The organism is Nocardia sp. IBHARD005, from assembly GCF_052814245.1.
Genome location: NZ_CP199935.1, coordinates 2,168,090 through 2,629,462, shown reverse-complemented (window position 1 = coordinate 2,629,462; position 461,373 = coordinate 2,168,090). Strand labels below are relative to the sequence as shown.

390 protein-coding genes, 7 tRNA genes and 5 pseudogenes (1 of these 402 running past the window's edge) are annotated in these 461,373 nt (G+C 67.3%); 169 read left to right on the top strand and 233 right to left on the bottom strand.

Annotation, left to right across the window (positions count from 1 at the left end):
- A protein-coding gene (locus ACTWPB_RS12275) for an AAA family ATPase (RefSeq protein ID WP_446225768.1) crosses the window boundary here: on the top strand, positions 1 to 311 show its 3' portion. Its footprint begins 1,132 nt before the window's first position; 311 of the gene's 1,443 nt are visible here — the last part of the coding sequence; the start codon falls outside the window, past its left edge; its stop codon occupies positions 309 to 311.
- 94 nt (positions 312 to 405) lie between these two features.
- On the opposite strand, the gene ACTWPB_RS12270 is transcribed toward ACTWPB_RS12275, so the two are convergent.
- Both ACTWPB_RS12270 and ACTWPB_RS12265 read right to left on the bottom strand, forming a co-directional pair.
- Entirely contained in the window at positions 406 to 1,704 is a 1,299-nt protein-coding gene (locus ACTWPB_RS12270) for a hypothetical protein (RefSeq protein WP_446225767.1), read from the bottom strand.
- A gap of 4 nt (positions 1,705 to 1,708) precedes the next feature.
- Positions 1,709 to 1,921, bottom strand: coding sequence for a hypothetical protein (locus ACTWPB_RS12265; RefSeq protein WP_446225766.1), 213 nt, complete (start codon positions 1,919 to 1,921; stop codon positions 1,709 to 1,711).
- Positions 1,922 to 2,097: 176 nt separating this feature from the next.
- Between ACTWPB_RS12265 and ACTWPB_RS12260 the strand changes: the two genes are divergently transcribed.
- A complete protein-coding gene (locus tag ACTWPB_RS12260; protein WP_446225765.1) occupies positions 2,098 to 2,418 on the top strand; it encodes a helix-turn-helix transcriptional regulator in 321 nt (106 codons plus the stop codon).
- A 172-nt stretch (positions 2,419 to 2,590) separates the two neighbouring features.
- Here the strand turns inward: ACTWPB_RS12260 and glyA are convergent, their stop codons facing one another.
- Positions 2,591 to 3,886, bottom strand: a complete 1,296-nt coding sequence (gene glyA / locus ACTWPB_RS12255; protein ID WP_446225764.1) for a serine hydroxymethyltransferase — start codon at positions 3,884 to 3,886, stop codon at positions 2,591 to 2,593.
- 140 nt (positions 3,887 to 4,026) lie between these two features.
- Entirely contained in the window at positions 4,027 to 5,238 is a 1,212-nt protein-coding gene (locus tag ACTWPB_RS12250; protein WP_446225763.1) for a DUF885 domain-containing protein, read from the bottom strand.
- Positions 5,239 to 5,437: 199 nt separating this feature from the next.
- On the opposite strand from ACTWPB_RS12250, the gene coaA reads away from it, so the two are divergent.
- Positions 5,438 to 6,370 (top strand): type I pantothenate kinase, encoded by a 933-nt coding sequence (gene coaA, locus ACTWPB_RS12245; RefSeq protein ID WP_446225762.1) that lies wholly within the window; start codon positions 5,438 to 5,440, stop codon positions 6,368 to 6,370.
- Between the two features lie 34 nt (positions 6,371 to 6,404).
- Here the strand turns inward: coaA and ACTWPB_RS12240 are convergent, their stop codons facing one another.
- From ACTWPB_RS12240 to ACTWPB_RS12230, 3 genes are all read right to left on the bottom strand, one after another.
- On the bottom strand, positions 6,405 to 7,508 hold the full coding sequence (locus tag ACTWPB_RS12240; protein ID WP_446225761.1) for a hypothetical protein: 1,104 nt from the start codon (positions 7,506 to 7,508) through the stop codon (positions 6,405 to 6,407).
- A 153-nt stretch (positions 7,509 to 7,661) separates the two neighbouring features.
- Positions 7,662 to 8,228, bottom strand: coding sequence for a hypothetical protein (locus tag ACTWPB_RS12235; protein ID WP_446225760.1), 567 nt, complete (start codon positions 8,226 to 8,228; stop codon positions 7,662 to 7,664).
- A gap of 29 nt (positions 8,229 to 8,257) precedes the next feature.
- Positions 8,258 to 9,040, bottom strand: a complete 783-nt coding sequence (locus ACTWPB_RS12230) for an isoprenyl transferase (protein WP_378940631.1) — start codon at positions 9,038 to 9,040, stop codon at positions 8,258 to 8,260.
- Between the two features lie 264 nt (positions 9,041 to 9,304).
- On the opposite strand from ACTWPB_RS12230, the gene trhA reads away from it, so the two are divergent.
- Both trhA and ACTWPB_RS12220 read left to right on the top strand, forming a co-directional pair.
- A complete protein-coding gene (gene trhA, locus ACTWPB_RS12225) occupies positions 9,305 to 9,979 on the top strand; it encodes a PAQR family membrane homeostasis protein TrhA (protein WP_446225759.1) in 675 nt (224 codons plus the stop codon).
- A 115-nt stretch (positions 9,980 to 10,094) separates the two neighbouring features.
- Positions 10,095 to 11,576 carry an adenylate/guanylate cyclase domain-containing protein gene (locus ACTWPB_RS12220; protein ID WP_446225758.1) on the top strand — a complete coding sequence of 494 codons (1,482 nt, stop codon included), beginning with the start codon at positions 10,095 to 10,097 and terminating at the stop codon, positions 11,574 to 11,576.
- 53 nt (positions 11,577 to 11,629) lie between these two features.
- On the opposite strand, the gene ACTWPB_RS12215 is transcribed toward ACTWPB_RS12220, so the two are convergent.
- The 3 genes from ACTWPB_RS12215 to ACTWPB_RS12205 form a co-directional block, all read right to left on the bottom strand.
- Positions 11,630 to 13,681 (bottom strand): thioredoxin domain-containing protein, encoded by a 2,052-nt coding sequence (locus ACTWPB_RS12215; protein WP_446225757.1) that lies wholly within the window; start codon positions 13,679 to 13,681, stop codon positions 11,630 to 11,632.
- A 550-nt stretch (positions 13,682 to 14,231) separates the two neighbouring features.
- A complete protein-coding gene (locus ACTWPB_RS12210; RefSeq protein WP_446225756.1) occupies positions 14,232 to 14,873 on the bottom strand; it encodes a Fic/DOC family protein in 642 nt (213 codons plus the stop codon).
- Complete coding sequence (locus tag ACTWPB_RS12205; protein WP_446226316.1) at positions 14,804 to 14,998, bottom strand: antitoxin VbhA family protein; 195 nt, start codon at positions 14,996 to 14,998, stop codon at positions 14,804 to 14,806. The genes ACTWPB_RS12210 and ACTWPB_RS12205 overlap by 70 nt, the downstream gene beginning before the upstream one ends.
- Before the next feature lie 436 nt (positions 14,999 to 15,434).
- Between ACTWPB_RS12205 and ACTWPB_RS12200 the strand changes: the two genes are divergently transcribed.
- From ACTWPB_RS12200 to ACTWPB_RS12170, 7 genes are all read left to right on the top strand, one after another.
- The gene (locus ACTWPB_RS12200) at positions 15,435 to 16,436 is read left to right on the top strand and encodes a hypothetical protein (RefSeq protein ID WP_446225755.1); all 1,002 of its coding nucleotides are present in this window, start codon (positions 15,435 to 15,437) and stop codon (positions 16,434 to 16,436) included.
- Positions 16,433 to 17,950: an aldehyde dehydrogenase gene (gene adh, locus ACTWPB_RS12195; RefSeq protein WP_446225754.1), complete on the top strand. Its 1,518-nt coding sequence runs from the start codon at positions 16,433 to 16,435 to the stop codon at positions 17,948 to 17,950. Before ACTWPB_RS12200 ends, adh begins: the two co-directional genes overlap by 4 nt.
- Positions 17,950 to 18,327 (top strand): DUF779 domain-containing protein, encoded by a 378-nt coding sequence (locus tag ACTWPB_RS12190; protein ID WP_446225753.1) that lies wholly within the window; start codon positions 17,950 to 17,952, stop codon positions 18,325 to 18,327. Before adh ends, ACTWPB_RS12190 begins: the two co-directional genes overlap by 1 nt.
- 277 nt (positions 18,328 to 18,604) lie before the next feature.
- On the top strand, positions 18,605 to 19,753 hold the full coding sequence (locus tag ACTWPB_RS12185; protein ID WP_446225752.1) for an RNA-guided endonuclease InsQ/TnpB family protein: 1,149 nt from the start codon (positions 18,605 to 18,607) through the stop codon (positions 19,751 to 19,753).
- Positions 19,754 to 20,019: 266 nt separating this feature from the next.
- Positions 20,020 to 21,432: an ethanolamine ammonia-lyase subunit EutB gene (locus tag ACTWPB_RS12180; protein ID WP_446225751.1), complete on the top strand. Its 1,413-nt coding sequence runs from the start codon at positions 20,020 to 20,022 to the stop codon at positions 21,430 to 21,432.
- A gap of 116 nt (positions 21,433 to 21,548) precedes the next feature.
- A complete protein-coding gene (gene eutC / locus ACTWPB_RS12175) occupies positions 21,549 to 22,406 on the top strand; it encodes an ethanolamine ammonia-lyase subunit EutC (RefSeq protein ID WP_446226315.1) in 858 nt (285 codons plus the stop codon).
- A gap of 75 nt (positions 22,407 to 22,481) precedes the next feature.
- Positions 22,482 to 22,880: an NUDIX hydrolase gene (locus ACTWPB_RS12170; RefSeq protein ID WP_446225750.1), complete on the top strand. Its 399-nt coding sequence runs from the start codon at positions 22,482 to 22,484 to the stop codon at positions 22,878 to 22,880.
- Positions 22,881 to 22,887: 7 nt separating this feature from the next.
- Here ACTWPB_RS12170 and ACTWPB_RS12165 read toward each other — a convergent pair whose 3' ends face one another.
- Together ACTWPB_RS12165 and ACTWPB_RS12160 are read right to left on the bottom strand one after the other, a co-directional pair.
- Positions 22,888 to 23,361, bottom strand: a complete 474-nt coding sequence (locus ACTWPB_RS12165; RefSeq protein WP_446226314.1) for an RloB family protein — start codon at positions 23,359 to 23,361, stop codon at positions 22,888 to 22,890.
- Positions 23,354 to 24,754 (bottom strand): AAA family ATPase, encoded by a 1,401-nt coding sequence (locus ACTWPB_RS12160; protein ID WP_446225749.1) that lies wholly within the window; start codon positions 24,752 to 24,754, stop codon positions 23,354 to 23,356. The genes ACTWPB_RS12165 and ACTWPB_RS12160 overlap by 8 nt, the downstream gene beginning before the upstream one ends.
- Before the next feature lie 333 nt (positions 24,755 to 25,087).
- On the opposite strand from ACTWPB_RS12160, the gene ACTWPB_RS12155 reads away from it, so the two are divergent.
- Entirely contained in the window at positions 25,088 to 25,261 is a 174-nt protein-coding gene (locus tag ACTWPB_RS12155; RefSeq protein ID WP_446225748.1) for a hypothetical protein, read from the top strand.
- On the opposite strand, the gene ACTWPB_RS12150 is transcribed toward ACTWPB_RS12155, so the two are convergent.
- Together ACTWPB_RS12150 and mca are read right to left on the bottom strand one after the other, a co-directional pair.
- Positions 25,258 to 25,503 (bottom strand): hypothetical protein, encoded by a 246-nt coding sequence (locus tag ACTWPB_RS12150; protein WP_446226313.1) that lies wholly within the window; start codon positions 25,501 to 25,503, stop codon positions 25,258 to 25,260. The genes ACTWPB_RS12155 and ACTWPB_RS12150 overlap by 4 nt on opposite strands.
- Positions 25,503 to 26,369, bottom strand: coding sequence for a mycothiol conjugate amidase Mca (mca, locus tag ACTWPB_RS12145; RefSeq protein WP_446225747.1), 867 nt, complete (start codon positions 26,367 to 26,369; stop codon positions 25,503 to 25,505). The genes ACTWPB_RS12150 and mca overlap by 1 nt, the downstream gene beginning before the upstream one ends.
- Positions 26,370 to 26,591: 222 nt before the next feature.
- Between mca and ACTWPB_RS12140 the strand changes: the two genes are divergently transcribed.
- Positions 26,592 to 26,954, top strand: a complete 363-nt coding sequence (locus ACTWPB_RS12140; protein ID WP_446225746.1) for a DUF4307 domain-containing protein — start codon at positions 26,592 to 26,594, stop codon at positions 26,952 to 26,954.
- Positions 26,955 to 27,253: 299 nt separating this feature from the next.
- Positions 27,254 to 27,745, top strand: coding sequence for a transcription elongation factor GreA (greA, locus tag ACTWPB_RS12135; RefSeq protein WP_056813695.1), 492 nt, complete (start codon positions 27,254 to 27,256; stop codon positions 27,743 to 27,745).
- Positions 27,746 to 27,836: 91 nt separating this feature from the next.
- On the opposite strand, the gene ACTWPB_RS12130 is transcribed toward greA, so the two are convergent.
- Entirely contained in the window at positions 27,837 to 28,979 is a 1,143-nt protein-coding gene (locus ACTWPB_RS12130; RefSeq protein WP_446225745.1) for a cystathionine gamma-synthase, read from the bottom strand.
- Between the two features lie 99 nt (positions 28,980 to 29,078).
- Between ACTWPB_RS12130 and ACTWPB_RS12125 the strand changes: the two genes are divergently transcribed.
- Positions 29,079 to 30,260, top strand: a complete 1,182-nt coding sequence (locus ACTWPB_RS12125; protein ID WP_446225744.1) for an acyl-CoA dehydrogenase family protein — start codon at positions 29,079 to 29,081, stop codon at positions 30,258 to 30,260.
- A 5-nt stretch (positions 30,261 to 30,265) separates the two neighbouring features.
- On the opposite strand, the gene ACTWPB_RS12120 is transcribed toward ACTWPB_RS12125, so the two are convergent.
- Both ACTWPB_RS12120 and ACTWPB_RS12115 read right to left on the bottom strand, forming a co-directional pair.
- Positions 30,266 to 30,406, bottom strand: a complete 141-nt coding sequence (locus tag ACTWPB_RS12120) for a hypothetical protein (protein ID WP_446225743.1) — start codon at positions 30,404 to 30,406, stop codon at positions 30,266 to 30,268.
- 71 nt (positions 30,407 to 30,477) lie between these two features.
- Positions 30,478 to 30,651, bottom strand: coding sequence for a hypothetical protein (locus tag ACTWPB_RS12115; RefSeq protein WP_446225742.1), 174 nt, complete (start codon positions 30,649 to 30,651; stop codon positions 30,478 to 30,480).
- Positions 30,652 to 30,896: 245 nt separating this feature from the next.
- On the opposite strand from ACTWPB_RS12115, the gene ACTWPB_RS12110 reads away from it, so the two are divergent.
- Positions 30,897 to 31,241: a DUF6401 family natural product biosynthesis protein gene (locus tag ACTWPB_RS12110; RefSeq protein WP_446225741.1), complete on the top strand. Its 345-nt coding sequence runs from the start codon at positions 30,897 to 30,899 to the stop codon at positions 31,239 to 31,241.
- A 67-nt stretch (positions 31,242 to 31,308) separates the two neighbouring features.
- Here ACTWPB_RS12110 and ACTWPB_RS12105 read toward each other — a convergent pair whose 3' ends face one another.
- Positions 31,309 to 32,151, bottom strand: coding sequence for a membrane protein (locus tag ACTWPB_RS12105; protein ID WP_446225740.1), 843 nt, complete (start codon positions 32,149 to 32,151; stop codon positions 31,309 to 31,311).
- 214 nt (positions 32,152 to 32,365) lie between these two features.
- Between ACTWPB_RS12105 and ACTWPB_RS12100 the strand changes: the two genes are divergently transcribed.
- From ACTWPB_RS12100 to erm, 3 genes are all read left to right on the top strand, one after another.
- Positions 32,366 to 32,692 carry a TetR/AcrR family transcriptional regulator gene (locus ACTWPB_RS12100; protein ID WP_446225739.1) on the top strand — a complete coding sequence of 109 codons (327 nt, stop codon included), beginning with the start codon at positions 32,366 to 32,368 and terminating at the stop codon, positions 32,690 to 32,692.
- Between the two features lie 301 nt (positions 32,693 to 32,993).
- The gene (locus tag ACTWPB_RS12095) at positions 32,994 to 34,178 is read left to right on the top strand and encodes an NAD(P)-binding protein (protein ID WP_446225738.1); all 1,185 of its coding nucleotides are present in this window, start codon (positions 32,994 to 32,996) and stop codon (positions 34,176 to 34,178) included.
- Between the two features lie 254 nt (positions 34,179 to 34,432).
- Positions 34,433 to 35,257: a 23S ribosomal RNA methyltransferase Erm gene (gene erm / locus ACTWPB_RS12090; protein WP_446225737.1), complete on the top strand. Its 825-nt coding sequence runs from the start codon at positions 34,433 to 34,435 to the stop codon at positions 35,255 to 35,257.
- A 99-nt stretch (positions 35,258 to 35,356) separates the two neighbouring features.
- Here the strand turns inward: erm and ACTWPB_RS12085 are convergent, their stop codons facing one another.
- The gene (locus tag ACTWPB_RS12085; protein WP_446225736.1) at positions 35,357 to 36,607 is read right to left on the bottom strand and encodes a Glu/Leu/Phe/Val dehydrogenase dimerization domain-containing protein; all 1,251 of its coding nucleotides are present in this window, start codon (positions 36,605 to 36,607) and stop codon (positions 35,357 to 35,359) included.
- Positions 36,608 to 36,756: 149 nt separating this feature from the next.
- Between ACTWPB_RS12085 and ACTWPB_RS12080 the strand changes: the two genes are divergently transcribed.
- From ACTWPB_RS12080 to ACTWPB_RS12070, 3 genes are all read left to right on the top strand, one after another.
- Complete coding sequence (locus tag ACTWPB_RS12080; protein WP_446225735.1) at positions 36,757 to 37,728, top strand: LysR substrate-binding domain-containing protein; 972 nt, start codon at positions 36,757 to 36,759, stop codon at positions 37,726 to 37,728.
- A gap of 220 nt (positions 37,729 to 37,948) precedes the next feature.
- Positions 37,949 to 38,131: a hypothetical protein gene (locus ACTWPB_RS12075; protein ID WP_446225734.1), complete on the top strand. Its 183-nt coding sequence runs from the start codon at positions 37,949 to 37,951 to the stop codon at positions 38,129 to 38,131.
- A 126-nt stretch (positions 38,132 to 38,257) separates the two neighbouring features.
- Complete coding sequence (locus ACTWPB_RS12070; RefSeq protein WP_446225733.1) at positions 38,258 to 39,235, top strand: Rpn family recombination-promoting nuclease/putative transposase; 978 nt, start codon at positions 38,258 to 38,260, stop codon at positions 39,233 to 39,235.
- 80 nt (positions 39,236 to 39,315) lie between these two features.
- On the opposite strand, the gene ACTWPB_RS12065 is transcribed toward ACTWPB_RS12070, so the two are convergent.
- Positions 39,316 to 40,698 (bottom strand): cystathionine beta-synthase, encoded by a 1,383-nt coding sequence (locus ACTWPB_RS12065; protein ID WP_446225732.1) that lies wholly within the window; start codon positions 40,696 to 40,698, stop codon positions 39,316 to 39,318.
- Positions 40,699 to 40,940: 242 nt separating this feature from the next.
- Here ACTWPB_RS12065 and ACTWPB_RS12060 point away from each other — a divergent pair, with 242 nt between their 5' ends.
- Both ACTWPB_RS12060 and ACTWPB_RS12055 read left to right on the top strand, forming a co-directional pair.
- Entirely contained in the window at positions 40,941 to 41,810 is an 870-nt protein-coding gene (locus ACTWPB_RS12060; protein WP_446225731.1) for an SGNH/GDSL hydrolase family protein, read from the top strand.
- A gap of 61 nt (positions 41,811 to 41,871) precedes the next feature.
- Positions 41,872 to 43,089, top strand: coding sequence for an acetyl-CoA C-acetyltransferase (locus ACTWPB_RS12055; RefSeq protein WP_446225730.1), 1,218 nt, complete (start codon positions 41,872 to 41,874; stop codon positions 43,087 to 43,089).
- 177 nt (positions 43,090 to 43,266) lie between these two features.
- On the opposite strand, the gene ACTWPB_RS12050 is transcribed toward ACTWPB_RS12055, so the two are convergent.
- Together ACTWPB_RS12050 and ACTWPB_RS12045 are read right to left on the bottom strand one after the other, a co-directional pair.
- Positions 43,267 to 44,124, bottom strand: coding sequence for a Bax inhibitor-1/YccA family protein (locus tag ACTWPB_RS12050; protein ID WP_396894220.1), 858 nt, complete (start codon positions 44,122 to 44,124; stop codon positions 43,267 to 43,269).
- 150 nt (positions 44,125 to 44,274) lie between these two features.
- The gene (locus ACTWPB_RS12045) at positions 44,275 to 45,423 is read right to left on the bottom strand and encodes a class I SAM-dependent methyltransferase (RefSeq protein ID WP_446225729.1); all 1,149 of its coding nucleotides are present in this window, start codon (positions 45,421 to 45,423) and stop codon (positions 44,275 to 44,277) included.
- Positions 45,424 to 45,825: 402 nt separating this feature from the next.
- On the opposite strand from ACTWPB_RS12045, the gene ACTWPB_RS12040 reads away from it, so the two are divergent.
- The 9 genes from ACTWPB_RS12040 to ACTWPB_RS12000 all read left to right on the top strand — a co-directional run bounded on the left by ACTWPB_RS12040 (position 45,826) and on the right by ACTWPB_RS12000 (position 50,679).
- The gene (locus ACTWPB_RS12040) at positions 45,826 to 46,407 is read left to right on the top strand and encodes an AMIN-like domain-containing (lipo)protein (protein ID WP_446225728.1); all 582 of its coding nucleotides are present in this window, start codon (positions 45,826 to 45,828) and stop codon (positions 46,405 to 46,407) included.
- Positions 46,408 to 46,425: 18 nt separating this feature from the next.
- Positions 46,426 to 46,989, top strand: coding sequence for a hypothetical protein (locus ACTWPB_RS12035; RefSeq protein WP_446225727.1), 564 nt, complete (start codon positions 46,426 to 46,428; stop codon positions 46,987 to 46,989).
- 65 nt (positions 46,990 to 47,054) lie between these two features.
- Positions 47,055 to 47,657 carry a DUF305 domain-containing protein gene (locus ACTWPB_RS12030; RefSeq protein ID WP_446225726.1) on the top strand — a complete coding sequence of 201 codons (603 nt, stop codon included), beginning with the start codon at positions 47,055 to 47,057 and terminating at the stop codon, positions 47,655 to 47,657.
- Positions 47,658 to 47,813: 156 nt separating this feature from the next.
- Complete coding sequence (locus tag ACTWPB_RS12025; RefSeq protein WP_446225725.1) at positions 47,814 to 48,353, top strand: hypothetical protein; 540 nt, start codon at positions 47,814 to 47,816, stop codon at positions 48,351 to 48,353.
- A gap of 146 nt (positions 48,354 to 48,499) precedes the next feature.
- A complete protein-coding gene (locus tag ACTWPB_RS12020) occupies positions 48,500 to 48,973 on the top strand; it encodes a hypothetical protein (protein ID WP_446225724.1) in 474 nt (157 codons plus the stop codon).
- 47 nt (positions 48,974 to 49,020) lie between these two features.
- Positions 49,021 to 49,752: a GntR family transcriptional regulator gene (locus ACTWPB_RS12015; RefSeq protein WP_446225723.1), complete on the top strand. Its 732-nt coding sequence runs from the start codon at positions 49,021 to 49,023 to the stop codon at positions 49,750 to 49,752.
- Between the two features lie 86 nt (positions 49,753 to 49,838).
- Positions 49,839 to 50,114, top strand: coding sequence for a hypothetical protein (locus ACTWPB_RS12010; RefSeq protein WP_446225722.1), 276 nt, complete (start codon positions 49,839 to 49,841; stop codon positions 50,112 to 50,114).
- Between the two features lie 161 nt (positions 50,115 to 50,275).
- Positions 50,276 to 50,431 (top strand): DUF6131 family protein, encoded by a 156-nt coding sequence (locus ACTWPB_RS12005; protein WP_446225721.1) that lies wholly within the window; start codon positions 50,276 to 50,278, stop codon positions 50,429 to 50,431.
- A gap of 35 nt (positions 50,432 to 50,466) precedes the next feature.
- Positions 50,467 to 50,679 (top strand): hypothetical protein, encoded by a 213-nt coding sequence (locus ACTWPB_RS12000; RefSeq protein WP_446225720.1) that lies wholly within the window; start codon positions 50,467 to 50,469, stop codon positions 50,677 to 50,679.
- Between the two features lie 121 nt (positions 50,680 to 50,800).
- Here ACTWPB_RS12000 and ACTWPB_RS11995 read toward each other — a convergent pair whose 3' ends face one another.
- Entirely contained in the window at positions 50,801 to 51,247 is a 447-nt protein-coding gene (locus tag ACTWPB_RS11995) for an SRPBCC family protein (RefSeq protein WP_446225719.1), read from the bottom strand.
- Positions 51,248 to 51,406: 159 nt separating this feature from the next.
- On the opposite strand from ACTWPB_RS11995, the gene ACTWPB_RS11990 reads away from it, so the two are divergent.
- The 3 genes from ACTWPB_RS11990 (at position 51,407) to ACTWPB_RS11980 (ending at position 54,648) form a co-directional block, all read left to right on the top strand.
- Positions 51,407 to 52,894, top strand: coding sequence for a peptide MFS transporter (locus ACTWPB_RS11990; RefSeq protein WP_446225718.1), 1,488 nt, complete (start codon positions 51,407 to 51,409; stop codon positions 52,892 to 52,894).
- Between the two features lie 52 nt (positions 52,895 to 52,946).
- Positions 52,947 to 54,479: an APC family permease gene (locus ACTWPB_RS11985; RefSeq protein WP_446225717.1), complete on the top strand. Its 1,533-nt coding sequence runs from the start codon at positions 52,947 to 52,949 to the stop codon at positions 54,477 to 54,479.
- A 95-nt stretch (positions 54,480 to 54,574) separates the two neighbouring features.
- A tRNA-Leu gene (locus ACTWPB_RS11980) sits at positions 54,575 to 54,648 on the top strand.
- A 35-nt stretch (positions 54,649 to 54,683) separates the two neighbouring features.
- Here ACTWPB_RS11980 and ACTWPB_RS11975 read toward each other — a convergent pair.
- On the bottom strand, positions 54,684 to 54,869 hold the full coding sequence (locus tag ACTWPB_RS11975; protein WP_446225716.1) for a hypothetical protein: 186 nt from the start codon (positions 54,867 to 54,869) through the stop codon (positions 54,684 to 54,686).
- A 246-nt stretch (positions 54,870 to 55,115) separates the two neighbouring features.
- Between ACTWPB_RS11975 and ACTWPB_RS11970 the strand changes: the two are divergent.
- The 3 genes and pseudogenes from ACTWPB_RS11970 to ACTWPB_RS11960 form a co-directional block, all read left to right on the top strand.
- Positions 55,116 to 55,367 (top strand): annotated as a pseudogene (locus ACTWPB_RS11970) (hypothetical protein); the annotation flags it as partial.
- 497 nt (positions 55,368 to 55,864) lie between these two features.
- A complete protein-coding gene (locus tag ACTWPB_RS11965; protein ID WP_446226573.1) occupies positions 55,865 to 56,233 on the top strand; it encodes a hypothetical protein in 369 nt (122 codons plus the stop codon).
- Positions 56,234 to 56,458: 225 nt separating this feature from the next.
- Positions 56,459 to 57,673, top strand: a complete 1,215-nt coding sequence (locus ACTWPB_RS11960; RefSeq protein ID WP_446226312.1) for a hypothetical protein — start codon at positions 56,459 to 56,461, stop codon at positions 57,671 to 57,673.
- 6 nt (positions 57,674 to 57,679) lie between these two features.
- Here ACTWPB_RS11960 and ACTWPB_RS11955 read toward each other — a convergent pair whose 3' ends face one another.
- From ACTWPB_RS11955 to ACTWPB_RS11945, 3 genes are all read right to left on the bottom strand, one after another.
- The gene (locus tag ACTWPB_RS11955) at positions 57,680 to 58,129 is read right to left on the bottom strand and encodes a cupin domain-containing protein (protein ID WP_446225715.1); all 450 of its coding nucleotides are present in this window, start codon (positions 58,127 to 58,129) and stop codon (positions 57,680 to 57,682) included.
- Positions 58,130 to 58,432: 303 nt separating this feature from the next.
- Positions 58,433 to 59,002, bottom strand: coding sequence for a TetR/AcrR family transcriptional regulator (locus tag ACTWPB_RS11950; protein ID WP_446225714.1), 570 nt, complete (start codon positions 59,000 to 59,002; stop codon positions 58,433 to 58,435).
- The gene (locus tag ACTWPB_RS11945) at positions 58,999 to 60,240 is read right to left on the bottom strand and encodes a cytochrome P450 (protein WP_446225713.1); all 1,242 of its coding nucleotides are present in this window, start codon (positions 60,238 to 60,240) and stop codon (positions 58,999 to 59,001) included. Before ACTWPB_RS11945 ends, ACTWPB_RS11950 begins: the two co-directional genes overlap by 4 nt.
- A 140-nt stretch (positions 60,241 to 60,380) precedes the next feature.
- On the opposite strand from ACTWPB_RS11945, the gene ACTWPB_RS11940 reads away from it, so the two are divergent.
- From ACTWPB_RS11940 to ACTWPB_RS11925, 4 genes are all read left to right on the top strand, one after another.
- Complete coding sequence (locus tag ACTWPB_RS11940) at positions 60,381 to 60,929, top strand: carboxymuconolactone decarboxylase family protein (protein ID WP_446225712.1); 549 nt, start codon at positions 60,381 to 60,383, stop codon at positions 60,927 to 60,929.
- A 47-nt stretch (positions 60,930 to 60,976) separates the two neighbouring features.
- Positions 60,977 to 61,243, top strand: coding sequence for a YdeI/OmpD-associated family protein (locus tag ACTWPB_RS11935; RefSeq protein WP_446225711.1), 267 nt, complete (start codon positions 60,977 to 60,979; stop codon positions 61,241 to 61,243).
- Positions 61,244 to 61,608: 365 nt separating this feature from the next.
- Complete coding sequence (locus ACTWPB_RS11930; protein WP_446225710.1) at positions 61,609 to 62,385, top strand: hypothetical protein; 777 nt, start codon at positions 61,609 to 61,611, stop codon at positions 62,383 to 62,385.
- A complete protein-coding gene (locus ACTWPB_RS11925) occupies positions 62,295 to 62,585 on the top strand; it encodes a TfoX/Sxy family DNA transformation protein (protein ID WP_446225709.1) in 291 nt (96 codons plus the stop codon). Before ACTWPB_RS11930 ends, ACTWPB_RS11925 begins: the two co-directional genes overlap by 91 nt.
- Before the next feature lie 81 nt (positions 62,586 to 62,666).
- Here ACTWPB_RS11925 and ACTWPB_RS11920 read toward each other — a convergent pair whose 3' ends face one another.
- The 9 genes from ACTWPB_RS11920 to ACTWPB_RS11880 all read right to left on the bottom strand — a co-directional run bounded on the left by ACTWPB_RS11920 (position 62,667) and on the right by ACTWPB_RS11880 (position 73,714).
- Positions 62,667 to 63,626 (bottom strand): Ppx/GppA phosphatase family protein, encoded by a 960-nt coding sequence (locus tag ACTWPB_RS11920; protein WP_446225708.1) that lies wholly within the window; start codon positions 63,624 to 63,626, stop codon positions 62,667 to 62,669.
- 46 nt (positions 63,627 to 63,672) lie between these two features.
- The gene (locus tag ACTWPB_RS11915) at positions 63,673 to 64,188 is read right to left on the bottom strand and encodes a DUF501 domain-containing protein (RefSeq protein ID WP_446225707.1); all 516 of its coding nucleotides are present in this window, start codon (positions 64,186 to 64,188) and stop codon (positions 63,673 to 63,675) included.
- Positions 64,185 to 64,760 (bottom strand): FtsB family cell division protein, encoded by a 576-nt coding sequence (locus tag ACTWPB_RS11910; protein WP_446225706.1) that lies wholly within the window; start codon positions 64,758 to 64,760, stop codon positions 64,185 to 64,187. The genes ACTWPB_RS11915 and ACTWPB_RS11910 overlap by 4 nt, the downstream gene beginning before the upstream one ends.
- Positions 64,761 to 64,783: 23 nt before the next feature.
- A complete protein-coding gene (gene eno, locus ACTWPB_RS11905; RefSeq protein WP_446225705.1) occupies positions 64,784 to 66,070 on the bottom strand; it encodes a phosphopyruvate hydratase in 1,287 nt (428 codons plus the stop codon).
- 113 nt (positions 66,071 to 66,183) lie between these two features.
- Positions 66,184 to 66,900, bottom strand: coding sequence for a lytic transglycosylase domain-containing protein (locus tag ACTWPB_RS11900; protein ID WP_446225704.1), 717 nt, complete (start codon positions 66,898 to 66,900; stop codon positions 66,184 to 66,186).
- A gap of 52 nt (positions 66,901 to 66,952) precedes the next feature.
- Positions 66,953 to 68,065: a hypothetical protein gene (locus ACTWPB_RS11895; protein ID WP_446225703.1), complete on the bottom strand. Its 1,113-nt coding sequence runs from the start codon at positions 68,063 to 68,065 to the stop codon at positions 66,953 to 66,955.
- A gap of 135 nt (positions 68,066 to 68,200) precedes the next feature.
- On the bottom strand, positions 68,201 to 71,146 hold the full coding sequence (locus ACTWPB_RS11890) for an ABC transporter ATP-binding protein/permease (protein ID WP_446225702.1): 2,946 nt from the start codon (positions 71,144 to 71,146) through the stop codon (positions 68,201 to 68,203).
- Positions 71,147 to 71,258: 112 nt separating this feature from the next.
- Entirely contained in the window at positions 71,259 to 72,212 is a 954-nt protein-coding gene (locus ACTWPB_RS11885) for an ABC transporter permease (RefSeq protein ID WP_446225701.1), read from the bottom strand.
- Complete coding sequence (locus ACTWPB_RS11880; protein WP_446225700.1) at positions 72,209 to 73,714, bottom strand: ABC transporter substrate-binding protein; 1,506 nt, start codon at positions 73,712 to 73,714, stop codon at positions 72,209 to 72,211. The genes ACTWPB_RS11885 and ACTWPB_RS11880 overlap by 4 nt, the downstream gene beginning before the upstream one ends.
- A 321-nt stretch (positions 73,715 to 74,035) precedes the next feature.
- On the opposite strand from ACTWPB_RS11880, the gene ACTWPB_RS11875 reads away from it, so the two are divergent.
- From ACTWPB_RS11875 to ACTWPB_RS11855, 5 genes are read left to right on the top strand one after another with little or no spacing between them, the layout of a single operon-like run.
- Positions 74,036 to 75,136: a TauD/TfdA family dioxygenase gene (locus tag ACTWPB_RS11875; protein ID WP_446225699.1), complete on the top strand. Its 1,101-nt coding sequence runs from the start codon at positions 74,036 to 74,038 to the stop codon at positions 75,134 to 75,136.
- A complete protein-coding gene (locus tag ACTWPB_RS11870; protein ID WP_446225698.1) occupies positions 75,108 to 76,118 on the top strand; it encodes an ornithine cyclodeaminase family protein in 1,011 nt (336 codons plus the stop codon). The genes ACTWPB_RS11875 and ACTWPB_RS11870 overlap by 29 nt, the downstream gene beginning before the upstream one ends.
- Positions 76,109 to 77,620: a Y4yA family PLP-dependent enzyme gene (locus tag ACTWPB_RS11865; RefSeq protein WP_446225697.1), complete on the top strand. Its 1,512-nt coding sequence runs from the start codon at positions 76,109 to 76,111 to the stop codon at positions 77,618 to 77,620. The genes ACTWPB_RS11870 and ACTWPB_RS11865 overlap by 10 nt, the downstream gene beginning before the upstream one ends.
- A 37-nt stretch (positions 77,621 to 77,657) precedes the next feature.
- Positions 77,658 to 78,692, top strand: a complete 1,035-nt coding sequence (locus tag ACTWPB_RS11860) for a PLP-dependent cysteine synthase family protein (RefSeq protein ID WP_446225696.1) — start codon at positions 77,658 to 77,660, stop codon at positions 78,690 to 78,692.
- Between the two features lie 37 nt (positions 78,693 to 78,729).
- Entirely contained in the window at positions 78,730 to 80,121 is a 1,392-nt protein-coding gene (locus ACTWPB_RS11855; protein WP_446225695.1) for an MATE family efflux transporter, read from the top strand.
- A gap of 49 nt (positions 80,122 to 80,170) precedes the next feature.
- Here ACTWPB_RS11855 and ACTWPB_RS11850 read toward each other — a convergent pair whose 3' ends face one another.
- From ACTWPB_RS11850 to mfd, 4 genes are all read right to left on the bottom strand, one after another.
- Positions 80,171 to 80,746, bottom strand: a complete 576-nt coding sequence (locus ACTWPB_RS11850) for a TerD family protein (RefSeq protein ID WP_301903359.1) — start codon at positions 80,744 to 80,746, stop codon at positions 80,171 to 80,173.
- A gap of 38 nt (positions 80,747 to 80,784) precedes the next feature.
- Positions 80,785 to 81,270, bottom strand: coding sequence for a hypothetical protein (locus tag ACTWPB_RS11845; RefSeq protein ID WP_446225694.1), 486 nt, complete (start codon positions 81,268 to 81,270; stop codon positions 80,785 to 80,787).
- A 211-nt stretch (positions 81,271 to 81,481) separates the two neighbouring features.
- The gene (locus ACTWPB_RS11840) at positions 81,482 to 82,189 is read right to left on the bottom strand and encodes a MazG family protein (RefSeq protein WP_446225693.1); all 708 of its coding nucleotides are present in this window, start codon (positions 82,187 to 82,189) and stop codon (positions 81,482 to 81,484) included.
- Complete coding sequence (gene mfd / locus ACTWPB_RS11835) at positions 82,186 to 85,800, bottom strand: transcription-repair coupling factor (protein WP_446225692.1); 3,615 nt, start codon at positions 85,798 to 85,800, stop codon at positions 82,186 to 82,188. The genes ACTWPB_RS11840 and mfd overlap by 4 nt, the downstream gene beginning before the upstream one ends.
- 117 nt (positions 85,801 to 85,917) lie before the next feature.
- Between mfd and ACTWPB_RS11830 the strand changes: the two genes are divergently transcribed.
- The gene (locus ACTWPB_RS11830) at positions 85,918 to 86,541 is read left to right on the top strand and encodes a TIGR03085 family metal-binding protein (protein WP_446225691.1); all 624 of its coding nucleotides are present in this window, start codon (positions 85,918 to 85,920) and stop codon (positions 86,539 to 86,541) included.
- A gap of 1 nt (position 86,542) precedes the next feature.
- On the opposite strand, the gene ACTWPB_RS11825 is transcribed toward ACTWPB_RS11830, so the two are convergent.
- A complete protein-coding gene (locus tag ACTWPB_RS11825) occupies positions 86,543 to 87,190 on the bottom strand; it encodes a TetR family transcriptional regulator (RefSeq protein WP_446225690.1) in 648 nt (215 codons plus the stop codon).
- A gap of 160 nt (positions 87,191 to 87,350) precedes the next feature.
- Positions 87,351 to 87,989 (bottom strand): TetR/AcrR family transcriptional regulator, encoded by a 639-nt coding sequence (locus tag ACTWPB_RS11820; protein WP_446225689.1) that lies wholly within the window; start codon positions 87,987 to 87,989, stop codon positions 87,351 to 87,353.
- Positions 87,990 to 88,333: 344 nt separating this feature from the next.
- On the opposite strand from ACTWPB_RS11820, the gene ACTWPB_RS11815 reads away from it, so the two are divergent.
- The 6 genes from ACTWPB_RS11815 to ACTWPB_RS11790 all read left to right on the top strand — a co-directional run bounded on the left by ACTWPB_RS11815 (position 88,334) and on the right by ACTWPB_RS11790 (position 92,999).
- Positions 88,334 to 88,404 (top strand) — tRNA-Gln (locus tag ACTWPB_RS11815).
- 91 nt (positions 88,405 to 88,495) lie between these two features.
- Positions 88,496 to 89,986 (top strand): bifunctional UDP-N-acetylglucosamine diphosphorylase/glucosamine-1-phosphate N-acetyltransferase GlmU, encoded by a 1,491-nt coding sequence (gene glmU, locus ACTWPB_RS11810; RefSeq protein WP_446225688.1) that lies wholly within the window; start codon positions 88,496 to 88,498, stop codon positions 89,984 to 89,986.
- Complete coding sequence (locus ACTWPB_RS11805; RefSeq protein WP_056813833.1) at positions 89,983 to 90,963, top strand: ribose-phosphate diphosphokinase; 981 nt, start codon at positions 89,983 to 89,985, stop codon at positions 90,961 to 90,963. Before glmU ends, ACTWPB_RS11805 begins: the two co-directional genes overlap by 4 nt.
- A gap of 564 nt (positions 90,964 to 91,527) precedes the next feature.
- Positions 91,528 to 91,839, top strand: a complete 312-nt coding sequence (locus ACTWPB_RS11800; protein ID WP_446225687.1) for a hypothetical protein — start codon at positions 91,528 to 91,530, stop codon at positions 91,837 to 91,839.
- 65 nt (positions 91,840 to 91,904) lie between these two features.
- Positions 91,905 to 92,570 carry a DUF2461 domain-containing protein gene (locus ACTWPB_RS11795; RefSeq protein ID WP_446225686.1) on the top strand — a complete coding sequence of 222 codons (666 nt, stop codon included), beginning with the start codon at positions 91,905 to 91,907 and terminating at the stop codon, positions 92,568 to 92,570.
- Between the two features lie 54 nt (positions 92,571 to 92,624).
- The gene (locus ACTWPB_RS11790; protein ID WP_446225685.1) at positions 92,625 to 92,999 is read left to right on the top strand and encodes a hypothetical protein; all 375 of its coding nucleotides are present in this window, start codon (positions 92,625 to 92,627) and stop codon (positions 92,997 to 92,999) included.
- Positions 93,000 to 93,070: 71 nt separating this feature from the next.
- Here ACTWPB_RS11790 and egtD read toward each other — a convergent pair whose 3' ends face one another.
- From egtD to egtA, 4 genes and pseudogenes are all read right to left on the bottom strand, one after another.
- Positions 93,071 to 94,042, bottom strand: a complete 972-nt coding sequence (gene egtD, locus ACTWPB_RS11785; protein ID WP_446225684.1) for an L-histidine N(alpha)-methyltransferase — start codon at positions 94,040 to 94,042, stop codon at positions 93,071 to 93,073.
- Between the two features lie 767 nt (positions 94,043 to 94,809).
- Positions 94,810 to 95,232, bottom strand: a pseudogene (locus tag ACTWPB_RS11780) (class II glutamine amidotransferase); the annotation flags it as partial.
- Positions 95,232 to 96,566, bottom strand: a complete 1,335-nt coding sequence (egtB, locus tag ACTWPB_RS11775) for an ergothioneine biosynthesis protein EgtB (protein ID WP_446225683.1) — start codon at positions 96,564 to 96,566, stop codon at positions 95,232 to 95,234. The pseudogene ACTWPB_RS11780 and the gene egtB, both read right to left, overlap by 1 nt.
- Positions 96,567 to 96,711: 145 nt before the next feature.
- The gene (egtA, locus tag ACTWPB_RS11770; RefSeq protein ID WP_446225682.1) at positions 96,712 to 98,001 is read right to left on the bottom strand and encodes an ergothioneine biosynthesis glutamate--cysteine ligase EgtA; all 1,290 of its coding nucleotides are present in this window, start codon (positions 97,999 to 98,001) and stop codon (positions 96,712 to 96,714) included.
- A 122-nt stretch (positions 98,002 to 98,123) separates the two neighbouring features.
- On the opposite strand from egtA, the gene ACTWPB_RS11765 reads away from it, so the two are divergent.
- On the top strand, positions 98,124 to 99,302 hold the full coding sequence (locus ACTWPB_RS11765) for an aminotransferase class V-fold PLP-dependent enzyme (protein ID WP_446225681.1): 1,179 nt from the start codon (positions 98,124 to 98,126) through the stop codon (positions 99,300 to 99,302).
- On the opposite strand, the gene ACTWPB_RS11760 is transcribed toward ACTWPB_RS11765, so the two are convergent.
- Positions 99,292 to 99,843 carry a TetR/AcrR family transcriptional regulator gene (locus ACTWPB_RS11760; RefSeq protein ID WP_446225680.1) on the bottom strand — a complete coding sequence of 184 codons (552 nt, stop codon included), beginning with the start codon at positions 99,841 to 99,843 and terminating at the stop codon, positions 99,292 to 99,294. The genes ACTWPB_RS11765 and ACTWPB_RS11760 overlap by 11 nt on opposite strands.
- A 98-nt stretch (positions 99,844 to 99,941) precedes the next feature.
- Here ACTWPB_RS11760 and ACTWPB_RS11755 point away from each other — a divergent pair, with 98 nt between their 5' ends.
- The gene (locus tag ACTWPB_RS11755; RefSeq protein ID WP_446225679.1) at positions 99,942 to 100,637 is read left to right on the top strand and encodes a lysophospholipid acyltransferase family protein; all 696 of its coding nucleotides are present in this window, start codon (positions 99,942 to 99,944) and stop codon (positions 100,635 to 100,637) included.
- A gap of 83 nt (positions 100,638 to 100,720) precedes the next feature.
- Positions 100,721 to 102,364, top strand: coding sequence for a fatty acyl-AMP ligase (locus ACTWPB_RS11750; protein ID WP_446225678.1), 1,644 nt, complete (start codon positions 100,721 to 100,723; stop codon positions 102,362 to 102,364).
- A 42-nt stretch (positions 102,365 to 102,406) separates the two neighbouring features.
- Here ACTWPB_RS11750 and pth read toward each other — a convergent pair whose 3' ends face one another.
- Together pth and ACTWPB_RS11740 are read right to left on the bottom strand one after the other, a co-directional pair.
- Positions 102,407 to 102,985: an aminoacyl-tRNA hydrolase gene (gene pth, locus ACTWPB_RS11745; RefSeq protein WP_378926201.1), complete on the bottom strand. Its 579-nt coding sequence runs from the start codon at positions 102,983 to 102,985 to the stop codon at positions 102,407 to 102,409.
- 23 nt (positions 102,986 to 103,008) lie between these two features.
- Positions 103,009 to 103,611 (bottom strand): 50S ribosomal protein L25/general stress protein Ctc, encoded by a 603-nt coding sequence (locus ACTWPB_RS11740; RefSeq protein WP_446225677.1) that lies wholly within the window; start codon positions 103,609 to 103,611, stop codon positions 103,009 to 103,011.
- A 470-nt stretch (positions 103,612 to 104,081) separates the two neighbouring features.
- Here ACTWPB_RS11740 and ACTWPB_RS11735 point away from each other — a divergent pair, with 470 nt between their 5' ends.
- Positions 104,082 to 105,722 (top strand): peptide chain release factor 3, encoded by a 1,641-nt coding sequence (locus ACTWPB_RS11735; protein WP_446225676.1) that lies wholly within the window; start codon positions 104,082 to 104,084, stop codon positions 105,720 to 105,722.
- Between the two features lie 20 nt (positions 105,723 to 105,742).
- Here ACTWPB_RS11735 and ACTWPB_RS11730 read toward each other — a convergent pair whose 3' ends face one another.
- Both ACTWPB_RS11730 and ACTWPB_RS11725 read right to left on the bottom strand, forming a co-directional pair.
- Positions 105,743 to 106,267, bottom strand: a complete 525-nt coding sequence (locus tag ACTWPB_RS11730) for a nuclear transport factor 2 family protein (protein WP_378943082.1) — start codon at positions 106,265 to 106,267, stop codon at positions 105,743 to 105,745.
- Between the two features lie 282 nt (positions 106,268 to 106,549).
- Positions 106,550 to 107,422, bottom strand: coding sequence for an Abi-alpha family protein (locus ACTWPB_RS11725; RefSeq protein ID WP_446225675.1), 873 nt, complete (start codon positions 107,420 to 107,422; stop codon positions 106,550 to 106,552).
- Positions 107,423 to 107,826: 404 nt separating this feature from the next.
- Here ACTWPB_RS11725 and ACTWPB_RS11720 point away from each other — a divergent pair, with 404 nt between their 5' ends.
- Both ACTWPB_RS11720 and ACTWPB_RS11715 read left to right on the top strand, forming a co-directional pair.
- A complete protein-coding gene (locus ACTWPB_RS11720; protein ID WP_446225674.1) occupies positions 107,827 to 109,041 on the top strand; it encodes a hypothetical protein in 1,215 nt (404 codons plus the stop codon).
- Complete coding sequence (locus ACTWPB_RS11715) at positions 109,032 to 109,910, top strand: Abi-alpha family protein (protein WP_446225673.1); 879 nt, start codon at positions 109,032 to 109,034, stop codon at positions 109,908 to 109,910. The genes ACTWPB_RS11720 and ACTWPB_RS11715 overlap by 10 nt, the downstream gene beginning before the upstream one ends.
- Before the next feature lie 52 nt (positions 109,911 to 109,962).
- On the opposite strand, the gene ACTWPB_RS11710 is transcribed toward ACTWPB_RS11715, so the two are convergent.
- On the bottom strand, positions 109,963 to 111,753 hold the full coding sequence (locus tag ACTWPB_RS11710) for an ABC-F family ATP-binding cassette domain-containing protein (protein ID WP_446225672.1): 1,791 nt from the start codon (positions 111,751 to 111,753) through the stop codon (positions 109,963 to 109,965).
- A gap of 211 nt (positions 111,754 to 111,964) precedes the next feature.
- Positions 111,965 to 112,900 (bottom strand): 4-(cytidine 5'-diphospho)-2-C-methyl-D-erythritol kinase, encoded by a 936-nt coding sequence (locus tag ACTWPB_RS11705; protein WP_446225671.1) that lies wholly within the window; start codon positions 112,898 to 112,900, stop codon positions 111,965 to 111,967.
- A 153-nt stretch (positions 112,901 to 113,053) separates the two neighbouring features.
- On the opposite strand from ACTWPB_RS11705, the gene ACTWPB_RS11700 reads away from it, so the two are divergent.
- Positions 113,054 to 113,260: a heavy-metal-associated domain-containing protein gene (locus tag ACTWPB_RS11700; protein ID WP_446225670.1), complete on the top strand. Its 207-nt coding sequence runs from the start codon at positions 113,054 to 113,056 to the stop codon at positions 113,258 to 113,260.
- Between the two features lie 431 nt (positions 113,261 to 113,691).
- Here the strand turns inward: ACTWPB_RS11700 and rsmA are convergent, their stop codons facing one another.
- The 5 genes from rsmA to ACTWPB_RS11675 form a co-directional block, all read right to left on the bottom strand.
- Entirely contained in the window at positions 113,692 to 114,576 is an 885-nt protein-coding gene (gene rsmA / locus ACTWPB_RS11695) for a 16S rRNA (adenine(1518)-N(6)/adenine(1519)-N(6))-dimethyltransferase RsmA (RefSeq protein ID WP_446225669.1), read from the bottom strand.
- Between the two features lie 58 nt (positions 114,577 to 114,634).
- Positions 114,635 to 115,792 (bottom strand): lipase family protein, encoded by a 1,158-nt coding sequence (locus ACTWPB_RS11690; protein WP_446225668.1) that lies wholly within the window; start codon positions 115,790 to 115,792, stop codon positions 114,635 to 114,637.
- 80 nt (positions 115,793 to 115,872) lie between these two features.
- Positions 115,873 to 117,027: a lipase family protein gene (locus ACTWPB_RS11685; protein WP_446225667.1), complete on the bottom strand. Its 1,155-nt coding sequence runs from the start codon at positions 117,025 to 117,027 to the stop codon at positions 115,873 to 115,875.
- Between the two features lie 235 nt (positions 117,028 to 117,262).
- Positions 117,263 to 118,390, bottom strand: a complete 1,128-nt coding sequence (locus ACTWPB_RS11680; RefSeq protein WP_446225666.1) for a transglycosylase family protein — start codon at positions 118,388 to 118,390, stop codon at positions 117,263 to 117,265.
- A gap of 172 nt (positions 118,391 to 118,562) precedes the next feature.
- Positions 118,563 to 119,417 carry a TatD family hydrolase gene (locus ACTWPB_RS11675; RefSeq protein WP_446226311.1) on the bottom strand — a complete coding sequence of 285 codons (855 nt, stop codon included), beginning with the start codon at positions 119,415 to 119,417 and terminating at the stop codon, positions 118,563 to 118,565.
- A gap of 1 nt (position 119,418) precedes the next feature.
- Between ACTWPB_RS11675 and metG the strand changes: the two genes are divergently transcribed.
- Positions 119,419 to 120,987 carry a methionine--tRNA ligase gene (gene metG, locus ACTWPB_RS11670; RefSeq protein ID WP_446225665.1) on the top strand — a complete coding sequence of 523 codons (1,569 nt, stop codon included), beginning with the start codon at positions 119,419 to 119,421 and terminating at the stop codon, positions 120,985 to 120,987.
- 47 nt (positions 120,988 to 121,034) lie between these two features.
- On the opposite strand, the gene ACTWPB_RS11665 is transcribed toward metG, so the two are convergent.
- Positions 121,035 to 121,787: an isocitrate lyase/PEP mutase family protein gene (locus ACTWPB_RS11665; RefSeq protein ID WP_446225664.1), complete on the bottom strand. Its 753-nt coding sequence runs from the start codon at positions 121,785 to 121,787 to the stop codon at positions 121,035 to 121,037.
- A 33-nt stretch (positions 121,788 to 121,820) separates the two neighbouring features.
- Complete coding sequence (gene soxR / locus ACTWPB_RS11660; protein WP_378913453.1) at positions 121,821 to 122,306, bottom strand: redox-sensitive transcriptional activator SoxR; 486 nt, start codon at positions 122,304 to 122,306, stop codon at positions 121,821 to 121,823.
- A gap of 163 nt (positions 122,307 to 122,469) precedes the next feature.
- Between soxR and arcA the strand changes: the two genes are divergently transcribed.
- Together arcA and ACTWPB_RS11650 are read left to right on the top strand one after the other, a co-directional pair.
- Positions 122,470 to 123,711 (top strand): arginine deiminase, encoded by a 1,242-nt coding sequence (arcA, locus tag ACTWPB_RS11655; protein ID WP_446225663.1) that lies wholly within the window; start codon positions 122,470 to 122,472, stop codon positions 123,709 to 123,711.
- Positions 123,708 to 124,076 (top strand): GntR family transcriptional regulator, encoded by a 369-nt coding sequence (locus tag ACTWPB_RS11650; RefSeq protein ID WP_446225662.1) that lies wholly within the window; start codon positions 123,708 to 123,710, stop codon positions 124,074 to 124,076. The genes arcA and ACTWPB_RS11650 overlap by 4 nt, the downstream gene beginning before the upstream one ends.
- A 128-nt stretch (positions 124,077 to 124,204) precedes the next feature.
- Here ACTWPB_RS11650 and ACTWPB_RS11645 read toward each other — a convergent pair whose 3' ends face one another.
- A complete protein-coding gene (locus ACTWPB_RS11645; protein WP_446225661.1) occupies positions 124,205 to 125,809 on the bottom strand; it encodes a dolichyl-phosphate-mannose--protein mannosyltransferase in 1,605 nt (534 codons plus the stop codon).
- Between the two features lie 177 nt (positions 125,810 to 125,986).
- Here ACTWPB_RS11645 and rsmI point away from each other — a divergent pair, with 177 nt between their 5' ends.
- Together rsmI and ACTWPB_RS11635 are read left to right on the top strand one after the other, a co-directional pair.
- Positions 125,987 to 126,814: a 16S rRNA (cytidine(1402)-2'-O)-methyltransferase gene (rsmI, locus tag ACTWPB_RS11640; RefSeq protein ID WP_446225660.1), complete on the top strand. Its 828-nt coding sequence runs from the start codon at positions 125,987 to 125,989 to the stop codon at positions 126,812 to 126,814.
- A gap of 219 nt (positions 126,815 to 127,033) precedes the next feature.
- Entirely contained in the window at positions 127,034 to 128,500 is a 1,467-nt protein-coding gene (locus ACTWPB_RS11635; RefSeq protein ID WP_446225659.1) for an AAA family ATPase, read from the top strand.
- 32 nt (positions 128,501 to 128,532) lie between these two features.
- On the opposite strand, the gene ACTWPB_RS11630 is transcribed toward ACTWPB_RS11635, so the two are convergent.
- The 8 genes from ACTWPB_RS11630 to ACTWPB_RS11595 form a co-directional block, all read right to left on the bottom strand.
- Positions 128,533 to 129,000, bottom strand: a complete 468-nt coding sequence (locus ACTWPB_RS11630) for a hypothetical protein (RefSeq protein ID WP_446225658.1) — start codon at positions 128,998 to 129,000, stop codon at positions 128,533 to 128,535.
- 306 nt (positions 129,001 to 129,306) lie between these two features.
- Positions 129,307 to 129,849 carry a hypothetical protein gene (locus ACTWPB_RS11625; protein ID WP_446225657.1) on the bottom strand — a complete coding sequence of 181 codons (543 nt, stop codon included), beginning with the start codon at positions 129,847 to 129,849 and terminating at the stop codon, positions 129,307 to 129,309.
- Positions 129,846 to 131,639, bottom strand: coding sequence for an alpha/beta hydrolase (locus ACTWPB_RS11620; protein ID WP_446225656.1), 1,794 nt, complete (start codon positions 131,637 to 131,639; stop codon positions 129,846 to 129,848). The genes ACTWPB_RS11625 and ACTWPB_RS11620 overlap by 4 nt, the downstream gene beginning before the upstream one ends.
- On the bottom strand, positions 131,636 to 131,977 hold the full coding sequence (locus ACTWPB_RS11615) for a hypothetical protein (protein WP_446225655.1): 342 nt from the start codon (positions 131,975 to 131,977) through the stop codon (positions 131,636 to 131,638). The genes ACTWPB_RS11620 and ACTWPB_RS11615 overlap by 4 nt, the downstream gene beginning before the upstream one ends.
- Before the next feature lie 3 nt (positions 131,978 to 131,980).
- Positions 131,981 to 132,376 carry a YbaB/EbfC family nucleoid-associated protein gene (locus ACTWPB_RS11610; protein WP_446225654.1) on the bottom strand — a complete coding sequence of 132 codons (396 nt, stop codon included), beginning with the start codon at positions 132,374 to 132,376 and terminating at the stop codon, positions 131,981 to 131,983.
- 17 nt (positions 132,377 to 132,393) lie between these two features.
- Complete coding sequence (locus ACTWPB_RS11605) at positions 132,394 to 133,005, bottom strand: DUF3558 family protein (RefSeq protein ID WP_446225653.1); 612 nt, start codon at positions 133,003 to 133,005, stop codon at positions 132,394 to 132,396.
- A complete protein-coding gene (locus ACTWPB_RS11600) occupies positions 133,002 to 133,385 on the bottom strand; it encodes a hypothetical protein (protein WP_446225652.1) in 384 nt (127 codons plus the stop codon). The genes ACTWPB_RS11605 and ACTWPB_RS11600 overlap by 4 nt, the downstream gene beginning before the upstream one ends.
- 29 nt (positions 133,386 to 133,414) lie before the next feature.
- Positions 133,415 to 134,155 carry a hypothetical protein gene (locus ACTWPB_RS11595; RefSeq protein ID WP_446225651.1) on the bottom strand — a complete coding sequence of 247 codons (741 nt, stop codon included), beginning with the start codon at positions 134,153 to 134,155 and terminating at the stop codon, positions 133,415 to 133,417.
- 2,077 nt (positions 134,156 to 136,232) lie between these two features.
- On the opposite strand from ACTWPB_RS11595, the gene ACTWPB_RS11590 reads away from it, so the two are divergent.
- A complete protein-coding gene (locus ACTWPB_RS11590; protein ID WP_446225650.1) occupies positions 136,233 to 136,751 on the top strand; it encodes a helix-turn-helix domain-containing protein in 519 nt (172 codons plus the stop codon).
- A 69-nt stretch (positions 136,752 to 136,820) separates the two neighbouring features.
- Here ACTWPB_RS11590 and ACTWPB_RS11585 read toward each other — a convergent pair whose 3' ends face one another.
- From ACTWPB_RS11585 to ACTWPB_RS11560, 6 genes are all read right to left on the bottom strand, one after another.
- Positions 136,821 to 137,948, bottom strand: a complete 1,128-nt coding sequence (locus tag ACTWPB_RS11585; RefSeq protein ID WP_446225649.1) for a glycosyltransferase — start codon at positions 137,946 to 137,948, stop codon at positions 136,821 to 136,823.
- Between the two features lie 170 nt (positions 137,949 to 138,118).
- Positions 138,119 to 139,117, bottom strand: a complete 999-nt coding sequence (locus ACTWPB_RS11580) for a GAF domain-containing protein (RefSeq protein WP_446225648.1) — start codon at positions 139,115 to 139,117, stop codon at positions 138,119 to 138,121.
- Between the two features lie 8 nt (positions 139,118 to 139,125).
- A complete protein-coding gene (locus ACTWPB_RS11575) occupies positions 139,126 to 140,943 on the bottom strand; it encodes a putative bifunctional diguanylate cyclase/phosphodiesterase (RefSeq protein ID WP_446226310.1) in 1,818 nt (605 codons plus the stop codon).
- Positions 140,944 to 141,011: 68 nt separating this feature from the next.
- A complete protein-coding gene (locus ACTWPB_RS11570) occupies positions 141,012 to 143,156 on the bottom strand; it encodes an Rv1355c family protein (protein WP_446225647.1) in 2,145 nt (714 codons plus the stop codon).
- 329 nt (positions 143,157 to 143,485) lie between these two features.
- Positions 143,486 to 143,926 (bottom strand): AraC family transcriptional regulator, encoded by a 441-nt coding sequence (locus ACTWPB_RS11565; RefSeq protein WP_446225646.1) that lies wholly within the window; start codon positions 143,924 to 143,926, stop codon positions 143,486 to 143,488.
- A complete protein-coding gene (locus ACTWPB_RS11560) occupies positions 143,923 to 144,366 on the bottom strand; it encodes a GyrI-like domain-containing protein (RefSeq protein ID WP_446225645.1) in 444 nt (147 codons plus the stop codon). Before ACTWPB_RS11560 ends, ACTWPB_RS11565 begins: the two co-directional genes overlap by 4 nt.
- Before the next feature lie 215 nt (positions 144,367 to 144,581).
- Between ACTWPB_RS11560 and ACTWPB_RS11555 the strand changes: the two genes are divergently transcribed.
- Together ACTWPB_RS11555 and ACTWPB_RS11550 are read left to right on the top strand one after the other, a co-directional pair.
- The gene (locus ACTWPB_RS11555; RefSeq protein WP_446225644.1) at positions 144,582 to 144,797 is read left to right on the top strand and encodes a helix-turn-helix domain-containing protein; all 216 of its coding nucleotides are present in this window, start codon (positions 144,582 to 144,584) and stop codon (positions 144,795 to 144,797) included.
- Between the two features lie 74 nt (positions 144,798 to 144,871).
- The gene (locus ACTWPB_RS11550; protein WP_446225643.1) at positions 144,872 to 147,154 is read left to right on the top strand and encodes a hypothetical protein; all 2,283 of its coding nucleotides are present in this window, start codon (positions 144,872 to 144,874) and stop codon (positions 147,152 to 147,154) included.
- Between the two features lie 16 nt (positions 147,155 to 147,170).
- On the opposite strand, the gene ACTWPB_RS11545 is transcribed toward ACTWPB_RS11550, so the two are convergent.
- Positions 147,171 to 148,142 carry an IS4 family transposase gene (locus ACTWPB_RS11545; protein WP_446226309.1) on the bottom strand — a complete coding sequence of 324 codons (972 nt, stop codon included), beginning with the start codon at positions 148,140 to 148,142 and terminating at the stop codon, positions 147,171 to 147,173.
- Between the two features lie 12 nt (positions 148,143 to 148,154).
- Complete coding sequence (locus ACTWPB_RS11540) at positions 148,155 to 148,505, bottom strand: transposase domain-containing protein (RefSeq protein WP_446224073.1); 351 nt, start codon at positions 148,503 to 148,505, stop codon at positions 148,155 to 148,157.
- Between the two features lie 212 nt (positions 148,506 to 148,717).
- Here ACTWPB_RS11540 and ACTWPB_RS11535 point away from each other — a divergent pair, with 212 nt between their 5' ends.
- A complete protein-coding gene (locus tag ACTWPB_RS11535; protein WP_446221582.1) occupies positions 148,718 to 150,373 on the top strand; it encodes an ISAzo13 family transposase in 1,656 nt (551 codons plus the stop codon).
- A gap of 200 nt (positions 150,374 to 150,573) precedes the next feature.
- Here ACTWPB_RS11535 and ACTWPB_RS11530 read toward each other — a convergent pair whose 3' ends face one another.
- Complete coding sequence (locus ACTWPB_RS11530; RefSeq protein WP_446225642.1) at positions 150,574 to 151,350, bottom strand: alpha/beta hydrolase; 777 nt, start codon at positions 151,348 to 151,350, stop codon at positions 150,574 to 150,576.
- Positions 151,351 to 151,825: 475 nt separating this feature from the next.
- On the opposite strand from ACTWPB_RS11530, the gene ACTWPB_RS11525 reads away from it, so the two are divergent.
- Complete coding sequence (locus ACTWPB_RS11525; RefSeq protein ID WP_446225641.1) at positions 151,826 to 153,310, top strand: MDR family MFS transporter; 1,485 nt, start codon at positions 151,826 to 151,828, stop codon at positions 153,308 to 153,310.
- Positions 153,311 to 153,371: 61 nt separating this feature from the next.
- On the opposite strand, the gene ACTWPB_RS11520 is transcribed toward ACTWPB_RS11525, so the two are convergent.
- The 12 genes and pseudogenes from ACTWPB_RS11520 to ACTWPB_RS11465 form a co-directional block, all read right to left on the bottom strand.
- Positions 153,372 to 153,611 carry a hypothetical protein gene (locus ACTWPB_RS11520; protein WP_446225640.1) on the bottom strand — a complete coding sequence of 80 codons (240 nt, stop codon included), beginning with the start codon at positions 153,609 to 153,611 and terminating at the stop codon, positions 153,372 to 153,374.
- Between the two features lie 181 nt (positions 153,612 to 153,792).
- A complete protein-coding gene (locus tag ACTWPB_RS11515) occupies positions 153,793 to 153,996 on the bottom strand; it encodes a hypothetical protein (RefSeq protein ID WP_446225639.1) in 204 nt (67 codons plus the stop codon).
- Positions 153,997 to 154,407: 411 nt separating this feature from the next.
- A complete protein-coding gene (locus tag ACTWPB_RS11510; RefSeq protein ID WP_446225638.1) occupies positions 154,408 to 155,517 on the bottom strand; it encodes a saccharopine dehydrogenase NADP-binding domain-containing protein in 1,110 nt (369 codons plus the stop codon).
- A gap of 1 nt (position 155,518) precedes the next feature.
- Positions 155,519 to 156,091: a hypothetical protein gene (locus ACTWPB_RS11505; protein WP_446225637.1), complete on the bottom strand. Its 573-nt coding sequence runs from the start codon at positions 156,089 to 156,091 to the stop codon at positions 155,519 to 155,521.
- Between the two features lie 70 nt (positions 156,092 to 156,161).
- Positions 156,162 to 156,953, bottom strand: a pseudogene (locus ACTWPB_RS11500) (flavin-containing monooxygenase); the annotation flags it as partial.
- Positions 156,953 to 158,404, bottom strand: coding sequence for a cytochrome P450 (locus tag ACTWPB_RS11495; RefSeq protein ID WP_446225636.1), 1,452 nt, complete (start codon positions 158,402 to 158,404; stop codon positions 156,953 to 156,955). The gene ACTWPB_RS11495 and the pseudogene ACTWPB_RS11500, both read right to left, overlap by 1 nt.
- Positions 158,405 to 158,513: 109 nt before the next feature.
- Positions 158,514 to 172,181, bottom strand: coding sequence for an amino acid adenylation domain-containing protein (locus tag ACTWPB_RS11490; RefSeq protein ID WP_446226308.1), 13,668 nt, complete (start codon positions 172,179 to 172,181; stop codon positions 158,514 to 158,516).
- A gap of 312 nt (positions 172,182 to 172,493) precedes the next feature.
- Positions 172,494 to 172,566: transfer RNA gene (locus tag ACTWPB_RS11485), tRNA-Ala, on the bottom strand.
- Between the two features lie 97 nt (positions 172,567 to 172,663).
- Positions 172,664 to 173,665, bottom strand: a complete 1,002-nt coding sequence (gene sepX, locus ACTWPB_RS11480; RefSeq protein ID WP_446225635.1) for a divisome protein SepX/GlpR — start codon at positions 173,663 to 173,665, stop codon at positions 172,664 to 172,666.
- Positions 173,666 to 173,801: 136 nt separating this feature from the next.
- Positions 173,802 to 174,452 carry a GNAT family N-acetyltransferase gene (locus tag ACTWPB_RS11475; protein WP_446225634.1) on the bottom strand — a complete coding sequence of 217 codons (651 nt, stop codon included), beginning with the start codon at positions 174,450 to 174,452 and terminating at the stop codon, positions 173,802 to 173,804.
- 12 nt (positions 174,453 to 174,464) lie between these two features.
- Positions 174,465 to 175,724 (bottom strand): molybdotransferase-like divisome protein Glp, encoded by a 1,260-nt coding sequence (glp, locus tag ACTWPB_RS11470; protein WP_378913407.1) that lies wholly within the window; start codon positions 175,722 to 175,724, stop codon positions 174,465 to 174,467.
- A gap of 40 nt (positions 175,725 to 175,764) precedes the next feature.
- Positions 175,765 to 176,691 carry a UTP--glucose-1-phosphate uridylyltransferase gene (locus ACTWPB_RS11465; RefSeq protein WP_446225633.1) on the bottom strand — a complete coding sequence of 309 codons (927 nt, stop codon included), beginning with the start codon at positions 176,689 to 176,691 and terminating at the stop codon, positions 175,765 to 175,767.
- Between the two features lie 154 nt (positions 176,692 to 176,845).
- On the opposite strand from ACTWPB_RS11465, the gene ACTWPB_RS11460 reads away from it, so the two are divergent.
- The 4 genes from ACTWPB_RS11460 (at position 176,846) to mscL (ending at position 179,175) form a co-directional block, all read left to right on the top strand.
- Positions 176,846 to 177,445: a 5-formyltetrahydrofolate cyclo-ligase gene (locus ACTWPB_RS11460; RefSeq protein WP_446226307.1), complete on the top strand. Its 600-nt coding sequence runs from the start codon at positions 176,846 to 176,848 to the stop codon at positions 177,443 to 177,445.
- Positions 177,446 to 177,516: 71 nt separating this feature from the next.
- Entirely contained in the window at positions 177,517 to 177,822 is a 306-nt protein-coding gene (locus ACTWPB_RS11455; protein ID WP_446225632.1) for an FmdB family zinc ribbon protein, read from the top strand.
- Between the two features lie 90 nt (positions 177,823 to 177,912).
- Positions 177,913 to 178,581 (top strand): SAF domain-containing protein, encoded by a 669-nt coding sequence (locus ACTWPB_RS11450; protein ID WP_446225631.1) that lies wholly within the window; start codon positions 177,913 to 177,915, stop codon positions 178,579 to 178,581.
- Positions 178,582 to 178,728: 147 nt separating this feature from the next.
- Positions 178,729 to 179,175, top strand: coding sequence for a large conductance mechanosensitive channel protein MscL (gene mscL / locus ACTWPB_RS11445; RefSeq protein WP_446225630.1), 447 nt, complete (start codon positions 178,729 to 178,731; stop codon positions 179,173 to 179,175).
- A gap of 79 nt (positions 179,176 to 179,254) precedes the next feature.
- On the opposite strand, the gene ACTWPB_RS11440 is transcribed toward mscL, so the two are convergent.
- The 9 genes from ACTWPB_RS11440 to ACTWPB_RS11400 form a co-directional block, all read right to left on the bottom strand.
- Entirely contained in the window at positions 179,255 to 179,917 is a 663-nt protein-coding gene (locus ACTWPB_RS11440) for an MspA family porin (protein ID WP_446226306.1), read from the bottom strand.
- Positions 179,918 to 179,979: 62 nt separating this feature from the next.
- Positions 179,980 to 180,648 carry an MspA family porin gene (locus ACTWPB_RS11435; protein ID WP_446225629.1) on the bottom strand — a complete coding sequence of 223 codons (669 nt, stop codon included), beginning with the start codon at positions 180,646 to 180,648 and terminating at the stop codon, positions 179,980 to 179,982.
- Between the two features lie 343 nt (positions 180,649 to 180,991).
- On the bottom strand, positions 180,992 to 181,648 hold the full coding sequence (locus ACTWPB_RS11430) for an MspA family porin (RefSeq protein ID WP_446225628.1): 657 nt from the start codon (positions 181,646 to 181,648) through the stop codon (positions 180,992 to 180,994).
- Between the two features lie 66 nt (positions 181,649 to 181,714).
- Complete coding sequence (locus tag ACTWPB_RS11425; RefSeq protein ID WP_446225627.1) at positions 181,715 to 182,395, bottom strand: MspA family porin; 681 nt, start codon at positions 182,393 to 182,395, stop codon at positions 181,715 to 181,717.
- A gap of 524 nt (positions 182,396 to 182,919) precedes the next feature.
- The gene (locus ACTWPB_RS11420) at positions 182,920 to 183,141 is read right to left on the bottom strand and encodes a hypothetical protein (protein ID WP_446225626.1); all 222 of its coding nucleotides are present in this window, start codon (positions 183,139 to 183,141) and stop codon (positions 182,920 to 182,922) included.
- Positions 183,138 to 183,680 carry a MogA/MoaB family molybdenum cofactor biosynthesis protein gene (locus ACTWPB_RS11415; RefSeq protein ID WP_378913396.1) on the bottom strand — a complete coding sequence of 181 codons (543 nt, stop codon included), beginning with the start codon at positions 183,678 to 183,680 and terminating at the stop codon, positions 183,138 to 183,140. Before ACTWPB_RS11415 ends, ACTWPB_RS11420 begins: the two co-directional genes overlap by 4 nt.
- Complete coding sequence (locus tag ACTWPB_RS11410) at positions 183,680 to 185,023, bottom strand: S1C family serine protease (RefSeq protein ID WP_446225625.1); 1,344 nt, start codon at positions 185,021 to 185,023, stop codon at positions 183,680 to 183,682. Before ACTWPB_RS11410 ends, ACTWPB_RS11415 begins: the two co-directional genes overlap by 1 nt.
- Positions 185,024 to 185,116: 93 nt before the next feature.
- Positions 185,117 to 186,571, bottom strand: coding sequence for a sensor histidine kinase (locus ACTWPB_RS11405; protein WP_446225624.1), 1,455 nt, complete (start codon positions 186,569 to 186,571; stop codon positions 185,117 to 185,119).
- A gap of 9 nt (positions 186,572 to 186,580) precedes the next feature.
- The gene (locus ACTWPB_RS11400) at positions 186,581 to 187,267 is read right to left on the bottom strand and encodes a response regulator transcription factor (protein ID WP_446225623.1); all 687 of its coding nucleotides are present in this window, start codon (positions 187,265 to 187,267) and stop codon (positions 186,581 to 186,583) included.
- A gap of 291 nt (positions 187,268 to 187,558) precedes the next feature.
- Here ACTWPB_RS11400 and ACTWPB_RS11395 point away from each other — a divergent pair, with 291 nt between their 5' ends.
- The 6 genes from ACTWPB_RS11395 to ACTWPB_RS11370 all read left to right on the top strand — a co-directional run bounded on the left by ACTWPB_RS11395 (position 187,559) and on the right by ACTWPB_RS11370 (position 193,231).
- Positions 187,559 to 190,351: an ATP-binding protein gene (locus ACTWPB_RS11395; protein ID WP_446225622.1), complete on the top strand. Its 2,793-nt coding sequence runs from the start codon at positions 187,559 to 187,561 to the stop codon at positions 190,349 to 190,351.
- Positions 190,348 to 190,752: a roadblock/LC7 domain-containing protein gene (locus ACTWPB_RS11390; protein ID WP_019049250.1), complete on the top strand. Its 405-nt coding sequence runs from the start codon at positions 190,348 to 190,350 to the stop codon at positions 190,750 to 190,752. The genes ACTWPB_RS11395 and ACTWPB_RS11390 overlap by 4 nt, the downstream gene beginning before the upstream one ends.
- Before the next feature lie 6 nt (positions 190,753 to 190,758).
- Entirely contained in the window at positions 190,759 to 191,130 is a 372-nt protein-coding gene (locus ACTWPB_RS11385) for a DUF742 domain-containing protein (RefSeq protein WP_446225621.1), read from the top strand.
- A 4-nt stretch (positions 191,131 to 191,134) separates the two neighbouring features.
- On the top strand, positions 191,135 to 191,734 hold the full coding sequence (locus ACTWPB_RS11380) for a GTP-binding protein (RefSeq protein WP_446226305.1): 600 nt from the start codon (positions 191,135 to 191,137) through the stop codon (positions 191,732 to 191,734).
- Entirely contained in the window at positions 191,727 to 192,503 is a 777-nt protein-coding gene (locus tag ACTWPB_RS11375) for an MHYT domain-containing protein (RefSeq protein WP_446225620.1), read from the top strand. The genes ACTWPB_RS11380 and ACTWPB_RS11375 overlap by 8 nt, the downstream gene beginning before the upstream one ends.
- A gap of 503 nt (positions 192,504 to 193,006) precedes the next feature.
- Entirely contained in the window at positions 193,007 to 193,231 is a 225-nt protein-coding gene (locus ACTWPB_RS11370) for a hypothetical protein (RefSeq protein ID WP_446225619.1), read from the top strand.
- 186 nt (positions 193,232 to 193,417) lie between these two features.
- Here the strand turns inward: ACTWPB_RS11370 and rpmF are convergent, their stop codons facing one another.
- From rpmF to mrf, 3 genes are read right to left on the bottom strand one after another with little or no spacing between them, the layout of a single operon-like run.
- Positions 193,418 to 193,591: a 50S ribosomal protein L32 gene (gene rpmF / locus ACTWPB_RS11365; RefSeq protein WP_446225618.1), complete on the bottom strand. Its 174-nt coding sequence runs from the start codon at positions 193,589 to 193,591 to the stop codon at positions 193,418 to 193,420.
- 3 nt (positions 193,592 to 193,594) lie between these two features.
- Positions 193,595 to 193,861: a type B 50S ribosomal protein L31 gene (locus ACTWPB_RS11360; protein WP_446225617.1), complete on the bottom strand. Its 267-nt coding sequence runs from the start codon at positions 193,859 to 193,861 to the stop codon at positions 193,595 to 193,597.
- Positions 193,858 to 195,162 carry a ribosome hibernation factor-recruiting GTPase MRF gene (gene mrf, locus ACTWPB_RS11355; RefSeq protein ID WP_446225616.1) on the bottom strand — a complete coding sequence of 435 codons (1,305 nt, stop codon included), beginning with the start codon at positions 195,160 to 195,162 and terminating at the stop codon, positions 193,858 to 193,860. The genes ACTWPB_RS11360 and mrf overlap by 4 nt, the downstream gene beginning before the upstream one ends.
- Positions 195,163 to 195,265: 103 nt before the next feature.
- Here mrf and rpmB point away from each other — a divergent pair, with 103 nt between their 5' ends.
- Genes rpmB through rpsR form a run of 4 tightly spaced genes read left to right on the top strand, consistent with a single transcriptional unit; the run spans position 195,266 to position 196,317 of the window.
- Positions 195,266 to 195,538 carry a 50S ribosomal protein L28 gene (rpmB, locus tag ACTWPB_RS11350; protein ID WP_446225615.1) on the top strand — a complete coding sequence of 91 codons (273 nt, stop codon included), beginning with the start codon at positions 195,266 to 195,268 and terminating at the stop codon, positions 195,536 to 195,538.
- A 9-nt stretch (positions 195,539 to 195,547) separates the two neighbouring features.
- Positions 195,548 to 195,718: a 50S ribosomal protein L33 gene (rpmG, locus tag ACTWPB_RS11345; RefSeq protein WP_056813994.1), complete on the top strand. Its 171-nt coding sequence runs from the start codon at positions 195,548 to 195,550 to the stop codon at positions 195,716 to 195,718.
- Entirely contained in the window at positions 195,718 to 196,023 is a 306-nt protein-coding gene (rpsN, locus tag ACTWPB_RS11340; RefSeq protein ID WP_446225614.1) for a 30S ribosomal protein S14, read from the top strand. Before rpmG (ACTWPB_RS11345) ends, rpsN begins: the two co-directional genes overlap by 1 nt.
- Positions 196,024 to 196,059: 36 nt before the next feature.
- Entirely contained in the window at positions 196,060 to 196,317 is a 258-nt protein-coding gene (gene rpsR, locus ACTWPB_RS11335; RefSeq protein ID WP_378913384.1) for a 30S ribosomal protein S18, read from the top strand.
- Between the two features lie 207 nt (positions 196,318 to 196,524).
- On the opposite strand, the gene ACTWPB_RS11330 is transcribed toward rpsR, so the two are convergent.
- Positions 196,525 to 197,082 carry a LysM peptidoglycan-binding domain-containing protein gene (locus tag ACTWPB_RS11330; RefSeq protein ID WP_446225613.1) on the bottom strand — a complete coding sequence of 186 codons (558 nt, stop codon included), beginning with the start codon at positions 197,080 to 197,082 and terminating at the stop codon, positions 196,525 to 196,527.
- 170 nt (positions 197,083 to 197,252) lie between these two features.
- On the opposite strand from ACTWPB_RS11330, the gene ACTWPB_RS11325 reads away from it, so the two are divergent.
- Complete coding sequence (locus ACTWPB_RS11325) at positions 197,253 to 197,696, top strand: hypothetical protein (RefSeq protein ID WP_446225612.1); 444 nt, start codon at positions 197,253 to 197,255, stop codon at positions 197,694 to 197,696.
- Between the two features lie 54 nt (positions 197,697 to 197,750).
- Here the strand turns inward: ACTWPB_RS11325 and purH are convergent, their stop codons facing one another.
- From purH to sucC, 6 genes are all read right to left on the bottom strand, one after another.
- Entirely contained in the window at positions 197,751 to 199,316 is a 1,566-nt protein-coding gene (gene purH / locus ACTWPB_RS11320; protein WP_446225611.1) for a bifunctional phosphoribosylaminoimidazolecarboxamide formyltransferase/IMP cyclohydrolase, read from the bottom strand.
- Positions 199,309 to 199,989, bottom strand: a complete 681-nt coding sequence (purN, locus tag ACTWPB_RS11315) for a phosphoribosylglycinamide formyltransferase (RefSeq protein WP_446226304.1) — start codon at positions 199,987 to 199,989, stop codon at positions 199,309 to 199,311. The genes purH and purN overlap by 8 nt, the downstream gene beginning before the upstream one ends.
- A 36-nt stretch (positions 199,990 to 200,025) precedes the next feature.
- Positions 200,026 to 201,537, bottom strand: a complete 1,512-nt coding sequence (locus ACTWPB_RS11310) for a cell division protein PerM (RefSeq protein WP_446225610.1) — start codon at positions 201,535 to 201,537, stop codon at positions 200,026 to 200,028.
- Between the two features lie 153 nt (positions 201,538 to 201,690).
- Positions 201,691 to 202,716, bottom strand: a complete 1,026-nt coding sequence (locus tag ACTWPB_RS11305; protein ID WP_446225609.1) for a DUF5336 domain-containing protein — start codon at positions 202,714 to 202,716, stop codon at positions 201,691 to 201,693.
- A 204-nt stretch (positions 202,717 to 202,920) separates the two neighbouring features.
- Complete coding sequence (sucD, locus tag ACTWPB_RS11300) at positions 202,921 to 203,838, bottom strand: succinate--CoA ligase subunit alpha (RefSeq protein ID WP_056814017.1); 918 nt, start codon at positions 203,836 to 203,838, stop codon at positions 202,921 to 202,923.
- Between the two features lie 12 nt (positions 203,839 to 203,850).
- Positions 203,851 to 205,020, bottom strand: coding sequence for an ADP-forming succinate--CoA ligase subunit beta (gene sucC / locus ACTWPB_RS11295; RefSeq protein WP_378993279.1), 1,170 nt, complete (start codon positions 205,018 to 205,020; stop codon positions 203,851 to 203,853).
- Positions 205,021 to 205,571: 551 nt separating this feature from the next.
- On the opposite strand from sucC, the gene ACTWPB_RS11290 reads away from it, so the two are divergent.
- Both ACTWPB_RS11290 and ACTWPB_RS11285 read left to right on the top strand, forming a co-directional pair.
- Positions 205,572 to 206,600 carry a M23 family metallopeptidase gene (locus ACTWPB_RS11290; RefSeq protein ID WP_446225608.1) on the top strand — a complete coding sequence of 343 codons (1,029 nt, stop codon included), beginning with the start codon at positions 205,572 to 205,574 and terminating at the stop codon, positions 206,598 to 206,600.
- Between the two features lie 206 nt (positions 206,601 to 206,806).
- Positions 206,807 to 208,186, top strand: a complete 1,380-nt coding sequence (locus ACTWPB_RS11285) for a DUF1731 domain-containing protein (protein WP_446225607.1) — start codon at positions 206,807 to 206,809, stop codon at positions 208,184 to 208,186.
- 421 nt (positions 208,187 to 208,607) lie between these two features.
- On the opposite strand, the gene ACTWPB_RS11280 is transcribed toward ACTWPB_RS11285, so the two are convergent.
- Entirely contained in the window at positions 208,608 to 209,021 is a 414-nt protein-coding gene (locus ACTWPB_RS11280; protein WP_446226303.1) for a hypothetical protein, read from the bottom strand.
- Positions 209,022 to 209,218: 197 nt separating this feature from the next.
- On the opposite strand from ACTWPB_RS11280, the gene ACTWPB_RS11275 reads away from it, so the two are divergent.
- Both ACTWPB_RS11275 and istB read left to right on the top strand, forming a co-directional pair.
- Positions 209,219 to 210,583, top strand: a complete 1,365-nt coding sequence (locus ACTWPB_RS11275) for a Mu transposase domain-containing protein (protein WP_446222570.1) — start codon at positions 209,219 to 209,221, stop codon at positions 210,581 to 210,583.
- On the top strand, positions 210,580 to 211,431 hold the full coding sequence (gene istB, locus ACTWPB_RS11270; protein ID WP_446222571.1) for an IS21-like element helper ATPase IstB: 852 nt from the start codon (positions 210,580 to 210,582) through the stop codon (positions 211,429 to 211,431). The genes ACTWPB_RS11275 and istB overlap by 4 nt, the downstream gene beginning before the upstream one ends.
- Here the strand turns inward: istB and ACTWPB_RS11265 are convergent.
- Complete coding sequence (locus ACTWPB_RS11265; RefSeq protein ID WP_446225606.1) at positions 211,426 to 212,058, bottom strand: alpha/beta hydrolase; 633 nt, start codon at positions 212,056 to 212,058, stop codon at positions 211,426 to 211,428. The two genes, istB and ACTWPB_RS11265, sit on opposite strands and share 6 nt — an antisense overlap.
- Before the next feature lie 136 nt (positions 212,059 to 212,194).
- A complete protein-coding gene (locus ACTWPB_RS11260) occupies positions 212,195 to 214,537 on the bottom strand; it encodes a UvrD-helicase domain-containing protein (RefSeq protein ID WP_446226302.1) in 2,343 nt (780 codons plus the stop codon).
- 607 nt (positions 214,538 to 215,144) lie between these two features.
- Here ACTWPB_RS11260 and ACTWPB_RS11255 point away from each other — a divergent pair.
- Positions 215,145 to 215,438: a chorismate mutase gene (locus ACTWPB_RS11255; protein WP_056816138.1), complete on the top strand. Its 294-nt coding sequence runs from the start codon at positions 215,145 to 215,147 to the stop codon at positions 215,436 to 215,438.
- Positions 215,439 to 215,539: 101 nt separating this feature from the next.
- Here the strand turns inward: ACTWPB_RS11255 and ACTWPB_RS11250 are convergent, their stop codons facing one another.
- Entirely contained in the window at positions 215,540 to 216,994 is a 1,455-nt protein-coding gene (locus tag ACTWPB_RS11250) for an NAD-dependent succinate-semialdehyde dehydrogenase (RefSeq protein ID WP_446225605.1), read from the bottom strand.
- Between the two features lie 280 nt (positions 216,995 to 217,274).
- On the opposite strand from ACTWPB_RS11250, the gene pgi reads away from it, so the two are divergent.
- Entirely contained in the window at positions 217,275 to 218,918 is a 1,644-nt protein-coding gene (gene pgi, locus ACTWPB_RS11245) for a glucose-6-phosphate isomerase (RefSeq protein ID WP_446225604.1), read from the top strand.
- Here pgi and ACTWPB_RS11240 read toward each other — a convergent pair.
- The 3 genes from ACTWPB_RS11240 to ACTWPB_RS11230 all read right to left on the bottom strand — a co-directional run bounded on the left by ACTWPB_RS11240 (position 218,887) and on the right by ACTWPB_RS11230 (position 221,844).
- Complete coding sequence (locus ACTWPB_RS11240; RefSeq protein WP_446225603.1) at positions 218,887 to 219,453, bottom strand: potassium channel family protein; 567 nt, start codon at positions 219,451 to 219,453, stop codon at positions 218,887 to 218,889. The two genes, pgi and ACTWPB_RS11240, sit on opposite strands and share 32 nt — an antisense overlap.
- A gap of 137 nt (positions 219,454 to 219,590) precedes the next feature.
- Entirely contained in the window at positions 219,591 to 221,219 is a 1,629-nt protein-coding gene (locus ACTWPB_RS11235; protein ID WP_446225602.1) for an acyl-CoA dehydrogenase family protein, read from the bottom strand.
- A gap of 19 nt (positions 221,220 to 221,238) precedes the next feature.
- Positions 221,239 to 221,844 (bottom strand): TetR/AcrR family transcriptional regulator, encoded by a 606-nt coding sequence (locus tag ACTWPB_RS11230; RefSeq protein ID WP_446225601.1) that lies wholly within the window; start codon positions 221,842 to 221,844, stop codon positions 221,239 to 221,241.
- Between the two features lie 64 nt (positions 221,845 to 221,908).
- Between ACTWPB_RS11230 and ACTWPB_RS11225 the strand changes: the two genes are divergently transcribed.
- Both ACTWPB_RS11225 and ACTWPB_RS11220 read left to right on the top strand, forming a co-directional pair.
- Positions 221,909 to 222,730: a crotonase/enoyl-CoA hydratase family protein gene (locus ACTWPB_RS11225; RefSeq protein ID WP_446225600.1), complete on the top strand. Its 822-nt coding sequence runs from the start codon at positions 221,909 to 221,911 to the stop codon at positions 222,728 to 222,730.
- Complete coding sequence (locus ACTWPB_RS11220; RefSeq protein WP_446225599.1) at positions 222,730 to 224,022, top strand: hypothetical protein; 1,293 nt, start codon at positions 222,730 to 222,732, stop codon at positions 224,020 to 224,022. Before ACTWPB_RS11225 ends, ACTWPB_RS11220 begins: the two co-directional genes overlap by 1 nt.
- Here ACTWPB_RS11220 and ACTWPB_RS11215 read toward each other — a convergent pair whose 3' ends face one another.
- Positions 224,023 to 224,385, bottom strand: coding sequence for a hypothetical protein (locus ACTWPB_RS11215; RefSeq protein ID WP_446225598.1), 363 nt, complete (start codon positions 224,383 to 224,385; stop codon positions 224,023 to 224,025).
- Positions 224,352 to 225,650, bottom strand: a complete 1,299-nt coding sequence (locus ACTWPB_RS11210) for an alpha/beta hydrolase (protein ID WP_446225597.1) — start codon at positions 225,648 to 225,650, stop codon at positions 224,352 to 224,354. The genes ACTWPB_RS11215 and ACTWPB_RS11210 overlap by 34 nt, the downstream gene beginning before the upstream one ends.
- A gap of 132 nt (positions 225,651 to 225,782) precedes the next feature.
- Between ACTWPB_RS11210 and ACTWPB_RS11205 the strand changes: the two genes are divergently transcribed.
- Positions 225,783 to 227,885: a bifunctional lysylphosphatidylglycerol flippase/synthetase MprF gene (locus ACTWPB_RS11205; protein ID WP_446225596.1), complete on the top strand. Its 2,103-nt coding sequence runs from the start codon at positions 225,783 to 225,785 to the stop codon at positions 227,883 to 227,885.
- Here the strand turns inward: ACTWPB_RS11205 and ACTWPB_RS11200 are convergent.
- Positions 227,882 to 228,574 carry a pyridoxamine 5'-phosphate oxidase family protein gene (locus ACTWPB_RS11200; protein ID WP_446225595.1) on the bottom strand — a complete coding sequence of 231 codons (693 nt, stop codon included), beginning with the start codon at positions 228,572 to 228,574 and terminating at the stop codon, positions 227,882 to 227,884. The two genes, ACTWPB_RS11205 and ACTWPB_RS11200, sit on opposite strands and share 4 nt — an antisense overlap.
- Positions 228,575 to 228,653: 79 nt before the next feature.
- Here ACTWPB_RS11200 and pdxR point away from each other — a divergent pair, with 79 nt between their 5' ends.
- Genes pdxR through ACTWPB_RS11185 form a run of 3 tightly spaced genes read left to right on the top strand, consistent with a single transcriptional unit; the run spans position 228,654 to position 231,789 of the window.
- Complete coding sequence (gene pdxR, locus ACTWPB_RS11195) at positions 228,654 to 230,105, top strand: MocR-like pyridoxine biosynthesis transcription factor PdxR (RefSeq protein ID WP_446225594.1); 1,452 nt, start codon at positions 228,654 to 228,656, stop codon at positions 230,103 to 230,105.
- Positions 230,102 to 230,347: a DUF2630 family protein gene (locus tag ACTWPB_RS11190; protein WP_446225593.1), complete on the top strand. Its 246-nt coding sequence runs from the start codon at positions 230,102 to 230,104 to the stop codon at positions 230,345 to 230,347. Before pdxR ends, ACTWPB_RS11190 begins: the two co-directional genes overlap by 4 nt.
- On the top strand, positions 230,344 to 231,789 hold the full coding sequence (locus ACTWPB_RS11185) for a dihydrolipoyl dehydrogenase family protein (protein ID WP_446225592.1): 1,446 nt from the start codon (positions 230,344 to 230,346) through the stop codon (positions 231,787 to 231,789). Before ACTWPB_RS11190 ends, ACTWPB_RS11185 begins: the two co-directional genes overlap by 4 nt.
- On the opposite strand, the gene ACTWPB_RS11180 is transcribed toward ACTWPB_RS11185, so the two are convergent.
- Positions 231,782 to 232,651: an Fpg/Nei family DNA glycosylase gene (locus tag ACTWPB_RS11180; protein WP_446225591.1), complete on the bottom strand. Its 870-nt coding sequence runs from the start codon at positions 232,649 to 232,651 to the stop codon at positions 231,782 to 231,784. The two genes, ACTWPB_RS11185 and ACTWPB_RS11180, sit on opposite strands and share 8 nt — an antisense overlap.
- A gap of 18 nt (positions 232,652 to 232,669) precedes the next feature.
- Positions 232,670 to 233,428, bottom strand: a complete 759-nt coding sequence (gene cobF / locus ACTWPB_RS11175; protein ID WP_446225590.1) for a precorrin-6A synthase (deacetylating) — start codon at positions 233,426 to 233,428, stop codon at positions 232,670 to 232,672.
- 58 nt (positions 233,429 to 233,486) lie between these two features.
- Between cobF and ACTWPB_RS11170 the strand changes: the two genes are divergently transcribed.
- The 6 genes from ACTWPB_RS11170 to ACTWPB_RS11145 all read left to right on the top strand — a co-directional run bounded on the left by ACTWPB_RS11170 (position 233,487) and on the right by ACTWPB_RS11145 (position 237,732).
- Positions 233,487 to 234,290 (top strand): thymidylate synthase, encoded by an 804-nt coding sequence (locus ACTWPB_RS11170; RefSeq protein ID WP_446225589.1) that lies wholly within the window; start codon positions 233,487 to 233,489, stop codon positions 234,288 to 234,290.
- The gene (locus ACTWPB_RS11165; RefSeq protein WP_446225588.1) at positions 234,287 to 234,772 is read left to right on the top strand and encodes a dihydrofolate reductase; all 486 of its coding nucleotides are present in this window, start codon (positions 234,287 to 234,289) and stop codon (positions 234,770 to 234,772) included. Before ACTWPB_RS11170 ends, ACTWPB_RS11165 begins: the two co-directional genes overlap by 4 nt.
- A 126-nt stretch (positions 234,773 to 234,898) precedes the next feature.
- On the top strand, positions 234,899 to 235,225 hold the full coding sequence (locus ACTWPB_RS11160; RefSeq protein ID WP_446226301.1) for a cupin domain-containing protein: 327 nt from the start codon (positions 234,899 to 234,901) through the stop codon (positions 235,223 to 235,225).
- Between the two features lie 77 nt (positions 235,226 to 235,302).
- Positions 235,303 to 236,358 carry a Dyp-type peroxidase gene (locus tag ACTWPB_RS11155; protein ID WP_446225587.1) on the top strand — a complete coding sequence of 352 codons (1,056 nt, stop codon included), beginning with the start codon at positions 235,303 to 235,305 and terminating at the stop codon, positions 236,356 to 236,358.
- Complete coding sequence (locus tag ACTWPB_RS11150; RefSeq protein ID WP_446225586.1) at positions 236,359 to 237,156, top strand: family 1 encapsulin nanocompartment shell protein; 798 nt, start codon at positions 236,359 to 236,361, stop codon at positions 237,154 to 237,156.
- Between the two features lie 48 nt (positions 237,157 to 237,204).
- Positions 237,205 to 237,732 (top strand): hypothetical protein, encoded by a 528-nt coding sequence (locus ACTWPB_RS11145; protein ID WP_446225585.1) that lies wholly within the window; start codon positions 237,205 to 237,207, stop codon positions 237,730 to 237,732.
- Here ACTWPB_RS11145 and ACTWPB_RS11140 read toward each other — a convergent pair whose 3' ends face one another.
- Positions 237,733 to 238,413: a TetR/AcrR family transcriptional regulator gene (locus ACTWPB_RS11140; RefSeq protein ID WP_446225584.1), complete on the bottom strand. Its 681-nt coding sequence runs from the start codon at positions 238,411 to 238,413 to the stop codon at positions 237,733 to 237,735.
- Positions 238,414 to 238,630: 217 nt separating this feature from the next.
- On the opposite strand from ACTWPB_RS11140, the gene ACTWPB_RS11135 reads away from it, so the two are divergent.
- The 5 genes from ACTWPB_RS11135 (at position 238,631) to ACTWPB_RS11115 (ending at position 244,510) form a co-directional block, all read left to right on the top strand.
- Positions 238,631 to 240,169, top strand: a complete 1,539-nt coding sequence (locus ACTWPB_RS11135) for an amino acid permease (protein WP_446225583.1) — start codon at positions 238,631 to 238,633, stop codon at positions 240,167 to 240,169.
- Positions 240,170 to 240,281: 112 nt separating this feature from the next.
- On the top strand, positions 240,282 to 241,028 hold the full coding sequence (locus ACTWPB_RS11130; protein WP_446225582.1) for a DUF1989 domain-containing protein: 747 nt from the start codon (positions 240,282 to 240,284) through the stop codon (positions 241,026 to 241,028).
- A complete protein-coding gene (locus ACTWPB_RS11125) occupies positions 241,025 to 241,639 on the top strand; it encodes an urea amidolyase associated protein UAAP2 (protein WP_446225581.1) in 615 nt (204 codons plus the stop codon). Before ACTWPB_RS11130 ends, ACTWPB_RS11125 begins: the two co-directional genes overlap by 4 nt.
- Positions 241,640 to 241,923: 284 nt before the next feature.
- Positions 241,924 to 243,891, top strand: a complete 1,968-nt coding sequence (locus tag ACTWPB_RS11120; RefSeq protein WP_446226300.1) for a 5-oxoprolinase/urea amidolyase family protein — start codon at positions 241,924 to 241,926, stop codon at positions 243,889 to 243,891.
- Between the two features lie 166 nt (positions 243,892 to 244,057).
- The gene (locus ACTWPB_RS11115; protein ID WP_446225580.1) at positions 244,058 to 244,510 is read left to right on the top strand and encodes an SRPBCC family protein; all 453 of its coding nucleotides are present in this window, start codon (positions 244,058 to 244,060) and stop codon (positions 244,508 to 244,510) included.
- 36 nt (positions 244,511 to 244,546) lie between these two features.
- Here ACTWPB_RS11115 and ACTWPB_RS11110 read toward each other — a convergent pair whose 3' ends face one another.
- The 4 genes from ACTWPB_RS11110 to cobM all read right to left on the bottom strand — a co-directional run bounded on the left by ACTWPB_RS11110 (position 244,547) and on the right by cobM (position 293,226).
- Positions 244,547 to 245,698, bottom strand: coding sequence for an ATP-grasp domain-containing protein (locus ACTWPB_RS11110; RefSeq protein ID WP_446225579.1), 1,152 nt, complete (start codon positions 245,696 to 245,698; stop codon positions 244,547 to 244,549).
- A gap of 85 nt (positions 245,699 to 245,783) precedes the next feature.
- Positions 245,784 to 246,362 carry a Uma2 family endonuclease gene (locus tag ACTWPB_RS11105; protein WP_446225578.1) on the bottom strand — a complete coding sequence of 193 codons (579 nt, stop codon included), beginning with the start codon at positions 246,360 to 246,362 and terminating at the stop codon, positions 245,784 to 245,786.
- Between the two features lie 139 nt (positions 246,363 to 246,501).
- Positions 246,502 to 292,062, bottom strand: coding sequence for a non-ribosomal peptide synthase/polyketide synthase (locus tag ACTWPB_RS11100; protein ID WP_446225577.1), 45,561 nt, complete (start codon positions 292,060 to 292,062; stop codon positions 246,502 to 246,504).
- 420 nt (positions 292,063 to 292,482) lie between these two features.
- Positions 292,483 to 293,226, bottom strand: a complete 744-nt coding sequence (cobM, locus tag ACTWPB_RS11095; protein ID WP_446225576.1) for a precorrin-4 C(11)-methyltransferase — start codon at positions 293,224 to 293,226, stop codon at positions 292,483 to 292,485.
- Positions 293,227 to 293,345: 119 nt separating this feature from the next.
- Here cobM and ACTWPB_RS11090 point away from each other — a divergent pair, with 119 nt between their 5' ends.
- Entirely contained in the window at positions 293,346 to 294,008 is a 663-nt protein-coding gene (locus tag ACTWPB_RS11090; RefSeq protein ID WP_446225575.1) for a DUF3105 domain-containing protein, read from the top strand.
- 58 nt (positions 294,009 to 294,066) lie between these two features.
- Here ACTWPB_RS11090 and ACTWPB_RS11085 read toward each other — a convergent pair whose 3' ends face one another.
- The 6 genes from ACTWPB_RS11085 to ACTWPB_RS11060 form a co-directional block, all read right to left on the bottom strand.
- Positions 294,067 to 294,492 carry a PPOX class F420-dependent oxidoreductase gene (locus ACTWPB_RS11085; protein ID WP_446225574.1) on the bottom strand — a complete coding sequence of 142 codons (426 nt, stop codon included), beginning with the start codon at positions 294,490 to 294,492 and terminating at the stop codon, positions 294,067 to 294,069.
- 112 nt (positions 294,493 to 294,604) lie between these two features.
- The gene (locus ACTWPB_RS11080; protein ID WP_446225573.1) at positions 294,605 to 295,084 is read right to left on the bottom strand and encodes a hypothetical protein; all 480 of its coding nucleotides are present in this window, start codon (positions 295,082 to 295,084) and stop codon (positions 294,605 to 294,607) included.
- Complete coding sequence (locus ACTWPB_RS11075; protein ID WP_446225572.1) at positions 295,047 to 295,508, bottom strand: hypothetical protein; 462 nt, start codon at positions 295,506 to 295,508, stop codon at positions 295,047 to 295,049. The genes ACTWPB_RS11080 and ACTWPB_RS11075 overlap by 38 nt, the downstream gene beginning before the upstream one ends.
- The gene (locus tag ACTWPB_RS11070; protein ID WP_446225571.1) at positions 295,496 to 296,698 is read right to left on the bottom strand and encodes a hypothetical protein; all 1,203 of its coding nucleotides are present in this window, start codon (positions 296,696 to 296,698) and stop codon (positions 295,496 to 295,498) included. The genes ACTWPB_RS11075 and ACTWPB_RS11070 overlap by 13 nt, the downstream gene beginning before the upstream one ends.
- A 45-nt stretch (positions 296,699 to 296,743) precedes the next feature.
- A complete protein-coding gene (locus ACTWPB_RS11065; protein ID WP_446225570.1) occupies positions 296,744 to 297,319 on the bottom strand; it encodes a DUF3558 family protein in 576 nt (191 codons plus the stop codon).
- A gap of 207 nt (positions 297,320 to 297,526) precedes the next feature.
- Entirely contained in the window at positions 297,527 to 297,925 is a 399-nt protein-coding gene (locus ACTWPB_RS11060) for a hypothetical protein (protein ID WP_446225569.1), read from the bottom strand.
- A gap of 139 nt (positions 297,926 to 298,064) precedes the next feature.
- Here ACTWPB_RS11060 and ACTWPB_RS11055 point away from each other — a divergent pair, with 139 nt between their 5' ends.
- The 5 genes from ACTWPB_RS11055 to ACTWPB_RS11035 all read left to right on the top strand — a co-directional run bounded on the left by ACTWPB_RS11055 (position 298,065) and on the right by ACTWPB_RS11035 (position 301,704).
- Entirely contained in the window at positions 298,065 to 298,658 is a 594-nt protein-coding gene (locus ACTWPB_RS11055; RefSeq protein ID WP_446225568.1) for a DUF3558 domain-containing protein, read from the top strand.
- Positions 298,659 to 298,691: 33 nt separating this feature from the next.
- Complete coding sequence (locus ACTWPB_RS11050) at positions 298,692 to 299,117, top strand: hypothetical protein (RefSeq protein WP_446225567.1); 426 nt, start codon at positions 298,692 to 298,694, stop codon at positions 299,115 to 299,117.
- Complete coding sequence (locus tag ACTWPB_RS11045) at positions 299,117 to 300,328, top strand: hypothetical protein (RefSeq protein WP_446225566.1); 1,212 nt, start codon at positions 299,117 to 299,119, stop codon at positions 300,326 to 300,328. Before ACTWPB_RS11050 ends, ACTWPB_RS11045 begins: the two co-directional genes overlap by 1 nt.
- Positions 300,325 to 301,104, top strand: a complete 780-nt coding sequence (locus ACTWPB_RS11040) for an ESX secretion-associated protein EspG (protein WP_446225565.1) — start codon at positions 300,325 to 300,327, stop codon at positions 301,102 to 301,104. The genes ACTWPB_RS11045 and ACTWPB_RS11040 overlap by 4 nt, the downstream gene beginning before the upstream one ends.
- Positions 301,105 to 301,224: 120 nt before the next feature.
- On the top strand, positions 301,225 to 301,704 hold the full coding sequence (locus tag ACTWPB_RS11035) for a hypothetical protein (protein WP_446225564.1): 480 nt from the start codon (positions 301,225 to 301,227) through the stop codon (positions 301,702 to 301,704).
- Positions 301,705 to 301,750: 46 nt separating this feature from the next.
- Here the strand turns inward: ACTWPB_RS11035 and ACTWPB_RS11030 are convergent, their stop codons facing one another.
- A complete protein-coding gene (locus ACTWPB_RS11030; RefSeq protein ID WP_446225563.1) occupies positions 301,751 to 302,221 on the bottom strand; it encodes a hypothetical protein in 471 nt (156 codons plus the stop codon).
- Positions 302,206 to 303,432, bottom strand: a complete 1,227-nt coding sequence (locus ACTWPB_RS11025; RefSeq protein ID WP_446225562.1) for a hypothetical protein — start codon at positions 303,430 to 303,432, stop codon at positions 302,206 to 302,208. Before ACTWPB_RS11025 ends, ACTWPB_RS11030 begins: the two co-directional genes overlap by 16 nt.
- Before the next feature lie 748 nt (positions 303,433 to 304,180).
- Between ACTWPB_RS11025 and ACTWPB_RS11020 the strand changes: the two genes are divergently transcribed.
- On the top strand, positions 304,181 to 304,870 hold the full coding sequence (locus ACTWPB_RS11020; protein ID WP_446225561.1) for a DUF3558 domain-containing protein: 690 nt from the start codon (positions 304,181 to 304,183) through the stop codon (positions 304,868 to 304,870).
- 40 nt (positions 304,871 to 304,910) lie between these two features.
- Here ACTWPB_RS11020 and ACTWPB_RS11015 read toward each other — a convergent pair whose 3' ends face one another.
- The 6 genes from ACTWPB_RS11015 to ACTWPB_RS10990 form a co-directional block, all read right to left on the bottom strand.
- Positions 304,911 to 305,324, bottom strand: a complete 414-nt coding sequence (locus ACTWPB_RS11015; RefSeq protein ID WP_446225560.1) for a PIN domain-containing protein — start codon at positions 305,322 to 305,324, stop codon at positions 304,911 to 304,913.
- The gene (locus ACTWPB_RS11010) at positions 305,321 to 305,614 is read right to left on the bottom strand and encodes a hypothetical protein (protein ID WP_446225559.1); all 294 of its coding nucleotides are present in this window, start codon (positions 305,612 to 305,614) and stop codon (positions 305,321 to 305,323) included. Before ACTWPB_RS11010 ends, ACTWPB_RS11015 begins: the two co-directional genes overlap by 4 nt.
- 55 nt (positions 305,615 to 305,669) lie before the next feature.
- Positions 305,670 to 305,879: a type II toxin-antitoxin system VapB family antitoxin gene (locus ACTWPB_RS11005; RefSeq protein ID WP_446225558.1), complete on the bottom strand. Its 210-nt coding sequence runs from the start codon at positions 305,877 to 305,879 to the stop codon at positions 305,670 to 305,672.
- A gap of 298 nt (positions 305,880 to 306,177) precedes the next feature.
- Positions 306,178 to 306,456, bottom strand: coding sequence for a helix-turn-helix domain-containing protein (locus tag ACTWPB_RS11000; protein ID WP_301903639.1), 279 nt, complete (start codon positions 306,454 to 306,456; stop codon positions 306,178 to 306,180).
- Positions 306,456 to 306,875: a type II toxin-antitoxin system RelE/ParE family toxin gene (locus ACTWPB_RS10995; protein ID WP_446225557.1), complete on the bottom strand. Its 420-nt coding sequence runs from the start codon at positions 306,873 to 306,875 to the stop codon at positions 306,456 to 306,458. The genes ACTWPB_RS11000 and ACTWPB_RS10995 overlap by 1 nt, the downstream gene beginning before the upstream one ends.
- An 8-nt stretch (positions 306,876 to 306,883) precedes the next feature.
- Entirely contained in the window at positions 306,884 to 307,483 is a 600-nt protein-coding gene (locus ACTWPB_RS10990) for an SACE_7040 family transcriptional regulator (RefSeq protein ID WP_446225556.1), read from the bottom strand.
- 85 nt (positions 307,484 to 307,568) lie between these two features.
- Between ACTWPB_RS10990 and ACTWPB_RS10985 the strand changes: the two genes are divergently transcribed.
- The 9 genes from ACTWPB_RS10985 to ACTWPB_RS10945 all read left to right on the top strand — a co-directional run bounded on the left by ACTWPB_RS10985 (position 307,569) and on the right by ACTWPB_RS10945 (position 320,250).
- Positions 307,569 to 309,167 (top strand): carboxyl transferase domain-containing protein, encoded by a 1,599-nt coding sequence (locus ACTWPB_RS10985; protein ID WP_446225555.1) that lies wholly within the window; start codon positions 307,569 to 307,571, stop codon positions 309,165 to 309,167.
- An 85-nt stretch (positions 309,168 to 309,252) separates the two neighbouring features.
- Positions 309,253 to 311,421 (top strand): acetyl/propionyl/methylcrotonyl-CoA carboxylase subunit alpha, encoded by a 2,169-nt coding sequence (locus ACTWPB_RS10980; protein ID WP_446225554.1) that lies wholly within the window; start codon positions 309,253 to 309,255, stop codon positions 311,419 to 311,421.
- Positions 311,418 to 312,578 carry an acyl-CoA dehydrogenase family protein gene (locus ACTWPB_RS10975; RefSeq protein ID WP_446225553.1) on the top strand — a complete coding sequence of 387 codons (1,161 nt, stop codon included), beginning with the start codon at positions 311,418 to 311,420 and terminating at the stop codon, positions 312,576 to 312,578. Before ACTWPB_RS10980 ends, ACTWPB_RS10975 begins: the two co-directional genes overlap by 4 nt.
- 92 nt (positions 312,579 to 312,670) lie before the next feature.
- On the top strand, positions 312,671 to 313,135 hold the full coding sequence (locus ACTWPB_RS10970; protein WP_446226299.1) for a MaoC family dehydratase: 465 nt from the start codon (positions 312,671 to 312,673) through the stop codon (positions 313,133 to 313,135).
- A 31-nt stretch (positions 313,136 to 313,166) separates the two neighbouring features.
- On the top strand, positions 313,167 to 313,982 hold the full coding sequence (locus ACTWPB_RS10965; protein ID WP_446225552.1) for an HpcH/HpaI aldolase/citrate lyase family protein: 816 nt from the start codon (positions 313,167 to 313,169) through the stop codon (positions 313,980 to 313,982).
- Between the two features lie 56 nt (positions 313,983 to 314,038).
- Positions 314,039 to 315,982: an acetoacetate--CoA ligase gene (locus ACTWPB_RS10960; protein WP_446225551.1), complete on the top strand. Its 1,944-nt coding sequence runs from the start codon at positions 314,039 to 314,041 to the stop codon at positions 315,980 to 315,982.
- Positions 315,983 to 316,035: 53 nt separating this feature from the next.
- The gene (locus ACTWPB_RS10955) at positions 316,036 to 317,466 is read left to right on the top strand and encodes an RNA-guided endonuclease InsQ/TnpB family protein (RefSeq protein ID WP_446225550.1); all 1,431 of its coding nucleotides are present in this window, start codon (positions 316,036 to 316,038) and stop codon (positions 317,464 to 317,466) included.
- Positions 317,467 to 317,539: 73 nt separating this feature from the next.
- Positions 317,540 to 318,754 (top strand): TetR/AcrR family transcriptional regulator, encoded by a 1,215-nt coding sequence (locus tag ACTWPB_RS10950; protein ID WP_446225549.1) that lies wholly within the window; start codon positions 317,540 to 317,542, stop codon positions 318,752 to 318,754.
- 80 nt (positions 318,755 to 318,834) lie between these two features.
- Positions 318,835 to 320,250, top strand: coding sequence for a DUF1254 domain-containing protein (locus ACTWPB_RS10945; protein ID WP_446225548.1), 1,416 nt, complete (start codon positions 318,835 to 318,837; stop codon positions 320,248 to 320,250).
- A gap of 98 nt (positions 320,251 to 320,348) precedes the next feature.
- Here ACTWPB_RS10945 and ACTWPB_RS10940 read toward each other — a convergent pair whose 3' ends face one another.
- The 11 genes from ACTWPB_RS10940 to mftA form a co-directional block, all read right to left on the bottom strand.
- Positions 320,349 to 320,804 carry a PIN domain-containing protein gene (locus tag ACTWPB_RS10940; protein ID WP_446225547.1) on the bottom strand — a complete coding sequence of 152 codons (456 nt, stop codon included), beginning with the start codon at positions 320,802 to 320,804 and terminating at the stop codon, positions 320,349 to 320,351.
- Complete coding sequence (locus ACTWPB_RS10935; protein ID WP_446225546.1) at positions 320,794 to 321,063, bottom strand: type II toxin-antitoxin system Phd/YefM family antitoxin; 270 nt, start codon at positions 321,061 to 321,063, stop codon at positions 320,794 to 320,796. Before ACTWPB_RS10935 ends, ACTWPB_RS10940 begins: the two co-directional genes overlap by 11 nt.
- A gap of 88 nt (positions 321,064 to 321,151) precedes the next feature.
- The gene (locus ACTWPB_RS10930) at positions 321,152 to 321,769 is read right to left on the bottom strand and encodes a Uma2 family endonuclease (protein ID WP_446225545.1); all 618 of its coding nucleotides are present in this window, start codon (positions 321,767 to 321,769) and stop codon (positions 321,152 to 321,154) included.
- A gap of 32 nt (positions 321,770 to 321,801) precedes the next feature.
- Positions 321,802 to 322,017: an MbtH family protein gene (locus ACTWPB_RS10925; RefSeq protein WP_266293539.1), complete on the bottom strand. Its 216-nt coding sequence runs from the start codon at positions 322,015 to 322,017 to the stop codon at positions 321,802 to 321,804.
- Positions 322,014 to 324,140 carry an AMP-binding protein gene (locus ACTWPB_RS10920; RefSeq protein ID WP_446225544.1) on the bottom strand — a complete coding sequence of 709 codons (2,127 nt, stop codon included), beginning with the start codon at positions 324,138 to 324,140 and terminating at the stop codon, positions 322,014 to 322,016. The genes ACTWPB_RS10925 and ACTWPB_RS10920 overlap by 4 nt, the downstream gene beginning before the upstream one ends.
- Positions 324,140 to 342,481 (bottom strand): non-ribosomal peptide synthase/polyketide synthase, encoded by an 18,342-nt coding sequence (locus tag ACTWPB_RS10915; protein ID WP_446225543.1) that lies wholly within the window; start codon positions 342,479 to 342,481, stop codon positions 324,140 to 324,142. The genes ACTWPB_RS10920 and ACTWPB_RS10915 overlap by 1 nt, the downstream gene beginning before the upstream one ends.
- A gap of 425 nt (positions 342,482 to 342,906) precedes the next feature.
- Positions 342,907 to 344,271, bottom strand: a complete 1,365-nt coding sequence (locus ACTWPB_RS10910) for a GAF domain-containing protein (protein ID WP_446225542.1) — start codon at positions 344,269 to 344,271, stop codon at positions 342,907 to 342,909.
- Between the two features lie 105 nt (positions 344,272 to 344,376).
- Entirely contained in the window at positions 344,377 to 345,906 is a 1,530-nt protein-coding gene (locus ACTWPB_RS10905) for a GMC family oxidoreductase N-terminal domain-containing protein (RefSeq protein ID WP_446225541.1), read from the bottom strand.
- Between the two features lie 10 nt (positions 345,907 to 345,916).
- Complete coding sequence (gene mftF, locus ACTWPB_RS10900; RefSeq protein ID WP_446225540.1) at positions 345,917 to 347,314, bottom strand: mycofactocin biosynthesis glycosyltransferase MftF; 1,398 nt, start codon at positions 347,312 to 347,314, stop codon at positions 345,917 to 345,919.
- 141 nt (positions 347,315 to 347,455) lie between these two features.
- Positions 347,456 to 348,946, bottom strand: a complete 1,491-nt coding sequence (gene mftC, locus ACTWPB_RS10895; RefSeq protein ID WP_446226298.1) for a mycofactocin radical SAM maturase — start codon at positions 348,944 to 348,946, stop codon at positions 347,456 to 347,458.
- A 2-nt stretch (positions 348,947 to 348,948) separates the two neighbouring features.
- Positions 348,949 to 349,053 (bottom strand): mycofactocin precursor MftA, encoded by a 105-nt coding sequence (gene mftA, locus ACTWPB_RS10890; RefSeq protein ID WP_446225539.1) that lies wholly within the window; start codon positions 349,051 to 349,053, stop codon positions 348,949 to 348,951.
- 254 nt (positions 349,054 to 349,307) lie between these two features.
- Between mftA and mftR2 the strand changes: the two genes are divergently transcribed.
- Positions 349,308 to 349,946, top strand: coding sequence for a mycofactocin system transcriptional regulator MftR2 (gene mftR2 / locus ACTWPB_RS10885; protein WP_446225538.1), 639 nt, complete (start codon positions 349,308 to 349,310; stop codon positions 349,944 to 349,946).
- A gap of 37 nt (positions 349,947 to 349,983) precedes the next feature.
- A complete protein-coding gene (locus ACTWPB_RS10880; protein WP_446225537.1) occupies positions 349,984 to 351,039 on the top strand; it encodes a 2Fe-2S iron-sulfur cluster-binding protein in 1,056 nt (351 codons plus the stop codon).
- Here the strand turns inward: ACTWPB_RS10880 and ACTWPB_RS10875 are convergent.
- The 3 genes from ACTWPB_RS10875 to ACTWPB_RS10865 all read right to left on the bottom strand — a co-directional run bounded on the left by ACTWPB_RS10875 (position 351,036) and on the right by ACTWPB_RS10865 (position 354,048).
- Positions 351,036 to 351,809 (bottom strand): DNA alkylation repair protein, encoded by a 774-nt coding sequence (locus ACTWPB_RS10875; protein ID WP_446225536.1) that lies wholly within the window; start codon positions 351,807 to 351,809, stop codon positions 351,036 to 351,038. The two genes, ACTWPB_RS10880 and ACTWPB_RS10875, sit on opposite strands and share 4 nt — an antisense overlap.
- 78 nt (positions 351,810 to 351,887) lie before the next feature.
- Positions 351,888 to 352,652, bottom strand: a complete 765-nt coding sequence (locus tag ACTWPB_RS10870; RefSeq protein WP_446225535.1) for a glutamate racemase — start codon at positions 352,650 to 352,652, stop codon at positions 351,888 to 351,890.
- Between the two features lie 196 nt (positions 352,653 to 352,848).
- Positions 352,849 to 354,048, bottom strand: coding sequence for an NAD(P)/FAD-dependent oxidoreductase (locus tag ACTWPB_RS10865; RefSeq protein ID WP_446225534.1), 1,200 nt, complete (start codon positions 354,046 to 354,048; stop codon positions 352,849 to 352,851).
- A gap of 217 nt (positions 354,049 to 354,265) precedes the next feature.
- Between ACTWPB_RS10865 and ACTWPB_RS10860 the strand changes: the two genes are divergently transcribed.
- The gene (locus tag ACTWPB_RS10860; RefSeq protein WP_446225533.1) at positions 354,266 to 354,622 is read left to right on the top strand and encodes an SPW repeat domain-containing protein; all 357 of its coding nucleotides are present in this window, start codon (positions 354,266 to 354,268) and stop codon (positions 354,620 to 354,622) included.
- Complete coding sequence (locus ACTWPB_RS10855) at positions 354,622 to 355,239, top strand: TetR/AcrR family transcriptional regulator (protein ID WP_446225532.1); 618 nt, start codon at positions 354,622 to 354,624, stop codon at positions 355,237 to 355,239. Before ACTWPB_RS10860 ends, ACTWPB_RS10855 begins: the two co-directional genes overlap by 1 nt.
- Positions 355,240 to 355,511: 272 nt before the next feature.
- On the opposite strand, the gene fusA (ACTWPB_RS10850) is transcribed toward ACTWPB_RS10855, so the two are convergent.
- Complete coding sequence (fusA, locus tag ACTWPB_RS10850) at positions 355,512 to 357,590, bottom strand: elongation factor G (RefSeq protein WP_446225531.1); 2,079 nt, start codon at positions 357,588 to 357,590, stop codon at positions 355,512 to 355,514.
- A 270-nt stretch (positions 357,591 to 357,860) separates the two neighbouring features.
- Here fusA (ACTWPB_RS10850) and ACTWPB_RS10845 point away from each other — a divergent pair, with 270 nt between their 5' ends.
- A complete protein-coding gene (locus tag ACTWPB_RS10845; RefSeq protein ID WP_446225530.1) occupies positions 357,861 to 358,292 on the top strand; it encodes a PPOX class F420-dependent oxidoreductase in 432 nt (143 codons plus the stop codon).
- Between the two features lie 134 nt (positions 358,293 to 358,426).
- Complete coding sequence (locus ACTWPB_RS10840) at positions 358,427 to 358,744, top strand: nitroreductase/quinone reductase family protein (RefSeq protein ID WP_446225529.1); 318 nt, start codon at positions 358,427 to 358,429, stop codon at positions 358,742 to 358,744.
- Between the two features lie 66 nt (positions 358,745 to 358,810).
- Here ACTWPB_RS10840 and ACTWPB_RS10835 read toward each other — a convergent pair whose 3' ends face one another.
- From ACTWPB_RS10835 to hppD, 9 genes are all read right to left on the bottom strand, one after another.
- A complete protein-coding gene (locus ACTWPB_RS10835) occupies positions 358,811 to 359,146 on the bottom strand; it encodes a DUF5615 family PIN-like protein (RefSeq protein WP_446225528.1) in 336 nt (111 codons plus the stop codon).
- The gene (locus tag ACTWPB_RS10830; protein ID WP_446225527.1) at positions 359,143 to 359,370 is read right to left on the bottom strand and encodes a DUF433 domain-containing protein; all 228 of its coding nucleotides are present in this window, start codon (positions 359,368 to 359,370) and stop codon (positions 359,143 to 359,145) included. Before ACTWPB_RS10830 ends, ACTWPB_RS10835 begins: the two co-directional genes overlap by 4 nt.
- A gap of 119 nt (positions 359,371 to 359,489) precedes the next feature.
- On the bottom strand, positions 359,490 to 360,680 hold the full coding sequence (gene tuf, locus ACTWPB_RS10825) for an elongation factor Tu (RefSeq protein WP_446225526.1): 1,191 nt from the start codon (positions 360,678 to 360,680) through the stop codon (positions 359,490 to 359,492).
- Positions 360,681 to 360,815: 135 nt separating this feature from the next.
- Positions 360,816 to 362,918 carry an elongation factor G gene (gene fusA / locus ACTWPB_RS10820; protein WP_446225525.1) on the bottom strand — a complete coding sequence of 701 codons (2,103 nt, stop codon included), beginning with the start codon at positions 362,916 to 362,918 and terminating at the stop codon, positions 360,816 to 360,818.
- Positions 362,919 to 362,951: 33 nt separating this feature from the next.
- Positions 362,952 to 363,422 (bottom strand): 30S ribosomal protein S7, encoded by a 471-nt coding sequence (rpsG, locus tag ACTWPB_RS10815; protein WP_056814216.1) that lies wholly within the window; start codon positions 363,420 to 363,422, stop codon positions 362,952 to 362,954.
- 1 nt (position 363,423) lies between these two features.
- A complete protein-coding gene (gene rpsL / locus ACTWPB_RS10810; RefSeq protein ID WP_056814220.1) occupies positions 363,424 to 363,798 on the bottom strand; it encodes a 30S ribosomal protein S12 in 375 nt (124 codons plus the stop codon).
- 272 nt (positions 363,799 to 364,070) lie between these two features.
- Entirely contained in the window at positions 364,071 to 364,616 is a 546-nt protein-coding gene (locus tag ACTWPB_RS10805; protein WP_446225524.1) for a DUF3558 domain-containing protein, read from the bottom strand.
- Entirely contained in the window at positions 364,613 to 365,140 is a 528-nt protein-coding gene (locus tag ACTWPB_RS10800) for a DUF3558 domain-containing protein (RefSeq protein WP_446225523.1), read from the bottom strand. Before ACTWPB_RS10800 ends, ACTWPB_RS10805 begins: the two co-directional genes overlap by 4 nt.
- 31 nt (positions 365,141 to 365,171) lie before the next feature.
- The gene (gene hppD / locus ACTWPB_RS10795; RefSeq protein WP_446225522.1) at positions 365,172 to 366,314 is read right to left on the bottom strand and encodes a 4-hydroxyphenylpyruvate dioxygenase; all 1,143 of its coding nucleotides are present in this window, start codon (positions 366,312 to 366,314) and stop codon (positions 365,172 to 365,174) included.
- 132 nt (positions 366,315 to 366,446) lie between these two features.
- On the opposite strand from hppD, the gene ACTWPB_RS10790 reads away from it, so the two are divergent.
- Positions 366,447 to 366,962, top strand: a complete 516-nt coding sequence (locus tag ACTWPB_RS10790) for an Lrp/AsnC family transcriptional regulator (RefSeq protein ID WP_446225521.1) — start codon at positions 366,447 to 366,449, stop codon at positions 366,960 to 366,962.
- On the opposite strand, the gene ACTWPB_RS10785 is transcribed toward ACTWPB_RS10790, so the two are convergent.
- The 4 genes from ACTWPB_RS10785 to ACTWPB_RS10770 form a co-directional block, all read right to left on the bottom strand.
- Positions 366,953 to 367,264, bottom strand: a complete 312-nt coding sequence (locus tag ACTWPB_RS10785) for a DNA glycosylase AlkZ-like family protein (RefSeq protein ID WP_446225520.1) — start codon at positions 367,262 to 367,264, stop codon at positions 366,953 to 366,955. The two genes, ACTWPB_RS10790 and ACTWPB_RS10785, sit on opposite strands and share 10 nt — an antisense overlap.
- Positions 367,219 to 367,407, bottom strand: coding sequence for a hypothetical protein (locus tag ACTWPB_RS10780; RefSeq protein ID WP_446225519.1), 189 nt, complete (start codon positions 367,405 to 367,407; stop codon positions 367,219 to 367,221). The genes ACTWPB_RS10785 and ACTWPB_RS10780 overlap by 46 nt, the downstream gene beginning before the upstream one ends.
- 62 nt (positions 367,408 to 367,469) lie before the next feature.
- The gene (locus tag ACTWPB_RS10775) at positions 367,470 to 368,444 is read right to left on the bottom strand and encodes an NADPH:quinone oxidoreductase family protein (RefSeq protein WP_446225518.1); all 975 of its coding nucleotides are present in this window, start codon (positions 368,442 to 368,444) and stop codon (positions 367,470 to 367,472) included.
- 54 nt (positions 368,445 to 368,498) lie between these two features.
- Positions 368,499 to 370,541, bottom strand: coding sequence for a protein kinase domain-containing protein (locus ACTWPB_RS10770; protein WP_446225517.1), 2,043 nt, complete (start codon positions 370,539 to 370,541; stop codon positions 368,499 to 368,501).
- 188 nt (positions 370,542 to 370,729) lie between these two features.
- Between ACTWPB_RS10770 and ACTWPB_RS10765 the strand changes: the two genes are divergently transcribed.
- On the top strand, positions 370,730 to 371,503 hold the full coding sequence (locus tag ACTWPB_RS10765) for an acyl-[acyl-carrier-protein] thioesterase (protein WP_446225516.1): 774 nt from the start codon (positions 370,730 to 370,732) through the stop codon (positions 371,501 to 371,503).
- Positions 371,504 to 371,553: 50 nt separating this feature from the next.
- Here the strand turns inward: ACTWPB_RS10765 and ACTWPB_RS10760 are convergent, their stop codons facing one another.
- On the bottom strand, positions 371,554 to 373,221 hold the full coding sequence (locus ACTWPB_RS10760) for an FAD-dependent oxidoreductase (protein WP_446225515.1): 1,668 nt from the start codon (positions 373,219 to 373,221) through the stop codon (positions 371,554 to 371,556).
- A gap of 155 nt (positions 373,222 to 373,376) precedes the next feature.
- Here ACTWPB_RS10760 and ACTWPB_RS10755 point away from each other — a divergent pair, with 155 nt between their 5' ends.
- Positions 373,377 to 373,868: a SixA phosphatase family protein gene (locus tag ACTWPB_RS10755; RefSeq protein ID WP_446225514.1), complete on the top strand. Its 492-nt coding sequence runs from the start codon at positions 373,377 to 373,379 to the stop codon at positions 373,866 to 373,868.
- A gap of 2 nt (positions 373,869 to 373,870) precedes the next feature.
- On the opposite strand, the gene ACTWPB_RS10750 is transcribed toward ACTWPB_RS10755, so the two are convergent.
- The gene (locus tag ACTWPB_RS10750) at positions 373,871 to 374,074 is read right to left on the bottom strand and encodes a hypothetical protein (protein ID WP_446225513.1); all 204 of its coding nucleotides are present in this window, start codon (positions 374,072 to 374,074) and stop codon (positions 373,871 to 373,873) included.
- A 105-nt stretch (positions 374,075 to 374,179) separates the two neighbouring features.
- Between ACTWPB_RS10750 and ACTWPB_RS10745 the strand changes: the two genes are divergently transcribed.
- The 4 genes and pseudogenes from ACTWPB_RS10745 to ACTWPB_RS10730 all read left to right on the top strand — a co-directional run.
- Positions 374,180 to 374,548: a VOC family protein gene (locus ACTWPB_RS10745; protein ID WP_446225512.1), complete on the top strand. Its 369-nt coding sequence runs from the start codon at positions 374,180 to 374,182 to the stop codon at positions 374,546 to 374,548.
- Positions 374,549 to 374,634: 86 nt separating this feature from the next.
- Positions 374,635 to 375,099, top strand: coding sequence for a MerR family transcriptional regulator (locus tag ACTWPB_RS10740; protein ID WP_446225511.1), 465 nt, complete (start codon positions 374,635 to 374,637; stop codon positions 375,097 to 375,099).
- A 261-nt stretch (positions 375,100 to 375,360) separates the two neighbouring features.
- Complete coding sequence (locus ACTWPB_RS10735) at positions 375,361 to 375,684, top strand: GNAT family N-acetyltransferase (RefSeq protein WP_446225510.1); 324 nt, start codon at positions 375,361 to 375,363, stop codon at positions 375,682 to 375,684.
- Positions 375,654 to 375,863 (top strand): annotated as a pseudogene (locus ACTWPB_RS10730) (pirin family protein); the annotation flags it as partial. The gene ACTWPB_RS10735 and the pseudogene ACTWPB_RS10730, both read left to right, overlap by 31 nt.
- A gap of 149 nt (positions 375,864 to 376,012) precedes the next feature.
- Here ACTWPB_RS10730 and ACTWPB_RS10725 read toward each other — a convergent pair.
- Both ACTWPB_RS10725 and ACTWPB_RS10720 read right to left on the bottom strand, forming a co-directional pair.
- A complete protein-coding gene (locus ACTWPB_RS10725) occupies positions 376,013 to 376,492 on the bottom strand; it encodes an SRPBCC family protein (protein WP_446225509.1) in 480 nt (159 codons plus the stop codon).
- Positions 376,489 to 376,821, bottom strand: coding sequence for an ArsR/SmtB family transcription factor (locus ACTWPB_RS10720; protein WP_446225508.1), 333 nt, complete (start codon positions 376,819 to 376,821; stop codon positions 376,489 to 376,491). The genes ACTWPB_RS10725 and ACTWPB_RS10720 overlap by 4 nt, the downstream gene beginning before the upstream one ends.
- 106 nt (positions 376,822 to 376,927) lie before the next feature.
- Here ACTWPB_RS10720 and ACTWPB_RS10715 point away from each other — a divergent pair, with 106 nt between their 5' ends.
- Positions 376,928 to 378,202, top strand: a complete 1,275-nt coding sequence (locus ACTWPB_RS10715; RefSeq protein WP_446226297.1) for an FAD-dependent oxidoreductase — start codon at positions 376,928 to 376,930, stop codon at positions 378,200 to 378,202.
- Between the two features lie 106 nt (positions 378,203 to 378,308).
- On the top strand, positions 378,309 to 378,950 hold the full coding sequence (locus ACTWPB_RS10710; RefSeq protein ID WP_446225507.1) for a hypothetical protein: 642 nt from the start codon (positions 378,309 to 378,311) through the stop codon (positions 378,948 to 378,950).
- On the opposite strand, the gene ACTWPB_RS10705 is transcribed toward ACTWPB_RS10710, so the two are convergent.
- Positions 378,934 to 379,803: a helix-turn-helix transcriptional regulator gene (locus tag ACTWPB_RS10705; protein WP_446225506.1), complete on the bottom strand. Its 870-nt coding sequence runs from the start codon at positions 379,801 to 379,803 to the stop codon at positions 378,934 to 378,936. The two genes, ACTWPB_RS10710 and ACTWPB_RS10705, sit on opposite strands and share 17 nt — an antisense overlap.
- Before the next feature lie 100 nt (positions 379,804 to 379,903).
- On the opposite strand from ACTWPB_RS10705, the gene ACTWPB_RS10700 reads away from it, so the two are divergent.
- Both ACTWPB_RS10700 and ACTWPB_RS10695 read left to right on the top strand, forming a co-directional pair.
- Positions 379,904 to 380,914, top strand: a complete 1,011-nt coding sequence (locus ACTWPB_RS10700) for an aldo/keto reductase (RefSeq protein ID WP_446225505.1) — start codon at positions 379,904 to 379,906, stop codon at positions 380,912 to 380,914.
- 62 nt (positions 380,915 to 380,976) lie between these two features.
- Positions 380,977 to 381,651: a hypothetical protein gene (locus ACTWPB_RS10695; protein ID WP_446225504.1), complete on the top strand. Its 675-nt coding sequence runs from the start codon at positions 380,977 to 380,979 to the stop codon at positions 381,649 to 381,651.
- Positions 381,652 to 381,746: 95 nt separating this feature from the next.
- On the opposite strand, the gene ACTWPB_RS10690 is transcribed toward ACTWPB_RS10695, so the two are convergent.
- Positions 381,747 to 382,277: a CGNR zinc finger domain-containing protein gene (locus ACTWPB_RS10690; RefSeq protein ID WP_446225503.1), complete on the bottom strand. Its 531-nt coding sequence runs from the start codon at positions 382,275 to 382,277 to the stop codon at positions 381,747 to 381,749.
- 38 nt (positions 382,278 to 382,315) lie between these two features.
- Between ACTWPB_RS10690 and ACTWPB_RS10685 the strand changes: the two genes are divergently transcribed.
- Positions 382,316 to 383,380 carry an EamA family transporter gene (locus ACTWPB_RS10685; protein ID WP_446225502.1) on the top strand — a complete coding sequence of 355 codons (1,065 nt, stop codon included), beginning with the start codon at positions 382,316 to 382,318 and terminating at the stop codon, positions 383,378 to 383,380.
- Between the two features lie 41 nt (positions 383,381 to 383,421).
- Here the strand turns inward: ACTWPB_RS10685 and ACTWPB_RS10680 are convergent, their stop codons facing one another.
- The 7 genes from ACTWPB_RS10680 to rplJ all read right to left on the bottom strand — a co-directional run bounded on the left by ACTWPB_RS10680 (position 383,422) and on the right by rplJ (position 394,682).
- Complete coding sequence (locus ACTWPB_RS10680; RefSeq protein ID WP_446225501.1) at positions 383,422 to 383,829, bottom strand: type II toxin-antitoxin system VapC family toxin; 408 nt, start codon at positions 383,827 to 383,829, stop codon at positions 383,422 to 383,424.
- On the bottom strand, positions 383,826 to 384,026 hold the full coding sequence (locus ACTWPB_RS10675; protein ID WP_446225500.1) for a hypothetical protein: 201 nt from the start codon (positions 384,024 to 384,026) through the stop codon (positions 383,826 to 383,828). The genes ACTWPB_RS10680 and ACTWPB_RS10675 overlap by 4 nt, the downstream gene beginning before the upstream one ends.
- An 84-nt stretch (positions 384,027 to 384,110) precedes the next feature.
- A complete protein-coding gene (locus ACTWPB_RS10670; RefSeq protein WP_446225499.1) occupies positions 384,111 to 388,064 on the bottom strand; it encodes a DNA-directed RNA polymerase subunit beta' in 3,954 nt (1,317 codons plus the stop codon).
- Positions 388,065 to 388,169: 105 nt separating this feature from the next.
- Positions 388,170 to 391,670, bottom strand: a complete 3,501-nt coding sequence (gene rpoB / locus ACTWPB_RS10665; protein ID WP_446225498.1) for a DNA-directed RNA polymerase subunit beta — start codon at positions 391,668 to 391,670, stop codon at positions 388,170 to 388,172.
- A gap of 644 nt (positions 391,671 to 392,314) precedes the next feature.
- Entirely contained in the window at positions 392,315 to 393,394 is a 1,080-nt protein-coding gene (locus tag ACTWPB_RS10660) for an ABC transporter ATP-binding protein (RefSeq protein WP_446225497.1), read from the bottom strand.
- Between the two features lie 232 nt (positions 393,395 to 393,626).
- Entirely contained in the window at positions 393,627 to 394,010 is a 384-nt protein-coding gene (gene rplL / locus ACTWPB_RS10655) for a 50S ribosomal protein L7/L12 (RefSeq protein WP_378901895.1), read from the bottom strand.
- A gap of 135 nt (positions 394,011 to 394,145) precedes the next feature.
- Entirely contained in the window at positions 394,146 to 394,682 is a 537-nt protein-coding gene (rplJ, locus tag ACTWPB_RS10650) for a 50S ribosomal protein L10 (RefSeq protein ID WP_446225496.1), read from the bottom strand.
- A 417-nt stretch (positions 394,683 to 395,099) separates the two neighbouring features.
- On the opposite strand from rplJ, the gene ACTWPB_RS10645 reads away from it, so the two are divergent.
- Complete coding sequence (locus tag ACTWPB_RS10645; RefSeq protein WP_446225495.1) at positions 395,100 to 396,716, top strand: MFS transporter; 1,617 nt, start codon at positions 395,100 to 395,102, stop codon at positions 396,714 to 396,716.
- Between the two features lie 91 nt (positions 396,717 to 396,807).
- Here the strand turns inward: ACTWPB_RS10645 and rplA are convergent, their stop codons facing one another.
- From rplA to ACTWPB_RS10595, 10 genes are all read right to left on the bottom strand, one after another.
- Positions 396,808 to 397,521 carry a 50S ribosomal protein L1 gene (rplA, locus tag ACTWPB_RS10640; protein ID WP_266293661.1) on the bottom strand — a complete coding sequence of 238 codons (714 nt, stop codon included), beginning with the start codon at positions 397,519 to 397,521 and terminating at the stop codon, positions 396,808 to 396,810.
- Between the two features lie 154 nt (positions 397,522 to 397,675).
- Positions 397,676 to 398,110: a 50S ribosomal protein L11 gene (gene rplK / locus ACTWPB_RS10635; RefSeq protein WP_446225494.1), complete on the bottom strand. Its 435-nt coding sequence runs from the start codon at positions 398,108 to 398,110 to the stop codon at positions 397,676 to 397,678.
- Positions 398,111 to 398,325: 215 nt separating this feature from the next.
- On the bottom strand, positions 398,326 to 399,147 hold the full coding sequence (nusG, locus tag ACTWPB_RS10630; protein WP_446225493.1) for a transcription termination/antitermination protein NusG: 822 nt from the start codon (positions 399,145 to 399,147) through the stop codon (positions 398,326 to 398,328).
- A gap of 112 nt (positions 399,148 to 399,259) precedes the next feature.
- Positions 399,260 to 399,640: a preprotein translocase subunit SecE gene (secE, locus tag ACTWPB_RS10625; RefSeq protein WP_446225492.1), complete on the bottom strand. Its 381-nt coding sequence runs from the start codon at positions 399,638 to 399,640 to the stop codon at positions 399,260 to 399,262.
- Positions 399,641 to 399,748: 108 nt separating this feature from the next.
- A tRNA-Trp gene (locus tag ACTWPB_RS10620) sits at positions 399,749 to 399,821 on the bottom strand.
- 194 nt (positions 399,822 to 400,015) lie between these two features.
- Complete coding sequence (locus ACTWPB_RS10615; RefSeq protein WP_446226296.1) at positions 400,016 to 401,086, bottom strand: fused (3R)-hydroxyacyl-ACP dehydratase subunits HadA/HadB; 1,071 nt, start codon at positions 401,084 to 401,086, stop codon at positions 400,016 to 400,018.
- Positions 401,087 to 401,250: 164 nt separating this feature from the next.
- Positions 401,251 to 401,421, bottom strand: coding sequence for a 50S ribosomal protein L33 (rpmG, locus tag ACTWPB_RS10610; RefSeq protein WP_056814348.1), 171 nt, complete (start codon positions 401,419 to 401,421; stop codon positions 401,251 to 401,253).
- Between the two features lie 36 nt (positions 401,422 to 401,457).
- Positions 401,458 to 401,533: transfer RNA gene (locus ACTWPB_RS10605), tRNA-Met, on the bottom strand.
- A 59-nt stretch (positions 401,534 to 401,592) separates the two neighbouring features.
- A tRNA-Thr gene (locus ACTWPB_RS10600) sits at positions 401,593 to 401,665 on the bottom strand.
- A 231-nt stretch (positions 401,666 to 401,896) separates the two neighbouring features.
- Positions 401,897 to 401,979: transfer RNA gene (locus ACTWPB_RS10595), tRNA-Tyr, on the bottom strand.
- Positions 401,980 to 402,157: 178 nt separating this feature from the next.
- Between ACTWPB_RS10595 and ACTWPB_RS10590 the strand changes: the two genes are divergently transcribed.
- The gene (locus ACTWPB_RS10590; RefSeq protein WP_056814350.1) at positions 402,158 to 402,649 is read left to right on the top strand and encodes a YajQ family cyclic di-GMP-binding protein; all 492 of its coding nucleotides are present in this window, start codon (positions 402,158 to 402,160) and stop codon (positions 402,647 to 402,649) included.
- Positions 402,650 to 402,763: 114 nt separating this feature from the next.
- Here the strand turns inward: ACTWPB_RS10590 and htpX are convergent, their stop codons facing one another.
- Both htpX and ACTWPB_RS10580 read right to left on the bottom strand, forming a co-directional pair.
- Entirely contained in the window at positions 402,764 to 403,627 is an 864-nt protein-coding gene (htpX, locus tag ACTWPB_RS10585; protein ID WP_446225491.1) for a zinc metalloprotease HtpX, read from the bottom strand.
- Between the two features lie 62 nt (positions 403,628 to 403,689).
- Entirely contained in the window at positions 403,690 to 404,712 is a 1,023-nt protein-coding gene (locus ACTWPB_RS10580) for a polyprenyl synthetase family protein (protein ID WP_446225490.1), read from the bottom strand.
- 145 nt (positions 404,713 to 404,857) lie between these two features.
- Here ACTWPB_RS10580 and ACTWPB_RS10575 point away from each other — a divergent pair, with 145 nt between their 5' ends.
- From ACTWPB_RS10575 to ACTWPB_RS10565, 3 genes are all read left to right on the top strand, one after another.
- Positions 404,858 to 406,144, top strand: coding sequence for a geranylgeranyl reductase family protein (locus ACTWPB_RS10575; protein ID WP_446225489.1), 1,287 nt, complete (start codon positions 404,858 to 404,860; stop codon positions 406,142 to 406,144).
- 140 nt (positions 406,145 to 406,284) lie between these two features.
- A complete protein-coding gene (locus tag ACTWPB_RS10570; RefSeq protein ID WP_446225488.1) occupies positions 406,285 to 406,746 on the top strand; it encodes a helix-turn-helix domain-containing protein in 462 nt (153 codons plus the stop codon).
- Positions 406,747 to 406,755: 9 nt separating this feature from the next.
- Positions 406,756 to 407,172: a VOC family protein gene (locus ACTWPB_RS10565; protein WP_446225487.1), complete on the top strand. Its 417-nt coding sequence runs from the start codon at positions 406,756 to 406,758 to the stop codon at positions 407,170 to 407,172.
- A gap of 42 nt (positions 407,173 to 407,214) precedes the next feature.
- Here the strand turns inward: ACTWPB_RS10565 and ACTWPB_RS10560 are convergent, their stop codons facing one another.
- Positions 407,215 to 407,712 carry a DUF2505 domain-containing protein gene (locus ACTWPB_RS10560; RefSeq protein WP_446225486.1) on the bottom strand — a complete coding sequence of 166 codons (498 nt, stop codon included), beginning with the start codon at positions 407,710 to 407,712 and terminating at the stop codon, positions 407,215 to 407,217.
- A 147-nt stretch (positions 407,713 to 407,859) separates the two neighbouring features.
- Between ACTWPB_RS10560 and ACTWPB_RS10555 the strand changes: the two genes are divergently transcribed.
- From ACTWPB_RS10555 to ACTWPB_RS10540, 4 genes are all read left to right on the top strand, one after another.
- Positions 407,860 to 408,306 carry a DUF3592 domain-containing protein gene (locus tag ACTWPB_RS10555; protein ID WP_446225485.1) on the top strand — a complete coding sequence of 149 codons (447 nt, stop codon included), beginning with the start codon at positions 407,860 to 407,862 and terminating at the stop codon, positions 408,304 to 408,306.
- Between the two features lie 154 nt (positions 408,307 to 408,460).
- Positions 408,461 to 409,603 (top strand): glycosyltransferase family 4 protein, encoded by a 1,143-nt coding sequence (locus tag ACTWPB_RS10550; RefSeq protein ID WP_446225484.1) that lies wholly within the window; start codon positions 408,461 to 408,463, stop codon positions 409,601 to 409,603.
- Positions 409,604 to 409,654: 51 nt separating this feature from the next.
- On the top strand, positions 409,655 to 410,368 hold the full coding sequence (locus ACTWPB_RS10545; protein WP_378913225.1) for a demethylmenaquinone methyltransferase: 714 nt from the start codon (positions 409,655 to 409,657) through the stop codon (positions 410,366 to 410,368).
- A gap of 198 nt (positions 410,369 to 410,566) precedes the next feature.
- On the top strand, positions 410,567 to 414,859 hold the full coding sequence (locus ACTWPB_RS10540) for a molybdopterin-dependent oxidoreductase (RefSeq protein ID WP_446225483.1): 4,293 nt from the start codon (positions 410,567 to 410,569) through the stop codon (positions 414,857 to 414,859).
- A 9-nt stretch (positions 414,860 to 414,868) separates the two neighbouring features.
- Here the strand turns inward: ACTWPB_RS10540 and ACTWPB_RS10535 are convergent, their stop codons facing one another.
- Positions 414,869 to 415,912, bottom strand: a complete 1,044-nt coding sequence (locus tag ACTWPB_RS10535; RefSeq protein ID WP_446225482.1) for an aldo/keto reductase — start codon at positions 415,910 to 415,912, stop codon at positions 414,869 to 414,871.
- 82 nt (positions 415,913 to 415,994) lie between these two features.
- Here ACTWPB_RS10535 and ACTWPB_RS10530 point away from each other — a divergent pair, with 82 nt between their 5' ends.
- Positions 415,995 to 416,627: a TetR/AcrR family transcriptional regulator C-terminal ligand-binding domain-containing protein gene (locus ACTWPB_RS10530; RefSeq protein WP_446225481.1), complete on the top strand. Its 633-nt coding sequence runs from the start codon at positions 415,995 to 415,997 to the stop codon at positions 416,625 to 416,627.
- Positions 416,628 to 416,779: 152 nt separating this feature from the next.
- Here the strand turns inward: ACTWPB_RS10530 and ACTWPB_RS10525 are convergent, their stop codons facing one another.
- Positions 416,780 to 417,370: a TIGR03086 family metal-binding protein gene (locus ACTWPB_RS10525; RefSeq protein WP_446225480.1), complete on the bottom strand. Its 591-nt coding sequence runs from the start codon at positions 417,368 to 417,370 to the stop codon at positions 416,780 to 416,782.
- A 182-nt stretch (positions 417,371 to 417,552) separates the two neighbouring features.
- On the opposite strand from ACTWPB_RS10525, the gene ACTWPB_RS10520 reads away from it, so the two are divergent.
- A complete protein-coding gene (locus ACTWPB_RS10520) occupies positions 417,553 to 417,807 on the top strand; it encodes a hypothetical protein (protein WP_446225479.1) in 255 nt (84 codons plus the stop codon).
- A 154-nt stretch (positions 417,808 to 417,961) separates the two neighbouring features.
- On the opposite strand, the gene menD is transcribed toward ACTWPB_RS10520, so the two are convergent.
- From menD to ACTWPB_RS10505, 3 genes are all read right to left on the bottom strand, one after another.
- Positions 417,962 to 419,593, bottom strand: a complete 1,632-nt coding sequence (gene menD, locus ACTWPB_RS10515) for a 2-succinyl-5-enolpyruvyl-6-hydroxy-3-cyclohexene-1-carboxylic-acid synthase (RefSeq protein ID WP_446225478.1) — start codon at positions 419,591 to 419,593, stop codon at positions 417,962 to 417,964.
- A 268-nt stretch (positions 419,594 to 419,861) separates the two neighbouring features.
- A complete protein-coding gene (locus ACTWPB_RS10510) occupies positions 419,862 to 420,122 on the bottom strand; it encodes a hypothetical protein (protein ID WP_446225477.1) in 261 nt (86 codons plus the stop codon).
- 366 nt (positions 420,123 to 420,488) lie between these two features.
- Complete coding sequence (locus ACTWPB_RS10505; RefSeq protein WP_446225476.1) at positions 420,489 to 420,935, bottom strand: DUF6918 family protein; 447 nt, start codon at positions 420,933 to 420,935, stop codon at positions 420,489 to 420,491.
- Between the two features lie 141 nt (positions 420,936 to 421,076).
- Here ACTWPB_RS10505 and ACTWPB_RS10500 point away from each other — a divergent pair, with 141 nt between their 5' ends.
- The 5 genes from ACTWPB_RS10500 to ACTWPB_RS10480 all read left to right on the top strand — a co-directional run bounded on the left by ACTWPB_RS10500 (position 421,077) and on the right by ACTWPB_RS10480 (position 425,564).
- Positions 421,077 to 421,970 (top strand): 1,4-dihydroxy-2-naphthoyl-CoA synthase, encoded by an 894-nt coding sequence (locus ACTWPB_RS10500; RefSeq protein ID WP_446225475.1) that lies wholly within the window; start codon positions 421,077 to 421,079, stop codon positions 421,968 to 421,970.
- A 13-nt stretch (positions 421,971 to 421,983) separates the two neighbouring features.
- Positions 421,984 to 422,376 carry a VOC family protein gene (locus ACTWPB_RS10495; RefSeq protein WP_446225474.1) on the top strand — a complete coding sequence of 131 codons (393 nt, stop codon included), beginning with the start codon at positions 421,984 to 421,986 and terminating at the stop codon, positions 422,374 to 422,376.
- A gap of 352 nt (positions 422,377 to 422,728) precedes the next feature.
- The gene (gene menE, locus ACTWPB_RS10490) at positions 422,729 to 423,853 is read left to right on the top strand and encodes an o-succinylbenzoate--CoA ligase (RefSeq protein ID WP_446226295.1); all 1,125 of its coding nucleotides are present in this window, start codon (positions 422,729 to 422,731) and stop codon (positions 423,851 to 423,853) included.
- A gap of 285 nt (positions 423,854 to 424,138) precedes the next feature.
- Positions 424,139 to 424,603, top strand: coding sequence for an SRPBCC family protein (locus ACTWPB_RS10485; RefSeq protein WP_446225473.1), 465 nt, complete (start codon positions 424,139 to 424,141; stop codon positions 424,601 to 424,603).
- A gap of 88 nt (positions 424,604 to 424,691) precedes the next feature.
- Positions 424,692 to 425,564 (top strand): 1,4-dihydroxy-2-naphthoate polyprenyltransferase, encoded by an 873-nt coding sequence (locus tag ACTWPB_RS10480; RefSeq protein WP_446225472.1) that lies wholly within the window; start codon positions 424,692 to 424,694, stop codon positions 425,562 to 425,564.
- Here the strand turns inward: ACTWPB_RS10480 and ACTWPB_RS10475 are convergent.
- The 5 genes from ACTWPB_RS10475 to ACTWPB_RS10455 all read right to left on the bottom strand — a co-directional run bounded on the left by ACTWPB_RS10475 (position 425,561) and on the right by ACTWPB_RS10455 (position 428,314).
- Entirely contained in the window at positions 425,561 to 425,956 is a 396-nt protein-coding gene (locus tag ACTWPB_RS10475; protein ID WP_378913209.1) for a phage holin family protein, read from the bottom strand. The two genes, ACTWPB_RS10480 and ACTWPB_RS10475, sit on opposite strands and share 4 nt — an antisense overlap.
- 63 nt (positions 425,957 to 426,019) lie before the next feature.
- Positions 426,020 to 426,595, bottom strand: a complete 576-nt coding sequence (locus tag ACTWPB_RS10470) for a Clp protease N-terminal domain-containing protein (RefSeq protein ID WP_446225471.1) — start codon at positions 426,593 to 426,595, stop codon at positions 426,020 to 426,022.
- Positions 426,595 to 426,816, bottom strand: a complete 222-nt coding sequence (locus ACTWPB_RS10465) for a hypothetical protein (RefSeq protein ID WP_019049431.1) — start codon at positions 426,814 to 426,816, stop codon at positions 426,595 to 426,597. Before ACTWPB_RS10465 ends, ACTWPB_RS10470 begins: the two co-directional genes overlap by 1 nt.
- Before the next feature lie 89 nt (positions 426,817 to 426,905).
- The gene (locus ACTWPB_RS10460) at positions 426,906 to 427,991 is read right to left on the bottom strand and encodes a PLP-dependent cysteine synthase family protein (protein ID WP_446225470.1); all 1,086 of its coding nucleotides are present in this window, start codon (positions 427,989 to 427,991) and stop codon (positions 426,906 to 426,908) included.
- Positions 427,988 to 428,314 (bottom strand): DUF4229 domain-containing protein, encoded by a 327-nt coding sequence (locus tag ACTWPB_RS10455; protein ID WP_446225469.1) that lies wholly within the window; start codon positions 428,312 to 428,314, stop codon positions 427,988 to 427,990. The genes ACTWPB_RS10460 and ACTWPB_RS10455 overlap by 4 nt, the downstream gene beginning before the upstream one ends.
- Positions 428,315 to 428,475: 161 nt before the next feature.
- Between ACTWPB_RS10455 and ACTWPB_RS10450 the strand changes: the two genes are divergently transcribed.
- From ACTWPB_RS10450 to ACTWPB_RS10440, 3 genes are all read left to right on the top strand, one after another.
- Entirely contained in the window at positions 428,476 to 428,685 is a 210-nt protein-coding gene (locus ACTWPB_RS10450) for a BldC family transcriptional regulator (protein WP_056814442.1), read from the top strand.
- A gap of 114 nt (positions 428,686 to 428,799) precedes the next feature.
- The gene (locus ACTWPB_RS10445) at positions 428,800 to 428,991 is read left to right on the top strand and encodes a hypothetical protein (RefSeq protein WP_446225468.1); all 192 of its coding nucleotides are present in this window, start codon (positions 428,800 to 428,802) and stop codon (positions 428,989 to 428,991) included.
- A 79-nt stretch (positions 428,992 to 429,070) separates the two neighbouring features.
- Complete coding sequence (locus tag ACTWPB_RS10440; RefSeq protein ID WP_446225467.1) at positions 429,071 to 429,718, top strand: hypothetical protein; 648 nt, start codon at positions 429,071 to 429,073, stop codon at positions 429,716 to 429,718.
- Between the two features lie 53 nt (positions 429,719 to 429,771).
- Here ACTWPB_RS10440 and ACTWPB_RS10435 read toward each other — a convergent pair whose 3' ends face one another.
- From ACTWPB_RS10435 to hemL, 8 genes are all read right to left on the bottom strand, one after another.
- Entirely contained in the window at positions 429,772 to 430,440 is a 669-nt protein-coding gene (locus tag ACTWPB_RS10435; RefSeq protein WP_446225466.1) for a tetratricopeptide repeat protein, read from the bottom strand.
- 415 nt (positions 430,441 to 430,855) lie between these two features.
- Positions 430,856 to 431,812, bottom strand: coding sequence for a c-type cytochrome biogenesis protein CcsB (ccsB, locus tag ACTWPB_RS10430; RefSeq protein ID WP_446225465.1), 957 nt, complete (start codon positions 431,810 to 431,812; stop codon positions 430,856 to 430,858).
- Between the two features lie 37 nt (positions 431,813 to 431,849).
- Complete coding sequence (gene resB / locus ACTWPB_RS10425; protein WP_446225464.1) at positions 431,850 to 433,478, bottom strand: cytochrome c biogenesis protein ResB; 1,629 nt, start codon at positions 433,476 to 433,478, stop codon at positions 431,850 to 431,852.
- Complete coding sequence (locus ACTWPB_RS10420; protein WP_446225463.1) at positions 433,478 to 434,290, bottom strand: cytochrome c biogenesis CcdA family protein; 813 nt, start codon at positions 434,288 to 434,290, stop codon at positions 433,478 to 433,480. The genes resB and ACTWPB_RS10420 overlap by 1 nt, the downstream gene beginning before the upstream one ends.
- Positions 434,290 to 434,517, bottom strand: coding sequence for a hypothetical protein (locus tag ACTWPB_RS10415; protein WP_446225462.1), 228 nt, complete (start codon positions 434,515 to 434,517; stop codon positions 434,290 to 434,292). The genes ACTWPB_RS10420 and ACTWPB_RS10415 overlap by 1 nt, the downstream gene beginning before the upstream one ends.
- On the bottom strand, positions 434,514 to 435,083 hold the full coding sequence (locus ACTWPB_RS10410) for a TlpA disulfide reductase family protein (protein ID WP_446225461.1): 570 nt from the start codon (positions 435,081 to 435,083) through the stop codon (positions 434,514 to 434,516). The genes ACTWPB_RS10415 and ACTWPB_RS10410 overlap by 4 nt, the downstream gene beginning before the upstream one ends.
- Before the next feature lie 146 nt (positions 435,084 to 435,229).
- A complete protein-coding gene (locus ACTWPB_RS10405; RefSeq protein WP_446226294.1) occupies positions 435,230 to 435,847 on the bottom strand; it encodes a histidine phosphatase family protein in 618 nt (205 codons plus the stop codon).
- Between the two features lie 119 nt (positions 435,848 to 435,966).
- Entirely contained in the window at positions 435,967 to 437,286 is a 1,320-nt protein-coding gene (gene hemL / locus ACTWPB_RS10400; protein ID WP_446225460.1) for a glutamate-1-semialdehyde 2,1-aminomutase, read from the bottom strand.
- 207 nt (positions 437,287 to 437,493) lie between these two features.
- Here hemL and ACTWPB_RS10395 point away from each other — a divergent pair, with 207 nt between their 5' ends.
- A complete protein-coding gene (locus tag ACTWPB_RS10395) occupies positions 437,494 to 437,880 on the top strand; it encodes a hypothetical protein (protein WP_446225459.1) in 387 nt (128 codons plus the stop codon).
- On the opposite strand, the gene ACTWPB_RS10390 is transcribed toward ACTWPB_RS10395, so the two are convergent.
- From ACTWPB_RS10390 to ACTWPB_RS10370, 5 genes are all read right to left on the bottom strand, one after another.
- Positions 437,881 to 438,105 (bottom strand): hypothetical protein, encoded by a 225-nt coding sequence (locus tag ACTWPB_RS10390; RefSeq protein WP_378941231.1) that lies wholly within the window; start codon positions 438,103 to 438,105, stop codon positions 437,881 to 437,883.
- 76 nt (positions 438,106 to 438,181) lie between these two features.
- Positions 438,182 to 438,445, bottom strand: a complete 264-nt coding sequence (locus ACTWPB_RS10385) for a hypothetical protein (protein WP_378941234.1) — start codon at positions 438,443 to 438,445, stop codon at positions 438,182 to 438,184.
- 213 nt (positions 438,446 to 438,658) lie between these two features.
- The gene (locus ACTWPB_RS10380) at positions 438,659 to 439,171 is read right to left on the bottom strand and encodes a hypothetical protein (RefSeq protein WP_446225458.1); all 513 of its coding nucleotides are present in this window, start codon (positions 439,169 to 439,171) and stop codon (positions 438,659 to 438,661) included.
- Positions 439,168 to 440,145: a porphobilinogen synthase gene (gene hemB, locus ACTWPB_RS10375; RefSeq protein WP_446225457.1), complete on the bottom strand. Its 978-nt coding sequence runs from the start codon at positions 440,143 to 440,145 to the stop codon at positions 439,168 to 439,170. The genes ACTWPB_RS10380 and hemB overlap by 4 nt, the downstream gene beginning before the upstream one ends.
- A 42-nt stretch (positions 440,146 to 440,187) precedes the next feature.
- Positions 440,188 to 441,366, bottom strand: coding sequence for a serine hydrolase domain-containing protein (locus tag ACTWPB_RS10370; RefSeq protein ID WP_446225456.1), 1,179 nt, complete (start codon positions 441,364 to 441,366; stop codon positions 440,188 to 440,190).
- Positions 441,367 to 441,618: 252 nt separating this feature from the next.
- Here ACTWPB_RS10370 and ACTWPB_RS10365 point away from each other — a divergent pair, with 252 nt between their 5' ends.
- Entirely contained in the window at positions 441,619 to 441,897 is a 279-nt protein-coding gene (locus ACTWPB_RS10365) for a hypothetical protein (protein WP_062988789.1), read from the top strand.
- Positions 441,898 to 441,953: 56 nt separating this feature from the next.
- Here the strand turns inward: ACTWPB_RS10365 and ACTWPB_RS10360 are convergent, their stop codons facing one another.
- The 5 genes from ACTWPB_RS10360 to ACTWPB_RS10340 form a co-directional block, all read right to left on the bottom strand.
- Complete coding sequence (locus ACTWPB_RS10360) at positions 441,954 to 443,528, bottom strand: uroporphyrinogen-III synthase (protein WP_446225455.1); 1,575 nt, start codon at positions 443,526 to 443,528, stop codon at positions 441,954 to 441,956.
- Positions 443,525 to 444,556 (bottom strand): hydroxymethylbilane synthase, encoded by a 1,032-nt coding sequence (gene hemC / locus ACTWPB_RS10355; RefSeq protein ID WP_446225454.1) that lies wholly within the window; start codon positions 444,554 to 444,556, stop codon positions 443,525 to 443,527. The genes ACTWPB_RS10360 and hemC overlap by 4 nt, the downstream gene beginning before the upstream one ends.
- On the bottom strand, positions 444,553 to 446,025 hold the full coding sequence (locus tag ACTWPB_RS10350; protein ID WP_446225453.1) for a glutamyl-tRNA reductase: 1,473 nt from the start codon (positions 446,023 to 446,025) through the stop codon (positions 444,553 to 444,555). The genes hemC and ACTWPB_RS10350 overlap by 4 nt, the downstream gene beginning before the upstream one ends.
- 76 nt (positions 446,026 to 446,101) lie before the next feature.
- Complete coding sequence (locus tag ACTWPB_RS10345) at positions 446,102 to 446,959, bottom strand: redox-sensing transcriptional repressor Rex (RefSeq protein ID WP_446225452.1); 858 nt, start codon at positions 446,957 to 446,959, stop codon at positions 446,102 to 446,104.
- A gap of 206 nt (positions 446,960 to 447,165) precedes the next feature.
- Positions 447,166 to 447,447, bottom strand: a complete 282-nt coding sequence (locus ACTWPB_RS10340) for a glutaredoxin family protein (protein WP_446225451.1) — start codon at positions 447,445 to 447,447, stop codon at positions 447,166 to 447,168.
- Between the two features lie 88 nt (positions 447,448 to 447,535).
- On the opposite strand from ACTWPB_RS10340, the gene ACTWPB_RS10335 reads away from it, so the two are divergent.
- Positions 447,536 to 448,561, top strand: coding sequence for an HAD family hydrolase (locus ACTWPB_RS10335; RefSeq protein ID WP_446225450.1), 1,026 nt, complete (start codon positions 447,536 to 447,538; stop codon positions 448,559 to 448,561).
- 130 nt (positions 448,562 to 448,691) lie between these two features.
- On the opposite strand, the gene ACTWPB_RS10330 is transcribed toward ACTWPB_RS10335, so the two are convergent.
- The 9 genes and pseudogenes from ACTWPB_RS10330 to ACTWPB_RS10290 form a co-directional block, all read right to left on the bottom strand.
- Positions 448,692 to 449,708, bottom strand: a complete 1,017-nt coding sequence (locus ACTWPB_RS10330; RefSeq protein ID WP_446225449.1) for a lysophospholipid acyltransferase family protein — start codon at positions 449,706 to 449,708, stop codon at positions 448,692 to 448,694.
- The gene (locus ACTWPB_RS10325) at positions 449,705 to 450,739 is read right to left on the bottom strand and encodes an NAD-dependent epimerase/dehydratase family protein (RefSeq protein ID WP_446225448.1); all 1,035 of its coding nucleotides are present in this window, start codon (positions 450,737 to 450,739) and stop codon (positions 449,705 to 449,707) included. Before ACTWPB_RS10325 ends, ACTWPB_RS10330 begins: the two co-directional genes overlap by 4 nt.
- 236 nt (positions 450,740 to 450,975) lie before the next feature.
- Positions 450,976 to 451,077 (bottom strand): 30S ribosomal protein bS22, encoded by a 102-nt coding sequence (locus ACTWPB_RS10320; RefSeq protein ID WP_003402602.1) that lies wholly within the window; start codon positions 451,075 to 451,077, stop codon positions 450,976 to 450,978.
- A 291-nt stretch (positions 451,078 to 451,368) separates the two neighbouring features.
- Positions 451,369 to 451,650: a helix-turn-helix domain-containing protein gene (locus tag ACTWPB_RS10315; RefSeq protein ID WP_228537168.1), complete on the bottom strand. Its 282-nt coding sequence runs from the start codon at positions 451,648 to 451,650 to the stop codon at positions 451,369 to 451,371.
- Positions 451,651 to 451,794: 144 nt separating this feature from the next.
- Positions 451,795 to 452,613, bottom strand: coding sequence for a pyrroline-5-carboxylate reductase (gene proC / locus ACTWPB_RS10310; RefSeq protein ID WP_446225447.1), 819 nt, complete (start codon positions 452,611 to 452,613; stop codon positions 451,795 to 451,797).
- 28 nt (positions 452,614 to 452,641) lie between these two features.
- Complete coding sequence (locus ACTWPB_RS10305) at positions 452,642 to 453,508, bottom strand: thioesterase family protein (protein ID WP_446225446.1); 867 nt, start codon at positions 453,506 to 453,508, stop codon at positions 452,642 to 452,644.
- Positions 453,509 to 453,838: 330 nt separating this feature from the next.
- Positions 453,839 to 454,723 carry a sugar phosphate isomerase/epimerase family protein gene (locus ACTWPB_RS10300; RefSeq protein ID WP_446225445.1) on the bottom strand — a complete coding sequence of 295 codons (885 nt, stop codon included), beginning with the start codon at positions 454,721 to 454,723 and terminating at the stop codon, positions 453,839 to 453,841.
- A 16-nt stretch (positions 454,724 to 454,739) separates the two neighbouring features.
- Positions 454,740 to 454,949, bottom strand: a pseudogene (locus tag ACTWPB_RS10295) (hypothetical protein); the annotation flags it as partial.
- 1,888 nt (positions 454,950 to 456,837) lie between these two features.
- Complete coding sequence (locus ACTWPB_RS10290; RefSeq protein WP_446225444.1) at positions 456,838 to 457,824, bottom strand: Ppx/GppA phosphatase family protein; 987 nt, start codon at positions 457,822 to 457,824, stop codon at positions 456,838 to 456,840.
- Between the two features lie 119 nt (positions 457,825 to 457,943).
- Between ACTWPB_RS10290 and ACTWPB_RS10285 the strand changes: the two genes are divergently transcribed.
- Both ACTWPB_RS10285 and ACTWPB_RS10280 read left to right on the top strand, forming a co-directional pair.
- Positions 457,944 to 458,768: a hypothetical protein gene (locus ACTWPB_RS10285; protein ID WP_446226293.1), complete on the top strand. Its 825-nt coding sequence runs from the start codon at positions 457,944 to 457,946 to the stop codon at positions 458,766 to 458,768.
- Positions 458,769 to 458,838: 70 nt separating this feature from the next.
- Positions 458,839 to 459,168 (top strand): hypothetical protein, encoded by a 330-nt coding sequence (locus ACTWPB_RS10280; RefSeq protein ID WP_446225443.1) that lies wholly within the window; start codon positions 458,839 to 458,841, stop codon positions 459,166 to 459,168.
- A gap of 193 nt (positions 459,169 to 459,361) precedes the next feature.
- Here ACTWPB_RS10280 and ACTWPB_RS10275 read toward each other — a convergent pair whose 3' ends face one another.
- Both ACTWPB_RS10275 and ACTWPB_RS10270 read right to left on the bottom strand, forming a co-directional pair.
- A complete protein-coding gene (locus tag ACTWPB_RS10275; RefSeq protein WP_446225442.1) occupies positions 459,362 to 460,051 on the bottom strand; it encodes a response regulator in 690 nt (229 codons plus the stop codon).
- The gene (locus ACTWPB_RS10270) at positions 460,048 to 461,286 is read right to left on the bottom strand and encodes a sensor histidine kinase (RefSeq protein WP_446225441.1); all 1,239 of its coding nucleotides are present in this window, start codon (positions 461,284 to 461,286) and stop codon (positions 460,048 to 460,050) included. The genes ACTWPB_RS10275 and ACTWPB_RS10270 overlap by 4 nt, the downstream gene beginning before the upstream one ends.
- Positions 461,287 to 461,373: the final 87 nt, after the last annotated feature.

The window sequence follows — 461,373 nt, the reverse complement described above, 5'->3', positions numbered from 1 at the left end:
CCTGGCTGGACGTGGAAGCCGTTGGTGGATGGTGGAATCGGCGATTCGACCCCGAACTCGATCTGATCGGCGCCGACCACGGACCGATCGCCAAGAAGGTGTTCTTCACCGGCTCCATCAAATGGCTCGCCACCCCATTCGACAATCACGATGCCGTCGCGCTGGCCCGTGCGAGCGCGCAGGTCCCCGGATTCGAACCCGGCGTGACCGGATCGATGGTGGTCAGCAGATCGGGGATCACGCCCAGCTGGGATTCCAGCTCGATCCAAGCTATATGGGACGCGACCGACGTCATCGATTCGTGGCGCTGACGGGGCGCCGCCCAACTGCCTATCCGAATCAACCTGGATCGGTCTCAGCTGACCGACCTCGTGCCGTAGGCCGTCACCAGTTGACGACCAGCTTTCACCATGACGCGAAGCTGCCTTCTCCTCGTTGACGGATCTGCTGGCGGCGGCGGAAGAAGACTTCTTCGGGGGTGACGGTGGTGAGGGCGTTGGTGATGCGGCTCAGGCGGGTGTCGTAGCGGTTTTCGTGGATGTGGCGTTCGATGCCCGCTTGCCATTCGGGGGGAAGGCGCGACCAGATCGCGGCGACTCGGGATTGGGCGGCCGGTTCGGATTCGGCGAGTAGCTGCAGGAGGGCGGGCCAGTAGGTGGCGTCGGTCGCGTGGGCGGGCAGGGCCGCTACCGAGGTTTCGTCGAGTTCGGCGAGAGTGGCGGCGATGTGGCGGCGGGCCGGTTCGCTCAGGCGGGCGGAGAGTGCGAACAGGCCGCGCCACGGGTCGGCTTCGTCCCTGCCGTCCAGCGAGCGGACCAGTGCGCCTAGCACGTCGGTGTCGGCGAATTGCGGGTTCGTCGACAATGCCCACAGGGCAACGGGATCAAGTCGGCCGATGACGGTGAGCAGGGCGGGTGAGGCGTTGCGGTTGACCGCGGTGAGCAGGAATCGGCCCACCTCGTGCACGGTGCCGCGGCCGAAGAAGATGTCGCCGAGGGTGGCCGTGATATCGGGGGCGACCTTGCAGAACAACGCGAGCATCGCGTGATGCAGGGCAGGCGGACCCGCCAAGACCGTTTGGAGCATGCCAGGCATCCGCTGACGCGGACCTGCCAGCAATTGCCGGATGATCCGGCTCAGCGTGTGCGCCGGGTAGGCGTAGGCGGCGGTGAAGATCAGGCCCGCGTCGTCGAAGACGTTCTGCTCCAGGGCCGCGATCAGCGGTTCGTCCACCACCGAGAGGAACCGCGCCGCCGTCACGTAGTCGCGACGCCGCATCAGTTCGTTGATGATGAGGGTGATCGGCTCCGGCCTGCCGTATCGCATCAGCTGTTCGAACACGTTCGGGTCCAGGAACGGCGCGCCGTCGGCCGCGTAGATGGCGTCGACCGCGCACAGCGCCTGCGCGCACTTCTCGGGATACTTGACCCCGACCGCGCCGAGGAATCTGGCCGCGAGAACAGGCGGCATCACCCGCTCGAACAACGCGACGCCCAGTCCGACCGGAAAGATCGGCACGACCGGGCCGATCCGCCGGAACATATCCGCGTGCTCGGCATGCAACGCGCGCAGCATCTGCTGCTGCATCGCCGAGAGATGCACCGCCCCGAGACGGGCCAGCGGCGCGAGGTGTTGCGGCGGGACCTGCAGCGTGCGCGCGAGAACCACGAGTTGCGTCTGAGCTTCCAGCTCGGTCTCGATCATCGGTTCAGCCGCCGAAAATGATCTTGCGCGAGACGTTGCGCAGCGGAGCGGGCATCGCGGTGAGTGCGGCGTCGATGGCCCGGCGCAACGCCGTTACCTCATTGTCGCGCGCGGCCCGGAACAGTTCGATCAGCTCTCTGGCCTCGGCCTCGGAGAGCAGCTCGAACGCATGCACCTCCCCGCCGACCTCGCGCGCAAGCGCACGTCGATATTCCATACGAACTGACCATGCCGTATTCCATTAGCCACGTACGCAATTCGCCGGAACTTTGTGAGTTCCGACAATCACGGCCCACAGCCCCTGTCGTGGTGACAGCACCCCGTCTGTGGCGGGACCACGGCCGACCTATAGTAAATGCTATAGTTCAGGGGAGCAGAAGAGGAAGGCCAACGATGAGCAGCTTCAAAAAGTGGGATCGGGACGCCTACCGCAACCGCGTCGGCGAGAACGAGGCCGCAAGGCGCCGTAGCGCGATCATGTCTGAGCAGTGGGGCTACCAGCTTGCCGAGGAACGCAAGCGACTGGAATTCACGCAGGCAGGCTTGGCCGAAATCATGGGTGTCAGCCCTGGTCGGGTCTCCCAGATCGAGCGCGGCGAAGTCGCCACCGTGGCGGCGATCGCCGCCTACGTCGCCGCGCTGGGCGGGAAGCTCGAACTGCTCGCAGACATTGGTGGACATCTGCTCCGCATGCCGGCTGATCCCGCCGCGTAAGCACTCCGATTCGAATTGCTCAGTTTGCAAGCAAGCATCGAATTTCGTTGTGGTGCAACATAATTTGAAATCACCTCACCCACGGCTGACGCTACGAGCAACGGAGGCGAAAACAGACAACCCCCCAGCCCGAAATCGCAGGCTGGGGGGTTGTCGGGCAAGGGTTTTCGGCTCAGCCGAGCAGGCGCCAGTCTTCGAGGCCCTGGTACAGCGGGACGCTCTGGGCCAGCTTGGAGACACGACCACGCAGGGTCTCGACATCGGAGGTGCCCGCCAGCGCGGCGGCGATGATGTCGGCTACCTCGGTGAATTCGGTGTCGCCGAAACCGCGGGTGGCCAGGGCCGCGGTGCCGATGCGCAGGCCCGAGGTGACCATCGGGGGGCGAGGATCGAAGGGGACCGCGTTGCGGTTGACGGTGATACCGACCTCGTGGAGCACGTCTTCGGCCTGCTGACCATCGAGCTCGGAGTTGCGCAGGTCGACCAGGACCAGGTGCACGTCGGTGCCGCCGGTGAGGACGGAAACGCCCTTGTCCTTGACGTCGGCGCCGGTCAGACGCTCGGCGAGGATGCGGGCACCGGACAGGGTGCGGACCTGGCGGTCGGCGAACTCCTCGGTGGCGGCGATCTTGAACGCGGCGGCCTTGGCGGCGATCACGTGCATGAGCGGGCCACCCTGCTGGCCGGGGAACACCGCGGAGTTGAGCTTCTTGGCGAATTCCTGCTTGGCCAGGATCAGACCCGAGCGAGGACCACCGAGAGTCTTGTGCACCGTCGACGACACCACGTCGGCGTAGGGCACCGGCGAGGGGTGCAGACCGGCGGCGACCAGACCGGCGAAGTGAGCCATATCGACCCACAGGTAGGCACCGACCTCGTCGGCGATCTCGCGGAAGCGAGCGAAGTCCTGGTGACGCGGGTAGGCCGACCAACCGGCGACGATCACCTTCGGCTTGGCCTTGAGTGCGATGTCACGCACCTCGTCCATATCGATCCGGTGGTCTTCCTTCGACACACCGTAGGAGTGGACGTCGTAGAGCTTGCCCGAGAAGTTCAGGCGCATACCGTGGGTGAGGTGCCCGCCGTGCGCGAGGTCGAGGCCGAGCAGGGTCTCGCCCGGGTTCATCAGCGCCATCAGCACCGCGGCGTTGGCCTGGGCGCCCGAGTGGGGCTGCACGTTGGCGAACTCGGCGCCGAACAGTTCCTTGGCACGGTCGCGGGCCAGGGTCTCCACCACGTCGACGGCCTCGCAGCCACCGTAGTAGCGGCGGCCCGGGTAACCCTCGGCGTATTTGTTCGTGAGTACGGAGCCCTGCGCCTGCAGGACCGCGCGCGGCACGAAGTTCTCCGAGGCGATCATCTCGAGGGTGTCGCGTTCGCGGGCGAGCTCGCCCGCCATCGCGGCGGCCAACTCGGGATCGAGCTCACCGAGAGACTGGGTATTCACCGAAGCGGTCGTCTGCGTCACGCATGCGAGTCTATTGCCGACCCTGCGCGCGCCGAGCACGGGGATACCGCAACGCCATCCGAGCCGCCACCCGGGAGACGCAGCTCACAGCGCGATGCTCGAGCGTCTGAACAGGTTCGATAGCCGACGAACACGAGCCATCATCGGGTAACGACACTCATCCGCCGGATCGCCCCCGGTGTCAGCGGCTCGTCGAGCAGCCGCCCGAACCGCTCGACCCGATCCTGGGGTCCGACCGCACCGTCGAGCCACCCACCGAGCAACCGGTAGCCCTCCACATAGGTGCTGATGTAGGCCCGCCACAGCGGGGAGGACAGGAACCGCAGCGACTGCCGTGCCCGTTCCGGCGTCGCCAGAGTCCACCGCTGCAGGAACTGCGCCACCTCGTCCTCGCTGCGATGCTGATCGTGCAGCAGCAGCGCGGCGTCCTGACGCACGTTCAGCAGTTTCGCCGACGCGATCGAGAAGCGTTCGGCCCGTTCACCGTCGAAACGAAGACCGAGGTCGGCGTAGATCTCCTGGGCCCACCCGCCCCAGCCCGGTCCGACGATCGACTGCAGGGCCAGGTCGGCAAGGCCCTCGGCCATCAGGCACTGCGGGGTGTTGACCAGGAACAGCGTCTGCTCGTCCTCGCCCGCCGCGACCAAGCCGGCTTCCTTGCGGCAGTGCTCGGTGTGATGGCCGGGGTAGGCCTCGTGCGCGATCAGCGCGGGGAGGTTGCCCAGGTGCTGTTTGAGGTCGGAGTTGATCGCGACCGTCGAGGCGAAATTGCCCAGGTAGTAGTTGAAGCCGGACCAGGGTTTGTCGCCGACCACCTCGTAGGTGACGTGCTCGTGGTCGGGTAGCGGATACCGGTCGCGCACCCGCTCGCGCAACGCGCCCGAGAACGCTTCAACGCAGATCGCGAGTTTTTCCGGCGGGATCTCGTCGCCGCGGCGGTAGGCGGCGGCGCGTTCGGCGAGCGGACCGTCGCCGCCGAGCACCTCGTCCATCTGCCGGTGCGCTTCGCGGTAGTCGTCGGGGTCGCCGGGTGCGATGTCGACGTCGAAGTAGGCGCGGACCTCGTCGACGAAGCCGATCTGCTCACCGGCGAACTTGCGGGCCGAGCACTCCATCGCCACCAGGTGGGCGTCGAGGAATTCGGTGCGCTGGGCCGAGAGCCCGGCATCGGGCAGGGCGGCCCGCAGCTCGACGGCGCGCCGGGCCAGCTCGGCCGGTTCCGGGACGGCGGCGTTCTCGACATCGCGACGCAGCTGCGGATCGCCGGTGTAGGCGTCGACGAACCCGTCTTCGAGGCGATCGAAAGCCAAACCGAGGCGCAGGTATTCAGTGACAAGTGGATGTGACCCCATCCGCCCGACATTACGTGGTCCATCCGAAAATGGCGCCTTACCTCGGGGTTATCGCTAGTTACCGGCTGGTAGTCAAACCCCCTGTTGCGCGCCGGTGACGAGCACGGAGCACAATCTCGCTATGCGGTCAGAGTTATCCCGGATCTCACCAGACGGGCAGCCAAGCTGTGCGGATGCGCCCGGACGGGGGGTCGGGTAGGTGGCACGGATGAGTGAACCGAGCCCCTATGTGGAGTTCGACCGCAGCCAATGGCGCACACTGCGCAAATCGACTCCCCTGGTCCTGACCGAGGACGAACTGACCGGCCTACGCGGTCTCGGCGAGCAGATCGACCTCGAAGAAGTCGCCGAGGTCTACCTGCCGCTGGCCAGGTTGATCCACCTGCAGGTCGCGGCGCGGCAGCGGCTGTTCGCCGCCACCGCCACCTTCCTCGGGGAGAAGCATCCCGACAAGCAGGTGCCGTTCGTGATCGGTGTCGCGGGCAGTGTCGCGGTCGGCAAGTCGACCACCGCGCGCGTGCTGCAGGCGCTGCTGGCGCGCTGGGATCACCATCCGCGGGTCGACCTGGTGACCACCGACGGATTCCTTTATCCCACCGCCGAGCTCATCCGTCGCGGCATCATGCACCGCAAGGGTTTCCCGGACAGTTACGACCGGCGCAAGCTGCTGCGGTTCGTCACCGAGGTGAAGTCGGGCGCCGGAGAGGTGTGCGCGCCGGTGTATTCGCACAAGTCCTACGACATCGTGCCCGACGAGAAGCACTGTGTTCGTCAGCCCGACATTCTCATCGTCGAGGGCCTGAACGTGCTGCAGACCGGTCCGCGCCTGATGGTGTCGGACCTGTTCGACTTCTCCATCTATGTCGACGCCCGCATCGAGGATATCGAGAACTGGTATGTGCAGCGCTTTCTCGCGTTGCGCAAGACCGGCTTCGCCGACCCCGACGCGCACTTCCACCACTACGCGGCGTTCAGTGACGAGCAGGCCACCGCGGCCGCGCGCGATATCTGGAACTCCACCAACCGGCCCAACCTGGTGGAGAACATCCTGCCGACGCGTCCGCGCGCAACCCTGGTGCTGCGCAAGGACGCCGACCACACGATCAACAGGTTGCGGCTGCGCAAGCTCTGATCAGCCTGCGCGGCAACAGGTTCCACGAAAGCCCTCAGCGGGTTGCGGTCGTCGGCGCACCCAGCGAAACGACCTGCTGCGCCACTTCCTCACGGGCGTCGCCCTTGTGGACAACCAACACCCCATGCGGTGTGCCGCGCGCATCGGTTGGCTCACCGGCGACCACCTCGATCATCGACTCCTGCGCCCGCGGGAGCATGTCGACCACCGGGTACTCCCTGACCGGCGCCCATCCCTGCGCCGCCGACTGCAGCCGGTCGACCGTGCTCGGCGCACCCGCGAGGTCGGCCCACTTGCGGGTGGCGATCGTGATCGAGCCGTCGGTGCTCCAGCGGGGGCTGTAGGCCGCCGAGCACTCGCCCGGCAGGGTTGGCAGCGCCAGGACGCCGTTGGTGGCGGCATCGATGGTCGCCACATTGCCGCTGCCACAGGTCGCGCTGCGCGCCGTCGCGCCCGCCAGCACGAAGGTGTGCCCGTCGGGTCCGGCGGCGGCCGAGAGCCCGGCGTCGATGCCGGGCACGCGGCCCAGCGGCAGGATGGCGTCGGCGCCGATGGCGTACAGGTGGCTCTTCTCCCACCACAGTCCGCGCGATTCGACGCGAGCCAGCAGGACGAATTCGTCGGTGGCCGCCACCAGCTTGGCCCCGTCCCACGTGCCACCGGTCAGCGGACTCGGCGAATCCGGCAGGACGATCTCCCGTTCGGGTCCGGCGGGCTCGGTACCGGCCAGATCCATGCTCATGATCTGGCCCGGCTCCCGCCACCAGCCGATCACCGACCCACGCAACGCGACCGCGTCGGTGCAGTCGCACGGTATCCGCGTCACCGAGCGGTCCCGCACACCCAGCGCGACCAGTGTCTTGCTGCTCGTCTCCACCGCGAACGCGTACTGCCCGTCCCGGGTGAACGATACCGGCCCCGACGAATAGCCGAAACTGCCCGGCGCGCGGACGGTTTCGGTGCCACGCACCACCGCCAGCTCGGCATCGGTGCGATAGGCGAAAACAGCGCCCTTCGCAGCCTGCTCCTCGGCGGGCGTCAGTCGTGGCAGCGCAGGCCGGTCAACCTCACCGCACCCCGCGACGGCCAGCGCCACACCGAACACCGCGATCCGCGCAAGCCATCCGCTCGCCTTCACCGCAACTCCCACAGCTCACACCCCTGCCTGCAATTGTGTCGTCGGGCCGGTCCCGCGCAGAGCCTAATCGACACAGTCGGCGCAGCCGCCCGAAGACGTGCGCACGGTCGGAGCTACGCCTAGCGCGCGACGCTCGAGATGGGGCTTACTCGGCTACAACTTCCAGGCCGCGTCGAGCCTGGTCGCCACGTCGATATTGCGGACAGCCGCGATTTCGGGCTTGCGGATCTCCTGCGCGACATACCGGGCGACGAATCGGCGGATCTCATGGTCGACACTGGCCAGCACGCGCAGCAGCTCACCGCGCTTGGAACTACTGGCCACATTGACCCGCACATCACCGGGACGTGGCTCGGCGATATCGATGACCACCCGCAACGGGTCGGCGGTGCGGGCGGTGAGATGCAGATGCACGGTGCCGTCGACCCGGAAACGCGACCGGTCGACCGCCAGATCCAGGACCAGATCCACGTGCAACGGAATGGTCAGTTCGAAGGAGATGTAGGCGTCGATGAAACGCAGGATCCGCGGCCGCCCCAGCTCCACTTGCGCGGTGACCTTCGCCAGCCGACCCGGCCCGACCCCGATCGGACCGAAATCGAAAGCGGCACCGGTAAGCTGGCCGAACGCATCGGCGATGCGCTGCTCGGAGACAGCGTATTCCAGGAAACGCCTGCCGAATTCCTCATAGCTGATGTAAGAAGGCTGTTCGGGTTGCACTGACCGCAGAGTACGCGACCGCTACGACATCACACGCCGAAACGGCGGTGGCGCGCGGCGTAATCCCTGAGTGCGCGCAGGAAGTCGACGCGCCGGAACTCCGGCCAATACGCCTCGGTGAACCAGATCTCCGAATAGGCGCTCTGCCACAACAGGAAACCCGAAAGTCGCTGCTCACCAGAGGTTCTGATCACCAGATCCGGGTCGGGCTGACCGGAGGTGTAGAGGTGCTGGCCGATCGCGTCGACCGTAATCGACTGCACCAGATCCTCACCCGACTCTCCCGAGGCGATCTCCTGGCGCACCAGCGAACGCACCGCGTCGGTGATCTCCTGGCGCCCGCCGTACCCCACCGCGACGTTCACATGCACGCCATCACGCCCGCTCGTGCGCTCGGCGGCCACCCGAAGGCGCTTGGCGATCAGCTCGGGGAAACCCTCGAGCGACCCGACGATCCGCACGCTCCAGTTCTGCTCCGGGGCGGATAGCTCCTCGACGACATCGGTGATCACTTCGAACAGCGTCTCCAGCTCATCGGCATCGCGGCGCAGGTTCTCGGTCGAGAGCAGATAGACGGTGACCATCTCGATGCCCTGGTCGGAACACCAGCCGACGAGCTCGGCGATCTTCAGCGCGCCGACGCGGTGGCCGTGGCTGACATCGGTGAACCCGTTCTCGCGCGCCCAGCGGCGATTGCCGTCGCACATCACGGCGACATGGCGAGGGTGCTGCTTGTCTGCCAGCTGCTGCGACAGCCTGGCTTCGTAGATGCGGTACGGCAATCCACGCACCCGACCAAGAAACGACTCCACAGCCGCACCCTACGCTTGCCCGCCTCCCCGAGTATTTTGCCGGTCGTAAGTAGGGAGCCAGTCTCGTGCCGGGCCGACGGTGCGCGCGTGGTCGGATTTTGGGGTGGTTGGGGAGTTACCCATGTTCTCGCGAGATCAGTGGGTGCCGTTTCTGCACCGATAAGGTCTGTGGCTGAAGCCACGTTTTATGGTGTTGAGGTGGGGCTTTGCCGTACGGTTATGGCAGCAACCTACGGTACCGTAGGTTTTGGCCTTGGAGGTTTCGTGGAGCCGGTTCTGACTGAGGTCGACGGGGCGGGCGCCCACGGGAAGCCGCGGTTTCGCGGGTGGATCCATACCTGGGCCGTTGGCGTCGCCGCAGTCGCGGTGACGGTGCTGGTGGTGTTCGGTTTCCTGACGTCGTTGACCGCGGGCTGGTCGACGCTGCTCTACGGGGTGTCGGTGTGCGCGCTGTTCGGGGTGAGCGCGGTGTATCACCGGATCACCTGGGCGAGCGTGCGGACCAGAGTGCGGATGAAGCGGGCCGATCATTCGATGATCTTCCTGTTCATCGCGGGCAGTTACACGCCGTTCGCGCTGCTCGGGTTGCCCGGGCGGACCGGGCAGATCCTGCTTGTCGTGGTGTGGGCGGGGGCCATCGCGGGGGTTGCGTTGAAGGTGCTGTGGCCGACCGCGCCCGCATGGGTTGGGGTGCCGCTGTATCTGCTGCTGGGGTGGGCGATCGTGCCGGTGGTTGCCGAGCTGCTGCGCAACGTCGGAGTGGCGCCGCTGGTGCTGCTCGCGGTCGGTGGGGTGATCTACAGCGTGGGGGCTGTTCTCTACGCGACCAAGTGGCCCAATCCTTGGCCCGACTTCGGGCATCACGAGATCTTCCACGCGGCGACAGTGGTCGCGGCGCTGTGTCACTACGTCGCGATCTGGCTCGTTGTGCTCGGCTGAACGGCGCGTGCGCGTGGCGTGGACCCACACACCTTCTATGCTCAGTAGTTGTGTCACCGGTCAGCGCAGCTCGTGATGCCCGGGCGTCCTCGGGCGCCGGGGTAGGCCGTGCGCGGTGAACCGGCTGGTCCGGTGGGCGCTGCAGTCCTACTGGGGACTGGCGCTGGTGGTCGTCTCCGCCAATATGGTCGGGGTCACGGCCATCTTCCTGATCAGCTTGGCAGGCGGGGTGTTCAGCCGGGTCGGCACCGAATGGCGTGACGCGGCGGCGCTGATCCTGATCTACCCGGTGGCCGCCATCCTCGCAGGCATCGGGATCGCGCTCTACGACCGGCGCCGGTACATGCGCTGGCTCGACGACAAGCGCAAACCGACGCCAGAGGAGGCGCGGGTCCTGATCCGGATGCCGGCCGCGATCACCGTGCGCGCGATCATCGCGTGGACACCTGGCGTCGTGCTGACCGTGTGGCTGATCGACCGGTTCACCGAATATCACAACGTCACCGTGCTGCTGGCGGCATTCGCCCTCGGCGGGCTGGAAGCGGCGGGCGCGACCTATCTGATCCTGGACCGGCTGATCCGACCGGCCGTGCCCATTGTCGCCGCGGTCCTCGGGCCCACTGTGCATCCCACTTCGACTGTGCTGGTTCGAGTACTCATCACCTGGGCGGTATCCAGTGCGCTGCCGGGACTGATCATCATCGTCGTGCTGAGCGATTCCACCACCTCCGCCTCGGACCGGGTGCGCGCCGCCTGGCTGTTCTCGCTCCTCGCGCTCGGTGTCGGCACGTTCGCGACCGCGTTGCTCGCGCGCTCGGTGGCCACGCCGATGCGCACGATGTACCGGGCACTTGACCGGATCACCCGCGGCGAACTCGATGTGCGGGTGCCGGTCGGCAGCGCGAGTGAGATCGGGCGGCTCGAACACTCCGTGAACGAACTCGCCGCCACGCTGCGCGACCAGATGCACACCGAGGACGTCTTCGGCAGGCACGTCGGCTCCACCGTGGCCGAGCGCGCGCTGGCGGGCAGCACCGACCTCACCGGCGACGTGCGCATCGTCTCGGCGCTGTTCGTCGACGTGACCGGCTCGGTGCAGCTCTCCGCCGAAATGGCGCCGGAGGATTTCGTGCACAAGCTCAACCGGCTGCTCGCCACCGTCGTCGCGGCCACCGAGGACAACGGCGGCCTCGTGAACAAATTCGCGGGCGACGCCGCCCTGTGCATCTTCGGCGCCCCCTCCGCCCTGGCCGACAACGCCACCCCCGCCCTACGCGCCGCCCGCCGCATCCGCGACGAGGTAGTCGCCACCGGCGAACTCGACGTCGGCATCGGCGTGGCCCGCGGCCAGGTATTCGCCGGCGACGTCGGCGCCGACACCCGCCTCGAGTTCACGGTCATCGGCGACGCGGTCAACGAGGCGTCCCGGCTCACCACCGTGGCGAAGGAAGTGCCGCGTCGCGTGCTGGTGAGCGATTCGATCTGGCAGGCCGCGACACCGGCCGAACGGTCCAAGTGGAAGCACTACAAGGACTTACGCCTGCGCGGAATCCCCGGCCGAACCCGGACCTGGACCGACATCGCGCCGGGTAAGTGAGTCACCACATTCCGACCCGGTATCGGCCGATGGATCAGGCCTAGCCGCGCCCCTCACCGCTGCAGTGATGCGGTCAGGGCGGCCGGATCGGTGACCGGGAGGTCGCAGACCGAGCCTCGGCACACGTAGGCGGCGGGGGCGCCGTCGACCAGCGGGCGGTCGGTGAGGAGGGGGGCGGTGTTCGGTGGGGCGGCGAGGACGATCGAGCCGCCGGGGGCCCAGGCTCGGGCCGCTGCGAGCAGTTCCATTGTGGTGGCGGACTTTTCGGTGGCGGCGATGGCTACCTGATACGGGCCGCGGACCGCGGCTTCGGCGACCGACAGCCAGTTGCCCGCGGTGCGGGGCGCGCGGGCAAGCAGGATCGCGCCGCGGGCGAGGGTCTGGTCGGCCAGTTCGCGGTAGCGGACGGCCCGTTCGGTGCCGGCGACCGCCGAGGCGGTGAGCAGGGCTTCGGCCAGGGCGGACGCGCCGGAGGGGGTGGCGCCGTCGACGGGGTCGCGCGGGCGGGCTACCAGGGTTTCGGCGTCGTCGGCGGTGTCGAACCAGTTGCCGGGGCGTTCGATATCGGCGAAGTGGTCGATCGTGTTGTCCAGCAACAACTGTGCGGCGGCGAGCCAGTCCGGTTCGCCGGTGGCCTGATAGAGGGCGAGCAGGCCGGTGACGAACCAGGCGTAGTCCTCGAGGACGCCGGGCGGGGTGCCCGCGACACCGTCGAGGGAGGCCCGGCGCAGTCTGCCGTCGACGAGGTGGACGTCGAGCAGATAGCGGGCACAGCGCACCGCGGCGGCGATCCACGACGGTTCTTCCAGCGCCGCACCGGATTCCGCGAGCGCGGTGATGGCCATGCCGTTCCAGGCGGTGACCACTTTGTCGTCGCGGGCAGGCTGCGGGCGCCTGGTGCGGGCCTGGAACAGCTGGGCGCGCAGTCGATCGAAGCGAGCCGCCTGTTCGGCGTCGACGGGGTCACTGCGGCGGGTGAGCACCGAGGTGCCCTGTTCGAAATTGCCCCCGGTGGTGACGCCGAAAGCGTCTGCCGCCCACATCCCTTCGAGCGGGCCGAGTTCGCCGATCAGCTCGGCGGGCGTCCACACATAGGTCGCGCCCTCGACACCGGGACCGCCCGGTTCGAGGTGGGTGTCGGCATCGAGAGCCGAGGCGAAACCGCCGTCAGCGGTCCCGAGATCACCCAGCAGGAATTCGACGGTCTCCCGAGTCACCCTGTGCGGCAACGACTCCAGCGGGGTGATGGGCGCACGACGCGCGAGATGGGCGTAGGCGCGCAGCAGCAGGGCATTGTCGTAGAGCATCTTCTCGAAGTGCGGTACGAGCCATCCGGCATCGACCGAGTAGCGCGCGAACCCACCGCGCAACTGGTCATAGATCCCGCCACGCGCCATCGCCTCGGCTGTGCGCTCGACCAGATCGAACACCGTCTGGTCGCCGGTCCGCTCCCAGTGCCGCAGCAGTCCTTCCAGCAGCGCCGACGGCGGAAACTTCGGTGCCCCACCGAATCCCCCGTGTGCCGAGTCCTCGCCGGCGGCGATCGCCGGCACAGCCTTGTCGAGAAGCTCAGGGACAACAGCGAATTCGGCGTCGGGAAGTCCGGCTGCCTGCGCCTGGAGCGCATCGGTCACCTGGCGCGCGGCCTTGTCCACGTCATCGCGCCGATTGACCCAGGTGTCGGTCACCGCGCTGAGCAACTGGGTGAACGACGGCATCCCCCCGCGCGGCTGCTTCGGGTAGTAGGTGCCGCAGTAGAACGGCGCACCGCCGGGCGTGAGGAAGCACGTCATGGGCCAGCCGCCCTGCCCGGTCATGGCCACGGTGGCATTCATGTACACCGCGTCCAGATCGGGCCGCTCCTCCCGATCCACCTTCACACAGACGAAATCGGCATTCATCTGCTCGGCCGTAGCGACGTCCTCGAACGACTCGTGTGCCATCACATGACACCAGTGGCAGCTCGCGTACCCGATCGACAGCAGGATCGGCACGTTCCGCTCGGCCGCCTCGGCCAGGGCGTCGGCATCCCACTCCCGCCAATGGACGGGGTTGTCGGCGTGTTGACGCAGATAGGGCGAGGTCGCACCGGCCAATCGGTTCACAGTTCCACACTGCCACACCCGCCGTGCTGAGATCGAGACCCCGGTGTGTGAGGACCCGCGCCCGGCCCAGTGCGCGCGAGCAGACTTCTCGTATCCATCCCCATGTGACGCATCATGACGTCGCGAATCCACCCTCGAATAATGGTCTTCCTGCTGAAATCAACACGATCGCAACGGTGTTCGGCCGCTTCCCCTCGCGAAACCCCGGTTTCCGCGGCAATACGCGGAGCAGTTGTCGCAACGGCATGTGTCGCGGCCGCGGTCGCCCAAATAGCAACCACCATTTATCTGCCGAGCATGCCCGCGCTCGGCGCCGATGTCGGTGCCAGTGAGACCACTCTGCAACTGTCGGTGGGCGTTCGTGGTGTTCGCCGCGCTCCCGGTCGTCGCGTGGGGCAGGGCGGAACGGTTCGGGCGTGTGCCCGCCTTCGTCGCGGCGGGGCCGTGTTTCGTCCTGGCCAGCGCGGACATGGCGCCAAATGCTCCACGCCGACATCCACTTCGACCTCGGAATCGGAGTCGTTCAGCGCGGTGAGCGGGTCGGCAGGAGTTAAGTCTGGTGTACCAGCCGGTCCAGCAGATCGTGCATCGGTTCGTTGTCACCACGCAGCGACGCCATCGACACCTGCACGTTTTCCTCCGGATCAAGGCCCGACCAGTCGATCACCCAGCCGGCCTCCCGAGCGAGTTGATGGAAGAACGCCCGCTGAGTGCGACCGTTCCCCTCACGGAACGGATGGATCGCGTTGACCTCACCGAGATAATGTGTCAGCTTCACGATGAAATCGGTTCGGTCCAACTCGCGCAAATGCCCGTCTGCCGCTAGCGCGGCGAAGATCTCCGATGCGTAGCTCACGATGTGGTGTGGCAGACAGAACGGATCCGATTTGGCGATGCCCACCGTTCGAACTTCACCGGCCCATGGGTACACGTCAGCAAAGATCTCACGGTGGAACGCGCACAGATGCCGCAGGTCATAGCCGCCGGACAACGGCCTGATTCCCAGGTCCGCCAGCGCGGCCTGACTCAGATCGGCCTCCGCTTGACGTAAGGAAGCGGCGTCGACGATCCCCAGTCGATTGCGCAACACTCCCGATTCGGGGTCGAGGTACGGATCCGCCGTCACGCTGCGCCGTGCATGCCCCGGATCAGCTCCCGCATGCGCGTGGTGCTGATCTCGCCACGCGCCCACTGCCCCATAACTCCCTCAGCAGCCGGACTCGCCGACATACCTTCCGCCCTGACCGAAGCCGCAGCCTGCGCCAAAGACCGTGACCGCTCCGCTGTCAACTCCTCGAACACCTCGACAGGCACCATCACCGCCTCGGTCTTCCGATGCGATCCGACCCCGATCGGTCGCCGGTCACCATTGCGAAACCGCGCCAAAAGACCAGACAACTGCTCGCGCGCCTCACGCACCGATAGGGTCTCCATAGCAAAAGTGTACACAATTGCATACACAATTGCTCTACATTTCAGGCTCCACGACTACTGCTCCGGCCTACTCACCACCCCGCCGTGGGTAGTCGTCGACGATCCGATCCTCCGACCCGAAGAACTCATCCGCTTCTTGACGCACAGGCAACCCTCGGCAACGCTCGATGGCGCGCGACTAGTTCATCCTGGCTGATCTGCCTCACATGGCGATTCTGTGGACCTATGGCGGGCCCGTCATGCGCAGGCGGGCCGAGCAGGTGAACTTCGCGCCCGGTGGCCGGTGGGACGAGGCGCACATGGGACCAACGCGTTGTCCTTGGCGTTGCGCACCGACCAACCGCACACCGTGTTCTCCGCCGAACATCTGGTGGCGGCATTGCACGGCTGGGTCTGTTATTGCGCGCCGATCCGCGCCGCCGACGGGACATTGCTCGGGGTGCTCGACCTGTCGACCACCTGGAAGCGCTCGCATCCGCTGGCCATGGCCACCGTGCGCACCATGACCAGCGCCATCGAATCGAAAGTGCACGCCGCAGTTCCCGCGCCCGCCGGGATGCGGCTGACCAGCCTCGGTACCGGCAGGTTGATGCGGGACGGTCAGCAGATCCGGTTGCGGCCACGCCACCTCGAGATCCTGACCCTGCTCGCCCTCGACGACGACGGCTACAGCCACGAACGCCTGCACTACGCCGTCTACGGTGATCGCGCGGTCGGCGCGAGCACGCTGAAATCGGAGATGTCGTATCTGCGCCGCGCCACCGGCGGCGACATCACCAGCCGCGTCTACCGCTTCACCACTGCGCTGTCCTGCGACGCCGTCGACGTGCTGCGCGCCATCGAGCGAGGCGATCTGGACACCGCTGTTCGCCTGTATCACGGTCGGCTGCTTCCTGATTCGGATACGCCCGGCATCAGCGAATGGCGCGACTATCTCGAAGTCGCCATGCGCAACGCGGTGCTGAACAGCCCGGACGCGAATCACGCACTGGCATACGGTGATTGCGCCCCCGATGACATCGCCGTCCACGAACACGCACTCGCTCTGCTCCCCGCCCGCGATGCCGCCGCGCCGTCGCCGCCGCCCGCTTGCACAGCGCGCTTCGCACCTGAGCCCTCGTTCTCGGCGCGCCTCCGCCTCTGGACTGAGTGGAGGGCGCGACGAAGGAGTGCCCGGAGGGAGGGACGAGGCGGAGTCAATCGCCGAGAACCGCGGCGCCAGCCGCCAAGAAATCCTGTCTTCAACGTTTCATCAACCCTCAGCGAGGATAGTGATGGGCGTCACGCTTCACCGGAATCAGCGAGGAGCCACCGCACATGATCTACGCCAAGCCGGGCGCCGAGGGCAGCATCGTCAGCTACGCGCCGCGATACGACAATTTCATCGACGGCAAGTGGATTCCGCCGGTAGAAGGCCGCTATTTCGAGAACACCTCCCCGGTCGACGGGCAGCCGTTCTGCGAGATCGCCCGCTCGAGCGCCGCCGATGTGGAACTGGCACTCGACGCCGCCCACCGCGCGGCGCCGGCCTGGGGTGAGACCTCAGCGGCCGAGCGCGCCAACATCCTCAACAAGATCGCCGACCGGATCGAAGCCAACCTCGAGGCCCTCGCCGTCGCCGAAACCTGGGACAACGGCAAGCCGGTCCGCGAAACCCTGGCCGCAGACCTCCCCCTCGCGGTCGACCACTTCCGCTACTTCGCCGGGGTGCTGCGCGCACAGGAAGGCGGTATCAGCGAGGTCGACAAAGACACCATCGCCTACCACTTCCACGAGCCGCTCGGCGTTGTCGCACAGATCATTCCGTGGAACTTCCCGATCCTGATGGCCACCTGGAAGCTGGCTCCCGCCCTCGCCGCCGGAAACGCGGTGGTGCTCAAGCCCGCCGAGCAGACTCCGGCCTCGATCATGAAGGTCGTCGAACTCGTCGCGGATCTGCTGCCGCCGGGAGTTCTCAACGTGGTCAACGGTTTCGGCGTCGAAGCGGGCAAGCCGCTGGCCTCTAGCCCGCGCGTGGCGAAGGTCGCGTTCACTGGTGAGACCACCACCGGCCGACTGATCATGCAGTACGCGAGCGAGAACATCATTCCGGTCACCCTGGAGTTGGGTGGCAAGAGCCCCAACATCTTCCTGGCCGATGTGATGGCCGCCGACGACGACTACCTGGACAAGGCGATCGAGGGGTTCGTCATGTTCGCCCTCAACCAGGGCGAGGTGTGCACCTGTCCGTCGCGCGCGCTGATCGCCTCGTCGATCTACGACGAGTTCATGGCCCGCTGTGTCGAGCGCACCAAGGCCATCATCAGCGGCAATCCCCTCGACGAGGCGACCATGATCGGCGCGCAGGCCAGCAACGATCAGTTCGAGAAGATCCTGTCCTACATCGACATCGGCAAGAAGGAAGGCGCCGAGGTGCTCACCGGTGGCGCGGTCCGCAGCGTCGACGGGCTGGCCGAGGGCTTCTACATCGAGCCGACGATCTTCAAGGGCAGCAACGACATGCGCGTGTTCCAGGAGGAGATCTTCGGCCCCGTCGTCGCGGTCACCACCTTCGACTCCACCGAGGAAGCACTGTCGATCGCCAACGACACCCTCTACGGCCTCGGCGCGGGCGTGTGGACGCGCGATATGAACACCGCCTACCGCCTGGGCCGCGGCATCAAGGCGGGCCGGGTGTGGACCAACTGCTACCACGCCTACCCCGCGCACGCGGCGTTCGGCGGCTACAAGAAGTCCGGCATCGGGCGCGAGAACCACAAGATGATGCTCGATCACTACCAGCAGACCAAGAACATCCTGGTCAGCTACTCGGCGACGAAGCTCGGCTTCTTCTGATGGTGCAGCGCGTCGACCTCACCGAACAGGCGGCGGCGCTGCTGCGGAACTTGGCCGGGCAGCACGGCCCGGTCATGTTCCACCAGTCCGGTGGTTGCTGCGACGGCAGTTCGCCGATGTGTTACCCGCGTGGGGAATTCCGCGTCGGCGGCTCGGACGTGCTGCTCGGATACCTGCCCGGCGACACCCCGTTCTGGATGAGTGCCGACCAGTTCGAATACTGGAAACACACCCACCTCACCGTCGACGTGGTGCCGGGCCGCGGCGGCGGATTCTCGCTCGAAGCACCCGAAGGCGTGCGGTTCCTGATCCGTTCACGCCTGTTCACCGACGAGGAAGCGGCCGCGCTCGAGTCGACGCCGCCACCCACCGGATGATCTGAAACACCCGCAATCAGATCGTTCCCGCAGGTCAGCGGTGCTCGATACGCACCGCTGACCTGACGGATCCACGGCCGCAATAGTCGTCAACCATTCTTCGAACTCGACGATCACCGTTGCGTGGCGAACGCGTTTTGTTTGTTCATGAGTAGCTCCACAACTCGATGCCGAATACTTGGTGACGAAAACCAAGTGAGCGTGTAGAGCGAAAACACAGTGCCTGCCTGTCCGTACCTGAAGTTCTGTAGCCGTGAACCCAAGGTATCGTTGGGTTATGTTGTTGCGGTATAACTTCCGCGTCTACCCGACGCCCGGCCAGCGGGTAGCGTTGGCGCGGGCGTTCGGGTGCGCGCGGGTGGTATACAACGACGGGTTGTGGGTGCGGCAACAGGCCCGCGAGGCCGGGTTGCCGTATGTGACCGATGCCGAGCTGTCGAAGGCGTTGACCGAAGCGAAGAAGACCCCGGAACGTGCGTGGCTGGGCGAGGTGTCGTCGGTGGTGCTGCAACAGGCACTGTCCGATCTGAATACCGCTTATCGCAACTTCTTTCAGTCGGTGACAGGGAAACGTCAGGGTGCGCGGGTAGCGCCGCCGAGGTTTCGGTCCCGTAAGGACAGCCGGCAGGCGATCCGGTTCACGAAGAACGCCAGGTTCGCGGTCACCGCTAGTGGGAAGCTGCGACTACCGAAGATCGGTGACCTGGATGTGCGTTGGTCGCGGGAACTGCCATCGGAGCCGTCTTCGGTGACGGTCGTCAAGGACGCGGCGGGACGGTACTTCGCGTCGTTCGTTGTCGAGGTCGGCGACTCCCGGCTTCCTGCGGTCGAGGCGGAGGTCGGTATCGACTTGGGGCTGTCGACGTTTGCGGTCCTGTCGGACGGTAAGACGATAGCCTCGCCGAAGTTCCTGCGCCGAGCCGAGCGTCGACTCCGCAAAGCCCAACAGGGGTTGTCTCGCAAGCAGAAAGGGTCCGCGAACCGTGCCAAGGCTCGGGTCAAGGTCGCGAAGGCGCACGCGAGCGTGGCTGACACACGCCGGGACTGGGCGCACAAGCATTCGACACGGATTATCCGCGACAACCAAGCGGTGTATGTCGAAGATTTGTGCGTGAAGGGCTTAGCCCGTACCCGGTTGGCGAAGTCGGTTCATGATGCTGGGTGGGGCATGTTCACCCGTATGTTGGAGGAGAAAGCCGCCCGATACGGGCGGCAGTTCTCGAAGGTGGACCGCTGGTTCCCCTCCACCCGGTTGTGTTCGGTGTGCGGTGTGGTCAGCGGAAAGAAGCCGTTGCAGGTGCGGGAGTGGACCTGCGTCTGCGGTGTGGTCCATGACCGTGATCTGAACGCGGCCAAGAATATCCTCGCGGCGGGACGCGCTGAGAGGTTAAACGCCTGCGGAGGGGCCGTAAGTCCAGCCGCTTAGCGGAAGGCAAGCCCCTGTGAAACAGGAACCCGCCGGGCGGTGCGTGAGCGCCGCGGGAGGAATCCTCACTCTTCAGGGCGGGGAGGACGTCAAGTGCTGATGATGGTGAGCCACACCACGCAAACACCTGGTCGCCAAGTCGCCCGATGGGGAATTCGCGGCGATCGCCGAGGCGGAATCCGAGCTGGGGTAGCGCGCAGCCGCCCGGGAGCGTCGCCGACGCTGCCGGGATCCGGTGGCCGACAGATCTTTTCGAAAGGGACCCGATGACCGTGTACCGCAGCACAATCGGCGTCACGACCTACACCTTCGACGGTGTGATCGACCTGATGGCGAAAGCCACTCCCCTGCGCAGCGGCGACGAGCTCGCCGGTTGCGCGGCAGCCACCGATGCCGAACGTGCCGCGGCGCAGTGGGCCTTGGCCGAACTGCCGCTGACCACGTTTCTGAGCGACGTACTGGTGCCGTACGAGACCGACGAGGTCACTCGGCTGATCATCGACAGTCACGACCGGTCGGCGTTCGCGCCGATCTCACATCTGACCGTCGGCGGATTACGCGACTGGCTGCTCGCTGTCGCCGCTGCCGACGATTCCGCGGTAACCCTCTCCGCGGTGTCGCCGGGGCTGACGCCGGAGATGGTGGCCGCGGTCAGCAAGATCATGCGCAATCAGGATCTGATCGCGGTGGCCAAGGCAGCCCAGGTGACCGCGGGATTCCGCACCACCATCGGCCTGCCCGGCCGGTTGAGCACGCGGTTGCAACCCAATCATCCGACCGATGATCCGCGCGGGATCGCCGCCGCCACCTTGGACGGGCTGCTGCTCGGCTGTGGCGACGCGGTGATCGGGATCAACCCGGCCACCGACTCGCCGCAGGCCACCTCGGATCTGCTGCATCTGCTCGACGAGGTGCGATTGCGCTTCGATATCCCGACCCAGTCGTGCGTGCTCTCCCATGTCAGCACGACCATCGGGTTGATCGAGGCAGGGGCACCGGTGGACCTGGTGTTCCAGTCCGTGGCGGGTACCGAGGGCGCCAATACCGGCTTCGGCGTGAATATCTCGCTGTTGCGGGAGGGCAACGAGGCGGGGCGATCGCTGCGGCGCGGCACCGTCGGCGACAACGTGATGTACCTCGAAACCGGGCAGGGGTCGGCGCTGAGCGCGAATGCCCATCTGGGCGTTGGTGATCGGCCGGTGGACCAGCAGACCCTGGAAGCTCGCGCGTATGCCGTGGCCCGGGATCTGCAACCGCTCCTGGTGAACACGGTCGTCGGCTTCATCGGGCCGGAGTACCTCTACGACGGGAAGCAGATCATCCGCGCCGGACTCGAGGACCACTTCTGCGGCAAACTGCTCGGCCTGCCGATGGGCGTTGATGTCTGCTACACCAACCACGCCGAGGCCGACCAGGACGACATGGATACCCTGCTCACGCTCCTCGGCGCGGCGGGTTGCGCGTTCGTCATCGCGGTCCCCGGCGCCGATGACGTGATGCTCGGCTACCAGAGCCTGTCGTTCCACGACGCCCTGTACGCCCGCCAGGTCCTGAACCTGCGGCCCGCACCGGAATTCGAGGCCTGGCTTTCGGGCCTCGGCATGCTCGATACGAACGGCCGTGTGCGACAGGTAGAACCGCTGTCCTCGCCCTTGCGCGCCCTGACGGCGACACGATGAACGCACGGCAGCCGAATCAGGCCGCACCCCAGCCATTTCCAGACGAACCGGGGCGCTCCGTCGACGACACCGCGACGGACGAGCCGATCGAACACACCACGGAAGTCGAGGACCTGATGGATGTAGCTGCGGCCCAACGGGTTACAGAGGTCCCCGAACTTGCCTCCGATGCGGGCCCCACCGAAGCGACACCACGTGTCGCCGAGGACTTCTGGCGTGGCCTACGCGGCAGCACCCAGGCCAGGATCGGCCTCGGACGGACGGGCGACGCGCTGCCCACTTCCGACGTCCTGGCTTTACGTGCCGCGCATGCCGTCGCACGCGATGCGGTGCACCTGCCACTGGACGTCGAATCGTTCATCGAACAGATCGCGGCGGTCGGCCTCGGCACCCCCGTCATCGTCGCCAGCAGCGCGACGGACCGCGCCGAGTATCTGCGTCGACCAGACCTCGGCAGACTGCCCGACGACCTGACAACCGTCCCGGCGACCGGCGCCGACGTCGGCTTCGTCCTGGCCGACGGCCTGTCCCCCCTTGCCCTCGCCGCGCACGCCCCCGGCCTGCTCGCGGCGCTCGCAGCTGAACTCGGCGACCGCTACACCCTGGCCCCGCCGGTCATCGCCACCCAGGCCAGAGTGGCGCTGGGCGATCACATCGCCGAAGCCATGGGCGTGCGCACGGTCCTGGTGCTGATCGGTGAGCGCCCCGGCCTCTCGGTCGCCGACAGCCTCGGCATCTACCTCACCCACCTGCCCCGCCCAGGCCGTGCCGACGCCGAACGCAATTGCATCTCCAACATCCACCCGCCCGACGGCCTCACCTACGCCGACGCCGCCCGCGTGGTCGCGGGTCTGGTCGCGGGCGCCCGCGCGCTCGGCCGCTCGGGCGTCGACCTCAAGGACACCTCGCGCACCGGCTCGCTGTCCGCCGCCGAAACCCGGACCAACGACCCCGAGGACGTGTCGACGCCGTGAGCTGACTCAGACACCAGGGTGATGCGGAGCACGTTCGACATCAGCCGGAGCCGATCGCTCCCTAAAGTGATCCCCATGATCCGCACCGCCGCCCTCGCCCATGTCCGCGACCGCAGGCTGATTCAGACGCGTCCCGAAGGCAAGGATGTCTTCTACATGGCGGGCGGCAAGATCGACCCCGGCGAGACCCCTTTACAGGCGCTACATCGCGAGATCGAGGAAGAACTGGGCGTCGGCTTGGCCGGTGTCGCCGAGTTCGGCATCTTCGAAGCCGAAGCCTTCGGACACCGCCGCAACACCGGCCTGCACATGACCTGTTTCCGCGCCGAACTCACCGGAGAACCCCGCGCCACCGGCGAAATCGCCGAATTCCGCTACTTCACCGTCAGCGAATACGCCGCGATGGAGCACGTCGCACCCGGTTCGATGATGGTGTTCAAGCGCCTACACGAACTCGACCTCATCGACTGGTAACACACATTCAGACTGCTGCCCCGGTTCTGTGCAGTTCGTCGACAAGACGCCACATCGTACTGGTCGGATTGACCGTTATGTCACCGCCATGCGCTCGTGTACGTGCCGCAGCATCGAGTATTCCCTTTTCGAAATCAGCGAATCGTAGGGCAGTCTTGTCGTAGTCCGGCACATGACGCCGAAGTCTTTTCTTCGCATCCTTCGGGCACGACAGAACCGCCCGACAGTCCTCGAAATGAAATACCAACCATGCCTCGAAACAAGGATTAGAAATAATGAGCGGAATATCGCGCCGATCGGCTTTCCTCAGCGCCGATTCGATCTCGAAATTATCCTTGTCCGAGATCGCGAAAACGAGATCGAATCCATTCCGCGTCCGCTCACGGACAGCCCGATCGACCAACGCACCAGGGGAACGGTACGACCCTCGCCGACCTTGACACCGCGAGCGGTATTCCTGTCGCCACGACGATTCATTTATCCCCGCCGCGAAAAATCAGCGCCGATTCGAGATCGCGCACAGAAATATCTGGGATAGCACCGTAATTCCCGTTCAGATAACGTCGCTCACGATTGACACCCTCGTTCCTGGGTTTGAATTCAGCAAGCGAATACAGACTGGAACACCCATTCGAATCTTTTTCGGTGAACCATATTTCATCCCGCTTCAAAACATCAACGCCGTCCATCGAGCCCAGCAGGGCTACATCATGGGTCGTGAATATCACCTGCGCGTTGCGTGGATTCGTTCTGGGCGAGCGGAAAAGTGCCAGCACAGCCGCAGACAGCACCGGATGGAGACTGACATCAATCTCGTCCACCAGCAGTACACCCCCGACATCGAGCACAGGGAGCGCATCAAGCGCCAGTGACAACATCTGCTTGGTTCCGCGCGACTCGTCTGCAAGTTCGAGCATAATACCATCTTCAGCACCGCTGTGACGAAATACAACACGGTCCATCGCGGAAATTTGCATCTGCCTGAAGGCATCTCTATCACGTCGTAGATTCGAGATGGCAGACCGATCTGCCAATAGTTTCTTCGCTTCCGGGTCGCCGACGACCAACTCGATACCGTCTATTCCGGTATCGGCCTGATGCAGAATCTCGGCAAGCCTGCCAAGGACCTCACCCCCGAAATCACCACTGATTTGGTTTCTAATTCTAGCAGCCAGGGTTCGACGGGTGTAAAATTCGTCGACAGTAGTTTGCATATTTCTGAACCAGAGATAGACACCATGAAGAATATCTGAATCCCGGCTGACATCCACATGCTCACGCGTAAGTCTCTTTATGCGAAATCGCGACAACGTCGACAGGTACAAAGCCGATTCCGACGTGAATTCCGCAATTCTTTGCAGGTCGGGCCGGTCCTTGAATTCTGGACCCCATTCGAATAAGTTGCCAGTTCTCGCAAAGGCCGTTGTACGCCTGCCGGACTTGCCATAACGCTCGGTCTTACGATAGTAGAACAGCCACTCTTCCAGCACTGCGGTGTCATCAATCGTGAACCCGTATGTGTACCGGGTTTCGCCGATCATAATATCCACGACATACCGAGATGGATTCTTCAGTTCATTACTGACCAAACGAAACGGTGTTCGAGCGATACCAAAATCCAGCTCGACCTCCCGATCCGACTCGAGCACGAATCCTCGCATGAACTGAAGTGCGTCGATCACATTCGACTTGCCCGACGCGTTTGCCCCGAAGATTCCCACAATGGGAACAGGCACCGACGATTCGGCAGGCTTGCCCTCCGATCCGAGCGACTCAGCGCTCCCGGCGTGATCGCGGGGGTACACCTGCATCAGATCCAACTGTTGTTCATCACAGAACGACCGATGATTAGCAAAACGGAAGTTAAGCAACATTGCCCCTCACCCCACTCCTCTACCCCTATCTCAGTGTGAATCCTACGGAAAACCTGCAGGATCATTGCTGACCAGCGTAGTCCGGTATGGGAGAAGTTGCGTGACTTCAGCGCGAAGACGGCGCGGACCTCGAAAATCTCACCTCGCGCTTCGAGCTCGTCCCTGCGGAGTCACAACGGCCAGGTACTACCAATAGGTAGCGGGCCAGTCCCTGGCCGCAGCTGGTCCATGCTCGGCGAAAGGTTGCTGCGGCAACGATTTGACACCGCGCGAAACGAACACGGGACCTGCGGCGATTCCTCAGCTGTGAACCTGCCGATAACCACCGCGCCGATGACAATGTCCGAGCGCAGCGCAGCGCTACGCCGACTCGTCACACTGTTCGGCCTGATGAACACGATGATCGAGTTGAGCGCCAGCGGCGCGCCGCGGTCGGTGGCCGACCATGCCGCCACCGCGCGCGACCTGGTCGGCGAACTCGTCGCCGACCTCGCCGCGGCGCGTTAAGAGCCCTGCTTCGGTTCGGATTCCTCGACCGTGATCACACCGGGCTCGGTGCCGTCGTCGGCCGCCTGATCGGGTTCCGGATGCTCGGGTTCGAACGTTTCGGGCAGACCCTTGAGGTGCTTGTTCATCGAGCGGACCAGCAGCACCGTGCCCGCCAGCAGGATCAGGATGACCAGCAGGCCCAGCGGCGAGGCCTTGCCGAATTCGGGGCCCGTCGGTTGCTGTGCGAGGTAGACCAACATCACCGGTCGTTGTCCTCGATGCCGGCGAACAGGTCGGTCTCCGGGATGGCGGTGGATACGCGTGTCTTGGCCAATTCGAACTCCTCGGTCGGCCAGAGCCGCTGCTGCATCTCCAACGGGATCGCGAAGAACGCGCCGTTGGGATCGATCTGGGTCGCGTGGGCGCGCAGGGCGTCGTCACGCTGGGGGAAGTATTTCGAGCATTCGATCTGGGTGGTGATCCGGCCCATGATGTCGCCGCGGGCCGCCTGATATTGCTTCATCCGGTCCAGCCACTCCTGCAGCGGGAACGGTTCACCGATGCGCTCGTACTCCTCGGCGAAGGTTTCCAGGCGTTTCATGCTGAAACCGTGGTCGTAGTAGAGCTTGAGCGGCGTCCACGGCTCGCCCGCCGTGGGGAACTTCGCCGGATCGCCCGCCGCCTCGTACGCGGCCATCGACACCTCGTGGCAGCGGATGTGGTCCGGGTGCGGGTAGCCGCCGTTCTCGTCGTAGGTGGTGATCACCTGCGGCTTGAACTCACGGATCACGCGCACCAGCGCCTCGGTGGATTCCTCGAGCGGCACCAGCGCGAAGCAGCCCTCGGGTAGCGGCGGCAGCGGGTCGCCCTCGGGCAGACCCGAGTCGACGAATCCCAGCCAGTGCTGACGCACGCCGAGCGCGTGGGCGGCAGCGGCCATCTCCTCGCGCCGGACCTCGTTGATCCGGTCCAGCACCCCGGGGGTGTCCATGGCCGGGTTCAGGATGCTGCCGCGCTCGCCGCCGGTCAACGTCACGACGAGCACCTCGACGCCCTCGGCGGCGTACCTGGCGGTCGTCGCGGCGCCCTTGCTCGATTCGTCGTCGGGGTGGGCGTGCACTGCCATGAGGCGAAGGCCACTCACTTCTCGTTCACCGTCGCTCTCGCTCGCGGGTGTCAGATGTCGTTACCTATAGTTCCATCCGACCCCCCGTTTGTTCCGACCACCCCCGGGAGCGCGAAACCGATGACCGAGCCCGCACCGGACTCCGCCGCGACCTCGGCCGCAGCAGCAGCGCGACACGCCGACCGATATGGCACAAAACCACCTGCGCGTCGCCTGTGGCTGATGGTTTTGCTCGGTGTCGGCGTCGTTGTCGCCGGATTCGCCGTGGCCTATCTCGGCTTCCAGAAATATGGTCCGAAGGCGGTCGAGACCGAGCAGCTGGGCTACATGGTCGTCGACGATGCCACCCTGGAGGTGCGGATCAAGGTCACCCGCGACGACCCACAGCAGGCCGTGGTCTGCTTCGTGCGGGCGATGGATCGCGACAGCGCCGAAGTGGGACGGCGCGAGGTACTCGTCCCCGGTTCGGACTCGACCAGCGTGCAGGTGAGCACTACGGTCAAGACATCGGCACGCGCTTCGGCGGGCGACATTTATGGTTGCAGCGACCAGATTCCGGGGTACCTGCGCACCAGCGCTCAGTGACCTGCGCACCAGCGCTCAGTGACCTGCGCACCAGCGCTCGGTGATCCAGCGCACCGAATAGCCTGCCTGACTAGCCTGACCTGCATTTTTGTGAGACATGCTAAAATGGGTTGATACACGGTTCCGGGGTTCGGAGCCGTGTTTGCTGCATTGGCGGCCAGCGGTGCTGTTTGCGGGTATCGGGTTCACCCCCAGGATCGCTCCAGCCGTCGGGCTGGTGCATGCCCTCCTCCGGGAGGAATCGCGCTGGTTTCAGGGAATCCCGGTGCGCCGGGAACAACTACTAGGGAGTGATCGAGATGACCGAGAATGTGACCTGGCTTACCCAGGAGTCGCACGACAGGCTCAAGGGCGAGTTGGACTCGCTCATTGCCAATCGTCCGGTCATTGCCGCCGAGATCAACGAGCGCCGCGAAGAGGGCGACCTCAAGGAGAACGGTGGCTACCACGCCGCGCGTGAAGAGCAGGGTCAGCAGGAGGCGCGGATCCGCCAGCTGCAGGAACTGCTGAACAACGCGAAGGTCGGCGTCGCCCCCACCAAATCCGGTGTGGCACTGCCGGGTTCGGTCGTCACGGTCTACTACGACGGCGACGAAGGCGATACCGAGACCTTCCTGATCGCGACCCGCGAAGAGGGACTCGGCGCCACCGGCCTCGAGGCCTACTCGCCGAACTCGCCGCTGGGCGGCGCGCTGATCGACGCCAAGGTGGGCGAGACCCGCGAGTACACGCTCCCCAACGGCAACACCATGAAGGTGACGCTGGTCAGCGCGGAGCCGTACCACAGCTGAGCTAGCTGAACCCGTACGTCGAGAACCCGAACGCAAGCGGCCGCATCCGGAATCCGGATGCGGCCGCTTCGTCATGTGTGGGGTCCTCTGCTCAGCTCAGAGCCTGCTCGACGTCAGCCAGGAGATCGCTGATGTCTTCGATGCCGACCGAGAGCCGGACCAGGTCGGCGGGGACTTCCAGGGCCGAGCCCTCGGTGCTCGCGTGGGTCATCGCACCCGGGTGTTCGATGAGCGATTCGACGCCGCCCAGCGATTCGGCCAGCGTGAAGATCTCGGTCCGCGAGCAGAACTTGAGTGCCGCTTCCCGGCCTCCGGTCAGGCGCACCGAGATCATTCCGCCGCTGCGCCGCATCTGCTTCTGCGCGATCTCGTAGCCGGGGTGCGTGGGCAGACCGGGGTAGATGACCTGCGAGATGGCCGGGTGGTTGGTCAGGAACTCCGCGATGACCTCGGCGTTGTCGCAGTGCTTTTCCATCCGGACGGCCAGCGTCTTGATGCCGCGCATCGTGAGGAAGGCATCGAACGGGCCGGGCACCGCGCCCGCGCCGTTCTGCAGGAACGCGAAGTCGGAGTCGAGCTCGGCGCTGTCGGTGATCAGCGCGCCGCCGACGACATCGGAATGACCGCCGAGGTACTTGGTGGTCGAGTGCAGGACCACATCGGCGCCGAGCAGCAGCGGCTGCTGCAGGTACGGGGTGGCGAACGTGTTGTCCACAACCAGCTTCGCGTCGGCCTCGTGGGCGATATCGGCCAGCGCGGGGATGTCACCGATGCTCAGCAGCGGGTTGGTCGGGGTCTCGATCCACACCAGCTTGGTGTTGGGGCGGATGGCCGCGCGCACCGCGTCGAGGTCGGCGATGTGGGCGGGCGAGTGCTCGATGCCCCACTGGCTGAAGACCTTGTCGATGAGCCGGAAGGTGCCGCCGTAGGCATCGTCGGGGATGACGATGTGGTCACCCGGGCGCAGCATGGCGCGCAGCGCGCAGTCGGTGGCCGCCATCCCCGAGGCGAAGGCGCGCCCGTAGCTGCCCGATTCGAGGGCGGCGAGGCTGGCTTCCAACGCCGTGCGGGTGGGGTTGCCGGTGCGCGCGTACTCGTAGCCACCGCGCATGCCGCCGACGCCGTCCTGGGCGAAGGTCGAGCTCGCGTAGATGGGCACATTGACCGCACCGGTCTGAGGATCGGGTTCGTATCCGGCGTGCACGGCCCTGGTGGAGAATCCCAGCTCACTCATGGCCCCAGACTAGTTGGCCGGTTCGGGTCGCTGTCGCAGGGGTTCTCGACATGGTCGAAGTGTCGGATTCGGGCTTGGTACTGCGGTTAAGCTCACGCCATGGTCACCGTCGAAGAGTTGTTCGCCATCGATCCGTTGCTGTCGCAGGAAGAGCGCGAAATCCGCGACACGGTGGCGCGATTCGGGGAACGCAGGCTGCGGCCGCACCTTGCCGACTGGTTCGAGGAAGGCACGTTCCCGGCCCGCGAGATCGCGCCGGAACTGGGCAAGCTCGGACTGCTCGGCATGCACCTCGACGGCTACGGCTGCGCGGGCGCGTCGGCCACCGCGTACGGGCTCGCCTGCCAGGAGCTCGAAGCCGTCGACTCCGGTGTGCGCAGCATGGTGTCGGTGCAGGGCTCTCTCGCGATGGCCGCCATTCACTTCTTCGGGTCCGAGGAACAGAAGCAGCAGTACCTGCCCGCGATGGCGGCCGGTGAGGTGATCGGGTGCTTCGGGCTCACCGAACCCGACTTCGGGTCCAACCCCGGCGGGATGCGCACGCGGGCCCGCCGCGACGGTGACGACTGGATTCTGAACGGATCCAAGATGTGGATCACCAACGGGTCGGTGGCCGATATCGCCGTCGTCTGGGCTTACGCGGAGGAGCCCGGCGCGGACAAGCCGCGGGTGCGTGGCTTCCTGGTGCCCGCGGGCACACCGGGTTTCACCACTCGCGAGATCCACCGCAAGCTGTCGCTACGCGCATCCATCACGGCCGCACTGGATTTCGACGACGTACGCTTGCCCGCCGATGCGGTGCTGCCCGAATCACGCGGGCTCAGTTCGCCGCTGGCCTGTTTGAGCGAAGCGCGGTTCGGCATCATCTTCGGCGCGCTCGGCGCCGCACGCGACTGCCTGAGCGCGGCGATCGACTACTCCCGCACCCGTGAGGTGTTCGCCAAGCCGCTGGCGGCCTACCAGCTCACCCAGGCCAAACTGGCCGATATGGCACTCGAACTCGGCAAGGGGCAGCTGCTCGCGCTGCACCTGGGCCGGCTGAAGGATCGACACGAGATCACCGGCGAGCAGATCAGCGTGGGCAAGCTGAACAGCACCCGCGAGGCCATCAAGATCGCTCGCGAATGCCGGACCATCATGGGCGCCAACGGAATCACCCTCGACTACCCGGTCCTGCGGCACGCCAACAACCTGGAGTCGGTGCTGACCTACGAGGGCACCGCCGAAGTGCACCAGCTGGTCATCGGCAAGGCGCTCACCGACGCCAACGCGTTCCGGTAGGTCAGCTACCGGCTCGGCCGCGGAGCGGGCCTGATCATGCAGCCCGCGAAGGCCGCGGTGAGCATCACGATCACCACCGTGAACACGGTCAGCGCGATGGGCACGGTGATCGCTGTGGGAATGCCGAGCACGGTCAGGGCGGCCACACTGCAGCAACACCAGATCCATCCGGCGCCCGGTTCGCGCAACTGGCGCAGAATCGATCAGATCTCGTCGGCTACGCCCTCGTCGTACCGATCGGCGCGGGCAGTTCCAGGTTCTCCCGGTAGGTCCCGCCCAGATAGTCGGTATCGAGGCCGGTGTCCTTGGCGGCGATGACGAGTTCGCGCAGGGTCGCGCCGGAGGCGGCGAGCTTGCCGAAAATCTCGACACGTCGGTCGATCGGCCGCACGAACGATTCGTCCAGCGCCGCACCCCCTGCGCCGTCGGGCCGCAGCGCACCCGGTTGCCAGCATCAATTTCCGACGTTCGCTGCCCATGTTCGACAGCCCAGCAGGGCGCCCGGGCGGCGACCATGGTTGCGCTCAACGGAATTCGATCGGGCGCGATGATGTTGCGTCATATTCGCCCAGCCGCGCTATCGATCTTGAAATTATCCAATTTCAACATTGACGGATAGATTGCTACCATATTGTTATGTTTGCGCCAGGCCCCGCGTTGCTCGAACTTTCGGCGCAACGACAATTGCAGCAGTTGAACACCGAGTTCGGAGCACCCGCGGCCGCCGTCGCCGCGGTGGTGCCCGCACTGTCCGCCCAGTTGGACCAGCACGCTGCCGCGGTGCGCGACATTCTCGACCTCGGCGTCGATGATTCCGCGCGGGTGCCCCTGACCATTCTGCTAGCCGGTTATGTCCGCGGACTTCTCGACCATTTCGCCGAGCGAGCCGACGGATTCTTCGCGGGCGCGCCGGACAACTGGCACGCCGCCGACTGGCTGCAGTTACGCCTCGCCGCGGTGTGCGCGTACGCCGCCGACTGATCACCGCGCACAGACCGACGCCGACGCCCCGCCACCCGGAGGTAACGGTGCGCCGGCGCCAGTTGGTTTACCTAGCTGTTTCGCCACCCCAGCCCGGCTCACGTTCCGGGTAGCTCGCTCCGGGCGTGACCCACGCCTGCCTGCCCTGATCGGCCAAGGTCGGCGACACCTGCTCGCCCTGACGTGCGGCGTCCTCGCGTCCACGCTGATAGGCCTGGGCATGCCCCTTCATCGCGGGCATCTCCGTTTCCAGATTGCCGAGCCAATTGTTCCAGCGCTGTTCCATGGGCCTGACCAGGCCGCCACCAACACCGACCACCAGGATGCCGCCGACGGTGGCGAGCACGGCGATCAGGATCGGGGTGGTCACCGAGGTCGCGACGCCGATCTGGTTCAGCGCGGCGATGATGCCGATACCCCAGATGAACACCGCCGCGATCCGGCCGAGCATGGTCCCGTAGGACAGCCCGCCGAGCACATTGGAGATCAGATCGCTCACCGCGTGGGCGATGGCCGCCGCGATCACGATGATCACGATCGCGACAACGGCCCTTGGCAACCAAGCCACGATGCTGGTGAGCAGCGCACTGACCGGGTTCGGCCCGAACACCGCGAAACCGATCTGTAGCGCGATCAACAGAATCGCGTAATAGGCGATCTTGGCGATGATGTCAGAAGCGTCGTACTTACTGCGGGACAGCATTTTCCGCAGTCCGCCGCGTTCGACGAGCCTGTCGAATCCGACGCGCTCCAGCACCGCGTTCACGATCTTGGCGACCACCTTCGCGATGATCCAGCCGACGAGAAGAATGGCGATGAATGCCACCGCTTTGGGGACGAACTGCGCGACCGAACTCCACGCATCGGTCAAGCCCTGCTGGAAATCTATCGCAATGACGGAGGTATCCACGGCCTGTCCTTTCGCTTTCCGATCAGTGCGGCTGAGTTGCCGATGCACCTGTTCGTGGTGTTACCCAGGTAATCATCGTCGAATCGGCGAAGTTGCGACAAATTTGCTTGCGGCCGGTCAGCGGCACAGTGACCCACAGATCACTGCGGGGCACTTGCACTCGCCACGCGCTCAAGTCACTGTAAGTAAGCAGCTACTTACAGCGGAGGTGACGGTGTCGTCCACATCGCGGGAGCGGATCCTGATCGAGGCATTGCGCCTGTTCGGGGAACAGGGGTTCGCTAAGCCTCGGTCGCACAGATCGAACGGGCTGCCGGGCCTCGCCGGCGCGCTGTACCGGCACTTCAAGTCCAAGGACGAGTTGCTGGTCCAAGCGGTGGACGGCCGACTGACGGATCGAGGCGAGTGGGAGCAGTTCCTGGCGCCCACGTTCTCCGTCGTAGCGGCGCTCGACACGATGACGCCGTCCCGCAGCACCGTCGACAACCCGTCGCGCTGTGCCGAATCGGCCTGGCGGGACTGGACCACGACAGCGACGTGACTCGAGTCCTGGTGCGCGACAATTCGATCCCGACTCCGCTGCTGGAAGTGTTCCGGACAGCAGGAGTATGCGGTGATGTCGATGGTCACCCATGGGCTGGTCGAGCTCGCTGGCGACCGGGCAGGTGAGCAGGACTGGGACGCTACCGCGGCAGTGCCGGTCGCCGCACTCGCCCACTTCTGGATGATGCGCGACATCTTCGACGGCGACCACCCGGCCGACGCCGACCGCTACCTGCGAGCCACCGCAGAGATGATCGCCGCCCGGCTCGACTGGGCGGCTCCGAGGGAGAGGACCGAGGATGAACACACCCATCACCGTGGTCGGGGGCGGACTGGCCGGACTCACCGCCGCGATCGCCGCCGCCGAAACCGGCGTGCCGGTACGGCTGTTCGAGGCGCATCAGACGCTCGGCGGACGGGCTCGCGCGACACCGCCGCCGCACGTCGCGCACGAGGGCGCGCACGTGTTCTATGCCGACGGCCCGCATTACGCGTGGCTGAAGAAGCGTGGTTTCGTCACCGGGCTCGGCTGGCCCGGGGTTACCGACTTCGCCAAGATCGGCTTCCGCACCGACGACCGGATCCGGCGGACACCACCCGTCGGCGTCCTGCGCGCCCAATCACGCAAGTGGCTGCGAGCCCCCGTCGACGTCGACTTCCACAGTTGGGCAGCGGATCGCTGGGACGCGACCACCGCCACCCGGGTCGCAAACATGATCAGCGTCGTCACCTACGACGCTGACACCGGCAGGTTGTCCGCCGCCTTCGTCTGGGATCTCTTCCAGCGCGCAGTCGGTCTGAATGTCCCCGGTGTGCGGTGGGTGCGCGGCGGGTGGCAGCGGACGGTCGACCGGATGGTCACGCGCGCAACAGAACTCGGCGTTGCCATCGAGACCGGGTCGCGGATCGACGAGTTGCCGGGCGAAGGACCCGTTATCATCGCCACCGATCTGGATTCGGCACGCCGCCTGCTCGGCGACGACAGTCTGTACGGCACAAGCGGTTTCACCGCGCTGCTCGATCTCGGCGTCACGAAGGACCGACGCGACCGTTTCGTCGTCTTCGACCTGGACGAAGGCGGCTTCCACGAGTGCTACACCGCTCAGGACAACACTATCGCCCCCGCGGGCGAATCCCTGTTCCAACTTCAGATGCCGGTGCGCGACAACGAATCCCGCGACGCAACCCACCAGCGGCTGGAACACTTCGCGGACTCCACCATCCCGGATTGGCGTTCGCGCACCACATTCCGCCGCACCTCCACCGCGAAGGGCCGCACCGGCGCACTAGACCTGCCCGGAACCACGTGGCGTGACCGGCATGCCATCGATCGCGGCGACGGCGTCTACATGGTGGGTGACATGGTCGCCGCGCCCGGCATGCGCGGTGAAATCTCCATCAACAGTGCGATTTCCGCCGCCGCGTCAGCAGTAGCCGCAGTGCGGAAGATATCTGGCAGCCACGCGAACATCGAATCCGCCTAGGCCGACGCCCGCCGATCCGATCGACGCTGGTCATGTGCGGCGCCGATCGGATCCGGAACCCGTCGTAAATTCGGTTGCCCGCCGTCCGGCTGCTTTCTAGAGTTGGTCGCATGTCGTGCCACTACTTCATTCGCCTCCGCTACAGCCGGGCTCTGGCCCGCTAGCGGACGCGGATAACTTCATCGGCGTCCACTGGCGCGCCAAGGGCCCTTCGAGATTGCATTCGACTCGAAGACCCGAAGGGGCACACTGCCGTGGCGCAGGATTTCGCACACCGAAACTACTCACATACTCAGCGCAAGGTCACCGGTCAGAGTGGCGGCCGGACCGCCCGTGACCACGCGAGAAGGACACTGTCCCAGAACTTTCTGGTGGATCATGCCGCCGTCGACTCGATCGTGGCGGTGGCCGATCCGGCGGGCACGGTTCTCGAACCCGGTGCGGGCGAAGGCATTCTCACGCGTGCCTTGGCTCGCCGCGGCGCACAGGTCACCGCGTACGAGATCGATCCGCTGCTCGCGGCCAAGCTCTCGGCACAAACACGTTCCGAAGACGGAATCCGTGTCGTACGCTGCGATTTCACCAAGGCAAAGGCTCCCCGCGAGCCGTTCGCCGTGGTGGGGAACATCCCGTTCTCCGTGACCGCCGACATCGTCGACTGGTGCCTGACCGCACCGACGCTGACCTCGGCAACGCTGCTCACCCAACGCGAATACGCCCGCAAACGCACCGGCGACTACGGCCGCTGGAGCCTGCTGACCGCGACAACCTGGCCATGGTTCAGCTGGGAACTGCGCGCGCAGATTCCCCGCAGCAGCTTCCGCCCGATCCCGTCGGTCGACTCCGCGATCCTGCGAATCACCCGACGACCAGAACTCCTTGTCCCACAACGTGATTCCTACACCGAGCTGGTACGAACCGCCTTCTCGGGAATCGGTGGCACAGTCCGCGCCTCCCTACGCACCCGCTATCAGGGTGTGGACGAAGCCCTGACTGCCGCGGGCATCCCACACGACACCGTGGTCGCCTACGTCCACCCGGATCAGTGGGTGGAGTTGCACTCGATTCTCACCCGCTGACCGAGAGTCGGTGCTGCCTTCACTTGCGGGCAGCACCGACGTCACGGCGCGCGAGCCGAACACCGGCTTCGATGTCGCTCAGCCGCTTCTTGCCCGCTATCAGGGAATGACGACCGGCCCGGTGAGCGGTGACGGGTCGTCGGCCCAGCGGTGGCCGATCTCGCGGGGGGTGATGCTTTCGTCGGTCCATGCGGTCAGCAGCTGTGCGACCTTGTCGTGCATGGTGGTGCGGAGCCGGTCGAAGGAGGTATCCGGGGCGTCGTCCACTTCGCCGAGCAGCAACCACCACGCCCAGGCCACCGCGCCCGCGTTGGCGACGAAGTCGGGCAGTACCGGGATGCCGCGGGCGGCGAGCATGGCCTCGGCCTCCGGTGTGGTGGCGGCGTTCGCGGCTTCGACGATGACGTCGGCCCGGATATCGAACGAGTTGTCCGGCGTAATCGCATACGAGATCGCCGCTGGCACAAGGATATCGACGTCGGCGGAAATGATGGCACTGCGCGGCAGCTGCTCGATGCCCGCGGGCAGGCGGGACCGGTCGATCTCGCCGTAGCCGTCGCGCAGATCCAGCAACGCCGGAATGTCGAGCCCATCGGCGCAGTACAGGGTGCCTGCGGCGTCGGCCACCGCGGTGATCTTCATCCCGGCCTCGTGCAGGTAGTACGCCGCCGCCCCGCCCATGGTGCCAACGCCTTGGATCGCGGCCGTCGTGTCGGCAGGTGCCTTCCCCCACTGCACCGCCGTGGCGAGACAGGCGTGCGCGACGCCGTAACCGCCGATGACGTCACCGAGCAGGAAGCCGCCGTCGACCGCGGCGTTGAGTCCGTTGCGGACCCGCTCCAGAGTCGCTGCCGGGTCGGCGGAGCGACGGATCGCGGCGTGGTAGCTCTGGTCCAGGTCGAGCTGTTCGAAGACCTCGTCGATCAGGTGCTGCGGAACCCCCAGGTCCTCGGCGGTCACCCAGTGCGCGTCGAGCCACGGGCGCATCGCTTCGCAGAATCGCCGCAGCACTTCGACGGCGCGCGGGTCCTTGGGATCGAAGTCGATCCCGCCCTTGGCGCCGCCGATCGGCAGGTCGAATGTGGCGGTCTTGTTGGCCATGCCGCGCGCCAGATCCTCGACCTCACCCAGGGTGCAACCGGCCCGCATCCGGGTGCCGCCGGTGGCCAGGCCGCCGCGCAGGGTGTGGACGACGAGGTAGCCGACCGCGTCGGTGAGCGAATCCGTCCAGTGCAGACGCATGTACGGCTCGCGACGACGGATCGCGGGAGTGACGGCCGGGTCCGTGGGTGCGGCGACAGTAGGCGAAGTCACCTGCGGTGTCCCTCCGCTCGGGTTCAGCATCGTCATGGTGCCCACCTCCTCGTTCGTGGTGATCGCCCGTGGCGGACCTCGTCGTCCCGGTAGCACCAAGCGTGCGTGACCCCCGGCCGCGCGTCTATTTACGGTTCGTTCACGGCACCCTTCACGGTTCCTGCACAGTGCCTACCCTCGAGGCTATGGAGCTGTCTCTGGCCCGCCTGCGAATGCTGCGCGAACTACACCGACGCGGCACCATCACGGCCGCCGCGGCCGCCCTGCACTACACCGCGTCGGCGGTTTCCCAGCAGCTCGCACAGCTCGAACGCGACGCGGGCACCCGGCTGTTCGAACGACGCGGGCGCCGAGTGCAGCTCACCGATCTCGGGATCGTGCTCGCCGAACACGCCGAAGAGATCCTGGCCTCGGTCGAGCGCGCCACCCAGGCACTCGAGGAAGCGGGCGGATCGGTGACGGCGAAGATCACCGCCGGGGTGTGGGCGTCGGTGGCCTCCGGCCTGCTCCCCGACGCGCTCACCACCCTCGCCGCCTCGCACCCGGGCATCTTGGTGCGCACCACCGAACTCGCGCCGGAGTCGACGGCCGCTGCCGTGCGTGACGGCACGCTCGACCTGTCGTTCGTTCTCGACTACTCGAACTATCCGATGACCTGGGACCGTGGCCTGGAGCGGGCGGTCATCGGGGTCGAACGGATCCACGCCGCCGTCCCTGCCGGTGCGGTGCCCGCGGCCAGCGTGACCCTCGCCGAGTTGTCCGAGCATCCGTGGATCATCGCGCCCGCCCGGTCGCACTTCGGGCACGCGGCGCGGCTGGCGTTCCAGTCCGCCGGCCTGCGGCCGCGCATCGACCACGAGTTGGAGGAGCAGGCGACCGCGATGTCGATGGTCGCGGCCGGACTCGGCGTCACGCTGGTATCGGATCTGGGTTTGGCGTTGCGCCCACCCGGGGTGGATATCGTCGCGCTCGGCGACGCCCTCACCCGGACGGTATCGCTGGCCTACCGCACCAACTCGGCGGGCCGAGCCGCGCTGCTGCTGGTGGTGGACGCGATCCGGACCACCGCGGCGAAGAAGGGACTCGGCGCCCAAATCCGCACCGCGCCCGCGGTGCATCGAGCCTCGGATGCTGCCGTTACTCAAGAGACCGAGTAGGCGAGAGTCCGGTCAGGCAACGGATCGATACTGATCAGCAACACGGCGAATCCGCACCATCAATGTCGAGGACGGGACAACTTTGCCAGTCATATAGGTGGACAGGCGCGAGCCGGACGTGCCGATAGCGACCGTGAATTCCGCACCGTAGTACTCATCGACGTCCGCGAGTACAGCGGCCGACTCCGTCGTCCCCATCATACTCGCTGATTCTTTGAAAATGGTTCTGCTGCAACGGAAACAGATGTCCGTCGATATCGAGGAGATGTTGGCCGATTACCCTCTTTTCCACGCGGATCAGCTCGAGCGCTCGATGACCAGCGCCATGCCCTGGCCGTCGCCGACGCACATGGTTTCCATACCGAGGGGCTACGCCCACGTTCTGGTCGCGGCGCGGTGGTAGCAACGCCCCGCCATGGACGAAGCTGGCGATGCCGAGCCCGCTGCCGACGCTGTTCAACCCGATATAGCAACAGGTTTCGTGCCCACCCGACAACTAGTCGGATCACCGGCGGCGTACCTTGTCGCTATGGCCGAGCAACCCTCGAATCCGCACGATGCCTTCCTTCGCCGCATCCTCGGCCGAGAAGTCAACGCGGCCTCGGAATTACGCTCGGTCCTGCCCGAACACATTGTCCAGCGCGCGAACTGGGACACCCTGCGGCTGCTATCGGGTAGTTACGTCTCACCGCAACTGCGGTCGCGCTACAGCGACCTGCCGTTCTCGGTCGAGCTCGACGGCGAAGACGCCCTGATCTACGTCCTGATCGAGCACCAGAGCAGCAGCGACAATCTCATGCCGCTGCGGCTGATCGAGTACATGGTCAATATCTGGACCCGTTACGTCGACGCACATCCCAAGACGCGAACGCTGCCGATCATTGTTCCGGTGGTGATTCACGCCAGTCGGCACGGGCACCGCTGGAGGGCGCCTACCGAGCTTTCGCAACTGTTCGATATCTCCTCACCGCTGCGCGATTCGCTGGGTGATCTGGTCCCGCGGATGCGGTTCATCCTCGACGACATGGCAGGCACCGACCTGGCCGAACTGCAGAAGCGTCCCTTGACCCCCGCAGTGCGGGTGATGCTGTTCCTGCAGCAGCACGCCTACGGGAGAACTGACCTGGGGGTCACAATGATGCCGCTGGTCTCCGACATCTCGGCCATGGCGGAAAGCCCAGGCGGTGACCGTGACCTGCAGGCCGTGGTGACGTACATTATGACTGTCGGCGAAACCGTTCCGGCGGACTTCGAACCGCTGCTCGAGCGGCTCGAACCGTACGCGAAGGAGGTCATTATGACTACCGGGGAAATGCTTCGCGCTGAAGGTGAAGCCAAAGGTGAAGCCAAAGGTGAAGCCAACCTGCTGATCCGGCTGCTCGAACGCAAGTTCGGTGAACTGCCCGAATCGACCATCCGCCAGGTCCGGGCGGCAAGCCCGCACGACCTGCACCGCTGGGCCGACCAAATCCTCACCGCCGCGACTATCGAGGAAACTCTCGTCTGAGCGGCCACCGTCAAGATCAATCGAGCGGCTCTCCACAGATTGTGGGGAGCCGCTCGATTCTTGTCCAGCGAGTCGAGCCCTTAGATCGAGCCGGTGTTCAGGAAGCCGAGTAGGTCGTGGCGGGTGATGACGCCGACGGGCTTGCCGTCTTCGACGACCATCAGGGCGTCGGAGTCGGAGAGTGCCTTGGTCGCCGTGGAGATGGGTTCGCCGGAGCCGATCAGGGGGAAGGACGGGCTCATGTGCTGGGCGACGGAGTCGGTGAGGTTGGCGCGGCCTTCGAAGACGGCCGAGAGCAGGTCGCGTTCGGTGACGCTACCCGCTACCTCACCGGCCATGACCGGCGGCTCGGCGCCGACGACGGGCATCTGGGAGACGCCGTACTCACGCAGGATCTCGATGGCGTCGCGCAGGGTTTCCGACGGGTGGGTGTGCACCAGGTCGGGCAGGGCGCCGGACTTGCCGCGCAGCACGTCGCCGACCAGTGGTTCCGGGCCCGCTTCCAGCGAAGTCTGGAGGAAGCCGTAGGAGCTCATCCACTTGTCGTTGAAGATCTTCGACAGGTAGCCGCGGCCACCGTCGGGCAGCAGCACCACCACCACGGCGTCGGGATCGCGGCGGGCGACCTCGATCGCGGCGACCACGGCCATGCCGCAGGAACCGCCGACCAGCAGGCCCTCCTCGCGGGCGAGGCGCCGGGTCATCTCGAAGGAATCCGCGTCGGAGACCGCGATGATCTCGTCGGGGATCGACGGGTCGTAGGCGGTCGGCCAGAAGTCCTCGCCGACACCCTCGACCAGGTACGGGCGACCGGTGCCGCCGGAGTAGACCGAACCCTCCGGGTCGGCGCCGATGATCTTGACCGTGCCGCCGGAGACTTCCTTGAGGTAGCGGCCGGTGCCGGAGATGGTGCCGCCGGTACCGACACCCGCGACGAAGTGGGTGACCTTGCCCTCGGTGTCGGCCCAGATCTCGGGACCGGTGGTCTCGTAGTGGCTGTCGGGGCCGCCCGGGTTGGAGTACTGGTTGGGCTTCCAGGCGCCTTCGATCTCGCGGACCAGGCGATCGGAGACGTTGTAGTAGCTGTCGGGGTGCTCCGGCGGCACGGCGGTCGGGCAGACCACGACCTCGGCGCCGTAGGCACGCAACACGTTGCGCTTGTCCTCGCTGACCTTGTCCGGGCAGACGAACACGCACTTGTACCCGCGCTGCTGGGCGACCAGCGCCAGGCCGACACCGGTATTACCCGAGGTCGGCTCCACGATCGTGGCGCCCGGCTTCAGCAGTCCGTCCTGCTCGGCGGCGTCGATCATCTTGACCGCGATCCGGTCCTTGGAGCTGCCGCCCGGGTTCAGGTACTCGACCTTCGCGGCCACCAGGCCCGCGTTGGGACCGACCACCGAGTTCAGCCGAACAAGGGGGGTGTTGCCGATGAGGTCAACCACGTGATCCGCGATGCGCATGCTGGCCCGCCTCTCCGAGTATTTTGCCGGTCGTAGGTGCCGCCGGACATCATGTTCGGACCCGCGTCTCGGTGGGCAAGTCCTGGGCGTACCCGGCGAGTTACCCATGTACCTACGAAATCGATTCTTCCGGCACGAGAGTAGCCGAGCACTTGCGCTCGCGACCGGGCGGAGGCGCCCCGCACCGGAGTGTGTGGTCGGTATCTCTGTCTTGGCCGGTCCGCGACGTAGAATTTTCGAATGTGAGCGCACCTCGAATCAGCTGGCGCACCGCTGCCGTCACCGGGGCGACTACCGTGCTCGCCGGGTCCGGCGCAGGCACCGTCTCCTGGGCGACCTATCGATTGCTGATGACGCAGGCGGGTGCGGCGCGCGCGGTGATCGGCCGCGACACCTCCAAACCACCCGAGGCCGACGGCGTGTACGCGCAGGGCGCCACGGTTCCCGAGCCATGGCGCAAGACCACGCCGGTCGACCTGCACCTGATGATCTTCGGTGACTCCACCGCGGCCGGGCTCGGCTGTCTCGGTGCCTGCGATGTGCCGGGTGTGCGGTTGGCCCGCGGGCTGGCCGAGGCGACCGGCATGCGAATTCGGTTGAGCACCAAGGCCATTTCCGGCGCAACGTCGAAGGGCCTGGCCGGACAGGTCGACGCGATGTTCGTCGCGGGCCCGCCGCCGGACGCGGCAGTGATCCTGGTCGGCGCCAACGACATCACCAAGAAGCACTCCATCCGGGCCTCGGCGCGCAGGCTCGCGGCCGCGGTGTCACGGCTGCGTGAAGCCGATGCGCTGGTGGTGGTCGGCACCTGCCCGAACCTGGGCACCGTCACCGCGATCCAGCAACCGCTGCGCACGATCGTCGCGAACTGGAGCGTGCGGCTGGCCAAGGCACAGACGGTCGCCACCACGATCGCGGGCGGCATCGCGGTACCGATGGGATCACCGCTGGTCGCCTCCGAGTTCCGGGCCGCACCCGAAACCCTGTTCGCCACCGACGGATTCCACCCCTCCGCGGCAGGTTACGAACTGGCCGCCGCGCAGCTGCTGCCCGTGCTGATCGCGCAGGTGCGCGACCGCCCTGCTCTTCCCGTCGCGCAGCTGGAGACGTAGATTCGAGAATGACCGGCAGGTAAACAGCCGTTCACGTCAAACCACGCGAAAAGGAGTCCTCATGCCCGAGGCCGTCATCGTCTCCACCGCCCGTTCCCCCATCGGCCGTGCCGTCAAGGGGTCGCTGGCGGGAATGCGCCCGGACGACCTGACCGCGCAGATGGTCCAGGCCGCGCTGGCCAAGGTGCCCTCGCTCGACCCGACGCAGATCGACGACATCATCCTCGGCACCGGCTCCCCCGCCGGTGAGGGCGGCTTCGGCATGGGCCGCATCCTCGCCATCAAGCTCGGCCTCGATGTCGTCCCCGGCACCACCGTGCAGCGCTACTGTGCGTCGTCGGTGCAGACCACCCGGATGGCCTTCCACGCGATCAAGGCGGGCGAGGGTGACGTATTCATCTCCGCCGGTGTGGAGACCGTTTCGCGCTACGCCCGCGGTTCGGCCGACAGCTCGCCAGACACCAAGAACCCCGAGTTCGCCGAGGCCGAGGCCCGCACCGCCAAGACCGCAGAGGGCGGCGCCGGTGTATGGCACGACCCGCGTCAGGACGGCCTGCTCCCCGACGCCTACATCGCGATGGGCCAGACCGCCGAGAACGTCGCGTCGCTGACCGGCATCTCGCGCGAGGATCAGGACCGCTGGGGCGTGCGTTCGCAGAACCGTGCCGAAGAGGCCATCAAGGCCGGGTTCTTCGAGCGGGAGATCACCCCGGTGACCCTGCCCGACGGCACGATCGTGAGCAAGGACGACGGCCCGCGCGCCGGCGTCACCTACGAGGCGGTCAGCGGGCTCAAGCCGGTGTTCCGTCCCGACGGCACCATCACCGCCGGTAACTGCTGCGCGCTCAACGACGGCGCAGCGGCGCTGGTCATCATGAGCGACACCAAGGCCAAGGAGCTCGGCCTGACTCCGCTGGCCCGCATCGTCTCCACCGGCGTCTCCGGCCTGTCGCCCGAGATCATGGGCCTTGGCCCGGTCGAGGCCGTCAAGCGCGCACTGGCGCTGGCGGGCAAGTCGGTCTCCGACATCGACCTGTTCGAGATCAACGAGGCCTTCGCCGTGCAGGTGCTCGGCTCGGCGCGTGAGCTGAAGATCGACGAGGACAAGCTCAACGTCTCCGGCGGCGCTATCGCGCTGGGCCACCCGTTCGGCATGACCGGTGCCCGCATCACCACCACCCTGCTGAACAACCTGCAGACTTACGACAAGCAGTTCGGCGTGGAGACCATGTGCGTCGGCGGGGGCCAGGGCATGGCCCTCGTGATCGAGCGGCTGTAACCGCCTCCCCGCGACTTCTGGCCAGACTTGGGTGCCGCGAGGCGTCCGAGGCGGCCAGACTCCGGGGTCGGCCGGGTTAGCCGGTCCCCGGTGAGTTACCCATGTACTCGCTGGACATAGTCGAGCGGCTCCCCACAGTTCGTGGGGAGCCGCTCGATTTGTTTGTGTGCTTCTACATCAATCCCGCTGGAAGTAGCTCAGCAGGCGGAGGATCTCGATGTAGAGCCAGACCAGGGTGATGGTGAGGCCGAGGGCGACGCCCCAGGCGGCCTTTTCGGGAGCCTGGGCGCGGATCAGCTGGTCGGCGGCGTCGAAGTCCAGCAGGAAGCTGAACGCGGCGATGGCGATGCAGACCAGGCTGAACACGATCGCCAGCGGGCCGCCGTCGCGCAGGCCGAAGCCGCCGTCGGTGAAGAAGCTCGCGATCAGGTTGCCGACCATCAGCACCAGCACGCCGACCATCGCACCGATCAGCATGCGGGTGAAGCGCGGGGTCACGCGAATGGCGCCGGTCTTGTAGACGACGAGCATGCCGAAGAACACGCCGAACGTGCCGAGCACAGCCTGGCCGATCAGGGCGCTACCACCCACACCACCGAAGGTGACGTCGGTGAACATCAGCGACAGCGCGCCGAGGAACAGGCCTTCGAAGGCCGCGTAGGCCAACACGATGGCCGGGTTGTCCATCTTGCGGCCGAAGGTCGCGATCAGGACCAGCACTAGGCCGATGATGCCGCCGCCGATGACGAACAGCGGCGCCAGCGAGGGGTTCGCACTCGACAGCGCGAAGGAGACGATCGCCGAGACCGTGAGCACCGCGAGGGTGATGCCGGTCTTGGTGACCACGTCGTCGATGGTCATCGCGCGGGTGGCGGGGGCCTGCTGGAATTGCTGGCCGTACTGCTGGCCGTATTCGCCGTACTGCTGGTTGCCGAGCTGGCCCGCGCCGGCTACGCCCGAACCGAAGTTCGCGTAACCGCCGACACCCTCCTGGCGGGGAAGGTTCTTGAACACCGGATTCGATGAGGTACGCACCGTGCGCCTTTCTTGGAGATACGAAGTCGCTGTACAGCTCCAACTGCCCTGTTCAACGCGCCACGATCGGACAAAGTTCCCAGCGATCCGGTCCATGACCACACCGCTCGCCCGTTCGGACAAATCGGACTCTACCGCTTTCTGGTCGCCCTATTGTTGTACGTCACGCAGACCACGAACGGACCGCGTCACCGTGAACTTCTGGTTCCGGCCGATCACATCGGTGCGGCCGACCATCCGCTCCACCACGCCGCGATAGTTCAAGTGCGAGTTGTACACCGTCCACAACTCACCACCGGGCCGCAGCACCCGCCCGGTCTCGACGAACATCTTGATCGCCGACCCAGTGTGCACGGCAGCACCGACATGGAACGGCGGATTGCACAGCACCAGATCGGCGCTGTTGTCGGCGGCCGAGGACATGGCATCGTCGCGCACCACCGTGATCCGGTCGGCGACACCGTTGGCAACGGCGGTAGCCCTGGCCGAGGCGACAGCGGCGGCGGACTGGTCGGTGCCGACCACCCGGATGTGCGGTCGTGATTTCGCCAGCGCGACCGCGAGAATGCCGGTGCCACAACCGAGATCGACGGCATCGCGCGCGTCGGGCTTCATCCGGTCCATGTGTTCGAGCAGGAAGCGGGTGCCGATGTCGAGGCGAGATCCCGAGAACGCCGCACCGAACGCGACGACATCACCGTCGATCTCGATGACGTGTTCGCGCACGGGAAACCGGGGTTCGCCGACGGGCAGCGGCCCGCCGACCATGAGCACACGCGACTTCTGCCGACCCCGGCCCGCCCTGACCTGCGCGAAGGATTCGGCGAGTACCTCGTTCATGGCCGGGGTGAGGTATTTGTCGCGGCCGCCCGCGAACACCACCACATCGGCGGCGGCGTAGCGGGCGATGGCCTCGGCGATCTCGGCGACACCCGACAGCATCCGCGGCAACCGCATCAGGACCACGCGCGCGCCGGCGAGCAGGTCGGCGTCGAGGGCGTGGGCGGTGTAGCGGTCGGTGAGCCCGAGGGTCTTGGCATTGGCCGCCAGCGCCGATTCACCGGTGATCAGGTCCTGGTGCACGCGAATGCCGCCGAGTCCGTGCTGCGCGGCAATCCCGAGGGTGAGCGCACCGTACGCGTCGCCGATCACCGCAACCTCACCGCTACCAGCGGCCGCGAGGATGTCCGCGGCCGTGTCGAGGATCAGCCGGTCGGCGGCGTCGACGGCATAGAGGTTCGGCGCCTCCACATCCGGATACCGGCGCAGTCGGTCGAATACGTCCTCAACACTGTCCACCCGGCAAGTGTGCTAGATCGTTGCCCCACCGTCACATCCGGGCCCGATATCAGCGGTCCGGGTGACTCACAACGGGGCTTCGTAGGATGTACTTCGCTGAGCGATAACGGCTTCCATCGATGTGCGATGCCCTTGCCGATCGCCGGCGAATTCGCCGATCGCACGAATTCCCTTGCTCCCCAATGCATCGGCCGCGATCGTCGACCCGCCCGCGCCGCAGCCGATCACCGCAGGTGGCGCTAACTACCGAACTGGTACGCGTTCACCGAAATCCCGGCCGCGACCTGCGCGCGGCGACCGGAACAGCTCCCATTCGGAAGTCATCAGCAAACTTTCCGTAGCCCGAACACACCCCGTGCTCCTTCGCCCACCACGCCGCCGTCCCTGCGTACCATCAGCCCCATGCGCAACGCCCTTGTGTTCGTGCTGATCGCCGCGGCCACGGTTTCGGTGTCCGGCTGCGGCTCCGACGACACACCGGCCGGGGCACCGACGACGACAGCGAGCACCACCAGCACCTTCGCCGACGCCACCGGCGAGGTGCCCACCGATGCGGGCCCCAAGTCCGGCGCGGCCTCCGCGGGTGCGGCGCTCACCGTCAGCGATATCCGGATCGGCCAACAGCCCGGCTTCGACCGCGTGGTCTTCGCTCTCGGTGGCACCGGAGCTCCCGGTTGGCAGGTGGCCTACACCGATCGCGCCGTGCAGGACGGCAGCGGCAAGACCGTCGACGTGGCGGGCCGCGCGATTCTCGAGGTGCGCATCCTCGGCTCCGCCTATCCGTTCGACTCGACCGTCGCCCCGTTCGCCGGGCCCGATCCGGTGACCGATCCGGGCACACCGACCATCACCGGGGTCTACAAGAAGCTGGTCTACGAGGGTGTCACCCAGTCGTTCATCGGCATCGACGCCGATCAGCCGCCCTTCGCTGTCACCACCCTGGCCGATCCCCCGCGCCTGGTCGTCGACATCGCCACTCGGTAACTCCTACCCGGTATCACGATGGCGATCGCTAGACTGGCCGCCGTGATGGACCAGCATCCGCCCGCGCGAGCACCCGGCATTGCCAGGGCGCTCGCCGTGCTGATGCTGCTGGCCGGAATCGTCGCCATGCACTCCGCGGTCTTCGGCACCGCCCATGCGAGCGACAGTGCCCACGGTTCCGCTCCGGAAGTGGCACCGTCGGACCACTCGGACCCACGGGTATCCGCGGCGCCGACCGGCGACCATGCCGCGGTCCTCGCACCTGCGCCGGCCGACCATTCCGCGCTGGACATCGGTGTCCCCACCGAACCAGCACCCATCGACTCGACACACCCCATCGCCGCTCCGTCCGACCCGAACACGGGGTGCGGCGCGGCAGGCTGTGATGAGCACACCGCCGTCCACGCTTGCGTTTTCGTCCTTGCCGCACTCGCCATCGCACTGACCCTGGTCCTGCTCTATCGCCTCGGTGACACCGCCGAGGCCGCCCGGCGCACCCCTCGAATCTGGCGCGGCAGGCGGATGCGCCCACCACCATGGACCGTCCTCACCCTTTCCCAACTGGCGATTCTGCGGATCTGACCGGCGCGGCACTTCTCGTGCCTCGCCAGTTTCGACACCTCACCCGAATCCCCAGGAGGATCACCATGTCCATCAGCCGTACCCACGTCCTCATCGCCGCAGCCGCCACCGTCTTGCTCGCGGCCGGTTGCAGCGACGACAGCACCACCGACACCAACACTGCCGAGCACTCCACCACCATCACGACCAGCGCTGCCGCCAGCACCGACTTCAATGATGCCGACGTCCGCTTCCTGCAGATGATGTACCCACACCACGCGCAGGCCGTCGAGATGGCGAAGATGGTGCCGAGCCACACCACGAACCAGCAGCTCATCGCGCTGGCCGCTCAGGTCGAGAAGGCGCAGGCGCCGGAGATGCAGCAGATCACCGACCTGCTCACCGGCTTCGGCAAACCCGCGCCGAGCGCGACCGAAGGGCACAGCGGGCACGACATGCCCGGCATGATGACCGACGCGCAGATGCGCAGTCTGGCAGCCGCGAACGGCGCCGATTTCGACCGGCAGTGGCTGGAGATGATGATCGCCCACCACGAGGGCGCCGTCGCGATGGCCGAGACCGAGCGCAGCGGCGGCGTGAATCCGGCGTCGCGGCAGCTCGCGACGAAGATCATGGCCGACCAAGAGGCTGAGATCGCCACCATGCGCGGCATGCTCGGACAGAACTGATCGGGTGCGGCGCCGGGCACGACACCCCGGCGCCGCGTCTGACCTTCGTCAGCGAAATCGCCACCGCGACCTGACGTCACCCGGAAGTAGCCAGTACGGTCGATATGTTCGGCTCCGGCCCAACCGGTGCCTGCAATCTCGAGGCAGGAGAGAGAAATGCGAGTACTGGAACGGCTGGGACTCGGGACCGCGCTCGCGGCCACCGCGACCGGAGTGATCTTCATCGGCGCCTGCTCCAAGCAGGTACCGGGTACCGCCGAGGTCAATCAGGGCGAGCTCGCCTCGTATACCTCCGAGGTGGTCGCGTCGTCGGCGGCGGCTTCGTCGTCGCGGGCGGCGAAGATCGAGGCGGCCAACGACACGGCGTGCGACGGCCTGCGTTCGGCGAACAAGACCTCGGTCACCTCGTTCAACGCCTACATCGAGGCCTCCAACGATCAGGCGCCCGATGCCGATGCCAAGGCCACGGACGCGGTCACCACCCTGCGCAACAGCGCCAAGGACCTCGACCGCAGAATCACCGCCGATGTGATCCCTGATCTGTCGGTACCGCTGCGTGACTACATCGAGAAGACCAACTCCCTCGCCGACACCCTCGAACGCAGGGCGCCCACCGACGAGCTCAACGGTGTGATCGACATTTTCAACACGTCCAAAGACATCGCGATCGGGGTGTGCACGCCCTACGGCAGCTGATTCCTGCGTAACAAGAACGTGATCGTTCACGATTCCCCTCCGGACACACCACCCGGAGGGTTTCGTGCAGGGCTATCTGAAATACGTTGCAGCAGCGACGATTACCGCAGTGACCCTGATTTCGGGGGCAGGACTCCCCACTCGCGATGCCGATCGAACGCCCGCAGGGCGCGATGTTCCGCTATAGCCAGCGCGCGGTCGACCTGCTGGTCTATGTGGTTCAGCAGGCTGTCGGCGAGGACTTCCAGGCCTTCGCCCAGCGAAAGTTGTTCGACCCGTTGGGCATTGCCCGCAGCGACTACTACTGGGCCCGCGACCGGGCCGGAAACACCTACGGCCACGCGCATTTGATCCTGCCGCCGGACGACTTCGCGAAACTCGTTCTGCTCGTGGGTAATCAGGGTCGCTGGAATTCCCAGCAGGTGATCTCCGAGGACTACCTGCAACTTCCTCGACTGCCTCGGCGAGACGCCGAAGGCCCCGTTCGCGGATTCGCCACCGGGATGCGTCATCCTGGGATGCATCGGGACCGACCCACGAACGCCGGGCATCCGCTGATGCCCGGCACAGATCTCTGGGCTCCGGGGCGCCGGTCGCGTATTCTCGAAACCACCGGATAGGACCAGTAGGGACCGGTCGGCCGACCAGGAAAAAGGAGCCACTGGCGATGCCCGCACCGCTGCGCGACAGCGCAGTGCCCAAACATGAACAGCTACGCGCGATTCTGCTGCAGAAGTGCACGCGCGAGCTACAGCCGGGCGACCTGCTGACCAGCGAGCGCAATCTGATGCAGGACTACGGCGTCAGCCGGATCACCGTGCGCGAGGCAGTCGGCCAGCTGGTGAACGAGGGGTATTTGGTCCGGGTTCGCGGCAAGGGCACCTTCGTCGCACACCGGCCCGTGCAATCGCGGCTGCACCTGGCCTCGTTCACCGAGGAGATGCGCGCGCTCGGCCACCAGCCGACCACCCTGGTGCTCGTCGCCGAGGAAGCGATCGCGCCCGAGGCCACCGCCCGCGCACTGCGCCTGCCCCAGGGTGCTCCTGCCTACCACGTGCGCCGATTGCGGCTGGCCGACGAGGATCCGGTCAGCGTCGACGACGCCTGGTTCAACCCCGAACTGGTCCCCGGCCTGATCTCGCACGACCTCAGCGGTTCGATCTACCAAACCACGGCCGATCGCTACGGCAGGCCGATCGAACGGGCGGTGCAGACGGTCGACGCGCAGGCGGCCGAGGCCGGTGTCGCGGCCCTGCTCGGCGTCAGAAAGGGCGCTCCCGTCCTGCATTTCGACCGGGTGTCGTTCAGCGCGGAGGTGCCGATCGAGCACACCCAGAGCTGGTACCGCGCCGACCGCTATCGCGTGCAGATGGAAGTGGGTCAGCGGCCGCAGTCCTAGCCGGACCACACCAATCCAGTGTGAAATCAACGTATTTCAGTTACCGTCTGAGTGCTATCACAGCGAAGCGCTCGGAGGTAACACCCATGTCCATCCGTCAATCCACCGCCGCGAGGGCGGGCCTGCTGGCCGTGCTCGCCGCGGGAACCCTGCTCGGTGCCGGCGGCACCGCCAACGCGGTCGGCGGCGCCGATTGGGACCTGTTCCCCTCCGGTTCCGTCGAGCTCGGCCCGCCCACCGGTAGTTCGATGGGCTCGGTCGACGTCGGCAGCGGCACCGGCTCGTTCGACGCCGACCTCGGCTCCAGCGCCCCGCGCCCGCCGTCGACGGGCTCGGCCGCGCTGCCGATCTCCGCACGCTGATTCACCCCCGGAGCCGCCGTGGCCGGCAGATTCGGCCACGGCGGCCCCGGTGGCCTGCCTCTTGCAGCACAGCCTGTTTCAGATCGGGAAAACCGGGCATGCCGCCTTTGTGGATGCCCACCGGCATTCCATAGTCCCGACACCGAACAAGGTGAGCTCTTATGATTATTCTCGGCGCAGTTCTTCTCATAGCCGGACTCGTTTTCGGCATCCCCCTGCTCAGCACGGTGGGAGTTATCCTCTTGGTGGTCGGTGTCGTGCTGGTATTGGTCGGTAGCACCGGGCGGGCCATCGGTGGCCGACGGCACTACTACTGACGATGCGAAGACTCCGTCGAAATAGAGGACCAGTCATGGCAGGCAGTGGATCTCGAATCATTTCGATCATCGTGCTGGTGTGGTTGCTGATTGGAATCGTGGCTGCGGGTCAACGCGGCTACTACACCGAACGCGATCAGAATTGCGCGACACTCGGCACCATCGCGGTGACGATTATCGCGGGCCCACTGAACTATATGGGCGTCAATCCCAAGGTCGATGACTGCGCGCTACCCCAGCCGAGCTGACCGATGCCGCCGTGGCCGAGTATTCGGCCACGGCGGTCAATCCGGCTGACGCGGCCAGTGCTTTCCGCTGGCGGACAGCGTGGCCGGGTCAGTGCTGTGCATCCCGCCCGCGCCCGGCGAGTCATTCATTCTGCGAACGCGCACGGATCAAAAGGGCCAGCCGGTCAAGGGATTCCTGATTGCGGGCCGCGAAGAGCAGGTCTTGGGCCACCCCGGGGATGAACTGCGCGGGTCCGCTGGCAGCGCGTTCGATCATCCGGATCGTGGTGTGCCCCGGCTCTTCCTCGACGAGGGTGAGGGTGATCCACGCCGACCCGACCGACCACAGCCGCGCCTCCAACTCGAGGCGGTGCGGCGGGTCGAACGCACGCACCTGGGTCGTATCGCTGATCAGCACCGGCCACAGCCCGAATCGGTAGTGGATGCGACTGCCGACCGCGGGCCAGTCGGGGTCCACCTTGCCGATGTGGGAGGCACCGACCACCCAGCTCGCGTAGAGCCAGCCGTCGGCCAGGGTCGCGAACGCCCTTTCCGGCCGCACCGGCACGGTCACCTGGGCTGTCAGCACGTCTGATTTCCTCATCCGTCGCGGGAGTCCGGTCACCACAGCTTAATTCGTGCCGGCGCTTGCCGACGTGTTCGCGACGGCCCGGCGGGCGCGGCACGCCGAACCCACGATGATGCGGGAAAATTGCTGTCCGCCGTTTCGGCGTGGGATCGTTCCCTTATGTCCACGGAAGAAACACGGCTCGTCGACCCGCCGGGCCCCGCCGACACAGCGGCCGAACGCACCCTGTTCGGTCACCCCATCGGTTTGACCAATCTGTTCGGCGTCGAGCTGTGGGAGCGTTTCTCCTTCTACGGCATGCTCACCATCCTGGGCTATTACCTCTACTACTCCACGACCGAGGGCGGCCTCGGTATCGCCCAGAGCACCGCGCTCGGCATCGTCGGCGCGTACGGCGGCCTGGTGTACCTGTCGACCGTGCTCGGCGGCTGGATTGCCGACCGGGTGCTGGGGATGGAGCGGACGGTCTTCTACGGCGGTGTCGTGGTGGTGGCCGGGCATCTCGCGCTGGCGGTGCTGCCAGGGCTGACCGGCGTCGGGGTCGGTCTGGTGCTCGTCGCGCTCGGCAGTGGCGGCTTGAAGGCGAACGCGTCGTCATTGCTCGGCACCCTCTACGCGCCCACGGACGCGCGGGTCGACGGCGGATTCACGCTGTTCTATCTCGGCATCAATATCGGCGCGTTCTGCGGCCCGCTGCTGACCGGCCTGTTGCAGCGCGAGTGGGGATTCCACGTCGCCTTCGGTGCCGCGGCGATCGGCATGGCGCTCGGCCTTGCCCAGTATGTGATCTTCCGGCGCAATCTCGGCACCCATGGACGCGAGGTGCCCAATCCCATCACCGGTCGCGAGCTGACCCCGGTGCTGATCGGTGTCGCCGTCGCGGCGGTCGTGGTGCTGGGGGCCGTGCTGACCGAGCTGATCACCCTGGAGAATCTCTCCGACGTCACGACCGGCGTCATCGTGGTCGCCTCGGTCGCGTATTTCGCGGTGATGCTGCGCAGCGCCAAGGTGACACAGGTCGAGCGGACGAGGGTGGTCGCGTTCATCCCGCTGTTCATCGCCAACGCGGTGTTCTGGTCGCTGTTCCAGCAGATGTTCACCATGCTCGCGGTGTATTCCGACGAGCGCGTCGACTGGCGGATCTTCGGCTGGGAGGCGCCGGCGAGCTGGATCGGTTCGGTCGAGCCGGTGTGGATCATCGCGCTCTCGCCGCTGTTCGCGCTGATGTGGACCAAGCTCGGCAATCGCGCGCCGAGCACGCCGATCAAGTTCGCGCTCGGTGTCATCGGCATGGGCGTCGCGTTCTGGTTGTTCGCGCTGCTCAGCGGTTTCGACGGCAAGACCGTACCGGTGCTGGCGGTCTTCGCGATCCTGGGCGGCTTCGCGATCTCGGAACTGCTGCTCTCGCCGATCGGCCTGGCGGTGACCACGCATCTCGCGCCCGCCGCGTTCCGCTCGCAGATGATGGCCCTGTATTTCTTCTCCGTCGGCATCGGCACGTCGATGGCGGGCACGCTGGCCCGCTTCTACAGCCCCGAGAGCGAGACCGCCTACTTCGGGTTCAGCGGTGGCGCGGCCATCGTGGCCGGTCTGGTCGTCGTCGGGTGTGCGCCCTGGATCACGCGCCGCATGCAAGGCGTGCACTGACCTGATTTCCGGGTAATCCCCGATTACGTTGCGCAGCAGAAGGAGAAATACCGTGCCGACACCGCAGGACGCTCCAGGCGTGGGCCGATCGCCCGGGCGCTGGAGCGGGTTGTTCCGCACCAAATCCGTCGAGCAGTCGATTCTCGATACCGATGATCCCGATTCCAGACTCCGCAAGGATCTGACGGCCTGGGATCTCACGATATTCGGTGTCGCCGTTGTCGTCGGCGCGGGCATCTTCACCCTCACCGCGCGCACCGCGGGTAATGTGGCCGGGCCTTCGGTCTCGCTGGCATTCGTTTTCGCGGCGATCGCCTGTGGTCTCACCGCGGTCTGTTATGCGGAATTCGCTTCGACCGTGCCCGTTGCCGGTAGTGCCTATACCTATTCCTATGCCACCTTCGGCGAATTGGTGGCGTGGATCATCGGCTGGGACCTGATCTTGGAATTCGCGCTCGCCGCGTCGGTGGTCGCGAAAGGCTGGTCGCAATATCTCGGCACGGTATTCGGATTCGATTCCGCCACTGTGCGATGGGGATCGGTCACCTTCGACTGGGGCGCGGTGTCACTGCTCGCCGTGCTCGGTGTGCTGCTCGCCGTCGGCACCAAGGTGTCCTCGCGGGTGTCGGCGGTCGCGGTGGCGATCAAGCTGGCCGTCATCGCGCTGGTGCTCGTCCTCGGCATCACCTATTTCAAGGCGTCCAACCTCAGTCCGTACATCCCACCGTCGCAACCTGCCGAGGAAAGCGCCAGCGGACTGCACCAGACCCTGTTCCAATTCATCACCGGCGCGGGTGACACCAACTTCGGCTGGTACGGCCTGCTCGCCGCGGCCAGCATCGTGTTCTTCGCGTTCATCGGTTTCGACGTCGTGGCAACCGCCGCCGAGGAGACCAAGAACCCGCAGAAGGCGGTGCCGCGCGGCATCCTCGGTTCGCTGCTGATCGTCACCGTGCTCTACGTGGCGGTAACGCTGGTACTCACCGGCATGGTGCCCTACACCGAACTGGCCGGCGAGAATGCCACGCTGGCAACGGCATTCCAGATCCAGGGCGTGGACTGGGCCAAGAACGTCATCTCCATCGGCGCCCTGGCCGGCCTCACCACCGTGGTGATGGTGCTGTTCCTCGGGCAGACCCGCGTGCTGTTCGCGATGGCGCGCGACGGGCTGCTGCCCCGCAGGCTGGCCCACACCGGCAAGCGTGGCACTCCGGTGCGGCTGACCGTCATCGTCGGCGTGATCTGTTGTGTGCTCGCCGGTTTCGTAGACTTCGGCACGCTGGAGGAAATGGTGAACATCGGCACGCTGTTCGCCTTCGTCCTGGTCTCGGTCGGCGTCATCGTCTTACGCCGCACCCGCCCCGACCTGCCCCGCGGCTTCCGCGTCCCCCTGGTCCCCCTTATCCCCATCCTGGCCGTCGCGGCCTGCCTGTGGCTGATGGTGAACCTCTCGGTGGAAACCTGGCTGCGCTTCGTGATCTGGATGGCCATCGGCTTCGCCGTCTACTTCGCCTATGGCCGCCGCCACTCGGTCCTCGGCAAAAAGGCCGCGAGTGCAGACGGACCAGCACCTTCGATGACATGATCGGTCCCGGCGTGGTCCGATCCGACACGCCGGGCCGACCTTGTCGACCAACAGGATTCCGGTACACCCGTACGATTCGCTACGCTATCCGGGACGCCCCTATAGCCCAATTGGCAGAGGCAGCGGACTTAAAATCCGCACAGTCAGGGTTCGAGTCCCTGTGGGGGCACTCTTTCACCGCAGGTAGGCGCGCTGCTGCGCTGGTCACCGCACAAATTCAGTGTTCCCACCCCGGCGCGTGGGCGGTTCGGCCGGGCAGGTCTCCGCTTCGAGGCGCTGCTGAATGGCGGACACGGTGCGGTCCGGCGGGATGCGCTCAGGCCACAGCACGACCCCGACGATCACCGCCAGCGGCAGCCCCACCGCGACGGCGAACCCGAGCGTGATCACCCGTCCGCCCGCTCGCCAGCGAGCCTGAGCACGGACGGCTGTCCGTCGCGCTGTTCGGCTGAGGTGAGCCACGCGGCCACGTTGTCGAGTGACCCGTGGCAGACCACACGGAACGGGCTGTACACCCGTACGGCGGTTCAGGAGCGCGGCGGATTGCCATCGACCGCAGCGCGGCCCGTTCGGTTAGCGCATCAAGCTGAGGTTTGATCGCGTCGCTCATCAGTCCCCCTGTGGGTCATTGGGTGAATGCGCCCACCGCCGGAGAGCTTTCGCCATCGTCCGCGCAGCTCACTGCGCCCGATGTGCCGAGGAAATCCACGGCATCGGCCCGGCGGTGGGGCTAAGAGATACTCTCGGGGACTACCGAGAAAATGGCCCGGCCAATACGGTTTACCTATGTTTACCGATGGCGGGGCGGTCACCGGGGGCCTGTTGCGCGAGCTGCGCACGATCGCCGGTATCGGTCTGCGGACGATGGCCGCACGTACGTGCTTCACAACCGGGTACCTGTCGCTGGTCGAGACCGGACGCAAGCCGGTAACCCCAGCAGTCCTGGCCGGGTACCGCGCCGTACTGGGCGACCCGACGTTGGGGCTGGCGAATGTTGACCCGGAGCGGCTACAGGCCACGGTCACCGATCCGTCCGGCGCAGGCAGTTCCAGCCTGGAAGACGTGGCCGTAATCCTTGAGCGCACAAGGCATTTGGAGGATGTCGCAGGCGCAGAACTCGTCGCGCCGGTGATCCGAGGGATGGACGGCGTAGCGCGTGCACTGGCTGCCGAGCGAATCGGCGGAAGTGCAGCGGCGTGCATGGCGTCGGAGGTCGCCCGCTATCGGGGGTGGCTGGAGCACGCCATCGGTAGCCCGCACGTGTCCAACCGGGCGCTGGAAGACGCGGCACGGCTAGCGGAGGTGGCCGGGGACCGTTCCCAGCTCGCACACTCCTACAGCTTCCGGGCATATACCGCACGCCACCAGGCGACACCGCGCGGGCGGTGGCGCTCACGGATGCAGCTATCAACGTGGACGGCGCGCACCCGATCCTCGGCGTGTACGACCGGTATCAGCGCGCGGAACTGCTTGCGGTACGGAAGGAATCGCGCCAAGCCGGTAAGGCGCTGGCCTTGGCCGACAAGGCAGCCGAGGCGGCAGACGGGATTGCGTTGCCGAGTTTCGGCTACTGGTACACGGCCGGATTCTGGGGTGTGCAGCGAGGAATCGTGTTGGCGTTGCTTGGCCGAAAAGCTGACGCCATTACAGAAGCCACGCAGGGCATAGCCGCGATGCCCGCCGAGCACCGGACTGCCGGGTGGCTTGCGTCAATGCTGGGGCATGTTGACCGCGAGATGAATTCAGGCCGGTAGGCCAGTAGCCCCGCCTACCCCGACCGCCGCCCACACAGCGGCACCACATTCGACGGAACCTCAACAGGAGCAGGCACGACCCACGTCAAGTCGGGGTTCGATTCTCCGTAGTGGCACTATGTTGCTGCGGGACGCGGCCGCGATGACGTGGGCGCACGGATTCTTCGACAGCTCCAGCGCAGCGAAGGGATCGTCATGCATTCGGTTGTGGCCTTGATAGTCCGGATGGGTTGTGTGTCGGCCATGATTTCGGTGGGGGTGGGGTTCGCCGCGCCTGCCTCCGCGAACCCGCCGGATTCGGGGCTGTGCGCGTGGCGGTTCATGTCCAACAGCACCGTGCTGAATGTGGCTTTCCCCGATGCGAATTCGACCTATTGGCTGATGCCCTACGCGCTGGGGCCGGGTGACTCGATCGAGTTGTCCGGGACCTATCCGGCGGCCCGGTATTTCTCGTTGAACACCTACGGGACCGACCTCGACACCGTGGACACCTTGCGCGACAACCAGATCGTCGCCGACCCGGGCAGCGCCAACCCGTTCGTCGACGCCGCCGCCGCATCGCTGCCCGACTCGCAGCGGCGCTGGCACGCCACGCTTGTCAACGGTCCGGCCGACCACAGCCGCAACGAGATCCAGGCTGTCGCGAGTGGGCAGAGCACACCGATCGGCTTCGTCATCGTCCGTGTCTATGTTCCGACCGACCCGGCTTCGCTCAGTGGCGGCGTCGCGCTGCCCGAGGTGAAGCTCTCGATCGCGGGCGCCGACGTGCCTGCCCAGCCCTGCGCGCAGCCCTTCGACCCGGCTACCTACACCGGTCCCGTCGCCGACGCCGCCAAGGCCGCCTTCGACCGGGCGATCGCCGGAGCGGCCTCGGGCGCGTTCCCCGGCAACACACCGGAGGCGACGTTCAGCAACCCGGCCAGTACCTCCGGGCTCTTCCCGAACGGCGACAACAAGTACATCGGAACGCGGATCAGCTATCAGCCCGGACGCCTGCTGGTGGTGCGTGGCAAGGCGCCGATATTCCCGAATACCCGTGCGGGACAGTCGCCTACCGATCCAGGCCAGCAGGTGCGGTATTGGTCGATGTGCCAGAACGACCTGCGCTCGCCCTACCCCGTTGTCGCCTGCGCGGCCGACTTCAACACCGCGATCGATGGGTCGGGCAACTACACCTATGTGGTCGCCGCGCCCGCGGACCTGCCGGCGAACCTCGATCCGAGCGTGACAGTGATTCCCTGGGGCAGCACCGACGTGGACAAGGTCCTGTTCCTGCGGAACATGACCCCGAGCGCGGCGTTCTATCCGAATTCGATCCAGGCGTCCCAGGACTCCGGCGACGACCCGGCCATCACGATGGGCCCGTACTACCCGCGGACCGCCTATTGCAGCACCGAAACGTTCGCCACGGGCGGCGCCGGAGCCTGCCTTGGCACCTGAAAACGGTTACGGGCAGTCCGGCGCGGGCGCGTCGACGAAGAGTGGTTCACCCGCGCGATTGAGGTAGGCGACATACAGCTCGGCAGGCCCGGTGCCGAGATTGCGGCCGACGTGCACGTGGTCGGGGCCGACCGTCTCGGACAATCCCTGGCCTGCCGAGTACGTGATCGGCACGCAGTCCGTCTCGTATCGCGTCACCGCGCCCGCGGTCACAACAGCCACAACATTGCCGTCGTGATAGTGCCACCCGAGCGTTCCTCCCGGCGCGATGGTGATGCGCCGGAAGGTGAACTTGCTCGGCAGCGAGGCGAAGGGACTGAACCCGCTCACATCGACCTGTGTCAGCGGTTCGACAGTCACGCCCGAGGGCGGGGTGGCCGATGTCGAGGGCGCGAGGGCGACGCTCGCGGCGGCGACCACCACGGCGCTGACCAGGGCATTCCGTTGGAGTCCCATCTTCGAAGTATACGAGCGGACTACCCGGCGGTCAGGCCCTTGGCGATGTGGGTGACCTACTGATACATGTCGTGAACTCCCGAGGGATCGCCGGAATATTCCCTCAAATATAGAACACGTTCTAATTCGATCGGCGGGGCGTGGCACGGACGCCGCGCCGCCAGACGGCGGCCACCGAGGTCGCGGCGGTGATGTCACGGGTCGGATCGCCTGCCACGAGTACCAGGTCGGCACCGCGCGGCGTGACATCGCTCGGGTGTGATCCACGCCATGACGGTTGGAGGTCACGGCTCGATCGGCCGGTCAGGCGAAGGTGCGGGTGATGATCGGGGCGACGAAATCCTGGAGCATGGCGCGCTCGTCGGTTTCGTCTCGACCAGGGGTGGCCAGGAACGAGACGATGACGCGGGTGAGCCAGCGGGCGAGACGGCTGCGTTCGGGGTCGCTCAGGTCGGTGTCGGTGAACATGGCCGCCGCGAGGGATTCGATGACGTCGGAGTCCTGGCTGATACGGCCCGCTGCGCCGGAATCGCCCGGCCGGAACCAGGCGATGAGCAGGGGGTCGGCGCGGACCGCGTTGACCGCGCCGAGCATCGCGGCGATGATGCGCTCGCCGGGGTCGGCGAGGTGGCGGACCTGCTCGTCGAGGTTCGCCACGATGCGGCGAGTTTCGCGGTGTACGAACGCGATTCGCACCGACTGACGATTGTCGAAGTAGCGATACAGCGTGGCTCTTGAACAGCCGGCCGCCTTGGCGATGTCGCCCATGCCGACCGCGGCGACCCCGTGTTCGGCGAACAGTTCGGCGGCCGCGTCGAGGATGCGTTCGGCCGCCAGATCCGCCCGATCGGTGGCCAGCCAGTCACCGCTCATGCCGAGCTCGCCACACGGAACGGTACCGAGATGGGCCAGCGCACATAGTTGCCGTGCGCCCACTGCACCGCATCGAGGTCTACGGTGAAATCGGGACAGCGGGTGAGCAGTTCCTCGAGCGCGACCCGCGCCTGCATCCGGGCGGCGGCCGCGCCGAGGCAGTGATGGTGCCCGTGACTGAAGGTGAGGATGCGCTTGGGGTTGCGGCGGATGTCGAGTTCGGCTGCGGTGTGGCCGAACTCGCGTTCGTCGCGGTTGGCCGAGCCGTAGAGCAGCAGGACGCGGCGGCCCTCGGGGATGGTGGTGTCGTGCAGCTCGACGTCGCGGGTGGTGGTGCGGGCCAGGCCCTGCACCGGCGAGGTCATCCGCAGGAACTCCTCGATGGCGTCCGGGATGAGCGTGGGGTCGTCGATGAGCAGTCGCCGCTGGTCCGGGTTGGCGGTGAGGAGCTGGACCGCGCCGCCGAGGTTGCCGGTGGTGGTGTCGTTGCCGCCGGTGATCATGGTGAACGCGAAGCCGAGAATCGCGACCAGGCCCGCGTTGTCGCCGTCGGCGCCGAGACCGGAGGCCAGCAGATGCGAGATGGTGTCGTCGCCCGGTTCGACGCGGCGGCGGGCGATCAGTTCGCTGAAGTAGCCGACCAGTTCGCCGACCGCGGTGAAGGCATGCTGGTCACCGGCGGCCAGCCCGGCCCTCGCGACCGCGCCACCGACGATGTTCTCGGTCCACTCGTCGAACTTGCCGTGATCTTGTTCCGGCACACCGAGATAGTGGGCGACCACCATGGTGGGTAGCGGCTTGAACAGCTCCTTGACGATGTCACCCCCGCCCGCGGCGCGCAGCCGCTCGATGCGTTCGACGACGAACCTGCGCACTGCGGGCTCGACCGAATTCACCTGTCGCGGTGTGAATCCCGGTGACACCCTGCGCCGGAAATCGGTGTGCTCCGGCGGGTCCATGAAGACGAACGGCTTGACGGCGCCGAACCCGGCGGCCACCAGATCGACGTAGTCCACGGTCAGTCCCGACGCGGAGGAGAAGGTCGCGGGGTCGCGCGCCGCGGTCCACACATCGTCGTGCCGCGACAGCACGTAGAAGTCGTTGTCCGTCTGCCCGGTGGGGATCACCCGGTGAACAGGGTCGTGCTCACGCAGGGCGGAATACATGGACCAGGGGTCACGCCAGGTTTCTCCGGAGCGAAGCTCGAAGCCGACCGTATGAGACGTCGTTGAACTCACGCCTCCAAGATAAGACAAAAGCGCTCAACTGTCTAACGGTGAGCGCACCCACGAAAGGGAGGCAGATCACCCTGGGGATCGATGGGCTCCTGGCGTAGGTTCGTGGGTGAACGAATCGTCGGCACGAAGAGGTGTTATCGATGCGGGTGGTCAAGCGAATCAGGGGATACGCCCAGGTGATCGGGCAGGCCCGGCGTAACCGTGGGGATCTGGTCGGGTGGCTCGGGCGACGGCCGCAGATCGCGGCGGCGACCGTGACCTATGAGACGGCGTTGTTGTTCAGCAACAAGCTCGATCCTCGGCTCAAAGAGCTGGCCGAGCTCAAGACGGCAGGGTTGGTGGCCTGTCAGTTCTGTCTCGACATCGGGTCGGCGCTGGCGCACACCGCCGGGCTGACCGAGCAGCAGCTCACCGATCTGCCCCACTACCGGACCAGCGACGCCTATACCGAACTGGAGAAGCTGGTGATCGCGTTCGCCGAGGCGATGACGGTAACCCCGGCGGTCGACATCGACGAGCTGCGCGAAACCCTGCTCACCCACCTGTCGAAGGCGCAGCTGACCGAGCTGGCCGCTGGCATCGCATGGGAGAACCAGCGTGCCCGCCTCAACCAGGGCCTGGGGGTACAGCCGACCGGGATGGCCGATGGGATGGCGTGCGCGATGCCGGAACCACCGCACAGCAGATAGCACCACGTACGCGCGCCCTGGGAAGCCTGCGCGTTTACCGTAGAACCATGAGCGGTCAACCTGTGCCGGGCGGTGTGGTGCACGAACTGCCCTCCGACCTGCGAGCGGCGCTGATCACCAATTCCGCAGCGCTCGACGCGTGGCGCGACATCACCCCGCTGGCCCGCAACGAGTTCATCTGCTGGGTCGAGGACGCCAAACAGCAGGCGACCCGCGAGCGACGCATTCAACGAACTCAGGAAGAACTGGAAGAAGGACAGCGACGCCCGTGCTGCTGGCCTGGATGCAAACACCGTGAGCGGACCGGGAGCTAGCTGTTGACCGCACGTGAAAAGACCTCGGCGTGGTTGGCCGAGCTGACCGACCGGCCCGCGATATCGCATGAACAGGTGCTATCGGCGATCGATGCGGCAAGGGACGAGTTCGACTGGTGAGCGAGGCCACTCGGACGGCGATGCGGCGGGCGGGACGGGCTTAAATCCGTTGCTCGAGCTCGGCGGGTTGTGGCCTGCTTAGGGGGATGAAGAGACAACGTCCGGGCAATGCCCGATCTGTGAGCGATGGATTGAAGCTGCACCGGCATGCGGTGCGGTCGGTTGATGGTGTGCGGACGGTGATCGCACTGCGGCCGGGGACGCATGCCCGGTTCAGTACGAATCGGTTTCATGAGACTTGGCATGTGTTGAGTGATGATCACGGGGCTCGGTTGTTGAGCCGATTGCTGTGGGGGCTGTCGTATCAGGCCCGGCCGGGGACTGTGCTGGTGATCGATCGGGAGTTCCTGATGCCGACGCCGTTCGACGCGGATCCGGCCGATCCCATTGTGCTGGTGCCACAGTGGTGCACTCGGCTCGATGAGCGCGGCGCGGCTCAGTTGAAAGCACAGTTGCCGCTGCGGCATTCAGAGGGGACTGTGCGGTGGCAGACGTCCGGACTCGAGCGAACGCTCGAGCCGCAGGCCTTCGACGCGTGGTGCGCCGAACGCCGATACCGTAGCGGTTCGAGCCATGTCGCCCGGCGGCGCGGGCTGCTCGTGCTCACCGCGCGGACGCCCGACCACTGCCGCCAGTGGGCTCTCGACGCGGCGCGCCTGGATTCGGCGCGATACGGCACCGACCACGTCTACCTCGACGCGTGGGATCGCGGGCACGACGGGGAGATCCAGATCTTCCGGAAATTCCGGCCGATGGTCGGTGTGGCCGAACAGGCGCGCGCACAGGTTCTTTCGCGTGCTGATGCGCCATCGGCACCGAGTGAGCTGCGGGCCGCGGTGTGGGACGAAGCCGAAAGCGTTCGGGTGACGCGCACCTGCGCATTCGGGTCTGGTCCGGGAATGCGCATGCACTCGGTCCTGCCGCCGGCGAGATGCTCGCCCACGCTGATGTGCACTCGCTCGACGATCTCGCCGAACTCGGCGCCGTACGGGCATACCGGCGGCTGCGCGCGGCCGGGGTGAAGGGCTTGAACCTGGAAATGCTGTGGGCCTTGGAGGGTGCGCTCACCTACCGTCATCGCCGCTGGATCAGCAGCGGGCGCCGCCGCGAGATGATCGCCGAACTCGGCGCCGCCCCCGCCTCCGCACCAGCCAGGCGGCGTCGACGTTACCGCGCGCCGGTGCGGTCATCCCATGGCGTCACCGTGGGCGCGAGGCACTGAACCCGGTCTCCACGGCGAACATCGCCGAGACCGGGTCGCGCCACACGGAGGCTCCCGCGTCGCCGACCGGCGAGTACGACGTCAGGCCGCGGTGTTCACGATCGACATGGCGATGCCGTCGAGGATGTCGTGTTCGCTGACGATGAGTTCGGAAACTCCGGCGCGGCTGGCCAATTCGTCGGCGAGAACTTCGGTGATCACGGCGCCGCCGCCGATCACGTCGACGCGGCCGGGGTGCATCGGGCCGAGGGCGGCGCGTTCGTCGTGGTTCATGCCGATCAGGCGGTCGCAGACCTGGTGGACCTCGGCCAGGCTCAGGCGGGTGAGATGCACTCGGGCGGAGTCGTATTCGGGGAGGTCGAGGGCGACGGCGGTGATCGTGGTCATCGTGCCTGCCACGCCGACCCAGGTGTGGACCTTGTCGACGGGGACCTTGACGAAGGCTTCGTCGAGCTTGTCCTGGGCGAATTCTCTTGCGGCAGCGACCTGTTCGGCGGTCGGCGGGTTGCCCGCGAGGCAGCGCTCGGTGATGCGGACGCAGCCGATGTCGGCGGAATAGGCTGCCTGGACGCCGTTCTCGTCGCCGACCACCAGCTCGGTCGAACCACCACCGAGATCGACCACGACGAAAGGTCCCGCGTCGGCGGACAATTCGCCGACGGCACCGGCGAAGGAGAGGCGGGCTTCTTCATCACCGGTGATCACCTCGGCGACCGCACCCGGCACCGCCCGGCCGAGTTCGGTGCGGGTCATCGAGAAGAAATCGTCGCGATTGGCGGCATCACGGGTGGCGGAGGTCGCGACCATGCGGACGCGCGAAACACCCTGTGCCACCATCACATCGACATAGTCGGCCAGCGCAAGGCGCGTGCGTTCGATGGCTTCGGGCGCGAGCCGACCGGTGGCGTCCACACCTTGACCGAGGCGAACGATGCGCATCTCCCGGTGCACGTCGGTGAGCCCGCCGTCGGCACCCACCTCGGCGATCAGCAAGCGGATCGAGTTGGTGCCGCAGTCAACTGCGGCGATGCGCTCACTCATTGGTGCCCTCCAGAGGTCTCGGCCCGTGCACGGGCACTGCCCGCGATTATGCCTGTTCGCCGGGTGCGGCGGGCCAGTCGGCAGGGATCGCGGTCCCACGGAATCCGGCAGCGGCGGCCAGCGCGACGGCCTCGTCGCCGAAGGGGTTCAGACCGGGCCCCTTGGCGAGCGAGTGCGCGATGAGCACGTGCAGGCACTTCACCCGGTCGGGCATCCCACCACCGGTGAAATCGGTTCCGAGAGACTCGATTTCGTTGCGTTCGGCCAGGTAGCTCTCGTGCGCGCGACGGTAGGCGGCGGCCAGTTCGGGGTCGGTGGCGAGGCGTTCGGTCATCTCGCGCATCACCCCGGCCGATTCCTGCCTGCTCGCCTCGGCGGTGAGCCGCGGGTCGGTCAGGTAGTAGAGGGTGGGGAACGGGGTGCCGTCGGGCAGGCGCGGCGCGGTCTTCACCACGGCGGGCAGGCCGTCGGGGGTGCGGTAGGCGACTTCGAGCACTCCGCGAGGCTCGCGGCCCAACTGCTTCGCGATGATCTCGAGGTCCTGCTCATTCGGTGTCGTCACCGTGGTCCTTCCGGGGCTGGTTCGGAGATGCTGCGCCACAGGTCGGTGTACCAGGGGTCGGGCGCGGCTGTGCGGGTGCTCATCGGCGGCGGCGCTGGTGCTTCGATGCCGGGAATCTGCACGATGTAGGGGGTTTCGCCGGGCATTACCAGGCGAAGGCGGTCGCGCGCTTCGGAACGGATGTAGGCCGGATCCTGTTGTTGCGCACGACGATCGCGCAGGCCGGCCAGGTCGGCTTCGAGTTCGGTCCGCTGCTTGGCCAGTGCCACGGCCTCGGCGCGCTGGCTGAAGTAGGTGCGCGTCGGCACGGCCAACGTGAGCGCGAGGCCACACAGCACCGCCGCCAGGATCACCGCTTTGCCGGTCGAGAGACCGAGGATGGTGTGTTCGCTGCGCTCGAGCTTGCCGCTGGGCTTGCGCGAGGTGGCGGAGTCCGGGCGGCGGCGGGTGGGGCGTTTGGCCGCGGTGGGGCGGCCCGGCGTGTCGAGACTCGGGCGGGAGCGCGCGGCCCGCGACGTGCGCTTGTCCCCTCGTCCACCCGGACTGGTTCCACGCGCACGTCGCTCGGTCATTCGCTACCGCCCCTGTACTGCTTTCAGAATTCGCCGGTGAAACGCGGGAAGGCCACGTCACCCGCGTAGCGTGCCGAATCACCGAGGGCGTCCTCGATGCGCAGCAGCTGGTTGTACTTGGCGACCCGCTCGGAACGCGCGGGAGCGCCGGTCTTGATCTGGCCCGAGCCCACGGCGACCGCGAGGTCGGCGATGGTGGTGTCCTCGGTCTCGCCCGAACGGTGCGACATCATGGTCTTGTAGCCATTGCGGTGCGCCAGCTCGACAGCGTCGAGAGTCTCGGTCAGCGTGCCGATCTGGTTGACCTTCACCAGCAGCGCGTTGGCCGCACCCTTGGCGATGCCCTCTTCGAGGCGCTCAGGGTTGGTGACGAACAGGTCGTCGCCGACCAGCTGCACCTTGTCGCCGATGGCGTCGGTCAGCGCGACCCAGCCGTCCCAGTCGTCTTCCGACAGCGGGTCCTCGATGGAGACCAGCGGGTACCGGGTGAGCAGGTCCGCGTAGAAATCGCCCATTTCGGCGGCGGTGCGGACCTTGCCCTCGAACTTGTAACCCTCACCCTCGGTGTAGAACTCGGTGGCGGCCACGTCGAGCGCCAGCGCCACATCGGTGCCGAGCTTGTAGCCGGCGCGCTCGATGGCGACGCTGATCAGGTCGAGTGCTTCCACGGTGCCCGCGACGTCGGGGGCGAAGCCACCCTCGTCACCGAGACCGGTGGACAGGCCCTTCTCCTTCAGCACGGCCTTGAGCGAGTGGTACACCTCGGTGCCCCAGCGCAGTGCCTCGCGGAAGGTGGGGGCGCCGATCGGGGCCACCATGAATTCCTGCACGTCCACGCCGGTGTCGGCGTGCGCGCCACCGTTGAGGATGTTCATCATCGGCACCGGCAGCACGTGGGCGTTCGGGCCGCCCAGGTAGCGGAACAGCTCGAGACCCGAGGACTCGGCGGCACCGCGGGCCACGGCCAGCGACACACCGAGCAGGGCGTTCGCGCCGAGGCGGGACTTGTCAGGGGTGCCGTCCAGGTCGAGCAGGACCTGGTCGACGGTGCGCTGCTCCACGGCGTCGAGGCCGATGATGGCGGGCGCGATCTCGTCGAGGACGCCCTCGACAGCCTTGGTCACACCCTTGCCGCCGTAGCGGTCGCCGCCGTCACGCAGCTCGACGGCCTCGTGCTCGCCGGTGGACGCACCGGAAGGTACGTCTGCCCTGGTCAGGGTGCCGTCGTCGAGGGCGATCTCGACCTCGACGGTGGGATTGCCGCGCGAATCCAGAATCTCGCGAGCTCCGACCTGTTCGATAATGGCCACGAAAACTGCTCCTTACGACGGAAGGCACGGTAGGTATCACGGGAAGGGCCGTGCGTGCCGAGCCTATCGTCTCGGCGGAGTGTGGAGTAACCGGCACTCCGGGCCGTGGGTAACTACACGCGGCGGCCGATGCTGTATATCGCGGCGCGATCGCGCACCACATGCATGTATTTGTTCGACTGGTTGTAGGCGAACAGGGCACGCTGCCAACCGTCGGCCGAGGTCAGATCGCCGCCGCGGGTGCAGAGGTAGCGGGCGGCGGTGAGAGCGGCGTCGTCGATGTTCTGCGGGTCGGCCACACCGTCGCCGTTGGCGTCGACGCCCCAGCGCTTCCAGGTTTCGGGGATGAACTGCAGCGGGCCGACGGCGCGGTCGTAGGTGGTGTCGCCGTCGAGGCTGCCGCCGTCGGTGTCGCGGATGTCGGCGTTGCCGTTGGTGCCGTCGAGGGCGACGCCGATGATCGACGGACGCACCGTCCCGTCGGCGTCGACGCCCGCACCGCGGTGGGTGCCGTGCCCGCTCTCCACGCTGGCGATGCCGGCGAGGGTCGTCCAGGCAATCCCGCATTCGGGCCGCGACTTCGCCAGCACGGCGGCGGCGTACCCGTAGGCCTCCAGCGCGACCGGTTCGATGCCGATCGCGCCGGACTGCTCGTCGGCCCAGGCGCGCAACTGCCCGGATGCGCGGCCCGGTGCGTCGACATCGATCACGGGCAGCGCGACTCCCGGCCCCGGCGGCATGTCATCGGGGATCGACGCGAGCGAACTGCACCCCGCCAACAGGGCACTGAACGCGACTGCGGCGGCCACGCCGACCTTCTGCACTGACATCTTTTCAATCATCCAGATCCAGCGAGATTTATGCACGTCTCACAGCCACTTCTCAGAGTGGGACGTAGCAGACCGCCAAACCTGTGGCGGCGCCCGGCTTCATGGTGAAGGCTCCCGAGGCGCCCACCGGCCGTGGACATTCCGCGCCCGGACCCCGATGAACTTCGGTCACCGTCGCGTTGGCGGCCGGATCGGCACAGTCGACGAGCGCGGGCGGCGCACTGCCCGCGACGCCGAACCCGATCAGGCAATCGCCTGGTTGCCCGTATCCCAGGTGATCGGTATTCGCCGGGCCGAGGCAGACCACCACGCGCAGATCGGTCGTCGCGCCGGTGTCGACGAACACCGCATTGACATTGCCGTCGTCGGGGCACTGCGGCGACCCCGGCTCGACGTGCTGGGTTCGCACCGACAGGACCCGGTGGCGCACGCCCGGTTGGTCGCACGGGGCCACCGTCATCGTCGTCGCGGCGGCGCAGTCACCGACTTCGCTGCCACTCATCGAGGTCGAGGTCGCGATGGGCCGTGCGCACACCACGATCACGCGGCCACCGAGCGAAACCTGGGCAACGGCGGTACGGGTCGCGGCGTGGGTTTTGCAGGCCTGATCGGTGACCGGGATTCGCGCGTGGATTTCGATGCCGACCACATCGAGGGTGGCGGCCGGTGTGCCGCAGGTCATCCGCACGATCGTCTCGCCGCCCTTCTTCACGTCGACGCAGTCCCCGGCGAGCAACCCGCCCGGATCGGTGGTGTTGGCGCGGGTGGGCGACAAGCACAGGGCGGCGGCGGGATTCGACTCGTCCGGCTTCGGGTCGAGGACCGCGCGGGTGGCATCGGCGTACTTCATGCAGATGATCCCGAACGGCCACTGCGCCGACTCCCTCGCGACGATCCGGTAGGTCGCGCGCTCGTCAGCACAGCCGTACTCCACCGGTATCTCAGCACCGGACACGCAGTCCCCCACCGCCATTGCCGGCGGTTCGGTGCGGGTGAGCACGTACCCGGCCACCCCGGCCGCCGTTCCCACGGCGACAACGACGGCGAGCACGAGCCACCGCACCCACCGCCTGCGCGGGGAATCGACCGGCGGGGTGTGCGCGAACGGCGGCTCGGCGGGCGCCTGGATCGGCTCGCCGGACTGCGGCGGCGCGGGGTACGTCATCGGGTACGTCTCCTGAAATCGCTTGGAGGACAACCCGATTTAGTCGGAGACAGGGTGACAACTGTTACAGAGTCGAGCCGCGTGGCGCGGGCGTCATCCCCGAGTAGGTCGGCGCCGCCTGCGCTGCGCGGGTGATCAGCCGAGAAGGTCGGCGGTCGCCTGGTGGGCTGGTGCGGCGAGAACGGTCGCCGGGGTGCCTGATTCGACTATGCGTCCGTGGTCGAGGACGAGGAGGTCGGTGCAGTGTCCGCGGACCAGGGTCATGTCGTGGCTGATCAGGATGACCGCGGCGCCGCGGTCGGTGCGGAGGCGGTCGAGCAGCGACATGATGGCGGCGGCGGTGCCGGCGTCGAGGGCGGTGGTGATCTCGTCGCAGATCAGCACCGCTGGGTCGGCGGCGAGGGCGCGGGCCAGGGCTACTCGTTGACGCTGGCCGCCGGAGAGTTGGTGGGGGCGGCGGGCGGCGAGGTCGGCGGGCAGGTCGACGGCGGCGAGCAGGGCGGTGACGCGGGTGCGGATTTCGGGTCTGGGGACTCGCGCGATGCGGCGCAAAGGGCGTGCCAGGGTCTGCTCGACGGTGCGTCGTGGATTCAACGCCGCGCGAGGGTTCTGGGTGACAAGTTGAATACCATTGGCACCGGCCTTGATTCGCCGCCTGCTCCCCACCGGCACCCGCGCACCACCGACATCCAGCGATCCGGCGGCATCGGCGTGCAAACCCGCGATCACCCGCGCGAGCGTGGTCTTTCCCGCCCCAGAAGGCCCAACGACAGCCAGGGCGGCACCTGCGGTCAGGCTGAATCCGATGTTCTCCAGCACCGTGTGGCCGCCCGCGTCCGCGTTGATTCCCTTGGCGTGCACGGCAATTACCTCGCCGCCACCCGTCGGATCGCTGGTCGGAGATGCCGTACCGGCGGGGTCGGTATTCAGCACCCGATGCCCATTGCGGTCTGCTGGAGCCTCCGACTGGTCGACCTGTTGGCGCCCGGTCGGCCCCGAAGGTCCGTTGGACAGGTGCGCTTCGCGCGCTGAATCAGCAACCACTGCCGCGCCGTCCGTCCGTCCGCTGAACGCCTCGGCCTCGGCGATGCGGTCGGCGCCGATGACCGAGGCCGCAACCGTCCGACCGGCCGACCGGCGGCGGTCGCTTGCGGAATCAGACACTGCGGCAGCGATATTCACCGAACCCTCACCGGGTGGGTGGAGTTCGATCACGGTGTCGGCGATGGCGTTGATCGCCTCGGTGTCGTGGCCCGAGAGCAGGACGGTGGTGGAGTGCTCGGTGGCGAGGACCGATATCAGCTGGGCAATTTCGGTGCGGAGGGTGCCGTGCAGGCCCGCCAGGGGTTCGTCGAGGACGAGGACTCGGGGGCGGCGGAGGATGGCTCGAGCCAGGGCCACTCGGCGTTGCTGGCCGCCGGAGAGGCGGGCGCAGCGGCGGCGGAGGTGGGTGGGGTCGAGGCCAACTCGTTCGAGGACGGCCAGGCGGTCGGCGTCGGAGCTGCCGGGCGCCGCGTCGGCCAGGACCGCTCGGACACGCAGCAGCGGGTTGAGTTCGGAGCCGGGATCCTGGCCGACATAGGCGATGTGCTCGCGCCGGAATCTGCGCAGGGCACCGGCGTCGAGCGCGAACACGTCATATCCCGCAACCCGCACCGTGCCCTCCCCACGAACACCGGCAGGCAGATGCCCGAGGAGCGCACGCATCGCCGTCGACTTCCCCGCGCCCGACGCCCCGGTGAGTGCGGTGACCGTCCCCGATTTCAATCGAAATGACAACGGCGCCAACACCACTGCCCCACTGTCAGCAACGACGCTGAGCCCGTCCACCACCGCCGCAGCCCCGGAATCCACCACCGAGATCCCACATCCCCTCGGCCGCCCAGCACCTCCCGCGCCTCCTGCGCGCCCAGCACCTCCCGCGCCCCCAGCACCTCCCGCGCCTCCCGCGCCCCCAGCACCTCCCGCGCCCCCCGCACCTCCCGCGCCTCCCGCGCCCCCAGCACCTCCCGCGCCCCCCGCACCTCCCGCGCCTCCTGCGCGCCCGGCATCTCCCGCGCCCCCAGCATCGCCCACGACCGTTGGAGCTCCCCTGTCTCCCATGCCTTCAGCGCCACGTGCAGCCCTCGTGGCTCCCGCGTTCCGCTCGCTCTCCGCGCCGCCCGGGGTCCCCGCGGCTGCTGCATCTCCCGCGCTCACGGTCCCGAGTGCGCTCTCCGCGCATGTCTCGGCTTCCGCCCTGGCAACCCGGACCGCGCCGACATCATCCGATGCGGTTTTCGGGTTCACTCGATTCCTGGGGCCACTGGTCACCACCAGGTTCACGCCGACGGCCACGATGGCGATGGCAGCGCTCGGCGCCAGGACCGCCCAGGGGTTCAGCAGAAGTCCAGAGGCGTTGTCGCGGACCATGATCGCCCAGTTGTCGGGGCCAAGCGCTGAGACGCCGAGGAAGGCGATGGTGCTGACGAGGTAGATGGCGACGACGAAGCGCAGGCCGAGCTGGGTGGTGAAGACGGCGCGCAGGTTGGGGAGGATCTCACGGAAGACGAGATGGGACAGGGATTCGCCGCTGGCCACGGCGGCTTCGACGTAGCCGGAGGCCGCGATGGTCGCGGCGGAGGCAGCGAAGATCCTGGCGCAGTAGGGAACTCCGAAGAGCAGCGATACCGCGATCAGCGCGGTAACCCCACCCTGGGGCCATGCGGTGAGCACGAGCAAGATGCCGAGGACCGCGGGGAGCAGGATGACCAGGTCGCCGCAGAGTTCGATGACCTTGCCCGCCCGCGGGCGCACGGCGGCGACCGCGCCGAGGACGGCCGACAGCACTGTCACCGCCACCGCGATCACCGCGGAAACCGCCAGCAGGTGGGTGCCGCCGGTGAGCAGGTGGCTGAGCACATCCCGGCCCAGCCGATCAGTCCCGAGCAGCGCTCCCCCGCCCGGCGGCGCGAACGGCATCCCGACCGCCTTGTCCCCCGAATAGGGCGCGAACAGCGGCCCCACCGCCGCGAGCAGCACAACCAGCCCCACACCAACCGCCGCCGAATACCGCCCCCACCCGGCACCGGACCTGGACATATGTTCACCAGGCCCTGACGGAGACATCGGCCGAGAACGAAAAACCACCACGGCCTGATGATCTTGCTCTGCGGCGCGAGAATCCTGCTGCACTAGGCGGCCTTTCGTGTGGTCATCTCGTGCGGGTCGCGGCCCATGCACGGACGGCGTCGGCGACGGCTAGGAGGGCCATGATGACTATCGCCGTCAGGGCGACTACCGCGGCGACCATGGTGGCGTCCCGGTCGGCGACGGAACCGGCGAGAACGGCACCGATACCGGGATAGTTGAAGAGCGTCTCGACCACCAGGGCGCCGCCGAAGAGCATGCCGACCGAGGTCGCGTACCCGGCGACGATGGTCGGCGCGGCAAACGGCAGCATGTGACGGACCAGAATCGTGCGGGTCGGGAGTCCTTCCAGCACAGCACTTTCCACATGGGGCGCGCCAGCCACATCGAGCAGGGCCGAGCGCACGACGCGGGCGTTCCAGCCGATCTGCGGAATCGCCAACGCCAGCACCGGCAGCACCAGCATCTCGGGTCCGACGGGAAACCCGGAACGGCCGGTAATGGTCACGGCCGGGAGCCACCCGGTGGCCAGGGAGAACACCAGGATCAACAAGGTGCCGCCGACGAATTCGGGGACGGCCACCGCCATCGTGCTGACGGGCTGCAGAATTCGCGATCCGAGCGCGGTCGGACGCATCGCCCACCAGCAGCCGAGCCCCAGGGACAGCGCGATGGTCAGCAGCAAGGCGATCCCACCCAGCAGCAGGGTCTGCGGGAACTTGTCTGCCAGCAACGCGCCGATCGAGTTCCCCCGCGCGGTCTGCCCGAAATCCCCGGTGAGCACCCCGCAGATCCAGTCCAGGAACTGCACCGGCAGCGCGCGATCCAGACCGAGTTCGTGCTCTTTCGCCGCGAGCTCGGCCGGGTCCGCCTCCCTGCCGAGCGCCGAACGTGCCGCGTTCCCCGGTAGCAGATCCACCGCGACGAACACGACGGCCAGCAATGTCATCAGCAGCGCGATCCGCCGCAACATCGGCAGGGCAAAGGTTTTCACGGCACCGGCCTTCAACGGGTTCACGCCAACCAGGCGCGTTCCAGCTGAACGCGCGCGAACCCACCGAGCGTCGGCAGGCCACGCACCGTGCCCGCGGCGATGTCGACACCATCGGCCATGCCCCACACCAGATAGCCGCCGCGCTCGAACTCGATGCGCTGCAGTTCACGCACGGCCCGCGTGTACTCGTCACCGGATGCGGCCAGCGCCTTGGCGTCGGCAGCGTCGAATTCTGGTTCGCGGAAAGCGGTTTCGTTGCGGTTGGAACCCGAGGTCATCAGCTTGTCGGCCAGGAACACCACCGAGTCGTTGGTCCCCCACGACACCGTGTACAGCGGTGCGTTGAGCCAGGTCTGGTCGTAGAAGGCGGCCGATTCCGCCACCTGCACGTCGAGCCGGACGCCGATCTCGGCGAGCTGGGTGGCGATCACCTTCGCCGATTCGACCTCGCCGGGCACTTCGGCCTTGGTCACGAACGGGTAGCTGCGTCCGGTGTCGAAACCGGCCTCGCGCAGGAGGGTTCGCGCGCGCTCGACATCGCGGTCACGACGCAGCGTGGTGTCGTAGAGCGGGTCGGCGGTGCCGAGAACATCGGCGGCGACGGTGCCGTAGCCGGAGTGCACCTGGTTGACCAGTGCGGGCCGGTCGACGCCGAGGCGCAGCGCGGCGCGCACCCTGGCATCGGCGAACGGGCCGTCGGCGGCACGCATGGCCACACCGAGCATGGTGTCGTTGGCACGCCGGATGACCTGCAGGTCACCGCGCCCCGCGGCGGTGCGCCCGGCGATCGCGCCCACGTTGGAGGCGAGGTCGATCTGCCCGCCCAGCGCCGCGTTGCCCAGCGCGGTGACGCTGTCGAACATTGTCACCTCGATGGCGTCGAGCAGCGGCGGTGTGCCGTGCCAGCGCTCGTTGCGTACCAGCCTGGCGTTGCCGCCCTGAGAGGACTCGAGCCGGAACGGGCCGGTGCCGATCGCGGCGGTGAAGTCGGTGGTGTCCTTCGGCACAGTGAAGGTCATCAGCCGAAGCAGCAGTGGCAGTTGGGTATTGGGTGCGGGCACCGTGAACACGACGCGGTTCGGTCCGTCGGCGACGATGTCGTTCTCGGCCACCGGCATCTTCGAGGCACCGCCGACCGAGCGCAGGCGCCGCATCGACCACACCACGTCGTCGGCGGTCACCGGCGCACCGTTGTGGAAGGTCGCACCGTCGGCGATGGTGAAGGTCCAGCGGCGGTTGTCGTCGCTGGGCTCCCAGCGCGAGGCCAGGCGCGGGGCGACGGTCGGGTCAGCGCCGGGAACGGTGAGCGCGTCGTAGACGAGCGAGGTGACGAGGAAGTCGCTGTCGTTGCTGAGGTTGGCGTGCGGGTCACGTTCGCTGCGCGCGGGGGTGCCGAGCGCGCCGACCCGGAGGGTGCCACCGCGTTGCGCGGTGGTGGACCGATTATCACTGGTGCACGCTGCCGCCAGGAGCAGTGCGGTGACGCCGATACCGGACTGGAAGAGCTGCCTGCGAGTGAAACTCATCGTGTTGCCTCCTCGAACCGCCTGCGCCGGAACCCCTTTCCCGACGCCGCAAACTAGGCGAGGCTAGCCTAAAAGCAGAACGGAGTGGGGAGCTTCACATTCACCGTCACCGAACCGAAGCGACCCGCGACACCCCGGTCGGCGCCCACTTCGGCAACTCGGGTAGAAAGCGACGTTCTAGGGATCGGCTATGTTATATAGATCGGCTATCTCCCTCGCCGACACGTTAGGTTAGTCTTGCCTAATCAGCTGGTAGGCACTACCTTCGCACATCGAGCCTGAAGATCACCCGATTTCGACCGATGCGAAGAAGGGAAACCGGTGAAAAGCGTTCTGCCCGAACGTCTGACGATTCACCAGCACGACATCGAATATCGCGAGCTCGATCCCGGCGCCGCGACGGCGCTGCGATCGCTCGCGACCGAGATCCGCCACCGATTAGGTGACGCACCACACACCGCGACCCTGCACGACCCCACTCTGATCGCGCAGATCACCGAGCGCGCGGGCGAACTGCCCGACAGCGTGCGCCACGCGGTGCGACCGCCCGCCACCGTGGCCGGTGCGACCGTGGTGCGCGGGTTGCCCGTCGATGACGCCGATTTCGGTCCGACGCCGCCGCATTGGCAGGCCGCGGCCGAGCACGCGGACCGCGGTTCACTCGAACTGGATATCACGATGTTGCTGCTCGGGCGTTGTGTCGGTGAGCCTTTCGGCTGGCAGGGGCAGCAGAACGGCAGACTGGTCAACAACATCGTGCCCGCCGCGGGCCACGAGGACGAACAGTCGGGCGCGAGCAGTTCCACCCTGCTCAGCCCGCATACCGAGGACGCCTTCCATGCTCAGCGCGCGAACCTGCTCATGCTGACCTGCCTGCGCAACCCCGACCGGGTCGCCACCACGGTCTCCTCGGTGCGCGAGGTACGCCTGTCCGACGCCGATCTGCGCGCGCTCACCACCCCGACGCTGCCGATCCTGCCCGACGTCTCCTACGGCACCGGCTTCGATCAGCTCGCACCGTTGCCGACGCTGTGGCTCGACGAAAATGACTCTGTCACAGCACGTTACGATCCCGCTTACACCCCGCTCGATGATGCGGACGCGGTCTTCCGCGCCGCCTACGCCAGGCTCACCGCCGAACTCACCAGGGTCAGTCACGCCCCCGCGCTGGCACCCGGCGAGATCCTGCTGGTGGACAACGACGTCGCCGTGCACGGGCGCGTTCCGTTCCGCGCGCGCTACGACGGCACCGACCGCTGGCTCAAGCGCATCAATATCCGGCTGCCCGAACGCGCTCGGCGCGCGCAGGAGTCGTCCGAGAATGGGTATGGCCAACACGTGGTCGCGCCGTTCCGGGCGGCCGCTGATCGGACAGCAGAGCGGGGCATTACAGATGAACGAGGATCCGTTGAACAACCGTGACCGCGGCATCGGGCTGCGGGTACTTTCCCGCAGCGACCTGGCCGACGTGCCGATCAGCCCCGCCGAAGTGGTGCGTGCCGTCGAGGAGGCCTATCTCGCCTTCGCGGCGGGCGAATCCGACAACCCGCGCAAATTGAGCGTGGCCGACCCCGGCGGCTCCTCGGTGTCCTACGCCATGCTCGGCCGCGACGGGCGGCGGCGCGTGGTGGCCATGAAGACCTCCTACAAATTCGATCCCGGTCACGATCGCAGCACCAAGCGGTACTACACGACCATCACGCTCTACGACGACACCACCGGCGCCCCCATCGCGATGATGGACTGTGCGCGGGTCGGCGCGTTACGCACGCCCGCCGTGTCGGCGCTGCTGGTGCGCGAGACGGCGCGGCGCGGGGCGGAGAGTGTGCTGCTCATCGGCACCGGGACGCAGGGACGTAATGCGTTGCCGCACTTGCTCGCCGCGAATCCGCAGCTGCGCAAGCTGATGGTGTACGGCACGCATCCCGAGGGGCTGGCCGCCGTGCGTTCGCACCTGGCCGACGCGGCGCCACACGCGCTGCTAGACGTGGTCGACGACCCGTACGCGGCGGCGGCGTCCGCCGATGTGGTGCTCGCCGCGGCCGGGCCCGGCACCGAGGTCGCGCTCGAATCCTCGCATCTGGCACCGGGTTCGGTGGCCGTACTGGTCGGCTACGGGCTGGCGCCCTCGACCCTGGTCGAGGCCGATCGGGTGGTCGCCACCAGTGCGGCGCAGATGGCGCTGACGGGCACCGACATGGTCGGACCCGACGGGACGCTGCGTTCGGTGGACGCCGAACTGCCGCAGGTGCTCACCCGCAGCGCCGTGGCCCGCCGCACCGAGGACGAGAAGATCTTCGTCTACAACAGCGGGCTGGTGCTCACCGATATCGCGGTCGCGCACGCGCTGGCCGCCCGCGCCATCGCCGAGGGACGGGGTACCGAGGTGCCGCTGTGGGACTAGCCGGTGACGGGCCCGATGTCGCCGCACGCGACACGGTGTCCGACGCACCCGGTGCCGGGCGAGCCGCTGACGACAGCAGGGTGCCCGCGCACCGCCCGTCACCAGCCCATCCCGATCCGAGCGGAGTCGGCACCGAGCGGTGGCGCGTCGCCGAATCCCTTACGGCGGAGGGACTTACAGCCGAGGGGCGTCCGGAACACTGCGCACCGCCGATGCCCGCGTATATCGAGGTCATCGAACAGCGCCTGCTCGCTGATCCGGTGTTGCTCGGGGATATCGCGGACACCGTCGGCGGGCCGTTTCATGTGATGTTTCCCGAGCGGGTTTCGCACAACATCATGGCCTTCCAGCAGGTGTTCGCCGACTCGGGCGTGGACGGGTTCGTGTACTTCGGGAAGAAGGCGAACAAGGCGGGGTGCGTGGCTCGGGCGTGCGCGGAGAACGGCGCGGGCATCGATGTCGCGAGCACCGGTGAGTTGGTCGCGGCGCTGGCAGCGGGTGTGCGGGGCGAGGATCTGATGGTCACCGGGCCCGCCAAGTCCGACGACCTGCTGTGGCTGGCCGCCCGGCATCGGGCGCTGATCGCGATCGATGCCATCGACGAACTCGACCGGCTGACCGCGCTCGAGCTGCCCGTACGGGTGCTGTTGCGGGTCCTGCCCGAAGGCTCGACCAGCCGGTTCGGACTCGACCGGATGGAACTCGAGCAGGCAATCCAGGCCATCGGCGCCCCGATTACACTGTCGGGCTTCAGTTTCCATCTTTCCGGCTACGACGCCATCGCTCGCTCCGAGCAGGCGGCCACCCTGGTCGGGCGCTGCCTGCGCGCACGGGCCGACGGCCATTCGGCCGATACGATCTCGATCGGCGGCGGTTTCGGCGTCGACTACCTCGAAGCCTCGACGTGGGCAGACTTCCGGAACACCCTCAGCGACAACTGGTTCCACACGAATCCGCCCGGCGACTACTACCCGTACCACTTCCCGGTTCCTGGTTCCGCCATGCTCGGTGCCATCACCACCCACAACGGCCTCGCCGAACTGTTGCGCGACAACGAAATACGACTCGCGATCGAACCCGGCCGCGCACTACTCGACCGTGCGGGCAGCTCGGTCTTTCGCGTACAAGGCGTGAAAACCCGCACCGCCCATGGCAACCCGTACGACATCCTCACCGTCGACGGCACCAGCCTCAGCCTGTCCGAGCAGTGGTTCGACAGCGAATACCTCCCCGATCCCGTGCTGTGGCCGCAACGCCCCGGCCATCTCACCCCCACCTGCGTCGGCGCCACCACCTGCCTGGAGTCCGACCTGCTGAGCAGACGGCGCATCCCGCTGCCCCGCCGCGCACGAACCGGCGACCTGCTCGTCTACCCGAACACCGCCGGATATCAGATGGATTCCAACGAATCCGGATTCCACGAACTCCCACTCCCGCCCAAGGTGGTGCTGCGCGCAGGCGCCGACCGACTGCGCTGGAGTCTGGACAGCACACTCCGCTGATCCACCCCGAGATACCGATCCGATGGAGGAACCACCCATGGCTCTCGTCACGCGCGTGACGGACCTGATCGGCCGCACCCCCCTGTTCGAACTCGCCGTCACCGACACCGGCACCCGGCTGCTGCTCAAGCTCGAACAGTTCAATCCGACCGGCGCCGCCAAGATCAGAATGGCCCGTTCGATGGTGCTCGACGCGGAGCAGCGTGGTTTGCTGCGCGATGGCGGGCATATCATCGAGTCGACGTCAGGTAACACCGGACTCGGCTTGGCGGTGGTCGCGGCCGAACGTGGCTATCGATTCACCGCCGTGGTCGACAACCACGCCTGTAAGGACAAATTGCGCGCGATGCGAGCCATGGGCACCGACCTGGTGTTCGTCGCCGACGACGGTGACGACGAGCTGGCCACCTCGGCCCGCGAAGACCTCGCCGAGGCAATGGCGGCCACCCGCGACGACGCGTACTTCACCGAACAGCACAACAACGATGCCAACGCCGTCGGCTATTACGCCGTCGCCGAGGAGTTGCTGGCAGAGGTCGAGCGGGTCGACATCCTGCTCTCGGCGGTCGGCACCGGCGGCTCACTGTTCGGCACCGCCACCCGCCTGCGCGACCTCGGTCTGCCCGCCCGGGTGATCGGGATCGAGCCGGTCGGATCCATCGCCTTCGGCGGCGAGGGCGGCCCGTATTGGCAGTCGGGCACCGGCACCCCACCCGGCGCGACCATCGGCACCGCCGTCGACTACGCGCTGCTCGACGAGGGCGTGAAAGTCAGCGATGTCGATGCCTTCGCCACCGCTCGCGCCGTCGCCAGGACACACGGGCTGTTGATCGGCGGTTCGGCCGGCGGCTCGGTGCACAATGCCTTGGCACGGCTGGCGGAGTTTCCGGCCGGGTCCACCGTGGTAACGATCGTGTGTGATGGTGGCGAGAAATATCTCGATACCGTGTTCGACGACGACTGGATGAGCGCCCGCGACCTGCTCGATCCCGCCGCCGAAGCGGAAGTGACCACGCTGCTGCGCCGCTATTCACCGCTGCGGCGCCAGGACCAATTGATGGAGGTCAGGTGAGCGCGATCGCGCGCGAAACGAACCCCGGAGCGGGTGGGTGAACGGCACGGCGACCGATAGCAGCGCGCTGGCCAGGCTGGCGACGCCGATCGCGCTCACCCAGCTGGCGCAGATCGCGGTCTCGACGACCAATCTCGTGCTGATGGGCACGCTCGGTGTGCGCGAGGTCGCCGCGGGCGGGCTGGCGCTGGTGCTGTTCAACCAGATCCGCACCATGTGCGTCGGGCTGATCACCGGCACCGGGAATCAGATCGCCGGTGCGCTCGGCGCGGCCGGTAAGCGTGGCGATTCGGCCGACGACGAAGTGCGGGCGGTGGTGCGGGCCGCGTTCGTCATCGCGACGCTCGCCGGACTGCTCGGTGGGGCGCTGTTGATCGGGCTCGGCTGGGTGCTGCCGTGGCTCGGTCAGGACGCGGCGGTGCTCGAGCTGGCCCGGCCGATGATGATCGCGCTCGCGCCCGGGTTGCTGCCGTGCCTGTGGTTCCAGGTGTTGCGGCAGTACACCGTCGGTATGCAGCGTCCACAGGCGTTGCTGCTGGTCACGCTCGGTTCGGTGGCCTTGAACCTGGTGCTCGCGCTGGCCTTCATCCACGGCTGGGCCGGCATTCCGGCCATGGGTCTGACGGGTGTGGGCATCGCGACCTCGCTGGTCTTCGGAATCACCTTCGGGGTGTTCTGGGCGATGGTGCGCCACGACGAACAACTCGGTCGCACGCTGCCGTCGACACCGTGGCCGGTGCGCTGGGCGACCGTGCGCGAGGAACTGCGCCTCGGCACGCCGATCGCGCTCACCTACGGTTCGGAAGCGGGCATGTTCTCGGTGCTCGCGCTGGTGATGGGCAGTTTCGGGCCCGCCGCGCTGGCCGCGCACAGCGTCGTCTACCAGATCATCTACATCGTGTTCCAGACGGCGATCGGGCTGTCGCACGGTGCGTCGATCCTGGTCAGCCATGATGTCGCGCGCGAGGAGTTCGGCCACGCGCGGGCGCTGGCCTGGTTGGCGCTGCGGATGGCCGCGGTGATCGCGATCGTCACCGGCGTGGTCTACGTGCTCGCCCCGGACATCGTGCTGGCGCCGTTCCTCGATGCCACCGACACCGGCACGGTCGCCATCGCGCACACCCTGCTGCTCATCGGCATCGTGCTGCAGTTCTTCGACGCCGCCCAGAACATCGGCACCGGGCTGCTGCGTGGTCTGAAGGAGACCTCCGCGGGCTTCCGGCTGTCGCTGGTCGGCTATTGGGGCGTCGGACTGCCCGCGGCGCTGCTGCTCGCGTTCCCGCTGCACCTGGGCGCGGCAGGAGTGTGGTGGGGTCTGACGGCGGGCTTGGCCACCACCGCCGCGCTGATGCTGCGCAAGTACTTCGCGCTGCTCGATCAGGCCAGCATGGCACCGCCACGGCGCGTGCCGGTCACCCAGTCACGATGACAACGACAAAGGCGGGCGATACCTTCTCGCCCGCCTTTGTCATGGTTCGTCAGAGATTCACGCCGTAGTCGCGGGCGATGCCCGCAAGGCCCGAGGCGTAGCCCTGGCCGACAGCGCGGAACTTCCACTCGTTGTTGTGGCGGTAGAGCTCGCCGAAGACCATCGCGGTCTCGGTGGACGCGTCCTCGGACAGGTCGTAGCGCGCCAGCTCCACGCCGGTGTTCGCGTCGGTGACGCGGATGTAGGCGTTGCGGATCTGGCCGAACGACTGGCCGCGGGCCTGGGCGTCGTGGATCGAGACCGGGAAGAAGATGTTGGTGATCGTCGGCGGCGTGGCGGCCAGGTCGACGTTGATGATCTCGTCGTCGCCGTCGCCCTCGCCGGTCAGGTTGTCACCGGTGTGCTCGATGGTGCCTTCCGGCGAGCGCAGGTTGTTGTAGAAGATGAAGTGCTGATCGGAGAGCACCTTCAAGTTCGTACCGGTGGCCAGCGCGCTGGCGTCCAGGTCGTGGTCGGCACCGGTGGTGGTGCGCACGTCCCAGCCGAGACCGACCGCCACCTTGGTGAGGTTGTCGGTCTGCTTCGACAGCGAGACATTGCCGCCCTTGGCGAGTGTGACGCTCATGAAAACCCTTCTGTCCAGATGATGTGCCGTAGAAGAACTTACGTCGCCGGCTCGGCGTCGACCCAGGTTCGCAGGGTCTCGACCCGACCCTCGAGCGCCCGCAATTCGGTGTCGTCGAGCACGGTGCGCTGGATGCCACGGTCGACGGCGAACGCGGACTGCCGGTGGTCGTCGATCACGTCCACGTCCAGCTGCACCGCGGTGTAGTCCTGCGCCGACGGCATCTGCTCGGCGATGACCTTGGCCCGTCCTCGCGCACACAACGCCACATTGCCGCCGCCCAGAATCAGCAACGCCACCTCCGGCTGCTCCCGCAACCGCGCCAGCGACCCGCGATCGGACTTCAAACTGATGAGAATCCGCCGGTCACCCGCGCGCACCGGCCAGGAGACGGGGATCGCGTGCGGCGCCGGATCGGTGGTCACGAGCACCGCGATGGTCTCCTGCGGCCACACCGGCAACACGTCCAGCTCAGGGTGGTCGTTCATCACGTCCTGACTTGCCGGATCTACCTCTGTACCCATCAACCTCACCTCGACGATCGCCGGACCCCTGCCCCGCCGCGAACGGCGAGCTGCTTCGATTCTAAAGCGGTGTGGCCCTTGCTCGCTGGCGCGCACAGGATTGTCCCAAGATCTCGGCAACGTCTCAGCCGCCGACGCCAGGGACCGAACCCACGAAACATCGTTAGCTCATAGGTAACTGATGAGGTGAGTCGCCGCAGGCAGGTGATGCTCAGCCCGGCCAGAAGGTGCGCCAGTCGTGCGCGGCGAGCGGCGACCGGGTGCCTCGTTCGGCTTCGGCGGCGTCCTCGGCGGCCCGGATCGCGGTGGCGAAGTCGATGGACGCCTTGCGGAGGCGTTCCTCAGCCGAGTCGGGGCGTCCGAGCTCGACCACGCGCAGAGTGTCCGGGACGAGGTCGGCGGGCAGGCCCGCAGTGGCGCTGCGGGTGCGGATCTTCTCGGCGAGGGCGAGGGCGGGTTGGGCCATCGCGATGCCGTCGAGGCAGGAGCGGCGCGACTTCTCCGCGGATTTGCGCTCCTCCCAAGCCTTTTCCTGCGCCGCGATCTTGTCGGCCACCGAGGTCCCCGAAGAGAAGTCGGCATCGGTGAGGTAGGGGCTGCGGTGGACAAGCTTGTCGACCAGCGTCGCCGCGACATCTTCGACGGTGAATTCGCCCGCGTGTTCGGCGATTCGGGAGTGGAACAGGACTTGCAGCAGGAGGTCGCCGAGTTCTTCCTTGATGGTTTCGGCGTTACCCGCCTGGATGGCGTCGAGGAGTTCGTAGGTCTCCTCGAGCAGGTAGGGGCGCAGCGAGTCGTGGGTCTGGGTGCGCTCCCAGCCGCCGAAATGCCAGAGTCGGTCCATCACGTCGACGGCGCCGGACAGTCCCGCGGCCACGACCGCGGTGTCGGCTTGCTCCTGTGAGATCTCCGGGCTCATCGGGACGCCACGGCTTGCGCCGGCACCGAAAGATCCACCATTCCCTGGGGTTTGCCGTCGAGCACCAGCAGCAGATCGGCGACGAACTGCAGCACTGCCACGTCACGCACCCGGTCGGCACCGACGCTGTCGGTGATCCGTGGCAGCGGCAGGGTGATCAGCCCGCTCGCGGGGCGATAGTTGGCTGCGGGGTAGATCCGCTTGAGCCGAAGTTGTTTGGAGTCGGGCAGATTCAGCGGCGCGATCTTGAGCGAGGAACCGGTGACCACGATCTCGGACACGTCGTACTCGCGCGCGAGCAGGCGCAGCTTGGCCACCGCCACCAGTCGCCCGACCTCCACCGGCAGCGGGCCGTACCGGTCGACGAGCTCTTCGATGACCGCCGCCAGGGCCGTATCGGCCTGGGCCGAGGCGAGTTTGCGGTAGGCCTCCAGCCGCAGGCGGTCGCTGGCGATGTAATCGGGCGGGATGTGCGCGTCGACGGGCAGGTCGATGCGCACCTCCTTGTTCTCCTCGGTGACGATCGGCTTGCCGTCGGCGGCCGCACGGTAGGCCTCCACCGCCTCGCCGACCAGCCGCACATACAGATCGAAGCCGACACCGGCGACGTGACCGGACTGTTCGGCGCCGAGCACGTTGCCCGCGCCGCGGATCTCGAGGTCCTTCATGGCCACGGCCATACCCGCACCGAGATCGGAGTTCTGGGCGATGGTGGCCAGGCGGTCGTAGGCGGTTTCGGTGAGCGGCTTCTCCGGCGGATACAGGAAGTACGCGTAACCGCGCTCACGGGAACGACCGACGCGCCCACGCAACTGGTGTAGCTGCGAAAGGCCGAGCGAGTCGGCACGTTCCACGAGCAACGTGTTGGCGTTGGAGATGTCGAGACCGGTCTCGATGATGGTGGTGCAGACGAGCACATCGTATTCGCGCTCCCAGAATCCCTGCACGGTCTTCTCGAGCTGGTCCTCGTTCATCTGACCGTGCGCCACGACCACCCGCGCCTCGGGCACCAGATCACGAATCTTCTTGGCGGCCTTGTCGATCGAGGACACCCGGTTGTGCACGTAGAAGACCTGGCCGTCGCGCATCAGCTCACGGCGGATGGCGGCGGTGACCTGCTTGTCGTTGTAGGCACCCACATAGGTGAGCACCGGGTGCCGTTCCTCGGGCGGGGTGAGAATGGTCGACATCTCGCGAATGCCCGCCAGGCTCATCTCCAGGGTGCGCGGGATCGGGGTGGCCGACATGGTGAGCACGTCGACGTGGGTGCGCAGCGCCTTGATGTGTTCCTTGTGCTCCACACCGAAGCGCTGTTCCTCGTCGACCACCACCAGGCCGAGGTCCTTCCAGCGCACACCGGTCTGCAGCAGCCGGTGGGTGCCGACCACGATGTCGACCGAACCGTCGGCCAGCCCGGCCATGATCTCCTTGGAATCGCCCGCATCGGTGAATCGCGACAGCCCACGCACCGTCACCGGGAAACCCGCGACGCGTTCGGTGAAGGTCTGCAGATGCTGCTGGGCGAGCAGCGTGGTCGGCACGAGCACGGCGACCTGCTTGCCGTCCTGCACCGCCTTGAACGCGGCGCGCACGGCGATCTCGGTCTTGCCGTAGCCCACGTCGCCGCAGACCACGCGGTCCATCGGCACCGCCTTCTCCATGTCCGACTTCACGTCGGTGATGGCGGTCATCTGGTCGACGGTCTCGGTGAACGCGAACGCGTCCTCCATCTCCTGCTGCCATGGCGTATCCGGGGCGAAGGCGTGGCCGGGCGCGGCCTGGCGCGCGGCGTAGAGCTGCACCAGCTCGCCCGCGATCTCGCGAACAGCCTTGCGCGCCTTGCGTTTCGTGTTGGACCAGTCGGAGCCGCCGAGCTTGGACAGGCTCGGCAGTTCGCCACCGACGTAGCGGGAGAGCTGGTCCAGCGATTCCATCGGCACGAACAGCCGGTCGCCGGGCTGGCCGCGCTTGCTCGGCGCGTATTCGATCACCAGGTACTCGCGGCGCGCGCCGCCGATGGTGCGCTCGATCATCTCGACGAACCGGCCGATGCCGTGCTGGTCGTGCACCACCATGTCGCCCGAGGTGAGGGCGAGCGGGTCGACCTGGTTGCGGCGCTTGGCCGGCAGCCGCTTGCCCTCGGTGGGCGCGGTGACCCGGTTGCCGGTGAGATCGGATTCGGCGACGACCACCAGTCCGGCGTCGTCGAAGATCAGGCCGTCGTGCAGCGAACCACACAGCACGCCGACCACGCCCGGCTCCGGTACCGCTCCGGCGGGCAGCAGCGCGGCGGGCACTTCGGCCTCACCGAGCCGTTCCAGCACTCGTTGCGCGGTGCCGTGGCCGGTGACCACGACCACCGCGCGGCCGCCGGTGGCGACGTGCGCGCGCAGCGACGCGAAGATGGTGGCGACCAGTTCCTCGGACCCCCGGGCGGTGGGCCCGGCGGCTACCGGCAGGTTCACCTCGATCGGGTCGCCGGAGCTGAGCGGGCTCAGCGTCCACCACGGCAGGCCGAGTTCGTCTGCGCTGGTGTGCAATTCGGGCAGGCCGCGGTAACCGGAGGCGGCCAGGTCGAGGCCGTTGGCACCCAGCGGTGCGTCGCTACCGAAAGAGGCAGCGGTCCATGACGCTTCGAGGAATTCCTCGCCGGTGCGCACGAGATCGGCGGCACGGGTGCGGATCTTCTCCGGATCGCACAGCAGCAATTGGGTGCCCGCGGGCAGTGCCTCGGTGAGCAGGCTGAGCTTGCCCGGGGCGAGGACCGGCAGCAGGGCCTCCATGCCGTCGACGGGGATGCCCTCGGCGATCTTGTCCAGCATCTCGACCAGGGCGGCATCGGCCGCGTTGTCGGCGGCGACCGCGGCGGCGCGTTCGCGCACCGGCGTGGTGAGCAGCAGCTCACGACACGGTGACGCGACCGCCAGCTCGACGGTGCTCTCGCCGATCGAGCGCTGATCGGCGACCGAGAACGGCCGGAGCTCGGTGACCTCGTCGCCCCAGAACTCCACGCGCACCGGATGATCCGCGGTCGGCGCGAACAGATCGAGGATGCCGCCGCGCACCGCGAACTCGCCGCGCTTGCCGACCATGTCGACGCGGGTGTACGCGAATTCGACCAGGCGAGCGAGCAATTCGTCGAAATCGTATTCGCCGCCGACGCGCAGCACCACCGGTTCGATATCGCCGAGGCCCGCGGTCATCGGCTGCATCAGCGAACGCACCGTGGTGACCACGACCCGCAGCGGTTCGGGGTAGACCGGGTCTTCGGGATGGGCCAGCCTGCGCAGCACCTCGAGCCTGCGGCCCACGGTGTCGGGGCCGGGCGAGAGACGTTCGTGCGGCAGGGTCTCCCAGGACGGGAACATCGCTACCGACGGGCCGAGCATCTCGGTGAGTTCCACGGTCAGATCGTCGGCTTCGCGACCGGTCGCGGTCACCACCACCAGCGGGCGCTGCTCGGCGATCGTCGCGGCGACGAACGGCCGGACGGCCGATGGTGCGACCAATTCCACCCCGGATTTGCCGACCAGGTCGGTGACCGTTCGCAGCGCGGCGTCACCCGCGACCGCCTCGGCCAGACCGGCGAGCGGAGGACGAAGGGAGGACATTGTTCGCTCCTGATTGCGCAGTTCGGATGGGCGAGGTGGCCGTCTCGAAGTCTAGTCATCGAGTCCGACAGGCCCCGTGCAGCCCGGTGGACGTCCCCACCCGCGTAGGGTCGAGGCGTGAGTCTCGCTCGACGTGAACGCCACGCTCTCGTGGAAACGATGACCAAGGCGGGCCCTGCCGCGCCGACCCTGTGCGGCACCTGGACGGTGCACGACCTCGCGGCCCACCTGGTGGTCCGGGAACGCAGGCCCGACGCGTCGATCGGCATCGTCTTCGGTCCGATGGCCGGGTACCTCGACGCGAAGCAGGCGCAGATCGCGCAGCGGCCGTTCGCCGAGCTGCTCGAGCTGGTCCGCACCGGCCCGCCGTGGTGGTCGCCGCTGCGCCCGGTCGACGCGGTGGCCAATCTCAGCGAGATGTTCGTCCACCACGAAGACGTCCGCAGGTCCGAACCGGGCTGGGAGCCAAGGCAGTTGGCGGCACGCGACGAAGACCGGCTGTGGTCGGCCCTGCGCACCGTCGCCCGCGCGGCCTACCGCAAGGCGCCGGTCCCGGTGGTCCTCGCGACGCCGCAGGGAGCCACGATCACGGCCCATCGTGGCGACGGCGTCGAGGTGGTACTCACCGGCACGCCGTCGGAGCTGCTACTGCACGCGTTCGGCCGCGACGAAGTCCGGATCACGCCGACCGGGGCCGACGCCGATGTGCGGGCAGTGCTCGCCACCGACCGCAGCGTGTGAACTAGACGACGTAGCGACGCAGCCTGCGCGCGGCGAATTCCCGGAAGTACGACAGCTTCTCCGGCGGCACCAGCGAGGGCAGCAGGAAATACCAGGCCCGCTCCATCCGCGCCGCCATCTGCTCCATCGACTCGGTGCCGACCGCGACGATGTGCACGCCCGCGGTCAGTTCCTGCAGCAGCACACCGACCACATCGGGATCGAGATCGGCGATCAGATCGCCCTGGGAGATGGCCCGCTCCGACAGCAACCGGTAGGTCTCACCCCAGGTCTTGGCGATGTTGTCACCCTGCGCGCCGCGATAGTCACCGATCTGATGGGTGAGCTTGAGCATCGCCCCCACCATCGGATCGTTCATCGATAGATCGGCCACCACGTAGGTGATCCCGACGGCCGCTTCGAGCGCAGGCACCCGGGAATCGAAGAAGCCCTGACACGATCCGGTCAGGCGCTCGTTGCCCTGATCGACCACCGCCCTGGCCAGCTCCTCCTTGGAGCCGAAGTGAAAGTACAAGGCGCCCTTGGTCACATTGGACTGCGCGATGATTTCGCTGAGGCTCGCGTTGGCGTAGCCCAAACGGAGAAAGACATCGGCAGCGCCAGCAAGGACGGAGTCGCGGGTGATCTCCGCGCGTGCTTGCCTAGCCATCAGATCCGCCTGTCATCCAATAATCCAGCCATCCTGAAGTAGACCGACATCCCGAAATTTGCTCGACATACCGCCCGGCAGCACCCAAAAGGATGGGTGAACCGTACCACCAGGCGGCAAAGTGGCAGCCGAATCATCGATTCGGTCCACACTGCGTGCGCTAACGTCCGGTTACCTCACCGATTGTTGGTGTAGTCCCCGTGTTCCATTCGGAGCTGAGCCCCGGTTCGGCTTCCAAATGACTCAAACCGTTCCAGCACAGGTTGACCAGGTGCGCGGCGACCACCTCTTTGGGCGGAGTGCGCTCGTCGAGCCACCAGGTGGCGGTGGTCGACACCATGCCGACGAGGGCTTGGGCGTAGAGCGGGGCGAGGCTGGTATCGAAATCACGGCGGCCGAAATCACCGGCGAGCAGATGCGCGACCTGGTTGACGGCCTCGTTGAGCAGGCTCGAGTAGCGACCCTCGGAGCTGGCCGCGGGCTGGTCGCGGACCAGGATCCGAAATCCGTCGGTCCGTTCCTCGATGTAGGTGAGCAAGGCCAGCGCGACCTGCTCTAATCGCACCCGTGAGCGATTGCGGGTGAGCGAGGAGGTGACCATCTCCAGCAGCATCGACATCTCGCGATCGACGACCACCGCGTAGAGGCCTTCCTTGCCGCCGAAATGCTCGTAGACGACCGGCTTGGACACCTGCGCGCGCTGGGCGATCTCCTCGATCGATGTCGCGTCGTACCCCCGCTCGGCGAACAACGCGCGACCGATCTCGATCAACTGCTGCCTGCGCTGCGTACCGGTCATCCTCGGCCTAGCGACCCGCCCTGGTTCACTCACCAGATTCCCCGCCTCTCCTACGCCCGATGGAACCTGCCACAACTGTCTCAGACCGCGCCACGCCTGCGCGGACCCCACCCCGCTCGACCGACGCGACAACTTGCTTCACGAGAACATGGGTAACTCGTCGGGTGCGGGCCGACCGGCCAGACTCGGCGAGCTTGCCGCGTCCCCAACGGATCCCACACCTCGGTCTGGCCGAAGTTCCCGCAGTGGCGGGCAAGCCAAAATTTGCGGGGAGGCGGAACTGTGCGAGGATCATGCCGTGCCGTAGCACAGTGGTGGGCCCGCACGGCCCACTGGTGTGGCGATCCGCCGTAGTGTAATGGCAGCACCTCTGATTTTGGTTCAGATAGTTCAGGTTCGAGTCCTGGCGGCGGAGCACACGGGCACACAGTGACGTATCGTCGGCCCGCACCGTCTACCGACCGAACCCGCCACAGCACTCGCTGACAGGCAGCCGAGGGAGATCCATGCCACCGCAGACCGCCGTCGTCGTTCTCGCAGCAGGTGCTGGGACGCGAATGCGGTCGAAGACTCCGAAAGTGCTGCACCCGTTGGCGGGCCGGTCGATGCTCTCGCACGCGCTGCACGCCGCCGTCGAGATCGATCCGACCCACCTGATCACCGTTGTCGGGCACGACCGCGAGAAAGTCGGAGCCGCCGTCGCGGACGTCGGTAAGGAACTCGGACGCGAGATCGTGTGCGCCGTGCAGGAGCAGCAACTCGGAACCGGTCACGCGGTGCAGTGCGCACTGGGTTCGATCCCGGCGGACTTCGACGGCGACCTGCTCGTCACTTCGGCCGATGTGCCGCTGCTCGACGGGCACACTCTCTCCGCGCTGCTCGACGAGCACCGCAGCTATGCCGAGCGGCCCGCCGTGACGGTCCTGACCTTCGTACCCGACGACGCCAACGGCTACGGCCGGATCGTGCGCGACGACGACGGTCAGGTCGCCGAGATCGTGGAGCACGCCGACGCCACACCCGTGCAGGCCAAGATCAAAGAGGTCAACTCCGGCGTCTACGCGTTCGACGCGTCGGTGCTGCGCACCATGATCGGGCGGCTGTCCACCGCCAACGCCCAGCACGAGCTCTACCTCACCGATGTGCTGCGGCTGGCCCGCGAGGCCGGTCATCCCGTGCACGGCGCGCGGCTGATCGACTCGAACAAGGTCACCGGCGTCAACGACCGGGTGCAGCTGTCCGAGGCGGGCGCCACCCTCAATCGCTACATTCTCGAGCGCCACATGCGCGCGGGCGTCACCATCATCGACCCCGCAACGACCTGGATCGACGCGAGCGTGCGCATCGGACGCGACGCCGTGCTGCGGCCGGGCACCCAGCTCTTCGGCGAGACCCATATCGGCGAGGACGCCGAGATCGGGCCGGACACCACGCTCACCGATGTGTTCGTCGGCGAGGGCGCCAGCGTGATCCGCACCCACGGCGAGCGCGCCGAGATCGGTGAGGGCGCCACCATCGGGCCGTTCAGCTATCTGCGGCCGGGCACGGTCGTCGGCGAGGAAGGCAAGCTCGGCGCATTCGTCGAGACCAAGAACGCCTCGATCGGCGCGCACTCGAAGGTTCCGCACCTGACCTATGTCGGCGACGCGACCATCGGCGAGTACAGCAACATCGGCGCTTCCAGTGTTTTTGTGAACTATGACGGAGTGAACAAGCACCACACCGTGGTTGGTTCCCATGTGCGAACAGGGAGCGACACCATGTTTATCGCACCGGTAACGGTGGGTGACGGGGCCTATACGGGTGCGGGTACTGTACTGCGCAGAAGCGTTCCACCGGGTGCACTTGCTGTGTCGGGTGGGCCACAGCGCACTATTGAAAACTGGGTGCAGCGCTACCGTCCAGGAACCGCTGCGGCGCGCGCGGCGGCGGCAGCCATCGCGGCAAACGTGACGTCTTCGAAGACAATCGAGCAAAAGGATGGCAACCAGCAGTGACCGCGTTCTCGATCGACAACCAGAAGAACTTGATGCTCTTCGCCGGCCGGTCACATCCTGAGCTGGCCGAGCAGGTCGCCAAGGAACTCGATGTCGACATCACCCCGCAGACCGCGCGCGACTTCGCCAACGGTGAGATCTTCGTTCGCTTCGAGGAGTCGGTCCGCGGTTCCGACGCCTTCGTGCTGCAGAGCTTCCCCGCCCCGCTGAACCAGTGGCTGATGGAACAGCTCATCATGATCGACGCGCTCAAGCGCGGTTCGGCCAAGCGGATCACCGCGGTACTGCCGTTCTACCCGTACGCGCGCCAGGACAAGAAGCACCGCGGCCGCGAGCCGATCTCGGCCCGCCTGGTCGCCGACCTGCTCAAGACCGCCGGTGCCGACCGCATCATCAGCGTCGACCTACACACCGACCAGATCCAGGGCTTCTTCGACGGCCCCGTCGATCACATGCACGCACTGGTGCAGCTGTCGGACTACATCCGCACCAACTACCCGTCGGACAACCTCGCGGTCGTCTCCCCCGACGCGGGCCGGGTGAAGGTCGCCGAGAAGTGGGCCGACGCGCTCGGTGGCACACCGCTGGCGTTCATCCACAAGACCCGCGACCCGCTGGTGCCCAACCAGGTGAAGTCCAACCGCGTCGTCGGTGACGTCGAAGGCCGCACCTGCGTGCTGATCGACGACATGATCGACACCGGTGGCACCATCGCCGGTGCGGTGAAGGTGCTCAAGGAAGCGGGCGCGGGCGATGTGATCATCGCGGCCACCCACGGTGTGCTCAGTGATCCGGCCGCCGAGCGCCTCGCCAACTGCGGCGCGAGGGAAGTCGTCATCACCAACACGCTGCCGATCAGCGAGGACAAGAAGTTCCCGACGCTGACGGTGCTGTCGATCGCGCCGCTGCTGGCCCGCACGATTCGCGAGGTCTTCGAGAACGGCTCGGTAACCGGCCTATTCAACGGCAACGCCTAACCGCCTCCCCGCGTCTTTTGGCCAGACTGAGGTGCGGGGGGAGTTGGGGACGCGGCAAGCCTTTGGGGGTGGAGGGTTAGCTCGTACCCGGTGAGTTACCCATGTTCTCTCGAGATCAGTCGGCTGTTCTCTCGAGACCAGTCGGCGCGTTTTGTCCTCGGACATTGGCGCGTCGGCTGGTCTTTGGTGCATGGTGGTCTTGTAATGCGGGACGGGACAGGGGGCGGTATGGGGACTGGGCCGGAGTGGCGGGTCGAACTCGGTAAGGGTGTGCCTCGGGTGCAGGACGCGCCGGAGCAGCCGGTGGTGCAGGACGCGCCCGCGGTGCCGACTGCGCCGTTGCCCGCGCAGTCTTGGTACGGGATCGCTGATCCGGCGGACGAGTTGCCGCCTCCACCAGCCGCACAGCCATGGGCTGGGGTCGCGAATCCGGGGCCGGCTGTCGATTTGCCGCCGTACCCGCCACCGCCGCCAGGGCCGATGTATCCCGCTCCTGGATATCCCGGAGCTGGTTATCCCGCTGCCGGTAATCCCCCGCCTGGGTATCCCGTGCCCGGGTATCCCGTGCCGGTTCGGACGCCGTACGGCGCGTCGCCGTATCAGCCGTATCCCCCGCCGCCCGGCTATGGGTACCGGGACACCACGCCGCTGTGGTCGATCTTCAGTTTCTGCTGTGCCGCGGCTTCGGTGTTCGGTGGGTTGGCCATGTGCGGGCTGCCGGTGCTGATCACCGCGCCGACGGGGATCGTGCTCGGGGTGGTCGGGCATGCCAAGGGCGAGGAAATGGGCAAGTGGGCCGCGATCGTCAACGGTGCGATCGCGGCGCTGGCCGCACTGCTTGTCATCGTGTTCGTGGCGCTGCTCGGCAGCGTCTGAGCCGCGGCGCGCGATACTGGTAGCGGTAGCCCGACCGCCGAACAGAACGGAGAAGCGCCGCACCGATGGATGCTTTCACCGGATTCCCGCTCACCGGCCTCGACTTCTACGAAGACCTCGAGGCCGACAACTCGAAGGCCTTCTGGAACACGCACAAACACATCTACGACGAAGCCGTGCGGGCTCCGATGACCGCGCTCGCCGGCGAGCTAGCGGCGGAATTCGGACAGGCCAAGATCTTTCGGCCCTACCGTGACGTCCGCTTCTCGGCCGACAAGTTGCCCTACAAGACGCACCAGGGTGCGGTGGCGGGGGTGTCGCCCGGCGTCGGCTGGTATGTGCAGATCGGGGCGGCGGGGTTGTTCATCGCGGGTGGCTGCTTCCGGCCATCGCCCACGGCCTTGGCGGTCTTGCGGGCCACGATCGACGACGAGGTGCGCGGCGCGGAACTCGAGAAGATCCTGGCCGCGACGGCGGCGGCCGGTTTCACCCTCGGCGGCGACAAACTCAAAACCAAGCCGCGCGGCTATGCCGCCGACCATCCCCGCATCGACCTGCTGCGCCACAAGTCGCTGACCGTGCACCGCGAGTTCGGCGCGCCGGACTGGCTCACCACCCCGGCCGCGGCCACCGAGATCCGCCGCGCCTGGAACGACCTGCGGCCGCTCGTCGAATGGTTTGCCGCCGTCCTCGAGGGCGTCCCGGAGGAGACGAGCGGCAGGCGCCCATAGCCGGCCCGCGCGTGGCTCGTGACGCCACGGCCATCGGAGGCCGATACTGGAACCATGAGCCGTGAACCGTTGGACATGGACATGGGCGACGACGGTCAAGCCGACGACATCGTCGAATACGAGCGCTATGTGGAGGACCCACCCGCGGACTTCGTGATCAGCAACCACGAAGCCGACGCCGACGGGTTCCTCGGCGTCACCGAGGAAGTCTCCGAGGAGAACACCGAGCGCGGCGCCCGCCACGAGGCGACCGAACAGGACGAACGCCCCGCCGAGGAAGTCGCGGTGCGAGTGCGCGGCGAGGACGATGTCGACGGCGCCCTCTTCGACGACGACGCCGTCAACGGCGAAGAGGGCATCGACAAGGACCTCGAGGGCGACGAGAACCTCACCAGCGGCGAATACCTCGCCGACGAACGCGACCTCTAGCCCCGACGCGCAACGCGCTCACTGTCGGACAATGGTCTCCCCGGCGGGCACGTCGCAGGCAGATCACCTGATCAGCGGCGCTCGGCCAGTACCAGGATGAAGCGGTTGCCGGGGTCGGTCCAGGTGTGGGCGGGGGTGAAACCCGCAGTGTCGAGTTCGGCGGCGAGGGATTCGGGGCGGAATTTGGCGGAGATCTCGGTGCGCATTTCCTCGCCTGCCGCGAAGTCGACGGTCAGGTCCAGCCCGGCGACGGTGGCCGTCATCGCCTCCGTGGCGCGCAGGCGCATTTCGATCCATTCGTTGCCGGCGTCCCAGATGGCGACGTGTTCGAATTTCTCGGGGGCGAAATCGGCGTCGAGCCGGTTGTTGAGGACGTGCAGGACGTTGCGGTTGAATTCCGCGGTGACGCCCGCGGCGTCGTCGTAGGCGGGGACCAGGATCGCGGGGTCGATGACCAGGCCCGCGCCGAGCAGGAGCAGTTCGCCGGGTTCGAGGACCTCGTTGATGCCTGCCAGGAATTCGGCGCGCTCGGCCGGGACCAGGTTGCCGATGGTGCCGCCGAGGAAGGCGATCATGCGCCGGCCGCCGCGGGGCAGGTTGTGCAGGGTGTCGGTGAAGTCGCTGACCACTCCGTGCACGGACAGGTTCGGGTACTCGGTCGCGATCTCGTTGGCCGCACCGCGCAGTGCTGATGCCGAGACATCCTGCGGAACATAGGTTTTCAGCGAGCCTTCGGCGGTGAGTGCGTCCAGCAGCAGGCGGGTCTTGACGGCCGAGCCCGAGCCGAGTTCCACCAGTACCTCGGCGTGGGCCGCCGCGGCGATCTCGCCGACGACCCGCTCGAGCAGGGCGCGCTCGGTGCGGGTCGGGTAGTACTCGGGGAGTTCGGTGATCTGCTCGAAGAGCTCGCTGCCGCGCGCGTCGTAGAACCACTTGGGCGGCAAGCACTTCGGATCGGCGGTGAGACCGGTGCGGGCGTCGGTGCGCAAGGCCGCGGTGAGATCGTCGTCGGTGAGGTGGATGTCCAGCAGCGGCGCGGTCATGAACGGGCCCTTTCGGTGGCGGGGAGTTCGAGATCGGTGATGGTGCAGTGGCCGGGCGTTGCGGTGACCACCTGGCGGTCGGCGATGGATTGCCAGCGTGGGTCGGCGTCGTAGGGTTCGGAGGACAGCACGGTGTAGTCGTCTGCGACGAGCACCGACAGTGCGTGCGAGCAGGTGGTGGCCCACAGCTGAACCCCGTTGCCGAGCAACAGGTTCAGGCGGGCGCTCGGCTGGTGACGCAGGACAGTCACGACCAGAAGTCGCAGGGCCTCGGCCGGTGACGTGACCGGACCTCCGGGGGCGATCGCCCCGAGCAGGCCTCGCAGCAGCACCCACAGCACGGCGGAATCGGTGAGCGCCTCAGCCTGCAACAGCACTGCGGGCGAGCTGAACAGCGCTGCTGGGGCCGAGGATTGCGCCGCGCCAGCTGTTATGCCGCCGAACGAATCCTCTTGCCGCGGTGCGCCGGCGACCTCGGCGTGCGCATCTGACGCGGCGTCGATGCCCGGCGGCGGGGCGATAGATCCCCCGTGCGCGTCGGACGTTGCGGTGACGCACTGCGGTGCGGCAGCAGCCCCGCCGCGCGCTCCCGACGCAGCGTCGATGCCCGGCGGCGAGGCGATAGACGCCCCGTGCGCGTCGGACGATGCGGTGACGCACTGCGGTGCGGCGGCGGACCCGCCGCGCGCTCCTGACACAGCGTCGATGCCCGGCGGCGAGGCGATAGACGCCCCGTGCGCGTCGGGCGTTGCGGTGGCGAATATTTCGTTGAGGTCGGCGAGGACTGCCACGAGGGTGGTGCGCCAATCCGGGATGACGCCGTTGTGGCTGAAGGCCCAGTGCTCGTCGGTGAAGGGGGCGCAGGCGGACCGCTCCAACGGCATGCCGACGGTGGCCGAGCGGACGGCGGCGATCACCGAGCGGGATTCGAGCTGGCCGAGGACTTCGGCGACCGCGGGGTCGGTCCAGATCGGGGCCTGGTTGCGGTAGCGGGTGACCGTGTCGCGGGCGGCGTCGACGCCGATATCTGCCCGGCGCCACCAGGCGACACCGAAGCCGTCGGCGTTGATCGTGCCGCCCGCGCGCATGTCGGCAGGCGCCCAGGACTGGGCGCAGAGCGAGTGCGGGCCACGCATCACCAGCTCGCCGACCACCACCGGTGGGCCGACGTACCCGAGGTGTCTGCACATCAGCGTTCGTCCTCGCGCAGGTCCCTGGCGAGGCGGAAGCCGGCGAAGATCTGCCTGCGGATCGGGTGGTCCCAGTTGCGGAAGGTGGCGCGGCAGGCGACCTCGTCGGTGCCGAAGGAGCCGCCGCGCAGGATGCGGTAGTCGCCGCCGAAGAAAACCTCCGAGTACTCGCGGTAGGGGAACGCGCGAAAGCCGGGGTAGGCCTCGAAACCCGAAGAGCACCATTCCCAGACATCGCCGATGAGCTGGTGCACGCCGGTGGCCGACGCACCGGCCGGGTAGGCACCGACCTCGGCGGGCTCCAGGTGCTGCTGGCCGAGGTTGGCCAGGTGCGTGTCCGGTTGGTCCTCGCCCCACGGATAGCGCCGCGACGCACCGGTTCTCGGGTCGAAGCGGGCCGCCTTCTCCCATTCGGCCTCGGTCGGCAATCGCTTTCCGGCCCAGCGCGCGAAGGCCTCGGCCTCGAACCAGCACACATGCACTACCGGCTGATCGAGCCGCAGCGGGGTGGAGGCGCCGAATGCCGTGCGCGTCCACCCGTCACCGTCGCGCTCCCAGAACTGCGGCGCGACCAAGCCCGCCTCCTGGCGGTGCGTCCAGCCGCGCTCCGACCACAGTTCGGGCCGGTCGTAGCCGCCGTCGTCGAGGAAGGCGAGGAACTGCCCGTTGGTCACCGGCGCGACATCGATCGCGAAGCCGTCCACGTGCACCGGATGGGCGGGGCGTTCGTTGTCCAGCGCCCACGGATCGGCGGAGGTTCCCATCAGGAATTCACCTGCGGGAATGAAGATTTCGCCACGGACCGGCACCCGCGCGGTGGGCGCGGGAGGAGCCGACAACACCGGCGCGCCGATCCGTAGTTGATGGGTGGCGAGCATGGTCTCGTCGTGCTGCTGTTCGTGCTGGGCGATCATGCCGAAGGCGAAACCGTTGTCCACCAGTGGAGTACCGGCCAGATCACTGGAATCGAGGACATCCAAGACCTTTTCGCGCACCGCGTCGACGTAACCGCGCGCCTGCTCGGGATTCAGCAGCGGCAACGCGGGCCGGTTCGACCTGGCGTGTTTGAACGCGTCGTACAGCTCATCGATATCGGCGCGCACCGCGTCGCGCCCACCGACATCACGCACCAGCCACAGCTCTTCCTGATTCCCGATATGCGCCAGATCCCAGACCAGCGGCGACATCAGCGGCGAATGCTGCGCGACGAGATCGGCCTCGTCCACGCTGTCGGTGAGCACGGCGGTGCGGCGACGAGCACGCAACAGCACCTCGGCGATCCGCGCGCGGGTCCGGTCACGATCGCTGTGGTCGGCGGGGACGGAAACAGTCACGAGATGAGCTCCGAAACATGATGGGCGACAACGACAGCGGGGAATCGGACGGGCGCGGCAACGAACACGCGGGCAGCACGAGCACACAGAAGGTCAGCAGCCGCCGGCTGGTGAGCGCCACCGGGCACCGAGCATGTGGCTGCGGTCATCGCAACACGCCCGAGCCGTTGGGCGAGGGCCGCACCTCGGCGAGCGGACTTCGGCCGGCACGACATCGGCGCGCGGCAGCCGCCAATTCCGCTGCCGCAGCGGGTGATCCAGCATGGTCGGCCGCAAGCTCCAGCACATCCACCGCAGCGTGGCGCAACTGCGAGTCGAGCAGGCCGCAGCGGGCCGCCGTCAACCAGTCCCCTGCCGTCGGCGCGGCGAGGGCTGTGGCCTCGGCGACGACGGCCGGGGCCGACAGCAGTGCGTCGAACAGGTGGATCGGGGTGGTCCACCCTTCGCCGGGTTGGGTGTCGAGGTAGCGGACCTCGAGATGACCGGTCGGCCGGACCGGTGGGAACAGCGTGGTCAGGTGGTAGTCCAGGTCGGCGCGGGTGGGGCGGCGGCCCACTTCGTCGTCGAGGGCGCCGGACAGCCAGTCGGCGAAGGTGGCGCCGGGGGGTGGGGACCAGTCGGCGGCCGCGTCGGCGCAGCGCACGCACAACAGTGGCACGTCGAGAGCCCAGCGCGCGTAGGAGGTGATCGGGTCGGCCCAGTCGGCCACCGGAGGTCTGGTGCGGGAGGGGTCCAGGCGCAACCAGGTGCGCATGCGCTGAGACGCCCAGAAGCCGCGCGGAACGCCGTGCAGGCGCGGTGAGCAGGCGAAGGCGGCGATCAGGGTGGGGCCGAGGGCGTAGAGGGCGGTCCAGCGGGCCCGTATCTCGGCGGGATCGGCGCCAGCATCCACGCTGACCTGCGTGGCGGCGGTATTGCACATCATCAGGGTGCCGAAGGGGCCGACGCTGTCGAAACGACGTTCCATCGCCGTATAGCGGGGCAGCCGGAGCAGGCGCTCGGCGGGACGGCCCGCATCGGCGGCGGCGGCGAAAATGCTGATCTCCCGGGCGGCGAGCAGGTCCCGCAAACGGGCCGCATCAGCGCTCAGATGCTGCGTCAGCGCGGCCGGATCGGCGAACGGTGCGCTGGAAAGTTCTATCTGACCACCGGGTTCGAGGGTGACCAGGCTTCCGCCGGGCAGGGGAACCGCGGCCGAGGTGGGAGCGATGGAGGTCGGTGCGTGCGGCCCGAGGGCCGCTGCCAGCTGGTCGAGCGAGGGCCGCGAACCGGTGCGCCCGGCGGTGAGCCACTCCAGTTCGGCGCCGATCAGCGCCGGTGGTCCGAGCTTGAAACAGACGCCGCCGACATAGGCCTCCGCCGCCACCCTGGACGACAGTTCGCCCTGGTCGGGGGCATAATCGGGCCACGATGAACGCTCCAGGGTGACCGCCATACCAACCTCCACGTGCTGCGTGCTGCCGGGGAACGTGCGTTTCGCTCATTCCAGAGTAGCGACGACCACCGACAGAAAAAGTGACGAAAAGGGGAACGGCTCGGGGCGCTATCGTCGTCACCATGCTTGACCTCGCCGCGATCAGAGCCGCCACCTCAGGACTTGCCAACGGTCAGGTCTTCCTCGACAGCGCCGGATCGTCACTGCCGCCGAAGGTCGTCGTCGACACGATGATCGCCCACTTACACCGCGAAGCCGAGATCGGTGGCTACCGTGCGGCTAACGAACGCCTCGGCGACCTCGCCAAGGTGAAGACCTCGATCGCCGACCTCATCGGCGCCACCCCGGACACCATCGCCCTCAGCGATAGCGCGTCCCGGTCATGGGCCGATTTCGCCTACTCGGTACCGCTGCGTCCCGGCGACCGGATCCTGATCTCCGGCGCCGACTACGCCAGCAACGCCATCGCCGCGCTACAGCGTGCGAAACAGACCGGGGCCGTGGTCGAGCGCATTCCCAGCGACGACACCGGACGCCTCGACACCGATGCCCTCGCCGACCTGCTCGACGAACGCGTACGGCTGGTTTCGCTGCAGCACGCCCCGACCAACGGCGGCCTGGTGAACCCGGTCGCCGAGGCCACCAGGATCGCCCACGAAGCCGGTGCGCTGGTGCTGCTCGACGCCTGCCAGTCGACCGGCCAGCTGCCCATCGACGTCACCGAACTCGGCGTCGACGCCATGTCGACCACCGGCCGCAAATGGTTGCGCGGACCCCGAGGCACCGGATTCCTCTACGTCCGTGCCGAATTGGCGCAGACGATGGAACCGGCCCGCCTCGACCTGCACAGTGCCGCGTGGGTGAGCGCCGGCGAATACCGCCTCGCCGACGACGCGTCCCGTTTCGAATTCTGGGAGTGCGGTGTCGCCGCCCGCCTCGGCCTCGGAGCCGCCGTCGATTACCTGCTCGAACAGGGCCCCGACGAGGTGTACGCCGCCGTCGCCACCCGCGCCGAGTACCTGCGCAAAACCCTGCCGGAACTGCCCGGCGTCACCGTGCGCGACCTGGGCACCGAGCACAGCGGCATCGTCTCGTTCACCGTCGACGCTCACGACCCCGAACAGCTGCGCGACCGCCTCGCCGAGCACGCGATCACCGTCACCGTCAGCCACGCGGGCTCCACCCTGCTCGACATGTCCGAACGCACCCTGCCCGCCGTCCTGCGCGCCTCCCCGCACTACTTCGTGAGCCAGGACGACCTCGACCGCTTCGTCGCCGCACTGGTCGAGCTCACCCACTGAGCCGCGCGAGGTGCTCGCGGACGATCCAGTCCACGAGCACCCGCGGGTCCTGATCGGGGGCAACGACCTCCAAAGTCCGGATCGTCGCCAGACCGTGCACATTGGTCCACAAGGCCAGCGCGCGCTGCATCGCGAAATCGGGCGCGACCTCGGCGACCAACCCGACCACCTGCTCGAACAGCGGCCGGGTCGTCGCGCGCAGGTTCTCGCCCGACCCCTCCAGCAGATCGTGGCGGAACATCAGCGCGAACATCTCGGGCCGTGACACCGCGAAATCCACATAGTCGATCGCCATCAGGCGCAACCGTTCGCGTGGGTCGTCGACCGAGGCGAAGGCGGCGAACCGCTCGATCAGCTCCCCGAACCCACGCGCCGCGATCGCCGCGAGCAGCGCCGTATGGGTGGGAAACCACCGACGCGGCGCACCATGGGAGACACCGGCTGCCCGTGCGATCGCACGCAGCCCGAGTGCGCCCAAGCCCTCGGTTTCGAGCAGATCGACACCGACGTCGACCAGGCGCTCGCGCAACGAATCAGGCATCCCACAATTCTGCACGCACAGCGGGCGAGCACATCCACGGCACTCGTAGACAGTGTCTACTAGCCTTTCCGTAGACACTGTCTACGGAAGGGCTGCCCATGTGGTACCTGCTGTGCAAATACGTCCTCATCGGCCCGGCGCTACGCCTGCTCGGGCGGCCGCACGTCGAAGGGCTCGAACACATTCCACGCACGGGGCCGGTGATCATCGCGGCCAACCACCTCGCCGTCGTCGACTCGCTCTACCTGGCCCTGGTGATTCCGCGGCCGCTCACCTTCCTCGCGAAACAGGAGTACTTCGCGGGCACCGGGCTACGCGGGCGGTTCACACGCTGGTTCTTTACCGCCGCGAACCAGGTACCGGTGGACCGCACCGGTGGCGACGCGGCCGCCGACGCGCTCGCGGCGGCAACCAGAATCCTCGACGGCGGCGGCGCCTGGGCAATTCACCCGGAGGGCACACGGTCACGGGATGGCAGGGTCTATCGTGGTCGCACCGGGGCGCTGCGCGTTGCCATGGCCACCGGGGCACCGGTGGTGCCCGTGGTCTTGGACGGTACCGATCGCATGAATCCTCGCGGTCGGAAACTGTTGCGTTTCACCAAGGTACGCGTCACCGTCCACCCGGCTAGGCACTATCCCACTGCTGTTCATCACGCCCAGGTCAGAGCGGCAACAGACCTGCTGATGCGGGAAATTGCCACGCTATCGGGTAGACCATACGTAGACCGCTACGCAGCCACCTTCGCTGTCCAAGGGCGCACCAGCAGGGGTGCTGGTGTCAGCCCGGGTTAACACGCGCGGGGCGGGGCGGGATTTCTTTGTTGGGAGTGCAAAGCACGGCCGTAACCGATCGTTGGCGTAAAGGGAGACCGACGTTGAGCAGGTTCACCGACGAAATGTTTGGCACAGCGTTGACCAGCTCGAAGGGGCTGGTCACCGGAGAGCCGGAGGCACCACTGCGGCAGACCTGGGGGGAAATTCACAGGCAGGCGCGGCGGATGGCGGGCGGTCTCGCGGCCGCCGGGATCGGGCACGGTGACGCTGTCGGCGTGCTGGCGGGTCTGCCCGTCGATATCGCGCCCGCCTGCCAGGGCATCTGGATGCGTGGCGCTTCGATCACGATGTTGCATCAGCCGACGCCGCGGACCGACCTCGAGGTCTGGGTGCGCGACACCGAAACGGTGCTGCGCATGATCAACGCGAAGGCCGTCGTCCTCGGCGCGCCGTTCGCGGCTGCCGAACCGGTGCTACGGGAACGCGGGATCACCGTCGTGCGGATCGAGGACCTGCACAGCGGCGCGGATGCCGATCCGGTGCCCACCACCGAGGACGATATCGCGTTGCAGCAGTTGACCTCCGGGTCGACCGGATCGCCCAAGGCGGTGCGGATAAACCACGGCAACTTCTACGTCAACGCGTACGCGATGTTCAACCGCGTCAAATTCCAGCTCGACGACGACGTGATGGTGAGCTGGCTGCCGCTGTTCCACGACATGGGCATGGTCGGATTCCTTAGCGTACCTATGCAATTCGGCGCCGAGGTGGTGTGCGTGACGCCGCTTGACTTCCTGGCAAGACCACTGCTGTGGGCCGAGCTGATCGACAAGTACCGCGGAACAGTCACCGCCGCACCCAATTTCGCGTACTCCCTGCTGGCGCGGCGGCTGCGCCAGGCCGAGCCGGGCACCATGGATCTGTCGAGCGTGCGCTACATGTGGAACGGCGCCGAACCGGTCGACCCCGACACCATGATCGCCCTCGCGGCGGCGGGAAAACAGTTCGGGCTCAACCCGATGGCGCTCACGCCGGTCTACGGCATGGCCGAGACAACCCTGGCCGTGTCGATCCCCGACGCCGGCCACGGGCAGGTGCTCGATGTGATCGACGCCGATCTGCTCGAAGTTGTCGGCAAGGCGGTACCGATCGCCGAGGACGGCCACCACGGCACCCCACGCAGGCTGCCGACGCTGGGGCACCTGGTCGACGATCTGGAAGGCCGCGTCGTCGACGCCGAACGTCAGCCGCTACCGGTTCGGTCCGTCGGAGTCATCGAATTGCGTGGTCCCGCGGTCACTTCGGGCTATGTCACCGTCGACGGCTTCCGCCCCGCCCAGGATGCCGACGGCTGGCTCGACACCGGTGACATCGGCTACTTCACCGAAGCGGGCCTGGTGGTGGTCTGCGGGCGCATGAAGGACGTCATCATCATGGGCGGCCGCAATATCTATCCCACCGACATCGAACGAGCCGCGCTGCGCGTCCCGGGAGTCCGCCCCGGCAACGCGGTGGCAGTGCGCCTCGACTCGGGCGAGAAACGCGAAAGCTTCGCGGTGGTCGTCGAATCCAACGACTACCAGGACGCCGACGAGGTGAAGCGCATCGAGCGCGAGATCGTCCACGAGGTGTTCACCGAAGTAGGCGCCCGCCCCCGCACGGTGGCCGTCCTCGGACCGGGAGCCCTTCCGAAGACCTCCTCGGGCAAACTCCGCCGCGCCGCCACCGCGGTGCACCTGCGCTGAGAACGCACTCGGCGCGCCAAGAGTCTTGGCGCGCCGAGTTTCTCAGTGCAGGTTGTTCTGGGCTGCTTCCAGCCCGACCTTCAGTAACAGCTCCACCGCATCGGCGGCCTGCTCCACGATCACCGGAACCTCTTTGCGCTCCGGCGCCGAGAAGGGCTTGAGCACGTAATCGGCCGGATCCTGCCGACCGGGAGGACGCCCGATCCCGATCCTGGTCCGCAGGTACTCCTTGGTGGTCAGCGCCTGCGAGATCGACCGCAATCCGTTGTGTCCACCTTCGCCGCCGCCCTGCTTGAGCTTGAGCGTGCCGAAGGGCAGATCCAGCTCGTCGTGGACCACGATCACCTGGTCCACCGGCACCGAGAAGAACTTCGCCAGCGCGGCGACCGGCCGCCCGGACAGGTTCATATAGGTGCGCGGCTTCGCGATGAGGATCTGACGTCCGTCCAGGCGCGCCTGGAGCAGGTCGGCACCGGACTTCTTGTGCACGGCAAAACGGCCGCCGACGCGCTCGGCGAGCACATCGGCGACCAGGAAGCCCACATTGTGGCGGGTGCGCTCGTATTCGGGGCCGGGGTTACCCAGTCCGACTACGAGCGCGGGCCCGGAAGATTCGGTCATTGCCCGAATCGTAGTGCGCGGTCTTACTCGGACTCGGGAGCGGTCTCCGCGGTCGCTTCGCCCTCGTCTTCCGCCTTCGCGGACGGCGCCTCGATCACGTTGACGATCAGCGCTTCCGGGTCACCGGCCAGGGTGACGCCCTCGGGCAGCGCGATGTTGCCGGCCAGGATCTGGGTGCCCACCGCGATGCCGTCGACCGAGACCTCGATGGACTCGGGCAGGTTCATCGCGTCGGCCTCGATCGACAGGCTGTTGAGTTCCTGGGTGATCAGGGCGCCGGAGACGGCATCGCCGGTGACGACGACGTTGACGTCGGTGGTGACGCGCTCGCCACGCTTGACGATCAGCAGGTCGGCGTGCTCGATGTAGCGACGGATCGGGTGGACGACGACCGACTTGGTCATCGCCAACTGCGGCTGGCCATCGATCTGCAGGTTCAGGATGGCGTTGGTGCCGTGCAGACGCAGGATCGCGGCGAACGCCTTGGCGTTCAGCGACAGGTGCTGCGGCTCGGCGTGGTGGCCGTACAGCACGGCGGGCACGTTGCCGTCGCGACGGGTACGGCGAGCGGCACCCTTACCGAATTCGGTGCGGACGGCGGCTTCGATCAGATTGGCGTCGGACATACTGAATGCGCTCCTACGGCTGGTCATGGGTGACCCAACTCCGGGGTCAAGGTCTACTCGTCGGACGAAAGAACGAACGAGGACGGCCCAAAAAACTCAGCCGAGCCGCGTCGATCACGGTGTGCGCGCACACCCTCGCCGAGACAACCCGCCAACCATACCGCATCGCAATCCTCGGACTAAAACCGCCATGACCGCACTCCCAATCCCGCACCCGCGACCCCTAGGGAGCGGCGGCCACGAAGTGGCCGGTCGCGGCCGGGTCGCCGGTTAGCCGCCGGGGCGTACGCGACGAAGGAGCAAGCCCCGGTGGCTAACCGGCGGCCCCTCGGGGCCGCGACTCGAGCGCGCCAGCGCTCCAAAAACACAGCCAGTGCCTCCCAGGACTACCGAACAACTGATCCCCCCTGTGACCACCCCTTCAGTCCCTCGTACCCTGGAAAGGCTGCCCCCACCGAAAGGCTCCCACGTTGACCGAGTCCGGAGAAGTCGTCGCCACCACCCCACGCGGGCTCCCCGCCGAGGTGGCCCGTCGGCGCACGTTCGCCGTGATCTCGCACCCCGACGCGGGTAAGTCGACGCTCACCGAAGCGCTGGCCCTGCACGCCAGGATGATCTCCGAGGCGGGCGCGATCCACGGTAAGGCCGGTCGCAAGTCGACGGTGTCGGACTGGATGGAGATGGAGAAGGCGCGCGGCATCTCGGTGAGTTCGACCGCGCTGCAGTTCAACTACCGGGCCGCCGGTTCCGATATCGACAATGTGATCAACCTCGTCGACACTCCCGGCCACTCCGATTTCTCCGAGGACACCTACCGGGTGCTCACGGCCGTCGACGCCGCGGTGATGCTGATCGACGCGGCCAAGGGCCTGGAACCGCAGACGCTCAAGCTGTTCCAGGTGTGCCGCCACCGCGGCATCCCGGTGATCACCGTCATCAACAAATGGGACCGGCCGGGTCAAGCCCCCCTGGAACTGCTCGACGAGATCAGCGAGCGGATCGGCCTCACGCCGACTCCCCTGTTCCTGCCGGTCGGCATCGCGGGCGATTTCCGCGGCCTGCTGCGCCGTGGGCCCGAGGGCGAGGCGAGCCAGTACATCCACTTCACCCGCACCGCCGGTGGCGCGACCATCGCGCCAGAGGAATACCTGACTTCGGCGCAAGCGCAGGCGCGCGAAGGCGAAGCCTGGACGACAGCGGCCGAGGAGAGCGAACTGCTCTCGGCGACCGGGCAGGACCACGATCAGGAAATGTTCCTGGCTGGCCAGACCTCGCCGGTGATCTACGCCTCGGCCATGCTCAATTTCGGTGTGCGCCAACTGCTCGAGACGCTGGTGGAACTGGCGCCGGCGCCGGGCTCGCGTGCCGATGTGACGGGCAAGGAACGCACCACCGGTGACCCGTTCAGCGCGGTGGTGTTCAAGGTGCAGGCGGGGATGGATACCGCCCACCGCGACCGGCTGGCGTTCATGCGGATCGTGTCCGGCGAATTCGAGCGCGGCATGGTGGTGACCCACGCGCAGACCGGGCGCCCGTTCGCCACCAAGTACGCGCTGACGGTCTTCGGCCGCGAGCGCACCACGGTCGACACCGCCTACCCCGGCGATGTGGTCGGCCTGGTCAACGCCACCGCGCTCGCACCCGGCCACACGCTGTTCGTCGAGAAGAAGGTGGAGTACCCGCCGATCCCGAGCTTCGCGCCTGAGCATTTCGCGACGCTGCGCGCGCAGAGCGCCGGCAAGTACAAGCAGTTCCGCAAGGCGATCGACCAGCTCGATTCCGAGGGCGTGGTGCAGGTGCTGCGCAACGACGCCCGCGGTGACGCCACGCCGGTACTGGCCGCGGTCGGTCCGATGCAGTTCGAGGTGGTCACGGCCCGGATGCAGGGCGAGTTCAACGTCGAGACCCAGCTGGACTTCCTCCCCTTCACCCTGGCCAGGCGCACCGACGCGGAGTCGGCGCCCGAGCTGGATCGCCAGCGCGGGGTCGAGGTGTTCACCCGCACCGACGGCGCGATCCTGGCGCTGTTCAGCGACAAGTGGCGGCTGCAGTACATCGAGAAGGAACACCCGAAACTCACGCTGGAACCGCTCGTCGCGACCGCGGACTGACGCTGTCTGGGTCGGGCGAATCAGGCGGCCGGTCCAGGATTGCGTTCCACGGAGGAGATGTGGTTCTCCTGCGCGATCATTCCCCAGCGGCTCGCGGTGAGACGCAAGCTGGGCAGGTCGCTGAGCGAGAGCACCACCTCGTAGGTGCGCTCGTACCCGGTGTGCGAGATGCGCCAGTGCCCGTCGTCGCAGCGCACGTAGCTGTCGGTGTAGAAGGCGGCGCCGCGCAGGCACATGTTGTGTTCGGGGATGATCACCGTGTCGGCCAGGTACCAGGTGCCGGTGGCGGTGTCACCGTCGATGTCGATCTCGGGGTGGTCGCAGCGGTGCTCGGTGATCACGTGCGGTCCGAGGGTATTGCGCAGGAAGGCCAGGAAGGCCTCGCGCGACTCGAACTGCAGGTATTCGCTGTAGGTGGCGGTGGCCTCGGGGATCATCGTGTCGGCGAACTCGTCCCACGACTTGGTGTCGAGACTGCGCAGGTAGCGGTACTTGAGCCTGCTGAGTGCGATGAGGTCGTCGGGGTGATCCGGCGGGCGCTCGATCGGTGTGGGCTGTTGCTCGTCGTCCGACGGCGCTGACGCCATCCATGCCTCCCCCGGTTCCGACCCGGCGACCAACGGAGCGTCATCACCGGGCAGCAACGGCACAGGGCCTACCCACGCGGACGCGACAGGTTCGTCGACGTGCACGTGGGGAGTTTCCGGGCCCTGCTCCATCTCTCCACGATCCCACCAGAAACGGCTCGCGGCCCGTTCTGTATCAGATCGCTATCACTGCCGAAACCGGAGCGTGACCTCCGGCGCCGGCGGACCCGGCTGTCTGGGCTACCCGATGGTGAAGCAGGTGCGGCAGAAGTCCTCGCCGAATTCCGAGAGGCGAAGGCTCTTGCGCACGATCTTGGGCGCGCGGCCCGCCTTCTTGAGTGCCTGCTCCACCACGGGTTGCACTTCCAGCACCATGTACCGGCTCAGCACGACCGGATCGTCGGAGGTGAGCGTGAGACCGAGGCGGTTGAGGTTGATCAGGTAGGACCGTGCGCGGTCCGGGTAGCGCACGCCCGCCTGTTCGGGGACCGAGGTCAGGTCGCCCTGCACCAGCTCCGAGCCGATGCCGAGCGGCCGGTTGGTCCGGACGTCGACCGCGGGTTGCGGACCGTTGAGGGCCATGAACCGCAGGATGCGGGCCTCGTCGGGAGCGACCTCGTCGAGGATGCGGTCGTAGGCCGGGTGCACGTCCTCGGTGAAGTACACGTCGGCCGAGCGGGCCAGCAACGCGTCACCGCGTCGCCGCAGGTCCTGAGTGGTGGCCGAGCGCAGGTACGGGCCGACCGTGATGGCCTGCTGCGAGGCACCGTTGGGCGTCGGCACATAGCTGACGATCTCGCGCACCGACCCCTCGGTGACGCCGAGGGCGCTGCGTGCGATGGAGCGCAGGGCATTGCCGGTGCGCTCGGCGATATCGGCGGAGGATTCGCCGTCCAGCGCGGCCTGCGCCAGTTCCTTGGTGACCTCATAGGTGGTGCCGACAGCCCACTGACTGCCGCGCACCGCGGTACCGGCGGCCAATCCGGCGGCGCGGAAAACGCCACGGATCAACCGTGCTTCATTGCTGATCTGTCGCCGCTCGACATCCGAGCTGCGCTCGACGGCGCGGGTACCGGCACGGGCCAGGTCCTGACCGGTCCTGTCGTCTGTCACGTCCTACTCCGAAGTCTCGCCATGTGAACAGTGCCACCACCGACCGCGCGTCCCCTCTGCACGATATTTGTGGCCCGTCACGAAAAGGTGGTGGTGGTCATTGTGTCCGACTCGCCAAGGCGAGTACGCCATTCGGGACAGGTTCTGTGACTGATGTCTCAGACACTACCCTGTGGCCTGACACACGACGAATGGACCCAGTTCCCTGACTCACAGTAGGGTCACCTCGCCGCGGGGGTAATAATTTTGAGATCTCGGTGAGGCGGTGGTCACCGAGATCGGCAGGAGGGCGTGTCGTGTTGGAGAGTGTGTTCGGGTTACACCCGACACTCCTGCTTGAAATTCTGACCATTCCTCTTTTCACAGGAATTATCGGATACATAACCAACTGGTCCGGCATTCTCATGCTGTTCCAGCCGATCAAATTCCACGGTTTCCGACTGCCCGGTCTGCGGGCGGTCTTCCCTTACCTACCCAAGCGGATTCAGGTATTGCCGCTGCTCAGCTATGACGGCCGGATCGGCTGGCAGGGGATCGTGCCCTCGCGCGCCGACAAGATGGCCAGCATCGCGGTCGACAAGGGACTGTCCAAGCTGGGCAGTGTCGCCGACTTCTATCGCGAGCTCGATCCGGAGAAGCTGGCCGAACATCTGGCCGAGGTGGCCGACGCGCAGATCCGCGACATCGTCGAGGTGATCCTGCGTCGCGAACACCCACAGCTCTGGTACAACCTGCCCGTTCAGGTCAGGGAGATGATCCATCAGCGGGTGCGCTCGCAACTGCCCGAGATCCTGCGCGATCTCACCATGGAGCTCGGCGCCAATATCGACCAGCTGCTCGATGTGAAGCAGATGGTGATCCGCTACTTCCAGGCCCGGCCGCAATTGCTCAACCAGCTGTTCCAGGTGCTCGGCGCCAAGGAACTGCGGTTCATGCAGAACTTCGGCTTCTACTTCGGCGCGCCGAGCGGTCTGCTGCTGGTCCTGGCGCTGCACACCACCGGGCTCTCCCCACTGATCGTGCTGCCCGTCGGCGGGATCGTCATCGGCTGGGTGGTGAACTGGGTCGGCATCAATATGATCTTCGCGCCCGCCATGCCGAAGTGGTGGTGCCCGTGGCGGCAGGGGCTGCTGATCAAGCGACAGCCCGAAATCACCGCGGGTTACGCGGCATTGGTGTCCACCGAGGTCGTCACGGTGGCCAATATCGGCGACGAGCTGCTCAACGGCCCGCGCTCGGACCGCACCCTGCAGATGCTCGAGGACACCCTGCGCCCGGCCGCCGACCGGGCGCTCGGGCCCGCGCGTCCGGCGGTGAAATTCATGCTCGGCAGCCGCGAATACGACACGCTGCAAACCACTCTCACCGCGCAGGCCATGACGATCGCGCCGATGGCGTTCGCCGATCCCGCGTTCAACGTCCAGCAGGGCAGGCAGGTCAACGAGTACATCGCCCGGCAAATGTCCGCACTTTCCCCCCATGACTTCGTGGACATGCTGCGCTCGGCGATCAAACAAGACGAATGGTTGCTTTTTGTCCATGGCGGCGCGCTGGGACTGCTCGCCGGATACGCTCACATCCTGGTCTTCGGAACAGGAGTAGCAACGACATGGATGTAGCCGACGGGACCCCGTCCACCGCGCTGGTGCGACGATCGGTACCGCCGCTCGAGGTCTCCGCCGACAAGCGTGGGCTGCTGCCCGTCTCACCGGTACGCACGGTTCGTGCGGCCACCGGTGTGGCACGGGTAGCGCTGAACGCCGCCTCGGGGATGACGCTGTGGACGCTCGACACCGCGCTCGGCGTGACCGTCACGGTGTTGCGCGGCAGCATGGCAGGCACTCCGCCCAGCGAGGTGCTGGCGGAAGCGGAAACCGAAGTGCGCGACCGGCTTCGGCACGCGCTCGGCCTGCCGGCGGGCGCCGAACACCGCGGCGACGACGGCACCCCGACTCTGCGCGAGCAGGGCGCCGAACTGCTGCGCCTGTCCGCCAGCACGAACGCCGCGCAGCCCGACACCCATCCGGCCTATCCCGGCATCCTCGCCGAGATCACGCCCGACGAGGCACGGATCCTGCGATTCCTGCACGTCGACGGGCCGCAGCCGGCCATCGATGTGCGCAGCGGGCGCCAGCGAGCGTTCGGCGGCGAGCGGTTGATCAGCGGACTCACCATGCTGGGTGACCACGCCGGCCTGCGGTTTCCGAACCGGGTGCCGCAATACCTGCCCAACCTGCGCAGGCTCGGGCTCATCGAGCCCACCCGCGACCCTGTCGGCAACCCACACCGCTACCAGATCATCGAGGCCCAGGAGCAGGTGCGGGAAGCGTTGAAGCGCCCCGGTTTCGGCACGAAGGTGACCTACCACAGCATCCTGCTCACCGAGTTCGGCGCCGACTTCGTCCAGACTTGCCTGCTGGCCCGCCTCCCCGGGTATTCAAGCCAGACCGAGGTGGCTGGTCACGGTACGTCGGCGGCCGACGGATAACTCTTCGGTAGGGTCAGCCCGTACCCGGCGAGTTACCCATGTCCGTGCGAAATCAGTTGCCGGCTTGCTCTGCCAGTTCCATCCAGCGCTCTTCGGCGGCTCCCTTTTCCGCGACAACGGCTTTCAGCTCTGCTCCCAGCTTGACCAGCTTGTCCGGGTCCGTTGCGGCGTCGGCCAGCGCCTTGTGCAGTTTCTGTTCGCGCTCGTCGAGTTTGGCGATGCTGCGTTCGACCTTCGACAGTTCCTTGCGGGCCGCGCGGCGGTCGGACGAATCCGTCGAGGCGCCACCGGTCTTCGCGGTGAGCGGCTTGGTGTTGCCCGCCATGGTGGCCCGCTTGGCCAGGTAGGAGTCGATGCCGCCGGGCAGGTTGGTGAGTTTGCCGTCGCCGAACAGGGCCCAGGTGGAGTCGCAGATGCGCTCTACCAGGTAGCGGTCGTGGCTGATGACCACGAGCGTGCCCGCCCAGTTGTCGAGCAGGTCTTCGAGCTGCTGCAAGGTGTCGATGTCGAGGTCGTTGGTCGGCTCGTCGAGCAGCAGGACGTTCGGTTCGGCCATCAGGATGCGGGTGAGTTGCAGGCGACGGCGTTCACCACCGGAGAGGTCGCCGACCGGGGTGCGCTGGCGGGCCGGGGTGAAACCGAGCCGTTCGGCGAGCTGGCCCGCCGAGATCTCCTTGTCGCCGAGCATGATTCGCTGCGCGACCTGCTGGACGGCCTCGAGCACCCGCATATCGGTCGGCAGGTCGTCGAGTTCCTGACGCAGCCAGCCGATCTGCACGGTCTGGCCCTGGATCCGCTTGCCCTTGGCGGGTTCGGTCTCCCCGGCCAGCGCGCGCAACAGGGTGGTCTTGCCCGAACCGTTGACGCCGACCAGGCCGACCCGCTCGCCCGGCGCGAGCCGCCAGGTGAGGTCACCGACCAGTTCACGGCCATCCGGGGTGGTGAGGGAGGCGTCCTCGAGTTCGATCACCACGCGGCCGAGGCGCTTGCGCGCGAACGCGGCCAGCGAGACCGAGTCGCGCGGCGCGGGCACATCGGCGATCAGGGCCTCGGCGGCCTCGACGCGGTAGCGCGGCTTGGAGGTGCGGGCCTTGGCACCGCGGCGCAGCCAGGCCAGTTCCTTGCGGGCCAGGTTCTGGCGGCGCGACTCCGAGGCGTCGGCCTGACGTGAGCGTTCGGCGCGGGCGAAGATCCAGTCGCCGTAGCCGCCCTCGTAGACCTCCACCTTGCCGCCGACGACCTCCCAGGTGCGGTTGGCGACGGTGTCGAGGAACCAGCGATCGTGGGTGACGACGACGAGCGCGGTACGCCGCGCGACCAGGTGCTCGGCCAGCCACTGGACACCCTCGATGTCGAGGTGGTTGGTCGGCTCGTCCAGGACCAGCAGGTCCAGGTCGCGCACCAGGGCGGCCGCCAGGGCGACGCGGCGGCGTTCGCCACCGGAGAGGTTCGTGACAAGGGTGTCGAGGCCGAGATCGGCGATGCCGATGCCTTCGAGGATCGAGCGCACGCGCGAGTCGGCGGCCCATTGATGGTCGGCGATGTCGACAGTCGACAGGTCGTCGGACAGCCCGGCGAACACGATCGAACCGATGCTCGCGCCCTCGGGCAGCACGCCGCGCTGGGTGACCACGGCCATCCGCAGCCCACCTACTCGGCTGACCCGGCCCTTGTCGGGCGGCTCCAGTCCGGTCAGGACCTCGAGCAGCGTGGTCTTACCGCCACCGTTGAGGCCGACCACCCCGATCCGTTCCCCCGCGTGAATTCCGAGGGAGACGTCATCCAGCAGCGGCTTGACGCCGAAGCTCTTGGAGACCTGTTCCAGATTGATCAGGTTGGACATAGGTGTAGCTCGCCTGTTCCGCCTCCCCGCGACTTTGGGCCAGACTCGAGCGCGGGGAGGAGGCGCGTCGGCGGCTTATCGTTGGACTGCTGGACCTGTTAGCCGGTCCCCGGCGAGTTACCCATGTCCATGCGAGATCTATTGATCGTAGAGGACCGGCCGCCGAGCTTTCCGCTCACCATAACTTCGCGACAGTGACAGGTGATGGCGGTCACCGTTTGGCCTGCGCCTCGGGGTCGAGCACGCGTGCCCCCTGGACCGGTCCGCTCGCCGTGCGCACACTGCGGCACACACCGGCACCGGCCAGTTCCGCCGCGACCGCGACCGCCGCGACCTCGGTCTCGCACAGGAAGGCGCAGGTGGGGCCGGAACCCGAGACCAGCCCGGCCAGCGCGCCCGCGCCGACCCCCGCGCGCAGCGTGCGGCGCAGTTCCGGTTTCAGCGAGAGGGCCGCGGCCTGCAGGTCGTTGCCGAGCAGCGGCGCGAGGGTGTGCGGGTCGCCCGCGGCCAGGGCCTGCATGAGTTTTTGAGGGTCGCCGAGGCGGGGCGGCTCACCTTCGGCGCGGAGCCGGTCGAGTTCGCGGAAGACCGACGGCGTGGACAGACCGTCCTTGGCCAGCGCAAGGACCCAGTGAAAGGTGTTGCGCGACAGCACCGGAAGCAGGCGCTCGCCGCGTCCGGTGCCCAGCGCGGTGCCGCCGTGCAGGGAGAACGGGACGTCGCTGCCGAGTTCGGCGGCGATCGTGGACAGTTCTTCGCGGGTCAGGCCCAGGTCCCACAGCTCGTTCAGGCCCACCAGGGTCGCGGCCGCGTCGGCGCTGCCGCCCGCCATGCCGCCGGCCACCGGGATGCCCTTGGTGATGGCGATCTCGACCAGCGGGGCACGGCCTGCCAGATGCGCCAGGCGGACCGCGGCCTTCCAGACCAGGTTGGTGCGGTCGGTGGGCACCTCGGCGGCGCCTTCGCCGCTGACCCGCACCGACAGCGAGGCCGATGGTGCCAATCGGAGGTCGTCGGCGAGGGACAATGCCTGGAAGACGGTGGTGAGGTCGTGGTAACCGTCCGGGCGCAGATCAGCGACTCCGAGATGCAGGTTCACCTTCGACGGAGCTCGCACGACGACCGGGCTGGGCACAACTGACAGCACGATTACCCAGCGTAATAGGTTCCACCGACTAGTACGCACGCCGAATGCCCACCGCTCGAACACAGAGTTGCGTCAGGTACCCATGGGGGGTATGTTCATTCGGGTCGGGGACATACCCCTTGACCGTATGTTCGAAGAGCGAAGGAGTCGGCCATGGCCACCACCACCTACACCGTCACGGGGATGACCTGCGGACACTGCGTGAGCTCGGTCAAGCAGGAAATCGGCAAGATCGACGGCGTCACCAGTGTGGATGTCGACCTCGCCAGCGGTCTCGTCCGGGTCGACAGCGAGGGCGACCTGGCCGATGCCGAGGTGGCCGCCGCGGTCGACGAAGCGGGCTACGCGCTGAGCGCCTGACTCCACTCCGGCTGGGCGAGCCGACGCCTCACGCGTTGCGCTCGCCCAGTAGCGACCGCGGGCCCGAACTGTGGGCACGGCCTCCACGACCCGCACCGACGAGTCGCGGTGGCGGGCCCGCGTTCACCGGCGGTTCACCCACGTCGCGCCACCCGGCAAATCATCCACAATGTCATCCACAGCCACCCTCATGGCTGGTGAGACGCGGATATCCGGGTTCGACCGGGAGCGCTACCCGCGGATCATGATCAAGTACGAACAGCGCGAAAACCAGTTGTCCACAATTGTTTTCACAGTGGCCGACAACCCGCGCCGATGAACGGCCGGTGTACTGCGGGTTCCCTTGCGGGAGCCCAGGATTCATCGAGCCAGACGTAGCTCCGCCTTCGCTCCGCCGTGCGCGGCCGCGGAAACGCTGCGCACCTCGCCAATCAGGTGGTCGCCGCCAACCGGACGAACGCCGCGGTTTCCAGGGTCTCGCCCCGTGCCGTTGGATCGATCCCCGCGGCGATCAGCCGACGCTCGGCCTCGACGGGCGATCCCGCCCACCCGGACAGCGCTGCCCGCAACGTCTTTCGCCGCTGCGCGAACGCCGCGTCGATCACCTCGAACACCCGCCGGCGATGCGCCTCGTCCATCGGCCACGGCGGTTCGACGTAGCGGTCGATCCGCACCAGACCCGATTCGACGCGCGGCACCGGCCAGAAGACCTGTGTCCCCACATGACCGGCACGGCGAACCTTGCCGAAGAAACCCGCCTTGACACTCGGCACCCCGTACACCCGATTGCCCGGCTCGGCGGCGAGCCGGTCGGCCACCTCGGCCTGGACCATCACCAGCGACACCATGATGCTCGGCAACGTCGCGAGCAGGTGCAACAGCACCGGCACAGCCACGTTGTAAGGCAGGTTCGCCACCAGCGCGGTCGGCACGGCGGGCAACTGCTCCGGGCGCACCCGCAGCGCGTCGGCCTCGACCACGCGCAGACGCTCGACCAGGCCAGGCGCGCGATCGGCGACGGTTTCGGGCAGATAGCTGGCGAGCACGGGGTCGATTTCGACGGCGACCACCTGGTCGACCACGTCGAGCAGCGCCAGTGTCAGCGAGCCGAGACCAGGACCGACCTCGAGCACGGTGTCACCCGCACCGACGCCTGCCGCGGACACGATGCGACGGACGGTATTGCCGTCGTGCACGAAGTTCTGCCCGAGCTGCTTGGTCGGTCGGACGCCGAAACGTTCGGCCAGGGTCCGCACCTCGGCGGGACCGAGCAATGCGGCACGGTTACCTCGAGCGGAATTCTCTGGTTCGGACACTGCTAGAACCTACCAACCTCGCCGATGGAGAAGCTGAGCGCTGGGTCGTGGCGGCAGCTCAGCGCTGTGTCGGGGCGGCGTTGACGCGCGCGAGGAAGCCGTCGATGGCGGCGAGCTGCTCGGGCGAGACCGAGCCGTGCTGACCGTTGCCGAGCACCACCTGCTGATCGACACCGTTGGCCGCGAGCTGGGCGACCAACGCCGCGTGCAGCGGCGACGGCACGACCATGTCGGCGACGTTCATCGACAGCAGGATCGGGGCGTCGTAACCGCTGGTCGGCAGCATCATGTAGGCCGCGAGCGGATCACGCAGCGGGGCGAGCGGGCGCGCGAGCAGGTCGGCGGAGGTGACGCCCTCGGTCGACACGAAGATCTCGTCGAGGCACTGGCTGCCCGCGGCGTCGACGATCTCCTTGCCGCGCGGCGTCAGGTAGGAGTCGATGTCGAGCTCGGGGCCGGTGGCGCGCAGCCCGGCCAGGATGCTGACGATGAACGAGGTGGTGGCGCTGGACAGCCCCGGCACCATCGGCGTCGCCGGGCTGACGAACGGCAGGATCTTCTCCACGTCCGAGGCCGGATCGATCGCCGCGACACCACGGAAGTCCAGCTCAGGGGCGTACTCAGCCTGCACGTGCGCCGCGCTCAGCGCCGCGTGACCACCCTGTGAAACGCCGATCACGCTCCAGGTGCGCGAGAGGTCGGGGTTGGCGGCGCGGGCAGCACGGACCAGATCGATCGTCGCGGTCGCCTCGCTGCGCACCTCGAGGTACGGGTGCGGGCCGGTGCCGAAACGGCCGAGGCCGAGGTAATCGGGCGCGACGACGGCGAAGCCCTGGTCGACGAACCGCTGCAGCAGCCGGTCCTCGGCCCCGCGATGCTGCTGGAAAGGCGCGTTTTCCGGATCGGCCTGACCGCCGCAACCCGGGCCGGAGCCCGCGGTGCCGTGGTCGTAGGCCAGGATCGGCCAGCCGCCAGCCGGTGCGTCACCTTCGGGGATGAACATCGCGCCGCTGGCCGGGCGCTGGTTGCCCGCCGAGTCGGTCATCCAGTACTCGACCGACGCGCCTCTGCTGAGGCCGTGCCAGCCCTCGGGTTCGGCCTGCACCGAGATGAGCGAACCGGGGGGCGCTGCCATCGCCGGGGTGTACGCGGCGGCGATGGCAGCGCTCGCGACCAGCGCGGCGACAACAGTCACCCGGATCGGGTTCTTCAGCACGGATCAGCCTCTCTACCAGCGATCAAGATCCTGGACGAGTGTACAGATCCGTCGCCGCCGCGGGGCCAACACGCACAGCCTCAGCGCTGTGGCGGTGCGGCGTTGACGCGGGCGAGGAAACCTTCGATGGCGGCGAGCTGCTCGGGCGAGACCGTGCCGTGGTAACCGGTGCCGGTGACCACCTGCTGGTCGACTCCGTTGGCGGCGAGCTGTGCGACCAGCGCCGCGTGCAGCGGCGACGGCACGGTCGTGTCGGTGACGTTCATCGCCAAGAGGATCGGGGCGTCGTAGCCACTGGTCGGCAGCATCATGTAGCTCGCGAGCGGCTCCCGCAGCGGGGCCAGCGAACGCGACAGCAGATCGGCCAGAGTGAGGTCCTTGATCGAGGCATCGATCGCGTCGATGCACTGGGTGCCTACGGCATCGATGAACGACTTGCCACGCTCGGTCAGGTAGGAGTCCACGTCGAGCTCCGGGTGGGTGGCGCGCAGGCCGGCCAGGATGCTGACGATGAACGACATGGTGCCCGAGATACCAGGCACCGACGAGAATTCCGGTCCGAGGAACGGCAGGAACTTCTCCACATCGGAGGCAGGGTCGATGGCAGCGACACCGCGGAAGTCGAGCTCGGGGGCGTACTCGGCCTGGACGTACGCGGCACTCAGGGCCGCGTGGCCACCCTGAGAGGTACCCAGCGCACTCCACGTCCGCGATAGTTCGGGGCTGGCGGCACGGGCGGCGCGAACCAGATCGATCGTCGCGGTCGCCTCGCTGCGTACCTCGAGGTACGGGTGTGGGCCGGTGCCGAAGCGGCCGAGGCCGAGGTAATCGGGCGTCACCACCGCGAAGCCCTGGTCGACGAACCGCTTGATCAGCCGGTCCTCGGACGCACGTTCCAGCTGTTGCGGCGCTAGTTCCGGGTCGGCCTGACCACCACAACCGGGACCGGAACCCGTGGTTCCGTGGTCGTAGGCCACGATCGGCCAGCCGCCGACCGGCGCGTCACCCTGGGGAAGGAACATCGCACCGCTGGCCGGGCGCTGGACGCCTGCCGAGTCGCTCATCCAATACTCGACCGACGAGCCGTTGACCAGCCCGTGCCAGCCAGCGGGTTCGGCCTGCACCGAGATGAGCGCACCAGGGGTTTGCGCCGTCGCCGGGGTGACGCCGACGGCCGTGACAACGCTCGCGGCCAGCACCGTGACAACAGCCGCCCGGATCGGGTTCTTCAGCATGTTCCGGTCTCCCTACCGGGCGATCGAGAGCCTGGATGCGTGTTCGGCTCAGGAACGTCCCGGGCCCGAATGACGAGCGAATCCTCAGACGCTCGACATCCTCCCACACCCCGACACCAGCTCCGGAGCCCAGCGACCCCCACGCCCAGCTCGGCCACCTGCCGCTTCTCCCCGCGAGTAGGAACAGCGCACGGCCGACAGCAGCGCGATAGCCGTCCCGAGCCGGGGCCCGCGGTCAGCTCAGGCCGAGGCGCCCCGTGCACGCGGGCCAAGCGCCCCAACCCTGACGCGCACGGGTGACTTCGGCGATCGCGATCTGCTCCTCACGGCTGGCGAGATCGGCCCGCGGCGCGTACTTCAACCCGCCTTGACGCTCCCACGTGCTCTGGTCGAACTGAATCCCGCCGTAGTAGCCGTTGCCGGTGTTGATGGCCCAGTTCCCCGTCGACTCGCATTTGGCCAGCGCGTCCCACACGGCACCGTCACGCACCGGCGGCACCTCGGTCCCCGGCTTGGCACCCTTGCGAATCGTCTTGGGCTGGGCGGGGGTGATCACATTCGAATTCACCTGCACGCGTGAGGCTTCGGCCCCGTTCACCATCTTCACCGCGAACGTCGCCTCGTGCAGACCGGGCATGCCCGGGTTCTCGACCACGGTGCGGCTCATGTTCATGGTCACGTCCTCGATCACCGTTTCGGTGGGATCGAGCGGCAGGGTTTCGGTGCGCTGTTCGGTGCGCTGGCGCGTGACGACAACCTGCATGCCCTCGGCGAGCGGCGTCGTGGCGGCGGGCACCGTGAAGTCCTCGTTCTTCAGCGGAACGCCCGAGGCAGTGAGGAATTCACCGATGGTCGCGGCGGCGAGGCGCATATCGACCGGGTCGGCGCCGCCGTCGACCAGCGAGATATTGCGCGGGGTGTACACGCTCAGCGCCGCACCGGACAGCGGCAGCTTCTCGGTGCGCGACGGCAGGACGTGGGTGTCGGACGGCATCTGCATCGACGCGAGCGCGTCGCCCGCGGTGGTGCCGGTGGTCCACACCTTGCGCTCGACACCGTCGACGGTGACCGTGATCTCGCGGCCGCGGTTGAAGGTGATGGTGGCACCGTCGCCGACTTTGGCGCTCGCGGCGGGGATCACCTCGTCGTGTTCGGCGATCTCGTAGCCCGCGTCGGCCAGAATGGCGCGCACATCGCGCGCCATCGTCGAGAGCTCGGTCCGCTCGCCATCGATGACCAGTGCGACCGTCTTATGGTTCACGATGGCCAGCGAGGCGCCGACGAGCAAAATCAGCAGCATGGCCGCCACCGCTACGAACAGCAGCGGTGAACGTGACGAGTTGATCCGCGCAAAAGCCGACATGATTACAGGACGATAACGACGAGGTGCGCGGTAGACAACACCAGGCGGTCCGATCAGCGGGATCGTAGATCACGATTCGGTATAGACAGCGCTGGTAGATAACGATGTGAGCAGGGGAATGTGAGCCGACTCACGATTAGTGTCCAGCCCCCTGCCGATCAGACGAAACGGACTACCGAATCCGATACAGCCTGCGCGCGTTGGCGGTAGTGATCTCGGCCAGCGCCTGCGGGTCCTGTTCGCGCACTTGCGCCAGCGCGCGCACCGTGTACGGCAGGCAGTACGGCTCGTTCGGCGCACCACGATATGGATGCGGCGTCAGATACGGCGCGTCGGTTTCCACCAGGATCTGGTCGTCGGGCACCAGTTTGGCGGCCTCGCGCAGTTCGTGCGCGTTCTTGAAACTCACGGTGCCGGAGAAACTCAGCACGTACCCCTCCGCCACGCAGGCCTGCGCCATCGTCGCGTCGGAGGAGAAGCAGTGGAAGATCACCGTGTCCGGCGCTCCCTCGTCGAGTAGCACCGTGAGCAGGTCGTGGTCGGCTTCGCGGTTGTGGATCATCAGCGGTTTGCGCACGCGTTTGGCCAGGTCGATGTGCCAGCGGAAACCCTCGACCTGGGTTTCGATGTCGGCGCAGCCGTCGAGCTTGCCCGGCCAGTAGTAGTCGAGACCGGTCTCACCGATCGCGACCACACGGGGGTCGGTGGCGAGGTACTCGAGCTCGGCCTTCGCCTTGTCGTCGAGGGCGTTGGCACGGGTGGGATGCAGCGCGACCGCGGCGTACACCCGCGGATCCCACTGCGCCGCCTGCACGGCCCACTGCGCGGCAGCGAGATCGTCGGCGATGGTCACCACATGCCCGACACCGGCCGAGGCGGCGCGATCCACGATGGCCGTGGTCGACGCGGCATCGGTTGCGCCACAGGCATCGAGGTGCGTATGCGCATCGATCAGCGGCGCGAGCGGCGCGGGAACAGGCGGAGCCGGACGATTCGTGTTTGGCACCCGGATTAGAGTAGTGCCCATCATGAGTGCAGCCGAAGGCGCCGAGGCGCCCGCCTTCTACGTCACGACGGCCATCGCGTACCCGAACGGTGCGCCGCATATGGGCCACGCGTACGAGTACATCTCCACCGACGCGATCGCCCGTTTCAAGCGACTCGACGGGTACGACGTGTTCTTCATGACCGGCACCGACGAGCACGGTCAGAAGATGCAGCAGACCGCCGCCACTGAAGGCATCCCGGTGCAGGAGCTCGCGGCACGCAATTCCGACGTCTTCGAGGCGATGGACAAAGCGCTCGACATCTCGTTCGACCGCTTCATCCGCACCACCGATGACGACCACATGGCCGCGAGCGTCGCCATCTGGGAACGGATGCTCGCCAATGGCGACATCTACCTGGACAACTACTCGGGTTGGTACTCGGTGCGCGACGAGGCCTTCTACAACGAGGACGAGACCACCCTCCTCGCCGACGGCACCCGCGAGTCCACCGAGACCAAGACCCCGGTCACCTGGTCCGAGGAGTCGAACTACTTCTTCAAGCTCTCGGAGTATCAGGACAAGCTTCTCGCCCTCTACGAGGAGCGGCCCGAATTCATCGCACCCTCGACGCGGCGCAACGAGATCGTCAGCTACGTCAAATCCGGGCTGAAGGACCTGTCGATCTCCCGCACCACCTTCGACTGGGGTGTTCCGGTCCCCGGCGCGCCCGACCACGTGATGTACGTGTGGGTCGACGCGCTCACCAATTACCTGACCGGCGTGGGCTTTCCGAACACCGACTCCGCCGCGTTCCAGAAGTTCTGGCCTGCCAACCTGCACATCATCGGCAAGGACATCACCAAGTTCCACACGGTGTACTGGCCCGCGTTCCTGATGTCGGCCGGGGTCGAACTGCCGGACCGGGTGTTCGTGCACGGGTTCCTGTACAACAAGGGCGAGAAGATGTCGAAGTCGACGGGCAATGTCGTCGACCCGCTCTCGCTGGTAGCCACCTACGGCCTCGACCAGGTGCGTTTCTTCCTGCTGCGCGAGATCTCCTACGGCCAGGACGGCAGCTACAGCAACGACGCCATCGTCGGCCGCATCAACAGCGACCTGGCCAACGAGTTCGGCAATCTGGTCCAGCGCAGCCTGACCATGGTCAACAAGAACTGCGACGCCAAGTCCCCCACGCCCGGCGAATTCACCGACGGAGACCGCGCGCTGCTCGACCGCGCCAACGGCCTACTGGCCAAGTGCCGCACCGAGTTCGACGTCCAGCAGATGCACCTGGCCCTGGAAGCCCTCTGGCTCACCCTCGGCGAAACCAACCGCTACTTCTCCGCCAACGCGCCATGGGCGCTGCGCAAGTCGGGCACCGACGAAGACCTGGCCCGCATGGCGACGGTCCTCTACGTCACCCTCGAGGTAGTCCGCATCGTGGCCATCCTGGTCCAACCGGTGATGCCCGGCTCCGCGGCCAAGATCCTGGACCTGCTCGCCCAGGAAGGCCGCACCTTCGCCGACATCGCCACTCCCCTGGCTCCCGGCCTCGATCTGCCCGCGCCGGAACCGATCTTCCCGCGCTATATCGAGCCCAAGGAATAGCCGAAGCCGCTGTGGCGCACGGTGTTCCGTTGCGCCACAGCGTGTCACTACGCCCAGGCAGCCAGCAAGGTGGTCGCCTCGGCGCCCAGCGCGGCCTGCAGGAACGGGCCGAAGCTGATGCGGGCTACGCCGAGAGCGGCGAAGTGCTCCTTCGCCGGGGTGCCCGGCTGGCCGATCGCGTTGATCGGCAGCGGCAGGTCGGTGGTGAGCCGGCGCAGGTCGGCGTCGGCGTGCCTGCCCACAGGGTAGAGAACGTCGGCACCGGCTTCGGCGGCCAGCGTCAGGCGGGCGATGGCCCGGTCGAGGCGGTCGGCCTCTTCGCCGTCCTGGCGCAGGAACAGGTCGGTGCGGGCATTGACCACGACATGCACGCCCGCCGCGTCGGCGGCCTCGCGGAGACCGCGAACCAGGTCGGCGTGCTCGGCAGGCGAACGCAGGCGCTTGCCTTCGCTGTGCACCGTGTCCTCGATATTGAGGCCGACGGCGCCCGCCGCGAGGAGACCGTCGATGAGTTGCAGCGGTTCGAGGCCGTAGCCGGACTCGATGTCGACCGAGACCGGGACCTCGACCGAGGCGGTGACCTGGGCGACGCGGGCGAGGAGTTCGTCGAAGCTCATCCCCTCACCGTCGGCGCGACCGATCGAGTCGGCGACCGGATGGCTCCCCAGGGTCAGACCCGAAAAACCGGCCGCCACAGCGACATTCGCCGACCACGCGTCCCACACCGTCGGCAACACCACCGGATTTCCCGGACGATGCAGTTCGAGCAGAGTCTTCGCCTTGGCATCCAGAGAAGTCATACCCGCGATGATGCCCGAGGCATCCGACAAGAGCTATACGCAGCCGGATTTCGGCGGGCAGTTCACCTGCACATCGAGCACGCGCGCGCCGGGGCCCTCCGCGCCGAGCCGGTCGTGCTCGTTGACGAGCTTGCACGAGCCGAGCGAGAGGCAGCCGCAGCCGATGCAGCCGGTCAGGTTGTCGCGCAGCCGCACGAGCTGGGTGATGCGGTCGTCGAGATCCTCCCGCCAGGTCGTCGACAGGTTCTCCCAGTCGCGACGGGTGGGAGTGCGACCTTCGGGGAGGCGGTCCAATGCCGATCGAATCTCACTGAGTGGGATGCCGACGCGTTGCGAGATGCGAATGAAGGCGACCCGGCGCAACGTTTCGCGAGAATATCGACGTTGATTGCCACTGGTTCGACGGCTCGATATGAGACCTTCGCGTTCGTAGAAGTGCAACGCGGACACTGCAACTCCACTACGATCTGAAAGCTGCCCGGGGGTCAGCTCCTTCGTTTGCCAATCGGCCGTCGTCATCTATAGCTCCTCCCACTACCACCTCAACAATACTTCAGGTATTCGTGTCGTGTACGAAAATGGGCGGACCGGGTGGACAGGTCTGCAACACCTACGGGCCACGCATCCCGGCGACTGCGGGTCGCAGTGTGCCGACCTGGCGTTCTCGCATTACATTTTGCAGATGGGAACTGCCCCCGACTCGCGCCTGACCGTCACCTCCGAGGTCGGCCAGCTACGGACGGTGCTACTGCACCGCCCCGGCGCAGAACTACGCCGCCTCACCCCGAGCAACAATGACCAGCTGCTTTTCGACGGCATCCCCTGGGTCGAACGCGCGCAAGCCGAACACGACGCCTTCGCCACCGTACTGCGCGACCGCGGTGTGGAAGTCCTGTTATTGGCGGATCTGCTGACCGAAACCCTCAGTGCCAGTGGGGCAGCCAGGATCCAGGGCATCTCGGCGGCCGTCGACGCCCGCAGGCTCGGCCACGGCCTGGCCGACCAGCTCGCCGCCGAGCTGCGCAAGTTCGACGCCGGCGAGCTCGCCGACATCCTGATGGCCGGGATGACCTTCGACGAGCTGCCGTTCGGCCCCGACGCCGCCTCACTGGTGCGGCGGATGCACCACGGCGGCGATTTCGTCGTCGACCCGCTGCCGAATCTGCTGTTCACCCGCGATTCCTCGTTCTGGGTCGGCCCGAAGGTCGCGATCACCTCGCTGGCGCTGCCGGCCCGCAGCCGCGAGACCTCCATCACCGACCTCGTCTACGCGTTCCATCCGCGCTTCCTCGGCGTGCGCCGGGCCTACGAATCGCATACCGCGCCGATCGAGGGCGGCGATGTGCTGCTGCTCGCCAAAGGTGTTGTCGCCGTTGGTGTCGGCGAGCGGACCACGCCAGCGGGCGCGGAAGCATTGGCGCGCAGCCTGTTCGACGACGATCTCGCGCACACCGTACTGGTGGTGCCGATCGCGCAGAACCGGGCCACCATGCATCTGGACACCGTCTGCACCATGGTCGACACCGATGCGGTGGTGATGTATCCGGGCGTGCGGAAATCGTTGGAGGCGTTCACGATCCGCCGCAAGGACGGCTTCACCGGGCGCGGTGACCACGAACGCATCAGCATCACCGGCCCCGAACCCTTCCTGCCCGCCGCCGCCGCGGCAATGGGCATCGCGAAGCTGCGCGTGATCGACACCGGCCGCGAGGGACCCGACGCCGAACGCGAACAGTGGGACGACGGCAACAACACCCTCGCCCTCGCGCCCGGCGTGGTCGTGGCCTACGAACGCAACGAGATGACCAACTCGCGCCTGACCGAGGCGGGTATCGAGGTGGTCACCATCAGCGGCTCGGAGCTGGGCTCCGGCCGCGGCGGCCCCCGCTGTATGTCCTGCCCGCTGTCCCGAGACGAGGTGTGAGCATCGTGTTCCACGTCGAGCTGTCCGCCGATTCCAGCCAGCCGCCCTACGAGCAGCTGCGCATGGCGGTGATCGAACAGGTCCGCGCGGGCACGCTCACCGCGGGCACCAAGATCCCCACGGTCCGCGCGCTGGCCGCCGACCTCGGCATCGCCCCCAACACCGTCGCCCGCGCCTACCGCGAACTGGAAGCCGACGGCGTCCTCGAAACCCGCGGCCGCCAAGGCTCTTTCATCGCCTCCTCCGGCGACCCCACCCGCGACATCGCCAGCCGCGCCGCCGTCGACTACGTCACGACCACCCGACGGCTCGGCCTCGACGACGCGGACGCCCTAGATCTCGTCCATCAAGTACTGAACACCTGAACGACGCCAGAACATGGGTAACTCACCGGGTAGGGGCCAATTCCGCGACCCGATACCGCCGGCCGCGTCCACCCGAACCAACCACCTGAGTCCGGCTTGAATACACGGAGAGGCGGACCAGCCGAGCCCTACCGCCAACTCGGCAGCCAGAGATGGTCTTGCCAGTTCTGTGGCGTGATCGCCTGACCCGTGAGGATCGGCCACAGCCAGACGAAATTCGCGATCACCAAGCCCAGATAGATGCTGACGATCAGCAATCCGAGCGCGTACCGCTCGTTCACCGGGGCAGGCAGATAGGTGCCCGTCGGACTGCGCGGTATCCCCGCGGGTCTCGCCGATCCGAGGATGTCACCGAGCGCCAGCGCCATCCCCATCACCAGGAACGGCGCGAGCACCACCGCGTAGAAGAAGTACATCTGCCGGTCCAGCGTCAGGAACCACGGCAGCAGCCCGGCGCCGTACCCCACCAGCACCGCCGCGTAACGCCAGTCGCGGCGCACGATCGAACGCCACGCCATCCAGCCGATGAGCGGCAGCGCCAGCCACCACAGCGCGGGCGTGCCGACGGCCATCACGGCCTTCACGCACTGCGCTTCGCCGCAACCGGTGACGGTGCCGTCGGCGTAGTAGTAGAGCATCGGGCGCAGGCCCATCGGCCAGGTCCACGGCTTGGATTCCCACGGATGGTGGTTGCCCGCCGAATTGGTGAGGCTGGAATGGAAGTCCAGCGTCTCGCCCTGGTAGTACCAGAGCGAGCGCAGCGCGTCGGGCAGGAACGCGAACGCGCCACCGCTGCCGACCTGATTGCCGACCGCGTACCGGAACACCCCGCTCTCGCTGGCGAACCACGCCCAGTACGAGGACAGGTACACCACCAGCGGGATCACCACCAGCGCGTACAGCGCAGGCCCCACATCGCGGATCAGTGTGCCCAGCCACGGCCTGCGCACCCCGTACGCGCGCCGCGCGCTCACGTCGAAGGCCACGCTCAGCAGGCCGAAGAACATGATGTAGTACATGCCCGACCACTTGGTGCCGCACGCCAGCCCGAGCAGCACACCCGCGCCGAACCGCCACCAGCGCACGCCGAGTCGCGGACCCAAGTCCGAGAGGCCGACCCGCCCGGCCAGATCCGCGCGAGCCATGCGCTCGCGGACCTCGTCGCGGTCGACTATCAGACAGCCGAAAGCCGCGGTGACCAGCAGCGACATGAAGATGTCGAGCATGCCGATGCGCGAGGAGACGAAGGTCAGGCTTTCGGCGATGAGCAGCACACCCGCGAACGCGCCGATCAGCGTCGACCGGGCCATCCGGCGCACGATCCGCACCACGAGCAGCACCAGGATCGTGCCGGCCAGTGCCGCGGTGCCGCGCCAGCCCCACGCGTTGTAGCCGAAGATGGCCTCGCTGATGGCGATGAACTGTTTGCCGACGGGTGGGTGCACCACCAGGCCGTAGGCGGGGTTGTCCTCCACGCCGCCGCCGGTGACCATCTGCCAGGCCTGTGGGGCGTAATGCTTTTCGTCGAAGACGGGGGTGCGCGCGTCGGTGGGATAGTTCAGGTTGGCGAACCTGGTCAGCGCGGCGATGACGGTGAGCACCGCGGTGACCATCCAGCCACGCGCGGTGTCGAGCGGGCCGAAATCGGGGGCCGGGCGCAGCGGCGCGGGGCTGACCAACGCCGACACGGGACGCGACGGGGGCATCGCGCGCTCATCGGTCACCGGGATCACGCCCCGATCGTAGGCGGTACGCCCAACGAAGTCCGACCCGACACTGCCGCCCCTGTTCCCCATCACATACGGCCGATCGCCGCACCCCGGTGACCTGACAGAATGGTCGGGCGTCACCTGCATGTGCCGCTCGCCGCTCGCCTGCGGCCCAAGATACCGGAGAGGCGGGACAACACTGTGTTGGTCTTAGCGGCTACCCCGATGGGTGACATCGGCGACGCGTCCCAGCGACTGCGCGACGCGCTCGGTTCGGCCGACGTGGTCGCCGCCGAGGACACCCGCCGCACGAAATCGCTGGCGAAGGCGCTCGGCGTCGAGATCACCGGCCGCGTCGTCAGCTTCTACGACCACGTGGAAACCGCCCGCATCCCCGCCCTGCTCGACGACATCGCGAGCGGCCTGACCGTCCTGCTGGTGACCGACGCGGGCATGCCGTCGGTGAGCGACCCCGGCTACCGCCTGGTCGCCGCGGCGGTCGAACGCGATCTGCCGGTCACCTGCCTGCCCGGCCCCTCCGCGGTCACCACCGCGCTGGCCCTGTCCGGCCTGCCGGTGGAACGCTTCTGTTTCGACGGTTTCGCTCCACGCAAGGGCGGTCAGCGCCGAGAGTGGTTGCGCACCTTGGCCTCCGAGCAGCGCGCCATCGTCTTCTTCGAAGCCCCCCACCGCCTCGCCGACTGTATGACCGACGCGGTCACGGTCCTCGGCCCCGACCGCCGCGCCGCCATCTGCCGCGAACTCACCAAAACCTACGAGGAAGTCGTTCGCGGCACCCTCGGCGAACTGGCCGCCTGGGCCGCCGACGGCGCCCGCGGCGAGATCACCGTGGTTCTCGAAGGCTCCCAACCGGTTTCGGCCGAGCCAGCCGAGTTGGTCGACGAGGTCGAGACATTGGTGGCAGGCGGCATGCGACTCAAGGACGCCTGCGCCGAAGTCTCGGCAGGCCGAGGTGCCTCCCGCCGCGAACTCTACGACGCCGTCCTGGCCGCCCGCTCGCAGAGTTGAGCCAACAAGCTACGGACTGATCCATCCTGACCGCCACCACCATCGAGGGCGCGTTCACCTGAGGCGGCTGGATTGCCTACCTGAACTCCGCAGGCCGATGCCTTCCCGTTCTATCGCCTGTTCCATCGACGCCAGCCGACTCTCCAGCCTGCCACCACAGGGTCGCCAGTTTATAGGAGTACAGTTTATAGAACTGTACTTATACAAATTGGAGCTCGCGTGGACAAACCGGGTGACATGTTCGATCGGGACCGCGAGTGGTCGGCGCTGTCTCGCTTCGCAACCGACGATCAACCAGGGGCGATGCTGGGTGTGGTGTCCGGTCGTCGGCGACAGGGCAAGACCTTCCTCCTGGACGCCCTGTGCCGCGCCCAGGGTGGGTTCTACTTCGGTGCGACCGAGGCGACAGACGCCGTGTCATTGCGGCGGATCGGTGCCGCGCTCACCGCACACATCGATCCACCGAGCCCCTTTCATTTCGCGAACTGGGCTGAGGCCATCGACGTGCTACTCGAGCTCGGGGCGCAGCGACCTGTCCCGGTAGTGATCGACGAGTTCCCCTACCTTGCGAAGGGGAACTCCGAACTACCCTCGATCATTCAGGAAGCGTTGCGGCCGTTGCGCACTCAGCGAACCAACTCTCGGACGCGGCTGGTGCTCTGCGGGTCAGCGCTGTCGTTCATGGGCGGACTGTTGTCGGGGAGCGCGCCGCTGCGTGGCAGGGCTGGTCTGGAAATGCTCGTGCGGCCGCTCGACTTTCGCCCCGCTGCGAAGTTCTGGGGGATCACCGATCCGAAGCTGGCCGTGAAGGTCCATGCGATCGTCGGCGGAACACCGGCTTACCGACGGGAATTCGCACGTGGCGATGTGCCCGCCGATGCCGATGACTTCGACTCCTGGGTCGAACGCACGGTGCTCAATCCCGAGACTCCACTATTTCGCGAACCACGGTATCTACTGGCAGAGGAGCCGGATCTGCGTGATCCGGCGCTCTATCTGTCCGTGCTGGCCGCGGTCGCGGACAGGAACGCGACACGCGGCGGCATTGCCGGGTACTTGGAACGTAAGGCAGTCGACCTCGCGCATCCGATCACCGTGCTCGAAAACGTCGGGCTGCTGTATCGAGACGCGGATGTGTTCCGGCAGAACAGGTCCGAATACCGGATCACCGAGCCGCTGATCCGGTACTACCACGCGATCATGCGACCGGCTTGGGCACAGCTCGAGCGTCCGGGTAGCGCGCATCGCGTGTGGCCGGCTAGTCAGCGACGATTCCAGAGCGATGTGCTCGGTCCGCACTTCGAACAACTGTGCCGAGACTGGACCCTGCATCATGCCGATCCCGAGGTACTCGGCGGGTTACCGGCGTCGGTCGGTCACGGTGTCGTGCACGACCCGGCAACCCGGACCAGTCATGAAATCGATGTCGCCGCAATCGGAATCGACGACAGCGGCGCCACACCGCTACTCGCGATCGGGGAGGCGAAATGGAACGACATCATCGGTGCCGGACATATCGAACGACTCCGGCAGGTCCGTGATCTGATCACCCGAGCCGGACGCTACGACACCTCCAGAACTCGGCTCCTGCTGTTCAGCGGTGCCGGCTTCAACGACAACGCTCGCAACCTCGCGGCCTCATTCTCGGACATCGAGCTGATCGGACTGCCAGAACTCTATGAGTGATGACACGGCGGGAAATTCCTAGCAGAGTCAGCTCACTTCGACGGCCGAACTCGCATTCGTCCAGTCCATTCCTTGGACGCTCGGCTCGTGGACAACATCAGTACAATCCCTGGAGCGGCTGCGACAACCGCAACCTGCAACGCGGAAGCCAGTTCGCCATCGATCGCCCGGGTGCCGGCTATCAATGCCATGAGCGCCGCCCCGAGCGCTGCGGTCACCGAAACCATGACCCGTCCGGCAACTTGCCGTCGCAGCATCAGGATCGCACCAGCGGCCATAATTAGCGCGGGACACAGAAGAATCACCGCGACGGCTTCGACCCATCCGGAAGACTGTCCGCTCACATTCATGTGTCGCTCAAGGCCTATGATTATGAGAGCGAAGCCGACGATGTAAACTCCAGCCACAATGGACACGGCAAGCGCCGCAACTGCCGCTGAAACAGGAACGAGCCAACCCGTTCTTTCAGCGGAATCCATCGCCTCGTCTGGGTCGGTCATCGTCTCCCACTCAACTCGGCGTCGTCGCCGGGATCTATGTAATACATCAGCGTTTACGCGGGCAGTCGATCCACCCTCACGGATGAAGGATGGTCTGCGGATCCTTCTCCCTATGATCAATCGAGTCCTCAGGGAGCACGGCGAGAACCCGGTAAGGCTCAACGACCCGCCGCCTTTGCCGGCATCCTGAAGTTTGAGCCCGAATCCATCCGGAATCGATCGTCGACGGTGCGGTCAGTATTATTGTGCGGCAATGGCTTCGATGGCAATGGTCCGTTCATCGCATCGACGGTGTGTCCCTGACCATCATGAGTGCACGATAGTGTCGGGCTCTTTCGTCACTCCCTCGATCGTTGACTGGTCGACGCAGGGAGAATATCCGGTGACGCTTAGCGATCCGTCGCCCTTACCGGCATCCTGCAGCTGCAGTCCGAACCCCTCTAGCAATGTGGTATTAGCGGCAAATCGCGACTCGCGTTCGACCGGCCAACCTTGCTTCTCCCAGGCATCGAGCATCGCATCGAAGTATTTCCGATTCTCGCCTTTCGGCACTCCCGTGACCCAGTAGCTGGAGCTCAGATTGTACGGTCCGGACGATTGGGTACTTGCATCCCAGCATGGCGCGGAGACAGGGCGTTCCCGGCCGAAGGACGCTAACGCGGAATTCTCTGGGTTCTTCGACAAGTTAAGGCTCAGTGGGAGTCCGGTGAGGGCGGCCGACAGGTTTTCATGGATTCGTTGCTGTGCTTGAGCGGCGGTGAACGGGGATACTTCCACTTTTCCTCCTCCTGATGATCCGCACGCAGTGGCGGCGATGAGAGCTGCGAGAATTAAGAGTGCTGATTTCATTGATAGGTCACCATCTCGGGTCGGCCTGCGATGATCGCCCCCATATTTCTCAGCGAGGTAGAGCCCGAATTCCAGTATTCGCTATGGGCATCTCCGCTGTATCCCGCGCTCCACCAGGGGCCAGACGTCCCCGGATCAGAACTGAAGACCTGGCCACCGAAGTCGGCGGAGGTCGGGTCCGCCTTGTGACTGTCGACGCTCGGCACGAAATCGGGAATGTTCGAGTATCCCGGAGTCGGATCATTCTCTGCTCGGGTCGAGAAGACGTGCTGGTACTGCTGTCCATCAGGGACACCGGCGAGGCTTAGCTCGCGGGCATGGTCAACGCCCGCGCCAGGGCTTGCGACCATGACGACGTTATCTGCGGCGAGCACCCGGCCGTCCGTTGCTGATAGGCCAACGACTGTCGTGCCGTAACTGTGCCCGAGAACGGTGTTATGGGAGGGTGCACCTTCGTGGGTTGCGCGCAGACCGTCCTGGAATGAGGTGAGAGCAGGTGCTCCGGCTTGTGCGAATTTCGACCGGGTTGCGTCGTTATCGCCTTCCTTCAGCACATCCGGTGGCGCATCGTATCCGAGCCAGGCAATGGACACGGGGTTGTCCGCGCCAGCCGCCTTTGCCGCCGCTGACATACTGTCGATCCGGCCAATATCACCCTCCATCTTGGAGGGCTGTGATCCCGTTCCGGGCACGTAGGTTGTGACGTTCGTCGCCTTGTCCGGGTTACCGTCAGCGACCACGGAGTGGACGCGTTGTCCTGAATTATCGTCCATGCCGAGCAGCATTCGCGGCTGGCCGGTCGGAGAATTGGAATCGGCGACCTTCGCAGTCGTGGTGAGATCGTCCAGATGGCGAGATTCGTCCATCTTGGCCTTCCACTCTGTATAGCCCGGCTGAGTTTTCAGCCAGCTATCGGCTTCGTCTGATGTTCCCGTGTATCTCAGCCACTGCTCGTGTTTGCTGCCCGCCATCTGAATTGCCTCGTTGCGCGCATTTTGCGCCTCGGTCAGCTGCTCTTTCAAGGTCAGACGGTTGTAATGATCGCGGTCGGTGGCGGGCATACCGTCGCGGTTGCCGAGGTAGTTGTCTTGGTTCCAGAGAGCGTCTTTATCCTCGTCGGACAAGGTGGTCCACACGTCGTGGAACTCCTGTGAGCCTTCGGGAAGTTTCGACTTGCCATCGAGGATGTCTTGCACCTGTTGGGTGCGTTCGCCCAGGCCGACCTGGATCGAGTGGGCGATCGGCTTGATCGCGCCGACGTTCTCGAAGGCCTTCTCGATGGCGACGGTGGTGTCCTCGATCGCCTGGCCGAGGCCGAGTAGGGCGGCTTTGATGGGTGGCTCGTAGACATTCTTCGCAGTCGCGTCGAGCGCGGCTTGGGCGGCGGTGATGTCTTCGGTCTTCGCGTTCGGGAGCGACCAGCGGGCGTCGGGTGCGGTGACGGTGCCGTCTTCGGCGACGGTGAACTTGTCTTTCTCCGCGAGGTCGATCGCGGCGGTCGCCGTGGATTTGGCAGTGGTGATGGCCGCCTGCCCGGTGGTACCCGCGGTGACCGCGCCATTCAACGCGGTGGTGATCTTGCGACCCTCGGTGACCGTGGTCGTTGTTGTCTCTCGGGCGCGGTCGCCGGCGTTGCCGGTCCAGTATCCGGTCGATCCTGCGTAATCACGTTGTGCCAAATCGAGATTGCTGACCAGTCGGTCGTGCAGGGACCGCCACTCGGTGAGCTGGGCTTCCAACGCGGGCGGGTGGATGGCGTAGGCCTGGGTTTTCGTAGCCGGTCCGGTCATGAGCCGGTCTTCCAGGTCGACAGGTTGTCGATCTGTAGCTTGGTGGCGTGGTCGGTGTGATGGAAGGCGTCGACGCATTTGACCGTGTTGTCGCCGATCGCTTCGAGTGCTTCGCTCAAAGCTGTGTTCGCCGAGGCGGTTTCGGTTGACTTCGCCGCACAGATGTCGGCCAATCGGAAGTCGGCGAAGCCGAAGCGGACTGCGCTTGCCGCCTTGCCGAAGGTACTCGGTGCGGTGGTGCCGTAGGCGACTTCAGCGGCGTATCCGCGCATTCCACGTGCGAGCGCGATCGCGTCGTCCGCATTGATATCGAGAGAATCAGCAAGTCCGCTGCCCATGATCTACCTCCCCCAGGTGTTGCGATGGTCGAGCTCATCGACGGATCTGTCAGTAACGTTGTGCGGCATCGGCCTCGACGGTAGCGGTCCGTTCATCGCGTCGACGGTGCGGGCGACAGCTCCTGCGACACGGGGGTCCGATCGGAACTCGGTCAGCGCATCTTGGGCGTTCGTCCGCGCGGTTCGCAGCGCGTGCGCGGCGAGCTCGGTGATCAGTTTACTGAGTCCGGCTCCGCCCAACACCAAGACCTTGTCGTCGATGTGGACGCTGATCGAGCCATCTGCACCGGCCTGGACCTGAACGAGCCCGTCTGCGGCGGTCACCGTCGACCGGGTTGAGGTGAGCGCCTGAACCAGGGCGGTCGTCTTCTTCGGAAGTGGATCCAAGTTGTTCGACATACGATTTCGGCCTCGGGTTACTTCGGAATCAGGGGTTCGATCGCGCTGGCGATCTCGTTGATGTGGTCGCAGGCATTCCAATCGGTGAGCGCGATAGAGCTACCGGACGTAATCTGCACAATGCCATCAGGACCGGGCAGAACAACCATGCAAGACATACTCACACCCGCCTCTCGGTATAGGATTCCCGCGCGCCCGTTGACCGTGAACTCCTGCTCGTCCTCGCGATCGCGAATCTGCTGAAGGTTGACATTGGCTGACCAGACGGTCAGGTCGCCTGTTCCCAGGATCTGTCCACGCACGTCCTCCTTTCTGGTGAATCGGCAGCCGATGAATGCATAGTCGCTGTTGATGGAGTCGCTGCGTTCACGCGTTGCCGGGCTGAAGCCCTGGCCGCTGGGCACCGCGTCTGGAATCGCAACACACGGATCCCACCTGACCGGGATCTTCGTTCTTGGCCCTTGTTTGGGCGGATCACCGACAGGAGCCGAAATCGATCGCGTCGTCGTCGGTTGCGAACTCAGTTCCGGCTTAGAATTGTTCGCCTGCTCAGCTCCACATGCCACCGTGACCGATGCTGCCAGCAACCCGATCAGAAGAGCCGCCCCAACACGTCGGTATACCGTCACTGCGGATTCACCACCTGTGAGGCAAGCTGGATTCGGCGAGCGCTCACCCCGTCGGCTTCCTCCAGCAGATTCGCGCTCCGCAGGAATCCTTCTTGAATTTGCATCGCCCCTTGGACCAGTTGGTTGATAGCGGCCCTGCTCAATGTCGCCTTTTTTCTGAAACCGTCCTGCAACTCCACACCAGTCAGCAAGGTACCGAAACCGGACACTTCCTCGCCATCCTGCATACGGGCGTCCGAAGCCCGAAGCCCGGCAAGATAGGTGTCGATCTCCTTCACCGCCGCCCGCACGGCATCAGGCTCGAAGCTGAATTCCCCACCGCTCGCACCCTGAACAAAGGCGCCGATCTCGGCTTGCCCATAGTTGATTTCGTCAGCCACGGTCATCCTCTCCTCGTCGTACTCGCATCTCATCGGCCCTGCGCGATCAATTCGCGGGCGAGCGCCGAACCCGAGACCGGGACGACCCGGGTTTCGTTGTCGTCCACCGTGATCAGGTATCGCCCACGTGCCGGCCCTGCCGCGACATCGATCCAGCTCGAGTACCGAGGAGGATGGGGCCGGTCGGTGTTCATCCCACGCTGGATGACGAACTGACCCTCGCCACTGCGGCGCTGCCTGACCAGGCTCCTGATCCGCTCCTCGACAGGACGTTCGCCGTTGGCCTCGACACCCCAGCGGGTGGGGGGCTCCTCGCCACGTACCCGCGGCGTGTACCCGAGCATCGGCCCGGCAGAGCCTGCCGGGGTCGGGGGCAGAGTGGCGCACAGCCGGGATGGAACCTCTGTCCGCCGGGTAAGGGTCATTACGATAGGCGTCGAGGGCTCGGACGTGGTGGCGTACTGGTGCACCACCACCCCAAGGTTGTCCAGCGCGGCGCCATGGGCTCGGACTTCCAGTCCGCCGTCGAGCTGGCCCGCGCAACGCAACCGGGTGTCGGCGTTCGCCAGGATCGTGAACGCCGCCGACAGTCCTTGGTCACTGCCACCGGGGAATCGCGTCGACAGCGCGGCGTTGACCAGGTGGTCTTGTTCGTCGCGGGTCGCGCAGGACTCGCGGATCACAAGAGGAGCCGGGTGGTCGAACGCGTCGAGTCCGGTTTCGCGATGCCACAGTCCGGCGAACTCATCCGGTGTCAACGTCCATGTCATCGGCGGTGTCACCGTGACTCACTCGTCGGCGTGGTGGATCGGGTGGTGCTGGAGAGGCCGTGCTGCGCAAGCAGACTCGCGATATCAGCCGACAGTGCGGGCTGCGCGGGTTCCGTTCGGGGTGGTTCGCCGGCGCTGGGCGCCGGTGCGGGTTCGGCGGGTCGGCCGACATCGGGTCGTGTGGTCGGAGCGGGCATCGACTCAGGTTCACGGCGCGGACCATTCGATGCCGGTGGCGCAGCAACAGTATTGGTTGTTGGGGAAGTTTCGCCTTCCACCGGCGCGGCGGAAATCTCGTCGGCGCCGAAGACACCGGGCAGAGATTCCGTGCCTTCCAGCCAGTCCGGGTGAACGCCGCGCAGATAGTCCGGCGCTCGGTGCTCATTGTCGGGATCCCCGCCCTGCCCGCGTGCGCCCGCACCCGGCGCCATCGGCCCCATTCCGCTCGCACCGGGGCGGCCCGAGCTCGCGAGGCTACCGGAAGCGGGACGAGCCGCTCCTGGTGCGGCGCCCGTCCCAGGAACAGCTTTGCCAGGTGCGACCGGCGCGCCCAGCTGTCCACCTGCCCCGGGCGACCCGCCCTGACCCGGACCAGGCGCCCCGGTTCCACCCGGCGAACCTGCCGGACTGCCGGTTGTCGGCGAGTTCGGTGACTGGCCTGGTTGGATCGGCGAGGTCGAACCCGGCGTGGTCGCGGCACTCGACGGAGTCGTCGTCCCGGACTCTGTCGACGACGGCTCGGTGTCCGCGTCGCCGGAGTTTCCTGACGAGTCACCGTTGTTGTCGGCACCGACCGGATTCGTTTCGGTCGCAGCACTGTCCGGCATTGACCGTTCGGTCGCGGCGCCAGGCAGTTCTGCTGAGCCACCCTGATCCACAGCCGCGCCCCGCTGACCCTGCGAACCTGCCGACTGCGGCTGCGGTCCATCCTGTCCGAATTGCGGTGCTTCAACGAATGAGGGAACCGTGTGTCCCGTAGTCGGAAATGCCGGTGAATAGACCGCGCTCATCGTGGCACGCGCGGCGTTCTCGGCTGCTGTCCGCGCTTCGGAATCCGCGGTCGCCGTTGCGGGGTTGATGAGTCCAGGGATGATCATCGAGGTGGGGTCGTCCGGATTCGGCGAGGCAACCGCCGATGAGGTCGTTGGTGGCGGGATCGCGAGGCGAGTGGCCTCGGCAGCCCACGCGGCAGCGTCCAAACGATCCGACACCGTGGAGAAAACCTCGGCGACTTGCCTTGTCGCCCCGCCCAATGCGCCGATCGCAGTACGTGCGGCATCGCCACTTCGCCCCTGCCACGCACCGTTGTTCATCAGGCCCAACAGTGCGATCTGCAACGACATCGATAGGTCGGACAGCCGCGTGTGCTCGGTCGACCACAATGTGTGTGCCGTCCGTAGGCCCTCGACATTCAGCGCCTGCGCGTGCTGGTAGATGTCAGCGTGCGAGTAGGACCCGAAGTTGTCTTCACTGGTGACAAAATTGGGGTCGATTCCCGCCTTCTTCGCCAGTAGCGCCTGGTCCGTGACGCTCGCACGGGACTGCGCCGCCGTGACCTTCTGCTGTGCGGCCGCAGCCGCTACAGCCGCCGCATTAGCGCCGAGCGCAACGAGTGGAGCGGGAATTCCAGCTAAGGACGAGGGGGGTGTTCCTTGGTCGTCTACAGTCATCAGATCCCCCTATGAACCGTCACGAACATCGCGGGCCCCTCCAGCAATAATCCGCTGCCGGAGGTTATCACACATCTGCCCGCGAAACTGGAGTCGCCGACGGGTGGTCGGAGACCCGAGCTGCGGTCGAATCAGCTGGTCACGGGTGTGCGTAACGCATCGATATGCTCGACCAACTGTGCGCGACCCCGATGGCCGACGGCCGCTACGATCACCGGCCGAGGACTACCTACGGGCGGTCCGGGACGCTCGCACAACGTCGAACTCCGAGATCTGATGTCTGGGTTTTCGGGTGATATCGACGCGTGCTCACCGCCCCAGAACCGCGAGCATTCCAGCCACCGCCTGCGGCCAGCCGAATCGTTCGGGGGTTGCGATTTTTTCGAATTTTACCCATGGTGTTATGCATGACTGGCGCACACCGCGAGACTCCGAGGAAGGGGACGGTCCTCCCGCCGGAGGACCTGAGTGAGTTGCTCGATCTGTCCAGATTTCTGGAGCAGCACACCGAGCCCGCAGCGCTGCTCGGCCCGGACGGCGAACAGATCCCCCTCCCCGTAGAGGTGTATGAGGTACTTGTCCAGGTTGTCGGCGCTATGCGCAAGCGTCGCGCCGTCACCATCTCCCCGGTGGAGCAGTACCTGACCACTCAGCAGGCCGCCGACCTGCTCGGCATCAGCCGCCCAACATTGGTGAAGCTGTTGGAGGCCGGAAAGCTGCCCTGCGAGAAGCCGTCTGGTACACGACACCGTCGCCTACTCCTCAGCGACGTGCTCGACTACCAGCAACGTCGACGTGCGGACCGCAGCGATGTGCTTGACCGATTGGTGCGCGATGCCGAGGCAGATGGCCTCTACGATCCGCCGGCCGAGGCCTACTTACAGGCGGTTCGGGAAGCCCGCGCAGCGTCGAACTCCGAGACCTGATGTCGGGGACCCATGTGATCGCCATCCTCGACGAAGGGATCTGAACACGCTTGCGAGCTTCAGGGGCGTTCACCGCCCCAGTACGGCGAGCATCCCCGCGACCGCACGTGGCCAGCCGAATTGTTCGGCGCGGGAGCGGGCGGCTAGGCGGCGGCCGGAGGTGGGCATGGCCAAGACGTCGGTGACGGCTCGGGCGAAGGCTCGGGGGCGGTCGGCGGCGATGGCTCCGCATTCGGCGGTGACGATGTCGGCGAGGGCGGAGGAGCGGCTGGCCACTACCGGGGTGCCCGCGGCCAGGGCCTCGAGGGCGGCCAGGCCGAAGGTTTCGTGGGGGCCTGGTGCCAGTGAAACATCCGCGGTGGCAAGGAGTTTCGCTACCATCGCGCGTTCGTTGATGAAGCCGGTGAAGTGGACCGCCGGTTCACCACCGGGCAGGGCGGGCAGGGTGCGGGCGCGGCGTTCGAGTGACTCACGGCGGGGGCCGTCGCCTGCGATGACCAGCCGGGCGGGTACCCCGGCCCGGTGCAGGGCGCCGACCGCTTCGATGCTGCGGTCGACGCGCTTCTCCACCGACAGCCGTCCGCAGTGCACCAGCAGCGGATGTCCGTCGACACCGAGATCGGCGCGCAGGCCGAGGTCACGGCGGCGTGGGCTGAACAGGTCGAGGTCGACACCCAGCGGCACCAGTTCCACGTTCGGCGCACCGATCCGCAGGAACTCCTCGCGCGCGAAGGCGGTGGTGCACACCACCATGTCGTAGTCGGCGGCCGTGCGCCGGTTGGCGACGTCGGCGCAGCGGCGCGCGGCGGGTCCGGGCAGGAACTGGCCGAGCAGCCGGTCGAGGCGCTCATGCGAGATCATCACGCTCGCCACCCCGCGACGCCCCGCCCACCGGCCGAAACCGCGCAAGGTGAGCCGGTCCGACACCTCGAGCACATCCGGCGACAGCCCCGACAGCACATCGGCCACCCGCCGCGGATCAGCCGCCCGATAGCCACCGGTCCACGGAATTCCCAATGCGGGCAAGGTAATTCGCAGTGCGCCCGTGGGCAGTACCTCTTCCGAACGACGCGACCCCGGCACGATCAGCACCACTTCGTGCCCGGCCGCCACATATCCCTCACCGAGGTGGTGCAGGGCAGTGCGCAACCCACCCGATCGCGGGCCATAGAAATTGGCTAGCTGCACGATGCGCACACGCCGATCGTCGCGCCGCGCGGGTTACCTCAGGGTCATGCCCGAGGAACGGGAAGTGAACAGCGTCGAAAGAAGCGACACCCCCTGGTCGGGCGCGCCTGCCACGAGAGGGGTCCAACTGTCGACGAGACCCCGGCGACCTGTGCTGACTCCGGACCAGACGGCGGCGATCAGGCGTCGCCAGGACCGTCGATACCGGCAGACCAGACCCGCAGCAACCCGTGACCGGTGGCGGCAGTGGTGATCGTTACCAGCTCGGCATCTGCGTGGATCCAATCCCCCTGCGCGAAGCGCACCCGCAACGCGAGTCGTCGTGCGGTGCCCGGCTGTCGGGCGGCGTCAGCGCAGGCCGCACGCAGAGCGGCGAAATCGGTGGGGTCGATGGTCGGTCGCTCCACCGCCCACCGGTCGAGGGGCGGTGGCGGATCTGCTGCCCATTCGTAGATGATCCCGCTGGACAACAGGATGATGCCGACGCCGACCCCGCTGCGCTGCGCCACCGCACGCAACATCGCGACGTCGGGATCGACGGTCCCCGCGTCATCGCCGAGTTCGGGGATGGCGTGCATCAACGCGCTCACTCTGCAGTGCTCAGGTCGTGCCCTTGTCACCATCTGGAATCGGCGAACGCAGTCGTCGTCGCCGAGCATGTCGACCTCGCCCTGCCAATGACCGCCCGGTTCGAGCCGGGTGGCCATGTCGAAATAGTCAACCCTGCCGTCGAAGCGAACCATCCGCCCGAACGCGTCGGGGGGCGTGCGCACCACCCGCACCTGCGCCGATTCCCTCGCGAAGACGAGTTCCTCCAAACCGGGCCCGTGGTGGGCGAGTTCGGTGACCGCGTCCCAATCCCAGGCAGCGACCCGCCGTCTCGGCCGGACCGGCGCGTCCACCGGACCGATCCAGATCTGGACGCCATGGACTCCGCCGAATGCGCACCGAACCGGCTCGGCCAGCACATGTTTGTCACCCACGACCACGCGCTCCGGGTCCCCGCCGGCCGCACATCGCCGAACTGCGTCGACAACGAGACGGGCGGGCGCCGGACCGATGCTGCGGTGCAGTCGCGCAGCCGCGGTCCACTGTTTGGTTTGGGCGTCTTCAGCGACGAGTGTGGGCTCGAGATCCCCGGCAAGGGTCTCCAGCAGCAGCCATCTACCGACCGACATGTCCGCGATCAGCTCGGCGCCACGCCACGGCCCGCGCGGGGCAGATCGAGATCGAGCGGGATGCGGCCCTCCCGTAACTGCGCCTCGACGATTTCGGCGGGCATGGGCCGTGCGATCAGGAAGCCCTGCGCGCGATAGCAGCCGAGTCCGACGAGCGTACGCGCCGCCATCGCCGTCTCGACGCCCTCACCGACCACGCCGAGGCCGAATGACCCAGCAAGTCCGATAATCGATTTCACGATCGCCAGGTCGTCGTTACTGTCCCCGAGTCGCTGTACGAACCCGCGGTCGATCTTCACCGCGTCCACCGGCAGCGCCTTGAGATGCGACAGTGAGCTGTAGCCGGTGCCGAAATCATCGATGGCGATCTGCACGCCCATCCGTTTGAGCCCGCGCAACGTGAGCCGGGTGCGTACCAGGTCTTGCACCACAACGTGTTCGGTGATCTCGAGACAGACCGAGCCGCCGTCGATGCCGAACAGGCGAAGGACATCTTCGATGCGTTCGACGAAATCTGCCGAAACCAGCTGCACCGGAGAGACATTGATCCGGATCACCACATTCGAGGCAAGTCCGCGCCGGCGCCAATCAGCGAACTGCGAACAGGCGGAGCGGATTACCCACCGGCCGAGTTCGCCGGCCAGGTTGGTGGCCTCGGCGACCGAGACGAAGGCGCCGGGTGGCAGCAGCCCGCGGGTGGGATGCTGCCAGCGCACCAATGCTTCCAGCGCCACGATCCGTCCCGTGCGCAGGTCGACCTCGGGTTGGTAGTGCAGCACAAGCGACCCATCCGACACGGCAGTGCGCAGGTTCAGCTCCACGTCGTCCTGCAGTTCGAATTGCGCGCGCATGGCATCGCTGAACACCGCTACCCCGTTGCCGCCGCCGGACTTCGCCGACAACAGTGCGTGATCGGCGCGGCGCAGCACATCCGACACCGAGGTCTCCCCCGGAATACCCAGTGCTACGCCGACACTCACCCCCCGGCTCACTGATTCCCGCCCCACCGAGACACGGCGTCCGATGACCTCCTGGATGCGGGTCGCCTCCAGTTCGGCAGCAACCGCGTCCATCGGCGCCGCGGGCACGATCACGAACTCATCGCCACCGAGCCGGGCGATCATGTCGGTGGGTTCCAGATTCTGGCGCAATCTATGCGCCAGAGTGCGGATGAAGTCGTCGCCCGCGCTGTGGCCGAGGAAATCGTTGAGCGCTTTGAGCCGGTCGAGGTCGAGGAAGAAGGTAGCGATCGGGCCCTCGTTGCCCGGCTGTAGTCGCTGTTCCATGTATTCGAGCAGGGCTCGGCGATTGGCCAGCCCGGTCAGGTCGTCGTGCAAGGCGATGTAGCGTAGCTGCTCCTCCGCCACCACGCGCGCCTGCAACTGCGCGAACAGCGCGGCGATCGCCTTGAGCACATTGAGCTCCCGGTTGCTCCACGCACGGTCACCCATCTTCACGAAGCCGAGCACGCCGGTCGACTCACCGCGCGAGACCAGCGGCACGCAGGCCATGGCCACCTCCGGGATGCCCGAGGACTTGCGGATCGTCTCCTGGTAGTCGGCGCTGTCGGTGCCGGGCCGCACGATCAGCGGTTCCACAGCGTATTCGAGCGCACGGAAGACCGAATCGGCGTGCTCGAATTCGACGACACACAGCGGATCGGGATCTGGAATATCAGCGCGAGGTGGCCATTCCGCGATGAGGACGGTCGCACGCCGCGCACGGTCGGTGTGGCGCAGATAGCTCACATCGACATCGAAGTGCTCGACCAGGGCGGCGAGCACACGCTCGCTCACCGCCACCATGGTCGTGGCGTCGACACCCATCAACTCGGAGGCGACCTGTGTCACCAGTGAGTCGAGCGTTTGCCGAGGCACGTTGTCTCCGATCCGCGCTATCCGTCGTTGCCACTACCGGGCACCGGCACAGTCCTACTGCCGGGCACCGGCAACCGTCGACTGCGAACGCTCGCAGCCGCGGCGTAGCTCAGACGAAGAACCAATGCCACGTTCTCATCCTCAGGGATTCCCAGCAGGTCCAGGAAACGTCTCTGAATGCTGGCAAGTGTATCTGTGAAGTCGGGTGAAACGCTGCGCAAATCATCCTGCCGGTCGGCATAGAGGAACACCGGCGACACCGGCTGCACCGCCAGACCGAGCAGGTGCGCACGTAGCCACACTCTTTCCACCGCAGCGCCTGCCCGTGCGTAGTCGGCCAGATCCGACTCGCCATCGCGGGTGCCGAAGGTGATCGCCACCAGCGCGGAGCTGGCCCGCACCCGGTCGACGGTGAATTCGCCCAATGCCGAACCCGCCGACCACTCGCGCAATCGATCCATGACATCAGTGCGGCGACCGACCTGCAGCTTCGCCAGTTCATCCGGGGCCGGGTCGAGCGTGCGTACGTCGATCCCTGTGCTCAACTCTTCACCTGGCCAGCGCAATTCGGCGTAGAGCTGTTCGTGCAGCTGGGGCGTCAGGTAGCGGACGCGATCGCTGGCGCCGAGCAGTAGCGCTGCCTCGGCCAGCGCGTCGACGCCGGTGATCGCGCGCACGCTCGCCTGCTCAGCCGCTGCGGCGACGGCCAGCGCAGGCAGCACTGTTCCCGGCAGCGCCATCGGGACGCCGAGGCGACGGTTGGTGTGTCTGGCGAGCGCGAGCGGATAGTCGGCGGCGAGGTCGGGGTCGAGGCCCTCGCGCAGTCGCAATCGGGCGATCAATGGGGCAGCCGGGTCGTCGACGATCAGTTCCCGGTCCGCGAGCAAGCGGTGTGCGGCGGCGGCCGCGCGGGCGTTGTGCAGTGCGGCACCGACCGCGACGGCACTACCGCGCAGGTGCAGGTCCATGGCGGTGGTCGCGGCGGGATCGAGGGCGAGCTCGATCAGAGCGGCGTCGCCGCGCAACCGCCACGGCTGAACATTGCCGCCGGATGGCGCGCGTTGGGCGCAGGCGAGGATCGCGTCGACCGGGTCGGATGGCGGCGGTTCGACGGGGTCATCGGTGACGGCGTCGATGCCGTCGTCGAGATATCCGGGTTCGGCGAGGGAGTCCAGGGTCGCGTCGAGGTCGACGCGGGTCCGGCCGGAGGACAGCTTGGCGCCGAGCCCGATCCGGCGGACAGCGGCGGTCACGATCGCGGCGCCGAGCTGCACGTCGCTGCCGAGTTGCGGCCAGGTGGTGATCGTTTCACCGATCTCGGCGAGACTGGCCGCCATCCGCGACGACAGCTGCCCCGGATCGAGGATCCGCAGCACGTGTGGCGCCTTGGCCTTGGTGTCGAGGTCGGCCAGCTGTTCGCCGGTGGTCGTGCCGAGCAGGCCGTGGAAAGGTTCGCGATCGGGTTCGAGGTCGTAGCGTTCCACATCGAACAGGCCACGGTCGCTGGTCTCCATCAACAGCGGGATCCGGCGCCTGCGCGCGGCCTCGCGCACCGCGAATTTGATGTCGAGGGAATCGCATTCCTCCACCACCACCGAGAGCCCGTCGAGGAACTCGTCGACCGTGTCGGCCAGCACGCCCGCAGGCCAGATCTCGACCGGCAGGAAGGGGTCGAGTTCGGCGATCCGGCGCGCGGTGACGACGGACTTGTTCACACCGACGTCGAACAGCCCACCCGGCACCCGATTGAGGTTCGACAGTTCGATGAGATCGAAGTCGGCAAGACGCAGCAGCCCGCAGGCTCCCTCCAGTGCGAGGGTGTAGGCGATCGAGTGGCCGACGCTCTGCCCGACGACGCCGACCGTCAGCTGGGCGAGGCGCTGCTGTTCGCCTCTGGTGAGTTTGTTGCGGTTGCGGTCGGACCGAATCGCCCGGAACGCCGCAGGTCCGAGGATCGCAACCAGTGCCCGCCGCCACGGGTAGTAGATCCAGCGTTCCTCGGCGGGGTCGATCCCGGGCGGCGCACCGGTGAGCCGGTCCAGCTCGGCACGAAGCCCAGCACGCAGGTCATCGGTGCGAACCCCCGCCAGGCCTGCCAGCTGCCGAAGAGTTGCCGCATCGGCGGGGTCGGCCGGATCGAGAACGAGGGGACGATGATCCATCGCCGGACAGTCAGGGTCGGTCACGAAGCGAGCCGATCTCGCGTCGGTACCTCGATCGATTCAGTGCGACGGTGAATGCTCCGCAACCACACTCCAGCCAGTATTACTTCGACAGCCATCGTGTCCCTACTCCGTGCTCAACGCCCGCGCGCGGTCGGCTTCCTACCGATGCCAACTGGTGCAGTATCCGTCATTCCACAGGATTGCACCATACGAGTGGCTAATTTCCCGATAACCTTCTGAGCCAGTTGAAATAATCCCAGCTCAGAACGGGCGAATGCACCGGAGGTGACCGATTCCAGACCGATCGGTTCGAATTCGGCTAACTTTCAGCTATCGGCGGTGATCGACACGAACAGTTCCACCGTGTCGGGGCCGTGCCACACTTCGATCTCCTCGCGGTAGGCGCGGGAGATCTCGGCCGACGCCGTCGCGTCGTCGACCTGGGCCCATACGTCTTCCACCGGGTCGTGGTAGTCACCGTTGGGCGCGAAACGGGCGTAGATGCCCCGGGGGACACGCAGCACGAGATCGCCGACCGGTGCGTCGGCCGGGGACGCGTATTCGCGCGCGACCAGCGCGTTCCAGTTGCCCGCCGGGTCGGGGACATAGACCGTGTGCAGCGGTTCGCCGGTGCCGGACCGGTCGCGCAGCCGGTCTTTGAGGAACTCGATCAGGTCGCTGTTGCTCACCTTGAAGCTCGGGTGCACCCGCGGCACCGCCAGGCCGCCGTACAGCGCCGCGCCACGGACCACGATCGAATAGGTCATCGCGGGTCGACCGCCAGGTACAGGTCGATCTTGTAGGCGTGCGGGTAGCACTCGAAATCGCCGGTGAAGGTGCGCTTGATCTGGTTGTGCGCTTCGGCGTAGGCGATCTGGGTCCACAGATCCGTCATCACCTGCGGGAAGTTACCGACCGAGGAGAAGCGCGCGTAGGCGCCGCGCGGCAGCCGAGCCGCCAGATGTCCACGAGTGACCTGCTCGAGCGAATCGCACTGATAACCCACGATCTGGGTGTTGTAGGTGCCCAGCTCGCCGGTGTAATCGGTGTAGGCACTGGCCAGTGGGCCGCCAAGTTCCTGATGCAGAACCACTGACCATGCCGCTTCGAGGTCACGGTCGCGGAGCTCACCGAGTGCGCGTTTGGGACTGCGGACCGGAAGACCGGCCACCCAGGTCTCGTCCCGCTCGACGATTTCGAACTGCAATTGACGACTCTCTCAAAGGGTCCTGCTCGGGTTGCGCCATGCTATCAAACCCCACCCTAACCATACCTGAGCTGGACAAACGTCCACCACTGCGCGGCTCGATCACCACAAGATGCACGCAATGACGGACGTCGGCCGAACCATCTCGAGAGTTCGCTCTCCGAGCCTGGCACAAATTCCCGCCCTGTCGGTGTCTTGTGTCACACTCGTCCGCGATGAGCCGCCACACGACTTTCCGGTACTGCCTCGATCCGACGGTCGAGCAATCCGTCGTGCTCGCCCGGCATGCCGGAGCGGCTCGGTTCGCGTTCAACCAAAGCCTCGCCTTCGTCAAACTCGCGCTCACACAACGGAAAACCTGCCCGGAGCATCCGGTCCCTTGGACCCGGTTCGACGCGGAAACCGACGTTCACGCCACGCTCGTGGCATGAACCGACGACGCCCGAGAAGGGCGATGCCTGATCAACCATCAGGGTTATCAGACATGCTGTAAGCTCCCGCGCTCGTGTGGGTACGCGCGGCGCTCGAACCGCGAAAACAAGTCGTGCAATGGGCCGGTGTGGTGATCGCCGCCGTGCTGGTCGGGTATCTCGCGGTGCTACTCGGGGATTCGCGACACTTCTATACCGACGACACCGAGGCGCAATACGTGCCGATGTGGCAGTTGCTCGGTGCCGAATTGCGGGCCGGCCGATTCCCGGCGATGGTGCCGTGGGAATGGATGGCGGGCAACTACAGCCTCGAGGAGGCCGGGCTCTACAACCCCGCGCAGTTGCTGGTGTACCTGCTGGCGCCCTCGTTCGACAATCTCGCGCTGTACGCGACCGCCGTGAAGTTCGTGTTCTCCGCGATCGCCGCGCTCGGCGTGTTTCGCATCTGCCTGGCCTACGGTGCCCGCGCGCCGTGGGCCGCAGTCGCCGGGGTGGCGTTTCCGTTCAGCGGCTGGTTCCTGTTCTTCGACGAGGCCAGCTGGTTCACCTCGCAGACCGGTACCACCTGGCTGGTGCACGCGTGGGCCTCGGCAGTGCTCTACGCCCGGGGACGCACCGGGCCGATTCCGCTGTTCGTATTCCTGTATCTGGCGCTGACAGTTCAATACGCCTTTCCCGCAGTCGAATCCGGGCTGATGATCGCCGCCGTCGCCGCGGGTGAGTATCTGTATCAGCGCAAGTGGGCGCCGGTGCTGCGGATGCTCGCCGCCGCCGGGCTCGCGGCGCTCGCGTCGATGATCGCGAACCTGCCGATCCTGCTGTCCTCACAGGCCACCTGGCGCGGTGACGTATCCACCATCCACAACGACCCCTTCCTGACCGTGCCGTGGTCGGAATCGCTCAATGCCAGCCTGCCGAGCACCGTGCCCGCGTTCACCGCGTGGTGGGGCCACGTGCAGCCACTACCGATGGTCTACATCGCGTGGTTCGTGATTCCGGCACTCGCGTTCATCGACTGGAAGGCCGCCGCGCGCGCGGCCGCCGCGTGGAGCGGGATCGCGCTGTTCGCGGTGGCGACCCTGATGTGGACAGCGGGGCCCGGCGCGATCGGTCCGCTGCGGTGGCCGGCGCGGGTGTTGCCGATGCTCGCGATCGCGCTGCTGGTGCTGGTGTGTGTGCTGATCAGTCGCTACGGGGAGTTCGCGCCGTCGCGGCGGCGATACGCGGCGGCGGGCGCGCTGATCGCATTGCTGTTCATCCGATCGTTCTCCGCCGCACCGAAACTCGTCGAACGGCATGCCCTCGCGGTATTCGTGGTGGTCGGGCTCGGGGCCGGGGTGGTGTGGCTGGCGCGCACTCGTGGGATCGCCGCCGCGGCGGTGTTGACGATTGTCGCGACGTTCCCGATCGCGTTCGCCCAGGTGGCGTCGGCGCCGCGGACCCCGATGTCCTACGGGTTCCCCGAACGACGCTCGGAGATGACGGCCGCGTTCCCCGATTTCGGCGGGCGCACACTGCAATTGGCCGACCGGATCATGGTGCGCGACGAAGAGCGAACCCTCGCAGGCACTTACGGCTCCATCGCGCTGGGCAGCTACGCCAAGAATCTCGGTCTGCACTACGTGAACGGGTATACACCCGTCGGGCACGCGGCCTTCGCCGGGTTGCTGTGCATGGCGTGGGACGGCGGCACCTGCCCCGACGCGTACCAGCGGGTCTTCGCTGTCGAACCGTCGACCGATACCCCGATCGTCGACTTGATGCGGTTGGATCGCGTTGTCCTGCAACGCAGTCAGTATCCCAACGCAGGCACCGAACCCGCGCCTGCCGGTTGGCGATTCGTCCACTACCCCGGCCACGAACACCAGATCTGGGTGCTGGAACGGGTCAACCCGCTGCCCTCCCCCGGCGATCTGATCGCCCACGAATCCGGCGTCCACGCCACCGTCATGCCCGAAGCGGGCCTCACCAACCGCGCCACCGTCTCGTCCGGGACCGGCGGCCGCGTGGTGTTGTCCCGCCTGGCCTGGCCCGGTTACACCGCTACCCTCGGCAACAGCGAAATCCCCGTTCGGGCCGTCGCGGGAACCTTTGTCGCGGTGGATATTCCGCCTGGCACCCACAATGCGACGCTCACCGTCACCTGGCGCCCACCCGGCCTGTCCATCAGCCTCACCACCGCCCTGCTGGCGCTGGTCGGCATCGCGTTGCTGCAGTGGTTGTTCCGCCGCACCACCCGCCAGAACAACCACACCCCACCCAACTCAACACCCGCACTCCCAACCACACCATCCACCCCAGCCCATCCCCGTCTTCCACAACCCGCCCAACCCAACCACCGCACTCCCGACCCTTAGGGACAATGCCGCGCAGTTAAGGCGCCATGGTCGATGTCAACCCGGGTAACTCACACAAGCTGATCGAGATCGAGACAGATGAGTAGTTGGTGCGATCGAGGGCGCCTTTAGCCCGGTGTTTGGACAATGCCCGTTTCACCACGCGCGGGCATTGGCGTGATCGTCGCGGCGGCAATAGCTCGGCCAAGACCGCCGCGCCGATCTTGCCGACGAGGTCGATGCTCGTTCCAGCCACGACACCGGCCGCGTGAACGAGCTGGTCACGAGCGGTATTGACAGCGATACCGAAACTACCCCGCAACGGTGTGACACCGGGATCGGTGAGAGTGGCATCAGCGATAGCGATCCGTAACGCTTGATAGGCGATCAACAACGCATAGACCTCCTGCTCGACTCCGGCGGGAGTCCGAGCGCGTAGCACCCGACCACCGAGCATGCTCGATTTGAGTTCGGCGTAGGCAGTCTCGATCTCCCACCGCTGGTGGTAAAGCCGCACCAACTCCATCGCTGGATAGCGGCGGTAGTCGGTCAGAGTGGTCAGCAACCGGTACCGCACCGTGCGGGCGGCTCCGCCGGTATCCACGACGATCTCGGCGTCGATGACCCGCACCACGACTGGTCCTTTCACGCTGAGCCATGAACCATCGCTTAACCGCTCGATCATGGGCATCGTGTGTCCTGCTTTTCCACGGATCAGCAGGTCAGCTTTCGTTTCCGCGATCGCCCCGATCAACGCCGCGACCGCGAAGTTCCGGTCGGCCAGCACCACCATGCCCTCGCGTAACGAGGCGAAAAGTCTTGGGGCGTAGGCGATCTCGGAGACACCGAAACTACCGAACACGGCATCGATCACGGTGCGGGTGCCACACGCCACCACGGTCACCAATCGAATCATCAGATATCCCGAATCGAGATCGCCGCTGTGTAGTCGGTAGAAGGCGCCACGGTTGGGGTCGCTGTTGGGGACCGACATGGAGGTGCCGTCGATGGCGCAGACCAGCTATCCCCGCCAGCGTGTCGCGCCCGTGACTGGACCGGCGAGTAGACCGAACAACTCTCGTAGCGGAGCGGGCCCGACTCGGCGTCGGGCCTGAGCCAGCGCCGAGGACCCTGGGTTGGCGACAGTCAGCCCGTCCAGACCCGAGACCATCCGCGCCCATACCTGCGTGTATCCGAGCTCGGCGAACAGTGCTGCGGCGATCAGCAGATAGACCACGACTCGGGAGGGCAGCTCGCGGACTCGGGTGGGGCCGGTCGTGGTCGATTCCAACGCGGCATCGACCATCTCGAAGGGCACGATCTGGGTCAGCTCGCCCACATGTCCGGGCGCGAATGCCCCGGACGCGACCATGGACACAGGATTGATGGCAGACTGAGTAGGCAGCGGAACTCCTGGTGAGTGGTTTGTCTTGGAGGACAAAACCTCTCTACCAGTGGTTCCGCTGTTCTAGTTGGTGAATGGTCAAGGCTGACAGGGCAACTCGCTTGACAGGTCTATCCATCCGCTAAGGGCCTGTAATTAATCAACCCGTAACATCCCGAGATTTTGAAAGATGTTGTGGTATGGGTGATTTCGTGGTGACCGTCGATGACCTCGCGTTCAAGTATGAGGTGTTGTTTCCGCACCTGAATGAGCGGCAGCGCCGGTTGCTTCTGGGTGCGGATGCCCGGATGCTCGGGCGGGGTGGGGGCCGGTTGGTCGCCAGTGCGGCCGGGGTACGAGAGGCGACGGTATCGCTGGGGGCGAAGGAGTTGGAGTCCGGGGAGGCTCCGTTGGAGCGGGCTCGTCGGGTCGGGGGCGGCCGCAAGCCCGCGACGGTGGTTGACGAGGGGTTGGTCGCGGCGTTGTTGGAGTTGGTGGAGCCCGATATGCGGGGGGATCCGATGTCGCCGTTGCGGTGGACGATCCGGTCGACCCGCAACCTTGCCGACGAGTTGACGGCCCGCGGGCATCCGGCGGCGGCAGATTTGGTGGGGAATCTGTTGCGGGCGTTGGGTTTCAGTTTGCAGGCCAACGCGAAGACGTTGGAGGGCAAGCAGAGCCCGGATCGTGACGCGCAGTTCCGTTACATCAACGAGCAGGTCAAGGCCCGCCAAGCGGCGGGACAGCCGGTCATCAGCGTGGACACCAAGAAGAAGGAATTGATCGGGCAGTACAAGAACGCCGGTGAGACGATGCGCCGCAAGGGCCATCCGGTCGAGGTCAACGACCACGACTTTCCCGGTGACTCGGGCAAGGTCTCGCCCTATGGGGTCTATGACATGACCAACAACACGGGATGGGTCAATGTCGGCACCGACCACGACACCGCTGCGTTCGCCGTGGAGTCGGTGCGCCGCTGGTGGCGCGGTGTCGGTGCCGCCGCCTATCCCGGCGCTACCGAACTGCTGGTCACGGCCGACGCCGGGGGCTCCAACGGTTATCGCACCAGGGCCTGGAAAACCGAACTCGCCCGGTTCGCGGCCGAGACCGGCCTGAAGGTCACGGTCTGCCATTTCCCGCCCGGCACCTCCAAATGGAACACAATCGAACACCGGTTGTTCTCACACATCTCGATGAACTGGCGGGGACAACCACTAACGAGCCACGAGGTCGTCGTCAACTCGATCGCGGCCACCACCACCCGCACCGGGTTACGGGTTCACGCCGAACTCGACCAGGGCGAGTACCCGAAGGGTGTGAAGATCACCGACGACCAGTTCGCCGCCGTGTCGATCACCCGCCACGACTGGCACGGCGACTGGAACTACACCATCGGCCCCGAACCCGTCCGCCTCATCATGGCTGATGGCGACAGCGCACCCCAACCGACTCGACCCGACACCGCCTGGCTGCGCACCCCAGCACTGACCGGACTGACTCCCCCGCAGTGGGACGCGCTCATCAACAAACTGACCGTGACCCGTCACGCCCAACGCGAACTCCACTTGCATCAGCGACGCGGAGGCACCCGCCAGGCCGCGCCCGGAACCGGCCGCAAATCCGTCCTCACTCTCGAGGATCGTGTCGCCATCACCCTACTTCACCTGCGGTTCGCCACACGCCAACGAGCCCTGGCCGTGCTGTTCGACGTCACCCAGCAATCCATCCACACAACGATCCAGCAGACCCGACCTCTGCTCGACCTGGCCGCACACACCACCGGGCCGACAGGAATCACCCTCGCCGACGCCCAATCGGTCATCCAATACCACGACACCACAACCGAATCCGAGTAATTTCGGGTTAATTAATTACAGGCCCTAACTGCGCGGCATTGCCCTTAGGGAGGGACGGCCACGAAGTGGCCGGTCCGCGGCCGGGTCGCCGATCAGGGCTCGAAAGCGCTACGCCGAAGGCGTTAGTCTCGAGCCCTGATCGGCGGCCCCTTGGGGCCGCGGACACGCGCGCGCCAGCGCGCCAATAAACACAGCACTTCTCACCGGAGAGCGCCGGCCAGATGCGGCCAGGCTTCGTGCAGGTCGGCCTCGAACTGTCCCCAGGTGTGTGACCCGGTCGGCCGGTGCACGTGCACGGCCGGGATCCCCAGCTGCGCGAGCCGCCCGGCGAAAGCGGCCGTGCACGCTCCCGCGAGAGTTTCGATCGGTGGCATGGGCAAACCACGGTCCCGCGCGCCGGGCAAGCCCGTGGCGGCGGACAGGAAAATCGTCTTGCCCGCGAGCCGTCCGGCATTGGCGAACACATCGTGCTCCCGCCACCCCGGCCCACCGGGAAGCCCCCACATGTTTCCCGGATTCCCCCCACCACGCACCGCCTGCGCGCTGGCCATTGCGATTCCCAACGGGTCCGCAGCCCACGGGCAACCACTCAGTGCCGCCACCGCGGAAAACCGCGAACCACTCTGAATGGCCAGGTCCAAGGCCGACGACGCGCTCATCGACACTCCGGCGATGGCATTGCGCCCACTGGTATCGAGCGCACCGTCGATCACCCCGGGTAACTCTTGGGTCAGATACGTCTCCCACCGCACCCGGCCGACGCCGGGATCATCGGAGATCCAGTCGGTGTACAGCGTGAACGCACCGCCGACCGGCATCACCACATTCACGAACTTGTCGGCGAAGAAGTCGCGTACGTCGGTGTCCTCCCACCACGAGATCCCGTCCGCCCCGCCACCGGCCCCGGTGAGCAGATACAACGTGGGCGCCCCGGCGCCCGCCGCCTTGATCACAGTGTTCTGGATAACCCGCCCCATCGCGGGCGAGTACACATCGATCCGAGCGGACCTCCCACCCAGCGGCACCTCCCCCGCCACTGAGGCCCCCGGATCGGCCGATGCCTTCGCACCCCCGAGAGCGGCAACAATCGCGCACACCACAGCAAGCCACGTTCTCGATGCAGTCACCCATCGTTTCTACTCCCGCGAGCCGCCGGTGTATTCCGAAACACGCGACCCGCCATCCGTCGAAATCCGGCAGTGACCAGGCTCACCATCGGGTCCGAGATTCGTTCCGATACGCCTCGGACCTGCACCTTTCGATCCGCCTCGACCAGCGCGCAGCCGGAAAACCAGGTGATTTGTGTCGGACCCGGCCGGAATACTGACCGGCGCCCGATGAGTTGTACCGACGGACTCCGTCTTTTCTCGTGTGGTGCCGGCACGTCGTCGACTCGGCATCGGGCCACAGTTCACGCCCCGCCGTTCCCCCCCTGCACCCGGAGGTACCCCGATGCCAGCCGATCTATCCACGCCGACGACGAAGGGCAAGACACCGACCGTCATCCGCGTGCTGGTGCTCGCGACCTTCGTCGTCATCCTCAACGAAACCATCATGATCAACGCGATCCCGCGGCTGATGAGCGATCTGCACGTCACCGAGGTCGCCGCGCAGTGGGTCTCCACCGCGTTCATGCTCACGATGGCCGCCATCATCCCCACCACCGGCTGGTTCCTGCAGCGGGTCACGACCCGCCAGGCCTACGCGGCCGCGATGGGTGTGTTCATCGCGGGCACCGTGATCTCGGCACTCGCGCCGACGTTCGCTGTACTGCTGATCGGGCGCGTCATCCAGGCCGGTGGCACCGCGGTGATGATGCCGCTGCTGATGACCACCCTGATGACCGTCGTGGCGGAGCAGGACCGTGGCCGCGTGATGGGCAACGTCACCCTGGCCATCTCGGTCGCGCCCGCCATGGGCCCGATCATCTCCGGCCTGATCCTGCAGATCAACATCCCCGGCATCGAATCGTGGCGGTTGCTGTTCGTGGTGATGCTGCCGATCGCCGGTCTGGTCACCTGGCTGGGTCTGCGTCAGCTGGAGAACGTCGGCGAGCCGCAGCCAGGCACGCTCGACCTCCCCAGTGTGGCGCTGGCGGCCCTCGGCTTCGGTGGACTGGTGTTCGGGCTCAGCAAGTTCCACGGTGACAGCTACGCCACCGCCGCGCTGATCACCGCCGGTGGTGTCGCGCTGATCGCGGCGTTCGCGCTGCGCCAGCTCAGCTTGCAGCGCAAGGGCACGCCGCTGCTGGATCTGCGGGTCCTGCTGCAGGGCACCTACACCAAGGCACTGGTCCTGATGTCGATCGCGTTCCTGGCGATGATGGGCTCGATGATCCTGCTGCCGCTGTATCTGCAGAACCTGCGCGGGCTGAGCCCGCTGGAGACCGGCCTGCTGGTGATGCCGGGTGGTCTGGCGATGGGTCTGCTCGGCCCGACCGTCGGCAAGCTGTTCGACAAGTTCGGTGGGCGGGCGCTGGTGATCCCCGCCTCGATCGGCATCGCCGCCTCGCTGGCCGGCTTCACCCAGATCTCGATGGACATGCCGTACTGGCAGCTGCTCGGCCTGCACATCCTGCTGATGGTGTCGCTGGCCGCGGCGTTCACTCCGGTGTTCACCCTGGGTCTTGGCGCACTGCCGATGCACCTGTACTCGCACGGCAGCTCGATGCTGGGCACCCTCCAGCAGGTGGCGGCCGCGTTCGGTACCGCGCTGGTGGTCACCGTCATGTCGGCCCGCAGCACCTCGCTCATCGACGAGGGCACCCCGGCGGCCGTCGCCACCCTCGACGGCATGCGCCTGGCCTTCCTGATCTCGGCCCTGCTGGCCCTGGTCGTGATCGCCATGGCGGTCCTGCTGCCGAACCGGGCGGCAGCCGACCCGCACGCCGCGCCCGTGCAGGACGCCGCGGACGAGCCGGCGCTGGTCAAGAACTGACCACAGTGACAACGAACCCCCGGTTGCGACCGGGGGTTCGTTGTATCTGTGGTGTCTCAGCTCAGCGCGTGGGCCGCGTAGTGGTGTTGGGGTCTCGCCAGAGGCCGAGATCGAAGTACAGCGTGGTCATGGAGTCCCACATGGTCGACCACTGCTGCTTCGGGCCCTTGCATACCCAGACGGCGGTCATGCGGTCGATGCCGGGGGTGCCCTTGGGGTCGTCGAGGTGCACGACGCGCTCCACCTCGGCGAAACGGGATCGCAGGTCGGCTTCGGCGGTGTCGAGTCCGACGTAGATCACCGAGGTCGCCGAGTTCGGTGGCGGGCCGAAGAAGCCGAAGCCCCGGCTCGGGCTGTAGGTGGCGGGCAGGCCGTACTGCCTGCCGAATTGCTCGACTGCGGATAGCCTTGCGCGACGATGACGGCGTCGGCCTTCTCCTCCGGCGTCAGCGTGGTGTAACCGTCGTTCACAGCGGAAACCATCAACGACCAATGATGTTTCCGAAGAACGCCAGATCGTCGAGTGCGCGCGTCGCCGCGACCACGGTTCCCGCCATGGCGTGCGCGCTGTGCCACAGACCCGGGTACACGGCGAGCTCGGCCACTTCGCCCGCGGCCCGAACCTGGTCGACGAGATCGAACAACCTGCGGGTCGCCACGCTCGTCGGGGGCGACGTGGATGACATCGGCGGCAGCCCGGCAAGGTTCCGCGCAGCGGAGCGAATCCGGGATCGTTCGGGTCGCCGGAATCGAGGTAGTGGGCGGCGTGCACAGGCTCCACCGCTCGTTGGTGACGAGGTCGCGTAGGCGCGCACCGTGGTCGGCGGCGCGTTGGGTCGGATCGACCCACGGCCCGATCAGGCCGAGTGCGCCCACCTGGATCCGGCGGTCGTCGACGAGTTGGCGATCGCGAGCGCGCCGCCCGCGGAATCGCCTGCCAGGGCCAAGCTCTCGGGGCGATGCCGTGCTCGTCGATGAGTGCCGTCAGCGCCGCGTAAGCGTCGTCGAGCCCGGCCGGATACGGATGCTCGGGGGGCCGAGGCGATATTCCAGCGAGTAGACGGTGGCGTCCGCTGCCTCGTGGTAGGCAAGCCTGGTCATAGTGTCGTCTCCTCGTGTAGTGCCAGCCCGGCCTGGACGCAGCCGTCGTGCAGGGTGTCGATGCCGAAGGCGTTCACCGGCCCAAGCGCCCCGGCGCCACGCACCCGTCGCGCGGCGAGCTCCTGGGCGGCCCACGCGATGATGTTGGTGGTGAACGTCATGTGGTGCGGGCCGGTGAGCGCGACCTCGCACAGCTGGGCACCGGCCGCGTCGTACGCGGCGGCGGCGAACCAGCATCGGGTGCTCGCCATCGACGCGGGCGTGGGTTCGGTGGTTCCTGCCCGGATCGCCAGGTAGGCACCCTGCTCGATCACGCGTGCGCCGAACGGCAACCGGGTCAGCGTCGGTGTGAACCGCGACATGGTGTGCAGCAGACCGGTGGCCGGACCGAACCAACCGAGGTACACGTTGACCTCGGACAGCTGCCCGAACAGCGATGGCAGCGCGAGATGTTCGGTCGCGCCGATCGACAAACCCGGACGCTGCGTGCCGTCGACGGCGAACGTGCGCATCCGCGCCCCGCCCGGCTCGTCGACGATTCGATGGCCCTGCCAGGCGTACATCGGTGCCGACATCGCCTTCGCCAGCGAAGCCTGCGCGGCGGGGCCGGCCGCGGCGCGTCGGGCGCCGGTCAGGAAGTAGCCGACATCGACCCGGACCGCGTCCGCGCCCGCCTCGCGCAACGCCAGCGCGGCGGCGAGGTTGCCGGGGACGAAGTCGTAGCCGAACGCGGGCAGCAATACCGTGCCCGCGTCGGCGGCCCGAGGCCCGTAGTGCTCGAACACCTTTCGGATGAACGGCGGTTCACCGGTGGAGTCGATGTAGTGGGCGCCCGCGTCGATGGCGGCCTGGATCGGCGCGTCACCCACGGTCGCGAACGGTCCGACGGTGGAGACGAGCACGTCGCCCGGGCTGAGCAGGTCGCGGATCGACTCCGGCCGTTCGAGGTCGACGACCGCTACCGGACAGCCGCCGAGCTGATCGGCGATCTTGTGCAGTTCGCCGAGATTGCGCCCGGCCAACAGCGGTTTCTCGCCGGCCTCGACGAGCTGCTGCGCGGTCCGCCGGCCGGTGTGCCCGGTGGCGCCGCAGATGAGGATGCTCACATCAGTCCTTACGGTCCGCTGTCACAGGGACAGGGCGTGGTTGGGGCGAGCGTCGCTGGACCGCGCGGACACCCGCGCCGGCGAGCGACAGCAATTCGTTGACAGTCCGTGCGGTCCAGCGCGGCGCGGCGAACGCCGACAATCCCGGCCGACGCAGCGCCGTGGGGATGTTGGCGTACATGCTCGACGGCAGCAGTGTCACCGCGTCGGTGAACGCATGCGCCCGGTCGAACACCCGCATCATCTGGCTGATGCCGACCAGCATGCTCGACGTCTGCGGCAGCACACCGGCGGCCAAGTCGCTCAGCGGAACCGGAACATCCTCCTGTGCCCGCACCAGTCCGACCACCACGTCGGCACCGTCGCCGATCAACCGGCCCGCGCCCCCGAGCGGTTTGAGCAAACCGAACAGGTACAGGTTCGCCAGACCCGGCGGGAGCAGGTGATCGAGCAGCACGGGGTTGCCGTTGTCCCACCGCAGCAACGCCTCGTCGAGGAACGGAAACCCGACCTCGTAGCCGGTCGCCCACACGATCGTGTCGTAACGAGCGGCCGAGCCGTCGACGAAGTGCACCTCGTTTGCCGTCGAACCGCTCGATTCCCGGCCGGGCCGACACTCTCCCGTGCTTCAGGAAGTACAGCAACTGCTCGTTGACTACCGGCTCGGTCTCGAACAATCGCTTCGACGGCGTCGGCAGCCCGTAGCGCGTCCAGTCGCCGAACCGGACCCGGATCAGGGTGCGCATGAACGCCCGCAGCAGCGGCGTGGGCAGCCAGACCCGATCCCATTCGGCCATCGGCAGCCCGGCGATCATCTTCGGCACGAACCATGATCCGCTGCGCATGGAGATATCGGCTGAACCCAGGGTCGTCGCGGCCTCCACCGCGATATCGCAGGCGCTGTTGCCGCCGCCGACCACCAGCACCCGCTCGCCGTCGAAGTCGGTGGGCGCTCGGTACTGCTTCGAATGCAGTTGCCGACCGGTGAAGGTGCCGGGGTACGACGGTCGGCGAGAGCGCCAGTCATGACCGTTGACGACGACCACGCCCGCGTACTCGCGTCGTTCGCCGGATGCCAGTTCGACGCGCCACCCGTCCATGCCCCGCGCGTCGATCGGCTCACACCGCACGACCTCGGCACCGAACTCGATGTTCGCGCGCAGACGGTAGTGATCGACGAACGCCTCGAGATAGGTGAGCATCTGCGCGCGGCTGGGGAAATCGGGATAGTCCGCCGGCATCGGGAACCCGGGGTATCCACTCGAATTCCGCGAGCTGATCAGGTGTGTCGAGTCGTAGACGCCGTGCGCCCAGTTGCCGCCGATGTGATCGGTCGCTTCCAGCTGGTCGTATGAGATTCCCGCTGCGGTGAACGCGCGGGCGACGCCGTTGCCGACATAGCCCGCGCCGATGATGCAGTACCGGCGCTCGACCACTACCTCGCCTCGGGGCGCTTGCGCATGGTCACCCGGCCGCCGTCGCCGGGGAGCAGGAAGATGTTGCGGTGTTGATCCTGGCGCTCGTCCGGTGCGGTCGTCAGCTTCAACGCCCGATGCCGCAGGATCGTGCGCAACAGCACCCGCGACTCGAACATCGCGAACGAGGCGCCGATGCAGCGGTGCGCGCCCCCGCCGAACGGGAGCCAGCTGTTCGGGTCGGGGCGGACGCCGACAAAACGCTCGGGATCGAAGGTCTCCGGATCGGGATAGATGTCGGCCCGTTTCTGAATCGCGTTGATATACAACATGATCACTGTCCCCTTCGGGACGAGGACGTCGTTCATCACGAAGTCCTCCCAGGCGTAGCGCATCGTCACCGGCAGCGCGGGACGTAGCCGCATCGTCTCGGTGATCACCGCGTCCAAGTACGTGTCGTCACCGGCGTCGATGCTCTGCTCGAGCTTGGCCATCACCTCCGGGTGGCGGGTCACGCGCTCTGCCACCCATGAGAGGGTGACCGCGGTGGTCTCGTATCCGGCGATCAGCAGCATGCGCTGGAACAGCGCGATCATGTGATCGTCGAGCACGTTGTCCTCGTCGGTCTCCTGCAGCTTCAGGAAGATCTCGAGGCAGTCTTTGCGTTCCTCGTCGCTCGGGTTGTCGCGGCGGAACTCGATCTCCTCGCGGGTGATCGCGTCGATCCGGGCGTTGATCTTCTCCAGCCGTTCGAAACTGGGCCATTTGCCGCCGCGTGCCATCGCGATCACGTACCTGGCGACGATCCCGGGCGAGGCGAGCGTTTTGTCGAGATCGATGAACGCCTTTTCCAGCCGTCGCCGCCGGTCGGGTTCGGTGACACCGAATACCACCGCGATGATGACGTCGCGGGCCAGGTCCTGCATCAGATGGGTGAACTGGACCGGCTTGTCCACCGGCCATTCGGGCAGCCGGTTGAGCACCGCGTCGGTGATGGCTTGCTCGTAGCCCGCCAACGCGCGACCACCGAATGCCGGCATCACCTTCTTGCGCAGCAGCGCGTGGTTGGCGCCGTTCCACCAGTCGATCATCTCGGTGCCGAACACGATCTCGTGCGGTGCCATCTTCCGCAGCGCCTCGCCGAGCTTCAGCGCGCCGTCACGGTCGCCGAACACCGCTTTGACGTCCTGTGGTGACGCGGTGAACAGCAGCTTGGGAAGCAGCGGAATGTCGACCACCACGCGCTCCCCGCGCTTGAGCAGCTCCTTGCGCGCGAACTCGGGAGCCGCCCAGAACGCGCCGAATCCGATCACCGAATGAATCGGCGGACGCGCGAGCGTATCGATTCCCCGCAGCGCCGCTGCGGGCACCCGTCCTGCTGCGACCGACATGGGTGCTCCCCGTCTCATCGAAACTAAAGTACGAATAAGTACTTTTATAGGGTCGCTCGCACCGGCCGAGTTGTCAACCATTCCTCCGCGGCGGTCCGTTTCGGCAGAGAACCCGCCAGTCAGCGGTACCGCCGGTTACGTCTACTCTCATGCGCGGCAGCGCACTCGAGCGATTCGACCGCGGGGCGACTCATTCGAGGTGGTCGGCCAGTAGCGGGCCGATGATCGCGGCCGATTCGGGAGTCATCATGTGCAGGTGATCGCCCTCGACGGTGTGTTCGATGATGTTGCCCGCGACGGCTTCCCGCCACAACTGCGGGCTCACCTCGCCGGACTCGGCCAGTGAGTCCGCGGCGGCGAAGAACAGCATGTCGCCGTCGAAGATCTCCAGCTCGAGTTCCGTGCCGGCAGTGCGGTGCACCTCGGCATACGCCTCCAGGATGCGTTCGAGTTCGACTGGTGTGAGCCCGGTTTCGTGACCGAACGATCGATTCACCAGGGCGACTGCGTCTTCGGCGGAAAGTTTCGTGTCGCCCGGGTCGATGCCGAGGCTGGCGAGCAGCTCCTCGACGCCGAGGTCCCTGCTGGTGCGCTGGATCGGGTAGTAGTCCAGCACAACCAGATCGACGGTCTCGCCCGCCTGGCGAAGTTGAGCCGCCATGTGGTGCGCGATCAGACCGCCCAGTGACCAGCCGAGCAGGTGGTAGGGGCCGTGTGGGCGCACGGCTCGGAGTTCGTCGACGTAGCGGCGGGCGAGACAGCGGTGTGACGCGTAGGCCGGACCGCCGGACAGGGTGGGTAACTGCAGGCCGTACACCGGCCGGCCGGGCAGGTACTGCAGCAAGCCGGTGTACACCCAGGAGATGCCGATCGCTGGATGAACACAGAACAGTGGTGTCCGGCTACCCGCTGCGCGCAGTGGGATCAGCACGTCGAGCGCACCGGACGTCGTTGCGTCGCCGGATCGGGAATCCAGGCGGTCTGCCAGGCTCGCGGGAGTGGGATTCAGGAAGATCAGCGGCAGCGCGACCTCGCGCGACAGCATCTCCTGCAGGGTGGATGCCACACGAATGGCGCTGAGCGAGTTGCCGCCGAGATCGAAGAAGTTGTCGTCACACCCGGCTCGTTCGATCTCGAGCACCGTCTCGAAGGCCGCCGCGACGGTCCGCTCGGTATCGGTTCGCGGGGCCCGGTACTGCGACCGGGTGACCTCCGGGACCGGCAGCGCCGTGCGATCGAGTTTCCCGGTCGGTGTCACCGGCATCGCCGGGAGCACGAGCACTGTTCTCGGCACCATGTACGACGGCAGCGCCGACGCCAGGAATCGCAGCACCTCGGCCGTGTCGATGTGTGTGTTCGCCGCGGGCACCAGGTAGGCCACCAGGCGCTCGCCGCCGCCGTCGTCGCGGACCACCGCCACCGCCTGGCCGACCGCCGGATGGCGCAACAGCGTCGCCTCCACCTCCTCCAACTCGATGCGCAACCCCCGCACCTTGACCTGGAAGTCGGCGCGCCCGACATATTCGAGCTCGAGCCGGCCGGACCTGCCGATCCAGCGCATCAGATCTCCGGTGCGATAGATCCGCCTGCCCGGCGGGCCGAACGGATCCGCCACGAACCGGGTTGCCGACATCCCCGGTTGCCGGTGATACCCGCGCGCCGTTCCCGGCCCGGCGACATACAGTTCGCCGACTACGCCGACCGGTACCGGTTGCAGTCGTTCATCGAGTAGCACCTCGGAGAATCCCGGCAGCGGGGCACCGATCGTGATCGGATCGCCCGCCACGAGTGGGTCGCGGATATTCGACATCACGGTGGCCTCGGTAGGCCCATACCCGTTGACCATGCGCCTGCCGGGCGCCCAACGCTCGACGAGCTCCGGCGGACATCTCTCACCCCCGACACTGACGAAGGCCAGCTCGTGCAGCTCGATCGGATCGAGGTCGGCCAACACAGCGGGAGTGGTGAACATGTGGGTGATCTGCTCGGTGCGAAGCAGCTTCTCCAGTTCGAGGCCCGCGTTCGCCGTTGGCGGGGCCACCACCAGTCGCGCGCCCGCTCCGAACGCGGTGAAGAACTCCAGCAGCGACGGGTCGAAACTCGGCGAGATCACGTGCAGGACGCTGGCGGCGGCGTCGGCCACACCGGACAACCGGCCCGCCAGATATGCCAGTCCCCGGTGGGTGACCGTCACGCCCTTGGGCACGCCCGTCGAACCCGAGGTGAAGATCACGTACGCGATATTGTCCGGCCGGACCGGCGCGAGACGGTCGGCGTCGGTGAGCGGGGATTCATCCCAGCCCGAAGTGTCGACCGCGCCGGTCAGCACGCATGCCGGTTGGACCGTGTCGAGAACATGCGCGGTGCGGACCGCCGGAAGATCGGGATCGATCGGCACATAGGCGCCGCCTGCTTCGATGACCGCGAGCATCGCCACCAGTTGGCCGATGGATCGGGGCAGCGCCACCACCACCGGTGTGTCGGGGCCGACGCCCCGCGAGATCAGCCATCGCGCCAGCCGATTGATCCGGGCGCCGAACTCCGTGTAGGTCAACTGTTCCCAGTGGTCGACGACCGCGACCTGTTGCCCATGGCGGGCCACTTGGTCGGCGAACATCGCGGTCCAGGTCGTTTCGGTCACCGGGGCCGCGGTGGGATCGATGACCGGGGCCAGGTCTCGGTGTTCGGTCTCGTCGAGCAGATTCAGCCGCCCGAGCAGCATCCCGGGTTCGTCGACGACGGCGTCGAGCACTCGGACCACCCGGGTCAGTACCTCCTCGGCGCTCTCGCGCGCGTACAGGTCGGGACGGTAGCTGGCCCGCAGATGCAACTGGGTGTCCATGTGCGAGACCAGGGTCAGGGGGTAGTGACCGGAGTCGCGGGCGGTCACCTCGGTCACGCGCATGCCCGCGATATCGATGGCCCGGCGCAACGCGGCCTTGTCGACCGGATACGACTCGAACACCGTCAAGGTATCGAAGACCGCGGCCGGGCCTGCTGCCTGCTGGATATCGCCCAGTCCGAGGTAGTGGTAATCCAGTAGCCCGGACTGTTCGGCGCGGACCTCCTCGAGCAACTCGGTGAGGGTCTTGTTCGGGTCGAGGGTGACGCGCACCGGCACGGTGTTGATGAACAGGCCGACCATCTCCTCTATGCCCGGTATCGTCGCCTGCCGACCGGAGACGGTGGCGCCGAACACCACATCGCGCCGTCCGGTGAGGGTGGCCAGCACGATGCCCCAGGCGACCTGCACGACAATGTTCAGGGTCAGGGCGTGTTCGCGGGTGAAGGCCTCGAGCCGGCGGCTGCGGTCTTCGCCGAGGTCGAGCGAGGTGTCGGCGGAGACGGCGTCCACCTGCTCACCGCGCCGGCCGGGGACCAGCAGGGTCGGGCGGTCGAGCCCACTCAGGTAGCGCGACCACGCCGTGCGTGCGGCGTCGGCGTCCTGGCGGGCGAGCCAGCTCAGATAGTCGCGGTAGGCGGGGGGTCGCGGCAGTACCGACGTGTCGCTGTCGGCGGCGTAGAGAACGAGCATCTCCTGCAACAGCAGCGGCGCCGACCAGCCGTCGAGCAGAATGTGGTGGTTGGTGAAGACCAGCCGGAATTCGTCGGCTGCCAGGCGGATCAGGGTCAGCCGCAGCAGCGGCGCGACGGTGGAGTCGAAGCGGGCGGCCCTGTCCTCGGTCAGGATCCGAGCCACATCGGTGGCCTCGCCGCCGGTCAGATCGATCTCGCGGAGCGGGAATTCGATGGTGTGCTGGACTACTTGCACCGGGCGGCCGCCCTGCAGCGCGAAGGCCGCACGCAGGTTCGGGTACCGCTGCGACAGGGCCGCGATCGCGCGCCGCAGCCGCGGCGCATCGACGCTGCCACGCAGATGCAAATCGAGTTGCACGAGGTAGTCGTCGACCGAGTCGGCCTGCAAGGTGTGGAACAGCAGGCCGCTCTGCAGCGGCGTCAACGGCAGGATGTCCTCTAGTCCCCGATACCGATGTTCCAGCTCCTCGATCGCCCGCTGGGTCAGCGGCACCAACGGCACGTCCGATGGGGTGTGTCCGCCCGCGCCGGGCTCGGTGGCACCGGCGGCCAGTGCGGTCAGGGCTTGTCGCCATCGGTCCGCCAGCTCGGTCACCTCATCGGCGGCCAGCACGCCCGTCGGATACGCGAACGAGGTACGCAGCACCGGACCGCCATCCGTGTCGACAACGACCGCGTTGACGGCCACCGCCGCGGTCGCGGGTTGCGCCGGGTCGATACCGCCACCCAGGTCGACATCGGTGATCGGCAGCCATCCGGTCTCGCTCCCGAGTCCGGTGCCGGTGATCCGGCCGAGATAGTTGAAGACGATCTGCGGTTCGGGGCGGGCGGCCAGCACCGACCGGGACTCGTCGTCGAGATAGCGCAGTAGGCCATACCCCATCCCGTGGTCGGGCACGGCGAGCAGCTGTTCCTTGACCGCCTTGACCGCGGCGATCGCCGTCCCGGTCCGCGCGCCGGTGGCAAGCACCTCGTCGGCATCGATGCCGGACAGATCCACCCGCAACGGGTACATGCTGGTGAACCAGCCGACGGTGCGCGACAAGTCGGCGCCGGGCACCACCTGTTCTTCTCGACCGTGGCCTTCGAGCCCGATCAGCACCTGATCGGTGTCGTGGCCGCGACATGCGCTGACCGCCACACCGAGGGCGGTGAGCAGACCGCTGTCCACTCCGCTGTGGACAACTTCGGGCAGCGTGGTCAGCAGGGTCGACGTGGTGCCGGTCGGCATGTCGACGGTGATCGTGTCGACGGTGGCACCGACGTCGAGCACCGGATCGAGCGACCGCGATCCCCAGGCGGGCTCGTCGGCCGAAAGGATTTCCTGCCACAGCGCGAGTTCGTCGCGCCTGGTGTCGCTGCTGGCTTCCTCGCGCAATCCGTGCGCCCAGCGGCGCATCGACGTAGCTTCGGGTTCGAGTTCGGGGTCGAGTCCGCCGCTGATTCGCCCCCACGCGACGGCGAGGTCGGGTACCAGGATGCGCCACGACACACCGTCGATCACCAAGTGATGGGCTACCAGCAGCAATCGGCCGGTCGTGGCCGCATCGAACCACACCGCCCGCAGCACGATCCCGCCGGCGGGATCGAGCCGGGAGACAGCAGCATCGAGGGCGGCCCTGGCCAAAGGGACGAAGTCCGGATCGGTCACCGATTCGACCGGTATCCGCCGCAACAGCTCAGCGGCGTCCACCGCCCCGACCGGCCGCACTCGCAGGCACTCGTCGTCCGCCGACGGGGTCCGCAGCCTGGCGCGCAGCATGTCGTGTCGATCCACGACGGCCTGCAGGGCGGCCACCAGCGTGGACTCGTCGGCTTCGGCAGGCAGGCTCAGCAGCACCGACTGGGAGAACTGGTCGAAGCGACCGCCGCGCTCGAGCAGCCATCGCACGATCGGGAGTGCGCTGACGTCGCCGATTCCGCCACCGGGCAGTTCCGCGAGCGGCCCCGGCCTCGGCGCGACGGAGGCCGCCACGGCGGCCAGCGCCGCAACGGTCTTGTGTTCGAACACCTCGCGTGGCGAGAGCACCAGTCCCGCCGACTTGGCCCGGGCGACCACCTGGATCGACATGATCGAGTCCCCGCCGAGCGCGAAGAACGAATCGTGCACCCCGACGTTTCCGAGTCCGAGCACGTCGCCGAAGATCGCGGCGAGGGTCTCCTCGGCCTGCGTCGACGGCGCCTGGAAACCTGTGCTCGGGGCCGCGAAGTCCGGTGCGGGCAGGGCCCGGTGATCGACTTTCCCGTGCACCGTCAAGGGCAGCGCCGACAGGCAAACGATCGCGGCGGGGACCATGAATTCGGGCAGACGCTCGTCGGCGAAACGGCGGATCTCGTCGAGTCGCGCACTGGCACCGGGGTCGTTGACGTACAGGGCGAGTGCGCCGATCGGACCGGCGGGCAGGTACACGTCGGTCAGGGCGGCACCGGTTTTCCTGAGAAAGACGATGTCCATCGAATCCGGTGTGCGCGACCAGGTCACCGCGGCCGAGTATCCGCATTCCGAGGCGAGGCGGTCGCCGTCGTGCGGCGCCGACCCGCCTGCTGCCGGGGCCGCGTCGAGCAGATTCCGCACCGGTATCGCGTCGGGGGCGGTCGCGAGCGCGTCGGCATCGGCGACCGCTTGCCGTAGCCCGGCGTGCGGTATCCCGGTGACACGCACAACCTCGGGTCGGTCTGTCCGCAGGTACTCGCCCAGTGCCTCCATGGTCTGCCACCGAGTCCACGGCTGTTGCGGCACCGTGGCAAGCGAGCGGACCGCAGCCGTGTGCAGCACCACCTGGTAGCGGTAGCGACTGAGTTCGTTGACCCCGCGCATCCGGCCGAGCTGGATCTCGACACCCGTGATGCCGGGCAGGTACTGCCCCAGGTCGAGGAAGAATTCGGGGGCGAGCAGCAGTTCCCGCTCGGTGAGCAGTGCGCGGCGTGCTCGCTCGCGAACGATGGCGGCGGTATCGGTCCCGTCGGCCCGCGCGAGCTCCACCCCGGCGATGAAATGCGGCAACAAGGTCAGGTTGCGGACATCGCCGAGGTACAGCGACCCGCCGGGCGCGAGCAGTCGCCGGGCCTTGCCGAGCACGTCGAGCAGGTAGGCGGCGTCGGGGAAGTACTGGACCACCGAGTTGAGCACGAGGGTGTCGAAGTGGCCTTCGGGGAGCCCGTCGATCACGTGCGCGGGCTGGACCCGCAGACGCACCCGATCCGCCCACGATTGCCCGGCCACCGCGGTGCGCAGCGACTCGATCGTCGGTGCGGCGAAATCGGTGGCCCAGTATTCGTCGCAGTCGGGGGCGAGTTCGGCGAGCAGCAGCCCGGAGCCCGCCCCGATCTCGAGCAGCCGGTGCGGCCGCAGCCTGCGGATCGACCGCACGGCCGCGTCGCGCCACTGCAGCATGTCGTCGTGCGGCAACGGTTCGCCGGTGTCGCTGGCGTTCCAGCCGCTGAAATCCGGTTCGAGGGGCTCGCCTGCCGTGGCGGGATCGGTGGTCTGCGCGGCCGAGTACACGTCCTCGTACAGCGCCTGCCAGCTCTGAACCGCCGCCGATTCTCGATCGGTGTCCGCGCGCACGGTCAGCTCGCGGTCGAGCACGACGTACCCGAGCAGTTGCTTGCTCTCGGTGTTGCCCGGGACCTGGCGCGCGATCACCGCCGCCTGCGCGACCGCGGGATGCGACATCAGCACCGCCTCGATCTCGCCGGGCTCGACCCGGAAGCCGCGGATCTTGACCTGTGTGTCGACGCGGCCGACGAAGTCGAGGTGGGCAGCGGTCACCTCCCCGGATTCGGTCCGTCCGCAGGACGTCCAGGTGACGAGGTCTCCCGACCGGTACATGCGCTGCCCGGCTTCCTCGAACGGGCACGCGAGGAACCGGCTCGCCGTCATCGCGGGCCTGCCGTAGTAGCCGCGTCCGACGCCGGCCCCGGCGATGTAGAGCTCTCCGGGGACTCCGACCGGTACCGGTCGCAGACCGGCGTCGAGGACGTACACCCGCACACCGACTATCGGCACCCCGATCGGCACCGCGGTCCTGGCCGGGTCGTCGGTGACCACCACGGCGTGCACGGTGGCGCAGACCGTGGTCTCCGTAGGTCCGTAGGCATTGACCACCAGAACTTGCGGATGCGCGGTGCGGAAGCGGTCGACGATCACCGGGGAGAGCGCCTCGCCCGCGGTGACGACCTGATCGACCTGCTCCCACACCCGGTCCGGCGCGATGACCGGATCGGTCATCAGGTGAAACATCGGAGTGGACACGAACATCGAGGTGACGCCGTGGTCGAGCACCGTGTGCGCGATGCGCGCCGGATCCGCCGGTCCGGGCGGGGTGAGGACGAGTTCGATGCCGTTGAGCAGGGCCGGCCAGATCTCGTACACGGAAGCGTCGAATCCCGGCGACGACGTCATCGACATCCGCCGCCGAGGCCGGTTCACCGGCCAGCCATGGGCGACAAGGTGGACCACGTTGCGGTGGGTGATCGCCACGCCCTTGGGCACACCGGTCGAACCCGAGGTGTAGATCAGATACACCGGGTGTTCGGGCCGCAGGGGCATGGTCCGGTCGGCATCGGTGACCGACCCGTCGCGCGCGGCCGGGTCGTCGGCCGATGTCTGGTCCAGCAGCAGTACCGGGCAGGCAGCGGACGGCAGCTGCCCGGCGACGCCCGGCTCGCTCACCATCAGCTGCACAGCGGCGTCCTCGAGGATGAATTCGGTGCGCTCACTGGGATAGCTGGGGTCGATCGGCAGGTACGCGCCGCCGGCCGACGACACCGCCAGCAGTGCCACGATCAACGCCGGCGATCGGTCCAGGGCAACCGCCACGACCGACTCCGGGCCAACGCCATGGGCGATCAACCGGTGGGCCAACCGGTTCACGCGAACGGCGAGCTCGCGGTAGGTCCAGTGCTCGGTACCGCAGGTGAGCGCCACTGAGGCGGGGGTGGCCGACACCTGTTCGGCGAACAGCGTCGGCACCGTGACGTCCGGCACCGCGACCGCAGAGCCGTTCCAGTCCCCCAGCACCCGCCGACGCTCACCCGGTTCGAGGAGATCCACCAGGTCGAACCGGCTGTGCGGACAGGTCACCATCGCGGTGAGGACCCGCACGAAGCGAGCCGCGATCTGCTCCACGGTCGCGCGATCGAACAGGTCACCGGCGTACTCGATCGTGCCCCGCATCCCGCCCGGTGCGCCCGGCGTCGCCGAGCGGTCCGACAGGTTGAAGAACAGGTCGAACCGTGCGACCCCCGCCGTCACCGACTCCACCGTCACCTGCAACCCGGGATAGTCCAGCACCGGAACGGGCAGGTTCTGCAATGCCATCGCGACCTGGAACAACGCGTGATGGGCGGTGGACCGTACCGGGTTGAGCAACTCGACGAGCCGCTCGAAGGGCGCGTCCTGATTCTCGTAGGCCGCCAGCGCTTTCGCCCTGACCTGGTCGACAACGTCGGTGAACTCGTAGATGCCGGACAGATCCACCCGCAGCACCCAGGAGTTGACGAAGAACCCGACCAGGTCGGCAAGCGCCTCATCGGTGCGACCGGCCACCGGACCACCGATGGTGATGTCGTTCCCGGCGCCGAGCTTGTGCAGCAGCACCGCCAGAGCCGACTGCATCACCATCGATGCGGTCGCACCGCGAGACCGGGCGAGATCCTCGACCGCGGCGCGCAGCCACTCGTCGACGGTGAACTCGACCAGCCCGCCTCGGAAGGACTGCAGCGGGGGCCTCGGCCGATCGGCCGGCAAGCGCAGCGGTTGCGGTGCGTCCGCCAATTCGGTTCGCCAATAATCGAATTGGCGCGCCAGCACACTGGCGGGATCGTTCTCCTCGCCGAGCACCTCGCGCTGCCACAGCGCGTAGTCGGCGTACTGCACCGGCAGTGGCTGCCAAGCCGGCGCCGCCCCAGCCGTCCGGGCGCGGTATGCGGTCATGATGTCGCGCACCAACGGCACCATCGAGGCCCCGTCGGCGGCGATGTGATGGAGCACGAGCACCAGCACATGGTCGTCGGGTGCTCGGCGCAGCAGCGCCGCACGCACCGGGATCTCGGCCGACAGGTCGAACCGGTATCCGACCTCCGTCGCGATCGCGTCGGGCATCCGTTCGGTGGGCACCGATGTCATCGACAACGACGATGTCGCGGTGTCGGCCGACAGGATCCGCTGGAAGGGGACTCCCTGGTCCTCCCCGAACACGGTGCGCAGACTTTCGTGGCGGGCGACCACATCGGTGAAGGCCAGGGTCATGGCCGCGGCATCCACGTCCCCGCGCAGGCGTGCCACCATCGGGATGTTGTACGTCGCCGACGGTCCCTCGTAGCGATGGATGAACCACAGCCGGTTCTGCGCGTAGGACAGCGGGATCCGCGCCGGACGCTGCTGCGGAACCAGTGCAGGCCGCGCCACCCCGCTGCCTGCGAGCCGCGGTACCAGTTCGGCGACAGTCGGCGCCTCGAAGATCGTGCGGATCGGCAGCTCGGCCCCCAGCGCCGAGCGTATCCGGGCCACGAGCCCCGTCGCCAGCAGCGAGTCCCCACCGAGGTCGAAAAAGCGGTCGTCGAGGCCCACCAGATCGGGCGCGAGGCCGAGTACCTCGGCGAACACGCCCACCATCGCTCGTTCGACGCTGGTGCGCGGCGCCCGGTACACCGCGGTTCTGAACTCCGGTTTCGGCAGCGCGTCCCGGTCGATCTTCCCGTTGCCGGTGATCGGCATCACCGCCAGCACCATCACCACTGCGGGGACCATGTAGTCGGGCAGCACCGCTGCCACCGATGCCAGTACCTCCGGCCCGTCGACGCGCTCGCCCGCCTCGGGCACCACATAACCCACCAGGTGTTCGATTCCGGCGTCGACGCGGACTTCGGCGACCGCCTGCGCCACCCGCGCGTGGCGCAGCAGCGCAGCCTCCACTTCACCGAGCTCGATCCGTCGGCCCCGCAGCTTCACCTGGTGATCGGCCCGTCCGACGTACGCGAGCCGCGGCGCCGAGTCCCCATTGCCGGTGACGGTCGTCCACCGCATCAGATCGCCGGTCCGGTACATTCGCTGCCCCGGGGTTCCGAATGGATCCGCTACGAACCGAGCCGACGTCGACCCGAACCTGCGGTGATACCCGCGCGCGAGCGCCGGTCCCGACAGGTAGAGCTCCCCGATCACGCCGACGGGCACCGCATGCAGGCGCGCGTCGAGCACGAGCGCATGGAATCCGCGTCCGGGACTGCCCAGTGTCACGTCGTCGCCTGGCCGCAGGTCGACGGTCGTCGCCTGCACCGCTGTCTCGCTGGGACCGTACCCGTTGACCATGCGCCGACCCGGCGCCCACCGCTGCACCAGACCCGGCGGGCAGGCCTCGCCCCCGACACTCACGAAGGCGAGGTGGTCCAAGTCGGTCGGATCGAGGGTGGCCAGCACAGCAGGCGTGGTGCACCAGTGAGTGATGCGCTCGGCGGCGAGCAGCCGGGCGAGCTCGGCACCCCCGTACACCCCGGGCGGCGCGATGACCAGCTCGGCGCCGACACCGAACGCGACGAGCAGTTCGAACACGGCCAGATCGAAACTCGGTGCGGCGCCGTGCCACACCCGCGCCCCGGCATCGGCCAGTGTCGTCGCGTGCGCGACGAGATTCGCCAGTCCGCGATGGGTGACCACCACCGCCTTCGGCGTTCCCGTCGACCCCGAGGTGTAGATCAGGTACGCCGGATGATCCGGCCGCACGGCGACGGTCCGGTCCGCATCGGTCACCGCTGCCGAGGGCTGCTCGAGCGTGTGCACCACCTGAGGGTCGTCGAGCACTACCCACGCAACACTTCCCGGCATCCGCCCGCGCTCGGCGGCGACCGTCAATCCCAGCACCGCACCGCAATCGTCGAGCATGGTCGCGATCCGTTCGGCGGGCGAGGTCGAATCCATCGGCACGAACGCCGCGCCCGTCTTGGCTACCGCCCAGACCGCCAGTACGGATTCGACCGACCGTGGCATGGCGATCGCGACGAAGCGTTCCGGGCCCGCGCCGAGGCCGATCAGCAGCTGCGCCAGCCGGTCCGACCGCTCGTCGAGCATTCGGTAGGACAGTCGCAGATCCCCACACGACAAGGCCGGAGCCGCCGGAGTCGCGGATGTCGCGTCCGCCAGGATGTCGGGCAGCAGCCGTGGGGCGACGCCGGGCGCGCCACGCACCGGTACCAGAGTCTGCTGTTCGGCCGGGTCGAGCAGATCGATGTCGCCGACCCGCACCGACACCTCCGCCGTCGCGGACACCAGGATCCGCGTCCAGCGATTCGCGAATCCCCGGACGATCTCTTCGTCGAACAGATCGGTCCGGTACCGCACTTGCACGCTCGTGCCCGCTGCGCGGCCGTCCGCGTCCCAGTGTTCGGTCACGCAGAACTGCAGGTCCGCCATGCCGAGGAGGCTGTCGTCGCGCAGTGTGGCCGCGACCGCGCCGGACTGCTCATCGCCATGATGCTCGAACGTCACCCGGAACAGCGGTGGGTGCGGCCCGGTGCGCCGCAGCGTCGCCGCCAGCCGGCGCGACGGCATATCGGCGTGCGCGAAGGCACCCCGGTCGACTCGGCCGATGTATTCGAGCAGGTCGGCGACAGGAGCCGCCGCGTCGACACGAGTGCGCAGCACGAGAACGTCCACGGCAGAATCCTCGGGCCCAGACGGTGCGGTACGCGGGACAGGAGTGCCGACCGCCACATCATCGACACCACCGAGGCGCGCGAGGAGCATCGAGACCGCCGCATGCAGGACGACGAACGAATCGACCTGCTGTTCGGCGGCCAGCGCCACCACCGCCCGGTGCAACTCGGCGTCGATCGCGAACTCGACCGACGTTCGCGCTTCCGGCATCGGAGACAGGCGGGAAGCACCCGTGGGCAGCTCCGGCTGTTGCGGCAGCCCGCCCAGCGCCGACATCCAGTAGTCGAGCACCGCCGTGTCCCGGTATCGCCGTTGCGCCTCGTGCGCACTCGCGGGGTGAATGCGGTGCAGCGGCGTGTCCGGATCGGCGGTGACCAACTCGTCGAGGAGTTCCACGATCCGCGCGCACTGCTCGCGCACTTCGTCGTCTCGATACCGATTCGGGTTGGCGCGAAATTCGACCATGGTCCTGGTCGGATTACCGCTTCGGTACACGCTGATCAGGCGGTCGCCGACCGGTCCGCGGGACAGGGCATGAAAAGTGCCGGTCACCGTTTCCAGTCTCAGTTCCTGGTCGACGAGCATCATATTGACCAGCGGCACCGAGAATCGTGACACGGTCTCACCCGCGGATCGCCGGATGTCCTCGATCCCACAACCTTGATGGCGCAGGGCACCGAGCAGTTCGAGCTGCGTCCGCTCGATCACCTCGCCGAGAGTGTCGTCGGGATGAATCCGGATCCGCAGCGGTACGACATTGACCAGCATCCCGGCCGACCGCTTCAATTTCGCGGTTGTTCTGGCCGATACCGGAATGTTGACCAGCACTTCGTGGCTTCCTGATTGCCGCGAGAGATAGCAGGCGAAGGCCGCGAGCACCACCACCGACGGGTTCGTGTGCAGGTGCTCGGCGGATGCGGTCAGGTGTTCGGCGGTTGCCGGCGACAAGGCGGCAACCTCGGTGATGCACCGAGCGGCCGGGGCAACGTCACCGTCCAGGCTCGCGGCCGGTACATCGCGCATTCGCTCGGCCCAATACTCGCGATCGGCGGCGAAACGACGAGATGCGCGGTACTTCTGATCGTTCTCGTAGAGGGTGCGCAGATCTGTCGACGGTCTGACTTGCTCCTCGCGCCCGGCCATCGCGGCCGAGTACAACTCAGCGCACCGATTCATCAAGATCATCGCCCCATAGCCGTCGAGCACGATGTGGTGGGCTTTGACATAGAACAGGAAGTCCAGATCGCCGACGTAAAGGACCGCGATCTTGCACAGGCGATCGGCCAGCAGATCCATGGGTAGTTCGGCGTCGCGGCGCAACCACTCGTCGGCGGCCGCGGGCGGGTCGTCCTCGCCGCGGAAGTCCAGCACCTCCGCTTGCACATCGAGCTCTCGATCAACGAGCTGGAACGGCTGCCCATCCACCTCGATCAGACGCACATAAGCAGTCTCGAATTCCCGACCGCTCGCGATGATGACGGCCCGCAAGAGATCGAAATCCAGCTCCCCGTGGAATTTCACATACTGGGCGATGACGAAGGGGACGTCGGGGGTGAGTTGCTGCGCCATCCAGATCCCGTACTGCGCGGGCGACAGTGGAAACGCTGCAGCCGGAACCCGGTCCGATCGGAGCAGATTCGCGAGGCGGTGTCCCGTCGGGGCGCCCATATCGGTGCTGCGGGAATGGTTGCTCGAATTCGAATCAGGGTCCATCATCAAGGCTTTCCGCGATCAGTGCGGCTCGCGACCAACACGCCGGAATCCGATCGAGGACGCGGCGATCACGCGCCGACCAGCTGTGGCGAGTGTCGGGGATTCGACATGGGCCGCGACGAACAAGCCGTTACAGCATAGGCCTGCGTACGGAGGGAACTCCAGGTTCGTTGTCGATCCGAAATGCCGCACGGATCAATAGCAATTTCGCCAAAAAGGTCAGGCCTGGGTTCCGCGGCTTCCCGGAACCCAGGCCTGACCTGAGGGTGGAGCTAAGGGGAATCGAACCCCTGACCTTCTCGATGCGAACGAGACGCGCTACCAACTGCGCTATAGCCCCGTGCGGCTCTGGCGAACCGCGCTGTGACACTGTATCAGGGGTTGCGCCCCGATACCGAATCGGTACTCTGACCTGCTGATTTGCATGGTTGCACCAGTTACTCGCCGACAGCTTGACCGAGGTCTTCGACCCGGTTGCGGAGCGCGCGAGAAGTGGCCGGATCGAAGATTTCGAGGAACTCGAACCTCGGATCCTCGTCGTCGGTGTCGAGCAGGGTGGAGCGGCGGCGCAGGGCGCGTGCGGTGTCGCGGTCCATGGTGCGACGGGTGGTGGTGGCCGCTTCTGGAGTGGCTTCGGCGGCTTCCTGACGCTTGCCGCGGGTGAGGCGGGCCGCGCGCCTGCGGCGGATCTCCTCCTCCACGTGGACCTGCTTGCGCAGGTAGGCGAGGTAGCCCGTGAGCACCATGGCCGACAACCCGCAGGCCCACCAGAAGATCGAGTTGAGCAGCAGCCCGAACGCGGCGAACAGGATCATCCCGATGATCAGGCCCATGACCGCACGCTGACGGAAGCTGTAGCGGGCGGCGCGGGCGATGGCGTCGGCCTCGGGGTCGTAGCCGCCGCGACCGCGACGCGACGGGGTGAAGTCGTCGTCATCGTCGAATTCGGCGTCGGGGGCCACGAGGTCGTCGAGCCGGGCCGGCGGCGCGGGTGGGATGCGCGCGGCGACGGGCGGCTCCTGCTCGACTTCCGCCGAGAGTGGTTCGGCCGCAGTGTCTTCTGCCTCGTCGTCGTCGAGATCGGCTGTCGCGGTGGCCTCGCCGGCGTCCACCTCGGCTTCGGCTGCCTCGAGTTCGACTGTGGGGGTCAGCTTTTCGTCGTCATCTTCGGTGACGGGCTCTTCGGTCGTCATCCGATCCTCCGAATCAGTTCGGTGGGAGCGCTTGCGTAGCACACGGGGTCGGTAGTCGGGGTCACTCTCGTGACCGCCTGCCGCGCCGATGCGGATCCGTCGTTCGGCCCCGCCACGGTGCAGCACGCGTGTGGCGAGCGCGGCATCGGTGGTGCGGCGGATCCGGGGATGCCGGTCCGCCAGGATCGGGAACAGGACGAAGACCCACAGCACCACCAGTCCGATCCACAGGATCGAATTCGGCATCGCGGTCATCACCTCCCGTCCCCACCTACGTGTTGTCCATCTGTGGACGCACCACTGACGTCCGTAGGTTAATTCGGGCAGACGCGTCAGTGTGGCAGGCGCGCCGTGCACACCTGCCACATGAGTAACAGAAATTTCACGGCTGCGCCGCCCGACCCTCCCTGACCAGGCGATCCACCACAGTGCCCATAACCTCTTCGACGGTCAGCCCGACCAGCAGGTGATCACGCCACGCACCGTCGACATCGAGGTAGCGGCGCAGCATGCCCTCTTCCCGGAAGCCGACATTGCGCAGAACCGCCTGGCTGGCAAGGTTTTCCGGCCGCACCGTCGCCTCGACGCGGTGCAGGCCGATCGGGCCGAAACAGTGGTCGAGGCCGAGCGCGAGCGCGGCGGTCGCCACCCCCTGACCACCGAGATCCTTGGCCACCCAGTACCCGATCCAGCCCGACCGCAGCGCGCCGCGCACGATGTTGCCGATGGTCAGCTGACCGCTGAACTGCCCGTCGACCTCGATGACCAGCGGGATCATCACTCCGCGCCGGGCCTCGGCTTTCAAGCTCGTCCACAGCGACGGCCAGTTCGACGCGTGATTGCGCGCCTCCCAACTGCCGCGCCCGGTCGGTTCCCAGCGCTCGAGGTGGTCGCGGTCGCGCAGCCGGATCCGGCTCCACGCGGCGGCATCACGAAAACGCACCGGTCGCAGGGTCACCGTGCCGCCCGCGACGCGTACCGGGCCCAGCCGAGCCGGCCATCCGGGGTGCTGGCCTGCCCGGAATACGTTCATGGACTCCACTTTTCAGCCGCGCTGTGCCAGGAACGCGACCTGAACCTCGTCACCGGTGCGGAAATCGGTGTCGTCGGGCTCCACCACGATCAAGCTGTTCGCCTCGGCGAGGGTCACCAGCAGATGCGAGGAGCCCGCGTTGCCGTTGCCCAGCGGCTGCACGAGGTAGTCGCCGGTCGCCTCGTCGCGCAGCAGTTGCGCGCGCAGGTAACCCTTGCGGCCCGGCATCGAGGTGATGGGAGTGATGGTGCGGGCGCTGACAATTCGGCGCATCGGCTGACGGCGGCCGAGCGCGATCCGGATGAGCGGACGCACCATCACCTCGAACACCACCAGCGCGCTCACCGGATTGGCCGGTAGCAGGAAGGTCGGCACCTCGTCACGGCCGAGCCGACCGAAACCCTGCACCGATCCTGGATGCATCGCCACGCGGTCCACTTCCAGCTCGCCGAGCCCGTCGAGCGCCTCGCGCACCTGATCCGACGCCCAGCCGCCGACCGCACCGGCGATCACCACGACCTCCGAGCGCACCAGCTGTCCTTCGACCACATCACGCAGCCGGCGCGGGTCGGCGCTGACGATGCCGACCCGGTTCACATCGGCGCCCGCGTCGCGCGCGGCCGCCGCGAGGGCGTAGGAGTTCACGTCGTAGACCTGGCCGGGACCGGGCGTGCGGTCGATATCGATCAGCTCGCCACCGATGGAGATCACCGACAGACGGGGACGCGGATGCACGAGCACCTTGTCCTGGCCGACCGCGGCGAGCAGTCCCACCTGGGCCGCGCCGATGATCGTGCCCGCCCGCACGGCCACGTCACCGGGCTGCACGTCGTCACCGATGCGGCGGACATAGTCGCCAGAGCGAACCGGCTCGAAAACCTTGATCCTGGCCCGCCCACCGTCGGTGAACTCCACCGGCAGCACCGCATCGGCCAGGGTCGGCATCGGCGCGCCGGTGTCGACGCGCACGGTCTGGCGCGGCTGCAAGCGGATGGGCTGGCGCGAACCGGCCACCACCTCGCCGACCACCGGCAGGGTGAGGTCGATCAGCTCGCCCTCCTCGTCGCGCACATCGGTGCCCGCGGCGGTGACGTCGACACTGCGCACCGCGTACCCGTCGATGGCGGCCTGATCGAAGCCGGGCAGCGGCCGTTCGGTGACGACGTCCTCAGCGCACAGCAAACCCTGGGCTTCCGATATCGCCACCCGGACCGGCCGGGGTGCGACCGCAGCCGCGGTGACCTTGATCAGCTGATCCTCAACCGAGCGCATCGAGCTCCTGAATCTATGGCGGCGGTGAACCTGGCCGCGGTTACGCGACGGGCGACTGTGGATCCCACTCCGGACTGAGCCGGAACTTCAGCCACTCGCGCAGTTGCGGGCCGTATTCCTCCCGCTCGAGGGCGAAATCCACAGCAGCTCGAAGATAACCGCCCGGGTTGCCCAAGTCGTGGCGCGACCCACGGTGGACCACCACGTGGACCGGATGCCCCTCGGCGATCAGCAGGGCGATGGCGTCGGTGAGCTGCAGTTCTCCACCCGCGCCCGGCTCGATCCGGCGTAGTGCGTCGAAGATCACCCGGTCGAGCAGATAGCGACCGGCGGCGGCCAGGGTCGACGGCGCGTCGGCGAGTTCTGGCTTCTCGACCATGCCCTTCACGCGCAGCACGTCGGTCTCGGCGCCGTCGGCGCATTCCTCGACGTCGAAGACGCCATAGGCACTGACCTGGGATTTCGGTACGTCGATCGCGCACAGCACGGAGCCGCCACGCTCGCGGCGGACCCGGCTCATCGTGTCGAGCACGCCACAGGGCAGCACCAGATCGTCGGGCAGCAGGACAGCGATGGCCAGTTCGTCGTCGTCGAGGACGGATTCGGCCTGGGCGACGGCGTGGCCGAGACCGAGGGGCTCCTCCTGCACGACCGAGGTCACATCGAGCAGGGCCGGGGCCTTGCGAACCTTCTCCAGCAGCGCGAACTTCCCGCGCTCGGCCAGGGTGCTCTCCAGCACGAGGTCCTCGACGAAGTGAGCGACCACGCCGTCCTTGCCGGGCGAGGTGACGATCACCAGCCGGTCGGCACCGGAATCGGCGGCCTCGGCGGCGACCAGCTCGATGCCGGGGGTGTCGACCACCGGCAGCAACTCCTTGGGCACCGTCTTGGTGGCAGGCAGAAACCGCGTTCCGAGTCCGGCCGCGGGTACCACCGCAGTGCGGAACCCGGAAGTCTTGTCTGTCATGCGCATACCCTATCCATTCAGTGCCGTCCGATCGCCTCCACGCGACGATCCGGCGTCGGCAAGAGCTTAGGCGTACCTCCGCCTTCGCTCCGGCCGTGCGCACAGGACATCGGATCGCCGCGCGCCTGTGCAGACTATGGTGGTCGCTGTGGAGATGCCCGGTGAGCGCACCAAATATGCGTGGCGCGGCGAGATCCTGGCCACTCGCGCACAGGTGGACTCCGCCGAACACGCCGTCGACGCGGCCGCGCTCGCAGCCTCCGCGGCCCGCCTGGCCGGGGCCGATGACGTCGTGTGCGCCTACGTTCCGGTCCGCGGCGAGCCCGGCGATCTACGCATGGTCGACGTGCTGCGCGCACGCGGCGCCACGGTGTTGCTGCCGGTGACCGGCGAGCCGGGTCCGCTGAGCTGGGCGCGGTACGAGGGCGCGGATTCGCTGCGCAAGGCGCGCTACGGCCTGCTCGAGCCGGCCACCGAGACGCTGCCACCCGCCGTGGTGGCCGAAGCCGTGACGATCCTGGTTCCGGCCCTCGCGGTGGATCGGCGCGGGGTGCGGCTCGGGCGCGGCGCCGGGTACTACGACCGGACGCTCGGCGCGGCACGCGCGGACGTGCGCCTCATCGCCGTTGTACGGGATAATGAACTGGTCGACCGGCTTCCCGAGGAACCGCACGATCGGCGAATGGGTTGGGCACTCACTCCGGGTGGCGGACTGGAACAGCTGGGCCGCGACCTCCCCGTTTCGCCGGAATGAAACGGCGATTCGCGACGTTGGCAGTGTCGGCGGTAGAGTGCTAGATCGACGAGAGACTTGCGGAGGATCCTGTGCCAACTTATTCGTATGCGTGCACCCAGTGTGACAACCGCTTCGACATCGTTCAGTCCTTCTCCGACGACACGCTGACGGAATGCCCGCAGTGCGCCGGGAAGCTGCGCAAGCTGTTCAACTCGGTCGGCATCGTGTTCAAGGGCAGCGGTTTCTACCGCACCGACAGCCGTGGTGGCGCGTCCACCGCGAGCGAACCGGCGAAGACCTCGTCCGAGAGCGGCAGCACCAGCAACGGATCCAGCGGCAACGGAAATTCGACGTCGACTGCGAGCACCAGCTCTACTCCGGCCGCCGCCAGCTGACTTTTCGACAGTTATCCACAGCCCCGCGGTTATCCACAGGCGGGGTTTTCGACGGCTTCTCCGCACAGCCACGGTTCTACGCTTTCGCTCATGACTCGCAGTCTCGCCGATCTGGGACGTGGCAGTTCCTGGCGTTTCGCCCTCGGTAACCGTCCTGCCTGGGCCGATGCCCTGCTGGCCCGGCGCATCGTCGCCGCGGCACTGGCCGTGGCCGCCGTCGTGTTGTTCGTGCGTGGTGATCCCGGCGGTGCCAGGGTCGCGGTGGTGGTCGCTGCCCGCGATCTCGCGCCGGGCCGACTGCTCACCGCCGACGACCTGCGTGTCGATCAACACGAATCCCGTTCGCTGCCAACAGGTTCCGTCAGCCAGACCGCTCCGCTGCTCGGCGCCACATTGACCGGCGCCATGTACGCCGGGGAAACCTTCACCGATCTGCGTGTCGTCGGCCCACGGCTGGCCGCGGCCGCCGCGGGCAGTGCCGACGCGCGGATCGTGCCGATCCGATTGGCCGATGCCGCGGTGGCCGATGTGTTGCGGGCGGGCGATCGTGTCGATGTGGTCGGGGTCGAGGACGCGGGCGCTCCCGGGGCGACCAGGCCCGCGCGCACGTTGGCCACCGATGCCGCGGTTGTTCTCGTCACCGCGACGGGCGATCGACGCGGGGCGGAACGGGTGGTCCTGGTCGCGCTGGGTACCGAATACGCCACCGCAGTCGCCGGTGCGTCGTTGCGAACAGCACTGACTGTTGTCCTGCATTGACCGGGTTCGCTGGTCGCCCACGTCGAAGTTCGCGAGAAATTTGCCGAAACCCTGATTAGCATCAGTCAGGAACCAAGCACCACCGTTTCGCACATTCGATATGGAGCCAAGCGCCCCGGCCGGCTCCTGCACGAAGGAGGCATCGGCATGCTCAAAGGTTTCAGGGACTTCCTGCTCCGTGGCAACGTCGTCGATCTGGCGGTCGCCGTCGTCATCGGCACGGCGTTCGTCGCGATCGTCACCGCGTTCACCAGCGGGATCATCAATCCGCTGCTCGCGGTGTTCGGCGGATCGAACGAGATGGGGCTCGGTTTCCAGCTCATCGCGGACAAACCGGCCACTTTCATCGAGGTCGGGCCGATCATCACCGCGGCGATCAACTTCCTGCTGGTGGCGGCGATCCTCTACTTCATCCTGGTAGTGCCCGCGATCAGGATGAACAAGCGATTCTCCAACGCCGACGAAAGCCTCACCGAAAACGAACTGCTCATCCAGATTCGCGACCTGCTGGCCGAGCAGCGCAGCCGCTCGGACGGCAAGCACAGCTCCGTGGCCCAACCGCAGCCGGACGGCGACGGCGAACGGACATACTGAATCGCTCTCCGCGACACAGAGATCGGGGTCCGCCCGCCAGGGGCGGGCCCCGATCTTGTTGTCCGACAGTCTTATTTGATCAGCCGAGACTGAAGGGCGCGCCCCAGAGGGTCACCCAGCTGATGACGTTGTCGGTTTCCACCTCGACGCCCACGAAGGAACGGGCCTGGGCGTAGCCGCCGCAGCCGGACAGGCCGATGGTCTCGTCAGCCCAGGTCACCGAACCCGACCCGCCCTTGAATGCGTTGCGGGCCTTGTGTGATTCATTGCCGTAGTCATCGGCCGTTTCGAGATCGAGGACGTAGAAGGACTTCGACTGGCCGGGGCCGACGGTGAGCTCGCCGCCGGTGCCGACCCCGACCTTCTGCGCGGTGCCTGCCCAATCGCTCTCCGAACCCGCATCACCGAACGCATCGCCACCGGCGATATTGACCTGGCAACCCACGGTGTATCCGGGGAAGATCTTGCCACTGCCACCGCCGGAGACCGACACCTGCGCACTGCCGGAAACCCACGCGTTGCGATGCGCCGGGGTGGACCCCATGGACGGATTGATATTGGCGGACTCGCCGACCAGGCTGATGTCGACGACAGTGCCGTCTGACAGCGTCTTGGTGATGTGGCCGCCCGGCAGCGGAACGAAGGTGTCGGCGTTAGCCGCACCCGTGGACAACAGACCCAATGCCACGGTCGCCGCCGCCGTGACACCGGCTACGCGCGCCATGCTCTTACGGTTGATCATCACAGTGACCCCTCGAGGGTGAATTCGTGTGAACGAGAAAGAGTTTCGTTTCGGCCGTGCGGTCAGCCGATGCTGAACGGTGCTCCGTACAGCGTGGTCTTGGAGTAATGGTCGCCGACGATCTCGACCACCGAGTAGGACCGAGCCTGGGCGTGGCCCGCGCAACCCTGAATCTCGATCTCCGCGTCCTGGTACTCCACCGAATAGACGCCGGGCTTCAGAATGTCCTTGGCATCGATCTGCACGAAGGAGACCTGACCGGGGCCGAGATGAACACCGATCGCACCACCGGCCGACGGGCCGAGGTTCGACACTCCGCCGGACAACCCGGCAGCGATCGCGTCATCACCGATGCTCACCTGGCAGCCGACGATGTAACCCGTATTCAGCTGCGACGCACCATGCGTCGAAGAATTGTTGGAGCCGCGACGGTTCGCCGGTCCGTTGTTCGGCCCGACCTCACCCTCCGGCGTGACCTGTACATCGGCACGGGCATTGCCCGATACCCACACGACGCGACCAGCACCATTGGCGGCCAGCGACGGGGAGATGACGGCATGCTCGCCGGTACGGCTCACAGTGACGCCGGGGCCCCGCTTCTGGCCGTCCGGCAACGGTACAAAGGTGTCCGCGTTGGCAGCACCGGCCGACAACAGGCCGATCATCACGGCCACTGCGGCGCCTGCGCTCCACGCGCCGCGACGCCCGCGGTTGGTGCGGTTCTCGCTCATTCTTCCCCTCGAGGTGTACGCAAATCCGACCTCGACCATCGAGGTCGATATCTGTGTTGCGCCCGGACCCAGCTGGGGTGTGTCACAAGGGACAGGCACCGCTGGCAACAGGACAGACGCGCCCTGCCGGGAGGTGGATCGAGAAGCTGGTTGTCACCGGATCGGCGCGACTCTCAGCCGATCGGCGAACGAAAACGCAAGATGACTTCGACTGCCGGGGCGGTCGATTCGGGTTCAACATAGTGAGACGGGCTCGCAATGTCCAGTGCTACAACGTCGAACGACAACAAAACGGGCCGGTCGCAAGAGCGACCGGCCCGTTTCAGTTCGGGATGCGAACAGATCAGCCGAGGCTGAACGGAGCGCCCCACAGGGTCACCCAGGAGATGACGTTGTCGGTCTCGACCTCGACGGAGACGAAGGCACGCGCCTGCGCGTAGCCGCCGCAACCGGTGAGGCCGATGGTCTCGTCGGACCAGGTCACCGAGCCAGCGCCGTTCTTGAACTTGTTCGACTTGCCGTGCGACTCCGAACCGAAGTCGTCGGCCTTCTCGATGTCGAGCACGTAGAACGACTTCGACTGGCCGGGACCGAGCGAGAGCTCACCGCCGGTACTGACGCCGCCGGTCGGCGCTTCGTAGTCGGTACCGACCTCGCCGGCGCCCGACACACCGCCACCGGCGATATTGACCTGGCAGCCCACGGTGTAGCCCGGGAAGATCTTGCCGGAGCCGCCGTCGGAGACGGTGACCTGGGCGCTGCCCGAGACCCACGCGTTGCGGTGGACCGGGGTGGAACCCAGCGACGGGTTGATGTTGGCCGACTCGCCGACCAGCGCGATGTCGACCACGGTGCCGTCGGACAGCGTCTTGGTGATGTGGCCGCCCGGCAGCGGAACAAAGGTATCGGCATTGGCCGCGCCCGTGGAGAACAGGCCGACGGCCACGGTGGCCGCAGCGCTGACGCCCGCCACCTTCGCCATGAACTTACGGTTGATCATAGGATTTGTCCCTCGAGGAGTGAGTTCGCCGTAGCGAGAAGAAGATTCGTACCGATTCGAAAGACGTCAGCCGATGCTGAACGGCATGCCGTACAGGGTGGTCTTCGAGTAGTGGTCGCCGATGATCTCGACCACGGTGTAGGCCCGGGCCTGCGCGTAGCCGGCGCAGCCCTGGATCTCGATTTCCGCGTCCTGGTAATCGATCGCGTACGTACCGGCCTTCAGGATGTCCTTCGAGCTGATCTGCACGAACTTGACCTCGCCGGGGCCGAGGTTCAGACCGATGGCGCCGCCGACGCTGGCACCGTCGGTGCTGACACCACCGGAAACACCAGCGGAAACTGCGTCATCGGCGATGCTCACCTGGCAGCCGACGATGTAGCCGGTGTTCAGCTGGGACGTGCCGTGGGTGGAGGAGTTGTTGGAACCGGGACGACCGGTCGGGCCATTCCACGGGCCTACCTCGCCCTCGGGGGTTTCGGTGACATCGGCGATCGCGGTGCCGGAGACCCAGACGACGCGACCCGCGCCGTTGGCGGACAGCGACGGCGAGATCAGGGCCGACTCGTGGGTGCGGGTGATGGTCACGCCTGCAGGACTGACCTTCTGACCGTCCGGCAACGGCACGAAGGTATCGGCGTTGGCGGCACCGGTCGACAGCAGGCCCAAGGCCACGGCGGCCGCGGCAGCGCCGACGCCCGCGGCACGGGCGCCACGGCGCACACCGGTGGTGCGGTTCTCGCTCATACTTCCCCTCATCAGGTGTCTAACAGCCGACCTCGACTTTCGAAGCCGGACAAATGGACCTCACAGGGCCCAGATCAGTGTGTCGCCCCTTTGTTGCCGTTACGTAACTAACTGTTATTTTGGCGATACGGCGGGGGCCGGTGTGGCGAACCCGAGCCAGGGCTCCACCGGGTGGTTCAACGCACAGAAGTGGGAGTACTGCGGGGACCGATAGTTGGTGGCTCAATGGCGAACATTAAACGCCGTTCTATGGATACAGCAATGACAGAGTTCGTAAATTTCACTGTGAAGCACGGCACACATTCGCACATCGCCACATGCCTTGACGTGCATTAATGCAGTCGCGAAGGCTCCTGTCATGAGGTCTTGACAGAACCGGGCAACTGGTAACGATCTGGGTCACCAAACGACAAAAGACCACGCTTTCGCGTGGTCTCGAGTATTTGTCCGCAGTTCGCCTTCGCGCCGAAAACGACTTTTCGAAGGCCGCCTATTACGTAGCGGCTACGTAGATAACGGGGCGATCACCCGTGGTGCGGTGGAACCTGGGATCGTAACCATTCGTCCGTGCCGGAGCCGCGCGAGCCCTCGCCGCGCTCGTCACCGGTGGTCTCCGGCAGCACATCGCCGAAGATCCTCGCCAGCCGCGCCGCCTCGGCTGCCCTGCGCCGGAGCTCGTCCGCCGACGTAGGCTCCCGGCCCTGATCATCGGAGCCGGGAACCGCATCGTGGGAATCCGATGTCATTCGTCCAGACCGGACAGTTCGCCGATCACCTTGCTGGCCAGCGGGCCGAGGGTGGCCATGCCGTCGCGGATCGACGCGCGGGTACCCGGCAGGTTCACCACCAGGGTGCTGCCGGAGATGCCCGCGACGCCGCGCGACAGACCGGCGTCGAGCGAGCCCGCCACCCGGCCCGACGCGCGCAGCGCCTCGGTGATGCCGGGCAGTTCACGGTCGAGCACCTGGGTGGTGGCCTCGGGGGTGATATCGCGCGGCGACATGCCGGTGCCGCCGACCGAGATCACCAGGTCGACACCGCCGATCACCGCGGTATTGAGAGCATTGCGGATCTCGACCTCCTCGGCCTGCACCGTCACCGAGGCGTCGACGAGGAACCCGGCCTCGTTGAGCAGTTCGGTGACGAGCGGGCCGAAAGAATCCACGCCGCCATGAGCCGTCCGATCGTCGACGACAACAACCAGTGCGCGCCCTGCCACGGGAGCATCGATGTCCATGGTCATCACCGTAGCGCCTACACACGACAGGTTTGCGTTCGAACGCATCATCGGCCGCCTTCCGCCGCCGCCGCGGTGAGCGTGACCTCGACGGTCTTGGAGTTGCCGCCCTGTTCGTCGGTGTAAGTCACCTTCACCTTGTCTCCTGGCTGGTGTGAGCGGACGGCGGCGATCAGCGCGTCGCCCGAGTCGATGGGACGGTCGTCGAGGCGGGTGATGACGGCGCCCGCGGGGATGCCCGCCTTGGCGGCAGGGCCGTCGGGGGTGGCCTCGAGTACGCGCGCGGCGGTGTCCTGCGGGCGCAGTTTGATGCCGATCTGGGCGTAGGTGGCCTGGCCGGTCTTGATCAGCTGGTCGGCGACCCGGCGCGCCTGATCCACCGGGATCGCGAAGCCGAGGCCGATCGAACCGCTCTGGGTGCCGCCCGCCGTCTCGCCGCCGAGGCTGGCGATGGCGGTGTTGATGCCGATCAGCTTGCCCTGCCCGTCGACCAGTGCGCCGCCGGAATTGCCCGGGTTGATCGCCGCGTCGGTCTGGATCGCGTCGATCACCGGGTTCACCTGGCTCGGCGTTCCCTCGCCGCTGGTCGAGACCGGGCGATTGAGGGCGGAGACGATGCCGGTGGTGACCGTGCCCGCCAGACCGAGCGGCGAACCGATCGCGATCACCGGCTGGCCCACCGCCAGCCCATCGGAGGTACCCAACTCGATCGGCGTGAGGCCGGTCTTGCCACTGACTTTGATGACAGCCAGGTCGGAGACCGGATCCGCGCCGATCATCGTGGCGGGCGCGGTGCTGCCGTCGCTGAACACCACTTCCATCTTCGCCGAGGCACCCGCACCCGCGGCGACGTGATTGTTGGTGAGGATCAGCCCGTCGGTGGACAGCACCACCCCGGAGCCCTCACCGGATGCCCGGCTACCGGCGACCTTGATCATCACGACACTGGGCAATACCCGCTGCGCCACCGCCTGAGTAGACCCGGCGGGCGCGTTGGCGACATTGTTCACCGCGGGCTTCGGAGCCTCGAGCGCGTTGGTCACCGGCCCGGAATCGGAGTCGGTGGCGAGGACGCCGACAACGCCACCGACACCACCACTGACCAGTGCCAATGCCGTCGCACCGGCGATCAGGCCGAGCCGCAACGGCTTTCGCCGCGGTGCAGGCGCCGGACCGAATGCCTGCGGCGCAGCACCGTGCGGCACCGGACCACCCTGCGGATGCTGGTCGCCGAACGACGTCGGGCCACCCTGCCCATACTGACCACCGAACGACGTCGGGCCGCCCTGCCGATACTGGTCGCCGAACGATGTCGCGCCCCTGAAGGGCGCAGGTCGCCCGCCGGACTCGGCCAGCCGGTCAGCAGGGTGCTGCTGGGGATCGTCGGTCATGGTGTCTGTCTCCTCACGCTTGCAGACCAGCTTCCTGACGGCTACTGAGAGGCGCCTGAGATCGGACTATCAGTTCGCCGAGACTGGCGGCGATCACTCGGCCGCTGACTCGTCGAGAACGGTCGGCGCCTCCCCCGGCAACACGATGCGCACCAGCGCGCCGCCCCGATCGGAGGTGTCCACCGCGATCGTGCCGCCGTGTTTGGTCACCACCTGCTTGACGATGGCCAGTCCTAGCCCGGAACCGGGCATCGAACGCGAGGCGGTCGTGCGGTAGAAGCGTTCGAAGACCAGTTCGCGTTCGCCGGTGGGGATTCCAGGGCCCGCGTCGCCGACGGCCAGTTCGAGCAGTCCGGGACCGGCCGGGCGCATGGTGATCCGCACGACCGCGTCGGGCGGACTCCACTTGGCCGCGTTGTCGAGGACGTTGAGGACGGCCCGTTCCAGGCCCGCCTCGTGCCCGTAGACGAACCACGGCGCCAGATCGGCCACAAAGGTAATCCCCACTCGCCTGCGCCTGGCACGCTCGAGCGCACGCTCGGCCACCTCGCCGAGATCCACCCGCTCGTAGACGGTTTCGGGGGCGTCCTCACGGGCCAGATCGACCAGGTCGCCGACCAGGGTCGACAGCTCACCGATCTGGGCGACCACATCGGCGCGCAATTCGGCCATGTCCTCGTCCGGTAGCCGGGGGGCGCCCGGCCTGCCCGAGGCGATGAGCAGCTCCATATTGGTGCGCAGCGAGGTGAGCGGGGTCCGCAGTTCGTGGCCCGCGTCGGCGACGAGCCTGCGCTGGCGGTCGCGTGATTCGGTCAGCGCCCGCAGCATGGTGTTGAAACTCTCGGTGAGCCTGGCCAATTCGTCGTCGCCGGTCACCGGGATCGGCGTCAGGTCGTCGGTGCGGGCGACGCGCTCGGTCGCGGCGGTGAGCCGGGCGATCGGGCGCAGGCCGGTGCGGCCGACCGCGGTTCCGGCCGCGGCGGCCAGCACCACACCACACGCGCCGACCACGAACAGCAGCCACGCGAGCTGATCGAGCACCTCGCGGGTGCGGTAGAGCTTCTGCGAGATGATCAACGTCGCGCCGCTGTTCGTGCGCGCGGCGAGTACCCGCTGGTCACCGACGGTGCGCACCGACGAGCCGATCTTGCCGTCGGCCACCGCGAGCTCTTGGGCGCCGACCGGCGGAATCGTCTGCTGGGGCGGCATATACGGCTTGTGACCGGCATAGATCAGCGCGACGCCGACGTCGTTGGAGAACAACCCGGCCAGCACGATCGACTGGAAACCGGCGGTCTCGAAATTGTTGTTGATCATTGTCGCCGCGCGGGCCTCCAGCTGGGCGTCGACATCGGCGTACAGCGCGCGCGCCACCATCGCGTAGGCGGCGATCGAGGTCACCGCGACCGCGATCAGCACCAACGACGCCGCCAGCAGTGTCACCCGCCAGCGCAGCGATACCGAGCGGGTCAGCAGGGTCGGCGGACGCATCTCGCTCGTGTCCATCGGCCTGCCGAGAACGGCGACCGCGGGTTCCTTGTGTGCCATGCCGCCCGCCTAGGGAGGGGTCTCGCGCAGCACGTAGCCGACGCCACGCACGGTATGGATCAGTCGCTCCTCGCCATCGGCCTCGGTCTTGCGGCGCAAATAGCCGATATAGACCTCGAGCGCGTTGCCGGAGGTCGGAAAGTCGTAACCCCAGACCTCTTCGAGGATTCGGCCGCGAGTGAGCACGCGGCGCGGATTGGCCATCAACATCTCGAGCAACGAGAACTCTGTGCGCGTGAGACTGATCGCGCGTTCGCCGCGCGAAACCTCGCGCGTGACCGGATCCAGCGACAAGTCAGCGAACACCATCGCCTCCGACGTTTCACCGGGATCCGGCGTTCGGCGACGCAGCAACGCGCGTAAACGCGCCAGCAATTCCTCCAACGCGAAAGGTTTCGGCAAATAATCGTCGGCACCCGCGTCGAGCCCGGCCACGCGTTCGGACACCGAATCGCGCGCGGTCAAAACGAGAATCGGCAGATCGTCGCCCGTACTGCGCAGCCTCCGGCACACTTCCAGGCCGTCCAGGCGTGGCATCATGACGTCGAGTACCAGGGCATCCGGCCTGGCCGCGGTCACTTTTTCCAGTGCGTCGAGACCGTCGACAGCCAGGTCGACGGTGTAGCCGTTGAAGCTCAGTGACCGGCGCAGTGATTCCCGCACCGCGCGATCGTCGTCGACTACCAGAATGCGCATGTGCTGTAGTTTGCCGTGACCGACTGAGAACGTACTGAGAGGGCTCGGCGCGCCGAACGTCGTGTTCGCGGCGACGTGCGTTGTAGGTCTTGACAAACCCGAACGAATCGTCGTTGTGTCAGCGCATATTCGGCGAATTACAGACCGCATGGCCCGGATTGCCGATGCCCACTCGGCACGGTATCTTTCCTGCGGTAAAAGAAGACCTCCAGTTGGTTCTGCGCTCGCATCGCTCCGCGACCTCCCCGCGCGGGCCGGGGTCACACGTGGAAGCAGAGGCAACGCACGCGGATGGAACCTGCATCGCGCTCCTGGCAATTCAGCCTGTCGAACTGGTCGGTAACGCGCAAGGTCGGTGTGGTGCTGGTGCTGCCGGTGATGCTCGCGACCACCTTCGCCGTGCTGCGGATCAACAACGAACTACAGACGATGACGCAACTCGGCGCGGCCACCGAACAGGCCACCCTCATCCGTCCCGTCGTCAAATTCGCCACCGCGACCGAGGAACTCGCCGTCGCGGCGACCGCCAACTGGGGTGCGATCGCCGACCCGCAGACCGACGCCGCGCTCACCACCTACGACCAGGCGCTCGCCGAGGTGCAGAGCGCGCTGCGCACGGCCCGCATCGACCCCGGCGTCGCCAGTGAACTCACCGCGGCCACCACCACCGGCGCCACCCTGCGCAATACCGTGCGCGGCGGCTCCCCCGCGATGGTCGGCGAGCAGACCGACGAGATCGGCGAACGGATCGGCAACGCGCTGTCCAAGACCCCCCAGGTCGAGGACTTCGCCACGCAGCGCCACTTCCTCCAGCTGACCGCGCTGCACCAGGGCCGCCGGGTGCTCACCCGCGAACGCACGCTGGTCGTCTCGCCCGAGTCGGGTCGCAGCCAGAGCGCGCGGGCGAAGATGCTCGTCGAGCTCGGCTCCGAAGCGAACATGATCAAGACCTACGCGATCATCCTGCCCGAGCACGCGGGCAGCCAGGCGGCGCTGCTCGACGCGGTGCAGACCCGGATCAGTGTGTTCAGCCAGAACAACGGCGACCCGACCACCAACGCGGCGGTGCTCAACACGCTGCAGGTGAGCGCCGACACCTACGCCTCCACGATCTCCGCGCTGCTCGACGAAATCGACCACACCCTCGACAGCAACACCGCGACCGCCCAGACCGGCGCCCTGCGTGAGACCACCCTGGTGCTCGGCATGCTGCTGGCGGGCCTCGCGCTCGCGCTGGCCGTGGCCCGCACCCTGGTGGTGCCGGTGCGCAGGCTGCGCCGCGACGCGCTCGAGGTCGCGCACGTGAAGCTGCCCGACGAGCTGGCCGTGGTCCGCAGCGGCGGCGCGACACCGGAGATCACGCCGGTGGGCGTGCATTCCACCGACGAGATCGGTCAGCTGGCCCGCGCCGTCGACGAGATCCACGAGCAGGCCCTGAATCTGGCAGGCGAGCAGGCGCGCCTGCGCCTGCAGATCGGCAACATGTTCGAGACGCTGTCGCGGCGCAGCCAATCGCTGGTGGAGCAGCAGCTCGCGCTCATCGAGGAACTCGAGCACGACGAGGACAACCCCTCGCGCCTGCAGACGCTGTTCCGCCTCGACCACCTCGCCACCCGCATGCGCCGCAACGGCGACAACCTGCTCGTGCTCGCGGGCACCGTGCTGCGCCGCGGTCATCTGCCGCCGGTGCCGCTGTCGGACATGCTGTGGAGCGCGGTCTCGCAGGTGGAGGACTACCAGCGGGTCGAGATCGGCAATGTGCCCGACGGTGTCGTCGCCGGTGAGTCCGCGGTCGATATCGAGCACCTGCTCGCCGAGCTCATCGACAACGCGCTGCGCTACTCCCCGCCGAGCACGTCGGTGGCGGTCATCGTCGGCCGGGCGGTCGACAGCGGCTATCTGATCGAGATCACCGACCGCGGCCTCGGCATGTCGGCCGACGATCTGCGCACGACCAACGACCGGCTCGCCTCCGGTGGTGAGGTCACCATCGAAACCGCCCGGCGCATGGGTCTTTTCGTGGTGGGCAGGCTCGCCAAGCGCCACACCATCACCGTCAGCCTGCGCCGTACCAGCGGTGTGGCGCCGCAGCCCGGCATCACTGCCAGCGTGCATCTGCCCAGCGCGCTCGTCGCGCCGTCGCCGCCCGTGCCCTCCGGCCCGTCCACCGGCCCGAATCCGCTGGTCTCGACCGGCCCGAATCCGCTGGTGCCCGCCGGGATCGGCCCGTACGCGCTGACTCCGGCCGACATCACCGGCCCGAATCCGATCATGCCGACCGGACCGCGGCCCTTGGTTTCGCTGGACGCCGTCACCGGCCTCGACCTCCCGGTTTCACCGCTACCCGTGCCCGCGATCTTCGCGTCGACGGGTCCGAACCCGCCCGTCCCGACCAACGGTGCGAACCCACCGACCAACTCGTTCACCAATGCCGGCCTCCCACAACGTGTTCCGGCCGCGGTACCGCCGCCCCCACCGGAACCGGTCGCCGTCGAACCCGACGACGACGCGACACCGGCGGGCATGTGGGCCGAGCACGAGCACGACACCGACGATCTCCCGGTAGCCACCGATCCACCGGCGCCCGACTCACCCTTCGGCCTGCCACAGCGCATCCCCGCGAGCTCGCTGGCCGAGCTCGCCGCTCCCTCCGCACCCGCGGAGCCGGAGCCGGAGCCGCGGCCCATCGACGCCGACCCGATGCCGACGACGAGCACCCGCTTGCAGCCGGTCTCCGGCCCGGCACCGACCCCGATCTATCAGCGGATGGTCTCGGAGTGGCTCGTCGAACCCGCCTCCGCCCCTGCCGAATCCGGTAGCGGCAACGGCGCGTCGTGGAGCGCCCCCGGCGACGCGGGCTGGTCGGCTGCCGCCGAGGCGGACCACCCACCCACATCCTCGCGAACGACCGGCGGGCTGCCGATCCGCAAGCCGGGCGCTCAGCTCGTCCCCGGTGGGCTCACCCCGGCGGAGGAAGCGGGCGCTCGCGACCCCGAGGAGATCCGCAACAACCTGACCCGACATCTCAGCGGCGTCCGCAGCGGCCGTGCCGAGATCCAGTACAACGACGGAGGCCTCGAATGAGCAACGCGCACCCCACAGACGAGAATCTGAACTGGTTGGTCGCCCGCTTCACCCGCGACGTACCCGGCGTTTCGCACGCGGTGCTCGTCTCGGCCGACGGACTGCTCCAGGCGACCAGTCCGCATCTCCCCTCGGACCGCGCCGAGCAATTGGCCGCGGTCACCGCCGGTCTCGCCAGCCTGTCGATGGGTGCGGCGCACCTGTTCGACGGCGGCAAGGTGATGCAGTCGATCGTGGAGATGCAGCGGGGCTATCTGCTGGTGATGAGCGTCGGAAACGGTTCGCACCTGGCGGTTCTGGCCAACAAGAGCCACGACATCGGCCGTATCGGCTACGAGATGGCGTTGCTCGTCGACCGGGTGGGCTCGGCGGTCACCGCCACCGCCCGCTCCGCCGGCTGAGGTGAGATGTCGAGCCCCTACGGATCCGATCACCGGCCGACGACGCGGGTCAGGCCCTATGCCCTGACCTCCGGCCGCACCGAGCCCGCGATAGCGCTGCCCTTGGAGGCGGTCGTCGAAACGGTCTCTTATACAGCCCACAACGACTGGTCCGCAGGCGATTTGCGGATCGAAATCGTGCGTCTTGCCACACATCGGCTCTCTGTCGCCGAGATTGCTGCATACCTTGGTCGCCCACTGGGTATGGTCCGGGTGATGATCGGCGATCTCGTTGTGGGCGGGATTCTTCGAGTGCATTCGACGCTGACCGAGCAGGCGAGCTACGACGAACGCCGATCACTGATGGAGAGGACTTTGCGTGGACTCCGTGGCCTCTGATGGCATGCGCCCGCCGGTACCAGAACAACGAGTCGCATCGACCAAGATCGTGGTAGCCGGTGGGTTCGGCGCCGGTAAAACGACTTTCGTCGGTGCGGTGTCGGAGATCGTGCCGCTGCGCACCGAGGCGATGGTGACCCATTTCTCCGACGGCATCGACGACCTCGCCGAGACGCCGGAAAAGGAAACCACCACCGTAGCCATGGACTTCGGGCGCATCGTGCTGCCCGGCAACCTGGTGCTCTACCTGTTCGGCACCCCGGGCCAGAAGCGTTTCTGGTTCATGTGGGACGACCTGATCCGTGGCGCCATCGGCGCGGTGGTGCTGATCGATACCCGCAGGCTGGAAGACAGTTTCGCCGCCGTCGACTTCTTCGAGGCGCGCGGGCTGCCGTTCCTGATCGCGGTGAACCGCTTCCCCAACGCTCCCCGCTTCCCCATCGCCGAACTGCGCGAGGCACTCTCGGTGCGCGAGGGAATCCCGATCGTCGATATCGACGCGCGCAACGCCGTCGAGGTCCGTCAGGCATTGGCGGCGGTGACCGAATACGCCATCGCCCAGCTCGAGCCGCAGCAATTCGAAGGAGCGGGCAGGCGTGCTTGATGTGCTCGCCGCGACCGGTGCCGAAACGTTCGCGCACGGCACCGGTATCGCCTGGCTCGCGTTGGATCTGTCAGCGCTCGGGGCGCTGGTGGCGTTCGCCTGTATCCGGCACGCGCGGTATTCGATCCGGTTCCGGCTGATCTGGCTGACGATGGCCGCGGTCTCGCTCGGTGGTGTCGGGCTGTGGCTGGCGAATTCGGTCGCGCTGCTCGCGATGCGGGTGAACGACAGCGTCATGCGGTACAACGTCGCGCTCGGCGCGGCGGCACTGGCCATCGCCGTGGTCGGCGTGCTGGCCGGATTGCTGATCAGTGGCCGGACCACGCAGGTGCCGCGGCTGATCATCGGCGGGCTGACGATGGGTTTGAGCGTCGGACTGTCGACCTTTCTGACCCTGGACGCGCTCGCCGTGCAGGGCACCGTCGACGAGTCGCTCGGCCTCATCGGGGTGTCGGTGCTGGTGTCGATGGCGCTGTGCACCGCGACCCTGTGGGTGTCGCAGGCGGTCCGGCGGATGCCGGTGCGGGTGCTGGTGTCGGTGCTGTTCGCGCTCGGCGTCGGCGCGGTGTACTACACGGCTGTCGCCGCGCTGAAGTTCTCGATCGATCCGGGTATCCGGACACCGACCGGGATGCTGCTGTTCGACCTGGTGTTCCCGATGTTCGTGATCGGTGCGCTCGGTCTCACGGTGCCGATCACCGCGGTGCTGGTGGCGCCGGACCGGCGAGATGCCGCGGTCCCGGTACGCCAGCCCGTTCCGGCTCGCTGAAGGCAACCAGCTAACGCCCGGTTTGTCGGAATCTTTCCGGTCTTCCGCCCCGCTGATCGAAGCTCTCGCGACCTGCGGCGAACTACCGCGAAAACCGCCTCTGAAGTGGCGATGAGCGGGTTCCCCTGACTCGGGGAACCCGCCCTCCCGCACGAGAGTACATACCTGTGAGGGAGTCCGCATCAGTGGTCGGGGAATTTTCTTGTGGCGAAAAACAAACCACGAGTTGGTAATTTGACCGCCAGCAAACCTTCCGCAAGCCCTTCGATCCGTACGCACCAAGTGGCATGCATCACACCGTTAACGGGACAGTTGCCCCGCCCCCTCCCTCGAGGCCCTGAACAGGCACAACAGTGCTGGAGTAAGACCCCTGGACATAGGGCCGCACAGAGCGACCCGCCGACGCGTTCAAGCCCACCATGTGGTGCGCCCACCGAGTTATGGTCGTTGCGGGGCGCATTCGTCTCGCCCAGCACATCCGAGGTTCGTTCGAAGGAGTTCGCATGGCCGTCAATGTGGTGCTCGACAAAGTCCTCGACAAAGAATTCGAGAACAAGACGCTCGCGGAAATTCTCGCCGCTCCCCCGTCGGCGCTCGCCGGTCTCACCGAGGCGCACGACAAGCAGCTGCTCGAGGCCTTGAAGATCAAGACCATCGCCGACCTGGGCAACAACAAGTTCTTCCAGCTCGCCGCGACCCTGGTCGCACTGACCGAGCGCGAAGGCTGAATTTTTTGGCGGCTGGCGCCGCGGGGTTTGCGGCCCCCGGTTGCCTCGAATCCGAGGGGCGATACTGCGGCTTCGCCGTTACGTCTCGCCCCTCGGATCCGAGGCGGGCCGCAAACCCAGGACGGTAGAGCCGAATACGACGACGGCCTGTCAGGGAGTTCCCGGCAGGCCGTCGTCGTAGCTTTTTCAGAGCCTGGCCGCGTCGATCATGCCCTTGCGTACGGCGTTGACTATGCGGCGGGGCACTCGGTACTCGACACCGCCCACCGTCACCGGGACCAGCTGTGGCACTTCCGCTTTCCACTGCGAGCGCCTGCTTCGCGTGTTGGAGCGCGACATTCTGCGCTTGGGAACCGCCATGATTCAGCCCTCCTCGCCCGCGCGCGAGCGCTTTCCGTACTTGCGCTCGAACTTCTCGACCCGGCCCTGGGTGTCGAGGTTGCGGGCGGTGCCCGTCCAGAACGGGTGCGAATCGGAGGTCACGTCGACCACCATGAGCGGATAGGTATTCCCGTCGGCCCAGGCGATCGTCCGGTCGCTGGTCGCGGTCGACCTGGTCAGGAACTGTTTCCCAGTACTCGCGTCCTCGAACACGACGGGGTGGTAATCGGGATGGATGCCCGCTTTCATGCCGTTTCTCCTCTCGGATTGGTGCGCTCGCTCGCCGAAGCAGTTGCCTCGGTGGGATCGGCGCAGGGATCTTCGTGCCAGTCGCCGAAGGGGTCCTCCCACAACGCGACTCGTTCCGGTGCCCGCTCGACGAGCAGCAGTTCGTCGTCCTCTACCAGCGCCCAGTGCAGGGCATGCCGGATCTCGGCGGCGTCCGCGTCGTGGGCCAGGATCACCAGCGACACCTCGCGATCGCCGAATCGCTCGTCCCAGCCCAGCGCGGCCATCACCTGTCGATCGGGGTCGACGGCGGCGCGCTCCTGCGCGCTCATCGCGGCCAGCCAGCGACCGGCACCACCGACCCGCAGCCCGCCGCCCGCCGACTCGAGCCACACCACGTGATCGGGCTGGGTCGCCAGCCAGATCCGGCCGCGGGCGGTGACCACGCCGTCGAGCAGGACATCGAGCGCCTCATGTAACCGCTCGGGATGAAACGGCCTGCGCGCGGCGAATTCGACGATCGAGACACCGCAGTCGGTGCTCAGCGGCGGCTGCCCGCGCAGCAAGGGCGCGTGCGCGTCGAAGATCCGGCCACGGCGCGAATCGGCGGGCACCCGGGTCAGCAAGGCGCCGACCTCGATCGCGTCGAAGCCCCGCAATTCGTCGAGCCAGGCGATCGGGGCCGCGGGTGCCAGCCGGTCCAGGACCGCCCCGAGACGTTCGCGATCGAACGCGTCGGCCCCGGCGGCCAGGACGACCAGCGCGTCGGCGAAGTCGACCTGACCGACAGCCACCTGCGCGACCGTGCGCTCGTCGTCGGCCGAGGCCAGTCCCCGATCGGCCAGCACCTCGTCGCCGGTGGCGTCGGCCAGCCACTGCTGCCCGTCGAGGCAGGTCAGCACGGCCTCGATCCGTACAGAACGCCCCGCGGGCCCATCGACGCGATCGGCGACCCCGGTCACCACGACATTCTCGATCGCGTGACACAGCGCCTCGGCCTCGATGCCGGGATCCAGAGCGAGCACGATGCGATCGATATGGGCCCGGGTGGCGAGCGTGCACAGCATCGGCAGCAGGTCGGCGCGCAGCGTGCACGACACACAGCCGTGCGCGAGCTCGAGCACCGTGGTGCTCACCTTGCCCGCGGTACGCACCGTGCGGCGCACCACACCTTCACGCAGTTCGGCGAGGTCGTGATGCACCACCATGGTGCCCGCGTCCGCACTCAACGTCTGCGCGATGTGTTCGACACCGCCCATGGCGGGTCCCGAGAAGCCGGCCAGCAGCACCACGGGCGTTCTCCGGTCTGACTGGTCAAGCACCCGATACCCCTTTCGACAATGATTTTCATTTACTTCAGCGTGACTGTACAGTGCGGAATTATCGTTGTCGAAAATGGTTGTCATAACCATGGAAGGAGGTCGCATGTCGGCCCACTGCCAGGTCACCGGTCGCAAGCCCGGCTTCGGAAAAGCCGTCTCGCATTCACACCGGCGCACCAACCGACGCTGGAACCCCAACATCCAGCACAAGACCTACTACCTGCCCAGCGAGGGCCGCCGCATCACGCTGACGGTCTCCACCAAAGGCATCAAGACCATCGACCGCGACGGGATCGAGGCTGTGGTGGCCCGGATCCGACTGAGCGAAGCGAAGCGGTCCAATGGGCACAGCCGTGCTCGTGGCGACAAGATCTAGGAGCTGAACATGGCCTCGAAATCGACCGATATCCGGCCGATCGTCAAGCTGAAGTCCACCGCCGACACCGGCTTCACCTACGTCACCCGCAAGAACCGCCGCAACGACCCCGACCGGCTGGTCCTGCGCAAATACGACCCCGTCGTGCGCCGCCACGTCGACTTCCGAGAGGAGCGCTGATGGCGAAGAAATCCAAGATCGCCCGCAACGAGCAGCGCCGCGAGATCGTCGAACGGTTCGCGGCCAGGCGTGCCGAGCTCAAGGAGATCATCCGCAAGCCGAGCACCGGCGACATCGAGCGCGCCGCCGCACAGGCCGAACTGCGCAACCAGCCCCGCAATGCCAGTCCGGTACGATTGCGCAATCGGGACGCTGCTGACGGCCGCCCACGCGGCTATCTCCGCAAGTTCGGCCTCTCCCGTGTTCGTGTGCGCGAGATGGCCCACCGGGGCGAGCTTCCCGGGGTCCACAAATCGAGCTGGTAGAGACTCCCCAAACTGATTCGTGAGAAGGAATATCCCATGGCAGTGAAGCGAGCACCGTCGAAGAAGGCACGTGCCGACCAGGGCCGTAAGCCGAAGAAGAATCCGCTGATCACCGCGGGCATCGAGTACGTCGACTACAAAGACGTCAACCTGCTGCGCACCTTCATCTCCGATCGCGGCAAGATCCGCAGCCGCCGCGTCACCGGCCTGACGCCGCAACAGCAACGTCAGGTCGCCGTCGCGGTGAAGAACGCGCGCGAGATGGCGCTGCTGCCGTTCACCACCACCAAGTAGCCGTGAACGCGAAAGTGGCCCCGAAGCAACAGCTTCGGGGCCACCTTTGTTCGAGAACCCAACCCGAACGGAGGGAGTCTTACGACCGACCCGTCCGCGGCCGGGTCGCCGGTTAGCCGCCGTTGCGTACGCGACGAAGGAGCAAGCAACGGTGGCTAACCGGCGGCCCCTCAGGGCCGCGGACACGCGCGCGCCAGCGCGCCAACATCACGGGATGGTCAATACCTGACCGGCGTTGATCAGATCCGGGTTGTCGATACCGGAGGCCACGGCGATCTCCTGGTAGCGGTTGCCGTCACCGTAGAAGCGCTCCGAGATGGCCCACAGGGTGTCGCCCGACTCGACCGTGTAGGTCTGCGCGGCGGGCGGCGGCGGGACCTCTTCGGCGATCGGGGCGGCGGCGACCGGCTCGGGAGCGGGCAGCGGGTTGTCGGTGTTGGTGGCGGTGGACCACGCGACCGAACCGTCGGTGCCGTAGAGCACGACGTTGCGGTCGGGCTGCACGACCAGCTTCTCGACGTTGCGGCCACTGGTGTCGGTCGCCCAGATGCGCGCCCCGCCACCGTTGTAGACGACGAAATCGCCGTCGTGCTGCAGGGCCGCGCGCTGCGCGTCCTGCCCGTGCGTCATAGCGGCCCAGACGACGTTGCCGTCGGGCTCACTCAGCACCAGGTTGCCATCCGGCTGCAGAGCCAGGGTGTACGCACCGCCGGTCAGGGACTGACCCAGCCCCAGTTCTTCGCCTACGCGCAGCGTGTCGGCCACGTTGTTCCTTTCGAAGATCGCCAATTGCCTCAGTCCGATAAGAGATGCCGGCCAATTGCCACAGCGCGGCATCGCAGCCGAATGTAGTCCCCGCAGCGAGGAAATGGAGGGGTTATGCGCAGGGTTCGCGGAAAGTTCACGGTGGGGCCGTGCCGTCTAGGGTTGACGCCATGAGAACGATGTCGCGCTACACCGCCGCCGCGGCGGCCGTGGCCGTGCTGATCGCACCCCTCACCGCCTGCGGATCCTCGGATAATCCTGTGCCCCAACAAGTTACGCCGAACGCCAGCAGCCGCCCCGAGGACCTGAAACCCGGTATCGGCCAGCCCTTCATCGCCGATCCCACCCTCGTCAACCCGGGCCCGATCCCCTTCACATCCTGGAATCGGCTGAGCGAGAACAAGATCAGCGTCAATTTCCAAACCGGCAATCCCGAGTGCTTCGCCGTGGACGCCACCGTCACCGAAACCGCCGAGGCGGTCACCGTTGCCCTGCGCTCCGGAACCCGCGCGGACAGCGTGGACAAAGTGTGCACCATGAACGCCGTCTTCGGCACCTTGGAAATTCCGTTGAGCTCCCCACTGGGTACCCGCGCGGTACTCGACGCCGGATAGCCGAAAACGGGTGCCGCACCGAGGATTCGGCGCGGCACCCGTTCGGGTTTCGGCTCAGTGGGCGAAGTGACGGGCACCTGTCAGGTACAGGGTGACGCCCGCTTGCTTGCAGAGCTCGATGGTGTCCTTGTCGCGGATCGAACCGCCCGGCTGCACGATCGCGCGAACGCCCGCGGCCACCAGGATCTCCGGGCCGTCCGAGAACGGGAAGAAGGCGTCGGAGGCGGCGACAGAGCCCTTCGCCCGCTCACCCGCGCGCTCGACGGCGAGCTTGCAGGAGTCCACCCGGTTGACCTGGCCCATGCCGACGCCGACCGCGGCGCCGTCCTCGGCGAGCAGGATCGCGTTCGACTTCACCGAACGGCATGCGCGCCAAGCGAATTCGAGGTCGGCGAGGGTGGTGACGTCGGCCGGATCGCCCGCCGCGAGGGTCCAGTTGACCGGATCGTCGCCCGCGGCGTCGAGGACATCGCGGTCCTGCAGCAGCGCACCGCCGCTGATCGGACGCAGCTCCACGCCCTTGCGCTGCGGCGCATCGGCCACCAGCACGCGCACATTCTTCTTGCGCTGCAACACTTCCACCGCGCCGGGCGCGTACCCGGGAGCGATGATCACCTCGGTGAAGATCTCGGCGACCTGCTCGGCCATCTCGACGCTGACCTCACGGTTGGCCGCGATCACACCACCGTAGGCACTGACCGGGTCGGTGGCGTGTGCCTTGCGATGCGCCTCGGCGATATCGGCCGCGACGGCGATGCCACACGGGTTGGCGTGCTTGATCACCGCGACCGCGGGCTCGTCGAAGTCGAACGCGGCCCGCCAGGCGGCGTCACCGTCGGTGTAGTTGTTGTACGACATTTCCTTGCCGTGCAACTGCTCGGCCTGCGCGATCCCGACCGTGCCGTCGTTGCTGGTGTACAGCGCGGCGGCCTGGTGCGGGTTCTCGCCGTAGCGCAGCACCGCGGCGCGCTCCCACGAACCGGCGACCCAGCCGGGGAACTGCTCGGTCTCCTCGGCGACGGCGGGCACGGCGACCGAGCCCATCCAGCTCGCGACGGCCACGTCGTAGCTCGCGGTGTGCTGGAAGGCCTTGGCGGCCAGCGCGGTCCGCTCGGCGAGGGTGAACCCGCCGGACTTCACCGCGGCGAGCACATCGTCGTAGTCGGTCACGTCGACGACCACACCCACCGACGGGTGGTTCTTCGCCGCGGCGCGCACCATCGACGGCCCACCGATATCGATCTGCTCGACACACTCGTCGACGCTCGCGCCACTGGCCACGGTCTGGGTGAACGGGTACAGGTTCACCACCACCAGCTGGAACGCCTCGACACCGAGCTCCACGAGCTGATCGACATGCTCGGCGCGACGGGTGTCGGCCAGGATGCCCGCGTGCACACGGGGGTGCAGCGTCTTGACGCGGCCGTCGAGGGTCTCCGGGAATCCGGTCAGATCCTCGACCTTGGTGACCGGAATCCCGGCCTCGGCGATCTTGCCCGCGGTCGACCCGGTCGACACCAGCTCCACACCGGCCGCGTGCAGCCCGGTGGCGAGCTCGATGAGCCCGGACTTGTCGTAGACGCTCACCAGCGCCCTCTGGATCGCCTTACGTTCACTCACCGGCGTGCTCGCTCACTGGTATTTCTGCCTTTCGTCCGTCGGAGACAATGCCTCGCGTCGCGACGGCGGCGATGACCTCCGCCAGTAACCGTCGCTCGACAACCTTGATGCGCTCCTGCAGCGTGTCCTCGTCGTCGCCGGGGATCACGGCGACCGCCTCCTGCGCGAGGACCGGGCCGGTGTCGATGCCCGCGTCGACCAGGTGCACGGTGCAGCCGGTGACCTTGACGCCGTAGGCGAGCGCGTCACGCACCCCGTGCGCGCCGGGGAACGACGGCAGCAGCGCGGGGTGGGTGTTGATGAGCCGGCCGCCGAAGCGTTCCATGAACGCGGGGCCGAGGATTTTCATGAAGCCGGCCAGGACCACCAGATCGGGCTTGCGCGCGTCGACGGCCTCGGTGAGGGCGACGTTCCAGGCGTCCCGATCGGCGAAATCTTTGAGCCCCACCTTGAAGTGCGGTACTCCGGCGGCGTCGGCGTGCGCGGTGGCCGGGCAGTCCCGGTCGACGCCGACGGCGACGATCTGCGCCGGGTAGCCGGGCTCGCGCGCGGCGGCCAGCAGTGCGTTGAGCAGCGAGCCGGTGCCCGAGGCCAGAACGACGACGGTGGCCGGTGTTCTGGCGGGCTTCCACGGGGCAAACGAGGACGTCAGCGCTCTACTCCTGCGTGTGATCGGGCGGCGGCGATGGCGATAGGCGCCGGGTCGAGCTTAGCGACCGGGGGTCTTGTCCTCGTCCGGCAGGTCCGACTCGACCACTTCGACGTCGACGATGTCGTCGGCGGGCTCGTCGGTCGAGCCGGGTGCGGCGATGCTCACTTCGACGTCGTCATCGAAGTCCTCGACCAGTTCGCCGTCGACTTCGACTGCGGGATCGTCGTATTCGACGGCATCCTCGTAGTCGGCGGGGTCGTCGTCGTCGTACTCGTCGTCGTCGTAGTAGTCGTCGTCGTAGTCATCGTCCTCGTAGTGGTCGTACTCGTCGTAGTCCTCGGCCTGCGCGGTCGGCGCCAGGAAGCGGCGGGCGAACACCATGCCGACGAAGCCGCCGAAACCGAACCAGGTGAACATCAGCACGACCAGCATCAGCAGATCGACGCCCACCCACCCGACGGCACCGAGCTGACCGCTGCCGAGGACCGCGAGCACCAGGAATGTCAGCGTCGACAGCGCGGCGCAGGTGAGGGTCGCCCATGGCGCGCCGGGCCGATCGTCGCTGGTGCGGCCGAGTTCGATCCCGCCGAGCACACCCACGGCGAGCGGGACCAGCAGCAGCACCGCCCACCACGCAGCCGCTGGCCCTTCCGGGACGGGAATCAGCGCAGGCAGCACCGGCATGTGCCCGCCGGTCACCCCGAACAGACCCACCGACCCGGCACCGAACAGCACCGCGGCACCGCTGAGGATCCCCGCCGCGCCGATCACCACGTTCGGCAGGTAGAGCAGCGACAACAACGTCATGCCGAGCACATCGGTGAAGTTGTGGGCCTGCCGGAACGCGCCGTCGAGCCGGGACAGATGGACGAAGAAGGAGATCGCGGTGGCCAGTGCGGCGCAGCCGAGCATGCGCAGCACGGTGCGACGCGCGGCACGGGCGCCGAGGACCGCCCATTCCGGGATCTCGATCGGCAGCAGCGCGCACAGCGAACCCCACGCCCGGGTGCCGATCCCGGCGGCGGCCGCGACCAGATACAGCACGAGCACCCAGCCGAACGCCGCGATCGGACCGGACGATTCGAGTGGGGTGACGCCTGCGGCATCGCCGGTGACGGCCAGGCAGACGGCCGTCATCAGCAGCGGTCCGGCCAGCACCGCGCCGGTCAACCAGCCCAGCTCGACAGGCGTCGGACGATTCGGGACCGCACGCGCGCATTCGCGGGCGGCCAGCCAGACCAGCACGGCCGTTGGTACCAGCGGGAGCAGGCCGAGCGTCGTCCTGCCGACCGTGAGCGGAACCTGGTGGGCGGCAAGCCAGGTCGCGGCGACCGCGGCGGGCGCACTGGTGAGATCGGTCCCGGTGGTGAGCATGACCACGAGCACGAGCAGCACCGTCGCCGCCAAGGCGGTGATCGTCGGCCGCGCCGCGACCAGCAGCAGGGTTCGCGCCCGCTCGGGCGAGAGTGTCCACCAACCGGGCTCGGGCCCGGGCGGTGGTGCGGTGACTGTCTCCCCGGTGCCGGGTGACCCGGAGGTCCGGCGCACGAGGGCGTTACGGGAGCTCATGACAATTCAGCGTGGCAGCTTCCCCGGCAGCCACGGGTCAGGCGCGCCGCGAGCCCACAGGCGTACCTGCGGGCTCGCGATCGAACCTGGACCACCGTGTGGCAGCCGTGTTCATTCGGCATGTCCGGACATTGACCGACCATGCCTGCGGTTTTACTTGTTGTCGTCGTTCGGACGGAACGCGGTGGTCGCGTCGGCGGCCGGATCGGCGGTCTGCTCGCCACCGAACGGCTGCGGCTGGCCCGGCGACGACGGCTGCGCGCCGCCGTAGGTCGGCGCACCGAACGGCTGGCCCTGCTGCTGCCCACCGAAGGTCTGCGTCGCGCTCTCATCAGGACGCGGCGGCTGCGCCTGCGGCGCCGAGCCATACGGCGAGGGCTGCTGCTGCGGGGCACCGTACTGCTGGCCGTACGGCGACTGCTGCGGCTGACCGTAGGACTGCTGACCCGGCTGACCGTAGGCCGGCTGCGCCTGCGGCACCGACGGCTGGCTCTGCTGGCCGTACGGCGACGGCGACTGCGTCGGGTACTGCCCACCGGTCTGCGCCTGGCCGTAACCGGTCTGGCCGTAGGACTGCTGGCCGGTGGCCTGGCCGTAGCCCTGCTGGCCGTAGCCCTGCTGGCCGTACTGGCCGTACTGGCCCGGCTGCTGTTGCGGCTGAGCCGGTTTCGGCGCGGGCACCTTGATGATCCCCAGCCCGAACAGAAATGCCAGCACCAACAGCACGGCGACGACGAACGACAACGCGGCGACGACGAACGCGCCCCACTGCAGCTCGATGCCTTCACCCACGCTGATCAACGACACGACGACGCCGAGGAACGAGGCAACCGCGAGGGCGGCGGCGACACCGAGGGCATTCTGCTTGGGCAGCAACGACAGCCCGGCCAGCAAGGCAGCGGCCAGGATGAGCGTCGCGATCGCGCCGCTGCTCGACTCGAACATGCTGCCGGTCGAGGTCTCGCGCAGCGCGGTGAAGCCGACGTACGGCGCGAAGCCGAGCAGGAAGGTGACGACGCCGAGTCCGGCTGCGGCCGCGGTCAGAATGAACGGCAGCCCTTTGCCTTCCGAACCGGTCGCGGTCGATGGCGAAGCCGCGGCGGCTCCGGTACTCGGGCCCTGAGGCGCGGCGGGTGTCGCGGGTGCGTTGTACCCGGAGCCCCCGGTCGGGTATGACATGTCTCGTCGTCTCCTTGTCGAGTCGTGCGCATCGGTCGCGTCGAACTGACTGGTGCCTGATCCGCTACCTGACGCTACTGCACGCCACGGCCCCGGTCATCACCTACCGATGCAGGCTGTGGATAAACCACCGCCTGTGGATGAATCGACGAAGGCCGCCCAGGTTAAACCTGAAGGCGGCCTTCGACCGTGTGAGATATCAGATCACGCAGAGGCGATGGACGCCTTCTCCAGGATCTCGCGAGCGAGCGCGGCGGTCGCGGACGGCGTCTTGCCGACCTTCACGCCTGCGGCCTCGAGCGCGTCCTGCTTGGCCTGCGCGGTACCGCCGCCACTGGAGACGATGGCGCCGGCGTGGCCCATGGTCTTGCCCTCGGGCGCGGTGAAACCGGCGACGTAGCCGACGACCGGCTTGGTCACGTTGGCCTTGATGTAGGCAGCGGCACGCTCTTCGGCGTCGCCACCGATCTCGCCGATCATGACGATGATCTTGGTCTCGGGGTCCTTCTCGAACGCCTCGATGGCGTCGATGTGGGTGGTACCGATAACCGGGTCGCCGCCGATGCCGATCGCGGTCGAGAAACCGAAATCACGCAGCTCGTACATCATCTGGTAGGTCAGGGTGCCCGACTTCGACACCAGGCCGATCGGGCCCTTGCCGGTGATGTTGTTCGGGGTGATGCCGACCAGCGCCTCGCCGGGGGTGATGATGCCGGGGCAGTTCGGGCCGATGATGCGGGTCTTCTCGCCCTTTTCGACGTTGTAGGCCCACGCGTAGGCGGAGTCCTGCACCGGGATGCCCTCGGTGATGACCACGAGCAGCGGGATCTCCGCGTCGATGGCCTCGATGATGGCGTCCTTGGAGAAGGCAGGCGGCACGAACGCGATGGAGGTGTCGGCGCCGGTCTTCTCGATCGCCTCGGCGACGGAGGCGAACACGGGCAGCTCGATCTCGTTGCCGTCTTTGTCGGTGTGCTTGACCGTGGTCCCGGCCTTGCGCGCGTTCACGCCGCCGACGACGTTGGTGCCCGCCTTCAGCATCAGCGCGGTGTGCTTGGTGCCCTCGCCGCCGGTGATGCCCTGGACGATGACCTTGTTGTCCTTGTTCAGGAAGATGGACATGTTCGCTGTTCCTTACTTGGCGCTGAAGGCGAGTTCGGCGGCCTTGTCGGCGCCCTCGTCCATGGTCTGGGCCAGCGTCACCAGCGGGTGGTTGGCCTCGGCGAGGATGCGACGACCCTCTTCGACGTTGTTGCCGTCCAGACGAACGACCAGCGGCTTGGTGGCCGCGGCACCGAGCACCTCGAGGGCGCCCACGATGCCGTTGGCGACCGCGTCACACGCGGTGATGCCACCGAACACGTTGACGAACACGCTCTTGACCTGCGCGTCGCCCAGAATGACGTCCAGACCGGCGGCCATCACCGAAGCCGAAGCGCCACCGCCGATGTCGAGGAAGTTGGCCGGCTTCACGCCGCCGTGGTTCTCACCGGCGTAGGCGACGACGTCCAGGGTCGACATGACCAGGCCGGCGCCGTTGCCGATGATGCCGACCTCACCGTCGAGCTTGACGTAGTTGAGGTCGTTTTCCTTGGCCTTGAGCTCGAGCGGGTCGGTCGCGTCGACGTCGGCGAACTCGAGGTGGTCGGGATGCCGGTACTCGGCGTTCTCGTCCAGGGTGACCTTGCCGTCGAGGGCGAGGATCTCGTCGTTGGGGGTACGCACCAGCGGGTTGACCTCGACCAGGGTGGTGTCCTCGTTGACGAAGACCTCCCACAGCTTCTGGATGGTCACGGCCGCGGCGTCGAGCACGTCGGCGGGCAGGTGGCCCTTCTCCGCGATCTCACGGGCGAAGGCCAGGTCGACACCCTTGACGGCGTCGACGGCGATCTTGGCGAGGCGCTCGGGAGTCTTCTCCGCGACCTCTTCGATCTCCATGCCGCCCTCGACCGAACACATGGCCAGGTAGGTGCGGTTGGACCGGTCGAGCAGGAAGGAGATGTAGTACTCCTCCGCGATGTCCTTGGCCTCGGCGACCAGGAGCTTCTTGACGATGTGGCCCTTGATGTCGAGGCCGAGAATGTTCTGCGCGTGCGTGAACGCGTCTTCCGGGGTGGCCGCGTACTTGACGCCGCCAGCCTTGCCGCGGCCGCCCACCTTGACCTGCGCCTTGACCATCACGGGCTTGCCGATTTCCTCGGCAATGGCGCGTGCTTCTTCGGCCGTGTCGCAAACACGACCCTCGGACGAAGGCACTCCGTGCTTAACGAAGAGCTCCTTCGCCTGATATTCGAAGAGATCCATGTACTCACCGTCTCGTCTGCGTTGCTATGACAACGTCTTTGTTGGCGGGCCGACCCGCCGTAGCGACTGCTTGCAGGTCGCTCGAAATGGTCAGTGCGGGTCGGATCGGACTGTAGCTAGTCACGGGGAGGGCTAAACGACCACGTTCATAGTAAGTGGCGCAGGTCACGACCCATAACGGGAGCCCCAAAAAACCGCTGGCCAAGGCTACTGGCGAGTAATTTTTCGTCGTTTCGCGGCGCCTTGGCAGGTCGGGCCGCCTAAAGCCGGGACACCCCGGCATCTACTACGTTATGTCGTCGACAGACCTCACCCGGGATGCCGGAAAACGGTGAGATATTCCGTCGCGTTACGGTGACGAATGTCACACACGCGTGTAGGTTTTCGACCAGCGCTTGCCACTCTGCAATCGCTTCGTTACCGTCAATGCGGTCGAAGTCACAACCAGGTCACGGCAACCAGGTCACGACTGGCAAGTCAGGACTGAGGAGGACGACAAGCTTGAGGTACTTCAGTACTCGCTTGGTACAGCTGGCGATTCGGCACAGCCGATGAACCACCGCTCCACCCTCCCTGTCGAAGATCGCACCACCTCCGGCCCCCGTTACCGGTACGCCGACGAATACACATCGCACCCACAGGCCCGTCGAGCTCCCGCCGCATGGCCGCAGACCGACGACGCGTGGCGCGACCAGAACACATGGTCCGACGACGCGGCATGGACGCCCGCCGCGGACGAATGGACCGCGGACGAGTCCTATGACACCGGCACCGACTGGGCGCCCGCGGCCGAAGAGACCATCGCGGAGGAGCCACCCGCGCCGCGCCGCGCCGAACGACGCGGTGGCGCGCACCGCGTCCCCGCACCGCCCGCCGCGCTGAAAGGCCGCGCCGCGGTCATCGCCGTTGCCGCAGGCGCGGTTGTCGCCGCAGGTCAGGCAGCTATGGCCGATCCGGGCCAGCCCGCACACGGCATCGATTACGAGGCCGCGGGCCAGGTCCACGAGATCGCCGCACAGTCGATGAGCACGGCCGACATCGGCGACCCGGGCACCGGCGCGTCGCCGCAGGTACTCGACGCCACCGCCGTCGCCGACAAGAACCACTTCGACGACATCCTCGCCAAGGGCGCCAAGTTCGCCGAAGACCTCGCCGCCCAGGAATCCGCCAAGCTGCGGCCCCTGTTCGCCAAATTCACCTCGGGCAACTACACCTCCGGTTTCGGTGCTCGATGGGGCGTGCAGCACCTCGGCATCGACGTTGCGGGCCCGATCGGCACGCCGATCTACGCGGTCGCCGACGGCACCATCATCGAAGCGGGCCCGGCCTCCGGTTTCGGCATGTGGGTCCGTGTCCTGCACGACGACGGCACCGTCACCATCTACGGCCACATCGACACCGCCACGGTCTCGCAGGGCGAGCGCGTGATGGCGGGCGACCAGATCGCCACCATGGGCAATCGCGGCTTCTCCACCGGCCCGCACTGCCACTTCGAGGTCTGGCTCAACGGCACCGACAAGATCGACCCGGTCCCGTGGCTGGCCACCCGCGGCATCAGCCTAGGCTCCCAACGCGACTGAGCTGGCTGTTCCGCCACTCCGGGCATTTAGGCCAGACCTAGGTGCTGGGTGATTTGGGTTGGCGGCCGGCGGGGTGTTGTGGGTTGGGTTTGCTGTTGTCGGTGAGTTACCCATGTTCTTGCGTTGGTCAGTTGTTGCGTATTGGTGGTCGTTCTAGTGACCAGTCGCACGCTTCCGCTCTGTTAGGGGCGGGGTTAGCGTTGGGTATGGCTGGTACGACGAAGTACACGCAGTTCATTGGGCTCGCACCGGAATTGGTGTGGGGGGTGCTCGGGGATCTCGAGCAGTGGCCGGAGTGGAATCCGGGGGTGCGGTCGGTGCGGATGCACTCGGCGGTCGCCGTCGGTGCGACTGGCGAATATGTGCCCAATGGGAATTTCTCGGCGCGGATCCACGGGCGGTTCGGGAAAGCGTTCACCGTTACTACCTTCGAGCCCAATCGTGAGCTCGGGATCGAGCAGCCCGAACCCGCGGGCACCATGTACCTGACCTGGCGGCTGACCCCCTGCGACGGCGGTACCGAAATCACCCAGGAACTCCGCTTCGCCGGCCCGTCGGCCGCCGCGGCCCGCACCCTCGTCCGGCCGTTCATCGAAACCGATGCGCGCGTGAACTTCTCACGCCTGGCGCGGCTGGCCGGACTCGCCCCTACCGACGACGCGCTGAATGTCGTCATCGGGGGCGGCACCGGCGCACTCGGGCTCCAGATCGCCGCCGACCTGACCTGCCGCGGCCAGCGCGTCACCCTGCTGACCCGCCGCCGCAACCCGGATCTCCCGTTCCGCCAGACCGAATGGGACGGCCGCTCGGTCGGCGCCTGGTCCGCCGAACTGCGCGAACCCGGTCGGCTCGCGGTGATCAACCTGGCCGGAAAGCTGGTCGACTGCAGGCCGACCGAACGCAATGTCGCCGAATTACGCTCCAGCCGAGTCGATTCCACCACCGCCCTCGTCGCCGCGGCGAGTCTGCGCGACACTCCCGTCGACTACTGGGTCCAAGCCAGCACCACGGCCATCTGGTCGGATGCGGGCGAAACCCGGTGCACCGAAACAACTCCCCTCCCGGTCGGCCTCCCGCAGATGACCGGCGTCGCCCAGCCATGGGAGCAAGCGTTCGACCCCGCACGCGCCGACCACTGGACGATCCTGCGCACCTCCATCGTCCTCGACCCCGACGCCCCCGCCCTCAAACGCCTCGGCCAGCTCACCAAGGCCGGTCTCGGCGGCCGAGTAGGCCCCGGCGATCAGTGGTTCAGCTGGATCCACATCGAGGACTGGCTGGCCATCGTCCGCGCTGCACTCGGCCTCGACCCCACCGTCACCCTCCCCAACGGCATCCTCGTAGCCGCCACCGAATTCCCGGTCCGCAACAGCGAACTCATGTCCACCCTGCGCCGAACCCTGCGCCGCCCCCCAGCACCGCCAACCCCCTCGGCGATCCTGAAAGTCGGCGCGGTAGTCCTGCGCACCGACCCCGCCCTCGGCCTCACCGGCCGCCACGCCACCTCCGAAGTCCTCCACAAAGCAGGCTTCGACTTCAAATACCCCACCCTCGACAAGGCCCTAACCACCCTCCTCCCCCACTAACACACCGGCACACCCCAAGACCACCATGACCGCACTCCCCGCCACACCGTCCGACCCCAGGTCCGACATGACCGCACCCTCAGGCCACACCCGTAAACCCCAAGTCCCGCCATGACCGCACTACCAACCACACCGTCCACCCCAAAACCGCCATGACCGCACTCCCAACCCCCACCCGCGACCCCTGGGGAGCGGCGGCCACGAAGTGGCCGGTCCGCGGCCGGGTCGCCGGTTAGCGCTCGAAAGCGCTACGCCGAAGGCGTTAGTCTCGAGCGCTAACCGGCGGCCCTCAGGGCCGCGGACACGCGCGCGCCAGCGCGCCAATAAACACAGCGTCAAACCTGCCTGGGACTACCCGACCTCGGGCAATCCCTTACCGCCCCCCTACCGAACTGGCAGGCACATCCGTCGCGGTGCTGAGTCAGATTCCGGTCCCCTGCGCCAGCATCGGCCAAGACTCATGCAGGGCGTCTTGCCAGTACGACCAGCGGTGGGTGCCAACCGGGAGGAACTGATAGGTCGCCGGGATGCCGAGCGAGTCCAGCTTGGTCTTGAGGTTGCGCGAGCACAGGTTCGTTACCCCCTCGATGATGGCACCGACGGCGAGGTTGAAGCCACTTATCAGGCCACCGCCGTCCTGGGTGTAGTACTGCACATCATCTGAGGTCGGAAGGCCGCTCCCGCTCGAGATGTAGAGGTTCGTGCCGCGCAACTTCTCCGCATGAACGACAGGGTCGTTGGCTACCCAGGCGGGATCGTCGTCCGGGCCGTACATGTTCACGGTATCGCCGCCCGCCCAGGTCTCGACAGAGAACTTGATGGCCTGTCTACCAATCGGATCGGAGGTCTGCGCGCAGCCACTGTAAGCCGCGACAGACCTGAACAGTGATGGCGCTCACTGAACTTCCCCACTGACGCTCACCGAAATTCCCCATTTGCCCGTGTGGCTCCGCCGTGAAGGGCGGGCCTCCTCCGATGCTGGTGGTTACCACACCTGACCAGCACTTTCATTCGGAGGAGGCCCGCTTTTCCATGTTGACACGTGAGGAAGATGTGGAAATCAGCGCCCTACGAGCACGAGGCTGGACGATCTCCCAGATCGCCCGCCATACCGGCCGTGACCGCAAAACCATTCGCGCCTATCTGGCCGGGGAACGCACCCCCGGCGTGCGGAAAAGGCACCTACCCGATCCGTTCGAACCGTTCCTGGACTACGTCACCGCCCGCCTGGAAGAAGACCCACACCTGTGGGCACAGACCTTGATGGACGAACTCGAACCACTGGGGTTCGCACTGTCGTATCAGTCGCTGACCCGCAACATCCGCACCCGGGCACTACGCCCGGTCTGCCAAGCATGCCGGACCGCGACCGAACGCCCCAACGCGGTCATCCCACACCTACCCGGCAGCGAAACCCAGTGGGACTGGGTCGATTTGCCCAACCCACCCTCGTCGTGGGGGTGGGGCGCTAACGCGCACCTGCTGGTCGGTTCGCTGGCCCATTCGGGCCGTTGGCGCGGCTATCTGGCACCCTCGACCGATCAACCCCACCTGATCGAGGGCCTGGACCGCGTCGCCCGCGCCTTGGGTGGGCTGACCGGATCGTGGCGGTTCGACCGCATGTCCACGGTCTGCCACCCCGCCAGCGGGCAAGTCACCGCCTCGTTCGCCGCCGTCGCGAAGTACTACACGGTGGTCCCCGCGATCTGCCCACCCCGACGCGGGAACCGCAAAGGCGTCGTGGAGAAGGCCAACCACACTGCCGCGCAACGATGGTGGCGCACCTTGGCCGACGAGGTCACCGTCGAGCAAGCCCAAGTATCTCTCGGCAAATTCTGTTCGCTGCGCACCGACACCCGACTACGCGCCACCGCTGAGGGGCGCGCCAGCGTCGCGACTGTCGCTGCGCGAGAACCGTTGCGGCCCATGCCGACCGAGCCCTATCCAGCGATGGTTGCCGAGCCCCGGGTCGCGTCGCGTCAAGCGATGATCTCTTGGCGCGGCAACCGCTACTCGGTGCCACCGGAGTTTGCCAGCGCGACGGTGATCGTGGCACAACCTTTGCGCGGCAAGATCATCGATATCGCAACGACCGACGGGATCGTGATCGCCCGCCACGAACGCGCCACCGACGGACTCGGCGCGACGGTGCGCGACCACGGACACGTCGTCGCGCTCGACACCGCCGCGATGGCCGCGGCCAACTCCGGCCGACCTCACCGCCGCAAAGAACGCATCCCACCCGGGACAGCCGCCCGCGCGGCCGCCGCGGCGCTACGCGCTGCCGTCGACCCCGCGACAGCACAGGCCTCCCTCTCGGCTGCGGATGATCCCGCGGCCACCGTCATCGATCTGGGCGCCTACGAGCGCGCCGCCACCACCAGGAGCCGAAAATGACTGCCTCCGAACCGAAAAAGACTCGCCGCCGCGTCACGGCCGCGGTCGGCGCGGACGAGACCGCGACTCGCTACCAACAACTGCGGTCGCATCTGGCTACGCTCAAACTTCACGCTGCCGCCGAAGCATTGCCAGCGGTTCTCGAGCATGCCAGCGCCGAACAGCTTTCCCCGACAGCGACATTGGAGAAGCTGTTACGGATCGAGGTCGACGACACCGAAGCCCGCCGCCTGACCGGGCGGCTGCGGTTCGCTAACCTGCCGACCCCGGCGTCGTTGGAGAACTTCGATATCGATGCCGCGTCCGGGATCGATCGGCCGCTGCTCGACGAGCTCGCTACCTGCGGTTACCTCGAAACCGCGACGAACGTGTTGCTCATCGGCACCCCGGGCACCGGCAAGACACATCTAGCGACCGGGCTGGCCCGCGCGGCCGCGCACGCCGGCTACCGCACCTACTTCACCACCGCCGCGGACCTGGCCGCTCGCTGCCACCGCGCCGCGATCGAGGGCCGCTGGGCCACCACGATGCGTTACTACGCTGGCCCGACTCTGCTGGTGATCGATGAACTGGGATATCTGCCCTTGCCCGCGGAAGCGGCATCGGCGTTGTTTCAGGTTGTCTCGCAACGGTATTTGAAAACCTCGATCGTGATCACCACGAACCGGGGTGTCGGATCATGGGGTGAAATCCTCGGCGATAACACCGTCGCGGCGGCCCTATTGGATCGGTTGCTGCATCGATCGATGGTGATCAATCTCGACGGGGATTCCTACCGGCTCCGCGACCACCAGGCCACCGCGGAGAACCTCCGCCGAACGACGACCGGGAACCGGCAACCTCTATAATCGACACCGCTCACGGGTGGGGAATCTCGGCGAGCACAGGCGGGGAAATTCGGCGAGCGCCGTCAACAGACCCGGCTTCGCCTCTGCGAGTTGTAGTACCGAGGTTCCAGACGTGGAGAAGCCTGCCAGCGAGTTCAGCCCGGTCGAGCCGAGAGTTGCGTCGAGAATCGGAGGAAGCTCCTCGGTGAAGAAGGTTTTCCACTTGTTCAAGCCGAGGCGTGGGTCCTCTTTGTACCAATCGGTGTAGTAGCTGCCCCGTCCGCCGATCGGAAGGATGACATTGACCTGCTTGTCGGCGAGGAAGGTCAGCGCGTCCGACGAAACTTGCCAGCTCGCTGTGCCTTCGCCGGCGTCGAGGCCGCTGACTAGATACGCGTTCCCTGCGGGCTTGGATTCATCGACGGGACGCTGCACATCGACGGTGATGTCCTTCTGCATCGCCGCCGAGTACACCTTCAAATGCCAGGTGCGTCCATCCTTGACGATCGACGAGAGGGCCGATGCCTTCTCAGGTTCGGCCGTCGCGGCGCCGCCGAGTGCGGTTAGCGCCACGGCGGCGGCTAGGGCGGTCCCTACGGTCCGATTGCGTAGTGTGGAGAGCTTCATCGAGAAGTTGATCCAGTCCACGGGCCATTGCCGGCGCCGTCATCGCAAGTTGTCCCCACCCAGCCACGCCGGCGCGGGTGCGGCTATCAGGTCATCCGAAACCCTATGTCCTCGTTTGCGATCCGTTCGTTACCAGTAACGCGCAACCGCCCCACCATCACAACTTCACAATCGTCCGGCTGAACTGCGGAATCAACCGGATCTTCCCCGCGGACCCGAAGTCGATAGTCACCGTCGCCAGCGGACCGACCCCATCAGCGGCGACAACCCGCCCCAACCCGTACTTGTCATCGGTAACCCGATCCCCCACCGCGAGAACGAGTTCGGTGTTGTTCCGCTTCACCGCACCACCCGGGGCCGGCCTGCGTTCGCCGGATCCCCCGCGCACACCTGGCCGCTGATCCCAGCCACTCCCGCTGGTCCAATCCCGATCGAACCCGCTGTCCTCACCCCGGCGCCGCCCCCGCTGCACCGGCGAGACCACCGGCTCCAACCTGCGCCAATCCAGCAGATGTTGCGGAATCTCCTGCAGGAAGCGCGATTCCGGGTTCGACACCGGCTGCCCCCACCCCGACCGCACCACCGCACGCGAAAGATAGAGCCGCTGACGCGCCCGCGTGATCCCCACGTAGGCCAGCCGACGTTCCTCGGCCAGCTCGTTCGGATCACCCAGCGCCCGCATGTGCGGGAACTGCCCGTCTTCCCAGCCGGTCACGAAGACCACCGGGAATTCCAGCCCCTTTGCCGTGTGCAGCGTCATCATGGTGACCACACCCGTGCCCTCGTCGGGGATCTGATCGCTATCGGCGACCAGGGACACCCGTTCGAGGAATGCCGCCAGCGACCCCGGCTCCGGTTCACCATCGCCCGACTCCGGCACCAGCCCTTCCTCGCGCGCCGCTTCGGCGTTGTTGAACGCCTCGGAACTGAATTCACGTGCGACGCTGACCAATTCGTTGAGGTTGTCGAGCCGCGCGCCGTCCTGCGGATCGTCGGAGGCTTCCAGTTCGCCGCGATATCCGGTGCGGTCGAGCACCGCCTCGACCACATTGCCCACATCGGGATAGTCGCTGTCGGCCCGCTGACCGGCCACCCGGATCTCGTCGAGCAGGTCGAGGAATCCCGCGATGGCCCGCTGCGCGCGGGTATTGAGCAACGCGACCTTGCCATCGGCCGCATCACGCAGGGCCGCGGCGAAACCGATGCCGCGCTGTTCGGCGTGCACCGCCACGCAGGCCTCCGCACGATCGCCGATCCCGCGACGCGGAGTGTTGAGAACGCGGCGCACACTCACCGCGTCTTCGGGATTCTCCAGCACCCGCAGGTACGCCACGACGTCACGTACTTCTTTGCGCTCGTAGAACCGCACACCACCGACAACCTTGTACGGCAGGCCCATTCGGATGAAGATCTCTTCCAGCGCACGCGAATTGTTGTTGGTGCGATAGAACACCGCCACGTCGCCGTAGTTGGCATCGCCCGTGTCGACGAGCCGGTCGATCTCCTTGGCGACGAAGGAGGCTTCGTCGTGCTCGTTGTCGGCGACGTAGCCGGTGATCAGTTCACCCTCGCCGGAATCGGTCCACAGTTTCTTCTCGCGCCTGCCCTCGTTGCGCGCGATCACCGCGTTGGCGGCGGACAGAATGTGCTGGGTGGAACGGTAGTTCTGTTCCAGCAGAATGGTTTCCGCATCCGGGAAGTCGCGTTCGAATTCCTCGATATTGCGGATCGTGGCGCCACGGAACGCGTAGATCGACTGATCGGCGTCACCGACCACGCACAACTCGCTCGGCTCGACCGACTGCTCTTCCGCTTCGCTGTGATGCCCGACCAGCTCACGCACCAACACATACTGGGCGTGGTTGGTGTCCTGGTACTCGTCGACCAGCACGTGCCGGAACCGGCGCCGGTAGTACTCGGCGACCTGCGGATGGTTCTGCAGCAGCGCCACCGTCTCGCCGATCAGATCGTCGAAGTCCATCGCGTTGGCCGTGCGCAACCGCCGCTGGTACTCGGCGTAGACCCTGGCCACCAGGGCGGGCAGTTCGGTGTCGTCGGCTTCGGCGTCGGCGGCGGCCTTTTCCGGACCGATCAGTTCGTTCTTCAGATTCGATATGGCGGTCGACAGCAAACGCGCGGAATACTTCTTCGTGTCGATCTCGAAATCGCGGCTGATCATCGTGAGCAACCGCCGCGAATCATCGGCGTCGTAGATCGAGAAATTCGAATTCAAGCCGGGCAGCAGTGCCGCCTGCATCCGCAGAATGCGCACACAGCTGGAATGGAACGTCGACACCCACATACTGGCCGCGCGCGGGCCGACCAGCCCGGCGACCCGTTCCCGCATCTCGGCGGCGGCCTTGTTGGTGAAGGTGATGGCCAAGATCTCACCGGTGCGCACGCCACGCGCCGCGAGCAGGTACGCGATCCGGCGGGTGAGCACCGCGGTCTTGCCCGAGCCCGCGCCCGCCACGATCAGCAGCGGGGAACCCGCGTGCATCACCGCGGCACGCTGGGGCGGGTTGAGCCCGTCGAGCAGTCGCTCGATCTCCTCGGCGCGCTGTTGTTCGCGCTCCTGGCGGCGCTGCGACTGTTCGGCGCTGTTCCTGGCCGCCGCCTGAGCCAGCGCGGACGCGCCGGTGCCACCACTGTCCCGGGGCGGTAGCGCGGCACCACCCGGCGCGGGCGCTGGTTCGCTGGGATCGGTGGCTGAGGCGTGGGGAGCGACCGTGATATCCATCGTCTGTCCACGCTACCGGCGGGCACCGACAAGCCGCGAACCGCCGCCGCCGCGGTGACCGGCCGACGACGGCACGGCAAACCATGACCAGGTCGACGCGGGCCACACCTGGGAACGTTCTCAGCGAATTCCTAAACAGAACTATTTTGCCTACCTACCGGCCCGTGGCAGACTGGCCACATGATCAGCGCTTCTCCGCATGCCCGGATCGGCTGCCGATCCGATATCGTGACGGTGCGTACGATTTGTCGCGCACTCCTGGGGGGATCAGGTACCGCCCATCGGGAAAGTTTCAGGGTGACGGAACAGATCGGGTAACAGGCCGTTCGGTTTGACCGATCCAAGTTCTGACACGAGGAGATGAATGATGAGCACCCCCGCTACGACCACCGGCTCCGATTCGGCCTTGCCGCAATCCGAAGCCGAGATCGACAAGCTCCGCCTCGAGATCGACCAGCTCGACGCAACGATCCTTGCCGCGATCAAACGCCGCAGCGAAATTTCCCGGATCATCGGCCGCACCCGCATGGCTTCCGGCGGTACGCGCTTGGTACACAGCCGCGAGATGAAGGTGCTCGAGCGCTTCAGTGAGCTCGGCCAGGAGGGGCACACCCTCGCCATGCTCCTGCTGCGCCTCGGCCGCGGCCGTCTCGGCCGCTAGACAACCCCACAAACCACGCGGCGGACCAGCCAGTTCGCCGCTTCCAAAAAGCCGCCCCGGGTGCGACACCATCCCCGGGGCGGTTATTTTTTTGGCCCGGCTCAGGTCAGGGCGATGTATTTGGTGTTCAGATATTCCTCGATGCCCTCGGTGCCGCCCTCGCGACCGAAGCCTGATTCCTTGACGCCGCCGAACGGGGCCGCGGGGTCGGAGATAACGCCACGGTTGACGCCGACCATGCCGCTTTCCAGCCCCTCCGAGATGCGAAGCGCGCGGTCGAGGTCGCGGGTGAAAACGTAGCTGACCAGCCCGTATTCGGTGTCGTTCGCGGCGGCGACGCCCTCGTCCTCGGTATCGAAGGCGACGATCGGGGCCACCGGGCCGAACACTTCCTCGCGCAGGATGCGGGCGGTCGGCGGAACATCGGCCAGGATCGTGGCCGGGTAGTACCAGCCAGGACCGCCGGGGGCCTTGCCGCCGATCAGCACTCGCGCGCCAACCGAAACAGCATCGTCGACCAGGTCGCTCACGATCTCGCGCTGGTCCTCGCTCACCAGCGGGCCGAGCGTGGTCGCGGAGTCGGTGCCGGGGCCCATCACGACGGTGTCGGCCATCGCGGCGACGAACTTCTCGGTGAACTCGGCGACCACGCCACGCTGCACGTAGAATCGGTTGGCCGCGGTGCACGCTTCGCCGCCGTTGCGCAGCTTCGCCTGCATCGCACCGGCCACAGCGGCGTCGATATCGGCGTCGTCGAACACGACGAACGGCGCGTTGCCGCCCAATTCCATGGACGTGCGCAGCAACCGGTTCGCGGACGCCGCAACGAGTTTCTTGCCGACTTCGGTGGAGCCGGTGAAGGTGAGCTTGCGCAGCCGCGGATCGTCGATCAGCGGACCCGTGACAGCACCGGAACGCTGCGTGGTGACCACCGACAGCACCCCGTCGGGCAGGCCCGCTTCGCTACAGAGCTTGGCCAGCGCCAGCATGGTCAGCGGCGTCGCCGAGGCGGGTTTGACGATCATCGTGCAGCCTGCCGCCAGCGCGGGCCCGATCTTGCGGGTGCCCATGGCCAGCGGGAAATTCCACGGCGTGATCGCCAGGCACGGCCCCACCGGCTGCTTGGCGACCATGATCCGCCCCGTACCCGACGGCGCGTTCAGATACCGCCCGTGAATCCGCACCGCCTCCTCACTGTTCCAGCGGAAGAACTCGGCGCCATAACGCACCTCGTTGCGGCTCTCGGACAGCGCCTTGCCCATTTCGAGGGTCATCAACAGCGCGAATTCCTCCGCCCGCGCGGTCAATTGCTCGAACACCGTTCGCAGGATCTCGCCCCGCTCCCGCGAGGGTGTCGCCGCCCACCCCTGTCCCGCCGCGACGGCCGTGTCCAAGGCTAGCATCGCGTCCTCGGGAGTAGCGTCTGCCACCTGGGCGATCACCGCCCCGTCGGCCGGATTGCGCACGTCGAAAGTCCCACCCCCGGTGGCCTCGACGGGTCCGGAGCCGATCCACAAACCCTTCGGTACGAATTCGAGTACGTCGCGTTCAGACACTGTCCCGCCTCTCCGAGAATTTAGCGCGTCGTCCGGGAGCACTGTCCCGCCTCTCCGAGAATTTAGCGCGTCGTCCGGGAGCACTGTCCCGCCTCTCCGCGAATTTAGCGCGTCGTCCGGGAGCTCGACTGTTAGTTCTCGGTCTTGCGTCGGGTGCGCGACGGTGGGAGGTGGTCGGGGAGTTACCCATGTACTCGCTTGATCAGTTTGTCGCCTCGTGGCCCGTCTAGGTCGTCGACACCCGCGCGCCAGCCCACCGGCAGCGCGGTACCCTCGGCTCGTGAGCAGCAGCGACATCACCGCGTCTTCGGCCTGGCAGGCACTGCGCAGCAATCACCGCACTGTTGCACCGATGCATCTACGACAGCTGTTCGCCGATGACCCGGCGCGCGGCCGCGAGCTGACACTGCGGGTGGCCGACCTGCACATCGATTACAGCAAACATCGCGTGACCCGCGAAACCCTGCGCCTGCTCGTCGATCTCGCGCACACCGCGGGTGTGCCGCAACGCCGCGACGAGATGTATTCGGGTCAGCACATCAACACCTCCGAGGACCGCGCGGTCGGCCATATCGCGCTGCGCCTGCCGGTCGGCGACCAGCTCTGGATCGACGGCACCGACGCCGACGCCGAGGTGCACGACGTCCTGCGCCGGATGGGCGAATTCGCCGATTCCGTCCGTTCGGGCGCGTGGCGCGGCGCGACCGGCGAACGCATCGAGACCATCGTCAATATCGGCATCGGCGGCTCAGATCTCGGCCCCGACATGGTGTATCGCGCACTGCGCCACTATGTCGACGCGGGCATCGACGCCCGGTTCGTCTCGAATGCCGATCCGGCCGATCTGGTCGCCAAGCTCACCGGACTCGACCCGGCGACCACCCTGTTCATCGTCGCGTCCAAGACGTTCTCGACGCTGGAAACACTCACCAACGCGACCGCCGCGCGCCGCTGGCTGGTCGACGCGCTCGGCGAGAAAGCGGTCGCCAAGCATTTCGTCGCGGTATCGACGAACGCGGAGCGGGTGGCCGACTTCGGCATCGACACCGCGAATATGTTCGGCTTCTGGGATTGGGTCGGCGGCCGCTACTCGGTGGATTCGGCGATCGGCCTTTCGGTGATGGTCACCATCGGCAAGGAGCGGTTCGCGGAATTCCTCAGCGGAATGCACGCCATGGACAAGCATTTCGCGACAGCGCCGCTGGAAGAGAACGCGCCGGTACTGCTGGCGATGCTCGGCATCTGGTACTCGAATTTCTTCGGCGCGGAATCCCGTGCGGTACTGCCTTATTCGAATGATATGGCCCGATTCCCCGCCTATCTACAGCAATTGACGATGGAGTCCAATGGCAAGTCGGTGCGCGCTGACGGCACCCCGGTGACCTCATCGACCGGCGAGATCTTCTGGGGCGAGCCGGGTACCAACGGTCAGCACGCCTTCTACCAGCTCCTGCATCAGGGCACCCGCCTGGTGCCCGCCGACTTCCTCGGCTTCGCCAGGTCCACCGACGATCTGCCGACCCGCGACGGCACCGGCAGCATGCACGACATCTTGATGAGCAACTTGTTCGCGCAGTCGAAAGTGCTGGCATTCGGCAAGACCGCGCAGGAGATCCGCGCCGAGGGAACCGACCCGGAACTGGTGCCGCACAAGGTGATGCCGGGCAACCGGCCGAGCACCACGATCCTGGCGGCCGAACTCACGCCGTCGGCGCTGGGTCAGCTGATCGCGCTCTACGAGCACCAGGTGTTCGTCGAGGGCATCGTCTGGGGTATCGACAGTTTCGATCAGTGGGGTGTCGAGCTGGGCAAACAGCAGGCGCTGGCCCTGATGCCGTTGCTGAGCGGGCCGGAAAAGCCGGTGTCAGTGGGTGATTCGTCGACCGATGAGCTCATTGACTGGTATCGGGCGCACCGCCGCTGACCTCCTTCGCGGCCCTGGTCGCGGCCTGGATCCGGCCGGTCACACTGGTGGTGATGATCGTGAGCAGGGTGCCGAGCACCACCAGGTCGAACACGATCTGCACCATCGTCGCGATGCGCGCGACCTGGCCGACAGCGTGCACATCGCCGAAGCCGACGGTGCCGAGAGTGACCAGCGTGTAGTACAGCGCGTCGGTGCGGGTTTCGAGCCCGACGAATTGATCTGGACGAAGTTGCTGCAAGCGGTAATAGAACAGCGCGAACACCACGCCGACGATGCACACGAGCAGCAGCAACCCGTCGACCTGCCCGCCCGCGGCGGTCGGATCCCGCAGGTAGTTCTCGATCCGCCGCCAGATCAGCCAGCCGAGTCCGGCAACGCCCGCGAAGAAGATGAACACCCCCGCCAGCCGCCCCGGCCATGCGGCGAGCTCGAACATCCACCCCACCGGCACGCTGTAGTACAACAGCACCGCGAACAACGCCGCCGCACCATTGCGCACCGCATGCTTGGGGAACCGCCGACCTCGCGTCATCACTCCATGATTGCCCCGGCGGCGCCGATTTCCGTGCCACACGCGCCGAGCAGGTACGGGTCGTGAACACCCCGCTCGCCCAGGTGACCGCCATACCCTACCGACGAGCTCACCGGACACCGGTGAGCCGGCCGGACTCACCGCACGTCGACGAATCCGCGCTCGAGGATCGCACCGGTGTCCGCGCCGACGGGCAGGGTACCGAACGCGATGCCCCAGTCGCCGCCGAGGCGCGTCGCGCAGAAGGCGTCCGCGACCGCGGGGTGACCGTGGCGCACCAGCTGGGCGCCTTGCAGGACCAACGCCATCAGTTCCACGACGCGGCGGGCGCGGTATTCGATGTCGGACAGGTCGGTGAGTTCCTTGCCGACGCGGTCGATCGCGTCGTCGAGGCGCGAATCGGCACCGCGGGCCAGACCGACCTCGGCGAAGTACGCCTCGACCGTCTCGGGCTGACGTCCCATGGCGCGCAACGCATCCAACGCCGCAACATTGCCCGAACCCTCCCAGATCGACATGAGCGGTGCCTCGCGGTACAGCCGCGGCATGCCCGATTCCTCGGCGTATCCGTTGCCGCCAAGGCATTCCAGCGCTTCGGCGGCGTGGGCGGGAGCGCGCTTACAGACCCAGTATTTGGTGATGGCGAGGGCGATCCGGCGCAGCGCCGCTTCGGCCGGGTCGCTACCCGCGCGATCGGTGGCCCCGGCCAGCCGCATCATCACCGTGGTCGCCGCGTCCGATTCGATGACGAGGTCGGCGAGCACATTGCGCATGGCGGGCTGGTCGATCAGCTTGGCGCCGAAGGCTTCTCGGTGCCTGGCGTGATGGATCGCGGTGACCGCGCCGAGTCGCATGCCGGTGGCCGAGCCGATCACACAGTCGAGGCGGGTCATGTTGACCATCTCGATGATCGTCTTCACGCCCGCGCCCTCGGCGCCGACGAGCCAGCCGGTGGCGTTCTCGTATTCGATCTCCGAGGACGCGTTGGACTTGTTGCCCAGCTTGTCTTTCAGCCGCTGGATGCGGAGGGGGTTGCGGGTGCCGTCGGGCAGCACTCGCGGTAACAGGAAACACGACAGGCCGCCGGGGGCCTGCGCGAGGGTGAGGAACATGTCCGACATGGGCGCCGAGGTGAACCACTTGTGCCCGACGATGCGGTACGAACCGTCGGGTTGCGGTGCGGCGGTGGTGGTGTTGGCCCGTACGTCGGAGCCGCCCTGCTTCTCCGTCATCGACATGCCCGCGATGAGCCCGGCCTTGGTCGATGGCTCGCGCAAGCCGAAATCGTAGGTACGCGAGCCGAGTAGCGGCTCGAAGCGCGCTGCCAGTTCGCGATTGTGGCGCAACGCGGGCACCACCGCGTAGGTCATCGAGATCGGGCACATGTGTCCGGCATCGGCGGCGCCCCAGGTGAAGAACTTGGCGGCGCGAGCGGTGTGCGCGCCGGGCCGCTCGTCCAGCCACGGCGAACCGTGCAGACCGTGCGCCACAGCGACATTCATCAGGTCGTGCCAGTGCGGGTGGAATTCCACCTCGTCGACACGATTGCCCCAGCGGTCGTGGGTGTGCAGCACCGGCGGGTACTCGTTGGCCAGCCTGCCCCACTCCTGGGCCTCGACACCGCCTGCCAGCGCACCGAGTTCGCGCACTTCGGCTTCGGCCCAGCCCGCTCCTTCGCGGTGCAGGCCTTCCAGCAGCGCGGGGTTGCGCGCGGCGTCGAAGGGGATCAGCGGTGGTGCCTGGTTGAACACTTCGTGGGTCGGCATGTCGTGGCAACTCCTTCGACTACAGTGTTGCCGGCCGCGCACCGAGTGCGCGCACGGCGAAAGCAACCAATTCGGGGATGACGGTCTCGGCGTGCGGAGCGGCGGCCAGCGGGCCGACGAGTACCTCGCCGATCGCGCCGACAAGGGCCGCGGCGGTCAGGCTCGAGTCCTGCGCGGGCAAGCGGCCTTCGGCGATACCGTGGGCGATAGCGGTCTCGAACGACGCGGCGAACGCGCGCCGGAATTCCAGCCGTTGCGTGTCGACGGCGGCGTCGACGGGCTCGGCCAGCAGCACGTAGGCCAGTTTCGGATTCTTCAGCGCACGGCCGGCGAAGGTCTCCACCGCGGCTGTGACCCGCCCGACCACGTCACCGTCGGCCACCGCGGCGCGTACCGCGTCGACCTCGCGGGCGACCACGGTCTCGAACACCGCCGCGACCAGCTCGGCCTTGTTCTCGAACTGCTTGTACACGGTGCCGGTCGCGATTCCCGCCTCGGCGGCGACCGCGGCCATCGACAGCCCGGCGAACCCGTCGCGCGAGAGCACGCCGGTGGCACCCTGCACGATCAGCGCCCGTTGCGCGTCGAGCCGGGCCTGCACGGCCGGGGTCCTGCGGTACACCACGTGAAGAAGTGAATCATGAATTCACCTCTTCACACAAGGGCACGGTGGGTCGTATGGTCGAGGAATGGAAACAGGTTCACCCGTCGAAAACAGCGGACCGGGTACCAGCGGAGCGGCGAATTCAGTGCGTGTCGAGCACGCGGGCCCGGTCACCACGGTGATTCTGGATCGCCCGCATGCCCGCAACGCCGTGGACGGCCCGACCGCCCGCGCGCTGGCGGAGGCGTTCCGCGCGTTCGACGCCGACCCCACCTCCTCGGTGGCCGTGCTGTGGGGCGACCACGGCACCTTCTGCTCCGGTGCCGACCTCAAATCCCTCGGCACCGAGAACAGCAATCACGCCACCGAAGACGGTGACGGCCCGATGGGCCCTACCCGGCTGCGCCTGTCCAAGCCGGTGATCGCGGCGGTCTCCGGGTACGCCGTGGCGGGCGGGCTCGAACTGGCCCTGTGGTGTGACCTGCGAATTGCCGAGCAGGACGCCACTTTCGGTGTCTTCTGCCGTCGCTGGGGCGTCCCGCTGATCGACGGCGGCACCGTGCGCCTCCCGCGCATCGTCGGCGAAGGTCGCGCACTCGACATGATCCTCACCGGCCGCCCGGTGAGCGCGCCCGAAGCGCTGCAGATGGGCCTGGTCACCCGTGTCGTCCCCGCAGGCGATGCCCGCCGCGTCGCCGAGGATCTGGCCGCCCAGCTCGCCGCACTTCCCCAAACATGTCTGCGCACCGACCGCGCCGCCCTGTACGACCAGTACGGCCACACCGAGGAAGAGGCGCTGCGCGTCGAATTCCGCCACGGCATGACCGCCCTGTCCGGCGGTGCGCTCGACGGCGCCGCCCGCTTCGCCGCGGGCGAGGGCAGGCACGGTAGCACCGGCCACCGCTGATGGACCACCTCACCGTCGTCGACGAGATCTTCCTGCGCACCCATCGCGGCATGGGCACCCCCATCGCCCTGCAGGGGCTGTGGCGCACCACCGATGCGATGCAACCCGCTCTCCTGCGAGCGATTCACGATCGCCTTCGCCTCGGTCATCTCGGCCGCAGAGTGGTCAACCCCCGAGTCCCCGGCGCCCGCCGCAGCTGGCGCCCCAACACCAGAGCCCACCCCCTCGATATCGCCGTCGGCCCACTTCCCGAGCGCGAAATCCTGCCGTGGGCCGACACCCTCGGTGCCGATCTCGACCCGGAATACGCCCCCGGCTGGCGCCTGTCCGCCGCCCGCCTCCAGGACGGCGGAACTGTTGTCGCCCTGACCTGTTCGCACGCACTGACAGACGCGCGTGGCTTGATCCACGCCATCACCGCCGCCCTTCGATCTCTCGAATCCACCGCCCCCGATGCCTCGCCGGGGCCGGAAAGCTCCGGACCATCACCGGGATCTTCGCCCGACGGCGAACTACGGAGTCGCACAACGGCTTCAGAATGGGCAGACGCGGTCTCCCAATGGGCCACCATCTTCGGCGGCACCGCACGCGCGCTGCGCCAAAGACTCTCGCCGGCACCTGATGCTTCCCCTGTTCGGGCCGCCCGCGACGCCGACACCAGCGACCGGCATCTGCGGCCGCTCCTGCTCACCTTCGATGCCGCCCACTGGGACACCACCGCGCTCACCCTCGGCGGAACTCCGAACAGCCTGTTCATTCACTTGATGGCAAATATCCTGTGGCAGAACGGTTTCCCGAACCCAACGATCATCGCGAGCCTTCCGGTGGATACCCGCGACGAACCCCGTGTCGACAACGACCTCGCGATGACAGAGATCGCGATCCGACGCACCGACACTCCCGCGACAATTCGCGACCGGGCCAAAGCCGCCTATCAGCGCCGAATGTCGAGCCCCGCAGGACTGCCCGAGGAGATCCTGCAGGTACTCCCCGACCGCTTGGCCTACACCCTCAGCAAGGGCGCGGGCGAACGAGACATCCTGTGCTCCAACATCGGCCCGCTACCCGGCGCTGTGCGAAAAGTCGGACCGCACAACTGCACCCGGGTCGCAGCCCGCGCGATCCACCCCGACATCACCACCTTCCCCCGCACCCAACTCGCGGGCTACCTCTCCCAGCTCGACGACACCTACACACTCGCCCTGGTCGGTCTCGCCGCCGACAACGATTTCCTGCCCGAGGCCATCGACAAAGCCTGTGCGACAACCGGATTACTCCCGCGCCCTTGGTAGTCAGCCGGCAGCTGTTCCCGTGAGCAAGGCACGCAAGCCCCACACGAACTGATCCTGCGAATTCCATGCCGCCATCGCGTCCACCTGCGCGGCGCTGCGCGGCCAGCGATCGGCGTCACCGCGATCTGGACGGCCCTGGTCATCGCCGCGCTGCGCACGCCGCGCTGGTTCGCCGTACTCGGCTTCACCAGCGCCGCCGCCATCGCCACCGGCGTCGTCATCCCGCTCGGCACCGAGCCCGCCGCCGTCGCCAACCTCCTCGGCTACCTGCTGTGGAGCGTGTGGCTGCTGGCCTTCGCCGCCCTGCTCGGCCGTGATGGGTTTCCGCGTCAGGGCGTCAGACCGAGCCGGGTGGCCAGCCACGGCAGCTGATCGCGCAGCCCGTGCGCCCACAGCGCGAAGTTGTGTCCGCCCGGCAGAATCCGCAACCGCACGTCCATCCCCGCGCCTTTCGCCGCCTGATACATCCGCTCCACCTGCGGGCGGTACGTCTGGTCATCGGCGCCGACAACGAACGCGCCTGCGGAATCCGGATACGTCCGCGACCGCAGCAGATCCAGCGGATTGACCCGCACCAGCGCCCCCACATCCCCGCCGAACGCGGCGTCCACGGTGCGTTGCCGGTCGCCGAGGGTGGGCTCGTCCTGACCGGACATGTCGAGGAAGGTGGGATAGACCCCGGGAAAATTGGTGGCCAGTTGCAGTGCGCAGGTGCCGCCATACGAGAGCCCGCCCACCGCCCAGGAGCGCGGATCCGGATCGATCTGCAGATTCGCCCGTGTCCAGGCAGGCACGTCGACGGCCAAATAGGTGGCGACCTTGCCGAGCTCGGAGTCCAGGCACAGCGGGTTCGCCAGCTCGGAGCCGGTCCCGTCGGCCACCACAACCACCGGCGCGAGCCCGTTGTGCGCACGGGCGAAGGAATCCATGGTCTCGGCCAGCTGCCCACCGACGAACCAGTCCTGCGGTGCGCCCGGCTCACCGGCGAGCAACACCAGCACCGGCAGCAGCGGCCGTGGATCCGCGAAATAGGCAGGCGGCAAATAGACCTGGGCGTCGCGAGCGGCGAATCCGGACGCGGTCGGCGGCACCGTCGCGGTCAGCACCCGCCCGTCATCGGGCAATCCGCCGGGCGCGTGCCATGCGGGCTCGAGTGGACGCGCGCTGATCACCTGCTCGTGTGCGGTCAGCTCACCGGCCTCGACCCGATCGACCTCGTCGACCCCGAGCGCCGCGCCCACCGTCGGATACGACGCGTACACGAGGTTGATCCGCGCACCCACCGCGACCAGCACGACAACGGCCGCGAGCACGGTCACCACCCCGGTCCACCCGCTCGGGCGCAGCAGAATCCGCGGCACCACCAAAAACAGCGCGGCCACCGCGATCCCGATCAGCACGTACACCGACACCGCGATCGGATCGGAAAACGGCCGCCACACCTCCTCGACGAACAGGTACAGCGCCACGGTCGCCACCACGGCGGCCAGCACCACGATCGGCATGATCGTCGTGACGTATCGCCGTACTCGGGGTAACAGCAACCACACCGCACCCACCACGCCCAGCGCCGTCAACGCCACCGGCAGCCACCCGGAGAGCAATGAAAGATCGGTGATTCGCGTCATCGCTGACCTCCACAGATGCCACCTCGACCGCCCTGGTGCGCGCATCGCGGTCCCGGTACGACCGCGATGACATACGGTACACAGAAGACCTCACCGCGCCGGTGCGGCGCACTCGCAGCAAAGGGTGGTTCTATGAACGACAACGCGGCTGCCACCGACCCGGCTCCTTCGCGCAGCGTCGCTCTGACGCACACCGTGATCCGCCGGGTACCGTTCACCCTCGGCTTCCTCGTCGTGGTCGCGATTGTCGGCCTCGCCACCGGTGGCCTCTGGCGCAGGCTCGACGAGCGTTCCTGGTATCCCGATATCGCCTACGGCTGGCCCGCGCTGACCGAGGGCAAGTGGTGGACGCCGCTGTCCGGCTGGTTCTTCGGGCTGACTCCCTTCCAATATGTCTGCATGGCAGTCCTTTTCGCGGGCGCCGTCGGCTGGACGGAGTGGCGTCTCGGCACTGTGCGCACCGCCTTGGTCTGCCTGTCGGGTCAGTTGATCGGCGTCCTCGGCGCGTCGGTGACGGTCGGGCTGCTCGCGCACACCCATCTCGGTTGGGCCGACCGGCTTTCCGAGGTGCGCGATGTCGGGTTCACCACCGCGGCGATCTCGGCGTTGGCCGCGGTCTCGGCGACCCTGCGTTCGCCATGGCGCCTTCGGGTGCGCGCCGTGGTGATGGCCCACGTGGCGATCACCTTCCTGTTCGAATCGACCTTCGCCGATCTCATGCATCTCATCGCGATCGCCGTGTGGCTGCCCGCGGGCGAAAAGCTGTTCAGCCGAACCGAACACGGCTTCTGGCCACGCACTCGACGCGAGGTGCGGATGCTGTCCTTCGCCGGACTGCTGGTGATCGCCACGGCCTCGGTGGCGGTGTATTTCTTCCCCGCCAACAGCCTGCTCGGCCCCACCGAGAACGAACGGGGCTCGCTGTGGAGCACGATCCTCACGGTGGTGGTGATCGCGGTGGTCGCCGATCAGCTACGCAAGGGCAGGCGCTGGGCGTGGTTCGGCACCCTCGTCTACGGCCTGCTGCACGTGGTGCTCACGCTGGTGCTGCTCGGCGTGGCCATCGGCACCGACTACGAGACCACCGGCGCGCTGACCGTCGGCACCGCCTTGCTGTGGGCGGGCGAGGTGGCGCTGCTCTACGGCGGCCGCGGCGCGTTCCGGGTGCCGGTCCGGCGCAAGATCTCCGGTGGTGCGCTCACCGGCACCGCACCCGCCGACGCGGTGCGCGCCTTGCTCGCCCGCTACGGCGGCAGCACCATGTCGTGGATGACCACCTGGCCGGAGAACAAATACTGGTTCGCCGCCGACGGTGAACGTTGTATCGCCTACCAACGCCACGCGGGTATCGTCATCGCGCTCACCGACCCGATCGGTCCGGAAGAACTTCTGCCCGACACCATCGCCACCTTCACCGACCGCTGCGAAGCCGACGGCCTGATCCCGTGCCTGTTCTCCACCACCCGGGCCGTCGCGGACAGCGCGGGCGAACTCGGGTGGCGCAGTGTGCAGATCGCCGAGGACACCATCGTCGACCTGCCGAAGCTCGAGTTCAAAGGCAAAGCCTGGCAGGACATCCGGTCCGCGATCAACCGGGCGGGCAAGGAGGGCATCGAGTTCCACCTCGCCGAACTGGCCGATCAGCCGTTCGCGGTGATCGAGCAGGTGCGCGCGATCTCCGAGGAGTGGGTGGGCGAAAAGGGGCTGCCGGAAATGGGATTCACGCTCGGCGGGGTGGAAGAAGCCCTCGATCCGGCCGTGCGGGTCGGGCTGGCGATCGACGCCGAGGGCAGCGTGCACGGCGTCACCTCCTGGCTGCCCGTCTACGGCCACGGCGACGAGATCCGCGGCTGGACGCTGGATGTGATGCGCAGGCGCCCCGACGGCTTCCGCCCCGCCGTGGAATTTCTCATCGCCTCGGCCTGCCGGGAGTTCAAAGAGGAAGGCGCCGACATCGTTTCGCTGTCGGGGGCACCGCTGGCGCGCACGGCGAGCACCGATGGCGCCGAACCCATCGACCGACTGCTCGAAGGGCTCGGCGCCGCGCTCGAACCGTATTACGGCTTCCGGTCACTGCATTCGTTCAAGGCCAAGTTCCAGCCGCGCCACGAGCCGGTGTACCTGTGCTACCGCGACGAGGCGGACCTGCCCCGCATCGGCATCGCCCTGACCAAGGCCTACCTCCCCGAGGTCTCGGCCAAGGACCTGATGACGCTCAGCGCGGCCGGGCATTAGGGAACCGGCACGTCGATCGGTGTCACCCGTCCCGCGACATCAGCGGGCACTTCGATACCCGGTTCCAGATTGCCGGCCGGGATCGGCTCGCCCCACACCTGGTGCAGCGGCAGCACACCGGCCCACACCCCGCCGGTCGCGATGTCGCCCTCGTCATCGTTCGGGCCCCCCGAACGCACCTTCACCGATGCCTCGGTGAGGTCGAGCGCGAGCACCATCGTCGCCGCCATCTCCTTGCGGTTGGGCGGTCGCACCCGATCCCAGGCACCGGGCGCGGCGTGCTCGACGATCACCCGCAGGGCGTTGTCGCGCTCGGCTTCGTCGGTGACCAGCACCGCCCTGCCCCGAATCACCGCGCAGCGGTAGTTCATCGAGAAGTGCATGGCCGAGCGGGCGTACACCAGCCCGTCCACGTGGGTCACGGTGACGGAGATATCGGTGTCGATCGCGGCGCGCAAATTGCCGGCTCCGGTGGATCCGTGCAGGTAAATGGTGTCACCGACGCGCCCATAGATGGTGGGCAGCGCGACCGGCGACCCGCCGAGCAGCACGCCGAGGTGGCAGACCAGACCCGCGTCGAGCACGGCGTCGAGTGCGGCGCGATCGGTGGCGCCGCGTTCCCTGGCCCGGGTCAGGGTGGTGCGTGGGGTCGGCGACAGGGGGTTGTGGTTGACGTCGTGCGTGCTCATAAGATGAGCTTCGCCGAAGAAGTGGACCGTGTGCAGATCCAATTCGACCGAAGTTCAACAGGCCAATTCGAGGTGGACGATGCTCGACGACCTTCCGATTCCACTCGACCGGACCGCCCCCGAACCGCTGTCGGTGCAGGTGGCCGATGCCCTGCGCGCGGCCGCGACCGACCGGGTACTGCGCGTCGGCGACCGGTTGCCGTCCTCGCGCGCCCTTGCCCAGCGCCTCGGAGTGAGCAGGGCCGTGGTGGCAGGCGCCTACGACCAGCTGCACGCGGAAGGCTGGCTGACCGGCCGGCACGGCTCCGGCACCTACTTGAGCACCGCACCGGCCACCGCACCGCCGAGCACCGGCGCGGACCACGCCACCGATCCCGACGCGGGCCTGCTCGATCTCGGCCCCGGCGCACCGTGCGCCGAAGCGGTCGAGTCCGCCGCGTGGCGCCGTGCCTGGCGCGCGGCAGGCGACCAGGCACCCGAGGCCCGCAAGAACCGTGCGGGCGAACCGGATTTCCGGGCGGCAGTCGCCGATCACCTGCTGCGCCATCGCGGACTGGCCGCCGGGGCCGGATCGGTGGTGCTGGCCACCGCCGGTACCAGCGCGGCGGTGGGTGAGCTCGCCACCGCACTGCTCCGTCCCGGCGATACCGTCGCCATCGAGGATCCCGGCTACCTGCGAGCCGTCGGCGCGTTTCGAGCCGCGGGCATCGAGGTGCTCCCGGTGCCCGTCGATGCAGGCGGTTTGTGTGTCGACCGGATTCCGCCGGGTGTCCGCGCCGTGTATTGCACACCGGCACACCAGTTTCCGCTCGGCGCGATGATGCCCGCGTCCCGCCGCGTCGAGCTCATCGAGTTCGCAAGAAGAACCGCGACTTTCATCATCGAAGACGACTACGACGGCGAATTACGTTACGACACAGCCCCGCTGCCGCTGCTGGCTTCGATGGCACCCGACGTCGTCGTTCATCTCGGCACCACCAGCAAGATCATCGCCACCACGCTCGGCGTCGGCTGGCTCGTCGCCCGCCCCGACATCACCGACGCCGTGCTCGCCCATCGCGCCGAGATCGGCAGTTCCCCCAGCCCCGCCGGGCAACGGGTCCTCGGCGAATTCGCCCGCCACGGCGACCTGTCCCGGCACCTGCGCCGGCTGCGCCGGGTCGTGCCGCCCCGACGCGCTCTGGTCGTCGACGAACTCGCCCGCCGCGGCCTACCCGTCATCGGTGACGACGCGGGCTCGCACGTAGTCGTCGAACTGCCCGGCCCCACCGCCGAACGCCACGCCGTCGACACCGCCCGCGCACGCGGTGTGCTCCTCGACGGCCTGGCCCGCCACCACCTCGCCGCACCACACCGCTTCGGCGTCGCCATCGGCTACACCGCCCTGAACAGCGCCGACCTCGCCCGAGCCATGCCCATCGCGGCTGACTGCCTCGCCGAAGCAGCTCGCGAGTTGCCGGCCCATCGCGGTCGTAGCATGGACCAGGAACCGGCACTAACCCTGGCGACTATCGACGAGGTGAGCACATGACCGATCAGGACATTCTGGCGCGGATCAAAGAGCTGGTCGACGACGAGCATGCCCTGCGAGCCAAGGCCACCGCGGGCGAGATCGACCCGGTAGCCGAACGCAAGCAGCTGGCCGAGCTGGAAGTGATGCTCGATCAGGCATGGGATCTGTTGCGGCAGCGACGCGCTCGCATCGGCTCCGGTGAATCTCCCGATGACACCGGGGTGCGCTCCCCCCGTGAGGTCGAGGGTTATCTGCAGTGACCGAGGTCGAGTACGACGTCATCGTCATCGGCGCGGGCCCGGCAGGTGAGAACGCCGCCGCCTACGCCATCGCGGGCAGCGACCGCACCGCCGCCCTCGTCGAGCGGGAACTGTTCGGCGGCGAGTGCAGCTACTGGGCGTGTATCCCCAGCAAGGCACTGCTACGTCCCGGCGCCGTGCTCGGCCTCGGCGAGTCGATGCCGGGGGTGAGCGTCAGCGGCCCGCAGGTGGCCGACATCCTCGCCCGCCGCGACACGTTCGTGCACGACCACGACGACAGTTCCCAGGTGGAATGGGCGAAATCGGCGGCCATCGAGCCCGTCCGCGGTGTGGGTCGGCTGATCGGCGAACGACTGGTCGAGGTCGACACCGAGGACGGCGTCAAGGTCCTGCGCGCCCGGCACGCGGTGGTGCTGGCGACCGGCACCACCGCCACCATCCCCGACATTCCGGGCGTGCGCGAGGCCCTGCCGTGGACCTCCCGCGACGCTACCAACTTGACCGTCGTCCCGCGCCGGGTCGCCATCATCGGTGGCGGTGTCGTCGCCTGCGAGGCAGCGACCTGGCTGGCCGAGCTCGGCGCCGAGGAGGTGACCCTGCTGGTCCGGGGCGACCGCGTGCTGCCACGCAGTGAGCCGTTCGCTTCGGAGCTCGTCCTGCAGGGCTTGCGCGACACCGGACGAGTCACGGTGCGGTTCCATACCGAACCCTTGCTGGTCTCGCGCCGCGATCCCGAAGACACCGGTGTCGGCCACATCCACGGCGGTCCGGTCACCCTGGTGCTCGACGACGGCGAACTCGAGGTCGACGAACTCGTCGTCGCCACCGGCCGAACCCCCGCCACCTCGAATCTCGGCCTCGACGCCGTGGGACTGCCCGCGGGTTACCTGGAGGTCGACGACCAGCTCACCGCGCGCGCGGTGCCCGGCGACTGGCTCTACGCCGTCGGCGATGTCAATCACCGGGTGGCACTGACACATATGGGCAAGTACCAGGCCAGAGTGTGCGGTGACGTGATCGCCGCCCGCGCGGCGGGCAAGCCACTCGACGGCCCTCGGTTCACCGCGAGCGCCGACCACCAGCAGGTGCCCCAAGTCGTCTACACCGCACCGGAACTCGCCTCCGTCGGCCTCACCGAACACGAGGCGCGCACCGCCGGACACGCGGTGGACACGGTCGAGCTCGATATCGCCGTCGCGGGTTCGGCGCTCTCGCGCGAGGACTTCCACGGCCGTGCGAAGCTCGTGATCGACACCGCCGCCGACCGCATTCTCGGTGCCACCTTCGTCGGCCCCGACATGGGTGAACAGCTGCATGCGGCCACTATCGCGGTGGTCGGACAGGTGCCGCTGGACGCGTTGTGGAACGCGGTGCCCGCCTTCCCCACCGTCAGCGAATTCTGGCTCCGGCTGCTGGAAGCCTGGCGCGAGAAGACTATTTGAGCAGCCGCGACATCCGCCGGTCGGCGAGCACCTTGCCGCCGGTCTGGCAGGTGGCGCAGTACTGGAACGACCGCTCCGCGTAGGACACCTCGCGCACGGCGTCCCCGCACACCGGGCACGGCTGGCCGGTTCTGGCGTGCACCCGCATGCCCGAACGCTTTTCGCCTTTCAACCTGGCCGCGTCCTGGCCGACCGAACGATCGACCGCGTCGAGCAGCACGGTGCGCATCGCGGTGTACAACTGCGAAACCTTTTCCGCCGACATCGTTTTGGTGTTCGCGAACGGGGAGATCTGCGCGGTGTGCAGGATCTCGTCGGAATAGGCGTTGCCGATTCCGGCGAGCAGGGTCTGGTCCACGATCGCGGTCTTGATCCGCTGCGAGGTACTTTTCAGCAGCGCGGCGAATTCGTCCTCGGGCACGCCCAGTGCGTCCGGTCCGAGCCGCGCGATGCCCGGCACCAGCGCCGGATCCTCGACGACATATACCGCCAGCCGTTTCTTGGTGCCCGCCTCGGTCAGGTCGATCGAGGGTGTCGCGCCCTCGGGGGTGAAGAAATGCACGCGCAATGCCAGCGGGCTCTTTCCCCCCGGCTTCGGCGGCAACGGATTCGGCTCATCGACCCAGCGCAACCACCCACCGCGCGACAGATGGGTGATCAACCACAGTCCGCCACAGTCCATTCCGAGGAATTTCCCCCACCGCCCCGCACCGGTGACATCCCGGCCGGACAACGCGGTAACCGGCGGATCGAAGGTCTTCACCGCGCTCAGGGCCGCCACGTCCACACGGCCCACCACAGCGCCGACGGCATGATCCCGAAGGAACTGCGCCAACGCCTCTATTTCCGGCAGCTCGGGCACGGTCGCCAGTTTAGCTATTCATCGTGCGTCGGCGCGGGACCCGTCGCGGAGCAGATAGACATCCATGATCCAGCCTTTTTCCGCGCGGAGTTCCGCGCGGCGGGCCACGATGCGGCTTTCGACCTCGCGCAGATTGCCTTCGATCAGGATTTCGTCGGGCATGCCGAGGTAGGCGCCCCACCAGATGTGGATATCGTCGCCAGGGACCTCGGTGAACGAGCATTCACCGTCCAGCATCACCACGGTCGACCCGGGTCCGAGCCCTTCTTCGCGCAGTCTGCGCCCGGTCGTGACGTGGACGGGCTCACCGATCCGGTGCAGCACCATCCGGTGCCGGGCGGCCAGCGCGGCGATGCTGGTGACGCCGGGGATCACCTCGTAGTCGAAGTCGGCGCGACCCCGCGCCAGCACGTGCTCGACCATCCGCAGGGTGCTGTCGTAGAGCGCCGGATCGCCCCACACGAGGATCGCGCCGACGCCGTTCACCTGGTCGAACGCGGCTTCGAGGAGTTCGGAGCGCCGTTCGTGCCAGTCCACGACGACACCGGCGTAGTCCGCGGGAGTGCGCTCGCGCGGCGGATCGGTGATCTCGATGATCCGGTGCGGCGTGTCCACGTGCTCGGCCAGGATCGTGGTGCGCACGTCGACCAGTTCCTGCTTCTCGGCGCCCTTGCCGATCACGAAGAAGGCCTCGGCCTTTCGCATGGCCTTGACCGCCTGCATCGTCACCTGGTCGGGGTCTCCGGCACCGATGCCTATCACGTAGAGCTTGCGCATAGCCGAAGAGCTTGCCAGGTGCCGATCCGCCGAGCCGACCCCCGTAGAATCGTCAGGTGTGGCCACCCCTGACACGCAGTACGAGGATCTGCTCCGGCACGTTCTGGAGCAAGGCACGCCCAAGGCCGATCGGACCGGCACCGGAACCCGCAGCATCTTCGGTCACCAGCTGCGCTACGACCTGGGTGAGTCCTTCCCGCTGATCACCACCAAGCGGGTCCACATGAAATCCATCGCCTATGAACTGCTGTGGTTCCTGCGCGGCGATTCCAATGTCTCCTGGCTGCGCGAACACGGCGTGACGATCTGGGACGAATGGGCCGACGCCAAGGGTGAACTAGGCCCCGTCTACGGCGTGCAGTGGCGCTCGTGGCCGACTCCCGACGGCACCCACATCGACCAGATCGCCCAGGTGCTGCACACCCTGCGCACCGACCCCGATTCGCGCCGGATGATCGTCTCGGCCTGGAATGTGGCCGACCTGGACAAGATGGCGCTTGCCCCCTGCCACGCCTTCTTCCAGTTCTATGTCGCCGACGGCAAACTGTCCTGCCAGCTGTATCAGCGCAGCGCCGACCTGTTCCTCGGGGTGCCGTTCAATATCGCCGGCTACGCCCTGCTCACCCTGATGGTCGCCCAGCAGACCGAGCTGGAGCCGGGCGAGTTCATCTGGACCGGCGGCGACGTGCACATCTACGACAATCACCTCGACCAGGTCCGCGAGCAGCTCACCCGCGAGCCCTACCCGTTCCCGACGCTGCACCTGCGTCCGGCGACGAGCCTGTTCGACTACGCCTACGAAGACATCGAGCTGTCGGGCTATCAGCACCATCCCGGCATCAAGGCGCCGGTGGCGGTGTGAAGCAGATCGGCCTGATCTGGGCGCAGGCGAACGACCGGGTGATCGGCGTCGACAACACCATTCCGTGGCGCGTGCCCGAGGATATGGCCAATTTCCGCGACACCACCATGGGTCACCCGGTGATCATGGGCAGACGGACGTGGGATTCGCTCCCGGCGAGTTTTCGTCCGCTGTCCGGGCGCCGCAACATCGTGGTCACCCGCCAGACTGATTGGACCGGCGACGGTGCCGAACGCGCCGCGTCGGTGCCCGACGCGCTGACCATGACCGGCGAGTCGGACACCTGGGTGGCGGGTGGCGGCGAGATCTACCGCGCCGCGCTGCCGATGGCGACAACCCTGCTGGTCACCGAGGTCGACACCACCGTCTCGGGCGACGCCTTCGCCCCGGTCATCGGCCCGGAATGGCATGCGGACGACACGCCGTGGCTGACCTCGAAAACCGGTCTGCGCTACCGCATTCGCCACTACACCCGCGGCTGAGTACCACCTGGCCGACGGTCACGGCAAATGGCTAACGGTCACAGCAAAACGCCCGAACGCGTGGTCACCGTCGGGCATACTCCTTCGCAAGACCTGCCCGCGAGAAGCCTGCGAAAGGCCCGATTCATGGACAAGAAATCGCTGACCGCGGTGGCCCGCCAGCAGTTGAAGCTGGCGGCTACTTCGACGAGCGGCCGGAGCTCGCAAACCCTCGTCGGCGGCCACACCCACGCGCTGCGCCAGACCGTCGTCGCACTCGCCGAGGGGCAGAGCCTGGCCGAACACGACAATGCCGGCGATGCCACCATCCAGGTGCTGTCCGGAACGCTGGTGCTGATCGCGGGCACCGACGAGTGGAAGGGCTCGGCGGGCGACCTGATCGTCGTGCCGCGCGCCCGCCACAGCGTCAAAGCCGTCGACGACGTCACCTTTTTGCTCACCGTCGCGAAGTAGCAGGTCGGTCGCTGAAAGGCGCTGATGCCTCGAGGTGTTGATCGGACCTGTCGGTGCGGAGCCGTACTGTGGACGCCATGGGTGAGCCACAGCCGATCCTCGATCCACTCACGCCGTCTGCGATTTTCCTGGTCGCCACCATCGACTCCGGTGGCGAATCCGCGGTCCGCGACCTCTTGGCAGACATCTCCGGATTGCGCCGTTCGGTCGGGTTCCGGGTTCCCGGTGAGGGTTTGACCTGCGTCACCGCGATCGGCTCGACGGCCTGGGACCGACTGTTCGCCGGTCCGAAACCGGCTGAGCTGCACGAGTTTCCCGGTTACCACGGCCCGGTCCACAGCGCACCGACCACCGCGGGCGACCTGTTCTTCCACATCAAGGGCGAAACCCAGGGCCCGTGCTTCGAACTCGCCATGGCGATCGGCGCCCGCCTCGAAGGCGCGGCGACCATCGTCGACGAGACGGTCGGCTTCCGCTATTTCGAACAGCGCGACCTGCTCGGCTTCGTCGACGGCACCGAGAACCCGGTAGGCCCCGGCGCGGCCTCGGCGGCGCTGATCGGCGCCGAGGACCCCGGGTTCACCGGCGGTAGCTACGTGATCGTGCAGAAGTACACCCACCCGCTCGACCAGTGGAACGCGCTGTCGATCGAGGAACAGGAGCGGGTGATCGGGCGGACCAAGCTCGCCGACTACGAACTGCCCGACGATGTGAAACCCGCCGACTCGCATGTCGCGGTGAACACCATCACCGACCCCGACGGCACCGAGCGCCAGATCGTGCGCGCCAACATGCCGTTCGGCACCATCGGCACCGGTGAGTTCGGCACCTACTACGTGGCCTACGCCGCCACCCCGAGCGTCACCGAGCGCATGCTGGAGCGGATGTTCCTCGGCACCGAAGAGGCGGCCTACGACCGTATCCTCGACTTCTCCTTCGCGGTCACCGGCACGCTCTTCTTCGTTCCCACCGTGGATTTCCTCGACGACAACCTTCCCGACGCACCCGACACAGCGGGCGCCGCGATCGAGCCGGCGACCCTGCCGGAAATCACCCCGGTCGAACGCGCGAACGCGGCAGCCGGTCGCTCGGACGGCTCGCTCGCTATCGGCACGATGAAAAGGAGTATCTGAATGAACAACCTCCATCGCGATCTCGCGCCGATCACCGGCGGAGCCTGGTCGCAGATCGAGGAGGAGGCGACCCGCACGTTCAAGCGCAACATCGCGGGCCGCCGGGTGGTCGACGTGTCGGGACCGCACGGTTTCGACTTCTCGGCCCGCAACCTCGGCCGGGTCACCTCGATCGCCTCACCCGACGACGGCGTGCAGGCCCGTCAGCGCGTGATCCAGCCGGTAATCGAGTTGCGGGTGCCGTTCACCCTGCAGCGCGACGAGCTCGACGATATCGAGCGCGGAGCGGGCGACGCCGACCTCGACAACCTCAAGGACGCCGCGCAGAAAATCGCCTTCGCCGAAGACCGCGCGATCTTCGAGAGCTACGCCGCCGCGGGCATCACCGGTATCCGCGACGCCGCCTCGAACTCCCCCGTCGCCCTCCCGAGCAGTGTCGTCGACATCCCCGATGCCATCTCGCACGCGCTCACCGGCCTTCGCCTGGCGGGCGTGCAGGGCCCGTACTCGGTGGTGCTCAGCGCCGAGCTGTACACCCAGGTCAGCGAGACCTCCGATCACGGTCACCCGATCCGGACCCACATCGAGCGGCTGATCGACGGCGAGATCATCTGGGCACCGGCGATTTCCGGCGGTTTCGCGCTCACCACCCGCGGCGGCGACTTCGAGCTGGCACTCGGTCAGGATCTGTCGATCGGGTACCTCAGCCACGACGCCGAGACCGTGCAGCTGTACTTCCAGGAGACCTTCACCTTCCTCGTCGAGACCTCCGAAGCAGCGGTGTCGCTCGGCTCGTGAGAGCGGGGCCGCTAGGGTTGGCCACGAATCACGGAGAGGGAGGTCCGCATGTCGGTCGTGCGTGCCGGTGTGGTGTCCGCCAGGCGGAGCCTGTTCTATTGCTTGATCGGCGTCCTGGTCACCACGGGCGTCGTCGGGTTGTTCCTGGCGATGTTCGGGGTGAACCGGGTGATCACCGGATTGCTGGTCGGTGCGGTCGGCGGGTTCGCGGTAGGTGTGGCGCTGTTCGTCCGTGATGTCATCGAACTGCACGAGCACGCGATCTACGCGCGGACCCCGTTCCGCTCGTCGACCGTGCCGTGGGACCGCGTCGTGGCGGGCCGCTTCACCCTCGACGAGCACGCGCGCTGGGCACTGGCGCTCGACCTCAACGGCGAGTCGGCCGACGAGCTCGTGCTGCTGTCGATCCCACCGGTGATCCGGCCCGTCACCGGCGCCTACGACATGCGCAAACGCGAGCAGGTGAGCGAGATCCGGGAGATATTGCGCGCCAAGCGAATCCCGATCACCGTGCTGCCCGAGATCGCGGGCGCGCTCAACCAGCACTGGCAGATCGCCCCGCCGACCGCCCGCTGATCACGCGGGCGGGCTGCCGCCGATCTCGCCGAGCCGGCCGAGTAGCGCGTCGGCCGCGGCCCGCACCGCGCCGACGTCGCCGCGATGTCCGACGATCCGTACCACCCCGTCGGGGATCACGCGCTCGGTGTCGATGCCCGCGGCATCTTCGTCGTATCTGATCGCGATCACCGTCTCCACCAGCCGGAACGGCAGGATGCGCGCGTCATCGGATTCCCCCGCGGCTTCCGATGACGCGGCGGCCAGGCGCTCGTAATGCCCGCGCAGTTCGTCACGGCGCCGCCGGAACGCGACGAAACGCTCGGTGCGCAACTCCGGCAGCAGGTACAGCGCTCCCAGATTCCAGCGCGCCGTGCGCAATTGGCGTACATCGAACAGTGCCAGCGCGTACAGCTGGGTCACCGCGTCGTCCGGTTCGATCATCATCCGCTGCGCCAATTCGACCGGTCCCGCCACTGTTTCGGCCAGCAGCGCGTCGAGGATGTCGTCCTTGGCGGCGAAGTGGTGATAGAGCGAAGCCTGGCGGATGCCGACCGCGTCGGCCACCGCCCGCGTCGAGGTGTTGGCATACCCCTTGGTGGTGAACAGCTCCGCCGCCGCGTCGAGGATCTCCGCGCGCGGCGTAGTTCCCTGCCTGCGCCGCTGTTCCAGCCGGGGACGCCCGGGACCCAGATTCGCCACACCGGAGATTCTGTCATCGGCCTACTACCCGCACCGCAGCGGGCAGCTCACCAGCGAAAATGCCGGACCGTCGAATTTCTGTCACTTGATAGAAACTCGGGCAACGCAGAAGTTACCGCGGGCCGCGCAGTCGATACACGCACGACACCGTTCGTGCGATCACGCGCGCAAAACTATCGACTGATAGATATTGGCCGAACCGCTGAAGGACACCGACATGGCCACGACCCTCGAATCCCCCGCCGCCCCAACCGAACTCGGCCGCGACAGCGCCGATCTGGCAGCCTTCGGATATCAACCGGTCCTGCATCGCAAACTGGGGCGTTACGCGTCCTTCGCGGCAGGTTTCTCGTTCGTCTCCATCCTCACCACGATCTTCCAGTTCTTCGGCTTCGGCTATTCGTTCGGCGGCGCTGCCTTCTTCTGGACATGGCCACTCGTGTTCGCCGGCCAGTTCCTGGTCGCGCTGAACTTCGCCGAGCTCGCCGCCCGGTACCCGATCTCCGGCTGTATCTATCAGTGGTCACGTCGCCTGGCGGGCGGGCTGATCGGCTGGTTCGCCGGGTGGATGATGGTGATCGCCCAGGTCGCCACCGCCGCCGCGGCCGCCATCGCACTCCAGGTGGTACTGCCATCGATCTGGAGCGGATTCCAGCTCATCGGCACCGACACCGCGCTCACCTCCCGCGACGGCGCGATGAACGCCGTGCTGCTCGGCAGCGCGCTGCTCGTTGTCACCACCACGATCAATGTGATCGGCATCGATCTGATGTCGAAGATCAATTCGATCGGTGTCACCGTCGAGATCGTCGGCGTGCTGGCGATCATCGCGCTGTTCTTCGCCAGCACCGAGCGCGGCCCCGATGTGGTGTTCCAGACCGACCAGGCCTCCCCCGGCCCGTACTGGGCGGCGTTCCTGGTCTCGGGTCTGATGGCCGCGTACGTGATGGTCGGATTCGATTCCGCCGGTGAGCTTTCCGAGGAGACCAAGAATCCGCGCAAGGTCGCTCCGCGCACCATCCTGCTCGCCCTCGCGGTATCGGCGCTTGGCGGTGGGCTCATGCTGCTCGGCGCGCTGATGGCGGCACCGAGCCTGTCCGACGGCGAATTGTCCGCCGGTGGACTGGCTTACGTGATCACCTCGAAGCTGAACAGCCCCGCCGGCTCGGTGCTGCTCAGCTGCGTCGCGGTCGCGGTGATCGTGTGCACCCTCGCGATCCAGACCGCGGGCTCGCGCCTGATGTTCTCGATGGCCCGCGACGGCAAACTCCCCTTCGCGAAGGCCCTGTCCACCGTGCACCCCCGGTTCGGCACCCCGGTATGGCCCGCCGTCGTGATCGGCGCCCTCGGCATCGGTCTCCTGGTCCTGAACCTGGGCAACCCCGCGATCTTCGCCACCCTGGCCAGCGTCTGCATCGTCAGCTTGTATCTGGCGTACCTGCTGGTCACCGTGCCCTTGCTGCTGCGCCGCATCAAGGGCCTGCCCGCCCCCGACGACAAAACCCTGTTCCACCTGGGCCGCTTGGGGATCCCGATCAACGCACTCGCCGTCGTCTGGGGCATCGCCATGGTCATCAACCTGGCCTGGCCCCGCCCCGAGGTCTATACCCCCGCAGGCGGCAGCTGGTGGCAACTCTGGGCAGGCCCCCTGTCGGTGGCGGTCATCCTCACCGTCGGCGGGGTCGTCTACCGCTTCGTAGTAGCGACCCCGGAAGACGCCGAGCCTGCGGCCGAAATCGCCACCGCGACAGCTTGATCCAGATTCGCGACGGGTGCGCCGAGTACGCATCCGCCGCGACTCCGCCCAGCTCGCACCACGAGCTCGCCCGTCGTCCCAGTTCGTCAACCCGCTCGCCGAGGAGTAACCGATGACGAGTACCCAGTCCACCGAGGGCGCCCGCGCCCACGCGCGAGCCCAAGCGGCCGCCGCCACGACGGCCCGCCCTGAGACGCCGAACGGTGTCGATCCCGCCGCGGTCGCTGTCGCACAGCGCATTCCCCCTGGCGGCTACGCGAATGTCGTGCTCGGCCGCGGCACCCGGATCCGGTTCGCCGACCCGTCCGGGACCACCTGCGCCCACCTGTTCCTGCTGCGCGCCGAATCGCCCTGGGAGCGCCTGAATGTCGCCGACACAGTAAAGGTGCCATGGCAGGCCTACCTGAGCGCGGGCCACCCGCTGCTCTCCGACCAGGGCAGAGTGCTGGCCACCGTGCTCGCAGACTCCGCCGGTCACCACGACACGCTGTGCGGCCCCACCACCGAAGGCCGCCACCAGCTCCACCTGGCCGGAGCGAAACAGGGCCTCGAGCCCCGCGATATCGGCCCATCGATCGCACTGTTCCGAGGTGCCCGAGTCGCCGCGGACGGCGCGATCGAGTCGACCGGCAACGGTCCCGCCGGCGCCACCCTCGACCTGATCGTCCACCTACCGGTGACCATCCTGGTCGCCAACGCCCCTCACCCCCTCGACGACCGCCCCACCGGTGACCTCGACCTCCTCGCGTGGTCCGCCCCCACCGATCGCGCCACCAACGACGACCCCGAATACCAACGGGCCGTGGACAACACCGAATCCGCTTGGACGGCCGCACTGAACTCGGAGGTTCCGGCATGACCGCCACCCGCACCGTCGTTCTCGACGAAACCGTCCCCGCCCGAGCACCGTGGTCGGCCGTCATTCGCGCGGGCGACCACCTCGACATCATCGACCTGCACGGCAACCAGGCCGTCGACTGCCTGCTCTACTCCGCCGCCGACCGCACCGACCGCTACAGCGCCCAGGCCACCATCGCCGCGCAGCGCAATATCTTCCTCACCACCGGCAGCGTCCTGCGCACCGAACGCGGCACCCCCTTGATGACGGTCGTCGCCGACGAGGTCGGTAATCACGACACCATCGCGGGCGCCTGCTCCCAGGAGTCCAACACCCTGCGCTACGGCCGGCACACCCGCCACCAGCACGCCTGCGTGGAGAACTTCCTCACCGCCGCACTCGAATGGGGCCTTGGCAAACGCGACCTGGTCTCCAACATCAACTGGTTCATGAACGTCCCCGTCGAATCCGACGGCACCCTCGGCATCGTCGACGGCCTCTCCGCCCGCGGCAAGAAACTCACGCTCCACGCCGAGGTCGACACCCTGGTCCTCGTCTCCAACTGCCCCCAGATCAACAACCCCTGCAACGGTTTCGACCCCACCCCGGTCCGCATGGTGGTGACCCGATGAGCCTCACCGGCACCCGGACCGGCTACGCCGCTGCCGATCCGTGTGCCGAGCAGCCCGCTGCCACCGTGGCCCCGCTGGTTCCGGCCGCTGCCGATACACACCACGGCGCGACCGAAGCACCGACCGCTGGCCGGGCCCGTACCTCAGGCATCGGTGCAGCCGCGTCCGCGGTCGGCGTCGCCTCCAACGTCGCACTGCTCGACGGAGCCGCGCCCGAGACAACCTCGGGCGTCCCGGTGGTGGCATCTCCTACTCCGCGGCACTTCACTGTCCTTCGCCCCGGAATGCAGACCACGGTGCAGGACTGGCCGGGCAGAATCGGGTACTGGCACATCGGCGTTCCACCGTCGGGCCCGATGGACGACCTATCGTTTCGCCTCGGCAACCGGGTGCTGGGCAACCCAGCAGGCGCGGCCGGGCTCGAGTGCACGCTGGGCGGGCCCGCGTTGCGGTTCGCCGCTCCGACGTGGGTGTGTGTGACCGGCGCGGTCGCCGAGGTCCGGGTGGACGGCGTCCCGGTCGAGCAGTGGCGGACCGTCGAGGTCCCAGCGGGCGGCGTGCTCGATGTCGGCGCGATCCGCGGACCTGGCATGCGCACTTACATCCTGGTTTCGGGCGGTATCGAGGTCGACGAATTCCTCGGCAGCGCGGCGACATTCACGCTCGGCAAGTTCGGCGGCGGAACCGGTGCCGCGTTGCGCGCCGGCGAATCGCGCACGCTGGGCGCACCATCGCCCCGCCTCGCCCCCGCCATCCCGATGGCCGACCAGCCCGCCTTCGCGCACCGCTGGGAAGTCGCCGTCACCGAAGGCCCACACGGCGCACCGGAGTTCTTCACCCGCGCCGACTTCGACACGATTATCGGCACCGATTACGAAGTCCACTTCAACTCCGATCGCACCGGAGTCCGCCTCATCGGCCCCAAGCCCGAGTGGGCTCGCACCGACGGCGGCGAAGCCGGCCTGCACCCGTCGAACATCCACGACAACGCCTATACCGTCGGCGCCCTCGACTTCACCGGCGACACCCCGATCCTGCTCGGCCCGGACGGCCCCAGCCTCGGCGGATTCGTCTGCCCGGTCACCGTTGTCACCGCGGACCGCTGGAAACTGGGCCAACTCACCCCGGGTGACAAGGTCCGCTTCGTCCCGATTCGCGCCGAACATGCCGCTCCCGCAGCTGAACTCGGTCTCCGCCGCCGCGCGTCCTTCGGCACCGTTCTGTCGGCGGGCCGCGACGGCGACGACGGCGTCCTGCGCCGCACCGAAGTCGACGACGAAACCGGCGTGACCTACCGACGACAAGGCGACGACGGCGTCCTTGTCGAATACGGCACGCTCACTCTGGATCTGGGACTTCGCGCCCGCGTGCACGCGCTGCACCAACACCTCATCACGATCGGTCTGCGCGGAGTCATCGAACTCACGCCCGGCATCAGATCCCTGCAGATCCGCGTCGATCCGGCAGTTCTGCCGATCGGCAACCTCCTCGACCTCCTCGCCGAAGCCGAACCGCAGCTACCCAATTCCGGCCAGCTGGTGGTCCCGAGCCGCACGGTCCACCTCCCGCTGTCCTGGGACGATCCCGCTACCAGGGAAGCGATCACCCGCTACATGCACGGCGTCCGCGCCGACGCCCCCTGGTGCCCGTGGAACATCGAATTCATCCGCCGCATGAACGGCCTGCCCTCCGTCGACGACGTCTACAAAACCGTCTTCGACGCCGAATACCTGGTCCTTGGCCTGGGCGACGTCTACCTGGGCGCCCCCGTAGCCACCCCCACCGATCCCCGCCACCGTCTCGTCACCACCAAATACAATCCGGCCCGGACCTGGACCCCCGAAAACGCGGTCGGCATCGGCGGCGCGTACCTGTGCATCTACGGCATGGAAGGCCCCGGCGGCTACCAGTTCGTCGGCCGCACCACCCAGGTCTGGAACCACCGAGCCCGCCCCACCGGCACCGCGGGCCCCGGCGTCGACCGTTTTCCCGCCGAAACACCTTGGCTCCTGCGCTATTTCGATCGCATCCGCTGGCACCCGGTAGAGGCAGCCGAATTGCTCGACCTGCGCGCGGATTTCGCCGCGGGCAAGGTGGACATCACCACCGAGGACGGCGACTTCCGCCTCGCCGACTACCGCAAGTTCCTGGCGGACAACGCCGACTCCATCACCGACTTCCGCACACTCCAAGCCGAAGCCTTCGCCGAGGAGCGCCAATCCTGGCGCACCGCAGGAGAACTCACTGACTGACTCCGACGGCGGGCTAGCTCCAGCCCGAAAGTCTGCGCTCGCGGACAGGTCGGTGAGTGCCACCTGACCCAGCAATCTCGGATTACTCGGCCACTGCCAGAACGCACCGGCGCCCCGCCGGTCCAGGAAAAGGCCGCCTGACCAGCGGTCGTCTATTGTTGCGTCGATGAACTCCATCACCGCGCAGCGCGAGATCGCGGCACCTGTCCAGCATGTGTGGGCCGTCCTGACCGATCTGGACAGCGCCGTCGAAACCTTGTCGGGGGTGACCCGGATCGAGCGACTCACCGGCGACGGCTATCGAGTCGGAACTCGGTGGCGGGAAACCCGGAAGATCCTCGGCAAAGAGGCCACCGAGGAAATGGAGGTGACCGAAGTCGACCCGGAGCACCGCACAACGCTCATCGCGGAATCCGGCGGAATCACTTACCGGACCGAATTCACGCTGACCCCAACCACCACCGGAACAAACCTGACGATGACCTTCGCGGGCACTTCGACGACCACCGGCTGGCGGGCCGTCATCGAGAAGGTGACGTCGCCGCTCGGGACCGCCGTCGCACGCAAGATGATGGCCGCCGATCTCACCGATATCGCACGCGCGGCGCAGGCTCGCTAACCCGCAGACCGAGCGACCGCGACACGCCGACGGCGATCAGCCCGCCACCAGATCCGCACTCCGGCGCCCTCCGCCAGGTACGTACCCACCCAGCGGAGGGGCGACCTCCATGACCGCTTCCGCCACAGCGAGACAGGCACCGAGCCGCGGCGGCTGCCGCAATCCCGAATCACCTTGCAGCAGTAACCGAATCGCGGCCCACGGTAGATTCACATCGGCGAAGGCCGTGTGGAAAAGGCCAGCCGATGGCCGCGGGTTGGCCTCGAGCAGCACCGGTTCCCCACCGCGATAACGCAATTGAACATTCGTCAGATAGGCCAGCCCGAAGTGCCGCACGAGCCGGCGTGCGATGTCGACCAGGGTCGGATCGTCGAGCAGAATGCGGAAGCGTCCCTGCTTGGCCCGCGCAATTCCCATCAGCAGTTCACCTCCCGGAGCCGAGAGGCAGTCGATGCTGATCTCCGGATCTTCGAGAAACGGCATCACGAGCAGCGGTAACACAGCTTCCCCTTCCTCCGCCGCCCGGCGCATCGCCCCTGCGATCGCCTCGACCGAGGCCACCGGCCGTGGTGCGACCCGAAGGTTCGCCATGGTCAGCGGGCGGTCGTCCAGGATGCGAAACCCGAACGCCGAGAACTCACCGCTCGGCTTGATGCACAGCGTCTCCCCGCCCATCGACAACTCGTCGACCGCCGAGCGGAACTCCTCCGCGTTTCGCGCCTCCCGCCACGGCGGCACGGGAATGCCTGCCGCACCGGCGATCTCATAGGTGCGGACCTTGTCGGTCAGCGCCGCCACCGCGGACAACGGCGAACACATCAGGCTGGTGCCGACCGCCGCGAAGTCCGCCGCTCGGCCCGCGAGCGCGTCGAGGCGGCGCGGCGGTATGAGAACGTCGATGCGGTGCATGCGACAGAAGTCGAGCGCGAACCGTGCGTACTCCTCGTTGCTGACGTACCTGGGTTCGATCGCCGACACGTCACACACCGAGAGGGCGGCCGCACTCGGATCCACATTGCTGGCATAAATGGTGACGTCGACCCCGTCAGGGTTCTCCCGCAATAACCGCATGACCTGAACGGTCGCCGCACCAGCACTGCTCAGCCAAACCCGAAGCGTAATACCGACCGCTCCCTTCCTGTTCCCGAAACGAACCCGGACCCTATCCCGGTTCAGCGTCGAGCACATTTCGAGAACAAAGACCCCACATCACATCCACCCCGCCAGAGTCCCAATACCTACTCGTCGGCGACCCCAGCCAGTGGGAAGTGGCCTAGCGAGGGAGCAGCGCACCAGGGTCGAACGTGACCTCGAACGGTGCTCGCAGCGTCACCGGGTCCCCTGCCGACGCGCGGTGCGTATGTTCGTATTCTCCATCCGGTCCGAGCGCATAAGCGAAGAGCACCGGCAACTGCTCATCGACCAGGCGGCCCTTGAACGAGTTGATCTCGAAGCGCCAGTACGTCGGGATGCCGGCCTGTGCGTACAGCACGGGCTTAACCATCCGGTCCTGCAACGTTGTCGATTTCGACACGACTTCGACGGCTAGTTCGACCTGACCGACCGGCACCCCGCGCCCGTGCCAATCGATCGGGCCCGCGACCACCATCAGGTCGGGAATAGGCTCGTCATCGCCGATGAGCACACCGACGCCGTCCATCACCAGTCGGTCGGCGGGTACAACCGCGTCGAGGACCTGCGTGAGCCGCTTTATCAACCACTGATGCATCGGTTTCGGCGCTGCATTCACGACGAGCTGGCCATTCAGCACCTCATATCGCAGACCGTCATCGGGCATCTGATCGAGATCCGCGGCAGTCCAATGATCGGAACGCGGCGACGGCATCGCCATACATCCACCTCCGACCTCGTCGAATGCACCGCGCGCCGCCCGCGTCGGTCGATTCGAGTCTAGCGGCTGCGAGAGGCATTCGGCATGCCCGATGCTGCTCGCCCAGCAGGCATGACCTGGTGGGCGAGCGGCTTCGGGCCTACTCCGCGACGATCACCCGGACTTCACCGTCGGCTGTGTCGGTCGGATCTGCCGCTGTGACGAACCAGTGGGTGACCTCCCCGTCCGCCAAGTCGTCTTCGACCGAACCGTTGGGGAGCACCGACAAGGCGCCTGCGGTGGACGAGGCCAGGAATTCCTGGATGGCGGCCGGGCCGGAGGCGTGGGTGGTGTAGGTGGTGCATTCGTAGTCGATGCCGTATTCGTCGCGGAGGCGTTCGGCCAGCGCTACCGCTTCGGACTGGTCGAGGACCGTGGTGTTCTCACCGGAGACCAGCACGAAGGCCGGGTGGTTTTCGGCGAGGGGGCGGACCCGGTCGGCATAGGAGACGGGGTGGGCTGCGGCGGCGGCGATGTCGGCTTCGATGTCGGGCAGGACCAACCACTGGCCTGCCACGCCTGCGACCGGGATCGCGCTGATACCGAATGTCGCTCCGGCAGCGGCGATCTCGACGCCGGACAGTTCGCCGGCGAACAGCACCGCGGCACCCGCCTTGTGGACCGCCCAGGCGGCGAGGACCGAATCAACACTGCGCGGCAGCGAGATCGCGACCACGTCGCCGGGGCCCGCACCGCGGGCGATGAGTACCCGGGCCAGCTGCGAGGACTTGCGATCCAGTGCGCTGTAGGCGATTTCGCTGTCGCCACGCAGCAGGGCCGGTGCCTGTGGGTCGGCTTCGACGACCTCGGCGAGCACCTTCGCCACTGTCTGCGCGCCGACGCCCGTCGCGACCGGGGCCGAAACAGCGGCTGTCACACCGGAATCGGCGAGCAGCTGGGCCCGCTCGCTCGCATCGAGGATGTCGATGTCGCCGACCAGACCGGTCGGATTGTCGAGCAGCTCGTCGAGCACGCGCAGCAGGCGCTGCGACAGCGTGCGAACCTCGTCGGCGGTGAAGGTGCTGGTCAGGTACTTCATCGTGATCTCGATGGTCGACTCGGCCATCACCACCAGCGTGAGCGGGTAGTGGGTGGCGTCGTCGAGGCCGACACCGGTGACCTGCATGCCGTCGATCGAGCTCGCCGCGGTGACGGCGTCCTTGTCCATCGGGTAGGACTCGAACACCACCAGCGTGTCGAACTGCGAGCCCATACCGGCCACCCGCTGGATGTCGGACAGGCCGACGAAGTGGTGGCTGAGCAGTTCGGCCTGCTCGGACTGCACCCGCTGGGTCAGCTTCTCCGCGGTCATCCGGTCGTCGATCCGGATGCGCACGGGCAGGGTGTTGATGAACAGGCCGACCATCGACTCGACGCCGGGCAGTTCCGCCGGGCGACCGGAGACGGTCGCGCCGAACACCACGTCGTCACGGCCGGTGAGGCGCCCGACAACGATGCCCCACGCGGTTTGCAGCAGGGTGTTCACGGTGACACCCAGTTCGCCGGCGAACTTGCCGAGCGCCCTGGTGCGGTCGTTGTCGATCTCGACAATGACCTTGCCGAGTTCGTAGCGTTCCTCCGAACGCGGCGCGGGCGCGAGCTGGGTGGGGCCTTCGACCCCGGCCAGCGCTTCGGCCCACACCCGCAACGACTCTTCACGATCCCAGCCCGAGAGCCAGGACAGGAAGTTGCGGTAGGACGCCACGCGCGGGAGCGCGGTGAGGTCACCGCGCACCGCGTAGAGGACGAGCAGATCGCGCATGAGCAGCGGCATGGACCAGCCGTCGACCAGGATGTGGTGGACGGTGATCGCCAGGTGCGCCTGACCCTCGCCGACCGTGTACAGACCGAAGCGGATCAGCGGCGCGGTGGCCATGTCGAACTGGTTCGCCTGGTCGGCGAGCAGTAGTTGGCGCATGCGCGGCATCCGCTCGTCGGCGGGCAGGTCGGTGAGATCGACCTCGCGCCACGGCACCTCGAGCTCGGACAGCACCACCTGCACCGGCTGACCGGCCGAATCGGTGACGAACGCGGTCCGCAGGTTCGGGTACCGGTCGAGCACGGCCTGGGCCGCGCCGCGCAGACGCTGGGTGTCGAGCGTGCCGGTCAGGTCGAGCACGGCCTGCACGGTGTAGACGTCGACGGTCGCCGAGCTGAGCATGGCGTGGAACATGAGGCCGGCCTGCAGCGGCGAGAGCGGCCACACCTCCGACAGCGCGGGGTAATCGCGCTCCCACAGCTCGAGATCGGACTGGCCGACCCGAACCAAAGACATGTCCGACGGGGTGAAGCCGCCCGCGTCGGCACGCTGGGCGTGTGTGGCGAGCGCGGTCAGCGCGGCCACGAACAGATCGGCGAACTCCTGGACCTGTTCGACGGTGAGCAGCCCCTTCGGGAACGCGATGTTCGCGCCGAGCTGCGGGCCCTCGTCGCCGTCGTTGACGATGGCGTTGATATCCAGCGTCGCGTTGGCGGGCATGTCGAGGTCCATCTCGGCGTCGAGCTGACCCAGATCCGCCACCGGCACCCAGCCGAGTTCGGCGAGTTCGGCGGGGATCTCACCCGCGGTCGCGCGGCCGAGGTAGTTGAAGCTGATCTGGCCGACGCTGGGCAGATCCGCGCCCTCGGTGGTCAGGTACTTCAGCATGCCGTAACCGATGCCCTTGTCGGGCACGGCCAGCATCTGCTCCTTGACCGACTTGATCACGTCGGCGAGCACGGCGCCACCGGCGAACGCGTCGTCGAGGTCGGCGCCCGCGAGATCGAGGCGGACCGGGAAGGCGGTGGTGAACCAGCCGACGGTGCGCGACAGGTCGGCACCGGCAACGATCTCTTCCTGGCGGCCGTGGCCTTCCAGCTTGATCAGCACTCCGTTGGATTGCGGCGCGCTCGAGGGCCCTGCGTGGTTACGCTGCGCTACCGCCTCCGTGCCCGCCGTGCGCGCCGCGTTGGTACCGGATTCGTCACCGCGCCAGCGGGATACGGCCAGTGCGAGTGCGGTGAGCAGGCCGTCGTTGACGCCGCCGTGGTAAAGGCCGGGGATCGCGGTGAGGACCGCGTCGGTGACCTCGGGCGACAGGGTGAGCTGCACCCGGTCGACGGTGGCGAAGGTGTCGACCTGCGGGTCGAACGCCCGCGCACCCAGCTGCGGATCGGCGGTGGCCGAAACCTCGCGCCAGAACGGCAGTTCCGCGCGGCGGTCGGTGGACTGCGCCACCAGGCTGTGCGCCCAGCGCCGCATCGAGGTGCCGTTGACCGGCAGCGTGACCGGCTGACCCGCCGCGATCTGGCCCCAGGCCATGCCGAGGTCCGGGATCAGGATGCGCCAGGAGACGCCGTCGATCACGAAGTGGTGGCCGACGATGAGCAGCACGTCGCGGCGGCGCGGGCCGTCGGCGGGCTCGCCGAAGGTGAACCAGACGAACTGCACCATGGCGGCGTTCGCGGGATCGAGACGACCCATGGCCTCGTCGTATTCGACGCTGGCCAGCTTGGACAGCTGATCGTCGGCGATGTCACCGGCGACCTCGACCCGACGCACGAGGGTGGTCACGTCGACCTCGCCCGGCGCCAAAGCCTCGAAGATCCAGCCGTTCTCGCCATCCTTCGCGACCCGCGAACGCAGCACATCGTGGTGGTCGAAGACCGCACCGATGGTGGCGTGCAGGACCTCGGCCGTGATGTTCTCGGGCAGGCGAAGCACCATCGACTGGGAGAACCGGTCGTAGGTGGAGCCGCTCGCCAGGATCTGGCGCATGATCGGCAGCATCGGGATGTCGCCGACACCGCCGCCCGGCAGTTCCTCCAGCACGATCTGTTCGGCATCGCCCGCGAGCACCGCGATCTCGGCAAGCCCTGCCACGCTGCGCTTTTCGAACACATCGCGCGGTTTGAAGAGCACACCGCGGTCCTTGGCGCGCGAGACCAGCTGGATGGACAGAATCGAGTCACCGCCGAGGGCGAAGAACGAATCGTCGAGACCGACGGCGTCGACACCGAGCACCTCGGCGTAGACGGTGGCGATGATCGCCTCGACTTCGCTTGTCGGCGTGCGGAACTCGCGCGGGGCGAGAACGGGCTCAGGCAGTGCGCGACGGTCCAGCTTGCCCGCGGGGGTGAGTGGGATCTCGTCGAGCACCATCACCGCGGCGGGCACCATGTGCGCGGGCAGGTGCTGCGCCGCGTACTCGACCAGGGCGGCCGGGTCAACGGCACGCCTGGCGGGCTGGGACACGCCAGCGGAGCGTGACTCCGCAGGGCCCTCAGGCGCGCCGCCATCGGATACAGCGCCACGCACGTAGGACACCAGGATGGTGGCGCCCGCGTCGGTCTTGCGGCCGATGGTGGCGGCGAACTCGACGTCGTCGTGCGCGGTGAGGACCGCGTCGATCTCGCCCAGCTCGATGCGGAAACCGCGGATCTTCACCTGGAAGTCGTTGCGGCCCACGTATTCCACGACGGGCTTGCCGTTGACGGCGCGCCAGGCGACGACGTCACCGGTGCGGTAGAGGCGCTCGCCCACCGCGGGGCCGCCAGCGGACCCGGCGTAGGGGTTGGCGACGAAACGCTCGGCGGTGAGGCCGTGGCGCGCGTGGTAGCCGCGAGCCAGCGGAACGCCGCCGAGGTACAGCTCACCGGCCACACCCTCGGGGACCGGGCGCAGACGGTTGTCGAGCACGTACACGATCGCGCCCGCGATCGGGCCACCGATGTTCATGGTGTCGCCCGGCAGCAGCGGATCGGACAGGTTGGTGGCGATGGTGGCCTCGGTCGGACCGTAGGCGTTGTAGAACCGGTGGGTCGCCGGGTCGGTGCCCGCGCTGTGCCAGTTCGCGACCAGGTCGACGGGGGCCTTGTCGCCACCGACGATCAGCGCTTCCAGTCCGGCCAGTGCCGCGGGTTCCATCGACGCCGCGACCAGCGGGGTGAGGAACACGTGGGTGAGCTGCTGGCTCGCGATGATGTCGGCCAGCTCCTCGCCGCCGACCACGCCGACCGGCGTGATGACGAGGGTGCCTGCCGAACCGACCGCGAGGAGGAACTCGAGGATCGAGGCATCGAACGACGGCGACGCGAAGGCCAGGGTCCGCGCGTTCTTGTCGAGACCGAACTGCGCGACCTGGGCGGCCGCGAAGTTGGGCACACCGGCGTGCGTGACGACGACGCCCTTGGGCAGACCCGTCGAACCGGAGGTGTAGATCATGTAGGCCGTGTTGCCGGGGCGCACAGCGCCGCGACGGTCGGCGTCGGCGATCGGGGCGTCGGACTGCGCGGCGACCTCGGCCTTGGTGGCCGCGTCGTCGAGGGTCAGCCAGTCGCCCAGCGCCGGCGCGGGCAGGTGCCCGACCTCGGCCGACACCGTAATGCCCAGTGCCGCACCGGAATCCGACATCATGTGCGCGATGCGCTCGGCCGGGTACTTCGGGTCGACCGGCAGGAACGCCGCGCCGGTCTTGCTGACGGCCCAGATGGCCAGGGTGGTGTCGAGCGAACGCTGCATGGCGATGGCGACTACGGTCTCCGGTGCCGCACCGCGGGCGATGAGCACCCGCGCAAGACGCGAGGAGGCCGCGTCGAGTTCGGTGTAGGTCAGCGACGACACCGCCGGCGCGCCACCCGCAACCGACGACTCGAGCCCGTTCCCGGTCGACGCCGGGGTGAGCGCGTCCGCCGAAGCCGTGTCGGACAGCACCGCGCGCGACGACTCATCCCCGGAAGCCCCCGAGGCGAGCGCGCGAGCGAGCCCGATGCCGACCGGCTCGCCCGGCGCGACAATGGCCTGACCGGTCGGGTTGGTCGCCACGGCCTGCGCCAAAAGCTCCGGCAATGTGCTCACCGAAGCGGCGGGACCGCCTGTGCGAGTGAGCAGTTCGGTGCGCTCGGCGCCGTCGAGGAGTTCGAGGTCACCGACCGGGGTGCTGGTATCGGCGACGACCTCGGCGAGCAGACGCTGGAAGCGCTGCGCGAACTTCTCCACCGTCGCCTGGTCGAACAGCGCACTGGCGTAGGAGAACTCGGCGTAGGCACCAGCGTCGTCCCCGGCCGCCGCTTCACGCACGGTGAGTAGCAGGTCGAACTTGGCGGTGTCGACGTCGAAGTCGACGGCCGAGACCGAAAGACCCGGCAGCTCGAAGCTGGCGTCGGGCAGGTTCTCGAACGACAGCGCCACCTGGAACAGCGGGTGCCGCGCGGTGGAGCGCTCGGGGTTGAGCAGTTCCACCAGGCGCTCGAACGGGATGTCGGCATGGGCGAAGGCGGCCAGGTCGGCTTCCTTGGCCTGGGTCAGCAGCTCCGCGAAGCTCAGCTGCCCACCCACCTGCGTGCGCAGGGCGAGGGTGTTGACGAACATGCCGATCACGTCGTCGAGTTCGGCCTCACCACGGCCCGCGATCGGTGTGCCGATGACGATGTCCTCGGTGCCCGACATGCGCGCCAGGAACACCGCAAGCGCGGTGTGCACGACCATGAACAGCGTCGCGTTCTGCTCGCGAGCGATGGCGGACAGCCCGGCGTGGATGTCGCCGCCGATCGGGAACAGCACCCGGCCGCCGGCGAAGGACTGCGTGCTCGGACGCGGCCTGTCGAGGGGCAGGTTCAGCTCGTCGGGGACACCGGCGAGTGCGCGCTTCCAGTAGGCAGCCTGCTGGGCGACGAGGCTGGTCTCGTCGGTTTCCGAGCCGAGCACCTCGCGCTGCCAGACGCTGAAGTCGGCGTACTGCACCGGCATCGGCGCCCAGCCCGGGGCCTCACCGGCCGCACGGGCGGCGTAGGCGATCATCACGTCGCGGGTCAGCGGGCCCATGGACCAGCCGTCGGCACTGATGTGGTGGGCGACGAAGACCAGGATGAACTCGGCAGCCGAGTCCGACACGGCTCGCTTCGCGGCTGCGCCGTCAGTTGCGATGGCAGCGCCACCGTCAGCGGTCGCGGCGGCAGCGACTGTCGCGTCGGCGACGACGCGAAGCAGCTTGGCGCGCAACGGAACTTCGCCGATCACATCGAACCCGGTGGCGATGACTTCGGCGATCTTGCCTCGAACCTGTTCTGGGGCAACGGTTTCCGGCGTCAGGTCCGGGACATTGCCCTCGACCGGCAGGATCACCTGATGCGGTGTGCCGTCGGTCGACGGGTACACCGTGCGCAGGGTCTCGTGCCGCGCGAGCACATCGGCGACCGCCAGCTGCAATGCCTCGACATCCAGCGCGCCCGACAGGCGGACGGCGACGGGGATGTTGTTCACCGAGGACGCGGTGTCGAACTGGTTCAGGAACCACATGCGCTGCTGCGCGAGCGAGAGCGGCACCTGATCCGGGCGCGGGCCGGCGACCAGCGCGCGACGCCCACCGGCGCCCGCACCTTGCTCGACCTTCACCGCGAGCCCAGCCACGGTCGACGCCTCGAACAGCAGGCGCACGGGCACGCGGCTGTCCAGGGCGGCACCGAGGCGGGCCGCGACCTGGGTGGCCAGCAGCGAGTTGCCGCCGAGGGCGAAGAAGTCGTCGTCGGCGCCGACGCGCTCGGCGCCGAGCACATCGGCGAACACGCCTGCCACGATCTCCTCGATCGGGGTCGACGGCGCACGGAAGGCCTGCGCCTCGAACTCCGGCTCCGGCAGCGCCTTGCGGTCGAGCTTGCCGTTGACATTGAGCGGCAGCGCGTCCAGCACAACGAACGCGGCGGGCACCATATACGACGGAAGCCCGGCGGCCAGCGTCGACTTCACCTGTGCCACATCGACATCCGCGGCAGTCGCCAGCGGCGCGAGGCCACTGCCCGAGCCACCGACCTGTGAACCCGAAGCGACTGCGGCACCGACCAGGTACGCCACCAGGCGATCACCGGTGCGCGGATCGGACTTGGCGATGACGGCCGCCTGCGCGATCTCGGGCAGCGCGAGCAGCGCCGCCTCGATCTCGCCGAGCTCGATCCGGAAACCGCGGATCTTCACCTGGAAGTCGGTGCGGCCGCGGTAGTCGAGTTCGCGGTTGTTCCAGGCCACCAGGTCACCGGTGCGGTACATGCGGGTACCTGGGGTGAACGGGTTGGCGACGAAACGATCGGCGGTCAGGTCGGGGCGACCGAAGTAGCCGCGAGCCAGCTGCGCGCCGGCCAGGTACAGCTCACCGGCGACACCGTCGGGCACCGGACGCAGGCGCTCGTCGAGCACGTAGACCTGGCTGTTCCACTCGGGCGAACCGATGGAGACCGACACCTGGTCGGCGGCGTTGACGCGGTGCGAGGTGATCGAGACCGCGGCCTCGGTCGGGCCGTACAGGTTGAACAGCTCGGTGCGGCTGAACTCGGTCCGGAAACGCTGGGCCAGCGAGCCCGGCAGCGCCTCACCGATGGCCAGAACCCGCCACAGCGAATCTGGCAATCCGGAAGCGAGCAGCGCGTCGAGCATCGACGGCACCACGTGCAGGGTGGTGACCCATTCGCGGGCCATCAGCTCGTTGAGGTAGGCCGGGTCGCGATGGCCGTCGGCCGAGGCGATCACCAGGCGGCCACCGCACGCCGCTGCCGACCAGAACTCCCAGACCGAGAGGTCGAAGGTGGCGGCGGTCTTGAGCAGCACCGCGTCGGCGGCGTCCATGCCGAACTCGATCAGCTTCCACTGCAGCTGGTTGGCGATGGCGCCGTGCGGGACGGCGACACCCTTCGGCCGACCGGTGGAGCCGGACGTGAAGATCACGTACGCGGTGTTCTCCGGCCGCAGCGGTTCGGTGCGCTCGGCATCGGAAATCGGTGCGGCATCGGTCGATTCCAGGTCGAGCTCGTCGATGCGAATCACCGGCGCGACATCGGTGGCGAACTCGGCGTTGGTCAGCACGCAGACCGGTGCCGCCGTCTCGAGGATGTAGTCGGTGCGCTCGGCCGCCTGATCGGGGTCGACCGGCACGTACGCGCCACCGGACTTGGCCACCGCGTACATCGCGACAACCAGGTCCACCGAGCGGCGCATGGCCAGCGCGACACGGGATTCCGGGCCGACACCCAGCGAGATCAGGTGCCGCGCGAGGCGGTTCACCTTCGCGTCGAGTTCGGCGTAGGTGAGCTGGGCGCCGTCGTCGGTGACCAGGGCGGTCGACTTCGGATCGGCGGCCACCGACGCGTCGAGCAGCGAGACCAGGGTGGCCTCGGTGTCGACCGCGTAGGCGGTGGCGTTGCGGGCGTCGAGCACCTGGGTGCGTTCGGCCGGTGCCAGCAGCTCGATATCGCCGACCGCGGTGCGCGGGGTGGCGACGATCGCGCCGAGCAGCCGGACGAATCGTTCGACGAAGCCTTCGACCGTGGCGTGATCGAACAGGTCGGTCGCGTAGGTGAACAGACCCGAGATGCCTTCGGGCTCACCGGCATCGCCGTAGCGGTCGGTGGCGATCAGGTGCAGGTCGAACTGCGACAACTCGGTGGCGATGTCGAGGCCCGACACCGTCAGGCCCGGCAGTTCCAGGGTGGCGCGGCTGAGGTTCTGGAACGACAGGCCGACCTGGAACAGCGGGTGACGCGCGGTGGAGCGAACCGGGTTGAGCACCTCGACGAGGCGCTCGAACGGCACGTCGGCGTTGGCGAACGCCGCGATGTCGTCTTCACGCTGGCGGGCCAGCAGTTCGGTGAACGCCTCGCCGCCGTCGACCTTGGTGCGGAACACCAGGGTGTTGACGAACATGCCGATCATGTCGTCGAGCGCGGCTTCGCCACGACCGGCCATCGGGGTGCCGATGGCGATGTCGTCGGTGCCCGACAGGCGGGCGAGCAGCACCGCGAGGGCGGTGTGTACGACCATGAACAGCGTCGCGCCCTCGGCGCGGGCCAGTTCGACCAGCGCTCGGTGGGTGCCTGCGTCGATCTGGACGTCGACCTTGCTACCGGCGAAGGTCTGCACGGCGGGGCGCGGACGGTCGGCGGGCAGGTCGAGCTGATCGGGCAGGTCGGCGAGGGCCTGCTTCCAGTGCGCGACCTGCTTGGACGCCATCGACTCCGCGTCGTCCTCGCTGCCGAGGAGGTCGCGCTGCCAGATGCTGTAGTCCGCGTACTGCACGGCCAACGGCGACCACCCGGGCTCGGAGCCCATCGAGCGGGCCGCGTAGGCGGTCATCAGATCGCGGGTCAGCGGGGCGACCGAGGAACCGTCACCGGAGATGTGGTGCACGACCAGGGCCAGCACGAAGTCGCCTGCGATGCTTTCGGCGGGCTGGATCACGCCAGCGGAGCGTGACCACGCAGGGCCCTCGACAGCATCGCCATCGGATACAGCGTTCTCGACGCGGAACAGCGCCACCTTGAGCGGAACCTCGACGGTGACGTCGAACATCGTCGACATCAGTTCCGCGACAGCCGATTCCACCTCGCCGGCGGCGACGGTGCGTTCGATCAGTTCCGGCGCGGCCTGCGCGGGCGACAGGATCACCTGTGCCGCACCGGCTTCGGTCTGCGGGTAGATGGTGCGCAGGATCTCGTGGCGGGTCACCAGGTCGGTGACCGCCGCACGCAGCGCCTTCACGTCGAGGTCACCGGTGAGCCGCACCGCGACCGGCACGTTGTAGGCCGCCGACTGGGTGTCGAAGCGGTTGAGGAACCACATCCGCTGCTGCGCGAGCGAGAGCGGGATGTGCTCGGGGCGCGGACCGGCGGTCAGCGCCTTGCGATCTCCGGTCTCGGCGTGCTGCTCGACCCGATGAGCCAGGGCAGCCACCGTGGACGCCTCGAACAGCAGGCGCACGGGGATGCGGGTGTCGAGCGCCTCGCCGAGGCGAGCGGCGACCTGCGTGGCCAGCAGCGAGTTACCGCCCCAGGCGAAGAAGTCGTCGTCGAGGCCGACACGCTTGTCGGCGTCGAGGCGAAGGACCTCGGCGAAGGTGGCGGCCACGAGCTGTTCGCTCGGGCTGACCGGCGCGCGGAACACGGCCTTCTCGACCTCGGGCTCCGGGAGAGCCTTGCGGTCGAGCTTGCCGTTGGCGTTGAGCGGCAGCGCGTCGAGCTGCAGGAACACGGTCGGAACCATGTAGGACGGCAGCTCAGCCACGAGCGCCGCGCGCAGGGCGAGCTTGTCGACCTCGGCCGCGGCGCGAGACGACGACGCGCCGCCATCATTCGCAGGGCTGGCGCCCACGGCCACATCGGACGCGAGACCAGCGACGACGTACGCGACCAGGCGGTCGCCCACGACGGGATCGGCGTGGGCGAGAACAGCGGCCGAGGTGATGCCGGGCTGACGCAGCAGCGCGGCCTCGATCTCGCCGAGTTCGATGCGGAAGCCACGGATCTTCACCTGGAAGTCGGTGCGGCCTCGGTAGTCGAGTTCACCGTCAGCGTTCCAGGCGACGAGGTCACCAGTGCGGTACATGCGCTCGCCGAGTCCGGTGCGACCGGCGGGCGCGGAGGCGGCAGCGGAGCGTGACCACGTAGCGCCCTCGGGAGCACCGGCAGCAGATCCAGCGAAGGGGTCGGCGACGAAGCGGTCGGCGGTGAGATCGGCGCGATCGTAGTAGCCGCGAGCCAGCTGGGCACCGGCCAGGTACAGCTCACCGGAGACACCGACCGGAACCGGGCGCAGGCGCGAATCCAGCACGTAGACACGGCTGTTCCACTCCGGCGCACCGATCGAGACCGACACCTTGTCCGCGTCGGTGACCGCGTGGCTGGTGATCGAGACCGCAGCCTCGGTCGGGCCGTACAGGTTGAACAGCGCGGCGGTGTTGGCCGTGCGGAAACGCTGTGCGGTCGCGGCGGGCAGCGCCTCACCGATGGCGAGGATGCGGCGCAACGTACGAGGCAGTGCCGCACCGGATTCGGTGAGCAACGCGTCGAGCATCGACGGCACCACGTGCAGTGTGGTGACTGCGGTGGCCCGCATCAGATCGTTCAGGTAGGCCGGGTCGCGGTGGCCGTCGGCGGTCGCGACCACCAGGCGGGCACCGGCGACGGCGGCGGTCCAGAACTCCCAGACCGAGAGGTCGAAAGTCGCGGCGGTCTTGAGCAGCACCGCGTCATCGGCACCGATGCCGAATTCGGTGGTCTCCCACAGCAACTGGTTGACGATCGCGCCGTGCGACACCGCGACACCCTTGGGCTTGCCGGTCGAGCCGGACGTGAAGATCACGTACGCGGTGTTCGCGGGGACCAGGGTCGGCCCGGTGATCGCGGCATCGCTGACATCGCTCAGGTCGAGCTCGTCCAGGACGACCACTTCGACTGCCGCCGTGCTGAATTCGGCGTTCGCCGTGGTCAGCACGACAGCGGGCGCGGCCGTTTCGAGGATGTAGTCGGTGCGCTCGGCAGGCTGATCCGGGTCGATCGGCACATACGCCGCGCCAGTGCGAGCCACCGCGTACATCGCGATGATCAGCTCGGCCGAGCGGCGGATGGCCAGAGCCACCCGGTCCTCGGTGCCGATGCCGCGCGAGATCAGGTGCCGCGCAACACGGTTGACCTCTGCATCGAGTTCAGCGTAGGTCAGCTCGCGGCGTCCGCCGACGAGGCGACCGACGCCCCGAGTGCGCGCCACACCGGCGGCATCCGCCTCAGCGGTGCCACCATCGGATTCGGCGCCATCGACGCCCGCGGCAATCGCGTCGGATTCCGGCTCGTCCACGACCAGCGCGATGGCGTCAGGAGTGGCCGCCACGGTGGCATCGAACAGCGACACCAGGGTGGCATCAGTATCGACGGCGTGCGCGGTGTCGTTCCACGCCGTGACGATCCGCTCGGATTCCGGCGTGGTGAGCAGGTCGATATCGCCGACCGCGATGGTGGCGTCGGCGGCGACCGCGTCGAGCACCAGCAGGAAGCGGTCAGCGAAGCTCTGCACCGTCGCCTCGTCGAAAAGGTCGATGGCGTAGCCGAATTCGGTGACCAGCTGGGCCGGTGCGCCGTCGTCGGTGTAGCGGTCGTAGAGGGTGACGTGCAGGTCGGTCTTGGCCAGCTGGGAGTCGTAGTCGACAGCGCTGACGGTCAGGCCGGGCAGTTCGAAGGTGGTGTCGGCCAGGTTCTGGAACGACAGGCCCACCTGGAACAGCGGGTTGCGCGCGGTGGAGCGGACCGGGTTGAGCACCTCGACGAGACGCTCGAACGGGACGTCGGCGTTGGCGAAGGCTTCCAGGTCGCGGTTGCGCACGTCGGCGAGCAGTTCGGCGAAGGAGGCACCGGGGTCGACGGCGGTGCGGAACACCAGGGTGTTGACGAACATGCCGATCAGGTCGTCGAGCTCACGCTCACCACGGCCCGCGATCGGGGTGCCGACGGCGATGTCGTCGGTGCCGGAAAGGCGAGCGAGCAGCACCGCGAGCGCGGCGTGCACGACCATGAACAGCGAGGCGTTGTTCGCCCTGGCCAGCTCATGCAGGGCCGCGTGGCGGGCCGGGTCGATCTCGAACCGGATGGCCTGGCCCTGGAACGACTGCGCGGGCGGGCGCGGGCGGTCGGCGGGCAGTTCGAGCTGGTCGGGCAGCCCGGCCAGCGCTTCGGCCCAGTACGCGACCTGCTTGGCGGCCAGCGATTCGGGATCGGTCTCGTCGCCGAGGACCTCGCGCTGCCAGAGCGCGTAATCGGCGTACTGCACGGGCAGCGGCACCCACTGTGGCGCCTCACCCTGCACCCGGGCCACGTAGGCGGCCATGATGTCGCGGGCCAGCGGGCCCATCGAGGAACCGTCGGCGGAGACGTGGTGCACGGTGAACGCGAGCACGTGGTCGGTGTCGTTCAGCTTGAACAGCGCGACCTTGAGCGGCACCTCTTCGGTGACGTCGAAGGTGGTCATCGCGAATTCGATGACGGTGCCGAGCAATTCGGCCTCGGAGACCGCGATGTGGTGGACCACGGCACGGCTCTGCGAGATCGGCAGGATCACCTGGTGCGGGCCGTCGGGCGAGCCCGGGTAGGTGGTGCGCAGCATCTCGTGGCGGGCGAACACATCGCCGATGGCCTGTTCGAGCGCGGCCACCTCGAGTTCGCCGGTGAGCCGCACCGCGAGGGGGATGTTGTCGACCGCGGAGGTGGACGTGTCGAACTGGTTGAGGAACCAGTACCGCTGCTGGGCGGGCGAGAGCGGGATGACGGCAGGCCGCGCCCCCGCGGTCAGGCGCGGACGGGTCCGGCCCGAGCCCGCGTTGTGCTCGGCGCGGGTGGCGAGCGCGGAGACGGTCGAGGCTTCGAACAGGTCGCGGACCGAGAGCTGGATGTCGAGGGCCGCGCCGATGCGGGCGGTGACCTGGGTGGCCAGCAGCGAGTTGCCGCCGAGTTCGAAGAAGTCGTCGTCGGCACCGACACGGGTCACGCCGAGGACGTCGCCGAAGGTGCCCGCCACGATCTCCTCGATCGGGGTGGAGGCCGCGCGGAAGACCTTGGCCTCGAACACCGGCGCGGGCAGCGCCTTGCGATCGAGCTTGCCGGAAGCGTTGAGCGGGAAGGCATCCAGGATCACGAACGCGGTGGGCACCATGTAGGTCGGCAGGGCGGCACCGAGTTCGGTGCGCACGGCGTCGAGGTCGACGGTGGTACCGGCGGCCGGGATCAGGTAGCCGACCAGCTGGTCGCCGAGGCGCTCGTCGGAGCGGACGACCACGACCGACTGGGCGATCGAGGGCAGTGCGGTGAGCGCGGACTCGATCTCGCCGAGCTCGATGCGCAGACCACGCAGCTTCACCTGGAAATCGGTGCGGCCCAGGTATTCCAGCTCGCCGTCGGCAGTCCAGGCAACCAGGTCACCCGTGCGGTACATCCGGGCGCCTGCCGCGGAATCAGCTGTCCCGCTGCTGGATACCACCGCGAACGGGTCGGCCACGAAGCGGTCAGCGGTGAGGTCAGGACGCGCGACATAGCCGCGCGCGAGCTGCGCACCGGCCAGGTACAGCTCGCCGGGAACCCCGGCAGGCACCGGATGCAGACGCGAATCCAGCACGTACACCTGGGTGTTGAACACCGGGGCGCCGATCGGCACCGAGCTGGTGTCGGCGTCGGTGACCTCGTGGAAGGTGACGTCGACCGCGGCTTCGGTGGGGCCGTACAGGTTGTGCAGGGCCGCGCCGGTGAGGGCGCGCATGCGCTGGGCGGTCGGCGCGGGCAGTGCCTCACCGGAGGCGAACACCAGTCGCAGGCTGCTCGACGTTTCCTTGCCGTCGGCGAGGGACACGGCGGCTCGCTCGGCGAGTTCGGCCACGAACACCGACATCATCGACGGCACGAAGTGCGCGGTGGTGACGCCCTCGGTGGCGATGATCTCGGCCAGGTAGGCCGGATCGCGGTGACCGTCGGGCTTGGCGACGACCAGCTTCGCGCCGATCTGCAAGGGCCAGAAGAACTCCCACACCGACACGTCGAACGTGGCGGGCGTCTTCTGCAGCACCACATCGGCCTCGGTCAGACCGTAGGCCTCCTGCATCCAGACCAAACGGTTGACGATCGCACCATGGCTGACCGCCACACCCTTCGGACGACCCGTCGAACCCGACGTGAAGATCACATACGCCGTGTTCTCCGGACGCAACGGGGCGATCCGCTCGGCATCGGTGACCGGCGCATCCGGGTAACCCGAGAGATCCAGGCGTTCGATGTTCAGCGCGGTCGTCGAGCCGGCATCGAATTCGTCACGGACAGTGGTCAATACGCACACCGGTGCCGCGGTCTCGAGCACGTAGTGGGTGCGCTCGGCCGGGTGATCGGGATCCAGCGGCACGTAGGCGCCACCGGCCACACTGACCGCGTACATGCCGATCACCAGGTCGAGCGAGCGGCGCATGCCGAGCGCGACCATGGTGTCCGGTCCGACGCCCTGGGCGATGAGGTGGCGGGCCAGGCGGTTCACCTGTGCGGTGAACTCGCGGTAGGAGAGACTCGTCCCCTCGAACGTGAGGGCGGTCGCGTGCGGGCTGGTCGCGGCCTGTGCCTCGAACATCGACACCAGCGTGGCGGCCGGGTCGACCGGGTGCTCGGTGGCGTTCCAGCCGGTGACCACCTGGCGGTATTCGGCCGGGGCCAGCAGGTCCACCTCGCCGATCGCGCGGGCGGGCTTGGCCACGACCGCGGTCAGCATCCGCACCAGGCGGTGCGCGAGCGCGGCGATGGTGTCGGCGTCGAACATGTCGGTGGCGTAGGCGAATTCGGCTGTCATGCCGTCGGCGGAACCGTCGGCACGGTGGCGGTCGGCCAGGTTCAGGTGCAGATCGAACTTGGCGGTGACCACGTCCAGGGGCACGCCCGCGACCTCGAGGCCGGGAAGTTCGAAGGAGGCCTCACCGGTGTTCTGGAAGGACAGCATCACCTGGAACAGCGGGTGACGCGCCTGCGAACGGGCAGGGTTGAGGATCTCGACGAGGCGTTCGAACGGGAGATCAGCGTGACCGAAGGCGGCGAGGTCGTTCTCCCTGGTCCGGTCGAGCAGCTCGGTGAACGGCTGGGCCGGGTCGACGGCACTGCGCAGGACCAGGGTGTTGACGAACATGCCGATGGCGTCGTCGAGCACCGCTTCACCACGACCGGCGACGGCGGTACCGATGGCGATGTCGTCGCTGCCCGACAGGCGGGCCAGCAGCGCGGCGAACGCGGCGTGCACGACCATGAACAGGCTGGCGCCGTGTTCGCGGGCCAGCGCGTTGAGCCCGGCCGACAGGGCGGGGTCGATCGAGAACTCGTGCACGCCACCGCGATTGGACGCGACGGCGGGACGGGCGCGGTCGGCGGGCAGGTCGAGCTGGTCGGGCAGACCGGCCAGGTGCTGCGACCAGTAGGCCACCTGCTGGGCGATCATCGATGCCGAATCAGCCTCGGCGCCAAGCGTTTCACGCTGCCACAGGGCGAAGTCGGCGTACTGCACGGGCAGTGGCGCCCAGCCGGGTGCTTCGCCGCGCGAGCGAGCGGCGTAGGCGATCATCACGTCGCGGGCCAGCGGGCGGACCGACCAGCCGTCGCCGGAGATGTGGTGCACGACGAAGACCAGCACGTGGGTGTCGGGGTGCGAGCCGTTCATCGAGCCGGCGACGCGCAACAGTTCGGCGCGTACCGGGATCTCGGCGGTCACGTCGAACCCGGCGAGCACGAGTTCGCTGATGCGATCGCGGATCTCGTCCTCGCCGACCGTGATCGGGTTCAGCGAGATCGGCATCTGGCCCGCGGGCAGCACGACCTGCACGCCCTGGCCCTCGGCGGTCTCCGGGTAGACGGTGCGCAGCACCTCGTGCCGGTCGACCACGTCGGCGACGGCCTGGCGCAGGGCGTCGATGTCGAGGTCACCGGTCAGCCGGACGGCCAGGGGGATGTTGTTGACGCCGGTCGCGCTGTCGAAGCGGTTGAGGAACCACATGCGCTGCTGGGCCAGGGAGAGCGGGATCTGCTCCGGGCGGGCACCGGCCACGAGCTCGCGGCGGCTGCCGCTGCCCGCGTGGACCTCGACCTTGGCGGCCAGCGCGGCCACCGACGGCGCCTCGAACAGCGCGCGCACGGGGACGCGGGTGTCGAGGGCGGCGCCGAGGCGGGCGACCACCTGGGTGGCGATGAGCGAGTTGCCGCCCAGGTCGAAGAAGTCGTCGTCGAGGCCGACCGCGCGGTCACCGGACAGGCCGAGCACCTCGGCGAAGGTGGCGGCGACGATCTCCTCGATCGGTGTGCGCGGCGCGCGGAACTCGCGCGCCTCGAACACCGGCTCCGGCAGGGCGCGCCGGTCGAGCTTGCCGTTGGCGCTCAGCGGCATCTCGTCGATCACGACGAACGCGGCCGGCACCATGTAGGACGGCAGCTGCGCTGCCAGATGCGAACGCAGCGCGTCGATTTCGACACTCGCGCCCGCGGCGGGGACGACATAGCCCACGAGCTGGTCGCCGGTGCGCGCATCCGAACGCACGACCACCACGGCCTGCGTGACGGTGTTCTGGGCGGTGAGCGCGGCCTCGATCTCGCCGAGCTCGATGCGCAGACCACGCAGCTTGACCTGGAAGTCGGTGCGGCCGAGGTAGGTGATCACACCGTTGTCGTCGCGGCGGACGAGGTCACCGGTGCGGTACATGCGCTCGCCGCCGGTCCCGAACGGATCGGCGACGAAGCGGTCGGCGGTGAGGTCAGGGCGGGCGAAGTAGCCGCGGGCCAGCTGGGCACCGGCCAGATACAGCTCACCGGCGACACCGGCGGCGACCGGGTGCAGTCGCGAATCCAGCACGTAGGCCTGGGAGTTCCAGACCGGCGCACCGATCGGGACGGCACCGTCGACCTGGTCGGTGACCGGTCCGTGGGTCGCGTGGACGGTGAACTCGGTGGGGCCGTACAGGTTGAACAGGGCCGCGTCGCTCACCTTGCGGAGGGCGACTACCGCGTCGGCGGTGAACGCCTCACCGGCGATCAGCAGGGTGCGCAATGAGGACAGAGCTCCGCCCGCGGCTGTGCCTGATTCGCGGTGCTCCCGGGGCTCTGCGTGGTCACGCTCCGCTACCGCCTCCGAGCCCGTCGCTCGCACCGCGGGGGCGGCATCGATGCTGCCCGCGAAAACGGTGAGCATCGAGGGCACGAACGAGGTCATCGTGACCCGTTGCGCGGCAATGACATCGGCGAGGTACTGCGGATCGCGGTGCCCGTCGGGGCTCGCCACGACGATCCGGCCGCCGGTGCTCAGCGGGCCGAACAGCTCCCAGACCGACACGTCGAAGGTGGCGGGTGTCTTGAACAGCACCACGTCGTCGGCGTCGATGCCGTATTCGCCGGTGATCCAGCGGATCTGGTTCACCACGGCCGAGTGCGGCACGGCCACACCCTTGGGGCGGCCGGTCGAGCCGGAGGTGAAGATGACGTAGGCCGGGTGCTGCGAACGCAGCGGCGCGATCCGATCGGCATCGGTGACCGGAGTCGCCGGGTAATCCGAAAGATCGAGCGCGTCGATGACGAGCGTCAGCGGGTCGCCCGCCGACACGCCGCCGACCGTCGACCCGGAAGCGGCAACGTCGCCGGTCGCACCGGCGATCACAGCCGAGCTGGTCGCATCGCCTGAACCGGCCGCAGCAGCCGAGCCGGCCGAGGCAATCCGGCCGGAGGCCACCGCAGCAGCGTCGACGTCGGCCCGCGATCCGGCGGCATTATCAGCCGCACTGCCACCGACCCCGAAACCGTCGCGGGTAGTGGTGAGGACGGCGACCGGGGCGGCCGTCTCCAGGACGTACGCGATGCGGTCGGCGGGCTGGTCCAGGTCAAGCGGCACGTAGCCACCGCCCGCTTCCTGCACCGCGTAGGCGGCGACGACCAGGTCGATGCTGCGGCGCAGGCCGAGCGCGACGAGGGATTCCGGGCCGACGCCGGCTTCGATCAAGCGATGTGCCAAACGGTGCACGCGAGCGGCGAATTCGGCGTAGGTCAGGGTCTCGCCGGTGGCGGGGTCGACAATCGCGACCGCGTCCGGGGTGGCCAGCGCCTGGCGGGCGAACTCGTCCACCAGGGTCCCCGCGCCCGGCAGCTCATGGGCGGTGTCGTTCCAACCACGCACGGCCAGTGCGGTTTCGGCGGAATCGAGCAGTGCGAGGTCGCCGACAGCGCGGTTCGGGGCCGCCGCGATCTCGGCGAGCAGGCGCGTGAAGCGGGCACCGAAGCGGTCCATGGTCGCCGCGTCGAACAGATCGGTGGCGTAGATCAGCTCGGCGACGATCCCCGATGCGTCGCCCGGCTTCTCGGTGAGCACCACCTGCAGGTCGAACTTGGCCACGTCGATCGGCAGGTCGACGCCGCTCACGGTGAGGCCGGGCAGTTCCAGGCTGGTCTGGCCGGTGTTCTGGAAGGCCAGCATGACCTGGAACAGCGGGTGACGCGCCTGCGAGCGGGCCGGGTTGATGATCTCGACGAGGCGTTCGAACGGCAGGTCGGCGTGGCCGAAGGCGGCGATGTCGCTCGCGCGGACCTTGCCGAGCAGGTCGGTGAAGCTCGCGTCGCTGTCGACCTCGGTGCGCAGCACCAGGGTGTTGACGAACATGCCGATCAGGTCGTCGAGGGCACGCTCACCACGGCCCGCGATGGGGGTGCCGATGGCGATGTCGTGCTCACCGGACAGGCGCGAGAGCAGCAGCGCGAGCGAGGCGTGGGCGACCATGAACAGCGTCGCGCCACGGGTGCGGGCCAGCTCGGCCAGCGCCGCATGGGTTTTCGCGTCGATCTCGAAGGTGTGGGTGGCGCCGCGTCCGCTGGCGACCGCGGGGCGCAGCCGGTCGGCGGGCAGGTCGAGCTGCTCGGGCAGGCCGCGCAGGTTCGAACCCCAGAACGAGATCTGCTGGGCGATCACCGATTTCGCGTCGTCCTCGTCGCCGAGCACGGCGCGCTGCCACAGCGCGAAGTCGGCGTACTGGACTTCCAGCGGACGCCAGGCCGGTTCGGCACCTTCGACGCGGGCGCTGTAGGCGGTCATCACGTCGCGGGTGAGCGGGCCCATGGAGAAGCCGTCGGCCGAGATGTGGTGCACGACAAGGGCGAGCACGTGTTCGGTCGGGCTCACCTCGAACAGCGCGGCGCGGAACGGCACCTCGGCGGTGACGTCGAACGCGGTGCGCACCAGCTCCGAAAGCCGTTGCGGCAGATCGGTGGCGGTGGTCTCGATCGGCGCCAGGTCGGGAATGACCTTGCCGGTCGAGACGATCACCTGGTATCCGGCGCCCGCGGCCACCCCGCCGTGCACGGCGGGGCCGGAGGCGATAGCGGAGCGTGACCACGCAGGCCCCTCGAGCACGGCGCCATCAGACACAGGGTAGTAGCTGCGCAGCGACTCGTGGCGGGCGAGCACGTCGGCCACGGCCACCTGCAACGCCTGGCGGTCGAGCAGGCCCGACAGCCGGACGGCGGCGGGGATGTTGTCCACCGCGGACTCGGGGTCGAAGCGGTTGAGGAACCACATGCGCTGCTGGGCCAGCGACAGCGGCACCCGCTCGGGGCGCTGCTGCGGCACCAGCGGCGCGCGGCGTTCGGCACCGGAGTGCGTCTCGGCGCGGGCGGCCAGCCCGGCGACGGTGGAAGCCTCGAACAGCTCGCGCACACCGATGTCGGTGTCCAGCGCGGCCGACAGGCGGGCGGCGACCTGGGTGGCGGTCAGCGAGTTGCCACCGAGGGCGAAGAAGTCGTCGTCGAGGCCGACCCGGTCGAGGCCGAGCACACCGGCGAAGGTCGCGGCGATGATCTCCTCGACCGGCGTGGTCGGGGCGCGGAACACCGCGGCCTCGAACACCGGTGCGGGCAGCGCCTTGCGGTCGAGCTTGCCGGAGGCGTTGAGCGGGAACTCGTCGAGGACGATGATCACCGCGGGCACCATGTAGGCGGGCAGGTTGCTGCCCAGTTCCTCGCGGGCGTCCTCGAGGTCGACGGTGCGGCCGGTCGCCGGGATGACGTAGGCAACCAGCTGGTCGCCGGTGTGCTGATCGCCGCGAACGACGACCACGGACTGGGCCACCTCGTCGAGCCCGGTCAGCGCGGACTCGATCTCGCCGAGCTCGATGCGCAGACCGCGCAGCTTCACCTGGAAGTCGGTGCGGCCCAGGTATTCCAGCTCGCCCTGTTCGGTCCAGGCGACGAGGTCACCGGTGCGGTACATGCGCTCGCCGTTGTCACCGAACGGGTCGGCGACGAAACGGTCGGCGGTCAGGTCGGGGCGGGCGACGTAGCCGCGCGCCAGCTGGGTACCCGCGAGGTAGAGCTCACCCGCGACGCCGACCGGGACGGGGCGCAGGCGCGCGTCGAGGACGTAGACCTGGGTGTTGAAGACCGGGGCGCCGATCGGGACGGTGTCCACATCGGTGTCGACGACCTCGTGGAAGGTGACGTCGACCGCGGCCTCGGTGGGGCCGTACAGGTTGTGCAGCGCGGCACCGGTCAGCTCACGCACACGGTGCGCGGGCTTGGGCGGCAACGCCTCACCGGAGGCGAACACCATCCGCAGCGACTCGCAGCGCGCGGCATCGGCATCGGCGACGAACACCGCGAGCATCGACGGCACGAAGTGCGTGACGGTGACACCCTCGACGCGAATGATCTCCGCGAGGTAGGCCGGATCGCGATGGCCGTCGGGCTTGGCGACCACCAGCTTCGCGCCGATCTGCAAGGGCCAGAAGAACTCCCACACCGACACGTCGAACGTGGCGGGCGTCTTCTGCAGAACCACATCGGCCTCGGTCAGACCGTACGCGGCCTGCATCCACACGAGACGGTTGACGATCGCACCATGGCTGACCGCCACACCCTTCGGACGGCCCGTCGAACCGGACGTGAAGATCACGTACGCGGTGTTCTCCGGACGCAGCGGCGCGATCCGCTGAGCATCGGTGACGCGGGTGTCGGCGTAGCCGTCCAGGTCGAGCAGGTCGATGCGGACCTGCGCGGTGTCGATCTCCAGATCGGTGCCCGAGGTGAGCACACACACCGGATCCGCCGTTGCCAGAATGTATTCCGTGCGCTCGGCCGGATGATCGGGGTCGAGTGGCACGTAGGCGCCACCGGCCACGCTCACCGCGTACATGCCGACGACCAGGTCGATCGAGCGGCGTATGCCCAGTGCCACATAGGTTTCCGGGCCGACGCCACGGTCGATCAGCCAGCGCGACAGGCGGTAGACCCGCTGGGCGAACTCGGAATAGGTCAGCGTCTCGGAGAGACTCCGTGAGGGGCGGTGGTCGGGCGACGGGTGGGCAAGACTCGTGCCCTCGAAGGACAGCGCCGTGGCCTGCGGCGTGCGCGCCAGCTGGGCCTCGAACATCGAGACGAGGGTGGCCCGCTGATCGACCTCGTGCGCGGTGGCGTTCCACTCGCGCACGACGAGTTCACGTTCGGCGGCATCGAGCAGCTCGATATCACCCACGGCGACAGCCGGTTCCGTGGTGATCGCGGTGAGCACCCGGATCAGGCGCTCGGCGATGCGATGCACGGTGGCCGCGTCGAACAACTCGCTCAGGTAGCCGGCGCGGATGCGCAGCTGGGTGTCGAGCTGGGCGATGAGCGAGAGCGGGTAGTGCGTGGCGTCGGCGGCGTCGAGGCCGGTGACGGCCATGCCGTCGATGTCGGCGGCCTGGGCCTTGATGCCCTCGGCGTCGACCGGGTAGGACTCGAAGACGACGAGGGAGTCGAACAGGCCACCGATACCGGCCGCGGACTGGATCTCGGCGAGGCCGATGTAGTGGTGGTCGAGCAGGTCGGCCTGCTCGCCCTGAGTGCGGGTGAGCACCTCGCGCACCGATTCGGCGGCACCGAACCGCACACGCACCGGGACGGTGTTGATGAACAGGCCGACCATGGATTCCACGCCGGACAGCTGCGCGGGACGGCCCGAGACGGTGGTGCCGAAGAGCACGTCGTCGCGGCCGGTCATCCGGCCGAGCACGATCGACCAGGCCACCTGCAACACGGTGTTCGGGGTGACGCCGAGGTCGGCGGCCAGCGCCACCAGCCGCGCCGTGGTCGGCTCGTCGAGGTCGAACAGGTACTCGTCGGACAACGCGGCGATCTCGCGGCTCGCGTCGGGGCGGGCCAGCATGGTCGGCTCGGTGACGCCGCGCAGCGCGTACGACCAGGCCTCGACCGAGACCGAATGATCCTGGCGGGCAACCCATTCCAGGAAATGACGGTAGGAGCGGACGGCGGGCAGCGCGCTCGCGTCGCCGTGCAGGGCGTAGAGGGCGAGCAGGTCGCGCATGACCAGCGGCGTCGACCAGCCGTCCAGGAGGATGTGGTGGTTGGACACCACGAAGCGCCATTCGTGCTCGGCGATCTGGATCAGGGTGAAGCGGATCAGCGGCGGGTTGGCCAGGTCGAAGCGGGCGGTGCGGTCGGCCTCGACGAGGTCGGCGTATTCGCCGGTTTTCGCGGTGCGACCGGCGGGCTGGGACACGCTAGCGGAGCGTGACCACGCAGGGCCCTCGGGAGTACCGCCATCAGGCACAGTGCGGTCGTGTTCGGTCCACGCCACGCGGGTGGTGTCGAGGACGACCTGCACGGCGTTGCCGTCGTGGTCGGTGACGAACGCGGTGCGCAGGGTTTCGTGGCGGTCGAGCAGCGCCTGGGCGGCGGCACGCAGACGGGTGGCGTCGACGCGGCCGGTGAGGGTGAGGACGGCCTGGGCGGTGTAGACGTCGACCGAGGTGGCGGCGAGGCGTGCGTGGAAGAACAGGCCTGCCTGCAGCGCGGCCAGCGGCCACACCTGGGTCAGCTCGGGGTAGCGCTTCTCCCAGGTGTCGATATCGCGCTGGGTGGAGCGCACGAGCGCGAAGTCGGACGGCGTGTGGCCGCCCGCGTCGGCCGAATTGGCGTGCCGGGCAACGGCTTCCAGCGCGGTGATCCACAGGTCCGCGAATGCGCGGACCTCGGCCTCGGCGAGCAGGGTGGCGGGGTAGCCGATATTGGCGCTGAGCTTGTCGCCGACGACGATCGCGTTGACATCGAGGGGTGCCATCGCGGGCATGTCGGCGTCATAGGCGCCACCGAGGGCGGCCAGCTCTGGCGCGGGGATCCAGCCGAAGCCGCGCAGCGCGTCAGGGACGTCGCTGTCGGCGACGCGGCCGAGGTAGTTGAAGCTGATCTGGCCGGGCAGCCGCGTGGGCAGTTCGGCGGCGGTCTCGGCGTTCATGTACCGCAGCAGGCCGTAACCGATGCCCTTGTCGGGCACGGCAAGCAGCTGTTCCTTGACCGCCTTGACGGCCTGTCCCAGCGCCGGTCCTCCGGCGAGCGCGGCGTCGATGTCGATGCCGGCCAGGTCGAGGCGAACCGGGAAGATGGCGGTGAACCAGCCCACGGTGCGCGACAGGTCGGCGCCGGGCGCGACCTCTTCCTCGCGACCGTGGCCTTCCAGGCGCACGAGCAGCGCGTCGCCGCTCGGGTCGGCGCGGTGGCCGTTGCCGAGCGCGCCGGGACCGGTTCGGGTGGAGCGCCACTTGGCGGCGGCCAGTGCCAGCGCGGTGAGCAGTCCGTCGTTGACGCCACCGTGGAACAGTGCGGGGACGGTGGTGAGCAGGGCCTTGGTGACCTCGGCGGACACCTCGACCGGCAGCTTCTCGACGACACCGGAGACGTCGACCGCCGGGTCCATGGGCCGCTCGGTGAGCAGTGGGTCCGGGGTGGCGACGACCTCGCGCCAGAAGTCGAGTTCGGCGGCACGGTCGGTGGTGCGCGCCTCGTCGGCCAGCGCGTGCGCCCAGGCCCGCATGGACGTGGCGGGGGCGACGAGTTCGGGCTGCTGCCCGGCGGAGAGCTGGCCCCACGCGGAAACGAAGTCGGGCACGAGGATGCGCCACGAGACACCGTCGACCACCAGGTGATGGGCGACGACGATCAGCCGGCCCGCGCGACGGGCGTTGACAGAACCGGCGCCACCACCGGTCGCGACGGCATCACCGGTCTGCGTGACTGCCAGATCCTCCGCAGCGTTGGCACCCGCGGCCGTAGAGCCGCCTGCGACGGCAGCGCCGGGGGCACTGAATTCGCTTGCGCCCTCGTGCTTTTCAGTACCGGCGTGCGGTTCGCTCGCGTCAGCGGCACCCGTGCGAGCGTCGCCATTCAGGTCCGGCTCCAGCCAGACGAAGCGCACGACGACGCCGTTGGCGGGGTCGAGGCGGTCCAGGCTCGCGTCCAGTGCGGCCGAGGCGATGTCGACGAGCTCGGCGTCGGAGACGGTGGGGTCGAAGGTGGTGTGGTCGATGAGCGCGGTGGCGTCGACGGTGCCGGTGGGGGCGGTGGCGACGACCCAGCGGCCGTCGACCTGGTGCAGACGCGAGCGCAGCATGTCGTGGCGGTCGATGACCGCGCCGACGGTGGCGGCGATGCCCGCGCGGTCGATGCCGACCGGCAGTTCCAGTGCCATGGTCTGGTTGAAGCGGTTGAACGAACCGGGCCGCTCCGCCATGAACCGCACGACCGGGGTCAGCGGCATCTCGCCGACGCCACCGCCCGGCAGCTCGGCCAGGGTGATCGCCGAAGCCGCTGCGACATCAGCGGTTTCGGCGACCGACGCCAGCCCGGCGACGGTGCGCTGTTCGAAGACATTTCGCGGGGAGAACAGCACGCCGCGCGCCTTGGCGCGAGAGACGAGCTGAATGGAGACGATCGAGTCGCCGCCGAGGGCGAAGAACGAATCGTCCACGCCAACGCGCTCGACACCGAGCACCTCGGCGAAGACCTCGGCGATGGTCTGCTCGATCGGGTTGCGCGCGGCGCGGAAGGTGACCTCGGTGGCGAAGACAGGCTCCGGCAAGGCTTTTCGGTCGAGCTTGCCGACCGGGGTCAGCGGCACGTGGTCGATCACCATGATCGACGACGGCACCATGTACGCGGGCAGACGATCCTCGACATGCGCGGTCAGCGCGGCGACATCGATCGAATGACCCGGCGCGGCAACCACATACGCGACCAGCGAGACGGCGCCCGCGGTGCTCTTGTGGCCGACGGTGGTGGCGAAGTCGACGGTCTGGTGCGAGGCGAGGGCGGAGTCGATCTCACCCAGTTCGATCCGGAAGCCGCGGATCTTGACCTGGAAGTCGGAACGACCGACGTACTCGACCGTGCGGGCAGCGGTCCAGCGCACGACGTCACCGGTGCGGTACATCCGCTCGCCCGGGATGAACGGGTCGGCGACGAACCGGTCGGCGGTGAGCCCGGCGCGGGCGTGGTAGCCGCGGGCCAGCTGGATGCCCGACAGGTAGAGCTCACCCGCGACACCCACCGGAACAGGCTGGAGCTGGGCGTCCAGGATCAGCGAACGCATGCCGCGAGTCGGCCCACCGATGGTGACCAGCTCGCCCGGCACCAGCGCGGCGCTGATGTTGGTCATGATCGTGGTCTCGGTGGGACCGTAACCGTTGTGGAAGGCACGAGTCGTGCCGTCTTCCAGTGGCACTGCCCACTTGCTCACCAGGTCGGCGGGCACCGCTTCGCCACCGGCGACCAGGACCCGCAGCGAGTCGAGACCGCTGGGGTCGAAGGTCGCCAGGGCGGCGGGGGTGATGAAGGCGTGGGTGACCCGCTCGGTGCGGATCAGCTCGGACAGCTCGTCGCCGCCGTAGACGCCGGGCGGGACGACGACCAGCGCACCGCCGCGGGCCAGCGCCAGCAGCAGCTCGAGGATCGACGCGTCGAACGAGGGCGAGGCGAAATGCAGTGCGCGCGTATCGGAGTCGAGGGCGTAGCGCTCGGCCTGCTCCTCACCGAAGTTCGCGAGACCGGCATGGGTGACGACGACGCCCTTGGGCACGCCGGTCGAGCCGGAGGTGTAGATGACGTAGGCGGGCTGCTCGGGAGTGGTCACCCGCACGAGCTCGTCGTCGGTGATCGGGCCGCCGTCGAAGCGCGCGAGGTCGAGCTCGTCGAGCACGAGCCAACCGGCCGCCGGAGCGTCCTGGGTCGAGCTGTCGAGTGCCGGGTCGGATGTCGGAGCATCCGCAGCCGAGCCGACCAACACCGACGACGTCGCGCCCGCTGCCGAGCTGCCGAGCCCCGTTCCGGAGTCCCGCGCTCCAGCCGACGCGATATCGGGCAGTCCACCCAGCACCGACGCGACGGTGATGCCCAGCGGCGAACCGGAGTCGGTGACCATGTGGGCGATGCGGTCGGCGGGGTAGGTCGGGTCGACCGGGACGAAGGCCGCGCCGGTCTTGGCGACCGCCCACGCTGCCAGCACCGAGTCGGCCGAGCGGGGGACGCCGATCGCGACGAGGTCTTCGGCGCCGATCCCCTCGGCGATCAGCAAGCGCGCCAAGCGGTTCGAGCGTTCGTCGAGCTCGGAGTACGACAGCGTCGCGAAGCGACTCGATGCGGGGCGGTGGTCGGGCGACGGGTGGGCGGCCTGGAACACCACGGCGGGGCCGGTCGGGTTCTGGGCGACGGCCTCGGCCAGGAGGTTACGCAGGGTGCGTGCGGGAACCGGCGTTTCGCCGACGCGGAACACCAGGTCCGCCCGCTCGGCGGCATCGAGCACGTCGATCGCGCCGACCGTGATCGCGGCGTCGGCGGCAATCGCCTCGAGCACTCGCTGCCAGCGCACGGCGATGCCGGCGACCGTGTCCTCATCGAACAGTTCGGTGGCGTAGTTCAGTGCCAGCGCCATGCCGCCGTGGCCGGGTTCACCCAGTTCGGAGAGCGTGAACTGCAGGTCGAAGCGGGCGACGCTCTCGTCGAGGTCGAGCGCCGACACTGCCAGGCCGGGCAGTTCGAGGGTGGTGCGGTCCAGGTTCTGGAAGGCCAGCATCACCTGGAACAGCGGGTTGCGCGACTGCGACCGCTCGGGTGCCAGGAGTTCCACCAGGCGCTCGAACGGGACATCGGCGTTGCCGAAGGCGTCGAGGTCGGTCGTGCGCGCTTGTTCCAGCAGGTCGGTGAAGGACTCGGCCGGGCGGACGCCGGTGCGCAGGACCAGGGTGTTGACGAACATGCCGACCAGGTCGTCGAGTGCCTGTTCACCACGGCCCGCGATGGGGGTGCCGATGGCGATGTCGTCGGAGCCCGACAGCCGGGCCAGCAGCACCGCGAGGGCGGTGTGCATGACCATGAACAGCGACGCACCCTGACGACGGGCGACCTCGTCGAGCTTGGCGATCAGCTCGGGCGGGAGTTCGCGGTGCACGGTGGCGCCGTGGTGCGAGGCGATCGCCGGGCGGGCGCGGTCGAACGGCAGGGTCAGTTCGTCGGGGACACCGGCGAGCTGGGACTGCCAGTAGCCGACCTGGCGCGACATCAGCGAGTCGGCGTCGTCCTCGGTGCCGAGCACGGCGCGCTGCCAGATCGCGAAATCGGCGTACTGCACGGGCAGCGGCGTCCAGCCGGGGGCGGTGCCCTGGGCGCGGGCGGTGTAGGCGCGCATCACGTCGCGGGTCAGCGGCGCGATCGAGAAGCCGTCGGCGGCGATGTGGTGCACGACGACGACAAGAACGTGCTCGGTGCGACCGGCCGACTCGGACTCGATCGCCGAGCCTGACCCATCGGCGCCTGCCGCGGCGACGCGGAACAGACGCGCGCGCATCGGAACCTGTTCGGCCACATCGAAACCGGTGGAGACGAACTCGGTGACGGTGCCGAACAGCTCGTCCCGATCGATGGCGACCGGGCGCAGGTCCAGTGAGATGCGTTCCGCCGCAACGATCTGCTGCACCGGGGTGCCGCCGTGCTCGGGGTAGCGGGTGCGCAGCGATTCGTGCCTGCGGACCAGGTCGGCCAGCGCGAGTGCCAGTGCCTCGGTGTCGAGTTCGCCGGTGAGGCGGATCGCGACGGGCAGGTTGTAGGCGGCCGAGGTGGTGTCGTACTTGTTGAGGAACCACATGCGCTGCTGGGCGAACGACAGCGGAACCAGTTCGCCTTCAGCCCGCTCGCGGGCGACCAGCGCCGCACGCGCGGTACCGCCGGTGTGCGATTCCACCCGTGCCGCGAGGGCTTCCACGGTGGAGGCTTCGAACAGCGCGCGCACCGGCACCGTGGCGCCGAGCGCCGCACCGATGCGGGCCACGACGCGGGTGGCGATGAGCGAGTTGCCGCCGAGGTCGAAGAAATCGTCGTCGACACCCACCCGGTCCAGGCCGAGCACATCGGCGAAGACCGCGGCCACGGTTTCCTGCACCGGGGTGACCGGTGCGCGGAAGGCCCGCGCCTGCACCGCGGGAGCGGGCAGCGCGCGGCGGTCCAGCTTGCCGTTGACGGTCAGCGGGATCCACTCGAGGCGCACGAGCGCCGCGGGAACCATGTAGGCGGGCAGCTGTTCGGCCGCACCGCTGCGGATGGTCTCGAGGTCGGGTTCGAGGTCGCTCTCGGCGACCACGTAGGCGACGATCCGCTGGTCACCCGGCTGATCCTCACGCACGATGACCGCGGCCTGGGCGATACCCGGCTGCGCGAGCACGGCGGCTTCGATCTCACCGAGTTCGATGCGGAAACCGCGAACCTTCACCTGGTCGTCGGCGCGGCCCAGGTATTCGAGTTCGCCGAAGCGGTTCCAGCGCGCGAGGTCGCCGGAGCGGTACAGGCGCGAGCCACCCTGGTTCGGGCCGGCAAGCGGGTTGGCGACGAAACGGGTGGCGGTCAGGTCGGGGCGACCTAGGTAGCCGCGCGCCAACTGCGGTCCGGCGACATACATTTCGCCCGCGACGCCCACCGGCACGGGCCGCAACCGGTTGTCGAGGACGTACACGCCCAGACCCGCGATGGCCCGGCCGACGACCGAACCGGCAGCGGCGGCAATGGTTTTCGCGTCGAGCGCGCGGAACGACACGTGCACCGTGGTCTCGGTGATGCCGTACATGTTGACCAGCGTCGGCGAGCTGTCACCGTGGCGCGCAACCCAATCCGTCAGACGACGTAGCTCGAGGGCCTCGCCACCGAACACGACGTAGCGCAGCGCGAGCGGCTCCAGACCCGGTCCGGCGTTGCGGTCGGCCTCGGCCAGCTGGTAGAAGGCCGACGGCGTCTGATTGAGCACCGTCACCTGTTCGACGCGCAGCAGTTCCAGGAACTGCTCGGGCGAACGGGAGGTGTAGTAGTCGACGACGATCAGCGAGCCACCGAACAGCAGCGGGCCCCACAGCTCCCACACCGAGAAGTCGAAGGCGTAGGAGTGGAACAGCGTCCACACATCGCGCGGGCCGAAGCCGAAGTCGCGGTCGGTGTTGGCGAACAGGCGCACCACATTGCGGTGCGCGACCGCGACACCCTTGGGCCGGCCGGTCGAGCCGGAGGTGTAGATGACGTAGGCGACATTGTCCGGCGAGAGCGGGGCGAGCCGGTCGGCGTCGGTGATCGGCGCGTCGTCGGCGTCTTCGATATTGCCGGTTTCCACGGCGAATCCGTCGAGCACCACCGAGGGCAGGTGCTCTGGCACGCTCACCTGGACCGTGGAATCGAGGACGACGCTGGTGGGGCGCGAGTCCTCGAGCACGTAGGCGATGCGCTCGGCCGGGTAGGTCGGGTCGACCGGCACGTAGCCCGCACCGGTCTTGACCACGGCGAGCAGCGCGACGACGAGATCGAGCGAGCGCGGCAGGATCACCGCGACCAGCGATTCCGGGCCGGCGCCGTCGTCGATCAGCCTGCGCGCCAGCACATTCGCGCGGCGATCGAGTTCGGCGTAGGTCAGCGACTCGACACCGAATTTGGCGGCGATGCGGTCCGGATAGGCGGCGGCCGCCGCGTCGAACAGGTCGACCAGGGTCGTGTGCTTGTTGCCGAACAGCCCGCGCCGGTAGCCGGCGGGGGTGCTGGCGTCGTGGATGACCGGCAGACCGATGGCGTCGACGCCGGAGGACACCCAGCGCTGGGCGACATCGCGCTGTTCGGCCTCGCCGAGCAGGTCGATATCGCCGACGATTACCTCGGGGTTCTCGGCGACACTGCGCAGGATGCGGACCAGGCGGTCGCCGAAGGCGGCGACGGTTTCGGCGTCGAACAGATCGGTGGCGTAGTTCCACGACAGGGAAAGGGAGCCGTCGGCGGCTTCGCCCACGGTGAGCTGCACGTCGAATTTCGCTGTGCCCGGGTCGAAGTCGACGACATCGAGGTCGAGGCCGGGCAGTGCGATGGTGCCGGTGTCGGCGGCGGTGGCCGCTTCGAAGGTGAGCGCCACCTGGAACAGCGGGTGGTGCGCCTGCGAACGGGTGGGGCTGAGCACGTCGACGAGGCGCTCGAAGGGCACCTCGGCATTGGCGAAGGCGGACAGGTCGACCTTGCGGATCTGGTCGAGCAGGTCGCTGAAGCTCGCGCCGGCGTCGACCTCGCTGCGCAGCACCAGGGTGTTGACGAACATGCCGACCAGGTCGTCGAGCGTGCGCTCGCCACGACCGGCGATGGGGGTGCCGATGGCGATGTCGGTGCTGTTGGACAGGCGCGCGGCCCAGGTGGCCAGTGCCGCGTGCATCACCATGAACAGGGTGACGCCACGGGCGCGGGCGATCTCGGTCAGCGCGTGGTGCAGCTGCGCGTCGACCGAGAAGCGGTGCAGGTCACCGGCATTGGTGGCGACCTCGGGGCGCGGCCGGTCGGCGGGCAGTTCGAGCTGATCGGGCAGGTCGCGCAGTTGCTCGGTCCAGTAGGCGAGCTGGCTCGCGGCGACCGAGTCGGGATCGGACTCCTCGCCGAGGACCTCACGCTGCCACAGGGTGTAGTCGGCGTACTGGACTTCCAGCGGCGACCAGGCGGGGATCTCACCGCGGGTGCGTTCGGTGTAGGCGATGACGACATCGCGCAGCAGCGGGCTCAGCGAGAAGCCGTCACCGCTGATGTGGTGCATGACCAGCACGGCCACGTGGCTACGGTCGTCGACGCGCAGCAGGCTCGCGCGGAACGGGACTTCGCGGGTGACGTCGAAGTGCACGCTCGCGAGTTCAATCACGCGCGCGACCACGTCGCTCGCGGCGACCGGCTGGGCGGGCAACGCGAAGCGGGCCTCGTCGACGGGCAGGACCTGCTGGTAGCCGGCGCCTTCCTCGACCGCACCCGAGGTCACCTCGGCTGCCGGGTAGAAGGTGCGCAGCGACTCGTGCCGGGTGACCACGTCGGCGATGGCCGCCTCGAGCGCGGCGACATCGAGGTCACCGGTGAGACGGATCGCGACGGGGATGTTGTTGACCGCGGTGCGGTTGTCGAAACGGTTGAGGAACCACATCCGCTGCTGCGCCTGCGACAGCGGCACCAGCTCGGGACGCGGGCGCGGAGCCAACGGGATGCGGCCACCACGACCGGTGTGCGTTTCCACGCGAGCCGCCAGCGCGGCCACCGTCGACGCCTCGAACAGCGCGCGCAGCGGCACCTGGGTGTCGAGCGCCTCGGACAGCCGGGCCGCGACCCTGGTGGCGACCAGCGAGTTGCCGCCAAGTGCGAAGAAGTCGTCGTCGAGGCCGACCTGACCGGCGCCGAGCACCTCGGCGAAGGTGGCGGCGACGATCTGCTGCACCGGGGTGACCGGCGCCTGGAAGGTGCGCGCGGCGAAGACCGGCGCGGGCAGTGCCTTCCGGTCGAGCTTGCCGGAAGCGTTGAGCGGGAACGCGTTCAGCACCACGTACGCGGCGGGCACCATGTAGACGGGCAGCGCGGTGCCGAGGGCGTCCTTCACCGCGTCGGTATCGACGGTGGCGCCGGTCTGCGGAATGACGTAGGCGACCAGCTGATCGCCGGTGTGCTCATCGGCGCGGACCACGACCACCGACTGGGCGATCTCCGGCAGCGCGGTGAGCGCCGACTCGATCTCGCCGAGCTCGATGCGCAGACCACGCAGCTTCACCTGGAAGTCGGTGCGGCCCAGGTACTCCAGTTCGCCGTCCGCGGTCCAGGTGACGAGGTCACCGGTGCGGTACATGCGCTCGCCGCCCGCGGGGCTGTCGGCGGACCCGGAGGTAGCGGAGCGTGACCACGCAGGGCCCTCGGCAGCGCCGCTATTAGATCCAGCGAACGGGTCGGCGACGAAGCGGTCCATCGTCAGGTCGGCGCGACCCACATACCCGTGGGCCAGCTGCACGCCCGCGAGGTAGAGCTCACCCGCGACACCCACCGGAACGGGTCGCAGCCGCGAATCCAGCACGTACAGGCGGGTATTGAACACCGGCGCGCCGATCGGCACCGTCTCGGTGTCGGCGTCGGTGACCTCGTGATAGGTCACGTCGACCGCGGCTTCGGTGGGGCCGTAGAGGTTGTGCAGTGCGGCGCCGGTCAATTCGCGCAGACGCTGCGCGGTCGGCAACGGCAGCGCCTCACCGGAGGCGAACACATTGCGCAGCGAGACGCATTCGGCGGCAAGCGGTTCGGTGACGAACACGGCCATCATCGACGGCACGAAGTGCACGGTGGTGACCTGTTCGGCCACGATCAACCGGGCCAGGTAGGCCGGGTCGCGGTGGCCGTCCGGCTTGGCGACGACCAGGCGCGCGCCGACCTGCAAGGGCCAGAAGAACTCCCACACCGACACGTCGAAGGTGGCGGGGGTCTTCTGCAGCACCACGTCGTCGGCGGCGAGGCCGTAGGCGGCGTGCATCCACACCAGGCGGTTGACGATCGCCGCGTGACTGACCGCGACACCCTTGGGCCGGCCGGTCGAGCCAGAGGTGAAGATGACGTAGGCGGTGTTGTCCGAGCGCAGCGGGCGATGCCGATCGGCATCGGTGACCGGCGCGGTGGAGTGGCCGGACAGGTCGAGCTGGTCGATGCGCACCTCGCGACCGGCGGCCGCGGGCAGGCTCTCGCCGGAGGTGAGCACGCAGACCGGCTGCGCGGTCTCGAGGATGTGCTCGATGCGCTCGGCCGGGTGGTCGGGATCCAGCGGCACATAGGCGCCACCGGCGGCGGACACGGCGTACATGCCGACCAGCAGGTCGATCGAGCGCCGCATGCCGAGTGCCACATACGATTCCGGGCCGACACCGGCGTCCTTGAGCCAGCGCGCCAGCTGACGCACCCGCCCGGCGAACTCGGCGTAGGACAGACTCGTCCCCTCGAAGGTGAGCGCGATCGCATCGGGGGTCCGCGCGACCTGGGCCTCGAACAGCGCGTGGAGGGTGGCCGGTTCGTCGTCACTCGGCGTGCTCAGCGCGGCGTCGACGGCGAATTCGGTGTCGTTCCAGCGATCGAGCACCAGGGCACGCTCGGCGGAGTCGAGCAGTTCGATGTCACCGACGGGGGCCGAGGGGTCGACCACGATGGCGGTGAGCACGCGCAGCAGGCGAGCACCGAAGGTCGCGGCGAATCCCGCGTCGAAAAGGTCTGTCGCGTAGACCAGTTCGGCGTCCATATGGCTGTCGTCGTCGGCCGGGACCTCGCTGAGCGCGAGCTGCAAATCGAACTTGGCCATGTGCTGGTCGATGCCGAGCTCGGAAACCGTGAGGCCGGGCAGTTCCAGGGTGGTGCGGCCCAGATTCTGGAACGAGAGCATCACCTGGAACAGCGGGTGGCGCGACTGCGAGCGCGCCGGGTTGAGCACCTCGACGAGGCGCTCGAACGGCACGTCGGCGTGCGCGAAGGCGGCCAGGTCGTGTTCGCGGACCTGACCGAGCAGCTCGGTGAAGGTCGCGCCCGGGTCGACCTGCGCGCGCAACACCAGGGTGTTGACGAACATGCCGACCAGGTCGTCGAGTGCCTGCTGGCCACGACCCGCGACCGGGGTGCCGATGGCGATGTCGGAGGTGCCGGACAGGCGCGACAGCAACACGGCGAAAGCGCTGTGCACCACCATGAACAGGGTGGTGCTGTGCTCGTGGGCGACCCGGTTCAGTGCCTCGACGAGCTCGCCCGGCACTTCGAAGCGGTGCGTGCCGGCCTGGTAGCTGGCCTGGGCGGGCCGCGGCTTGTGGCCCAGGCGCAGTTCGTCGGGCAGGTCGGCCAGCGCGCCGCGCCAGTGCTCGAGCTGCTCGGAGATCAGCGAGGTGGGATCGGTCTCGTCGCCGAGGATTTCCCGCTGCCACAGCGCGTAGTCGACGTACTGCACCTCCAGCGGGGGCCAGCCGGGTTCGGTGCTCGCGGTGCGGGCGACGTAGGCCGTCATCAGGTCGCGCACCAGCGGGCGCAGCGAGAAACCGTCGGCGGCGATGTGGTGGACCACCATCACCAGCACGTGCTCGCGTTCGCTGAGCTCGTAGACCCGAAGGCGCACAGGCGCATTCGCGGTGACATCGAAACCGCGACGGGCGAACTCGTAGAGCGAGATCGCCATATCGGTCTCGTCGGGGCGACCGGCGGGCCCGGAGGCGGTAGCGGAGCGTGACCACGCAGGGCCCTCGGAAGCCCCGAAGTCGGACACAGCCTCCACCAGCTCGACGTCCGGGATCGAGCCCGCGGCGGCGAGGACCTTCTGGTAGGCGGTGCCGTCCGCCATGGTGGCGCGCCCCGGCTCGGGGGCCACGTACACGGGGTAGACCGTGCGCAGGGTTTCGTGCCGGGCGACCACGTCGGCGACCGCGCCGCGCAGGGCGGGCAGGTCGAGCAGGCCCTGCAGGCGGACCGCGACCGGGATGTTGTAGGTGCCGGTGTCGGCGATGTCGAAGCGGTTCAGGAACCACATGCGCTGCTGCGCGAGCGAGAGCGGCGGATGCTCGGGGCGCTGACGGGCGGTGAGCGCGGCGCGCAGACCGGTGCCCGCGTGCGATTCCACCCGGGCGGCCAACGCACCGACGGTGGGCGCCTCGAACAGGGTGCGCACGCCGACCTCGGCGTCGAGCGCCTTGCTCAGGCGGGCCGCGACCTGGGTGGCGACCAGGGAGTTGCCGCCGAGGGCGAAGAAGTCGTCGTCCACGCCGACGCGCTCGGCGCCGAGCAGGTCGGCGAAGATCTCGGCGACGATCTCCTCGATCGGGGTCGAGGGCGCACGGAACACCTTCGCCTCGAACACGGGCGCGGGCAGCGCTTTACGGTCGAGTTTGCCGGAAGCGTTGAGCGGGAAGGCATCCAGCACGACCAGTGCCGAGGGCACCATGTAGGTGGGCAGCTCGGCGGTGATGCCCGCCTTCACCGCGGCCACGTCGACGGTCGTCTCCGCCTCCGGCACAAGGTAACCGACGAGCTGGTCACCGGCGTGCGCGTCGGAGCGCACGACCACGACCGACTGCGCGACACCCGGCTGGGCCAGCAGGGTCGCTTCGATCTCGCCGAGTTCGATGCGCAGACCGCGCAGCTTCACCTGGAAGTCGGTGCGGCCCAGGTAGTTCAGCTCGCCATACGACAGGCCGTTCTCATCGGAGACCGCGGTCCAGGTGACGAGGTCGCCGGTGCGGTACATGCGCGAACCGGCCGCGCCGTACGGGTTGGCGACGAAACGGTCGGCGGTCAGGTCGGCGCGGTTGAGGTAGCCGACGGCCAGCTGATCGCCCGACAGATAGAGCTCTCCCGCGACGCCGGGGGCCACGGGGTGCAGCCGGGAATCCAGCACGAACACCCTGGTGTTCCACACCGGGCGGCCGATCGGCACCGACTCCACATCGGCGTCGACGACCTCGTGATAGGTCACGTCGACCGCGGCCTCGGTGGGGCCGTACAGGTTGTGCAGGCGCGCGCCGGTGAGCTCACGCAGACGCTGCGCGGTGGGCGCGGGCAGCGCCTCACCGGAGGCGAACACCTGACGCAGGCGCACCGCGTCACCGTTGCCGTTGCTGCCGAGGGTCGAGACGAACACCGACAGCATCGAGGGCACGAAGTGCGCGGTGGTGATGTCGCGTTCGGCGATGATCTGGGCCAGGTACACCGGGTCGCGGTGGCCGTCGGGCTTGGCGACGACCAGGCGGGCGCCGGTCTGTAAGGGCCAGAAGAACTCCCACACCGACACGTCGAAGGTGGCCGGGGTCTTCTGCAGGACGGCGTCGGCGACGTCGATCGGGTACTCGTGCTGCATCCACAGCAGCCGGTTGACGATCGCGGCGTGGTCGACCGCCACCCCCTTGGGGCGCCCGGTCGAGCCGGAGGTGAAGATCACGTAGGCGGTGTTGGTGGCCCGCAGCGGTCGCACGCGTTCGGCATCGGTGATCGGGGCACCGCTGAAGTCGGCGGGCGAGAAGATGTTCTCGACCGCGGCCACGGTGACACCGTCGGCTTCGAACGAGTCGCGACGGCTGGTGAGCACCAGTCGCGGCTGCGCGGTCTCGATGATGTGGCCGATGCGGTCGGCGGGCTGATCCGGATCCAGCGGCACGTAGGCGGCACCGCTCTGCAGCACCGCGTACATCGCGACGACCAGCTCGGTGGAGCGCCGGATCGCCAGTGCCACCTGGTCACCGGGGCCGATGCCGTCGGCGATCAAGCGGCGGGCGATGCGGTTGGCCCGCTCCTGCAGCTCGCGGTAGGACAGTTCTTCCTGCTCGAAGACCAGGGCGACGGCGTCCGGGGTCCGCTCGACCTGCGCGTCGAACAGCGACACCAGCGTGCCGTGCGGGACCGCGTGCGCGGTGTCGTTCCAGTCGACGAGAACCTGCGCGTGCTCCTCGGGCGCGAGCAGATCGATATCGCCGACGAACACCTCGGGATCGGCGAGGACCGCGGCGAAGATGTTGTCGAGCCTGCGGGCGAACGCGGCGACCGTCGATTCCTCGAAAAGGTCGAGCGCGTAGGAGAACTCGGCCGCCATGCCGCCGACTTCGCCGTTGGGGTCCTGCACCTCGGTGAGCGTGAGCTGCAAGTCGAACTTGGCGAGCTGGGGGTCGTAATCGATACCGCTGACCGCGAGGCCGGGCAGCTGGAGCGTGGCCTGCTTGTTGTTCTGGAACGACAGCATCACCTGGAACAGCGGGTGACGTGCCTGCGAACGGGCCGGGTTGAGCACCTCGACCAGGCGCTCGAACGGCACGTCGGCGTGCGCGAAGGCCTGCAGGTCGGTCTCGCGGGCCTGGGCGAGCAGGGTGGCGAACGGGGTCGCGCCGTCGACCTGCGAGCGCAGCACCAGGGTGTTGACGAACATGCCGACCAGGTCGTCGAGTGCCTGATCACCACGGCCCGCGACCGGGGTACCGATCGCGATGTCACTGGTGCCGCTGGCACGGGCCAGCAGCACCGCGAGGGCGCTGTGCATGACCATGAACAGCGAGGCGTTGTAGCGGCGGCCCAATTCGACCAGTGCGCGCTGGGTTTCGCTCGCGATGACGAAGCTGTACGTACCGCCACGGTAGGACGCGGCGGGCGGGCGCGGGTGATCGGCCGGGAGTACCAGCTCGTCGGGCAGGTCGGCGAGTTCTTTTGCCCAGTAGGCGATCTCGGAGGAGATCAACGACTGCGGATCGTCCTCGGAACCGAGCACCTCACGCTGCCAGAGCGAGTAATCGGCGTACTGGACCGGCAATTCGGCCCAGGTCGGCGCTTCCCACGAGGTGCGGGCCGCGTAGGCCATGATCACATCGCGGGAGAGCGGGGCCATCGACCAGCCGTCGGCGGAGATGTGGTGCACCACCATGCCGAGCACGTACTCGGACTCGGAAACCTCGAAAAGCCGTGCGTGCAGCGGTACTTCGCTGGTCACGTCGAACGCCATCGACGCCAGATCGATCAGATGATCGATGAGGTTGTCCTCGGTGACCCGGTACGGGGTGAGGTCGGGGACGATCTGCGCGGCATCGAGGACCACCTGCACGGGGCCGGTGCCGGAGTCGGGGAACACGGTGCGCAGCGACTCGTGCCGGTCGATGACATCGATGACCGCGACCTGCAGCGCGGCCACATCGAGGTCACCGGACAGCCGGATCGCGACGGGGATGTTGTTCACCGCCGAGGCGGTGTCGAAGCGGTTGAGGAACCACATGCGCTGCTGCGCCAGCGACAGCGGCACCAGGTCGGGCCGTTCGCGGGCGACCAGCGCCTTGCGCGCACCATCACCGGCCTGGGACTCCACCCGGGCGGCCAGCGCCGCCACGGTGGGTGCCTCGAACAGCATGCGGACCGGGACCCGGGTATCGAGGGCGATACCGATGCGGGAGGCGACCTGGGTGGCGATCAGCGAGTTGCCGCCCAGTTCGAAGAAGTCGTCCTCGACACCGACTCGCGACAGCTCGAGCACGTCGGCGAAGATCTGCGCGACGATCTGCTCGATCGGGGTGGTGGGCGCACGGAATTCGCGCACCTCGAACACCGGTGCGGGCAGCGCGCGACGATCGAGCTTGCCGTTGACGGTCAGCGGGACCGCGGCGAGCACCATGATCGACGAGGGCACCATGTACGCGGGCAGACGCTGCCCGACGTGGTCGGTCAGTTCGGCGATATCGATCGAACTGCCGGGCACCGCAACGACATAGGACACCAGCGAGGTGCTGCCGCCCTTGTTCTTGTGGCCGATGCTCACCGCGAAGTCGACGGTCTCGTGCGAGGCGAGTGCGGAGTCGATCTCGCCCAGTTCGATCCGGAAACCGCGGACCTTCACCTGGAAGTCGGAGCGGCCGACGTATTCCACATTGCGATCGGCGGTCCAGCGCACCACGTCACCGGTGCGGTACATCCGCTCGCCGGGGGCGTACGGGTTGGCGACGAATCGGTCGGCGGTCAGCGAGGCGCGCGCGTGGTAGCCACGCGCCATACCGACGCCACCGATGTAGAGCTCACCCGCGACACCGACCGGCACGGGGCGCAGGCGGTCGTCGAGGATCAGGGTGTGGACGCCGCGGATGGGGCCGCCGATGACGACCCGCTCCCCCGGGATCAGCCCTTCGCTGAGGTTGGACGCGATGGTGGTTTCGGTGGGGCCGTAGACATTGCCGAGCATGCGCCGCGTTCCGTTGGGCAGGCGCACCGCCCACTTGGCGACCAGTTCCGGCGGGACCGCTTCACCACCGGCGGCGAGCACCCGCAGGTGATCGAGGCCGCGGGCGTCGAAGGTGGCCAGCGCGGCGGGGGTCACGAACGCGTGGGTGACCTGTTCGGTGATGAGGATCTCGCGCAGTTCCTCGCCGCCGTAGACGCCCGGCGGGACGACGACGAGCGTGCCGCCGCGACCGATGGCGAGCAGCATCTCCAGCACCGACGCGTCGAACGAGGGCGAGGCGAAATGCAGTGCGCGGGTGTCGGAGTCGAGCGAGTACAGGTCGATCTGCTCGGCACAGAAGTTCGCGACGCTGGCATGGGTCACCACGACGCCCTTGGGTACACCGGTGGAGCCGGAGGTGTAGATCAGGTACGCGGGCTGCGCGGGATCGGTCTGGCGGAGGAGTTCGCGCGGGGCCAGCGGCGCATCGGAGATGTGGTCGAGGTCGATGTCGTCGACCACCACCCAGCTGACCGAATCGGGCAGCTCGCCGGCTTCACCGGTGACCGTGATACCCACGGACACACCGGCATCGGTGATCATGTGGGCGATGCGGTCGGCCGGGTAGTTCGGGTCGACGGGCACGAACGCGGCGCCGGTCTTGGCGACCGACCACACTGCCAGCACCGACTCCAGCGAACGCGGCACGGCGACGGCGACGAAGTCCTCGGCACCGAGGCCCTGCTGGATCAGCAAGCGCGCCAGCTGGTTCGAGCGACGATCGAGGTCACCGTAGGAGACAGCTGTCCCCTCGAACACCACGGCGGTCGACTCGGTGTCGCGGGCGGCCTGGGCGATCAGCTGCGGCAGCGTGCGAGCCACCGCGGCGGGCGCGCCGAAACGGGTGACCAGGTCGGTGCGTTCGGCATCGTCGAGCACATCGATCGCACCGACGGTGACGGCCGGGTCGGCCAGGATCGCGTCGAGCACGCGGCGCCAGCGCAGCAGCAGCTCTTCGACGGTCGACTGGTCGAACAGGTCGATGGCGTAGGTGAGCACGCCGGTCATGCCCGACAGCGAGCCGGTGCCGGTGCGTTCCTCGGTGAGCGTCCACTGCAGGTCGAACTTGGCCATGTCGACCTCGACCTCGTCGGCCGTGACCGTGAGACCTGGCAGCTCCAGGGTGCCGTGCGACATCTCCTGGAACGACAGCACCACCTGGAACAGCGGGTGCCTGGCTTGGGAGCGCGAGGGGTTGAGCACGTCGACGAGCCGCTCGAACGGCACATCCGCGTTGGCGAACGCGCTCAGATCGGTTTCGCGTGTGCGGGTGAGGAATTCGGCGAACGGCTGCGTCGGGTCGACGTCGGAACGCAACACCAGGGTGTTGACGAACATGCCGATCAGGTCATCCAGTGCCTGCTCACCGCGACCGGCGATGGGGGTGCCGACGGCGATGTCGGTGGTGCCCGACAGGCGCGCGAGCAGCACCGCGAGGGAGGCGTGCACCACCATGAACAGGGTGACGCCGTTGGCGCGGGCCACGGCGGCGAGCTGTTCGTGGGTGTCGGCGTCGATCTCGAAACCGACGCGCGCGCCGCGGAAGCTCTGCTGCTGCGGGCGCGGGCGGTCGCTGGGCAGGTCGAGCTGGTCGGGCAGCCCTTCGAGGGCGCGCTGCCAGTAGTCGAGCTGACGCGCGGCCATCGAGGCCGGGTCGGATTCGGCGCCGAGCAGTTCGTGCTGCCACAGCGTGTAGTCGCGGTACTGGACCGGCAGCGGCAGCCAGGCCGGGGCCTGGCCCGCGGCACGGGCCAGATAGGCGGTGGCCACATCGCGGGCCAGCGGACCGAAGGAGAAACCGTCGGCCGCGATGTGGTGGACCACGAAGGCGACCGCGTATTCCGGTGTGCCTGCGCCGTGACCGGCGGGCTCGGAGGCGGTAGCGGAGCGTGACCACGCAGAGCCCTCGGGAGCGGCGCCGTTGGACTCAGCGGTTCCGCCGACCACCTTGAAGATCTGCACCCGGATCGGCAGTTCGAGGGTGACGTCGAAGCCGGTGGAGGCGAAGTCGATCAGCTCCTCGCGCAGCCGCGACTGGTCGATCGGGGTCACCGCGATGCCGAGATCGAATTCGTCGGCGCCGAGCACGTGCTGGAAGCCGCCGTCGGCGTCGGGGAAGATCGTGCGCAGCGATTCCTGGCGCACCACAACATCATTGAGCGCGGCGATCAGGGCGTCGACCTCGACGCGACCCTTCATCTGCACCACGAAGGGCAGGTTGTAGGTGGGCGCGGTCGGGTCGAATTGGTTGATGAACCACATCCGCTGCTGGGCCAGCGACAGCGGCACCTGTGCGGGATGCGGCTGCGCGACCAGCGGCGGACGCACCGCGGAAATATCTGCGGGCGTGGCGGATTCGGCACGTAAGGCGAGTCCGGCCACCGTCGGGGTCTCGAACAGCGCGCGCACACCCAGCTGGATGCCGAACGCGGCACCGATGCGGGCGACGACCTGGGTGGCGACCAGGGAGTTGCCACCGAGTTCGAAGAAGTTGTCGTCGGCGCCGACCCGTTCCTGGCTCAGCACGTCGGCGAAGATGCCCGCCACGATCTGCTCGGCCGGGGTGCGCGGCGCGCGGAAATCGCCTGCGGCAGCAGTGAAGACGGGTTCGGGCAGTGCCTTGCGATCCAGCTTGCCCGAGGTGTTGAGCGGGAACGCGTCGAGCACCATGATCGACGCGGGCACCATGTAGGCGGGCAGCTTCTCGGACACGAAACGGGTCAGCGTCGCCGGGTCGGCGGACTGGCCGGGCGCGGGCACGATGTAGGCCACCAGCTGCTGGCCGGTCGCGGTATCGACCACCAGGACCGCGGCCTGGCTGACACTCGGGTGCGCGAGCAGATCGGTTTCGATCTCGCCGAGCTCGATGCGCTGACCGCGGAACTTCACCTGGAAGTCGGTGCGGCCGATGTATTCCAGGACGCCGTCAGCGTTCCAGCGCACCAGGTCGCCGGTGCGGTACATGCGTTCGCCGGGGGCGCCGACAGGGTTGGCGACGAAGCGGTCCGAGGTCAGGTCGGGGCGGCCGCGGTAGCAGCGGGCCAGCTGACGGCCGGCCAGATACAGCTCACCCGGTGCGCCGATCGCGGCCGGGCGCAGCCGCGAATCCAGTACGTAGACTTCGACATTCCACTCGGGGATACCGATCGGCACCTGCGTGGTGTCGGCTTCGGTGGCCTCCCAGTAGGTGACCGAGACGGCTGCTTCGGTGGGGCCGTAGAGGTTGTGCAGGCCGGCGTCGGAGATCGCGCGCAGACCCGCGGCGGTCTCGGGGGGCAGTGCTTCACCGATGACGAAAACCGCACGCAGCGTTGCGCATTGGGCCTGCGTCGCGTGGGAGACGAACACGGTCAGCATGGACGGGACGAAGTCCGTCACGGTGACACCGTGGCGGGCGATCATGTCCGCGACATACAGCGGGTCGCGGTGGCCGTCGGGGCTGGCGATGACCAGTTTCGCGCCGACCATCAACGGCAGGAAGTAGCCCCACAGCGATACGTCGAAAGTGGTGGCGGTCTTCTGCAGGTAGACGTCTTCGGCGGTCAACCGGTACTCGTCGAGCATCCACAGCTCTTGGTTGACGATCGCGTGGTGGGTGACCGCGACGCCCTTGGGGCGACCGGTGGAACCCGAGGTGTAGATGACGTAGGCGGTGTTGTCCGGGCGCAGCGGGGACAGCCGGTCGGCATCGGTGACAGGTGTGGCGTCGAAACCGGTCGTGTCGAGTCGGTCGATCTCGACGCGGGCGACGGTTTCCGGGAGATCGAGGTCGTCGCCGGTGGTGGTCAGGACGCAGACCGGTGCCGCGGACTCGAGGATGTAGGCGGTGCGGTCGGCCGGATGATCCGGGTCGATCGGCACATACGCGCCACCGGCCCTGAGCACCGCGTGCATGCCGATGACGAGGTCGAGCGAGCGGCGCATGCCGAGCGCTACCAGGGATTCCGGGCCGACACCATCGGCGATCAGGAAACGGGCGAGGCGGTTCACCTTCGCGCCGAACTCGGCGTAGGTGAGGGTTTCGCCCTCGAAGTCGAGGGCGATGCTGTCCGGAGTCAGCGGGATCTGCGCGTCGAGCAGCGCGGGCAGGGTGGTCGCGGGGACCTCGTGTGCCGCGTCGTTCCACTCGGTCAGCGAGCGTTCCAGTTCCGCGGTGCCGGTGACCGGCAGCTTCCACACCGGTAGCTCGGCCTCGGCGGCCAGGAAACGGTCGAAGAACTCGAGGAACCGGCCGTGATGGGTTTGCGCGTCGGCCGCCGAGTACAGGTTCGGGTTGGTCTCGAAGTCGATGTGGGAGCGAGTACCACCGTGCGACTGATAGAAGTTGACGCCCAGGTCCTCGATGCTGCCCGTGGACAGCACGTTGAGCGTGCCCTCCATGTCACCGAAGCTCAAGTGGTTGTCGAACAGCATGATGTTGACCCACGGGCCGAAGAACTCCGTGGAGACCATGCCCTCACCCGCCGAGTCACGGCGGATGTCCTCGTGGCGGTAGCGCTGGTGGCGCAGAGCGCCGGAGACCTCGGTGGTCACCGAACGCAGCAACTGCGCGACCGTGGTGTCGTGGCCGACGCGCAGACGCAGCGGGACGATGTTGGAGGTCACGCCGCCGGAGCGCCGCATCACCGCGGTGGTGCGGGCGGTGACCGGGAGACTGAGGATGACGTCGGAGGTACCGGTGATCTGGGCCAGGTAGGCGGCGAAGCCTGCGATCAGCAGCGGTGCCGCGGTGCTGTCGTGGCGGGCGATCGCGGCGGTGAGCCGCGCGTCCTGGGCGGGGTTCAGTGCCGCGCTGGTGACGTCGTTGACCGGCGAGGGCGGGGCCGAGCGACCAGTGAGGCTGCTGCCCTCCTCCAGACCCGCTACGCGCTGAGCCCAGTGCTCTTTGTCGGACTGGAAACGGGTGCTGTCGCGGTAGACGAGCTCGGAGTCGTAGAGCGCGCGCAGGTCGGTGGCTTTGTTCGGCGGGGCCGGAGTGCCGGTGACCGCGGCGGTATAGAGCTGCGCCGTGCGGTTGACGAAGTTGTTGGCGCCGAAACCGTCGAGCACGATGTGGTGGACGCGGGCATACCAGTACCAGCGATCATCGCTGAGCTGGATCGCGGCGGCCTGGACGAGGCGGTCGCGAACGATGTCGAGCGGGCGGCTGTACTCGGCGCGCATCCACGCGGCGGCGGCGGCTTCCGGGTCGGCCTCGCCACGCACATCGACATGGATCAGCGTCGCGTCCTGGGTGGGATCGACGGTCTGCATGGGCTCACCGTCGACCTCGACGATGCGCAGCCAGCCCGACTCGAGGTCGGTGGCCGCGTCGGCACTCGCGCGCTCGAGCACGGCGACATCGAGGCGTCCACGCAGGTCGACGTACTGGGCGATATTGATCGGCACCTGTGGGTCGACGTGCTGCGCGTACCAGATACCCAGCTGTGCGGGCGAGAGCGGGAAGTACTCCGAAGAGTCTCCACGTCCGTCACCAGTTTCGCCGTTTCCGCCGAAATCCAGCCGGTCCAACCCAAACCTCGCTTCCGGAACACCTGGGTAGGCGCTCCCCGACGACACCGGAACGCGAGCGCCCACCTAATCTCCAGCGGGGCGCCCGCGTCTCGGGTTCAGTTCTCGAATCAATCAGGCAAAAATGTCCATTGGCACTATCTGTCACCCGGGCGGGTCTCGTTACACGGCCGAGACCATGCACCTGACCGCCCGGCCGCCAGCGCCGGTCTACTCGTCGCAAACCATCGCACCAATCTACCGGTGCGCCCGCCCCGCAACCAACCACCTCCATAGCTGGCAAACATCGCCCCAGGTGAAGCCCTCGACCCCCGTTTGCTGACGCTTGTCTGTGTTCTCACATCCCCACCGGATGACCTGCGCACCGCGGCAACTGAGTGATGGATCACACCGACCGGTCTGCTGTTGTGGCAGTGGGTATTACCGGGTCCTGGCGGGGTCGTAGAGGTGGGACTGGGCGCAGTCGATGGACGTGGACAGCGCGCGACCGACCAGGATCACCGCGGCTTGGCGCAGGCCCGCCGCCTCCACGTGATCGGCGATGTCGGCCAGGGTGCCACGCAGGACGAGTTGTTCGGGTTGGCTGGCGCGATAGACGACGGCGACCGGGCAGTCCGCGCCGTACTCGGCGACCAGCTCCCCGGCCAGCACCCTGATCCGGGTGATCGCGAGATGCAGGACGAGAGTCGCGCCGGTGGCGGCGAAGTTCGCCAGAGCCTCACCTTCCGGCATCGCGGTGGAACGGGCCTGGGTTCGGGTGAGAACCACCGACTGGACGACCTCTGGGACAGTCAGCTCAGTGCCAAGGGCTGCTGCTGCGGCCGCATAGGCGGGGACGCCGGGGGTGATGTCCCACGGCACGTTGCGGGCGTCGAGTCTGCGGGTCTGCTCGGTGAGCGCCGAATAGAGGGAAGGATCGCCCGAGCACAGCCGCGCCACGTCGTGGCCCGCCTCGGTGGCGCGCACGAGGTGGTCGATGATCTGGTCCAGGTTCAGGTGCTGGGTGTCGATCAGTTCGGTGCCGGGCGCGCAGTGGGCCAGGACCTCGGGGTCGAGGTAGGTGCCCGCGTAGAGGCAGACCGGGCTGTCGCGCAGGAGGTTGACCGCTCGCACCGTGAGCAGGTCGGCGGCGCCTGGGCCTGCCCCGATGAAGTGCACAGTCATGCACAGGAGTCTAGGAGTGTCCCCTGGACGGGGAGACAAGTAGGTTCTGTGTCGGACGGCAGGCGCAGGCGACGACGAAACGGGGTTCCGCGATGCGGGTGTCAGGCAGGAGCGGTGGGGTGCGCAGCGCAGGTGCTTGCGCGGTTGTGGTCGTGGCGGCGACGTTGGCGGCAGGATGCTCGGCCGACACGGTTGCGGGTAAAGCCACCGCTGCTGGGGACAGCTTCGCACCCTCGGCGGACAATCAGGATCCCTCGCTACAGATTCGCGGCGTTGTCATCACCGAGATCGCGCCGGGGCAGCAGCACGTGCGCCCGACCCAGCGAGTCGCCTATCCGTCGATCCCCCCGGTGGGCGGACCGCACGACGCGCAATGGGCGGCCTGCACCGGCGTCGTCTATTCGAAGGCCCTGCGCACCGAGAACGCGGTGCACTCGCTCGAACACGGCGCAGTGTGGATCGCGTACAACCCCGCGAAGGTGAGCCCGCAGGATCAAGCTCTGCTGAGCGCGAAGGTGACCGACCGGCAGTACACCCTGATGTCGCCCATCCCCGACATGGACCACCCGATCTCGTTGCAGTCGTGGGGCCACCAACTCACCCTCGACTCCGCCACCGACGAACGCATCGACCAGTTCATCGTCGCCCTCCGCGAAAACCCTTACACCACCCCAGAAGTCGGCGCGACCTGCTCGTCCCCGCTCTTCGACCGCACCGATCCCCCACCGTACGACCCGAGCCCGCCGGGCCCCGACGCTGTCCCGATGTCGGGTATTCGGTAGTCGGACGCGAGCTGAGGACAACCATGGAGTCGGCCAAGTCAGCCGCGCGGCGCCACCACTAGCCGGTCATATCGAACTGTGCGATGACCTTCGTCGGCCGTACCCGCACCACGAGTTCACCGGCAACCCCGTTGCGCTGACCGAACTGCTCCGCCTTGTCCGGCCCCATGTACCGGGCGGCGATGGCGGTAGCCGTACGCACGAGCTCATCGAGGTCCTCGGACAGCGTGACCGTCCCCTGCACCTCGACCAGCCCATACGGCGGCTCTTCGAGGTCGACACACAACGCGACACGCGGATCACGCGCGAACGCCCGCCCCTTGGCCGTGTTCTTCCCCGTATTGAAAACCAGCTCATCACCTTCGACGATGAACCACACCGGCGTCACCAGCGGACGCCCATCCGCCGCAGCGAACGCCACCTTGCCCGTTCGCGTTCCGTGGGAAAGAAATTCGCGCACCTTGGGATCAGACAGGGAAGTCATGGGCCCAGGGTAGGCCAACAAGACGACACCTCGCGGCACCGACAGACCGGCCAGTCATTCACGCGCTCAGTAACCCGACGGTCTCCTGAACACGGGCAGAATCGGGACGGACTCAACTCGATGCGCGGGTTCGATCGCGATGCTGGTCGACGAGGTGCTGGTAAAAACTGTTCTCCGGCGAGTCCAGCGAGATGGCTCGCAGGCCGACAGTGACGTTCCGGTCCGCTGCAGTCGAGTACCCGTTCTCAGCGATACCGAGGTCCTCGACAACCGCGGTCACCAAGGCGTCCAGTTCGTCATCAGTGACGTAGACAGCGAGACAGCATTCCACCGGAACACGTGCCGCGTCGTACCCGTCGACCCATGCGCGCTGCGCGAACTCATCGAATGCGATGACAGGACCGAAGCTTGTGTAGCACGGGATGCGGTTCACCCCCTCGATCCGGTGGACACTGCCTTCGAGCACCAAAGCAATCGGGTGGATCCCCTCACCATCGAATGCGCCGACCCCCGCCCCATCCAAAAACCCCAGCCCTACTGCGAACTCCCAGACGTTATACGAGCCAGGACTGGGGCGTGTTGTCATCGTCATCGTCGCTCGGTCCTACGATTTCGCCACGGCGGAAGACTGAGCCGTAGGTCAAAGCTCGAACGGTTTCATTGGGCGGCGTCGGCTTTGCGACGGGACGGTACAGCCAGTCGTAGCGCGGTGATGCCTTCAACTGCGCGACCTCTGGCGGCACCGGGTTGGCCCATAGCTCGATATCGTTCCAGCGCGCTTCGCCAAGTACCACTCGCTGGGCATACATCTGCAATGCCACGGACGCAGTTGGGGAGGCCGCCAAGCGATTCATGAACTCATCAGTGACCGGAACAGCGCACAACTCTTCTATGGTGGTGTTCTCGCTGCGCATTCGCAGGCTCGCAAGAGAGTCCACCGCTCCCATCAAGCGCTGGAATGCTCGTAAATGTTGCGGGTCTGCATCGCCTGCCGCGTTATTCATCAGGAACCCCATGGTTGCGTTCCACTGCCGACCTCGTAGGCCGACTGTGGCTTATTCCTAATCGTTTCGATATTCCCCGCTGCGGCAATATCCTGGGCCATCTCCGCCTTCTGTTGAGCGTTTTCGATCTTGTCGGTGATCGGCTGCAGCTTAGCCTCGAGCCCCTCTTGGACATTGCCGACCGGATCCTTGACAAACTCGATGAAATCCTTCACCGAATTAACAGTCGTTCGAATGGTATCAACCAGTTCCAGGACATGGTCCATTACCTTCGCAAGCTGTACGGCGATGTCGCCGAGTTGGTATGCCCATCCGGCGACCGGCACCTTCTTCAGGGCGAACTTGAGTGCAGACTTGACACCTTTGACCTCGACCTGACTCTTGAGTACGTCTATTATCTTGTTGACGACTTCGGTGACAGCCTTTTCAATCTCGTCGGCAACTCGTTCGAGGGCCGTGGAGATCAATCTGCCGATCGGCCCTTCCCATTGCATTCCGGCGGACAGTCGACCAGCAAAGTCCTGGAAGCTGGTCGACGCCTGCCCGTCCCAATGCGAGTCAACCGTGGTTCTTCCCCACTCCAGATTGAGTCCACCTTTTTCGAAAGTTTCGCCAACTTCCTTGTGGACGTCGCCGACACGCCTCAGATCGTTCCAGTTCCCGGCAATCTTCTCAAGAACATCAGTGAGCGGATTATAGCCAATCTCGGAGAAGTAATCCAGAATGTCCAGCACCCACTCATTGCCCTGCGCCAGGATTTCATTCAGATTCGGAGGTACCGATATCGTGCAGGCTGGGACCGAAAGGGTCTCCGGACCGCTGTACGGTACGGCATCCACGAAGGCGTCAGAGATTCCCTGCTCCTCCGAATTGGAATCGCCGGTCTCGATCCCATTAGTGTGTGCGTTGAGCGCGGCGTAGTTTTTAGCATCCTGGTCGACGTACATCCACGCGGCCTTGTTAAGCTCCACGCCTGTGTTCTGGAGGATCGTCGTCATCTTTCGCTGGCGATCGCTCGTAGTATCTCGAAGCGAATTCAGCGGCGTGACAAGCAACTGCATAATACCGGTATAGCCATCGGAAACGGGGCCGCCCATGATTCCGGACGTGCGCGTGAGATAGTCGGCATTAGTGCCGATCTCGTCGATCAGCTTGCCCAGTCCGGCGATTTCGCCAGCCTCGGCCTTGAATGTTGTCCCCACTACTCTTTCCCCTCCAAGGGCCAAGCCTGACATCCGATATTGATGCTATTTCCAAGGAATTTTGGCGAATACCTGTTTGATCAAAGGCTTCGACCGGCCGCACACGTCATTGTCCAGGGATGATGTCCGCTGCTGTTCGGGCAGATAGATCTTCAGATTGGCCATGCGATCACCGCTGTACCAGACGTACACGTGGCACGCGCCCGACATCAGGAGTGCCCGGGCCGGATGTCCGATCTCATCCGTCCATATCTTCTCCTGATCGGCCGAAGGCAGGGTGGGCGGTGTAGTGAACGAGAGGTACACTCCCAAGCTTTCCTCGGGCGGTCTCCATGAGCAGGCAGCCATCGAACCAGTTTGCCCGGGGGCCACTATCCGTCTGGGAGCTCCGATGCTGGGTGCGCCAGTGGCGTTGCGCGCTTCCTCGCTGGTTAACAGCGTGCACGGGTCCAAACCTTCGAACTCCGCGGGAATTGCAGATACAGGCTCACCTTCTACCGCGACTGTCGAAGTCGATATCGTTGCGCCACCGTGGGATTCGTCGGAGCCACAACCAGCGGATAGGCCAACAAACGACGCCGCTACGGCCAGTCCGCAGACAGCACGCGCGGTACGGTTCACTGGATCTCCCTAAAGTCAACGGACCGAACATTTTTCATCAATCGAAGCAGACGGTCGTGCAGCCTGCAACTCGCTGTCACGTCGATCATGCCACAACCCACCCCCGTACGACCGGTCGCTGAATGCGTTGCCCCAGAGGGACTCTGTTCGCATCTGGATGCCAACAGATGCGGGCCTGCCAGGGTGGACCGTCGGGACGGTGCGGATTCATTGCGGCTTTTCGCAGGGTGGCCAAAACTTGGCGACCGGCCCCGACGTGCGCGCCCGGAATCGATGACCTGCCAGGCGGTTCCTGCGATCGCGGCCAGGATCGTGGAAGAACACCGTGACGAAAGCCGATGCCAGATACATCAATCCGAACAACACATAAGTTGCCACCGAGGATGCGTCCCGCAGGTCCGCCGCCACGATCGGCACGATGAGCGTGGCGGTCACGGTCACGCTCGCCACACCGGAGATCACGGGAAGGCCGCCAGCTCTTTTCGTGATTTCAGCACTGCGGCCGAAGTTTTGACCATCTGCCACGAACTCGCGAACGCCACAGTGATCCCCCTCATTCAACGATCGAACAACGCGTTCGGCGCATCCGGTCTCCCCTGCTGTCAACTTGGTGAGGCTTGCTCACTGCGCGCGGGTCGGCGGTTGCCGGCCCGGTTGCCCGGCGGACACCGAATTGATATCCTTCGCCCGATATCAACTTGGTGGACCGGCTGCGGCGGCACACGGTCGAGGGGATCGGCGGGGGATGATGGCGGGGGTACAGGGCAATCGCTGGCGTGGGGTCATCGCCGTTGTGGGCGCTGTGCTCGCAATCAGCGCGTGCGGACCGGATCCATCGTCTGAACAGTCCGCCCGTACGTCCCCCACATTCGCGGCTGAGGTGCCGACCGGGTTCGATCCGTGCACCCAGGTTCCGGATGAGGTGATCCGGTCTGAGAATCTGCGCCCGAACCGGCCGAACCCTGAGTCCAAACTCGACGCGCCGAACGGGGTGAAATGGCGAGGCTGCGGGTGGGGGTACGAAAAGGGACGCGGGTACGGAACCAACATCAGGACCACGAACCTCACACTGGAGATGATCCGGGCACGGAACTTCACCGATGCCGAAGAGTTCGTCACTGGGGGACGGCAGGCGATCGTCTCGCGTCAGCAAGACACCAACACAAGTGGCCCCGATGGCAGCAGCTGCACCGCGAATGTCGAGATGAAGGGCGGCAGCCTCGACATCTTCATCCACAACCCGCCGGAAACATCACCGGCTACCGGACATATTCCGGCGTGCACGATCGCCCGCACGCTCGCGGAGAAGATCGCTCCGAGCATCCCTGCCGGTGCTTGAGCACACAACTGAATGGACCTGGGGAGAACCCTGATGACTGGTGCCACACCGCTGGCCTCGCTGATCACCGAGGCCAAGAACGGCAACCTGACCGTCCGGATGGAACCGGAGGAGTTCGCCAAGATCGAATACGAATGCGAAGCATTCCAGGCGACGATCAAGCAGATTCAGGCGAACATCGCTGATGTATCCAAGATCCAGACTTGGGGTTTCGGTGACCACGGCGGTTCGATCCTGACCTCGGCCCAGACAATGGCCGACCGGTTCCGCAAGATCGCCAGCGGCAGCGAGGGCGGTAACGACTTCCACACCGTATTGAAGGAACATTGGGAAGCCGTGGAAGACATTCGCCTGCTCCACGTCGCCGTCCGCGATCGCTTCATCGCCGAGGACGAAACATTCGCCGCTCGCTTCAACACCGAGACCGAACGCCTGGATCAGATCCCCGGAGGGCGTTGATGGCCGGTACCGAAAACCCAAAAATCCCACCCCACACCGAACGTCCGCACGAGCTGTCTCACGCCAAGATCATCGACAGCTTCGCACCGGTCGGCGTCGATCCGTCATTCGGCGCCGTCGCCGTCTTCTGGCAAGCAAAGACGGATTGGGAAGTCGGACTGGCGACATTCCGGCAACGGATGCACGCGGCGATCTCCGAAGCCTGGGAAGGCAACGCCGCCGAGGCCTCGAAGAACGCGATCTCGGCCTACACCACCAAGGCCGAAGAACTCACCCCCACGTTCGAGACAGTCGCCCGGCTGATCTCGTCGTCGGCCCTGTCCTCCTCCGACACCAAGTCGTCGATCCCTGCGCGCAAGGACGACCCCGATATCTGGGATATCAACGATCGTTGGATCAACAACGACGAGTTCGAAGACGGCCGCAACGACGATGAGGAAGAAGCCCGCGCCATCATGAAGGCCAAGTACGTCGAGGCCTTCGGGATCGTCGACGCAGGCCTGCCTGTGCTCGATCACCCCACCAGCCTCGTCACCGAATCATTCGTCCCCGGTGGCGACGGTGATGGTGATGGCGACGGTGGAGACGGCGGCGGCAGCAATGGCGGCGGCAATGGCGGCGGCAATGGCGGCGGCAGCGACGATGAAGACGAGGACGACGGCACCGGAGACGACCCAGACACTGGAGAAGACGAAGACACGGGGGACGACGACACCACCGGTGACGACACCGAAGACGACGGCACAGAAGACGACACAACATCCGACGACGACACCTCAGCGGCCGCCACGGAATCACCCGTGACCACACCGGGCACCACCACGCCGAACACACCAGGGTCACCCGCTAGCCCCAGCAGTCCGTCCGGTGGTTCCCCATCAGCAGGCGTCCCCGGCGCCGCCGTCCCGACACCCAGCCGTGCAGTACCCGGAATCCCCGCGGCCGCCGTCACCAGCGCGGCCGCGACCGGGTCCGCTGCAGGTGCCGCCGGGCGCGGCATGACGGGCGCCCCCGGCATGATGGGCGCCGGCGCGGGCCGCGGCGGCGGAAAAGACGACGAAAACACCCACGAGACCCCTGACTACTTGATCAACGAAGAGAACACTCGAGAACTGATCGGCGAGATCGCCAAGGCCACACCCCAAGCGATCGGCGCACGATTCCTCTCAGCACAAACCCGCCCCGCCGAGCCGGAAGGCGAGTCGCAGTGACCGAGTGGACCTTCGACCCCGACGACTTCGCGATCCACTGGTACAGCGACGCGGTCGACCGCTTCCCCCGCCCCCTCCACTACACATCCCGCTTCCCCTACCAAGAAGAGTTCGACAACCACCGCGCGAAACTCCTCGACAGCTACGCCCGCGACGAACTCATCATGATCCGCCGCGCGATCGACACCGCCACCAGCGCCACCTTCCGCATCCAAATCTCCGGCAGCACAACCAAAACCCGAGACAACACAACGGCCGCCTACCGAGTCCACGCCACCCGCAACGACTTCCAAGCTGTCGTAATCAGCCAGATAAACCGCAACGGCACCGACGGACAAATCACCGTCAACCTCGGCCGCCCCGAAGACCTCCCCCGCGAGCTGATCAGTTGTCTTCCCAAAGCCTCGCCAGGCACCCACCCGGCTACGACGTTCCACACCAGTGATTTGTCGCCCCGACGCGACACCTACTTCGAGGACGTCGCCCACAACTCACGGTCGGAACGCGCCCGCCGATTCTTCAACCGGCCAACCGACGGACGCGGCCGCGCAGCCCTCTATCTCGGCACCGTCCTCGACCGCCCGAAACCGCAACACAGCACAGAATGGCACGACTTCACTGATGACGGCCGATACACCATCACCCATAGCCACGACGACGTGAATATCAACCCTGCCACTCCACAAACCCAGGCAAGCCAGCTCGGCCAATGGATCAACGCCGCCATTCGCATCAACCAGCGTGATCGGGACGAGGCATACGACGATCCCTGGTGACTATTCGGACGCTGACGCAAAATCCCTGGCACCAGCTAGTGTGAACGGCCGGCCAGGCCAGGTTAGGGGAGTTTGATGGGACGCAGACATAAGTTGGTCAACCCAACGACTTTGTTGTGGATGCTGATCTCGGGAGGAGGCATCATCCCCTTTGCTGCGGGAGTCTTGAAAGTTGGCCTGGGACTGGGGCAGTGGTCAGGGAATGATGCCGTGCTGGCGTTATCGTTTCCGCTGAGCATCGTGTTCGGAATCGTGCTATGGGCGCAGGTGTTGGGTCTGGTTTGGCGCGGCCGTCGGGCCTATCTGCAGCGGAGGGGGAGGATGGTCGCCGGGTCCGTCGTGGAATCCCGCTATCGCAGAGTAAGCCGAGCTACAGGTCTCGACGAACATCGGGTGAGGATCGAGGTGGATTTCGTGCATCCGGAGACTGGGATGGATCATCGACTACAGAAGGAGTACATGTTCACTCCGTTCCGCCAAGGAAGAGCCTGCGCATTGAATGCCCGTTTCCCGGAGGGGGCCACCATGCCGATGTTGGTGCGGGGGCGTTCCGGAGCGTTCGATATCCCGGAACGGCCCGGCTGGGTGGATATCTGGTAGGTGGCCGGTTTCGCCTGCGGTAGCGGAAACCGGCGACCGGGGGCCATTATTCCAACCAGGAATCAGGGGTCTGATCGAAGTCATCGTCCCAGTCGGACGGACCGACGGCATTGCTGCCCCGCCACACTTCATGAGGTGGATCAGAGTGCGACGCCTCAGATTCCGGAGTCCACTTCCAAATGAATCTATCCGAGGATTTCAGCTCTGCAATTTCTGGCGGCACAGGCCGCGCGAATTTCTCGATATCGGACCATTGGTACCCGCGGTCTCGCACGAAAAGCGCATAAGAGACCAGCTCCGCCGATGCCCCGGGTCGCTCCGCCAGGATCCACATGAAATCGTCCGTGACCTCGGTCGGTTCGGCAAAGTACGCCTGCATGTCGAAGTTGTCGATGCGAATACAGGCCGTGCGGAGATCGTCGACTGCACCCATCAAATCTCGAACAGCCGCCTCGACTACAGGATCGGCGTCCGACTCACGCTCGGAGCTCCACTGCGGCCTCATGAGTTCGCCCATGGGTTCTGGCCGTCGCCCGAGTCGAACCTTCCGTCCGGCCTGTTAATTGTGTCATTTAGCTGCGCAGATTTAGCTGCATCCTGCAAAATATCACCGGCTTTGACACCCTTCGCGAACGGCTGTACGAGTTCCTCGAACTTCTGAGTCACGCCTTCCTGAACCGACTTGACCGGGTCTTTTACTATTTCAAGGAATTGTTTTACCTTATCTACCAGGGCTCGAATTTTGTCAATGAGTTGGATCACATCGTTGACGATATTCACCACCTTGATTGCCATTTCAGTAACGGTGGCAGCCCAGCCGACCACTGGGATCTTTTTGAAGCACACCTTGAATGCCTCCGCGACGCTGTCAGCCGTGACCTTGAGCGGGATCTCAAGTAGATCCCAAAGCCATTGAAGAGCCTTGTGAATCGCGTCGCGAAGCTGATTGGTAACCTCCCCCAGCGCTTCGGCGATCAACCTTCCGGTAGGGCCCTCCCATTTCATGGCGGCAATCTGGCGATTTGCCCAGTCCTCGAAGGCGATCGCCGCCTTTCCATCCCAGTTAGGGGTACCACCTGCCGCAGATCCCGCCAAGCGCTTCAGCCCAAATTCAAGGTTCTTCCCACACGCCTCCATTGCCTGCCCGGCTACCTTGTAGGACTCGCCGATTCGGCGAATTTCGCTCCAGTTGCCCGGTACTGGCTTCAATACTTCACCGAGCGGGTCGAACTCTCTGCCAACACCTTTCGTAATTCGCTTCACGGTGTCATTGACGTCTCCGATCGGACCAAATGCGGATCCGATAAGCTCCACCAGTTCTTCTTTGTTGGCAGTCGGTGCTTCCAGTTTCACCTCCTCCGGCTTGGAATACTTCGCGGCGCCTTCGTAAGCCTGTACAGCACCGACCGCCGCCCTGTCAGCGTAGACGGGCACCGACTGGTCCCCGGTGACCATAATATTTGACTTGTGCTTGTTGAGGGCCTCATAGTTCTGCTGATCCTTATCGTGATAGAGCCAGGCCGCTTCCCTCAACTCCAGGCCAGAATCGGCAGTGGTCGTCCCAATGCCAGCCATGCGACTCTTCCACATCGTGGCACACGAATCCACATACGAAACTATGTCGTCGATGATTGGCCCACTTACCCATTCGGCCCCAACTCCGTGCTGTCCGATAAACTCGGCAGCATTCCAGGCATCGCGACCTACCTCACTCAGGAGTTCGCCCATCCCAGCGATTTCGGAAGGATTAGCGGAAAACTGTTGACTCAACTAACTTCACTCTCTACCCGACGGTGATTCTAAATATCAATCGCAGAAGCGATTTGGACCATAGGGAGGGCCGGACGGTGCGGCGTCCGCCAATCCATGTTGCTGAATGCCCACGATGTCCTGTGTGGGATACTGTGAGCAAATTCGCGACAGCCGAATCTTCGAGGTCGAGAGCTCCCGACCTTGAAAGTACCAGGGCAGTGGCGAGTCCGCGGAACCCGTGGCCATGCCGCGCCAGCGCGAGATCATCGGCTCAGGTGATCCTGGTCCCTGGCGAATTAGATTCCTGTTGTGCACAATTGAACAAACTCACGGCCCCCCAGGGTGCAGTTTTCGAACTTTGCATGATCGTAAGCCCGAACGTCACAGCTGGCAAACGCGATAGCCGAGACGTATGTCGATGTGTCGCAGTCGGTTCCACTGGACCACCCGCAGACAGGTCGTCAGCGGGGTCTGGAAATTGACTGTGAGCTGTGATTTCAGCGTGCCCTTGTGGCGGGCAACAACAGCCAACCCGCTGACCGGGCGAAGGATCGAGGCTAGTGCCTTAGGAGACAGAAGGTTCCACTGCCGGAACCGGATCTGGACGGAAGCGATGCCTCGGATACACTGCAATTGACACATCGCGGGTGGCAACACACAGGCCATCAACCTTCGATGCGTCGGTCGCCCGGCGGGACACGCTCAGACGAACGGGATTCAAGAATTGGACGAGACTTCAAAACGCCGATCGCGATGGATTGTCGGGGGTAGAGCATGCTCTCTGGCTGCGGTCTGGACCCTCGCCGCGTGCGCTTCCGGTGAAGATGGCAGTGCCTTGCCGAGCACAACTAACGCTGCCAGCTCCAGCACTGTTGCTGCTAACACGAGCAAGGCGGTGGAAGGTAGCGCTGCGCCGGGAATCAAAGTGCCCATCCCTCCTGCCCCAGATCAAGTCGTTCCTCGTGCCGTGGCGTTTGATCCCTGCTTCCGAGTCGTGGATTCCCTCATTTCCCAGGCGGGGTTTGATCCGAACAGTCGACAACGATACGCATCCGAGGTGACCTCGTCGTTGTGGACAAAGATCGGCTGCAGTTTCCGCAGATCCGAGCTGGTGAATGGAGAGGAGTCCCTGACCGGCTTCCTCTCCATCCTCACCAACAGCGAAAAAGTGGCAGAGATCAGACAAAACCCGCGTAATGAGGTTGTCAGCACGAACTCCATCAACGGCCGACCCGCTGTAATCTATCGCCCGCCGTTGGCAATCCCCACGTGCGACGCTGCCATTGAATCTCCGGACGGAACCATGTTGGTGTCTTTGACGACTCCACCAACTACCTCGGTTCCCGAGCCAGCGCCCTGCGACCAGGTTCGCAATGTAGCAAATATTGTCGCGGGATCGCTCGACGGTAGCTAGGGGGAATATCAGCGGCCCATCAAACGCCCGAGTGGGGAGGTTACGGGCGTGGGACCGGAACGACCGTGACGACCCCTTCGGTGCCCCTGAAATCGTCGGGACTAGTAGTGAACAGCGGGAGTCGGCGGGCGGCGGCGACTGCCGCGATCATCAAATCTGCTTCTCGGCGTCGGGGTTTGCGGCCGTAGGCGATCACGGCCGCGGCGATAAGCCCGTACTGTCGTGCGGCCTCCGCGTCGAAAGGCAAGGGGTCGAACACCGCTTCTGTCCGCTGCAGGCGCGCGATGCGCCGCGCCCGCTCTACCGCGTCGTCGGTCTGGTGGACACCGGCGGACAGCTCGGCAAGGGTGACGGTACTGGTCAACAGCTCACCGGGCAGCGACTCCTTTGGCAGCTGCTCCAGGTAGATCAGGATGTTGGTGTCGGCGAGTCCACGCAGATGCTTGGCGGTCACTCCGCGTCCCCGGACCGCGGTGCGCGGAGGTAGGCGTCGAAGTGGGCAGACCCATCGATGTGCTCGTCCTGGTCTGCTCTGAATCGTTCGAGATCCATCGGCGGCAGGTCTCCGAAAGCCGCGAGTAGCTCATCGACCGGCACTGCGCGACGCCGTCCCAGCTCGGTAGGTTGATTGATGTAGTCGTCGATAGCCGCCAGGGCAACCTGCTGCATCGACGTGTGTTCGGCCTCCGCGCGACGGCGCAGTGCGGCCGTCTGCTCCTCGGACAACCGCAGTGTCATAGCCATACACGCATGATACCGCCAGGTATCACTACTGTCGATCGAGTCAGTCGATAGCTGATCACCCTCGGTAATTGGCCTTGTCGAGCAACACATCGAAGTCGCCCTGCTCAGCCATATCAGCAAGACTGTTCAACGCCCTGACTCGCTCGAGTCGGTTCGCAAACTCAGCGAGAGCCGCGTTGGCGGTCACCTTCTTCGTCGATGTTCCGAGAAGTTGCTGAGCCTCTGCGAGCGCCTCATCGTCGACCTCGATCAGGAGCTTGGACACATTCCACCTCACATTGACCACCCGCCTCCCGGAGACCACCGAGGTCACCGTTGTCCTCCAAGGTGCCGCCAAGGCCGCCGCGACGGCGCCGAACCCGTCGGCCCGGGCCGGCTCTGGAACCAGATCGCCTGACCCGAGCTATCGCCGTTGGTCGTCGATCAAATCGGTGACTGTTCCGCTGACATGAATCGGTTCGGGCGCGAGCCGCTTCTGCTTGCGAGCAGGTTCAATACGGCCTTCCCTACCCCATCGTGCCAAGGCGGTCGGCCGATCGACAGAGTCCTCGGGTCCACGCCGTTCATGCGGCACGAACACTCATCTCGACATGCATACCCGCTGCGACAACCATATTGACCAGTGCGTCCAAGCTGAACAGGCCGATCTTCCCGCGCATCAGATCCGACACTCGAGGCTGCGTCACCCCGAGTCGCTCGGCAGCCGACACCTGCGTCCAGCCGGAACTCTCGATGTGCTCGGTCAGCGCGATCATCAGCCGCGACCGCAGCCGCATGTTCTCCGCTTCCTGTGGGGTGTCCTCGATCGCATCCCACACGCTGTCGAACGTCTCGTCCGCCATCAGCGCTCTCCCTTCCCGTTCGCACCACCGGCCCGTGCGTATCGCTTCGCCGCCAGCGCCAGATCAGAATCCGATGTCTTCTGAGTCTTCTTCTGAAAGCAGTGCAGCACAAGGATCCGGTCAGCGAGTTTCGCCAGGTATATGACACGAAACGCACCGGAGTCCTCGCGAACTCGGATCTCGCACACCCCGAGCCCGACGGATCGCATGGGCCGCCAATCCGTTGGCTCGAGACCACGTTGAACGCGGTCGAGTTGAAAGCCGCACTCGCGACGGGCAACGAGAGGGAACTCGCGTAGGTCATCCAGTGCTGTGCCAACGAACTCGAGTCGCTTCACACGACTCAGTATACGAATTTTTGTATATGCCGCAAGCTTGCGGCGCCGCGGACAGTTCACCGCCGTCAGCGAAGGCCGCATGCGGGGCGCTATGAGTCCGCGAGAGCAGCCAGGGCCATCTGTCGCAGCACCGGCCTGGCCTTGGCGGCACTCGCCGCCGACGCACTGTGGGGGGTGGAGTTGATCAGGCCGAAGGCGGCGTGGGCCTGGATGCGGGCGGCTTCCTCGGGGAGGGCGGGGTTCAGTTCGCGCAGGACGCCTACCCAGATTTCGACGTATTGGCGTTGAGTGCGGCGCAAGATCCGGCGGTCGTTGGCGGGGACGTTGTCGAGGTCGCGGTCCTGGATGCGGATGAGTTCGGGGTTGCCGAAGGCGAAGTCGAGGTGGAAGTCGACCAGGGCGGGCAGTGCCGTCGCGGCCGACGGCGAGTCGTCGACAACGGCGCGGCCGCCCGCCAGCAGGCGCTCGCTGATGCCGACGAGGAGCTCGACCAGCAGCGCCTCTTTGTTCGCGAAGTGACGGTAGACGGCGGGGCCGCTGATGCCGACCGCCGCGCCGAGGTCGTCGAGGCGCACGCCCAAGAAGCCGCGGTCGGCGATCAGGCGGGCGCCCGCAGCCAGCAACTGTTCGCGACGCTGGGCTTTGAGCTGCTCGCGGCGGGTCACCTGAACAGGCTCGGTAGTCGACATCTGGCAGCCCCTCTGGACAACTCGGTTAGTCAAGATTAACCTGAATTTCAGTTATTGGCGATTAACCGAGTGAGAGAATGGCGCGATGACGGTTACGCAAGAGACCGAAGCCACCGCGACGAGCAACCGGGACGCGCACGGTGCCCTGGTCGCCGATCTGCGGCAGCGGCTGGCCACGGCCGCGCTCGGTGGTCCGCAGAAGTCCCGCGAACGGCACGTGGCCAGGGGCAAACTGCTCCCCCGCGAGCGGGTCGAGCAGCTGCTCGACCCGGGCAGCCCGTTCCTCGAGCTGGCGCCGCTGGCCGGCAACGGCATGTACGGCGACGAGTGCCCCGGCGCGGGCATGATCGCCGGCATCGGCCGCATCTCGGGCCGTGAGTGCCTGATCCTGGCCAACGACGCGACGGTCAAGGGCGGCACGTACTACCCGATCTCGGTGAAGAAGCACCTGCGCGCGCAGGAAGTGGCCGCGCAGAACAACCTGCCATGTGTGTACCTGGTGGACTCCGGCGGCGCCTTCCTGCCGCGCCAGGACGAGGTGTTCCCCGACCGCGAGCACTTCGGCCGCATCTTCTACAACCAGGCGAACATGAGCGCCAAGGGCATCGCCCAGATCGCGGCGGTCATGGGCTCGTGCACCGCGGGCGGCGCGTATGTGCCCGCGATGGCCGACGAGGCCGTCATCGTGCGTGATCAGGGCACCATCTTCCTCGGCGGCCCGCCGCTGGTGAAGGCCGCGACCGGCGAGGTCGTCACCGCCGAGGAGCTCGGCGGCGGCCTGCTGCATTCGCGGACCTCCGGCGTCACCGACCATCTGGCCGACGACGATCGCGACGCGCTGCGCATCGTCCGCAAGATCGTCGGCACGCTCGGCCCGAAGCCGGCGGCGCCGTGGGAGGTGCTACCGAGCACCCCGCCCGCCAAAAACGAGGGCGAGCTCTACGACGTGGTCCCTGTCGACCCGCGCACGCCCTATGACGTGCGCGAGGTGATCGACCGGATCGTCGACGGCGAGGCCGGATTCCACGAGTTCAAGGCCGAATACGGCAAGACCCTGGTCACCGGGTTCGCTCGCATCCACGGCCATCCGGTCGGCATCGTCGCCAACAACGGCGTGCTGTTCGCCGAGTCCGCCATGAAGGGCGCGCATTTCATCGAACTGTGCGACAAGCGCACGATCCCGCTGCTGTTCCTGCAGAACATCACCGGCTTCATGGTCGGGCGCGACTACGAGGCGGGCGGCATCGCCAAGCACGGCGCGAAGATGGTCACCGCGGTGGCGTGCGCGCGGGTGCCGAAGCTGACCGTGGTGATCGGCGGCTCCTACGGCGCGGGCAACTATTCGATGTGCGGGCGCGCGTATTCACCGCGCTTCCTGTGGATGTGGCCGAACGCGCGCATCTCGGTGATGGGTGGCGAGCAGGCCGCCTCGGTGCTGTCGACGGTGCGCGGCGATCAGCTCGACAGCGCGGGCAAGCCGTGGTCCGAGCAGGATCAGGAGGCCTTCAAGGCGCCGATCCGGGACCAGTACGAGACCCAGGGCAACCCCTACTATTCGACGGCGCGGATCTGGGACGACGGCGTCATCGCGCCGACCGACACCAGAACAGCGCTCGGCCTTGCCCTTTCGGTGTGCGCGCAAGCGCCGCTCGAACCCGTTTCCTACGGCGTCTTCCGGATGTGAAGGAGCGTCAGCGAGTGAACCACAAATACAGTGCGCCGTCGCGCACGACGGAGCCGAGCGCCAGCGAGGCGCAGGAGTGAGCGACATGCTGAACAAGAATCAACCCGTCGAATTCGACACCGTCCTGGTCGCCAACCGCGGCGAGATCGCGGTGCGGGTGATCAAGACCTTGCGCGCCATGGGCATTCGCTCGGTCGCGGTATACAGCGACGCCGACGCCGGCGCGCGCCATGTGCGTGAAGCCGATATCGCGGTACGGCTCGGGCCCGCGCCCGCGCGCGAGAGCTACCTGTCGATCGAGAAGGTCGTCGACGCCGCTGTTCGATCCGGCGCGCAGGCTGTGCATCCGGGATATGGCTTCCTGTCGGAGAATTCGGCCTTCGCGGCGGCACTCGCCGATGCGGGCATCGTGTTTCTCGGGCCGCCAGCGAAGGCCATCGAGGTGATGGGCGACAAGATCGCCGCGAAGAAGACGGTGACGGCGTTCGGGGTTCCGGTGGTGCCCGGCATCGCCGAACCTGGTCTGACCGATGACCAATTGCTCGCCGCCGCAGCAGAAGTCGGCTACCCGGTACTGGTGAAGCCCTCCGCCGGTGGTGGCGGCAAGGGCATGCGCCGGGTCACCGACCCCGCCGATCTGCCTGCCGCGCTGGTGAGCGCCCGGCGTGAAGCCGGTGCGGCCTTCGGCGACGACACCCTGTTCCTGGAACGGTTCGTCAACCGGCCGCGCCACATCGAGGTGCAGATCCTGGCCGACAAGTTCGGCAATGTGGTGCACCTGGGTGAGCGCGAATGCAGCTTGCAGCGCAGGCATCAGAAGGTGATCGAGGAGGCTCCGTCACCGCTGCTCGACCCCGAGACCCGGGCCCGGATCGGCACCGCCGCCTGCAATACCGCCCGCAGCGTGGACTACGTGGGCGCGGGCACCGTGGAGTTCATCGTCTCGGCCGACCAGCCGGACGAGTTCTTCTTCATGGAGATGAATACCCGTCTGCAGGTGGAGCATCCGGTGACCGAGATGGTCACCGGGGTCGACCTGGTGGAATGTCAGGTGCGTGTTGCCGCGGGTCAGAAGCTGGCGCGCACCCAGGACGAGATCCACCTCGTCGGGCACGCCATCGAGGCACGCGTCTACGCGGAAGATCCGAGCCGCGGGTTCCTGCCGACCGGCGGCACTGTGCTCGCCCTGTCGGAGCCGGACGGCGCCGGCGTGCGCGTGGATTCGGGGATCTCGGTAGGCACCGTGGTGGGTAGCGATTACGACCCGATGCTGTCGAAGGTGATCGCGCGGGGCACTACTCGTGCCGAGGCACTCGCCGCACTGGATCGCGCACTGGAACAGACTGTGCTGCTGGGTGTGACGAGCAATATCGAATTCCTGCGGTTCCTGCTCGCCGACGACGACGTGCAGGCGGGGCGTCTCGACACCGCGCTGCTCGATCGTCGCGTCGCCGACTTCGTGTCCGCCGAGGCCACCGACGACGAATTCATCGCCGCTGCGACACAGCACTGGTTGCGGCGCTGGCCCGCCACCGGCGGCGACCCGTGGTCGATCCCCTCGGGATGGCGCCTCGGCGCACCGGCACCGACCACGATGCGGCTGTCGGCGGGCGACCGGACCAGGCACGTCCGCATCTGCGGCACACCGGATTCGGCGACGGTACGGCTCGACAACGATGTACCGGAATCGGCCGGGCCGCAGTCGACGAGCGCCGATCCCGGCACGGACCCGGTGAACGCCGCGGGGCCGAACAACCCCGACCTCACGGCTCGGGCGCTCAGCGTCTCCCCGACCACCGACGGCCTCGCTCTCACCCTCGACGGCATCCGCCGCGAGTACCGCATCGCCGAGGCCGACGGCCAGCTGTGGGTGAGCCACGACGGCGCCCTCGCCGTCCTGCGCGAGGTCGCCGAGGCCGCCGTGCGTGGCGATGTCGCGCACGTCGGCGACGCCGAAATCCGCAGTCCCATGCCGGGTTCGGTGATCGCGACGCCGGTCCGCAACGGCGCGACCGTCGCCGTGGGCGATCCGGTGATCGTGATCGAGGCCATGAAGATGGAGCACGCGCTCACCGCGCCGGTGGCGGGCACGGTGGAAGTGCTCGCTGTCGCGGGCGCCCAGGTGAAGCTGGACCAAGTACTGGTGCGCGTCGTCGCCCACCCCGCAGAAACCGTCGCAGCGGGAGCCGCGACAGAAACCGCCGTCGCCGATACCGCGGCGGCACCGACCGAGCGCGAAGGAACCCCCGCATGACCGACTACCTGTCCACCGGTTCGCTGCCGGAGGAATACCGCCAGCTCGCACTCACCGTGCGCGATTTCGCCAACCAGGTCGTCGCCCCGGTATCGGCGAAACACGATGCCGAACACAGCTTTCCGTACGAAGTCGTGGCAGGCATGGGCGAGATGGGGCTGTTCGGCCTGCCGTTCCCCGAGGAGTTCGGCGGTATGGGCGGCGACTACTTCGCCCTGTGCCTGGCACTCGAGGAGCTCGGCAAGGTCGACCAGAGCGTGGCGATCACCCTCGAGGCGGGTGTGTCGCTCGGCGCCATGCCGATCTACCGCTTCGGCAACGACAAGCAGCGCACCGAATGGCTGCCCCAGCTCACCAGCGGACAGACGCTGGCGGGCTTCGGGCTCACCGAACCCGATGCGGGCAGCGATGCGGGCGGTACGAGAACCACCGCCGTGCCCGACGGCGAGAGCTGGGTGATCAACGGCAGCAAGCAGTTCATCACCAACTCCGGCACCGATATCACCCGGCTGGTCACCGTCACCGCGGTCACCGGGCAGGCCGGTGGCAAGAAGGAGATCTCCACCATCCTGGTGCCGACCTCCACGCCGGGTTTCGTGGCCGAACCCGCCTACAACAAGGTCGGCTGGAACGCCTCCGACACCCACCCGCTGAGCTTCACCGATGTGCGGGTGCCGCAGGAGAACCTGCTCGGCGAGCGCGGTCGCGGCTACGCCAACTTCCTGCGCATCCTCGACGAGGGCCGCATCGCCATCGCCGCGCTGGCGGTCGGCGCGGCGCAGGGCTGTGTGGACGAGAGCGTGCGGTACGCGGGTGAGCGTCAGGCCTTCGGGCAGGCCATCGGCCGCAATCAGGCCATCGCGTTCAAGATCGCCCGGATGGAGGCGCGCGCCCACGTCGCGCGCACCGCCTACTACGACGCCGCCGCGCTGATGCTGGCGGGCAAGCCGTTCAAGAAGGCTGCGTCGATCGCGAAGATGGTCGCAAGCGAGGCCGCGATGGACAATGCCCGCGACGCCACCCAGATCTTCGGCGGCAACGGCTTCATGAACGAATACCCGGTATCCAGGCACTACCGTGACAGCAAGATCCTGGAAATCGGCGAGGGCACCACGGAGGTACAGCTGATGCTGATCGCACGGGAGCTCGGTCTGTGACCGCGCCTGATCACGGCGGCCCGGAGGCGGCAGCGGGGCGTGACCACGCAGGGCCTCGAGAGCAGGCGCCATCGAGCACCGAAAACCGGCGGATCGTGCAGCGTGGCCTGTGGTTCGAGGAGTTCGAGATCGACACGATCTACGAGCACCGGCCCGGCCGCACCATCACCGAGGCCGACAATGTCCTGTTCACCACGCTGACCATGAACACCCAGGCCCTGCACCTGGACGCGGCCTTCGCCGAGGCGCAGCCGCCGTTCAACCAGCGCCTGGTGAACTCGATGTTCACGCTGTCGACACTGGTCGGGCTCTCGGTCGCCCAGCTCACGCAGGGCACGCTGGTGGGCAACCTCGGCTTCTCCGACATGACCATCCCCGCTCCGCTGTTCCACGGTGACACCATGTACGCCGAGACGCTGGTCACCGGCAAGCGCGAATCCAAGAGCCGTCCCGGCGAGGGCATCGTCAGCCTGGCACACACCGCACGCAACCAGCACGGGGTGATCGTGGCGACCGCGGTGCGCAAGACACTGGTCCGCAAGGCACCCACAGCATGAGCGGTCATCGCACCCGCCGAAAGGACGCAGTATGAGCTGGCAGCCCAGTGGTCCCGCGTGGCTGTTCTGCCCGGCCGATCGCCCCGATCGCTTCGCGAAGGCCGCCGCGGTGGCCGATGTGGTGATCCTCGATCTCGAGGACGGAGTCGCGGCGGGCGACAAGCCCGCGGCCAGGCAGGCGCTGAAAGAAGCCCCACTCGACCCGCGGCACACTGTGATTCGTGTCAACGCGGCGGACACTGACGAGTACGCGGCCGATCTGGCGGTCCTCGCCCAGACCGCCTACCGCCGGATCATGCTGCCCAAATGCGAGTCGGCCGAACAGGTTCGCAGCCTCGCGGGCTATGAGGTGATCGTGCTGGTCGAATCGCCGCTCGGCGCGGTGCGGGTCGCCGAGTCGGTGCGGGCCGACAATGCCATCGGCGTGATGTGGGGCGCCGAGGATCTGGTCGCCGGGCTCGGCGGCAACTCGAGCAGGCATGCCGACGGGAGCTACCGGGAGGTGGCCCGGCACGTGCGCTCGTCAACCCTGCTGGCGGCCAAGGCATTCGGCCGCTTCGCCCTGGACTCGGTGTACTTGGACATCAAGGATCTCGCTGGCCTCGCCGCGGAGACCAGCGATGCGGTCGCCGTCGGTTTCGACGCCAAAGTCGCCATCCACCCGAGTCAGGTCGCGGTGATCCGCGACGGCTACGCACCCGACCCCGCCGAGCTCGACTGGGCGCACCGGGTGCTGGCGGCGGTGCCCAACCATCGCGGTGTCTTCGCGTTCGAGGGTCGGATGGTCGACGCCCCGGTGCTCCGGCACGCCGAACAGATCGTCCGGCGCGCGGGCGTGCCCGGCTGAACATCGGGTAACCATCTCCCGATACCCGAAGTAGTCCAGTTCGAGGAGGACATACGGTGCAACCGCAATGGGTACCGAACGCACACGACGTCGCGTCGGCCCGAATCACCGGCTTCGCCGCCTTCATCACCGCGCGAACCGGCAACGAATACCCCGACTACCAGGCACTGTGGCAATGGTCGGTGGATGACATCGCCGGCTTCTGGCAGGCCGTGTGGGACTACTTCGAACTCGGCGAGACCGCCGGTGCGGTCCTCGGCTCGCGCGAGATGCCGGGGGCACAATGGTTTCCCGGTACCCGGCTGAACTATGTCGACCAGATCATCCGGATGGCCCAGTTCGGCCGCCCGGCGGTCATCGCCCTGCACGAGGATGCCGAGCCACAGGAGATTTCCTGGGCCGAATTGATCGAGCAGGTCACGGTTTTCGCGCGCACCTTGCGTGAGCAGGGTGTCGAAGCGGGCGACCGGGTGATCGGCTACCTGCCCAATATCCCGGAAGCGATCGTCGCCTTCCTCGCCACCGCCAGCATCGGCGCGGTATGGAGTGCCTGCGGTCAGGACTATTCCGCCAAGGCCGCGCTGGACCGGCTCGGCCAGCTCGACCCGGCGGTGCTGGTCACCGCCGACGGCTACCGCTTCGGCGGTAAGGAACACGACAAGCGAACCGACATCGCGGCATTGCGGGATGGGCTGCCCGGCTTGCGCGCCACCGTCGTCGTCTCGCAGCTCGGACTCGAGGTGTCGGACGCGCTGTCATGGACGGACGCGGTCGCCGATGCCGGGCTCGGTGTGATCGAGACTGTCCCTGTCGATTTCGATCACCCGTTGTGGATCGTGTTCTCCTCCGGCACCACCGGGCTGCCGAAGGGCATCGTCCACGGCCACGGCGGCGTGCTGCTCGAGCATCTGAAAGCCGTGGCGCTGCAATCGAACATAGGCCCCGACGATACGTTCTTCTGGTACACCAGCCCGAGCTGGATGATGTGGAACTTCCAGGTGGCGGGACTGCTGACCGGCGCCACCATCGTCACCTACGACGGCAGCCCGACCGCGGGTGGACCGGATGCCCTGTGGCGCATGGCCGCTCAGGTCGGTGTCAGCGTTTTCGGGACCAGCCCCGGCTATGTTCTGGGCTGCATCAAAGCGGGTTCCGTGCCACGCGCCGATCACGACCTGTCAGCGCTGCGCTCGGTCGGCATCACCGGTTCGTCGCTGCCGGTGTCGAGTGCGCTGTGGTTGAACGAGAACGCGGGCGAGCATGTTCAGGTGAACTCGATCAGCGGCGGTACCGACGTGGTGTCGGCGTTCGTCGGCGGCGTACCGACCGTGCCGGTCTGGCCGGGTGAGCTGTCGGCGCCGTATCTGGGCGTCGCCCTCGCCGCCTTCGACGAGCAGGGCGAGCCCGTGCGCGGCGAGGTCGGCGAACTGGTGGTCACCGCACCCATGCCGTCGATGCCGGTCAGCTTCTGGCGCGATGACGACGGAAAGCGCTACCACGCGGCCTATTTCGACACCTACCCCGGCGTATGGCGCCACGGCGACTGGATCACCCTGACCGGACACGGCAGCATCGTCGTGCACGGCCGCTCCGATTCCACCCTCAACCGCCACGGCATCCGCATGGGCAGCGCCGACATCTACCAGGTCGTCGAACAGTTTCCCGAGATCGCCGAGGCGCTGGTGATCGGCGCCGAACAACCCGACGGCGGCTACTGGATGCCACTGTTCGTCGTGCTCGCCCCCGGCGCGGAACTCACCGAAGACCTGAAAACCCGCCTCGCCACGGCGATCCGCACCGAGGTCTCCCCCCGCCACGTCCCCGACGAGATCCGCGAAGCCCCCGGCATCCCCCACACCCGCACCGGCAAGAAGCTGGAAGTCCCCGTCAAGAAGCTCTTCCAGGGCGCCGACCCCGCCCGAGTGGTCGAACGCAGCGCCGTCGACGACCCAGCACTGCTCGACTGGTACGCCCGGATCACCCCGCCCGACAAGCCCTGACAGCGCGGTCGCGAACCGAACCGTGTCGGTGGGCTATGCCACACTCGGCTTCAATGAGCCGACATACTGCGTTCCGGTACTGCCTCGACCCGACGGTCGAGCAGCAGCGCGCGCTCGCACGCCATGCCGGGGCAGCTCGGTTCGCGTTCAACCAGAGTTTGAGAGTGGTGAAAACCGCTCTTGCCCAACGCGGAACTGATTCGGCTCATCATGTTCCATGGACCGGATTCGACTTGATCAACTCATTCAACGCGTGGAAGAAGACTGAAGCTGCTGGGCGCATCCTTGCTGTCGATTCGGATGGGGTCGCGCAGATTCAGACAACCGGCCTGGCGTGGCGAACACAGGTATGCCAGCAGGTATTCGAAGAATCCGCAGTCGATTGCGGTCGTGCACTGGCCGCATTCGCGGACTCGCGCACCGGCAAGCGCAAAGGCCCGCGCGTCGGATTTCCCCATTTCAAAAGGAAGAACGCGAGCCAATCGTCGTTTCGGCTTCGCAATAGACAGCGCAACGGAGGGCAAGCAGCGATCAGAGTTGGCGACGTGACCCCGCGGTCAGTGACTCTGCCCGGGATCGGCACGATCAGGGTTCGCGAGGACACCCGTCGGTTACGGCGCTTGGTCGTCAAGGGGCGGGCGAAGATCCTGCACGCCACCGTCATGTTCCGGGCGGAACGCTGGTGGATCAGTTTGACTGCCCAAGCAGCCGACCTGCACCCCACTCACCGCCATCCGCCGCGTGCCCTCCATGACCAGGGCAGCTGGGTCGGGATTGACCTCGGGCTGTCAACGTTCGCTGTCGCCGCTTCAGCAGCGGGCACCGAGGTCGCCCGCGTCGAAAGATCGCCCCGACCGCTGGGCGCCGGGCTGCGTCAGCAACGCCGCCTCGCAAAATCCTTGTCGCGCAAGCAGAAAGGATCGGAGCGACACCGAGTTGCCGCAGCCCGGTTGGCACGGCATCATCACCGGATTGCCAATATACGGAGTCACTTCTTGCATCAGGTCGCCAACATGCTGGTCAAAACCCACGACCAGCTCGTTATCGAAGATCTGAACGTGAGAGGCATGCTCAGCAACCGCCGACTGGCACGTGCGATAGGCGATGCAGGGTGGGCAACCTTCGCACGGCTACTCAGCTACAAGCAGGCGTGGCGCGGAGGCGCGCTGCTGACTGCGGATCGCTGGTACCCGTCGAGCAAGCGCTGCTCGGCCTGCGGTGACGTCAACGCCGTTCTGACACTGGCTGATCGAGTGTTCTCGTGCAGTTGCGGTTTTCATACCGACCGTGACCACAACGCGGCTGTGAACCTTGCCGCATGGCCATCAGTCCAGCAAGACTTTTCGCGATCCCCGGACCCCCGAGCAGGAGGCCGGGCTACCAATGCCCGCCGACAGGAAGGCGCTGACCGACACCCTCTGGGTTTCGGTGAAACCGGCCTGGTTGACGCGGGAACAGACGTACACGCCGCGACCGTGGCGTGAACCGACGGCGCCCGAGAAGGGCGATGTCCGAGCGCCTTAAAGGCCATCAGACATGCTGCAATACACTTCTCGCATGAATGTCAGCGAGACTCGTGGGGCGCGTGGGGTAGCTGGGACTGAAGTGCGGCGTAGGCCGAAGAATCGTCGGGCGCAGATCGCGGCGTCGTCGGCGGTCGCGTTCGGGGCCGCCGGGTATCACGGGGTGAGCATGGAGGACATCGCGTCCGGGCTGGGAATCAGCTCGGCCGCGCTGTATCGGCACTACCCGAGCAAGTACGCGTTGTTCCGGGAGGAGTTACTTCGGGTCGGGCAGGCGTTCACCGCGTCGATCGTGGTGTCGGCGCAGGACCCGCTGCCCGCGGCACAACGTTTGCGGCACATGCTGACCGGGCTGATCGGTGCGACCGTGGAGAATCGCGCGACGGTACGGCTGGTGCGATGGGAAGGCCGCTACCTCGAGCCGGCGGATCGGGTGGTGCTCGACGAGCAGCAGAGTTCGGTGCTGGTCGCGCTCGACGGGCAGCTGGCCCTCTTGCGTCCCGAATTGACCACGGCTGAGCAGAGAATGGTCTCCACGGCGATCCTCGGTGTGATCACCAGCATCGCCGATCACCACGCCGCACTGCCCGTTCGCACGCTGAACAAGTTGCTCGGTTCGGCGTGTCTGGCGCTGACCGACACCGAAATGCCGCCTGCCGCGACTGTTTCGGAGCAGGGCGCCCGCGCCGAGATCCCGGAATCGTTCAAACATGAACTGCTGCTCCGTAAAGCGGTGGAGCTGTTCCACAAACGCGGCTATCCGAATGTCAGCGTGGAGGACATCGCCTCGGCGGCGGGGTTGTCGGCGGCATCGGCGGTGTACCGGTTCTATCGCGGCAAGACCGACATCCTCGCCGCCGCGTTCCGGCGGGCGGCGGATCGGGTGTCCGGGGCGATCGGACCCGCTGTCGCGAGCACGCCCGACAGCGGCGCGGCGCTGGGTGTGCTGGTCGACCAGTTCGTCGCCGACACCTTCGACGAGCGGGCTCTCGCCGTCGTGTACTACGCCGAGTTCGGGCACGTGCCCGCCGAGGAACGTGCCGTGCTGCGCAATATCCAGCGGTTGAGCGTGCAGGAATGGGCGCGGCTGGTGCGCGATATGCGGCCGGAGCTCTCCGCGGCCGAGGCGCGGTTCCTGGTGCACGCGGCGTTCGCGATGGTCATCGACCTCGGTCAGAGTTTCGGTGACAACCCGATCGCGGGCCGGGCCAGGGTGGGTTTCCTGATGCGGCGGGTGCTGCTCGGCTGACCACTTCACCCGTCGCGGATGAGGCGGACCGCTCCCGGCGCGGCCTACGCTCGGCGATCAGGCCGTCGAACGGAGCGTGCATGGATCCTCGCGCGAGTGCGCTGACCAGGCGATCGTTGCTCGGTCTCGGTGCCGCGGTCGCGGTGGGGGCGGTGTTGCCCGGGTGTGGTGATGAACCGACGTTCGGGCCGATCGACACCACCGGTCCCCCGGACGTGCTCGCCCTGGCGATCGACGCCTACATCTTCGGCTATCCGATGATCCTGCAGGACATGATGCGCGCGGCCAGCGCCCCGGCCAACACCCTCGATCACAGCGTCCTGCCCCACCCGCTGGACCGCGGCGCGGCCCGGCTCAGCCACGACGTGGTGTATTCGCAATCGTGGCTCGACCTCACCGACGAGCCGCTGGTGCTGCAGATCCCGGGGATGGAACCCGACAGGTTCTGGCTGTTCCAGCTGGTCGACGCGTGGGCCGATACCGTGCACGACCTGACAAGTAAAGATCCACGGACCACCGTGGACGCCGACGGTCCGCCGTTCACCTACGTCATCACCGGGCCGAAGTGGACGGGCGAGCTGCCCGCGCGGATGACCCGGCTGCACATGCCGTCGACCCTGAGCGCGATCGTCGCGCGGATCCAGATCAACGGTGCCGCGGACGCACCGAACGTCAACCGCTGGCAGCACACACTGAAGCTCATCCCCTCGAGCGCCTGGAAACGCGGTGAATACGACAGCACGATCAGCAGGGTCCACGCGATCGACCGCGGACCGGAACCGCCCGTCAAACGGATCGCCGCCATGGACGGCCGCACCTACTTGAATCGCCTGTGCCGGCTGATGCTCAGCGGTCCGCCCGCCGCCGCCGACGCGCCGCTGATGGCCGAACTGGCCGCGATCGACGTCCAGCCGGGTGGGGTGGTCGACCACCTCCCCGCCGACGTTCTCGACGAAGCGGTCCGGCAGGCACAGCGCCGAATCGCCGACTGGACCGACCCGACCGCCCGCCACGCCAACGGCTGGGAGATCCCCGTCGACCTGGGCAGCTTCGGCACCGACTACCTCCGCCGCGCGGCCACCACCAAACGCTCCCCCACCCTTGCCCCCATTCGCGACGTCTTCTACGCGAACCGGGACGCCCCCACCACCGACGACCGAGGCAACCCCCTCCGCTACCGCATCCGCTTCGAACCAGGCCGATGGCCCCCCGTCGAAGCCTTCGCCTCGATCACCGCCTACGACCCCCAAGGCTTCCTGGTCCCCAACCCCGACGAGATCTACTCGGTAGGCCACTTCCCCGCCATGGTCGCGGCCCCCGACGGCTCCGTGGAACTAGCCATCCAGCAACAGGATCCACGCCCATCGGTCCCCACCGGCAACTGGCTCCCCATCCCCTCGACCGGCGACTTCTCCCTCACCATGCGTCTCTACGCACCGCGCGCAGACGCGCTCGAGGGCAAGTGGGAGCCACCACCGATGACCCGGATCGACTGAATCGACGTCAACATCTGAACTGGCTCCGCGAACTGATCGGCAACGACCTGATCGACTCCGTTAGTGATTCACACATCGGCCGCAGAGCAACGTCCGCGTCAGCGGCTCGGCACGACAGGTCGCGTGACCGGAACCACGGTCAATAGTTCGTCCAAGCCGAAGAAGTCATCCGGGTTCGTGGTGAACAGCGGAAGCTCCTCGGCGATGGCTACCGACGCGATCATCAGATCGGCAATCCGACGGCGCGGTTTACGTCCCACACTCACCACAGCGGCACAAACCCGGCCATAGATGCGTGCCGCATCGGCACCGAAGGGAATGGGGTCGAATTCGTTCTCGGCCCGCTGGAGCACATCCAACCGACGAGCACGCTCGGCATGCTCGTCGTATTCATCCTGCTCTTCGTTGCGACGGACCTCGTGCGGACCAGAGGACAACTCCGCCAGGGTGACTGTGCTGATGGCCATCGCATCGGGAAGATGCTCCGCATCGATCCATCGACGCAGGATCATGATGTTTGTATCAAGTAGGCCGAACGCATAGTCAGCGGGCATAAGGGTCACCCGCGTACTGGTCCGACACCTGGTCCTGGTCGGCGCGGAAAGCGTCGACAGAGATGGCCGGTGCCGTCCGCGACATCGCCGCGAATTCAGCACGGGGCACGAAGCGCCGACGTCGGCGCAGCGGAATCAGTTCACCGATCCGATGACCGTCTCGGGTGACAATGAATGCCTGTCCTTGCTGGACGGCATCCATGATTTCCTTCGACCGGTTACGTAGATCGCGCTGGGTGATCTCGGGCTGCGGCTGCATACCTCCAGCATAGAGGGCTGTGCCACAGTGTGCCACTACGTGCCACATTCGACGCAAGGGCGGGCTCAGGGTTTGCCGCGATGAGGGTTCAGATGCGGGGAGCGACGGTGAGTTGCTCCCACTCGATGACGATGCGGAACGGTGTGGTGATGTCGATGGCCAGGCCGTGGCCATCTCGATGTGTCGTCTCCACGTGCGCGTAGGCCCGCTTTCGAACCTCGAGGGCGTAACGCTCGACGCTGACGGCACCGATCTTGTCGAACTCGACGATCCAATAGTGCGGGATGCCCGCGTCGGCGTAGTCGGCCATCTTGTGGATTCGATCTCGCCGCTTCGACCAGGGCGAGACGACCTCGACCACGATGAGGACGCTATCTGCCGTGAGCTGGCCGAAGTCCTCCAGGCAGCGGTTGACGACCACGTCGGGGATACGCGCGGTGGGCGGAACCTCCCACAGCAGCACACTGGTTTCGGTATTGGTCTCGATGCACATATCGCCGCTGCGCCGCATCTCCTCGACGGCCGATTCCTCGATGGCGTTGGACATGCGGCTGGCCACCTTCTGGTGCCGACCGTCGCGTTGCTCTCGGGGAACGACGTAACCATCGATGATCTCCAGGTTGCGCCGATCTTCCTCATCGATGTCGAGGTACTGCTCCCAGGTGATCGGGGAGTCCTGGAACCGGCCACGCCACGGAATCGACATACGACGAGCCTAGTGCGCGCGTTTGATGGCGCTCAGGGTTTGTTGGACATGGCGGCGATGAGGGAGTTGGGGCGCATGTCGAGCCAATGGGATTCGACGTAGTGGAGGCAGGAGGTTCGGGGGGCGGCGCCGAAGGCTACTGTCCAGCCGCCGGGGACGGCGGCGAAGGTGGGCCAGAGGGAGTGTTCGCCTTCGGTGTTGACCAGGACGTAGAACTGGGCGTTGTCGTCGTCGAAAGGGTTGGTCATGGGGTGGCCTTTCTGATGAGTGTGCCGAGGTGGGTGAATGCCGCTGGGGTGCCTTCGATGTCGTGGAGGGCCAGCTCGCTGGTGCGGAACAGGCGGTCGCCGTGGGTGGGGTGGGCGGGCGTGAAGTGGGGGGTGAAGTCGGTGGTGGTGATGCCGTAGGTGGTGATGAGGGCGGCTAATCGGGTGGGGTCGGGTGGTTCGGTGAGGACCACGGTCGCGCCGACGCGCAGCGGGAGCAGGTAGCCGTGCCAGGCGGTGGCGTCACCGGTGTGGGCTTGGTGCAGGTAGACGTCGCGGGTGGTGAGGTTGTGGCGCGACTGCATGGCGGTGACCCGGTGGACGGCGGCGGCGTGGCTGATGGTGACGCTGTGCGTTGCGCCGGGGGGAAACAGCACGAAGGCGGGGTGCTGCGGCAGGATCGGAGCGCGATGCTCGCTTCGGGCGATCGGTTCGCTGGAGTAGGCCGACAGGTCGACCCGGTCGATCGTGACCGCCGGGATGTCGTATGCCCCGAGGTGTGCGCGGGTGGCGATGGTCAGGGCCAGTGCCGGATTGACGACCGGCGGGAGCAGGGGGTTCGCGGTGTCTACCGGCACTACCGCGCCACCGGCTTTGAGGACCGCGTAGGTGGCGACCACGAACTCGATGGAACGTGGAACATCTACGAGCACAGTCGATTCCGGGCCGATACCGAGAGCGGTCAGATGCCTGGCCAGTTGGTTGGTGCGCCGCTCGAGGTCACCGTAGGTGATGATCGATGTCGGGCCGTCGCTCGGCGCATGGACGACGGCCGGGTCGAAAGGGGTTGCGGTGGCTTGCGCTTCGAACTCGTCGAGCAGGAGCTCGTCGGGGAGGCCTGCCGAACGGGAACATGGCCCGTCGTCGACGCGGCCGACGAATTCGATTTCGGCGGTCCAGGCGTCGCCCGGTGGCCTGCGACGCACCAGGTCGCCGGTGGCGAACATGCGGTCGTCCACCGGGCCGATGGGGTTGGCGAGGAAGGTCGCGGCGGTGGCCTGTCTGCCGACATAGCCGCGCGCCAATTGCACACCGGAGACGTAGAGTTCGCCGATTTCGCCGTCGGCGACCGGGCACAGGTGCTCGTCGAGGATCAGCAGTTCGACATCGTCGGCAGCCGATCCGAACGGCACAACCTCCAGATCGGCCCCGGTCACTTCGTGCGCGACGAACTCACCCGCGGTCTCGGGCCTGCCGTAGACGTGCCACAGGGTCGCTCCGCTCACCGCGCGCAGGGCGGCGGCGGTTTTCGCCAGTTGCGGCCCGCCCGAGCCGAGCACCACCCGCAGCGAGTCGAGGCGTTCCTCGGCATCGGGTAGCGCCGCCAGTTCGGCAAGCTCGAAATGATCGAAACAGGCTGCGGTCACGCCTGTTTCGGCGATCGCGTCGGCGAGTACCGCCGAAGGCGAGACCACCAGCGTGGCGCCGGTCTGCAGAGCGAGCAGCATCTGCCCCACCGCGGCCTGCCCGGTCAGCGGTGCGTGCCAGAGCACGGAGTCGCCGGTGCCGATACCGCAGAGCCGCTGGCGCCAAGTCGAATTCGCCTGTGCCGCACGATGTCCGACTACGACAGCGGTCGAGGCGTCGACATCGACCACCAAGTAGGCCGGGTTGTCCGCGCTCGGCCCCGGTAGCTCATCGGGGGTGATATCGACAGTGGCATCGGTGTACAGAACCGGGAATCCGGCGGGGTGCGGTGTTGCGTCGCTGGTGAGGATCAATGCGGGCGCGGCCAGTCCGACGGCGCGTCGCTGCAGTTCACCGGGGGTAGCGGGATCGAGAAGGACGAAGGCGCCACCCGCGGCGAGTACCGCGTGCACGGCGACGACGAGTTCCGCCGAGCGTGGCAGCGAGACCGCGACGGTGGTCTCGGGTTCGATGCCGTGCTCGACGAGAGCCGCGGCCAGCGCATCGACCCGCTCGGCCAATTCGCCGTAGGTGAGACCGATGTCGCCGTCGCGCACCGCGAGGGTGCCGGGCTCGCGGTCGGCGTAGGTGGAGAAGGCGGCGAGCAGGGTCGCCGGGTCACGTGGTCGGTCGCCGTCCAGGTCACGCAGGAGCGCGGCGAGGGTGGCGGCGGTCGTGACCGAATCCGTGTGCGACATCAGAGTTGTCCTTCCGAGTCGTCAACCGACCCTGCCCCGGCGATTACCGCGGCAGCATCGGTCACCAGTGTGTGCAGAGTGGAAGACAGTCCTGCGGCGCCGAGTGCGGCGAGCACGCCGGGCACGAGGCCGGCCAGCGCGACGTTCACCAGCGCTTCAGGTTTCATCTTCGCTCCCATCGCCCTGCTCACCGCGGTGAGCTTGGCGTCGAGTGCTCCGTAGGAGATGGCGTGCTCGCCGTGGGCGAATGCCACGGTCGCCGGCGCGAGCCGAGCTGCCGAGCCGACGAGGCCCGCAAGATCGGCAATGGTGTAAGTGGTTGGTATCGGAGTCTTTTCGGCGTCGGTGCGCATGTCGATGGCACGCACCGCGACAGTGGGATCGGCAGCGACGGCGGTGAGGATCTTGCGGAATCGTTCGGCCAGCGCTTCGACCGTCGACGCGTCGAAAAGGTCGGTGGCGTAGCCGAAGTGGACATCGAGGCCGTCCAGGGTGCCGTTGTCCGTGTACCGCTGCAGGGCGGTGAGGTGCAGGTCGAACTTGGCTTCCGTCAGGCCGGGGTCAAGGGTTCGAACGTGGAGGCCGGGTAGGTCGATACCGCCCGGCGGCATGTTCTGGAAGGTCAGCATCACCTGGAACAGCGGGGTGTGGGCGCCGGTGCGCGTGCGGCCCATGGCATCGACCACCTGCTCGAACGGGACGTCGGCGTGGGAGAGGGCGGCCAGGTCGCGCCGCTTCGCCTGCGCCAGCAGGTCGGTGAACGGTGCGCGGGAGTCGATCACGGTGCGCAGGGCGACCGTGTTGACGAACATGCCGACGAGGTCGTCGAGCTCGCGGGCGCCGCGACCGGATACCGGGGCGCCGATGGTGATGTCCGCGCTGCCTGACTGTTTGGCCAGCAGGACTGCCAGGGCGCTGTGCACCACGGTGAACAGGGTGGTTCCGTTGACGCGCGCGACCTGGTCGAGGCTGCGGGTGAGCGCGGCATCGACCTCGAATTCAACGGTCTCACCGAGCATTTCACGCCGAGAGGCGCGCGGGCGGTCGGTCGGCAGAGCCAGCAGTTCGGGTGCGCCTGCGAGTTCGCGGGTCCAGTAGGTGAGCTGCTGGGTGAGCACGCTGCCGGGGTCGGCGTCGGCGCCGAGCAGGTCACGTTGCCAGGTACTGAAGTCGCCGTACTGGATTTCCAGCGGAGCCCAACCTGGTGCGCGCCTCTGGCTGCGATCTACGTAGGCGCGCACCAGGTCTCGGGTGAGCGGCTCGATCGAGTAGCCGTCGGCACTGATGTGGTGCACCACGACGACGAGGACGTGATCGTCGGCTCCCAGCCGGTAGAGCGCGACCCGGACCGGAGGTGCGGCGGTGATGTCGAACGGCTGCGCGACGAGGGCCGCGATCCGGGCGTCGACATCGGCGGCCGCGACCGGGATCGGGGTGAGATCGACGGCGGCGGACCAGGCCGGCATCACCTGCTGCACCGGGCCTGCGGCGGTGTCCGGGTAGCGGGTGCGCAGGGTGTCGTGACGGGCGAGGAGGTCGGCGATCGCCGCTTGCAGGGCGGGTAGGTCGAGGTCGCCGGTGAGGCGGATCGCGGCGGGGATGTGATACGCCGCCGACTGGGGTGACAACTGATGCAGCACCCACATGCGTTGCTGTGCCGGCGAGAGGACCGCGGGGCCTTCGCTGGTGCGTTTGGTCAGTGGGGGGCGCGCGCTTGTCCGGTCGGCGGTGGCGAGATGTTCGGCCAGTGCGGCGACCGTGGGGGCGTCGAACACCGCGGCTACCGGGACTCGGGCGCCTAATGCGGCGCCTAGGCGGGCGGCCAAGCGGGTTGCCATCAGTGAGTTGCCGCCGAGAGCGAAGAAGTCGTCGTCCACGCCGACGGCCGGGCAGCCGATCACCTCGGTAAAGGTCTGTGCGACAAGCTGTTCGACTGCGGTGACCGGGGCACGGAAGGCCGCCTCGGCGAACTCGGGTTCGGGCAGGTTGGCACGATCGACCTTGCCGTTGGCGTTGAGAGGTAACGCATCGAGCACCACCAGGGCGGGGACCATGTAGGCGGGCAGGGCGGCGGCGAGCTCGCCGCGCAGTCGGGCCGCGATGGATAGTTCGTCGCCCGGTGTCAGGTCGGCGACGGCCGCATAGGCGATCAGGCGGGCGCCCGCTCGCTCGTCGGCCTTGGCCACGGCGACCGCGGCGCGCACATCAGTGCAGCGCAGCAGGGCTGTTTCGACCTCGCCGAGTTCGATGCGGAAGCCACCGATCTTGACTTGGAAGTCGGCGCGTTCGAGGTATTCGAGGGCGCCGTCGGCCCGCCACCGCACGATGTCGCCGGTGCGGTACATCCGCGATCCGACGCCGCGGTGTCCCGCGCTCGCGCAGGCATCGGTCGCGAACGGGTCGGCGACGAAGCGGTCGGCGGTCAAGGACTGACGACCCTGGTAGCCGCGGGCGAGCTGGTCGCCGGACAGGTAGAGCTCGCCGGCTACGCCGATCGGGACCGGGCGAAGCCGGGCGTCGAGGACGTACAGAGCGCTGTTCCAGGCAGGTGTGCCGATCGGGACCACCTGCGCCGGGTCATGGGCCACTTCGTATTCGGTGATCGAGACCGCGGCCTCGGTCGGGCCGTACAGGTTGTGCAGGACAGCTTCGGTGCCACTGGCGCGGAACTCGGTGGCCGTGGCGGCGGGCAGTGCTTCACCGATGGCGAGGACGGCACGGAGCGAATCGGGCAGTGCCGGTGCGGTTTCGGTGGCAAGGAGCATGCCGACGAGCGACGGCACCGCGTGCAGGACAGTGACGCCGTGCCGGTTCATGATGGCGCGCAGACGATCTGGGTCGCGCTCGTCGCCGGAGCGGGTGACGATCAGCGCGCCGCCGCAGGTGAGCGGGGACCAGAACTCCCAGACCGAGAGGTCGAAGGTGGCAGGGGTTTTCAGCAGGACACGATCGGTGGCGGTCATGGTGAAGCGGTCGTGCAGCCAGGCGATCTGGTTGACGATCGCGGCGTGCGCGACGGTGACGCCCTTGGGACGACCGGTGGAACCCGAAGTGAAGATGATGTACGCCGGATGCTCAGGGCGCAGTGGGGCGATGCGCTCGGCATCGGTTACCGGTTCCGCCGAAAGATCGCGCAGAGCACGATGATCCAGTTCGAAGACGGGTACGTCCACGGGAATCGGCAGGCCGTCGGCCGCGGTGGTGAGCACACACAGCGGTGCCGCGGTGGCGACGATGTAGGCGATGCGGTCGACGGGGTGGTCAGGGTCGATCGGCACGTACGCGCCGCCCGCCCGGACCACGGCGTGCATGGCGATCACGAGGTCGATGCCGCGGCGCATGGCCAGCACGACGGTGCGTTCCGGGCCGACACCCTCGGCGATCAGGAGCCGGGCGACCCGGTTGACCTGGGCATCGAAGGTGGCGTACGCCAGGGATTCGCCGGTCTCGGCGTCGACCAGCGCGAGCGCGTCCGGGGTCCGGTTCGCTTGGCGGACGACCAGTTCAGCGAGGGTGGTCTGCTCGACCGGATGAGCGGTGTCGTTCCACGTTTCGAGGAGCAGGGTGCGGTCGGCGCCGAGCAGGTCGAGGTCACCGACGACGACATCCGTTGCGGTGGTGACGGATGCGAGAATGCGGCGCAGCTGTTCGGCGAAGCGTTCGGCGGTTCCGGCGTCGAACAGATCGGCGGCATAGCCGAGAGCCATCTCGATACCCGCTGGGGCGCCATCGGCGGTGTAGTTGTCGAGGGCGAACAGGTGCAGGTCGAACTGCGCTACACCGGAATCGAATTCGATACCCGAGACGGTGAGGCCGGGAAGTGCCAGCTGACCGCGCTCGTGGTTCTGGAACGAATAGCCGACCTGGAACAGCGGGTGCCGCGCGGTGGAGCGGGCCGGGTTGAGCACTTCGACCAACCGCTCGAACGGCACATCGGCGTGCGAGAACGCCGCGATGTCGGCGGTGCGGGCCGCGGCGAGCAGGTCGGTGAACGTGGCGTCGACCATGACCGGGGTGCGCAGGACGAGGGTGTTGACGAACATGCCGATGACCTCGTCGAGTTCGGCTTCGCCGCGGCCCGCGTTCGGGGTGCCGACCGCGATATCGGCGGTGCCGGAAACCCGGGCAAGCAGGGCCGCGAAGGCCGCGTGGACCACCATGAACAGCGTGGCGCCGTTGCCGCGGCCGAGTGCGATCAGCGCGGCGTGCAGAGCGGCGTCGACGGTGAAGCTCACCTTGTCGCCGCGCAGGCTTTGCCTGGCCGGTCGCGGCCGGTCGGTCGGCAGGGCCAGCTGATCGGGCAGTCCGGCGAGCTGGGTCTGCCAGTAGCTGACCTGTTGGGCAGCAACAGATTCCGGGTCGGCTTCATCGCCGAGCAGGTCGCGCTGCCACAGTGCGTAGTCGGCGAATTGCACGGCAGGCGGTGCCCAACCAGGTGCGGTATCGGCGAGCCGGGCGGTGTAGGCCCGCATCAGATCGGCGACGAAGGGTGCGATGGAGGAGCCGTCGGCCGCGATGTGGTGCAGGACAGCGGCGAGCACGAATTCGGTATCGCCCAGCTGGAACAGGCGGATGCGCACCGGGATCTCGGTGGTGACGTCGAAGTTGGTCCCGGCCAGCGCGCGAATCACCTCGGCGAGTGCGGCTTCGCTGGTCGCCACCGGAACGAGCGCCGATCCCACCGCGGACACCGCGGCTTGGGCAGTCTCAGGCAGCGCTGCTTCGGCATTCGCTACCGCGGCGATCGCCGACATCGCCTCGGCGGCGCCGATGATCACCTGCACGGGTGTGCCATCGACCTCCGGGTACACCGTGCGCAGCGATTCGTGGCGCACGATCACATCGGCCAGCGCCGTCCGCAACGCGATGATGTCGAGCGCACCGCTCAGGCGCAGTGCGAACGGGATGTTGTAGGCCACCGACGCGCCGTCGAAGCGGTTGAGGAACCACATCCGCTGCTGGGCCGGGGACAGCGGAAGGAGCTCGGGACGGGCCCGGCCGACGAGCGCGGGCCGATCGACGGTGGACTGGGCATCGACCGCGGCAGCCAGCTCGGCGACGCGCGGCGCCTCGAACAGGGTCCGCACCCCGACGAGCCGGTCAAGGGCGGCGCCGACGCGGGCCACGGCCTTGGCTGCCAGCAGCGAGCTGCCGCCGAGGGCGAAGAAGTCGTCGTCGGCGCCGACCGGCTGGTCGTCGGTCCGGCCGAGCACCTCGGTGTAGACGTCGGCGATGATCTGCTCGGTGATCGTGGCGGGCTTGCGGTAGGCGGTGGTCTCGAAGACGGGCGCGGGGAGTGCGGCACGGTCGAGCTTGCCGTTGACCGTGAGCGGGATGCGGTCGACCGGAACGACGGCTGCCGGGAGCATGTGCTCGGGCAGAGTCCGCGCCAGCTCCTTGCGCAAGGCGGCGGTGTCGATGTCGGCGGACTCCGCGACCAGGTAGGCCACGATTCGCGGCTCGTCGACGAGGTCGGTACGGACCAGCACCGCGACTTCGCGCGGGGCTACCGAGCTGTGCAGCAGCGCCGCCTCGATCTCACCGAGTTCGACGCGGAAGCCACGCAGGTTCACCTGCTGGTCGGCGCGGCCCAGGTATTCGAGATCGACTCCGGTGGTGTGAGCGTCGACGGTCGCCGCAGGCGACAGCGCGAGATCGTCGGGCACAACCGTCCAGCGGGCGAGGTCGCCCGAGCGGTAGGCGAGGGATCCGGGCGGCCCGTAGGGGTCGGCGACGAAGCGGCTCGCGGTCAGGTCGGGTCGGCCCAGGTAGCCGCGCGCCAACTGTGGTCCGGAGACGTAGATTTCGCCGGGGACGCCGACCGGGACGGGACGCAGACGCGAATCCAGAACGCGCACTGTCAGTCCCGCGATGGCGCCGCCGATCACGCTGGCGGAGCCGGTGTTCGGGGTGATCTCGCGGTAGGAGGCGTGGACGGTGGTCTCGGTGATGCCGTACATGTTCACCATGCGGGGCGAGTCCGGGTGACGGGCGAACCAGCCGGCCAGGCGCTGGGGCTCGAGTGCCTCGCCGCCGAAGATCACTGTGCGCAAGGCGTATTCGGTGGGTACGGGGGTGGCCAGGTCCGCGGCGATGAGCTGGTAGAACGCTGACGGCGTCTGATTGAGGACGGTGACGCGTTCGGTGCGGAGCAGCTCGCGGAACTGTTCGGGCGAGCGGGAGGTGAAGTAGTCGACCAGGACGACCGAGCCGCCGTGGAGCAGGGCGCCCCACAACTCCCATACCGAGAAGTCGAAGGCGTAGGAGTGGAACATCGTCCACACATCCGACGGGCCGAATCCGAAGCGCTGCGCGGTGTTGTCCAGCAGCGCAACAACATTCGAGTGTGGGACAACGACGCCCTTGGGGCGCCCGGTCGAGCCGGAGGTGTAGATGACGTAGGCGGCGTTGGCGGGGGCCAGTGGCGTCCGCCGGTCCGCGTCGGTCAGGGGTTCGGCGGCGAAGCCGGACAGGTTGGCCGCGGCGGGGTCGATGACCGGGCCACCGAACCAGTCGCGGGCCAGACCGGTGTCGTTGTTGCTGATGGCGCAGTGCGGGCGGGCGTCGTCGAGGACGTATTCGATGCGATCGGCGGGGTAGTTCGGGTCGATCGGCAGGTAACCACCGCCCGCCTTCAGCACCGCGAGCAAGGCGACCGGCAGCTCAACCGAGCGCGGAAGTGCCACCGCTACCAGTGATTCCGGGCCGACGCCCGCAGCGACGAGACGCCGGGCGAGCCGGTTGGACCAGTCGTCGAGCTCGCCGTAGGTCAGGGCGAGTTCGCCCGCCTTCACGGCGATGGCGTTCGGGTCGAGGGTGGCGGCGCGGGTGAACCGGTCCACCATGGTGTCGTCGGCGGCCACCGAAGCGCCGGTGGACGACCAATCGTGCAGGGTGCGCTGCTGTTCTTCGGCGCTGAGCAGCTGGATGTCGCCCACCACGACGGTCGGGTCGGCGACGACGGCGGCCAGCACCTGGGTGAAGCGGCGGGCCAGCACCGCGACACTTGGTTCATCGAACAGATCGGTGGCGTAGGCGATTTCGATCGACATGCCGTTCGCGCGGCCGTCGATGTCGACGGATTCGCCGACGGTGAACTGCAGGTCGAACTTCGCCACGGCGGCATCGAAATCGACCGGCTCCACGCGCAGTCCCGCGGCCGCGAGCGCGGGGACGGTGAAGTTCTGCAGCACCAGTGCCACCTGGAACAGCGGGTGGCGGTTGCGGGACCGGGCCGGATCGACGGCATCCACGACCTGCTCGAAGGGGATGTCGGCGTGCGAGAGCGCGTCGAGGTCGCCCGCACGGACGGCGTCGAGGGCGGTTTCGAATGCGGCGCGCGGGTCGATCTGGGTGCGCAGGACCAGGGTGTTGACGAACATCCCGATCAGGGGGTCGAGGGCGGCCTCGCCACGGCCCGCGACCGGAGTGCCGATGGCGATATCCCCGGCGCCGGACAGCCTGGCCAGCAGGACGGCCAGTGCCGCGTGCACGGTGCTGAACAGAGTGGCCTCGTGCTTGCGGGCCAGTTCGCGCAGTTCGCTGTGCAGATCTGAGTCGATCTGGAAGCGGTGAACGGCGCCACGGTAGGTGGATTCGACGGGGCGGGGACGGTCGGTCGGCAGGTCGAGCTGCTCGGGGAGGCCGGCGAGGCCGCGGCGCCAGAAGGCGAGTTGGGTGTGCGCGAGCGATTCGGGATCTGCCGCGTCACCCAGGTTTTCGTGCTGCCAGAGAGCGTAGTCGGCGTACTGGATCGGCAGCGGTGCCCAGGTGGGGGTGGTGCCTGCGCGCCGGGCGGCGTAGGCGGCCATCAGGTCGGCGGCCAGTGGGCCGAGCGAGAAGCCGTCCGCGGCGATGTGGTGGACCACCAGGACGAGTACGTGGTCGCCGTTCACCGCGAACAAGGCCGCACGCAGCGGGATCTCGGTGGTGAGATCGAATCGGACTGCGGCGCAGGCCAACAGGCGTTCGGGCAGTTCCGCCTCGGTGATCGCCTCGGGCCGCAGGGCGAGTTCGGTGGTGTCCGAGATCAGCTGTTCGGCGCCCTCCGGCCCGTCGGGGTAGCTGGTTCGCAGGGATTCGTGCCGGGCGACCAGGTCGGCGAGGGCGGCTTCGATGGCAGCGATATCGAGGTCGCCGGTGAGTCGGAGCGCGACGGGAATGTTGTCGACAGCATCGCCGATGCCCTCGACGTCGGCGAGGTAGCGGTTGAGGAACCACATCCGGCGCTGGGCCGCCGACAGCGGAATCCGTTGGGGTCGTTGGCGAGTAGTGAGTTCGAGGCGGCCGCCGGTGCCGCGCAGGGCGGTGCACCGGTCGGCCAGGTCGGCCACCGTCGGTGCGTCGAACAGCAGCCGAACCGGGATCTGAGTGTCGAGAGCGGCACCGAGGCGGGCCGCGACCTGGGTGGCATTGAGGGAGTTGCCGCCGAGGGCGAAGAAGTCGTCGTCGAGACCCACTTCGCGATCGGCGGGGAAGCCGAGCACCGTGGCGAAGGTGGCGGCGACGATACGCGCGACCTCGGTGGTCGGCGCACGGAACACCGCAGCCTCGAAACTCGGTGCGGGCAGCGACTTTCGGTCGAGCTTGCCGGCGGTGTTGAGCGGGAATTCGTCGAGCACCACGAATGCCGCGGGGACCATGTAGGCGGGAAGGGCGCGGATCAGCGTGGATTTCACCGCATCCACGTCGACGTGCTGTGGCGCGACGAGATACGCGACCAGGGCCTCGTCGCGGACGACGACCGCGGCCTGGGTGATCTCGGGAAGTCCGGACAGTACGGCTTCGATCTCGCCGAGCTCGATCCGCAGACCACGCAGCTTCACCTGGAAGTCGGTGCGGCCCAGGTACTCCAGTTCACCGTGCGCGATGCGACCGGCGGGCTGGGACACGCCAGCGGAGCGTGACCATGCGGGGCCCTCGGGAGTGTCGCCATCGAACACAGCCGTCCACGTGACGAGGTCACCGGTGCGGTACATGCGTTCGCCAGGGGTGAAGGGGTTGGCGACGAAGCGGTCCGCTGTCAGATCGACGCGGCCCGCGTAGCCGCGGGCGAGTTGAGCGCCTGCCAGATACAGCTCGCCGGGAACGCCGACGGGGACCGGGCGTAGTCGGCCGTCGAGGACGTACACCTGGGTGTTGTGCACAGGTGCGCCGATCGGGACGGAAACGGTGTCGGCGTCGATCACCTCGTGGAAGGTGACGTCGACCGCGGCCTCGGTGGGGCCGTACAGGTTGTGCACAGCCGTACCGGTGCGCTGACGCAGTAGCTGGGCAGGCGCGGGCGGCAGTGCCTCGCCCGATGCGAACACCAGGCGCAGCGATGCGCAGTTCCCGGCGGAGGTTTCGGTGGTCGTGGCCGGCACGATCGCCTCGCTCGCCGCTTCGCCGCGGGCATCGGCTTGCTCGAGCGCGGCGACGAAGACCGCGAGCATCGACGGGACGAAGTGGGCGACGGTGACCTGCTCGGTGTCGATCAGCTGGGCCAGGTAGGCCGGATCGCGGTGACCGTCGGGGCGGGCCAGGACGAGGCGGGCACCGATTTGCAAGGGCCAGAAGAACTCCCACACCGACACGTCGAAGGTGGCGGGGGTCTTCTGCAAGACGGCGTCGTCGGGGGTGAGGCGGTAGGCGTCCTGCATCCACACCAGGCGGTTGACGATGGCGGCGTGGGAGACGACGACGCCCTTGGGCTTACCGGTGGAGCCAGAGGTGAAGATCAGGTAGGCGGCGTTCCCGGGTGTCAGAGTGGCGAGGCGGTCGGCGTCGGTGATCGGTTCGGACGAGTAGTCCGTGGTGTCGAGTTGCTCGAGATCGAGAATCGCGGGGCGAACGGTGGTCGGCGCGTCAGCGGAGTCCACCGCGGCGAGGTCGATGTCGTCGATCGCCCGGGTCAGCACGCAGATCGGGTCGGCGGCGGCGATCACCTGGGCGATGCGCTCGGCCGGGTGGTCCGGGTCGAGCGGCACATAGGCGCCGCCCGCGGCGAGGACCGCGTACATGGCGACGACCAGGTCGGTCGAGCGACGGATGCCGAGCGCCACGGTGCGGTCGGGACCGACGCCGATCGAGATCAACAGGCGGGCGAGGCGATTCACCTCGGCGGCGAGCTCGGCGTATGTCAGCGTCACCGGGTGATTCGATGAGGGGTGGCCTTCGAAGGTCAGCGCGGTCGCCTCCGGAGTGCGCTGGGCCTGCGCGGTGAACAGCGAGACCAGTGTCATGCGCTCGTCGACCGGGTACGCGGTGGCGTTCCAGATGTCGAGCAGGTGGGTGCGCTCCGCGGTGTCGAGCAGGTCGATGTCGCCGATCACGACGTTGGGATCGGCGGTCACCGTATCCAGCATCCGCAGCAAGCGGGTGCCGAAATCTGTGATGGTCTGCGCGTCGAAGAGGTCGGTGGCGTACTCGAAGCGGCCGAGCAGGCCGTCGGTGGTCTCGCGCAGGGTCAGGTGCAGATCGAATTTGGCGGTGTGGGTGTCGATCTCGATCTCCGAGGCGGTCAGGCCCGCGAGTTCGAGTTCGGTCCGGGAGTTGTTCTGGAAGTCGAGCATCACCTGGAACAGCGGGTGCCGGGCGGTCGAGCGCTCGGGGTTGAGCACCTCCACGAGACGGTCGAAGGTGACGTCGGTATTGGCGAGGGCGCGCAGGTCGCTGTCGCGGACCGTGTCGAGGAGTTCGGCGAAGGTGGCTGCGGGCCGGAGCTGGGTGCGCAGCACGAGGGTGTTGACGAACATGCCGACCAGGTCGTCGAGCGCCTGGTCACCGCGGCCTGCGACCGGCGTGCCGATCGAGATGTCCTGCTGGCCGGACAGTGTGGCGAGTGTGGCGGCGAATGCGGTGTGCAGCACCATGAACAGTGAGGCGTTGGCCTGTGCGCCGATGCCGCGCAGTCGCTCGGCGATCGCGGCGGGGACCGTGAATGCTTGCCGCGCACCGCGACCCGAGGCCACAGCGGGGCGGGGACGGTCACTCGGCAGGGCGAGCAGGTCGGAGAGGTCGGCCAGTTCCGTTGTCCAGAAGGCGATCTGCCGCGCCATCGGCGAATCGGCGTCGTCCTCGTCGCCGAGCGCTTCGCGCTGCCAGCGGGCGAAGTCGGCGTACTGCACCGGCAGTGGCGTCCACTGCGGCGCGGTGCCTGCCCGGTGGGCGGCGTAGGCGAGGATCACGTCGCGGGTCAGTGGTGCGACGGACCAGCCGTCGGCGGCGATGTGGTGCAGCACGAGGACCAGGACGTGCTCATCGGTCGCGGTGTGCAGCAGGTGCAGGCGGACCGGGGGTTCCTGGTCGACCACGAACGGGATGGCGGCCAGCGCGCGGATCCGGTTGTCGAGGTCGACCGGGGCGATAGCGTGCGGTTCGAGGGTGATCGTCAGCTGGTCCGCGTCGAGCACCTGCTGGAACGGGATACCGTCGACGGCGGGGTAGCGGGTCCGCAGAGCCTCGTGCCTGGCGAAGACCGCGGCAACGGCCGCATTCATCGCGGCGTAGTCGATGGTCCCGGTCAGGCGGATGGCGGCGGCGATATTGTCGGCGACCGAATCGGCGTCGAACTGGTTGAGGAACCACATGCGCTGCTGGGCGTAGGACAGCGGAATCCGTTGCGGCCGTACCCCTGCCACCAGTGCGAGCCTGGGCGCGACCACTTCCGCCGCACCGAGCAGGGCAGCGAGAGCGCTGACGCTCGGCGCCTCGAACAGCGTCTTCAGCGACACCGCACGACCGAGCGCGGTGCCCAGGCGCGACACCACCTGGGTGGCGACGAGGGAGTTGCCACCGAGCGCGAAGAAGTCATCGTCGGCACCGACCTGCTCGACCCCGAGCACCTCGCCGAACACCTGAGCCACCACGGACTCGGTGCCCGCGGCGGGCGCACGGAAGGCACGCGCGGTGAACACTGGTTCGGGGAGCGCCCTGCGGTCGAGCTTGCCGTTCGGAGTGAGTGGCAGCGCGTCGATCACGACGAACGCGGACGGCACCATGTGCGCGGCGAGACTGCCACGCAGCGCGACGGCGATGTGATCGACGTCGATGCCCTCCAGAACACCGGCATCCAGGTGGCTGACAGGGGTATTCGCAGCGCGCGACGAGGCACGGTCAGCGTCTCGAGTCGCCACGACCGCATCGGCACTTCCCGCGACGGCCATGGCATCGGCACCACGGGCGGTGTGGCGCGGCTGCGCATGCGGGACGAGGTAGGCGACCAGTTGATCGCCGCGGTGAGCGTCGCGGCGTACCAGGACTACGGCCTGGCGCACCGACCGGTGTGCGAGCAGGGCGGACTCGACCTCGCCGAGCTCGATGCGGAAACCCCGGAGTTTGACCTGGTCGTCGTTGCGGCCCAGGTATTCGAGGGTGCCTTCGCTGGTCCAGCGGACCAGGTCGCCGGTGCGGTACATGCGCTCGGACGGCGCCCACGGGCAGGCGACGAACCGGGTCGCGGTGAGGGCCGCACGGGAGCGGTAGCCACGGGCTACCTGGGCACCGGCGACATACAGTTCGCCTGCGACGCCGGCGGGGACCGGTTGCAGGCGGGCATCGAGTACCCACTGGGTGATGCCGCGCAGTGGCGTGCCGAGGGTCAGCGGGGAATCAGCGGTGAGGGGGGCGCTGATGTTGGTGGCGACCGTGGTCTCGGACGGGCCGTAGGCGTTCACGAACGCGCGCGGGACGGGTCCGGTGGTCCAGCGGGTGATCAGGTCGGGCGGGCAGGCTTCGCCGCCGACCATCACCATGCGAAGGGCGTCGAGCCGGCTCGGGTCGAGCACGGCCAGGCCGGACGGGGTCATCAGGGCGTGGGTGACGCGCTGCTCCGAAAGCAGCTGGGCCAGTTCCTCTCCCATGTGGCGACCCGGCGGGGCGATCACCAGTGTCGCGGCGGAGTTCACGGCGAGCAGCAATTCCATCACCGAGATGTCGAAGGACGGGGACCCGACCTGCAGCACGCGGGCGTCGGCGGTGCCGAACATGCGGGCGGTTTCCTCGGCGGCGAAGCCGGCGATGCCCGCCTGGGTGACCAGCACGCCCTTGGGCAGGCCGGTGGAGCCGGAGGTGTAGATGACATAGACGAGGTGCTGGGTACGCAGGGGGCGAACCCGGTCGACATCGCTGACGGGATCGCTGGAACGCCAGGCACATTCGGCCATCAGCTTCAGTTCGTCGAGGACCAGCCAGTCGATCGGGCCGGGCAGCGCGGACTGCGACTCCGACACTGTAAGACCTAGTCGCGCGCCGGAATCGGTCACCATATGGGTGATCCGATCGAGCGGATAGCTCGGGTCGACCGGGAGCCAGCCGGCACCGGACTTGGCGACAGCCCACACCGCGAGGACCGATTCGATGGAGCGGGGGATGCCGACGGCGATCACATCGTCGGGGCCGATCCCACTGTCGATGAGGACCCTGGCCAGGCGGGACGACGCCCGGTCGAGTTCGCGATAGGTGAGGGTGCGGTCGCCGTCGGTCAGGGCATCGCGATCCGGGTCGGCCGCGACGGCGGTGGCCAGCAGGTCGGGAAGCAGACCGGTGGCGGTTACCGGTGCTCCGCGCATACCGGTGAGCTGGGAATGCTCGGGCGCCGACAGCAGCGACAGGTCGCCGACCGCAGTGTCGGGGGCGGTGGCGGCCGCGGCCAGTAGTCGCACGAAACGCGCACCGAGCGTGCGCATCTCGGGTTCATCGAACAGGTCGGTGGCATAGAGGGTGACGGCGTCGATGCCGGCGGGTTCGCCTGCGGCACCGCGTCGTTCGGCGAGGGTGAGCTGCAGATCGAACTTGGTGATGTCGAGTTCGATCTCACCGACCGTGACCGGCGAACCCGCCATTTCGAAGGTGGTGTCGAGAATGGCCTGGAAGTTGAGCGCCACCTGGAACAGCGGGTGACGGGACTGCGAGCGCGCCGGGTTGACGATGTCGACGAGCCGATCGAAGGGAACGGTGGCGTGCGCGAAGGCGGCGAGGTCGGTTTCGCGGGTGTGCTCGAGCGCGGCGGTGAAGCTCGCGGCCGGGTCGACCTCGGTGCGCAGCACCAGGGTGTTGACGAACATGCCGATCAGGTCGTCGATGGCGCGGTCGCCGCGGCCCGCGACACCGGTGCCGATGGCGATATCGGTGGTCCCGGACAGGCGCGCGAGGAGCACGGCCAGCGCGGTGTGCAGGACCATGAACAGCGAGGCGCCTGCCCGCTGCGCCAGATCGGCGAGCTGACGGTGCAGGTCGGCGTCGATGGTGAAGGCGGTGCGTGCGCCGCGCATGCTCGGCTCGATCGGCCGCTGACGGGCCGAGGGCAGCTCGAGCTGGTCGGGCAGACCCGCGAGCGTCCGCTCCCAGAAAGAGATTTCGCGCGAAGCCAGCGACTGCGGATCGGCTTCGGCGCCGAGGAGTTCGCGCTGCCAGAGGGCATAGTCGGCGTAGTGCACGCTCAGCGGCGACCAACCGGGATCGACGCCGTCGGTGGCGGCGCGGTAAGCGGTGAGCACATCGCGCACCAGCACCTGCAGCGAAACACCGTCTGCCGCAATGTGATGCAGCACGACAGCGAGTACGCACTCCGGTGCGAACGCAACTCCCGCACTGCCGATGGGCTCAGCCGCGACGCCCGATCGGCGCGGTGCGGAGTTGTCCACAGCCGTGTCGGCGGTCGCCGGAACGACGAAGATGCCCGCCCGGAAAGGAGCTTCGCGTTCGAGATCGAACCCGGCGCGAGCGAATCGAGTCAGCTCGGCATCGAGTTCGGCGGCAGGCACTTCGGTGGGATCGCCGATGCGGACCAGTCCGGCATCGCGGATGACCTGCTCAGCGACCTCACCACCGGGGGTACCGACCGCGGGAAACACGGTGCGCAGGGCTTCGTGTCGGTCGACAACCGCGTTCAGGGCCGCGACCAGGGCGGGGAGATCCGCGGTGCCACGCAGGCGGATGACGAACGGCATGTTGTAGCCGGGGGCCGAGGGGTCGAAGCGGTTGAGGAACCAGATTCGCTGCTGCGCGGGGGAAAGCGGGATCAGCGCCGGGCGCGAGCGCGCGGTGAGCACCGGGAGCTGGGCCGAGACACCGGTGTCGTCGCGTTCGGCGATGGCGGTGGCAAGGCGGGCGACGGTGGTCGCGCCGAACAGATCGCGCACGCCGAGGCGGCAGCCCAGGTCGGCGCCGAGGCGGGCCGCGACCTGGGTGGCGACCAGGCTGTTGCCGCCGAGGGCGAAGAAGTCGTCGTCGCGGCCGACACGGTCGAGGCCGAGCACCTCACCGAACACCCTGGCCACCGTCTGTTCCACCGGGCCGACGGGTTCGGCGTAGGTGACGACGGTGCGGGTGGGGGCAGGCAGCGCCTTGCGGTCCAGCTTGCCCGACGCGTTCACCGGGAGGGCATCGAGCACCACGATCGCGGCGGGCACCATGTAGGCGGGCAGCGCGCGCAGTGCGGCCTCGCGCAGATCAGCGATCGCGACCGAGCCCGGCTCGGCTTCCACGACATAGGCGACCAGCTGCTCGCCGGCACCCGCGTCGTCACGGACCATGACAACGGCGCGCGCCGCGGAATCGACGCTCTCCAACACGGCCTCGATCTCGCCGAGCTCGATCCGCAGACCACGCACCTTCACCTGAAAATCGGTGCGCCCCAGGTATTCCAGCTCGCCGTTGGTGGTCCAGCGGACGAGATCGCCGGTGCGGTACATCCGCTCACCCGGCAGCGGGTGCGCGACACCGGCGTCGGTGGCGACAACCGCGGGCGCGGCGACGAAACGTCCGGCGGTGAGCTCGGGACGTCCGACATAACCCCGGGCGAGCTGTACCCCCGACAGATACAGCTCACCCGGAGCCCCGACCGGAACAGGCCGCAGCCGCGAGTCGAGAACATGGAGCCGGGTGTTGAACACCGGCGCGCCGATCGGCACCGTAACCCGGTCGCTGTCGTTCACCTCGTGGAAGGTGACATCGACGGCGGCCTCGGTCGGGCCGTAGAGATTGTGCAGCCGGGCACCGGTCAGCAGCCGCAGCCGCTGGGCCGGCGCGGCGGGCAGTGCCTCGCCGGACGCGAAAACCAGTCGCAGCGAGGTCCGCTCGGCGATGTCCTGTTGGGCCAGAAAGACTTCGAGCATCGACGGCACGAAATGCGCGACGGTGACGCCATATTCGGCGATCACCCGGCGCAGATATCCGGGATCGCGGTGGCCGTCCGGCTCGGCCAGCAGCAGGGTGGCGCCGATCTGCAAGGGCCAGAAGAACTCCCACACCGACACGTCGAAGGTCATCGGGGTCTTCTGCAGCACCACGTCGACACCGTGCAGCCGGTAGGTCTGCTGCATCCACACCAGCCGGTTCACGATCGCGGCGTGCTCGACCGCGACGCCCTTGGGCAGACCGGTGGAGCCGGAGGTGAAGATGACATAAGCGGGGTGCGCGGGGCGCAGCGGCGCGGTGCGGTCGGCGTCGGTCAGCGGGGCGTCGTCGTAGTCGCTCAGATCGATGGCGTCCACGGCCAGCACCGCAAGCCCGTCGACGGGGGTGCGGTCGCGGGTGGTGGTGAGCACCGCAGCCGGGGCGGCGGTGGCGAGGATGTGCGCGATGCGCTCGGCCGGATGATCCGGATCGATCGGCACGTAGGCCGCACCGGCGGTGAGCACCGCGTACATCGCCACAACCAGCTCGGGCGAACGCCGAATACTCAGCGCCACCAGCGATTCCGGGCCGATGCCGTCGGCCCGCAGCCGCCGGGCCAGCCGATTGACCCGCTGTGCCAGCTCGCGATAGGTCAGCGTCGCGTCCTCGGACTGCGCGGGGGCGGCATCGCGGGGCGCGTCGGTGCGCGACGACGTTGCCATGCGCACGGCCACGTCGTCGGGGGTGCGCGCGACCTGGGCTTCGAACAGGGCGGGCAGGGTGGCCACCGGCGCCGAACGCTCGGCCAGCGCGGCGTCGACATCGAACCGGGTGGAATTCCAGATCCGGGTGCTGACCTGGAGTTCCAGCTCGGTCGCCACCTCGATCGCGCTCAGCGCGGTGTCGAGGTCGGCAGCGGCCAAGCGCTCGAGGAAGCCAAGGAAGCGGGCGTGGTGCCTGGCCAGGGTGTCGGCGTCGTAGAGGTGGGGGTTGGCCTCGAAATCGACGTGCACGCGGTGGCGGTCGCCGTAGTAGACGTTGAGGCTCAGGTCCTCGATCGGGCCGGTGGACAGCACCCGGTAGCGGCCGGTGGTGGTACCGAGAGTGAGGTCACTGCGGAAGAGCATGAAATTGGCGAGCGGGCCGAACAGCGCACGCCGGGCGGGGCGGCCGTCGTCCTCGGCGTCGCGGCGGATGTCTTCGGCACGGTAGCGCTGATGACGCAGCGCACTCGCCACCTCGACCCGCGCCGCGCGCAGCAGCTCACCCCAGGTGGCGGCCGAACCCGCCGCGCCCGTCGGCAGTCGCAGCGGCACGATATTGGACAGCATCCCCGCCGAGCGACGCATGACCGCGGTGGTCCGGGCGGTGACGGGCAGGCTCAGCACCGCGTCCGGGCGGTCGGTGAGGCGGCCGAGATAGGCGGCGAAGGCGGCGAGCAGTACCGCGGAGATCGTCGAATCATCGCTGACGGCAATGGTTTCCAGCCGGTCGACCAGCTTTTCCGACAGGCGCCCACCGGTCACCAGATTGATCGCCGAACGCGGCGCGGTACGGCCGTCGAGGGCGGTGGGGCTGTCCAGGCCTGCGATGCGCTGTGCCCAGTGCTCGCGGTCGCCGGCGAAACGGGTGCTCTCGCGATAGCGCTGTTCGCCCTCGACCAGCACCGACAGCTCACCCGGCACCACCGCGCGGGCCGGGGTGTCGAGCATTCGCGCGGTGTAGAGCTCGGCGATGCGCTGGGTGTTGGTGAACGCGCCGTACCCGTCGAGCACGATGTGATGGCCGCGCAGATACCAGAACCAGCGCGCGTCGCCGACCCGCAATACCGCGCCGGCCACCAGCCGGTCGGTGAGCAGGTCGATCGGGGCGCCGAACTCCGCGCGCATCCATTCGTGCGCCGCGGCCACCGGGTCGTCGTGGTGGCGCAGATCGATCAGCGGCAGCTCCTGCTCGATCGCGATGGTGTGGTCGACGTACTGGTGCGGGACACCGTCGAACTCGCCGATGCGCACCAGCGGTGAACCGTACGCGTGCGCCGCTTCGGCCGTAACCTGTTGCAGCACAGCGGCATCCAGCTCGCCGTCGATATCGACGTACTGGGCGATGGTGATCGGGACATCGGGGTCGAGCAGCTGCGCGTACCAGACACCCAACTGGGCCGGGGTCAGCGGAAACGGCAGACCGACAACCTGCGCTTCCTGTGGTCGCGCACTGAACCCACCCAACTCCGTACCGTGCACCAGAGCCTCCTCGTATCGCGAAAGAACAGCAGATCGAATGTTTTCGGGCAGCACGAATACACCTCGTGAACCGAAAGATTCGATATGAACGCGGTGGGCGTGCCGCCACACTCGCGCAAAGATCCCCGACAGATCATGTGGACGAGATCGACGACCGAGGGGTCGCCGAGGCAACGGACGTGGTGTCCGTCGCGGGTGCCTAGCTGTTGATCATTCCTCCAACGGCTTTGTCAGTTACATCACATGGGTCCCTGTCCATGCAGTGCCGACAGTAGGCCTTCGATTAATAAAAAGAAACTTTTTCCGCTAAAAAAATCGGTCGATCGTCCAGTCGGTACCGGGGGCTGGTCACGACCAGGGCGCGAGTGTGGGCTCCAACACATCGGACACCGATATGTGAGCCACCACACCTTCAGACCGGGACACTAGGAGCCGAAACGTTGCATCTGCGTTGCATCGGCGCCGATGCGCCGGTCGAGCACCCGGATCTTGGCTTCTATCTGCGCATACAGCGGCGAATCACGATCAACAGTCGACCGGTACGTGGCCCACGCTGCGGCGTCGTCGCGCCCTTCCGGGCACGACGTCCAGCGGCGCAGCACGCCGGCATCGGGGGTGGCCAGCACGGCTGTCCGCAAGCGGACCCGGAGCTCGTCGCGGATGTCGCAGATGCCGGGCGCCGAGGAGCGCGGGAGCACCGGGCCCGCGTACAAGCGCAATGCGGATTCGATATCACCGGAGTCGAGGGCGGCCCGCAAGGCCTCCACATCGGTTGCGACATGCACGCGCAGACGGTATGGGCGCGAACCGACGACCGAGGCACCGACCACCGACCGCAGCCGCGACATCGCCGCGCGGATCGTGCCGTTGTCCAGATCGGTGTCGTCGAGCAGCAGCGCCAAGTGGTCGGCGCCGAGGCCTTCGGGATATTCGGTGAGCAAGAGCAGGATCTCGGCATGACGCTGCGAGAGCGGCACCCGCTCCCCCGCGATGCTCAACTGAGGTTGACCCAGCCCCAACACATCGAGGCCGAGCTTGGCCTGCTCGGTGTCGTCGCGGTTCGCCGGAGCCGGTGCCGCGATGCCGTGGCTCGCGCGCATCGCCCGCAGCACCAAGTCCATTTCGGCGGCGGTCGCGGCGGCTTTGACCAAGGCGAGGATTTCAGGCTTGGCCACCCGCATCCCGCCGGCAATCATCAACACACCGATCAGGCGGCCATCCGGCTCGTGCACGGGGGCCGCGGCGCCGGTGATCTGGTGCATGCGATGCAGGAAATGTTCGGGTCCGTGGATCCAGGTGGCGCGGCCGGTGCGCACCACGAGGCCGACGGCACTGGTGCCGATCCGGCGCTCGCTCAGATCGTCGCCCTCGCGCACGCCGATCTCCGCGGCGGCGGCGACCTGCTCGGGATGACCGTGCACCGACAGCACACGACCGAACTGGTCGGCCACCGTCACGATCAATCCGGCCTGCGACGCGTCCTGGACCAGCAGTTTGTCGATCAGGGGCATGAGTGCGGCGATGGGATGGGCATCGCGATAACGCTCCAGATCGGCGCCGCGCAGCCCGCGACCGTCGATGACGTCCGTCGGGTCGACACCGCCGCGCACACTGCGCAGCCATGATTCGAGAACGAGCGGACGTAGAAGACCGGCCAGCTGGGTAAGCTGTTCACCACCGGCACTGAGATATCCATGGGCCTGTGCGGCATAGGCTTCCAGAGCACCGAGCTGTGCGCCCGACTCCGATGCCTGCCGTGGGGGCCTCCCACCTGCAAGATTGCTGACCATTTGCCTTTCTTTCCCGATACAAACTGTACCGGGCAGTTATCGGGCAAAACGACAGAAGTCTGGGTTTGTCCTGCAGGTCACATCGTGGTATCAACCGTCACTTCGTCACACCCCCGCGTGGTCCGCTATGGCGGCGGCGAGCATCACTGTGGTGGCCTGTGGACCGCGGCCCAGCGGGACCGGTACCACCGACAGATCGGCGACCGTCAGGGCTTCGATGCCGTGGACGCGGCCCTGTTCGTCGACCACCGCGCGCTCGTCGTGCGCGGGGCCCATGCGGCAGGTACCGGAAAGATGTTGAGAAGTACCCAGGTTGGCGTGCAGCCAGGCGTCGTCGATGGGGCCGATTCGTCGACCGAGCAGATCCGCGGTGAGCGCTACGCCGTCGCGAAGGCGGGCGCGGTCTCGTTCGCTGCGGAGATAGCGCTGGTCGACATGGGCAGGGACGGTTGGATCCGCCGAAACCAGGGTCAGCTCGCCCGTCGACTCGGGATGCATCAGGGCGACCCCGATCCTGCGCAGACCCGGCGTGAACATCGGGGTGTACGGGCGCAGTTCCAGGTCGCCGATTTCGAGGACGTATTCGAGTGGGACGGCGGGCTCGCCGGGCTCGTCGTCGGGGAATTCGACGCCGATCTCGGGGTGATCGGTGCACCACGCGCCGACCGGAGCGGGCCGCACGATCGGCACACCGAGCGAGCGCAGCAGCGGTTCGGGGCCGATCCCCGATCTGATCAGCAGTGCGGCCGACTCCACCGCACCCGCGCACAACACCGTCTGATCGGCATAGGTTCGCCCGCGCTCGCGACCGCGCGCCCACTCCACACCGATCACCCGGGTGCCGCGCAGTACTAGCCGGGTCACCATGGTGTCGCTGGTGACCGTCAGGTTCGGTCGCCCCATCGCCGGATATAGATGAGTGAAGGCAGGCCCCGCTCGACGACCTCGCGACACCGCCAATGGCACTGTGCCGAATCCCTCCGTGTGGTTCGCACCCAGCCGCGCGAAGACGTCGGCGAATCGCGCCGGCTCGACGTCGGGCACTCCTGGAGATCCGAGGATCGGGGGGCGTTTCTGCCGTATGCAGCCGCCGCTTTTGCTCGGCGTGGATCGCGGCTGTTCAAACCCCGTTGGTGTGTTGAGGTCGGGGATTTCGGTGAATCCCGCTGCCGCGCAACGTTCCGCGAATTCGGCACTGAACGCGGTGAAGTCGCTCGTTCGTGAGATCGGGATCGGGCCTGCGACCCCGTGGCCCGGGGCGTTGCCGAAATCCAGGTCGTGTTCGAGGTCGCAGAACACTGGCAGGACCGATTCGAACGACCAGCGCGGGCCTGCCACCGCACTCCACGCCGCGAAGTCGGCGGCCGGTGGGCGGATGAAGTAGCTGCCGTTGATCGATCCGGATCCACCGATCAGCTTGCCGCGCACCAGGTTTCCCGGATACCGCCACACCACCCGGGACTCGGGACCGACCGGTAGGTGTCCCGGGTCGAGCAGTTCGACGGGCAGCTCCCCCATCGTCCGGTATACCGGTCCAGCTTCGAACACCCGCACCGAACGCGCCGGATCAGCGCTGAGCCGGGCGGCGAGCACACACCCCGCCGACCCGGCTCCGATGATGAGAGTGCTCGTCACGCAGTGGGATTCAGCGAGGCGGAACGCTCGGTTTGAGCGCTTCGAAACTGCGTGCCCTGATGACGCCGAGCCACAGGCCCGTGCCGTAGGCCACGTCGTCGAGGCGTTTGTAGGCCACATAGCGCAGCGGGTCGAGGCCGCCGGCGTCGCGATGGGTGAACCAGTCGGCCAGGCCGTCGGCCAGTGCCATGGTGATGGCGATCTTGCGGATGCGCCTCGACGCGATGACGGCGAGCAGCGTCACCGGCCAATAGTCCCGGCACATCGCCGAAGCCAGTCGCCACATGCCGGCGAAGTAGCCGCGCGCCAGGTAGACCGCGGCGATCCTGGTCGGGTTGTCGAGTTCGGTGAAGACCCGGCGCAGGCGAACCAGCGCGGTGGCGAGGGTGACGAGTCCGCCGAGCAGACCCCACTTCGACAGTGTCGCGAACAGCAGACTCGCCAGCACGGTCCAGGTCGGCACCGACAGCGGCGAGACCAGGCCCGAGTGCCGTTTCCCCAGCGGTGCGGCACCGGTGCCGTAGAACAGCTTTCGCCCGAACCAGGCGCGGAAGGCGACCCGGTGATCGTGGGCGACGTGCGCGGCGGGCTCGTAGCGCAACCGCCAGCCCGCGCGTTCGAGCCGCCAGCACAGGTCGACATCCTCGGCCACCTGCATCGACTCGTCGAATCCGCCCTCGCCGAGCAGCGCGGCTCGCCTGGCCAGCAGCGCCGCACTCGGCACATACGACACGATGCCGCGCGCGTGCACTGCCGACTCGCGGCGGCCGAGGTCGAGGGAGGAGCGGGTGTGTTCGTAGCGGGCGAGCGCGTTGGATTCGGAGTCCAACGCGACGATGCGCGGCGCGACCAGCGCGACCTGCGGATCGCTGAAATGTCCGAGCATGACCTCGAGCCATCCGCTGCGTGGCACCACATCGGAGTCGAGGAACGCGACGAAGACCGTAGTCGCCGCCTGTAATCCGGCATTGCGCGCTGCCGCGGGGCCGAGCGGGCTTTCGTGCCGCAGCACCGTCACCTGACCGCGGCCCGGTCGCGGCGGGATGCGGACCGGCTCGTCGGAACCGTCGTCGACGACGATCACGTTGTGCCCGCGCAGCACCGCCAGCAGACGTAACAGCCCGTCGGCGTTGTTGTAGAGCGGGATGACGACGGTGACATCGTCGAGTGACGGTTCGAGCCGCGGACGTGGGTTGGCCACGCCGGAATCGAGCAGTCGGCGGGCGACGATCGCGGACTTGGTGTCGGTCACCTCCAGGTATCCGTCGCCGATCAGCTCGGCGGCCTCCGGGGCCAAGCGCAGCATCCGTGCGGGCGATCCTCCGATCAGGATCCGACCCCCGGAAAATGCGCGTACCCGTGGATCGATCCGTACCCCGAAGCCGTCGGGCAGACGATCATGGCGCATTCCTCGCATGCTATTCGCAGTTGGCCCCGCAGACATCATCACCCCAGAAAAAAGGACCAAAGTCTGTCCGAAATACCGTTGTGACCGGTTGCCGGACGCGTCAACAAGATCGGCAGCGCACTTCCGGCAACCGGGATCGACTCAACCGAGCGGACTCTCGTTGCACGCCTTGGCCGGTGGGCGCTGCACGGTCAGCGGCAGCGACACCCTGGTTCGGCTGCGAACCGGGCGCGAGTGGTCGACGGCGGGGCGCGGAATCGTGCGTCCCGGTGCCGACAGTGCCGCTTCGCCGTAGCCCTGCACGCACTCCGGGTCCGGTCCGTTGGCGGGCAGGCCGGTGAAGAATTTCGCGGCCATGCAGCCACCACGGCAGGAGTCGTAGTGCGAGCACTTCGTGCACGCGCCACCGTCGACCGGCTCGCGCAGTTCGGCGAAGAGCTCCGAGTCGGTCCAGACCGCCGCGAAACCGCCGTCGGCGACGATGTTTCCGGCCTTGAAGCGGTCGTGGATGGCGAACGGGCAGGCGTAGACATCGCCGACCGGGTCGACCAGGCAGACCACCCGGCCCGCGCCACACATGTTCAAACCCGGTAGGGCCGAGCCGAATGCGGACAGGTGGAAGAACGAGTCGCCGGTGAGCACACCCTCGCCGTTGCGCACGAGCCAGTCGTAGAGCTCGCGCTGCTGTTCGGGCAGCGGGTGCAGTTCGTCCCACACGTCCGCGCCGCGACCCGAGGGACGAAGGCGGGTGAGTCGCAGTGTGGCGCCGTACTTGTCGGCGATGGCCTTGAACTCGTCGAGCTGGGAGATGTTGTGGCGGGTGGCGACGACCGAGAGCTTCGCGTCCGTGAAACCCGCCGCGGCGAGATTCGACAGCGCCTTGATCGCGGTGTCGTAGGAGCCGGGGCCACGCACGGCATCGTTGACCGCGGCGTCGGCGCCGTCGAGGGAGATCTGCACGTCGACGTAATCGCTGGCCGCCAGCCGCGCGGCGATCTCTTCGTTGATGCGAACGCCGTTGGTGGAGAACTTGACCCCCACATTGTGCGCGGTGGCGTAGTCGACCAGTTCCCAGAAGTCCGGGCGCACGGTCGGTTCACCGCCGCCGATATTGACGTAGAAGATCTGCATGCGCTCGAACTCGTCGATCAGCGCCTTGCACTGTTCGGTGCTCAGTTCGTTCGGGTCGCGGCGGCCCGAGGAGGACAGGCAGTGCACACACGACAGGTTGCAGGCGTAGGTGAGTTCCCAGGTGAGGCAGATCGGTGCGGCCAGGCCCGATTCGAAACGGTCGATCAGCCTGCCGCCCTGCGTCGCGGGGCCTGCCTGCGATGTGGCGGCGTGAATCGGGGCGGGTGCGGGGGTGACCGGGCCCGGGGTCGGCACGATCATGTCGGTATCGGCCAGCTGCCCGAGCGCGGCGAGGTGCGCGTCGGAGGCGTCGATGCCCTTGGCGCGCAGTGCGTCACGCACAGAACTGTGCGCGGGCAGCGACCGGACCACGTCGACGAGATCGCGGCTCTTGAGGAACGAGAGCTTGCGGGTCCCGAAGTGGTACAGCAGCGCGCCGAAGGACTCCGGGCGCAACGAGACCCGCGGGTGCAGCGTCCAACGGGTGTCGAGATCGAGCATGGTCAGTACACGCCGCACATGCCGTCGATGCTGACCTCTTCGATCAGCGTCTCGGTGACCAGGTCCTCGCCGGATTCGACGGTCGCAGGTGTGGTGTTCTCAGGCATGACTACCTCCAGTGTGTTGCCGGTCACCTCCGACCTTAACGTCAGTGACTGCCATAAAGGGTGGAATCGGAAATTCTCTCTCTGTGCACACCCCGTCCCCATCGAGTGCGAACCCCTCTAGACTTCCGGGGGCAGGACGGGAAAGGGCTGATGGCCCGGCGGCAGCTACAGGTGAGGCAGAGGCGTGCGTAACCATGGTGGGGCGGGTGCTGGTTCGACGGCGCGCCGCGAGTTTCAGCCCCGGAGGAGGAAGCTTGCGTAACCACGGAGGGGCGGGGAGTGGCGCGAATTCGACTCTGTCCGAGGCCGAGATCGTCGATGCGGCACTCAAGGTGGTCCGTGAGGACGGGGTCGAAAAGCTATCGATGCGGCGGCTCTCGCGCGAGCTCGGGGTGTCACCGATGGCGCCGTACTACTACGTGGCCGACAAGCGCGAGCTGCTCGATCTGGTCGCGAGCGCCGCGCTGGCCGGGGTGCGCAAGCCGCCGCGCGAGTCCGGACCGTGGCAGCAGCGGCTGCGCGATCTGATCGATCAGATAGACGATAAACTGCGCACGCATCCCGGCCTTGGCGACATCTTGCTCGAGCAGATGCTCGGCAAGCAGCTCGACCTGATCGACGCCGTGATGGAGATCCTGTTCGACGCGGGCTTCAGCGACCGCAACGTGCTGGCCGCCTACGCGACCATCCACACCTACCTGTTCGGCCGCAGCAGAGTGAACCCGCGCGACCGTTCCGCGCCGGCGGACGTGCTGCTGCCCGAGGCCGTGGCCCGAGCCACGAAGTACATGTCCGACCTGCGCGGCAAGTACTCCTACGACTTCGGGATGGAGGTGCTGGTCGCCGGACTCGAGGCACAGCTTGCCCTGCAGGCGCGTCCCGGCCTAGCATGAAACTGAAACACGTTCTAGTTTTGCCCGAGAGGACGACATGACCACAGTCGAGGTTCCGCACGGCTCGCGCTCGGTGGTGCTGCGGGTAGCCGCGGTGATCACCGAAACAGCCGATACCCACTCCGTGGTCTTCGAGGTACCCGCCGAACTGCGCGAGCGCTTCACCTACTCCCCCGGTCAGTTCCTGACGCTGCGCATCCCGAGCGAGCAGACCGGATCGGTCGCCCGCTGCTATTCGCTGGCCAGTTCACCGTTCACCGATGACCTGCCGAAGGTAACCGTCAAGCGCACCGAGGGCGGCTACGGCTCGAACTGGCTGTGCGACAACCTCGCCGCAGGCGACCAGATCGAGGTGCTGCCGCCGTCGGGTGTGTTCACGCCCAAGAATCTCGACGAGGACCTGCTGCTGTTCGGGGCGGGTAGCGGGATCACCCCGGTGATGTCGATTCTGAAGTCGGCGCTGTCGCAGGGTTCGGGCAAGATCGTGCTCGTCTACGCCAACCGGGACGCGAACTCGGTGATCTTCGCCGAGGAACTCCGCGATCTCGTCGGCAAGTATCCCCAGCGATTCACCGTCATCCACTGGCTCGAACCGCTGCTCGGACTGCCGACCGCCGACATGATGGCCACCCTGGTCGCGCCCTACACCGCCTACGAGGCGTTCATGTGCGGGCCGAAGCCGTTCATGGACCTGGTGCACGACTCGCTGGCCGCGCTCGAGGTGCCGCGGAACCGGACCCACGCCGAGGTGTTCAATTCCCTCGCGGGCGATCCGTTCGCCGACCACGCACCCGCCGAGGTGTCCGAGGCCGAGGCCGCCGACGCGGCGACGGTCGAGGTGGAGCTCGACGGTCAGGTGCACGAGATGTCGTGGCCGCGTATGCAGACGCTCGTCGACATCATGCTCGACAAAGGCCTCGACGTACCCTACTCCTGCCAGGAAGGCGAGTGCGGGTCGTGTGCCTGCACGGTGCTGGAAGGCAAAGTGGAGATGGCCAATTCGGAGATCCTGGATCCCGAGGACATCGAGAACGGGTACATCCTCGGCTGCCAGGCGCGGCCGGTCACCGATCGGCTGCGGATCCAGTTCTAGCGCATGGCGCGGTAGGCGGCGCGTTGCTCGGGATCGAGGTGCTCGGTCGCGTAACTCAAAGCGGTGCGGCCCAATTCGGGTGCGTTCTTGTTCAGGAAGTCGGTGAGCGCGGCCTGGTCGACGCGTTTGCCTACTTCGCGCAGCATCCAGCCGAGTGCCTTCTGGATGAGGTCCCGGTGGTCCGCCTGAAGGATTTCGGCGAGTTCCAGGGTCGTGCTCGGGTCGCCCGCCTTGATGAAGGCGAACGTGGACAGCAGGGCTACGCGGCGCTCCCAGAGTGAATCCTGCTGGGCCAGTTCGAAAAGCAGGGTGCGGTCTTTGTCGAGCAGCCAGGGGCCGATGATGTTCTCGGCGGAGGCGTCGACCAGGTCCCAGTTGTTGACTCGGCCCCTTCGGACCGCTGCTAGGTAGAGGTCGACCATCTCCGCGCGGGCCTTGTCGTCGAGGACGCGCGGTTTCGATGCCGCGGCGAAGCGGGCGTTGAGGATGAACAGGGCGGCCAGGCGTTCCTCATGGAGGGGGCTGTCCAGGAGTTCGTCGATCTGCGACAGCGGCAGCGTGGGGAACTTTTTCGCCACACTTCTGGTGACGGGGACTCGGATGCCGAGGAAGATGTCGCCCTCGCCGTATTCGCCGGGACCGGTTTTGAAGAAGCGTTGCAGGTGATGCGCGTCAGTGGGGTTCGCCAGGTCGGCGAGGGCCTTGCGCACCTGTGCAGCGGTGGGGAGCTCGGACACACGCACCTCCGGGTCGAGGGATTCACTCCGCATTCAACACGGGTGCGGTGACATGTTCGCGCAGGCTGTCGCCCCGGCGCCTGCGCCGTCGATCGATCGGCCGCCCGCCGATCAAGCGGGCAGCGCGCCGAGCAGGCGGCCCGACTCGAATGTCGCCGCACCGGAAGGCAATTCGCCCGGCCGCCCGCTCGTGCGGACGGTGACGATGCCGGTGCCGGTGGTGGGGCGACCGAGCTCGTCCATCTTGCGCAGGGTTTGGGCGGCGACGGCCTTGGCGCTGTCGAACAGTCGCACGCCGTCGGGCAGGGCCGCGACGATGGCGTCGATGACCAGCGGGTAGTGCGTGCAGCCGAGGACCACACCCTCGACGTCGGCCGGGGTGCGCGCGGCGGAGTCGGCGATCGACTCGCGGATCGCCGTCACATCGCCGCGGTCGATCGCGTCGGCCAGTCCGTGGCAGGCGACCCCGACGACCTTCGCGTCACCGCCGAACCTGGCGATCAGGTCGGCTTGGTAGCGGCTGGCGGTGGTGGCCGCCGTCGCCCACACCGCCACCGAATTGCATTGCGCGGCAGCCGGTTTGATGGCGGGCACCGTACCGATCACCGGCACCGAACCCCCCACCTCGGCCCGCACATGAGCCAACGCGGTGACACTGGCGGTATTACACGGCAGCACGATCACCTCGGCCCCCGACTCGACCGCCTGCCGCGCGGCGCCGACGACCCGCTCGACCACCCATTGCTCGGACTTTGGTCCCCACGGCGCGCCATCGGGGTCGAGCAGCAGCAGCAGATCGACATCGGGCCGCAGCTTGCGCAACCACGAAGCCGTAGGCAACAGGCCGAGTCCGGAATCGATGAGCGCGACGATCACCGCTACACCGTATTACAGGGGCGAGGTCGGTCCTTCGCGACCGTGCGTGCGCCCGTGTCGAGACCGCGTACGGTCAGATGACCCGATGCCGAATCCAGGCAGGGGTTAGGGGTTCGATTCCCCTAGGGCCTGCCAGCGAATCAGGCCATATGGCGCTGGCTCGACGACAGGGTGAGGGGTTCGAGTCCCCTGACCCTCAGCCTGTCGCGGCGAGGAGGTCGGCAACCGGGGTGGAGGTCGCCAGCTTCGCGCGGAGTTTCATCACCTGGGCGGTCAGGCCCGCCCCGAGGACGGCGGTGAGGATGCCGTCGCGGGAGTAGTAGGCGAGGAACTTGCGGCCGTCGTCGGTGACGATGGTGACGTCGTCGTTGGGCGATGGGGTGCCGAGGGCCTGGATTTTGACGTCGTACTGGTCGCTCCAGAAGTACGGGACGCGGGCCATGGTGGGGGGCGCGCCGCCGAGGAGGGCGGTGACCAGGAGTTTCGCCTGTTCACCCGCGCTGGTCCAGTGTTCTACGCGCTTGCGGACGCCGCTGTCGTGCTGCCAGGCGGCGACGTCGCCGACGGCCCAGACGGCGTCGGCGGAGGTGCGGCCGACCTCGTCGGCGAGCACGCCACCGCCCGCGGACCTGTCGGCCAGTTCGATGCCGGAGTCGGCCAGCCAATCGGTGACGGGGACGGATCCGACGCCGACCACGACCAGGTCGGCGTCGATTTCGGTGCCGTCGGTGCAGACCGCGCCGCGCACCCGGCCGGAGTCGTCGGCGCGCAGGGTGTCGACACCGATGCCGCAGCGCAGGTCGACGCCTTCGTCGCGGTGCATGCGCGCCACCAGGCCACCGACCTGTTCGCCGAGAACCGACGCCAGCGGGGTCGGCTGCGGTTCGACGAGGGTGACCTCGACGCCGGCGGCGCGGAAGCTGGCGGCGAGTTCACAGCCGATGAAACCGGCGCCGATGATCAGTGCGCGGTTGGCACCGTCGAGTTCGGCGCGCAGCGTCTCGGCGTCCTCGTGGGCGCGCAGCACGTGCACGCCCGCGACATCGGGCAAGCCGGGGAGCCTGCGCGGGCGCAGACCGGTCGCGATGATCAGCTGGTCGTAGGCGAGGGTGCCGGCGTCGGCCAGGGTGATGGTGCGCGCGGCGGTGTCGACGCCGGTGACGGCGGTGCCGAGGCGCAGCTCGATGTTCTTGTCCGCGAAGAACTCCGGCGGCCGAAGAGTGGTGTCGTCGGTCTCGCCGCGCACGAACTGCTTCGACAGCGGCGGACGGTCGTACGGCGGGCGCGTCTCGTCACCGAGCAGCAGCACCCCGCCCTCGTACCCGGCCCGACGCAGTTCCTCGGCCGTGCGCAGGCCTGCCAGACCCGCTCCGACGATCACGATGGGCGCGCTCATGTTGTGTCCTCTCGGCATGCTCGGTCACCGACCGCACCCATGCCATGTTCTGCTGTATCGCGGACCACGACGGCCCCAGATGTTTGTACCAGTGCGCCGGGCCCCTGTGACACCCACGTCGCAACCCAACCGTGCCGCTTCCGGTATCGACCGGGCGGTCAATCAGGAGTAGACCGAGGTCAGAAGTATTTTTCGTCTCATCGAGGAGGCATAACCTATGTTCACCAACAGTCGCGCACAGGATTTTCTCGCTGTCGTGCTCGGCGCATTCACCGCACTGTCGCCCCTGTGGCTCAGCACCAACGACAACGCCCGCTGGACCCTTGTCGTGCTCGGCGTACTCATCGCCGTGACCGGTCTGGCCCAGATGGCCAGGGATGACCTGATCGTCGCGGACTACGCGATGGGCGTGTTCGGCGCGCTGCTGTTCATCTCGCCGTGGGCGATGGACTTCACCGCATTCCGCGGCGCATCCTGGACCGCATGGGTGGTCGGAGTGGTGACGGTGGTGGTGGCGGTCGCCGCACTACCCGCGATGAACCAGCGCCTGCACCACATGGCTCCACATCACTGATGCCGGGCCGACGAGTCGGGCGCCGCAACGCCAAACGCGATGGCGACGCCCGGCAACTCATCCTGGATGCCGCCGAAACCCTGTTCGCCACCCAGGGATTCGATGCCACCGCGACCGCGGCCGTCGCCGCGGCCGCCGACGTGCCGAAAGGACTGGTCTTCTACTACTTCCCCACCAAGAACGCGATCCTGTCCGCGCTCATGCGCGAACGCGTCCCGGAACACCCGATCGACGACCTCACCGCCGTGGTCACCCCCGGCGATCCGGCCGCCAGTCTCATCAACCTCGACACCGCGATCAACCTGCGCGACCACCATTCCTCGGTCCTGCGCGTGATCATGTGGCGCGAGGCCGACACCCACCCCGACGTCCGACGCACACTGCGCACCCTGCGCGACCAACTCCTCGACGTCACCGCCCGCGTGCTGCAAGCCAGCACGCCGGTCCCCGTTCGACCCGGCACCCTCCACGCGTGCGCCGCGGCCTGGGTGTCCGCCATGTTCGCCATCGCCAGTACCGACCGCCTCCACGCCCTCGACGGCCTACCCGTTCCGACGGCCGACGACCTGATGAATGTCGCCCAGGTGGTCGCGGCGGGCATGACCCAACTCGGCTGACCCCGGCTCGATCGGTGGGATGCCCGGCGAGTTGCCGTGGAGCAGGCGGAAAGCCGCCAACCCGAGGACGGCATGCAGGATGGCCGGCGGCGACGACAGACGAAGGCGCTGCGAGCGCCCGCCAGTACGGCGGGGGCGATGAGAGTTCAGCCGATGCGCTGCGACTGCTGACCACCGGGACGCGATAACTTCCGGCGATGATTCACTCCGGCACGTCCAGCGGATAGGCCGAAGAACCGGTGACGTCGCACTCACGACGCCACCGGTTTCGATCAGCCGCCCGCGATGATCGACTCCGCCGCACCCGGCGGGACCGGGGCGTAGGAGTCGAACACCATCGAGTAGTTCGCTCGGCCACGGGTTTTCGAGCGCAGGTCCCCGATGTAGCCGAACATCTCCTGGAGCGGGGTCAGCGCGCGGATGACGTGGGCGCCGCCCCGTTCGGTGAGGTCGGTGACCCGGCCGCGCCGGGCGTTGAGGTCACCGATTATCTCGCCGACGTACTCCTCGTGGGTGAGGACCTCTACGGCCATCATCGGTTCGAGGAGTACTGGCTTCGCCTTCACGACCGCGGCTCGCACCGCCGCCGCACCGGCCAGGCGGAAAGCCAGGTCGGACGAATCCTGAACGTGGGCGGCGCCGTCGAGCAGCGTCACTTTCACGTTCACCAGGGGGAAGCCCGCGAGTGGGCCGATGCGGAGTGCGTCTTGTGCGCCCGCGTCGACCGCGGGGATGTACTCCCGCGGTACCCGCCCGCCGGTGACCCGGCTGTCGAATTCGTAGATCGCGCCGTCGTCGGCCACGTGTGGTTCCAGCGCGATCGCCACCTTGGCGAACTGGCCGCGTCCGCCCACCTGCTTGCGGTGGGTGTATTCGAACAGTTCGACTGCGGTGGTGATGGTTTCGCGATATGCCACGCGTGGCACGCCGATCTCGGCATCCACCCCGAACTGCCGTTTCATCCGGTCGACCAGAACCTCCAGATGCAGTTCGCCCATGCCACCGATGACCGTTTGACCGGTTTCGGTGTCGGCACGCACGGTGAACGTCGGGTCCTCCTCGGCCAGACGCGCCAGGGCGGTGCCCAGCTTGTCCTGATCCGCGCGGGTCCTCGGTTCGATCGATACCGCGAGCACCGGGTCGGGGAAGGTCATCGGCTCGAGCACGATGGGAGCGTCCGGGTCACACAGGGTGTGTCCGGTGCGCGTCGTCTTCAGACCGATCACCGCACAGATCTGACCGGCCTGCACCCGTTCGACGGCGATCTCGGTGCTCGAATGCATCTGGAACAGTTTGCCGAGGCGCTCCTTTCGCCCATTTGCCGAATTCAGAACGGCAGCACCGGGTTCGGCGGCACCGGAGTAGACCCGCAGGTAGATGAGAGTGCCGAAGAACGGATGCACCGCGACTTTGAACGCCAGGGCCGCGAACGGCTCGGCGATCTCGGGCACACGGTGAACAGGTTCACCCTCGAGCGAGAACCCCTGTACCGCAACGACATCGAGTGGCGAAGGCAGGTAGTCGACGATGGCGTCCAGCAGCGGTTGCACGCCGATGTTCGCCAACGCCGAGCCACACAGGACCGGGTAGGCCTGTGCGTCGATCGTCATCCGCCGGATCGCGGCTTTGAGAACATCGACCGTGATCGGGAGCCCGGCGAGGTAGCGCTCCAGCACTTCCTCGTCGCCTTCCGCGACCGCCGCCTCCAACGCCTCACGATGTTGTAAAGCCTTGGCACGCAAATTGTCTGGGATCTCCACCGTGTCGAAACGCGCGCCGCGGTCGGTGTCGCCACGCCACACCTTCGCGGTCATCGCGACCAGGTCGATGATGCCGTCGAACTCACGTTCCGCACCGATCGGCAGCTGGACCACCAACGGGCGAACGCCGAGTCGCTGCTCGATGCTTCGCACGGTGAACTCGAAATCGGCCCCGAGCTTGTCCATCTTGTTCACGAAGCAGATCCGCGGCACACCGTATTTATCGGCCTGGCGCCAGATCTGCTCGGACTGTGGTTCGACGCCTTCCTTGGCATCGAATACCGCGACCGCACCGTCGAGCACCCGCAGCGTGCGCTCCACTTCGGCGGTGAAGTCGACGTGGCCGGGGGTGTCGATAATGGTGATCTGATGCTTGTTCCACCAGCAGGTGGTCGCCGCCGAGGTGATCGTGATGCCGTGCTCGCGCTCTTGGATCATGCGATCCATGACGGCCGTGCCGTCGTGCACCTCACCCATCGTGCGAGTAACGCCGGTGTAGAACAGCACCCGCTCGGTGGTCGTGGTCTTGCCCGCGTCGATGTGGGCGGCGATGCCGATATTGCGTATTCGGGCGAGATCGGTTCTGGTCATGGGAATCCCCCAGGCTGGTTCGGTCGATGAATCGACGCTCGCCAGTTGTGCGTTCCTGGGACGGCACGGGCGTCGGATCACGCGGCGCCGCACCGGCGCCGATGGACCCGATGCGAGCTAGAACCGCGACTGCGGACGTGCTGTAACCATGCGACAAGTTCTACGCGAGGAGACGGCGTGCTGTCGACGGGATTTCGGCCCGCGGGCATAAACACGCGACCACCACGGTTCGTCACAACGAGCAGCCCAGCCACCCCTAGGAGCCGACCGATGCCCGAAACCCCACTCGACCTGCACGCCCTCATCGCCAACTCCCGCATCGGCATCCTCGCCACCATCAAGTCCGACGGCCGCCCCCAACTCTCCCCCGTCACCCCGTACTACGACCGCGCCGCGGGCATCATCTATGTCTCCATGACCGAAGGCCGCGCCAAGACGGTCAACCTCCGTCGCGACCCCCGCGCCGCCATCGAAGTCACCAGCGCCGACGGCTGGTCCTGGGCCACCGCCGAGGGCACCGCGACACTGACCGGCCCCGGCACGGATCCGACCGGGCCGGAAGTCGAAGCATTGGTCGACTACTACCGAGCAGCGGCAGGCGAGCACCCCGACTGGAACGAGTACCGCGAGGTCATGGTCACGGACCGGCGCGTACTCATGGCCTTGTCCGTCGAACACGTCTACGGAGCCAAGATTCGCTGATAACGCCGCACCCCCACCGACTCTCAGCGCATTGCCAAAGACCCTCGGTAGCTTGGGGCACAGCACATTCGTTCTTCATCAGGCAGGAGAAGCCGTTGACTCGAGAATCGTTGTTGCGTCGGGGATTGCGAGGAATGAACGCCGGGGTGGTCGCCTTGACCGAGGCGCCGGGCATCGGCAAGGTCCTGGGTAGATCATTCGCCCAGATCAGTTATACGGGTCGTCGTTCCGGGCGGACCTTCACAACGCCGGTCAACTATCGGCGTTCCGGCGACGAATACCTCATCGGTGCCGCGATGCCCGACAAGAAGAAGTGGTGGCGCAACTTTCTCGACGCGGGCGCCCCCGTCACCCTCCGCATCGACGGCGTCGACCACTCCGGCCATGCGGTCGCCCATCGCGATCCCCGGGGCCGGGTTACCGTCCACGTGCGCCTCAACGCTGCCGACTGACTCCCCTCCGAAAACGCCGAACGGCGCCGCTCCCAGGGGAGCGACGCCGTTCAGGTTGTGCAGTGCTCAGCGAACCTCTATGACTATTTCCCCAGCGTCGAGCATCTCGACAATTGTCGGCAGAATGGGCAGAATCGCCGCGAGAAGCGCCTTCCGCGAACAGTTTCCGATCCGGATCCATACCACCGCCGGGACATCCGCGCCACCCTTCGCGCGACCGAGCAGGATGAAATCCTCGTCCTTGGTGACGATTACGGCGTCCCGAAGTATCGCTGCATTCCAGACTTCGGGGTCGGAAGCGGAGGTCATGTTCAGATCGCAGACATGCACTGCGTCATGCCCTTCGCTCGCCAAGGCGCGTGCCAGCGCAGGCGGTAGCTGCGCATCGACAAGGAAGTTCAAGAAGCGGTCCGCAAGATCGGGTGATCGGCCTCAGCTGCCGCGAAGGCGAGGCAGGCGCGGATGTCTTCGCGCTCGAGGTAGGGGTAGTCCTCGAGGATCGCTTCTTCGCTCTCTCCCTCGGCCAGGAGTTCGAGGACGTCTTTCACCCTGATCCGCATACCGCGGATGCACGGCCTGCCGCCGAGTTGATCTGGGTCGAAGGTAATCCGCGAGTGGTTGGACACAGTGCGATTGTATCCGTCAATGGGCACGCGCAGCAGAAGCAAGCAGCGTCCGAAAACGCCGAACGGCGCCGCTCCCGGGGGAGCGACGCCGTTCAGGTTGTGCAGTGGGTCTTACCGACTCACTTGATGATCTTCGTGACGCGACCGGCACCGACGGTGCGGCCACCTTCGCGGATCGCGAAGCGCAGGCCTTCGTCCATGGCGACCGGCTGGATCAGCTTGACGGTCATCTCGGTGTTGTCGCCAGGCATGACCATCTCGGTGCCCTCGGGGAGGGTAACGACGCCGGTCACGTCCGTGGTACGGAAGTAGAACTGCGGGCGGTAGTTGTTGAAGAACGGGGTGTGGCGACCGCCCTCGTCCTTCGACAGGATGTACGCCTGGCCCTCGAACTCCGTGTGGGGAGTCGTGGTGCCCGGCTTGACGACAACCTGGCCACGCTCGACATCTTCGCGCTTGATGCCACGAACCAGCAGGCCGACGTTGTCGCCCGCCTGGCCCTGGTCGAGCAGCTTGCGGAACATCTCGATACCGGTGACGGTGGTCTTGGTGCTCTTCTCGCGGATGCCGACGATCTCGACTTCCTCGTTCACGTTGACGATGCCGCGCTCGATACGACCGGTGACGACGGTGCCACGACCGGTGATCGTGAAGACGTCCTCGACCGGCATCAGGAACGGGAGTTCGGTCTCGCGGACCGGCTCCGGGATCGACTCGTCGACGGCAGCCATGAGCTCGACGATGGCCTCAGACCACTTCTCGTCGCCCTCGAGGGCCTTCAGACCGGAGACACGCACGACCGGCGCGTCCTCGTCGAATTCCTGCGAGGCCAGCAGTTCGCGGACCTCCATCTCGACGAGCTCGAGGATTTCCTCGTCATCGACCATGTCCGACTTGTTCAGCGCGACCAGGATGTAGGGCACGCCGACCTGACGGGCGAGCAGCACGTGCTCGCGAGTCTGCGGCATCGGGCCATCGGTGGCCGCGACCACCAGGATGGCGCCGTCCATCTGCGCCGCACCGGTGATCATGTTCTTGATGTAGTCCGCGTGGCCCGGGGCGTCGACGTGCGCGTAGTGGCGCTTCTCCGTCTGGTACTCGACGTGGGAGATGTTGATCGTGATACCACGAGCCTTCTCCTCCGGCGCCTTGTCGATCTGATCGAACGCGAACGCGTCGTTCAGGGTCGGGAACTTGTCAGCCAGCACCTTGGTGATCGCTGCAGTCAGCGTGGTCTTGCCGTGGTCGACGTGACCGATGGTGCCGATGTTGACGTGCGGCTTCGTCCGCTCGAACTTCGCCTTCGCCACTTTGGGTCCTCCTGGACTTGTTGGTGCGTGCATTTGCAGCAGTGCGTGTGTCATCCCCACTGGGGGTGGGGATCGGGTTTTTTTCTTGACGTCCAGCACTTGCGGTCCAGTGTGTCACTGGACCGCAAGAGGGTTTTATTCGCCGGTCGCCTTAGCGATGATCTCCTTGGACACGTTGGCCGGAACCTCCGCGTACTGGGCGAACACCATGGAGTAGTTCGCGCGACCCTGGGTCTTGGACCGCAGGTCACCGATGTAACCGAACATCTCCGAGAGCGGAACCAGCGCCTTGACGACACGGGCACCACTGCGTTCCTCCATGGCCTGAATCTGGCCACGGCGGGAGTTGAGGTCGCCGATCACGTCGCCCATGTATTCCTCGGGCGTGATGACCTCGACCGCCATGAGCGGCTCGAGAATCACCGGACCGGCCTTACGGGCCGCTTCCTTGAGGGCCGCGGAGCCCGCGATCTTGAACGCCATTTCCGAGGAGTCGACGTCGTGGTACGCGCCGTCGAGCAGGCTGACCTTCAGGTTCACCAGCGGGTAGCCGGCGAGCACGCCGTACTGCATGGCATCCTGGGCGCCCGCGTCAACAGACGGGATGTACTCACGGGGCACGCGACCACCGGAGACCTTGTTCTCGAACTCGTAGGCCGCGCCGTCCTCGCCGATGAACGGCTCGAGGGCGATGATGACCTTCGCGAACTGGCCGGAGCCACCCGTCTGCTTCTTGTGGGTGTACTCGTGCTTTTCGACCTTCTTGGTGATGGTCTCGCGGTAGGCCACCTGCGGCTTGCCGACGTTGGCCTCGACCTTGAACTCGCGACGCATACGGTCGACGAGGATGTCGAGGTGGAGCTCGCCCATGCCGCCGATGACGGTCTGGCCGGTCTCCTGGTCGAGCTTCACCGAGAACGTCGGGTCTTCGCGCGCCAGCTTCTGGATCGCGGTGCCGAGCTTCTCCTGGTCGGACTTGGTCTTGGGCTCGATCGAGACCTCGATGACCGGATCCGGGAAGGTCATCGACTCGAGGACGACCTGGTTCTGCGCGTCGCACAGGGTGTCACCGGTGGTGGTGTCCTTCAGGCCGATGACCGCGTAGATGTGGCCTGCCGAAGCCGTGGCGACCGGCATCTCCTTGTTGGAGTGCATCTGGAACAGCTTGCCCAGACGCTCCTTCTTACCCTTGGTCGAGTTCACGACCTGGGCGCCGGAGGCGACCTGACCCGAGTACACGCGCACGTAGGTGAGCTCACCGAAGAACGGGTGCACCGCGATCTTGAACGCCAGCGCCGCGAACGGCTCGTCGACGTTGGGCTTGCGGGTGATCAGCTCTTCTTCCTTGTTGGGCACGTGGCCGGTGGTGGCCTCGACGTCCAGCGGGGAAGGGAGGTAATCGATGACCGCGTCGAGCATGGGCTGAACGCCCTTGTTCTTGAACGCGGAACCACACAGCACCGGGTACAGCTCGGAGTTGACCGTCATCTTGCGGATGGCGCCCTTGATCTCCTCGATGGTGAGATCCTCGCCACCGAAGAACTTCTCGAGCAGCGCCTCGTCGGACTCGGCGACAGTCTCGAGCAGTTCCTGACGGTACTGCGCGGCCTTCTCCTCGAGATCGGCCGGAATCGCGACGACTTCGTACTCTTCGCCGAGCTTGGTCTCGCCCTTCCAGACCTTGGCGTTGTTCTCGACCAGGTCGACGATGCCCTCGAAGTCGTTCTCAGCGCCGATCGGCAGCTGGATCACGAGCGGGCGAGCGCCGAGACGGTCCTTGATGGTCTGCACGGTGAAGTAGAAATCCGCACCGAGCTTGTCCATCTTGTTCACGAAGCAGATACGCGGCACGTCGTACTTGTCGGCCTGACGCCACACCTGCTCGGACTGGGGCTCGACACCCTCTTTGCCGTCGAACACCGCGACCGCACCATCGAGCACGCGCAGCGAACGCTCCACCTCGACGGTGAAGTCGACGTGCCCGGGGGTGTCGATGATGTTGATCTGGTTGTCTTTCCAGAAACAGGTGGTAGCCGCGGAGGTGATGGTGATACCACGCTCCTGCTCCTGCTCCATCCAGTCCATCGTGGCCGCGCCATCGTGAACTTCACCGATCTTGTACGTGATACCGGTGTAGAACAGGATGCGTTCGGTCGTGGTGGTCTTGCCCGCATCGATGTGGGCCATGATGCCGATGTTGCGGACCTTGTTCAGGTCGGTGAGCACGTCCTGTGCCACGAAATTCTCCCTTTTAAGTGACGGGCCGGGCAATCACCAGCGGTAGTGCGCGAAGGCCCGGTTCGACTCGGCCATCTTGTGGGTGTCCTCGCGACGCTTCACGGCGGCACCGAGGCCGTTGCTGGCATCGAGGAGCTCGTTGGCGAGACGCTCGACCATGGTCTTCTCGCGACGGGCGCGGGAGTAGCTGACCAGCCAGCGCAGCGCGAGGGTGTTGGCGCGGCCCGGACGGACCTCGACCGGCACCTGGTAGGTGGCGCCACCGACGCGGCGGGGCTTCACCTCGAGGGCGGGCTTGACGTTGTCCAGCGCGCGCTTGAGGGTGACGACCGGATCGGTGCCGGTCTTCTCACGCGCCTGCTCGAGTGCGCCGTAGACGATGCGCTCGGCGGTGGACTTCTTGCCGTCCATCAGGATCTTGTTGACCAGCTGAGTGACCAGCGGGGACCCGTAGACCGGGTCGTTGATCAGCGGACGCTTGGGTGCGGGGCCCTTGCGTGGCATATCAGCTCTTCTCCTTCTTGGCGCCGTAGCGGCTGCGCGCCTGCTTGCGGTTCTTCACGCCCTGGGTGTCGAGCGATCCACGGATGATCTTGTAACGGACACCGGGAAGGTCCTTCACACGACCGCCGCGAACGAGCACCATCGAGTGCTCCTGCAGGTTGTGGCCCTCACCGGGGATGTACGCCGTGACCTCGATCGCGCTGGTCAGGCGAACACGCGCGACCTTACGGAGCGCGGAGTTCGGCTTCTTGGGGGTGGTGGTGTACACGCGAGTGCACACACCACGACGCTGCGGGCTCCCCTTCAGGGCCGCAGTCTTGGTCTTGGTGACCTTGTCGCGGCGACCCTTGCGGACCAGCTGGTTGATGGTTGGCATAGACCGGCTTTCCTTATTGGTAATTGCGCTTGGTGTGCAGTGTCTTGCAGTTCATCGAGCTTTCACTCGCACGTCAGACCACGTTTCCGTTAACCCGTGGTCGGGCGTGTCGCGGTGGCGCTCAGTGCCCTTTTCAAGGCACGCTGGAACGTATCGGCCGCTTTCGCTGGCCTACGTTCACACACGAACTTGCCCGTAGCAATCCGGGCACAGGGATCTACGATACCCACCTGCCCGATTCGGGGTCAAAGCGGGGGGCCGCGTCAAGCCTTCTACCGGGCGAGATCCAGAGTCAGCTCGACCAATTTCTGGGCGCCCGCGCACGGATCGGGGTGAGCCGAGCCGGGCCGGTAGTTGATCCACCAGCCGACGACGCCGACATCGGCGGCCGGTGCGGTGACGCCACAGGAGTCGTTGTCGCCCGGCCGACGCACCTGCAGCGCCCTGCGGCCCTGCACGGTGATGTCGCCGGAGAGGTAACCCAGCTTGTCGTTGGTGGTCTTCTCGTTGTTCAGGGTACCCATCTCGTACCAGTTGAGGCTGGCCATGGCTCCCCCACCCGGTGCGTCCTCGATGTCCCACATGCAGACGGCACCGCTGAAGGAGGCACCGACGATCTTGGCGTTGCCGACGATCTCGCCGATCTTGCCGGCGGCCACGACCTCGCACTCGCGCAGGAGTTTGTCGAAGTCGGTGTTGATCGACTCCCCGCCGCCACCCTGGCCGAGCGGCCGGGCGGTGCCCTCGATCTTCTGGCCGCAGCCTGCCAGCGCGAGGGTGAGCATCAGCGCGGCGACGGTGATCCTGCCCGCCCTCACTTCAGCCGTCCCACGGTCAGCTCGGCCAGTTTCCTGGTCCGGTCGCACGGGTTTCCGCCGGTGGCGAAGAGGCCGGTGGATATCGACCATTCGAAGAAGTCGTCGTCGAGTTGCACAGCGAAGTCGCAGACAGTGCCCTCCGGCGCGAGTGCTTGGAAGCCGGGGTGGCCGCCGACGTCGACGGTCTCCGGTGCGCGGCCCACGTTGGACACCCACGCCTTCTCACGTTCGATCGGACTGCCTCGGTACGAGGCGAAAGTGACGCTGGGCGAAGATAATCCGGCCGCCTGCCAGTTGCAGCCGGTCGCGTTCTTGTAGACCCGCGCGATCTGGCCGAGGCCGGCGAGGGTGCGCACTTCGTCGTCGGTGACATGACCGCACTCGCCGACGAAGGGGCCGAGTGAGGCGACCTTCGGTGGTGGTCGGTTCGGCCTTGCCGGCGTATCGGAGTCGCCCCCCGATCCGCACGACGTCAGCATGACAACAAAGGTCATGCCGGTGATGATCGCCGAGGGGATCCGCATGCCATGAACTCTAACCGGCGGTGCGGTCCGGTCACAGATTGCCGCGGGCCTCCTGCTCGCGTTCGATGGCCTGAAAGAGGGCCTTGAAGTTGCCTTTTCCGAAACCGAGTGAGCCGTGTCGCTCGATGAGTTCGAAGAAGACGGTGGGGCGATCGGTGAGGGGGCGGGTGAAGATCTGCAGGAGGTAGCCGTCCTCGTCGCGATCGACCAGGATGCCTCGGCGCTGGAGTTCGCCGACCGGTACGCGTACGGCCCCGATTCGGGCGCGCAATTCCGGGTCCTCGTAATAGGTGTCGGGGGTGGCAAGGAATTCGATGCCCTCGGCGCGCAGGGCGTCGACGGTTTCGAGGATGTCGCCGGTGGCCAGCGCGATGTGTTGTACGCCGGGGCCGCGGTAGAACTCGAGGTACTCGTCGATCTGAGAACGCTTGCGGCCCACCGCCGGTTCGTTGAGCGGGAACTTCACGCGGTGGTTGCCGTTGGCGACGACCTTGCTCATCAGCGCGGAGTACTCGGTGGCGATGTCGTCGCCGACGAACTCGGCCATGTTCGTGAATCCCATGACGCCGCGGTAGAAGTCGACCCAGCGGTCCATCATGCCGAGTTCGACATTGCCGACCACGTGGTCGATCGCCTGGAATACGCGCTTGCCCGGCTCGCGGGTGGAGGTGCGCGCGATATAGCCGGGGAGATAGGGACCGGCGTAGCCGGAGCGGTCGATCAGGGTGTGCCTGGTGTCGCCGTAGGTGGCCAGTGCGGCGGCGCGGACGGTGCCGAATTCGTCGGTCTCGTCATGGGGTTCGACGAGAATCGTCGCGCCGTGCTCGCGGGCCCAGGCGATGCAGCGGTCCGCGTCGGGGACCTCGAGCGCGATGTCGACGATGCCGTCGCCGTGGCGGTCGTGGTGGGCGACGAGTGAGCTGCCGGGGTCGACAGCGCCGGTGATCACGAAGCGCGCTCCCCCGCTGCGCAGCACGAACGACTTGTGGTCGCGATTGCCGGTCTCGGGCCCCGAATACGCTTCGAGCCGCATGCCGAACGCGGATTGCAGGAAGTGGGCGCTCTGGGTCGCGTTACCGACAACCCAGACGAGTGCGTCCCACCCGATCACCGGAAACGGATCGACACTGTCGTCGTGCTCGATCAGCCCGACGAGCTGCTGCTCAATGGTCATGTCCTAGGAAATCGCGTCACACCACAGGTGGGCAACTACTGCGTATTTGCCTGAACAGGCTGGCTCGAGAAGCCACCGAATACACACAAATGGTGGACAATTTGAATAGCAACCGGACATGGAGGTCTTCTCATGCGCACGCCCGCGAAATTGGATGAGCTCGACCTGGCGATCCTCACCGCGATGCACGAGTTCCAGAAGGCCGGAATTCTCGAGCTGTCGCGGCGGACGAAGGTCGCGCGGGCGACGGTGCAGGCGCGGATCAACCGGATGGAGGAATCCGGGGTGATCGCCTCCTACGATCCGCAGATCGATGTCACCGCAGCGGGTTTCGATGTCCAGGCGTTCGTGACCTTGGAGATCGCGCAGGGCGCGCTGGATACGGTGAGCGCTGAGCTGGCGGCGATTCCGGGGGTGCTGGAGGCGTACGCCACGACGGGCTCCGGTGACGTGCTGTGCCGGATCGGGGCCGATTCACATGCCGGGTTGCAGGCGGTGTTGTTGAGCATCGATCGGACGGGGTCGGTGGCGCGGTCGCACAGCGTGATCGTGTTGTCGACGGTGGTCGCGCATCGAACGATGCCGCTGCTGCAAACATTGACCCCGGCGGGGACCGCGAAGGCGCCCGCCTACCGGGATCAGCGCTGAGCCGACCGGTCGCGGGAGCGGTCCTTGTGCGAGAGCAGGGCGTTGTCGAACCAACCGAGCAGCCGGACGGGGGCGGGCAGGTCGGGGTCGGCGAGTTCGAGGTCGGCGGCGTCGTAGAGGGTGCGGCCGCGGTCGTCGGTGTAGGTACGGACCCGGTCGCCGAGTTCGGTGACGGCCTTCTTCATGGCAGGTAGCCGCGACCAGGCCTGCATGTCCATCGTGCTCGCGGGACCGCACGCGCGCAGGTAGCGCAGGATCAGTTCCGATGCGTCGCGGGATCGAAATCGGCTATCCGACTCCATAACCCGACAAACGGCGGCGCGACGTCTTGCGCCTGCATACCGATCAGGTGGTCACACATCTGGGCGGCGGTCAGCGTGGAGCGCTCCAGCAGATGGTGCCGGGCCAGCAAAGTCCTGTTGAGCGTTCGATTCGACAGCCGCATTCGAGTTCCTCCGTCGGCCCGCGATGATCCGCCGACATTACCGCCGACCTCTGCCACCCGGGTCAGCGCAACTGCACGACCACCTTGCCGGTGGCGGTCCGGTTATCCAGTGCCGCAACGGCTTCGGCGGTGCTCTCCAGCGGGTACAGCACCGGATCGGGAGCGGGAATCGCACCGGAGGCGAGCAGCGGCGCGATCTCGGACCACTGTTCAGCGAGGTAGGTGGGGTGGGTCATCACCCATTCGCCCCAGGCGGCACCGACGACCTCCACGTTCTTGAGCAGCAGGCGATTCACCTTCACCGTCGGGATCTCCCCCGCGGTGAAGCCGACGACCAGCAGTCGGCCGCCGCCCGCCAGCGAGCGCACGCTATCGGTGAAGCGGTCGCCACCGACCGGGTCGAGGACGATATCGACGCCGCGACCGCCGGTCAGTTCCTTCACCGCGGCGAGCCAGCCGTCGGTGAGTACCACGTCGGTGGCGCCATTGGCCTTGGCCACCTGGGCTTTCGCGTCGGTGCTGACCACCGCGATCACCCGGCCCGCGCCGAGCGCCTTGGCCATCCGCAGCGTGGAGGTGCCGACCCCGCCTGCCGCGCCGTGCACCAGGACCGTCTCACCCTGGGCCAGCCTGCCGCGCTTGGTCAGGCAGAAGTGGACGGTGAGGTCGTTGAACAACACGCCCGCGCCCGCTTCGAGGGAGATGTTGTCCGGCAGCGCGAACACGGCGTGCTCGGGTGACACCGCCACCTCGGCCACACCGTTGCCCAGCATGGTCAGCGCGGCGACCCGGTCACCGGGGCGCAGCGACGAACCCTGCGGCGCCTCGCGCACGACCCCGGCCACCTCGCCGCCCACGACGAAGGGCAGGCCCGGCTTCATCTGATAGAGACCGCGCGTCATCAGCACATCGGGGAAGGCGATGCCCGCGGCGTGCACGTCGATCAGGACACCGCCCGGATAGGCCACGGGCTCGGGCAGATCGACGATCTCGATCGCCGATGGTCCGTCCAACTTGCCGATCTGGGCTGCGCGCATTTCCGACACCTCTCTGCGATGACATTCACCCGCGAACATAACCCGGCGGCGGGATCAACGATGGGCGAACTCGGTCACCGGCTCGGTGATCGGCGTTTTGCCGGGGGTGGCGATCGTGAGTCCGTCCGCACTGAGCAGGTACTGGGTGCCGTCTGTGTAGTTGGTCGCGATGAACGCGCCGTCGCCGTTGGGTATCGGGTCGTCGAGTTCGATCCCGGCGCCGTCGCTGACACGCACACCCTTGTAGTAATAGCGCTGATCGCCGGTGTGGCAGATGACGACGCGGGATTTGGTGGTGCGCGCGATGGACATGGCGGCGTCGTTGTCGTTGCAGCGTGGGCCCGCTGTCAGGAAACCCTGGCCGTCGGCGCCGGAGACGCTCGATTGCAGTGGGGGGACGGTGGTCGTGATCGGCGCTGGTTCAGTGGTGGGAACCGTCCGGCTGACGGTCTCGATCACGGATGGATCGACGACGCCGGTCGCCGGCGGAACGGCCACGGTGCGGCGGTCGTCGACACTCATCATGAACCACACCCCGATACCGACCGCCGCCAACACGATCAGCGAACCCAGCGCGCCGGCCAGGATCGGAGTCGACGAATTACGTTGCGGGGGAATCGGTATCGGCGCCGACGGATGGGTGTGACCGCTCCCATGGCCGGGACCGGCCACACTGGGTGACGCGCGCAGGGCCGTGGGCTCGTACCCTGCTGCCCGATACGCGCCTGCGGGTTGGGGTCCGGTCACGCGGCGCGTCGGCTGCGGTTGGGCGGATTGCGGGCCTGTCACCCGACGTGTCGAAGACGGTTCGGCGGATTGCGGACCCGTAACCCGAGTGGTCGGACCGAAAGCCCTGGCGCCGGGCGCCTGTCGTGCCGGCCGAGACGCCGGCTGCCTGACCGTCAGCGGTGCCTGTGCGTCGGCGGAATACGCTGCCGAGCCGTGGATCGTCGGGGGCGACTGCGAGTCACGCAACAGCGCAGCGGAGTCCCGGGTCGGGGGCGAGTGCGAGTCAGGTGAAAAGGCAGCGGAATCCCGGGTCGGAGGCGAGTGCGAGTCAGGTGAAAAGGCAGCGGAATCCCGGGTCGGGGGCGAGTCGGGCGGCAAGGCCGCGGAGTCCCTGGTCGGTGGGGGTTGCGAGTCGGCCGGGACGACAGCCGAGCCACGGGTTGTCGGCGGGGAAGGAAGGTCGGCGGACCGGTTCAGCGGAGCCTGCGGGCTGGTGATCTCGATTCGGGGACCGGATACCGTTGCGGGAGTGGAGCGTTCGGCTTGGATCAACGCGGCCCTGGCGGCACGGGCCAGGTCGACGGGGGTGGCGTAGCGCTGGTCGGGGCGCTTGGCCATGCCCCGCTCGATCACCGGATCGAAGGTGCTCAGCGTGGGGTCGGCGGCGCTGGGGCGCGGGGCGGGCGCCATCTGGTGCGAGCCGATCGCGCCCGCGAGGCTGTTCACCGGGAACGGCACTCGGCCGACCAGGCATTCGTAGAGCACACAGGTGAGCGCGTAGGTGTCCACCGACGGGGACATCGGCACACTCTCGAACCGCTCCGGCGCCATATACGCCATCGAGCCGACCGCGCTGCCCGCGCTGGTGAGCTGCGGATCGGTGGCGGCGTGGGCGATGCCGAAGTCGACCAGATAGGCGAACAGGTTGCCGGTGAGCAGGATGTTGGCCGGTTTCACGTCGCGATGGACCAGGCCGGCCTCGTGCGCGGCATCGAGCGCGAACGCGATCTGCTCGATCACCTGCACCGCCTCGACGGGGGTGAGCCTGCCGTACTGCTGGAGCCGCTCCTTGAGATCGACGCCCTTGACCAGGCGCATGTCGATATACAGGACGCCGTCGACCTCACCCCAGTCGTGCACCGGGATGACGTGCGGTTCCTGCACGCTCGCCATCGCGTGCGATTCGCGGCGGAAGCGCTGCACGAAGGTGGGGTCGGTGGCGAGTTCGCGGTTGAGCATCTTGAGGGCGACAACACGGCTCTTGGAGGTGTCGAAGGCCTCGTAGACCTCCCCCATACCGCCGACTCCGATAAGTCTGCGAATTTCATAGCGCCCGAACATCGAGCCCGCCATTGCTCCGCCGGCCATTACAGCAGGCTACCTGGGCGCGGATCGGTCTGTCATGTAGGACAACCGCGCTGCTACCCCCTTGGTGATCGACACCTGGTACCCCTAGTCCCGACTCGCCGCGAGGGTGTGATCTGCGACCCGTAAAGTCGTCTACAGAACTACGCAAGACGTCGCGGCGCACCTGGTGTGCCGCGCAAGGAGCACACGTGTCACTCGATCAGCCACTGGCCCCGCTTCCCGAGGAGGGCACGGGTTTCGCCACGGCGTGGCCTGTCCGGGCCGGCGACGTGGATCCTTATCAACGACTGCGCCTGGACGCCGTGGCGCGCTACCTGTCCGATATCGCCTGGGACGAACTGCATCAGACGGCTCTGCATCTCACCGATCCCACCTGGATCGTGCGCCGCACCGTCATCGACGTGATCCGCCCGGTCGTGTGGCCCGATCAGGTACATCTCGAGCGCTGGTGTTCGTCGATGTCCACCCGGTGGACGAACATGCGCACACGGATCACCAGCGAACGCGGCGGGCTGATCGAGACCGAGGGATTCTGGATCAACCTCAGCGAATCGAGCAATCTGCCCGCCCGGATCAGCGACGACGGCCTCGCCTACCTGGCCCGATCCACCGACGAGCATCGCCTGCGCTGGCGGCCCTATCTCACCGATCCGGCGCCGCGCGAGTCCGATACCGACCTGCCGTTCCCGGTCCGCGCGACCGATATCGACCAGTACAACCACGTCAACAATGCCTGCTACTGGCAGGCCGTCGAACAGTTCCTCGTCGACTTCCCGAAGCTGGTCGCCGGACCGCACCGCGCCGTGATCGAGTATGTGGCACCGGTGCTGGCCCGCGAGCACATCACCGTGCGCGCCCGCCACGAACCGGGTGACCGGACCGGGCACACGGTGCTGCGGCTGTGGTTCGTGGTCGGCGGCGTCACCACGACCGTTGTCCGGATCATGCCGCTGCCTGTGTAATTTGGCGGCTGGCGCCGTGCCCGGCAGGGCGGGGCCTGCCGGATCTAGGCCTAGCCCTTGGCTGCTTTGAGCAGGTCGGCGCGGGTCGTGAACTTTACCCGCGGCCTGCCTGCGGCCTTGCCCGCGGTCTTCTCGGCCTGGTCGATGGTCTTCCAGCCCAAGCGGTCGACCAGATCGGGCTGGCGCTGTGCGAGCAGCGCGCGCAGGGCGGCCCGGTCGCCGGTCGGCGCGGTGAGTTTGCCCGCGATGAAGTCGGCGATCACCGCTTCGACGGTTTCCTCGGCGTCGACCCGGTTGGAGCCGATCACCCCGCGCGGGCCGCGCTTGATCCAGCCGGAGACATAGACGCCGGGGACGGGCTCGGTCGCGTCGAGAACCCGGCCGTGCTCGCTCGGCACCGTGCCACGGCGCTCGTCGAAGGGCAGGCCTGCGACGGGTTCGCCGCGGTAGCCGATCGCGCGCAGTACCAGTCCGGTGTCGACGGTTTCGGTGCGATCGGTGGCGGTGGCCACCAATTGCCCGTTCTCCTCGGTCAATTCGTTGTGCGCGAACTCGATCGCGGTGACCGCGTCGGTGCCGTGCACGGCGGTCGGCGTTGCGAGATAGCGGAAGACGATCCGCTTGTTCGACAGGTCGGCCTTCGCCGTCGAATACTCTTGCGCGAGTTCGTACTTCAGGCGCAACGAGGGTTCGATGTTCGGATCGTCGAGCACCGAACGGCTGTGCGGGTCGAGTTCGACATCGGCGGGGTCGACGATCACATCGACGCCGGTGCGATGGGCGAGCGCCAGGAACTCCGGCGAACTGTAGGCAGCTTGCAGCGGACCACGTCGGCCGAGGATCACGACCTCACGAATGTTGCTGCGGCGCAGGGCGTCCAGCGCGTGATCGGCGATATCGGTCTTGGCGAGCTCGTCGGGGTCGCCGGTGAGCACGCGCGCCACATCGAGGGCGACGTTGCCGTTGCCGACGATCACCGCGCGCTCGCCGGACAGGTCGAACTCGCGCTCGGCGAAATCGGGGTGGCCGTTGTACCAGGCCACGAACTCGGTGGCCGAGTGGCTGCCTGGCAGGTCCTCGCCGGGGATGTCGAGCGAGCGGTCGCTCGAGGCACCGACGGCGTAGATTACCGCGTGGTGGTGGTCGAGGAGCTCCTGGTGATCGATGTGCTCACCGACCTCGACATTGAGGTAGTACTGCAGCGAGTCGCGACGGAACGCCGACTCGAACATGTCGGCGACGCCCTTGGTGCCCGCGTGATCGGGGGCGACGCCCGCGCGCACCAGGCCCCACGGTGTCGGTAGCCGGTCGAACATCTCGATCTCGACATCGCTGCGCCGCAGCAGTTCTTCGGCGGCGTAGCAGGCCGCGGGGCCAGCGCCGACGATCGCGACACGCAGCGTGCCCAGACTCTTGGGCGGGCGGGCCGGCGTGCTCAGCGGGTCGAAGTTCGACTCGAGCGGGTGGCGCTGGAAGTAGGCGGCGTTGATCTCGCGATACCTGGCCAGCGAGGCGAGCAGGTCGTCCTCGGAGAAGATCGCGTCCACCGGGCACGCGTCGACGCAGGCACCGCAGTCGATGCAGGTGTCAGGGTCGATGTACAGCATCTCCGCCGTGGCGAACTCCGGTTGATCCGGAGTCGGGCGGATGCAGTCGACCGGGCATTCGGTGACGCAGCTGGCGTCGTTGCAACAACGCTGCGTAATGACGTAGGCCATAGGTCCAGATCCTCGAAATGTGTGGTCGGTGGCTCGAGGCGCCGCCGCGACGGGCCCGCGGCGGGTGAGCCGCGGGCGCATCATCGGTGACGCAGCTTTCAGTGTGCCTCGAGTGTGACCGCCACCTCACCGCTGCCCAGGATTACGGTGGTCTCATGGTGGCGACCCTGATCTTGATGCGGCACGGAAAATCGGCCTACCCCGACAATGTCGACGACCACGCCCGCCCGCTGGCACCGCGGGGCGAACGCGAAGCGGCACTGGCCGGTGCCTGGCTGCGCGCTTGCCAGCCGCCGATCGACGCCGTGCGCTGCTCGACGGCCGAGCGCACCAGACAGACGCTGGCCGCCACCGGCATCACGGCGCCGGTCGAGTACACCGACGACATCTACGACGCGAACCCGCACACCCTCATGGAGCTGATCGGGCTCACCGACGAGTCGATCTCGACGCTGCTCATCGTCGGCCACGTACCGGGGATCCCCTGGACCGCATGGGAACTGGCGGGCAACCGCGAATCCGATCAGGCGATCGAACTCAGCCGCAAGTTCCCCACCTCGGCGCTGGCCGTGCTCGAATTCGACCGACCGTGGGCGCACCTGGGCCCCGGCACGGGCGAACTCACGTCATTCCACGTCCCGCGCTGAGTTCACTTCAGCAACTTGCCGCCGACGACGATGCCCACCCCCAGCAGCGCGAGGAGCAGGAACGCGACGAATCCGTTCGTCAGCACCCAGACTACGCCTAGCACGAGTACCACCGGCGCCACCGCGATCGCGGTGATCACCGGGCTCTCCTTGACCGTTTCCCAAGCCGAGCGGGCCCTGACGCGGTCGATGTCCTTACCAGCCATGTGATCCACACTACGTTTCTGCCGGACCCCGGTACACACACTTGCGCGCACGGACATGTGATCCACACCTTGTTTCTGTCAGACCCCGCAACGATGCTTGACCGCATGGATTGGAAAATCGAACTCGTTGCCATCCCGGTCACCGATGTCGACCGGGCCAAGGATTTCTACACCAGCATCGGCTTCAACGCCGATCACGACCACACACCGAGCCCGGAGATCCGGTTCGTGCAGCTCACTCCGCCGGGTTCGGGATGTTCGATCTGTCTCGGGCACGGGCTCACCAGTGCCGCGCCGGGCAGTGTCGAGGGCATGCAGATGGTCGTGGCCAGCGCCGACAAGGCCTATGAACAGCTGATCGCCGCAGGGGTGGCGGCCACCCCCGTCGAGGACATGGGCTGGGGCCGGTTCACCTTCTTCGCCGACCCCGACGGCAACAAGTGGGCTATCCAGGAGCTGCCGAACTACAGCTGAATTCGCCCGCCCGTGAGAATAAGCTTGCTTGGAGTGCACTCCAGGTGGATAGCGTCTGAGGAGTTCCACGGGAAGGGACGAGCACGATGGATCAGGACGCGGCGCTACGCGCCGACAGCGGCGACGACGAGCACGAGCGCCCGAGGTATTCGATCGGCCAGGTGGCGCAGCGATCGGGCCTGAGCCGCGACACGCTGCGCTGGTACGAGCGGATCGGGCTGATGAGCTACGTCGGTCGCGATCACACCGGCAACCGCCGGTTCAGCGACCGCGACCTGGAGTGGCTGGCGCTGATCGGGCGCCTGCGCCTGACCGGCATGCCAGTGGCCGACATGGTCCGCTACGCCGAACTGGTACGGGCAGGTGAGCAGACCTACCCGGAGCGGCTGGAGATGTTCCGGCAGACCCGATCCGACGTGCTCGAGAAAATCGCGGAGCTGCGAAAGACCGTGGCCGTTCTCGACTACAAGATCGCCATCTACGAAGGCCGATCCGATGTGGTCTGTCCCGCCACGATCACCGTGCACACAAGCGAAGGAAGCGACGCATGAGCACCACCGCGACACCCGATCGCGGCTTTGCAGCGGGAGTGGTCGCTGTTCTCCCGCGACGTGGCACGCACCGCGGTGCCCGCCGCGCGCCGAACTGGGTGTGGCGTTCGTTCCGTACTCGCCGCTGAATCGCGGCTTCCTCACCAACGCATTCACTCGGCGAAAGAGCAGACCGGCGATCGTCCGGGTCGCCGGCACGGTCGGCACGTTCGCGTACCGATCCTCAGCGCACCGGTACCGGTGCGGAAGGAGCGCAGGCAGATGACCGAGGCCACCGATCCGCGGCGCCGCGTCGTGCACAACGTCGAGAAGAACCGCTACGACGTGTTCTTCGACGATGAGCTCGCCGGTTTCGCCGAGTACATCGAGCGCGACAACGACACCGATTTCATCCACACCGAGATCGACGACCCGTTCGCGGGCAAAGGGCTCGGCGGGGTACTCGCCCGCCAGGCCATCGAGGACGTGATCGCCCGCGGACGCACCGTCACCGCGCACTGCCCGTTCATCCGCGGCTGGCTGAACAAGCACCCCGAGTACGACGCCGCATCCTCCCGCACCCGCACATCGGCTTGCAGACGGTGACCTGGCCGCTCGACGGGCGCATCCGGCATCGTGATTCGGTGGGCTCCGACGTCGAGATCGAACCGGGGCAGCTGAACCTGATGACCTCCGGTCGCGGCATCGCGCACTCGGAGTTCGGCGTACCCGGCGCCGAGCCGGGCCACGGCCTACAGCTGTGGATCGCCTTGCCGGGCACCGCGCAAACGAGCGACCGGCTGCGCTCACCGCTGACTCGGCGCCGAGGTCGAGTCGCCCCACGAACCAGCCTGCGCGAGCTGAATCGGCCGCAGCGGGATCAGACCACGCCTGCACCCGATGCGGCTCCCAGCGCCGCATCGGGTGTGCGCGATCAGCGACCGCCGGCAAGCAGGGCGTCGAGGGCGCGGTAGCTGTCGTTGAGGCCGCCCTCCATGCCCGAGGCCAGCATGCCCGCGCATTCGTCGGCCGTGTGGAAGACGCTGTCGGTGACGACCCGGGTACGGCCGTCGCCGAGGTCGATGAAGGTGGTGGCGTCGATGGAGATGTGGGCGGGCATGCCGTCCCATTCGAAGGACTGCACGATGCGTTCCTTCGGGGCGATCTCGCGGAAGCGGCCTTCGAATCCGTAGGACTCGTCCCCGTCGTGTTCGACGAAACGCCAGTGCCCGCCCTTGCGGAACTCCCAGCGCTCGACGTCGACCACGTGTCCACGACCCCACCAGCGCGAGAGCTGCTCGATGCGGCTGAAGGCGTCCCACACCCGGTCCAGCGGCGCGTCGAAATCGCGTTCGATGTGAACTTCGCGGTCCGAGGTGGAGGTGATGACCGCGTCATTGGTGGTTGTGCTCATTGCTCTGGCTCCGTTCGTTGCAGGAATTCACCGAGACGGTCCATCCGGGCCTCGAGCATCTGCCGATAACCCTGCATCCAGGCCACCTCACGATCGAAGACGCGCTCGCAGATCCGGCAGTACCGCACCCGCCCACGCTTCTCGGTGACCACCATGCCCGCGTCCTCGAGTAACCCGATGTGCTTCTTGATGCCGGTCAGGGTCATCTCGAACCGCTCGGCCAACTCGCTGATACTCGCGGGCCCACGCCCGAGCTGCTCGAGGATGCCCCGCCGTGTGGGGTCCGCGAGCGCCCCGAACGAGGCGTCTAGGAAGTCATACTGAACCATCTAGTTCAGTATTGCGCAGCGGCCGCAGGCAGTCAAGGCCCTTTCGGCAAACCATGGACGCGCCAGCGGATTTTCTACTACGCTTTGTCGTAGATCGTGGTGGGAAATCATCGAGGGGGAACTCATGGACAAGACCACATGCTGCATCGTCGGCGGCGGCCCCGCGGGCACAATGGCAGGCCTGCTCCTGGCCAGAGCCGGTGTCGACGTCACCGTGCTGGAAAAGCATGCCGACTTCCTCCGGGATTTCCGTGGCGACACGGTGCATCCATCGACGGTGCGGCTGATCGACGAACTGGGGCTCGGCGCCGAGTTCGCCGAGTTGCCGCGCTCCGAGCTGACCCAGATGCGCATGTACGCCGGCGACCGCATGGTGATCGCCGCCGATCTCACGCGGATTCCCGGCAAGTACCGCTACATCGCCATGGTGCCGCAATGGGACTTCCTCGACCTGCTGACCAGCGCCGCCGCCGAGGAACCCACCTTCACAGTGCGCATGCGCTCGACCGTGATCGGGCTGATCGACGAGGCGAGCCGGGTGGCCGGCGTGCGCTACCTCGATGCCGACGGCGTCGAACACGCGTTGCGAGCCGATCTCGTGATCGCCTGCGACGGACGCGATTCCGTGACGCGCGAGGCAGCGGGCCTGCGTCAGCGGATGGAGGACGTGCCGATGGACATGTGGTTCTTCCGCATCCCCAAAGCGGCCGACGATACCGACGGCGGGGCCGTACAGGCCCGCTTCACCAGCGGAAACTCCGCGGTGGCCATCGACCGCGGCGACTACTACCAGACCGGCTACATCATCGAAAAAGGCTGCGACGCAAAGCTTCGCGCCGCACACGACGTGCGGTGGCTGCGTGATCGCGTCACCGAACTCTTCGGCTGGTCCACCGAGGCGACGGCGGCGATCCAGACCTGGGACGACGTCAAGCTGCTCGAGGTCACGGTGGGCATGCTCGACCGGTGGTATGTGCCCGGCCTGCTCTGCCTCGGCGATGCCGCGCACACGATGTCACCGGTCGGTGGGGTCGGGGTCAACCTCGCGGTGCAGGACGCGGTAGCGGCCGCGCGCATCCTGGCGCAGCCACTACTCGACGGCACCGTGCAGACCGCCGACCTGGAAAAAGTACAGCGCAGGCGGATGCTGCCCGCGAGCTTCACCCAGCGATCCCAGCGTGGCGAGCACGACATGCTCATCGGGCCCGCGTTGCGGGGAACCCTGCGCATCGCGCCACTGCCACTGCGTGTTGTCGACGCCGTGCCCGCGCTCGCCGGACTCACCGCCTACCTCGGCGGCATCGGCCTGCGCCCCGAACACGCACCGGAGTTCGCGCGACGTCCACAAACCGGCACCGAACCGTCGAACGCGACGCGCTGATCCGCCCTACCGCCCCAAGCCGACTTTCCGAAAAGGGCCACAACGGCTAGGTTTGCCGCGACGAACGGGACTAATCGGACCGGGTGAAGCAGCAGGAGGCTTGCGGATGAGGATCGGCACTGGGGTCGGGGCGGCCCTGCTAGCGATGGGGGTCATCGTGGCGGCGGCCGGAAACGGGCACGCCGAGCCCACTGCGGTTGTCGCCGAACAGCCGACCCCGGCACCTGCACTGCGCGGGGTGGACAAGGGTGTGAACTACCAGGTGAGCGCGACCGACGATCGGCGCGCGGTGGTCACCAGCATCGACACGGGGCGGTTCCAGCTCGTCCACGACGCGAAAGTTGTCGCGGTGACCGATGAATCGGGTACGGTACTCGCCGCGCTGCCGATGGTCGTGCGCGTCGGCGAGCACGCAGTGCCGCTCACACCGTCGATCGACGAGAAGGGCACCAGCCTGACCCTCACCCCGGTCAGCGAATCCACCGAGCCGGTGCGCGACATCAGCGCACAGGAACGCTTCTTCGCCGAAACCCAACGCCTGCAACCGAAGATCATCGAGGGTGCCGCCATCGGGGCCGCCATCGGTTTCGTTCTCGGGTTCCCGCTCGGCCTGTTCATCCTGGACTTCATCACCGTCCCGGTCGCCACGGTGGCGGGCGCGGCGATCGGCGCGCTCGCGGGCTACGCCTTGGCAGGCGGCCAGCCCGCGATCGACACCGCGCTGGCTTACGTCACCGGGGCGCCCTGATCGCCTCTTGCGCGGTGGGGCTGAGTAGCTGGGTACCGATCACTCGGAGCAGCGCCATCTTCTCCGCCGCGTCCGTGCCGGGGCGCGGCAGGTAGACGAGCAGTCGCTGGGCCGCGTTCGGAGTGAGCAGTGTTTCGCAGATCGTGTCGATCAGACCGATTTTCGGGTGCAGGAACTGCTTGGTGTCGGAGATCCGCACGGCCACTTCGTGGTCGTTCCACAGCTCTTCGAATTCCGCACTGTTGCGTCGTAATTCGCTGATGAAGCTGGTGACCTCGGCGTCGTCGGCCCGGCGTGCTGCGGTGGCGCGCAGATCGGCCACGTGACTGCGGCTCATCCGGGCCCAATCCGATTCGGGGAACAGCGTTCTGGCCGATAGATCGGTGAACCAGCGCCAAGAGTAGAAGCGGTCGAGGCCGCGACGGGTGCTGTGGTCGCCCGCCAGCAGGCTGTGCATGCGATTCTGGACGAGGACCTCGCCGAGATCGGTGATCACGGCGGCGGGGATGTCGTCGAGTTTGTCGAGCACGTGCAGCAGTCCGGGGCCGACATGCTTGTCGCGCACCCCACGGTCCGGGGATTGGTGGCCGCACAGGTGGAACAGGTGGTCGCGTTCGTCGGCGCTCAGCCGGAGCGCGCGGGCCAGCGCGGCGAGGACCTGGGTGGACGGGCGTGGACCGCGGGCCTGTTCGAGGCGGGTGTAGTAATCGGTCGACATGCCGGTGAGCAGGGCAACCTCGTCGCGGCGCAGGCCGGGAGTGCGTCGGCGCACGCCGGGCGGCAGGCCCACATCGGCGGGGGTGAGCAGTTCCCGGTGACGGCGCAGGAAGTCGGCCAGCTCGGATCGGTCCATCTCTCCATCGTGCCCGCCGCGGCGCCGCCCAGCCAGGGACCGGCGATCCCCCGATGAACGATCTCTCCCGCGAACCGCACCCGCGGCGCAGGCTCGAAGCATGACGAACTCACAGATCCCCACCGTTGTGCTCGGCGACACCGGCCCCCGCGTGAGCCGCATCGGCCTCGGCGCCATGGGAATGTCGGGCATGTACGGCGCCGCCGACGACCGTGAATCGACCGCGACCGTGCACGCCGCCATCGACGCCGGCATCACGCTGATCGACACCGGCGACTTCTACGGCGCAGGCCACAATGAAATGCTGATCGGCAAGGCCATCGCCGAACACGCCCGCGAAGACGTGGTACTCAGCGTGAAGTTCGGTGCGCTGCGCGGTCCGGGCGGGACGTGGGGCGGATTCGACGGGCGCCCGGCCGCGCTCCGCAACTTCCTCACCTACACGCTGACCCGGCTCGGCGTCGACCACATCGACATCTACCGGCCCGCGCGCCTGGATCCCGAGGTGCCGATCGAGGACACCGTCGGCGCCATCGCCGAACTGGTCGAGGCGGGATACGTGCGCCATATCGGACTCTCCGAGGTCGGTGCCGACACCTTGCGACGTGCCGCGGCCGTGCATCCGATCGCCGACCTACAGATCGAATACTCGCTCATCTCCCGTGGCATCGAGAAGGAAATCCTCCCGGTCGCAAGGCAACTCGGCACCAGCATCACGGCCTACGGTGTGCTCTCGCGTGGGCTGCTCAGCGATACCTTCCGCAGCGGTGGGCCGTCGGCGGCGGACGACTTCCGCGCGCACAGCCCACGGTTCCAGGGCGACAACCTCATTCGGAACTTGCGATTGGTCGAAGCACTCGCTGATATCGCTGCTACGAAACACGTTTCGGTCGCGCAGTTGGCGATCGCGTGGGTGCTGAGCCGAGGTGCGGACGTGGTGCCGGTTATCGGCGCGCGCAGCCGGACCCGCCTCGACGAGACGCTCGGGGCGCTCGCGATCTCGCTCACACCGGACGAGCTGGCCATGATCGAAGCGGCAGCGCCCGCCGACGCTGTCGCGGGTGAGCGCTACGCGGCTGAGCAGATGGCCGTGCTGGACAGCGAACGCTGATCACGCCGCCCGTCTCCGCTAACGTTGACAGCAGAAGTCCGCACGGGTGGGTGGTGATCAGAGTGGTGTTCGACCCGCTGGCCGATATCGAACGCGCCCTGGCCGAACAGGCTGGGTGGACGTGGTTCGACGACTACCTGCTGTACACGTGCGGGGTGGCCGATCTGCTGGCGCGCGGTGAGGTGGCGCTGATCCCGCACACGGCGACGCGGGTGCGGACCGAGCCGGGCGAGGTCGGCCTGGCCGAGGGCGCGGTCAACTGGTACACGTGGCGGACGACGGGCGACGGCAGCCGGGCTCGTCGTCAGGTCCCCGTCGCCGGTCCGGCCCCGATCGCCGCGGCCGCGCAGTTGGGCAACGCGGTCGTGAACCGGACGCGGCGCACGCAAGCAGCGGCTGCCACGCAACCGCGCTGGGTGGCCGAGCGGGCCGGGTCGGTGATGATCTCGGACCGGCGGTTGCACCTGACCGATCCCGAACGGTCGTTCTCGCTGTACTGGTCGGCACTCGAGTCCATCGACCTCACCGCGCCGGATCGGATCGGCTGCCGGTTCCCCGACCGGGAAGGCAAGCTGCAGCAGATCCAGGTTCAGAGTCCTTGGGCTGTACTGCTTTTCGTCACCGCCGCGCTGCAACACTTTCCGCATCACCCGCTGTTGAAGACCGGCACCTGGCTGCCCGCCGGGTTCGAGGACAAGTGCCATCTCGCGGGGAAGAAGTGCCCGAAGGTCCGGTAGCCCGCTGTCGTGCCGCCGGGCATCGAAACCCGGCGGTCTGCCCGGCTCGAACTAGCCGATGCGCGTGAGCAACCGCCCAGCCAGGTCGACTCCGATCACTTCTGGCGCGCACGGTAGGCGGCGACGGCGTTGCGATTGCCGCACGCGGTGCTGCAATAGCGACGGGAGCGGTTGCGGGACAGGTCGAGTACCAGTCCCGCGCAGTCCGCGTCGGCGCAGCTCGAGAGTCTGCTCAGGTCGTCGGCGCGGATCAGGTCGATCATCGCCATCGCGGTTTCGACGGCGATGCGGACCGGGAGTGGAGCTTGCGCCGGGACCGCGTGCACGTGGTAGTCGACGTCGCCGTGGCGGACCAGCTGCGGCACGGCGCGGTGCTCGGCGAGAGTCTCGTTCACGAGCGTGACGGCGGCGTCACGGTCGCTGGTGAGCATCGCGCGCAGCGGCGCGCGCAGGGCCTGGACAGCGGTCAGTTCGGCCGCGTCGCCGGTGTGCGCGCCCGTGTAGATGTGGCGATCGAAGAACTCGGCGAGCTGGGCCGTTTCGGTCAAGGTGTCAGGGTCCTCGGCGGAATTGACCAGTTCGACCGCCGCCAGCAGGGCCGCCTCGGTGTCATGAGCAAAAACCACATTGACATATTACCGCAGGTTGCTTACCGTCATTAGTCATGGTGACTTTGACTAATGACAGCGCGATCCGGATGCGATCCGGGCTGCTGCTCGCGCTGGCGTCGGCCACCTCGTTCGGGCTGTCCGGCCCGCTCGCGCGCGGGCTGATGAACGCGGGGTGGAGCGCGGCCGCCGTCGTCGCCGCCCGGGTCATCCTCGCCGGGGTGGTGCTCCTGCCGCTCGCGCTCCCCCAGCTGCGAGGCAACTGGAAACTGGTGCGCGCCAACGCGAGTCTCATCGGCGCGTACGGGCTGGTCGCCGTGGCAGGCACCCAGCTCGCCTATTTCAACGCCGTCGCGCACATGGAAGTCGGCACCGCGCTGCTGATCGAATACACCGCGCCGATCGCCGTGGTGGGCTGGTTGTGGGTGCGCCACCGGCAACAACCCGGCGCGGCCACGATCGGCGGCGCGGTTCTGGGCATCACCGGGCTGCTCCTCGTTCTCGACGTGGCCTCGGGCCTGTCGACCGATCCGATCGGCATCGCCTGGGCCCTGGCCGCGATGGTCGGCGCCGCGGCCTATTTCGTCCTCTCCGCCCAGGGCGGCGACCTCCCCGGCACCGTCCTGGCCTGCGGCGGCCTCCTGATCGGCGGCCTCACCCTGATCCTGGCGGGCTTCGCGGGCATCGTCCCCCTGCGCGCCACCACCGAACCCGTCGCCTTCGCCGACTTCACCACCCCCTGGTGGATCCCCATCCTCCTCATCGGCATAGTCACCGCCGCCATCGCCTACGTCACCGGCATCGCCGCCACCCGCCGCCTCGGCTCCCGCCTGGCCTCCTTCGTCGCCCTCACCGAAGTCCTCGCCGCCCTGATCTTCGCCTGGATCCTGCTCGGCGAAGCCCCCCGCCCCATCCAATTACTCGGCGGCGCACTGATTCTCATCGGAGTCGTCACCGTCCGCCTCGGCGAACCCGGCGACACCCCGCCCGGCGCAGTACGACCTGCTGGACTGCGGGCGGCAACTGATGACAGCCTGGTCGGACATCGAGTTGGCGGCGACGCGATAGACGGTGAATGCCATCGCCAGCGCACCGATCACAGCGAGAGCGACGACGACTAGGTGATTTCACACGGGCGACTGTACTCAGGAAGCAGCGGCGGTCAGGGAACGACGTTGATGTAGTCGAGGCCTGCTGTCCGGACGGCGCGGAAATGGTGGTCGGCTGTGGCGATGTCGCGTATGTGTAGGCGCTCGGCCACAGCAATCAACGAAGCGTCGGCCGCGCCGAGTGGGAAGTCCGCGAACTGCTTCATCAACTCGACGATTCGGTTCGAGTCAGCTGGGTCGAATTCTTCGCGGAAGAGCTTGTCGCGCAACGTCTCCATGAACTGGATCTCGACCTGGGCGCCTGCGTACTTCTGCAACAGGTACGTCACCTCGGCGACGATATAGGGCGTCACGACGAAGTCGTCGGTCCTCGATGACAGGTACGCCTTCATCTCAGCATGCCGCTTGTCTTTGCGATTCATCACCGCGACAAGAACATTCGCATCGACGATGAGCGTCACTCGGACTCGAACAGATCGTCATCCATACGCTCGCTGAGGTCTTCTGGGCCGTCGAACGACGGCAGGGCGGCCAGGCGATCCCGCACGGGGTCTTGGACCAAACGGAGCAACGCCTCGCGCGCGGCCGGAGCCGTCTCTGGTCGAAGTTGTTCAACCAGACGATGCAGCTCGGGGTAGTGATCGTAGGCCGCGGTCATGAGTCCAACGATACCTAAGTTGCGCAGCCGTGAGACGACGAACGCCCCGCTCCTTGGTAGGAGCGGGGCGTCCTTGTTCACGGACTAGCGGTAGTCGCTGAAGCCGTAGTCGTCCAGCGGCACTGCTGCGCCGGTGGAGGAGCCGAAGCTGTCCGGGGAGTAGTAGGTGTCGTCGTAGGACGGCACCGCGTACGCCGCGGCACGGGCTTCTTCGGTCGGCTGCACCTGGATGTTGCGGTAACGGTTGATACCGGTACCGGCCGGGATGAGCTTACCGATGATCACGTTCTCCTTCAGGCCGATCAGCTTGTCGGAGCGGCAGTTGATGGCCGCGTCCGTCAGCACTCGGGTGGTCTCCTGGAAGGAGGCCGCCGACAGCCACGAATCGGTGGCCAGCGACGCCTTGGTGATACCCATCAGCACGGGACGGCCCGAGGCCGGCTCGCGGCCTTCGGCCACCACGCGACGGTTCGAGTTCTCGAACTCGGCGCGCTCGGTGAGCGAACCGGGCAGGAACTCGGTCGCACCCGAATCGATGATCGTCACACGACGCAGCATCTGGCGAACGATGACCTCGATGTGCTTGTCGTGGATCGACACACCCTGCGAGCGGTAGACCTCCTGGACCTCGTGGACCAGGTGGACCTGCACCTGACGGGGACCCATCACGCGCAGCACCTCGTGCGGATCGGCAGCGCCCTCGAGCAGCTGCTGACCCACCTCCACGTGGTCACCGTCGGCCAGCAGACGCTCGGAGCCGTCGTCGTGCTTGAAGACACGCAGACGCTGACGCTTCGAGAGCTTGTCGTAGACGACTTCCTCCGACCCGTCATCAGGGATGATCGTGATCTTGTAGAAGCGGTCGTCGTCCTCGAGCCGCACCCGACCCGAGACCTCCGCGATCGGCGCCTTGCCCTTGGGGACACGGGCCTCGAAGAGCTCCTGAACACGCGGCAGACCACCGGTGATGTCGTCGCCCGCGACGCCACCCTGGTGGAAGGTGCGCATGGTCAGCTGGGTACCGGGCTCACCGATGGACTGGGCCGCGACGATGCCGACGGCCTCGCCGATATCGACCAGCTTGCCGGTGGCCATCGAACGGCCGTAGCAGGTGGCGCAGACGCCGGTGCCGGTGGTGCAGGTCAGCACGGAGCGGACCTTCACCTCGGTGATACCGGCCGCGAGCAGCGCGTCGAGCGCGGGGTCGCCGAGGTCGGCGCCCTTCGTCACGATGACATTGCCCTTGGCATCCACCGCGTCGGACGCCAGGGTCCGGGCGTAGGTGGAGGTCTCGACGTGCGCGTCACGGATGATCGTGCCGTCGGCCAGCTTCTCCGCGATCGGCACCAGGATGCCGCGCTCGGTGCCACAGTCCTCTTCGCGGACGATGACGTCCTGCGACACGTCGACCAGACGACGGGTCAGGTAACCCGAGTCGGCGGTACGAAGCGCCGTGTCAGCCAGACCCTTACGAGCACCGTGGGTGTTGATGAAGTACTCGAGCACGGTCAGGCCCTCACGGAACGAGGACTTGATCGGGCGCGGGATGAACTCACCCTTCGGGTTCGTCACCAGGCCCTTCATACCCGCGAGGGTACGGGTCTGGGTGAAGTTACCCGTGGCACCGGAGTCGACGATCGTGATGATCGGGTTGTCCGGCGGGTAGTGGGTACGCAGCGCGGCACCCACTTCCTCGGTGGCTTCCTGCCAGATCTTGACCAGGGCGTTGTTGCGCTCCTGGTGATCGAGCGCACCACGCTGGTACTTCTTCTCGATCAGGTCCGCCATGGTCTCGTAGCGTTCCATGATCTCGGGCTTCTCCGGCGGAACGAGCACGTCCGACATGGAGACGGTGACACCCGAACGCGTGGCCCAGTAGAAGCCGGCGTCCTTGAGCTTGTCGACGGTCTGCGCGACGACGATCATCGGGTAGCGCTCGGCCAGATCGTTGATGATCGTGGCCTGACGCTTCTTCGGCATCGGCTCGTTGATGAACGCGTAGTCCGCCGGGAGCAGATCGTTGAAGATCACCCGACCCAGAGTGGTCTCGGCCAGCCACGCGTCGCCGCGCTTCCAGCCGTCCGGGAACTGCTCGTTCTCGATGTCGCGCGGCGGACGCTGCTCGGTCAGCCGCACCTTGATGGTGGACCGCACGGTCAGCTCGCCACGATCGACGGCCATCTGTGCCTCGGCGGGCGAGGAGTACACGCCGTACTCCGGCACGTCCTTGGCGGCGGCCTTGTAGGTGCCCGCACCGTTCTCGTCGAGACGGGTCAGGTAGAACAGGCCCGTCACCATGTCCAGACGCGGCATCGCCAGCGGGCGACCCGACGCCGGGGACAGGATGTTGTTCGACGACAGCATCAGGATGCGTGCCTCGGCCTGCGCCTCCGCGGACAGCGGAAGGTGCACGGCCATCTGGTCACCGTCGAAGTCGGCGTTGAACGCCTCACACACGAGCGGGTGCAGCTGAATGGCCTTGCCTTCGACCAGCTGGGGCTCGAAGGCCTGGATGCCGAGGCGGTGCAGGGTGGGCGCGCGGTTGAGCAGCACGGGGTGCTCGGCGATGACCTCTTCGAGGACATCCCACACCTGTGCGCGCTGACGCTCGACCATCCGCTTGGCGGACTTGATGTTCTGCGCGTGGTTCAGGTCGACCAGACGCTTCATGACGAACGGCTTGAACAGCTCGAGCGCCATCAGCTTCGGCAGACCACACTGGTGCAGCTTCAGCTGCGGACCGACCACGATGACCGAACGGCCCGAGTAGTCGACGCGCTTGCCGAGCAGGTTCTGACGGAAACGACCCTGCTTGCCCTTGAGCAGATCGCTCAGCGACTTCAGCGGGCGGTTACCCGGTCCGGTGACCGGACGGCCACGGCGGCCGTTGTCGAACAGTGCGTCGACCGACTCCTGCAGCATCCGCTTCTCGTTGTTGACGATGATCTCGGGCGCACCGAGGTCAATCAGTCGCTTGAGGCGGTTGTTGCGGTTGATCACGCGGCGGTACAGGTCGTTCAGGTCGGAGGTGGCGAAACGGCCACCGTCGAGCTGAACCATCGGACGCAGCTCCGGCGGGATCACCGGGACAGCGTCGAGCACCATGCCCATGGGCGAGTTGCCGTTGGTCTGGAAAGCCGCGACGACCTTCAGACGCTTGAGCGCACGCAGCTTCTTCTGGCCCTTGCCCGAGCGAATGGTCTCGCGCAGGCTCTCGGCTTCGGCGGGAATGTCGAAGTTCTTCATCAGGATCTGGATGGATTCCGCACCCATCGCACCGGTGAAGTACTCGCCGTAGCGGTCGACCAGCTCGCGGTAGAGCACCTCATCGACGATGAGCTGCTTGACCGACAGCTTGGTGAAGGTCGTCCAGATCTCGTCGAGGCGGTCCAGCTCACGCTGCGAGCGGTCGCGCAGCTGACGCATTTCGCGCTCGCCGCCGTCCTTGACCTTGCGACGCACGTCGGACTTGGCGCCCTCGGCTTCCAGCTCGGCCAGGTCGGCCTCGAGCTTCTGCGCACGGGCCTCGAGATCGGCGTCGCGCTGATCGCCGACAGACTTCTTCTCGACCTCCATCTCGGCCTCGAGGGTGCTGAGCTCGTTGTGGCGCAGCTCCTCGTCGACACCGACGATGACGTAGGCGGCGAAGTAGATGATCTTCTCGAGATCCTTCGGCGCCAGGTCGAGCAGGTAACCCAAGCGCGACGGAACGCCCTTGAAGTACCAGATGTGGGTAACCGGGGCGGCCAGCTCGATGTGGCCCATCCGCTCACGACGCACCTTGGCGCGAGTCACCTCGACGCCACAGCGCTCACAGATGATGCCCTTGAAGCGGACACGCTTGTACTTGCCGCAGTAGCACTCCCAGTCCCGGGTGGGACCGAAGATCTTCTCGCAGAAGAGCCCGTCCTTCTCCGGCTTGAGCGTGCGGTAGTTGATGGTCTCCGGCTTCTTCACCTCGCCGAAAGACCACTGGCGGATGTCATCGGCGGAGGCAAGGCCGATCCGGAGTTCATCGAAGAAGTTGACGTCTAGCACGTAACTTCCTTTCCCCTATTCGGGTCGAATTCGAGCAAAAGTTCACTAGTTGTCGAGCGCGGTGCGCGGTGCGATCGCTTCCACAGCGACCGCACCGCTTACCACCTAGTTCGCCAGATCGTCGATGGTGGCGGCTTCGTTCCTGGACAGGTTGATGCCCAGGTTCGCGGCCGCGCGCTCCAGATCCTCGTCCTCGCCGCCGCCCATCTCGATCGCGGCGCCGTCCGAAGACAGCACCTCGACGTTGAGGCACAGCGACTGGAGTTCCTTGAGGAGCACCTTGAACGACTCCGGAATGCCCGGCTCCGGAATGTTCTCGCCCTTGACGATCGCCTCGTAGACCTTCACGCGGCCGACCACGTCATCGGACTTGATGGTCAGGAGTTCCTGCAGCGTGTACGCCGCGCCGTAGGCCTGCATGGCCCAGCACTCCATCTCACCGAATCGCTGACCACCGAACTGCGCCTTACCACCCAGCGGCTGCTGGGTGATCATCGAGTACGGACCGGTCGAACGGGCGTGGATCTTGTCGTCGACCAGGTGGTGCAGCTTCAGGATGTACATGTAACCGACTGCCACCGGGTACGGGAACGGCTCGCCGGAGCGACCGTCGAACAGGGTCGACTTGCCGTTCTCGTCGACCATGCGCTCGCCGTCACGGTTGGGCAGCGTCGACGCGAGCAGACCGGTCAGCTCGTCATCCTTGGCACCGTCGAAGACGGGCGTGGCGATGTTCGAGTCGGCGGGCGCGGCCAGCATCTCCTCGGGCAGCGTGGCCGCCCACTCGGGACGCGTGCCGTCGGTGGCCACGTCGATGTTCCAGCCGGCCTTACCGATCCACCCGAGATGGGTTTCCAGGATCTGGCCGATGTTCATACGACGGGGCACACCGTGGGTGTTCAGGATGATGTCGACCGGTGTGCCGTCGGGCATGAACGGCATGTCCTCGATGGGGAGGATCTTGCCGATGACGCCCTTGTTGCCGTGGCGACCGGCGAGCTTGTCGCCGTCCTGGATCTTGCGCTTCTGGGCCACGTAGACGCGGACCAGCTCGTTCACACCGGGAGGCAGATCGTCGTCGTCTTCGCGCGAGAACACGCGAATGCCGATGACCTTGCCGGACTCACCGTGGGGCACCTTCAGTGAGGTGTCGCGCACTTCGCGCGCCTTCTCACCGAAGATGGCACGCAGCAGCCGCTCTTCCGGGGTGAGCTCGGTCTCGCCCTTGGGCGTGACCTTGCCGACCAGGATGTCGCCGTCGCGAACCTCGGCACCGATGCGGATGATGCCGCGCTCGTCGAGGTCGGCGAGGACCTCATCGGAGACGTTCGGGATATCCCGGGTGATCTCCTCGGCACCGAGCTTGGTGTCGCGGGCATCGATCTCGTGCTCTTCGATGTGGATCGAGGTGAGAACGTCCTCTTCCACGAGGCGCTGCGACAGGATGATCGCGTCCTCGTAGTTGTGGCCTTCCCACGGCATGATCGCGACGAGCAAGTTCTTGCCCAGCGCCATCTCACCGTTCTCGGTGCAGGGGCCGTCCGCGAGGACCTGCCCCTTCTCCACCCGATCGCCCTCGTCCACGATCGGACGCTGGTTCGAGCAGGTGCCCTGGTTCGACCGGTTGAACTTGCGCATCCGGTAGGACTTGCGGCTGCCGTCGTCGGCCATCACGGTGACGTAATCGGCCGAGACCTCTTCGACCACACCGGGCTTCTCGTTCACGACGACGTCACCGGCGTCGACGGCTGCGCGCAGCTCCATGCCGGTACCCACGATCGGGGACTCGGAACGGATCAGCGGCACGGCCTGACGCTGCATGTTCGCACCCATGAGGGCACGGTTGGCGTCGTCGTGCTCGAGGAACGGGATCATGGCCGTCGCGACCGACACCATCTGGCGCGGCGAGATGTCCATGTAGTCGACCTGCGCCGGCGTCACGAACTCGACCTCTTCGCCCGCACGGCGGACCAGGACCTTCTCCTCGAGGAAGCGGCCTTCGGCGTCGACCGGGGAGTTGGCCTGCGCGCGAACGTAGCGGTCTTCCTCGTCGGCGGTCAGGTACTTGACCTCGTCGGTGACCTTGCCGTCGACAACCTTCTGGTACGGCGTCTCGATGAAGCCGAACGGGTTGACCCGCGCGTACACCGACAGCGAACCGATCAGGCCGATGTTCGGGCCTTCCGGGGTCTCGATCGGGCACATGCGGCCGTAGTGCGACGGGTGGACGTCACGAACTTCCAGACCGGCGCGCTCACGGGACAGACCACCCGGGCCAAGTGCCGACAGGCGGCGCTTGTGGGTCAGACCCGACAGCGGGTTGTTCTGGTCCATGAACTGCGACAGCTGGGAGGTTCCGAAGAACTCCTTGATCGCCGCGACCACCGGACGGATGTTGATCAGGGTCTGCGGCGTGATCGCCTCGACGTCCTGAGTCGTCATCCGCTCACGAACCACGCGCTCCATGCGGGACAGGCCCACGCGGATCTGGTTCTGGATGAGCTCACCGACGGTGCGCAGACGACGGTTACCGAAGTGGTCGATGTCGTCGATCTCGACGGGGACCTCTTCACCGCCGGGGGCGGTCATCATGCGGTCACCGGCGTGCAGGCGCACCAGGTACTCGATGGTGTCGACGATGTCTTCCTTGGTGAGAACCGAGGAGGTCACCGGCTCGTGCACGTGGATGCCGAGCTTCTTGTTGATCTTGTAACGACCGACGCGGGCCAGGTCGTAGCGCTTCTCCTTGAAGAACAGGTTCTCCAGCAGAGTCTGCGCGGACTCCTTGGTCGGCGGCTCGCCCGGACGCAGCTTGCGGTAGATGTCGAGCAGCGCCTCGTCCTGGCCGGGCGTGCTGTCCTTCTCCAGGGTGGACATCATGATCTCGGAGAAGCCGAAACGCTCGACGATCTCCTCGGTCGTCCAGCCCAGCGCCTTGAGCAGCACGGTGACCGGCTGACGGCGCTTGCGGTCGATACGGACACCGACGGTGTCGCGCTTGTCGACGTCGAACTCCAGCCACGCGCCGCGCGACGGGATCACGCGCACGCTGTGCAGGTCCTTCTCGGTGGTCTTGTCGATGTTGTGATCGAAGTAGACGCCCGGGGAACGGACCAGCTGCGAGACGACGACACGCTCGGTGCCGTTGATGATGAAGGTGCCCTTGTCGGTCATCATGGGGAAATCACCCATGAACACCGTCTGACTCTTGATCTCGCCGGTGTTGTTGTTGATGAACTCCGCGGTGACGAACAACGGCGCCGCGTAGGTCATGTCCTTCTCTTTGCACTCATCGATGGAGGCCTTGACCTCTTCGAAGCGCGGGTCAGAGAACGACAGGGACATGGACCCGGAGAAGTCCTCGATCGGCGAGAGCTCCTCGAGCACCTCCTCGAGGCCGCCTGCGAGACCGACGTCGCCGCGAGCGGCTGCCTTCTCGCGCCAGTCGGGTGTACCGACCAACCAGGCGAACGAGTCCGTTTGTAGGTCGAGAAGTCCGGGCACCTCCAAGGGCTCTCGGATCTTCGCGAACGAAACCCTCAACGGGGCTCCGGGGATACCAGCCTTGGTCTGGGTGGAGACTGCCAAGATGCGTCCTTCCAGCACCTCACGCGCGTCGCGTGGTGGTCCGCGACCGTCGCTTGTCTGCTACGAATTCCGCTGGTTACAGCCCGAACGAAACCAGAACAAGCAGCAGCGGAAGTAACACCGGAAGGGTGGAACTTTCGAGTGCGAATCAAGGTGTGGACAGGAGGCAGCCAGCGCAACGTCCAAACTTACACCCCTAGACAAGGGAGTGTCAACATACCATCCGTGTGACCGCACGCACGGGATAACGCGCCGAAGCCCTGAACGCTGGCTGCGTCGGGTTCCTGCACCGCTGCGCGCCCCGCTGCCGGCTCCCCCGAGCCGACTGCTCACTTGGCGCTGAGCCCTCTATTCAACTGGCGCCGACCCCTGTCAGCTGGTGCTGGGCCGAATTCTCGCTGGCGCTGATGCCCCTCAACAGCTCACGCTGCTGTGAATAGGGTGACGGTTTGCGGGCCCCTCGTCAAGTGGCGCGCGCAGGTCTGTTCGCGAGGCGAGATCGCCTGGCGCGCTGGGGATCCCCCACCCGGCGCCGCGGTCATTTTACTCGCGACACGCCGTGCGCGCCAGCTGGCCGACGGCCGGTCAGCAACTGTTTTCCGCCCTGTCACGCAGAAGAGCCCCGGCCGTAGGCCGGGGCTCATCCGAGGCGTGAAAGTCGCTCAGCCGTTGATCTGGCCGTGCGGAACCGTCTTGAACGTTTCGGTGGGCTGATCGTTGCCACCGTAGGCCGCCATCACCTGAGTGTCATCGGAGGAATCCAGCGACTCGCGGATCGCCACCTGCGCCGCGTGCGGCAGGGTGTGGATGATCTCGCGCACGCGCGCCTGGCGGCGGAACACGGCCTGACGGGCGGGCATGCCGGGCTCGGCCTTCATCTGCGGGATGATGCCTTCGATCTCCTCGGCGCCACCGTGGTGGTGACCGGCATCGGCGAGTGCCTGCTCGCGTGCCATCTGCGCCTCGTCCTTCTCCTCCGACATACCGATCGGGCCGATCATGCGGCCGTTGAGGAACTGCTTGACCACCGGCTCCTCGCTGGTGAGCAGCACCTCACGGGGACCGAACATCACCAGGTTGCGGCGGAAGAGCATGCCGATGTTGTCCGGCACGGTACGGGCCAGGTTGATGTTGTGCGTCACGATCAGGATCGTGGCGTCGATCTGCGCGTTGATGTTGAGCAGCAGCTGCGCCAGGTACGAGGTACGCACCGGGTCCAGGCCCGAGTCGGGCTCGTCGACGAGGATGATCTGCGGGTCGAGAACCAGCGCACGGGCCAGACCGGCGCGCTTGCGCATACCGCCGGAGATCTCGCCGGGCAGCTTGCCCTCGGCGCCGAGCAGACCGGTCAGCTCGAGCTTCTCCATTACAACGCGACGGATCTCGGATTCCGTCTTCTTCGTGTGCTCACGAAGCGGGAAAGCGATGTTGTCGTACAAATTCATCGAGCCGAACAGCGCGCCGTCCTGGAAAAGGACGCCGAACAGTTTGCGGATCTCGTAAAGCTCCTTGTTGGAGCAGGTCATGATGTCGGTGCCATCGATGAAGATGGACCCACGCTCGGGTCGCAGCAGACCGATGAGCGACTTCAGGAACACCGACTTACCCGTACCCGAAGGGCCGAGCAACGCACTGACCTCACCCGAAGGGAGCGTGATCGACACGTCCTGCCAAATTCGCTGTGAACCGAAGGATTTGGTTACACCCTCGGTCCTGACCTCGACGCCCACTGCTACCTCCATTGATCCCTGCGAGCACCCACCCGCGTTCCCGCGCGCTCACATCACGGCGGTGCGCCACCACTGGTGTGGGTCCGGTCACTGTAACCCATCAGTGAGACGGGGCACACCCCTACATGACTGAAGAGTAACCTGACGCGGTTTCTACGACCCGGATCACTTTCGCATGTCCGGACAAATAGCAAACGGGCGGCCCGGCAAGGACCGCCCGTTCACAGCAGCACAGGTGTGCGAATTACTTGACGGACACCTTGGCGCCGGCCTCTTCGAGCTTCGCCTTGGCGGCCTCGGCGGCATCCTTGGCGACCTTCTCCAGGATCGGCTTCGGGGCACCCTCGACCAGGTCCTTGGCTTCCTTCAGGCCCAGGCCCGAGACGATCTCACGGACCACCTTGATGACCTGGATCTTCTTGTCGCCTGCACCCTCGAGGATGACGTCGAACTCGTCCTGCTCCTCAGCGGCCTCGGCCGGGGCAGCGCCACCGACGGCGGCAACGGCGACGGGGGCAGCAGCAGTGACCTCGAACTTGTCCTCGAACGCCTTCACGAAGGAGGACAGCTCCAGGAGGGTCATCTCCGAGAAAACGTCGAGCAGCTCTTCAGTGGACAGCTTGGCCATGATTGTTCCTTTCGGTGGTGAATGTCTTTGCGCGCGGGCGTAATACCCGAGCTGTGTCTATCGGCGGCACTCACGGGCCCTACGTGGTTACGCAGGCTTGCGCCTCCGGGCCCTGAGCTCGCGCCGCAGGGGGTATTACTCGGCAGCAGCGCCTTCGGCAGCCTGCTTCTTCTCCTGCAGCGCGGCGGCCAGACGGGCCACCTGACCTGCGGGAGCGTTGAACAGACCGGCTGCCTTCGACAGGTTGCCCTTCATCGCGCCGGCCAGCTTGGCCAGCAGGACCTCACGGGTTTCCAGGTCGGCGATCTTCTCGACCTCGGCCACGGACAGCGCAGCGCCGTCCATGTAGCCACCCTTGATGACGAGTGCCTTGTTGTCCTTGGCGAAGGTCTTGAGGGCCTTCGCGGCCAGGACGGGCTCACCCGAAATGAAGGTGATGGCGGTCGGTCCGACGAACAAGTCGTCCAGGCCCTCGACGCCCGCTTCCGCGGCAGCGATCTTGACCAGGGTGTTCTTGGCGACGGAGTACGTGGCGTCGGCGCCGAGCGCACGACGCAGCTCGGTGAGCTTGCCGACCGACAGGCCACGATATTCCGTGACAACAGTGGCCGTGGAGTTCTTGAACTGCTCCGCGATCTCCGCGACAGCGGTGACCTTTTCAGGTTTCGCCATACTTCGCCTCCTCTCTGATGTCGGTTTCGTTGGTGCACTACCGAATCAGGGGCCGGCGACAAAACGAACGCCCCGGACGCAAGGCGTACCGGGGCGCAAAATAACTTCGGCCTCAGCTCTCCCTGCGTGGGTCGCCGGCAATGTCGCCGGACCTTCGATCGACACCGTGAAATTCGGCATCAACGACCAACGGTCTTCGGTAGAACGAATGGGTGTGGTCTTCGCCGGATGTATGCACATCCCGCATGACCGTTGACCACTGTACCCGCACCTACCCCCATCTGCCAAAACGGGGGTCCGCAGGTCCGATTCCGCCGAATTTGTTGTGACTCAGGCCACCTCGGCACCGCGATGTGTCAGTGATCCTACAAAGAAGGTGTTACGAACGGTGACAGTAATCTGGTTCACTTCATAACTATGGCAACTTCCATAGTCGCTCCACCAGTGCTGCTGGACCGGCGTTCGCAGCGGTTTCTCGCGCTCGCCGTCATCTGTCTGGCCGAATTGCTGGTGGTGCTCGACAACACCATCGTCAACGTCGCCCTCCCCTCCATCGGCGTCCAGCTACGGACCGGCGTCTCCGGCCTGCAGTGGGTCGTCGACGCCTATACCCTCACCTTCGCGGGCCTGTTGCTGGCCGCGGGCAACCTCGGCGACCGCTACGGCCGACGCAGGATCATGACCATCGGCCTCGTCGGCGTCGCGGCGATGTCGGTCGGCGGCGCACTCGCCGAGACGATGACGCAGGTCATCGTCGCGAGGGCCGCGATGGGCGTCTTCGCAGCCGCGGTCTTTCCCGCCACCCTCGCCCTGATCATCAACATCTTCACCGACCGGCGCGAACGCGCGCTGGCCATCGCCGCCTGGACCGCGATGGCCGGTTTCGCGATCGCCATCGGCCCGATCTCGGGCGGCTGGCTGCTCGAACACTTCAGCTGGCATTCGGTGTTCTGGATCAATGTGCCGGTAGCGGTGGTCGCGTTGATCGCCACGCTGCTCTGGGTGCCCGAATCGCGTGCCGACAAGGTCGGCAAACTCGACCTCGTCGGCATCGGACTCTCGATCGCGGGCATCACGCTGGTGGTGTGGTCGATCATCGAAGCACCGCACAACGGGTGGCTCTCGCTCACCACCCTGTGCAGCGCGACCTTGGGCGTCGCCCTACTCGCGGCTTTCGTCACCTGGGAATTGCGCACTGCCGCACCGATTCTCGATATGCGACTGTTCCGCAATCGCCGATTCTCGTTGCCCGCCCTCGCGATCGCGATCGCCTACTTTTCGATGTTCGGATTCTTGTTCCTGATCACCCAGTACTTCCAGGGTGTCCGCGAATACTCCCCGCTCGAATTCGGTATCGCCTCACTGCCGTTCGCCTTCTCGGTGGCGATCGGCGCACCGGTGGCCACCCTGCTCGCCCAGCGATTCGGCACGACCGCGGTACTGGTGATCGGCCTGCTACTCACCGGCCTCGGGCTCTACCTGGGTGGACAGGTCACCGTGGACAGCACCTACCTCATCGGCGTGCTGCCTGCGATGGTGTCGATGGCACTCGGCCTCGGCATCGTGCAGGGACCAGCCACCGAATCGATCATGTCCTCGCTCCCGCTGAACGAGGCGGGTGCGGGCTCGGCTGTCAACGACACCACCCGCGAGATCGGCGGCACCCTCGGTGTGGCGGTACTCGGCTCGATCGTCGCCTCGTACTACACCAGCCGCATCGCCGACCGGGTCGACGCCATCCCACTGACCATCATGAACGACAACGAGAAGAGCCTGGTCAAGGCCAGCCCGCTCAGCGTCCTCGAGCTACGCAAACGCGAACTCACCCCGTTCCTCGAGACTCAGCGCGAGAACCTGATCGTCACGATGAAATCCGCGACCCTGCAGGGTGCCCACACCGCTTCATTGGTCGCGACCGGCGCGGTGCTGGTATGCGCGGTGATCGTCGCGCTCTTGCTGCCGTGGAAACCGCAGGAGGGCGAATCGGTGCTGCTCGGCTGGCGCGCCAAGCCCGAGAGCACCGACCCGGACTAACCGAACGGATACCCCAGCAACGCCGCGAGGGTGGGAACGCATTGCGTTCCCACCCTCGCGGTTGCTCTAGGAGCTAGCGGTCAGCCGAAGCTCACGCATCCTCGTCGAGGAGGTTGCGGGTGCGGTTCGGGTCCACCGGGATGCCCGGTCCGGTGTTCGTCGAAACCGTGATCTTCTTGACGTAGCGACCCTTGGCGGTCGACGGCTTCACACGCAGGATCTCGTCCAGCGCGGCGCCGTAGTTCTCCACCAGCTTGGCGTCGTCGAAGGACGCCTTGCCGATGACGAAGTGCAGGTTGGCCTGCTTGTCGACGCGGAAGTTGATCTTGCCGCCCTTGATCTCGTTGACGGCCTTGGTCACATCGTTGGTGACGGTGCCCGTCTTCGGGTTCGGCATCAGACCACGCGGGCCCAGGACACGCGCGATGCGGCCGACCTTGGCCATCTGATCCGGGGTGGCGATCGCGGCGTCGAAGTCGAGCCAGCCGCCCTGGATCCGCTCGATCAGGTCCTCGGCGCCCACGGCGTCGGCGCCGGCGGCCTCGGCCTCGGAAGCCTTCTCGCCCGCGGCGAACACGATGACGCGGGCAGTCTTACCGGTGCCGTGCGGCAGGTTGACGGTGCCACGGACCATCTGGTCGGCCTTGCGGGGATCCACGCCGAGACGGACGGCGACCTCGACGGTCGCGTCGGTCTTGGTGGTCGCGGTCTCCTTCGCCAGGCGCGCGGCGGCCAGCGGGGAGTACAGCGCGTCGCGATCGACCTTCTCAGCAGCGGCGAGGTACGCCTTGCTTCGTTTTGCCATGATTTTCTGTCCTTAGAGTTTCGAGTTCAGATGTGGTTGTCGGGCCTGGCCGGCCCTCCCACATGGAGCGAGATTCGCTCAGCCTGCAGTGTCTGATCGAAGGCTTCGTTACGCCTGCGTGGTTACGCTGCGCTGCCGCCTCCGGCGCTGACACTCAGCCTTCGACGGTGATACCCATCGAACGCGCGGTACCGGCGATGATCTTCGCGGCCTGATCGAGATCAGTGGCGTTGAGATCCTCGGCCTTGGTCTTGGCGATCTCCCGGACCTGGTCCATGGTGATCTTGGCGACCTTGGTCTTGTGCGGCTCAGCGGAGCCCTTCTGCACACCGGCGGCCTTGAGCAGCAGACGAGCGGCAGGCGGGGTCTTCAGCTTGAAGTCGAACGTCCGGTCCTCGTACACCGAGATCTCGACCGGAATGACGTTGCCACGCTGCGACTCGGTCGCGGCGTTGTACGCCTTGCAGAACTCCATGATGTTGACGCCGTGCTGACCGAGCGCGGGGCCGACCGGCGGTGCCGGGTTGGCTGCGCCGGCCTGGATCTGCAGCTTGATGATCCCGGCGAGCTTCTTCTTCTTGGGGGGCATCTTTCTTCCTTGGCTTTCTGGGGTTCGGTTCCTTACGGTTGCCGTAAGCCTCGTATCCGCGCACGACTAGGCCCCGACAAGTACTGCGGGGAAGTCAGAACACGAACCATCACACTCTACCGGACCAGCCACACGACCCAGCAATTGGGTGGCGACCAGCGCAAACACCAACGGCACCGCCGGTGAGCGGTGCCGTTGACGCGAGTGTGGAAATCTTAGATCTTGGAGACCTGGGTGAAGTTCAGCTCGACCGGGGTCTCACGACCGAAGATCGACACGAGCACCTTGAGCTTCTGCTGCTCGGCGTTGACTTCGGAGATCGAGGCGGGCAGCGTCGCGAACGGGCCGTCCATGACAGTGACCGACTCGCCGACCTCGAAGTCGACCTCGATGGTGGGCTTGCCCGAAGCCGAGCTACCGGCATCGGAACCACCGGCGGCGGCAGCGGCGGCCTTCTTCTGCGCCTGCGCACCGGCCGGAACCAGGAACTTCACGACCTCGTTGATGGTCAGCGGGGTCGGCTTGGCGCCGGGGCCACCGCCGGTCATACCGACGAAACCGGTGACGCCGGGGGTGTTACGGACCGCGCCCCACGACTCGTTGTTCAGTTCCATCCGGACCAGGATGTAGCCCGGCAGCACCTTGCGGTTGACGTTCTTCTTCTGGCCGTTCTTGATCTCGGTGACCTCTTCGGTCGGCACCTCGACCTGGAAGATGTAGTCCTCGAGGCCTAGGTTCTGCACGCGGGTCTCGAGGTTGGTCTTGACCTTGTTCTCGTAGCCGGCGTAGGAGTGCACGACGTACCAGTCGCCGGGCACGCGGCGCAGCTTGGTCTTCATCGACTCGATCGGGTCGGCCTCGGGGTCTTCTTCGGTGGCGACTTCTTCGATCACGGCTTCGTCGGCGACAACCTCGTCGGCAGCGGCTTCGTCGGCATCGGTGAGCTCGGCGGCCTCGACCTCGTCGGTGGCGGTTTCCGCCGCGACAGCGTCGTCAACCGGGAACTCGTCGTTGGTTTCGTTCTCCGGGGTGCTCACTGAGGCACTCGCTTCCTGTGTCGTCACGTACATCCTCTGGGCCGGGTCGGGTGCGCGGAGGCACACTCCGCCGTTCCGACCCGCGATCGGCTACCGGCGTGGGTGTCGGCGATCAGCCGAACAGCCAGTCGACACCCTTGACGAACGCTACGTCGATCCCGGCGATGAACGCGACCATGAAGACCACGAACACCAGAACGACGGCCGTATAGGTGACCATCTGCTTCCGGTTGGGCCAGATCACCTTGCGCAGTTCCGCGATGACCTCTCGCAGGAACTTGAGCAGCCGCTTGAACGGGTTGCCCGTCTTTGCCTTACCGGCAGTCTTGTCTGCCTTGTGCGAGGCCGATGACCGATCGAGCGTGGCCACCGATCCGGTGTCTGCCGGAGCGTCCGACGCGCGCACACGACGAGCAGACCGCTTGCCACTCGGTCGAGTGGCAGCGGCGGTGTCCTCGCCGTCTTCGCCGCGAGTATCCCGCTCGTCGCTCACGTCGTCTCCTCGCTTCGCTCGGACACGCCGTGCGCGAAGCGCGCTGGCCTGCTGGCTCGCTCGCTTCGCTCGCTCACGTCGATCCTCTCTCGTCGCTGGCATTAAGGGCAGGGGCGACAGGACTTGAACCTGCAACCTGCGGTTTTGGAGACCGCTGCTCTGCCAATTGAGCTACGCCCCTTCGGTTGGACCAGCCTGAGCTGTAGTGCCCAACCACATTCGATATTCGGTTATCCCCAGTGTCACACAACACGCGCGCCGCTTCCATGAGGAGCTAACCCCTCGGGAAGATCAGCGCGCAGCATCTCGTGACCCCAGAGCCCCGACTATACGTTACCGCGCGCGGTTATCGCCAATCCGGGACACTCGACCAGGTCAGGACAGCGCAACGGTTGCCGTGGCGCGGCCGAAGATCTTTTTGCCCGCGGACTTCGCCGTGATGGCGATAACAGCGGTGCGGGTCAGCGGATCGACCGATTTCACCTTGCCGGTGTATTCGACCTCGGCCGGAACGGCGGAACCGACGTAGACCGGGCTGGTGAAGCGGACGTTGTATTCCTTCACCGCACCGGGATCGCCCAGCCACGAGGTGACGAAACCGCCGCCAAGACCCATCGTGAGCATGCCGTGCGCCACCACGTTGTCCAGGCCGACCAGCTTCACGACCTCGTCGCTCCAGTGGATCGGGTTCGCGTCGCCGGACACGCCCGCGTAGTTGACCAGATCGCCGCGGGTGAGTCGCGCCACACGCGCGGGCAGCTCGTCGCCGACCGACACGCTGTCGAAGGACAGGGCATGCGCGCTGACCGTCGGTTCGGGCTGTTTGGTGATCGGGTCGGGGGCGATCCCGACGGAGAGTTCGGACGGCGCGTGGTGGTCGGGCTCTTCCTCGCCGAGTCCGTGCATGAGCACGTTGCGTACCGCGTCCGACATCAGCGGATCGATATCGCCGCCGCTGCGGCCGATCAAGGTGGTGTAGGTGGTGAGCACCAGTTCGTCCTGGGCGGTGACGATGTTCTTGGTCACGATGATGTCGCCACCGAAGGCCTGGCGGAAAGAATGCAGATACACATCACAGGTCAACTGGTCGCCGACCCGGATCGGTCGGTGGAATTCCAGGATCTGGTCGGTCTGCATGATCTGACTCAGGTCGTAGCCGGTCACGATCTGTTCGAACAGTTTGCGCTGGGCGAGGATGCCGACCAGGGAGATGAAGGTGAGCGGGGCGACCAGGCCCTGGTGGCCGTACTCGCGCGCGATGTCTTCTTCCCAGTGCACCGGGTGGTAGTCCTGCACCGCGCGGGCGTATTCGCGCACCTTCTCGCGGCCGACCTCGTAGTAGTCGTCGACGCGGTAGTGGTGGCCGACCATCGACGCCGCATGGGCGGCGGGATCGAATGATTCAGCGGCTGCGGCAGAGACCGCTTCGTGAGTTCCGGTGTTCACTGTCACAACGTGGACCTTACTCACTTGTCAGACAGCACCGAAGTCGACCGGTATAAAACGTGACGCGCCCGGGTACTGTATCGGCCCCGAACTTCGCGTGATCTTCGGCGGGAAAAGCACAAAGGCCGGACTCTCGTCCGGCCTTCGGCAGATGCTGTTGAAAACTAGCGCGACTCGCGGTGCGCCCGGTGAGTTCCGCAGTTCGGGCAGAACTTCTTCAGCTCGAGGCGATCCGGGTCGTTACGCCGGTTCTTCTTCGTGATGTAGTTGCGGTGCTTGCACTCGTCGCAGGCCAAGGTGATCTTTGGCCGGACATCGGTGGACTTCGCGGCCACGATTTGCCTTCTTTCCGGTCTGGGCTGAGTTGAAATTGGTAGCGATGGCCGGACTTGAACCGGCGACACAACGATTATGAGTCGTTTGCTCTACCAACTGAGCTACACCGCCACGGCGGACTAATATCCCGATGATGCCGCGGTTAGCCGCTCACCACCGGCAATCCGGCGAGCCCCCTAACGGAATCGAACCGTTGACCTTTTCCTTACCATGGAAACGCTCTACCGACTGAGCTAAGGGGGCATGACAACGTGGCACAGAGTCTGAACCGGCAGGCCGGTCAGCGTGACCCCGTGCTCCGGCGTCCTGAACGAGATTACACACCTTCACCATGCACTACCAAATCGCATGGTCAGCGCATGTTTTTGCACGTCTGCAACCCCGGGATCGGCCGCCGTTCGAGCCAGCTCCTCGCCGACCGTACCCCAGAAAGCAAAGAACCCCGCCGATCTTCATGATCGACGGGGTTCGAGGTGGCAGATGTAGGATTCGAACCTACGTAGGCATAAGCCGACGGATTTACAGTCCGCTCCCATTGGCCGCTCGGGCAATCTGCCGTGTGCGCCGTTTCCGGTGCGCTGAGCAGCTTACAACGTACTCACCCGGACTATCAAAACGCCTGCACAGACCCCCTGCGAGCACCGGTTGTCCCCCCATGCGGGTACAACTGTCTCGGGTGGCCGGTAGAACCCCGGCCCCGGAGTTCGCCGGACCTTCACAGGACAGGAGCGCAGTGTGGCTGATTCGTCATTCGACGTCGTGAGCAAGGTCGATCGTCAGGAGGTCGACAACGCTCTGCATCAGGCGGAGAAGGAGCTGAACTCGCGCTACGACTTCAAGGGCACCGATGCGTCCATCGCGTGGTCGGGCGAGGAAGCCATCGTGCTCACCGCCAACGCCGAGGAGCGGGTGCAGGCGGCACTCGACGTCTTCAAGGAGAAGCTGATCCGCCGCGATATCTCGCTGAAGGCGTTCGACGCCGGCGAGGCGCAGCCCTCGGGCAAGGTGTTCAAGATCACCGGCACGCTGGTGCAGGGCATCGACACCGAGAAGGCTAAGAAGATCTCGAAGAAGATCCGCGACGAAGGCCCCAAGGGTGTGAAGGCGCAGATCCAGGGTGAGGAGCTGCGGGTCAGCAGCAAGAAGCGTGATGATCTGCAGGAAGTGATCTCGCTGCTCAAGGGCGAGGATTTCGGCATCGCCCTGCAGTTCGTCAATTATCGATAGCGGCTGGTGCCGCGGGGTTTTCGGCCCTGATTGCCTCGAATCCGAGGGGCGATACTGCGCCTTCGGCGTTCCGTCTCGCCCCTCGGATCCGAGGCGGCCGAAAACCCACGGTGATCAGTGCGGGTGACTACCGCCCGCCATCTCCTCCAAGCGCTTGATGCGTTCGTCCATCGGGGGGTGGGTGGAGTACCAGCGGGCGACTCGGTCGCCCGTGCGGAACGGGTTGGCGATCATCAGATGGGATTCGCTGGTGATCTTGGGGTCCGGCGGAAGTGGGGCCGCCTGTACGCCGCGTTCGATCTTGCGCAGGGCCGAGGCCAGGGCCAGCGGGTCACCGGTGAGTTCGGCGCCGGACTGATCGGCCTGGAACTCCCGCGATCGGGAGACCGCCATCTTGATCAGGCCCGCCGCGATCGGGCCGAGCAACGAGACCAGCAGCACACCGATGATGTTCGGGCCGTTTCCGTCTCTGCTGCCGAACGAGCTCGCGAAGAACGCCATGTTCGCCAAGCCGGTGATGATCGAGGCCATCGCGCCCGCCACCGACGAGATCAGGATGTCGCGGTTGTAGACGTGGGACAGCTCGTGGCCGAGCACCGCCCGCAGCTCCCGTTCATCGAGCAGTTGCAGGATGCCGCTGGTACAGCAGACCGCGGCATGACGCGGATTGCGGCCGGTCGCGAACGCGTTGGGGGCACTGGTCGGACTGATATAGAGCCGAGGCATCGGCTGACGCGCCGCCGTGGCGAGCTCGCGCACGATCCGGTACATGACCGGCGCTTCCAGTTCGCTCACCGGTTGCGCGTGCATCGCCTTCAACGCCAGCTTGTCGCTGTTGAAGTACGCGTAGGCGTTCATGCCGACGGCCAGCACGATCGAGATGATGAGGATCGTCGGGCTGCCGAACATCGCCCCGATGGCGACGATCAGCGCCGACATGCCAACCATCAAACCGAGGGTTTTGATCCCATTGGGCATGAATGAGCAACGCGAATCGCGGCCGGAAAGTTCCGGCCGGTGGACCCGTCGATCTTTCCGGCTCAGCCCACGCGTTCGATGGTGTAGCGGACCAGCCGGGCGAGGGCGTCGTTGGCGGGACCGGCGGGGAGGGCGGCGAGTTCGGTGTCGGCGAGGTCGGCGTATTCGGCGAGCTTTTCCTTGGCCAGCGCCATGCCGGGTGAGCGGCGCAGCAGTTCCAGTGCCTCGTCGACCTCGGCATCGGTTTCCAGCGGGTTGGCCAGCAGGGTACGCAGGCGGTCGCCGTCGGCGCCGGTCTCGCGCAGGGCGTAGAGCACCGGCAGGGTGTGCACGCCTTCGCGCAGGTCGGTGCCCGGCGTCTTGCCGGACTGCTCGGCCGAGGACGAGATGTCGATGATGTCGTCGGAGATCTGGAAGGCGGTGCCGACGGCGTCGCCGAGACGGGCCAGGCGTTCGACGTGCTCCAGGCCCGCACCGGAGAAGGTGCCACCGAAGCGGCCCGCGGCGGCGATGAGCGAACCGGTCTTCTCCCACACCACGCGCAGGTAGTGCTCGACGGGGTCCTGGGTCTGCTTGGCGCCCATCGTTTCCCGCATCTGGCCGGTGACCAGTTCGGCGAAGGTCTCGGCGATGATGCGGACCGCGTCGGGTCCGAGGGTGGAGGTCAGGCGCGAGGCGTGGGCGAACAGGTAGTCGCCTGCCAGGATCGCGATGTTGTTGCCCCAGCGCGAGTTGACGCTCTCGGCACCGCGACGCTGGGTCGCCTCGTCCATGACGTCGTCGTGATAGAGCGTGGCGAGGTGCACCAGTTCCACGACCGTGCCCGCGGTGACCAGCGCCGGATCGGTGGGGTTGGGGCCGAGCTGACCGGTGAGCACGGTGAACAGCGGCCGGAACCGCTTGCCGCCCGCCCTGGCCAGGTGCAGAGCCGCCTCCTGGAGGAATTCCGCACCGTCGGAGAGTTCGTCGACGAGCAGTTTCTCGACCGCGGCCAAGCCGTCGCGCACGGTGACGGCGAGTTCGGGATCGACGAGATCCACCCCGGCAACCACGGTGCTTTCGTCGCTCACAGCCGATGTGCTCATTATCTTCTCCCAGCGATGCGTCCGACCCCGACGGGTAGCAACCTAGCGTGTTCCGGCACTATGGCCGATGAACCCCGTCACACAGTGACAATTCCCGGTGTACCCGACACTCTCGCACAGCGGCCGACAGTGCCAGTATTGAGCCATGGGTTCACCGGATCTCACCCCCGCCGACCGTGCTCCGCTGCCTGCCGCCGTCGAGGTATTGGTGGTTGGGGCAGGGCCCGCCGGTTCGGCGTCGGCGGCGTGGGCCGCGCGCGCCGGACGCGATGTGCTGCTGCTCGATTCGGCGGTTTTCCCGCGCGACAAGACCTGCGGTGACGGGCTCACGCCGCGCGCCACCGCCGAGCTGGAGCAGCTGGGTCTCGGCGAATGGTTGCGCGCGCACACGGTGAATCACGGCCTGCGGATGGCGGGCTTCGGCAAAGAGGCATTGCTGCCGTGGCCGGGCGGGTCGTTCCCGACGTACGGAAGTGCCGTTCCACGAACCGAACTCGACGACAAGCTGCGCGAGACCGCGATCAAGTCCGGTGCGCGGATGGTCGACGGCGCCAAGGTCACCGAGGTGCTGCGCGAAGGCGAACTGGTCACCGGGGTGACGGTGCGCATCGGCGAGAACACCCATACGGTGCGCTGCCGGGTGCTGGTGGTGGCCGACGGGGTGCGCTCCCCCATCGGAAAACAGCTGGGCCGCACCTGGCATCGCCAGTACGCCTACGGCACCGCGGCCCGCGCCTACATCAAGTCCGGCCGTAGCGACGACCAGTGGATCTCCTCGCACCTGGAGCTACGCAACGCCGCCGACGAGCTGGTGCCCGGCTACGGGTGGATCTTCCCGCTCGGCAACGGCGAGGTGAATATCGGCGTCGGCTCGCTGGCCACCGAGGCGCGGCCCTCGCACATCGCGCTCAAACCGCTGCTCGAGCACTACACCCGGCTGCGCCGCGAGGAATGGGAGCTCGAGGGCGAACTGCGCGCGGTGGCCTCGGCGCTGCTGCCCATGGGCGGCGCGGTCTCGAATGTGGCGGGCCCGAACTGGGTGCTGGTCGGTGACGCCGCGGGCTGCGTGAACCCCCTCAACGGCGAAGGCATCGACTACGGCCTCGAAGGCGGGCACATGCTCGCGGACCTGCTCGACGAGCCCGATCTGAGCCGGGCGTGGCCCCAGCTGCTGCGTGACCACTACGGACGCACCTTCTCGGTGGCTCGCAGGCTCGCGGGTCTGGCCACCCAGCCGAGAATGGTCCCGCTCGGTGGCCCGCCGGTGATGCGCTCGAAGTATCTGCAGCGCACGGCGGTTCGGGTGATGGGCAATCTGGTGACCGACGAGGACCTCGACCTCACCGCCCGCGCCTGGCGTGCGGCGGGACGAGCCTCGCTCCGCGCCGACGAACTCCCGCCCTTCTCCTCCCCGCCTCTCCGTGACTTATAGCCGGACTCAGGTTCGGGGCCGGGGCGCGTCGGCGGCCTGCGGATAGTGTGGGGGCTGAGTTTGCTATGGCTGGGGAGTTACCCATGTGCTGGCGGTGCTCGGGCAACCACCCACCACAGGAATGGTAGGAAGGGGTTGCGGTGAGCGCGACAGGACGTCGTCCGGTGCTGGCCCTGCTGCCGCATCTGCGCAAAGCCCGTGACCTGGTCGACCGGAATTACGCCGACCCGCTCGACCTCGACGAACTCGCCCGCACCGCAGGTGTTTCCAAGTACCACTTCCTGCGCGCGTTCGCGGCCGTGTACGGCCGCACACCGGCGGTGTATCTGGCCGAGCGGCGGATCGAGCGGGCGCAGGATCTGCTGCGGTCGACCAACCTGACTGTCACCGAGGTGTGCATGCTGGTCGGCTATTCGAGCCTCGGCTCGTTCAGCGCCAAGTTCCGTCAGCTCGTCGGGGTGACGCCGAGCGAGTATCAGTCCAAGTTCGCCGACGGGGCACCGCACATTCCGGGCTGTTATGTCTTCATGCACGGGCTCTCCGATCGCGTCCGCCGCGACACCGCAATTTCGGAGAAGCCGGATGACACCGCGCGGCAATAGCCTCGAACCATGACAACGATTACGAACGTTTCCCTGGTCACCGTGTACGTCACCGATCAGGATGCCGCCAAACAGTGGTACATCGACAAGCTGGGTTTCGTCGAGACCGCGGATGTGACCATGGGCGACAACGGGTTCCGCTGGGTCAGCATCGCGCACCCCGATCATCGCGAGCTCGAGGTGACGCTCATGGTGCCGGGGCCGCCGCTCACCGACGACCTCGCCGACGCGATCCGCCGGGCACTGGCCGACGGCACCCACGGCGCACTCGGGCTGCGCACCGCCGACTGCCAGAAGAGCTACGAAGAACTCACAGCGAAGGGGGTCGAGTTCATCCAGCCGCCGTCCGAACGCCCGTACGGCACCGAGGCGATCATTCGCGACAACTCGGGCAACTGGCTGGTCCTGGTCGAGACTCGCGGCTGACGCGAGGGTGCCGCTCGGTGGAGCGGCACCCGTCGCCGCGGCTCAGAGCTTGGCGAACCAGTTTTCGATGAACTTGCGTTCGCTGTTGAGGACGCGCTGATGCAGCTGCTCGGCCAGCGGCTCGATGGCGCCGCCGACCAGGGGAACCTTCACCTGCACGGTGCCGACGACCTCGATTTCACTGCCTTCGGCGGTGGGGCGAAGTTCGTAGGTGCCCGACATCTCGGTGGTGATGCCGCTGGTGTTGCCGGTGAAACTGCCCTTGGCGATCTCGCCCTGCAGTGGCTGCCAGTTATCGGTGCGCACCAACACGAGATCGCTCTTGAGTACCTTGCGCACGAGGGCAGGAACCTTGTCTTTACCTGGGGTTTCGGTCATATGAATGGTAATCGAGCCGGGGCCGTCGGGATGGGAGAGTTCGATGGTCGCGGTCTCGGCGGCGGCGAAACGCTCCTGCCAGACCGCGTCGTCGACAAGTGCCCGGTGAAGCTCTTCGACCGGGACGGTATAGGGCACGGTGAAGCTGAATTTGCGGGACATGCCGGGAATGCTAGGCGAATTCGCTCTGCCCGGCTGCGGCAGTCCGCGGTTCTCGGCCGCCTCGATCTGGACTGACCGGAGGGTGCGACGAAGGAGTGCCCGGAGGGAGCACCAGCCGCCGGGATTACAGCCGGTACTGTGTGGCGGGTGTCGGAAACCAGCCTGTCGGAGCGGCGGGACAAGCGCCTGCGACGGGTTCGAGCGTGGGTGGTCGGTGCGGCGACCGTGATCAGCGTGCTGATGGTGTTGCTGGTGCTCGCGGCCTGGCGCAACGATTTCGAAATCGAGCGGCATCGCGGTGTGACCTCCGGTGAGGTGCTCTCCGCGGGCCGGTTGCGCTCGGCGGTGACCTATGTGACGCCCGACAGCGTGACCCACAATCCGAAGGTCGGCATCCTGTATCCGACGAACCTCACCGCTGGTCAGCGGATCAACGTGGAATACAGCACGCGCGATCCCGACCTGGTCCGGGTGGCAGGCCGCGACTCGCGGGTGGCGATCATCCCCGCGGCGTCGGTGATCTTCGTAGCCTGGGCCGTTGCTCTACCGGCGATATGGTTCGCGCGAAGTGACCGCCGACGCATCCACCACTGACACCGATTCGTGCACTGACGGTTCCTGGGCGCTCGCCCTGCCGGTGCTGTGGATCGTGCGCCGCGAGCGACACGAGCTGTAACTTCGTTTGCTGTTCGTCCCGGCTTCACGTTGACGTGGGGGTGTCGCGCGCTGTGGCGGTCACTCTGAGAGAGTGCGCGTAGCCATCGTCTCGGAGTCTTTCCTGCCGAACATGAACGGCGTCGTCAACTCCGTGCTGCGGGTGTTGGACCACCTGGACCAGCACGGACACGACGCGATGATCGTGGCGCCCGATTCCCTGCGCGGCGCCCCGCCTGCACCACGTTTTCACGGCCGGTTCCCGGTGCACCGGGTGCCCGCGATGATGGTGCCGAAGGTGAGTTCGCTGCCGGTGGGTCTGCCGCAACCGGGAATCACCGCCGCCATCGCCGATTTCGATCCCGATGTGGTGCACCTGGCCTCGCCGTTCCTGCTCGGCGCCGGCGGGCTCGCCGCGGCGACGCGGCTGGATCTGCCGACCATTGCGGTGTACCAGACCGATGTGGCCGGGTTCGCCAAGAGCTATGGGCTCGGGCTGGCCGCACGGGCCGCGTGGGCATGGACGCGCCGGATCCACGAGGGCGCTACCCGCACGCTGGCGCCGTCGTCGGCGGCCGCGCACGACCTCGCCGAGCACGGGATCCCGCGAGTGCGTCGCTGGGGCCGAGGCGTGGATATCGCCAGGTTCAACCCGGCCGCGCGCAGTGCCGAGTTGCGGGCGAGCTGGCTGGGGTCCGATGACCGGCTCGTCGTCGGCTTCGTGGGCAGGCTCGCACCGGAGAAGCACGTGGAGCGGTTGGCCGCGCTGGCCGGTGACCCGTCGATCCAGCTCGTCGTGGTGGGCGACGGACCGGAACGGGCCCGGCTGCGCAGGTTGATGCCGGACGCGGTGTTCACCGGCGAGCTGGGTGGCAGCGAGTTGGCAACGCATTACGCCAGCCTGGACGTGATGGTGCATCCCGGCGAGCACGAGACGTTCTGCCAGGGCGTGCAGGAAGCGCTGTCCTCGGGTGTGCCGGTGATCGGGCCCGACGCAGGTGGGCCACGGGACCTGATCTCCCACTGCCGCAACGGGTACCTGCTGCCGGTCGACCGGTTCGCGGAACTGCTGCCGAGCGCGGTGTCGGCCCTGCGTGATGCGGGGCAGCGCGGGTTGTTCGCCGCAGCGGCGCGCAAGTCGGTGCTGCACCGCACCTGGCCCGCGGTCTGCACCGAACTGATGGGCCACTACGCCGACGTCACCGGAATGCGCGAGCGATTGCCGCGTACGGCCTGAGTGGTGAAACCCACCCGCGCTATCGCGGCGAAAAAACTCTAAGCTCGGTTCGTGGCGACAACAGAGCAGCGAGAACCGATTCGGGCTTCGCTGGACAAGCAACCCCACGAGGTCGCGTCGATGTTCGACGGTGTGGCGAAGCGCTACGACCTCACCAATACGGTCATCTCCGGTGGCCAGGATCGGTACTGGCGGTGGGCGACGCGACGTGCACTCGGGCTGCGTCCCGGCGAACGGGTCCTCGATCTGGCCGCCGGTACCGGCGTCTCGACGGTGGAGCTCGGCAAGTCCGGCGCCTGGTGCGTGGCCACCGACTTCTCCCAGGGCATGCTCGCGGCGGGCCGGTTCCGGCAGGTGCCGATGGTGGCGGGCGATGCGATGGCACTGCCGTTCGCCGACGATTCGTTCGACGCGGTGACCATCTCGTTCGGGCTGCGCAATGTCGCCGATATCGATCTGGCACTGCGCGAGATGCTGCGGGTGACCAAACCGGGCGGACGGGTCGTGGTCTGCGAGTTCTCCACGCCGGTGTTCGGGCCGTTCCGCACCGTGTACATGGAGTACCTGATGAAGGCGCTGCCCAGGGTGGCACGTGCCGTGAGTTCCAACCCGGATGCGTACGTGTACCTGGCCGAGTCGATCCGCGCCTGGCCGAACCAGCGCAGGCTGGCCCGCCGGATCGCGGACGCCGGCTGGGACTCGGTGCAGTGGCGTGATCTCACCGGCGGTGTGGTGGCACTGCACCGCGGCTACAAATTGGGTTGAAACGCGGTCGGTGGCCGGGGTGAGTCCGGTCACCCCTGTCCGCGCGCCGTAGCGCGCCTGTGGCCAGGAATACGCCCTGATCAGGGGCGATATTCGGGCCGTCTCCTCACCGTCGAAATTTTGACTTGTGAGGTCAATTGTCACCTGGACATAACGTTCGGTAAATCCGGCGCAACGACAAATGCGGATGATCGAGTCATGACAGGGGAAGCGGACGGCCGCGACACGGACACTGTGCGTACACAGTGCTCGTATTGTGGCGTCGGCTGCGGGATAAACGTCCAGACCAAGACTGATCAGTCTGGCGCGCGGTTGATCGCGAAGGTCAGCGGCGACAAGCTGCATCCGGCGAACGCGGGCAGGCTGTGCACCAAGGGCGCCACCCACGCCGAGATGATGGCCGCACCCGGCCGGATGGACACCGCCTACCGGCGCCCCGAACGCGGCCAGGTCCCGGTTCCGCTGCCGGTCGACGAGGCCGTACACGAAACCGCCACCCGCCTGCGCGCGATCCTCGACGAGCACGGCCCCGACGCGATCGCCCTCTACGTCTCCGGACAGATGTCGCTGGAAGCCCAGTACCTGGCCACCAAACTGGCCAAGGGCTACCTGCGGACCAAGCACATCGAAGCCAACTCGCGCCTGTGCATGGCCAGCGCGGGCACCGGCTACAAGCAGTCGCTGGGCGCGGACGGGCCGCCCGGTTCCTACGACGACTTCGAACACGCCGACCTGTTCCTGGTCAGCGGCGCGAACATGGCCGACTGCCACCCGATCCTGTTTCTGCGCATGGCCGACCGGCTCAAGGCGGGCGCCAAGCTGATCGTGGTCGACCCACGCCGCACCGATACCGCCGCCCGCGCCGACCTGTTCCTGCAGATCGCCCCGGGTACCGACCTCGCCCTGCTCAACGGACTGCTGCACCTGCTGGTCGCCGACGGCGCGATCGACACCGCGTTCATCGCCGAGCACACCGAGGGCTGGGACGCGATGCCCGAGTTCCTCGCCGGCTATCCGCCGGCCCGCGTCGCCGAGTTGACCGGCCTGGCCGAGGCCGATATCCGCACCGCGGCCACGATGATCGCCGAGGCCGGCGAGTGGATGTCGCTGTGGACGATGGGGCTCAATCAGTCCACGCACGGCACCTGGAACACCAATGCCCTGGTCAACCTGCACCTGGCGACCGGCACCATCTGCAGGCCGGGCAGTGGGCCCTTCTCGCTCACCGGCCAGCCCAACGCCATGGGTGGCCGCGAGATGGGCTACATGGGCCCCGGCCTGCCCGGCCAGCGCAGCCTGCTCTCCCCCGCCGATCGCACCTTCGTCGAAACCGCCTGGGATCTGCCCGACGGCACCCTGCGCACCGAGTCCGGCCCCGGCACCATCGACATGTTCCGTGGGCTGGCCGACGGCGAGATCAAGGCCGCGTGGATCATCTGCACCAATCCCGTCGCCACCGTCGCCAATCGCAAAACCGTGATCGCGGGTCTCGAAGCCGCCGAGTTGGTCGTGGTGCAGGATGCCTACGCCGAGACCGCGACGAACGCCTACGCCGACCTGCTGCTGCCCGCCGCGCTGTGGGGCGAAGCCGAGGCGGTGATGGTGAATTCGGAGCGCAACGTCACCCTGCTGCAGCAGTCGGTCGACCCGATCGGCGACGCGCGACCGGACTGGCTGCTGATCGCCCAGGTCGCCACCGCCATGGGTTTCCCCGGCTTCGACTTCACCTCCAGCGCCGAGGTGTTCGCCGAGCTGCGCCAGTTCACCAACCCGGCCACCGGCTACGACCTGAGCGGCATGAGCTATGACCGCTTGGCGGAAGGGCCGATGCAGTGGCCGTGTAAGGACGCCGACAGCCCGCGCAACCCGATCCGCTACGTCAACGACGGCACCCATCAGCCGCTGCACGTGGCGGCCGACGGCACCACGCCGCGGCTCGCGTTCGCCACCCCGAGCAGGCGCGCGGTGTTCTTCCCCCGTCCGCATCTGCCCGCCGCCGAACTGCCCGACGACGACTACCCGTTCCTGCTCAATACCGGCCGGCTGCAACATCAGTGGCACACGATGACCAAGACCGGCAAGGTCACCAAGCTGACCAAGCTGACAGGGGGGCCGTTCGTCGAAGTGCATCCCACCGATGCGCAGCGACTCGATCTGAAGCCGGGCGATCAGCTCGAGATCGCGTCGCGCCGGGGCCGTGCTGTGCTGCCGGTGCGGATCAGCGACCGGGTGCGACCTGGTGATTGTTTTGCTCCCTTCCACTGGAATGACGAACAGGGCGAGTATCTGACGATCAACGCGGTCACCAATGACGCGGTGGATCCGGCTTCGTTGCAGCCGGAGTTCAAGGCGTGCGCGGTGGCACTGCGCCGGGTCGGCCCCGCCGCCACCCCCGAGCAGGCGCCTACGCAACCAGCACAGCTGCCCGCACAACCGGCCGCGCATCCACTGGCCGGGATACTCGGCCTCGACGCCGGTACCTCGCCCACGCTCAGCGAGACCGAGCGCATCTATCTCGGCGGCTACCTCGCCGCCCTGCAGTCACTGCCGGTGACCGGGCAGCCGGTGCTGCCGGTGAGCGCACCGTTGTCGGCACAGTCACGCCTGTGGGTCGACGGACTGCTGGCCGGCATGTACTCCCGCAATGCGGGCGCCGCCGCCGAAGCCACCGACAGCCCGACCCCCCATCCGGTCACTGTGCTGTGGGCCTCCCAGACCGGCAACGCCGAAGAACTGGCCGCCACCGTCGCGGCCCGCCTCTCGGAATCGGGCCTCATGCCGTCGTTGCTCGATATGGATTCGTGCGAGCTGACCTCGATTGCCGGTGACGTTCTCATCGTCACCAGCACGTTCGGTGACGGTGGCCCACCGGATAACGGTGCCGACTTCTGGACCAGGCTCGAAGACAGCATCATTCGCCTCTACGGTGTTCGCTACGCGGTGTTCGCGCTCGGTGACTCCTCCTACGACGATTTCTGTGGTCATGGCCGCAAGCTCGACACACTGTTCGCCGACCGTGGCGCGAAGCGGCTGCTGCCGCGGGTGGACAGCGAACCCGATTTCGCCGACACCGCCGATCAGTGGCTCGATGATGTCCTGGCCGCGATCACCAGCGGATCACCCGACGACGGCGGCTCGACAGGTGGCACCCCACCGGGTCGCGACGCCGTACCGGCAGGCTCTCCGCGCGGCCGCGACGGTTCGCTCGCCGGCGCATCGAATGGCCGCGATTCGCTAGGCTCGAACAACAGTGCCCTGCAAGCGAATTCGTCCCATGCGATGCTGTCACCGGCCGGTCGCGGTGGTGCGATCGTGCTCGACCGGCAACTCGCCCCGGCCCCCTCCCGGGCGCAGCGCGCCACCGCCGCTCCGTTCACCCGCCAGTCCCCCGTCCGCGCCACCCTGATGCGCAACGAGATCCTGAGCGCACCCGGCTCGCCGAAAGAGGTGCGGCGCTTCGGTTTCGACCTCCACGACCTCGATGCCGGGTACGAAGTGGGCGATTCGCTGGGCGTGCTGCCCGCCAACTGTCCCGACCTGGTCGACGAATGGCTCGCCTGCACCGGCTTCGACGGTCGACGGATGATCGAAGTCGACGACCGCGAGCTCACGCTCACCGATGCCCTGCGCACGCACTACGACATCACCAAGGTGAGTCAGGATCTGCTCGGCTTCATCGGCGAGCGCAACCCCCACCCGCAGCTGGCCAAGCTGCTGCGCCGCGACAACCGCAATGAGCTCGCCTCCTACCTGTGGGATCGCCAGGCCGTCGATGTGCTGCGCGACTTCCCGGTGCGCACCGATCTCGTCGACTGGCTTGGCGCACTGAAAAAGCTGCAACCACGCCAGTATTCGATCTCCTCGAGCCCGTTGACCACCCCCGACGAAGTGCAGCTGACGGTCGGCGTCGTCCGCTACGGCGACCCGGTGGGCACCTCGGCGCGCCGTGGTGGCGTGTGCTCGACGTTCCTGGCCGACCGGGGCACTACCGAGGTACCGATCTTTCTGCAGCGGGCACCGCATTTCCGTCCGCCGCTGGACCCGAATGCCCCGATGATCATGGTGGGGCCGGGAACCGGTATCGCTCCTTTCCGCGGTTTTCTGCACGAGCGGCGGGCTATCGGCGCGACCGGTCGCAACTGGTTGTTCTTCGGCGACCAGCACGCAGCCCAGAACTTCTACTACCGCACCGAGCTCGAAGACATGTTCCGCTCCGGTTTCCTCACCCGTCTCGACCTGGCCTTTTCCCGCGATCAGCGCGAGCGGGTGTATGTCCAGCACCGGATGATCGAGCACGGCGCCGAGCTGTGGTCGTGGCTGCGCGACGGCGGCCACTTCTACGTCTGCGGTGACGCCGCCCGAATGGCCAAGGATGTCGACGACACCCTGCTGCGGATCGCCCAGATCCACGGAAAGTTGGACGAGGCGGGCGCGCTGGCCTTCAAGAAGCAGCTCGTGGCGGAGAAGCGGTACGTGCGCGACGTGTACTGACCTGCTCGCTCAGGCCGCGCGGATCGCCGGCGGGTTGAGCCGGGCGAAGTCGGGCAGCCGGTGGTACGGGTAGTAGGGGTACGGGGGTGTGGTCGCGCTCGCGGCATCGAGGGTGGCCAGATGTTCGGGGTCGAGTTGCCAGCCGACGGCGCCGAGGTTCTGGCGTAACTGTTCCTCGTTGCGGGCGCCGATCAACACGGTGACGACGGTGGGCCGGGTGAGCAGCCAGTTCAGGGAGATCTGCGGGACGCTGCGGCCCGTTTCGGCGGCGATCCGATCGAGCACATCGACAACGTCGTAGAGCCGTTCATCGTCGACGGGCGGGCCTGCCTGCGCCGTCTCGTGCAGGCGGCTGCCCGCTGGAAGCGGTTGTCCGCGACGGACTTTGCCGGTGAGTCGGCCCCAGCCGAGCGGGCTCCAGATGATGGAGCCGACGCCCTGGTCGGCGCCGAGCGGCATCAGTTCCCATTCGTAGTCGCGACCGACCAGCGAGTAGTAGACCTGGTGCGCTACCGGCTTTTCCAGGCCGAGTGCCTCCGCGGTGGCGAGCGTTTTCATCAACTCCCAGCCGGCGAAGTTGGAGACACCGAGGTAGCGGATCTTGCCTGCCCGCACGAGATCGTCCAGGGCCGTGAGGGTTTCCGCCAGCGGGGTGCCCGCATCGAAGGCGTGCAGCTGGAACAGGTCGAGGTAGTCGGTGCCGAGGCGGCGCAGCGAGGCGTCGACGGCACGGATCAGCCTGGCGCGGCTCGCGCCCGCCTCGTGCGGGCCGGGGCCGGTGGGGAGCGCCGATTTCGTCGACAGCAGCACCTGCTCGCGCCTGCCCTTGATCGCCGCGCCGAGTACCTCCTCCGACGCGCCATTGGAATAGACATCGGCCGTGTCGAACAGGGTGACACCTGCCTCCAAGCTGATGTCGATCAAGCGCCTGGCCTGCGCGGCATCGGTATCGCCCCATGCCCTGAACAACGCACCACGGCCGCCGAAGGTACCTGCGCCGAAGCCGAGTGCCGGAACGAGAAGACCAGATGCGCCGAGCCGCCGGTATTCCATGAGAGCTCCTAAGGGGTCTATAGTTTCGTTAACACGGCCGACAGTACACCCGATTCGCACTAAATGAAACAGGAGTTCCGTTATGGATCACGACATCGCTTGGCCGGGCTCTGTCCGCCCGGGTGGGCGCACCGCCCGGGTGCGCGAATCCGTCCTGGAAGTGGCCGGTGATCTGCTGGCGGACCGGGGATTCGCGCATCTCGATCTGACCGAGGTCGCCACCGGTGCCGGGGTCGGCAAAACCACCGTCTACCGTCGCTGGCGCACCCCAGCGGGCTTGGTCGCCGACCTGCTCGTCGACATGGCCGAACAGTCGCTGCCCCGCGCCGACACCGGCTCACTGCTCGACGACCTGACAGCCAATGCCCGGCTGGTCGCGAAGACCCTGGCCGACGGCCGCCAGAGCAACCTCTTCCGCGCCGTCATCGCCGCCGCCACCTGCGACGATGCCACCGCCGCCGCGCTGCACACCTTCTACGACACCCGCCTCAACGAATGGGCACCGTGTGTCGAAGCCGCCGTTATCCGTGGCGAGGCACCCGTCGGCACCGACCCGCGCGCCGTTCTCTCCGCCGTCTCCGCACCGCTCTACTACCGATTACTGGCCAGCGGCGATCCGATCGACGACGACATCGCCGACCGCTCGGCCAGAGCAGCCACCATCGCCACCGCCGCGGGGACATTCGTCATCGCCGCCGACGGCCTCGGCGACTGAACGCGATGCGGGGCCCGCACACCGGTATCGATCGACCTCGCGCCACCGCTACCCGACGAGGGTGCCTGAGCCGCACGGCTATTCGACTGAACGGGCGGCCGCAACAGCCTCCCCGTACTCGTTCGACGGGTCGCTGTTACACGCCCGCCGTGCTAAGCGACCGGCGCCGAACGCCAGGCTGGGTCGCGACCGGTGAGACCGAGCAGGCGATCGAAGGCCGGTGCGTCGGCCGGGATCTCGATGACCGGGCCGAACAGGCCAGGTGTGCCGGCGGGGTCGGTTTCGCGCAGGAACTCGTGCAGGATCGCCAGGTCCGCGGGGGTGACGGTCAGCTGCTGTCCCGTCGCGACGGCGAGGTCCCACGCGTGGATGGTGATCTCGTCGAGCGCGACGATCGCCATGACCGCGGCAGGCAGCTCCACGCCACCGGCCTCGGTGTCACCGTCCCACGCCGCGGGCACACACCACACGGACGTCAGCGTCTCGAGCTGCGCGGCGATACGGGGGCGCCAGTCATCGGGCAGCGGGCTGCCGGCGCCGGCGGGCGGCGGCACGGACCGACCGACCGACTCCTTGGTCGCGGCCTGCCGGAAAGCCTCGGTGAGCCCGACGACGTGGGCGAGCAGATCGCGCACCGTGGATTCGGCGCACGGGGTCGGGTTCGCGAGCTGATCGTCGGTGATGGCGTCGACGACCGCGGCAAGCGACCGGGCGGCGGGTTCGAAATCGAACTGCGGTTGCATGAGCACTCCTCATCGATGACAGACGGCTGCATTCATGAAGACGACCCCATCGCCGGAAAGTCATCGGTGCGGGTTGCCGTGCGCACCGGATCGGCGCACGCTGGACAGCGCAGGACCCGATCAGCGTCCACATCACGTCCGAGGCTCGGCCGATCGAGCAGGCCGACGAACGAGGAGCACCGATGATCGACTACGAAGCCGCTCGCCCCCTGGACGAAGTCCCCGAGGCCGATCGCGTCGAGCAGGAACAGTCCGCCTTCCGCGATGACGACCCCGACGATCCGGCCTACTTCGACGCCGCCGACTACACCGACGAGATGGCGGCGAGGATCGCCCGTGACGCCGACACCGCGAATCCGGCGGACGTGATCGAACAGACCATCCCGGTCCCCTTCGACGAGGGCGGAGACCGGTCTACCGGCGACGAGGGAGCCTGAGGGCGCACCGCTACAGGATTCCGCAGTGGTACGCGCAGGGGCCCGGGACCATAGTGGCGCAACTCGACGGGCACAGGGGCAAGCCAGACGATGGCGCCGGGTCTAGGACCGGATGACGCGATCGAGAGTCATCGACGCATGGTCGCGGACAGGCCTAACCGGCGATCTTCGCCCGCAGCCCGGCGTGCAGTTCACGCAGGCTGGAACGCTCGGTCGCGACCTCCAGCACCCGCAGTCCGTGCGCGTCGGTGGCGAGTTCCACAGCCAATTCGTCGGGATCGACCTGACGGTGCGGGATTCGGTAGGCGGCACACAGTGCGGCCAGATCCATGCCGTGCGGTGTGCCGAATACCCGCTCGAACACGCCGGCGTACTGCGGATCGCCCTGTTCGAGCAGCTCGAAGATGCCGCCGCCGTCGTCGTTGGCGACGACGATCGTGAGGTTGTCCGGACGTGGTTCGCCGCGCCCGATCAGCAGGCCGGACGCATCGTGCAGGAAGGTGAGGTCACCCATCAGCGCCACGGTGCGGCCCGGATGCGCCAGGGCGGCGCCAACGGCACCGGAGACGGTGCCGTCGATACCGGAGACGCCACGGTTGGACAGCACCCGGATACCCGGTCGCGGATGCGAGACCAGAGCGGCGTCGCGCACCGGATTCGACGCGCCGAGCAGCAATTGATCGCCGTCACGCAACGCGTCCATGACCACGGCCGCCACGTGCAGACCGGTCGCCTTCGGATGCCCGGCCAGCTCGGCCCGCACCACCGATACGGCCTGATGGTTCAGTTCTGAGCAGCGCGCCAGCCAGGCGGGACCGGGTGCGCCGGTGGTCACCGCGCGAGTGCCGGTGCCGACGACGTTGCCGGAGACATCGGGCCAGCGCGGACCGGTGGTGAGCGCGAACACGGTGACGTCCGGATCGGCCAGCACCCGCGAGACCTGCCGGTGCAGGGTCGGGCGGCCGGTGATGATCGCCTGGGCCGGCTTCAGCAGCGACAGCGCTAGCGGATGCAGGGCGGGTCCGTGCATCGGCGCGGTGGGCTCGGCCACCGTCGGCAGTGCGGCGAGTTCGGGCAGCAGCCGCGCGCCGTGGCCGGAGATGACGACGGTGTCGGGCGTCAGGTCGATGTCGAGCGGCACGTCGAGAGTGGCGTACTGGGTTGCCGTCCACGGTCGTTCACCCTCGCGACCGACGGGCAGCGGATCGTCGGACAGCTCGGGGACCAGCGGTTCACGCAACGGGATGTCGAACTGCACGGGACCCGCGTTGCCGGAACGCGTTCCGCGCGCGGCGGCGAGCACCCGGCATACCGACGAGCGCCACACACTGTTCTGCCGCGGATAGGCCGACTCCCCCGCCTCGGCTTCGGCCAGCCCGAGGCTGATCGTGGCGCGCACCTGAGAGCCGAACAGCCCGAGCTGCTCCACCGTCTGATTGGCGCCGGTGCCGAGCATCTCGTAGGGACGGTTCGCGCTGACGACGATCAGCGGCACCCGCGCGTAGTTGGCCTCCAGCACAGCCGGACCCAGGTTCGCCACCGCGGTGCCGGAGGTCATCACGACCGGGACCGGCCGCCCCGACGACACCGCGAGACCGATCGCCAGAAATCCCGCGGTGCGCTCGTCGACGCGCATATGCAGCCGAAGCTCCCCGGCCGCGTCCGCCGCCTGCAGCGCGAAGGCCAGTGGCGCGTTGCGCGATCCGGGACACAGCACCACCTCGCGAACGCCGCCGCGGACGAGCTCGTCGACGACCACTCGTGCCTGCGCAGTAGACGGATTCACAATCACAGCCTGTCAGACCGGCGCGCACCCGTCTGCCCCCGGCCCGCGTTGCCTACGTCACCGAGTGCGCGCAACGCACCGGAATTCGGCCATACGACCAATTAGCGCAGAGCCGAGAGCGAGCGGAACAGCATTCATAGAAGAGGGCGGCCGATATTCATGAAATCGCAAAGAGAACAACAAAAGAAAGAAATCCGGCGACGAGCTACTGGCCCGCCGCCGGAATTTCCGCCAACCCGGCAAAAGGCTGGTCGAACGAATATTCAGCTCACTCCGCGGGCGCGGTGAGATCCTTGATGCCCGTGACGGACTCGATGATGTTGAGGACGGCGGAAGTAGCGCTGTCGACAGCGGCGCTGCCCGACTCGAGCACACCCGAACCCGCGGACGAGCCGGTCAGCACGTCAGCCGAGCCCGTGGCGGCGTCGGCGGAGCCGGTGTCGGCGCCCGCGATGGCGACGGGACCGAAGAACATGACAGCGGCGGCAGCGGCAGCACCGGTGGCGGCGAGGGTCTTGCGAGAGATCATGTGAGCAAACTTCCTTTCGACCTGTGCAATGCAGTCATTGGAAAACAATTCGTATTCCGAATCGCTCGATTGGCAACGTAACCGATAGGGCAGGGTACTTGTCAATCGCGCAGCTGACTCGCGCGCTCTGGTCGAATTCGTGGCAACCCGCAATTATCCTGGAGTTCACCCGGGCGGTAATATTTCTCACACAGCCTGTCGCGGAATTTGCCGCCGACCGGGAATCGAGGTGTCCGCCGCCACCGGATACCCCCGTGACGTGAGGGTGGTCACCCTCGAACGCGAAAAAGCCGGTGCGGTTCGGTTACCCGAACTCGCACCGGCCTCGATCACACGATCGCGGCGAGGGCTACCCCGCCATACCGCTCAGCCTGCGTGCTTCTGCACCAGATCGCCCACGCGCGGCAGTGCCTCGATGACGTGCTTCTTGGCAGAGCCACGCATCGACGAATACACCTTCTTCAGTGCCGGCCGGGTGGACGATTCGGCGCGGGCGTCGGTGACGGCCAGCAGCGACTCGGCGACCTGATCGGACTTCGAGGCCAGCAGATCGGCGAAGGTGCCGGTGCCGGAGGTGGTGAATTCGGCCCAGTACGGCTGGAGCTGATCGAGCAGCTTCGGCGCCAGCGACGCGAGGCCGTCGGGAACGATGGTCGGGCTGATCTTCTTGACCGCCGCGTAGCCACCCTTCACGGCCAGGCCGGACGCACCACTTTTGTCCGAGACCTCGGCGTCGAGCACCTCGACGGCGTCAGCAAGGAAAGCCGGACGTTTGGCGTCGTCGAGCAGGGATTCAGACAGTGCTGCAACCACTTTCAGGTTCCTCCGGATCGGTTCGATGAACGAGCAGGCGCAACTATACGCATCGGGTGCTCAGAGTATGCGGTGACCGCTCGAGCTGCGGTGTTACGACCTTGTACCGAGCTGGGGCACAGTAGGGCAATAATCGTGTTCGTGACTTTCGATCCGAAGCTGTGGCAGCCCGTCCCCGGGTTCGAGGACCTGACCGACATCACCTATCACCGGCATATCGAGCAGGGCACGGTGCGGGTCGCGTTCGACCGGCCCGACGTGCGCAACGCGTTCCGCCCACACACCGTCGACGAGCTGTACCGCGCGCTCGATCACGCGCGGATGAGCCCCGATGTGGGCGCGGTACTGCTCACCGGCAACGGTCCGAGCGAGAAGGACGGTGGCTGGGCGTTCTGTTCCGGCGGTGATCAGCGCATTCGCGGCCGCAACGGCTACCAGTACGCCGATGGCGAGACCGCCGACACCGTCGACGCGGCGCGCGCGGGCCGACTGCACATCCTCGAGGTACAGCGGCTGATCCGTTTCATGCCCAAGGTGGTGATCGCGCTGGTCAACGGCTGGGCAGCGGGTGGCGGGCACAGCCTGCACGTGGTCTGCGATCTGACGCTCGCCTCGCGCGAGCACGCGCGGTTCAAGCAGACCGATGCCGACGTGGGCTCGTTCGACGGCGGTTACGGCAGCGCGTATCTGGCGAAGATGGTCGGCCAGAAGTTCGCTCGCGAGATCTTCTTCCTCGGCAGGCCGTACACGGCCGAGGAGATGCACCAGATGGGCGCGGTGAACAAGGTCGTCGACCATGACGAGCTGGAGAACGTCGCGCTCGAGTGGACCGCCGACATCAACGGCAAATCGCCGCAGGCACAGCGCATGCTGAAGTACGCGTTCAACCTGCTCGACGATGGTCTGGTCGGTCAGCAGCTGTTCGCGGGCGAGGCGACCCGCCTGGCGTACATGACCGATGAAGCGGTCGAGGGCCGAGACTCGTTCCTGGAGAAGCGCAAACCCGATTGGACGCCCTACCCCTGGTACTTCTGAGAACGGACACCCCATGGAAATTCTCAACAGCCGGATCATCGTGCGTCCCAGCGACTACGGGCGCACGCTGGCGTTCTACCGCGACGGCCTCGGCTTGGCGATCGCACGGGAGTACCCCGGCGGCACGGTGTTCTTCGCCGGGCAGTCGCTGCTCGAGGTCGCCGCGCACGGTGGCAGCGGGCACTCCGGCAGCTTCGACGGTGCGATCTGGTTGCAGGTGCGCGATGTCGAGGACGCGGCGACGGAGCTGTCGCTGAAGGGAATTGCGATCGAGCGCGCGCCGGTGCTCGAACCGTGGGGTCTGTGGGAGATGTGGGTGCGCGACCCGGACGGGGTCGCGATCGTGCTGGTTCAGGTTCCCGCCGAACATCCGATCCGGCGGGATCCGCGCTGGTCGCCGGAGTGAGAGCGCAGTGCCCGCGGCCGAGCCGAGTTGCCGATGGCGGCTCGGCCGCGCACGATAGCTGCGAGCAAGCGCCCGACCGACGCCGTCCGGACCGCAATACGAGTGTCCATCTACTGAATCGCAGTCGCTATGCCTGGCTTTCCCGAACTGTTTCCCGACAAACCGACCCGTTGGCCGGGTCTTGTCGGTCGCATGACACGATCGAAGCCGTGAGGGCGCGCGGCAAGCTGTTCGGCGGAGGTGGTGGCATGAGAGAGCACATCGAGCCGATCATGTGCCAGCGCGCGATGCGCATGCCGAATTCGTGCGCCGGCGAGGCTGTGGCGTGAGCAAAACTCTGCGGACACTGCAGATGCCGACCGGTTCCGGGGTCAGCGAGGTGATGCCCCACTTGCGCCAAGCCCTCGACGGTAGTGGTCCGGCGTGGTTGCCGATTCCGACCACCGACCGCCGGGAGGCGCGCAGGCTGTCCGACGCGCTCAAGCCGGGCGATCCGATCGATGACGATGTCGCGCTGGTCGTGACGACCTCGGGCACCACCGGTATCCCCAAGGGGGCGCTGCTCGGCACCGAGGCACTGCGTGCCAGCGGCAACGCCACCCACGACCGCCTCGGCGGGCCGGGTAGCTGGCTGCTGGCGCTGCCGACCCATCACATCGCCGGTATCCAGGTGTTGCTGCGCAGCATCCTCGCCGGCACCGACCCGACCGTGCTCGACGTGTCGGGTGGATTCCTGCCCGAGGCGCTGGCCGGGGCGGTCAGCGCGATGCGTGGACCTCGTCGCTACACCGCGCTGGTGCCGACGCAGCTGATCAAGTCCCTGGATTCGCCGGTGGCGGCCAAGGCGCTGGCCGAACTCGACGGTGTCCTGGTCGGCGGTGCGGCCACCCCCGCGCCGGTGCTGAACCGCGCGCGTGAGCTCGGTATCACCGTGGTGCGCACCTACGGGATGAGTGAGACCTGCGGTGGGTGCGTCTACGAGGGCGTACCGCTCGATGGCACCGAGGTGCGGATCGAGGACGGTCGCGTCATCCTCGGCGGTGCGATGATCGCGCGCGGCTACCGCAATCTGCCCGATCATCCGGCCTTCGCCGAGCCCGGCTGGTTCCGGACCGAGGACGCGGGTTCCTTCGACGACGGTGTGCTCTCGATTTCGGGGCGTCTCGACGAGGCGATCATGACCGGCGGGCTCTTGGTGATTCCGCAAGTGGTGGAGGCGGTGTTGGCCAACCACCCCGGTATCCGCGAATGCATCGTGCTCGGCCTGCCCGACGAACGGCTGGGGCAGCGGGTCGCGGTCGCGATCGTGCCGGCACCGGGTGCCGCGCCGACGCTGGACGAACTCCGTGCCCACGTGGTGGCCGAACTCGACTCGATCGCCGCGCCACGTGAGCTGGCCGTCCTGTCCGAAATCCCGCTCCGCGGCCCCGGCAAGCCCGACCGCACCGCCCTGCGCAAGCTCCTGCTGGCCGAGTAGCCGCGCGACGACAGCGCTGTGCAAGGGGCGTGCAAGTCGGAGTGGGCACGGTAGTGCGCCCAGGTGTTCGTCGGCGCGGCGGGCGAGCGCGGTGAGCACCCCCACGACAACGCGGGCGAGGGCCTCGGGTGGCGGGCCATCGGCCGCGGTGCTGTGCAGACATGCCGGAAGTCATCGTAGGCGAGCACACCAACGCCCAATTCGGTTCGCGCCACGCGCCCGACTCCGACACCACGGTCGACCGGTGCCGAGAAATTGTCCGCACCTCGGCCTAGGCTCACGCACATGGGCAATTTCGAGGTGTCGCGGCACACTGTCATCGCGGCCGAACCGGCACGAATCCACGCACTGATAGACAACTTCCACCAGTGGCGGCTGTGGTCGCCATGGGAAGATGCCGACCCGCAGCTCGCGCGTACCTACACCGGCCCCGAATCCGGTGTCGGCGCCCGCTACGCATGGCGTGGCAACCGTAAAGCCGGTGCTGGCGTGATGGAGATCAAGGCCGACGCCGACCGCGAGATCGGGGTGGAGCTCGCCTTCGAGAAGCCTTTCAAAGCCACCAATTTCGTCACCTTCACGCTCGCTCCGGTTACCGGTGGTACCGAACTGACCTGGAAGATGACCGGCACCCACTCCGGTCTGATGGGCGTACTCGGCAAGGTTTTCCCGATCGACAACCTGATCGGCAAAGACTTCGACAAGGGGCTGGCCCGCCTCAAGGCGATCGCCGAATCCGCCCCGGCCTGACCCGCGCGACCAAACGCACCTGCTCTCCTTCCGGCCGTGCGCGGGACTGACGAGCGCGGAGCGCCGATGCCGGATTAGGCTTCGATCCATGGCTACAGCAGCGGAATGGATCGAGGGCGCCCGACCGCGGACGTTGCCCAACGCGATCGCGCCGGTCCTCGCAGGCACCGGCGCCGCCGCATCTATCGACGCGGCCGTCTGGTGGAAAGCGATTCTGGCGCTGCTGGTTTCGCTGGCACTGATCGTCGGGGTGAATTACGCCAACGACTACTCCGACGGCATTCGAGGCACCGACGACGTACGAGTGGGGCCGCTGCGGCTGGTCGGCTCGAAGCTGGCTTCCCCCAAGGCCGTTCGCACCGCCGCCGTGCTCAGCCTGGCGATCGGCGCGGTCGCCGGACTGGTGTTGGCCGTGACCACCGCGTGGTGGCTGGTGCTGATCGGAGCAGTGTGCCTGGCGGGTGCGTGGTTCTACACCGGCGGCAGCAAGCCGTACGGCTACAGCGGTTTCGGCGAGATCGCGGTGTTCGTGTTCTTCGGGTTGATCGCGGTGCTCGGTACCCAATATGTGCAGGCACTGCGGGTCGACTGGGTCGGCCTGCTGCTGGCGATCGGTGTCGGCGCGTTCTCCAGCGCGGTGCTGGTGGCCAACAACCTGCGTGACATTCCCACCGACACCGAGTCCGGCAAGGTCACGCTCGCGGTGAAACTCGGCGACGCGCGCACCCGCACCCTGCACGTGGTGCTGCTCGCGGCGCCGTTCATGATCAGCCTCGCACTGATCGCGCGCACGCCGTGGGCGCTGGCCGGATTACTCGCGTTACCGCTGACGATCCGGGCCAACGCCCCTGTGCGCACCGGCAAAGGCGGGCTGGAACTGATTCCCGCCCTCCGCGATACCGGGCTGGCCATGCTGGCCTGGTCAGCGTTGAGCGCGCTGGCCGTCGGGCTCGTCGGCTAGTCGCCGTCGGGTACCAGAATGCCGAGCACCCAGTTGACCAGCGTGATGATCAAGCCACCCCACAACGCCGCCCAGAAGCCGTCGACGCGAAGGCCGTAGTCGGTGATCTCGGTGATCTTGGCGGTGAGCCACAGCATCCCCGCGTTGACCACCAACAGGAACAGGCCGAGCGTGAGGATCACGAACGGCAGCGACAGGAGTTTCACGATCGGCTTGATCACGGCGTTGACCGCCGTGAACACGAGCGCGACGATGAGCAGGACCAGGGCCTTGCCCCAGTTGCCCCACTCCGATGACCACTCGGGCGGCACGTAGATATCGATCTTGTCGATCCACGCGGCCGCAGCCCAGATGGCTATGGCGTTGATGACCAACCGGATTGCTAGTTGCATAGAGGCAATGCTAGGCCCGGAAACGGACATTGCGGCGGGTCTGACACACACCCGATGTGGAATTCACGCGGCGCGGTCGAGCATCGCGTAGAGATCCGCGCGTAATCCCGACACCGCGTCGCACCCGCCGAGCAGGTCGGTGGTGGCCGAGTCTGCCCCGCGCAGAATCCCGAGCAGCAGGTAGGTCGAGGTGATCTCGCGATCCTTGCGGTGGATCGCCTCACGCAACGCGAGTTCGAGTGTCTTCTTGGCCGTGCCGGTGAACGGGATGTGCCCGGAGCCGAGCAGCCGGCCGACCATGCCGCGTTTGGCCTCCGGTTCGGCCAGGTCCCACGCCCGCGGTCCGAAGTTCTCGGCGATGCTGGCCTGCACCGCGTCCAGGTCGATGCCGATGGAGCGCAGGGCCTGCGCGTCATCGGCGCCCAGCGGCGGCTCGCCCGTGCGGGCGGCGAGGGCGGTGCGTACACCGTCGGCGGTGATGCCGCGCGCGTCGAGCACAGCCCGGAGGCCGGGTTCTGCGTTCGACAGGGTGCCGAGCAGCACATGCTCCGGTCCGATCTGCTTCGCACCCAGTTCCTTGGCATCGGCTTGGGCGCTCACCACCGCCAGTTTGGCCTCGCGGCTGAATTTTTCGAACATCAGCGGGTTCCACCTTTCCGATTGTGTTTCTGATGGACCGCCTGCTTGCTCACCTCGAGCGCCTCGGCGATGGCCTGCCACGACCATCCGTTGGCTCTGGCGTTGGCCACCTGGATGGTTTCGAGGCGGTCGGCCAATCTGCGCAGTGCGAGCACAGCGCGCAGCCCGACCGCCGGGTCGGGATTGCCTGCCGCTGAGGCGAGGGTTGTTGCGTCGGTCATGTTGTCAATTTTGATTGACGGCCACGGATTTGTCAACGAAAATTGACATCAGCGGGCACGGAAGGACCCGAAGAGTGGTGCGGGTGATGTCAGCCGTTCCAGCGACCGGTGGTGGCGAATTCGGCGAGAATCTCCGCCGGACCGGTCAGATCGATGTGCTGGGCCGCCACCCAGTCGTCGTTGAAGTAGGTCCCCGCGTACCGGTCGCCGCCGTCGCACAGCAGGGTGACCACGCTGCCGCTGCGGCCCGCCGCGACCAGTTCGGCGACGAGATGGAAGGCGCCCCAGAGGTTCGTGCCGGTCGAGCCGCCCACGCGACGACCGAGCGCGATACTCGCGTGGCGGGCGGTGGCGATCGAGGCCGCGTCGGGCACCACCATCATGCGATCGACCACCTGGCCGACGAACGACGGTTCCACCCGGGGACGGCCGATTCCCTCGATGCGCGAGGGCATTCCGGTTTCATAGCCCGCGTCGCCGGTCTCGTAGCCGCCGTAGAACGCCGAGTGCTCCGGGTCGACCACGGCCAGGCGCGTCGCGTGCCTGCGATACCGGATGTAGCGCCCGATCGTCGCGCTGGTGCCGCCGGTACCGGCGCCGACCACGATCCACTCCGGCACCGGGTGGTTCTCCAGCGCCAGCTGTTCGAAGATCGATTCGGCGATGTTGTTGTTGCCGCGCCAGTCGGTGGCCCGCTCGGCGTGGGTGAACTGATCCATGAAATGCCCGCCGGATTCGGCGGCGAGACGCTTGGCCTCGGTGTACATGTCCGATGCTCGATCGACGAAATGACATCGCCCGCCGTGGGCTTCGATGAGCGCGACCTTCTGCGGCGAGGTGCTCGCCGGCATCACCGCGACGAAGTCCAGCCCGAGCAGCTTGGCGAAGTAGGCCTCGCTCACCGCCGTCGAACCCGACGACGCCTCGACCACGGTCGCGCCCTCGGTCACCCAGCCGTTGCAGATCGCGTAAAGGAACAGCGATCGCGCCAGCCGGTGCTTGAGGCTGCCGGTGATGTGGGTGGACTCGTCCTTGAGGTAGAGCTGCACCGGCCAATCGGCGGGCAGCGGATACCGCAGCAGGTGGGTGTCGGCGGAGCGTTGGGTGTCGGCGTCGATCAGCCGGACGGCATTGTCGACCCAGTCGCGCGGGGCGCTGCGGTCGAGGTACTTCACGCCGACGTGCTGTCGTCGTCACCCCGCAGCCGGGCCCGCAACTGCGCCTTGTCCTGGCGGCGGCGCGAGTCGACGACGGCGATATCCTCGTTCACCTTCACGCGCAGCTTCTTGAACAGCGTCAGCGACAGCGGCATCGCGACGAGCAACGCGAACAGCGCCGCGACGATGACCGGCACATCGACTCCGACCAGCTTGGCGATGCCCACGATCAGCGCGGCGATCGCCACCACCAGCCCGAGACGAGCCAGCGTGTAGAGCGCAAGATTGCGTACCAGCCGCTTACCGGCGCCAGAGCCCTGCTGACCTGTTGCTTCACTCACGACTACAGCGTAGCCCGGCACATATCTCTTCGATGCGGCCCGTTCGCGGCTTTTGTCTATTACTTCCCCTTTACCAACTGTAGGTGGTTCGACTACATGGGGGTCGCAGTGCGACGATGACGCCACTGATGAGGGAACTGTCGAGAACGGAGAGGTTAGCTATGACTGCGATCACCGTCGGCCTTCAGGACACTCTGCTGACACCAGGCCAAGTGGCCGCCATGTTCCACGTAGACCCCAAGACCGTCACCCGGTGGGCTCATGCCGGCAGGCTCGGCTCGTTGCGCACACCGGGCGGACATCGCCGTTTCCGCGAGTCCGAGGTCCTGCAGTTGCTCAGATCGCTCACCACCGAGGCAGCACCCCGCTGACTCGCCGGCCGACGCGAGCCCACCGCGGGCTCGCGTTTGCCAAGAATTTCCCTCCCGTTGCGGATGTGCACACGGTGCGGACACGGCTACCCTCGATAGCAGGAGGTGAGCGACGTGACGTACCTATTGGCACTCATCGCGATCGTGGCCATCGCGGTGTTGTGCTGGAAGGCGTTCGGCCCCGAAATCCCACGCCCGAATTCCGGCCCACCCCCGCGCAGACCGGTTCTCGGCCCTGACGACGATCCGGAATTCCTCTGGCGCCTCGGCAAACAACCCCGCGACGACTCCGGCCCCACCGAGTGACCTCGCGATGTGCGTCGCCGTGAGCTGACGCACATACCCCCGTTGTGCGGTGAAAGAGCTGGGTAGATAACGTATTCCGGTGATTGATGTGCAGCAGGGTTCTGTCCCGACCACTTGGCGCGCGGCCGACGGCAGCGCCGTGACGTTCACTGAGGCACGGTTGGAGTGGACTCGTGCCGCACACGAGGTGCTGGCCGATACCGCCACCAGGTTCAACAACTTCATCGTCAACACCGAGCTGGCCGAGCTGGTCCAGGACGAATCCGGCATCCGCACCGCGGTGAAGTGGCAGCACTGGCTGCCCGTCGTGCTGGACAAGGTCGCCGAGCACTGTCACAAGAACAACGAGCCACCGCTGAGCGCGCTGTGTGTGCGCAAGAACCAGACCGTCGGCACCGGCTACCGCTACATCCTCGAACTCGCGGGCCTGCCCATCCCCGACGACCTCGAAATGCACGCCGCCGCGGCTCGCTGGCAGTGCTACCAGCACTACGCCACCGACCTCCCCGCCGACGGCGGCCTGCCAACCCTGCCCCCGAAGGTCGCCGCCATCCGCCAGTCCACCTCCCAGGACCTGGCCACCGCCGAAGCCGCCGAGGCAGCCGTCAAACGCCCCTCCGCCGCCCGCCGCACCGCAGCTGTCCCCAAGCCCGAACCGCTCCGCAAACCGGTCTGCCTGAACTGCCACGTAGAACTCCCCGCCAACAAGATCTGCTACTACTGCTGATCAGCGGTCACGAACACCATCTGGTGCGAACCGCTGCTTTCAGGACAGACGGCTCAGGGCTCCCACCGCGGATTGTGCAGGATCGCCAGGTTCTGGCGTGCGGTGACCGCGAGGCTGTGCACATTGCTGTCGGGATACATCCCATCGAGAATGCCCCAGTACGAGGCCGCGGCCCGTTGCCGAAACCCGGCCAGCGCCTGCGTCGCCGCCAAGTTGTTGCGACGCCCAAGGGTTTCGAGACTGTCGTCGCCGAGTTTCTGTTCGCTGTAGTCGACGTTCAGGTCGAGTAGGTCAAGGGCGCGAAGATACTCACCGGCAGCGGAATATCCCAACGCCAGATTGTTGCGGAGGGTGAGCGTCATTTCGTTGTCGACGCCGAGTACGTGCTCGGCGATCGACACGATATCGCCAAGCACCTCGAGTCCTTCGGAGACGTTGCCCACATCGCAGTACGACCGGCCGAGGGCATTTCGCACCTGCAACGTGATGGCCTGGTCGGCACCGAATTTCTCCGAGCACTGCTGGGCAAGCGGCTCCAAGAGCGCGATAGCTTCCTGGTAGCGCCCGCACTCACGGTGATTCTCCGCGACAGCCACCCGATACGACGCCGTGGTGATATCGGAAAACGGTGCGCGTCCCAGGCCGTCGGCTCGCCAGATCGCCGCCGCCGTCAACGCGACATCGACCGGTGTCCGCGCGACCGATCGGTGAACCTGCGCCACGGGCCAAGGTTTCGATGGTGGCGCCTCGCGAATGACCCATGACATCAGCGTTTCTCGCAGTTGCTCGGGCTGGGTGCCCGCAACGTGGAATCGGTGGGTAGCGCCCGCCACATCCAGGCGTATGACAGAGCCGTCGGCCCACCCGCCCTCAGCACCGAGCCCATCGAGAAGATCCGGGCTCCGCACATCCACGCCCGTCAACTCGCGCCAGCCGACCACGAAAGACAAGCGTATCGATCGGCGCCACGAGATTCCCGAGTGAAAGAAACTCAACTTCCCCGCACGGCCAGCCGATCCCCCGTAGCGATCCCCCGCCCTGTAGGTCACACCAGACAGCCGAAGATCGCGCGCCACAAGACCTATGGTCTCATCTCGGAGCTATGCGGACAACGATATATATCGGCCGCCTCAGCCGTTAGTTCAGACCCGCGTAGCTGTGCAATCCGCTGATCACCAGGTTGATGATGAACAGGTTGAACAGCATCGCGACGAAGCCGCCGATGTTGATCCAGGCTGCCTTGGTGTCTCGCCAGCCGGAGGTGGCTCGGGCGTGGAGGTAGGCGGCGTAGAGGACCCAGGCTATGAAGGAGCAGGTTTCTTTGGGGTCCCAGCCCCAGAAGCGGCCCCAGGCGGCTTCGGCCCAGATGGCGCCGAGGATGACGCCTGCGCCGAAGAGGGGGAAGCCGATGATGGTGGTTTTGTAGGCGAGTTGGTCGAGGGTGCGGGCGTCGGGGAGGCGGCGGGCGATGGTGCCGAGGATGTTGGTGGATTCCTCGCCCGCGGGCTGACGCATGCGGAACAGGTAGAGCAGGCTGGCTACGCCGGAGACCAGGAAGACGCCGCTGCCGATGCTGATGATGGTGACGTGGATCGGCAGCCAGAACGAACGCAGCGCGGGGACCACGGGCGCAGCGTCGGCGTAGAGGAGCGTGCCCGCCAGGAACATCAGGATCAGCACGGGGAACAGCAGGAACGCCCACATGGCGCGGTAGCGCTGGTCGCGCAGGAAGATCAGGCCGATGACCACGGCCGCCGCGGTGGCCATGGTGGTGAACTCGTACATGTTGCCCAGCGGGAAGCGGTGGGTCGCGAAGCCGCGCAGCACGATCGAGCCGATGTGCAGTACCGCGCCGACCAGCAGCACCGAGAAGGCCATGTTGCCGAGGCGTTCGCCGAGCGGTGTGGCCTGCGGGGTTTCGATCCGGCCGGGCAGCCCTGGGTCGCCCGCGGGGACGAGTTCGCGCGCGGCGACCTGCTTGGCGCGTGCCGAGGCGTACTGCACGATCAACAGGACTGTGGCCAGGGCGTAGACCGCCATGGCCGACATGAACGCGAAGTCGCTGTACCGTGCCAGCGTTTCGTCGATCTGCATCAGGATTCCGTCTCCCTGTCGAGTGCGCCCGTTCGCATCACTTCTCCGCTTCGAGCAGGCGTGTCCGCAGTCGATCGAACTCGGCACCCCAGCCTGCTTGATCACTTCTGGCCAGGCCGCCCATTTCTACTACGGCGCGTCGTTGACCCACGGTACCCGTCGTGGTGTCGACCGGGTACGCCCGGATCCAGATCCGCCGCCGTTTCAGCAACAGCGACACCAGCAGACCGGCCATCATCGTCAGCGCGCTCGCCAGCACCCACTGCTGGACGGGGTCGTGCGAGACCTGCAGGTTGACGAATTCCTCGGCGCCGTCGAAGGTGACCTTCGCCCCGCTGGGCAACGTGGTCGACTCGCCGGGGCGCAGGTTGACCCGCGCTTCCTTGGTCAACCGACCCTGCTTGATCATCTCCGGGTCCAGCGAGAACAGCGACTGCGAGCGACCGGTGTCGAGGCCGGTGTTGCCGCGATAGACATCGACCGCAACGGCCGGGTCATCCATCCGGGGGAACGCCGAGGTGAGCAAGCTGCCGTGGAACAACGCGGTCGGCGCGAACAGGCCTTCGATGGCGATCTGGTTCTGCCTGCGTTCCTCGTCGGTGGCGTACATGCCGCCGGGCGGGTCGATGCGCAGCACACCGCTGGACAGGAAGGTCTGGGCGTTGTCGGGCCGCCACTGGATGGTCTCGGTGCGGGTCTGCCCGTTGGGGAAGGTGACCGTGAACGTGGGCGCGAAGCCATGTCCCTGCAGGTAAACGCGGTCACCGGCGACACGCAACGGGTGGTTCACCCGGAGCTCGGTGCTGCGCCACGTGTCGGTGGCGAGATCGGCACCTGCCTGATACTCGATGTTCGAGTGGAACATCTCAGCCTGGCCGGTGGGCAGGTAGTCGGCCGTGAAGTCCTTCACCTTGATGCACAGCGGCGTCATGCCGGTGCCGTCGTTGGTATTGCCCGCGCGGAAGGAGTCGAACACCGCGGGCGAGGTGGTGCAGAAGCCGGGACCGTCGTTGGCGATCACGATGACATTGCCCTCGTACCCGAGCAGCTTGCCCAGCGCGATCGCGACCAGCAGTCCCACCAGCGACAGGTGGAACACCAGATTGCCGAATTCGCGCAGATACCCCTTCTCCGCGGACAGCGTCACCTCACCGTCGCGCTGACCGGGGCGAACCACGGTCCGCCACCCACGCAACGAAGCCTTGGCGGCCTCGATCACCTCGTCGGGAGTGCGGTCGTCGGTCTCACTGAAGTGGTGCGGCAACCGGCCGAGGTTGCGCGGCGCGGGAACCGGCGGGGTGCGCAGCGCCCGGTAGTGGTCCCAGCAGCGCGGCAGGATGCAGCCCACGAGCGAGATGAACAGCAACACATAGATGGCGGTGAACCAGAAGCTGCCGAACACATCGAACAGCTCGACACGGTCCATCCATGGGCCCAGCGTCGGGCGGTCGGCGATGTACTGATCGACCTTCTGCGTGTTCAGGCTGCGTTGCGGCAGCAGCGCGCCGGGGATGGCGGCGAGTGCGAGCAGGAACAGCAGCACCAGTGCGGTGCGCATGCTGGTCAGGCCGCGCCAGGAATTCCGGACCAGGGCCAAGGCCCGGCGCGGCAGCGACTGCCGGACGGGCGGGGTGGAGGTGGTCGGAGTGGTCAGCGTGTCAGTCATCAGATCGGAAGTGTCACCTCGGAGACGAACCCGTCACGCACCCAGCCGACGAACTGATCCCATGCCCCCGTGACCAGTGCGACGCCGACGGCGACGAGCAGAACACCCCCGATTACCTGAATGGTGCGCGAATTGCGGCGCAGCCAGCCGACCCCGCGCAACGCACCGGCCGATCCGAAGGCCAGCACTACGAAGGGCAACCCGAGGCCGAGGCAGTAGGCCACGATCAACGTCACCCCGCGCGCGGCGGTGGTGCCCTCGGTGCCCGCGGACACCGCCATCACACCCGACAGCGTCGGCCCGAGACACGGCGTCCAGCCGAGCGCGAACACCCCGCCGAGCAGCGGCGCGCCGAGGATGCTGGTGAGCTTGCGCGGCTCCATCCGCATGTCGCGCTGCAGGGCGGGGACCAGGCCGATGAACACCAGACCCATCAGGATCGTCACCACACCGCCGATGCGCTGCAGCAGTTCCCGATTCACATTGAGGGTCTGGATCACGCCGAAAACAGTGGCCGTGGCCAGCACGAACACCACCGTGAACCCGGCGACGAACAGCCCGGCGGCACCGGCCACCCGCAGCTTCGCGCTACGGCGCTGCGCGGTGAGGGTGCTCGCCTGCGCGTTGGTGGCAGGCGGCGCCTCGGCACCGACCAGCCCGGCCAGATACGACAGATAGCCGGGGACAAGGGGCACGACACACGGTGAAGCAAACGACACCAGGCCCGCGAGCAGGCAGGCTCCCAGCGCCAGCAGTAGCGGACCCGATGCCGCCGTCTGCTGGAAGGAATCCCCGACTGCGGCGAGCACCATCACTCGACGGTGTCCTCGTCCTGCTGCTCGTCGCGCGGCAACGACAGAGTGCGCTCGGTCTCGGCCGGTTCAGCGGGGCCGAAATCGAACAGACCGGCACCGGCGACACTGCGCGGGACGGTCGCGATGCCGGCCCAACGGTCATCGACCGTCCAGCCCGCACCCATGCGGCGAGCGCCCTGACGGGGGCGACACGCGGTCAGATTTCCAGGACGACGACGGCTCACTGCTTCTCCTCGGCGGCGATGCGCTCGACCACGGGCTGTAGGTCTTCTGCCAATAGCGAGCGAAGGAAGACCGCGGCGACCCGGTGCTGACGATCCAGGATCAACGTGGTCGGAATAACACTGGTGGGAAAGTTTCCGCCGAGGGCGAGCAAGGTTCGCATCGACGGGTCGTAGATGGACGGGTATTCGATCTTGTTGTCCACTACGAAGTCCTGGGCTTTGTCACGCTGATGGTCGCGGACGTTGATCCCCAGGAACGCGACGCCTTGATCTTTGGTCGCCGCGAAGACTTTTTCCAGAGCGGGCGACTCGGCGCGGCACGGGCCACACCACTGTCCCCACAGGTTCACGACCACGACCTGGTTCGGGAAATCGCTGACCGAAACGGTCTTTCCCTCGTTCATCAGATCGGGCCCCGAGAGCGTGCCGATCGTCCCGCGCGCCGCGGGCGGATCATAGTAGATCTCCGTTTTACCACCGGGCGAGACGAATTCGAAGGTCCCGCCACCGGTGGCAACCGCATCGGTACCCGTCGAACAGCCCGCTGCGGCGACGATCACCAGCATGGCGGACAGAACGGCGGTCAGCGCCCGCGGCCGGCGGCCACGGGCGGATCCCGATGCGGACAAGCGAGTCATGCGCGGTGTTGAATCTGCGCATGACTGGGGGCCCTGCGTGGTTACGCAGGCTGCCGCCTCCGGGCCCTGACCAGTCATGCGCCGTGTACCGACGGATCCGACGCGCCCGCGGGCTCGGAATAGACGATGTCGACGAGCGTGTCGCCCTGGTAGACCAGCGAGGTCAGCGACGCGAGCGAGCACTGCCGGTTGCGCGGGTCGTGCCACAACCGCTGGCCCTGCAGGAATCGGCGCAGTGTCCACACGGGCAGCTGATGCGAGACCAGCACCACCTCGTGACCGGCGGCCTCGACGCGGGCCTTGTTCACCGCGGCGAGCATGCGATGGGCGATCTGCAGGTACGGCTCGCCCCACGACGGGGTGAACGGGTCGCGCAGTTTCCACCAGTGCCTCGGCTTGCGCAGGGCACCGTCACCGACGGAGACGCGCAGGCCCTCGAAGGTGTTGCCCGCTTCGATCAGGTTCTCGTCGGTGCGCACGATCACGTCGTGCGCGGCCGCGATCGGCGCCGCGGTTTCCTGGGCGCGCTGCAGCGGGGAGGCGATCACCATCGCGATGTCGTGATCGGCCAGCGAGCGGGCCACGGCACCGGCCTGCGAGCGACCGGCCACCGAGAGACTGAAGCCGGGCAGGCGGCCGTACAGGATGCCGTTCGGGTTGTGCACCTCGCCGTGGCGCAGCACGTGCACGATGGTTTCGACGCTCGACGGGTCGTCGTCGAGGGCGGGCGGCGCGGCGGCGGGGGCAGGATGGGGCGCCTCGTCGCTATCCGCCGGTACTGGGGCGAATTCTGCGTCGGGCTGGTCGGAGCTCACGCTGGGGATCCTTCGGGGGTTGCGGCCGCGGCCGCGAGGGCGGCGGCGGGCAGAGCGGCGGCGATACGGTCGAACGCGTCCTCGTCGAGTGCCGCGGAGACGAACCATGCCTCGAACGCGCTGGGCGGCGCGTACACGCCCGCGTCGAGCAGGGCGTGGAAGAAGGCGGGGTAGCGCCAGGTCTGGCTCGCTTTGGCGGCGGCGTAGTCGGTCACCGGGCGCTCGGCGAAGAACACGCTCACCATATTGCCTGCGAACTGGACTTGATGCTCGACACCGGCCTCTGTCAGGGCTTTCGCGAACAGCGCGCCGAGGCGATCGGCGTTGCGGTCCAGTACCGCGTACACCGCGTCGTCGGCCGCGCGCAGCGTCGCCAGGCCCGCCGCGACGGCGACGGGGTTACCGGACAGCGTGCCCGCCTGATAGACCGGGCCGAGTGGGGCGAGGTTGTTCATGATCTCGGCGCGACCGCCGAACGCGGCGGCGGGCAGGCCACCGCTCATCACCTTGCCGAAGGTGTAGAGGTCACCGGCGACGCCCTCGCGGCCGTACCAACCCGACGCGCTGACCCGGAAACCGGTCATCACCTCGTCCATGATCAGCAGCGCGCCGTTGTCGTGCGCCAGGGTGCGCAGGCCCTCGTTGAAGCCGGGCAGCGGCGCGACCGCGCCCATATTGCCCGCGGCGGCCTCGGTGATGACGCACGCGATCCGGCCTGGATGCGCCTCGAAGGCGGCGGCGACGGCGGCGAGGTCGTTGTAGGGCAGCACGATGGTGTCGGCGGCTTGCGCACCGGTGACACCGGGCGAGGTCGGCAGACCCAGCGTCGCCACGCCGGAGCCCGCGTCGGCCAGCAGGGCGTCGACGTGACCGTGGTAGCAACCGGAGAATTTGATGATCTTGGATCGGCCGGTGAAGCCGCGGGCCAAGCGGACCGCGCTCATCGTGGCCTCGGTACCGGAGTTCACCAGGCGGACCCGCTCGACGGGATCGACGCGGGCGGCGATGGCCTCGGCCAGCTCGATCTCGGCCTCGGTCGGCGCACCGAACGAGAGGCCGCTGGTCGCGGCCTTCTGCACGGCCTCGACGACGGCGGGGTGGGCGTGACCGAGGATCATCGGACCCCACGAACACACCAGATCGACGTAGTCGTTGCCGTCGGCGTCGATGAGCGTGTAGCCACTCGCGGAGGTGATGAACCGCGGCGTACCGCCCACCGAATTGAACGCACGGACCGGGGAATTGACGCCACCCGGGATCACCGAGGCTGCCCGCTCGAAGAGCTGGGCGGAAACCGGTACCTGCGTAGGACTCACGGATTCCAGTCTCTCAGCTCGCCTCGGCACGCCGGACGACAGGGTGGAGCACAGTGACCCAGACCGCAGCGACCCACCGACGACACGCCCGACACGCCGCCCCTATCGGCGAAAGAATTCGATCTAGGCCCATTGGCCTGCGACTACGCTCCGGGCGGCTCAGCACCTGAGCCACCGGGAAATCAGTTATCAGCGAGAGGGTATTTCATGCGTTTCGGCGTCACCAGCACTGCCCTTGGCACGGGGTTCGTCGCGGCGGGAGTGCTACTCGGCGCGGGTTCGGCCACCGCCTTCGCACCACAGGTCCAGCCCGATCGGATCGGTGCCCAGCTCAGCCACGAGGAGACCGTCGCGCTCGGGTCGGGGCCGATTCCGGCGATCACCGCGATGGTGGTGCCCGCCAACCGGATCGGCGCGGGTCTACACACCGATACCGATCTGTACCGTGACGCCGACGGCGGCATCCGTGCCACCTTGCGCCAGGTAGTGACGGAGGCGGCGGCTCATCCCGACGGCACGGTCACCATTTTCCTGAACGCGCCCGGCACGCGCGGCGGCCGCGTCGTCGACGTCTTTCAGCAGTGGACCAGCTGATTACGTGTACATGCAGGGCACTTCGGCGGAGATCGTGTGCAGCTGGCACATGATGCCGTTGTAGATCCCGCTCGAGCCGGTCTCCGGGGCGAAACCATCGGCGGCCGGCTCGGCGATCATCGGGGTCAGTGGCAGGCCGGGGGCCGCCTGAGCGGGCGCCACGGCCAGCGCGATTGTCGCCACGGCGGCGGCGACGGTACAGATTCCTGCGGTCAGTCTGGTCATCGATTCCTCCTCGAGGGAGCTCGCGGTGCGAACTCGCGTCCCGAACCCCCACGCGCACATCGGAATTCGGCTTCCTCTAGATCATCGGTTCGATGCCGCGCCGTGCTACAGATCTGCGGTAGATCCTGGTGACGGCATCGATCACCAGCACCCCGCTCACGGTCACCAGCGCGCAGGCGAGCAGCAGCAACGGCGGCACATAGCGCACCGCCGCGAACCCAGGGTGCTCATCGGTGCCCGCGAATTCCGTGGTGCGTCGTGCGGCACGCCAGCTGACGACCGCGCAGGCCAGGAAGAGCACGGCGAAGCCGAGTTCGAACAACGCGATCCAGCGTCTCATTACTGAGATCCTGCCAGGGGCAGGATCGAATCAGCCGACCAGGCTCGGTACCAGAATCAGCGCGATGAGCGCGATGGTGAGCACGACCATCAACCCGATGACCAACAGGTCGCGTCGCAGGCTGTGTGGTTGCTCGATCACCACGCGCATCAGTGCCTCCGCTCCCCCGGCCGCTCAGCCGGTGTGATAATCCTCACCATACACTGCGCAGTGTCACTTCCGGTTGGACTGGAAGTACTTCGTCGACTCCGGCCGGTAGCTGAGGAACGCGGCACCCGCGGCCAGCACGCCCTGCACGATCGCCGAGCCACCCGCCACGATCGTCGCGGGATTCGCGACCGCCGAGAAGCTGAACATGGTCGCGATGGCGCCGAGTCCGAGCCAGATCGCGACGACCGTGAGCACCGTGCGCGCCCAGCTCTTGCCGCGGCCGAGCTGATGCGCGATGGCCACAGTGACACCGGCGAGCAGCACACTGACCAGCACCGTCAGTGCGAAGGCCACCAGCACGATCGCGTCGACGGTGGACGCGGGGATGTTCGGATCCGACTTGTGAATCTCGTCGAGGAACTGCTTGCTGAGCTTGTCGCGCTCCCCGGTCATGGTGAGGACGGTGGCCACGGTGTAGATGACACCGAGGCCGGAGATTCCCCACCACAACTGACGAGCGGTGCCGACGTCTTCCGGCATGGGAAGGGTTTCGGGTTTGTTCGGTGGAACGATCACGACAGCCAGTGTGCTGCCTCGGTCGCCCAGTAGGTGAGCACGATGTCCGCGCCTGCCCGCCGGATACCGATCAGCGACTCCAGGATCGAGGCCCTGCGGTCGATCCAGCCACGTTCGGCGGCGGCGGTGATCATCGCGTACTCGCCGGAGATCTGATAGGCCGCGACGGGGACCGGCGAGCGATCGGCGACGTCGCGCAGGATGTCGAGGTAGGACATCGCGGGCTTCACCATCACGATGTCGGCGCCCTCGGCGAGGTCGAGGTCGAGTTCGCGCAGCGATTCGCGGCGGTTGGCCGGATCCTGCTGGTAGGTGCGGCGATCGCCTTCCAGCGACGAGCCGACGGCCTCACGGAACGGGCCGTAGAAGGCCGAGGCGTACTTGGCCGCGTAGGCGAGGATGGCGGTGTCGGTGCGGCCGACCGCGTCGAGTCCGCGCCGGATCGCGCCGACCTGGCCGTCCATCATGCCGCTGGTCCCGAGTAGATCGGCGCCCGCTTCGGCCTGCGACAGCGCCATCTCCACGTAACGGTGCAGGGTGGCGTCGTTGTCGACCGCGCCGTCGGTACCGATCACCCCGCAGTGGCCGTGATCGGTGAATTCGTCGAGACAGGTGTCGGCCATGATGACCGTCGCGTCGCCGACTTCTTCGGCCAGCGCGCGCAGCCCACGATTCAGGATTCCGTTCGGATCGCTGGCCTGCGAACCGGTCGCGTCCTTGTCCTCCGGCAGCGGCACCCCGAACAACATCAGCCCGCCGACCCCGGCGGCCACCGACTCCACCGCGGCCTTGCGCAGGGAGTCCAGTGAGTGCTGATACACCCCTGGCATCGAGCTGATCTCCCGCGGCTCGTCGAGGCCATCGGCCACGAACATCGGCAGCACGAGCTGACGCGGCTGCAGCGTGGTTTCGGCGACGAGCCGACGCAATGCGGGTGTCCTACGCAACCGCCGCGGGCGGTCGAAAGCGGTCATAGCCCGCAGAATACGCCTGTCGCCAGTTGGTCGCCGCAGCGCCTATATCGGGTCGGATCCGCGGGCCAGTTCACCCAGAATCTGCTCGAATGTAGCGAAGACCGGTGACGGACCGGCGGAACTCCATGCCTGGTTGGTCAGCAGGATCGCGGTTACCGGGCCGTCGTTGGACCAGGTCGAGCCGAGGCCGCCGTCCCAGCCGTAGGCACCTGCGCGGGGGCCGGCGGGGAGGTCGCGCAATTGGACACCGACGCCGAATCCCCAGCCCGCGCTGCCATCGGGGCTCGGGCCGCCGCGGGACAGTTGCTCAGGGGTGAGGTGGTTGGTGGTCATGGTGGTGACGGCCTGCTCGGACATGATGCGGGTGCCGTCGAGTTCGCCGCCGTCGCGCAGCATGCGGGCGAAGCGGTGGTAGTCGGCGAGGGTGGAGACCAGGCCGTCGCCGCCGCCTTCGAAGGCGGGTGGGGTGCTCCATTGGCCGTCGGCCGGGTCGAAGACGGTGCGGGTGCCGTCGATGTCCGCGTAGTGCGGGCCGAATCGGGCCAGCTTGTCCGGCGGGACGGAGAAACCGGTATCGGTCATGCCGAGTGGGCGCAGGACGCGGTCGGCCAGGAATTCCGAGAGCGGTGTGCCCGCTGCCCTGGCGACCAGCATGCCGAGGATCGGCGCGCCCACGTGATAGAGCCAGCGTTCGCCGGGCTGATATTGCAGGGGCAAGGTGCCGAGTTGGCGCAGCCAGGTGTCCGGGGGCAACATCCGCGCGGGCGTCGGCGGGCCCCAGCCGAGGTCGAGGTCGCTCCAGGCGGCGTCGAGTGGTTTGGGTGAGAAATCGGCGAAATCCATGCCCCAGCCGAGGCGGAAGGTGAGAAGGTCGTCGACGGTGATCGGGCGGTTCGCCGCGACCGTGTCGGTGACTTCGGCGGCGGGGTTCGCGAGCACCCGCAAGTCGGCGAGTTCGGGGAGCAGCCGGTCGACCGGTTCGGCCGGGTCGAGTACGCCGTCGTCGATCAGGATCGAGGCCGCTACCGCCGTGAGCGGTTTGGTCATCGAGGAGATCCGGAAGATCGTGTCGGTACGCACCGGTGTGTCGCGTGCGGTGTCGAGATGGCCGATGGCGCCGGTGGTTACGTCGTCGCCGGCTGCGACGAGCCAGGCGAGACCTGGCAGTTCGTCCGCAGCGACGTGCGCGCCGAGCCGCTTGTCGATCTCGTCCACCGTCATCGCCTCTCCTCGGGTTGCGTTGCTACTAGACCACAGCGGTCCGACAGCAACGGGCGAATCACCACCGGCAGCGCTGTACCGAGGTCGGCGACCGGTCCCGGCGAAGCTGTGGATAACATCGAAACCCACTGGAGCTCAATGGCTTCCGCGCGAGATCGCCGAAACCTGTCGGTGCCCCTCGCTATAATCGAAAGCGTGTTCGAGGGTTCCGACGATCGGGGGCGGGACCCAAACGCAACGGGAGGACGCCGAATGAATGCCATTGCCGCTCAGACCACTTTCATCACCGCGCCGTACGTGCCGCTCGAGAAGAAGCGACTGCCCGCGGGCCGTCCGCGCCGCTGGTATGTGGCGCACAATCGCCGGCTCAAGGCCATGCGGTTGACGATCGCACTGCTGGATTCCGGTGTGTACCTACCCAATCAGGCCACCAACGAGACGATTCGGCGCACCGCCGAGAAGATCGACATCCGCCCGCCGTCGGATGCCACCTGCCGTCTGGTGCGCACGCTGCTGCGCTACAGCCGATGACGCTGATACGCCGAAAGCCCGCCGTCGCGGGCGGGCTTTCGGGGTATCTGCTGAGATCAGCGGCTGCTGCTGCGGCGGCTCTTCTTGCGCGGCGGCGGCAGCAGGCCCTCGGCGCGCAGACGCGACGCGTGCTCGGCCAGTGCCTCCACCAGTGGGCCGACCTGCGCCGACTCGGGCTGCACGTCCACGCGCAGGCCGAACTCGATCGCGGTCTCTGCGGTCTTCGGGCCGATGCAGGCCACGATGGTGCGGGCGTGCGGCTTGCCCGCGATGCCGACCAGGTTGCGCACCGTCGAGGACGAGGTGAAAAGCACCGCGTCGAAACCGCCGGTCTTGATCATCTCGCGGGTCTCCGCGGGCGGCGGCGAGGCGCGCACCGTGCGGTAGGCGGTGACGTCGTCGATCTCCCAGCCGCGCTCACGCAGACCCTCGGCAAGGGTCTCGGTGGCGATGTCGGCGCGCGGCAACAGCACCCGGTTCACCGGGTCGAAGACGTCGTCGTAGGGCGGGAAGTCGGCGAGCAGGCCCTCGGAGGACTGTTCGCCACTCGGCACCAGTTCGGGGTTGATGCCGAAGGAGCGCACCTTCTCCGCGGTGGCCTCACCGACGCAGGCGATCTTCACACCGGAGAACGCGCGAGCGTCGAGACCGAACTCGGCGAATTTCTCCCACACCGCGCGCACGGCGTTGGTGGAGGTGAACACCACCCACTGGTAGCGCCCGTCGACCAGGCCCTTGACCGCCCGTTCCATCTGGGCGGGGCTACGCGGCGGCTCCACCGCGATGGTCGGCACCTCGATCGGGATCGCGCCGTGGGTGACGAGCCGCTCGCTCATCTCGCCTGCCTGATCCTTGGTGCGCGGAACGAGCACGGTCCAGCCGTAGAGGGCACGCGATTCCCACCACGACATCTTGGCGCGCTTGTCGACTTCCTTGCCGACGGTGACCACCAGCGGGCCGACCAGCTCGGAAGCGGCGTTGTTCAGCGAGGCCAGCGTGGCCTCGATGGTGCGCTGCTGACGGGTGGTGCCCCGCACGGTCACCGCGACCGGAGTCTGCGGCGCGAGACCGTGTTCCACCAGCGCGCTCGCCGTCTCGGCGAGGTGGCCGGAGGTGGCGTGCAGCACCAGCGGGCCGGGGGCGGCGGCCAGCGCCGACCAGTCGACCTCGCCGCGCACATCGGCCTCGGTGTGCGCGGAGCCGAGCGCGATGCCCGCGTAGCTGGGCACCGCCGAGCCGTTGGGCAGGCCGGGCAGCACCTCGAACACCATGTGCGAACGGGTGACGGCGTTGACCTCGTTGATCACCGAATCGGTGGTCAACGGGTCGCCGGTGACGATGCGGACCACGTCGTGACCGTTGCGCGCCTCGGCGATCAGCGTTTTGGCCACCTCGGCGGGTTCGCCGAGGGCGGGCCGCACGTCGACCGGGCTCTCGCCGTCCTCGCCCACCTCGTGGGCGATGCCGATCAGGGCGAGCACGCCCTTGTCGACATCGGGATCGGTGAACGCCAGCATCGCCCGCTCGAGCACCTCACGGGCACGCACGGTCAGCAGGGCCGGGTCGCCGGGGCCGGATCCGACGAAAAGGATCCGCCCTGGTTGCTTCTTGGTAGCTCGGCTGCTGCTCATCGGTTGTTCTCCATCGGGCTGGAATTAGTGAAGTCGGTGGGCGCCGGTTCGTCTGTGACGCTCATCAATGCGCGAGCACCCAGGTCCAGCAGTTCGCGCGCCAGCGTGCGACCGAGTTCGGCCGCGTCGCTCGGTGCGCCGACGATCGAGGCACGCAGGACGTCGGAGCCGTCGATCGCGGCGGCACAGGCGCGCAGCGAGAGTTCGTCGAAGATCCGGCCGTCCTCGTCGATCGACTCGACGATCTCGGCGAGCGCTCCGATCGGTGCGGTGCAGCCTGCCTCGAGCTCACCGAGCAGCGAACGCTCGGCGAGCACCGCGGCTCTGGTCGCGGCATCGTCCAGACCGGCGAGTACCTCGATCAATTGCGGTTCGTCACTGCGGCATTCGACCGCGAGGGCGCCCTGCGAGGGGGCGGGCAGCATCTGCACCGGTTCGAGCGATTCGGTGATCGCGTCGGTACGCCCGATCCGGCACAAGCCGGCGCGGGCGATGACGATGGCATCGAGTTCGCCCTCGCTCACCTTGCGCAGGCGGGAGTCGATATTGCCGCGCAGCGGAAGGATGTCGAGGCCGAGACCGAGTGCGCGCAGCTGCGCGGCACGGCGCGGGGCCGAGGTTCCCACGCGGGCACCGGCGGGCAACTCGCCGAGGACCATGCCGTCGCGAGCCACCAGCGCGTCGCGCGGGTCCTCGCGGGGCGGGATCGCGGCGATGGTGAAGCGCGGGTCCTGCGCGGTGGGGAGGTCTTTATAGGAGTGCACCGCGATGTCGATGCCGCCCGCGGCGAGCTCGTCGCGCAGCGCGGAGGTGAACACCCCGACACCGATCTTCTGCACGGGATCCGAGGACAGATCGCCCGGTGTCTTGATGACCACCAATTCGGCGGGCTGCCCCGCCGCGATCAGCGCATCACGGATGGTGCCCGCCTGTGTCAGCGCGAGCAGGCTGCCGCGCGTGCCGATCCGCCACGGCGCACTGGTGCTGCCTGCGGTCACGGTGTCCTCTTCCTGCACTGTCGTGGTCATGCGGTTTCCTCCTGCGCATGCCCGAGCGGCGCTGCGTGGTTTCGCATGCTGCCTGTGTCGGGTCTTGACTCGGTCAAGCGTGACGGCCCATCGCCGAGGTGGCCTGCGGTGAAGTCGTCGGCCAGCACGGACTCGCCCGCGGCGACCTCCATCGGAGCGGCAACCGCCTGTACCGCACCGGGTTTCAGTTCGAACAGCTCACGCAACGCTTCGGCGTAGCTGTCGCCGCCCGGCGTCGATGCCAGCTGTTTCACACGCACGGTCGGCGCGTGCAGCAGCTTGTCGACGACGCGGCGCACCGTGCGCGCCACCTCGTCACGGGCCGGGTCGGCCAGGTCGGGCAGCCGCGAATCGAGGCGGAGCAGTTCGGCCTCCACCACATCGGCGGCACGCTGACGCAGTGCGGCCACCGTGGGGGTGACCTCCGCCATGCGCTGCCCGGCAAGGTATTTGGCGAGTTCGTCGGCGACGATGAGGCGCGCGGCGGCGGTGTCGTCGGCCGCGGCACCCGCGGCCGGATCGCGCTGCAGCGATTCGATGTCGATCACGGCGACGCCGGGCAGGCCCGCCACGGCGTGCTCCACGTCGCGAGGCAGGCCGAGATCGCAGAAGACCAGCGGACGCTCGGCGGCGTCGGTGCGCGCCCGGTCCGCGAGCGCGCGATGGGTGTCGGCCAGGGTCACCACGGACCCGACCGCACCGGTACAGGTGATCACCACATCGGTGCCGGCCATGGCCTCGGTGAGCCGCGACATCTCGACCGCTTCGGCATCGACACCGTGCATGGTGCGCCCGGTTTCGGCGAGGCGCTGTGCGCGTTCGAGGGTCCGGTTGACGACGATGATGCGCCCGATCCCGGCCCGCGACAGATGCGCGACAGCAAGTCCGCCCATCGCGCCCGCACCGACCACCACCGCGGTCCGCCCGGCGAGATCGCCGACCACACCGCGCGCCCGGTCCAGCGCCACCGACACCACCGAGGCTCCGGCCCGGTCGATCCCGGTCTCCGAATGCACCCGCTTACCGACTCGCAAACAGTGCTGGGCCAGCTCGTGCAGCGTGCGCCCGACCGCCTGCTGCCCATCGGCGCTGGCATAGGCACTGCGAATCTGGCTGAGCACCTGCTGCTCGCCCACGACCATCGAGTCGAGGCCGCTGGCGACCGCGAACAGATGCTCGGCCGCGGCCTCGCTGTAGCGCACGTACGCGTGCCTGGTCAGGTCGCCCAGCGGCAGTCCGGAATGCTTGGTGAGCAGCTCGCTCACCTCACCGAGGCCACCGTGGAAGGCGTCGACCACCGCGTAGACCTCGACCCGGTTACAGGTGGAGACGATCATCGCCTCGGACACATGGCTAGAGGCGAGCAGCCGATCCACCAGCTTCGGCCGATCGGAGTCGCTGATCGCGACCTTCTCCAACACCGAGACCGGGGCACTCCGATGCGAAATACCGACGAGAAGAACGCTCATGACCGCACCTCGCCGCCGCTCGTTTTCGTCATGCGCGTCCGCACGCGGTGTTGCTGATTCGCTCGCTGGCGCTCGCTCATGGCGTGATCACCGATCCCTTGGTGCTTGGCTCCGTTGCCGAGTGGGGGGTGGCCGAGTGCGGCGCGGTGCGACGCGCTGGCCTGCCACGGGCCGGTTCGACCGGTGCGGCGTGCGTGAGATGGCTTGGCGGCGGTACCCGGCGCGCGACGCGGCCGGAGCCGACCTCGGCGACCTCGGGCAGGGCGTCGTTGCGGGCGGCGTCGAAGGACAGCATCTGCAGTTCCATCGCCAGGTCGACGCGGCGAACCTGCACGTGGGCGGGCGCGCGCAGTTCCACTGGCGCGAAGCTCAGAATCGACGGCAGTCCGGCGGCGACGAGCCGGTCACACACGTCCTGGGCGGCCTCGTCGGGCACGGCCACCACGGCGATCGTCGGCGCAAGCGCCGGAATCTGGCCCGTGAGCTGCTCGACATCGCGCACGACGAGACCGGCGTACGCCTGGCCGATCACCGAAGGGTCGTTGTCGAAGATCCCGACCACGGTGAAGCCTCGTACCCCGAATCCGCCATAACCGACCAGAGCGCGGCCCAGATTGCCCGCGCCGATCAGCACTACCCGATGTCCCTGCGACAGTCCGAGCACATCTTCGATCCTGGTGCGCAATTTGGCCACGTCATAGCCGACACCCCGCACACCGTTGGGTCCGAGGAAGGAAAGATCCTTGCGCAGCTTCGCCGAATTGACACCCGCCGCGACAGCGAGTTCCTCACTCGATACGATGACTACACCCTCATCGGCCAACCCGGCGAGAACACGGAGATAGGTAGCGAGACGAGTCACCGTGGCCTGCGGAATGTCCCGCACAAGAGCCTTGCCGGAGACGCCACTCGGCGTCTCGTGCTGCTCTGTCACGTCGTCGGCTCCTCGTTCCGGGCCTGATCGCGGTCCGGTTCCTCTGTTTCGTTCACCGGTGTGGGTCGCTGCAATTACGAGAGCGCGACCGGTGCCATAGGGGCGGTACAAACCCGGCCACCGCCGCCGCGTGCAGCGGCGGTGCGGATTGCGTGTCACCACCGTAACCGCTTGTGCAGGCGTTCACAAAGTCGGTGAATTCGGCCTCATTTTCCGTCGCGACCAGCGATCCGGCTCAGGTCGGCCCGCAAACGGGGCTCGTCGACGTCGAAATAGCTGTGTTCACGGCCGTTCAACAGGACCACCGGCAGCCGATCACCGTATTCGGCACGCAGCTGCGGGTCGCTGACCGCGGCTTCGTCGACGTCTATGGTGGCGACCGGGAGACCGAAATCACCACAGATCGTCTGCAATTGCGCCAGTGCGGTGCTGCACAGGCCGCAACCAGCGCGAGTCAACAGAGTCACCGTCGATGTGGGATTAGTCATGAGCCCTATTTAATCCTCGAGCCCGCAGCGGGTTGTCGGTGCAGCCGGTTACTGTGGACATGGTTCGCGCGACTAGCGGAGGGTACTGGTGCCGGAACGTTCGAAGGTGACTAGGGCCGGATTCGTCGCAGGGCGATTCGGGGAGTTCCCTGCGCGGTGGCAGCCCAGCCGCCTCGGTCAGGAACTACAGGAACAGTTCGCACGGCTGCCACGCAGCCCGTTCGGGCCGAGTGAAGAAGAGCTACGCGCCAACCTGGCCGGCGAGGCGAGTGCCGACGCCGCACTCGAGTTACACGATGCCGAGCTCGCCGAACAGGGTGCCGTCGCGGGCCCAGAGGCCCCGCGCGACCTCACCGCCGCGGCGTTCTTCGACGTCGACAACACCCTCGTGCAGGGTGCCTCGATCGTCCACTTCGCCCGAGGGTTGGCCGCGCGCAAGTACTTCAAGACCTCCGACCTGGTCGACGTCGCCTGGAAACAGGTGAAGTTCCGGGTCACCGGCAAGGAGAACTCCTCCGACATGGTCTCGGGCCGGGAGAAGGCACTCAGCTTCATCGCGGGCCGCCCCACCGCCGAACTCGCGGCGCTGGGCGAGGAGATCTACGACGAGATCATCGCCGACAAGATCTGGCCCGGCACCCGGGCGCTCGCCCAGATGCACCTCGATGCGGGCCAGCAGGTCTGGCTCGTCACGGCCACCCCGGTCGAGCTCGCCAACGTGATCGCCAAACGCCTCGGCCTGACCGGCGCACTCGGCACGGTCGCCGAAAGTGTCGACGGCAAGTTCACCGGCCGCCTGGTAGGCGACATCCTGCACGGGCTCGGCAAAGCGCACGCGGTGCGCACCCTCGCCATCCGCGAAGGCCTCAACCTCAAGCGCTGCACCGCCTACTCCGACAGCCATAACGACGTCCCCATGCTGTCGCTGGTCGGCACCGCGGTCGCCATCAACCCCGACTCCGACCTGCGCGAAGTCGCGAAGAACCGCGGTTGGGAAATCCGCGACTTCCGCACCGGCCGCAAGGCAGCCAGAATCGGCGTCCCCACCGCCCTCGCACTCGGCGCCGCAGGTGGCGCCGTAGCCGCCGTTGTAGCTCGCCACCGCGAGAGTTGAGACGCAACCCACCGACCAGGCGAGAACACGGGTAACTCCCCCAGCCATCACACGCCCGACCGCCAACGGTCGAGCTACCGGACGGCCCGCTGATTACCGGGGAGGCGGAACGAGCCCGCCCCCGCGACAACTAACCCATCACCACGTTCCGGCGTTTGGCCAGTAGCTTGTACAGGGTTTGCTGGATGGTCTCGCGGACCTGGTCGGTGACCTCGAACATCGTCATCGGGTCATCGGCTTCTTCCGGCTCGAACGCCGTGGTCGCGATCGGCTCACCGAACTCGATGTACCACTTCGACGGCATCGGTACCGCACCGAGCAGTCCCAGATGCGGAAACAGCGGCGTCACCGGGAAATACGGCAAGCCGAGCAGCCGGGCCAGCGGCTTGATATCGGCCAGCTTCGGGTAGATCTCCTCGGAACCGACGATCGACACGGGAATGATCGGCACCCCGGCCCGCACCGCCGCCGACACGAAACCGCCGCGGCCGAATCGCTGCAGCTTGTATCGGTCGGCGTAGTTCTTGCCGATGCCCTTGAATCCTTCCGGGAACACTCCCGCGATGTGGCCCGAGCGCAGCAGCCGCTCGGCATCGGGATGGCAGGCCAGCGTGTGCCCGGCCTTGCGCGCGAGCGCGCCGAGTAGCGGCATCTCGAAGATGAGATCGGCGGCCAGCAGTCGCAGCGCCCGCTGATTCGGGTGCTTGTCATGCACGGCCAGCTGCAGCATCAGACCGTCGACCGGCACCGTGCCCGCGTGATTGGCGACCAGCAGCGCGCCACCGACGGCGGGAACGTTCTCGATGCCCGCCACTTCGACGCGGAACCAGTATTCCGACAGCGGCCGCAGCGCGGGCAGGATGACCGATTCCAGCAGGTGCCGGTCGTAGCCGAACTCGTCGACCTGGTAGTCCCCGGTGAGCCTGCGGCGCGCGAATTCCGCGGTCCGTTCGATCTGCTCGCCGACGGCATCGCGCACGATGTCGGTCAGCGACTTCGCCGGCCGCGCCGGCATTCCCGGCCGACGCTCGCTGAGGGAGGTGACCGGCATCGCCTGCATCGGCTGATCCGGCCATCGCCGGGTCGGCGGTCGGTGCCGGGCCTCGACATTCACGTCGAGACGAATGACTTTCGCTCCCTCGTTCATGTACGCGCTCCTGTACCGGCCCCGATGAGGCCGAGCAGTTTGTGTTCCGCGGCGTCGATCCAAGCCGGATCGAAGACGGGCCGCAACGCTGCGCCCGCGATGAAGTCATCGAACGCCTGGACCGTGGTCCAGCGTGGGGTGAAACCGAGTTCGGTACGCATACGGGTGGTGTCGAGCCCGCAGCCGAAGTAGAAATAGTCGGGTTGTTCGCCACTGAATCCCCGCATGATCGGGCCCATCAGCGAGCGACCGACCGTGCGGAAGACGAAAAAGGGAACCGGTGCGACGATGCGCCCGGCCCGGCGGATCGCCTGCGACATGGCCAGCGCGCCGTCACCGGCGATATTGACCGTGCCACCGTGTGCACGCTGCGCCGCGTGCACGAGCACCGCGACCGCGTCTTCCTCGTGCAGCAATTGCAGTCGGGCTTCGCGACCCAGAACGGTGGGGGTGATCGGCGAACGCAGATATTGCACGCCCCGATCGGCCAGGCGCGGGCCCACGATCGGCGCGAAACGCAGAATCGATGCGGAGATATCGGGCCTGCGCCGCGCCATTCCACGCACCAGCGCCTCGATATCGATCATGTCGCGCGCGAACCACCCCGCCGGCGGAGTGCGCGCACCCATTTCCTCGGTGAATTTCGCCGGATCCTTGGCGCTGCAGCCGTACACCGCCGACGACGACCGCACCACCACGCGCCGCACCGACGATGCCTTCTGACACACGGCGAGCAATTGCATCGTGCCGAGGACATTGAGATCCTTCATCACCGCGCGACCGCCACCGGCGGGTGGACGGGTGAGCACGGCCGCGTGCACCACAGTGTCGACGTCGTTGCCCTCGACGACCTTGCGGATGAGCGGATTCCTGATATCGGCGCGCACGAACTCGGCACTACCCATTTTTCGGCGGAGCTCACGGCTGGGGGTGACTGTGTCCACCGCGATGACACGTTCGACGCCGGGTTCGGCAGCTAGCCGTGCCGCGACGTTACCGCCGAAGAAGCGGCTGGCTCCAGTCACCAGCACAACTCTCGGCGCGTGTCGTTCCCGTGTGTCGGAACTCGTACCTGACCCCACTCAAAGCCCCCTGCTCATCGTGTTTCGCGTACCAGAGTAGCCGCATTCACGCCACTCGCCGTCACGATCTACAAGCATTTAACGAGGAAGACCCCTCGTCGCACAGCGAGATTCACAAACCCGGGCTTTTCACAGCGAGAGCCCGCCACCTTCGAAGGTGACGGGCTCGTCGCAGGCACGCTGGCTTACTTGCCGAGTTTGCGCCGCTGAACACGCGTGCGGCGAAGCAGCTTGCGGTGCTTCTTCTTCGACATACGCTTGCGGCGCTTCTTGATCACAGAACCCATAGGGTTTCCTCGCGTTCTCTCTACTCGGCATACACACGCGGTGTTCACGTGCGTCGTTTGGCGTCCGCGCCGCCGGGGCAACCGGACACCACGAACGGTGCCACCGGCAGGCGGACACGAACCGGTTGTCCATGCTACCGGGGCACCCGAGCAGCAACGAATCCGCCGTATCTTTGGCGGCTGGCGCCGCGGGTTTCGGCCCTAAACCCTGGCTCTTCCCTCCCTGCGGGCACTCCTTCGACGCACCCACCGGTGGAGTCCATCGCCAGGGACGGGCCGAAACCACCCAGCTCATCCGGCGTCGAAGTACGACGTCTCCAGGTAGTCGTGCACCGCCTTCGCGTGCACTCGGAACGAGCGTCCGACACGCACCGCGGGCAGTTCACCCGAGTGCACGAGCCGGTACACCGTCATTTTCGACACCCGCATGAGATCGGCGACTTCGGCGACGGTGAGAAACTGCGTGCCACCGCCGATCACCGTTTGCGGGGTGGCGCCGACCCGCGGCGCGGGCGAACCCGAACCACCGCCCGACGCCGATGGATTACTTGACATTCTGTTCGCAGACATCATGGCACCATTGACCTCCGGCACGCCCGCGCCGCCGGCTTCCCCACCAGCGGAACAGACACGCACGTGCTTCTACGAGCTTAGCGGGACCAGTGGGATTACTGCGACGGGTGTGAGAAATCGGTTTTCAAACCGAGTACCCGTTTGTCACTCGTTCGTTGCGCCCTGTTCGGCAGAGCGCCGCTTCGCCGCGTGTAGGGCTTCGGTGAATGTCGAGCGCAGCGCACCGCGCTCCAGTTCGCGCAGTGCCGCGGCGGTGGTGCCGCCGGGCGAGGTGACCGCGGCCCGCAGATCGGCTGGGCTCTGCCCGGTTTCGTCGAGCATGGCCGCCGATCCGATCATCGTCTGCACGACCAGTTCGCCTGCCACCTCCCTGCTGAGGCCGAGTCCGACACCGGCATCGACCATCGCCTCGACGACGAGGAAGAAATACGCGGGCCCCGAACCCGACACCGCGGTGACCGCGTCCATCTGCGATTCGGGAACCGTCACCACCTTGCCGACGGCTTCGAGCATCTCACCGACCTGCTCCAGCTGCTCGGCCCTGGCGTAGCGGCCGGGCGACTGCACACACATTCCCTGCCCGACCAGCATCGGAGTGTTCGACATCACGCGAACGACAGCGAAACCCGCGGGGAGCTTCGACTCGAGCCGCGCGGTGGAGACTCCGGCGGCCAGCGAGACCAGCACCTGGTCGCCACCGCTGTCCAGGTCGGCCTTGGACAGGTCGGTGAGCACCGAGTCGACCACACCGGGCTTGACCGCGATGACCACGATGTCGGCACCGACCACCGCGTCGCTGACGGATCCGCTCACCCGCACCTTGAAACGCTCGGCCAGCTGCGCGGCACGCGGGGCGAGCGGCTCGACGATGACCAGATCCTTGGTCGCCCTGCCGGATTCCAACAATCCGGCCACCAGCGCCTCACCGATACGACCGCCACCGACCACCGCAATTCTCGTCATGAGAACAAGGTTAGATGGCCCGGTGGCCTCAGCGTGCCGCCGGGATCAAGGCCAGCTGACGACTCTGGGCGACGACGGCACCGGTGGAGTCGATCACCAGGTGGTCCTCGTCGAACATCCGCGCACCGACCTCACGGGCGGTCGCGATGACGCGCAGCCAACCGGGCGCGGGGATGCGGCGCAGGTAGGTGGTCATCTGGACCGTCGGCGACCAGCCGAAGTGGCCGAGGTTCATCGGGACGGGCGGGCTGATGTCGGCGGCCATCATCGCGAAGGCGGCGCGCGCCCGGGGATCGGATTCGTCGCCGTCGAACGGGCGGATCCACAGCCGCATCCGGGGCGGGCCGGTCTCGCCGCGCAGGAATTCACCCCAGGTCGGGTCGATCACCATGTGGGCACCCTGGCTGACGTGCACGATCTTGCCCATCGGCGAATCGGGAGTGTACTGAAAGGCCTGGTCACCCGGCTCGGCGGGCATGTCGGTATCGGGCCCGCTCCAGCGAGTTTCCGCGGAATCGAGGTGGCCGAAGGTGAACGCGGTCCGGACGAGGGTGCGGCCGTTCTGGATCAGGTCGACGTCGGCCAGGCAGATCTGTCGGCCCTTCTTACGGATGTGCACCGCGTATTCGACCTCGCCGGGGTCGGGGGCGCCGAGGAAGTCGGTACTGGCCGCGATGGGCGCCATCTGGGCGATGGATTCGTCGGCCTCGGTGAGCCAGCGGGTCGCCGCGGCGGCGGTGGCCGCGACCATGGTGCCGCCGTGCACCTTGGGACCGATGGTCCAGGTAGGCGCGATGACGCCGGCGTAGCGGCCGGTCTCGGCATCGGTGGTGGTGAGCTCGGTCAGGTCGAGGACCTGGCTGAACGGCGCGTCGGTCGCGAGTTCTCGCGTCATCGTCACTCCTGGTCGAGGGGCACAGCAATTCGTACAGCGTACAAGCATGGTGGGGTTCGAAGTATTCCGTGCTGGGCCCCGGGATGTGAGCAGGTGGTGACATATCAGGATTACCGAGTCCGGGGGAGCTGCGGGCTGTGTTTTTGGAGCGCTGGCGCGCTCGAGCGGGGCCCCTGATGGCCCCGATCTTCCCTCCCTCCGGGCACTCCTTCGTCGCACCCTCCGGTCAGTCCAGATCGGGGCGGGCCCCTTTGGGGTAGAGACATACAGGGGGTTACCCGGCCCAGGAGGTGGACGTGGTGACGGATCCGGCTGACTAGACCCGTTCCATTACGGCAGGTCGGCGTGGCGGGGTTGGGGATCCGGTGTTGCGCCGGTGAGGTGACGGCGCGCGAACTCGAGCGTGCGCGCCAGTTGCGTGGAGCGTTCGGCGGTGGTTCGCGCGTTCTGGGTGTTGATCTCGGCCACCGCGTGGCCGCGGAAACCGGTGTCGATCAGGTGCTCACACAGTTGCACGCACGGCTGGGTGCCGTCGCCGGGCACCAGGTGCTCGTCGTGCGCGGCGCCGCGACCGTCGGCCAGGTGCAGGTGGACCAGGCCCTCGCCCATCCGGCGCGCCAGCTCGAGCGCGTCGGCGCCCGCGGTCGCGGTGTGCGAGAGGTCGAGGGTGTAGTGGTCGAAGCCGGTATCGGTCGGATCGTAGGAGGGGCTGAACGCGCTCACCGCGCGGCCGGGGCCGGCGCGCCGTTCCAGCCTGCGCACGGCACCGTCGCGGAACAGGGTGTCGGCCCGCATCGGGAACATGTTCTCCACGGCCACCTTGACCGGATGATGGGCCTCGAGCTCACCGACCTGATCGGAGAATCCCCTGGCGTAGCGGCGTTGCCAGCGAAACGGCGGGTGCACCACCACGGTGTCGGCGCCGAGCGCCTCCGCGGTCCGCACACTGCGTTCCAGCTTGGCCCCCGGATCGGCGCCCCACACCCGTTGCGAGATCAGCAGACACGGCGCGTGCACGGCCAGCACCGGGACGCCGTAGCGCTTCGCGTAGGACTGCACGGTCGCGATGTCCTGACTGGCCGGCTCGGCCCAGACCATCAATTCCACACCGTCGTAACCCAATTCGGCGGCATAACGGAACGCCGCCTGCGTGTTCTCCGGATACACCGAGGCCGTCGACAGCCCGATCGCGATGTCCGCCCGTGTGTTCCTCACAGCCCACTCCCTGTATTCAGCTGGTACTGAGGAGAAAGGCTAGCGGTCCGAGCGTCACGAAGACGCCTACGACGACGGCGATCACCGTGCTGAAGATGTCGTCGGTGCGGCGCAGGATGCGAACCAGCGCCACCAGGCCGAGGATCACCACCATCGCCAGGGCCAGCGCCACCCACGGCAGCGTTTCCCACATCGTCTCGAAACCCTTGAACAGCAACATGCCGGCGATCGCCGCGCCTGCGCTCTGCGCGCCGAGGATCATCCACTGGCGGCGGTTGTCGTTGTCGCCACCTCCGCGCGCCATGCTCGAAACCCGGGCGGCGCGGCTCGCCAGCGACCCGCCAGCACGATTGCCCGACATCCGGCTCGCGGCCCGCGACTCGGCGCGGCTCGCGGCCCGCGACTCGGCGCGGCCCGCGGTCTTCGACTTGACGCGGTCTGCCACCTTCGACGCCCGGCCCGCCACCTTCGCCGCGGCCGCTTTGGTCGCGGCGCGCCTGCTTGCCCTGGTCGGCTTCGGTTCGTAGTCGTCGTCGTCGTAATCGTCGTCATCGTCGAAAGCCGCGTCGTCGTCGTAATCGGATTCGGCGTAGTCGGCGTCGGAGTAGTCGTTGTCGACGTAGTCGCGGTCGACGTAATCGGACTCGGCGTAGTCGTCGGTGTCCTCGTCATCGGTCTGGTCCGCGCCGAGGCGATAGGCAACCTCGGTGTGCGCGTCGGCGCCGGGGCCACGATCGGCACGCTGCCGCAGCAGATCACCGGCCACCGACTGCCCGGACACCAGCGGCTGCTCCTGGCTGACCGGCGACCACGCGGCCGTCGGGAACCCACCGCTCTCCGGTGCGGGCGCCGTCTTGTCCGGACGATGCCTGCGCGCCGACCACGACGGCAGCCCACCGGACTTCGGCTCCCCCCGCCTGCGGTCCAGCGACGGGCGCTGATCCGCGCCGCGTGCCGGTGGGGCGTCGACGCCCGGCGCGAGGTTGTAGGCCTGCGTGGCGTCGGCATTCGCCGGATATCCGTTGAAACCCGGCGTCGACTCGGGCAGCCCCTGACGACCCGACCCGTTGAAACCTCTCGCGGGCTCGGCGCCCTGGCGCCCGTTGGTGCCCGGCGCGGGCCTGCCGTCGAACGACTCGCCCGGCCGGCCGTTGAAACCCGGCGCGGGTCGGCTGTCGAAGGCGCCCCGGCGCTCGTCGAGGCCCGATCCGGTGCGGCTGTCGAAACCGCCGAAATCGGGGAGATCGTCCAGGCCGCGAGACTGCCCCGGACGACCCATGAATGCCTGCGGCGCGTCGATACCCGCCTCGTACAGCGGCGCGTCGAACGACGGACGCGGCGCCGGGCTCGGCTCCAAGGCGTCTTCCGCGGCTTCGGCGGCCCGCCTGCGCGCCGCCCGTCCACCGGTGACCGGCGGCGGCTTCGGCGGCTCGGGAAGCGGGGCGATGTCGGGCTCTTCGGGCCGATGTCGCCTGCCCCCGACCGCGGGCAGCGCACCGGAGCCGAACATCTCGGCGATACCGGGATCGACCGGCTGTGCGGGACCGCCTGGCACGCCGAGCCGACCCGGACCGCGTCCCGCACGCGAGCCTGCATCGCGGGCCTCGGCCCGGAACGGCCCGAACGGATCCGAGGCCGGTCGCTGCTCGGCGAGACCGAGTGGATCGGGCGCGGAGTACCCCGCGTCGGGGTCGAATCGAGTGATCGGGCCCGACATCGGCGAGAACGCCGGTTCGGCCGGACCGGGCGGCGGGTAGGGCGCGGGCTGGTAACTCGCGGGCGGTTCGTCACTGGGCGCGGGCTCGGGCGCGTAGGCCGGCGCGGGTACATAGGCGGGCGGCGGTTCCGGCGCTGGTGGCGCGGGCGCGGCATGCGAGTTCGGTTTCACCGCCGCGTTCTCACCGGTCAGATCGTTGACCGAGAGCCCGCGCCCACTGCGCCGCCGCCGTCCACCGCCACCGGAGGCGGCAGGCGCGGCCCCTTGGGCAGCATTGCGAGCCAGCAGCTCGGCCACCGATAGCTGCTTGGAATCCTCGCCACTCATACTGCGTCCCTCCGGCACGCTCTACTGCCCCGCGAACTGACGCGAGCCACCGCCTCCGGGTGCTGAAAGCTCATGCCGTCTCCACTTCCGCGACCGGGGTCACCGGCGGCACACCCATGGGTTCACCGCCATTCGGTTCGGAGTCCAGTTTGCGCAAGATGAGGCCTTCGCGCAGCGCCCATGGGCAGATTTCGATGCTGTCGAGCGATAACGCCCGCATACTCGCCTCCGCGACCAATGCTCCGGCCACCAATTGCTGGGACCGGTCCGAACTCACGCCTTCCAGTTCCGCGCGGTCCGACGCGGTCATCCGGGAGATGAACGCGATCAGCTGGCGCAGACCGGAGCTGGTGAGTGTACGTCGCACCCGTGGGCCCGCGGCCGAGGGTGCCGCCCCGGTCAGCCGGGCCAGCGAACGGAATGTCTTCGAGGTACCGACAGCCAGGTCGGGTTTACCGGACTCGATGAGGGTCTTGGACGGGACGACCAGCTCGGCGTCGAGCCAGTCGCGCAGGACCGCGATCTTGCGCTTGCCCGGCGGATCGTCGCGCAGCCACTCCCTGGTGAGCCTGCCGGCACCGAGTTGCAGCGACAGCGCCACATCGGGTTCCTCGTCGCCGCCGTTGGACAGCTCCAGCGAGCCGCCGCCGATGTCGAGATTGATGATCCGCCCCGCGCTCCAGCCGAACCAGCGGCGCACCGCGAGGAACGTCAGGCGGGCCTCGTCCTCGCCGGTGAGCACCTGCAGATCGACCCCGGTCATGGACCGGACGCGAGCGAGCACTTCCTCGGAATTGGTCGCCTCACGCAGGGCCGAGGTCGCGAACGGCATCAGCTCGACGCACCGGGAATTGCGTGCCAGATCGGCGAATTCGAGGATGGTCGCGACCAGTCGCGCCTCGCCCTCCTCGGTGATCCGGCCCATCGAATCCATGCTCTCCGACAGGCGCAACGCCGACTTCGACGAGCTCATCGGCATCGGGTGGCCACCACGATGGGCGTCCACCACGAGCAGGTGGACGGTATTGCTTCCGACATCGAGAACACCAAGCCGCACACGAATACGGTACTTGGTGATCCGGTACAACAGGCCAGGCGACTGAACTGTTAGCGTCAGCAGTTGTGACCGAAGGCGCAGCTGGCACCGCGGAGACCGGGCTCCGACCTGGGCGAAAGATCGATCCGGCCCCGGAGGTCGAGCTCGATTTTCCACGGGAGTGGATCGAGTTCACCGACCCAGCAAACGACGAGCACCAGATCGTCGCCGATCTGACGTGGCTGCTGTCGCGCTGGACGTGTGTGTTCGGCACGCCCGCCTGCCAGGGCATCATCGCCGAACGCCCCGACGACGGCTGCTGCTCGCACGGCGCGTTCCTCGCCGACAAGGACGATCGCAAGCGCCTTTCCGGTGCTGTGAAGATGCTCACAGCCGACGACTGGCAGCACATGGGCGAGGCAACCGAGCACGGCAAGGTCGTCAAGAAGGGTTATCTCGAACTCGACGAACTCGAGGACGAACCGGCCCTGCGCACCCGCCGCTTCGACGGTGCCTGCATCTTCCTCAACCGCCCCGGTTTCGCGGCGGGCCCCGGTTGCGCGCTGCACATCATGGCGGTGCGCAAGGGCATCGAACCCCTCGAAGTGAAGCCGGACGTGTGCTGGCAGCTGCCGATCCGGCGAACCCAGGATTGGGTGGAACGCCCCGACGGCGTGCAGATCCTGCGCACCGTGATCACCGAATACGACCGGCGCGGCTGGGGCCCCGGCGGCCTGGATCTGGATTGGTACTGCACCGGCTCCCCCGACGCCCACGTGGGCGCCAAGCCGGTCTGGCAGTCCTACGGCCCGGAACTGCGTGAGCTGCTCGGTGCGCCCGCCTACGAGGAGCTCTCCCGGCACTGCCGCCGACGCGAGGGTCTCGGCCTGGTCGCGGTGCATCCGGCGACGGTCGAAGCCGAGCGGATGAACCCCGAATCTCACAGATCGAATCACACGCGGTGAAAGCCTCGTAACCATTCGGTTCACCTGTAGGTCGTGCATCCGTCACCGAACTCGGGTTGGATAGCTGTTCATGTCCAAGAAAGCGATCTACGCAGCCACCCTCGCGATCGGCGCGACCCTCTCCATGACCGGCCTGGCCAATGCCGAACCGAACGGCGATCCGGCCGCGTACGCGGACTTCACGGCCGACTTCGTGAACTACAACGACCCGGCTGCGATCGACGCCGCCAAGAACGGCAAATACATCATCATCAGCACGATGGGCACCTCCTCCCCGATCGGCTGCCGCGGCAACGGCACCGACGTGCCGATCTACGACTGCAAGCAGTTCGACGGCGTGGAAGTGGTCTCCCTGAAGAAGATCGAAACCCCCCTCGGCACCGCATGGAGCGTAATTTAAGCGCTGAACCCAACTGTCCGTGCAAGAAGAAAGGTCCCGTCGGAATCCGACGGGACCTTTCGTTGAGCCTGATCTGCCGAGGACATGAGTAACTCGCCGGGAACGGGCTGACGCGCCGACCATCGTGGCGCCGGGCGAACGGCCGCGTCTCCCCGCGCCTGAATCTGGCCAAGAGTCGCGGGGAGGCGGTCAGTCAGGCTTCGAGCTTGTAGCCGAGGCCTCGTACGGTCACCAGGTGTTCCGGCTTGGCGGGGTCGGCTTCGATCTTCGAGCGCAGTCGTTTGACGTGCACGTCGAGGGTTTTGGTGTCGCCCACGTAGTCGGCGCCCCAGACCCGGTCGATCAGCTGTCCGCGGGTGAGCACGCGGCCGGAGTTGCGCAGCAGGTACTCGAGCAGGTCGAACTCCTTGAGCGGGAGGGTGACCTGCCCACCGTTGACGTGCACGGTGTGGCGATCCACATCCATCCGCACCGGCCCGGCCTCGAGCACGCCGTTCTCGCTCCCCGAGTCGAGCTCGTCACCGGCGCCGCGGCGCAGCACGGCCCGGATCCGCGCGATCAGCTCGCGGGCCGAGTACGGCTTGGTGACGTAGTCGTCGGCGCCCAGTTCCAGCCCGACGACCTTGTCGATCTCGCTGTCGCGCGCGGTCACCATGATCACCGGCACGCCGCTGCGCGTGCGTAGCTGCTTGCACACGTCGGTGCCGCTCATGCCGGGCAGCATCAGGTCGAGTAGCACGATATCGGCGCCGGAGCGGTCGAATTCGGCCAGCGCGGACGGGCCGTCGCCGGCGACGGTGACGTCGAAGCCTTCCTTGCGAAGCAGGAACGCCAGCGGCTCGGCCAGCGAATCCTCGTCTTCGACGATCAACACACTCGTCATCTGCGTGCCTCCACACCGTTCGTTCGTCCCGCGAGAGTGCGCGGGACGGTGGTTTCTCTCGTGGTGGACTCCGGCGTCTGTTCCGCGTCCTCGTCGCCATCGGTTTCCAGATGGGCGGGGATGCGCAGCGTGAACGTCGAGCCGGTGCCCAGTTTGCTCCACAGGGTGATCTCGCCGTTGTGATTGGCCGCCACGTGTTTCACGATGGCCAAGCCGAGCCCGGTGCCGCCGGTCGATCGGGAGCGGGCCTTGTCGGAGCGGAAGAACCGCTCGAACACCCGTTCCTGGTCTTCCTTGGCGATTCCGATGCCACGATCGGTGACCGCCATCGCGACATGATCGCCGCGCAGCGACCGGCTCACCGACACATGCGAACCCTGTGGTGAATACGCGATCGCATTCTCCACCAGATTCGACAGCGCGGTAACCAGCAACGTTTCGTCGCCGAGCACTTCCAGCCCGCTGGGCCGGTCGGTGCTGACGGTGATGCCAGCGGCCTCGGCGGCGGTGCGCGAGCGGTCGACCGCCTGCTGCACCACCGTGTCGACGTCGACCACGGCCAGATCGGGCAGTTTCTCGGCGCCCTGCAAGCGCGACAGCGCGATCAGCTCGGTCACCATCTTGCCGAGGCGCCGCGATTCGCCGAGCACGCGCGAGCCGAAGTGGCGCACGGCCTCGGGATCGTCGGCCGATTCCAGCATGGCCTCGGCCAGCAGGCTCATCGCGCCGACCGGGGTCTTGAGCTCATGGCTGACGTTGGCGACGAAATCGCGCCGCGTCGCCTCCATGCGGGCCTGCTCGGAATCGTCGTCGGCGAACAGCACGACGAAGCTGGTTTCCTCGCGGGAGAGTTTGCGGGCAACGCCACGCACAGCGATCCGGCCGCGACCGGGTAGCGGGTTCTTGGCGGTGAGGTCGTATTCGGCGGTTTCGCCGGTCGCGAGGACCTTCTCCACGGCCGCCCACGCGCGTTCGTCGAGCAGCCGGTTGCGGACAAGGCCGAGTTCCTCGGCGCGCGGATTCACGAGCACCACATCGCGGTACTCGTCGACCACGGCGATGCCGGACTCGGACGCGAGCACGATCAGGTCGAGCACCTGCGACATGGTCAGCCCGGTGTCTTCCTGGGTACGGGCGGCCTGCCTGGCATTGACGAACGGGATCAGCAGGCCACCGACTGCCAGCCCGACGACAGCCGCGAGGACTGCCAACAGCACTGCCTGCGGAACACTCACAAGATTGATCGTACGAGTGCGGACCGACAGAACGTCGGCGGGTCGACGAAGTTTCGCGCAGGTCACAGGCACTTGGCATGGCGTTCT

Excerpts from the sequence above, each read along its gene's own strand:
- hemB (WP_446225457.1), bottom strand. The coding sequence starts at position 440,145 with ATGACCGCTTTCGACCGCCCGCGGCGGTTGCGTAGGACACCCGCATTG.
- ACTWPB_RS11900 (WP_446225704.1), bottom strand. The coding sequence starts at position 66,900 with ATGTCAGTGCAGAAGGTCGGCGTGGCCGCCGCAGTCGCGTTCAGTGCC.
- ACTWPB_RS11895 (WP_446225703.1), bottom strand. The coding sequence starts at position 68,065 with ATGACGTACCCCGCGCCGCCGCAGTCCGGCGAGCCGATCCAGGCGCCC.
- ACTWPB_RS10390 (WP_378941231.1), bottom strand. The coding sequence starts at position 438,105 with ATGACCAGACTGACCGCAGGAATCTGTACCGTCGCCGCCGCCGTGGCG.
- ACTWPB_RS10525 (WP_446225480.1), bottom strand. The coding sequence starts at position 417,370 with ATGCAACCGCAGTTCGATTTCGAACCCGCCGCCCGGTCGCTTGCCGCG.
- ACTWPB_RS11235 (WP_446225602.1), bottom strand. The coding sequence starts at position 221,219 with ATGCCGACCCACGAAGTGTTCAACCAGGCACCACCGCTGATCCCCTTC.
- ACTWPB_RS11565 (WP_446225646.1), bottom strand. The coding sequence starts at position 143,926 with ATGACCTATTCGATCGTGGTCCGTGGCGCGGCGCTGTACGGCGGCCTG.
- pdxR (WP_446225594.1), top strand. The coding sequence starts at position 228,654 with ATGCTCGACGACCTTCCGATTCCACTCGACCGGACCGCCCCCGAACCG.
- ACTWPB_RS11220 (WP_446225599.1), top strand. The coding sequence starts at position 222,730 with ATGGACCACCTCACCGTCGTCGACGAGATCTTCCTGCGCACCCATCGC.
- ACTWPB_RS11395 (WP_446225622.1), top strand. The coding sequence starts at position 187,559 with ATGGAACCTGCATCGCGCTCCTGGCAATTCAGCCTGTCGAACTGGTCG.
- ACTWPB_RS10565 (WP_446225487.1), top strand. The coding sequence starts at position 406,756 with ATGACAACGATTACGAACGTTTCCCTGGTCACCGTGTACGTCACCGAT.
- ACTWPB_RS12000 (WP_446225720.1), top strand. The coding sequence starts at position 50,467 with ATGGCAGGCAGTGGATCTCGAATCATTTCGATCATCGTGCTGGTGTGG.
- ACTWPB_RS10745 (WP_446225512.1), top strand. The coding sequence starts at position 374,180 with ATGGATTGGAAAATCGAACTCGTTGCCATCCCGGTCACCGATGTCGAC.
- ACTWPB_RS10410 (WP_446225461.1), bottom strand. The coding sequence starts at position 435,083 with ATGCTGGTGATCGTCGCCGCAGCGGGCTGTTCGACGGGTACCGATGCG.
- ACTWPB_RS10385 (WP_378941234.1), bottom strand. The coding sequence starts at position 438,445 with ATGAGACGCTGGATCGCGTTGTTCGAACTCGGCTTCGCCGTGCTCTTC.
- cobF (WP_446225590.1), bottom strand. The coding sequence starts at position 233,428 with ATGCGCAAGCTCTACGTGATAGGCATCGGTGCCGGAGACCCCGACCAG.
- ACTWPB_RS11290 (WP_446225608.1), top strand. The coding sequence starts at position 205,572 with ATGAACCACCGCTCCACCCTCCCTGTCGAAGATCGCACCACCTCCGGC.
- ACTWPB_RS12170 (WP_446225750.1), top strand. The coding sequence starts at position 22,482 with ATGATCCGCACCGCCGCCCTCGCCCATGTCCGCGACCGCAGGCTGATT.
- ACTWPB_RS10845 (WP_446225530.1), top strand. The coding sequence starts at position 357,861 with ATGCCCGAAACCCCACTCGACCTGCACGCCCTCATCGCCAACTCCCGC.
- sucC (WP_378993279.1), bottom strand. The coding sequence starts at position 205,020 with ATGGATCTCTTCGAATATCAGGCGAAGGAGCTCTTCGTTAAGCACGGA.
- rpmG (WP_056813994.1), top strand. The coding sequence starts at position 195,548 with ATGGCCTCGAAATCGACCGATATCCGGCCGATCGTCAAGCTGAAGTCC.
- ACTWPB_RS10395 (WP_446225459.1), top strand. The coding sequence starts at position 437,494 with ATGCGTTTCGGCGTCACCAGCACTGCCCTTGGCACGGGGTTCGTCGCG.
- fusA (WP_446225531.1), bottom strand. The coding sequence starts at position 357,590 with ATGACCAGAACCGATCTCGCCCGAATACGCAATATCGGCATCGCCGCC.
- ACTWPB_RS12055 (WP_446225730.1), top strand. The coding sequence starts at position 41,872 with ATGCCCGAGGCCGTCATCGTCTCCACCGCCCGTTCCCCCATCGGCCGT.
- ACTWPB_RS11715 (WP_446225673.1), top strand. The coding sequence starts at position 109,032 with ATGGATGTAGCCGACGGGACCCCGTCCACCGCGCTGGTGCGACGATCG.
- ACTWPB_RS10965 (WP_446225552.1), top strand. The coding sequence starts at position 313,167 with ATGAGCTGGCAGCCCAGTGGTCCCGCGTGGCTGTTCTGCCCGGCCGAT.
- ACTWPB_RS12155 (WP_446225748.1), top strand. The coding sequence starts at position 25,088 with ATGACAATGTCCGAGCGCAGCGCAGCGCTACGCCGACTCGTCACACTG.
- ACTWPB_RS11880 (WP_446225700.1), bottom strand. The coding sequence starts at position 73,714 with ATGAGTTTCACTCGCAGGCAGCTCTTCCAGTCCGGTATCGGCGTCACC.
- ACTWPB_RS10560 (WP_446225486.1), bottom strand. The coding sequence starts at position 407,712 with ATGTCCCGCAAATTCAGCTTCACCGTGCCCTATACCGTCCCGGTCGAA.
- ACTWPB_RS11405 (WP_446225624.1), bottom strand. The coding sequence starts at position 186,571 with ATGGCACACAAGGAACCCGCGGTCGCCGTTCTCGGCAGGCCGATGGAC.
- ACTWPB_RS11595 (WP_446225651.1), bottom strand. The coding sequence starts at position 134,155 with ATGACATGGACGTTGACACCGGATGAGTTCGCCGGACTGTGGCATCGC.
- adh (WP_446225754.1), top strand. The coding sequence starts at position 16,433 with ATGATCTACGCCAAGCCGGGCGCCGAGGGCAGCATCGTCAGCTACGCG.
- ACTWPB_RS11935 (WP_446225711.1), top strand. The coding sequence starts at position 60,977 with ATGAGCGGTCAACCTGTGCCGGGCGGTGTGGTGCACGAACTGCCCTCC.
- ACTWPB_RS10725 (WP_446225509.1), bottom strand. The coding sequence starts at position 376,492 with ATGAGCACAACCACCAATGACGCGGTCATCACCTCCACCTCGGACCGC.
- ACTWPB_RS12025 (WP_446225725.1), top strand. The coding sequence starts at position 47,814 with ATGCGAGTACTGGAACGGCTGGGACTCGGGACCGCGCTCGCGGCCACC.
- glmU (WP_446225688.1), top strand. The coding sequence starts at position 88,496 with ATGCCACCGCAGACCGCCGTCGTCGTTCTCGCAGCAGGTGCTGGGACG.
- ACTWPB_RS10790 (WP_446225521.1), top strand. The coding sequence starts at position 366,447 with ATGCGCACGCCCGCGAAATTGGATGAGCTCGACCTGGCGATCCTCACC.
- ACTWPB_RS11075 (WP_446225572.1), bottom strand. The coding sequence starts at position 295,508 with ATGGGGTTCCTGATGAATAACGCGGCAGGCGATGCAGACCCGCAACAT.
- ACTWPB_RS11570 (WP_446225647.1), bottom strand. The coding sequence starts at position 143,156 with ATGGATCATCGTCCCCTCGTTCTCGATCCGGCCGACCCCGCCGATGCG.
- sepX (WP_446225635.1), bottom strand. The coding sequence starts at position 173,665 with ATGCCGAATTCGATCCTGTGGATCGGACTGGTGGTGCTGTGGGTCTTC.
- ACTWPB_RS11205 (WP_446225596.1), top strand. The coding sequence starts at position 225,783 with ATGAACGACAACGCGGCTGCCACCGACCCGGCTCCTTCGCGCAGCGTC.
- ACTWPB_RS12260 (WP_446225765.1), top strand. The coding sequence starts at position 2,098 with ATGAGCAGCTTCAAAAAGTGGGATCGGGACGCCTACCGCAACCGCGTC.
- ACTWPB_RS10920 (WP_446225544.1), bottom strand. The coding sequence starts at position 324,140 with ATGTCGCACACGGATTCGGTCACGACCGCCGCCACCCTCGCCGCGCTC.
- ACTWPB_RS11120 (WP_446226300.1), top strand. The coding sequence starts at position 241,924 with ATGCAGACCACGGTGCAGGACTGGCCGGGCAGAATCGGGTACTGGCAC.
- ACTWPB_RS12015 (WP_446225723.1), top strand. The coding sequence starts at position 49,021 with ATGCCCGCACCGCTGCGCGACAGCGCAGTGCCCAAACATGAACAGCTA.
- ACTWPB_RS11465 (WP_446225633.1), bottom strand. The coding sequence starts at position 176,691 with ATGACAGACAAGACTTCCGGGTTCCGCACTGCGGTGGTACCCGCGGCC.
- ACTWPB_RS11125 (WP_446225581.1), top strand. The coding sequence starts at position 241,025 with ATGACCGCCACCCGCACCGTCGTTCTCGACGAAACCGTCCCCGCCCGA.
- ACTWPB_RS10770 (WP_446225517.1), bottom strand. The coding sequence starts at position 370,541 with ATGGCCGGCGGAGCAATGGCGGGCTCGATGTTCGGGCGCTATGAAATT.
- ACTWPB_RS10305 (WP_446225446.1), bottom strand. The coding sequence starts at position 453,508 with ATGACGCGAGAACTCGCGACCGACGCGCCGTTCAGCCAGGTCCTCGAC.
- ACTWPB_RS11840 (WP_446225693.1), bottom strand. The coding sequence starts at position 82,189 with ATGAGCCCGGAGATCTCACAGGAGCAAGCCGACACCGCGGTCGTGGCC.
- ACTWPB_RS12265 (WP_446225766.1), bottom strand. The coding sequence starts at position 1,921 with ATGGAATATCGACGTGCGCTTGCGCGCGAGGTCGGCGGGGAGGTGCAT.
- ACTWPB_RS11625 (WP_446225657.1), bottom strand. The coding sequence starts at position 129,849 with ATGAAATCAGCACTCTTAATTCTCGCAGCTCTCATCGCCGCCACTGCG.
- ACTWPB_RS11555 (WP_446225644.1), top strand. The coding sequence starts at position 144,582 with ATGAGCCGCCACACGACTTTCCGGTACTGCCTCGATCCGACGGTCGAG.
- ACTWPB_RS12095 (WP_446225738.1), top strand. The coding sequence starts at position 32,994 with ATGAACACACCCATCACCGTGGTCGGGGGCGGACTGGCCGGACTCACC.
- ACTWPB_RS12205 (WP_446226316.1), bottom strand. The coding sequence starts at position 14,998 with ATGGTGCCTGTCGAGGTGTTCGAGGAGTTGACAGCGGAGCGGTCACGG.
- ACTWPB_RS11400 (WP_446225623.1), bottom strand. The coding sequence starts at position 187,267 with ATGCGCATTCTGGTAGTCGACGACGATCGCGCGGTGCGGGAATCACTG.
- ACTWPB_RS12070 (WP_446225733.1), top strand. The coding sequence starts at position 38,258 with ATGGCCGAGCAACCCTCGAATCCGCACGATGCCTTCCTTCGCCGCATC.
- ACTWPB_RS11475 (WP_446225634.1), bottom strand. The coding sequence starts at position 174,452 with ATGAACGTATTCCGGGCAGGCCAGCACCCCGGATGGCCGGCTCGGCTG.
- ACTWPB_RS11325 (WP_446225612.1), top strand. The coding sequence starts at position 197,253 with ATGAGAACGATGTCGCGCTACACCGCCGCCGCGGCGGCCGTGGCCGTG.
- rplK (WP_446225494.1), bottom strand. The coding sequence starts at position 398,110 with ATGCCCCCCAAGAAGAAGAAGCTCGCCGGGATCATCAAGCTGCAGATC.
- ACTWPB_RS11240 (WP_446225603.1), bottom strand. The coding sequence starts at position 219,453 with ATGACGCGAGGTCGGCGGTTCCCCAAGCATGCGGTGCGCAATGGTGCG.
- ACTWPB_RS11630 (WP_446225658.1), bottom strand. The coding sequence starts at position 129,000 with ATGACCGACCCAGACGAGGCGATGGATTCCGCTGAAAGAACGGGTTGG.
- ACTWPB_RS10925 (WP_266293539.1), bottom strand. The coding sequence starts at position 322,017 with ATGACCAACCCTTTCGACGACGACAACGCCCAGTTCTACGTCCTGGTC.
- mftC (WP_446226298.1), bottom strand. The coding sequence starts at position 348,946 with ATGCTCGATCTCGACACCCGTTGGACGCTGCACCCGCGGGTCTCGTTG.
- ACTWPB_RS11535 (WP_446221582.1), top strand. The coding sequence starts at position 148,718 with ATGGGTGATTTCGTGGTGACCGTCGATGACCTCGCGTTCAAGTATGAG.
- rpsG (WP_056814216.1), bottom strand. The coding sequence starts at position 363,422 with ATGCCACGCAAGGGCCCCGCACCCAAGCGTCCGCTGATCAACGACCCG.
- ACTWPB_RS11490 (WP_446226308.1), bottom strand. The coding sequence starts at position 172,181 with ATGGGCGCCCCGACGGGACACCGCCTCGCGAATCTGCTCCGATCGGAC.
- ACTWPB_RS11310 (WP_446225610.1), bottom strand. The coding sequence starts at position 201,537 with ATGAGCTCCCGTAACGCCCTCGTGCGCCGGACCTCCGGGTCACCCGGC.
- ACTWPB_RS11925 (WP_446225709.1), top strand. The coding sequence starts at position 62,295 with ATGCTCGCCCACGCTGATGTGCACTCGCTCGACGATCTCGCCGAACTC.
- ACTWPB_RS11030 (WP_446225563.1), bottom strand. The coding sequence starts at position 302,221 with ATGGGCGAACTCATGAGGCCGCAGTGGAGCTCCGAGCGTGAGTCGGAC.
- sucD (WP_056814017.1), bottom strand. The coding sequence starts at position 203,838 with ATGTCCATCTTCCTGAACAAGGACAACAAGGTCATCGTCCAGGGCATC.
- ACTWPB_RS11260 (WP_446226302.1), bottom strand. The coding sequence starts at position 214,537 with ATGCACGCGGGTTCCCCGCTGCTGATCGTGGCGGGCGCGGGCTCGGGC.
- ccsB (WP_446225465.1), bottom strand. The coding sequence starts at position 431,812 with ATGCAGATCGACGAAACGCTGGCACGGTACAGCGACTTCGCGTTCATG.
- ACTWPB_RS12010 (WP_446225722.1), top strand. The coding sequence starts at position 49,839 with ATGTCCATCCGTCAATCCACCGCCGCGAGGGCGGGCCTGCTGGCCGTG.
- ACTWPB_RS10420 (WP_446225463.1), bottom strand. The coding sequence starts at position 434,290 with ATGGTGCTCGCCGCAGTCGGGGATTCCTTCCAGCAGACGGCGGCATCG.
- ACTWPB_RS10495 (WP_446225474.1), top strand. The coding sequence starts at position 421,984 with ATGGAAATTCTCAACAGCCGGATCATCGTGCGTCCCAGCGACTACGGG.
- ACTWPB_RS12150 (WP_446226313.1), bottom strand. The coding sequence starts at position 25,503 with ATGTTGGTCTACCTCGCACAGCAACCGACGGGCCCCGAATTCGGCAAG.
- ACTWPB_RS10910 (WP_446225542.1), bottom strand. The coding sequence starts at position 344,271 with ATGGTCAGCAATCTTGCAGGTGGGAGGCCCCCACGGCAGGCATCGGAG.
- ACTWPB_RS10785 (WP_446225520.1), bottom strand. The coding sequence starts at position 367,264 with ATGGAGTCGGATAGCCGATTTCGATCCCGCGACGCATCGGAACTGATC.
- ACTWPB_RS11105 (WP_446225578.1), bottom strand. The coding sequence starts at position 246,362 with ATGGCGATGCCGTCGCCGCGTTCCGATCATTGGACTGCCGCGGATCTC.
- arcA (WP_446225663.1), top strand. The coding sequence starts at position 122,470 with ATGGGAACTGCCCCCGACTCGCGCCTGACCGTCACCTCCGAGGTCGGC.
- ACTWPB_RS11110 (WP_446225579.1), bottom strand. The coding sequence starts at position 245,698 with ATGTGCTCGACGCTGAACCGGGATAGGGTCCGGGTTCGTTTCGGGAAC.
- ACTWPB_RS11860 (WP_446225696.1), top strand. The coding sequence starts at position 77,658 with ATGGCTCTCGTCACGCGCGTGACGGACCTGATCGGCCGCACCCCCCTG.
- ACTWPB_RS10320 (WP_003402602.1), bottom strand. The coding sequence starts at position 451,077 with ATGGGTTCTGTGATCAAGAAGCGCCGCAAGCGTATGTCGAAGAAGAAG.
- ACTWPB_RS11580 (WP_446225648.1), bottom strand. The coding sequence starts at position 139,117 with ATGTCGGTCGGTAGATGGCTGCTGCTGGAGACCCTTGCCGGGGATCTC.
- ACTWPB_RS11820 (WP_446225689.1), bottom strand. The coding sequence starts at position 87,989 with ATGACCGGTACGCAGCGCAGGCAGCAGTTGATCGAGATCGGTCGCGCG.
- ACTWPB_RS11665 (WP_446225664.1), bottom strand. The coding sequence starts at position 121,787 with ATGACTTCTCTGGATGCCAAGGCGAAGACTCTGCTCGAACTGCATCGT.
- menE (WP_446226295.1), top strand. The coding sequence starts at position 422,729 with ATGCCGACCGGTTCCGGGGTCAGCGAGGTGATGCCCCACTTGCGCCAA.
- ACTWPB_RS10275 (WP_446225442.1), bottom strand. The coding sequence starts at position 460,051 with ATGACGAGTGTGTTGATCGTCGAAGACGAGGATTCGCTGGCCGAGCCG.
- ACTWPB_RS12140 (WP_446225746.1), top strand. The coding sequence starts at position 26,592 with ATGGTTTTGCTCGGTGTCGGCGTCGTTGTCGCCGGATTCGCCGTGGCC.
- ACTWPB_RS10755 (WP_446225514.1), top strand. The coding sequence starts at position 373,377 with ATGGTGGCGACCCTGATCTTGATGCGGCACGGAAAATCGGCCTACCCC.
- ACTWPB_RS11940 (WP_446225712.1), top strand. The coding sequence starts at position 60,381 with ATGCGGGTGGTCAAGCGAATCAGGGGATACGCCCAGGTGATCGGGCAG.
- ACTWPB_RS10485 (WP_446225473.1), top strand. The coding sequence starts at position 424,139 with ATGGGCAATTTCGAGGTGTCGCGGCACACTGTCATCGCGGCCGAACCG.
- ACTWPB_RS11420 (WP_446225626.1), bottom strand. The coding sequence starts at position 183,141 with ATGACATCGGATTCCCACGATGCGGTTCCCGGCTCCGATGATCAGGGC.
- ACTWPB_RS10315 (WP_228537168.1), bottom strand. The coding sequence starts at position 451,650 with ATGATGTCTGCGAACAGAATGTCAAGTAATCCATCGGCGTCGGGCGGT.
- htpX (WP_446225491.1), bottom strand. The coding sequence starts at position 403,627 with ATGCCCAATGGGATCAAAACCCTCGGTTTGATGGTTGGCATGTCGGCG.
- ACTWPB_RS10465 (WP_019049431.1), bottom strand. The coding sequence starts at position 426,816 with ATGACCGACGCAACAACCCTCGCCTCAGCGGCAGGCAATCCCGACCCG.
- hppD (WP_446225522.1), bottom strand. The coding sequence starts at position 366,314 with ATGACCATTGAGCAGCAGCTCGTCGGGCTGATCGAGCACGACGACAGT.
- resB (WP_446225464.1), bottom strand. The coding sequence starts at position 433,478 with ATGACTGACACGCTGACCACTCCGACCACCTCCACCCCGCCCGTCCGG.
- ACTWPB_RS12180 (WP_446225751.1), top strand. The coding sequence starts at position 20,020 with ATGACCGTGTACCGCAGCACAATCGGCGTCACGACCTACACCTTCGAC.
- ACTWPB_RS11610 (WP_446225654.1), bottom strand. The coding sequence starts at position 132,376 with ATGTCGAACAACTTGGATCCACTTCCGAAGAAGACGACCGCCCTGGTT.
- ACTWPB_RS12035 (WP_446225727.1), top strand. The coding sequence starts at position 46,426 with ATGGCGATCGCTAGACTGGCCGCCGTGATGGACCAGCATCCGCCCGCG.
- cobM (WP_446225576.1), bottom strand. The coding sequence starts at position 293,226 with ATGACTGTGCACTTCATCGGGGCAGGCCCAGGCGCCGCCGACCTGCTC.
- ACTWPB_RS10330 (WP_446225449.1), bottom strand. The coding sequence starts at position 449,708 with ATGAACGAGGGAGCGAAAGTCATTCGTCTCGACGTGAATGTCGAGGCC.
- hemC (WP_446225454.1), bottom strand. The coding sequence starts at position 444,556 with ATGACCACGACAGTGCAGGAAGAGGACACCGTGACCGCAGGCAGCACC.
- ACTWPB_RS10660 (WP_446225497.1), bottom strand. The coding sequence starts at position 393,394 with ATGGAGGTAGCAGTGGGCGTCGAGGTCAGGACCGAGGGTGTAACCAAA.
- ACTWPB_RS10760 (WP_446225515.1), bottom strand. The coding sequence starts at position 373,221 with ATGGCCTACGTCATTACGCAGCGTTGTTGCAACGACGCCAGCTGCGTC.
- ACTWPB_RS10875 (WP_446225536.1), bottom strand. The coding sequence starts at position 351,809 with ATGCGGAGTGAATCCCTCGACCCGGAGGTGCGTGTGTCCGAGCTCCCC.
- ACTWPB_RS11115 (WP_446225580.1), top strand. The coding sequence starts at position 244,058 with ATGAACTCCATCACCGCGCAGCGCGAGATCGCGGCACCTGTCCAGCAT.
- ACTWPB_RS10980 (WP_446225554.1), top strand. The coding sequence starts at position 309,253 with ATGCTGAACAAGAATCAACCCGTCGAATTCGACACCGTCCTGGTCGCC.
- ACTWPB_RS11540 (WP_446224073.1), bottom strand. The coding sequence starts at position 148,505 with ATGGTCGCGTCCGGGGCATTCGCGCCCGGACATGTGGGCGAGCTGACC.
- ACTWPB_RS11025 (WP_446225562.1), bottom strand. The coding sequence starts at position 303,432 with ATGGGCGAACTCCTGAGTGAGGTAGGTCGCGATGCCTGGAATGCTGCC.
- ACTWPB_RS11710 (WP_446225672.1), bottom strand. The coding sequence starts at position 111,753 with ATGTCCAACCTGATCAATCTGGAACAGGTCTCCAAGAGCTTCGGCGTC.
- ACTWPB_RS12080 (WP_446225735.1), top strand. The coding sequence starts at position 36,757 with ATGGAGCTGTCTCTGGCCCGCCTGCGAATGCTGCGCGAACTACACCGA.
- ACTWPB_RS11275 (WP_446222570.1), top strand. The coding sequence starts at position 209,219 with ATGTTGACACGTGAGGAAGATGTGGAAATCAGCGCCCTACGAGCACGA.
- rplL (WP_378901895.1), bottom strand. The coding sequence starts at position 394,010 with ATGGCCAAGCTGTCCACTGAAGAGCTGCTCGACGTTTTCTCGGAGATG.
- ACTWPB_RS10575 (WP_446225489.1), top strand. The coding sequence starts at position 404,858 with ATGGGTTCACCGGATCTCACCCCCGCCGACCGTGCTCCGCTGCCTGCC.
- rplA (WP_266293661.1), bottom strand. The coding sequence starts at position 397,521 with ATGGCAAAACGAAGCAAGGCGTACCTCGCCGCTGCTGAGAAGGTCGAT.
- ACTWPB_RS11000 (WP_301903639.1), bottom strand. The coding sequence starts at position 306,456 with ATGGCGGACGAGACGTTCGACAGCGTGTGGGATGCGATCGAGGACACC.
- ACTWPB_RS10950 (WP_446225549.1), top strand. The coding sequence starts at position 317,540 with ATGAATGTCAGCGAGACTCGTGGGGCGCGTGGGGTAGCTGGGACTGAA.
- ACTWPB_RS11845 (WP_446225694.1), bottom strand. The coding sequence starts at position 81,270 with ATGGGTACAGAGGTAGATCCGGCAAGTCAGGACGTGATGAACGACCAC.
- ACTWPB_RS11380 (WP_446226305.1), top strand. The coding sequence starts at position 191,135 with ATGCGCCCGCCGGTACCAGAACAACGAGTCGCATCGACCAAGATCGTG.
- ACTWPB_RS11415 (WP_378913396.1), bottom strand. The coding sequence starts at position 183,680 with ATGCGTTCGAACGCAAACCTGTCGTGTGTAGGCGCTACGGTGATGACC.
- ACTWPB_RS10740 (WP_446225511.1), top strand. The coding sequence starts at position 374,635 with ATGGATCAGGACGCGGCGCTACGCGCCGACAGCGGCGACGACGAGCAC.
- ACTWPB_RS10865 (WP_446225534.1), bottom strand. The coding sequence starts at position 354,048 with ATGAGCGCGCCCATCGTGATCGTCGGAGCGGGTCTGGCAGGCCTGCGC.
- ACTWPB_RS11760 (WP_446225680.1), bottom strand. The coding sequence starts at position 99,843 with ATGCCTGATTCGTTGCGCGAGCGCCTGGTCGACGTCGGTGTCGATCTG.
- ACTWPB_RS11680 (WP_446225666.1), bottom strand. The coding sequence starts at position 118,390 with ATGTCGGCTTTTGCGCGGATCAACTCGTCACGTTCACCGCTGCTGTTC.
- ACTWPB_RS12075 (WP_446225734.1), top strand. The coding sequence starts at position 37,949 with ATGGTTCTGCTGCAACGGAAACAGATGTCCGTCGATATCGAGGAGATG.
- ACTWPB_RS11620 (WP_446225656.1), bottom strand. The coding sequence starts at position 131,639 with ATGACCGGACCGGCTACGAAAACCCAGGCCTACGCCATCCACCCGCCC.
- ACTWPB_RS10800 (WP_446225523.1), bottom strand. The coding sequence starts at position 365,140 with ATGCGGATCCCCTCGGCGATCATCACCGGCATGACCTTTGTTGTCATG.
- ACTWPB_RS11850 (WP_301903359.1), bottom strand. The coding sequence starts at position 80,746 with ATGAGCGTCACACTCGCCAAGGGCGGCAATGTCTCGCTGTCGAAGCAG.
- ACTWPB_RS11530 (WP_446225642.1), bottom strand. The coding sequence starts at position 151,350 with ATGGGGCGGGTTATCCAGAACACTGTGATCAAGGCGGCGGGCGCCGGG.
- ACTWPB_RS10280 (WP_446225443.1), top strand. The coding sequence starts at position 458,839 with ATGTCCAAGAAAGCGATCTACGCAGCCACCCTCGCGATCGGCGCGACC.
- ACTWPB_RS10700 (WP_446225505.1), top strand. The coding sequence starts at position 379,904 with ATGACGAACTCACAGATCCCCACCGTTGTGCTCGGCGACACCGGCCCC.
- ACTWPB_RS11525 (WP_446225641.1), top strand. The coding sequence starts at position 151,826 with ATGCCAGCCGATCTATCCACGCCGACGACGAAGGGCAAGACACCGACC.
- ACTWPB_RS11450 (WP_446225631.1), top strand. The coding sequence starts at position 177,913 with ATGACTCGCAGTCTCGCCGATCTGGGACGTGGCAGTTCCTGGCGTTTC.
- ACTWPB_RS10880 (WP_446225537.1), top strand. The coding sequence starts at position 349,984 with ATGACCACAGTCGAGGTTCCGCACGGCTCGCGCTCGGTGGTGCTGCGG.
- ACTWPB_RS10775 (WP_446225518.1), bottom strand. The coding sequence starts at position 368,444 with ATGCGCGCAGCCCAGATCGGCAAGTTGGACGGACCATCGGCGATCGAG.
- ACTWPB_RS11950 (WP_446225714.1), bottom strand. The coding sequence starts at position 59,002 with ATGAGCGGTGACTGGCTGGCCACCGATCGGGCGGATCTGGCGGCCGAA.
- ACTWPB_RS10860 (WP_446225533.1), top strand. The coding sequence starts at position 354,266 with ATGTTCACCAACAGTCGCGCACAGGATTTTCTCGCTGTCGTGCTCGGC.
- ACTWPB_RS10350 (WP_446225453.1), bottom strand. The coding sequence starts at position 446,025 with ATGAGCGTTCTTCTCGTCGGTATTTCGCATCGGAGTGCCCCGGTCTCG.
- ACTWPB_RS11010 (WP_446225559.1), bottom strand. The coding sequence starts at position 305,614 with ATGGCTATGACACTGCGGTTGTCCGAGGAGCAGACGGCCGCACTGCGC.
- ACTWPB_RS11285 (WP_446225607.1), top strand. The coding sequence starts at position 206,807 with ATGGCTGGTACGACGAAGTACACGCAGTTCATTGGGCTCGCACCGGAA.
- ACTWPB_RS12130 (WP_446225745.1), bottom strand. The coding sequence starts at position 28,979 with ATGAGTGAGCTGGGATTCTCCACCAGGGCCGTGCACGCCGGATACGAA.
- ACTWPB_RS11740 (WP_446225677.1), bottom strand. The coding sequence starts at position 103,611 with ATGTCCGACGCCAATCTGATCGAAGCCGCCGTCCGCACCGAATTCGGT.
- ACTWPB_RS12040 (WP_446225728.1), top strand. The coding sequence starts at position 45,826 with ATGCGCAACGCCCTTGTGTTCGTGCTGATCGCCGCGGCCACGGTTTCG.
- ACTWPB_RS11720 (WP_446225674.1), top strand. The coding sequence starts at position 107,827 with ATGCTGTTCCAGCCGATCAAATTCCACGGTTTCCGACTGCCCGGTCTG.
- ACTWPB_RS10645 (WP_446225495.1), top strand. The coding sequence starts at position 395,100 with ATGGCAACTTCCATAGTCGCTCCACCAGTGCTGCTGGACCGGCGTTCG.
- ACTWPB_RS11130 (WP_446225582.1), top strand. The coding sequence starts at position 240,282 with ATGACGAGTACCCAGTCCACCGAGGGCGCCCGCGCCCACGCGCGAGCC.
- greA (WP_056813695.1), top strand. The coding sequence starts at position 27,254 with ATGACCGAGAATGTGACCTGGCTTACCCAGGAGTCGCACGACAGGCTC.
- ACTWPB_RS11255 (WP_056816138.1), top strand. The coding sequence starts at position 215,145 with ATGAGCACCCCCGCTACGACCACCGGCTCCGATTCGGCCTTGCCGCAA.
- ACTWPB_RS11410 (WP_446225625.1), bottom strand. The coding sequence starts at position 185,023 with ATGACCGACGATCCCCAGCAGCACCCTGCTGACCGGCTGGCCGAGTCC.
- rpmF (WP_446225618.1), bottom strand. The coding sequence starts at position 193,591 with ATGGCGGTTCCCAAGCGCAGAATGTCGCGCTCCAACACGCGAAGCAGG.
- ACTWPB_RS11305 (WP_446225609.1), bottom strand. The coding sequence starts at position 202,716 with ATGTCATACCCGACCGGGGGCTCCGGGTACAACGCACCCGCGACACCC.
- ACTWPB_RS11575 (WP_446226310.1), bottom strand. The coding sequence starts at position 140,943 with ATGGGTGTCGACGCCACGACCATGGTGGCGGTGAGCGAGCGTGTGCTC.
- ACTWPB_RS10935 (WP_446225546.1), bottom strand. The coding sequence starts at position 321,063 with ATGCAGCCGCAGCCCGAGATCACCCAGCGCGATCTACGTAACCGGTCG.
- mftF (WP_446225540.1), bottom strand. The coding sequence starts at position 347,314 with ATGCGCCATGATCGTCTGCCCGACGGCTTCGGGGTACGGATCGATCCA.
- ACTWPB_RS12125 (WP_446225744.1), top strand. The coding sequence starts at position 29,079 with ATGGTCACCGTCGAAGAGTTGTTCGCCATCGATCCGTTGCTGTCGCAG.
- ACTWPB_RS12030 (WP_446225726.1), top strand. The coding sequence starts at position 47,055 with ATGTCCATCAGCCGTACCCACGTCCTCATCGCCGCAGCCGCCACCGTC.
- ACTWPB_RS11615 (WP_446225655.1), bottom strand. The coding sequence starts at position 131,977 with ATGGGCAGCGGACTTGCTGATTCTCTCGATATCAATGCGGACGACGCG.
- rpmB (WP_446225615.1), top strand. The coding sequence starts at position 195,266 with ATGTCGGCCCACTGCCAGGTCACCGGTCGCAAGCCCGGCTTCGGAAAA.
- ACTWPB_RS11055 (WP_446225568.1), top strand. The coding sequence starts at position 298,065 with ATGATGGCGGGGGTACAGGGCAATCGCTGGCGTGGGGTCATCGCCGTT.
- pth (WP_378926201.1), bottom strand. The coding sequence starts at position 102,985 with ATGACCGAATCTTCCGGGCCCGCGCTCGTAGTCGGACTGGGTAACCCC.
- ACTWPB_RS11790 (WP_446225685.1), top strand. The coding sequence starts at position 92,625 with ATGAGCCGTGAACCGTTGGACATGGACATGGGCGACGACGGTCAAGCC.
- ACTWPB_RS12270 (WP_446225767.1), bottom strand. The coding sequence starts at position 1,704 with ATGATCGAGACCGAGCTGGAAGCTCAGACGCAACTCGTGGTTCTCGCG.
- ACTWPB_RS11675 (WP_446226311.1), bottom strand. The coding sequence starts at position 119,417 with ATGGGCACTACTCTAATCCGGGTGCCAAACACGAATCGTCCGGCTCCG.
- ACTWPB_RS11145 (WP_446225585.1), top strand. The coding sequence starts at position 237,205 with ATGTCGGTCGTGCGTGCCGGTGTGGTGTCCGCCAGGCGGAGCCTGTTC.
- ACTWPB_RS11495 (WP_446225636.1), bottom strand. The coding sequence starts at position 158,404 with ATGGTTGACAACTCGGCCGGTGCGAGCGACCCTATAAAAGTACTTATT.
- ACTWPB_RS10930 (WP_446225545.1), bottom strand. The coding sequence starts at position 321,769 with ATGTCGATTCCGTGGCGTGGCCGGTTCCAGGACTCCCCGATCACCTGG.
- ACTWPB_RS10360 (WP_446225455.1), bottom strand. The coding sequence starts at position 443,528 with ATGAGCAGCAGCCGAGCTACCAAGAAGCAACCAGGGCGGATCCTTTTC.
- ACTWPB_RS10975 (WP_446225553.1), top strand. The coding sequence starts at position 311,418 with ATGACCGACTACCTGTCCACCGGTTCGCTGCCGGAGGAATACCGCCAG.
- ACTWPB_RS11370 (WP_446225619.1), top strand. The coding sequence starts at position 193,007 with ATGGCCGTCAATGTGGTGCTCGACAAAGTCCTCGACAAAGAATTCGAG.
- ACTWPB_RS10580 (WP_446225490.1), bottom strand. The coding sequence starts at position 404,712 with ATGAGCACATCGGCTGTGAGCGACGAAAGCACCGTGGTTGCCGGGGTG.
- ACTWPB_RS11430 (WP_446225628.1), bottom strand. The coding sequence starts at position 181,648 with ATGATCAACCGTAAGTTCATGGCGAAGGTGGCGGGCGTCAGCGCTGCG.
- mscL (WP_446225630.1), top strand. The coding sequence starts at position 178,729 with ATGCTCAAAGGTTTCAGGGACTTCCTGCTCCGTGGCAACGTCGTCGAT.
- ACTWPB_RS10985 (WP_446225555.1), top strand. The coding sequence starts at position 307,569 with ATGACGGTTACGCAAGAGACCGAAGCCACCGCGACGAGCAACCGGGAC.
- egtD (WP_446225684.1), bottom strand. The coding sequence starts at position 94,042 with ATGACCGCGCCGCTGCTGGACATCCACCTCACCGACGACGATCTCACC.
- ACTWPB_RS11210 (WP_446225597.1), bottom strand. The coding sequence starts at position 225,650 with ATGACGCGAATCACCGATCTTTCATTGCTCTCCGGGTGGCTGCCGGTG.
- ACTWPB_RS11960 (WP_446226312.1), top strand. The coding sequence starts at position 56,459 with ATGGGTTGTGTGTCGGCCATGATTTCGGTGGGGGTGGGGTTCGCCGCG.
- ACTWPB_RS10510 (WP_446225477.1), bottom strand. The coding sequence starts at position 420,122 with ATGATCTCTCGCAAGACCCTCGCCGCCACCGGTGCTGCCGCTGCCGCC.
- ACTWPB_RS12005 (WP_446225721.1), top strand. The coding sequence starts at position 50,276 with ATGATTATTCTCGGCGCAGTTCTTCTCATAGCCGGACTCGTTTTCGGC.
- glp (WP_378913407.1), bottom strand. The coding sequence starts at position 175,724 with ATGCGCTCGGTTGAGGATCAGCTGATCAAGGTCACCGCGGCTGCGGTC.
- ACTWPB_RS11515 (WP_446225639.1), bottom strand. The coding sequence starts at position 153,996 with ATGTCATCCACGTCGCCCCCGACGAGCGTGGCGACCCGCAGGTTGTTC.
- ACTWPB_RS10940 (WP_446225547.1), bottom strand. The coding sequence starts at position 320,804 with ATGCCCGCTGACTATGCGTTCGGCCTACTTGATACAAACATCATGATC.
- ACTWPB_RS10710 (WP_446225507.1), top strand. The coding sequence starts at position 378,309 with ATGAGGATCGGCACTGGGGTCGGGGCGGCCCTGCTAGCGATGGGGGTC.
- ACTWPB_RS10535 (WP_446225482.1), bottom strand. The coding sequence starts at position 415,912 with ATGGAATACCGGCGGCTCGGCGCATCTGGTCTTCTCGTTCCGGCACTC.
- ACTWPB_RS11765 (WP_446225681.1), top strand. The coding sequence starts at position 98,124 with ATGCTTGACCTCGCCGCGATCAGAGCCGCCACCTCAGGACTTGCCAAC.
- ACTWPB_RS11200 (WP_446225595.1), bottom strand. The coding sequence starts at position 228,574 with ATGAGCACGCACGACGTCAACCACAACCCCCTGTCGCCGACCCCACGC.
- ACTWPB_RS12110 (WP_446225741.1), top strand. The coding sequence starts at position 30,897 with ATGTTTGCGCCAGGCCCCGCGTTGCTCGAACTTTCGGCGCAACGACAA.
- ACTWPB_RS11225 (WP_446225600.1), top strand. The coding sequence starts at position 221,909 with ATGGAAACAGGTTCACCCGTCGAAAACAGCGGACCGGGTACCAGCGGA.
- ACTWPB_RS11890 (WP_446225702.1), bottom strand. The coding sequence starts at position 71,146 with ATGTCCAGGTCCGGTGCCGGGTGGGGGCGGTATTCGGCGGCGGTTGGT.
- ACTWPB_RS10475 (WP_378913209.1), bottom strand. The coding sequence starts at position 425,956 with ATGCAACTAGCAATCCGGTTGGTCATCAACGCCATAGCCATCTGGGCT.
- rpsL (WP_056814220.1), bottom strand. The coding sequence starts at position 363,798 with ATGCCAACCATCAACCAGCTGGTCCGCAAGGGTCGCCGCGACAAGGTC.
- ACTWPB_RS12185 (WP_446225752.1), top strand. The coding sequence starts at position 18,605 with ATGTTGTTGCGGTATAACTTCCGCGTCTACCCGACGCCCGGCCAGCGG.
- ACTWPB_RS11425 (WP_446225627.1), bottom strand. The coding sequence starts at position 182,395 with ATGAGCGAGAACCGCACCACCGGTGTGCGCCGTGGCGCCCGTGCCGCG.
- ACTWPB_RS10480 (WP_446225472.1), top strand. The coding sequence starts at position 424,692 with ATGGCTACAGCAGCGGAATGGATCGAGGGCGCCCGACCGCGGACGTTG.
- ACTWPB_RS11435 (WP_446225629.1), bottom strand. The coding sequence starts at position 180,648 with ATGAGCGAGAACCGCACCAACCGCGGGCGTCGCGGCGCGTGGAGCGCA.
- ACTWPB_RS12065 (WP_446225732.1), bottom strand. The coding sequence starts at position 40,698 with ATGCGCATCGCGGATCACGTGGTTGACCTCATCGGCAACACCCCCCTT.
- ACTWPB_RS12160 (WP_446225749.1), bottom strand. The coding sequence starts at position 24,754 with ATGTTGCTTAACTTCCGTTTTGCTAATCATCGGTCGTTCTGTGATGAA.
- ACTWPB_RS10945 (WP_446225548.1), top strand. The coding sequence starts at position 318,835 with ATGGATCCTCGCGCGAGTGCGCTGACCAGGCGATCGTTGCTCGGTCTC.
- egtA (WP_446225682.1), bottom strand. The coding sequence starts at position 98,001 with ATGGCGGTCACCCTGGAGCGTTCATCGTGGCCCGATTATGCCCCCGAC.
- ACTWPB_RS10540 (WP_446225483.1), top strand. The coding sequence starts at position 410,567 with ATGACAGGGGAAGCGGACGGCCGCGACACGGACACTGTGCGTACACAG.
- ACTWPB_RS10840 (WP_446225529.1), top strand. The coding sequence starts at position 358,427 with ATGAACGCCGGGGTGGTCGCCTTGACCGAGGCGCCGGGCATCGGCAAG.
- ACTWPB_RS11135 (WP_446225583.1), top strand. The coding sequence starts at position 238,631 with ATGGCCACGACCCTCGAATCCCCCGCCGCCCCAACCGAACTCGGCCGC.
- ACTWPB_RS11080 (WP_446225573.1), bottom strand. The coding sequence starts at position 295,084 with ATGACGATGACAACACGCCCCAGTCCTGGCTCGTATAACGTCTGGGAG.
- ACTWPB_RS10990 (WP_446225556.1), bottom strand. The coding sequence starts at position 307,483 with ATGTCGACTACCGAGCCTGTTCAGGTGACCCGCCGCGAGCAGCTCAAA.
- ACTWPB_RS10530 (WP_446225481.1), top strand. The coding sequence starts at position 415,995 with ATGGATCACGACATCGCTTGGCCGGGCTCTGTCCGCCCGGGTGGGCGC.
- ACTWPB_RS10450 (WP_056814442.1), top strand. The coding sequence starts at position 428,476 with ATGACTGCGATCACCGTCGGCCTTCAGGACACTCTGCTGACACCAGGC.
- ACTWPB_RS11050 (WP_446225567.1), top strand. The coding sequence starts at position 298,692 with ATGACTGGTGCCACACCGCTGGCCTCGCTGATCACCGAGGCCAAGAAC.
- ACTWPB_RS11390 (WP_019049250.1), top strand. The coding sequence starts at position 190,348 with ATGAGCAACGCGCACCCCACAGACGAGAATCTGAACTGGTTGGTCGCC.
- ACTWPB_RS10365 (WP_062988789.1), top strand. The coding sequence starts at position 441,619 with ATGAATGCCATTGCCGCTCAGACCACTTTCATCACCGCGCCGTACGTG.
- ACTWPB_RS10735 (WP_446225510.1), top strand. The coding sequence starts at position 375,361 with ATGACCGAGGCCACCGATCCGCGGCGCCGCGTCGTGCACAACGTCGAG.
- ACTWPB_RS10855 (WP_446225532.1), top strand. The coding sequence starts at position 354,622 with ATGCCGGGCCGACGAGTCGGGCGCCGCAACGCCAAACGCGATGGCGAC.
- eutC (WP_446226315.1), top strand. The coding sequence starts at position 21,549 with ATGGATGTAGCTGCGGCCCAACGGGTTACAGAGGTCCCCGAACTTGCC.
- ACTWPB_RS11155 (WP_446225587.1), top strand. The coding sequence starts at position 235,303 with ATGGGTGAGCCACAGCCGATCCTCGATCCACTCACGCCGTCTGCGATT.
- ACTWPB_RS11085 (WP_446225574.1), bottom strand. The coding sequence starts at position 294,492 with ATGACTTCCCTGTCTGATCCCAAGGTGCGCGAATTTCTTTCCCACGGA.
- ACTWPB_RS11190 (WP_446225593.1), top strand. The coding sequence starts at position 230,102 with ATGACCGATCAGGACATTCTGGCGCGGATCAAAGAGCTGGTCGACGAC.
- ACTWPB_RS12250 (WP_446225763.1), bottom strand. The coding sequence starts at position 5,238 with ATGGGGTCACATCCACTTGTCACTGAATACCTGCGCCTCGGTTTGGCT.
- ACTWPB_RS10780 (WP_446225519.1), bottom strand. The coding sequence starts at position 367,407 with ATGCGGCTGTCGAATCGAACGCTCAACAGGACTTTGCTGGCCCGGCAC.
- ACTWPB_RS11825 (WP_446225690.1), bottom strand. The coding sequence starts at position 87,190 with ATGGCTAGGCAAGCACGCGCGGAGATCACCCGCGACTCCGTCCTTGCT.
- ACTWPB_RS11360 (WP_446225617.1), bottom strand. The coding sequence starts at position 193,861 with ATGAAAGCGGGCATCCATCCCGATTACCACCCCGTCGTGTTCGAGGAC.
- metG (WP_446225665.1), top strand. The coding sequence starts at position 119,419 with ATGAGTGCAGCCGAAGGCGCCGAGGCGCCCGCCTTCTACGTCACGACG.
- ACTWPB_RS12085 (WP_446225736.1), bottom strand. The coding sequence starts at position 36,607 with ATGACGATGCTGAACCCGAGCGGAGGGACACCGCAGGTGACTTCGCCT.
- ACTWPB_RS10955 (WP_446225550.1), top strand. The coding sequence starts at position 316,036 with ATGAGCCGACATACTGCGTTCCGGTACTGCCTCGACCCGACGGTCGAG.
- ACTWPB_RS11920 (WP_446225708.1), bottom strand. The coding sequence starts at position 63,626 with ATGAGTGAGCGCATCGCCGCAGTTGACTGCGGCACCAACTCGATCCGC.
- ACTWPB_RS10720 (WP_446225508.1), bottom strand. The coding sequence starts at position 376,821 with ATGGTTCAGTATGACTTCCTAGACGCCTCGTTCGGGGCGCTCGCGGAC.
- mftA (WP_446225539.1), bottom strand. The coding sequence starts at position 349,053 with ATGCCTGAGAACACCACACCTGCGACCGTCGAATCCGGCGAGGACCTG.
- ACTWPB_RS10520 (WP_446225479.1), top strand. The coding sequence starts at position 417,553 with ATGATCGACTACGAAGCCGCTCGCCCCCTGGACGAAGTCCCCGAGGCC.
- ACTWPB_RS11955 (WP_446225715.1), bottom strand. The coding sequence starts at position 58,129 with ATGGGACTCCAACGGAATGCCCTGGTCAGCGCCGTGGTGGTCGCCGCC.
- rplJ (WP_446225496.1), bottom strand. The coding sequence starts at position 394,682 with ATGGCGAAACCTGAAAAGGTCACCGCTGTCGCGGAGATCGCGGAGCAG.
- ACTWPB_RS11870 (WP_446225698.1), top strand. The coding sequence starts at position 75,108 with ATGAACGAGGATCCGTTGAACAACCGTGACCGCGGCATCGGGCTGCGG.
- mca (WP_446225747.1), bottom strand. The coding sequence starts at position 26,369 with ATGGCAGTGCACGCCCACCCCGACGACGAATCGAGCAAGGGCGCCGCG.
- ACTWPB_RS11385 (WP_446225621.1), top strand. The coding sequence starts at position 190,759 with ATGTCGAGCCCCTACGGATCCGATCACCGGCCGACGACGCGGGTCAGG.
- ACTWPB_RS11045 (WP_446225566.1), top strand. The coding sequence starts at position 299,117 with ATGGCCGGTACCGAAAACCCAAAAATCCCACCCCACACCGAACGTCCG.
- ACTWPB_RS11700 (WP_446225670.1), top strand. The coding sequence starts at position 113,054 with ATGGCCACCACCACCTACACCGTCACGGGGATGACCTGCGGACACTGC.
- ACTWPB_RS11035 (WP_446225564.1), top strand. The coding sequence starts at position 301,225 with ATGCTGATCTCGGGAGGAGGCATCATCCCCTTTGCTGCGGGAGTCTTG.
- ACTWPB_RS11460 (WP_446226307.1), top strand. The coding sequence starts at position 176,846 with ATGCCCGGTGAGCGCACCAAATATGCGTGGCGCGGCGAGATCCTGGCC.
- rpsR (WP_378913384.1), top strand. The coding sequence starts at position 196,060 with ATGGCAGTGAAGCGAGCACCGTCGAAGAAGGCACGTGCCGACCAGGGC.
- ACTWPB_RS12190 (WP_446225753.1), top strand. The coding sequence starts at position 17,950 with ATGGTGCAGCGCGTCGACCTCACCGAACAGGCGGCGGCGCTGCTGCGG.
- ACTWPB_RS11990 (WP_446225718.1), top strand. The coding sequence starts at position 51,407 with ATGTCCACGGAAGAAACACGGCTCGTCGACCCGCCGGGCCCCGCCGAC.
- soxR (WP_378913453.1), bottom strand. The coding sequence starts at position 122,306 with ATGACGACGGCCGATTGGCAAACGAAGGAGCTGACCCCCGGGCAGCTT.
- ACTWPB_RS10685 (WP_446225502.1), top strand. The coding sequence starts at position 382,316 with ATGGTGACTTTGACTAATGACAGCGCGATCCGGATGCGATCCGGGCTG.
- istB (WP_446222571.1), top strand. The coding sequence starts at position 210,580 with ATGACTGCCTCCGAACCGAAAAAGACTCGCCGCCGCGTCACGGCCGCG.
- ACTWPB_RS11440 (WP_446226306.1), bottom strand. The coding sequence starts at position 179,917 with ATGATCAACCGTAAGAGCATGGCGCGCGTAGCCGGTGTCACGGCGGCG.
- ACTWPB_RS11795 (WP_446225686.1), top strand. The coding sequence starts at position 91,905 with ATGGATGCTTTCACCGGATTCCCGCTCACCGGCCTCGACTTCTACGAA.
- ACTWPB_RS11160 (WP_446226301.1), top strand. The coding sequence starts at position 234,899 with ATGGACAAGAAATCGCTGACCGCGGTGGCCCGCCAGCAGTTGAAGCTG.
- ACTWPB_RS11590 (WP_446225650.1), top strand. The coding sequence starts at position 136,233 with ATGACTGGCGCACACCGCGAGACTCCGAGGAAGGGGACGGTCCTCCCG.
- ACTWPB_RS12020 (WP_446225724.1), top strand. The coding sequence starts at position 48,500 with ATGCCGATCGAACGCCCGCAGGGCGCGATGTTCCGCTATAGCCAGCGC.
- ACTWPB_RS10340 (WP_446225451.1), bottom strand. The coding sequence starts at position 447,447 with ATGACTAATCCCACATCGACGGTGACTCTGTTGACTCGCGCTGGTTGC.
- ACTWPB_RS10750 (WP_446225513.1), bottom strand. The coding sequence starts at position 374,074 with ATGGCTGGTAAGGACATCGACCGCGTCAGGGCCCGCTCGGCTTGGGAA.
- rpsN (WP_446225614.1), top strand. The coding sequence starts at position 195,718 with ATGGCGAAGAAATCCAAGATCGCCCGCAACGAGCAGCGCCGCGAGATC.
- ACTWPB_RS11685 (WP_446225667.1), bottom strand. The coding sequence starts at position 117,027 with ATGCTGAAGAACCCGATCCGGGCGGCTGTTGTCACGGTGCTGGCCGCG.
- ACTWPB_RS10370 (WP_446225456.1), bottom strand. The coding sequence starts at position 441,366 with ATGACGGTGGACGAGATCGACAAGCGGCTCGGCGCGCACGTCGCTGCG.
- ACTWPB_RS11910 (WP_446225706.1), bottom strand. The coding sequence starts at position 64,760 with ATGACCGAGCGACGTGCGCGTGGAACCAGTCCGGGTGGACGAGGGGAC.
- ACTWPB_RS10705 (WP_446225506.1), bottom strand. The coding sequence starts at position 379,803 with ATGGACCGATCCGAGCTGGCCGACTTCCTGCGCCGTCACCGGGAACTG.
- ACTWPB_RS10675 (WP_446225500.1), bottom strand. The coding sequence starts at position 384,026 with ATGACCGCGGCCTACGATCACTACCCCGAGCTGCATCGTCTGGTTGAA.
- ACTWPB_RS11150 (WP_446225586.1), top strand. The coding sequence starts at position 236,359 with ATGAACAACCTCCATCGCGATCTCGCGCCGATCACCGGCGGAGCCTGG.
- mfd (WP_446225692.1), bottom strand. The coding sequence starts at position 85,800 with ATGTCCTCCCTTCGTCCTCCGCTCGCCGGTCTGGCCGAGGCGGTCGCG.
- ACTWPB_RS10470 (WP_446225471.1), bottom strand. The coding sequence starts at position 426,595 with ATGTTCGAAAAATTCAGCCGCGAGGCCAAACTGGCGGTGGTGAGCGCC.
- ACTWPB_RS10995 (WP_446225557.1), bottom strand. The coding sequence starts at position 306,875 with ATGCGGCCTTCGCTGACGGCGGTGAACTGTCCGCGGCGCCGCAAGCTT.
- proC (WP_446225447.1), bottom strand. The coding sequence starts at position 452,613 with ATGACGAGAATTGCGGTGGTCGGTGGCGGTCGTATCGGTGAGGCGCTG.
- ACTWPB_RS11755 (WP_446225679.1), top strand. The coding sequence starts at position 99,942 with ATGTGGTACCTGCTGTGCAAATACGTCCTCATCGGCCCGGCGCTACGC.